Below are 461373 nucleotides of genomic sequence, written 5' to 3' on the forward strand. Positions count from 1 at the left end.
ATTTTGAAGTGGATGCTGACAAATAGTGGTGCTCCACAACACTTAGCCTATGCTTTCGAAGTAGTTTTGTACGAAGTAACTCAGGATGTAACGCTCACAAAACTTAGCTTATGCTTTCGAAGTAGTTTTGTACGAAGTAACTCAGGATGTAACGCTCACAAAACTTAGCTTATGCTTTCGAAGTAGTTTTGTACGAAGTAACTCAGGATGTAACGCTCACAAAACTTAGCTTATGCTTTCGAAGTAGTTTTGTACGAAGTAACTCAGGATGTAACGCTCACAAAACTTAGCTTATGCTTTCGAAGTAGTTTTGTACGAAGTAACTCAGGATGTAACGCTCACAAAACTTTTAGGAGGTCCGTTACTCATGAATATGAACACCGATAAACGTGATGAAGAACAACCTCTCGTTACCTTTCAGATTATTACGGATACGCATGTAACTGCCGATCCCGAGCATGAGTACAATCTTAACTTTGAGTTGGCGCTGCAGGACATTGCCGACCATGGTGAGGGAAGCAGTGGGATCATGCATATCGGAGATGTTACGGACCATGGTTTTCCTGAGGAATACGAAGAGATGGTGCGCATTGTAAATAAGTATAGGCCAAGCTGCCGGACATTACCTTCACCTTAGGCAACCATGATGTGGGGCTTGGACACTGGGAGTCGCGACTGGCGCTTTATGAAACAGAGACGGGGATGACCGGCCCCTATCATGACCATTGGATCGACGGATATCATTTTATTTTTCTGGGGACAGAGCAAGGTCTGCGGACCTTCTGTAATCTGTCGATCCAGCAGCTTCAATGGCTGGACCATCAGCTTGAAGAGCAGTCCGCTGCCGATAAGCCCGTCTTCCTCTTCTTGCATCAGCCGCTCAAAGACACCGTAGCTGGTTCACTAGAATCTCAAGGCTGGTATGGGGTCACACAGGATGAGGAATTAAAGTCCATTCTGGCCAAATATCCTCAGACTCTATTGTTCACGGACATACCCACTGGGAGCTTGAAGTAGATAATACGATGTTCCCGGCCACGGAGAGACCGCCACAATGTTCAATTCTGCCTCCGTTGCCTATCTATGGACCAATGAGGATGAAGCCAAAATAGGCAGCCAAGGCTATTATGTGGAAGTCTACAGCCATAAAGTTGTTGTGCGAGGCAGAGACTTTAAGACCGGTTCCTGGGTTGAAAGTGCTGAGTATGAAGTAAGCTTGTTATTACAAAATATCTAGCCACAAAAAAACGATTGTTGCCGGCATCTGCCGCTACAGCAATCGTTTTTTTCTCTATGAGTATAGTTGCAGATTACAGATGGCGGACTCTAGATCCGCTATTTCACTTTCGAGAGGGTATAGGCAACATGAAGCGGACACAGGAGACACTATTGAAGCGAAAACAGGAATTTTTGGGGTGAAATCGGGGTAATAGGGTCCCTGGAGTCCGCCAAATTTCCAAATCACCTGATTTTGAACAAATAGGGGCTTCTCAGTCCGCTTGACGGCTTGCACTCTCTATATCATCTTTGAATCGGCTCAATCCGATACACTTCGGTTGCTCCGGCTGCGGTCTGAGCATCGCTATGTATCTGCCAACCGAACGACAGTACAGCTTGCAGCCGCTTCTTCTCGTCTACCGTTAAAGCTGCCTCGGCAGCTTCTTTGCCTTCTTCAAGTTCTAGTACTGCCTCTTTGCCAAGGGCAATCAAGATCCAACTGCGGATGCCGCGAATCGTATTGTACTTGATCTGATAGCCTTCGTGTTACCGCCTGCAGGAATTCCCCGGCTTCTCTGCCTGTAAAGCTGTCAACTGCTTATAATCAAAATGGTATTCGCTCTCGTCAACAGGTAAATCTCCTTCTGTCACTCTAAGCAGCAGCTCCTCATCCGACCAACCCAAGCCCCGCAAGGATTCCAGCAACAATGCATCCCATTGGGACAGCTTCACCCGGTTCAATGTTTCTGACATCTTATTTCCTCCTCTGATTTCTAATCTATTGCCGCCTTTTATGGCAGTGTTGTCTCCATGAAATCCAGGCCACATAGTGACCCGGACTTACTTCCCGTAGTTCAGAAGAATCTGAAGGGCCTTGTTCAGCGTGATAGCCAGTTAAGACTTTTCTCTGATGGGCCTGCTTCGGGTCAGGCTCCAAAATGGAAGATAGCAGTGCTTCGTATACGGATGGATGGGGTTGTCATACAGTTCATCGCTCGCCGCAACCTCGACGAGACGACCGCCATACATGACGCCGATCCGGTCTGAGATATGCCGGACCATCGACAGATCATGGGCAATGAAGAGATAGGTCAGTCCGAATTCGGACTGCAAATCCTCAAGCATGTTCACGACCTGCGCCTGAACGGATACATCGAGGGCCGAAATCGGTTCGTCGCAGACCACAAACTCAGGTCTGACCGACAAGGCTCTGGCGATAGATATCCGCTGGCGCTGCCCACCGCTGAACTCATGGGGAAAGCGGTAGAGATGCTCTCTTTTGAGGCCTACCTTCTCCAGCAATGCAGCCACAGCCTCCTTGCGTTCCTCCCCCGGGTACACACCATGGATCTTCATGGGTTCACTAATCAGTTCAAGCACATTCAAGCTTGGATTCAGAGAAGAGTAAGGGTCCTGAAAGATCGTCTGAATGCGTCTGCGGAAAGGCTTAAGCTGCTTCTCCCAAGCTTGCTGATCGGCTGTCCGTCGAAAGATACTTCCCCGTCCGTATAGTCATATAAGCGGAGCAAACAACGACCCACGGTCGACTTGCCGCTCCCGGATTCTCCAACCAGACCGAAAGTTTCTCCCTGGCGAATCTGGAAGCTGACTCCATCTACTGCTTTCAGCACGGCTGTATCTCGCCCCCAAAGGTCCTTCCCTTTGGAAAAATGCTTCTTGAGATTGTTGACGTCTACTAGAATCTTACCTTCACTCACCAGAATCCTCCCTTTGGCGCTAGCTACAGCCTGAGTTTCCTGTGTGCCGTCAGCCAACCAGCATGCGGAGCGGTGACCGGGTGATAACTCAATGACCGGAGGACGCTCGCCGCAACGGGCGAATGCATGAGGGCAACGTTCCATAAACGGGCAGCCTGAAGGGGGACTCAGTAAATCAGGTGGTGTTCCTTCAATCGGAACAAGCCGTTCCCGTGATTTGCCGTCTCGCCGTGGAATAGAGCGGAGCAAACCGTTAGTGTATGGATGCTGTGGACGATAAAAAATATCCTCCACTGTACCCTCTTCCATAATTAGCCCACCATACATTACAATCACCCGGGTACATACTTGTGCCACCACGCCCAAATCATGTGTAATAAGTGCCACAGCCGTATGGGAATTGTTCTTCAACTCTTTAAAAAGCTCCAAGATCTGCGCCTGAATCGTTACGTCCAGCGCAGTTGTCGGCTCATCCGCAATCAGCAGCTCAGGCTGGCAGGAGAGGGCCATCGCGATCATCACCCGCTGCCGCATGCCACCGCTGAACTCATGTGGATATTGCTGCAGCCGCTGCTCCGGATTGCTAATCCCCACCTGCTGCAGCATGCGGACCGCCTCTGCAAATGCTTCTGCTTTATTTAAGCCGCGATGTCTGCGGATCACTTCTGTCAGTTGTTGACCGATCTTCTTCACCGGATTAAGCGAGGTCATCGGATCCTGAAATACCATGGCAATCCGGTTGCCACGCAGCTTCCTCCACTGCTTCTCCGAGAGGCTGGACAGATCCTCACCGCGAAAGTTGATGTTTCCACCAATCATTTTACCCGGAGACGTGATTAATGACATAATCGCCTTGGCCGTGACGCTTTTGCCACTGCCAGATTCACCGACGATCCCTAAGGTTTCACCAGCATCCATGTGAAAGCTAATGCCACGTACCGCCTGATTCTCTCCATCACGGGTATAGAATGAAACCTTCAAATCCTCGACAGACAAGAGCCGTTCCGTCATGATGTCTTCACACTCCTATCTTCGGATCAGCTTCGGTTCAAAGCCAACCCGCAAAATATCGCCCAGAACATTAAAGCTCAATACAGTTAAAAGAATTAGCAACCCTGGGAACAGCGCCAAATAGGGGGCCTGTGCAATATATCCCTGTGCGTTATTGAGCATACTGCCCCAGGTGGCATTCGGAGGTTGTACCCCAAAGCCAAGAAAGCTTAAGGAGGACTCCATCATAATGGCCGAAGCAATATTATTTGTTGCGCCTACAATGATGACGGGTACCAGACCGGGAAGAATATGCCGCCCTATAATACCGGATGAGCTTTGCCCTGAAGCCTTCGCATACAGCACATATTCCCGCTCTTTGATCGTCATCGTCTCCGCCCGGATCACCCGGGCAATATTCATCCACATTAATAGAGCAATAATAATGATAATGTTACTAACGCTTGGCTTCAGATACACGCTGAGTAGCAGCAGGATCAGAAAGGAAGGTATCGACATCACCACATCGAGCAGCCGCATGAGGAGATTATCCAGCCAACCGCCATAATAACCGCTAATTACACCCACTATCACTCCAATACCAGTTGCTATAATCATTGAAGCAAACCCTACCAACAAGGATACACGACCACCATATAAAGCTCTGGCAAAATAATCCCGCCCATAATCATCTGTTCCAAACCAATGCCCTGCTCCAGGCGATGTCAGACGAGCCATTACATTCATTTCATTCGGATCATATCCGGATAAGAAAGCAAAGATGGCACAGAGCGAAAATACAATTAATATAATGAGCGCTGCGACACCCAATCGATTCGTAAACAGCTCATTTCCGACACTTTTCCATTTACTGCGATTCATGAGGTCACCTCGTTAATTTAATTCGCGGGTCCACGGTACTATATAGAATATCTGCCGCCAGATTCCCTACAATTAGCATTAAGGAAGAGAACAGGGTGATACCCATAATTACAGGATAATCCATTCCTTTCACAGCAGTCATCCCTAGTGAGCCAATACCCGGCCAGGAAAATACCGTCTCTGTGACGATAGCTCCCGCCACCAAATCACCCATGGACATCCCGAGCAGCGTAATTACCGGAAGCAGAACATGCTTCAGCACATGTCGGAACAGAACCGTCATCTTCGACGAACCAAAGGCATATTGAATCTGCACATAATCCTCTTTGAGTTGTCCAATGGTGCTGGAACGGATGTAGCGTACGTAGCCCGCCAGGAAACCAAAAGCCAGCACCGTACAGGGCAGAATGCCATGCTTCAATACATCGACTGCAGATTCCACACCAATCGTGCGCATTCCCATACTCGGCAGCATGTGCAGCTTAATCGCGAATAAGTACATAAGTAAAATAGCCAGCCAGAACAAAGGTACAGAAATTCCAATATACGAAATAAAATTGATCAGCTTATCGACGCCTCGATTTCGGTTGGCACCTGCAAGAAGACCTAACGGGATCGCGAGCAGAACCGCAAGACCGATGGCACTTCCCATTAAGCCTGCAGTGGCAGGCAACCGCTCCAATATTTGACTCAGCACAGGCTGATGGTTCACAAGGGAATAACCAAAGTTTCCCTGTACCATTTCTTTAATCCATATTAGATATTGAATATAAGCCGGTTTGTCCAGTCCAAGGTTATGACGGATACGCTCGATATCATCTGCGTGCATATTCGGTGTAACGAAGGAAAGCACCGGATCTCCCGGAGCCAGCTTAATCATCGTAAAACACACCAGTGATACAAAAAACAGCATCGGCAGGGTTTGCAGCAATCTTCGAACGATGAGTTGTCTCATGCGTATTCTCCCAGTTGATCATTATCGGCAAAAAAATAAGCTGGTTTGCCCAGCTTATTTTCCCCCGTACTTATTTAGGTAGATTTTTGACAAATCTTCAAAAATAACGACAGGCTTCAATACCGCTTCTTCAATCCCGCCGTAGTTCTTGGAAACCGCTACAATGGTCTTGGTATAGGCTATTGGATAAATCGGTGCATCCTCTGCAACGAGCTCTTGTACCTTTTTATAAATCTCCCCACGTTTGGTCTCATCGGCTTCACCAGCGCCTTCATTCAGCAGCTTATCGACTTCCGCATTCGCATAATGCGAATAGTTGGACGAAGCACCCGAGGTGAACAGAATGCGGTAGGCATCAGGATCGTAGCCCATGATATATCCTGTCAGCGCCAGTTCATAGTCTGTAGCTTTCAGATCAATAAACTTCTGTACCCATGCTGTTGAATCCATGTTCTGTAGTTCAACATCTACGCCAATGGCCTTCAGCTTTTGCTGCACATACAGCGAGATCGCTTCCTGTGCTTTATTACCGCTTTGCACAATAAATCTCAGCTTCAGGTTGCTGACTCCAGCCGATTGCAGCAGCTCTTTGGCTTTGGCAACATCATTATCAAAGGATGATACGGCATCGGTATAATACAGCGCGTCAGGCGTCAGAAAAGATTTCGCCGGATCAGCATATTCGTTCGACGTATACGCAGTCTGAATGATTTCGTCTCGGCTCAGAGCCAGAGACAAGGCCTGCCGAACTTCTTTTTTCGCAAGTGCGCCTGTATCGCTGTTTGCATTGAACATCAGGTACGACAACCGACCTTCACTATAAGGCAATATTTCGAAATTGTTCGTTGCCTGAATCGTTCCAACATCCTGTGGGTCCAGATATTTAATGTTGATCTCACCATTCTGAAGCGCAAGATTAGCAGCATTCGTATCCTTGGCGATCCGGTACGTTACCGAATCCAGATGAGGTTTCCCGCCGAAGTAGTTATCGAATCTTTCCAGTGTCAGATACTCGCCTGCTTTATACTCTTTGAATTTGAATGGACCAGACCCGACTGGAGCAGCATTCTTTGTGCTCTTCTCAATGTCAGTTTCATTCTCAAAAATATGTTTAGGAATCGGGAATACCTGTAATAGCGTGGCCTCAAAAGCCGGGCTGACTTGCGGAAGTTTGAAATCTACAGTCAGATCATCGACCTTCACCGCTTTAATCGATTTATCACCGATGAAGAAGTTTGCTCTCAGGAAGCTGTTCTGCTTCTCATCCAGGATGCTGTCAATGGTGAACACAACATCGTCGGCGGTAAGCTTCTCACCATCATGCCAGGTAAGACCACTTTTTAATTTCAATGTATAAGTAAGGTTATCTGGCGAAAGTGTCAGGCTATCCGCAAGATAGAACGTCTTGACCCCGTTATTCACTTGAAACAGTGGAGCGTACAGTGCTTGGTCTATTGTAAGGCTGACCCGGTCACCTGCATAGTTCGGATTTAGTATTACCGGATCGGAAGCGACCCCAATAATCAAGCTGCCACCATCCTTTGGCTGAGCACTTGCCGCAGGCTCAGTACTAGCCGCTGGCGACTGGCTTGCCGTCGGTGATGCTGCGTTATTCCCCCCGGAGCACGCGCTAACCACTAATGTTAATAAAATCAAAATTGCAACTCCTGATAACCCTCTACGCATATCTCTCTCCTCCATGTCTGTAAACAATCTCTCTCGTGATTTACAGATTATACATCGGAATAGTCGGGATTACAATGGATGAAAATTCACATTAATGTAACATAGAGGGAATCGCTGATATTCACATGGTCAGAACCTACTTATCCCAAACTTTCACCTCTTTCATTAAATCCCCGCGCTGTAACGCATCCACATGCTCCATACCGGATATTACTTTGCCAAACACCGTATGCCAACCGTCCAGATAATCAAAGGCATCATAACAAATAAAAAACTGACAGCTGCCTGTATGGGTACCAAAATGAGCCATAGATAAGGAACCACGAACATGCTTGTGGGGATTATTCTCCGTTTCGCAAGGGATCTTGTCCGTCCCACCCCGGCCAGTACCCTCTGGACAACCGCCTTGGGCTACAAAACCTTGCACGACCCGCTGGAATGTCAATCCGTCATAAAAACCTTGATTAGCCAGCTTTTCAAAATTAGCCACTGTGCCCGGTGCATCCTGCGGATAGAGTTCGATCTCGATCATTTGTCCTTGCTCTAATCTGATTAATGCTTGCTTCATACCTTCGCAGCTCCCTTCTCCTCTTAGCTTTTGCGAGGACTACCAATATGCGCTACTGTCTTAGCGACCTCTTCCGGCGCGTAAATCTCCTGGACATCGTCTGCCTGCAGCGGACGGTATTCACCGTCCCCATCCATCCAGAACACTTCGGCACGCGGATTCATGGCCAGCAGCAGATTGATTAATTGCTGTACCTTTAACGGTGATTTCTCCAATACATTCCCTCCTCTTCTCTTTATGCGGTCCACTTTAACCTATTTAACCTCTGATTGTACAGCAGGCAAAAAATAAGGGTTAGTCCAGTCCTTACGTAAATATATTTAATACATATAAATCAATCAGTAATAGGACCGGAGGAATTTTATGATACCGATAGTTCATTGTGTAGGTGGACTGCGATGAGCGAGAACAAGCCACGTATACTGCTCGGCAGCCCTATTCACCAAAAACCGCTTATCCTGCGTCAATTTCTGGATTCCTTACTCCGCTTGAAGCGGGATGGCCTAGAGCTGGATTTCTACTTTATCGATGATAACGAGGATGAACGATCCAGCCTGCTGCTACAGGAATTTAAAGAAACCAATAACCATATTCTTCTCCATTCCTCCGGCTTCCGCGATACGTATATCCGAAATGACAGTACCCATTACTGGAACTCGGAGCTGGTCTGGAAAGTTGCGAACTTTAAGAACACGATTATCCGACATGCTGAAACCTTCGGTTATGATTATCTGTTCCTGCTCGATTCCGACCTGATCCTCTCCCCCGAAACGCTAGTGCATCTCGTATCCACGGAAAAAGATATTATTTCGGAGGTTTTCTGGACCCGCTGGCAGCCGGAAAGCATGCTCCAGCCGCAGGTATGGATGCATGACGAATACAATCAGTGGGAGCTATTGCCGGGAGAACAGCTTCCCCCCGAGGAGATCCAAAACAGATTCCACCAGTTTCTAACTAAGCTGCAGGTGCCGGGAATCTATGAAGTGGGCGGCTTGGGAGCATGTACACTGATCAGTCATCAGGCTATAATCTCCGGGATAAGCTATAACCCGATCAGTAATATCTCCTACTGGGGAGAAGATCGCCACTTCTGTATCCGTGCTGCCGCATTGGGCATCCCGCTATTTGTGGATACCCATTATCCTGCACTGCATCTATACAGAGATAGCGATTTGAGCAGGGTTGAGGACTTCATCAAGCAGACTACAGGTGGTATGACTCCTCTAGTGGAGTCCGCATCCGAGACAGAGTCAGAGTTAGCAAATTCAAATCCCATATCGGTAGATTTGGCAACAATAGCACAAGGAGAGGCCTCCACAAATCCCGATCTCAGAACCATCCAAACCGTACCTAGAACCATAAAACATCCCAAGCTCACTCTATCAATGGTCGTCAAGAATGAAAGTCCACGCTTCCTGCGTCAGGTTCTGGAGGAACACCGCAAATACATCGATGAGGCTGTCATTATAGATGATGGTAGCACAGATGACACGGCAGCAGTCTGTCTAGAAGCCCTTCAAGGCATCCCCGTGCATCTCGTGCACAATACACATTCCAAATTCAGCAATGAAATTGAGCTGCGCAAGCAGCAGTGGGAAGAAGTCCTGAAGACGAATCCGGAGTGGATTCTAAATCTGGACGGGGATGAGCTGTTTGAAGCAAGGTTTGCTCAGGAGATTCGGTCCATGTTGCAGGAATCGCAGGTGGATTTGTATTGCTTCCGGCTATACGACTTCTGGAACGAGCGATCATATCGGGAGGACACCTACTGGCGCTCTCATTTAAGCTACCGTCCGTTTCTGCTCCGTTACCGGAAAGATTGTAATTATGTGTGGAATGAATCTCCGCAGCATTGTGGACGATTGCCGCAAAATATTTTCGAGCTCCCCCATCAGCTAAGCGACTTGCGCCTCAAGCACCTTGGTTGGTCCAAGGCTGAATTTCGGCTGGAGAAATATTTGCGGTATATGCAGCTTGACCCCGATGGACAGTATGGCTGGAAGGAGCAATATCTCTCTATCCTTGAGGAGCAGCCCCATTTGGTGCCATGGGTAGAATAGCGATGGTATAATTTAGAGAGTGGTGTCATAAGACTCAAGAAGAAACGGCTTTGCCGTCCTTTTAGGGATGGCACCCGTTTCTTTGAGAAATATAAGGATAAGTTATCGTGTGAAGCATATAAATTCTTATATTTGAACACTAAAACTAGCAAGTCTCCAAGAATAGGAGACTTACTAGTTTTTTACCCCTATAACAACTCATTCACAATTCATCTTCCTAACAGCTTCCTTACACAGATCTAAGCGCTTCGGCAACCTCTGGCTTCGTAATGGAAACGGTCAACTCACCGCCGGATTCGTCCACTTCCATGACCGAGCCCTCTTCCGCTTCACCGGCGATGAGCGCACGTGCCACACGGGTTTCCAGGGTGCGCTGGATGAACCGCTTCAGCGGTCTGGCTCCGTAAACAGGATCAAAACCTTCGTTGGCAATAAAGTGTACCGCTGCTTCGCTAAGCACAAGTCCCACTCCGCGCTCTGCAAGGCGCAGACGTAATCCTTGCACCAGCTTCACGACGATCTGCTCAATTTCACTCAATGTAAGCGGCTTGAACATCACAATATCATCCACCCGGTTCAGAAACTCGGGACGGAAATGACCGCTAAGCTCCTGCATGACTCTGTCCTTGACCGCTTCTGTAAGCTCCCCATGATCATCGGTTCCTTGAATGAGATGTGGCGAGCCAATATTGGAGGTCATAATGATGATTGTATTCTTGAAATCGACCATCCGGCCCTGCGAATCGGTCAGCCGCCCATCATCGAGCAACTGCAGTAGAATATTAAACACATCAGGATGCGCCTTCTCTACTTCATCCAGCAGGACAACTGTGTAAGGCTGGCGCCGTACCGCTTCCGTGAGCTGGCCGCCTTCCTCATAGCCGACATATCCTGGAGGTGCACCGACCAGTCGGGACACACTATGCTTCTCCATATACTCCGACATATCGATACGGATCATGCCGTCCTCGCGGTCGAATAACGATACAGCAAGCGCCTTAGCTAGCTCCGTCTTGCCCACACCTGTCGGTCCCAGGAACAGGAACGAACCAATCGGGCGGTTGGGGTCCTTGATTCCGGCTCTGGCCCGAAGCACCGCATCGGCCACTAGGCCGACCGCTTCTTCCTGCCCCACGACACGCTCATGCAGCGTTTCTTCCAGCCGCAACAGCTTATTCCGCTCACCCTCAACTAATCTGCTGACAGGTACTCCAGTCCAACGCGAGACGATATCGGCAATCTCTTCCTCGGTTACAGCTTCGCGCAGCAGCCGCGTATCCTGATCCTGGAAGGCCGCCTCTTCCGCCGCCTTCACCTGCCGTTCCAGATCAGGAATAATGCCATAGCTAAGCTCGGCTGATTTATTGAGATCGTAGGCCTCCTGTGCATCCACCAGCTCTTTCTTGGCCTGCTCCAGCCGCTTCTTAAGCTCGCGAATCCCTTGGATGACCGACTTCTCCTTCTCCCAGCGCGCTGTCATTCCTAGATGCTTCTCCTTGAGATCGGCAAGCTCCCGCTGCAGTGTTTCCAGACGGCGCTTGCTGGCGTCGTCGGTTTCTTTTTTGAGCGCGGCTTCTTCAATCTCCATCTGCATCAGGCGGCGTGTCACTTCATCCATCTCGCCTGGCATGGAATCAATCTCCGTACGGATCATCGCGCAGGCTTCATCGATCAGATCAATCGCCTTATCCGGCAGAAAACGATCCGTGATGTAACGATTGGACAACACACCTGCTGCCACGAGTGCACTATCATGGATTTTGACTCCATGATATACCTCGAACCGCTCTTTGAGTCCACGCAAGATCGAAATCGTATCCTCCACATCCGGCTCGCTTACAAGCACTTGTTGGAAGCGGCGTTCCAGCGCCGGGTCCTTCTCAATATATTTCCGGTATTCATCAAGCGTAGTCGCTCCGATACAGTGCAGTTCACCGCGAGCCAGCATCGGCTTCAACATATTGCCGGCATCCATAGCACCCTCTGTCTTACCTGCACCGACAATCGTATGCACCTCATCAATGAACAGAATAATCCGCCCGTTACTCTCCTGTATTTCCTTCAGCACGGCTTGCAGCCGCTCCTCAAATTCCCCGCGATATTTGGCCCCAGCCACAAGTGAACTCATATCCAGTGAAAAAATCGTCTTATCCTTCAGTCCCTCTGGCACGTCTTTACGGACAATCCGGTGGGCCAATCCTTCTACAATCGCGGTCTTCCCAACGCCTGGCTCCCCGATCAGCACCGGGTTGTTCTTGGTCTTGCGGGACAGGATACGAATGACGCGGCGAATCTCCGCGTCACGTCCAATGACCGGATCAATCTTCCCAGCCCGCACTTCCGCTACAAGATCACGCCCGTATTTCTCCAGCACCTCATAGGTGGCTTCCGGCTCCCGGCTAGTCACACGCTGGTGACCACGGATTTCCGCAAGCACGGACAGCAGCTTCTCCCGCGTCACTCCACGGCTGGCAAACATCCCCCGCAGCTCGCGGTTCTCACTGCCTGAATCGGATACCATCGCCAGCACGGCATGCTCCACCGCGACGAACTCATCCTGCAGTTGCGCGGCTTCCTTCTCTGCCTGCTCCAGCACGCGAATCAGCGATGGGGAGGCATATCGCCGTACGGTTCCCGCCCCTGACCCACTAATACTGGCTTTGCGCTGCAGTAGTTCATCCGTACTCTGCAGCAGCTCTGCTACCGGTATATTCATCTTCTGCAACAGTCTTGGCAGCAAGCCCTCATGCTGCTGAAGTAAGGCCTTCAACAAATGGAGATTATCAATCTCCGGGTGGCCACCGCTGGAGGCCAGCGATTGTGCTGCAGCCACCGCCTCCTGTAGCTTCTGGGTTAATTTATTAAAATCCATTGCGCTCAACACCTTTCTATAAAGATTCGATCAAATATGAATTAACCCGCCGCACCTTTGCGCCGCTGTGTACCCGAATTTTGCCGTTTTGCACCAGCGTGGAAGCTGCCAGATTCGGCAAGCTGACGGTATAGTTGCATCTCCGCTTCACTAGCAGGTCCAGGAATGACAATTTCAATGGCGAACAGAATATCACCGTTCGTGCCATTGCTGCGTTTCAACCCCTTGCCGGGTATCCGCAGCGTCTTACCGCTCTGAATTCCTGCCGGAATCTTCAATTTCATGGTACTTCCATTAGGCAGCAGCACCTTGGCCTCTCCACCCAGCACCGCCTGCCAGGGAGCAATTTCCAGAATACCATGCAGATCACTCTCTTGAATCTCATAAATTCCATGCGGCAAAATATGCAGTATAATCAGCAGAGCTTCGCCCTGTGCCACTCCATTTTTACCGTCTCCAGTTATATTAATGACCGCACTGTCTGTAGATCCAGCCGGAATACTGATATTCACATCCTTACCGCCAATCTGAACTCTTACACTTGCACCTGTATAAGCCTGCTCCAGCGAAATATCAAGCTGTGCCTGCATCGTACTGCGGGCTTCGCCCCAGGGACTACCCCCTTGACGCGCGTTACCGGCGCCTCCGGAGAAATCGAAGCCAGCCCGATCCGCCGACCCCCGGCTTCCGAAGAACATCCCGAACAGATCCTCTTCCGGGATGCCGGACCCACCGGAAGAATAGCCTCCGCTCCGGCCTGCGCCGAAAGGGGAGCCATTGCCCCCACCTCCCGTTGCTTGTCCTCGTCCAGCACCATATTGCTGCTCTTCGTCATAAACCTTACGCTTCTCTTCATTGCTCAGCACCTCATAGGCTTCCGCAGCTTGTTTGAACTGCTGCTCTGCCCCAGGCGCTTTATTCACATCGGGATGCCACTTCTTGGCAAGCTTCTGATAGGCTTTTTTAATCTCCTGCTTGGAAGCTCCTTTACTTACACCCAAAGCCTCATAGAAGCTTTTTACCGCCATATGGTTTCCCTCCCTTCCTAAGATTTCATAGCCTAGCTAGTAATACTTATAATTAATTGTCGATTGTCTTCGAGAAAAGACGCATCATAGCCGGAATCCCCACTACAATGCGCCTTCTATAGTACTGCTATGTGAAAAGCCCGATGATTACGCCGTGACTGCTAGGATAAGTTGAACTTTCGAGAACATGCCCAAAAGCTCTAAGGCTCCTGTTCACCACAAGCTCACCGGACTTAATACGCCATTACTCCTGCTGTGATTCTGCGGACCCACCATCTTGGATTTCGATTCGTTTGCTTTGCAACTTTTTCCGTTTGGGAACCTCTAGCGTTAGCAAACCATCCTTCAAGGACGCACGAATGCCTTCCTCCGAAATATCCTGCACGTAGAATCTCCGCACATATTCCCCGTAGCGGCGTTCTCGGCGTACAATCTGATGCTCCTGATTCTCCTCAGTATCCTCTTCCTTGCGCAAAGCTTTAATCGTCAAATAAGAATTGGCATAGTCAATGTCGATTTCTTCTTTCTTAAAGCCGGGAAGCTCGGCTTCGATCAGATAAGCCTGCTCACTCTCACGGATATCGGTTCTGAAGACAACCGTGGAGCTTTTGATCGGTGCAAAGAAATCATCATTGAATACTTCATTCAAAGACTTGGCGAGCACACCAAAAGCATCTTCTCTACCTTTTCCAAAAGGAACCAAATTAAACATTGTCCATTCTCCTCTCATTGACTTTGACTTTGTTTGACCTTATGGCTTAATTATAGTCCTATTAATAGGGAATAACAAAGCCGATCCAAGTCCAAAAACGGCCGAATTCCGGCGTTTCTTTGCAGTTTACTTAACAAATAATAGAATTTTTATTGATTTGACCTTATTTGACCTTCATGGCAAATATCGCGCTCGATACTCATTCTCCAGCATGCTCATCATGATCACATCATGGTATTCATGATTGTAGTAGAGCGTCTGCCGTCGCACGCCTTCTCTAACAAAACCTACTTTTTCATAGACATGTACCGCACGGTTATTATATGCGTAGACCTCTAATTCAATACGGTGCAAGTTTAAGATGCCAAAACCATAATTCAGCAGCAATAACAGCGCTTCTTGTCCGTAACCCTTACTCTGGTGCTCAACCTTATCGATCGCTATCCGCAGATTCGCCGTCCGGTTATTCCGGTCCATATCCTGAATCGCTATATCGCCTATGACTGTATCGTTCTCCTCTAGCGCGATTAACAGCAGCACACTGGAATCATCCCCAGTCTTGCGCTCAATATAACGGGCAATTTGCTCCTTGGTATTATGCTTCTGCGTTCCGGTAAGCCAACGGGTCTCCTCGTCATAGAACATTTGGTAATACAACTCGCTATCTTCCCCGTTAAGTGGACGCAGGTAGACCCGTTCCCCCGTCAGCAGTCTGGCTTGTTTATCACTCATCTTCATTCTCCTCCATTTCCTATTAGCTCTATGGTATCGATTAACTGTATACTTTAAAATAGACAGAATCGTATAATTTCAAATGACAGATGGAGCGGATATTATGCTAATTGTCCCTAAGCTTGATCCAAATAGTGAAGTACCTTATTACATACAGCTTTATACTTTTTTCAAAAAAGAGATCATCAACGGCGGCCTGTTAAGCGGGACTCGACTGCCTTCGATCCGCGTAATGGCCACACAATTGCACATCAGCACTACTCCAGTGGAACTGGCATACCAACAGCTATTATCCGAAGGCTTCCTCACTAGCAAAGCCAAGAGTGGCTATTATGTTCAGCCTATCCAGACGTTTAACGGAATCACCGTACCCAGTGACCTTCGACCCTCCAAACCTTATCCAATCACAGCCCGTGATTCTTATTCCTATGCCTATGATTTCCATATCTCGAAGAACGACTTCTCCAATTTCCCCCACAAAATATGGCGAAGCCTTTATCAGGAGCAGCTCTCTAACAGCGATCTGTTGCAATATGGAGATCCGCAGGGAGAGCCTGCCTTAAGAGACAGCATCTCCACTTATTTAAGACAATTCCGTGGACTGCGCTGTTCAGCTGAGCAGGTAGTCATCGGCGGTGATCAATACACAATCAGCTCTCTGCTTAGCTTAATGCTTAAGGGGAGGACTACAAGCCTAGGTTTTGAAGATCCTGGGTATCATTTATTGCCATCTACCTTTAAGAGAAATGGATTCGAGGTGAAAGCTATCCCGCTGCAGGAAGATGGACTTGATGTAGAAAGCTTGTATCGCAGTAAAGCCAATACCGTTTATATCTCACCTTCCCACCAGTTCCCTAAGGGAATGACTATGCCGATAGCGAAACGTCTGGCACTGCTAGACTGGGTCCTAAACACAAACGGCTATATTATAGAAGATGATTATGATGGTGAATTCCGCTATCATGGTCGCCCGATCCCCTCTCTCCAAGGACTTATGGAGGACAGCCCAGTCATCTATATGGGCAGCTTCGCACAGTCGGTTTCACCGGCTTTATGCATTCATTATATGATTCTGCCTAAGGTGCTGCTTCTTATCTATCACGAGTTAAAAAGTGAGCTATATCTAGAGCATTCGGCCTCAAGGCTGAACCAAATTGCCTTGCATTATTTTATCGAAAGGGGTTACTTTGAAAAACATCTGCGGAGAATGCGCCTACTCTATCAACGGAAGCATGATATCGTCCTTCAAGCCATCAAGCAGCATTTTAAGAATAAGGTAACAGTTAGCGGAAAAGACGCCGGATTTCACATCTTGCTAACTCTAGAGCATAGCAGCACAGCGGAACAGCTTGTGTCAGCTGCTAAGGCAGCCAGCATCCGCATCACTCCCATGACCTATACCTGGTGGAGCGAGCCTGGCAATGACGCATTGGAGTTTATCCTAGGTTTCGGAGGTATAGACGAAGATCAGATTGAGGAGGGCATTCGAACGTTGGCGGAAATATGGTTCCCTTTGGCTTAAGTGAGGTGTAATTGCCTTCCTTCCATGTGCAAAAAACAATAATAAATACAGGTTAGCCTAGCCTCGAGCTAGGCTCCTGAACGTTCAGCTGTATTTACCCAGCAATCTGACAAGCAGCCGTTTCATTTCATCGACCAGCTCCGCTGGCTCTTGTACTGTAGCCGCATCGCCCAAGCCGATGATAAACTTCGCAAAGAATGGAAGGTCACTTCTCGGGATATCCCCTTCAAGCCTACCGGTTCCGTCCTCAAGGATGTGCAGTCTGGAGGGAGACCACAGCTCTGCCTCACAGCGCTGCACACCTTCCTTACTCAACTCCACATAGAGCTTAAGCTGCTCCTCTTCCGGCTCCATTTTGAACAAATCTTCTCTATTTCCAAGGTGAATCTGCCGCAGATCCAGTGGTTCTACGCGCGAGTCGTCATAGACCGCCGAATAGATTCTATCACAGCGGAACACCCTAATCTCACCGCGAAGAAAGCAATAGGCTGGACAATACCATAAGCCGCTGCTTGCGTAGATGCCAACAGGTTGAATAAGTCTGCTGGACCTTAGTTCTTTCGATTCATAATCGATCAGAAGTACTTTTTGCTCAATAGCCCCCTCTAGCAAGATAGACAAATAGGGAGACTCGGCTTGCCGTATCGGGGTAACAAAATCTACCCTGTTCTTCATCTCATCAATTCGATCCCGCACATCACCAGACAAGTTGTTATAAAATTTCCGGAGGGCTGAAGAAGATTCTGCCTTGAAGGGCAGGACTGCATAATGGCGCAGCGCATGACTCGCAAAAAAAATAGCGACAGCCTCCTCCTCTGTAAAAGCGATAGGCGGCAGAATTCTTTCCTTCAACACCTGATATCCGCCGTGCGGACCCACTTCAGAGTATAAAGGAACTCCCAACTCACTAAGTTCCTGCAGGTCTCTGAGGATTGTTCTTGAGGAGACATTAAATTCACCGGCAAGCTCCTTGACGGTGAATTTCCGCTTACGATTGACGGCCATCATCAATTCAAGCAGCCGTTGCGATTTATTCATAGGTTCTACTCCATTATTATTTTATTTATGACAATAGTTGTCACTATTATAAGCTATAGTAGGAAATAAGCCCAGCCTAAACAAATACAAACTTAAGGAGCGGTTAATATGACTTTACAATTGAATCCCTTTATCATGCTTGATGGAAATGCACAGGAAGCGATCTCCTTTTATGAAGTGGCGCTGAACGCCAAGGTTCTTTTTAAACAGACAGTTGGTGAAGGCCCACAGAACCCCGATGCTCCACTATCGTCTGAAGAGAAAGAGCGTATAGCACACTCCGTCCTAAAGGTTGGCGACTCTGATCTGTTTGTGTCTGATCTGTTTCCGGGCCAAGCCCTTCAAAAGGGGAACCAGATCACGATTTGCATCACAACCGATGAGCTCGCCAAATCACAGGCCTTCTATGACTCCTTGCAGCAGGGCGGTCAGGTACTCATACCACTAAGCGAGGCCTATTTCAGCCCAGCATATGGTATGGTCATAGACAAGTTCGGTGTTACCTTCCAGATCTTCACTAAGAAAAAATAACAAAAGGCCAAGTTTATCTACCCTTGTAGACAAGCTTGGCCTTTTTGATCAATACAACCCCCGCCACAGTAAGCTATTCTTTAATGTAAGTATCGCCATATGCAATAATCACTTTTGTTTTATTAGTAGTCATTGCACTATCGTAAACTATTTCATCTGGACGGAAGACTACTTCTGTCTGCTTCGTTTTCACAAAAGATCCGTCGTCTTTGGTGATTATCACATCAGGATGACCGAGTCGTTCAAATACAGCAGCTGGAATATTAGGTTCCTGTGCAGCATCTTCCAATTGGCTAGTATTAACCTCAGCGGCATGAACATTAGACTTTATAACTCCAATTAGTGCAGTAGCACTCACTACCAATATAGCCAATCGCAAAACCATTGGTTTAACTCGCAAAAATTCCATCTCCTTTACAATTATAGGGTTCCACTCACCCATACTTTTGAAATTAGGGGGATTTCCTCCCTTTAATTTCGTCAGAAGTTCTCTCAAACAGGAAATAAAGGGAATATATCCCTCTATTATTGCATAATCAACCCAAATAAGCCCATAAGTTCAATAATAGAGGGAGAATTTCCCTCTAATCTCTTAAATAGCTTGTTTGTTGCATATTTAGAGGGAGAAATTCCCTCTACTTTGTTGTGCGCTCTAACCAATCAAATTTCAATACAGCGCCCGCCACAAATAGAACGTGGCATAAGCCTCCCAACCCCGCCAACTCTCACCTAACTGCTGAAGCTCCGCTAAGGTCGGCTTTCTGTCCATTCCGGTGAGTGCCTTTACGGCATTCTGCAGGCCCACATCCCCTACCGGGAATGAGGTGGCATCCCGCAAACATCTCATCCGCACATATTGGGCCGTCCACGGCCCGATCCCACGGATCTGGACGAGTCTCGCTTCGGCTGCTTCGGGGGATGGCAGCTGCAGCAGCTCTTCCCGGCTCAATTCGCCGCGGGCCATCAGGCCAGCGACTGTAAGAATCGTCAGTGCTTTATTCCGTGTTAGCTGCAAAGCGCATAACTCTTCCATAGTTACGCTCAGAAAAGCCTCCGGGCGAGGGAAATGGTAATACGTATGTCCTGCCCATTCCAGGGATTCCCCATATTCAGCGGTCAGACGCTGCTTCAGTCTGTAGGCAAAAGTCAGGTTTACCTGCTGCCCGAGAATAGCCCAGCACAATGCTTCGAACAGATCTGGGATGCCTACGATCCGCAGTCCATAAAAGCGCTCCACCAGCGGACGTAATAATGGATCTCTACTAGTCAGGCTGTAGAAAGGTTCAAGATCACGGTCCAGATCAAACCAATCCCTAATATAGCGGGCCAGCTTCGCCTGCCCGTCTTGACTGAGAACAGCCCCTTGCAATAAACTCACCTGCATGAACCCCACCGATGGGACTGTTAACCGGATTAATACGGATGTACCTTCCAGTTCGAAGAGACGGTTCACCCCTCCATGATCGACGATATACAGACATTCCAGTGCAGAGCGTTCCATATAATCGAGGCACACAGCAAAGTTAAAGGTCTCGGGCAGCGCCAGCTCAAAAAGCAAATCGTTCATGTCCAGCAACTCCCACATGTGTGATGCCTTCCAGCTCCAGCAGTTCCTGCTTGAGCTTCAATCCACCCCGATAGCCGGTTAAAGTGCCATTCGCACCAATGACCCGGTGGCAGGGTAGGATGACTGGCAGTGGATTTTGCCCATTGGCAGCACCTACTGCCCGAACCGCCTGCGGTCTGCCGATCTGCTCAGCCAGTTGCTTATACGTACTAACCGCTCCATAAGGAATATTGGCCAGTCCCAACCATACTTCCTTCTGGAATGGAGTACCCCATAGATCCAAGGGAATACCCGCAAAGCTCACCGGCAATCCGGCAAAATAACTTTCCAGTAGCGGAGTTACTCCCAGCTTTAGAAATACACTCTCGTCTTCTATGATCTGATAGGCAACGGTATAACGCTTAAGCCACGGTTCCGGTAGTTGCTCATGATCCTGCTCAAAATCAAAAGAAAGACGAATCAATCCTTGGTCACTGGCCCATAACGTCCAGGGTCTACTCCCCATGTTCAGGGTATGTCGATAAATGAGGGTCTGGCTCATGATTAGCTTCCTCCTGTAATTGAGTTCGATATCCCGTTGGCGTAAGACCTGTCTTCCGCATAAACCAGGCTGCAAAATGAGAGGCTCCACGAATGCCGACCGCCTGCCCGACCGCAGCAATCGTTAGGTCAGGATTCTGCAAAAGCTGCCGGACCTTCTCCAGACGCACACGATCGAGCTTGACTGCCGGAGAGTAGCCCATCACCTGTTTGTACGTTTTTTGCAGATGAAACGGACTTACCTTCAGCGATTCAGACATAGTCGCAAGCGTTAGATGTTCACTGTAACGGGCTTCCATAATGGCATCCGCCTGCTCGGCTAATACTGCATCAGGGCGAAGACATCCGCCTTCCTCCGGCCTGCAGCGTTTGCAAGGACGGAAGCCTTCTCTGAGCGCGGCCTGCAAGGATGTATAAAAAGCAACATTACAAGCGTTTGGTGTTCTCGCCCGACAGGAAGGGCGGCATACGATATGTGTAGTAAGCACAGCTGTATAATAAACGCCATCATATGTGGATTCGCGCCGGACTACCGATTGATAGACTAGATCGAATAATGCTTGATTCATTTATTAATCACCTCATACCGCCAGTATAAACGAATGCCTTTGCCGTATGCAGCCTTTTGGAATAAGAAGGCAAGATTACGACAGTCTGACGACAAAGAGACTGCCCTGATGACCCGATCGGTCGTCAAGACAGTCCATTTTTATAACACAGAAGCTTATGAAATATATTATTTACGTTGTTATACGCTGTATATTATACTGCGGCCTTTTTAATTGATACTTCCACAGGTTCAATCGGTGGATTCTTCTTTTTCATATAATCGGAATAATATGCGGTGATAATTGGCACCAGAATGGCAGTTACAATTACGGATGCCGCAACCAAAGCAGTCGCTGCTTCTGCTGCTGGCAGAAATTCCGGCTTCATATTGGCTACAAGCATAGGGTTAGCAACAGCAGCACCAGCTGTACTGGAAGCAGCAATCCCAGCGGTACCATTTCCTTTGCCGATGAATTTATCAGCCAGAATCAGCGGAACACCAGTAACTATAATTACAAATACACCTAACAGAATACCCAGCAAGCCTGTATCGATGATAACACCCAGATCAATCGAACAACCTAGTGCAAAACCAAAGAACGGAATAAGAGCTTGTGTTGCTTTGCCGAAATACTCACGAAGATCAGAATCGAGATTACCGAGAATAAAGCCGACCAAGAATGGAAGTACAGCACCAATAAACAATTGCGGTTCAAATACGGCTACACCCGTGCTGCCTAGAATAAGCATGGTCACCAGTGGACCTGATTCAAGCGACATTAAGACAAACGCACCGGACTCTTCTTTGGTGCCGTATTGCTGCATGATGGACGCATATAGTCCGCCGTTAGTCATATCCATAGCAGAAATGATGGCTAGAACCGAGAACCCGGCAAAAAATCCGGTCTGCACGCCGCCCTCAGGCAGAAACTGTATAGCTATCATAGCAACGACCCAGGCCACCAAAATTTTGGTCAATACCAAGGTACCTGATTTTCGAAGTACGGTTCCGGTTGCTTTCACATTAATAGCAGCCCCCATACAGAAGAACCATACAGCTAAGATAGGTACAGTCCCTGTCATCAAGCCTTTAGTGAAACCTCCGAAATAATCACTAGCTCCAGGAACTGCAGTATGAATAATGGCTCCCAAGAACAGGGGTACTAGCATCATACCGCCGGGAATTTTATCGATCGCTTTTTTAATTTTCATAGTAGTTACCATACCTTTCATCATTAGATAATGTACTAATTTCGCATAAAAAATGGTTATTTCACTTTATGAAGGCGCAAGAAATCAGTCCCAGGAGGTTCGGCGCTCACTATTTAGCCCAATCAGTGAGAGAAGTTCCTGTGATAATTCTTCTATAACCACGCTTTCACACTAGTTACGACTTAGCCCCAGCTCCGGAATCATCTTGGCGAACAGATCATCACTTTCCTTTAATTGCTGAGCAAATTCTTTGCCATCCTTGACCAGTAAGCCTAGTCCGTTCATTTTCATATAATCTCTGAATTCTTTGTCCTCAGTTCCTTTGATAAAAGCTCCGGCCAAGAGCTCTGCAATTTCATCCGGAGTATCCTTGGGTACAGCAAGTCCTCTCCATGTACCGGTAAAATTCACGTGAATCCCGGTTTGCTCCTCCAATGTTGGAACACCAGGCAACGCCTCTGAGCGCTTGTCGGCATTAATCGCCAGTGTGCGAAGCTTTCCTTCATCCACATACTTCTTCACCTCGGCAGGACTTACAGGCACTGCATCCACAAAACCGTCCATCAGGGCAGATACTGCTGGTCCTGCTCCTTCAAAAGGAATATGTGCAAACTTCACACCTGTTTCCCGTTCCAATGTTACGGCAGCTAAATGCCAAATGCTCCCCGTCCCTGCGTTTCCCATTTTCAATTCACCTGGATGCGCTTTCGCAAAGTCAAGAAATTCATTTACGGTTTGCCATGGCGCTTCGGCTCTTACGGTAATGGCGGAAGGATCAAAATTGGTTTGGGCTATAGGTTTGAATTTCTCATAGGTAATAGGAAGTAATCCCAGATGCGGAAGGATCGTTAGCTCAGCCGGGAGAAAAGTAACTGTATATCCATCTCCTTTGGCATTTGCACCCTCCATCAATCCAACGGAACCACCGCCGCCAGTCCGGTTCACGACTATGATCGGCTGACTGATAACTTTCTCCGTTGCTTTGGCTAAAGCTCTCGCTGTTAAATCTGTTCCACCGCCAGCTGCATAAGGTACGATCAGCGTAATGGGCTTCTTAGGAAAATCAGCGCTTTCACCACTCCGGTTGTGATCACCCGACATTCGCGTTCCGATCAGAATCAATAATAGAACCACAAGCACGGATGCTACCCAAAAGCCTAATTTGGTTGTTCGTTTCAAAACTATCCCTCTTCTCTCATTAACAGTGATCGAGCGATTGAACGAAAGAGCATCCCGTCCGCACTCGCTGCTTCACCCCCAAGTCTTCAGCATCAGCTGTACATTTTTTCGCAGCTGTGAAATTTTTCTCAAACAAAGCATAGCGTACCCGGGGGTGGCGGGGCAATCGTATTATCTTATTCTGAATCGTCAGAAACGCTGGTTTGGCGCGGTTTTGGCTGATCTGCATACTCGTTGGAATATTTGCTGCTCTCACGGAACTTGCCTGGGGTGATCGATTTGTTTTTGCGGAAGGCGCGGATAAAGCTGTTCTCATTCTGGTACCCCACAAGCAGCGCGATATCCGCCAGCTTCATGCTACTGTCCTGAAGCAGCTCACAGGCTTTATCAATTCTCAGGTTGGTTAAGTAGTCATAGACGGTCGTTCCAGTCTCTTCCTTGAAGATATTGCTCACTGAGGAAATGCCCATACTGACATGTGACGCGATATCCTGCAGTCCAATATTATGCTGCAAGTTATTCTCCATATATTGAATCATGCTCTGGGCGAGCTGATACTCCTTCGATTGTCGATGCTGCCCGAGCTCTTTCGACAGATGTACAACAATGCTGCAGAGCATCTCTTCAATCTCTGACAGATCCATTGTAGTTACTTGATACCAAGTATAATCCGCAAGCTCGACGGGAAGTGAATGTCCACCCGCTACGGCAATATCCAACACTTCTTCAAGCAAATCGTCAACCATACGGAAGACCCGCTGCGGTTGTATGCCTTTCTTGCGGGTATCTGCTGCCCAACGGTGTATCCATAGTAGCCCTGCATCCGTATCGGACGATTTAAGCGCATGAATCACTTCCAGCTTCCATGAATCATCCATCGCCAGAGTATTCTCATCATGCAATTTAGCTGAATATTCTCGAACGCGTCCATATCCTTCATATAAACGATGGGACAACGCCAGCTGGGCTTCCGTGTAGGAACGTGTAACTTGCGCAATACTGGAAGCAGGCAGACCGATCCCGATAGATACGGAGATTTTTAATAATTCCTGCAGCATATCGACCAGTTTCGTTGCGTCTTCATGAAGAATAATGGTTGTCTGCCCCTTGGGCTGCAGCAGAACCACCAGACTGTCCTTCTGGGGGGCTGCCGTCACCGTGCGCCAGGAAGGTTCAAAATACTCGATCAGGATGTTATTCATCGCGTACTTAAGCAGCATCTGATCTTCTTCTATATAAGGTGCCGACCACTGCGCGTGACGGTCGATAGATATAATAACCGTCTCGAAAGGACCTGCCTCCCAGCCTAAGAAATAATGTTCCCATTTGGTCTCCGTCTCTTGTGTACCAATGCTCCTGGTGATCAGATCGTGGACAAATTTGGAGCGCAGCTCCGGCATACTCCATTCCGCCACACGTGATTTACTCTGAAAATCTCCGACCAGCTTACCGATAACTGGTTCTAGATCATACAGATTCCCATGTCCGACTGCCCTTTGATCCGGGGTCAACAGTTTATTTATTCTTTTTAAAGGCCGGAAGGCCGCGAAGTTGTAGTAGTAAATAGCAGAACAGCCGACAATGATCGAGATCAAAGACAGCATAAGCATCATATTCCGGGCAATTGTTACATTCTTAAGCAGCTGCTCCATCGGAACCAGGGAAATAAGCCTCCACCCTGTCACATTCGAGAAAGTCTGATTAACCATATAAGCCTGCCCTTCCACCTTCACATGGGCGAAAGGACTGACGTCGATTGAAGACAACACTTCGTTCATTTCTGTCAGTGGAAACGGCAGATTCAGCTTGGGATAGATCAGATCCCCATCCAGGTTATAAACAAATTGATAGCTGGATAAATGGGTATACATCTTGGAGAACAGCCAGTCGTAATCCAGGTCAATCAGGACGGCACCAGTGACTTGTCCATTCTGAACAATCGGTCTGGCCAGGGAGAGCAATTCTGTATTCCCAAGCTGTGAATCCGTGCCGATATACAGCCTTCTTTTGATTAAGAGCGGCTTCTCTTTGATTTCTTCAATCCAGGTACTCCAGGCATAATCCGGTGCCTGCTCCCATGTTGCCCTATAACCATAACTACTCGATAGAATCGAATGATCCTTAAATTTGATCACACTTATAGCATGAATATCCGGTTCCGTAGCCAAGGTTCGCAAATAGGTCTGCGGTTCAGCAGAAACCTCTGCATTATCCATGGTTTTGGCATTAATGTATTTAAGGACGGCTGGATGAAAAGACAAATCTACCGCCTTATTATCCGATTCACGGAACGCCCGGTTGGTCACGTCCAGATTAATTTGCAGCAGCTCTATATTAGGCGTGTTCAGTTCCGAATCCAGTGCATCCCTATACTCCCCATAGGAGAATAGACCAATCATAGTAATCAATAGAGACACGCTGAGCGTAAGCATCAGAATCAGTCTCGTCTGTTTATTTTTAAGCAGGAACTTTAATTTAAATCGCAGCATTATCGCAGCTTCATCCTTCCACATTTCTTTACTTCCAAAAGCCTAGCACAGCCTATTAACTCTTACTACATTATGGAGCATATCATATCCTCTGAGAATATGGAGATTTAGCGATAAAAGCACGATAAGATAAATGATATAATAAAGGAACTATATAATATGAACTAAAAAATATGAAAAAGGCAAAAGTAACGGAGGGAAATTTGGAACTGTAGGAGCGATAGCGACCGCCTGAAAGCTTTCCGTAGAAAAGCTACTTCGGAAGCATAGGCAGTCTCCGAATTTCATCCGCTACTAGCGGAATAAATCAAGAAATTTGGAGATGGGCAGCGGCCGGTAATCCAAACATTCACCGCATTTACAATTAATGCCGATTCAGAAAGATCTTAAGTTCAAATTATATAAATGAAGACTAATATATTCACAGGAGACCGATAACAATGCAACCAACCTATGCCATGGATGAAGCGCAGTGGAATAAGCTCATTCAAGATGTGGCGTATTATTTCGATGATCTGACCCTCAAGCGCGGGTTTCAATATTATAAACAGAAGCGTGTACAGCCGTTCAGAATGACCGAACCCCGGAAGATTAAAGCTTTGGTCGAAGGCAGCGACGATTACAGTGTATCCATTAATCTGGACGATTTCACCCTAAGCCGTTGCAACTGTCCCGTCTCAGGCCCTTGCAAGCATATGGCCGCTGTGCTGATGAATTATGCCGAACAACAGGAGCGGTCTGTGAACAAGCTGGCTAACGCCACAGCGGCAGCGGCCCTGCATATCCCTCCAGCCAGTCCGTCGTCTGCCCCAGCAGCAGCCTATAGTAATCGTCAAGAACAGCTGAAGGAGCAGGCCCGCCAACTTCCTGCTCAGGGGATCGCGGAATGGTGGGACTATTTTGCGACATGCCTGGCCCCGCTGGCTCTGAACACCCGAAATCCACAGTACGTGGAACGGTCCTTATCCTCAATAGCCAAGTTAAAGCCGCAGCTAACACCTATAAGCGAGAAGCTGTTCAATCTCCATACTCACCTCTTTATTTTGGAAGCCATAATCCAAGCATCAGGGAGCCCTGCCGGTGTCTATAGCCCTTCACTGGGGTATTTCACCCATCTTGCTGTATCTGAACTACAGGATGCCATAGCCCAGTTGTTAGTTGAGGAGCTGCCGCTGGCAGCAGAGCCTGACCAGTGGCAGCGCATCTCCGATACTATAGCTTACCTGCGGCGGGAGATGTTGACCGAAGCACGAGATCGCTTGCGGGATCAGCCCCGTTTCTCGGTATGTTATGACCTACTCTGGAGAAATTGGATCGCGCCTAATATCAGCAGCACAGCACTTTATACAGAGGAAATAGCCCAACTGCAGCAGGCGGAAAGCGAGCTTGGGGCTGCACTTTCTCGCAATGCACTCCTGCTTGCTAAGAGCCGGATGTATTTCTATCTGTCCGAAGATCAGACCGCTATGACCCTGCTGAGAAGTGCGGCAGAGCGTCCCGGCCTTCATCCGGACGAGTTCATGAGCTTTCTGACTTCTCTTTTGGTTATGGGCGATTGGCCACGAATGGCCGCATGGCTCGCCGAAATCGGCCCTTTACTAAACAGCCGCATCTATAATTTGCAGAGATATTCTGACTACTGGGAGGAAGCGGTTCAACATCTTCCTGCAGCGGAGCCCCAAATGTGGAGTACGCTGACCCTTATGCTTCCTACCTCTCGTGAGATTTACGATGAAAAGCTGTTGGCCTACGGCAAATGGCAGGAATGGATGGACTATCAGCTGTCCATTGGTAAAGAGCCCTCCGATTTCCGAGTCAAGGATCTGCAGCCTCTGGAGAAAAATGCACCGGAGATTCTCCTGCCCTTCTATCATCAGGCTGCAGAAAGATATGTGCTGGAGAAAAACAGGCACAGCTATAAATCAGCGGTTAAATTACTCAAACGATTAGCCAAACTATACAAAAAAATGAAGCGTGAGGAACGGTGGGAGCTATTTATGAGCTCCTTCACGATTCGTCACAGCAGGCTTCGCGCTCTGCAGGAGGAGCTTCGGAAAGGAAAGCTGATACCATGAATATGCAGTTGCGCACCATTACCGTTCAACTTGCCCTAACTCCATATGGAGATGCACTGATCTTTGGAACCAATAACGGGCACGAAGCCGTGCCTGGCCTTTATCTCAAGCAGCGGCTGTTCGCCTGGCATGCGGACTCTTTTTACGGTACTGAGCTAACCGTTCAGAATGCCGAAGGTGTAGAACTCGTCATTCTTCCCGCGGAGCAGGTAATTCCGTTCTTCGCGGCACGCAAGCTGCTGACCCATATCGATTGGAACTGGGAGGGCTCAGCCGCTCAATTGCTTGAGCTGGCACCACTGCTCGCTGCAGCCCTTGAGGAGAAGAAATATATTCCCAGCTTCACCGCACATCAGGCAGGCAAGCTGCAGTGGACTTGGGATGAAGAAGTCTTACGGCTGGCGGCGGAAGCCAATGCACAAGCGCAAGCTGCACACTTAGAGCTTAGCCTGAACAGCAGCTTTGCAGACGGCCTGCAGGCGGCATTCTCTGCGGCTGTGTTTCAGCGGCATTATGGAACAGAAGCTGAGACCGGCGATCTACGCAGCGAGTATCCGCTGCTATTCGAGCGCAGCGGCGCGGGGGCGGCAGGTATGGATGCCGCCTCATGGCTTATGGCGATCGGCTGGAAGGCCGACACGGCGCCCTTCCGGCCCGCGCTGCAGCTACTGGAGCCGGACGCGGATGCGGACGACTCGCACTGGCGGCTGCAGCTGCTGCTTCAAGACAAGCGCGATGATTCCGCGCTTGTTCCGGTAAGGCTCGCCGAGGATGGCGAGCCGCATGGCTTGTGGCCGACAGCATGGTCGGCCCACGTGCACGAGCGCGCCGCAGGCTGGCTTACGAGCCTGCGGGCAAGCATGCCGGCCGAGCGCTTCGCGCCGGGCGGCGATGTGCTGGCCGAACCGCTCAGCGATGAAATCGCCTGGCGGTTCTTGACCGTGGACAGCCAGCTGCTGCTGGAAGCTGGCTGGCAAGTGCTGCTTCCGGCGTGGTGGGAAGCAGCCAGCCGGAAGAAACCGCGCCTGCGCGCCAAGATCAGCTCCGGCGAGGGCAATCGCGGCGGCCAGTCGCTGTTCGGGCTGGATTCGCTGATCGACTTCGATTGGCGCATCTCCATCGGAGACGCTGACCTCTCCGAGGCAGAGTTCGCCGAACTCGTGGCCCGTGGACAACGACTCGTGCGGTTCAGAGGCCAATGGGTGCCGCTGGACCCCGCCCTGCTGGCTCAGATTCAAAGAGCCATGGCCGGCATGGACAAGTCGCAAGGCTTGTCCTTTCAGGATATTCTTCAGCTGCATCTGCTGGGCAGCGTCGATGAAGCCGAGAACGACAATGCCTCCGAGGAACAGCTTCTGGAGGATGCGACGCGCGTCCGGCTTGAGGTGGAGCTGAACGAGCATTTAATCGGGCTCATCGCCCAGCTCGGTCAACGCTCCCAGTGGCCGAAGCCGGCAGTACCCGCCAGTTTACAGGCAGAGCTGCGGCCTTATCAGCATGAAGGTTATGCCTGGCTTGCTTTTCTGCGCCGCTTTGGTCTGGGTGCTTGTCTCGCGGATGATATGGGACTCGGCAAAACCGTCCAGCTGATCGCCTACCTGCTCCACCTGAAAGACCAGTCAGACGTAGGCCCAGCGCAGCGTGAGGCGGCGATCCGTTCACACAGCGCTCCACCGGAATGGCCTTCGCTGATCATCTGCCCTACCTCGGTACTTGGCAACTGGGAGAAGGAATTGCAGCGCTTTGCCCCGTCCCTGAACGTTATGCTCCACTATGGAAGCAGACGCCTCGATGCGGGCTTCTTCTATGGAGCCGCTGCGCAGGCCGATGTCGTCCTGACATCTTATTCCACCGCAACGCTGGATCAGGAGCTGCTGAAAGAATTCACTTGGGCAACCGTATGCCTGGATGAAGCACAGAACATCAAGAATGCCCAGACCAAGCAGTCGGCGGCGGTGCGCAGCTTCCCGGCTCTGCACCGGATTGCGCTAACAGGCACACCTATCGAGAATCGTCTCTCAGAGCTGTGGTCGATCTACGATTTCATTACGCCGGGTTATCTAGGCAGCTCCAGAGCTTTTAATGAACGGTTCAGCAATGCCATTGAGAAGGAACATGATGTTAAACGTACAGCTGATCTGCAAAGGTTGGTCAAACCTTTTATGCTGCGCCGCAAGAAAAAAGATCCAGCGATTCAGCTGGACCTGCCGGAGAAGAACGAGATGAAGACCTATATTCATCTAACGGCTGAGCAAGCCGCTCTCTATGATCAGACCGTAAATGGACTCATGGAACGTATGCAGAAGCTCGAAGGCATTGAACGCAAAGGGGCGATTCTAGCTGCACTGACCGGACTTAAACAGCTATGCGATCATCCGATGCTGCTGACGAAGGAGGCGCTGCCAGATACAGATGCCGAGAACAAGCTCGACACCAGTGCGCTGATCGACCGTTCGGCCAAGCTGGAGCGACTACTGGCAATGGTGCGGGAGCTGCGCGAGGAGAACGAGCGCTGTCTTATTTTCACCCAATATGTCGGTATGGGCAAAATGCTGCAAGCCGTCCTGCAGGAAGAGCTTCAGGAGCCGGTGCTATATTTGAACGGCAGCTCGTCCAAGGCCGTACGGGACAAGATGATTGAACGGTTCCAGACCCCTATCCCGTCTGTTGCGGACTCATTGCTGCCGTCTGAAGAGTCAGCCTCCGACCAACCAAATGTGTTTATCCTTTCACTTAAGGCGGGCGGAGTCGGTCTGAATCTAACAGCAGCCAACCACGTCTTCCATTTCGACCGCTGGTGGAATCCGGCTGTCGAGAATCAGGCCACAGACCGCGCTTACCGCATGGGCCAAACCCGTGATGTACAAGTGCATAAGTTCATCTCGCTTGGTACGCTGGAGGAACGAATTGATGAGATGCTGGAGAGCAAGCAGCAGCTCAGCGACAATGTCATCGCCAGCTCCGAGGGCTGGATCACCGAGCTGTCCACTGATGCGCTGAAGGATCTCTTTACATTGCGGCGGGAGTGGATGGGATAAGCTCCGTCATCAGAATTTCGTTCGAATTCCTCAACCGTTAATTTTGGTATTACACCATAATAATAACTAGTAGAAGGAGCAACTCGATGAATATCTTAAAAGAAACACCCACAGGAGAAGGCCGGAACGTAATCAGCATCCTGGAAACTATAGATGTACATAGTGGTGAGCGTTCGGTATTGGCCACATTCGATTCCCTGATTGAGGCTCCGAACTGGACAAGTGATGGCGCAAGCCTTATTTATAATAGTCTCGGTCGTATCTATTCCTTTGACCTTGCCACTAAAGAGAGTGTAGTCATCGAGTCGGCCTATGTCGATCATTGCAACAACGACCATGTGCTGTCTCCCGACAATGCTCTCCTTGCGGTAAGCCATCACACGCAGGAGGATGGACAATCCCGGATTTATGTCTTCCCTCTGGAAGGTGGCAACCCGATCCTGATTACACCCATGGCTCCTAGCTATCTTCACGGCTGGTCGCCGGACGGCAGCAATTTGGCCTATTGTGCCGAGCGGAATGGCCAGTATGATATCTACACCATTCCGGTGGACGGCGGCGTTGAAGTTCAACTGACGAACACTCCGGGGCTAGATGATGGTCCAGAATACTCGCCGGACGGACAGCATATTTGGTTCAATTCCGTGCGTACTGGACTTATGCAAGTATGGCGGATGAATGCTGACGGCAGCGAACCGACGCAGATGACCTTTGATGACAGCAACAACTGGTTCCCACATGTATCCCCCGATAGTGAAAGCGTGGCCTATATCTCCTATCGGAAAGGGGACGTTGCTCCAGGTGACCATCCTGCGAATAAGAACGTTGAAGTGCGGATGATGTCTAGTCGTGGCGGCGAGTTTCGTACAATCGTGAAGCTGTTCGGAGGACAAGGGACGCTTAATGTGAATTCTTGGTCGCCTGACAGTAAACAATTGGCCTTTGTGAGCTATCAGCTAAAAGATTAATCAACCGCATAACCTATTCATCCAAGTGTTTTAATCGATATAAGTTCGTACCCCTATCCTGGAGAATATCGTGGTTTTCGCACTTCTGTTACTCTCAACAGGCAGGTCTAGTCTTGTAGATAAGCTACGAATATACTCAAAATCCGGGTGCAGTGCCTCATCTGTGAAATAGGCAGAGGTTCTGCTTCCGGGTATCCTTTCTTCATTAAGAGAATCAATGATTCCCTGCGCCGTTGTGATCCCTATCCCATGTCCGTAGAACTGATCATTGCCAAGTATAATCGCATTCTCGCCCTGCCACTCCGGCTTACTCGGCGCATGATCCGGGTTCCTGAAATAGACAACATCCCCTAAAGAAATCTCCGGTTTACTATATGTAACAATTAACCGCAGGTTGCTGTCATAGTTCCAATCCCACAAGAACAGATCTCTGAAATACGTATTAAAGGCTTTCTCACCAATGGATTCGATTGTAGCCCTATATAACACGACTACCATCGCCGTAGCGCATTCAAAAGCATATAGATGCCCATTCTGATAAATATCGAGCACACCCACCGAGGGCAAAACATTATTATTCAGCTGGAGTCCACCATTATTCGTACGCGTCCAGAACCGTGGATTACCACGAGAGCCTTTGAACGTTGCAAAGTCCGCTTCGCTGGAATTCAAAGCCTTCGCCGATTCCATAATGTTGTTTCTCATATTCCGTTCGAAATTCTGAGCTTCGGGTGAAGGATAATAATACGCCACCATACTTACCCCCTTTTTAAAGTTATCCGCTTTAAATATAGGTTATTGTACGTGTCAGACCCTCTGTTGGTGCAGAACAAAAAATAATATAAGAGTTCCCTCGTATACGTTTGTATTCATAATCTTCGATTAATGAGTCCGGAAATGAGTTCGAACTTTTAAGATAAGGGGAATTTCTCCCTCTAATTTCGTCAAAAATCTCATATTTAAGTAATTAGAGGGAAAAAGGACCTCTAATTCGTCTCGAATAACGTTGTTAAGCCTAAATGGATAAATTTAAGAGGAGAATTTCCCTCTAATCTCTAATTTAGCCTGATTAGGGCGGAAATAGAGGGACAAATTCCCCCTATTTATATGCGATGGGGAAATCCCGCTCCCGCGAGGCCAGGCCCTGCTCTATAGCATAACGTGTCAGTGCATCTGACTTCTGTTACCTCGGTTGGAAGCAACTCGATTCGAGTTTGACTGAGTCAGATGATAATCAAGTGCTTGCTCTCCACTTATTCCCGAACATCCTGAAACCACAGATTCAGCTGCCCGGTCTCTTCGGTCAGGATATCCAGATAGATTGATGTGCGGTAGGCGGTATCCTTCAGGCTTTTGCCTGTAATCTCGGCAATCCGGTTTAATCTGTACATTAGCGTGTTGGTGTGAATATGCAGAAAAGCGGCAGATTCCTTCAGATTGCTATTCAGCGATAAATAGACGGCAACCGTCTGGACAAAATCACTTTTATGCTCGCGGTCATGCTCTTTTAGTGGATAGAGTAACGGACTTTTGCGGGTCCGGCTGCGCTTCTGCTCTATAATCAGTGGAAGGTACGCCCAAAAACCGACATCCTCGTACAGCAGCAAATCACGGGCATGAAAGGGCAGCAGCTTCTTAAGCTCCAGAATAGAGACGGCTTCCCGGTAGGCAATGGCTACTGAGGTATATCCCTCATAATGAAGGCTGCAGCCAGCAACCAGCAGACAGCCCTCGCTTGCATGCATATCCTTCATCAGCTTATGCATAAACGAGGAAAGGACATCCGTTCCCTGGGCAGGAAAAATAGAGGAGAATAAAATAATTAGCCGATTATGCTCTGCCGTCTGAAACAGCAGCCGCAGCCCGGTCTGCGCCGCCATCGCTTGCTGAAATTTCAGTACAAAATGCTCATCGATACCTTTGTCACTCTCAAAGACGCTGATATAATAGCTTTCCGGCAAAAGAATCGACCAAGCCTCGGCATCCTGTTTGATGCTCAGCTCCGTATCATAATGCGAAGTCAGCAGTTTCCAGAAGAAATCTTCCTGCGTTTTCTCCTGCTTCATTCTCCAGCCCCGTTGCTTCAGCAAGTAACGGCTGGCAATGCCGGCAGCTTTCTCGACAATACTCTCCGCATGTCCTTCTGCGAGATTCCCAGTATCGACTACCCATATATAACCGAGAATCTCCTTCTGATGCTTAATGCAGATCGCCAGCCGGGGGCCGAGCCCTACCTCCAGCACGGCCGGAATCCTAATCGGATGCACGGAATTCTCCAGATCATGCATAACGCCTTTTTTACGCAAGCCTATGATAACGGCGTTCGGAACTTTTTTGCCGATAATGGTTGAGATTCTTGCCGGATCACTCTCAAACTGATGCGAGCTGTATCCGATGACATGGTGGTTGCTGTCCTCAATCGTTACCTGAGACTGAAGAGATTCACTTATGGTATCCGCCAAGGACTCCATGCTGTCAAAAAAACGATCAAAGGATGAATCTGTTCCTGTCAATGTCCCCACCCCAACCTGAGAAAAATAGCCGAATCTTGTATTTATAAAGTGATTTCATTATATTACGCATCGCTAGGGCTGACTATAGCACAGGAAAATTACGCAAAAAAAGAACAACCCATGATTGCTCATAAGGCTGTTCTCCAGTTAACCCCTCTAGTCTCTTCTATTCCTATTAGATCAGAGTGAACTCATGCTCTAATGCTTGCTCTACTGTGTAGCACTCTTCCCCAAGAGCTTCTGCTACAGCTTGGCAAGTGATTTTACCGTTGGCGATGTTAACGCCGCTTCTTAGACCTGCATCTTCTTGAATAGCCTTAAGTGCACCTTTATTGGCAATTTGCAGAGCGTAAGGAACCGTAACATTCGTTAAAGCCATCGTTGATGTTTTGGCAACAGCACCCGGCATATTCGCTACGGAATAATGCAGCACACCATGTTTCACGAATACTGGATTGTCATGGGTAGTTACACGATCAATAGTTTCTACAATCCCGCCTTGGTCAATGGCCACGTCGACAATAACTGAGCCCGGCTTCATCGTCTTAACCATGGCTTCAGTCACCAGTTTCGGCGCTTTTGCACCTGGAATCAGTACTGCACCGACCAATAGATCCGCCTCAGCAACCACTTTAGCAATATTGAACGGATTGGAGATCAGTGTATTGATCTGTGAGCCAAAAATATCGTCCAGTTGACGCAAGCGATCTGCACTCAGGTCAACGATAGTAACATCTGCACCAAGGCCAATCGCCATCTTGGCTGCATTAGTACCCACTACACCGCCACCAATGATACTAACTTTGCCTCTGCTGACTCCAGGAACCCCGGAGAGCAGAATACCTTGTCCGCCATAGTTCTTTTGCAAGAATTGAGCGCCCAGCTGTACAGACATCCGTCCGGCTACTTCGCTCATTGGCGTCAATAGCGGCAGTGTGCGTCCATGAACTACCGTTTCATAACCGATGGCAAAGACGCCATTGTCTTTAAGCGCTGCAGCCAGTGCAGGTTCAGGAGCAAGATGCAGATAAGTGAACAGGATCAGACCTGGACGGAAGTATTGATATTCACTTTCCAGAGGTTCTTTAACCTTCATTACCATTTCAGAAGAACTCCAGACCGTGGCTGCATCTTCAATCAACTTAGCTCCGGCTGCTGCATATTCTTCATTGATAAATCCGCTGCCTACACCCGCTCCGGCTTCAACTAGAACCTGATGTCCTTCAGAAATAAGACTTACTACCCCAGCAGGTGTAATCGCTACACGATTTTCATTATTTTTAATTTCTTTAGGCACTCCGATAATCATTGTTAATCTCTCCTGTCTGATATGTTTCTCTTATGTAAAGAATGATAACATATGAATTGCCTTTTCTATTTGGTGAAAAATAAAAACTTTAGCTGTCATGATTGTGTTTTAACACAATGGAGCAGTGTCGAAGCTGTACCAAAACGCCATATCCCTTGCCACACCTAACATTACCCAAAAAATAAACCAAAAAAAAGACACCCTCTAAGGTGTCTGGATGGTTGAATGTATCTCTGAGCTCATTGTTCGCACACGTTATGTTTAGTAACATCAATCGCGGTTTAACAAGGATAGTACAGTTTGCAAGACCACATTCACGCCTTTTTCACAATCCTCATACGAGGTAAGCTCTTCTTCACAATGGCTTTTGCCATTGACGCTAGGTACAAAGATCATCGCGGACGGCAGAAAGCTGGCCACAAACTGAGCATCATGCCCTGCACCACTGGCGATGGTTCGATTGGAATACCCTAATGATTCAGTGGCTTGCTTAACCAAACTACAAATCTCCGCATCAAACCACACGGTATCACGGCCCCAGAGCTTGGTCTTGGTCACTTCACACTCCAGTAGCACTTCCGGCAAGGCTTGGATAATAGCTTCCACTTCACGGACAATATCCATGTCCTTATGTCTTGCTTCAATAGTAAAGATAACTTTATTCGGAATAACGGTGTGAATATTGGGCAGCACATTCATTCTGCCCATCGTGTAGACCAGTTCGGAATCCAGCAGTCCAAGCTTGCTGCGCAGCTCAGTGATAATATCCGTTGCCGCGAACAAGGCATCTTTACGCATTCCCATAGGCGTTGTACCTGCGTGGTCCGATTCGCCCGTCACTTCAATCTCATAGCAGGCCATGCCAACAACGCAATCGACCAGACCGATCGCTAACGCTTCTTTTTCCAGCACAGGCCCTTGCTCGATATGCAGCTCCAGGTAAGCAGTAGCTTCTTTAATACGACTGTCAGATTCACCTGCATATCCACTTGCCAATAGCGCTTCTGCAAAGGTAGTTCCTTCCGGGTCTTTCTTGCTCAGCATTGCCGCCTTATCGAACTTGCCGGACAGGACGCCTGAGGCCATCATTGAAGGCTCGAAGCGGGCCCCCTCTTCATTGGTGAAATTCATAATCATCACGGGAAGCTGTGGCTTAATCCCATGGTCGACCAACGTGCGTACAACTTCCAATCCAGCGATTACACCGAGTACACCGTCAAATCGGCCGCCCTTTTTCACAGTATCCAGATGCGAGCCAATCACAACTGGCGGCTTATCTTCTGTACCCGCCAGTGTGGCATACATCGTTCCCATATCATCAACCTTCACAGTCATTCCCAGTTCTTCACAACAAGAACGAAAGTAATTCCGGACCTTAACATCTTCATCGCTCAGCGACAAGCGGGTCACACCATTCTTGTCTGTACGGCCAAAATCAGCAAATGCCTCAATCGTATTCTTCAGTCTCTCACCATTCACGAATATGTTGTGCAAGTTGTGTCCCTCCCGTTCGAACGATCATGTATTCATTGCTTTCTATATATGTTATACCAATAATTATTATTTTCACTTTACACAATGTAATAATTTTTATTATTATTATACACTTTGTGTTACAACAAGGCTTGGCTTGCGCTACCAGTGTTTATTCAAATGAACTTTGATAGAATATGAAAGGTAATAGATAAAAAGGTGGAAAGGGAGTAAAAAAATGAATAAAATTTTAACTAGTAGATTGGCTGAAGTTGAGATAAAGGCAGTTGGAGCTGAGGTCATAAGCTTCAAGAAGCTGGAGGACGGCTGTGAATATATCTGGAACGGAGATCCCGCTTACTGGACAGGTCATTCTCCAGTACTATTCCCTATCGTGTGCGCCGTCAATAACGGAGAGATCAAGGTAGACGGCAATAGCTATAATCTCGGCAATCACGGCTTCGTGAGACATGATGAATTCGAGTTAATTGAAGAAAGCGAGACGCTCGCCGTCTATCGGCATTCCTATAATGAGACTACATTAGCAGTCTACCCTTACAAGTTCAATCTGTATATCACTTACACGCTGAACGCCAATAAGCTTGAAATTAACTATAAAGTAGAAAATGTAGATGATAAAGATATCTTCTTCCAACTGGGTACGCACCCTGCCTTCAACTGCCCTATTGATGATCAAGGCCAAATTCAAGACTATTATCTGGAGTTCGAACAGGCTGAAACTCTGGAACGGCTATTCATGAATAAATCCAATCTGCTGATTAGCGGCAAGTCGGAGACGATACTGAAGGATCATAACATCTTGCCCTTATCGCATGAAATGTTTCACGAGGGTGCACTTGTCTTCAGAAATGTGAACTCCCAGCAGGTGGCTCTAAAGAGTAAACAATCCGCTAAAAGCGTTGTCCTTTCTTACGAGAACTTTCCTAATCTGGGCATCTGGCAGTTCAAAGATGCTCCGTTCATATGTATAGAACCTTGGCATGGTATCGCTGATGAAGACACTTTTAGCGGTGAGCTTCAGGACAAGGAAATGATTGTCCGTCTGAGCCCAGGAGACCGTTTTATAAGCTCGCTTTCTATTGAAATAAATTGAATGTTTCAGAAAGAAGTAAACTAAAGTAGTATATACAATCTTTTGGCTCCAATAGTACTCTAAAGATAGCTTAAACTCCCAACGTAGTCATTATATTATTATTACGCTGGGAGGAATTGAATAGAGGAGTGGAGTCTATGCAAGGATTGTCAGTAGTTATCTGCACGAGGAATCGGGTACAGGACCTGACACGGTGCGTTCATTCTATGACTAATCAAACCATGAGCAAAGATTACAACATTGAAGTCATTATTGTAGACGATGGCGAAATACCGGAAGCTGTGCTTGATGAATATGAAGCTCTTTTAAACAAGAAGGGTTATTCGTTTGTCTATTACAGCAAGACTGATCATGGATTATGGCTTTCCAGAATTAAGGCTGTAGAGTTGGCTTCCATGGATACCATATTATTCCTCGACGATGACGTAGAAATCCCCGCTCATTACTTCTCAACCTTACTCCAGACTTATCTTGATTATCCCGATTGCGTAGGTGTCGGCGGCGTGGCCATAGGCATGAGAAACAGTTTCTTCGGCACAATCCGCTGTCTTATGTCCTTCCAACAGTCCTTATCGAGCGGAAAGCTCTCCCTCAGCGGTCAAGCCGGGTCCATGTACAATTGGCATAAAGCCAGAAAAACCTTTCGCACAGAGTTTCAGCATGGCTGCAATATGTCCTTCAAGAAAGAAGCTATTAAAGATCTTGAACCCGTACCTTGGCTTAAGAGCTACAGTGTCGGTGAGGATATTTATATGTCCCGAATGGCACTTAAGACAGGCAAGCTTTATATCAATCCCGACTTAAAGCTGCTGCATCACGAATCTTCCGCCTCTAGGGATAATCTTGAGGATGTGGCCTATACCAGAGTCGTTAATCATGTGCATCTGCTGAAAGATAAGAAGTCTGGCCCGCTCGGATATCTCGCGTTATTATGGACAACCTTTTATCTCATTCTCAGAGAGAAGCCAAAAAAGAATTTACCGGCTATTAACGGCTACAAAAAAGGGCTCAAACAAATATTTTCAAAAGAGCTCGCTTAAACTAGAGCTTCATGCTGGGAGAGGAGTGCCCTAATGAGTCTAAGTATTGTGGTGCCTGTATACAACTTAGAAAATTATATTAGACCTATGTTGGATTCACTTCTGAATCAAAGGGAGCAGCTTTTTGAGATAGTGATCGTGGATGACGGTTCTACCGATCAAACATACAACCTAATAGCAGAGTTCATTTCGCAGCATGAGCACCTCCGTTGCAAGATCATCAGAACTGACAATTATGGCGTCAGCGCAGCTCGGAATAAAGGTTTAGCCGAATCAACGGGAACCTATGTGATGTTTCTGGATGGCGATGATTACATCGCTGATCATTTAGTGCGAACCATTTATCCATATCTAAAGAAGCAAGAGCCCGACATTATCTGCTGGGGCTACAGTCTCGTAAGAGAAGACAAATCAACCATAGTAAGCTTTACCTCGCCTCCTAATGAAACGTCAGGGATTACCGCCCTTGAGCATATATTCGTGAATAAGAGCTTGCGCATTTGGACGGGAAGCATCGCTTACAAGCGGACTTTCCTATTGGAGAATGAGATTAAGTACACGGAACGATGTGTGAACGGGGAAGATCAGGAATTCATCTACAAGACATTGTCCAGAGCAGAGAAGGTCATTACTCTTACTGAGGTATTATCTTTTTATTTACAAAGAAACGCGTCTATTACCAATAGCTATAATGTCCAAAAATTCGATGTTGTAGCCGCCTTTAAGCGAGTGGACCAGTATTTCAAAGCCCATTCCTACGGAGAATTAGAGACTGTCTCTGATTTATTGTTAAATCGTGAACTGACGGAGAACTACTTCTTTAATCTGAAGACCTGCCTCTACGGAACTGAAGGCATAAGCATTCGTACTTTACTGCACGATATTGAGCAGAAATATCCGGGTCTGAATGGGGAAATACAGCTCATTATGAAGCGTTACAGCGGAGAAGATAAGCAGCTATCTATTCAGATCAAAGCTTTCCTACTCTCACCACTTCTATATCACAGATTAATTAACATGGACCGAAGCCTGCTGCACTTGAAAAGAAGAATAAAAACGGCGATTACGGTTCAAAAAAAACATGCTTAAGGGAATTGAACCAGAAAGGAGCTTGAGCCATGAAAAAAATGATGATATACGCCTATACTGAATTTAATCTGGGTGATGATTTATTCATTAAGGTCCTTTGCGAAAGATACCCGGATACACAATTTATAATGATGGCTCCAGGCAGGTATAAGCTCTCATTCAAGACCTTAAGCAACCTCAAGGTATATGCCACTGAATCGCTTATTCTACGGGGTATTAACTTCTTGTTTCGAAAAATTAAGATCCAGCATTTCGTGCAGAAATTTCTGGTCAAGCAGTCTGATGGGATTGTACATATCGGCGGGTCCATTTTTATGCAAGGGGAGCACTGGGTAGAGTACCTGGAGAAAGCAGAAGGGCTCCGGAACAAATCCAAGCCCTATTATCTGTTAGGCGCTAATTTCGGTCCCTATACGGATATTAAATATTACGATGAGCATAAGAAGATTTTTCGGGAATATACTGATGTTTGCTTTAGAGAACAAGTTTCCTATGATCTGTTTCAGGACTTAAGTAATGTCAGATTAGCTCCTGATATCATCTTTCAGCTAGACCCACCCAAAGTTCAGCGTGAAGAGGAACAATACATCGTAATATCCGTGATTAAGCCATCGTCCAAGGGCTTGAGTGATTTCGACCAACTCTATTATGAAAAAATAAAAGATATTACAATTCATTTCATTCAACAAGGCTATGCGGTTCATTTCATGTCATTTTGTGAGCATGAAGGAGATCACGAGGCCATCGAACATATCGCCAATCTCATCCCTCAGGATGTTAGGAATAGAACCAAGGTACATTTGTATACAACGAATATCGAGGAAGTCCTGTCTGTGATCGCAGCGTCCTGCTTTGTGGTCGCCTCAAGGTTCCATGCTATGATTCTGGGCTGGGTATTTAATATCCCCGTCTTCCCCATTGCCTATAGCAAAAAAATGATCCATGTGATGCATGATGCCGAATTTAACGGTTTATATGCAGATTTCAATACTTTAGCGGCCTTGCAGCCGGAACAAGTTTACGAGTGTATGCACACCAATACCATTAATGTAACTCTGCAAGCCACCAATGCGGAGAGACATTTCGAGAAGCTGGACTTCTATTTATCACTTTCTAACAGGAGGAGTTATGAGAGCAAAACGGAGTATTCTTAACTTGTCCTTTGGGCTGGTGAGTCAGCTGATCACCATTCTTCTCGGTTTCTTCATTCCTAGACTGATTATGGTCAATTATGGCTCGGAAGCCAATGGATTAATCGCTTCCATCGGACAGATTATTAGCTATTTAGCACTGTTGGAAGCCGGTGTGGGGGCCGCTTCGCTGCAAGCCCTTTATAAACCGATTGCCGGAAATAACAAGGATAATATCAACTCTATTTTGGCGGCAACCTCAAGCTATTATAAGAGAACAGGCATTTATTATTTCTTCGCGGTAGTACTGCTCGCTGTCCTTTATCCGCTCATTGTCAACTCGGAGATCAGTGCAATAAGCATTATAGCTATTATTTTATTGACTGGTATGGGTGGAGCTATTAACTATTATTTTCAAGGGAAATTCAGGATTCTGCTCATCGCCGAAGGCAAAAGCTATGTGGAAACCGTGATCGTTACGGCCACCACTATTCTGAATAACGTTGTACGCATCATATTATTACTGCAAGGCTTCAATATCATTGCTGTCCAGGCTTCCTTTTTTGTGCTGACCTTGCTGCAAATTGTTGTGTTCTATTTCTATATGAAGAAGCATTACAAATGGATCGACCTGAAGATCAAACCGGACTTTGCAGCGATCGGGCAGAAAAATTCAGTGATGATCCATGAAATATCCTACCTAGTGTTTAGAAATACCGATATGATCATCCTGACCTTCTTTACTAATCTGAAGATCGTCAGTATCTACGTTATGTACAATATGATCTTCACCATCGTGGATAACATCGTTCAGACCGTAAACGGCAGCATCAAATCAGCGCTTGGACAAATCTATCATGAGAGCAAAACAGAGTTCCTTAAGTTCTATGATGCCTATGAGGTCTATTTTATGGGCCTGATCTTCTCTATCCTTACGGTCACTTATATACTGATCATTCCGTTTATGAGATTGTACACCGCTGGTGTAAATGATGTTAATTATATTGATTGGTGGCTCCCTGTCTTATTCGTTACGATTAAATTGCTCACCAATGCCCGCACCTCTTCCAATAATGTCATAACCATTGCGGGGCATTTCAAAAAAACACAAACCCGCTCGATTCTGGAATCGGCAATTAACTTGAGCGCCTCATTGGTCTTTGTTATCTTCATAGGTATTTATGGAGTATTAATGGGTACCATTGTGGCTCTGCTCTACCGTTCCATCGATATTGTCATCTACGCCAGCAGAGTGCTGTTGAACCGCAGCCCTTGGGTTACTTTTCGCCGCTGGTTAACGAATGCTGTCATCTTTATTGGCATCATTCTGGTAACGACTGCGATGAACATCCACATCCATTCTTATGTGGGCATCATCCTCTGGGGGATGCTGCTAGGCATAGTCATCTTACCGACCTATCTCATTATCGCTTCCTTGCTAGAGAGAGAGGTATTCCTGTACTCCCTAGACTATTTCAAAGAGTATAAAGATAAATTCAAAAGTAAATTCACTACTGCTCCTAAAGTTAAAGGTTTATCGAAATAAAGCAGAGCTATCCACTTAAGGGTACAGGAGGATTGTATATGGATCATAGTGAGCGTTTGCAGCAGACCTGTTACGAATTACTACAGCAACTCAATGATGATGTGAACAATTCGCGGCCACATGTGGTGGATTGCGCTGAGGTCCTAGATCGATGCCAGACCCTGATCCATAATGAGGCGAACCCACAGGTTAAACAAGTTCTAGAAACCTTATCTGAGGTGATTGGAGCTTATTTCCTGGGGAGAATTGCGGAGAGCGCCCTACTATACTATCTGTCAGAGCAGTTCAAGATCAGAGATGAGGACATCCATGGATTGGCAAAGGGTCTTCTTGAATTAAAATCTATACCCGAAAGTAAACTGCCCAGCAAGGCGGCCAGCTCTTTAACCGCCTATCCCAAAATCAGCGTGATCATTACCACCTACAACCGCAAGGCGTTTCTCCATAAGGCCATAAAGAGCATTCTGCTTCAGGATTATCCCCATAAAGAGATCACAGTTATCGATGATTGTTCTACCGATGGCACGGATGTATTAATGAAGATTAGCTATGGGGACGAGCCGCGCGTCATTTACATGCGCAACGAAAGCAATAGCGGTCCGGGCAATAATCGCCGAAAGGCCTTTGCTGCTCACGCTGATGGAGAATATATTCTTTTTCTGGATGATGACGACTATCTCATTGATATGAACTATTTAAGTAAAGCCGTGGAATTCCATCGACTCCATCCGGAAATATCCTTTGTGGCCGCTAATGTGTTCCTGGAATATTCACAAAGCAAGCAGCTGAAAGTATCCAGTCTGCAGCTTAGTGAGATTATTAGGAAACATGATTATTTCATGAATTTCGAGCAAAATGGCTATCCCAAACCCGCTTCTACGTTAACTACTATTTTTAAACGCAAAGCTTTAATACAAATGGACATTCTGAACATGAATATGGTGAATGATGCCTCCATTTATCTGCGCTCCCTCTTAATTGGAGATGCCGGCTTTATCGATGTCATTGCGGGAGTCTACCGAATCCATGGGAACAATATTACCTTTAATCTAAGTCAGGGCTTCTTGATCGAGAATCTCGAAGAGAAAATGCTCATCAGGAATATGGCCATTGAGCAATATGGCTACGGCGAGCAGGAAATGAACGAGTGGTTCAACCATAATGTATATGACACCATCTCCTATTATTTGATGAATTCAGCTAAGACTCATACGGATTTTCAATATATGTACACTTGGGCTCATCAGCATTGCCCCCATATCTATAATCAATTAAGAAATGAATTTCGGATCAAATTTATGAAAAAGCAATTATTAAGGGTCGCCTTCGTTCGATCGCTCCTAAACAGATCATAATATTTTTCTCTATTAGAACGGCACCTCTTCGGTGCTGTTTTTAATATAAACCCTTAGTATAGAAGAGTTTATAGCTTACATAACCATCTATTATATTTTTTTGTAAATATTTTGAATTAAAATCTACCAAAATATTTTTATTTTTATATAGATTTTACATTTAACCAATGGTAAAATCTTCTTAATCTTTTTCCTACTAGCTTAGGTGGAATAATGGTAGATTCTTTGGGAAGGAGGGCCTATATCTATTTCACCAACCAGCTGAGAAGGATTTTTTAAAAATTAAAATGACGGAGGGGATTTTTTTTGGAATGGGGCAATCTATTACGTAAACTATCAATTCTTGCACTAGCCGTTGGGGTAACGAGTAGCACGGTACCTGGAGGAGCTTCAGCAGCAAGCTCAGTACAACCGCAATTCACCAAGAGTGCATTATCGCTGATTCAACAACACAAGACCTATATTTCGCCTCAGATCAATACAAAATCCACAGCAGACATTCGTGTTATCGTTCAACTGAGCGGACAACCGGCAGCCATCGGCAAATATGCAACCAAGCAAGGAATCTCATCTTTGGCCTCCACAGCTACTGAAGCCGCTGTCAACAGCCAACAAACTGATGTGCTGCAGAAAGCGGCCACTGCTGGACTCGACCTCAAGGTCAACTATAAGTACAACACCGTCTTAAACGGTTTCGAAATCACAATTCCTGCGAATGAAATTCCCGAACTTGCCACTATAACCGGAGTCACCTCGATTTATGAGAATAGTACCTGGTATGCTTTGCCAGATGAAGATACAGACGTAGCCGTTCTAGGAACTACAGCTAATGGCGAAGCTCCATTGAAACAGATTGGTGCTGACTTGGCTTGGGAAGCAGGTTATACCGGAGCTGGCCTTAAAGTAGGCGTTATCGATACTGGGGTAGACTATAAGCATCCGGATATTGCTGCAGCATATAAAGGAGGTTGGGACTCCTTCTATAATGACGACGATCCCTATGAAGAAGCTCCGGACGCTACAAAGAGTTTCGAGGGTACCTCTCATGGCACACATGTTTCTGGAACCATCATTGGACGAGCTACCAATCCAACCAGTGAAATTGTCCAGAAGGGTGTAGCATACGGAGCAGATCTCTACGTTTATAAAGTGCTTGGCTATAATCCAGCCAACCCTGACTCTGCATCGGGATCATCTGCTCAGGTTATTGATGGCATCGAGCATGCCATCAAAGATCATATGGATGTGATTAACCTTTCACTCGGATCAGATGCAGAGAAAGATGTGAACTCTCCTGATGCCATCGCCATCAATAACGCTGTGCTATCCGGTGTTGTTGCGGTTATCGCTAACGGTAATGCCGGACCTGATTATTATACACTCGGGTCGCCAGCAACTTCCCAGTTAGGCATCTCTGTTGGTGCAGCAACCAGCAAGATCAATAAATACTGGACGACTTTAACGCCTACATTGGTCAATGCGGAAACAGTAACCAGCGTTACCTATGCCACCTACAAAGTCAATATTATGGCTTGGGAGGCTACAACGGAAGAAGTGAATTTCACTAATCTTATCGGTGTTGACTCTCAGGATATTGTATATGTTGGGCTAGGTGCTGACAGTGATTACGTCAATAAGGATGTTACGGGTAAGATCGTATTAGCTTCTCGTGGAACCTTGGCCTTTGATCTGAAGATCGCCAATGCCAAGAAATATAAGGCCAAAGCTCTTGTTATCTTTAACGGAAATGCGAAAAGCGATAATCCCAAAGAGGTTGATTTGAATAACAGCATACCTGGCCGCGACGATTATATTGACGTCGACTCGGGTGACAACTACGGTAATATCACCACCTTTGATATGAAGGGTACCGAAGGCCGCGCCTTGGCCAGAGCACTGGTACAGAATAGCGGTACTCAATTGGAAACTGCCTTCGGTGCGGATTATCATCAAAGCCTCTTCCTTGGTGATACCCTGGCAGGCTTCAGTTCTGCCGGACCTAACGTAGACAGCAAACTGAGTATTAAGCCAGACTTCGTTGCTCCAGGAGTAGGCATCCTGTCTACATGGCCTGCTTACGGTAAGTTTGACACACATGCTAGTTACGACGAGGCCTATAAGCGGATTAGCGGAACCAGTATGGCCGCTCCTCATGTTGCTGGACTAGCACTCCTAATTAAACAGGCGCATCCGAATTGGACTCCCTTTGATATTCGTGCCGCTCTGGCGAACACAGCAGATGTTCTCCCTGGCGACGACAAGGGAACTTATGATGTCTACCAGCAGGGAGCGGGTCGTGTAAATGTATCACATGCTATTGATACAGATGCTTTATTACAATCGATTGAACCGATTACTATTCTTGACAAGAATTACAGCCCCATAAATGTAATCAACTATAACGATTCGGCCAACTTTGGTGTCCTTGCACCTGGGGCTGCGGGAACTGAAAATCTGCAGTTGAAGAATACTGGCAGTGCAGATTTAACCTATACTGCTGAAATTGAATGGCACGGGGACACTCCTGCTGAAATTACAGCAAATCTTGATCACAGCGTTGTTGCTGCTGCTGCTGGTAAGACCACACCTTTTACATTGGACTTGAATGTAAGTAAAGCTGCTGTAACTGGTTCCTCCTATGAAGGGCAAATCAACCTGACGGCAGTTGGTCAACCGACACTACATTTGCCATTCTCTATATATGTAGGAACTGAGTTGCCAGATAGCACAGTAGGTATTCAAGAGATTGCCTTGACTAAGTCCATCATTCATCCGAAGCTGGACACTCCTATTACAACCGATCTTAGCTATAAACTAACGGCTGACGATGCGAATTATTACGAAATCGATCTCTATAACTTAAATGATGAGCTGATTGGCTTCATGGATATCGCAGAATCGGAAGGGGACAGTTTCGAAACAGGAGTCTATAACTTCACGGGAATTGATGGCTCCTATTTCCCTTATGATGCTAAGGGTAACCCTGTGCTAGATAAGGAGGGCAACCCCGTTATAGCCCATCTTATTGATGGAATTTATAAAATAAATGTTTTTTATGCCCATATCACCCCTGCCAATAAGGTAACCAGTTCGTACAATGGGTTTACTTCCTTAAGGGTCAGTAATGAAATCACACCTGTACCTACACCAACAGCTACACCTGCTCCTGTTGGTAGCGGAGGTTTGAGTCCCACACCTACAGCTTCCGCTACAGCCGCACCAACTGGTAGCGAATCTACCAATTCTGTCCTTGAACAAGGCTTCCAGCAAGCTCCCGTTAAGGCAGTTGCAGCCTCTAAAGACGGTGTCACTACAATCACCGTGACTGATAATGACCTGAAAGCTGCACTGGCTTCTGCTGCAAGCTCCAAGACAGCAGTTGTCATTTCAGTTCCAACGATTAGTGACACTGAAGCTAAGCTTAGCCTGACTACAGATCAGTTGAAACAGCTGGCAGGTATTCAACCGCAAAGCACCTTAATTATCAGTGTAGCCGGTTCCGCAGTGTCCCTGCCCGTCTCCTTGCTGGCGAACGTACCAGCTGGCACAGGCTTTGACCTGGTAATCACAAAAGCTGCAGATCAAGCCTCGAAATTCACTACTAGTGCTACAGGTGCAACAGTAGTTGGAACACCGGTATCCTTTGAGGCCAACTGGACTACAGCGTCCGGCAGCACCGCTCTGGAAATACCAAATGATGTCTTCATCAAACGTTCCTTCACGATTCCGGGAGCTATTCAACCTAATACTACCGGTGTACTCTATGAAGAGAACGGCAAAATTACACCTGTCTCTTCTGTATTCAAAGTACAAGCAGACGGAACAACTATCGTTACCGTCAACCGCCCCGGCTTCTCGGTGTATGCTGCGGTAAGCCGTCCAGTAACATTTACGGATATTGCATCTTCAACGGCCGCTGCTGATATTACCGCATTGGCCAATAAATTAATTATTGAAGGTACGTCAGCAACAACCTTCTCACCGAAGAGCAACCTGACCCGTGCTGAGTTCACCGCATTGCTCGCACGTTCACTTGGATTGCGTTCAGCTTCCACCGCAAGCTTCACGGACGTGAAAGCATCCGACTGGTATGCAGCCGATGTAGCTGCTGCCTATGAAGCCGGACTGATTCTTGGAACAGGCAAGGGCAAATTCGCCCCTACCGCTAAAGTAACCCGCCAGGAACTTGCCGTGATTCTGGATAGAGCACTGAAATTGACGGGTGTAGAGCTCAAAGTCTCCAACCCATCCTTCAGTACCTATGCCGATGATGCTAAGATTGCCAGCTATGCTAAGGATAGTGTACGCAACTTATCCGCTGCCGGCGTCATTAGCAGTAATGCAGGATTGAGCTTTAATCCTACAACAGCCGCTACACGCGAAACGGTTGCTTCCGCACTTCGTCAATTGCTGAGCAAGACAGGTCTGATCGACTAATTATCTCTTATTTCTGAACAAACAAACGCCCTTCCGCTTCCCAACTGGGAAATGGAAGGGCGTTTCTTATTTCAGCTTCTCATCCAGCAGTTGAAGTGCTAACCTCAACAGATCCTTGGGAATCGCAGCATAACTGTCCCCAATATTCAGCTCACAATAAGAGGAGGTCTCACCTGTTTCCCGTAATACGGGCACTAAGCCAATCCCCGTCTCCTCATAAATAGCAGCCAGAATAGGCTCCAGCTCGCGCTTGGACCGCTCAATATGCACATGAAACATATTGGAGACAGGTTCCACAGGCAGAGTAGCAACAGCATGGCACCGATTCATAAGTGCAGCAAGCTCCTTGGCAGCTTCGTAATACTGTCCCATCTTATTTTCTCTTAAAGTGAAATAATAATCTGCGGTGAGGATATACGGATACAAGCTGATTAAATCCCCGCCATGACGACGTTTCCATATTTTTGATTTCTCCGTGAATTCCTTACTACCGGCCAGAATGGCTCCGGCAATGCCACCAATTCCTTTATAGAAGGAAATATATACACTATCAAAAAGCGCACAGATCTCTGCAGCCGACTTCCCATAATAGGGTAAAGTCTCAAAAAGCCTCGCCCCATCCAGATGCAGCATAATCCCTTGCTGACGGCAATACGCAGATATAGCCTCGAGCTCTGCGAAATCAGGCAGTTGTCCACCAATCTCACGCTGTGGCAGCTCAAGCAACAAGCAAGCTATCTCATCTTTCATATTCATTACATCAGCTAATGTAATCAGCCGGTTCTTGTCCGCAAGTAAAATAGGTTCAATATGATGCAGCTCCTTCAACCCATCCTGTTCATGAATCTCTAGATGACATAAAGGATGATAAGCCACTTTCTTGGTTCCAATTTGATCACACCATATTCTAAGGGCAACTTGCTGTGCCATCGTGCCGCTCGGGAAGAATACTGCGGCTTCCTTTCCCAGAACCTGCGCCAACTTCGCTTGAAAATCTTCGATAAGCTTGCCCGTTCCATAGACATCACTTTCAGTGATATCTTCCACATTTTCGAAGGCTTCCTTTAATACTTGAATATTTCTCTTGCCATTACCTGATACTCTATACGTAGTTCCATTAAATGCCTCTTGCAGTGACTTATTGCCATTCATAAGACCCTTCGCTCCCTTTAGCTACATTTAATTTCGTTATGGATAGAAAAAGTATATCATTTCTGCAACAAAAAGCAGATATCCATAAATTATATGCATTGTTCCCTTGATCCAAGGTGAAATAATGTGACTGCTGTGCTACAATATTGGAATTGCAAAGGCAATCGCTTAGGGAGGTTTATTACAACACCATGCTTATTATTGGTATCGCCGGGGGGACCGGTTCCGGCAAGACGACGGTAGCTCGCTCTGTCATTGGCCGCCTTGGTTCAGACAAGGTAACGTTTATATCTCAGGATAACTACTATAAGGACCATTCACATCTCAGCATGGCCGAACGCGCATCCATCAATTACGATCACCCACTTGCTTTTGATACTGAACTGCTAATTGAGCACCTGAATTGCCTAACAAATGGTCAGTCGGCATACGCTCCGGTATATGACTTTACCGTCCATGCCCGTTCTACTGACCTTACGGTTGAGCTCAAGCCAAATAACATCGTTATTCTCGAAGGGCTGCATGTACTCTCTGATGAGAAGCTGCGGGAACACCTGAACATTAAAGTATTTGTCGATACCGACCCCGATGTGCGTATTCTCCGTCGGGTACTCCGGGACATCGAGGAACGTGGCCGCACAATCCGTTCGATCCATACGCAATATTTGACCACGGTAAAGCCGATGCACGAGGCATTTATCGAGCCGTCAAAGAAATACGCTGACCTGATCATTCCTGAAGGTGGACAGAATCAGGTCGGCATAGAACTATTGTCCGTATTGACCGAGAAATATTTGTCGGGCGATCAGCAGTGGACCAAGGCTTAAGCGGAATCTAGATGATGATTAAACAAATTTGGGGTGTTTCCGGCGATTAGCTGGAAACACCCCCTTTTTTTAATTCATTCAACGAACGGAAGCCTTTAGAGGCTTATTCACAGCAGGGCGAGCGGCCTTGGATGCCTGAGAAGCGGAACGTGCTTTTAGGAAGTGATACAGGTTCCCCAAGAGCAACCCGATAAACAAATAGATCAACCCTCCAAATAATCCATAAATGACAGTCCCTGCTACTGCGGTTAGCAGACCAAAGATGATTTGCCCTTTAGCTTTGGCCGGTGAGGTAGGCGGATCCGTGAGCATAAAGAAGGCGAAGAATAGGGAGGAATTGATATAAGGTGTCCGGAGTGCATCTGTAGCATCACCTATATTGAAATGAGCCATAAGGAACAGGAGGACAAATAATGTTCCGAGAAATGACAGCACCTGAGGGTACTTTTTCACCCGATTCGCTACTGCATAGCCACCAATTAACACCAAGATAAGCGTCCAAGCAGGAAGATCCCCGAAGGCCCCCCACCAGCTTTGGCCCGTTTGAAAGATCACAGAGGATAGCAGCAAGCCAAAGGCAGCCGGATTAAAGATCGGTTTCTTCTTATAAACAAGCAGATGCTTCGACAAAATAGAAAGGGCTGCCGTTGCCACAATGATGGGCCAAGCGGTCGTTACACCCAAGATCAAGGAGATGATTAATCCGGTAATCACCGCGCCCGTCGGCGTGATCTTTTTTCTTTTGGCCATCAGGCTGCATATCATATCCAGGGCTACAGAGAACCCCACAGCGATGATCGCATTCTTAATACCCATAGTATTCTTTGATCCGATGGAGGCAATGAGTAGAAAAGCAACCAAGGCAATAACGACATAGCCCTTTGGTGACTTCATCCATTTTTTGATTGGCATTTAAATCCCTCCAACTGTGATTATTTGTAAATCAGATGATATTAATATTCCTGTCAACTCTGCCTGCTCGATCAATGCTTTTCCACGCTCAGCCTCCAGTAGAAACAATGCCGTTGCAAAAGCATCTGCCAGCATGGCAAAGGGGGCGATTACGCTGCTGCTTACCCATTCCTTTGGCGACTGTTTCAGCTTGGGATGGAGGATATGATGGTTGCCATTCCCTTTTGTACTTGTACGTTCGTAACCTCCAGAGGTACAGATAGCTTCGTTTGAGATTTCCAGGGTGTGTATAATTAAATCCTTGTGCTTGGGATGCTGAATACCAACCTTCCAGAGGTTCCCGGTTTCATCCACACCACCCGCAAACAGATCACCACCTGCATTGACCATAAATCCGGGAAATTCTTTTAGCTCATTGGCAGCTAAGTCGATGGCAAATCCTTTCGCTACAGCTCCTAAATCAATGACCAGCGGTTTACGTAAATATAAGGTATGGTCTTCTTCATTTAAGATGAGATCGCGATACGTAACCACATCGGCAGAAGGGCTTTCGATAAATTCCCCTGTTAAATAGTGACGATTGAACCCCTGCTCCTCCATGGCTTTGCCTACTGTCGGATCGAACACGCCGTCCGTCCATTCCGCAATTTCCAAAGCGAATTTAAGAGGCTCGAATAAAAATGGACTAAGCGGAACCGCCGTTTCTATCCATTGGCAGGCTTTCGTCACTTCACTGTCTGGACTAAACCGACTGCAGGCCTGTTCTACTTGTTGAAAAGCTTCAAAGGCCCTGTTGATCTTCACTTCTGTCTCTTCCTTCGACCACTTGCCACTGACCACCTGAATATCCACGACCGTATCCATGTATAATTTGGTTTTTCTCATAGTGCACCGTTAGGCGTTCTGCGCTTGGGAGAGTGCGTCCAAGACCGAGGCTTTAAACGCTTGGGTACTGTACGTTGCGCCTGATACATTCACCACTTGTGCACTTTGGGTTTGCAATACTTCTCCAGGCAACCCTGATACGTAACGCTGCGAATAGCGCATGGCATAATCGCTTATTTCAACATCCGTTATTTTATCGTTCTTAATAGTGACTGCGACTTGAATCGTGCCTCGACGATTGTTTCCCGTACCTGTATAAGTACCATCTTTATAAAGACTATTGACTACAGCCTTGGTTGGAGTAGTTGTTGGGGTTGGGCTGCTATTTACTGTCGTAACCTTGGTTTGAGTACTAACTTGGGTGTAGGCAGTTGGGGTTGGTTGCACTATAGAGGCTTGGGTGTCCGTTGCAAAATATCCGGCAACGTATACTGCTGTTACCGCTGTTGAACATAGGAGCACCCATTTTTTATTTGTTTTTGCCATGTGAATCACTCCATTTCGATTGATCTTTATTTCTGTTCTTAAGATAAACCCAGTATAATTGGTGAACATTTAAATTTTATTAAAATAGGCTTTCTGATAAGATGGTCTTAGATTCCAGCCAAAGGGGACAAAGGCATGCGCGTACTTGTAGTGGAAGATGATACTTCTTTACTGAAGGTGATCTGTGATATTTTTGAAGGCGAAGCCTTCCTGACCGATGCCGCAGAGACTGGCGACGATGGTTATTATTTGGCCCAACAAGCCATCCATGATCTGATTATTCTCGACATTATGCTGCCTGGAATGAACGGGATTGAAATCGTCGCCAAATTAAGATCACAGGCGATGCTGGTTCCCATCATTTTGCTGACGGCTAAAGATGCTGTGGAAGATCGCGTGGCCGGGTTGGATGCTGGAGCCGATGATTACCTCACGAAACCCTTCGCCGTCTCGGAACTGCTGGCACGCTCAAGAGCGGTGCTAAGAAGACGCGGCACCATCGGCCAAGAGGGCGAATTGATCTGCGGTCCTCTTCGCTTAGCTCCGGCAACAAGAGAAGCCTTTAGCAGGGAGGCCCCTCTCCATTTAACAGCAACAGAATATCAATTATTAGAATTCTTTCTATGTAATAAAGACCAGATCCTAACCCGCGATCAAATATTTGATCGAATTTGGGGTTTCGATTCGGGGTCGGCCACGACGGCGGTTGATGTATATGTACATCATCTACGCAAGAAGCTCACTGCTAACGACGCTGGGAGTTATCTTCAGACTGTAAGAGGAATCGGCTATATTTTCAAAGGAGAGCCCCATGTTCAATAAAATTCGCAGAAGGCTGGTCATTCTGAATGCCGTTGTTTTCCTGCTGGTGCTTACTGTACTGAGTTCATTTCTGTATCTTCACATGCGATATCGCTTATTCCGTGATACAGACGAAGTTCTGAGCCAGGCCAAAGCGCAGATCAAAACATTTCACGACCTGGAGGAATTGCTGCGATCTGATGAGGCCAATCCCCAGCAGGATGAGCGAACGACTTATCTGTTCTGGAATCCTGAGGGTGAGCTGATCGGGCAGTCGCCTAGACAATCCTTCTCTCTGAATTTAGCGAATCAATTTAGCAATACAGAGACTGCTGGGACGCCTCATACGATAACTGCGGATAAGCATAGTTATCGGGTGCTGAAATTCTCGATGCAGAATCAAGGGACAAGGGATACGCCTGACAACAATATCTCCGTCGGGATTGTCAGAAGTCTGGAGGATATAAACCATACGCTCACTTCATTAATGTTGGATATCACTATAGGAATTATCGCTGGGCTACTCATTTCCATCTTGGCTGGGTTATTTCTGGCCCGGCGCGCGCTTATACCCATCCGGAATTCCTGGGAGAAGCAGCAGCAATTTGTTGCGGATGCCTCGCATGAATTACGAACACCAGTGGCGGTTATTCACGCACGAACAGAACTGCTCTTCCGGCACCCTGCGCATTCTATCGAACAAGAAAGCTCCAATATTGCGGTAATTCTTAATGAGAGCAAGCAGATGGGCAAGCTCTTGGATGACCTACTGACATTAGCCCGCTCTGATTCCAATCAACAGCAGATTCAATCGTCCACTATTGCAATAGATGTCCTATTGCGAAACTTGTCGGAGCAATTTCAGTTATTGGCAAGCATTAAGGACGTCGAGATCATCACCGAGCTGCAGGAGCCACTCTCCCTCTGGGGAGATGAAGCCAGAATAAGGCAGCTTCTGATTATCCTGCTGGATAATGCCCTGAAGTATACGTCATCAGCAGGACGGATTACGATAACCAGTCGAGTTCAGGCCCATTCTGTTTATATCAGCGTATCAGATGAGGGCTGCGGTATTCCTGAGGATGAGCTGCCGCATGTGTTTGAGCGGTTTTACCGTGGAGACAAAGTTAGAACCCGCACAGAAGGGGGAACTGGACTAGGGTTGTCCATAGCTCAATGGATTGTAGATGAGCATGGTGGAGTGATTCATATAGACTCGAAGGTAAATGTAGGAACCCGGGTTGAGGTACTCTTTCCTAGAAAGAACAGTAGTGCTAGGTTATCCTAGCACTACTAGAGGGGAATTATCCCTCTAATTGTACTGTAATCAGGGTATTTTAGAGATTAGAGGGAAATTACACCTTTAAATTTCTCCCTTTAGGCTTAATAGGGTAATTCGAGATGAATTAGAGGGAGTTTTTCCCTCTAACCCCTAAAAAACAGGGGTTTTGAAGAAATTAGAGGCATAAATTCCCTTTATTATGAATTATCACCTCAAATCTTATTGTTTCTCATTCCAAATAACTTTACGGTCAGAACAATAATGTCAGAAATCATATCATTACGTTTCTGTTTCCTCGCCATTTAGGATCAAAACAATAAAAAAATGAGTGTTCGACGTCATATTACATGACAGGAAACGCTTTATCGTATAAAATAACTGTTGATTTATTTAGTGCCATCCTCTATGATAATCACATGGGGTCGATACAAAAGTTAAAGCGTTTAAACTTTAATACTCACAATCCTACATAAAGGGCATGTCCACCGTGTTTTTTTAAACAAAAGTTAAAGCGCTTATACTTTATTCTGAAAGGTTGGTGTGTCCGTGAACCTTCGCGAAAGCCGGCGGCAGACTTTTTACATGTACATGTTCATTTCTCCTTGGATTATCGGCTTTCTAGTATTCGCCCTGTATCCGATCTTGTCATCGCTGTATTTCAGCTTTACCGATTATGACATTATCCACCCGCCTAGGTTCATCGGACTAGCCAATTATACCGAGATGTTTCACAATGATTTATTTTGGAAATCGGTAACGGTTACCCTGCGCTACACCTTTATCAGTGTACCGGTTCAATTGCTGTTGGCACTTGGATTTGCCCTACTGCTCCACCAGACTATCCCGCTCCGCGGGTTCTTCCGTACCGCTATGTATTTCCCAAGCATGGTGTCCGGCGTGGCTATGTCACTGCTATGGTATTGGATCTTCAACCCGCAGATTGGATTGTTTAATTACATTCTCTCCTGGTTCGGCATTCAAGGTCCGGCCTGGCTGATGAATCCAGATACTGCGCTGTATGCCCTGATTATCATGACCTTCTGGACAGCAGGCTCAGGCATGATTCTCTTTCTTGCAGGACTGCAAAGCGTCCCGGCCAGTCTGATCGAAGCGGCTAACCTCGATGGGGCAGGGCGCTTCCGGATTTTCCTGAACATTACGCTACCGATGATTTCGCCCGTGCTGCTCTTCCAGCTGATTATGGGCCTGATTGATTCCTTCCAGGTCTTTACCCAAGCCTTTGTCATGACTCAGGGCGGGCCGAATTACTCTACCTGGTTCTACGTTTACAACCTTTACACTAGCGCCTTCAAAGAATACCGCGCCGGTTATTCGTCAGCTTTGGCCTGGGTGCTGCTAGTCGTCGTCATGTTATTCACAGCCATCATTATGAAGCTATCGAAACGTTATGTTCACTACGAAGGAGGAGGCCACAAATGAGTATTCTCAAAGCCACTGGCTCTCGTCCTTCGCTTTCCAGACCTCGGCCTAAAGTCGAACCGGTTAAGGTATTCAGCTTCATTACTTTAGTTGTTACAACGTTCCTGATGCTGCTGCCTTTGTTCTTCATGGTCTCCACCTCTCTGAAATCGAAGCGCGAGATGCTGAAATTCCCGCCGACCTTTTTGCCGGAGAGCTGGCAGTGGAGCAATTACAAGGACATTTTTGACACGCTGCAGTTTGGCACCATGTACATGAATAGTCTGATTATCGCTGGTCTGAGCGTCTTCGGTACGTTGTTGTCCTCGGCGCTAGTCGCTTACGGATTCGCCAGATACAGGGGCAAAGGCAATCAATTCTGGTTCATCCTGCTGCTGAGCACCATGATGCTGCCCTATCCGGCGATTATGATTCCGCAGTTTGTACTCTTTTCCAAAATGAACTGGATTGACACCTTCCTGCCCCTGATCGTGCCCGCGTTCTTCGGATCAGCCTATAACATCTTTCTGCTGCGCCAATTCTTCACTACACTGCCTGATGAACTGTTTGATGCTGGTCGGATTGACGGCTGCGGAGAACTGCGAATGTGGCGTACAATTGCCCTCCCACTCTCCGGACCGGCACTCGCAACTGTCGCTATCTTTGCTTTTATATATAGCTGGAATGATCTGCTAACCCCCGTGCTCTACTTAAGCTCCTCTGAGAAGTTCACACTTCCGGTAGGCATGGCGTCCCTCACCTCCTCGCGGTTTCGCATTCCGCCTTGGCATCTGCTAATGGTTGCATCCGTCCTGGCTATGGTTCCGATCGTCACCCTGTTCGCTGTCGCCCAGAAGCAGTTCGTAGAAGGTATTGTGCTCACAGGCATCAAGTAATGACCCACCGCTTACATCAAGCGGCTGAATACACCTGAAATCATGGAGGAATTAGCGGATGAACAAGAATAGAAAGACTCTGGCAACTGTACTCGCAGCGACCACTCTTATTGTTACGACCTTGTCAGGCTGCAGCGGCGGGAAATCAGCGGGAAATGTTGCAGGTGAAGCGAACGGTGGAGCTGCTAATTCAGGCACCAACAGCGAGCAGGTAACGATCACTCATTACACCATTGACTCTGAAGACCGCACATTTATCGAGAAGCTGATCCCGGAATTTGAGAAGGAACATCCGAACATTAAGGTCAAAGTGGAAAAAGCCCCGTACGAGCAGTTTGACAGCAAGCTGCAGACTCTAATCGCCGGAGGCAAATCACCGGATGTGACCAGCCACTATGGCTACGGCGGGTTTGCTGAATACTACAACAAAGATATGCTGTTTGATATGACCGATCTGATCAAGGAGGACGGCTTCAAAGCAGCGGATTATAATATTCCTGATGATCTGATGAAGATCTATACCGTAAAAGACCATACCTACGGCATTCCAGTCAATATGTACGTTACTCTGATGCTGTATAACAAGGATATGTTCGATGCGGCACAATTGTCCTACCCGCCAAGCGATTACGAGGATAAGAGCTGGACATTTGCTGCAATGGTGGACAAAGCCAAGAAAATGACCGTGGTCTCCGATAATATCGCCAAAACACAATACGGTGTCGACTTCACATGGGCAGAACGCGATATGCGGCCGTTATATTTTGGAGCTGAGCCTTACTCCGAGGATACGTGGACTAACGGTGGTGTGCCCTCCGAGACCCATTTTGACTCTCCCAAAGTCATTGCCGCTTACCAAAAATTGTTTGATCTGATCTTCAAGGATAAGGTGTCGCCGAACTCTGAATGGAGCAAAAGCGTAGCGGGTCAGAACGGTGATCCCTTTGTTGCTGGCAAAATCGGCATGTCCATCGGCGGCTCCTGGAACCTGGCTGGCGCCAATGATTTTCCGTTCAAAATCGGCGTAGCCGCAGTGCCTTGGGGCGGCAACGATAAGGTACGGAGTACACTGTATGTCGATCCGCTGCTTATACTGAAGGATTCGAAGCATCCGAAGGAAGCTTTTGAATGGATCAAATATCTACTAACAACTGATGTGCAGGAGAAATCCATTGAACTGAGCGGCGGCAACCCTCCGGTCAATACCGAAGCGGCAGAAGTCTACTATAAACACTTTGAGGGCATTGATCCGGCAGATGTGAAAAAAGTGTACGAAGGTGCTATCAAATACGGCTATGAATCCTACAACCATTTGATCACCAACTACTCGCAAATCAATGACATGTTCATTAATGAAATACAACCCGTCGAAACCGGACATAAGACGTTGGAAGAGGTCATGCCAGTGATTCAGAAGAAAGTAACCGAGATCATCAAACGCTAATAAACACAGAGGTTGTTGGATATGCATACCGTCCCTTAGTGGACGGTATTACCTGCTTGAAATCATACGTTTAGCGGACCCCCGGCCAACCCTGTATACTAAAGGTAGAATAGAAGTTCGGAAAATCTGCCGCAAGGAGCACTAGCGATGAAAGTGAGTATTTTTGATGTAGCCAAAAGATCTGGAATGTCCGTCGTTACCGTATCACGAGTATTAAACGGAGCTCCATCGGTAAGGGAGAAGAACCGACAGAAGGTGCTCGATGCGATGAAAGAGCTGGATTATCGCCCGAATGCAGCTGCACGCAGCCTCGCAAGCGGCAAGACCGGCATCATCGGCCTGATTGTCACCACGCTGCAGGATTCCTTTTTTGATGCGGTGGTTAAAGAGCTGAATGAGGTGCTGGCCCTGCACGGCTATTTTCTAGCCATATCCATATCCACAGGCATCGGATCAGATGACAACCACTACCTGATTCAAGAGGATCGCGTAGATGGACTAATCCTGCTCTCCCCGATGGAAGAAGATAATTATATTGTGGAATTAAAGCGGCGGGGTATCCCTTACGTGCTGATTGATAACCAGAAGCCTGAGAATGACACCTTCTCAATCACGATAGACAACTTCAAGGGTGGATACGCGGCTGCCAGCCATCTACTGGAGCAGGGACATACCTCCATCGCCCATCTATGTGGACAGGAAATGTTCCGGAGTACGCGGGAGCGTCGCAGTGGATTCCTACAAGCGCTTCAGGAAAAGGAGCTTATCCCATTTGAAATTGTGCACGGCGAGTTTGACATCGGAATGGGCTACAGCACCTGCAAACGCTGGCTGAAGCAGGGGACACTGCCGACAGCAGTATTTGCCGGTGATGACAACATTGCCCTGGGCGTTATTAACGCTCTGATGGAGGAAGGCATTCGCGTGCCGGAACAGGTAGCCGTCGTTGGCTACGATGATCACTATATTGCTTCCCAGCTTCATCCGCATCTGACCACCCTGCGCCAACCTGCCGACAAGATTGCACTCGCAGCCACGACTATGCTGCTCAGCCGCATCTCGGGCAAGATGAAGCGCGGGTCCAGCATACGGATTGACCCAGAGCTTATCATACGTGAATCTACCTCTAGCAAGTAGATCCATTCCCTTTTTCATATTATATACATTAGGAGTGACGACCATTGACTTACTACTTGGGGATCGATGGGGGAGGAACCAAAACCTACGCTCTGCTGAGCGATGAATACGGCAATGTGCTCGGCACAGGCAGGAGCGGCAACGGCAACCACCAGACGGGGGGCGCTGAAGCCGCACACAGTATTCAGGAGGCTACGTTCGAGGCCTTAGCTGAAGCCGGACTCCAATTGGAGGACATCCAGCATGCCTACCTAGGGCTTGCGGGTGCCGACCGTGAAGCGGATTATAACATCCTCCATCCGATGATACGCAAGATCGGGTTTACCCAATACACCATTAACTGTGACACGATCATTGGTCTGCGCGCCGGTACGAACCGTTCTTATGGTATCGCTCTCATCTGTGGTACAGGCACGAATGCGGCCGGTCGAAATCCACAGGGACAGCATTATCAATGCGGAGGTTTTGATTACATGTACGGGGATTTCGGCGGGGGCGGCTCCCTTAACATTGAAGTCTTCCGCTCGGTCATCCGCGCTTGGGATGGACGGGAGCAACCCACCTTACTGACCGGACTGTTATTGAAGCTACTTGGCTATGAACGAGTTGACGTCTTGTTCAACGATTTTCTCGATCACGGCAAGCAAGTGCCCGTAGATGCGGCCCGCTTACTGTTCGAAGCGGCCGCCGAAGATGATGCCGTAGCTCTGGAGATTCTGCAGCGACAAGGTGTAGAGCTGGGTAAGTCGGCAGTGGCCGTCATACACAGACTAGGCATGCAGAAGGAAACCTTCGACGTAGTTCTGGCTGGAAGCCTGCTAACCCGAGGTGACCGCGGCTGGATTCGCCCACTGATCGAGCAGGCTGTACTTGCCGCTGCCCCTCAGGCTACAGTTGTTACCCTAACCACAGAGCCCGTAGTCGGTGCCGTATGGTCTGCCATGGAGTACGGCGGGATAAGTATTAGTGAAGAAGTATATGAGAACATGCGAGTTTATCAAGATTTCGCAGCTATTCAACCCATGATTAAGACAGGAGTGATTGATCTTGACAACTAAACAAGGACTTAAGATTGCCGTCATCGGCGGAGGCTCTTCCTATACACCGGAATTGGTAGAGGGCTTCATTCAGCACTATAAGGAACTGCCGGTTCGAGAGCTCTGGCTTGTCGATATTGAACCCGGACAACGCAAGCTGAACATTGTAGGTAATCTGGCGAAACGAATGGTAGAGAAATCGGGACTCCCGATTGAAATTCATCTGACGACTGACCGCCGCCAAGCCATTGCTGGCGCAGATTTTGTCAGTACACAGATCCGTGTAGGGATGCTGGATGCTCGTGCTCGTGATGAGTCTATACCGCTCAAATATGGTGTCATCGGCCAAGAAACAACTGGCCCTGGCGGGATGATGAAGGCGCTGCGCACAATACCCGTAATCTTAGGCATCTGCCGCGATATCGAGGAGCTGGCCCCCAATGCCTGGCTGCTCAATTTCACCAACCCGGCAGGTATGGTCACCGAGGCTGTTCTGAGATATTCCACCGTAAAGAGCATCGGTCTGTGCAATGCCCCTATCGGTCTAATCAAGCAAGTATCGGCCAAATACAGCGTCGCACCCGACCGCGTATATGCTGAATTCGTCGGCCTTAATCATCTGCACTGGATCACACGCATTGATGTTGAAGGAGAAGACAAGCTGGATGACATGCTCGCGGATACCACCAGCTATAGTGCCAAGAACGTTCCCGCTCGGGAGTGGAACCCCGAATTTCTGCAGTCCCTTCATGCCCTGCCTTCCTACTATTTGAAATATTTCTATATGACCGATGCCATGCTGGCAGAGCAGTTGGAAGCCTTCAAACAAGGCGAGAACCGGGCCAAGGTCGTCAAACGCGTGGAAGAAGAGCTATTCGAGCTCTACAGTGATCCCAATTTAAAAGATAAGCCACAGCAGCTGGAGCAGCGTGGTGGAGCCTTTTATTCCGAGGCCGCAGTTAATCTGATGAGATCACTATACAACGGCACGAACGATATCCAGACCCTCAATGTCGCCAACCGCGGCATCTTGGACTTTCTGCCTGACGATGCGAGCATTGAGGTCAACTGTGTGGTCACCAAGACTGGACCCCTGCCCTTGCCGCTAACCAAGATTCCACCTATGGCAAAGGGACTCATCCATGCCGTCAAAACCTACGAACAGCTGGCCATTGACGCCGCTGTAACCGGAGACCGCAGCCTGGCCATCCAAGCCTTGGCCCATCATCCACTCGTCCCGTCCGTCGAGATCGCGATTCTTATGCTGGATGAGATGCTGGAAGCCAATAAAGAGTATTTGCCGAATTTTTTTGGGCCAGTGGCTAGCGTTTAATTACTTACTTTCAACAGAAAAGGCAGCTCTATCTCAAAAATCAGGGGTGACCCAGTGAACCGGACTGAGGAGCCCCTATTTGTTCGAAATCAGCTGATTTGAGAATTTGACGGACACCAGGGACGTTATTGATCTAATTTCTTCTCATTAGAAAATGGTTTTACTTCAATAACGTCTTCTGAGTCCGCTTCTTGTTCACCTACCCCCCTCAAAAGTGAAATAGCGGTGCTACAGTCCGCCAAATATGAACTTCCACTATTCTGGCTTTGTATGTTTGCCCCGTTGTTCGTTCGCTCGAATTAGTCAGCCGCGAAATCAACCGCAGGCTTATTTCAGAAATGAAATCGCCTGATGAGTCCGTCCCAGCTTAGCAATGGTTTCCTCATATTGGGTAGAAGCATATGCAAAAAATAAGATATCAATCACCACCAGTTGAGCCAACCGCGAACTGGTTGCTCCACTTCGCAGCGTAGCTTCAGGCGCCAGCGGTGTATACAGCATCATATCCGCCAATTCGGATATCTTGTGACTGCCAAATCGGGACAAACCAATAGACCGGACACCATATTGCTTCGCCACTCGAAACAGCTGAACTACCTCTCTAGTGTTCCCGCTGTAAGAGACACCCATAAATAGAGCATGAGGCGGAGCACTTGCCAGCGCTGCGGCAATGACATGCTCGTCCTGCAGGGCGAATGCCTGTTTACCAAGACGCAGCCACTTCTGAGCGGCATCGGCGGCCACGATGGCCGAAGCTCCGACACCATACATATAAATTACCGAGGCTTCATCAAAGCTCCGCACCACTTGCTCGATCATTTCCGGCTGTACATGCAGCACGGTATCTTGAATCGCCTGCAGGCTGTTCGAGACCGTTTTGCGAATGACATTAGGCACTGTTTCTTCAGGCTCGATATCGTAATACCCTGGCATTTGTGGTTTGGCATTATCGACGGAGAGGCGGACCTTTAAATCCGGGAACCCCGTCAATCCAAGCGAACGGCACAGCCGGGTAATCGCAGCTGCACTCGTTCCCGCCTTCTCTGCAAGCGCATGAATACTCAGCTTGGAGACTTCCTCAGGCTCGTCCAACATATAGCTGGCTGCCTTACGTTCCGATTCCGGCAGCTGTGTCAGCATACTCTTCATTTGCACCACGATGCTTCCCGTCATTTCAATCCCCCTTCTCCATGCAAAAACGGGCGGTTAATCCCCGCCCGTTCTGACAGATAAGATTAGGCGGCGTCTTACAGGAACCCACCTAATCCTCAGCAGTTATTATTCTTCTTTATTATGCTCTACAAGCATCTGTTTTGTAAAACCGAAGAAGTAGGTTAACACAAATCCGGCGATATAAGAGATGACTAATCCTGACAAGTACACTAGCATCGTAGCCCCAAAGCCCATTGGACCCTTAAGAAGAGGAATCAGGACTAGACCCGATGGACCTATCGCCACAGTTCCGACAAACCGCTCCGTCATGGCGAACAGACCTAGTAAGGCTCCGCCGAAGCCACCGCCCAGACAGGCTGTGATAAAAGGTCGTCCGAGGGGCAAGCTTACTCCGTAGATCAGCGGCTCACCGATCCCAAGAAACCCAACCGGCAGCGCTCCCTTAATCATATTGCGCAATCTCGAATTATGATTCAGCTTAACATAGATGGCAATAGCCGATCCAACCTGGCCTGCTCCCGCCATCGCCAGAATGGGAAGCAGCGCCGTATACCCGACCTGAGTGATTAATTCCGCGTGAATAGGAATGAGTGCCTGATGCAGTCCGAACATGACCAGCGGCAGGAATAACGAGGCAAGCACGAACCCCGCCAAAGGGCCACCATGGGCCAACAGCCAGATGGTAACGTCACCGATCCCTTGAGAAATAATACCGCTTACCGGCATCAAGAAGAATACCGTCAATAGACCAACGACAAGGAGCGAGAGTGTCGGTGTCACAATAATATCAATAGCAGCCGGAACCCGTTTACGCAGATATTTCTCCAGAACCGATAGCAATCCTGCTGCAAGAATCGCACCAATAATCCCGCCCTGGCCTGCGTTCAATTTAATCTCACCGAAGAAAGGATAGATATAAGAAATATTAGCTACCGCAGGGGCAACAATGATCGCGGCGACCGCCCCACCAAGCGCTGGTGTTCCACCAAATTCCTTGGCCGCATTAATACCGGCAAAAATCGTTAGATAACCGAAAAAGGCAGAGCCAATAACCCCCAAGATAGGCTGCAGGGTAACCACCCAATCAGCGGCATTCCCCGACGTAATCAGATTGTTCAGCAGTCCGGCAATCCCGTTAATAATCCCCGCACCGACAAGGGCCGGAATCAGCGGGATAAAGATATTACCGATTTTCCGCAAAAAGTTTTTAAAGGGCGTATTATTTTTCTTTTTCAACTCAGACTTGATATCAGTACTTTCCTGAATCTTCGTCCCTGCGCCCGAATCATTCACAGCTCCGATTTGGATCAGCTTCCCGAATTCTTCTGCCACCTTGCTGACAACGCCCGGCCCGAGAATGATTTGATAGGTTTCATCATCTACTACGCCGAGTACTCCCTCCACCTTCTTCAAACCAACTTCGTTGATTTGGCCGTGATCTTTAATGGAGACACGCAGCCTGGTCATGCAATTCGTGAACTCTCCAACATTCCCAGTCCCACCAATAGAATTCAGGATCTCTTGGGCCATTACTTCATACTTGTTCATCCTCTTAGCCTCCTGTGCTCACGTTTATGAATCTTACGCTTGTTGTACTGCAGGCCCGATAAAGCCCTTAGTTAGCTCCAATTTCTCTTGGGCTTCCGTATACGTACAGCCTGTCAGAATCATCAGAATGGCCAGCTTTGGCTTGCGCCCCGCCAACTCCAAGGTTGTCTCTGCTGTCGGAAGGTCGCAAGAAGTCGCTTCCATAATAATTCGTTTGGCCCGTTCGACCAATTTCTCGTTCGAGAGCTGAACATCAACCATTAAATTTCCATAGACCTTGCCGAGTCCAATCATCGCGGCTGTGGACAGCATGTTACACACCAGTTTTTGTGAGGTACCCGCCTTCAATCGGGTGGATCCGGTCAGCACTTCAGGCCCATTTTCAATTTCAATGCTGATGTCTGCCTTGTGGCTGATTTCAGCATCTTTGTTACAGCTAATACTGATCGTCACTGCCCCCAAGCTTCTTGCATAGGCAAGACCCCCGATCACATACGGTGTTCTTCCACTGGCAGCAATCCCAACAACAGCATCTTTCGCCGTAAGATTAATGCTCTGTAAATCCGTAACTCCCAGTTCTTCCCGATCCTCTGCACCTTCCACCGCTTTGATAAAAGCATTGCTCCCGCCAGCAATCAGGCCCACAACCATCTCCGGAGATGTTCCAAAGGTAGGTGGACATTCAACAGCATCCAGCAGTCCAATCCGCCCACTCGTACCGGCCCCCATATAAATAAGACGTCCTCCCTGGCGCAGTGACTCCGTAATGGCCGTAACCGCTTGCGCTATATTAGGGATTTGTTCTTTAACCGCACCAGCTACTTTGGCATCCTCGTCGTTCATCACGGTAAGCAGCTCTGTAACACTCATCTGATCCAAATGCATCGTACGTTGATTTCTTCTTTCGGTCGTCAGGTTCTCTAACATATTGAAAAACTCCTTTGATGTAATAAATTCTCTATACTTCGTATTGTAGTAGTTTTGATATAATATTTCAACATATATTTTATTTATTAAAATAATATATCATTACATGACGTGTCATATCACACAGTGATCGCTGTGTTTAGTCCTATCCTGTTAGTTGCTATTTCATTTTTTCCAAGGTAGATGTTGGATATTCCTAACTCAAGACACACCAAGAAGAAACGGCTTTGCCGTCCTTTATATGGACGGCACCCGTTTCTTCGAGAAATAGAAGAATAGATGATTGCTTGTTGACATAGTACGCTTATATTTCAAAAAAACAGGCCCACCAGAAATTTCTGGCTGACCTGTTTATGCGAAAAGACGACTGCTTCCCTAGCTACAATGTGCACAGTGGAATGACCCGAGCTGCCAACTTAAAGGGAGTTGCGATAAATCGCCAGAACATCCTCTTTCTGCAGCTTCTTAATCTCGCCGAATGGACCTTTTGCCATTGCTTTGTCGGCCATAACATCCAACTGATCATCTCCGATCAGACAATCCTCAAGCCGGTTCGGAGCCCCAATGGAATCCCAGAAGGCACGTAATGCTTGTATGCCTTCTTGTGCCGTTTCCCGAGCTGTCTTATGGACAGGATCAACTCCGAACACTTGAACAGCCATTTGTTGAAATCGGCCAAGACCCTCGTCTATTACATGCTCCATCCAATTAGGGAACAGAATGGCAAGACCCGCCCCGTGCGCGATATCGTATACCGCGCTGACCGCATGCTCAATGTTATGTGTGGCCCAATCTCCATCTGTCCCCATCGCTAGCGTACCATTTAACGCCATTGTTCCAGCATAGAGAATGGTTTCCCGAGCTTCATAATCATCCAAATTGTCCAACAGCTTTGGTGCTGTTGTAATTACAGTTCGGAGCATTGCTTCGCATAAGCTGTCTTGGATCGGTGAGTTAGCCGTGTGATGGAAATATTGCTCGAATATGTGCGACATGATATCCACGATACCATTAATAGTCTGATCTTTAGGGACTGAGAACGTAAATTCTGGGTCCAGAATGGAGAATTGCGGGTAATTAAAATGGGCCCACCAACCATTCTTCTCCTTGGTCTCCCAGTTGGTGATGACAGAGGCAGCATTCATCTCTGATCCAGTAGCTGCCAACGTCAGGACCGTTCCATAAGATAATGCAGACTCCGGATAGATTTTCTTGCTGATGATATCCCATACCTCCCCGTCATACTTGACACCAACGGCAATGGCCTTAACGCAGTCTATGACACTTCCGCCCCCGACAGCGAGAATAAAATCGATATCATTGGCCTTGCAGAGTGCAATACCACTATGTACAGTTGTCAGCCGCGGATTCGGTTCAACTCCACCCAGTTCGAAGACAACCGCACCGATACCGTTCAATTGCTCCATCACACCATCATATACGCCGTTTCGCTTAATGCTTCCACCACCATAAACTACCAACACTCTTTTGCCAAAGGACTTCAAGTGACTACCAAGCTGACTGAGCGTTCCTCGTCCAAATATAAGCTGCGTCGGATTATAGTGCTCGAAAGTATTCATTGTTCTTTGCCTCCTCATGGGTTGTTTTATGTCATGTTACCTTACGTATATTAGGTATTTTCTAATTATCCACATCAAGAATATATACTCAGATCAAATAACTGTCAATAATAATCTATTTACAATCATTTATTATCATTTATCGTTCAATATTGATCATTCAAAAATATAAGGATACACTTCACTCCTCCTTGCTGCTTACTACGAAATGGGGCTGTCCCATAAGCCATGAAGTGGCTGCTTGGGACACCCCTTGTCTTTGGAGTCAGTTAAACGGTTGTGCTTGTGAGGACGCTTTCGCGACCGGACCGTTGCTCCAATCGCTGTTGTGTCCAGTTTTTTTGAATTCCCCTTAGCGGTGAAAATCCGGACACAGCATATGCTTTCGAAGCGAGCTTTCCTTCAGAAAGCTTTCGGGCGACCGCTACCGTTTTTCCGCAATCAGTCCGTCCTCTCCGCTGGTTTCAGCGGGAAGAGCAGATTCAAGAAGGCAGAGACCTGGCTGAACTCGGCGAAGGAACCCAATCCGGCGAGAAATTAGAAACCGCCATTCAATAGCTGGAAGCTCAGCTCCAGGAGAAACCGGAAGATAAACCACTGAAGAAAGCGGTACGTCAGTTCCGCAAGGATCTAATTCCGCGCCTGAAAAAATACGAACAATATCAGGAAACACTGGGGAGTCGAAACAGCTTTAGCAAGACGGATTCGGACGCCACCTAGGAAGATTGCCTAAAACGCTCATCGCCGATGCAGGGTATGGAAGCGAAGAAAATTATGCTTATTTGGAACAGGAACAAATCCAAGAAGTTGTTAAGTATAGCAGCTACCACAAAGAGAAAAGTAAAGCCTCGAGAAGCCAGATCGGAAAGATCGAAAACTGGAGTTACGACGAGGAGCAAGATACGTGGACCTGTAAGGCTGGACGAACTCTTCATTATCGCTACGAGAGCAAAGAAAAAACGGAAAGTGGATACGAAATTCACAAACGTCATTACCAAAGTGCAAGTTGTGAAGACTGCCCACTGAAATCCAGCTGTACGAAGGCGGCGGGAAACCGGGAAGTCACCGTCAGTATGGCAGCCCTGCGTTACCGAAATCAGGCCAGGAAGCTATTGCGAAGCGAGGAAGGATATGTGCTTGCGATTCGGAGAATGACGGAACCGGAAAGTGTGTTTGGGCAACTGAAGAACAACCGGGGATTCCGGCGTTTCCTGCTTCGAGAGTTGTCAAAAGTGACGCTCGAAGTCGGGTGGCTTACGCTTGCCCATAACCTGCTAAAGCAGGCCACTACGGATCAAAAACGAAAACCAGCCAGTCTCCAATAACCCGGAAACTGGCTCGTTTTTTAACTTTTACAGCTTTGAAGTGTCAAAAGACTGTCTCATACGTGAAAAATATCTTCTTTTGGGACAGCCCTATTTTCAACAAGTTTAAATCACTTGGTGCTGAACCCACTTCTCCCCCCAGAAACGCTTGAGGAAAATAGCACCCCTGATTCCCCATTCGCAATTCATCGCTAACCAGACACCCAGGATGCCCATATGAAGTACGATTCCTAGAATATACCCCAGCACTACGCGAAACAGCCACATAGACAGCATGGACACGATCGACGTAAACTTGGCATCTCCCGCTGCTCTAAGCGCCGATGGTGTAATGAAGCTTACGGCCCACAGTGGGATTTGAGCGAGTGTATTGATGAGCAGGATTAGGAAGATATCTCCCACTATGTCATCCGGTGGATGAAACAGCGACACGAGCGGATAGAAAAAAGGCAAGACGAGCAGGCCCATGAAGACAAAAGAAGCCGATGCCAACACGAGAAAGGATTTGGTAAATTTTCGGGCATCCTTAACATTTCGTTGTCCCATACATTGACCCACAACCGTAATCACTGTCAAAGACAGCGCATTAGCGGGAATTTGCATCACCCCAGCCAAGGAAGAGAGAATCGCATTAGTTGCAATAGCATAAGTACCCAAGCTAACAATGAAGATTTGGGTCAGGATTTTGCCACCATTAAAGAACATTTGCTCAGCCGCAAACGGTAAGCCGATAAACATTATTCTTTTGAGCATCGACCAGTTCAGCACCAGCATATCCCGAAGCTTTACTTGCAGATTGTTGTCCAGCCGCAGCAGATAAAAGATCGCGCAACCCGCGGCCAAATATCTGGATACATTTGCAGAAATCGCCATGCCCAGCACACTCATATGCAGAACATTAATAAATACGACGTTTAACAGAACATAAGTCAGATTCATAATCAGAGACAGCATCAGCGATGCTTTCATTCTCCCGATTCCGCGCAGGGCACCACATACTGCCTCTACGACAGCTATACCCAGATAGGATAAACAGCTCCCGATCAGATACGTTCGGGCATGGACCATGACATCCGGAGAAGCCGCTCCAAACAACAGATTTAATAGCGAATTATGAAACAATATCCCAAATACACCGATGCAAATGGCCAGCAGCGAAACTGAGGATACGGTACCTGCAGTGGCTTTTGATACCATCGGATTGTTGCCACTGCCTTTGTACTGAGCAACAACAACTGTTCCACCTGTCGACACGGCAATAAACACACTTATGAGAAAAATATTCAGGGAGTCTATCATATTCACCGCGCTGATAGCCGCTACTCCCGATGAGCTAATCATAGCCGTATTCACGAGATTTAAGCCCACCAGAAAGGCTTGATCAATTAGTAGGGGTATAAAAAGCGCGATAATCTGGTGATAATCAATCGATTCTCCAGAAAAATATTTTTCAAGAAACCGTTGGCTCTGTTTAATATTTAGGTTTGGCTCTAGCATACCTTCACTTCTTTTAGGTTTGACTTTGTCGTAATCTTTAAATCAGACGATGCTGATACCATTTCTCGCCCAGGAAACGCTTGATAAAGATCGCTCCCCTAATGCCCCATTCACAGTTCATCGCCAGCCATACCCCAAGGAGGCCCATATCCAGAACAATACCCAGTACATACCCAAGCACTACGCGGAAGAGCCACATGGACAGCATAGAGACCATCGAAGTGAACTTGGAATCTCCAGCCGCTCTGAGTCCAGAAGGCGTAATGAAGCTGAGAGACCATAGCGGAATTTGGGCAATGGCATTGATGAGTACAATGGTGAAGATTTCACCCACAATCTCCGCAGGCGGATGGAACAACGAAAGAATGGGATGGAACAGCGGCATGATCAGCAGCGTCATCAGTACGAACGAGGCCGAGGACAGCAGCAGAAACGACTTGACGAACTTCCGGGCATCCTTGATATTCCGCCTTCCCATACATTGACCAACAACCGTAATCAGCGTCAGAGAAAGCGCACCGGCAGGAACCTGCATGAGCCCGGCAAAAGTTGAAGCGATCGCATTGGCGGCAATTGCATACGTACCCAGACTGACAATGAAGATTTGGGTCAGAATTTTGCCCCCATTGAAGAAAACTTGTTCAGCCGCAAAGGGCACACCGATAAACATTATTTTTTTGAGCATCGTTATCTTAATTACAAATAGATCGCGAAGACGGATATGAAGGCTGGCGTCCAGCCGGAACAAGTAATAAAGAGCACATATCGCACCTAAATACCGGGCTACATTAATCGAAATAGTCATGCCCAGCACACCCATGTGCAGCAGCGTAATAAATACGATATTCAACACAACATAGGCCAAATTCATAATCAGTGACAGCATAAGCGACGCTCGCGTTCTGCCAATTCCACGCAGAGCACCGCATACCGCCTGAACCACGGCAATCCCCAGATAGGAAATGGAGCTCCCAATCAGATATGTCCGGGCATTGTCCATGACATCCGTTGAAGCGGCACCGAACAGCAGATTCAGTAGGGGATTATGAAATAATATGCCTACCAAACCGATGGCCAAAGCTATCAAAGATACGGAGGACACCGCCCCGGCGGTTGCATGGGATACCATAGAATCATTGCCGCTGCCCTTATACTGGGCTACAACCACTGTCCCCCCCGTTGCCACCGCTACAAATATACTAATCATAAAAATATTAAGCGAATCAATCATATTCACTGCACTGATTGCCGCCACGCCGGATGAGCTAATCATAGCCGTATTCACGAGATTCAACCCTACGATAAAGGCCTGATCAACCAAAATCGGTATAAAAAGCGCAACAATCTCGCGGTAATCCATAGATTCCCCAGAGAAATGTTTATTCAGAAAACGGCTGCTTGGCTTCATCCTTGCAATAACAGGCTCCATCTATATTCACTTCTTCCACATTGGATTTTGATGCATGAAAGAATAGGCATATAAACAGAAAAAGACCCTTCAGGCTGAAGAGCGACAGAAGAGCTTACCTTGCAAATATCAAATTGCGTATGCGGTCGAGAGGACTCGAACCTCCACGATATTGCTACCACACGGACCTGAACCGTGCGCGTCTGCCAATTCCGCCACGACCGCAAAGTAATAAGGTAAATATAATAACATACAAAAGTGAATATAGCACGATTCCTTCGAAAGGACAATATGAGCTTGGGCATTATTATCGTAAAAGATAGCTATGCTCATGCACAAGCAGGACCTGTTGATCTGAGTAATATAGAGTAAATAAACAACGAGGTGAGGTACGAATGGTAAATTCAACAAAGATCCGTAAGCGGGCAAAACAACTGCACGGCCGACCCGTCTGCATCACGCTGCACGATGGACGTTCATATGTAGGCTATATAAGCGGATTTGAAAAGAACGCTTTGATCCTTTCCAGACCCAGACCAAACACGGGCAAGAACACTAAAAAGAGTTCCTCCGTTCGTTCACAGAAAGCCGACGTCTCTGGATTTATGCCGCTAATCGGATCTCTTTTGGGAGGTTCCGGGGCTGGAGCTGCCGGTGGTGCGGGATTTGGCCCCTTTCGCTTCTTCGGAATGATACAGAAAGCTATACCGGTGATGAGGATGGGCTACGGTATGATCAAGTCCATTCGACCTTTTCTGGGTGGACTGAAGGGATTAATGGGATAGGAATAAAAAAAGGTGCTCCGCTCTCATCCGTTGATGATAAGCAAAGCACCCTTGAAATATCTAAAGAATTAAGACACTTGCTGCAGCGTACGGTAGATAATAACTGCCGCCTGAGCACGATTAGCAATGCCCTTCGGAGCAAATTTCGCGGCCTCTACTCCGCTGACAATCCCCATATTAGTCAACTGCGCAACAGCTTCCAGTGCGTAAGGAGCGATATTAGCTTTGTCTGCAAACTTGATCAGTGCAGCACTATTATCAATCGGCTGCAGTTGACCTTTCAGAGCGTTCGCAACCATAATCGCCATCTCTTCTCGGGTAATTTCACGACCCGGTTCAAACTTTCCGTTCCCGGAGCCTTTTACAAAGCCAGCCTTAACCGCAATAGCTATAGAGTCCGTATACCAGACGTTTGATTTAACGTCACTAAACGCGCTGGCTGCACCGGAATCTGTCAGATTCATGGCACGAACCAGCATGGTAACGAATTCTGCACGAGTTACGTTCTTAAGTGGTGCAAAGTCATTATCGTTAAACCCTTTAATGATACCTTTGGCTGTCAGAGAATCGATAGCCTCTTTAGCCCAAGCTACCTTACCCAAATCATTGAAACTTGGAACCGGATCTCCAGTAGGGGCCGGAGTTGCCGTTGGTGCAGGTGTAGCACTAGGTGCTGCAGTCGCACTAGCTGTCGGTGTTGGCGTTGGCGTCACAATGCCTCCTGGATTCCCTGAAGGTGTCGAAGTTGGTTGGAGAACCCGATTATTGTTGATACGCCCTTCGATACCCGCAGTAATCGCTCCGTAGTTAAACTTCTTCACAATATAAGCGTAGAATACATCCAGATCGATAGGCCCAGCCAAGGAAGCGCTGGCTTCGGTCAAGACTTTGTAGTTATCTCCGCCTGCAGCCATGAAGTTATTCACAACAGCCGTATAATTCTGGCTTGGGTTAATCGGTGTTCCGTCAGCCAATGTAAGGCTGGCGAGGCGTTCAGCAACTGGAAGATACATGTTGGCAGTATATTTCAGACCGGAAATTTGCAGGGTTTTGGTATCTGCAGTTCCGCTGGACGTAACATTCCATTGCTGCTGAAGCAGGGTTTTGATTTGCGCTCCGGTTAAGGTCAATTTTACCAGAGTGTTGCCGAACGGTTGAATTTTGGCTAGATCGCCAAATGTAACGTTACCCTTTGGAAGATCGGCACGGATACCACCCGGATTCATAAAGGCGAAGTCCGCAGCCCCTTTACCGTCGCCAAAATCTGCGGTAAGCATAGCATCGGCTATCAGATTGCCAAGAGCAGATTCATTGTTGTAAGCGTCTGTACGAGTAATGGTTCCGTCTGTCGTCCCTACAGGATTGGTCAGCTCTGGATGCATCTCAAGATATTTGTTAACCAGAGCGACAGTATCTGCATCAGGTGTTACACCTTCCTGGAAGGTAGTTGTAACAACAGCAGATTTACTAGTAACATCTCCCGTTAGTGGGTCAATCAGCAGCTTGATATCCTCAAATGCAGTACCATAGGAATAGGCCTGCACAATCAACTTGCCGTTCACAACGCCGTTGGCTAACGCGTGGTTATCACCGGCAACAATAACGTCAACCGGAGAGTCTGCTGGAAGTGCTTTCGCCAGATCAGCCGCCTCACCCGTTGTAACATCGGCTTTGGTTGAAGCTGGATCATGGGCTAGGACGATAATCGTCTCCACTCCCTGATCCTGAAGTTCCTTGGCATATTTCTCAACCGCTATGACTTCTTCATCAGGAGTCAGGAATCGCACGCCTGCCGTACCGGCAGGTGATACCTTGCTCGGAGTACTCTTCGTTACCAAACCTATAAATCCGATTTTCACACCGCCTACCTCTTTAATTACATAAGGGGCAATGATGGGTTCGCCTGTCGCAATGCTAATCGCATTAGCATTGACGTAAGCAAAGTTAGTACCTGCGTGAGTAACATTGCTGTCCTTCGGATCAACACCGCCATCAAGCTGTGTCATCAACGCTGCAACGCCTTGGTCGAACTCATGATTCCCTAGAGAACCCACATCAAATTTCATATTATTCATCCACTCAATAGTAGGCTCATCGCGCTCAAGCGAAGATACGGGAGCGGATGCGCCTACGGAATCCCCATTATGGAAGAGTAGGGAATTGTCGTGTTTGGCACGAGCTTCTTTCAAATAAGTAGCCAGAATCGCTGCTGTCCCTGCAGGCTTATTGCTAACTGTAGATACGGTGTCCAGCTGACCGTGGAAATCATTGATTCCGATCAGATGGACCTCCACTGGCAGTTTCAAATTATAAATACCGAAACCCTTAATATCTTTCTCACCAGTATCGGTCATATTTGCTGGCAGCACTTTGGCTGCATCGGGTGAAGAGGTAAAGGTAAGATTGACATTGCTCCAAATAGGAGCCAGGGACCAGTTGCCATCCGCTGATGGATCAATGGTACCCACTTCACTGATGTAATCCATCAGAACCTGGCGGTTCTCATCCTGTGAATCCAATATCATCTCAGACCCTTTCACGCCTGGGAAGTTCCCCCCGCCACTAGCGCGGTAGTTGTTAGTCACAACAATGAAGTCCTGATCCAGATCCAATGGCTTACCGTTATAGGTTATTTGCTTCACCCGACTCGATGAAGCATTGTTAACCGTACCGTTTGGATTATATTTCGCAGCCTTCGTCACATCAATGGTGTATCTAATACCGTCAATAACATCGAAGTTATATACGGCAAACGCTGAATTCAGCAGACTTTGCGGTGCGGTGCTATTTTCATCGATAGTATTAAATGCACCCGCACTCATCTCCACCCATTCCTTAACGACAGAGCCTTTAACCTTGATAGCCTTCAGCGTATTGTCGTAGAGATACAGATCGCTTGCGCTCCGAATGGTCAGAGGTCCTTTCTCAATACATTTATCTAACATTAATGCAGTTTAATCTAACAATATCAATCTATGAATTCAAAAAAAACGCAAAAAAAAAGACACCCCTAAAGGTGTCTTCGCAATTAATTATACTTGCTTAAATTCGATCCAATCAATCTGCAAGCCTGGTTTGATGAATTCCAATTTCAATTCATACAGACCTGCTTCCAATTCGATTTTGACAAGCTTCTGTCTGATCCATTTGCCTTCTGTCCCATTACTTTGAATAGTCGTCATCAATTGATCGTTCAGGATCACATTACACGCGCTTTGCGCCAGTTCGGGTTCCTGAGACATAATATTGACAATAATCCGGTAGGGACCAGCCTGCTCCACTTTCATAAAGATCGATCCGACTGTGACAGGTTTAACCTGTGCATTATGGAATAGATCTTGCACCTGCTCTGCCGAAAGCGTTGGATTCGCCTTGAAGGCAGCGACCGTTTCTTCAATCTGTTGTTCTCTGGAGAACACCGGTGCGTGCATGATGAACTCGCAGATGTTCATGGCGGAACGTTGAAGTTCTCCTCGGGTTAAAGAGCCATTTTCCAAGGATTCCAGCGTATTGTCATCATAAGCATTGATTTCTGCTCCGTAGTTACTGACCACCATGTACAGATCGTTTTGAGCACGGACCATCCAGTTCATATATTTCCGATCTGCTGCACCTCCATGGACAACATCGTTCATGATGGCCCACCAATCTGTCATCACGATGCCTTTGAAACCCCATTCCCCGCGAAGAATCGTGGTATTCATGTCATAGTTCGAAGCTGCCCAATGCCCGTTAATCGGATTATAGGAGGTCATAATCGAATTCGCGCCGCCCTGCTTCACTGCAATTTCAAAACCTTTTAGATAAATCTCCCGAAGAGCACGTTCAGATACGATAGCATCTACCTTACTGCGATGTTTCTCCTGGTTATTGCAGGCGAAATGCTTCAGTGTAGCATTAGAACCGCCCTTCATAATACCTCGTGTACAGGCTGCGGCAAATATCCCTGAGATCAGCGGATCTTCCGAAAAATACTCAAAGTTGCGTCCATTAAGCGGACTGCGGCGGATATTCAATCCCGGTCCAAGCAAAGCATCCACATTGTTGCTGACTAATTCCCGGCCTTCCATAACATATAGCTCTTCAACCAATTCTGCATTCCAGGTTGCTGCAAGCAAGGTGCCAATAGGTACCTGAGTCGCTTTCTGCCCACTATCCATCCGAATTCCGGACGGGCCATCTGCTGTAGCTGCGACCGGGATACCGTAATTGAACAATTGATCGCTGACCCCGCCGAAAGCTGAAGCCGTACCCGGTGTAACAAGCGGACTGCTCATGCCTTCTCCTCGGACGATCGTAGCCAGATCGTGATCGCTAAGCTGGGCGATAAAAGCTTCCATGCCGACTTTACCATCGTGAACATCTCTTAACAAATAGCCCTGATTACCCGTCTGCTCAAGCGTTTCGGGTAGATTGTTCTCGATCCGTTCGGTCATAGAAACCTTGCGCGTCGCCACTTCTTCAGCGATGAGCTCGTACGAACCGTCTTCCTTCTGGGCGCCTGGCTTCATTCTAGTAAAGCTTTCGGTCGGCGCCATTGCCTCTTGTAGCTGCTCCACGACTTGAAGAGCATCCACGACATAACCACTTTGTCCTTCGAAGCCTATTTCCGCCAGAGCTTTGACACTGGTTCCCACATAAAAGCGGTAAGTCCCCTCTTCCAGCACATATGCGGAAGGATACCCCGTCACACCCGCGTCATCGTAAGACGCCATAGAAAGGATAGGGAAACTTACGGTAAGACGCTGCGCTTCACCTGCCTGAAGGACTTTAGTCTTCCCGAATGCCGCCAGAGCTTTGGCTGGTTGTCCCAGCTTTCCTTGTGGTGCAGCATAATAGACCTGCACGACCTCTTTTCCTGCATAGGTGGTTCCCGTATTAGTTACGGTTACATCGATTTGGACGTAGGATGCTCCTGCTTGGGTGATCAGTTTGACTGCCTCAGGCTCGACTTTAAAGGAGGTATAAGATAACCCGTAACCAAATTCAAACTGAACCTTATCCGGGCAAAATGTTTCGAAATATCGATATCCCACATAGATATCTTCCTCATACACGTTTTTGAATTCATTGCCATAATTGCGGGTCGATGGATAGTCTTTGATGGAATAAGCGATGGTATCGGTTAATTTGCCACTCGGTGTCACCTCTCCAGCCAGCACGTCGGCAATCGCATTGCCCCCCTCCATGCCACCCTGCCAGGAGTAGATCACGCTAGAAATCGGGTACACATAACTTTCATCGTTCAGCCAGCTCATATCAATAATATTCGATACATTCAGCACAACGACGGTTTGTTCAAAATAGGTCGTCACCTGCTTCAGCATCGCTTTTTCTTCCGCCATTAATTGGTAGCTTCCCGGCTCATCAGCATTGTCCTGATCTTCTCCCGCCGTACGTCCGATCACAATGATCGCTTTAGCCGATTTGCTTCTGGCCTCCGACACCAGCTCGTCGCTTAAAGGCATTTCCTTCTGATGCCATGGCTCTGCAGCCCAGCCACCTCCGCCATTATCGAATGGATTTTGCTCAATCCATTGTTCATAAACGGCTGCCAGTTCTTCGTTGACTACAAGGTTCTTTTTACTGCGAAGACCGTCTAGCAGGTTGGTCGTATATGAAACATGGACACTCCCGCCCGAACCGGTACCGCTGCGATAGTAATTCACTTGTGTTCTGCCAAAAATTGCAACGCCCTCTTCGTTTCGAAGCGGCAGGACCTGTCCTTCATTCTTTAACAGCACCGCGCCTTCTGCGCCTACCGTTCGACTAAATTCAGCAAACCCTTCTAATGGAACTCCCAGACTCTGTGTACTCAATTTGTTTCCTCCTGATTGTCATTTCCAGACCTATTTGCTCTTGTAAGAATAATAACTATAAGCTTAATATACAGGCACTGCTTCCGAAAAAGCAAAATCCACAACGTTTACAGTTGTGGATTTTTGCCGAATTTTCGAGAAATCCGGCGGATTCTAGACCACGGATTCCCCTTTGGGGTGTACCCTCTTCATTCATTCCACCAATCCCCCGCTCTGAGAGCAGGAGGTTGAATATTTATTTACGACGACGCTTCATCATGCGGTTATACATTACAAACGCGACAATGATCATGGCAAGCATAGCAACACTGCTTGCCGAATCAGGCGCCATGCCAAACAAGACACAAAGGTTAGTAACCAAGCTTCTCGTTAACAATGCGACCAGAATCAGCATTATCGGACGCCAAATGTTGTATCCTCTCATCCCAGCAACACTCCTGACCCATTATTCACAACATCTAAAACCCTTAACTCAATAACTATTAGATGCTATTATAGCACAGGTAGGAATGCGCATACATTCAACTATCAATTAATACCCTCGAATATCAAATTCAACGTTTCAGTTAGTAGTGGAGGAAACAAAGAAAGAAAGACGACATTTCATTCGGAGAGAAAGAATGAACGTCGTCTTTTTGGGTCGAACACTTTTAACTACTGTTATTTCAAACCTTTCCATACCCAGTTTTCTACTTCTGGCAAATCCAAACCTTCTTCACGGATGTATTCATTATGTTTCTTAACCATAGCATCCATTTCATCCACGATAGCAGTGTACTTGTCAGCATCAGGTAAGCTTAATACAGCTTCCTTCACTAAGTCATAACGGTCCATCTGATTCAATACACGCATATCAAATGGCGTTGTAATGTCACCATTCTCACGGTAACCATGTACATGCAAGTTATGATTGTGACGGTCAAAGAACAAATCTTTGATTAGACCTTCATAACCATGAAAAGCGAAGATAACGGGTTTATCATTTGTGAAATATTTCTCAAACTCAGCGTCAGAAAAACCACGCGGATCTAATTTTTGACTTCTCAGTTTCAATAAATCAACTACGTTGATATAGCGAATCTTCAGGTCAGGCAATTTTTCATGAAGGATCGAGATCGCAGCTAAACTTTCCAGGGTTGGTTCTGTACCCGAAGAAGCAAATACGATATCCGGTTCACCCTCTTGATCAGTACTTGCCCAGTCAATGATCTTCAATCCGGTATCCACCAATTCTCTAGCTTCATCCGCACTAAACCATTGTGGACGTGGGTGTTTAGAGGAAACAATCAGGTTGATTTTTTGACGGTCGTTTAAGATGGTATCAAAGACAGCAAGTAAGGTGTTGGCATCGGACGGTAGATATTCACGGATAAATTCCGGCTTCTTATCAGCCAAGTGACCGAGCAACCCAGGATCTTGATGGGTGTAGCCATTATGATCTTGTTGGAACACCGTTGATGTTGCTACGACATTCAATGAAGGGATGTCTGTACGCCATACTTGATCAGTCGCTTTACGCAACCACTTGAAATGCTGAGTAATCATCGAGTCAACCACACGCAGGAAGGCTTCGTAACTTGCAAAGAAACCATGACGCCCCGTTAATACGTAACCTTCCAACAAACCTTCAGCTTGATGTTCGGATAATTGCGAATCAATAACCCGACCATAAGGCGCCATGAATTCATCGTTAGGTTCTTTAATTTGATCCAGCCACTGACGTTTAGTGACTTCAAAAACAGGACCTAAACGATTGGACAAGGTTTCATCCGGTCCGAAGATTCTGAAATTACGGTTATCTTCATTAAGAAGGATAACTTCTCTTAAGTATTTTCCTAAAACCGCCATATCTTGAGCAATAACTTTACCTGGAACAGAGTTATCAAGTGCATAGTTACGGAAATCCGGTAAGTGTAAGTCTTTAATGAGGTTGCCAGCATTCGTAACAGGGTTCATCCCCATGCGTTTATTACCTGTAGGGAGGATTTCAGCAATTTCAGCTTTTAGGCGGCCATTGTCATCGAATAATTCTTCAGGTCTATAACTATTCATCCACTCCAATAAAGCGGGTGCATGTTTCATATTCTTTTGGTCAACCGGAATCGGCACTTGATGGGCACGGAATGAATTTTCATTTGGCACATTGTCCCATTGTTTTGGACCAGTCCAGCCTTTAGGTGAACGGAAGATCAGCACTGGCCATGCCGGACGAGTGGTGTCATTGTTTTCACGCGCATTCTTTTGAATAGCTTCGATTTTTTCGATAATAGTATCCAATACTTTGGCCATTTCCGGGTGCATTGTATTAGGATCTTCACCTTCAACAAAATAGGGTTCCCAACCCATACCTGTGAAGTATGCAGTTAATTCTTCTTTCGATTGACGTGATAGAATCGTTGGGTTACTGATCTTGAACCCATTTAAATGCAGGATTGGCAAAACCGTACCATCTGTGATGGGATTGATGAATCTGTTGGAGAACCAAGACGCAGCTAAAGGTCCGGTTTCAGCCTCTCCATCGCCAATAACGACAGCCGAAATCAAATTCGGATGATCTAAAATCGCTCCAACGCTATGAGAAAGGGAGTAACCTAACTCGCCGCCTTCATGGATAGATCCTGGCGTTTCGGGAGCAGCATGTGATGCAATACCCCCTGGGAACGAGAATTGTTTGAACAATTTTTTCATGCCCGGGATATCCTGCGTGATTTTCGGATAAATTTCAGTATATGTTCCATCAAGATATGAATTTGAAACCATGACCTGACCACCATGACCAGGACCTTCCACGTAGAACATATCCAAATCATATTTGTTAATTACACGATTTAGATGTGCATAAATAAAGTTTTGGCCGGGAATGGTGCCCCAGTGTCCAATCGGTTTAACTTTTACGTCTGAATCTTTTAAAGGCTCTCTTAACAAAGGATTGTCTTTCAAATAAAGTTGGCCTACAGATAGGTAGTTGGTTGCCCGCCAATAGGCGTCAAGTTTTTCTAAGTAAGTTTTAGTTGAGTAATCCACATTCATCGTTGATAATCCCAATCTCATCCACTCCTAAATGATTTTTTCTATACTCTCTAATTAATACTCTCTAATTAATACTTTCAGTCTCATGAACATCATACCGCAGCTTTGATTTAATTCAATCTTTTTAACAATTGATACGGTCCAATTATGTGAAATTTTGAACAAAGTATGAAAACCGGAGTAAATATTTATAAAAAAACTTTGATATTGAGAAATATGTTAGCGAATCCCATGTTGCCGAAGAGTGAAAATTAGCCCGTATGATGAATTAGTATTCTTCAAAAGCATAAAAAAAAGACCGGACAATTTCTCCAGTCTTAACATTAATGAACCGATACAAAGGTGTTGAATTTCAAATATTTGTAGTGGAAGCGCATGTGGGAAAATTCAAATGGCGTGCCATTATCCAAAAAGAAAATACCTTCCATAATGCCTACGGGTTCATTTTCTTTTAAATGCAGCAGTTCTTGATCATTTGACTCCGATGGCTCTGCAAAAATAGATAAAAAGGATTTGGTCACGGCCAGATTGCGCGATTCTTCCAAATAATGAAAAATAGAACCTTCGATAATCGTCTCATTTAAATTTTGGACTATTTTAATCGGGATATAACCTGTTTCGATCATAAAGGGGTCATCATCAAACAGCCTCAAGCGAATGATTTTGTATACAAAATCATGGGGCTCCAAGAACAAATCTCGCTGTAATTCCTCTGTTGGTCGAATGACCTCGAAATGCAATACTTTGATTTTCGGTTTTTTACCATTCATTTGGAAATTGTCAGTGACCCCTAGATTAGAACCTTCATAGTTAAAGATGGATTCGTTCTTTATATATAATGGATTGATAAATGTCCCCGAGCCACGTTTCTTAAATATGATGCCCGAACTTTCCATTTTAGTCAGCGCACGTTTAATTGAACTACGGCTAACTTGGTAAGTTTCACTAAGACTCCGTTCATCCGGCAATCTCATGTCCGCAAACTTTCCCGCGAAGATTTTCATTTTAAGGTCATCAATAATTTGCTTGTAGACAAATGTTGTCATGTAATACTCCTTTTTCAGGTCTGCTATAAATTAAGTATTAAATATATCATAACTGAGATAAGAGATCATCTAAACAACCAAGAAGAAACGGCTTCGCCGTCCTCTGAAAGAGGCGGCACCCGTTTCTTCGAGAAATATAAGGATAAATTATCGTGTGAAGCATATAAATTCTTAAATTTCAAGAAGAAACGGCTGCACCGTATGGACAGCTTATATCCTCCTTTCTACAATCTCGGGTCGATCTCTTTCTCTTTAGCAACCTCGAACAGCAGGTTTGCCGCGATTTGCTTGTAAGTGTCGTTCTCAGGTGTAATCTCGTTCAGCCTCACTTCAAGCATTTGCCGACCCAACCGGTGCTCATTTGCGGAAGTACGTAACTTGGAAGAAACATTCTTCTGCTTCATTAGCTTTCCATACTTGTGTGGAAACTTATAGTCGTACCCATAGATTATCGACAGGTAGCCGGGATTACGAACCTTCAGATAAGGTACCACACCCCGCTGTTCATGCTCCGGCTTAATAACAATGCCCTCCATCTGATTCTCTACAGTTAACTTTGAAAAAAACTGCTCTGCCCTAATGTAGGCATCAGCCTCTTTCAAGTCGAGAACCAAACATTCGTCGTCATTCAAGAAACGGTATTGTTCAGAGGTTGTGCCGTCAGGTATGCGCTCTTCCCCATCCGCTAACACTTCCTTCAGAATTGTAAATGGCTTGTACGCCAATTCCGCATCACCCGCATACAACTCTAATTGCTGCTTGTATATACGGTAAGCTTCATCACGCTGGTTAAGGTTCACATAGGCTTCTCTGATCCCTCGGACATATTTAAAGTTCTGATATACGTGAGATCCATAATTGGTACTAAGCGCCTCTTTCGACAAATGATGCTGATCCTGTTCGAAGCCGCTTGCTTCAAATTCCTGCACTAGCTTACCCAGTGCCTCCTCGAAGCCATTTTGTCTTAGGAAATCGAGTTCCGTCTCCAGCGCCTTACCAATCGGCCGGAATTGACGCTCAATCAGCCCGTCTCCAAGCGCTTTCCAGGGTAGAAGCTCCCCATCCAGAATAAGCACAGTTAGCCCTTGCTCAGTCATGTAGGTCCCCAATCTGTGAAGCAACTGTTCGTAGATGGGTGTCAAATCGACAGCCTGAATCTTATACCCATTACGGCTAACCGCATAACACTGCTCCAGCTTCCGATATAGATACACATTACAGCGTGAACCCATGTATTTGGGCTGCAGCACAACTTCTGATACGCCGCGTTCAGCAAAGTAATCCAGACCTTTTCGCAAAGACTCGAGCTCTCCAGCAGCCTCATCCTTGTCCGCCGGTGACATCGTCCCGGAGATGAAATTAACTCGATTTTGCGAGCAATATTGCAGTCTGCGTACAGCCTCGTTATCAAGATCCTGTAAGGATACTACTTTCTCTTCTCGGAATAGGATCGGAAGTTCTTCCTGCACTGCTGTAATCTGTGACTTCTGATTTTTATAAAAAGGTCTAAACGAAATACGCACAGAAGTCAGCACATTACCCTGCGCACACCCCGTGTCGAGGTGGATTTTATTCTTTATCCGAAAAGTCTGCTTAGCTGCAATATGCCCGAATAGATGGAAAGGGTGATTCCCCTCCGCTTCTTGCTTGAGAAAATTAAGTTGTTCCTCAAAGGAAGCTTCACGATCGATCCGAAAGTTACGTTGGTGACGTAGGGAATTCGTATCCAGCTTGCCAATATATTTATTACGACAAGGGGCATGCGTTACATAAAATGAAGGTCCTTGCATGCCAATATAACGGTAAAATGGCTTAGACAGCTCCACTAAAACTGAAAATTTATTAAAAAGCGCGGCATCCTCCTTGAGCACTTGGGTCGAATCAAAGTACGTTCGCAGCAGTTCCGGATCAGTGCCCTGAATCTCACCCTTTACGTACTTGTAGACAAAGTTCTCGTGATTGCCCATAACAAACAGAAAATGCTCACGATTTTCATATAGAAACTCTACGGTCTCACGTGTTTGCTTACCTTTATCAATCCAGTCCCCTACAAGAATGATTTTCGTATCTCTGAGCTTATCCGTCAGCGTCAGCTTACCTTCATCTACCCGGTAGCCATAATTACGCAGCAGTCCCTGAAGCTCCTGAACACACTCGTGAACATCGCCAACCACAATAAATTCTTGGCCTTGCGGAAGTACTGTAGATCTATAATCCTCCCAATCCTGAACTCTCACCTGATAGTCCGGATTAGGTTGCCCTTCCTCTGTCAGGTAGAAATCCTTGGCGCGTACCTTATGAATTTTGTTGTATCCTTCCCGTGACAGAACTGGCAGAACGTCCTTTCTCAACCGATTCAGATGGCTCGAAATCAATTTTTTGGAGCGTTCCGAAGCGTAGTAATCCTCCCGTTTGCGGTAATCGAACAGAATAACCTCCAGGTTGTAATTATTCTCTTGGGCAATTTCACGAACCTTACTACGGTAATCCTCAGACAGTCCAATGGTATCCATTACTACAAATTCCGCATTAATGGGAAGTGAGGTGACCAGCTTCAGCCGCTCAAACAATAGTTGAAAGGCATGCGAACTCGCCTCCAGCATAACCTGATCATACTTATCGTAGTCATAGCCTAGTATCTCCTGCCGGATTCCATCAGAAGACAAATACTGAACATTCGTCCGTACGCCCCTGGAAATATCCTCTAATTTGAGCTGCGGAATCAGCACTTCTTTGGCAAAAGTCGATTTTCCGCATTCCGTCGCCCCTACGAGCAGAAATATTGTATGTACACGGGTTTGAATTTCCACGGCTTACTCCCCCTTTCTTCGCACTATAGCGCATTGTGTCGTACGCATCTTGTCAACCCGGTCACCAACCATCAAATACTCAACCTCAACCGCTAAACCTTGAACCGTATCCGTAAACCATTGCTGGAACGCTTCCTGTCCCATTTCCCACTTATGATCTTCATGCCGGAAACCTTCCAGCTCATAGTATCGGTTGAAATCAGCATTGGGCGTCGTTACTATGAATTGGTCGTAATCGACATCCCTGCATACTTGCTGGATAAGCGCTGCAGCTTCACCCTCGCTCATATGCTCGATGACTTCCGTTAATATCACATCGACCTGCTCCCCATTGTACGACTCCAGAAAATGATCCAGAGAGTGAAAAGTAGCCAAGTTATCAATTTCCTTAGCTCTCGCTTTCCGATTCACAACCTCCAACAGCTCCTCGACTACATCAATGGCATAATAGGCATTTTCCATTTTTCCGGCAAAAGGAATAGCATAGAACCCTTCGCCGCATCCAATGTCCACAATCGGCTTATTGAACGGAAGGACACTCGAAATATAACTACGCCGCTGCATTGCGGTACTTCCATACTCCAGCCCGATGGAATAGCGAGCTGTTTGCTCGATGTATTCCTTATATTTCTTAAACCGCTCTCTGGAGGTCAGGAAATTCCTCGCAAATAAACTGCGTATATAAAAGGGTGCATCGATGACATTCAGGCTGCGAATATACTTATCCAAAATAGATTCCGAAATATCTATATATTCATCTCCAAACATGGACAAGAACAAGGACAAGACACTCACAACATGTAAGAGGTGATACAAGCTTTTATGTGTAGTAATGGTCAGTGAATAGCTCTTATGGGCTTGAAGCTGCAAGGAAAAGGTATAGTCCTTCAAGTGCTTTTCAAAAAATTCAATATAATGTACCCGCTCCACATGCACCAAGTTGATGAAAAAAGAGTGCTCATATCCTTCCTCGTCCCGATCGTCCTGCGCCTTGAAGAGTGTAGAGAAGAACTCATTGATCGCATTAAGCGAAAATAGAGGTGTGTTAAACCGCGAGACATTTAGGTACTCAAAGCTCTCACTTTCGTTCTGCTTGTAGGAGAGTTCATTATCTGCATCCTTAAAATAAACGTTATACGTCGCGTCATTGGAATACCAGCCGTACGCCAATCCTTGGCGAACCGGACGAAGCTGCATCCCTGTCACTGGATTCTTCTTAATTAAAAAAGTGAATTTTGGATTCGTAGATTTCAATTGTACAATGGCCACTACCATCTTCCTCCCATCAATCTTACTATAGGGTCACAGTCCCCATACTTCCTGTAAAGCTTGCCGAAACAAGGCATCCAACTGCTGATCTCGGGAGTACTCCTTAGCATTTAAGGACGCCGCTACTTTATCAAACACTTGGAACTGCTCTTCTAAATAATCGTTAATCGCGCTTAATCGCGGCTCGTAGTCCAGTTCCTCACCCGCCTTTTTCCGTGACAGCAATTGCTGTATCTCCTGCCATAACTCTTCATCCTTGGGGATCAGCCGATCTACCAGCACATCAAACGCCATTGGCGGCATCTCCTCATAGCGGTTAATCCATTCGCAGGCTAGAACAGGGCGCAGTACATAGAAGTATTTCTTAATCTTGACCTGCTCGCCCTGCAAGTAATCACGGTAGTTCCCTTTAGCCATGTTCAAATAATGATACATACAAGACTTGGGTGAGAATGTGTACGGTGAAATCCCTCTAAGCTTCTCGGCCACAGTGTACTTCTCTTCATATTGAATGGGCGATTGCAGCCACTCCAGTAATGGAGGGTTGGACTTGCGGAATAAATTTAATGCTTTTCGCAAATCCCAACCATTGATATCCAGCCTGTCATTAATAGGTCGTTCAATAACATCCCGCTTATCGAAAATAGATAAGTACCATTCCGGTTTTTGAAGATAAATAAATCGCACATCGTAATCGCTATCCTGAGACGGGAACCCCCATGCTCGGCTGCCAGATTCACAGGCATACAATATGGTGACTTGCTCCTCTTGTTCTATGAGGGCTAGCTGCTCACGGATAACCTTATTTATCTGTTCCATCGTTATCCCTCCAGATCAACTGCCTCATCCATATTGAACTCGGCTTAATGAATCTATCTTCGCTCATCTTGACCTTAACGAACAGGGTGAAAGTATGGCGGCAGATAAAAATTCTTCCATTTTCTTCAACTCAGCCGCTTGATATAATGAATACTATAATTTGTAAAGGATTCGCTACCTGCTGGAGGAATGCAAATGGCTCGGGAAAGTTTCGACAAGGAGATTCAATTTCTTCGCATGCTGGCATTAGCTGGGGGCGCATACAGCAGACAACAATTCGCCGATCGTCTCGGCATTTCTGTACATACTTATGACAAAACACTACGTAATCTCAAGGGAATGGTGAGTGTCCTGCAACAAGGTCTTCCTGCAGAGCAAGGCACTGAAGTTACCGAGTGGCTCCACTACAATTACTATGAATCTGCGGACCCGCTTCTCCTTTTCTTGTTTCGGGCAAAGGCACTTAAGGAAACGGAAAGCATCCGACTTTCTTTACTATTAACCGCACTACAGACGAAGGAGCTCACCGCTAAAGATTTACAGGATGTCTGCAGTGAGCAAATGCCAGCCGATGGGCCACAGCCAGATGAAAAAACCATCCGGGGGGATCTGAAATACCTAGAGGAAGTTGGCGTTATTCTTCGCGTAAACGGAGGGCGGCCTTACCGATACAGGGCCGCTAACGACCTGATAGACCAATTATCCGACGATGAACTCATGGATCTTTACGACTACGTTGATGTCATTGCCAATACACAGATTCCGTCCGTGCAAGGCTATCTGCTGCGTGACACCTTAAAAAAGGTCTTACGAAAGCGAGGTTTTCATCCAGAAGCTGTCGAAACTCATCGTTATAAGTATAATTACCATTCACGTATTCTTGACGAGGCGCATCTCTATACGATATTTGGTGCGATTCAGCAGCGAAAAATGCTCCATTTTCTTTATCTATCTCCTAAAAAGGGTAAGAACTACGCTTCTCAGAACACCAACCCCCTCTTCGAGCGGGAAACAAAGGGTGTAACACAAAAGGTTCTCCCCCTTCGAGTCGTCTATGATCATCAATATGGGCGATGGTATTTAATTGGACATCATTCACGTATGGGAATAATGAAATTCCGTATGGAGGGACTTACTCAGATTGAGGAAGGCCACGCTGTGGAAGAGGAAGAGTTCGCCCAGAAACTCAGCAAAGTAGAAGCACAGTTGCAGAACAGTTGGGTTACGGATACTACGCGTACTCTTAAAGTGGTCGCTAGATTTTATAGCCCTAACCGATCGGGTGCTAATTTTATCCTGGAGCGCGTTGAGGCGCAGGGACAGTGGGGAGTAATTACCGAAAACTCCGATTCTACGTTCCTTTACGAGATCATGGTGAACGGAATTTATGAAATTAAGCCCTGGTTACGGAGCTTCGGTTCGAGTTGCGAGATCTTAGAACCCGCTTGGCTTCGTAAGCAATTTATTGCGGAATGGAAGGAGATACACAGTTACTATGAATCCATTTGAGAAAATATTTAACTTTCAAATCATTTCCCGCCTCGATGAAATGGGTTCATTGGCTCTAACCTCCCAGGAACGGTCATGGCTGAAAACGATGCTGGTGCACCCGGCTTCCACCGAAGCCTTTACACCAGATACCCTAAGCAAATTAAACATCATCTTGGATGCGGAATCCTCAACAGAAGTGCAAGAGATCATTCTGGAGAAAGCCAAAACTCAGGAACGGCGGGTCTACCATCCTATGCTTCGCACACTCCGCCGAATAATCATGCAAGACCATGGAATCCTTCTTTCTTACCATTTTAAGCATGGTGGAATTAAGACAAATCAGTCCGGTTTTCCTCATAAGCTGGAATACAACATGTTTAAGAGAGAATGGTATTTGCAATGGTACAATACTCGCCATCATTCCCTCATGTCTACTAAACTCCAAAACATCATATCGGTCGAAGAAACCTTGGTCCCCCTCGATCAGGTTTCAGCCTTGAAGGTAACATTGGAGCGCTTACTAGAGGAACGAAAAGATTACGCATGGATTCAAGTCGTTCCAACCTTTAATGTTGAATTGTCACGAATTCTATACGCCTTCTCCTGTTTTGAAAAGTCTGTGTCCTTTGATGAAGACTCTGGCATCTACCGCATCAAAGTCAACTATATGAGAGACGAGAGCGAATTCCTTTTGTCAAAAATCCGCTTCCTTGGGCTGCGCGTAAAAATTGTTGAGGGCGAGCACCTCAAGAAGCGCATGCGAGAATCGGCTTCCAAGGCGCTAGCTCGGTATGCTGACTTGTAATCTTTCCGCCTGATAACAGGCAATAGAAAAACAGACACCCTTCAAGGTGTCTGTTGCTTTATTCCACGTATGCTTCCTGATAAGCTTGTCGGCGCCCCAGCAGCTTCAAGCCATCGTTCAATTCCTACTCTATGATCTTTGAACGGAGTGCTCCCGAAGAATAACAGCTATCTGCTCAAAGGTGCAGTCACCCTTGGCAATATCTACGATAAATTCAACAGCATATAGACGCTCCAGCTTCAAATGATATCCTTTTAGCATTAAAAATGACTTAACCGCGAGATACGCTGTCCGTTTATTTCCATTATGAAAGCAATGATTCTTAACCAAGGATTCCAATAAGGCGGCCGCCTTATCAAACAATGACGGGTAGGCATCTTCACCAAACAAGCTCTGCTCTGGTCTATGTACAGCAGAATCAAGCAGGGCATGATCTTTGATACCCGCCTGATCTGCGTCTTCCATCTTCCTCATCATATAATAGTGGGCTGCAACAATTTCTTCTTTAGTCAAAAAAATAGTCATATTACCGATCCCTTAAATCTTCGAATATTTCTCTATCCTCTTCAAACACATCATAGAATGCTTCCAGCACCTCAGGACGGACATGCTCAGGCAGCTCTAAATGCCGAACTTTTCTCAATACAACTTCACCTTGAGCATTCTCAATGAATTCAACTTCGTCACCTTGTACAACATTCATCTTCTCGGCAAGACTTTTCGGCAGACTCACACCTAAGCTATTTCCCATTCGACCTATTTTACGGGAGTAACGCTTTGACACTGATTTCTCCTGGTTCATCTTGAACGCTCCTTTCATGGTAACTCCATCCAGAAAAATTGAGAGACAGCCAGAATTAGCCCAATCACATTCACGACAATAAAAAACCACTTTTTGGCCCTCCGGCTTGTAGACTCTCCCTCTACAAACAATGTCCAAACTAATATCCCGTTTAATACGACCATAATAATGAGAGCCAACCACCAATTAGCCGCCACATGATTTCTTCCTCTCCTGAACGTGAAGTAATATTAAAATCACCATTTCATAAGTTCCTTAATCTGAGCAACCAGTTTCTTCGCGGCTTTGTGATGAGTAACTTTTGACGGGTGCCAGTCGGCCGCGTATCCATCAGCTTCCAGTTGACCGTCAAACCTCATTGCAGCGATATTAGTATCGCCTGTTTCCTGTGTATAGTCGCTAACCGCCTGTTCGAGATAAGGATATAGCCTGTCTCCCATGATGCCCAACGTGCATAAGAGGACGGCATGGGAATTATTTTGTCTGACCAATTTAAGAAATTCCACATACCGTGATCCATATTCCGTCTGTCTGTCCGCATCATCCTTAGCATAAGAATCATCATTCGTCCCCAGATTAATGACAATCAGATCAGGCACAAACTCGTTGAAATCCCAGCTTATGGATTGAGGCTCCAGTATATCGTCAAATCTCCCCTCCGATTTGCCCACTTTTTCGTAGTAATCCGGAACCAGATGCGTGGTGAGTTTTTGATCATTTTCCGTATAACCTGTAATAATGCCATATCCGCTGTAAGAAACCATGCTGTAGTCAGCCTGAAGCGCTTGAGCCGTTTGATAAGCATAGGCTTTCGTGACATCTTCCGTAGCTGTGGAAAAAGAATGCAGTTCATTCTCATCGTCAACCCCATATCCACAAGTAATGGAGTCGCCGATGAATTCAATTTTATGTACGTTTACCGGGGTGGGCTTAATTCTCCTCGTGGCATCGACGGTGATCCTTTCAATACCGACCGTTGACATAGCCGCCTCCGATAATTTAATGAATCTCACCGTGACGTTCTCATCGGTATCGCTTTCAAACACAGTAAACGTTCTTAAAGAGTCCTTTACTTGATCATCAATGACTCGTTTTCCGTTTACGTAAATGCCGATTCTGGCCTGATTCGTATGACTTAAGGCTATATCATCTCCTTTTACTGTAATTTCCGCTTTTTTACCATAGAATGAGAACTCCACTCCGCTACCGGACAAAGCCAGCCACAGTACTTCATTGTAGTAGTAGGTTCGCCCGATGATTTTTACATATGGATCTATTGCTTGGAAATCTCGCACTGCTTCCGACATACTAAAACCCTCTTTCTTCGCTATATATCAGTAACAGTAACAAAGACCCTGTATGTTTTCAATCAAACTCTATCCATTTCTTTTAGCAGTCTCTAAAATGAAAAAAGACACCCATAAAGGTGTCTTTCACTGATACTCCACATGGAGCAGAGGGATTCAAACCCCTGACTGAAGATAACAGCACATAAGCTTCTACGAGTGTAAGACAGATTTGAAGTCACCTAAGATCGTGCCTGTGTCGTAATTGCTGTTATTCAATCATGCTCTTCGTTGCCTGATACATATTCTCTACGTATTGATCGACTTCATCTCTCGACATACGCAGGCGGTCTACAGAAGTGCCATACCCGATTTCCTGCTGCCCCTCTTCCAGACCTTTAAAAATCCCGTCCGTGAAGGCATCCAACGGTTCCCCATGTATATGCAGCCCTGCTCCGCCCAACTGCGTATTTACCGCTGGAGGGGCAACTTCAATAACTTCTACAGACGTCTCCGAGAGCTGATGTCTGAGGCTCATGGTAAAGGAATGAAGCGCCGCCTTACTTGCCGAATAAATAGGAGCAATCGCAAACGGTGTAAACGCCAGCCCGGACGTGACATTAATGATCGTCGCCGCATCTTTTGCTGCAAAATATGGAGCGAACAGCATAGAGAAGTGGATCGGCGCTTCGATATTGGTGGTGATCTCATTATTGAAATAACTCCAATTGTTCTTGGCATCGTCTTTAAGCACATTGAACCGCTGCTGAATTCCTGCATTATTAATCAAGACATTTACTTCCGGATAATTTGCTGTCACCCATTCAAACAAGGCCACACGCTCGGATTCATGATTCAAATCGCTTACACGAGTAATAAGGCCGGGGAATTTTTCTTTCGCCTGTTCAAGTACCTCTTCACGTCGTCCGCACACAATCACTTGATTCCCGGTATTTAAGAAACGCTCTGCAAAAGCCAGTCCTATTCCGGAAGCTCCACCTGTAATCAAAATCGTATTTCCTGTAAGTTTCATTGTTATTCCTCACCTTCATTATTTTGTTCTTGCATACGTTTGACATAACGATCAATCTTCCAGTCGATTCCTTCGATGGATTCGGTCATCAACGAAATTTCGGCCAGTACAGCCTGCTTGTGAGTCCTCATCATTTGCAGACGAAGCGCTGTAGTAGCATCACCTTCTACGACCCAATCGATATATTGCTTGATGCGGCTTATGGGCATATTCGTATTTTTCAAACACATCACCGTTCCAAGCAGCCCCATATGATCTTCTGAAAATAACCGCCTACCCGCCTCATCACGCTCGATTTGAGGCAACAGCCCCTTTTTCTCATAATAACGCAGGGTTGATTCTGGAATATTAAATTTGGCTGCAACTTCGCCAATGGAAAAACACTTCATCCGGAGGCCTCCCCGTTGTATCTGTTATTGTCGACAGAACTAGCATACGACTTAAACCATGGTTTAAGTCAACTAAAAGTTGCAGTAATGGCATGCCCGCTATCACAAGAATAATAAACCGTCAGAGTGGCTCATTTTTCATTTTTTTCTCAAATATGGGGTTATGAGTTGGTTGAAATTATCTTATAATTAGTTTGGGCTTGGATACTTTTCATCCATTTGTGAACGCGCGTTTATGGTCGGCCCATTACCCACTTTAGTAGGAGGAATGGATATGCAATACGGTTATTTTGACGAAAAGAATAAGGAGTATCTCATTACGAAGCCGAATACGCCTGCCCCTTGGGCGAACTACCTCGGCTCACCGGAATACGGTGCCATCATCTCTGGCAACGCAGGAGGCTATAGCTTTGTAAAGTCAGGGGCCAACGGACGGCATCTCCGCTACCACTTCAACTCCAAAGACGAGCCGGGACGCTATATTTACGTGAGAGATTTGGAGAACGGGGATTATTGGTCCGGCTCCTGGCAGCCAGTGGGTAAAGATCTGGACCAGTATAAATCGGTATGCCATCATGGAACCGGATACACAAACATCGTCTCAGACTACGACAATATCCATACAGAATCATTGTATTATGTGCCACTGAACAAAACCTACGAGGTGTGGCGCATGAAGGTCCGCAATGACAGCTCCAAGGTGCGGAAGCTGGCCCTCATCGGATTTGCCGAATTAACCAACAATAACAACTACGAACAGGATACTGTCAACCTTCAGTACACTCTGTTTATCTCACGTACCTACTACAAGAATAATAAGATCCTTCAAGTCATCAATGAAAACATCCCTGAAGAGCAAAGCTGGAGATTCTTCGGCGCTGCGGGTGCAGAGGTTACTGCATACGACGGCGACCGGGATACATTCTTGGGCGATTATCGCAGCTACGGGAATCCAGCCTCCGTTGCCAACGGACAATGCTCCAATTCACTGAACTACAATACCAATCCCTGCGGTGCCTTGCAGATCAATGTAGATTTGCAGCCGGGAGAAGAGAAAGAAATCGCCTTCCTACTGGGACAATATGATGAGACAGGTGCATCTGAGATTCTCAGCCACTATAAAGATCTGTCTATCGTAGACAAGGAGCTCGAAGAGTTGAAGGTATTCTGGCACAGCAAGCTTAACCGCTTCCAGGTTCAGACACCAAGTGATAATCTGAACAACATGATCAACACCTGGAACGCCTATCAATGCTTCATTACCTTTATCTGGTCACGCGCCGCCTCCTTCCAATACTCCGGTCTGCGTAACGGACTCGGCTACCGGGATACTGTGCAGGATATTCAAGGCATCATTCATCTGGATCATGAGATGGCTCTAGGGCGTCTGAGACTGATGATTTCTGCTCAGGTCTCTAACGGTGGCGGACTCCCATTGGTGAAATTTGACCATAATCCCGGGCATGAGGGCACACCGGATGATCCGGAATATGTACGGGAGACCGGTCATCCCCATTATCGGGCTGATGACGCCTTATGGCTGTTCCCAACCGTTATTAAATACTTGAATGAAAGTGGCAACTGGGACTTTACAGATGAAGTGATCCCTTATTCTGATAAAGGCGAAGGTACGGTGTACGAGCATCTGCGCCAGGCCATTCAATTCAGTCTGGATCGTATGGGTGTACACGGCATGCCTGTCGGGCTTCACGCCGACTGGAACGATTGTCTGCGTCTTGGAGCCAAGGGTGAGTCGCTATTCGTCGCCTTCCAGCTGTACATGGCCTTCAAAGTATTCATGGAAATCGCACAAAATAAGAACAAACCGGGCGATGTAGAGTGGGCACAGGGTCTGCTTGATGAGCTCGACGGGAACATTCAGAAACATGCCTGGGAGAACGATCAGTTCGTTCGCGGGTTCACCGAGGACAACTATACCATTGGTTCCTGGGAGAATGATGAGGGCAAAATCTGGCTGAATCCACAAAGCTGGGCTGTACTAAGCGGCGCTGCCCGCCCAGATCAGGCGAAGCTCTCCATGGATAAAGTGTACGAGAATCTGCGGACTGATTACGGTACCATGATATTCTACCCTCCGTTCCGAAAATACGGATTGCCCGTAGCGCTGATGGCTCTCTTCAACGCCTCAACGAAGGAAAACGGCGGTATCTTCAGCCAGCCACAGGGATGGCTCATTCTGGCCGAAACCATGATCGGCAACGGCGATCGCGCGTTCGAATATTTCCTGGATTGCAGTCCAGCCAGCATGAACGATAAGGCCGAAATCCGTAAGCTTGAGCCTTATGTACACGGCCAATTCGTCGAATCCCTAGACAGCCCGTATCAAGGCCGGGCACATGTCCACTGGCTCACCGGCACTGCCTCAACCGTGATGGTCTCCCTGGTGGAGGGTATCATGGGGATTCAGCCTCAGATGGATGGCCTTCGCATTAACCCATGCGTTCCTGGCGACTGGACAACCTTCTCCATGGTACGGGAATTCCGCGGGAAGAAGCTGAACATTCAGGTGGAGAATAAGAACGGTGTACAAAAAGGTGTATCCCGGATCGTCATTAACGGTGAAGAAATCCAAGGTGACCTAATCCCCGTTGCCAAAATGGCGGTAGAAAATGATGTGCTTGTCGTTATGGGGTAATTTTTCTATGAGGAATAGATAGGAGGGCGGACCGCATAGGTCCGCCCTTTTTCTTGTAGATTCCAATATACGTTTCAGGCGTACAACACACGATTAGAGGAATTAGGGATCAAAGACAGTCGCTCTCGCAAAGCAACTAAGAGAGAGAGAAGTTGTCCCTTTACCATTAAAATCAAGCTAAACTAAAACACGCGCGCCGATTGAGTATCTTCACGCGCTAGCTGCATAAAGTAGTTTTGATAATCGAAGTATGGATATGGGGTATATAAGGCAAAATCACACACTGAAGGAGATCGTATGTATGACTGGTTAAATGGCGGCCAATACAGCCTGTCTCCGTATAGTCTTAGTGAAGCTGCCACTGTAACCATTAACAGCAAGTCTCAGAAACCGCGTTACAACAGGCTTTTTAAGCGCCACGTATAGTCCAAAACATCCGTTACAATGAAAAAAGACACCGGTTAAGGTGTCTTCCACTGATACTCCATATAGAGAGGGGTGGACATGCAGAGCCACAATTCGGCGGCGGTTGCTGTTAGAATTGTACGAGATAGCCGTTTAGTAAACAATAGTTTTCAATTGCATTTCTCCAGTGTCAATCACAGCACCTGCTTGCTTCAAGAAGTTAAAACCAAGGATTCCGTCGATCTCCATGCCATAATCCATGTTCCCGATTTCAACTTGAAAATCCTTAAGTATTGCTTTATCGACTATAATCGAGTCCAGGCATTTGGTATACACATACTCCACACCACCTACGCCCCGTATCATATCAACGATATCATTTCCTTCAAGTACCATACCAATCTCCTGTACGATATCTGCATTCAAAAGTGTGCTGGCAGAACCTGTATCAAGCAGCACCTTCTCAAGTTTTAACTCTCTCCCCCTAAACACAACTGTCATGCTTACGAAGGGAAGTCCATAAATTTCTGATATATTTATCTGGGCCCTCTGATCCCCACATATCGTTCTCGCGCTACAACCTCAGGACGGGAGGTGTGAAAGAAACAATACTCTCTGTGAGGATCTTCCTGGTGCAACTCACTATACCGCTTCAATGCTTTGGTAGACTCCTCGTAGGAATCGATCACGGACATCTCTTCAATAAAACGCTGGCCTTCTTTAGAATAAGCCTTAGTCGCCTCAAGAACGACCCATTCATTTGGAAACCGCACCTGAACTTCATCCCATCGCATCTTGGACACCTCCGGTTAAATAATTACCATTATTATAGCATATCGGGGGGTATCTTCTAAACCAGAGTCAGACCTCCACCCGATCTCTGGAGCTCTTTTATAAAGCGGTATCCTTCCAGAAATCCGACCACAAAAGCTTCCTCTTCTACGAAACCCTTTTCTGTGTTTGTGGCCTCTTCCATGAGTCCATACAATTCACGTTGAGTCTCGTTCAAACTGCTGTGTAGGCGATCAATGGCATAAGATGACTCTTTGTTGGCCTTCCTGATATGAGGATTGTTAGAACGCATTCCCCATATTTCAAGATGTCTTCTAGCGGCTACCTCGCTCATCAGCCCCGCCAAAGAACTTAGATCAGTGACCTTGTTATTGGCAATATTTAAACTCGTCAAGCCCCCTAACAATCTTGTTGGAGTGATGTCCTCAATTTGATTGGAATTGACAGCTAAAGCTTTGATACTTGTTAGGCTGCTGATAGGGCTAAGATCAGATATCTTATTACTCTCAATGTTTAGTTGCTGCAAAGAGACAATATTCTTTATTGGATTAAGTTCAGTGATATTGTTCCGTCCAAGATCTAAATAAGTTACACCTGTTCCTTCAAATATCTCAATACCCGTAAGGTCGGAAATTCCTTTTGAGTTTGCAGAGAAAGTGTAACCCGCAGTCGGTAGTTTTGCGATGATATCCGCTTTATAGACCGTTTCCGTCACCGATTTCCCTAACCAGATAGCAACAGCCTGATTTAGTGCGGGATCTGGGAAATTGGCAATATCATTCGAGCTTTCTGCGCTGACTACTGAATTCCCCGAAAAGTACCCCTCATCATTAGTAGTTGGGAATATGGGGAGAATAGCTGTTACCAATAACAGGCTGACCAACATCTTTGCAATCAATGTTTTCATTACATTCCCTTCTTTCTGTTATCAAAATAGACGCTAACGAGTACTTCAAAAGTAATTCCTATCATCGTAATCAACATAACTAAACGGAAAGCCAACTCTTTCATCTCCTCTGGATTGTTCGCCAGAGTATCTATGAATCCCACAAGCCAACTAGACATGCTTAATCGTCTCCTTCCGTCCGCTCCATTGTTTGTTTATCCAGCCATTTCTCCAACTCCTGCTTTGAGATCTTGTAACTTGTTTTGCCTGATATTACTACCGCTTCTCTAAACGCCTCCTGCTTCAGCCAATAACGAATGGTCCAACGATGTACCTGTGCCATTTGTGCTGCCTGTTCTAGCGAAAGACAATCGGTAGAGTGTTCACGCTTATATTGCAACAACCATTTCTCTGCTTTCCCTACATCAATGAGAACTTTTCCTTGGCTAGTTATTTTGATGCGTGGCATACCTATCCGGACCCATCTTCTGACGGTATTGATGCTTACACCCCGTCCCTCCGCAAATTGCTTCAAATTCACAATATCCAATCCTCATCCCTCCGTTTTCTGTTTTCGGGGGATTTTATCCTATTGAGATTAATTTTCGCAATATATATAGTAATCATCTTGGAGGAAATCACTTGTGTTCAAGCAATTTAAAGGGAATAGGATTTATCCAAAAACCCTACGAACGTAGATAACGATGGGAATTGCGCGAATAAAGTTATGTGGGGTAAAATCAGATAAATTTAGAAGGACGTTAATTGAACAGATGTAACTAACAGATCAGACTACAGAGGGGGAATACAGATGGAAACTGTTAAAACACTGGTAAGAATTTCGAGGAAAAAGCTCATGAACTGTGAATACTCTTCAGACCAAATTAATACTTCCAAGCTGAACGAGCCAGGGGATTGTACGAGTTTGTGGCAACCCGCAGGAGAGTTGCTCATCAGATGCTTTAATCTAGGCAACAATTCATAGCAACATCGCATTCGGGGGTCGAAGGTTGCTATTTTACATATATAATTACTAGGAGGCCTACACAATGAGTCTAAAAGCTGCTATTTACGCCCGTTACAGTTCGGATATCCAGAGAGATGAATCTATTGATGCCCAAGTGAGAGCGATTAAGGAATATACAAAACGGAACGGGTTTACTGTAGTCGAAGTTTATGCTGACCGAGCGCGCACTGCTACGTCTGACCGACGACCGGAATTTCAACGTCTTTTTGTTGATTGTGACAAAGGGCTCTTTGATGTTGTTATTGTTCATAAACTGGATCGCTTTAGTAGAGACAAGTACGATTTTGCATCTTATAGAAGAAAGTTACGCGTTGCTGGAGTACGCCTCCTAAGCGTGTTAGAAAATTTGGATGATTCCCCAGAGTCGGGAATGCTTGAGTCAATGCTTGAGGGGATGGCGGAGTATTATAGCAAGAACCTATCGAGGGAGGTCATGAAAGGGTTAAAAGAGACAGCGTTACAAGGAAAGCACACTGGAGGTCGTCCACCCATTGGGTACGCTGTGGATAAAGAAACCCAAACCTTGATTACTAATGATCAAGAACGCCCAATTATAGAACTTATTTTCTCTCAGTACCTTCAGGGACATGGGTATAAGCAAATCACCCAACTCCTTGAGCAAAAAGGATTTCGCTCCCGTCTCGGGAGGCCTATCAGTAAGGCGACTATCCACGATATTTTACGTTGCGAGAAGTACACTGGTACTTATCTCTATAATGTCACAGACAGTAAGGACGCTTTGGGAAAAAGTAATGGAAATCGAAAGAAGGATGAATCCGAAATAATTCGAATTGAGAATGGTATTCCAGCGATCATCAGCAAGGCTGATTTCGAGGCTGTTCAGAAACTTATTTCTGATAATCATCGCACACGACGCTCGGGGTCCTATACAGCAAAAGAACAGTACTTGTTAAGTGGTTTGATCTTGTGTGGGGAGTGCCAAAGGCTACATAACACAAAATCTGGAATGACCGGAAACGTTAAATATTCAGGCAGAAGCAAACTAAAATACGTGACTTACAGATGCAATAGAAAAGACAACTCCCGAAGTTGCTCCAACAAAGAGATTCGCCGTGAACATATAGAAGGATATATTGTGGATTATTTGCAGAATCACATCTTCAGTGAGGGCAACATTCCAAAGTTATTGGAGCAAGTTAACCAACAGATTCAGAAAGCTGAGACCCAAGAGATTGGGGAGAAAGCAAACTTGCAGCAGCGTCTTCGTGCTGTTACTGACCAAATTACGAACATCGTCAATGCAGTCGCCCAAGGTTTCACGCAAGCTTCTTTTGTAGAGAAAGTGAATCTACTGGAGGTTGAGAAAGCAAATCTTGAAGTCGAATTGGCAAGATTGATGACAAAAGAAAAAAGAGCCGGAATCACAGAAGATGCTCTGCGTTCACTGCTCTTTTCCTTAAAAGATTCCATTGCCCATGAGGACTTCCCGGAGCTTAAAAGATTCGTCCAGACCTACGTTCAGCAAGTCCTTGTCTACACTGATCAAGTGGAGGTGGAATTCAAGCTGCCAGTTGTCACTCATGTTAGTGTGCAGAATGGAGCCGAGGGGATTCGAACCCCTGTCCGAAGATAACGGCACATAAGCTTCTACGAGTGTAGTCACGGATTTGATGTCACCCGAGTATCGCCCCGTAACCGGCTATACGTTGGGTCAGCCTGATTATCTTCTTCAGCTCACCCCAGGCGGAGATGAGACAGCGTATTCCACTACTTGTTAGCCCCTAGCCCTGTCACATGGACGATGCAGAGTAGAAGCACGCGCACAGTTTCTTAGGCTGCGAAAGCGTAGTTGTTTTGTGTTTTGCCGTTTAATAGGCTTTAGCGTTGATAAAGCGGACGCGTCCCCACTACTCGCTACTCATGCTCGAACTACCCCCGTCGAATCCAAGAACGGCCCCTCAATTAGAAAGGGCTTCTTCGGATCAAGCGGATCGATCAAGTAAGAAAGATCCAATCCACAGCTTTCCTCTTGCGAAGTAGCTGTTCAGAAGCAAAGCAATATGCTTTTACTAACTCAGTATAGCACATTTATCAATACTTTAACACGAGGCTTACAGGAAGTGCAGGGTGAATCTGGAACTTGGGCTTTGTGTGAAACAGAGCTTATCTGGCGATCTTTTGCTTTTCGCGCAGTACACGCTGAATATCACGCTGAGCGTCGCGCTTCGCTGCGGTATCACGTTTGTCATACTCTTTCTTACCTCTACCTAGACCGATCAACAGCTTGGCAAACCCATTGCGCACATAAATCTTGAGCGGCACGATAGTAAAACCATCTCGCTTGGACAACCCAAGCAGTTTGTGAATCTGCACCTTATGCATCAACAGTTTACGGGTACGCGTAGGATCATCCGGATTAGAACGATTGCCCTGTGCAAACGGACTGATGTGCATATTGTGAATCTGAATCTCCCCGTTGCGGATGGTGGCAAAAGCATCGCCAATGTTAGCGCGCCCTAGTCGCAACGACTTAATCTCTGTACCTGTTAGCACCAAACCGGCTTCATAGGTGTCCTCGATAAAATAATCATGGGAGGCCTTTTTATTCTGGGCTAATACTTTCCCGTCGACTTTTTTACCCATGAGAATCACTCCTCGAATCATATTTCAAAGGGTCTTAATGACAGAACGTCAGATCTTTATTGTATCAAAAGCTATCCATGGAACGCAAGGAAGTACAAGCTAAGCCTTTGATTCTTTCCTCAACTATAATTAAAAACAAGCGCTGTTATACCCACAACGGGTTAACAGCGCTTGTTAATGATCTTTAACGCTATTGTCTTAACTGAGTCACTAACCTCAGTTTATTGCTTATTTCTATGGCGAGAACCCGGTCCGGCTTCATTACCTTCGGTCCGCTTAGCGGATACCTGATCAGAGGTCTCGACATTGCCTGGAGTTACCGACTGGCCGATGAATACACCGCCCTTAGCCTTCTTCTTCCGGCGGCCTTTACCTTCCGGAGCCGAGATACTGCTCTCTATAGCTGTCGGTTTAGGGCCACGGTCTTCGCGGCTGCGGAACTTGGTGCTGCCGTCTACGCCTTTAGCTTCACTTTCTGAACTGTCTGTGGTGCTGCTAGCTGGACCGCCATAACCGCCTTTGCCTGAGCCAAAAGCGAAGCTGACGCCGCCGCGAGCAGCGGCTTGAGCGCCGTATTTGTCAAAGCCGCGGTCACGTCCGCCGCTGCGTTCGCGCGGTGCACCTTTGGCGCCGCCGCTTTCGCCTCTACGCGGTGCGCCTGATTTCGCAATCGGCGCCGCTGCTGCTGGCCGGCTCACGTCCACGCCGGCACCGCTCTTGCTCTTGCGCTTACGCTTGCTGCGTGCGCTCGGCCCAGCATCGCCTGCGGCTGCGCCTACACCGGCCGCTGCGCGCGGCCCTTCACCGACGCGAGTACCTGCGTCGGCAACTCTGCCCGCCGCGCCAACAGCGCCGGCGGGCTTGCCTTTACCGCCGCGGCCCTTGCCGCCGCCGCTGCCCGCTTTACCTGCGGCTGGCTTCGCGAAGCCGCCGCCTTGTGGACGGCCGCCTTTGCCTGGGCGGCCGCTTCCGAACCCGCCGCTGCGGCGTTCGCCCATTGCGCGCGGCAACATGCCGACCAACTCGAAATCGATCGTATGGTCGTCCATATTTACCTTGGCGACACGGATCTTCACCTCGTCACCAATGCGGAACACCTTCGAGGTGCGCTCGCCGATGAGCGCCATATGGGCTTCGTCGAAGTGGTAATAATCGTCGCTCAGCGCGCTGAGACGAATAAGTCCTTCGACGGTATTTTCCAGCTCGATGAACATTCCGAAGCTGGTCACACTGCTGATCATGGCGTCGAATTCCTCGCCGACCTTATCCTTCATGAATTCAGCCTTCTTCAGTTGCTCGGTATCCCGTTCTGCCTCTACGGCCACGCGCTCACGTTCCGAAGATTGCTGAGCAATGTCAGGCATCCGGCTCGCCAAATACTCCTGGCGCTTCGGAGTCAGCGTTCCCCCGCCCATAATCACCTCACGCATAACGCGGTGAATGACCAGATCGGGATAACGGCGAATCGGAGAAGTGAAGTGGGAATAGAATTCCGCAGCCAGTCCAAAATGGCCCGTGCTCTCTGCATCATATTTCGCCTGCTTCATCGAACGCAGCATCATCGTACTGATGACGGTTTGTTCTTTCGTACCCTTGATCTGCTCCAGCAGATCTTGCAGTGCACGCGGGTGAATCGAATTGCCCCGACCTTTGACATGATGGCCAAAATTGGCGGCAAACGCCATGAAGTTCTGCAGCTTCTCCGGGTCTGGATCTTCGTGAATCCGGTAGAGGAACGGAACCTTCAGCCAGTGGAAATGTTCAGCAACGGTCTCATTGGCAGCCAACATGAATTCCTCAATAATTTGTTCTGCAACCGAACGATCACGCTTGACAATATCAATAGCCTTGCCGTTCTCATCAACAATGATTTTACTTTCTTCAAAGTCAAAATCAACAGCTCCGCGTCGCATCCGCGCCTCACGCAGCTTCATTGCCAGCTCTTTCATCAAGCGGAAATCGGCAATTAGCGGGCTATAGCGTTCAAGCAGTTCTGGGTCTTCGTCCTCGACAATTTTGCGGACATTAGAATAGGTCATGCGCTCTTTGGTGCGAATCACACTCGAAAAGACATCGTGCTTCACTACCTTCATGTGCTCGTCGAATTCCATTTCACACGACATGGTCAGTCGATCGACCTGCGGATTCAAACTGCAGATCCCGTTCGATAGGCGGTGTGGCAGCATCGGAATAACGCGATCTACCAAATACACACTACAACCGCGAGCATAAGCTTCATTGTCCAGTGCAGAGCTCTCAGGCACATAATAGCCAACGTCAGCGATATGAACTCCCAGTTTGTAATGACCATTCTCCAACCGTTCCACATTAACCGCATCATCCAGATCCTTAGCATCCTCACCATCAATGGTGACAATATTCAGTCCGCGCAAATCGCGCCGTCCCTGCTGAATGATCTCTTCATCCGTAATGGAATCCGGAGCGTTCTCAGCTTCGGTCATTACTTCTTCCGGGAATGCCTCTGGCAGCTGATGCTTGCGGATAATAGACAAAATATCAATACCCGGGTCATCCTTATGCCCGAGAATCTCAATAATTTCCCCTTCAGCCGCTGCATGGCCCTCCGGATAATTCACAATACGAACAACAACCTTTTCCCCATCAACAGCACCTTTGAATGATTGCTTAGGAATAAAAATATCGCGGTTAATCCGCTTGTCATCCGGCAGCACGAAGCCATAGGTCTCCAGACTTTGGAATACACCAACTGTCTGCAGTACACCTCTTATAACAATCCGAACAACTTCGCCTTCCATACGCCCACCTGAGGGGCTCTTGGAGCTGACGCGTGCAAGCACGATATCGCCATTCATGGCACCCTTTAAATCGTTAGCATTAATATAGACATCAGGATGCTCCCGATCGTCCGGTATAAGAAAAGCAAAACCTTTCGCATGTGCCTGCAATCGTCCGCGCAATAAATCCATCCGCTCTGGCACACCGTAACGTCCACCTTGGTTCAGGATCAGTCTTCCGTCCTGTTCCACTGCAATTAGCAATTCTTCGAACGCTTTTAATTCCGTGCTATCCTCCAGAGCGAAATGGCTCACCAGTTCGTTATAAGTCATCGGTTTGTAAGCAATTTCGCGCATAAAATCAAGTAATATTTCCTGTGTTATCATGTTCGTCACCTCGGCCCTCCGCAGCTTTACGCCGCTGGCATATATGTATGTTTGTCCTTTTTCGCAAAAACCTTGCATGTAATATTTACCTCTATATACTTCATACCCTAGTATACACGAAATCAATCCGTGGCATCCCTATAACTGTCATCTAAAGGTTAACGCAATACTAAATTCCTCAGAGGAACTTTACCATCCAGCAGGAAACCTAAATATTAGTTAAATTTTTCCTTATCCTCAAACAAAAAAAGCCTTCGCTCCATTCCATTCAGAAGAGAGCAAAGGCTTACTGTAGAAATTTAGTCAATAAGAACGGCTACTAGGATAGACATAATAAAGAATCCAGCTGCCAGTCCAACAGTTACACGTTGCAGAACGAGATCCATACCGCGTGCTTTCGTTTTACCAAAGAGATGCTCAGCACCGCCGGAGATGGCACCGGAAAGACCTGCACTTTTCCCTTTTTGCAGAAGAACGACCACAATCAGACCCACGGAAAAAATCAGGAGCACAATTTTCAAAAACATATCCATTCACTTCCACCTCCTACATCTAAGCATCACTATCTATGGTAAATCAGGGTTCACGATTCATAAACAGTATTCTTATCTTATCATAGCACAGCAGCTAACACAACTATATAAGCAAAAGACCTGCCGATAACGGCAGGTCTTTTGTCTCCTCCTCAAGAAGAGAGATTATCTTTTGAGGTTGTAGAAGGATTTCATACCGTTGTATTGAGCCAATTCGCCCAGTTCATCTTCGATACGAAGCAATTGGTTGTATTTAGCGATACGGTCTGTACGGGAAGGAGCACCAGTCTTGATTTGGCCGGCATTGGTAGCCACGGCGATATCAGCGATTGTGCTATCTTCGGATTCACCGGAACGGTGGGAGATAACTGCAGTGTAACCTGCACGTTTTGCCATTTCAATAGCATCAAAAGTTTCAGTCAAAGTACCAATTTGGTTAACCTTAACCAAGATGGAGTTACCAATGCCTTCTTCGATACCTTTGTTCAGGCGTTCAGTGTTAGTTACGAACAAGTCATCACCAACGAGTTGGATTTTGTGGCCCAATTTCTCAGTAAGCAATTTCCAACCTTCCCAGTCATCTTCGGAACAACCATCTTCAATGGTGATGATTGGGTATTTATCAACCCATGAAGAAAGCAGGTCAACAAACTCAGCAGATGTGTAAGATTTGCCTTCGCCTTCCAAGTGGTATTTACCGTCTTTATAGAACTCAGTGGAAGCAACGTCCATACCCAGGAATACGTCAACGCCTGCTTTGTAGCCGGCTTTTTCGATAGCTTCCATGATTGTAGACAATGCTTCTTCGTTAGAAGTGAAGTTAGGTGCGAATCCGCCTTCGTCACCAACAGCAGTGTTCAAGCCCTTAGCTTGCAGAACAGCTTTCAGAGCGTGGAAGATTTCTGCGCCTGTACGCAATGCTTCTTTGAAGCTAGGTGCGCCAATTGGCAGAACCATGAACTCTTGTACGTCAACGTTATTGTCAGCATGTGCGCCGCCGTTAACGATGTTCATCATTGGAACTGGAAGCTGTTTAGCATTGAATCCGCCCAGGTATACATACAAAGGCACATCCAGAGCAGCTGCAGCAGCACGTGCTACGGCCATGGATACAGCCAAGATTGCATTAGCGCCCAGCTTAGCTTTATTAGGAGTACCATCAAGAGTGATCATCAATTTGTCGATGCCCAGTTGATCAAGAGCGTCCATACCGATAACTTCAGGAGCAATCAGTTCGTTTACGTTCTCAACAGCCTTCAGAACACCTTTACCAAGGTAACGGGATTTGTCGCCATCACGAAGCTCTACAGCTTCATGAGCGCCAGTGGAAGCGCCGGAAGGAACGATTGCGCGGCCTTTAGCGCCGGATTCAAGATAAACATCAACCTCAACTGTAGGGTTACCGCGGGAGTCAAGAACCTCGCGTGCGTACACATCAGAAATAATAGTCATGTAATTTTAATCTCCTTTTAACAATGGTTTTGTATTAATAATAGTTGAACTAATTTACTTGCGGCTGGCGATCATGGATTGTCCGGTCATTTCCGCAGGTTGCGGAAGTCCCATCAGATCCAGAATGGTTGGGGCTACATCCGCGAGGATACCCTTATCGCGCAGTACTACATTTTCATCGGTTAGGATGAATGGAACTGGATTCGTTGTATGAGCCGTGAATGGGCGACCGTTCTCGTCAAATACCATATCAGCATTGCCGTGATCAGCGATTATAATCACTACGCCACCTTTGGCAACAACAGCATCTACTACCATACCTACACACTCATCCGTTACTTCTACAGCCTTAATAGTAGGCTCCAGCATGCCGGAGTGTCCAACCATATCAGGATTAGCGAAGTTAAGGATAATAGCATCCTGTCTTTCAGCTTCGATCTCGGCTACGCAGGCCGCAGCCACCTCGTATGCACTCATCTCAGGCTGTAAGTCATAAGTTGCCACTTTAGGCGAGTTAATTAGGATACGTGTTTCGCCAGGAAGTTCCTGATCACGTCCACCGCTGAAGAAGAAGGTTACATGCGGATACTTCTCAGTTTCCGCTATACGCAATTGCTTCTTGTTCTGCTGTACAAGCACTTCACCTAAGGTATTGTCCAGGTTCTTCGGTGAATAGGCAACGAAGCCTTGCACCGTTTCGCTGAATGTGGTCAGGCATACGAAGTGTAGATTGTGTGGGAACAACGGCCCACGGTCGAATCCTTTGAAATCCTGGTTAGTGAACACTTGCGACAGCTGGATAGCACGGTCTGGACGGAAGTTGAGGAAGATGACGGAATCGCCACTTTCTACTTTCGTTACAGGCTGGCCTTCGCTGTCTACAATAACGCTTGGCTCTACGAATTCATCAAACACAGAATTCTGGTACGAGCCAGTGATTGCTTGCAGCGCATCTGTGTATTTCGGACCCTCGCCATAAACCATGGCACGATAGGCTTTCTCTACACGTTCCCAACGTTTGTCACGGTCCATCGCATAATAGCGTCCGGATACCGTAGCGATTGTGCCCACGCCGACTTCCTCAATCTTAGCCACAAGTTCCTGAACGAACTTCTGACCACTATCGGGAGGTACGTCGCGGCCATCCATGAAAGCATGGATATACACTTCATGCATATCTTCTTTCTTGGCCAGATCCAGCATGGCGAACAAGTGCTTAATATGACTGTGCACTCCGCCGTCTGATACAAGAGCGTATAAGTGGAGCTTTTTACCCGTTGATTTAGCGTGTCTTACCGCTGTAACCAATGTTTCGTTGTCAAAAAACTCCCCGTCGCGGATAGACTTATCGATGCGGGTCAAATCCTGATATACAATCCGGCCAGCGCCAATATTTAAGTGTCCCACTTCGGAGTTACCCATTTGCCCTTCAGGCAAACCTACTGCCTCGCCGCAAGCGGTAAGGGTAGTATTGGGATATTGTTGCAGGTAACGGTCATAATTAGGCTTGTTGGCTTGAGCAACAGCGTTGCCTTCAGTCGTTCCGCGCAAACCGAAACCATCCATGATAATTAAAGCTACGGGTCTTGGTGCTGACATAACTTACTTCGCCCCCTCAACCAATGAAACGAAGGAAGCAGGCTGCAAGCTGGCGCCGCCGACAAGTGCACCGTCGATGTCGCTTTGACCCATATACTCAGTAACGTTCTCAGGCTTCACGCTGCCGCCGTATTGGATACGAACTGCTTCAGCTGTTGCATCATCATACAGATCTTTTACAAGGCTGCGGATATAAGCAATAACTTCGTTAGCATCTTGTGAAGTTGAGGATTTACCTGTGCCAATGGCCCAGATAGGCTCGTAAGCAATGACTACTTTAGCCGCTTGCTCGGCAGTTACACCGGCAAATGCGCCTTCAGTTTGTACTTTACATACAGCTTTAGTCTGATCTGCTTCACGTTCTTCAAGCTTCTCGCCTACACATACGATAGGAGTGATACCGTGACGGAATGCTGCGTGCAGCTTCTTGTTCACAATTTCATCCGTTTCGCCAAAGTAAGCACGACGCTCGGAGTGACCGATAATTACATAATCCACGCCAAGATCGCTCAGCATTACGCCGCTAATCTCGCCAGTGTAAGCACCATTATCTTCAAAATGCAGGTTCTGTGCGCCAATCTTGATCTTTGTACCTTTTGCCGCTGCTACCAATGCTGGCAGGTTAGTAAATGGAGCGCAGATAACAGTCTCTACGCCTTCAACTTCTGCTTGGCCTTTGATTTCGGCGAAAAAGCTTTCCGCTTCCGGAATAGTCTTAAACATCTTCCAGTTGCCGGCGATTATTGGTGTTCTCATGACTTGGTTTGCCTCCTTATAACGTCTTACTTGTCGTTCAGTGCTTCTACACCTGGAAGCGCCTTGCCTTCCATGAACTCGAGTGATGCGCCACCGCCTGTGGAGATATGATCCATTTGGTCAGCCAGGTGGAATTTCTCTGCTGCAGCTGCGGAATCACCGCCACCGATAACAGTGTAACCTTCAGTTGTTGCACAAGCTTGAGCTACAGCAAGCGTACCTTCGGCGAAGATATCAATTTCGAACACGCCCATAGGTCCGTTCCAGACAACCAGCTTGGAATTTTTGATAATATCAGCATAGATTGCACGAGTCTTAGGACCGATATCAAGACCTTGCCAACCAGCTGGAATATCTGTTACATCAACAATTTTAGTGTTAGCATCTGCACCAAATTTGTCAGCAACTACTACGTCAACCGGAAGCACAAAGTTTTTGCCAAGTGCTTTTGCTTTCTCGATGAATCCAAGAGCAGCGTCAATTTTGCTGTTATCTACGAGTGATTCACCAATTTCGAAGCCTTGAGCCTTGGTGAAAGTGTAAGATAGACCGCCACCGATCAGCACGTTGTCAGCCAAAGTCAACAGGTGATCAATTACATCGATCTTGTCTTTAACCTTGGAACCGCCAATGATAGCTGTGAAGGGACGTTCTGGATTAGTAAGAGCTTTACCCAGAACAGATAATTCTTTCTCCATCAATAGACCGGATACAGCGGGCAGGAAATGAGCGATACCTTCTGTCGATGCATGTGCACGGTGAGCCGCGCCAAAAGCATCATTGACGAATAGGTCAGCCAGTTCAGATAACTGCTTAGCGAATTCAGGATCGTTCTTCTCTTCACCAGGGTAGAAACGAACATTCTCAAGAACGAGTACATCGCCTTCACCAAGCTCAGCAACTTGTGCCTTTACAGCATCGCCAATAGCTTCGTCAGCTTTTGCTACCGGTTGGCCAAGTAGCTCGGATAGACGCACTGCAGCAGGTGTAAGACGCATGGAATCAACAAATTGGCCATTTGGACGTCCCAGATGACTCGCCAAAATAACCTTTGCACCATGTTCGATCAAATATTTAATGGTCGGAAGCGTCTCACGGATACGAGTATCATCTGTAATTACTCCATCTTCCAATGGCACATTAAAATCGACACGCATAAATACGCGTTTACCCTTTACTTCTACATCACGGACACTCTTTTTGTTCATAATTATTTCCTCCACACCCAAAATTGTTTCAATCCCGAATCCAAGGAATATCTTTCCATTTAGAAAGAGCGGAAACAAGGAAAGTCTGTTTCCGCTCTATAGTTGAACTTATAGTAAATCAGTATTACTTAGCAAGTTTTGCGAAGTGTTCCAAAGTACGAATCAATTGTGCAGTGTAGGACATTTCGTTGTCATACCAAGCAACTGTCTTAACCAGCTGTTTGTCGCCAACAGTCATAACTTTAGTTTGTGTAGCATCAAACAGGGAACCGAAAGTCATACCTTTAACATCGGAAGATACGATTTCATCTTCAGTGTAGCCATAAGTATCAACATCAGAAGCTGCTTTCATAGCTGCATTGATTTCTTCTACAGTAACTGTTTTTTCAAGAACTGTAATAAGCTCAGTCAGGGAACCTGTAGCTACTGGAACACGTTGAGCTGCACCGTCCAATTTGCCTTTAAGTTCTGGAATTACCAAGCCGATTGCTTTAGCAGCACCGGTAGTGTTAGGGATAATGTTCTCAGCCGCTGCGCGAGCACGACGGAAGTCTCCTTTAGCGTGCGGAGCATCCAAAGTATTTTGGTCGCCAGTGTAAGCATGAATTGTAGTCATCAAACCTTGTACGATACCGTAGTTGTCTTGAAGAACTTTTGCCATAGGAGCCAGGCAGTTCGTTGTGCAAGATGCGCCGGAAATAACAGTCTCAGTACCATCAAGAATGTCATGGTTAACGTTGTAAACGACAGTTTTCATGTCGCCAGTAGCTGGAGCGGAGATAACTACTTTCTTAGCTCCACCCTTCAAGTGTTTCTCAGCTGCTTCTTTAGTAGTGAAGAAACCAGTACATTCAAGTACGATATCAACGCCGAGTTCGCCCCAAGGCAATTCTTCAGGGTTGCGGTTTGCAAGAACCTTAACTTCTTTACCGTTTACTTTGAAGAATCCGTCATGAACTTCAACATCACCCTTGAAAGTACCTTGAGTTGTATCATATTTAAGCAAATGAGCAAGCATCTTAGCGTCAGTCAAGTCATTGATTGCTACCACTTCGATACCTTCCACATTTTGAATACGGCGGAATGCAAGGCGTCCAATACGTCCAAAACCATTAATACCAACTTTTACAGTCATTAAATAGTTCCTCCTAGAATTCATTTTATTTATTCAAGACAAGCCGTGAAGCTTGTCAAGACAACAATGTTAAGTATAAAGCAAAACAACCTTCAGCGCTCCCCATATTATGGAATCTATAGGGTTAGTTGTAAATGTCGATCAATTTCTTTACCAATTTCTACAGCAGCGGCTTCGTCCGTAACCAGAATATCCTCCTGCCCAAAACGCAGCATGGCATGAATAGCTTTGGCCTTGCGTTTGCCTCCGGCAATACCGACTACAACTTCTGTCCGAATAATATCCTCCAGGCGTAATCCCATGGTAAGCATTGTATGTACAACCTCACCATCTTCATTAAAGTAATAGCCAAATGATTCAGCTACTGCTCCTTCTTCCTGGATCTCTGAAACTGTTGCTTCATCGAGCTTACGGCGTCGGGTCATTTCAATGGCATCCCCGATCCCGTGTACAATAATACGCGAACTGCGGATGATTTGTACAATCTCGCCAATATTGGAGTCTAAAGCCAGGGATTGAAAAGCATCCTCGGCAAGCAAATCGGGCACATGCAGCAGCCTATAATTCGCTCCGACTCGTTTGGCCATTGTTGAGGCGATGGTATTCGCTTGAATCTCCATGCTTTCTCCCAAACCGCCGCGCGCTGGTACAAACCAAGCGTTCTTATAGTAAAGGGAGAGCGGCGGTGTCAACTGATCGGCCATTTCGGCCAGCGTCGAACCACCTGTAACGGCGACTGTATCGTCTGAACGCAACTCGCCTAGCAATGCCTTGGCGCCTGCGCGCCCAAGCTCACGTTTGGTGAACGGTGATGTTTCACAATCACCCGGCACAACGACTACTTTGTTCAGACCATACGTTGTTCGAATCTTCTCTTCCAGATCATCCAGACCGAACAGGCTCTTGGCGATCGGCTCCAGTAAGTCAAGCAGTCCGCGCCCGGCATCGCTAACGCGCATACCCACGCTCTCGATCTCTATGAGCCCTTGCGATTTCAGAAGATCTGTCTCGGCACGCAGTACCCGCTCTGTCATATCCAGCGAAGCAGCCAGCGTTCTACGGCCAATAATATCGGACAACATGATCTGATGAAGAATCGTATACCGTCTCTTAAGGGTTTCCATGAGATCAGGCAAAAGCTGCTTTTGAATTTCTAATAAGTTACGCATGCTTTCACTCCTGCTATTACTCTATTCCCTTGTTCATGGTCTCAAAACGTCCCGGGCTAACTTTTTAAGTCCCACCCATATTCTAACTAAATTTCGTACGAAGTGCAAGTCTTCGAAGAGTAGAATTCACAACCTCTTTTCATCTTATACATACACAGCAATATGAAATGGCCTCTCAAGATGTGGATTACGACATAATAGCTTGTCCCAGTCGCTTGAAGCACTGAACATTATTATTACACCATTGCTTTTACACTATAATTATATTATAATAATTTCTATTGCGCCCGTGGTCCAATGGATATGACGGAGGCCTCCGAAGCCTTAGATCCAAGTTCGATTCTTGGCGGGCGCACCATATTTTACACTTCAATACATACGATTAACATTAGTTATACTACTATTTAACCAAAGTGCCACTTGCTGGCTCTTTTTTTTGTCTATAAGTTTGACTTTCTTTGACTTTTTGTTTGAATTTGTTTATCATGTGGTTAACACGGTAATAGTAAAAATAAATACATTCGAAGATCTAATTTCAAGGAGGTTTTCCACGTGAGTTATATTCCTATGGTAGTAGAACAGAGCAACCGCGGTGAGCGTGCTTATGACATCTATTCCCGCCTACTGAAGGACCGCATCATTTTCCTCGGAACGGAGGTTAATGACGTGGTGGCCAATTCCATCATCGCACAAATGCTGTTTCTGGCTGCCGAGGACCCTGAGAAGGACATTCACCTATATGTGAACAGCCCTGGCGGATCCATTACTGCGGGTATGGCTATTTTTGATACAATGCAGTACATTAAACCGGATGTTTCCACGATCTGTGTGGGTATGGCCGCTTCCATGGGAGCGTTCCTGTTAAATGCCGGTGCTATTGGCAAGCGTTTCGCGCTGCCGAACAGTGAAATTATGATTCATCAGCCTCTCGGTGGTGCTCAAGGCCAGGCTTCAGACATCGAAATTCGTGCCCGCCGTATCCTTAAGCTGCGCGACAAGCTGAATGGTATTCTAGCTGAACGTACAGGCCAACCGCTAGAGAAGATTGAGAAGGATACAGATCGCGATTACTTCATGAGTGCTGCTGATGCTGCCGCTTATGGTATCGTCGATAAAGTGATTGAGAAAACACTGCCTACCGGCGTGTAAGCTATATCTATATAAACGAAGAGGCTGTCCCCCAACCATTAAATGGATAGGGGACAGCCTCTTCGTTTTGCGCATAAGCCACTAATTAAACAACAACAGTTCAGCCCAACCTGCCATAACCAAGCGCGTTCAACCTATCAGCAATGACACGATAGCCTCGCCCGTTGGGATGCAAATGGTCAATAGACAGCAGTCCGCGCTCATTCCCGGAGAATTCACCATAAATAGAGGCAAAACCACAGATCCGGCTGCTATACTGCGAGGCATACCTATTGAATTGCTGCACCCATTCCGTCGCTTGATACATTTGGGGATACGGGTTGTATAAACCCACAATTCGTATGATGTAAGGCTCGCGACTTCCAGATTTCAGCTGTTGCAGCGTCACCATAATTTCAGCAAAGTTCTGTTTGCACTCCTCTAAGGCTCTGCGCAGCACTCTGGATGGATCTCCTTGCCCAGCCGTCGATTTAGCTGCACGGATTAGATCGTTGCCGCCAATGGACAGTGTTATCAATTCAGCTCCCTGGAGTGCTTGCTGATAAACGGGATTACCACGCAAACGCTGCTCCAGCCCAGCTGTGGTCAAGCCATTGACTCCCAGGTTCGTGGAGAACACATTGGAACGAAGCCTCCCCTCTGCCATACTGCGGTATACTGGGACGAAACCATTACCCGGCAAGGCTCCAAAGCCTGTCGTCAAGGAATCACCAAGCGCGGTATATTGATAACTCACAGCTCTCCCCCCTTGTTCATACACTAGCTTCTCTATTCAGCATATGAACTGAGGGTTAATCAGGGAACGGGGTGATGTAACCAGTCTGCTTTAACAGAAATATATCCTCTCACTCCCTTATTTCAGAGCAGTAAATGGACTGCTTCCATCTGGCAGCAATTCTTTGAAGCTAAACGTGTACTCAGGGAATCCAAATGCATATGCGGTGTACTCATACAATTGGAAGAAGAGCACCGCCTTGCCATCCTTTAGATAAAAATACTTCTCGGTATTCAGTCCGGTAAAACCTCCGAGATAACCATCTTCTGCCTTAATCAGCTTCGAGAGCTTGGCATTCAACTCTTTCTTATAGTTGGGGTTGGCTCCGAACAAATCGCCGAGAAGCAGACGTTTGCCGTCCTTCAGCGAGAAGGTAAAAGCTTGGCGGTAAGTCATTCCATGCGCCCCACCTGTGTATCCGTATTGAGTCGTAATTAAGCTGAGTACACCATTCTGATTGTAAGTCACAATATAATATGCATCATATTCATACGGCCGGTCTTCCTCATCACCTTTAAGGGCAATGTCCTTCTCTGCAGCTGCTGCAAAACTCATTGTAGTCTGCTTTAAGGTATTGTTGATTGCCTGCTCCGCATCTGTACTAGCAAGGCCACTGATTTGCGGATAATCCAGTTTAATGGTGGCTCCTGCTTGGTCATTAACATAACTTTCAGTCGCTATTGTCAATGGATTCTGCGGTCTGCTCATCACATTCAACCGGCCAGAGGCCGCATTCCAGTCCCCTTGATATCCTAAATAATCATTTAGCAGGCCAAAGGGTACATATAGGCGATTATTAATATTTTTTCCCTCATACTCCTTGATATAAAAGTTGTTCACTGAAATTGAAATGCCATAGTCACTTACCATCAGCTTGGTCTGCGCCGTTCCTTTGCCAACGGTATAGGTATTCTCCTTCTTATCGTAGGTAAGCGGCATCCGCAGTACATCGCGCATAAAGCTTAGTGGAACCCAAACCTGTCCATCTTTAAAAATACCCGTCTGCTGCGATATCGTTCCATTTGATTTCAGTACAACAAGATTCGCTTTACTCTGCGTCTTGCTGGTAGCAGCGTGACTCGTCTCTGCTGGCAAAAGCCCTCCACCCAGCAGTAAAGCTGCTGCCATTAACCCTGCGCCCCATTTACGGGCACTTTGTTTCGAAATCAAATTCATAATGTATTCATTTCCCCTTCCGCTAATCTTCACTCTTTCCATTATAGAGAAAATAGGAAGAGCGGTTGTTACAATTCACCTTACAGTTTCTTAACCAAAATGAGAGAATTCGCCCTTCACTATAGAAAAAACTCTGAGGCACTCCTCCGCCGTTAAGCAGAAGATTACCTCAGAGTTTTAGCAACACATAGAGCCATATTCAAAAAATGCTTATTTCAATTCATACGTTACGCTAAGCTGGGTTGTAACCTTAACCTCTCCCGGTTCAACGGAAGTGCTGCCAGCGGAATCCGCTGCGCCCATTAGTTTCTCAGCTTGTGCTGCATAGACAGGGTTGTTGCCGTCATCATTTTGAGTGACCGTAACCACCTGACCTAGACTGCGTTTAGCTGCTTTGGCAATAGCCCCTGCTTTTACATCGGCATTAGCCATCGCTTTGTCGATCACTTGCGTTTCAAGTGTAGAGGGATCTTCAACAGCGAAATTTGCGTTGCCAATATTATTGGCTCCTGCTGCAGAAGCAGCATCCAGCAATTGTCCAACCTTGCTCAGGTCGCGATAAGCAATTACTAGAGTATGGTGCGCGTTGTAACCTTTAACCTGCTGGCCTTCTTTTTCTGAATACGTGTAATTCGGCTGTACCGAGAACTGCGTGCTCTGAATGTCCTTATCGGAAATGCCCCAAGTCGTCTTCAGCAGCGCGGTCACCTTCTGGATTAGAGCACCATTAGTCTTCTGTGCTTCTTGTGCGGTTGCAGCCGTTGTATCCGCCCCGATGGACAAATACACGATATCTGGCTTAATGGACACCTCACCTTTACCGATTACACTCACAATGTTTTTTTGTACATCCTCAGCATACGCCTTTTCAGGCCCTTGAAATGCCCCGCTCAGACCCATTCCCCCTATCAATAAGCTTCCCGCAAGCAGCACCGATCCAACTGTTTTAACCAATCCCTTCACGTTTGCCAACCCCTTTCATCCTCTTAATCATTTGGTACCCTCTAGACGAGACAGCTTGGCAAAAGTTGCATAGTTTTCCCATTACCAAAAAATATTTTGTGTGATTAATAGTTAGGTCTCGATCCAGAACCGGTGAATGACATTGCCATCTTCCTCGACGTAAGAAATATCCTCTACACCGCCGTTTTTACGGATGGTCTTTTCCGAAGCGATATTTATGGCATCACAGACAACAAGGGCTCTTTCAATACCAAGTTCCTTAGTTTTATGTAGAGCTTGCCCCAGTAATGCACTGGCAAATCCTTTTTGTCTTGCGGAAGGACGGATACCATATCCGATATGCCCACCGCTATGCAGCAGCTTCTCATTCAGGCGATGTCTGATATTGACTGCACCAACTATACTGGTGACATCGGCCGTAACTAACCAATAGGTAGTGCTTGGCACCCAGCCCTCGGGAATGTTCACAGTATGCTCGTTATCCCGTAGATATTGGACCATCGCTGCGAAATTAGAGGGGTCTCGGCCAATCACCCATGGGATCATATCCTCTCCACTTTCCTTCCATTCTTTATAGAACGACAAATAAAGCTCTTCCAGGTCTACATTCGGCCGCATCAAGATCACTTGGGTCTGCATTTTATCCTCCTACAAGTTTTGTGAGCGTTGCCTCATTGATTTACTTCGTACAAAACTACTTCGGAAGCATACACTTAGTTTTGTGAGCGTTACTTCATTGATTTACTTCGTACAAAACTACTTCGGAAGCATACACTTAGTTTTGTGAGCGTTACCTCGTCGATTTACTTCGTACAAAACTACTTCGAAGCATACGGCTATATGAAAAAAAGCCCACAAGGGGCTTTTGGTCATAAGAAAAAGAAAGGCTTTACAAAAATCACTGGTTTTCAAGCTCTTCTTTGCTAACGAGACTTGTCAAAGCGGTTACAGCTTGGTCTGCATCGGCGCCATCCGCGCTAATATAAATCTCCGTGCCGGAACTGATCGCCAGGCTCATAATACCCATGATGCTTTTGGCGTTTACTTTTTTATCGTCTTTTTCCACGAAAATCTCCGACGAAAACTTGTTAGCTTCTTGCACAAACAATGCTGCCGGCCGTGCATGGAGCCCCGTCTTTAACCGTACAACTACCGGGTGCTTTGTCATGAAACGCTTACCCCCTATTTGAGATCTGCCCAAAAATTTTCACATTAAATTTTATAATATTATATCATTATAACTTAATCCACACTAGAACAAAAATAAATCAACTGCCCCGCACCTTGTCCGCCAGTTCATCAATTTTGCGCAGTCGGTGGTTTACCCCTGATTTGCTGACCGTACCCCTCAGCATTTCTCCGACTTCTTTAAGGTTGATATCTGGATTGGCCAACCTGACTTCTGCGACTTCCCGCAATTTATCCGGCAAGGAGTCCAGTCCCACCTCCCTCTGCAACAGCTTGATATTCTCAATCTGCCGCACTGCCGCACTGATCGTTTTGTTCAAATTCGCGGTTTCACAGTTAACGAGACGGTTAACCGAATTACGCATGTCACGCATGATGCGCACATCCTCAAATTTGAACAACGCCTGATGCGCACCAATAAGGCTTAAGAACTCAATGATCTTTTCGCCTTCTTTAATATAGAGAATAAAGCCCTTCTTACGCTCGATGCACCGGGCATTCAAGTGAAACTCACCGGCCAGATCTACAAGCGCCTTACAGTGCTCCTCATACATCGAGGATATCTCTAGATGGTAGGAGGAACCTTCGGGGTTGTTAACTGAGCCACCCGCCATGAAGGCGCCGCGCAAGTATGCACGTTTGCAGCAGTTTTTGCCAACAATCTCGTTATCGATACCATCCGTGAAATTAAAGCCCTCGGAAACGATTCGAAGATCATTTAGAATCTCCTGTACGCGAGTCGGAATCCGGACGATATAGACGTTATTCTTCTTCAACCGCATTTTTTTACGCACGAGTAGCTCGATATGAACCTGGTAATATTTCTTAAGTAAAGAATATACCCGCCTTGCAATCGCGGCGTTCTCTGTCGAAATGTCGAGAACAACCTTTTTGCTTGAAAGCTGCACAGATCCGTTCATCCGGATCAGCGCTGACATTTCGGCCTTCTCACAGCAAGGCTGGCTCTCCACCATCGTCAGTTCTTTTTTGGTAAGGGCCGCAAAAGACAAGGGTCTCACCTCTTTCTTGATATTACTGCCTGTGGAGTTATCTTGATATCCAGTCCTGTACAAGCTGATAAATGTGATGGCTGAGCTTATCAGTATCATGCCTTAAATAAGTGCGAAATAACACCAATTTATCAGCTATTACCTTATACCCATTGCCATCCAGCGCTTCCTGATCCAGCACCACCGGGCGAGCGCCCTTCTCCGCGTATTTACTCTGTACCTGTTCCGGGATTTCACCATCGTTAACGATTACATAATCGAACAGATGCAGCCCGATATGATCGTATACGGCCTGAAGGTGATCACTCACTGTATAGTTATCCGTTTCACCGGGTTGAGTCATTACGTTGCAGACAAAAATCTTGATTGCATTGGAGGACACTACAGCCTCGGCCAGCTTGGGCACTAGCAAGTTCGGAAGGATACTGGTGTATAGACTCCCTGGACCCAGCAGGATTGCATCTGCCTTCTGGATAGCCTCAAGTGCTTCAGGCAGCGGTTCCACATCTGCTGGCTCCAAAAACACACGCTTAATGATGCCGCCTGCCTCTGGAATCTTAGATTCGCCGGTAATAATGGTGCCGTCCGCCATTTCAGCGTGCAGGACTACGGCTTCTCCAGCCGCAGGCAACACCCGGCCGCGAACAGCAAATAAACGGCTAAGTTCCCGGACAGCAGTGACAAAATCACCGGATATATCTGTAAGTGCAGCTAGGATCAGGTTGCCAAGACTATGTCCTGCCAGTCCTTCACCGCCGTTGCTAAAGCGGTATCTCATGATTTCCGCCATTAATGGCTCTACATCCGCCATAGCTGTGAGTACGTTGCGGATATCGCCTGGTGGCGGCATTTGCAGTTCACTGCGCAGAATACCGGAGCTGCCCCCATCATCTGCTACAGTTACTATAGCTGTAATGTCCAGCGGCTTTTCTTTTAAGCCCCGAAGCATGACAGATAATCCTGTACCTCCGCCCATAACGACGATACGCGGACGAGGAATTTGTTCTTCAGCCACTATTGACCCCTTCTCTCGTTAGTGCCGATCACGCTCGGAATCCCGGTGACTAACTGTTATAGATTCCGTCTCGCTGACGCCTAGCATTTTACCCAAGTATTCGGAAATAGCTACCGACCGGTGTTTGCCGCCTGTGCAGCCAATACCGATTATAATCTGGGATTTGCCTTCTTTACGATATTGAGGAATTAGAAAATGAAGCATATCTAACAGTTTGGTCAGGAATACCTGCGTTTCGGGCCATTTCATTACATAATCATAGACATCGCTGTCCTGGCCGGTTTTGGGCCGCAGGTGATCTACATAGTGCGGATTAGGCAAAAAACGAACATCAAACACGAGGTCTGCATCAATGGGAATACCATACTTGAATCCGAACGAAGTAATGTTGACGGAGAGCGTGCTTTTTCCAAGATGGGAAAAACGGGATACAATCTTCTCCTTAAGTTGCGCCGGCTTCATACTGCTTGTGTCCAGACACAGCGTAGCCGAATCCTTCAAATCCTCAAGCATTTTGCGTTCCAGACGGATGCCGTCAAGCGGCATTCCTTTGGGCGCAAGCGGATGATGCCGCCGACTTTCCTTGTAGCGCTGGACAAGTACAGAATCCGTAGCATCCAGAAAAAGAATTTCGCAACCAATCGTAGACTCATCCTTGATGTAGGCAAGTGATTCCGCTAGGGCGGTGAAGAACTCCCGTCCCCGCAGGTCAATTACAAGAGCTACCTTAGCAATCTTGCCCTTTGATTGTTCAATCAACTCTGCGAACTTGGGAATAAGTACTGGCGGCAGATTATCTACACAGAAGAAGCCTAGATCCTCCAGACTCTGCACAGCAATAGTCTTCCCCGCGCCTGACATTCCCGTAATAATGATCAGGGTGGCCCCAGCCGAAGGAGCACCCTCCAATTCGGTCATCAAAGCATCCCCTCCCTAAGATTATAGTATATGAATAATATCCGCTTATTAAGAACGTATCAGCAGGCCAGCAGCACCAACAATACCAGCATCATTGCCAAGCTCAGCAGGAATAATTGTAACACCTGTCTGAAGCGGCGCCGGTGTCAGCTTGGCAAATACGCGACGAACTTCATTAAATAGAATATCGCCAGCTTTGGATACGCCTCCACCAACGATGAATACCTCAGGGTTAAGCACGGCAGCAACTGCAGCCATGGATTTACCCAGGTAGAAGGCTGCCCGGTTGATAATGCGAATGGCTACTTCATCGCCAGCCTTCGCGGCATCGAACACTTCTTTTGCAGCGATCTTTTCTACTAATGAGAGAGAGGTACGGTCGCCGCGCGCTACAGCATCATTAGCCATACGGATGATTCCGGTAGCGGAGGAAACGGTTTCCAAACAGCCTATGTTGCCACAGCCGCACTGGATAGCTTCCAGATCCGGCACTACAGTAATATGCCCCAATTCACCAGCTAGACCGGCAAAGCCCTGATAGATTTTACCGTTAATAATAATTCCACCACCAACGCCAGTTCCCAGGGTGTAGCAGACGCAATTCTCTACGCCACGCCCTGCACCACTCCATGCTTCACCTAATGCCGCCACATTGGCGTCATTGTCTATTTTGACAGGCTTGTTTAATCGACCCTCCAGAATGGAACGAATCGGTACGTCTCTAAATCCTATGTTAGGCGCAAGAATAATAATTCCTTCACGGATATTTGTGAACCCAGCCAAGCCCGCCCCTACACCAGCCAGCTGTTCCCAAGAGTATGGAGAATCCTCCACGATTTGACGCACATACTTCTCGATATTATCGATGACGGTATCGACGCCATCTTGGGTTCCTGTTGGTCCTTCGTAAGTATGCAGCAGTTGTCCCTCGGCATTGCAGATCCCAACCTTAATTGTGGTTCCACCCAAATCCACGCCAACGTAGATATTTTCAGACATGTAACAAGCCACCTTTTTCTATGCTAAAATAGTTAATCGTACGTATCCACTATAATAGAACCCCTCCCTGCGGTCAAGGAAAGACGATACACCCGGCCATATCTCTAGAGTATAGAATAAATCTTGGCCCGCTCGTATATCAAAAACTCCCTTACGCTGAGGTAAGAGAGTCCTTGTGAAAATATAAGAGATTTGCTAAGCAGACACAGCAGATATAAATAATGTTATTCCGACAAAATACGTTTTTGTCCCTCTAATGCACGGATCGGAGCAATATTCTGCGTAAATTCCAAAGTGCCCATATACCGACCTGTCTCATCCCGTACAGCAAAGTAACGAATATAGATGAACTTATCCTTCATCGCAATCCAAAAGTCCTCTGCATCCTTGCGTCCGGCCTTGAAATCCTCCAACAGCTTCTCAACGACATGTACACTTTGCGGCGGATGACAGTTCTGGACCGTGCGGCCGATGACGGCTTTAGTCCGAGCAAAAATACGCTCTTTGCCGTGGGAGAAATAACGGACTACATCATTCTCGTCAATAAAGGTTAGATCAACCGGCAGATGATTCATAACAGCCTCAAGCTGTTGCATGGACAGAAGACCTGTCTCAAAGCGAATAAAGCCCTGTGGTGCTGCTTCTGTTTCTTTTTCTTCAGCTTCTTCCTTCTGATCCCCAGAAGCCGCCCCTTCTGGTTCAGCGACACGAACCGGAATCCATTCTTGCTCCGGTGCTGTCAAGCAGAAGCCTATCTCATCACTTTCACGGGCGATTTTGACCCATTCGTCTTCAGTTAGCTTATCCAGCGCCATAGGCAGAAGAATATTCTCTTCTTTAAAGATCATCTCATTCACTTCTGTAATGATAAGCGCAAGCGCATCATTTATCTCTGCTTGTTCTCCTTGGTAATTGCTGAGAAGCGCCTTGGCCCCTTTTATCATGTTGCGAATATTATCATCTACACCCCACATTACTTTGGTCGGTCCATAAATACCGTACTTCTCGAGATAAGGGAATACCAGATTCTCTTTGCGACTATAGTGCTTATCTAGGTCCAGCAGCAGGCTCAAATCCTCCAGCAGTTTAAAAATGATCTCCTCGCTAGCGTTCTTCTGGAACTTATCCGCGTGCAGTTCGAGACGGAAGTTGACAAGCCGTTCGATTTCACGGTTCTCAAGCTTAAAGGTATGCACGGGGTGACCCGGCTGTTCTTCTGGTGCGCTGGAACGGTGAATGGCCTCAATTGAACCTTTGAAGATCGCTGTATGCACTGAGCAAAGGCGTTGCACCTCTGAAACGGGAATACCTTCTTCTGTCATTAGGGAATGTTCCATAGCAGAGATTTCCGCCACTGTTACATCTCCCACAGCTTCTGCAAACCGCGCCTTTACTTCCTCTACACTTTTACCTGCATGCAGTTCCTTAATAATCTCTCTAAGCATAGCTTGGCGGCGTGTTTGCTCCGGCACATCAACCTCACGGTTATTTATCAGTTCGCTCATTATAATTTCTCCTCTTATCGAAGTCTTGTGAACTACGTTGCTCTATTCAAGTACCTTGAAGCCGTGTTGTTGAAAAGTCAGCCTGGCGGTATCCTTGTCTATTTTCTTCAGCTTGAAGCCTTTGGAGAGGGTCATGAAGCGGCCGGCGGTCTGAAGCATCCCGGGCTTTACAATATCGTGAAAACCCAGCTCTACCATAATATCGATCACTTCAGGATGCCGATCCACCAATTCAAATATGGACTCATCCATCTTCAGCACTTTTTCCATGTGCGCCACTCCTTATTGAGAACTCTTCTCAACAACAGATTAGCATAGGCAAAATAGGGTCATTGTGATTCCAGTCACAAACTCAAAAAAGATGCACAGGATCTTATCAACTTGTGAGAAGATTGCGTGCATCTAATGAGTACCGTTTAAATTTCCCACGACAAAAAGACCGCCTCCTTCTGCCTTTAAAAGCATGGGAAACCGCCTTTTATCTTATAGATTAGAAATAATGTGGTATTTTACAGCGTTACACCTGTCTTGAAAATGGCAATCTCGCGGAAATTATTCTTCTCGTTGTTGACGAGTTCGCCGCTTGCTACATCAATAATGTAACGGATGAAACTGCGCAGGACATCGTCTGCTAAGCCGTCTTCCACCAATACACCCGCATTGAAATCAATCCAGTGCCGTTTGCCTTCAAAGAGGGGGGAATTGGTGGATACCTTCATCGTTGGCACAAATGTACCAAATGGAGTTCCCCGACCCGTAGTGAAGATCACCAGTTGGCAGCCTGCTGCTGCAAGTGCAGAAGAAGCTACCAGATCGTTGCCAGGCGCATTAAGCAGGTTTAGACCTTTGTTATGGATAGATTCTCCGTATTTCAGCACATCCATAACGGTCGAAGTACCCGATTTCTGTGTGCAGCCCAACGATTTGTCCTCCAGTGTAGTAATTCCGCCCGCTTTATTACCCGGAGAGGGATTCTCATACACTGGCTGTTTATAATCCATAAAATATTGTTTGAAGTCGTTAATAAGATCAACGATCTTGTGGAATACCACTTCGTCCGCTGCGCGTTCCATCAGAATCTTCTCTGCCCCGAACATTTCTGGAACTTCTGTAAGTACGGTTGTACCGCCCTGAGCAGCCATGAAATCTGATAGACGTCCCAAGAGCGGATTAGCAGTGATGCCTGAAAGACCATCGGAGCCCCCGCATTTCAGACCAATCTTCAACTCAGAAAGTGCAACCTCTTCGCGATGATCACCTTGTACATTATTGAAGATTTCCTTCAGCAGCTTTACGCCTTCTTCAACCTCATTGTTAACTTCCTGGGAGACCAGGAACTTTACTCGGTTCTCATCATAACTGCCAAGAGATTCTTTGAAAATCTGCAGATTGTTGTTCTCACAGCCAAGTCCAAGCACAAGTACACCGCCGGCATTCGGATGCTTCACCGCATCACCCAGAATCGTACGGGTATTGGCATGGTCGTCACCCAGTTGGGAGCAGCCGTAATTATGCTTCAGCACCAGCAGATTATCAAACGGAGCAATATCTCCAACCTCAGCTTTAAAGGTGTTGATGATCTGTTCAGCAACACCATTGACACAGCCTACTGTAGGTACAATCCACAGCTCGTTGCGGATACCTACAGAACCATCTAGACGTTTGTAGCCCTTGAACGTTAGATTCTCAGCCACGAAAGGATTAGGCGTCAGCTTCTGTACGAAGCTATACTCCTCTACCCCTGTCAGATTAGTCTTGGTATTATGGGTATGCACCCATGCACCTGGAGCGATGGGCGCTATAGCATGACCAATCGGATATCCGTATTTCATTACATTTTCGCCTTCATTTATGCTGCTGAGTGCGATTTTGTGACCTCTGGCAATATCCTCGATGATGGCAATTTCCTTCACACCAATAACAATGTTGTCGCCTGCTTTGTAGTCTTTGAGCGCAACAGCCACATTATCGATATCATTGATTTGCAGTACTTCTTTCATGGTCTTAATCATATAGGTTTACCTCCTGAATCATAATCTTAGTTATGCGCCGGTTTCTTAACGAGGTCTTGCAGGGCTTGCTTCATGCCAAGCTTCTCAATAGCAAACAAACCTTGAGCTACCTTATCCGTAAGTCCAGCTACTTCATTTAGATTACAGCCCCAACGGTTAGTAGCTCCCAGTACTTCAGCAGTCAGCACACGCAAGCTTGCCTCTGAACCATCACAGCTCTTCCAAAGGGCAGCGAACCATTCCAGAATATCGGCGTCATCAGCCAGTTGAATCACTTCGGAACCTCTTCGTCCGCTGTAGAAGGAAATCAAGGCACTCAGTGAGAATACAAGCTTCTCAGGCAGCTGTCCTTTGGATTCCACGTATTGAAGCAAAGAAGGAAGATCTCTTGTCTTGAACTTCGACACAGAGTTAAGCGAGATACTCATCAGATAATGCTGCACATAAGGATTCAGGAACCGTTCCAATACCGCATCGGCAAAAGAGTTCAATTCTTCAACTGGCAAATCCAATGTAGGAATAATCTCTTCATATATTAATGACTTCACGAATGGTCCAACTTCTTCGTGTTCTATGGCTTCGGCAACCGTATCGATACCATACAAATAAGCTACCGGAGTAAGCGCCGTATGCGCACCGTTAAGAATTCTCACTTTGCGCGTACGGTAAGGAGTCATATCGTCCACTACAAGCACGTTAAGTCCTGCCAGGTGGGCTGGAAATTCATTCTTGATCCACCCAGGTCCTTCAATAACCCACAGGTGGAACTGCTCGCCAACAACAACAAGTTTATCCTCGTAGCCCAGTTCTGCTGTAATCTCAGCAATCGAGTCTCTTGGGTAACCAGGAACAATCCGGTCCACCAAACTGCAGCAGAACGTATTGGCCTCATTCAACCAATTCACGAAACCTTCACCAAGGTTCCACAGCTCTGCGTATTTCAAGACAATCTTTTTCAATTCATCACCATTGCGGTCAATCAGCTCACACGGAATAAGGATAAAGCCTTTGGAAGAGTCACCCCCAAAGAACTCATAACGACGGTGCAAAAGGGCTGTCAGCTTCCCAGGGAAACTGCTCTGTGGTGCATCGTTTAGCTTGTCGCCAGCTTCAAAAGCGATACCCGCTTCAGTCGTATTGGAAACCACAAAACGTAGCTCAGGGTTCTCAGCAAGCTGCAGATATTCAGCATGTTGGGTATAAGGGTTGAGTGTTCGAGTGATACAGTTGATCACTTCATGTTCTTTCAGTGCTTCGCCATCCTTAATTCCCTGCAGGTAGAGTGTGTACAATCCATTCTGCTCGTTAAGCATTTCTGAAAGACCATTCGCCAGCGGCTGAACTACAACAACACCGCCATTAAAGTCGGTTTGCTGATTCATCTTGTGAATCTGCCAATCCACGAAGGCACGCATGAAGTTGCCTTCACCGAATTGCAGCACCTTTTCAGGATACTGCTTATAAGCTTTCCAATTGTCACTGTTCAATCTTTCCATGTTTATTCCTCCTAAAATGCACACGTTAAAATTATTTCAAGTTCTTTTTTTATATATACATATTATCATTATTTACAACTAAATGCACACGTGAACATAAAATTAAGATGAGACCGATCCTTTATGATTAAAAAGGTCCGTCTTCATCTTAATTTACAGGGAACTGGACCCCTATTGCAATAGATTTCTAACCGATTTTCTAATAATCAATTCTGTCTTGATCGAGATACGTCCATCTTCTTCTGACGGTCTCTTGATTATACTTAGAATTCGCTGTGCCCCTTGTTCACTAATCGTTTCAATCGGACGTTTTACTGTCGTAAGCGAAGGATTCGTAAACAGTGAGAATCCACTATCATCAAAACCCACAATGGAGATATCCTTAGGAACCTGAAGTCCTCGCTCAAACACACTGTTCATCGCTCCGATAGCCATATCGTCATTGGAGCAAAATACAGCAGTAGGAGGTCTATCCAAGTCCAATAGTTGGCCCATAGCTAGGTAGCCGCTTTGCATGTCATAATTCCCGCGCACCATATAATCATTCCGCACAGCAATCCCGTGACCGATCAGCGCTCCAATGAAGCCATCTCTGCGCTCCTGCGTAGATTTAAAGCCTTCTACACCTTCAATAATCGCAATGTCTTTATGCCCGCACTGTATCAGGTATTCCCCTGCATTAAAGGCTCCTTCGCGGTCATTGGATATAATATTGATAATAGAACGATCCTCAATCTGCCGGTTCAGCACAACGATCGGAATCCCTTGCTGGACTACGTGGTAAATGAACTTATTATCTACTTCGCTCTGACTCATCAGAATAATACCGTCGAACCGTTTACTATGAATGGAGGAAAAATCAGCATAATCGTCGATGCCACGAATGAATAAATTATATTCGACATCAATCACACTATTTACACCACGAATTGTGTCGGAAAAGAAACTGGAGGAAGTCCCTGTGGCAATGCTCGTAAAGAACAGACCAATGGTATAAGACCGCTGCAGCACAAGACTCTTGGCGTTGTAATTCGGAACATAGTTGAGCTGAGAGGCGATCTCCGCAATTTTTTTGCGAGTAACCTCTTTAATTAGCGGGCTGTTGTTGAGTGCTCTCGATACAGTTGTATGAGATACATTTGCCAATTTGGCAATATCCTTAATAGTGGGTGCCATGGAGTCTACCTTCCTTATCCAACGGGTTTAGCTCTTCCATGTAAGGATATCATACCCTCAGGCTTTTTTCACAGGACAGTTTCACACTACATCTCTTATTGAAGTGCTTTAGTCTGCAATTCCAAGACAATTTCTGCGTGCTTCTTGTCTGTAAGCTTGTACATAAAGCCGATGATAACCATGGCAATCGCCAAGGCAACAGCTGGGTAGAGCATGAGCAACCCTCTAATCCCGAGCAGTGCGGTGGAAGTTTGAGCCACGTTAGGCACATAACCAACCAGTGCGAGACCAATACCGGACAAGAAGCCGGACAAAGATTGCGCCAGTTTACGCGAGAAGTTGAATAATGAGTAGGTTGTAGCTTCTTTACGTTCGCCTGATTTCCACTCGCCGTAATCGATAATATCAGATACAAGTGCCCAAGTGATGCCGTTAGGGATACTGATACCGATAAAGGCGATACTGGCCAAGAAGGTAAAAATGTAAACGTTGGATGGCATCATAAAGTTAATGGAATCGGCAATGATACTGACCCCAAGGCCAAGCATTGCAGTTTTCTTTTTACCGAATATTTTAACCAGCTTAGGTAAGAACAGTACACCAATGAACGATGAGCCAATAATAATGAAGTTCATGTATGCCATCAGACTTACATTACCCAGATTATACTGCGCAAAGTAGACAAGCATAGCGGACTTAATGTTATACGCTGAAATGGTGAAAATGGTCATTAGTACAAGCACTAGCAGTGGTTTATTTGAAACAAAGGTTTTAATGATTACCTTGAAACTAAGCTTTTCTTTAGGCGCATGCTGCACTGCAATTCTTTCTTTCGTATTGCGGTAACAGAAGACAAACGCGAGAATACCCACTACAGACATAATCCCCATTACAAGAGGATAAGCAAATTTCTCATGCGCACCATACTTGGTGAAGAACAGAATTAGGGGCATAACGATAATACTGGTCAGGAACAAAGCACCGAGTGAACCCGCCTGCCGGAAGGAGGCTAGCTTTGCACGTTCTTCTGAATTCTGCGTAACGACAGAGCCGAGTGAACCATAAGGAATATTTAGGAACGAATAACCAACGCCCCAGATCATATAAGACACATAAGCATAAATTAACTTACCTGTGCCCGAGAGATTGGGAGAGATGAAGGTGAATACAGTCAGAATAGCCAGGGCAAGACTTCCGAAAATAAGGTAAGGTCTGAATTTACCTTTAGGGCCAATATTTTTACGATAGTCAATCGAAGAACCAACAATCGGATCACAGAAGGCTGCGAACAGCTTGCTGACAAGGAAGATCCCTGCGGCATATTTAGCCGAAATACCAGCCACATCCGTGAAAAATTTAAGCAGGTATAATTGTCCAAGATCGAACATAAAACCGTTTCCAAAGTCACCCATTCCATAGGCTACTTTTTCTTTTAACTTAAGAGGCTCCTGCCCGTCTGTTGCTGGCACTTCTGGTTCAACGCCTTTCTTGAGCGCTACTGTACTCATCATTAAACACTTCCTTTATCCCTAATTTTAATTAAAAAATTAAATATATATTGTGATATAATTCACATGTACCCAAATAAATGTGCTATTTACGTGCCAATGCAAGGGGGACCACTAAGTGTGCTTAGCGGCGCTTCCCTGCTTAGCCCTTGTTATATGAATGAATTAATTAGTCACTAATACTGGCTGCGAGAAATTAAAATATTGCTTAGCGTTGTTATAGCAAATGTTCTCGATCATGTTCCCGAGCAGTTCCATATCGTCCGGAGCCTCTCCAGCTTCTACCCATGAGCCTACAAGATCACATAGAATTCTTCTGAAGTACTCATGTCTCGTATACGATAAGAAGCTTCTTGAATCTGTCAGCATCCCGACAAATTGACTGAGTACACCAAGATTAGCCAGCGTATTCATTTGCTCCAGCATGCCGTCTTTATTATCGTTGTACCACCAAGCGGTTCCGAATTGGATCTTACCAGCAACGCCGCCACCTTGGAAGCTGCCCATTAAGCTGGCAATGACATGATTGTCATTCGGGTTAAGTGAGTACAGAATCGTCTTCGGCAGCGCATCCTCACGATCCAAGGCGTCCAATAGACCTGCTAGTGGCTTGGCGATAACACCATCATTAATAGAATCATAGCCGGTGTCCGGTCCAAGACGACCAAACATTACGCTGTTATTATTGCGCAGTGCATGAATATGGAACTGCATCACCCAATCCAGCTCACTGTACAGTTTGCCGAGGAATACAAGCGTGAAGCCTTTATATTTCTTCTCTTCACTCTCACTAACGCTGCCTTCGCTGAAGCCTTTTGCAAAAATAGCAGTAGCTTCTTCCAAGGTCGCAGCTTCGAACATTACTGCATCTAGAGCATGGTCAGAGACACGGCCACCTGCAGCATGGAAGAATCTCACTCTGCTCTCTAGTGCATCAAGGAATTGTCCGTAATTCTCAATAGCAGTTCCAGAAGCTGAACTGAGCTGAGCTACCCAAGGCTTAAAGGTAGGTCTGTTAATTTCCAAAGCTTTATCAGGACGGAATCCAGGAACTACACTTGCTGTGAAGCCAGTCAGTCCCGTGATCTTCGTATGATATTCTAAATTATCTATTGGATCATCGGTGGTACATACCGTGGTGACATTCGACTTCACAATCAAATCGCGTGCTCCGAAACCTTCGCCTTGCAGTTGTTTGTTCACTTCTTCCCAGATCTTTGGAGCATTAGCTTCATTGAGCAGATCATATACGCCGAAGAAGCGTTGCAGTTCAAGATGTGTCCAATGATACAGTGGATTGCCAATGATCATCGGCACCGTTCTGGCCCAAGCCAGGAACTTATCATAGTCGCTAGCGTCACCGGTGATGAATTTCTCTTCAACCCCGTTAGCACGCATAACTCTCCATTTGTAATGATCACCGTATAACCAAGCTTCAGTGATATTGTTGAAGGTTTTATTCTCGAATATTTCTTTAGGGCTGAGGTGGCAATGATAATCAATAATCGGCATATCTTTTGCATGTTTATGAAACAGCTGGGTTGCTGTCTCATTCGACAACAAGAAGTTCTCATCCATAAATCGTTTAGCCATGAGTTCTGTTGCTCTCCTTTAAAATCAGATGATGATCCAAAAAGTTTAACGTGAACATTTATACGTATGAACCGCTAAAATTAAACTTTATTCAATCCATTATCTACCGAATAATAATATAATTTCCCCATCGGATCAATATTGTTCACGTGAACATTTCATCTTTATTGTAAACGTTATTTTTAGATGTGCAAGCCTTTTTAGACAATCTATTGTTACAGTTATATGAACTTCAGAGGTTCTGTTATAGTACAACTTTCAGCTTTATTATTACAGTTGTGCATAATTTCACAATATCTAATTTGATCTATCTCATTGCTAGATTCAAGGCCAAACCCTTTACTGTAACGGGTAATTGCCTTTGACAAGAGGACAAAGAATAAGCCGTGATTCCTTAAGTTAAAGGATTCACGGCTTATTAACTTCGAAACTGAATTACTTATCGAGCGATTCGCTCCAATCGTGTACCATTGTACCTTCGAGATATTTTTCTGCATCCATAGCTGCCATGCAACCCGTCCCTGCTGCCGAAATAGCCTGACGATATCGGGTATCCTGCACATCACCGCAAGCGAATATGCCTGGAATATTCGTCTCTGTTGTTCCGGGAGTAACCACGATGTATCCATTAGCATCTGTGGTTATCTGCCCACCCAAGAAAGAGGTGTTCGGCGTATGACCAATAGCGATAAATACACCATCAGCTTCAACAAGCTCATCCTGGCCCGTTACATTGTTACGAACCGTCAGCCCTTTAACACCCTTTTCATCCGTTGTTACCTCAAGCGGTATGCGATCAAGTGCCCAAACTACCTTGCTGTTATCGCGCGCACGGTCCTGCATGATCTTCGAAGCACGCAGTTCCGGACGGCGATGAACCAAGGTTACGCTGGAAGCGAACCTTGTCAAGAAGCTAGCTTCCTCCATCGCGGAGTCGCCTCCTCCAACCACGACAATTTTTTTGCCGCGGAAGAAGAATCCGTCGCAAGTCGCACAAGTGCTGACCCCACGTCCTACGTTCTCCTGCTCACCCGGTATTCCTAAATAGCGGGCAGAAGCACCCGTTGAGATAATTACCGACTCCGCTTCCAGCACACCGAGGCCATCCACAGTTACTTTAAATGGACGCTGTGAGAAATCCACTGAATCCACCCAACCACTCTTAAATTCAGCACCAAAACGTTCAGCCTGTTTGCGCATACTGTCCATCAGATCTGGGCCAAGAATTCCATCCGGAAAGCCCGGGAAATTCTCCACTTCGGTCGTCGTTGTCAGTTGTCCACCCGGCTGCAAACCTTCAATCACCAATGGGCTTAGATTAGCACGTGCCAAATAGATAGCAGCTGTCAGCCCAGCCGGACCTGTTCCGATTACAATTGTTTTGTACATAACATTGGCCTCCTCATGATAAGGTATATTGTAGATAGCATCAGATAAGAGAGAACTCGATTCATCATTCGTTTGGATGGTCATCACTAGGTCTTTATATATTTTCGGTAAAGGGAGACAGGCTGTTGTTCATATTGTCCTGTATCTGACATTCATCATCAATCCGCCTAGCATAACGGCTTACCATCGAAGTGGAAACGCCATAACGCTGAGCCACCTCACGGTACGTGACTGGCTGACGGTGCAGCTTGGCCGTTAGGTACTCCAATGCAGCACACCAGCCTCCGGTATGGCGGATAAAGGGAACGTCCGGATAAAGGCTGCCCACAAACTGCTTCCACAGCAGTTCAGCGTCCTTCTTCTGGGCTGCATCATACCTCCGATCCATCATCCCAAGCGTCTGATCGATCACTCTTTGCCAGTCCTCTTTCCATTCCGGCTGCCCTTTATGTCGCAGAGCAGGAGCTTCCTTCTCTTCCAGAAGCGGAATTCCCTCTTCGGAGCCGCTGCCGATTAACCGCTGCAAACTGAGTAGCGCCGCCTCCTGCAGCTTATCCTCCTGTAGAGGCTGCTGGTCCAAAAGTCCCTGCAGAATTTCGGACATCTCTTCATCTTCGATCCACCGGAGAGCTTCTGTTACCTGCAGCTTCGTGTTAGCGTCCCCGTAACGCAGAGCCCAGAAGAACGAGGAGCGCAGCAACGGATTATTAGCTACTTCTTCCGTGAAGCTACCTTTATTATTCTTCCACAGCTTTAACTGCTCTTGAAAAGGCAACTGGTAATTGTAACTGATTGGTGGCAGTGTTTTGCCATCTCCCTGTGCTTGCTGCAGCTGTGCCAGGAAAAAGCGTGGCACAACCGATTCCGGGTCCAGCTTAATCGCCTGCTGCCAGCAGCGCCGGGCCTCGGTATACAGCCCACTGTTGCTAGCCGCAGCCGCACAGTAATGATACAGCGCCGCGTCTCCGCCAACCTCTTCATCCTTCAATAGACGGCGAAAATGACCATAGGCTATTCTATGGCGTCCCAGAATTCCCATCGTTGTAGCCAGCTTGAACACATGTTCCTGATGAAAAGGAACAATCGCTTCAAGCATAAGCAGCAATTTGTCCAATTGCTCTCGTCCCGCTTCATATTGCAGAAAAATCGCCATATTACACAGTGCATGCAGGTTTCCGGAATCCTGCTTTAGCACCTCCATAATACAATCCTTAGCTTTGGTAAACCGACCCATGTAGAAATATGCAAGAGCCAGATTATTATGCGCAGCCAAGAAGTCCGGTGTGCTCTTAACGATTTCCTCAAGCAGATTGATAGCTTGTGTAAACTTCCCTTCCTCTAGAAGAGTTCGGGCCCGTTCATGCTCTATTACACCTTCCCGGCTTTTAATCCGGATCAGTGGAGCAGGACGATCAAGCTCATACTGCAGCAATTCCATCAGTTCCTCTGACTCAGCCAGAAACTCACCATTAGCATCTTCTTCAAGATACGTAACCAGTGAACGTTCCGCCTCTTCAAAGCTTTCCATATTAGCGAAGTTGTTAGCCATATAGAAATGACATTCCGTCATTGCAGGGTCAATATTTTCCAGAACATGGGTCAAAATCTCATTAGAGGCTTCATAATCCCCCATCTCTGACAAGACACCTGCTATGTTACAATGATTGACTGGATTCTCCGGTTCATATTCTACAGCTTTGCGAAAGTTCTTTAATGCCTTATCATATTGAAAGCGGTCCAATGACCGGACGGCTCTTTCAAAGAAAAAATTGGCATCCAGAGTGACGGGAATTACTTTGCCGTTATTCACATCATTCTCTGAAGTTTTCTCAATCATGGAAGCAAGACACCTCCCTTGTAAACTTGCTTATCCTCACGAAAAACAGGAGGGCGGCGCCATATGGCATACCGGAGCTCCGAACTTAATTGTTCTCCGTTACCCTTTAGGGTCCGGCTGTTCTTCACACAGTATACCACATGTGATAGGGGGATTCTCAAGTTGAGAAAGGGGCGGTGCGCAGGAAAACTAGAAAGAGAACACCTTGCAAAGATAAACATTCTGCATAAAAAAAAGACGCGGAATCTAAATTCCTGCGTCTCTGAATAGTTGATCAATCGAACCGCCTTCAATAATGATACGTGTAGTCTCAGCCAGCATTGGTGCAACAGATAAAACGGTGAACCGGCTCGAATGATCATCCGGCAAGGCTATAGAATCAGTTACAATCACTTCCGAAATGTAGGGGTGATTCATCTTTTCCAGCGCGGGGCCGGAGAATAGTCCATGAGTAGCGCAAACGATACTGTTCTTCGCGCCTCTCTCCTTCAGACCTTCTACCACGTTTACGATCGTTGTGCCCGTATCGATCAAATCCTCGATAATAATAGGGGTACGTCCCTCCACATCACCAATCACATGTGTGATTACAGATTCATTGTGGGCTGGGCGCTTCTTGATCATAATTGCAAAAGGTGAATCAAGCTTGCTCGCAAGCTTCTCAGCCATGGATGCACGTCCGGCATCGGGTGAGACAATTACAGGATTAGTAATTCCCTGCACCTTCAAATATCCGCTGATCAGATCTAAGGCAGTCAAATGATCGACCGGAATATTAAAGAAACCCTGAATCGCTGCGGCATGCAGATCGATGGTAATGATACGGCTTGCGCCTGCTGTCGTAAGCACATCAGCGACCATCTTCGCCGAAATGGGTTCGCGCGGTGCAGATTTACGCTCCTGCCGAGCATAACCATAATAAGGAATAATAATATTGACTGTACGGGCTGATGCACGTTTTGCGGCATCGATCATAACGAGCAGTTCTACGAACAGCTCATTAATGGGGTGGGAGAGGGATTGCACCAAAAATACGTCGCAGTTCCGGATGCTCTCTTCGTAGTGCACGTAAATCTCGCCGCTCATGAACCGGGTCAGTTTAATCTGGCCCAATTCCACACCAAGCCGTTCCGCAATATCAGCAGCCAACTTTGGATTCGACGAACCGGAAAAAATACGTAATTGATGATGATGCATAGCGCCCTCCTGCAGGATATAATTTATAGTTCAAATGAAACGGATGACCGGCGACGGCCTTCAAATATCGCCAATCCACGAAAGCCTGTATGCCAGAGCATACTGCGTGCCTCCTGCAGACCATCACCCAGCTTTAACGGGTCATGGGCATCTGAACCCAATGTGAGTGGGATTCCAAGCGTTAGCGCACCTTGTAATACATGTTCCGCCGGGAACATCTCTGCACATGGCTTGGTCAGTCCTGAAGCATTTAACTCCATGGCGATGCCGCTCTCAGCTATAGCTTTCAGAGTTTCAAGCTCCAACTTGTTGACCTCAGCCTTATCCTCAGGTGTCTGCGGACCATAGCCAAAACGTTTGATAACATCCATATGTCCTATAATATCATATAATCCGGATAACGCCGACTTCTGAACGGCATCGTAGTAACGCCGATAGACTTCCACGACATCTTTGCCTTCCCAACCATGAACCTGCCGGTAATCCGTAATATCCCACTCCCCAAGAAAGTGAACGGAGCCAATCAGATAATCCCATGGATAGGGCGACAACAGCTCACGAATCTGCTCCTCATAGCCTTCAATATAATCAGCTTCCAGACCTACCCGCAGCTCTATGATACCGCGATAGCGTTCCTTAAGCGTCAGACATTCTTCTACATAACGGGGCAGTTCATAGAGCGGCATGGCCATCTCAGGGTAATACGTAGCAGGATCTACATGAATGAGCGGCAAATGATCGGACAACCCTAACTGCTGAAGTCCAAGTTCTACTCCGCGCTGCACATACTCCTCTAGCTTTCCTACGGCATGTCCACAACGCTCATGGTGAGTATGGTAATCGATATGCATGCGAGGTCCTCCTCCCTAGTCGCGGCGTGGCCGTTCGTGGCGGGCACTCAGCTCCTGCATAATCTCGTCCAGCGGAAGCTTACGCTCCTGCAGCAATACCAGCAAATGATAAATCAGATCGCTGACTTCCAGACGCAGCTCGGCATTGTCTTTATTTTTGGCGGCTATGATCGTTTCGGAGGCTTCTTCGCCCACCTTCTTCAGGATCTTATCCACGCCTTTATCAAAAAGATAGGTGGTATAAGCGCCTTCCGGACGGTCGGCCTCGCGCTCAGCAATGACTCGTTCCAACTCACCTAATACAGCGAAACGATCGCTATCTGTAAGTCCGGCAGCAACACGGTCAACTTCAGCTTTATTTGCAGATTTAGAAGCTGCCGCTACGGTATTCAGTAAGGGAATCTCACGGAAAAAACATGACGTAGCACCAGTATGGCAAGCTGGCCCTTCAGGTATAACCTTCACGAGCAGCGTATCCGTGTCACAATCATAATGTATGGAAGTAATGGCTTGCGTGTTGCCTGAGGTACCGCCTTTATGCCATAATTCACTTCGCGAACGGCTCCAGAACCAGGTCTGTCCGCTTTCCAGCGAAAGCCGTAACGATTCTTCGTTCATATAAGCGAACATTAATACTTCCAGACTGTTCTCATCCTGTACAATAGCAGGCAGCAGTCCCGCTTCATTCCACCGTATGCCCTTGACGATCTCTTGTTGACTCAGGGCTCTATTCTCTTGCTCTTGACTCATCGGATCTCCACCCCTTTTTGCTTCAGATCTGCTTTCAGATCGTTAATAGCTATCTCTTTATAATGAAAAATAGTCGCCGCTAATCCAGCATCCGCCTTACCTTTCGTAAATACATCATAAAAATGCTCTTTCTGGCCCGCCCCACCGGAGGCAATAACGGGAATGCTAAGCAAGTCGCAGACTGCCGATGTCAGTGCCAGATCAAAGCCGTCCTTCGTCCCATCGGCATCCATGCTGGTGAGCAGAATCTCGCCTGCACCCAGCCTTTCAGCTTCTTTGGCCCAAGTCAGTGCTCGGATACCAGTCGGCTTCCGACCGCCATGCGTATACACTTCCCATTCTCCGAATGCTTCATTATATTTAGCATCGATCGCCACCACAATACACTGGGCGCCGAAACGGCGGGCCCCCTCAAGAATTAGCTGCGGATTATTGATCGCTGCCGTATTAATTCCTATTTTATCTGCTCCCGCACGTAAAATCCGCTTCATATCCTCAGGCGTCGATATTCCTCCGCCAACCGTGAAGGGAATCGCAATTTCACCCGCTGTCTGCCGTACCACTTCAACCATTGTAGCGCGGCCTTCTACCGAAGCGGAGATATCCAGGAATACAAGCTCGTCTGCTCCTTCGCGGTCATACAGCGCCGCCAGTTCCACAGGGTCTCCGGCATCGCGTAAATTCACAAAATTAACACCCTTGACGACCCGTCCGTCCTTAACGTCCAGACAGGGTATGATACGTTTTGCTAGCATTAAAAATCCCTCCTTTATTGCAAAGGCTTGTTCGATCCCCCTAAATCCCCCTTAGCCAAGGGGGACCCCAAGTGCCCCGGCCCTCTGGACACCCGGATACTTGTCTTAGGTGGAACTTAGGCGCTCCTGGGTAACTATGTGCTAATGATCGCTAACCCCTGCGGGGCGCTTCAACGGTTGTGCTCCTGCAAGGGCAACATCTAAAAGCTAAACATAAGACCTAAACACAAAATCAAAACAGTCGTGTTCCACGGTTCTGACCCTGGTGGGACGGCGGCATTACACCGCCTGTGATAAGAATGAAGACTCAACTGCCATGTGCTAATTCTACAATACATTCTATTGCATAAAGTGCATTAGAATTTCCGTTTTCGAGCTTTATTTAGCATTCTAATGTATTTCGTGCAGTAGATTTCCGCTGAATTACTGATTAGGGGCATTTATCTAGCATTTAATTGTACAAAGTGCAATCAAATCATATATAGAGGTCTTGTGAGCAACCTTGTGCGCCATATTGATACTCCTGACGCTGGCTTCCTAACAGATCTTATAGATATTTAGAAAATCTCGTTTCTATCTCTGGCCCAGCGCCTGCAGCGCCTCGCCTAGTTTAATATTGCCGGTATATAAGGCTTTGCCGACAATAGCACCACCAATACCACTGCCGCCATGTATGTTCAGGCGCAGCAGGTCGTCCAGACTCGTAACGCCGCCGGAGGCGATTACGGTTTTGCCGCTGGTTTTGGCCATGGAGAGGATGCCTTCTACGTTTGGCCCTTGCATCATACCATCGCGGGAAATGTCGGTGTAGATGAACGTTTCCGCACCTTTTGCCGCCAGCTCCTTCGCAAGGTCTTCTGCCCGGATCTCAGAGGTGTTCAACCAGCCATGGGTAGCTACGTAACCGTTCCGCGCATCAATGCCGATGGCTACTTTGTCGCCGTATTTGGCCAGCACAGCTTCCGTGAAGACATGATCATTGATCGCTGCAGTCCCAATAATAACCCGGCTTACTCCCAGTCCCAGCAACTTCTCTACATCCGCAAGCGTGCGGAGGCCGCCGCCCACCTGAACTGGCACATTCGCGTTCGCAGCGATAGCGCCGATAATTGCGTCATTGACGGGATAACCAGCCTTGGCACCGTCCAGGTCAACCAGATGAATGAAAGCTCCACCCTGCTCTTCCCATGAACGTGCCACCATCAGCGGACTGTCGTTGTAAATGGTTTCCTGATCATAATCCCCCTGCATTAATCTGACGCATTTTCCATCCCGGATATCAATCGCCGGATATACAATAAAAGATGACATTTAGCGCTCCCCGCTTTCGTTACTACATATTTATAACGCGGCTTTCGCCGATTCTCTCTTAAGCTTCAAAAAATTACTTAGCAGCTGCATACCCAGCTCCCCACTTTTCTCCGGATGGAACTGCATACCGAATACGTTGTCTTGTCCGACAATAGCCGTTACCGGGTGCCCATATTCTGTGACAGCTAACAGATTGCTCTCCCGCTCTACGAGCACGTGATAGGAGTGAACAAAATATACATGACCCTCTACAAGCCCTTTCAGCAGAGGACTGTCCGGCTGCTGAAAGATCAGCTTGTTCCAGCCCATATGCGGCACCTTATAACCGTCCCTAGGTGCAAATCGTACCGCCGAACCTGGCAACATATCCAGCCCTGTATGTGTACCATACTCTTCACCACTGCTGAACAGCAGCTGCATCCCTAAGCAAATGCCGAGCACCGGCTGTCCAGCAGCAGCGGCTTGTTGAACCACTATGTCCAATCCGCTCGCCCGCAGCTGCTCCATCGCATCGCCGAATGCACCCACACCCGGCAGAATGACGCTGTCAGCAGCGAGAATATGCTCAGCATCACCCGTCACCAGACTTTCATAGCCGAGGCGCTCCACCGCTTTGCTGACACTATGCAGATTGCCCATGCCATAATCGACGATTGCAACACTCATGCTACAGCACTCCCTTCGTAGAAGGCACACCCTTTACCCGAGGATCAATCATCGTCGCTTCGTCTAGCGCACGTCCAAGTGCCTTAAATATCGCTTCGATCATATGATGTGTGTTGGAGCCGTAATGTACGATAACATGCAGTGTAATCCGTGCTTCCAGCGCGAATTTCCATAGAAATTCCTGCACAAGCTCAGTAGAGAAACTGCCCACCTGCTGTGATGGATACGTTGCCCGATATTCAAAATGAGGTCGGTTGCTAATATCAATGATCACCTGTGCCAACGCTTCGTCCATGGGAACAAAAACACTTGCATAGCGCTTAATGCCTTTTTTATCACCCAGTGATTCACGCAGCGCATGCCCCAGACAAATTCCGATATCCTCGACGGTGTGATGATCATCAATCTCGATGTCTCCACGTGCCTGTAGGTTCAAGTCAAACTGGCCGTGCTTCGTGAACAGGTCCAGCATATGATTTAGAAAAGGAACATCCGTCTCCAACTCTGAAACTCCAGTTCCATCTACAGAGAGAGTAAGCTTGATATCAGTCTCATTTGTTTTGCGGTTAACTCTGGCCTGACGTATAATTTCTTCATTATTGTTCTCCATTACCATCTCCACCTTTCTCTTCGTTCTCCAGCCTAATCTCTATGGCCCGTGCGTGGCCTTCCAGACCTTCACGGCGTGCCAGCTCAATAATGGTCTTCCCATCACGCAGAAGTGCTTCCTTGCTGTAATAGATCAGACTTGATTTCTTAATAAAATCATCCACGTCCACCGGTGAGGAGAAGCGCGCTGTGCCATTAGTCGGTATGATGTGATTCGGTCCGGCAAAATAATCGCCAACCGGCTCTGAGCTGTAGGCTCCAAGGAATATGGCTCCGGCATTCTCAATGCTGCCTACAAGGCTCATCGGGTCCAGGGTAACAATCTCCAGATGCTCTGGCGCCAACCTGTTTACTACGCCGATGCCTTCCTCCATAGATTCCACGACGATAATTGCGCCGTAATTCTCTACGGAAGCGCGGGCAATAGCCTGCCGCGGCAATAGCTGAAGCTGCCGCTCTACCTCAGCCGCTACAGCGTCCGCCAGACTCTGCGAAGGTGTAACAAGAATAGCAGAGGCCATCTCGTCATGCTCGGCCTGGGAGAGCAGATCAGCCGCTACATAGGACGGCTCTGCCGTGTCATCGGCCAGCACGACAATCTCGCTGGGTCCAGCAATACTGTCGATATCGACGACGCCATAGACCTCGCGTTTGGCTAGCGCGACGTATATGTTGCCGGGTCCGCATATTTTATCAACAGGTGCTATGCTTTCCGTGCCAAAAGCCAAAGCCGCGATCGCCTGCGCTCCGCCCACGCGGTACATTTCGTTTACGCCTGCTTCCGCTGCAGCAACGAGAATGTAAGGGTCGATCCCTTCTGTCCCGCCAGTTGACGGCGGTGTCACCATAACAATCTCCGGCACGCCGGCGATCTGGGCCGGAATCACATTCATTAACACTGAGGAGGGATACGCTGCCTTACCACCGGGAACGTATACGCCCACCCGCTTCAATGGTCGAATAATCTGTCCCAGAATTGTACCATCCGGCTGCATATCCATCCAGGAATTACGTTTCTGTCTGGCATGGAAGGCACGGATGTTGGCTGCCGCCGCACGGATAGCCAATACGAAAGATTCCTCTACGCGGCTATATGCGGCCTGAAGTTCTTCCGGAGTCACCCTCAGCTGTCCCGGCTCCAGCAGAGCACCATCGAAACGCTCTGTATAGCGGAGAAGCGCCGTGTCTCCTTCTTTTTTGATAGCGGCCACTATTTCCTTCACGGCCTTGTTCTGCTCCGGCGTTCCGTACTCCACTTCCCGCTGCAGCTTAAATTCCTTGCTTGATTGGACCTTCACCGCTGGTTCCTCCTTAACATGCTTAACGATTACTTCCACCTATCAACAAATCCGGTTCTACGATAACGGCTTGCAGGCGGTCACATAGCAATTGTATTTCTTTGTTCTTCATCCGGTAGCTCACACGATTCGCCACAAGCCGGCTCGTAATCTCGAATATACTCTTCATTTCCACCAATCCGTTATCCCGTAGCGTTTGTCCCGTTTCGACCATATCCACGATACGATCAGCCAGACCAATAAGCGGAGCAAGCTCAATCGAGCCATTCAATTTAATAACCTCAACCTGCTGCCCCTGCTCCCGAAAGTACCGGGAGGCCACGTTCGGATATTTTGTCGCTACGCGCTGTTGGATGCCTGGCTGCCAATTGGGCAGACCAATAATGGACATTCGGCAACGCGCAATGCCAAGGTCGAGCAGCTCATACACGTCACGATCCTCTTCCAGCAATACATCCTTACCAACAATCCCGATATCGGCCACACCATACTCTACATATGTAGGGACATCCACCGGCTTCGCCAGTATGAACTCCATTCCCGCCTCAGGCAGTGAAATCACCAGCTTGCGTGAGGCTTCACCATCTGGGGGAATCGGAAGACCTGCCAGCCGAAACAGCTCGGCAGCTTTATTGTAAATCCGGCCTTTAGGCATGGCCACCTTCAATATCTGTGCCATTTTAAGTACCCTCCATTTTCGGTGCGAAATTTCACTTTTACCTCTATTATTCTTCTATGGTTATCAGCCGTGCTCACTTACAAAAGACACGAACGTGTAAATTTCTCCATAACGCTCACCCTCTGCTTCAATCGTATCCGTAGTAAGACGCTTCACCATCTTAAGATCTTCTGGTCCTGTTGCCAGTCTGGTAATGACCGAATGCCCTTCCAGCCGCAAGCGCATGGCTTCCTGCAGCCCTTCTTTGCGCCGGGGAATATCATATTGGATCAGTATAGGAAGATCTTCCGCTTCGATCGCTCCAGTCACTCCGTCAAGAATACGGTTCGTCTTCAGAGAGAACCCGGTAGAAGGAATTGGTCGCCCGAACTGCTGCAGAAGATTATCGTATCGTCCGCCACTACATACCGGAAAACCAAGTTCTGAGGCATACCCCTCAAAGGTCATACCTGTATAATACGAAAAGTCCCCAATCATCGTCAGATCGATCAGGACATGCTGAGACACCCCGTAGGACACCAATACTTCCCATACCTTGCATAAATGCTCGATAGAGGTACGGGCTAATGGATGATTGCTTAGCTCCAGCGCCTGTCCACAAATTTCTTTCCCACCCCGCAACCGCAGTAAGCCATTCAGTTCATTCTTCTGGGCAGCCGATAGGTCCAACCGGCGGATGCTCTCCCGGAAGGAGACATAGTCACGACTCAAGAGATGGCTCTTTAGATCCTCTTGCGCCTCCGGCAAGCCGGGAAGTGCTTCTTGGAATAATCCATTTAGGAAGCCCACATGCCCCATCGCAATTTTAAAAGATTCTACACCCGCTGCCTGCAGCGAAGAAATAGCCAGCGCAACAACTTCAGCATCCGCCTCAGGCGAGTCATCACCTACCAGCTCTACACCGGTCTGAAAGAACTCCGCCTCCCGACCCGCTTCTGCCTCAATGGCACGGAAGACGTTAGCATGGTAGGACAACCGAAGTGGAAGCGGCTCATCCTTCAATAATGAAGAGACGACCCGTGCAACCGGTGCAGTCATTTCTGAGCGAAGCACCAACGCCTGCCCCCGATTGTTGAGTAATTTATACAGCTTCTGATCTGATGTAGAACTAGCCACACCGACCGTATCGTAGTATTCCAGTGTAGGTGTCATGATTTGCCGGTAGCCCCAGCGGCTCATACAGTGAAGAACATCGTTCTCAATCTTGCGCAACTTCGCTACCGCATGCGGCAGATAGTCACGCACGCCAGTCGGCTTCTCGAATCCCTTCGGTTTGGACATCTTTTCTAGTCACCTCATCGAATAATATCAGAATTATATATTCATACTATCATTTTACTTTACCATGGTAAAGTGGTAGCAAATTAAAGCGTTTGAAACATCGTACCATGGACCGTTCTTTTTCGTCAATTGATCTCACTATATCAGAATATCATTGATTCCCACATTTATTAAATATATCTGATCTTCTTAACGAACGTGCAGTCCGTTCAGGTGATTTGTGTACCATTTTCCCAATTAGTCTTTGCAAAATTAAAGGGTCAGGAGTATTATAAATATAAGGTTGTATACAAGTATACAACAACGGAATACGAGATTATTTGAGGAGTGAGAAGCGAAATGAAACTGGGTATGATTGGTCTTGGGAAAATGGGCTACAATCTGGTATTGAACTTGCTGGGGCACGGGCATGAAATTATGGTGAGCGATATTAATCCAGAAAGAGGCGCGGAGCTTGCTAAGCATGGAGCAACTTCAGCCGCTACTATAGAAGAGTTGGTTGCTGGGCTACAGCGCCCTAGAATCGTATGGATCATGGTTCCAGCCGGACCTGTAGTAGAAGGGGTCATCAATACTCTTGCCAGTCTGCTGGATGAAGGCGACATTATTATTGAAGGCGGAAATTCACATTATAAAGAGTCCATTGCCCGTGGAGAAAGGCTTGGCACACTGGGGATACACTTCTTTGATGCGGGTACGTCCGGTGGAACCGAAGGAGCAGAACATGGTGCCTGCTTCATGATCGGCGGGAATCGCGAGATTTTTACGGAGATTGAGCCCCTTTTTCGCGATCTGGCCGTGGATCAGGGTTATCTGTACGCTGGAAACAACGGCAGTGGCCATTTTCTGAAGATGATTCATAATGGTATTGAATACGGAATGATGCAATCGATAGCTGAGGGCTTTGAGCTCCTAGAGAAGAGCAGCTTTGATTTCAATTACGAGGACGTAGCCCGTGTATGGTCGAGCGGCTCTGTGATCCGCGGATGGCTAATGGAACTCACACAAAATGCTTTTTCCAAAGATCCGAAGCTATCCGGTATAAAGGGTGTAATGCAGAGCTCCGGCGAAGGCAAATGGACCGTAGAGACGGCCCTGGAGTTAGAAGCCAGCACACCGATTATCGCCCTCTCTCTGCTGATGCGGTATCGTTCAATGGAGGAAAATACTTTTCATGGAAAAGTTGTAGCAGCGCTCCGCAACGAATTTGGCGGTCATGCCACTGTACCAGAGAATTAATCTACTCCAAGGTTGATGCAGTTACAGCCAGGTGAAGACTCTTTATACCGATGGAACCGTAAAGACATTGTATGCTAAAATCGATGAAGAACAATATCTATAGGATACAAATCAATCGCGTTTCAGAGGAGTCGTGTTATGATGCAATACCCTACCGCCTGGCTGCAAGGAGCCTCTCTTGGGGAGTCAATCGCCTGCGAACTCAGGCTGCAAATTATAAATGAAAAGATTAAACCCGGAGAGATCCTCTCCGAGAATCGTATAGCCGCAGAATTCAGTACTAGCCGCTCCCCTGTTCGGGAAGCACTTAAGTCGTTATCCATAGAGGGATTGATCCGCCTCGAGCGCATGGGGGCCGTTGTCATCGGGTTGAACTTGAAGGATGTTGAGGAACTCTATGACGTACGGTATCTTATCGAAAGCTTCGCCCAGCAGAAACTTGTGGAAGGCAACCATGCATCACTAATTTCACAACTTGAGCAGAGTATCGACAAAATGAAGCTTGCCGTTAAGCATAATAACTTTGTTGATTTTGCTTATCAGGATTTTTCTTTTCATGAAGCCATTATCACCGAATCTAATCACACCCGGATCTTACATTTGTGGAACAGCATTCGGCATATTGTGATGACAGTGATTCTAATAACAACTGAAAAGGGATTCGAAAGTGGCGAGGAACGAATGAACTGGGTCGCGGAAAAACATCGAACAATTATCGAAGGACTCCATTCTGGGAATGTGGAAACCATCCGCAAGGTTGTTCAGGACTATTTCGCTGATTCCGGAGAAACACTCATTCGCAGCCTGCCTTAAGGGGCAGGAGGATCGCTTATAATCAAAATTAGATGTCGGAACGGGAAGACTGAATAATCAGTTCGACCCGTTTCCGCTACATTGCGAAGGAAGGCTGACGGCATGAGTATCCACTATATGATTGGTGTTGATATTGGAACGACAAGTACAAAGGCAGTCCTGTTTCAGGAGAATGGAAGCATTGTGGCTCAAACCGATGAGGGTTACCCACTTCATAAGCCTTCACCATCTATAGCCGAGCAGGACCCTGAGCAAATTCTGCATGCGGTCATTGGCACGATCTCAAGAGTAGTACAGCAAAGCGGAATTGCGCCAGCGAATATTATGTTTGTCTCTTTCAGCTCCGCCATGCATAGTGTTATCGCTATAGATCATACGGGTAAGCCTCTTACCCAGTGTATTACGTGGGCAGATAATCGTAGTGCAGAATGTGCGCGGCACTTGAAGAACGAGCTAAACGGACATGAACTTTACATGCGTACCGGAACACCGATCCATCCCATGTCTCCTATCACCAAGCTGATGTGGCTTCGGCAGGACCACCCAGAAGTTTTCCATAAAGCCTCTAAATTCATCTCCATAAAAGAATATGTTTTTGCCAAGCTCTTTGGCGAATACGTTGTGGACCACTCTATCGCATCTTCTACAGGAATGCTGAATCTGGAAAAATTAGATTGGGATCCCGAAGCCTTGGAGATTGCCGGTATTACCAGCGACCATCTCTCCAGACTCGTTCCGACCACTTATATCATGCAGGGTTTGTTACCTGGAATGGCAGAACAGCTTGCGCTCCTTCCGGTTACCCAATTTGTAATTGGGGCAAGCGATGGCGTACTCTCCAACCTCGGGGTAGGGGCGATTGAACCTGGCGTTATTGCCGCTACAATCGGCACCAGCGGAGCCATACGTACCGTTGTAGATCGTCCGATGGTAGATCCGAAGGGACGTATTTTTTGCTATGCACTGACAGAGAAGCATTGGGTTATCGGCGGCCCGGTCAATAACGGCGGTATGCTGTTCCGTTGGGTACGCGATGAATTCGCAGCGTCTGAGGTGGAGACAGCGAAGCGGCTAGGTATTGATCCATACGATGTACTGACCCGGATCGCTGAGCAGGTATCCCCAGGAAGTGACGGACTGCTATTCCATCCTTACCTGACGGGTGAACGTGCGCCACTCTGGAACCCTGACGCGCGGGGCTCCTTCTTCGGACTCACGATGAGTCACCGCAAGGAGCATATGATACGCTCAGTACTGGAGGGTGTTATTTTCAATATGTATACGGTTTTACTAGCGATGGAAGAAATTATCGGGCGTCCAACCAAAATACTGGCAACAGGCGGCTTTGCCCGCTCCTCCCTGTGGCGGCAAATGATGGCAGACATCTTTAATCAGGAGGTTGTTGTCCCGGAGAGCTTCGAAAGCTCCTGCCTCGGTGCAGTGGTACTCGGACTTTACGCTACAGGCCGTACAGAGTCCTTCGACATCGTGTTTGATATGATCGGCTCTACCCATCAACATCGCCCTATAAAGGCTCATGCCAACGTGTACCAACAGCTGCTGCCCATCTACATTTCTGTTTACCGTAGTCTGGAAAGTCAATATCAGGCCATCGCTGAATTTCAGCGGGAGCAAGCCGGAGAATAAATTCACTTCAGATTAATATAAAGAAGCCGATCAGCCCTCCACTTGGGGACAATCGGCTTTTTTTGAATTCACTTTCCAACTAAACTTAACTTACTATCCTGTATGCTTCGCCTCAGATTTAGGCTTCTGCGGTGCAGAGCCGAAGATAATCCAGGCAGGCTTAACATATCGGAAGGCTATGGAAACTACGAGCCAGGAGCCTAACAGTGCTACCAGCCAGCCACCAACAATCCCCGCAGTATAAGCAAGAGATCCACCGTGTAAGGGTAATCTTCTGTAGAAATACAATAGCGCGGGGTGAAGCAGATAAATTCCAAACGAACAGGCACCCACCGAGACTAATAATCTCGTCAATAGACTGCGGCCTGCACCATACAATAAAAAGGATATTTGCATCAGTACGATACAAGAGAGCAATGCATGAATGTTCGAGAAAGCCTCATACCAAAGACTATTAATGACCGTCTTCTTTGAATAATTATTAAACCACAGCTCCACATGAATAACCCCTGCAGCAATCCACAACAACCACAGTACAATCCATACAGGACCTTTACCGGTGCGCCAGCCTTCACGGGTTGGGATAAGCCATTTCTTTAGCGAGGAGTAATACACAGCAACCGCCGCTCCAAGCAGAAAATACGAGAAATAAGTAATCGCCAAGCTGCCCTTAGACAGGTGCCAGTAGTCATGGGTGACCATATATTTATTCAGCAGCACAAACCCCCACTGCAGCAGCAGTCCGATTATAGGCGCCCAGGCTGCAAGACGGCGGACCTTCTGCAGACACCACAGCATCAAGGGAAACAGAATATAGAATTGGATGATAATGATGACATAATACAGATGCGTGTAAGCGGTCCCCGTCCATAGATACTTGCCAAGCTTGGAAGCAAGCTCTGCTGGAGGTAAACCCCAGGTATGACCTGCCGTCATCTTCAGTGCGAAATAAAACAACGAGAACATCACATAAGGCACAATAATATAAATTAACCTTCGGCTATAGAACTTCCCGAGTGTCTTCCCGCCAAGGGGACGGTCAATGTAATTATAGAACAGGACGAACCCGCTTAAGAATACAAATGAAGGTACTGCAAACTGGCTGAACTTATTAATGAACAAGAACGGGTGAAACATTGAGGTATCCAGCGTCTCCGCTAATGTACGAGAGGTAGCATGAATAGCCAGCACTGCAAATATAGCGATAGCCCGATAAATATCTAGCTGTGGAATTCTTTCTTTTTGACCCATCTTTTCTCCTCCTGTCAACGCCAAAAACCCTGCAGAGGCTTGCGCTAACGCACGCAATATTTAACTGCAGAGCAGAGGTTTTATTCACTATTCTTCCGTACCGCCCTCCGCCGAAGAAGGCCGCAGCACACGCAGCGGATTCCCGCCCACAAAGGAGCCGGCCGCCACATCCTTATGCACCACAGAGCCTGCAGCAACAACCGCCCAATCTCCAATAGTAACACCAGGTAGAATGGTAGTATTAGCACCGATTAGTACATTTTCCCCGATTATCACTTCGCCGAGACGATATTCCTTAATCAGATACTCATGTGCCAGAATCGTCGTATTATAACCAATAATCGAGTTCTCCCCAACCGTTATCTTCTCTGGAAAAAAAACATCTACCATCGCCATTAACCCAAATGCCGTATGCTTTCCGACCTTCATGCCGAGGATTCGGCGGTAAATCCAGTTCTTGAGCGTTAGGATCGGACAATACCGGGCAATCTGGATAAAAATAAAATTGCGTATACCTCTCCACGGACTAACCGTACGATAAATGTACCACAGCGAGTTATGCCCTTCTACCGGATAGCGGGTTACGTTTCTCACGATTCATTCGTCCCTTGCTCTACGATACCGTATATATCCCTCATATCATGAATGATATAGTCCGGTTCATACTTGCGCAGCATCTCTTCCCCTTTGAGCGACCACGAAACCGCCGCCACGTGAACACCGGCCGCCTTGGCCGACTGAATATCCACTACACTATCGCCTACCATCAGTGTTTTACGGGGATCAACGCCAAGGTTGTGAACAGCAGTCAGTACAGGCTCTGGATGAGGTTTAGGCTCGGTAACATCCGTAACCGTCACAATTGTATCCATATATTTAAGCAGATCGAACATTTCCAGCGCCTTGATGGTTGTCGGACGGATTTTGGTAGTTACAATACCCATCTTAACTCCACGCCGTGACAGCTCCTCCAACGTCTCATTCACATGCGGGAAGGAGCGAATTAGCTCATCATGATGCTCATTATTATAAGAACGGTAAGATTTCTCCAGAATGCTTACATCCTCAAGACCAGAGAATACTCTCATCTGCTGCTGAAGCGTAGTCCCCATATGTGGAATCATCTGCTCCCGACTGAGGGGCGTTAGGGCATTCTGCTTCAGGGCATACATGAATGAACTGATGATCAGCTCGTTCGTATCGACAATCGTTCCATCCAGATCAAAAAGAACGCATTCTATCATCAGGGTTTATTGCTCCTTTTTATCCTCAGCCACAGGTTGTGCCTGCTCAGGTTGTACATCTTGGGTTGCCTTTTTCGGCGTATTCACTGCACTTTCCGGCACTACAGTATCTGCAGCAATCGGCTTACTGCACACGATAGGATCAGAATAATGTGCTTTAGTCGGACCTGTCGTCCGGCGGATAATGATGTATACAATTGCGGCAATGATAATCAATAAAGCCAGCAGCTGTGAAATACGTATATTTCCGTACGCTGGGTCCAGATAACCTTGCTTAAAGCCAAACCAGGTCATAGGCGTCCATAACTTATTTATGAGCGATGCCAGACCACTACTTCCACTAAAGCCCAAGCTGTCCGTACGCAAAGCTTCAATGAAGAACCGTCCGATAGAGTACCAGATGAAATAAGAAAGGAATATTTCGCCGGCACGCACAAATTTTTGACGACGCAGCACTAACAGTAGAGCAATACCCAATAAGCTCCACAGAGATTCATACAGGAAAGTCGGGTGATGAAAGGCATCCCCTATGTACATTTGATTAACAATAAAGTCAGGCAGATGCAGCTTATTGCGCAGGAAAGATTCCTCGACAACTCCGCCGTATGCTTCCTGGTTAACAAAATTGCCCCAGCGTCCAATCATTTGCCCCGCCAACAGTCCGGGTGCACAAATATCAATAATCCGCCAGAACGGATATCCTTTATAACGGTAATATATAATTGCGCAAATAATGGCCCCAATCAACGCACCATAAATGGCAATACCACCATTCCAGATCTTAAAGACATCCATTAAGTTATTCTTATATTGATCCCATGAAAAAGCAACATAATAAATGCGTGCGCCTATAATTGACGAAGGCACGCCTATCAACAGCATGTCCATGAAAAATTCCTGCGGAATGCCAAACCGTTTGCCTTCATAGATGGCCAGAAATAAACCCACCAGTGCGCCTAAACCTAATATCAAGCCATACCAGTGAACTGGCAGTGATCCAATAGAGAATACAATTGGATCTATTGCTAATGGAAACATATATCTCACACTCCTAATCCAGATCATCCATGTCTTCAGAAATGGTAGCTGTAAGTTTATTGGTGAATTGCAGAGCTGCATTAAAGCCCATTTGCTTTAAGCGATAATTCATGGCTGCCACTTCTATAATAACCGCAAGGTTACGTCCTGGACGAACCGGAATCGTTACAAGTGGGATATCCGTATCAATAATCTTGGTAGTTTCCTCATCCAGCCCGAGACGGTCGTACTGCTTGTCCTGCTGCCAGGCTTCCAATCTGACGACAAGCGTAATACGCTTATGATTACGGATTGCTCCCGCACCAAAGAGCGTCATTACATTAATAATACCTACTCCGCGGATTTCCAAGAGATGGCGGATAAGCTCTGGAGCAGTACCATGCAGCTGACTATCAGATGTTTGGCGAATTTCCACTGCATCATCGGCAATCAAACGGTGTCCTCGTTTAACAAGCTCTAATGCTGTCTCACTCTTACCAATTCCGCTGCTGCCGGTAATTAGCATGCCTACCCCATACACATCGCATAATACTCCATGGATGGTTGCTGAGGGGGCCAATTTGCCTTCCAGAAAGCTTGTTAACTTACTGGAAAAAATAGTTGTAGCCATCGAGCTGCGCAGCACAGGCAAGCTTTTTTCATTGCTTATATCTATTAGCTCCTGCGGCACTTCCAAACCACGTGTAATGACGATACAAGGCGTATTGTCATTACAGATCCCCAGAATACGGCTCTTCCGCTCTGCTTCAGGAAGCATTGAGAAGAACGCTAACTCTGTCTTACCTAACAGTTGCACACGCTCTTCTGGATAATATTCGAAATACCCGGCCATTTCCAGTCCGGGGCGGTTCAAGTCGTCAACCGTAATAGGTCTTTTCAGACCTTCTTGTCCGGAGATAACCTCTAATTGAAAATGTTGTACCAATTCTGATACTTTTACTTTCTTAGCCATGTATATTCGCCCTTTCGTCACCTGCGGTTTGTGCCGCTTCCCTACGTCCGGTTAGCAGTCTTTTCCATTCCAGCCGGAGGTAATTCTCCTGCTATCTTAATTGATAACGCTTATGAATGCAATCTTAATACCCATCCATTTCGAGCCGTAATAGACAAAAAAGCCACCCTTTCGGGCGGCTTTCTCAAAGGAGAGAAGACACGTATATCTTATCCCAGCAAAATGTTAAGTTCGGACTCTTTATCAAAGAGGTGAATTTTGTTCATGTCAATTGCCAGCTTTGGTTTGCTACCTTCACGAGTAGTGGAACGTCCATCTACACGAGCAATTACAGTAGTTTTACCAAGTCCGCTCAAGTAAAGAAGCATTTCATGACCCAGGTTTTCAGTAACATCAACCAGTGAAGTGAAGATTGTATTCGGTGAAGCTTCCAGGAATACAGGTTCTTCATGAATATCTTCAGGACGAACGCCCATGATCACTTCTTTGCCGATATAACCTTTAGAGCGCAACATTGTAGCTTTGCCGCCTGGTACTTCAACGTCAAGGTTATCAGCAACGAAACGAACAGCTCCACTCACTTCAGACAAAGTACCACTGATAAAGTTCATAGTCGGGGATCCGATGAATCCGGCCACAAACAGATTTGTAGGTTCGTTGTAAAGCTCTTCCGGAGAAGCTGCTTGTTGAATGATACCATCATACATAACTACGATGCGATCACCCATTGTCATTGCTTCTGTTTGGTCATGCGTTACATAGATACAAGTAGTTTCAAGGCGCTTAACCAGTTTAGTGATTTCGGCACGCATTTGACCACGAAGTTTAGCATCCAAGTTGGACAAAGGCTCATCCATCAAGAAGACTTGTGGATCACGAACGATTGCACGTCCCAAAGCGACACGTTGGCGTTGACCACCAGAAAGTGCTTTTGGTTTACGTTCAAGCAAATGCTCGATATCAAGAATCTTAGCAGCATCGCGCACTTTTTTGTCGATCTCATCTTTCTTGACTTTACGCAATTTCAAACCGAAGGCCATGTTCTGATACACGCTCATATGTGGGTACAAGGCATAGGATTGGAATACCATCGCGATATCGCGGTCTTTAGGAGCAACGTCATTAACGACACGGTCGCCAATGTACATCTTACCTTCAGTAATTTCTTCCAAACCAGCGATCATACGCAATGTTGTGGATTTACCACAACCGGAAGGTCCAACCAAAACTAGAAATTCCTTATCTTTAATATCAAGATTGATATCGATTACTGTTGCTTTATCAGAACCCGGGTATTTTTTGAAAATATGCTCTAAACGTACGCCTGCCATTGTATTTCCCCCTCGAGTCAATTAATTAATTTTTAAAAACATTTCATTTCTTATACGTTTATCTTACCCCACTAGTGCCCAGCTGGCTATTTGTAACGTTCACAAAAAACCTATTTCCTTTTCGTCACTTTATACAATAGCATGGTCAGCTTTACAATAGCAGCATCTCCAAAGCTACGTACATCCGCTCCTGTTTCCTGCTTTATCTTATCCAGACGGTACAACAGCGTATTGCGGTGTATATACAGTTTCTTGGCGGTCTCACTAACATTGCAGTCCATCTGAAAAAAAGTCTCCAAGGTCAGCAGCATCTCTCTATCCGCAAGCACAGAGGTGTAGTCTCCAATCTGACTGAGCAGCTGCTTACGGCGAGCATCAGGGATACTGTTGACCAGACGCTCCAAATGCAGCTCCCACGGCAAATGAATGTAATCACCGACTTGGAAAATGCGGCCCAATATTATGGTTTCTCTTAGCAGCGCCACCGAACCCGTCAATCCTTTAACCGGTACTATTGGTGGTGCAACTGCCAAATGAAATACGCCCACCCATTCACTGGCAATCAGCTCATGCAGACCCATACAAGTCTGTGACAGCAGATCGTCTTCGCTCTCTTCCTCATCTTCTTTATCGTCACCATCGGTGAGCAGTTCCTTACGGGCCAAAATAAGCCATTCCTTCTCCTGCAGAGGGATCAGCAGAATATCATTCTCAAAATAACTACGCAGCAATTTCATCAGCGACCGGTAGGTGATCTGGGGGCTATGTAAATTCTCACTAATAAGCAGAAACGGAACCATATCCCCAAACAACCGTCCCTTTAAAGCTACATCATCAGGAATTTCAGCATCGTCCTTCTCCTGTTCCAACTGTGAATTCAACCAGCTACTGAGCTGCCGAGCCTCCACTTCTCCTTCTTCCTTGAGTCCCGTCGCTTTGAGAGCAACTGAGAAATTTCGAGCTGCATAGTTCACTAGCTGCACTTCGAGAGGTGTAAGTTCCTCCATCTCCACCCATACTGCCGTCACACGCCCCTCATTCTCATACAGAGGAACCCAAAGTGAGCCCTCGTGAATGATGAGCTGATCCTGTCCATCTGATCCTATACCAAAAAGGGAAGCTGACTGCTGCCTCCCTAACTGCTTAATTCCGGTTTTTTTTCCGGTAAGTTGCTCCAATTTTTGACGCAATGTCTCACTATCCATCGTCACCCTACTCCACCACTTTTGCTCTTTTCGACTATTTTATCATATTTCCCAACATTTTGCGGACTTGCCGTAAAACCGCGAATGATTCTCCTATACTCTTACGCTTTGCTCATCATATAATATTCCAAAGGTTACCTTTGCAAAGCACAAAAAAGCCATCACCCTGAGGTGATGACTTTTTGCGTTAGTGATGAGCCATGAAGGATTCGAACCTTCGACACCCTGATTAAAAGTCAGGTGCTCTACCAACTGAGCTAATGGCTCATAAAACTGGTGGAGGATGATGGATTCGAACCACCGAACACTTACGTGAGCAGATTTACAGTCTGATGCGTTTGGCCGCTTCGCTAATCCTCCAAGAAAAGGTGGCTCGGAACGGAATCGAACCGCTGACACGAGGATTTTCAGTCCTCTGCTCTACCGACTGAGCTACCGAGCCATAAAATTACATGAAAATAAAGCGGAAATTTCATACTGTTCCCACTCCATTTGTGGAAAAAATGGCGGAACCGACGGGATTCGAACCCGCGATCTCCTGCGTGACAGGCAGGCATGTTAGGCCAACTACACCACGGTTCCGCATTGGTAATAAATGGTGCCGGCGAGAGGACTTGAACCCCCAACCTACTGATTACAAGTCAGTTGCTCTACCAGTTGAGCTACACCGGCACGGTGTCAAAAGTGTTCTAAATAATAAAGATGGTGGAGGCTGAGGGGTTCGAACCCCCGACCCTCTGCTTGTAAGGCAGATGCTCTCCCAGCTGAGCTAAGCCTCCGGGTATGTATGGTAGCGGCGAAGGGGATCGAACCCCCGACCTCACGGGTATGAACCGTACGCTCTAGCCAGCTGAGCTACACCGCCACACTTTATATATTTATGGAATTGAAATGGCGGAGAGAGAGGGATTCGAACCCTCGCACCGCTTTCGCAATCTAACCCCTTAGCAGAGGGTCCCCTTATAGCCACTTGGGTATCTCTCCAAACAAGTTCCATAAATAAACATACAGGAATTTGACTCCCTGAAAACTGAATCCGAATCGAATCTGCGTTTCTTGCTTGTTTGTGGATAAGCCCTCGACCGATTAGTATTGGTCAGCTCCATGCATTGCTGCACTTCCACCTCCAACCTATCTACCTCGTCGTCTTCAAGGGGTCTTACTAATTGGGAAATCTCATCTCGAGGGGGGCTTCACGCTTAGATGCTTTCAGCGCTTATCCCGTCCGTACGTAGCTACTCAGCCATGCTCCTGGCGGAACAACTGATGCACCAGCGGTACGTCCATCCCGGTCCTCTCGTACTAAGGACAGCTCCTCTCAAATTTCCTGCGCCCACGACAGATAGGGACCGAACTGTCTCACGACGTTCTGAACCCAGCTCGCGTACCGCTTTAATGGGCGAACAGCCCAACCCTTGGGACCTACTTCAGCCCCAGGATGCGATGAGCCGACATCGAGGTGCCAAACCTCCCCGTCGATGTGGACTCTTGGGGGAGATAAGCCTGTTATCCCCAGGGTAGCTTTTATCCGTTGAGCGATGGCCCTTCCATGCGGTACCACCGGATCACTAAGTCCGACTTTCGTCCCTGCTCGACTTGTAGGTCTCGCAGTCAAGCTCCCTTATGCCTTTGCACTCTGCGAATGATTTCCAACCATTCTGAGGGAACCTTGGAACGCCTCCGTTACTCTTTAGGAGGCGACCGCCCCAGTCAAACTGCCCGCCTGACACGGTCCCCGTACCCGATAAGGGCACTAGGTTAGAACCTAGATACGATCAGGGTGGTATCCCAACGTCGCCTCTGCAGAAGCTTGCGCTCCTGCTTCTTAGGCTCCCACCTATCCTGTACAGATCGTACCCAAATTCAATATCAAGCTGCAGTAAAGCTCCATGGGGTCTTTCCGTCTTGTCGCGGGTAACCTGCATCTTCACAGGTATTAAAATTTCACCGGATCTCTCGTTGAGACAGCGCCCAAGTCGTTACGCCATTCGTGCGGGTCAGAATTTACCTGACAAGGAATTTCGCTACCTTAGGACCGTTATAGTTACGGCCGCCGTTTACTGGGGCTTCGGTTCACAGCTTCGGGTTTAACCCCTAACCGCTCCCCTTAACCTTCCAGCACCGGGCAGGCGTCAGCCCGTATACTTCGCCTTACGGCTTCGCACAGACCTGTGTTTTTGCTAAACAGTCGCTTGGGCCTTTTCACTGCGGCCCCCTCGGGCTATTCACCCTACCGAGGCACCTCTTCTCCCGAAGTTACGAGGTCATTTTGCCGAGTTCCTTAACGAGAGTTCTTCCGCGCGCCTTAGAATTCTCTTCTCGCCTACCTGTGTCGGTTTGCGGTACGGGCACCTTCTCCTGGCTAGAGGCTTTTCTTGGCAGTGTGAGATCATGACGTTCGCTACTACAATTTTCGCTCCCCATCACAGCCCAGCCTTAACGATGTGCGGATTTGCCTACACATCAGCCTCACTGCTTAGACGGACACTTCCATCAGTCCGCGTCACTACCCTCCTGCGTCACCCCATCGCTCATAGCGGATTACGGTGGTACAGTAATTTCAAACTGTTGTCCTTCGACTACGCCTTTCGGCCTCGCCTTAGGTCCCGACTTACCCTGAGCGGACGAGCCTTCCTCAGGAAACCTTGGGCTTTCGGCGGATCAGATTCTCACTGATCTTTTCGTTACTCATACCGGCATTCTCACTTGTATACGCTCCAGCACTCCTCACGGTATACCTTCAACGTATATACAACGCTCCCCTACCCCAGATACAATGTATCTAGCCATAGCTTCGGTGGTGTGTTTAGCCCCGTTACATTTTCGGCGCAGAGTCACTCGACCAGTGAGCTATTACGCACTCTTTCAATGGTGGCTGCTTCTAAGCCAACATCCTGGTTGTCTGTGCAACTCCACATCCTTTCCCACTTAACACACACTTGGGGACCTTAGCTGATGGTCTGGGCTGTTTCCCTTTCGACAATGGATCTTAGCACTCACTGTCTGACTCCCGGTAATAAGTATATGGCATTCGGAGTTTGACTGAGCTTGGTAACCCTTGCGGGCCCCGCACCCAATCAGTGCTCTACCTCCACTACTCTCATACCGAGGCTAGCCCTAAAGCTATTTCGGGGAGAACCAGCTATCTCCGAGTTCGATTGGAATTTCTCCGCTACCCCCACCTCATCCCCGCATTTTTCAACATGCGTGGGTTCGGGCCTCCAGTGCGTGTTACCGCACCTTCACCCTGGACAGGGGTAGATCACACGGTTTCGGGTCTACGCCCCCATACTATGTCGCCCTATTCAGACTCGCTTTCGCTGCGGCTCCGGCTTCTCACCTTAACCTTGCATGGTAAACGTAACTCGCCGGTTCATTCTACAAAAGGCACGCCATCACCCATAGATCGGGCTCTGACTTTTTGTAAGCACACGGTTTCAGGTTCTATTTCACTCCCCTTCCGGGGTGCTTTTCACCTTTCCCTCACGGTACTGTTTCACTATCGGTCGCCAGGTAGTATTTAGCCTTAGCAGATGGTCCTGCTGGATTCATACGGGGTTTCACGTGCCCCGCACTACTCGGGATCCGTCTCGGAGAGAACACAGTTTAGGCTACAGGGCTTTTACCTCTATCGCGGGCCTTTCCAGACCTCTTCGCCTACCATATTCCTTTGTAACTCCATGTGAGACGTCCCACAACCCCTAAGAGCAAGCTCTTAGGTTTAGGCTGTTCCGCGTTCGCTCGCCGCTACTGACGGAATCACTATTGTTTTCTCTTCCTCAGGGTACTTAGATGTTTCAGTTCCCCTGGTCTGCCTCTACATACCCTATGTATTCAGGTATGAGTAACTGTGCATTACCACAGCTGGGTTTCCCCATTCGGACACCCCCGGATCAAAGCTTGCTTACAGCTCCCCGAGGCAGTTTCGTTGTTCGCCACGTCCTTCGTCGGCTCCTGGCGCCTAGGCATCCTCCGTGTGCTCTTATTAGCTTAACCAATGCTCCGGTGTTTCGCTTGTTCACTCATCTTGTTTTGAATGTTGCTACCGGATCACTCCGTTCGCAGGTCATTCAAAGCCAAAAGTCGTTTCACCATCGAAAACCTTCGCTAAGCCATAATACACTTTCGCTCGTTTACACAAGCGACAGATAAAATGTTCTAAAACGCAAATTCGTTTCGGTATCCAGTTTTCAAGGATCAAGTTTAAAACCATATTCATTTTAAAAAGTTTTGGTGGAGCCAAGCGGGATCGAACCGCTGACCTCCTGCTTGCAAGGCAGGCGCTCTCCCAGCTGAGCTATGGCCCCATAAGAGGTTTATGAAATTTGAATGGTGGGCCTTAGTGGACTCGAACCACCGACCTCACCCTTATCAGGGGTGCGCTCTAACCAGCTGAGCTAAAGGCCCTTATTCAATCAATGCATCTCATGAAGTTAATCATAAGGGTGCGCTTGGCAACGTCCTACTCTCCCAGGACCCTTCGGTCCAAGTACCATCGGCGCTGGAGGGCTTAACGGTCGTGTTCGGGATGGGTACGTGTGGAACCCCTCCGCTATCGCCACCAAACGCATACGAAAGAGACTTGCTCTCTCAAAACTGAGCAACGAGTGAGTGTGTGCAAACCCTAAGGGTTCACTAGAAGCCTTGCGGCTTCTGTTCGAATGTTTCCGTTACAGGAAACGATTCTCCATAGAAAGGAGGTGATCCAGCCGCACCTTCCGATACGGCTACCTTGTTACGACTTCACCCCAATTATCTACCCCACCTTCGGCGGCTGGCTCCCTTGCGGGTTACCCCACCGACTTCGGGTGTTGTAAACTCTCGTGGTGTGACGGGCGGTGTGTACAAGACCCGGGAACGTATTCACCGCGGCATGCTGATCCGCGATTACTAGCAATTCCGACTTCATGCAGGCGAGTTGCAGCCTGCAATCCGAACTGAGACCGGCTTTGTTGGGATTCGCTCCACCTCGCGGTTTCGCAGCCCTTTGTACCGGCCATTGTAGTACGTGTGTAGCCCAGGTCATAAGGGGCATGATGATTTGACGTCATCCCCACCTTCCTCCGGTTTGTCACCGGCAGTCTGTCTAGAGTGCCCACCATAATGTGCTGGCAACTAAACATAAGGGTTGCGCTCGTTGCGGGACTTAACCCAACATCTCACGACACGAGCTGACGACAACCATGCACCACCTGTCTCCTCTGTCCCGAAGGCCGCCGCTATCTCTAGCGGATTCAGAGGGATGTCAAGACCTGGTAAGGTTCTTCGCGTTGCTTCGAATTAAACCACATACTCCACTGCTTGTGCGGGTCCCCGTCAATTCCTTTGAGTTTCAGTCTTGCGACCGTACTCCCCAGGCGGAGTGCTTACTGTGTTAACTTCGGCACCAAGGGTATCGAAACCCCTAACACCTAGCACTCATCGTTTACGGCGTGGACTACCAGGGTATCTAATCCTGTTTGCTCCCCACGCTTTCGCGCCTCAGCGTCAGTTACAGCCCAGAAAGTCGCCTTCGCCACTGGTGTTCCTCCACATATCTACGCATTTCACCGCTACACGTGGAATTCCACTTTCCTCTTCTGTACTCAAGCCACCCAGTTTCCAGTGCGACCTCAGGTTGAGCCCAAGGTTTAAACACCAGACTTAAATAGCCGCCTGCGCGCGCTTTACGCCCAATAATTCCGGACAACGCTTGCCCCCTACGTATTACCGCGGCTGCTGGCACGTAGTTAGCCGGGGCTTTCTTCTCAGGTACCGTCACTCTTATAGCAGTTACTCTATAAGACGTTCTTCCCTGGCAACAGAGCTTTACGATCCGAAAACCTTCATCACTCACGCGGCATTGCTCCGTCAGGCTTGCGCCCATTGCGGAAGATTCCCTACTGCTGCCTCCCGTAGGAGTCTGGGCCGTGTCTCAGTCCCAGTGTGGCCGTTCACCCTCTCAGGTCGGCTACGCATCGTCGCCTTGGTGAGCCGTTACCCCACCAACTAGCTAATGCGCCGCAGGCCCATCCCTCAGCGACAGATTACTCCGTCTTTCATCCTCTTCCCAGGTGGGAAAAGGAATTATCCGGTATTAGCTACCGTTTCCGGTAGTTATCCCAGACTATGGGGCAGGTTGCCTACGTGTTACTCACCCGTCCGCCGCTAAATCCTGTTGAAAGCAAGCTTTCAACAAAACTCCGCTCGACTTGCATGTATTAGGCATGCCGCCAGCGTTCGTCCTGAGCCAGGATCAAACTCTCCAATTTGTATTGAAAAGAGCGATTGCTCATTTTGAAACCTCTGACGAGAATTTACATTCTCAACCGACAAGTTTACTCCAGCATAAATGCCGTGAAACTCATCTTCTTTTGGATTTTACTTTCGTAAAATCCCACTCACTCGTTGTTCAGTTTTCAAAGATCAAATTCTCATATTAGCTCGCCGTGCATCTCAGCAGCGACCTTTATAATATATCACAGCACCCTTGCTTTAGTCAAGCGTTTTTTTAATTTAACATTTCGCTTGCCGTCTTGGAAAGTTATTCGAGAACATCTTGTCCAAAGGGCCGAGACTTAATGTATCATATATTGCAAAGCTGCGTCAACCTTTAATATAATGTTATTTTTAATCCCAGCAGCATTATCACGCCCGGAAGCCCAAGAATCGTTACTGCGCCTATAGTCGCCGGATTCAAAGGAAGGTATATCTTTGTAATCAAGCCTGAGAAGTTCACCAAGTATATCCCAAGAGCAGCGAGGATCAGATGCGTACCAAACAAGCTCAACCAGCCCCAGCCTAATTTTTTTCTGAATACAATTAACATTAGAATTACTACCGATAAAAACAGCACCCCAATTGCAATCGTTCTGAGCATGATCATTTCTCCTTTACTTAATATTTCTTTACATTTGACTACGATCTAACCCTAAACTTTTTGCATGCTTAAGATGAATCTGATATTTTCGTTCCGCCGCTTCCAATATATATATAGCATAGTCGATCTGATCCTGACCTAGAGCTTCATCAAACATTAGATAAGCCCTCTCCCACTCCGAGTGTGCCTTGCGCACCTCCAAGAATGTTGTCCAACTTACATCCTCACCCCTCACCTGCTCTTCGCCTATGCCTTTTCTCCACAGATCCCACCAACCCATTTGTAATTCCCCCTCAATATTAAATGAAAAGCACGTCCAACTCATCTCGTTATTCTCATTCATATCAAATTGGGGACAAACTTAGAACCAAAAAAAAGAAGCCCGCTAAGGGCTTCCCTTCTATTACCTACTTATGTGAGCTGCTAGAATAGCTCTCGACGGCCTTCTAGCGCCTTGGACAAGGTGACTTCATCCGCATACTCAAGATCGCCACCCACAGGCAAGCCATGGGCTATCCTGGTGATCTTGATTTCGAATGGACGAATAAGACGTGATATATACATAGCCGTTGCTTCACCTTCAATATTAGGGTTAGTCGCCATGATCAACTCCTGTACCCTATCATCACTTAGACGGGTCAACAATTCCTTCAGGCGAATATCATCCGGCCCAATCCCCTCCATAGGTGAAATTGCACCTTGGAGAACATGATAATACCCGTGAAACTCCTTGGTCCGCTCTATAGCTACCAAATCCTTGGAGTCCTGAACCACACAAATCATGGAAGGGTCGCGGGTTTTGTCCTGGCAAATTCGACAGGGATCGGTATCGGTAATGTTACAGCAGACTGAGCAGTAATGGAGATTGCGCTTGACGCTTACTAACGCTTTAGCAAAATCAATGACTTCATCCTCTTTCATGTTAAGCACATGAAAGGCTAGCCGGGCGGCTGTCTTCGGCCCAATCCCTGGCAAACGTGTAAAAGCATCAATCAGCTTAGCTAACGGTTCGGGATAATACAAAGTGATGTTTCTCCTTTGGACTTGAGTGAAGTGTGGGTTAGAACAAGCCTGGAATCTTCATTCCGCCAGTGAATTTACCCATATCATTATTCGCCAGTTCTTCAACTTGGCCCAGCGCATCATTTACAGCTGTAATCACGAGATCCTGCAGCATTTCCACATCCTCCGGGTCAACAGCCTCCGGTTTGATCTGAATGGACAGCAGTTTCTTGTGGCCGTTTACTTGTACAGTAACTACGCCTCCACCGGAAGAACCTTCAATAGTTTTGCTTCCTAGTTCCTCTTGGGCTTTAAGCATTTGCTCTTGCATTTTTTTTACCTGTTTCATCATTTGATTCATATTGTTACTCATATTTGATCTCTCCTTTAGAATGCGCGTTTAGCGCTATTATACTGCAATATTAGTCTTTTATGATCACAAGGTCTTCTCCAAATAACTGGATTGCCTCGTCAATCCAAGGTTCCGTCTTCGCTTCTGGGGTTTCATGCTCATGCTCCAGCCGCAGTTCTTCTGTACCTTGCCGTTCTGCCGACTTCAGAGTAGCCTCATTCCAATCGCGAAGCAACATAGTCACCAGCCTGTAGGGCTTACCAAGACGGGCTGCTAGCACGTGCTCAATCACTTGTCTATTGGCCGGCTTCTCGGTAGTATCCCGATGGATGGTATTCTTAAACGCAACCAGCACTGCATCCTCCATAACCGAAACAGGCTCACCGTCCACAAACCAAGCATGGACCGTTACCTTCTCCTCTTTCACTCCTTGCAGAACAAGGCTCCACTGTTTATAAATATTCGCAAAATCACTATTATCTTTGCCTGCGATGAATTTATCCAGATGGGGTGGCATCTTGGAGGAGGGCATCCGTGGAGCAGAACTCTGAGCCACAGATGATTTCTGGACGACAGCGCTCTCACGCACTCCTCCAGAAATCCCACCGGACTGCAGCGCCTGCTCCAGCTTCTTCTCCAGTGCGGCAATCTGCCTCTTTAGCACGTCCAGTTCTCCCAGATCTACGGTGGAAACGTTGGCTCCCCCAACATCTAGCAATAAACCCGTTGGAGCAGCAGTCAGCGCAGGAGTGACCTCCTGTTGTAAGCTGCAGAGCTTCATTAAAGCCACTTCAAACAGCGTTTGCGGGTGAGTAGCATATTTCATCTCGCCCAGATAACGATTGAGTGTATCCACAATCTCAAACAGCCGTTCACGGGGAAAAGAGGAGGCCATATCACGAAATTCGGCAGGATTCAGCACTCGCTCTGTTAATTGATCCGCTTTCGGCACCATTTTGATCATTAGCAAATCGCGGAAATAATACAAAAGATTCTCAAGACACTTATCGGCACTCTTACCTTCCTGCATAAGCTGCTCAACGAGATCAAGAAGAAGTCCCATGTCGCCTTCAAGGATCGCGGTGGCTAGACGGGCAAACTGCTCCGAGGGGATCCCCCCTGTCATGCCAAGCACCTGCTGATAGGTAACATTTCCGTCAGTAAATGATGATATCTGGTCCAATATACTTACAGCATCACGCATACCGCCATCGGAGAGACGAGCAATGTATTGTAATGCATCAGCATCTGCTGCTATGCCTTCCTTCTCGCAGATTAAGCGTAAACGACCAACCTGCTCCTCCAACGATACTCTGCGAAAATCAAACCGCTGACAGCGGGAAATAATCGTTGCCGGCAATCTATGAGGTTCTGTAGTTGCCAGGATAAACATTACATGTGGCGGCGGTTCCTCAAGCGTCTTCAGCAGGGCATTAAAAGCCTCTGTTGTCAGCATATGCACTTCATCAATAATGTACACTTTACGGCGTACCTCGGTAGGAGCATATTTCACCTTATCCCGCAGGTCGCGAATTTCCTCAACACCCCGGTTCGACGCAGCATCAATCTCCTGTACATCCATTACGTTACCCGCAGTGATCCGCAGACAGGAAGGGCACTCGTTGCAAGGCTCCGGACCCGGGCCGCGTTCACAATTGACCGCTTTGGCCAGTACTTTGGCGGCACTCGTCTTACCAGTCCCACGCGGACCACTAAACAGGTAGGCATGCGAAACCCGCTGTTCACGAATTGCGTTCTGCAGCGTTTGGATAATGTGCTGTTGTCCTACCATGTCTTGAAACGACTGCGGCCGCCAGGCACGGTACAGCGCGATATGTTCCACTATGCATTACCCTCTCTTAGGTTGCCGCTTTCCCGGCGTTTGTCGCTAACTCATTATACTATATTCCCCAGACTTTGACCAAAAACAAAAAGCATCTTCGCTTGTGGCAAAGATGCTATTATAGGCAAACTTATAAACCGTGCACCTGTTATTGATGACTGCGATCCAAGCGGCAACCCTACATGACTGCTCGGGCTAGGCCACCCTCCGGCACAAGAGTAACTTGCTTATGGCTGCTTCCTTCCGGACCTGACCAGGTTCACAAGCACTCATTGCGGAGGACCCAACCGTCAACACAGCCCGTAGGGACCAAGACCTTACATCGACAGCACCGCTAACAGGAATTCAACCTCGCTACAGCGGATTGCGAGTTACAGGGCACCGCTACCTCCCCGTCTAGCACGGCGAAGATAAGTATAGCCTACGGCCGGATAAAAATCAACCGCAGGTCATAATCTCATAGATCCTAAGCGGTTTATGCATTCTGATTAGATGCCATATTTCCTCTTGAATTTATCGACACGGCCACCGGCATCCAGAAATTTATGTCTACCTGTGAAGAATGGATGACAGTTCGAGCAGATCTCCACACGAAGATCCTGTTTGACAGAGCCTGATTCGAAGGTGTTGCCACAAGCGCAGGTCACCATGGTTAGTGTGTACATAGGTTGAATTATTGTTTGCATATTGAATATCCCCTCGTTTGCCCTGAGCCTCATGCGGACTCAGAGTTAATAAATATTTCGATATATTCTAGCACGAAATAATGAAGTGGACAATATGTTGCATTTAAATGTTCACTCTATTTTAGCTATGAACCTGCCCCTGTTTAACGCGGGCTAAACCAACAGGCGGAACATGAGTATAAGAGCCGATTACTACTTCCGGCAGTTCCTCACGAAAAATATCAAGCATGGTCTTCATTCCAAGAATATCGCCTTGTGCTGGTGGAATTAATCCCAGATAACTCTCAGGGTCAATGTTCAAGTTACGCATCTGAATCAGCTTCAAATCGGTACGCCTGACGAATTCAACCATTGCTTCAATCTCTTCTTCGCGATCTGTAACTCCCGGGAATATGAGATAGTTAATCGAAGTGTACACACCCTGTGAGGCAGCATAGATAAGAGATTTCTCTACATTAGCAAGCGTATATCCACGGGGCTTGTAGTACGCATTATAGTGTTCATCAAGAGCGCTAATTGTGCTGACGCGCATCAAATCAAGTCCAGCATCCACAATTCCGCGAATATGATCGTTCAGACCCGCGTTCGTATTGATATTGATATAGCCCATATCTGTCTTGGAGCGCACTTCACGCATGGCTTCAATAATAATCTTGGCTTGCGTAGAGGGTTCACCCTCACAGCCTTGTCCAAAGCTGACTATGGATTCAGGTGTCTTCAAATGCTCCAGCATAATTTGTGAAAGCTCATTGACGGTAGGACGGAAATCCATGCGCGTCTGCGGAGATACGAATCCACTATCGTCAGGTTGTTCCGAAATACAACCGAAGCAGCCCGCATTACACGAAGAGGATACAGGTACTGCACCTTCCCAGCGGCCCAAAAATGTATTGGAGGACGTCAGACATTCATAACCTAACGCACAGTTAGAGAGATGCTCGATTAGGCGATTCTCAGGGTACTTGGCAGTCAACTCACTGACTCCAGCCTCAACATCCTCCCGTGCACAGTTCAGAGGATTCCATTTATCTGGATTATCGGTCAGATCAGCCGCCACATAGAAGCCGCCATCCTTCCACACTACAGCAGAGTACCCAAACAAGGGCAGTTTATACGATTTATCTGTCTTGACATAACCAGGAAGGCACAGGCGGGTAAAGCCCTGCGGTAACAGTGCCCCCACGGCCTGCGAGCCTACTGGCAGTGGCATCATCTCACCCGTTTCCGGATTCATGCCCACTGCCCGCGTACTAGGCAATCCCACTAAAGTGGCACCATCGGGCAACGGTATTAATTCTTCTTCCAGAATTTCAACAATCATGTCTCCGCTGCGGGCTAAGCCGTACAGTTCGGGATGATCATATACGTTTCCTTGCTCGTCAGCATATACCAAATACATGTTAGTCTCCTCTTATTATCGATCTAGGTGATCTAGGTTGTAGGCACCGAAGGCGTTTTGGCTCTTGGCGTCCGACGTGCAGCAGCTGCGCCACTGTTAGAGGTTCCTCCAGCGCTGGCAGTACCCTTCGCGGATTCCTTACCCCCGGCAACATCAAACGACGCCAAAAATTCGGCATTGGTTTGGGTGTCCCGCAATTTTTTGATGAAACCCTCTACAAAATCGTAGGATTCATTCATATTTTTACGAATCATCCAAATGGTTTCTAGTTCATCCTTGCTAAGCAATACTTCTTCACGACGAGTACCCGAACGACGAATATCTATTGCCGGGAAAATACGACGTTCCGCCAGCTTACGGTCTAAATGGAGCTCCATGTTTCCCGTTCCCTTAAATTCTTCATAAATGATATCATCCATACGCGAACCTGTATCGATCAATGCTGTGGCTAGAATCGTTAAACTTCCACCTTCTTCCACATTCCGCGCCGCTCCAAAAAATCGCTTCGGACGATGAAACGCTGCCGGATCAATCCCTCCGCTAAGTGTCCGTCCGGATGGTGGAACTACCAGATTATAGGCACGTGCCAGACGGGTAATGCTATCTAGCAGGATAACAACATCCTTTTTATGCTCGACTAACCGAAGTGCTCGCTGCAGCACAAGTTCCGCTACTTTAATATGATTCTCAGGAAGCTCATCAAACGTCGATGCAACTACTTCGCCTTTTACAGAACGCTGCATATCCGTCACTTCTTCGGGACGTTCATCTATCAGTAATACAAATAGGGCTATCTCAGGATTATTAGTGGCAATGCTGTGGGCAATTTCTTTCAGAAGGAGCGTCTTGCCTGCTTTAGGTGGTGCTACGATCAAACCCCGCTGCCCCAAACCTACAGGAGCGAGCAAATCCATGATTCGAGTTGATAAATTAGTAGGGGATGTTTCAAGTGGCAACTTATCTTGCGGATAAAGAGGTGTCAGCGCTGCAAAATGAAGACGTTCCGCTGCACTAGCTGGATTCTCGCCGTTAACGGCGTTGACCTGAAGCAATCCAAAATACCGTTCATTTTCTTTGGGCGTCCGGCATTTCCCGGATACCAAATCACCGCTTCTGAGATCAAACTTGCGAATTTGAGATGCAGAGATATAGATATCTTCAGTGCTTGGCAAATAATTAATCGGCCTTAGGAATCCGTATCCCTCTGGCAAAATTTCCAGCACGCCTTCCATAAACATAAGCCCACTTTGCTCCGCCTGTGCCCGAAGGATCGCAAAGATTAGCTCCCGTTTCTTCAACTGCCCGTAGTAAGGGATCTGGTATTTCTTGGCCAGCTTATACAAGTCGGTCAGCTTCATTTCTTCCAGATCGGAAATTTGAAGATCCATGTAATAACCACCTATTCAATTTTTATGAGTTCGTCTAGCAATGAATGTCTACCGGGCAAAATATGAGTCTATTAAAATCCTCATTAGAATAGCATTACCCAGATTGGAAGAAGATATGCAGTTCAGCTGCAAATAACATCCCCCAATCTCATAGGGTAACCTTAATTATTCGTTCTCACGCCAAACATCAGCTCCAAGATTACGAAGATTGCTGACCAAGTTGTCATAACCACGGTCAATATACTCTACGCCTGTTACCTCGGTGATTCCTTCTTCTACTGTCAATCCAGCAATTACAAGGGCTGCGCCGGCTCTTAGGTCAGCCGCTTTTACCTTTGCAGCGTTAAGCTTACTGCCTTCAATAATTGCCGATCGCCCTTCAACACGGATCTTGGCGCCCATACGCACCAATTCCGGCACATGCTTGAAACGATTACTGTACACAAAATCACTAAGGACACTAACTCCTTCGGCCTGAGTCAACATACTCGCCATTGGGGATTGCAAATCCGTGGGAAAGCCAGGATAGACCAGCGCCTTTACGTCAGCATGGGCATATTGAGATCTGCCAATCACACGAATGCTCTCATCAAGTTCTTCAATTTCTACGCCCATTTCCAAAAGTTTGGCAGTCAAAGCTTCCAAATGCTTAGGAATTACGTTATCTATCAACACATTACCGCGCGTAGCCGCTGCGGCAATCATATAAGTTCCAGCCTGAATCCGGTCAGGAATGATGGAATGACGGCAGCCGTGCATCTCCGTTACGCCTTCGATCCGGATAGTTTCCGTACCAGCGCCTTTAATAACAGCGCCCATAGAGTTTAATAGGGTAGCTACATCTATAATCTCAGGCTCTTTAGCCGCATTTTCAATAATTGTAGAGCCTTTGGCTCGTGAAGCCGCCAACATAATGTTAATAGTTGCTCCTACGCTGGATACGTCTAAATAGATCTTGGCACCCCGTAATTCTTTTGCGTATAAGTGGATAGAGCCGTGTTCATTGGTAACTGTTGCTCCCAGCGCTTCAAATCCCTTAATGTGCTGGTCGATCGGACGGGGTTCGAAATTACAACCACCAGGAAGTCCTATTGTCGCTTCCTTAAATCTTCCAAGAAGTGCTCCCATCATATAATATGAAGCTCGAAGCTTCTTGACAGGTCCGTTGGGCATTGGGATAGAAACGATACGGGAGGGGTCAATTCTCATCTGACTGCCTGACCAAGCAACACTTGCGCCAAGTTCTTCTAGAATTTCGGAGTATACGGCTACATCGCTAAGGGACGGTAAATTATCAAGAACAACTTCAGATTCGGCTAAAATCGCCGCAGGAATAAGTGCAATTGCACTATTCTTCGCTCCACTGATGGTTACAACGCCCTGCAGCGGACGTCCACCGCCAATCATTAATTTTTCCATAGATTTATCTGGTTCCCCCTACGTGTATTGCAGCTTCTCGACAATACTTGCTGTGGATTTCATTGTGATGAAAATGGAAAGACACCGGCTACGCGGTGCTCTCCACATTAAACTATTCAACTGGGCAGTGTTCCTTCATTTAACCGGACCGCTTGAAAGCGGATATTTATTCCTGAAAGATCAGGATAAATTGCTGCGAAATTAAGAATTGTTGATTCTTTAGTTGGGTATCTTACGCTTGGTTTGTAGAACCGAATTCGCGAATTTTGCCGATAACGGTTTGTTTGATAGCTTCGCGGCCTGGTGCAATAAATACACGTGGGTCATAAGCGTTAGGTTTTGCAGCAAGCACTTCACGAACAGTCTTAGCAAATACGATTTGGTTCTCTGTATTCACGTTGATTTTGGAAGTACCTAGCGAAATTGATTTCTTGATGTCACTGGTAGGGATACCTGTTCCACCGTGAAGTACAAGTGGAAGATTCGTCGCGTTGCAGATTTCTTCCATTTCTTTGAATCCGAGGTTAGGTTCGCCAAGGTATGGTCCGTGTACAGAACCTAGTGCTGGAGCCAAAGTATCAATGCCGGTTTCTTTAACGATTCTGACACAGTCATTCAGATCAGCATACATGATGCCGCCGATAACGTCATCTTCTTGTCCACCAACAGTTCCAACTTCCGCTTCAACAGAAACACCTTTAGCGTGAGCGTAATCAACGACTTTCTTCGTCATTGCGATGTTCTCATCAATTGGGTGATGGGAACCATCGATCATTACGGATGTAAAGCCAGCATCAATTGCGTCCTTACATTTATCAAAGCTTGAACCATGGTCAAGGTGAATGGCTACAGGAACGGTAATTTTCATGTCGTGAATAAGACCTTCTACCATCTTAACAACAGTGTAAAAGCCGCCCATATGACGAGCTGCTCCTTCGGATACGCCAAGGATAACTGGTGACTTCTCTTCTTCTGCGGCACCAAGAATCGCTTGTGTCCACTCCAGGTTGTTGATGTTAAATTGACCAACTGCATATTTTCCTTCAAGTGCTTTGTGTAACATGTCTTTCATAGATACTAATGGCATGGTTTCAATCCTCCTAAGAATGTGTTTACTTATGTTTTAAGCCGACATCACATACAGGCTTATTATAGCACATCCTGTGTCAAATGCTAAATAGGATAAACAAAAAAATGTCCCGGTGGGACGGTATACGACCAGCCCATGCTGCAGGCAGATTCCTCCTCATCACATTTCCTATAATAGGACCGCTCCAAAGAGGAAAATCACACTCTAGCTGCATTGATCGACAGAGTTATTATATAGATGCATATTGACTGCAACCCGCATTTCATCAATGTCGAATGGCTTCGTAAAATGCATTAACGCTCCTAGCTTCGTCGCTTCCTTAATCATGTCCAATTCCCCATAGGCAGTCATCATAATGACTTTAATAGCTGGATTAAGTTCCTTCAGGTGCTTAAGAATCTCCAGACCGTCCATTCCAGGGATTTTCATATCGAGCAGGACCAAGTCAGGGGATTCATTGCGGACAATATCTAATGCCAATTTACCGTTAGCCGCTTGAAATGTGGTATATCCCTCGCTGTTAAATACTTCCATGAGAAGAATCCGGATCCCGTTCTGATCGTCAACAATCAACACTTTCTTTTTCTCCATACAATACCCTCCCAGATTTTCAAGGCAGTTTGACTATACCGCGCTCCACAGCTAACGGCCCCTTTACAACTTTGTCCATACGAAACCTATAATTCGCGCTTTATAGTCAAAATCCTGCTAATCGGATAAATTGGATAAATATATGCCATGAAATGGATTGAGAGTGCGTCGCCGAACAAACGGAGAAACGAGAGCCTCGAAAACCAATAAATTCTAGATGCTGCGTTCACTGAAATTATTAAAAAGAGAGCCTCCAAATGGAGGCTCTTCAAGACCCTTATGGCCTAACTCGTTAGTAGATTACTGTTGCTGGGAATGAGTCAGAGAAGCTTTGACAAATTCACGGAATAATGGCTGCGGACGATTCGGACGGGATGTGAATTCTGGATGGAATTGCACCGAAAGGAACCAAGGATGGCCCGGAAGCTCAACAATTTCAACCAAACGACCATCAGGAGAAGTCCCGGAAAAAACAAGACCTGCTTTTTCCATTTCATCACGGAAGGCATTATTGAACTCATAACGGTGACGATGGCGTTCATAGACCAGTTCGTCATCATAACAAGACATTGCCAACGAATCAGGAAGCAACTTGCATGGATACAGTCCAAGACGCATTGTGCCGCCCATGTCTTCAATATCCTTCTGTTCAGGCAGCAGATCGATTAGTGGGAACGCAGTAGTCGGATCAATCTCCGAGCTGTTTGCCCCTGCCAGCTTTAGAACGGAACGACCGTATTCAATCACAGAAACCTGCATACCTAAGCAAATTCCGAAAAATGGAATGGCTTTCTCACGGGCATAACGAATGGCGGAAATTTTACCTTCAATTCCCCGATCTCCAAAACCACCAGGAACCAAAATTCCATGGGCACCGCTCAGGAGTTCGTCCACATTCTCATCGGTAACATCCTCAGCATGTACCCAGCGAAGCTTAACCTCTGCATTGGCTGCGAAGCCAGCATGTGAAAGTGATTCCACTACACTCAAATAGGCATCATGCAGAGCTACATATTTACCAACAATAGCGATTTCCACTGTGTGCTCCAGCTTTTGAATCCGCTCCAGCATACTTTCCCATTCCCGCATATCCGGTGGAGGTGTAGTAAGCTTCAGATGATTAACAACAATTTCGTCCAGTCCTTCATCACGTAGATTAAGCGGAACTTCGTACAATGTTGAGGCATCACGGCATTCCACAACTGCATTAGCATCAATATCGCAGAACAAAGCGATCTTCGCTTTCATATCTGCAGAGAGCGGGTGCTCTGTACGACATACAATAACATTCGGCTGAATACCAATACTGCGCAGTTCTTTGACACTATGCTGCGTTGGCTTCGTCTTAACCTCTCCCGCAGCCTTGATATAAGGAATCAAGGTTACATGGATGTACATTACATTTTCCCGTCCGATATCACTTTTGATTTGACGGATCGCTTCCAGAAACGGAAGGCTCTCAATATCGCCGACGGTTCCGCCAATTTCAGTGATAACCACATCCGAGCTGGTCTCGCGGCCTGCGCGAAATACACGCTCCTTGATCTCGTTCGTAATGTGTGGGATAACCTGAACGGTTCCGCCTAAATATTCTCCACGCCGTTCCTTACTAATTACTGATGAGTAAATCTTGCCTGTCGTCACGTTGTTATTCTTGGACAGGTTGATGTCAATAAACCGTTCATAATGTCCAAGATCAAGGTCAGTCTCCGCACCGTCATCGGTAACGAATACTTCGCCGTGCTGATAAGGACTCATCGTTCCAGGGTCTACATTAAGATACGGATCAAATTTCTGAATCGTCACCTTTAGACCTCGGTTCTTGAGCAGCCTGCCCAGCGAAGCGGCGGTAATGCCTTTGCCAAGGGAAGACACAACGCCACCCGTTACAAAAATATACTTTGTCACTGTAAAACCCTCCTAAATAAAGTCCAAAAATTCAAGCGACGCATGATGTTTATCGTAACCCGCTTTTCTAACATGAAAACGGGGGAACTCAGAAGTTACTTTAAATCACGGAAAACCGCAGCTTCTTGGCATTTAAAAAAACAAAAAAGTGACACCCGTAGAACCGGGGCACTTTTTATTTTAGAAAACACAATTATTAACTTTCATGATAAGCCCATGCAATAGTTTACTCTGAGGATTCTCCACTGTCAAGGAAGGAATTATACCAGAACAAAGACCGTTCTAATATTAAGCGTTCTCTTCTTCGTCAGCATCCTCATCGGTGCCGTCCTCTGAATCGTCTTCGTCAGTTTCCTCAATGTCCTCGTCATCAATAACGACATCTTCGTCAACTTCTTCTTCGCTATCGTCGTCAGAATAGAGGTCGTCGCGATCATCGTCGATGGCGTCAAAATCCTCTTCGTCAGCAGTATAGCTCTCTTCTTCTTCAGTGAAATCATCATCTTCCAAATCGTCATCTTCATCGTTGATAATGCGGACACGTTTGGTGTTACCAACCGGATCATCCGAACGTTCCAGAGGATACCAGCGTTTCAGTCCCCATAGGTTGGTTCCGACGCAGGCAAAACGCCCATCAATGTTAATCTCGGTATATAACTGGGCAATAGTATCGTTGCTTTGTTGGTCGGTCATACCGCGCAGCTTGGCCACCTCGACCATCAAATCACGGTAATAAAACGGTGTATTAGCCGACTTAAGCACTAAAAAGGCTAAGTCTACCATCGGCATTTCTTTAACTTTCTCAGGATCCAACTTTAAATTGAGTGGCGCACTCATTAAAGGACACTTCCTCTCACACATTGTTCACTTTATGCTTTATTTCAATAATATCCATTAACAAACCTAAGTAAAACCTATTTGCCAACAAATTGCAAGTCAAAAGCAGTAAGTGCAGATAGAAATCCCCCCACGCGACTTAGTCGATGGGGAAAGCCGCCCTGTCATAGGCAAATGCTTATGTAACCGATCAAGAAGAAACGGCTTTGCCGTCCTCTGAAAGAGGCGGCATCCGTTTTTTCGATAAATAAAAGGATAAGTTATCGTGTGAAACATATAAATTCTTATATTTTCAAGAAAGGCGGAGGAAGATCCTCCGCGCATGACTGTATCCACGCCAAGGATCGGCTCCTTACGGGATCTTGCAAAGAGAGTTTTGTTCTCTTCCGTTTATTTTATGTCTTGCACCGTCTTTTGACACGATGGGCAGCCCATTTCGTTAAAAAAGGGCAAGTTCCCATTCGTCCTCCCACCTTTGCTCATACAATATGGCAGCACGGCACCGAGGAGGGACGGCAAAAGACATGGACTATTACGGATTTTGGCAGATGCTGCTTGAAGAAATATCAGCTGCTCCCAAAAATGGTGAGCGACGTATCGTTACCTTCAATGATGCCCGCCAGTATGCCGGAGCGCTGTCACAATGGAAGGCTCTAAAGGCGAAGCGGCCCGGGCTACGGAGGGTGCTAATCTCCCCATTGATACGAGCCTTTTTCGTACCCGCAGCCGGAATGGGAAGGCTGATGAATAGATTCGCGGACGTGCTATGTATCGAAGAGGATATACGAATACAAATACATGCTGCACCTGGGGAAAAGAGCGGAACAGCTATCATGCCGTGGGGAGTGAAAGCGATTCATGCACCCCAGGCCTGGTCCCGATCAACAGGCGTTCATGTCAAAATAGGTGTAATCGACACGGGTGCGGATTACCGTCATCCAGACTTGCGACATTCGCTTGCCTCTGGAGTAAATCTTCTGCACCGCGGCATGCTGCCGCTTGATGATAACGGACACGGCACCCATATCGCTGGAACACTCGCAGCAGCAGGAGGGACGCGGGGGATGATGGGCGTAGCTCCACGGGCACTGCTCTATCCGGTTAAAGCTTTTGATCATAGCGGCTCTGCCTATGTATCAGACATCGTCCTCGGCATCGATTGGTGTGTACAAAACAGGATCGATATCATCAATATGAGCTTTGGAATGAAAACAAGAAGCAAGGCACTACACGATGTTGTCATCAAAGCCTATCGTGCCGGAATTGCCATCGTTGCCTCCTCCGGCAACGACGGTAAACGCGGCGGGGACTATCCTGCACGTTACCCAGAGACTATTGCTGTTGGAGCCGTAGATAAAAGACATCGTGTAGCCAGCTTCAGCAACCGCGGTCCATATATCGATGTATACGGACCAGGCGAAAGCATTCCCTCCTGCTGGCTAAGGGAGGGCTATAAGGAGATGAGCGGCACCTCCATGGCGACCTCTCACGTTACGGGAGCTGCTGCCCTGTTGCTCGGCCTGCGACCAGAGCTCACACCAAGGGAGCTGAAGCTGCTGCTACGCCGCAGCTCATCACCGGTGCTGCTGCGCAAGGGGCAGCGCCGCGCCTCCTTGGGCGGCGGCGCGGCGGATGCCTTGCGCCTGCTGAGAGCAGGAGCAAGGGCCAAGCGGCGTTCCTCCGCGAACGTGTAAACTCCGGCGTAAGCAGGGTCTTTCTGTCCCGGCGAACAACGCCGGGACAATTTAAAATCCGCCCTCCGGAAACCGGAAGGCGGATTTATTATTCTGGCAATATGGATTACATACGGTCAGGAGCAGATACACCGATAAGACGCAGAACATTGGCAATTGCAGTACGTGTGGCACCCAGCAAGGCAAGACGTGCTACGGTCTGAGCAGCATCCTCAGTAATTACGCGCTCTGCTTTGTAATAGCTATGGAAAAGCGCAGACAGATCGTAAACGTAACGAACCAGGCGATGCGGTGCATAACCTTCAGCTGCGATAGCGATTTCTGATGGCAGTTCGCCGATTTTGCGCAATAGGTCATATTCATGAACAGCGGTCAGCTTGGTGAAATCAAGCTCAGAGTAATCCGGCAACGTTATACCTTGCTCCTCTGCCTGACGGAAGATGCTGCAGATACGCGCGTGCGCATACTGAACATAGAATACAGGATTCTCATTGGAGGTGGAAATGGCCAGATCCATATCAAAGTCAAGATGGGAATCCATGCTGCGCATGGTGAAGAAGTAGCGCATCGCATCAAGGCCGACTTCCTCCATCAAATCCTCCATAGTCACTGCTTTACCCGTTCGCTTGGACATCTTGACCTTCTCACCATTCTGAAACAGACTGACCATCTGGGCGATTAATACAACCAGCTTGTCAGGATCGTTACCGAGCGCGGACATGGCTGCTTTCATTCGTGGGATATAGCCGTGGTGATCAGCACCCCATATATTAATCATTCTATCGTAGCCACGACCATATTTATCGCTGTGATACGCAATGTCTGGTGTGAGATAAGTGTAAGTTCCATCATTCTTGATCAGCACACGGTCTTTATCATCACCGTATTTGGTCGTCTGCAGCCAGGTTGCACCATCCTGCTCGTACACTTCTCCACGTTCACGCAGCTCATCGAGTGAACGAAGTACCTCTCCGTTCTCATAAAGTGAGGTTTCACTGAACCAAATATCGAAGGAGACGCGAAAAAGACCTAGATCTCGCTTGATTTTGTCGAGCTCTTTGTTCAGTCCATAGGTACGGAAGAATGCCGCACGATCGCCTGGAGTCATCGCAAGTAAGGTTTCGCCTTTCTCCGCTACAAGTTCTCTGGCAAAACCCTTGATATCTTCGCCATGGTAACCATCTTCAGGCATCTCTGCCGGCTGTCCTAATTCCTGTAAATAACGGGTCTCGATCGACTTGCACAGATTGGCGACCTGGTTCCCTGCGTCGTTAATATAATACTCACGCGTCACTTTATAACCTGCAAAGTCCAGAACATTGCAGAGTACATCCCCAACAGCGGCACCGCGGGCGTGGCCTAGATGCAGGCTGCCTGTTGGATTGGCACTGACAAATTCCACCTCAACCTTTTGTCCGTGGCCTATATCCACTCGGCCGTAATCTTCACCCTGCTCAGCAACCCGGTTGATCACAGGGTACAAGTAATGCTTGGACAGCGTAAAGTTGATGAAACCCGGTCCGGCGATTTCTGCTTTTTCAATAGTAGCACCGCTGGTATCCAAATGCTCTATAATAGCTTCGGCAATTTGGCGTGGATTACGCTTGGCAATTTTGGTAAGCTGCATGGCGGCATTAGTAGCCAAATCACCATGAGCCTTGTCCTTTGGCACTTCCAGCACGATTGCCGGAAGCTCTTCGCGTGTTACCAAACCGGCAGCAACTACTGCATCAGCGATAACTTCCCTCACCCGTTCATTAATAAGCTCTAACGGATCTTTACTATGTGTCATAATTTAATTTCCTCCTGTATATGCAAACTGATAGCGAACTGACCTGACAACTCCTCGTATACATACAAATCATAATCCCATGCAACTGTCAGGGAGCGTCCATCACGCACAATTTCCAGTTTTCGGGTTTCTGTAGAAAGGTTAAACTGTGTGTAAGCTGAACGATAATAACCCGGCAAGCGGTGACCCGATTGAAAAGTCTGCTCGGATTGTACAGCGCCATGACGGATCAGCTTTAGTTCACTACCTGCAATCTTTATAGTTGTTCGAACAGAACTGTCTTCTCCTTGAGGCCCCTGCTCTGTTTCCTCATACCGAATGTACAGCTGTGATCCTTTGGTTATTACCTCTCCGGCCACATTTAAGACTTGCTGTTGTCCATCCTGATGGCTCACGAGTGTAACGGAAACGCGATATTTATCAGGCTTTATTTCAGGTATCATACGTCCCTCCATTCTGCATACCTCTGCACAAGAAGAAACAGCGTTGCGGAAGTTTATACTTTCTTACTCTTTGACCAAAGGCATATTTGCTTTCCCATTGTACACTATATCCAGTTCAAGAGAGCAATTCAATCCCAATTAGCAGTTAAGGGACGGTTATAGTGGGAGTAGATTAATTCTGCCAGGTACCCGCAGTCGATCTACCATAGACCTCCAAGCTTTAATAAAAAGGATTATGCCACTCCATAAGCGCTACATAGTGGCAAGATTCCTCGTTCACAAGAAAATTCACGATAATGCCTAATGGAATTCGCCCGCAGCGCACTTCTTATTTTAGAATATAAAAATGCATATAGTATATGAAATTTTACCATATAGATGTTTAAATTCACACAGGGTAAACCGCAAAAAGAGCTGCTTGTGAATAAGGAACTTGTGTCCCTTTAGCAGCCCTTTTGTAATTCCTTTACCTTTTTTACTGATTCGTTGCCTTAAAGGTAAACCTAAGCTTCCAAGTTGCTCCGCCGTCCTCGGTAATATAAAGGGAAGAATTCTCGTACCCTTTGGCGGCGAGCCAGCCTTCCTTGTCGCTGGTGAAGGAGATTACACCCTCATAGCCGACAATGGCAGGCAGATTGGTCCACTGCTTGCCGCCGTTATATGAACGTCCAACTGCAACCTTCTCCCCTGCTGGTGAGAAACCAACCAGAAAAGCTGTGTTGCTTCCAACCAGCTCCAGATTCCCCGGTTTGCCAGATGCGGGTCCAGACTTGAACTGAGCCGATCCGCTGCCCGGTGCTGGACCGCCACCAGCCGTCTCCTCAGCGATCACACGATTCCAGCTACCACCCATGTTCGCGCTGGCATACAGTGAATACGATGTCTGTGACATACCCGAGCCTCCATACAGTACTGCATATACCTGATTACCCTTCGCATAGACTTGCCCAAACTCAGGGTCAGTAAAGTTTGCCTTCAGCGAAAGATGCCAAGTAGCCCCACCATCCGCTGTCTTCATCACCCGGTAGCCGGTTCCTGGCACTATCACAACTGCCCAGCCTGTGTTACGGCTACTGAAATATGCGCCCCGTGTATTGGCTGGAGTCGGAATTCGGCTCCAGCTTAGACCTGCATCCTTGGTGTAATATGTTGAAGCCCGATTATACCCGAAGCCGTTCTTGCTATCCATAAAGTCAATTTTTTCAAAGCTCACGGCCTTGTTGGTCAGCCGTTTCCAGGTAGAACCACCATCCAGAGTGCGAATTAAATATTGGGCCTGCCCATCTCCCGCGGAAGCAAGCGCCCAGCCGTGTACATTATCGGGGAAGTCCATCTGCGCAAAGCTCCATTGCCCTTGATAAATCTCCTGAAAATGGCAGCCTCCATCTGAGGTTCCGATCATAAAACCGTTGCCTGCGGCTCGGCCTATATCAGCGTTTAGAAACTGAATAGCGGAAAAGCTTAACGGCGAGTTCCCGTCTCCTGAATGCTTGTCCTGCAATCCCTGCAGCAATCCATGATCACCGCTGCCGCAAGCCGGAACAGCTGCATTGGCTGCCTGTGCGGTCGAAGCCACTGTTCCCCAGCCTGAAAATGCGAGAAGACCCGCCGAGAGGAGAACTAATATTGTTTTAAACATTTTTTGCGCCCAATTCATGATGGCACCTCCTAGTATATTTATACCCGTTCTAAGAATCACTACTCAGTTATACCTTTCGGAGTACTAGTATATCTACCGTCAACAGTCTCAGAACGGAAACAATTTTTTTACCAGTCCGCAAAATCGTCCGTATGAATATCCTTACTCTTCCTTCCCCATAATGAAGGTGAAGAGATTATTCCCAACTTTCGGCAAGAATTATATACATCAATAATCTGTTTCTAGAAAGCAAGAAAGGAGCTTGTGCCATGCCGCGTGATTCCGCTAATCCACCGGTACGCAAACGCCGCCTACGCCTTATGCTCCGGCTACTGGCCGCTATGACTGTCCTACTACTATTGGCTGCCGGAACTCTATTGGGTTACCTATATCAGAAAGAGCTTCCTCCAATTGGAGATGATATCCGCTCCAAAATGCTCGACTCCAGGGGCAACGTATTAGCCACTTTCTCTACTGATGGGCGCAGTCGTGATCCGGTGGAGTTGAGCCAAATTTCCCCGCTGCTCATTCAAGCTACACTGGCAGTGGAGGATCGTAAATTCTATGATCATGCCGGCTTTGACCTGCTTGGGATGGGGCGAGCCGTGCTCGTTAATCTGGAAGAAGGCAATCGCACACAGGGGGCCAGCACATTAACCCAGCAACTTGCACGGAATCTTTATCTCTCTCACGAGAAGACGTGGACACGCAAAGCCAAGGAAGCCGTATACACCCTGCAGCTTGAGATGAAATACACCAAGGATGAAATTCTAAACATGTATTTAAATGAAATTTATTACGGTCATGGGGCCTACGGTATTGAGGCCGCGTCTCGGATGTATTTCGGCAAAGCCGCAGCAGACTTAGACCTTGCCGAGAGCGCCATGCTGGCCGGCATTCCAAAAGGGCCTACCCTCTATTCGCCCTATAACCATATGGATAATGCCAAAAAGCGCCAAGGACTCATCCTGTCCGTCATGGCTGATCTGGGTGAGATTACACAATCGGCAGCGAAAAAGGCCGCACAGGAGAATTTGAAATTCAAGCCACAAGGAGAAAAAGATACTATCGTTACTGCACCCTATTTCCGTGATTATATACGCAATCTTGCAATAGATTCACTGCACATCAGCAGTGATGAGCTGGATCAGGGGGGACTGAAGGTTTACACCACCCTCGATCCCGATATGCAGCAGGCTGCGGAAACCGCTGTCGAACAAGGAATGGATTCGAGCAGTGAACTGGAGACGGCGCTCGTATCCATAGATCCCCGTACCGGCTATATCAAAGCAATGGTCGGTGGTACCAATTATCGGACTAACCAGTTCAATCATGCTCTCGCGACAACACGCCAGCCAGGTTCATCCTTCAAGCCAATCATGTATTTGACCGCTCTCTCTTCCAAAGCGATGACTGGCCTCTCCGTCTTCAATAGCGAGCCGACACTTTTCCACTACGATAACAACCGCAAAACCTATCAGCCCAAAAACTTTGGCGACAAATATCTCGGTGAGATCAATATGCGCCAAGCTATAGCGGCTTCTGACAATATCTATGCCGTCAATACAATTATGAAGGTTGGTGCAGAGAAAGTAGCTGCAATGGCTGCCAAAATGGGAATCGACAGCCCACTTCAGAGCGTGCCCTCACTAGCGCTTGGCACCTCTCCGGTTAGTCCGCTGGAAATGGCCGCAGCCTTTGCCGTGATCGGGGACGGAGGGGTGAAGATGCCCACTACCGCTATCCTGAAGATCACGGATGCCAAGGACAATATTCTATATGAAGCTCCGCAATTGCATGGAGAAACTGTCGTCGAGCCTGCAGCTGCCTACGTGTTAACTCGGCTAATGGAAGGTGTATTCGAATCGGGGGGGACAGGTAACCGTGTAGCCTCTATAATCAAGCGTCCGGTCGCTGGTAAGACTGGCACTACCGACACCGACGGCTGGATGGTCGGCTTTACACCTGAGCTCTCCACCGCAGTCTGGGTGGGTTATGACAAAGGGCGGGATATTGCCACAACTGATGGACGGCGGGCAGCCCCTATTTTTGCCCAGTTTACTGAAAAGGCGCTGGAGAGTATTCCGCCCAAAATTTTCCCAATACCTGACGGCGTCGTCAGTGTGTATATCAATCCGCAATCCGGAAAACTGGCTTCGGCAGCTTGCCCTACGAAAGAGCTGGAGACTTTTATCAGCGGCACAGAACCTACCGAATACTGCGATCAGCATGGCGAAGACGGGAGTTCTGATCCTGCTGCCGAGGGCTCCCAAGACATAACAGCTCCACTTAAGGAGGATCATTCCTTATGGAATGATATTAAACGGTGGTGGATGAATTAGCCTTAGTTACAACCAGTAAGCTGATAGAGCTAAGATAAGAGCGCTTAGACATTCCTCTGCTAATTAAATAGTTCTAACCGCGTTTCGGTAGTACAAAATTCGGTTAAAAAGAAAAGAACCCCATCAAACCTCTCCGTTCTTAGTTTTTCGAACGGAGAGGTTTTTATTGAATATAAAGCTCAAGCTACATCAGTTTGGCTATCAACGGTTAAACGCGTCTGGGCATATCACAACGCAATTTAGATACCATTCAATGAATACGCTTTCTTGTTCTCTAATATTACAATTACTGTTATAATAATAGATATTCACCAAAAATATATGATTAAATGAGGGACATGGGATGAAAGATACAGGCATGATCCGGAGTTTAGACAGTCTTGGCAGAATTGTAGTTCCCGTAGAAATTAGGATGACACGTAATATCGACATTGGGGATCCTATCGAATTTTTTATTTTAAACGAGAATGTTATTGTACTAAGGAAGTACACCTCCACCGAATGTACATTTTGCAGAAGCCTTGAGCAGGTAACCTATTATAAAGATCAATTTATTTGCAGCGATTGTCTGAAAGAACTTGGCAATCCGGAACGAAGCGTTCAAGAGTCAGAACCACTCCAAGATGGTTCACAGGAGTCCGCTGTACATAACAACAGCATCCGACGGACAAAGACTGAAGAAATGAACCAACGCCTGCAACAAGCCATTGTAGATCATCCCTTTGCCAATCAGAAAGGGCTTGCTGAAATACTGGGTATTAGCCAGGCAAGAGTGAGCCAGCTTAAACGCAAATTTAGTTCTGCCAGCAAATAATAAAGTTGTTTGTACTATAAGAAAAAGGCTTCGCCCTCCTGAGACAGGAAAGGCGAAGCCTTTTTTCTTATATGCTTATATTGTCCCTCCCAACTTGGGAGCAGCCTCGCCCTATTCTGACAGTGCTGTCTTCAGTTCTTGTGGTGACGCCTCCCACCAAACCTCATTATGGGAGATCAACAATGATTTCAGTGCAGCCTTTTCCGTTGCGCCAAGCCCGTCCACATTGATCTTACGCTTAAGCGCTGCATCAAGCTTATTTACATGCTCGGCAAGAATCTTCCAGCCGCGACGCGCTTCAGCATCTATCCACATCTCACAAGCCGTGATTCCACCATAAAATTGTCCCTCTGGTAAACGATCCACAGCGACCCACACTACCCAAACCTGTCTTCCATCTGGGACATCCTCACGATTCGTGGAGAATTTAATGCCCTTTTCCACCTTGCTCTTGGCATGCATGGCACCGATATCAATGACCGCCTCACCGCCGTCAATAATGACTGGTGACACATTGTTCAGATCAATAGAGCCTGCTCCAAAGCCTTTATGTTTGCTCTTCGCATTCACAATATTCAAGGCAATCTGTTTCTTGCCTTCCGGTTGTAGATTATCCACAGGTGCACATCCTTCCTCTTACGAATAATTTAATTTTAGCTAATAATACGGCGAATGCAAACATATACATTCCGTAGATGCTTGTCACGGGAGGAATTACTGTATGAAGCCACTGTCATTAAGGTCCAAAATTATCCTTGCGACCCTGGCCACCCTAGCTCTACTGGGAGGGGCCATAGAGGTCTTTTCAGGGCTTCGTCCTGCTGCTGTAAACGTCTCTGCCCCAAAAGAGGCCAAGTCCCTGGTAGTCACACCCAAGACAATCGCCCGGCAAGTGCCTCTTCCGGATTATTCCCCCGCCCCGGTCACTGAGGCACTAAGCCAAAGAGTTGCTGAGTATCACATTGACGTACAGCTTGTTCCGGATACAGAAACTTTAAAAGCTTCTGAGACCGTGACATGGACCCATCCTGGTATTAAACCGGTAAGTGATTTGTACTTTCATTTATATCCGAATGCATTTGCCTCTACGGATACAACTTTTATGAAAGAGTCGGGGGCGAGCTTAGAGGGGACAGCATGCCAGATAACGGATTCGGCAGCATGACTTTAACTGATCTGCGTACCACAGAGGGGGTATCACTGCTTCAGAGAGTACAGTATGTACAACCGGATGACGGCAATATAAATGATAAGACATTGGTCAAAGTACATCTCCCCAGCCCGTTAATGGTGGAGAGAGCGTCACCCTCAAACTTCAGTTTGAAGTTCAACTACCCAAGATATTTGCTCGTATGGGCACTTCAGGGAATTTCGTGATGGCTGGTCAGTGGTTCCCCAAGCTTAGCGTTTACGAGCCTGCCGGAACTCGAGGAGTTCGCGAAGAAGGTTGGAATCTGCATCAATACCACGGCACCTCTGAATTCTATAGCGATTTCGGCATATACAATGTAACCATTTCTGTTCCCTCAAATTATACGGTTGCGGCAACTGGGTTCCCTGTCAAAAATGCCAAACTGAAGCAGGAGCAGAAAATATATCAGTTCTACGCAGATGATGTCCATGATTTTGCCTGGGCGGCATCTCCTGACTTTGTGTACGCGGAGGAAGCCCTCTCTACACCGGAGGTTCCGGGTGTACGAATTAAGCTGTATCTGGACCCGCTGCATCAGGATCTGAAGGAGCGTTACTTTCAGGCTGCCAAAGCTGCTCTTACCTCCTTTAGCAAATGGTATGGACCTTATCCCTACTCCACTCTGTCTATCGTCGTTCCTCCCAAAGGGGGAAACGGCGCCGGGGGAATGGAATACCCTACGCTGATTACAGCCTTCGGTGCTGCTGAGACTTCTCCGAACACCTCACTCGAGCGCACCATCATCCATGAAATAGGCCATCAATATTTCTACGGCATGGTGGCGAGCAATGAATTTGAGGAGGCATGGCTGGACGAAAGCTTCACCTCCTATGCCGAAGACAAGCTAATGGAGCAGGAGTATGGTATTATGGCCAACCTCCCCCTGCAATCCAGTCTGGTAACTACCTCACAGCCGTTGGATCTAGAAACCTGGAAATACGGTGGAGCCGATTCATACACCCGAAATGTATATATTCGTGGCAAGCTGGTGCTTAAGGATATCGAACGGCTGACAAGCACTAAGGTTATGGATGCCATTATGTCTTCCTATGCCAATAAGTACCGCTTCCAGCATCCCTCTACCACCGATTTCCAAAAAATCGTAGAGAAGGTAACCGGAAAATCTTGGCAGACTTATTTTGATCAATATGTGTATAACGGTGGGGCTCCTGATTTTGCTATAGAGAATATTACGATTCCTACTATTAAGAGCACTAGCGGAGAGGCTCACAGTTACGAATCGCTGGTAAAGGTCGTGAATAAAGGAAGTGCCTATCCAGACGTGCCCCTTAAGTTCACCTTCTCCGACGGGTATACGATGCAGCGTATCTGGAGCGGGGAGCGCAAAGAAACTACATTCCAGTTATTCCATAATGCGCCGTTGTTATCCGCCGAGATTGATCCTGATCACTCCATTCTGCTGGAGAGTAAACATATCAACAACTTCAGACTGGCGGAACTGGATCAGGATGTACTCTCCCGCTGGACGTTAAGTATGACGAAACTGCTTGAATCAGTGCTCGGAACTCTTGTCTGGTGAGGTGAGAATGGTGAAAAGATCGATAACCCGTAGCTGGTACAGCATGAAAGAGCAATTATATATTCTGATCCTGTTATTTATATACCGTTTGCTTTGGGGCTACTTTATGTACAGGTTCGTACGCGTTGCTATTATTCCGGTTCTACTGCATTATCCTGATAAAAACGCTGGCGGTAGTGGAATCGGCAGATTGCTATACTATATCGAAGGCCAGTTCAGCTTGAGCACCGATCCTGCAGTGCAGCGTTGGCTGTGGACTTTGCTGGGGTTGGCTGCTTTACGCTTGCTGCTATCGCCCTTCATACGGGCGGGACTACTGCATGAATTGCATCAAGAACGCAAGGGAGAGCGTGGCTTGTTTTTTTTCCCAGGCATGAAAATCTATGGATTACCCATTCTGCTCTTCAGTTTGGTTGAATGGCTCCTGACTCTATTGCCGCTTTACTGGATTGCTCCAAAAATGTACGGGCTGCTGCTGCCCTCCTTTTTGGACTATACAATACTATTGAAGCTTATTCCTTATATTCTCACCTGGCTGGTGTATATCTTCCTCATTCGCTTAGTTTTACTATATATTCAGTTTGGCTACACCAGTGGCACAGGGATGTTCTCCTCGCTGCTGATCTGCTTAAGGGTTATTATCCCTGCTGTTGGGATATCCATTGTACTTGGGGCTGCAGGGTTGCTCTTGCTGCTAGTCTGCGGGCTTACTGGAATCTTCTACCCTGGACTGCCCGCACTCCTTATCCGCCAAATCTCACCGTTCCCCGCTACTCTGTTCAAAATGTGGGGAATAGCAGCTCAATACCATCTGTGGAAAAGTAAGGCCTTCCCGCAATAATTACATCGTCCAAGGACATATAGAAAGAGTCTCCCCTTCTGCAAACAGAAGAGGAAACTCTTTTTTGATTACAAATATAATAAGAGTTTGCAAAACCTTAACTCCTTTGATACAATGATGCCTGTACTAGTAGTAACAACTTTGTAATCTTTTTAATTTTTTCTTAACCATTGTATGTACGTTATTGTATTTCGATATTGCTGATACGTCACTATTCTGGTGCATAACACGCCAAATTCCCTGCACCGGGGAGTGGGGGAACCATATTTTGGGTGAATTGATCTCCTAACAGAGGGATCATAGGTGAACCTTCTACCGAACCCTTAAGCTAACCTCGCAGGCCTTGGAAGGAGTACATCTTTTGAACAGACAGAACTTAAAGAAAAAATGCGCCGCAGCGGCGCTAGGACTTCTCATGGCATTCACTTTGGGAACAAGTAGTGCTTTTGCGGACTCCAAAATGGACACAGTAATCTCCAAAACACTGGGGACCACTTATAAAACAGGTGGGATCAGTACCAATGGATTTGACTGTTCCGGCTTTACGAAATATGTTTTCAAAAATCTCGGCCTTGCACTTCCACGTACTTCAAAAGCGCAATATAGCGTGGGAACAGCTGTTTCCCGCAATAATATGCGTCCTGGAGACCTTGTATTCTTCAATACTACTGGCGCAGGGATATCCCATGTTGGAATTTTTGTAGGCAGCGGTAAATTCGCACAATCTTCCTCTTCACATGGTGTAATCATCAGTTCACTTAATGAGAACTATTGGGCCAACCGTTATGTGGGTGCTAAAAGAGTTATGAGCACCACTGCATACAAAACTGTAGCTTATGATTGAAATTCCCCGACAACTATAACCTCTTTAAACTATATGAGCCCGAAGTGATTATCACCATAATCATTCCGGGTTTTTTCTTTTCCTTATTCTACCTTTTACACACATTTAACATCGTCGAAACAGCTTTTTAACAGAAAACACAAGAAAATATTGTAAAAAGGACGATTCTGCCGTTATTTCAACGTTTAAATGCAGTATATGTTCAAAAAAAACACAATTATTAGGCATAAATATATTATAAAGGATTGCCAACGGCGGCTGTGTTTGTTACAATTATCGCATCGAGCTTTTAGTAACATTTTTGTAATCATTAAGTTGTCTTTTACGAAAGTTTTGTCATGTATTGAATACAGCTATTCCTAATCAAACAGTACGTGCCGAGTTCCCTAACAATTAGGGAAACGGGGGAACCACTTTGGGTGAATTGACCTCCTATTTAACAGAGGGGTCATAGGGGACCTTCAACCGAACCCTTAAGCTAACCTCGTAGGCATTTGGAAGGGGTTTACACTTTTGAAGAAGAAGTTGGCAGCAGCAGTACTAAGCTTTTCTATTTTTCTTACAATGGGAATGGGAAGCGCATTCGCGGATTCTAAAATGGATAAAGTGATTGACAAAGCAATCGGAACTAAATATGTTACCGGTGGCATTTCAACGAACGGCTTTGATTGCTCTGGATTTACAATGTATGTCTTTGATAAGATCGGCATCGATCTGCCGCACCAATCTGGTTCCCAATACCAAATGGGCTCTGCTATTTCCCGTGATGATCTTAGACCTGGCGATCTTGTGTTTTTTAATACAACAGGCAAAGGTGTTTCTCATGTCGGTATTTATGTTGGTGAAGGTAAATTCGCACATGCTTCTTCCTCACGTGGTGTAACCATCAGCTCGCTGAGCGACAGCTACTACGTCAACCGTTATGTTGGCGCTAAACGAATTATGAGCACAGATGCTTATCAAGCGCTTGCTACTGATTCTGAAGACAATGATAATGTGCAGTAAAAAGTATTAGTACATAGGCTCTTTTCCAGGATTTTTCCAAAATCTTGGGGGAGAGCTTTTTTTGTGTCTACTAGTTATTACCCCTTACAATACTTGTAAAACACAAAATAATAATAAACACTATATATAAATGGACGATTTGTCGAGCCACCCTTTTTTATAAAGTTTTTGAGCCAAAGGAAGGTTTTTTTGTTTATAATTAGATAAGAAATTATTGCCCTCGTGAAAGGAGGTCTCTGAGCTAATGATTAGTTCATCGGTTACTTTCCACGTTGTTCCTATGGAGATCAGACATGCAAAAGACATCTGCGAGTGGATTTACAAGCCCCCTTATAATATTTACGGCTGGATGCCATGGGAGCAAATGCAGGCACTTAATATTGAATTTGGAGATCCACAGCTTCGCCAAGAACAATATGTTTCCGTAATCAATGACCAAGAGATTTTATGCGGATTTGCCCAGCTATTTCCGATGGAAGGTGTAGTAAGACTGGGGATTGGAATGCGTCCGGATTTATGCGGACATGGACTGGGCCACCTATTTGTAGGATCTATCGTAGAAGCCGCTCTGAAGCGTTACCCGGAACGTGAGATTGATCTGGAGGTGTTGACGTGGAACCAACGGGCAGTGCTTACCTATCGAAAGTGTGGTTTTACGATTACGGATACTTATGAACGTCGAACTCCGACTGGAGATAAACCATTTTATTGCATGGTCTATGATAAATAATCCCTTTATAAATAGCTTCCTAAAAAATGAAGTGGAATTTGTTCGTTTTTTTGACACAAATGCTATGATAACGCTTCATATTCCGCTATAATGTAGGGAGCAGCTTACATTGAAGGGACGGATGGGGATGCAAAAATGGATCATGAGCGGTTTGTTTTTTGCCGCCTGTGCCTTTGCGGTAGTACTAATGTTTACCCTTCCTGGCAAAGCAGAGGTCGCTGAACAGGATAAACCTACAATACCGGTAGTGCAGCTTGATGAAGCCAAGGCAGAAGCGACTGTGAAGGCCAATTGCATCACCTGCCACGGTGATCAACTTCAGGGCGATGTTGGCCCCAGTCTTCAGAAGGAAGGCAGCCAGCATGATGCTGAAGGAATCTATAGCATTGTTACTAAAGGGCGCGGCCAAATGCCTTCATTTAAGGAGAAACTAGCTCCGGAGGAGATTGCGAACGTTGCTATGTGGCTATCAGAGAAAAAATAAAGCAATCTGCAACAACAAATACGCCTGTGCAGCAGATAGGTAACTATCTAAAGCACAGGCGTATTTTTCGATTAAAGCTTAGTATCCCGCTGAGCTGAAGATTTAAGATTAGCGGTTTTTCTCGAAAGCTTCGTTAAATTCATGCGCTTCGCGGACATCAAGTGGCGTAATGCCGCCTGCTTCAATTGAAGTGAGTCGCAGCGTAACGGTTTTATAATCAATCGTAATATGCGGGTGGTGTTCAAAAGCTTCGGAAATGGCTGCTACCGCATCCACGAAGGCGATGCCCTTCATATACTCATTAAACATGTATTTACGTACAAGGGTATCATTCTCCAGCTTCCAGCCTTCCAACTTGCTCACCTGCTGACGCAGTTCTTCCTCCGTAAGTAGCAATTCGATTCCTCCCTTACTAAAATAGCAGCAAAGTCTTCACGCCTGCCCTCGCCCTTTATGTGCTAAATAAAACATCCCTTAGCTTCTGAGGACCAAGGGATGTGCCAGGATAAAGTTGATTTTCGATTTAATGTATTCTAAAATCCTGGAAAATATAACTCGGCTCTACCAATTTTAACACGGGCTGTTGGTTACGGCAAATCACGTTCAGCCGCACCCTCAAATTAAACCAAAACCACCGAGGCCAAATCTACTTCTCCAACCAAGATATTAATGCGGTGCGTCTCCTTGTCATAAATCACGACCCCGCTACCTACTTGAATGACCGGTTCCTCACCCAGCGCGAAGAATAGATCCTCGGCCAGTGCTTCCCACACCTCCAGCTTCGACTCCTGTGGCAACTCCTGCCACTCATCTGGCTCCATCTCGAAAAACACATATCCGTCAGAAATACGTCCAACCGCTTCCGTTAATTCATTCAGAATTTCAGCGTAATCTCTACCATGCTTAACACCCACATATATCACTCCGTTTTCTCTATTGATGAATAATATCGTACCTTATCCATTATAGCCGAAAAAATGACTTCACAAAAAAGGGAATGCTGTCGATAAATAAGAATATACGTTAGTCGGTTTTTCGCAGGGTGTCCAGCCGCTATTCAGGGATGATGTACGCGGCTTAGTCGGATCACTTTTTAAATCTCATGGACGAGGTGCATAATGGAAATTTCAACAATAATTGGTCTTATTCTTGGTGTAGTTGCAGTTGGCGTGGGCATGGTGCTTAAAGGAGCCCCTTTACACAGCTTGGCTACACCCGCAGCTTACATTATTATCCTGGTGGGAACAGCTGCTTCGCTTTTCATGGCTTTTCCCTTCTCAGAAATGAAGAAGATCCCCAGTCTTTTTAAAATGATATTCATCAGCAAGAAAATGGTCAGCAAATCACAACTAATTACTATGTTTATGGAATGGGCTTCTATCACCCGTCGTGAAGGTTTATTGGCTCTGGAATCCAAAGTCGATGAGATCGAGGATAATTTCCTCAGAAACGGCATGCGGATGATTATTGATGGTAATGATCAGGAATTTGTCCGGGATGTATTAATGGAAGATATCCACGCGACAGAAGATCGCCATAAAGCAGGGGCACTGATCTTCTCACAAGCGGGCATGTATGCCCCAACGCTAGGGGTATTGGGAGCTGTTATCGGGCTTATCGCCGCTCTTGCGGATATGAGTGATATGGAGAAGCTGGCGCATGCAATCGGTGCTGCCTTTATCGCTACATTGGTTGGTATCTTTACCGGTTATGTATTATGGCATCCTATTGCTACCAAGCTCAAACGGCTCTCCAAACGGGAAATTGAGGTTCGACTGATGATGGTAGAGGGCCTATTGTCTATCCAATCAGGCGTGTCTACTATTGCTATTAATCAGAAGCTTGCTGTCTTCTTAACACCTGCAGAAAGGGCCAAACTGACTGAGAAGGAGGCCAGCCCGAGTGAGTAAAAAGGTTAGACACGAGGAGCATGAGGAACATGCGGATGAGTCCTGGCTATTACCCTATTCCGATCTTATGACCCTGCTAGTCGCTTTGTTTCTCGTAATGTATGCCATGAGTGCTACAGATGCCAAGAAATTCGAAGAAATGAGCCAAGCCTTTAGCTCTGCACTCAACGGTGGAACCGGTGTTTTGAATGAAAAATCAGCAACTCCTACAAAAAGCCAGCTAGATCAGGGGAAAAATGATAAATTGGATAGCGTTGTTTCTCAAAATACCGGCGAGGCGGAGATCGCCAAGCTGCGGAAGCAAGAACAAGCAGACCTTGAGAAGCTCAAGAAACAATTTGATCAATATATTAAGAATAACGGACTCACAGATTTGCTAAGTACTAAGTTGAACCAATCCCAACTTATGATTACGATCAGTGACAATGCCCTGTTCGCATCTGGTCAGGCCATAGTGAAGGATGAATCACGCCAGTTGGCCAAATCCATCTCGACTATGCTGCAGCAATTCCCTGATTATGACGTGCTCGTACAGGGTCATACGGATAACGTACCTATTGCGAACACCAGCTATTCCTCCAACTGGGATCTTAGCGTCGATCGGGCATTGCACTTCATGAAAATCCTGCTGCTGAATCCCAATCTTAATCCCCGTAAATTCAGTCCCATCGGATACGGAGAATATCATCCGATTGCGGATAATTCTACTGCTGCCGGACGCTCCAAAAACCGCCGCGTAGAGGTCTCTATTATCCGTAAGTATCAGGCAACCACTGAGTTTACAGGCATCGTTCCATCCACCAAGTAATTTCCGTAGCATAAATATAGTAAAGAGCTGTCCCAAAGGTCTAGTCTAAGACCTTTAAGACAGCTCTTTTTTTCTACCATTAGATCAATAGGTATAATCTCATTGCCCTACAGCAATTCGTAATTCAACATAGTCCCCAGCTCCAACTTCTCCTGAGGCGACAGCTCCCGCCATTCTCCCATTTGCAAAGCCCCTAGGCGTATATTCATAATCCGGATGCGCTGCAGCTTTCTAACCTCATAGCCAAAAGCGCTGCACATGCGGCGAACTTGCCGATTCTTGCCCTCTGTCAAGATAATACGGAATACTCTCTCTGTAATACGTGTCACTTCACAGGGTAACGTCTTGCCGCCTGCTATCTTGACCCCGGTGGACATACCCAGGATAAAAGAAGGTGTAATCGGTCTATCTACGGTGACCACATATTCTTTCTCGTGCTGTCCTTCTGCCCGCAGTATCTTGTTAACGATATCTCCATCATTCGTAAGCAGGATTAATCCTTCCGAATCCTTATCGAGTCGACCAATCGGAAAAATACGCTCATGATGTCCAATAAAATCGACAATATTCCCTTTGATATGCTCCTCAGTGGTCGAGGTAATACCTACTGGCTTGTTGAGAGCGATGTAAACGGTTGTACTACCCGTTTCAAGAACCCTCCCATCAATTAGCACCTCATCACCTGGAACAGCCTGACTGCCAAGCACAGCAAGTTCTCCGTTGATTGTAACCCTGCCGCCTTCCACCAGCTTGTCTGCCTCACGGCGTGAGCAGTATCCTGTCTCACTGATGAATTTATTAATTCTCACCTTGTTCTTCACTCCGTTCTTCATTAATGCTCTGACCGGCCGGTAACCGGATTGTAACCTCGGCCCCAAGTCCAAATTCACTTTGTATTTCCATACTGCCCTTATGGGCTTGGATAATTCGCTGGCTGACCATCAGCCCAAGACCTGTTCCTGATTCCTTATTTGTAAAAAACGGCTCGCCCAGCTTAGGCAGCATATCTTCAGGAACACCTTCTCCTTCGTCAGAAATTACAATGACTACAAAATTCTTGACTATATGCTGAGTCAGGGTAATAGTCCCACCTTCAGGCATGGCTTCAATAGCATTTTTGACGATATTAATAAAGACTTGCTTTAACTGATTCTCTTCACAATGTACAATCGCCGGATGCTCAGAGAATCTGGTATCGAACTCAATTCCGAACAAATGCGCTTGGCTATCCAGTAGAGAAATCACATCACTCAGAATGTGCCGTACATCTTTTTGTTGAAAATGAACCGCTTGAGGTTTGGCTAAAATCAAAAATTCACTGACAATAAGATTAATCCGCTCCAGCTCGGACAACATTAGCTCAATATGAAGCGGTACGAGAACCTTCTTCTCCTGCTGAAGCTGGAGGAATCCCCTTAGTGTAGTCAGTGGATTACGAATCTCATGAGCCACTCCTGCTGCAAGCTGGCCAACCGTGGTCAACTTCTCAGAACGTCTGAGCAACTCCTCCATCCGGTTCCGCTCCGTCATATCACGGGAAACGTGAATGAAGGATTGCGGATGACCTTCTTCATCACGAATGATCGAAGTACTGACACTTACCTCAACTACCGAACCGTCCCGCTTAAGTCTTACCGTCTCTATCGGAGGCAGCGCGGTACCTTCCCTCAGCAATTGCAACCGTGCCGTCTCTTGTCTGAGCGCCGTGGCTGGAACTAGATAGGGAGTTTTGCTCACCGCTGCCTGTGCCGCATTCCATCCATACAGCTCTTCAAAGGCTCTGTTCGTACTGAGGATCCGGCCATCCATGTCGACAGTATGAATAGCATCCGATGTGCCATTAATGACTGATTCCAAATGCTCCTTAACCGCTCGGTTCTCTTCAAGTGTCTGTCCTAGACGATTCGTATGCTGCATGAGATGAAAGGTCATCGCATTTATGCGCAACGCCAGTTGGCCCAATTCATCCCGGCTGCTTACATCCAGCGGAGGCTCGAATTTGCCTTTTGCTACATCATTTACTTTACCAAGGATAGATTGAATAGGCCGCGTAACAATTCCAGCCAATACATAACTACACAGAAAAAAGACTACAAGCAACAGCAGAGAGGTAGAGATATTATTAAATAGTTGAGTTCTGATTACCGAAGAAATCACCGCATAGTCCATAACAACGCTGATAACATAGGTCCCAGCCTCAGGCCGGAAGATAGGTATGAAGCTCTTGAGTACTCTTTTCCCAAGTACCTCAGTATCTAACGTAACAGGTTCCTTTCTGTTTAGAGCCTGCATGACCGCAGCTTTATCCTGCTCCACATTACCGTAGATATAGGTACCATACTGAATCGGACGATTATGCAGCTTCACATTTATACTGTCGCTTCCATCAGGTGCCATGCTTGCCGAACCAAAAGTATCCGGATTAATCCCCGTGATTTCCAGAATGCCCGGGTTGACTTCTTTGGACTGTCGAACAATCTCGCTTGGACTCATGATTTTCACATAATCACTAACCGCAGTGCTGCGGATATAAGGATCAATAATGTAGTTGCTTCTTGGGTCATGATAATATCCCCACTTGTCGATGTAATCAGGTGTAGCGGTTGAATACTCAAACGGTCCAGACCAAAAATTATCCAGAGTCTGTCCTTGCTCAATCGTTACAACCTGATCACGAAACAGCTCCAAAAGGGCTATATACCAAAAGCCCCGGTCTTTTGTAGATAATCCGATTTCTTTGGAATCCGAGGACTTGGCCACTACAATATCATTATCAGTCTTGACTAGAAGCGAAATATTAGACACACCCAGCTTAATGGAGAGAGCTTTGAGCTCGTCACTCCTAACATTCTTAATATCCGGATCAAGCTCGTAGGAAGCAAGTATTGCAACCATCCGCAAATTTTTGGCAATTTGGCCTTCGACATAATTAGAGCTGTAACTGCTTTGTTCAACAGCAACAGCAATCTGCATAGCGGTCATCTTCATGTTACTTACATTTTCACTTCGCAAATTACTGCGGGCAGTATACAGGTTCAATGTGAGGTTAAGCGCCAAAATAAGCAACACTGAACCAAAGATAATAGCCGATAACTTTGTTTTTATAGACAAGCTTCTTATTCCCTTCTTACCCACTGGTAAAACCTAGCGGAGATGTTCATAAATATCATACCTTCTGCCCCCCCATTTGAAAAGACATTTCAATGAAGTATTACTCTTCAAGAATCATTGAAATTTAATAGTTCTTTCTCTACAATATATTAGGAAACCATCCACAAGTTATGCACATATAAACATTTTATTAAAAGACGATGTGTACAAATTTGTGTATAAGTCGGGCGTTATCCACAGAGTTATACACAATTTGTTCAGAACGAATATTTGTTCGTTGTATAATAGAGCAGATGAGAAGGGAAGATGAGTTTGAGTAATTTGGAAAATGAGGCACTGGAGGATGTGCAAGCCGTCCATGAATTTTGGATGAGACAAGCGATTGCAGAGGCCCGCAAAGCGGAAGAGCTTGGAGAAGTCCCAATTGGGGCGGTTATTGTTCATCATAATGAAGTTATCGGACGCGGATACAACCTGCGGGAGACCACTATGGATTCGACAGCCCATGCCGAGATGGTTGCCATCCGTGAAGCCAGCAAAGTCCTGAGTTCCTGGCGGCTGCTGGATTGCCAACTATACGTCACGCTGGAGCCTTGTCCAATGTGTGCAGGGGCCATCGTACAGTCCAGAGTACCACTTACTGTTTATGGCACTCCTGATCCTAAGGCCGGCTGTGCAGGAACCCTAATGAACCTGTTGGAGGAGCCGCGATTTAACCACCGCACTGAAGTCATACAGGGTATTTTACAGGAGGAATGTGCGGAGTTGCTCACCACATTCTTTCGACGTTTACGTCAAAAACCATCTAACTAGCACCTAGGCTTCTGTAATATTCACAAGAGGGGAGTCTCCTACGTATGTCTTTAACTTTATACCAGACGTCTCAAGGTATCTATATTACCCCACTTCAGCCGGAGGATGCTGAGCGTCTACTCCAACTCCGCCTGCAGAACCGGATTGCACTCGCACCATATGAACCAAAGCGTGAAGAGGATTTCTATACGCTTAACCATCAACTCCAGCATATTAACCAACGTACCCAAGATGCTTTACAGGATCAGGCCTATATGTTTGGTATATTTTCACTGGACGGGCAGTTGATGGGGCAGATTACACTCTCCAATGTTGTACGGGGGGTGGGGCAATTTGCCGATATGGGATATTTCCTAGATCATCAAATGCAAGGTAACGGATACATGACGGCAGCCGTTGGACTAGTATTAGGATACGCCTTTCGAGCCCTTGCCCTCCATAGGGTACAGGCTGCAATTTTACTGCATAATGAGGCTTCACGGCGGGTACTGGAAAAGAGTGGATTTCAGGCTGAGGGAGTCGCTCGACGGTTCATCAAGATCAACGGAATGTGGCAGGATCACCAGACCTATGCCATTTTAGCAGAAGATATTCTGCAGGACAAATAAGGACAGTACTTCCCAACTGCATAATGGTGCAACTAGACAGCAAACATCCCGCATGAGCGTATGACTACGCTCATGCGGGATGTTGTCTTGTCTACAGATTAATACGTGCCCAAGCCACCAAATTGCTTCTGCAGCTCATCCATCGTTATTACAGCATCCCCGGCGGGGATACCAATCTTGAATTCAGCCTTTTCATTAATCTTGCTGTACTGACTACTGCCAGTTAGTGATAAGCCTACCTTTGTATTCGTATCCGGATCATTTACTTTAATGTCCATTAACAAATCTTGATACACAGGGAAACTGTCTTTATTAATCGCTGTATTAAAATGAAAATCATTAATCGTTAAGTAGTTGCCAAGATCCGCGAGACCTTTATCGAGTTCAGTTCTTGCACTGCCTGACTGAAGTTCCTCTTTAGCCTTAGCCAGATCGGCAGCATCAATTTTCAGCATATCCTTATATTCGTCTTTACCAAGAATATCGATAATTTTCGGCAAGGCGTTGTTCATCATAATAGTGATAGCTTCTTTGATATTGTCATTAGTCACTTTGAACTGAATAACCTGCTTAGCCTCAACATTCTCCGGCAAATTCGCATCTTTAAGCTTGATTTCACTAAAATATTTCGTTTCATCGTACTCTGCAAGCAGTGTGCTGATTACTTCGTTAGAAAGTTTTTGTGCTTTCTGAGTATCCAGGGAATTAGGGGTAAACTCAGTGCCCCCTTGCTCTGCTAGCTCTTTCAGGTCAATCTCTACATATTTACCAACTATAGTCTCCGGAATTGGGAAGAACGGTATAGAAGGCACTTTGATGTAGATCTTCTCCTTAGTGATAACCATAGGTACAGTAAAGCTCATCGCCATATCGCCCTTCAGGTTCAAAACCAGTGTTGCTTCAGTCTGCATCGGATCGGCCTGATATACGCTATCCACCGAAAGCTCTGCATTCTTGAGCATGCTTAGCACCTGCGTAGTCATAGCACTGGATTCATCGGTGGGAGCGTCAATAGTCAGATTATTAACCACTATTTTACTCTTCATCTCATACGATGTCATTGTAGACACTTTAGTCGCAGCTGACTTCAACGCTTCTTTTGGTGCTTGTTCTTTGTTCCCACAAGCCGGCAATATTAATGCTGCTGTGAGCAGCATTGCGGCAGCGGATAACCCCCATTTTTTATTCATTATTGATTTCCTCTCCCATGTAAATATATTTTCCCCTCCTTAATGATAAACCATTTGGCAAATTCAAGAAACAATTCTTAGTAAATCATTTCTTAACCTTGCGGATTATGATGGTCCACATGATTGGCTTGTTTAACTTTTTTGGAACCAGAAAGGGGTTCGGGTCCCTGCGGGCCATGGTCCTTTCGGCGTTCTCCGCCGGATGGCTGCGCTCCGGGAACAGGCATACTCTTGGGCTTAGTCATTCTCTCTCCTCCTAAAAATTTCTGTGAGCATCTGCTTCTGTGTATTCACTTCGCAATAACATTCGCTTCGTAAGCTTTCGCTTAGTTTAATGGAGTTTAGCTCCTTTGAGCACGAACTATGGGTTGGTTAGGCCCTGCAACGCTTGCGCACATTCATGAATCTGTCGTGTATATTGCTGTGCCAATTGCTGGACAACATCGCTGCATTCATCCGTATGCCGCCCACTCTGTTCAACATCAACTAAATCCACTGCAACCTCTCTACTGTCTACATACGTACAGCGAAAATCAAGCGAATAGGCCTGACGTCCAGCTGCATTAAAATGGATAAGTAGGCTGTTTCGGTCAGCCTCATCACCCTGTACGATAAAACTGTCTCCATCCTCCATCAGAGTAGGCAATCGTTCCTGCCAGGCAGAGATCAGACTATGTTGATCCAGTTCCAATTGTCGATTCATTTTTACTATCAGCCTCCTTCCCTAATACATTGCGGAGAAAAGAGTCTTTTTATTCTCAATTGGGAGTGGTTCCATAAAGAAACTACTAGGACTTCATGATGGCTAGAGTAAAGGGCTGAACAAATTCAGCCCCTCCTCATCAAACCGTACGTGAGGTTTTCCCTCATACGGCTTTCCGATGTTCGTCATTCATGGGCATGCAGTTTACAATAGCGTTTTTAGTCCATACTGGACGGCAATATATCTAACCTCTTTCAGTGAACCCATCCATCTTCTGCGTTGTCTTTTCTTGGCATACCACCGGGTTAATCGCTGCAAAATATACCAGTCCAACTTGGCTAATCTTTTTTTTTGGCTGTAGTTCGTGTAGTAATAATTTCTCCATCCTTGGATCTTTGGATTGAGCCATTTTACCTGTTCCGCAAACGATTTCGAGCGCATGCTCGGGGGTGCTAATCTTTCTTTGACCACCTCTCGAATGCGTTCCTCTGCCTTTTTCGTTAGCCACTGTTGGGTGGTGTAGTACACCTTACCTTGGGAGGTTTCTGCTTTGGTTTTTCGGTGATGCATCCCTAAGAAGTCGAATCCTTCGTCTCCCGTCCATAATCCAACAATGCGGGTTTTGGTCGGGTGTAGGGTTAACTCCAAACGCTCCATAATTTTGCGTATGAGCTCATACGCATGTTCCGCGTCCTTCTTGGTTTTGCATACCACTACAAAGTCGTCTGCATACCTTGTGAGCTCCCCTACTCCTTTCCCGTGTTTCTCCCACAGTTGGTCGAAGTAATTTAGATAGATATTCGCAAGGAGCGGTGAAATCACGCCTCCTTGCGGAGTCCCTAAATCCGAGCGTCTTACCGTTCCTTCTTCCATAACTCCCGCTTGTAGCCACTTCCTCATTAATTTCAGTATCCTCCTGTCATTGATACGCATCTGCACCAATTTCATAAGCTTCTCTTGATTAATGTTGTCGAAGTAACCTTGGATATCGACGTCGACTACCCAATTCCCTTTACGGTTGCAGGCTTTACGAATACGTTCCAACGCCCCTTTAGCACTTCGTTTCGGGCGAAACCCGAAGGATACTTCCTCAAAGTCAGCTTCAAAGATAGGCTCAATCACTAGTTTGGTTGCCATCTGTAGGACTCGATCCCGCACAGTGGGTATACCTAATGGCCTTTGCTTGCCATCCTTCTTCGGGATATAGTGTCTACGTACAGGTTGCGGATGGTAGTTGCCTTCTTTAAGCTCTCGCTCACATACCTTGAGAAACGGTATTTCTCCTTGTTCCTCAATATCTGCTAGCGTCACGGCATCTACTCCTGCGGCCCCCTTATTGGCTTTCACTCGTTTCCACGCTTCGCACAGTACATCCCACCGATAGATCTTGTCATACAATGCATGGAATTTACGCTTTTTGTTCGCCTTGGCCGCATGACCTAGCTTTTTTTGGAGTTGTTGAACTTTTTCCTTGGGTGTCGTTAGCCGGTTGGCATTCACTCACTCGTACCTCCTCCAAAAGCATAAACAAAGCAGGGCTCCTTCCCTCCCTAAGGTTATGTTGTCCTTAGGTTCTTCGGTACTATGAGCCCCTCGGACTCCCTTCCCACAGACGGTTCACTTCGTCTTTTGGGCTTATAGAGCGTCTCTTTACGGATTCCGAAAAAAAAAATTCCGTGTGGGGGAGGGTCTCCCCAGTTCACTGCATTATCTTTCAACCCATGCCGTTCCCTCTACGCCGGAGGGTTCTTCACTGTTGTCCCAAGTTCTGCACAGTTTCCTTGGCCTTCGTCTATGTTCGCGAGACTCGGCTCCCTCTTTTCCCCCTTGCAGGGCCTTTTTGACGACGCGGCAGGATTCACTTCATGTTGCGGCCTGGATTGTCGCTCGCCCTGTCTCAGACAGGTACTTTTGTCGATGCGCTTTTACACACAGATTTCGCCATGTGCAAGCATCCTAGCTACCAAGGTGGCTTGGCCCCTCCTTGGGTTGGACTTTCACCAACTAGATAATGCGTGCCTCTGGGCACGCCCAACACAACAAAAAAGCCGCCCCTGAGGGGACGGCTTCTATCTACAAAAGATTTAATTTCTTAGAAATGGCGGAGAGGGTGGGATTCGAACCCACGTGAACTTTCGCTCTAACGGTTTTCAAGACCGCCCCGTTATGACCGCTTCGGTACCTCTCCATTGCATAAAAATTTCACATGCAAGAGGATTATACCATGCTCTACAAACAATACGCAACTATAAATTATAAATTTTATTTAGAGTGGATCGATTTCACATTACGCATATAAGGCTGAAGGCATTCTGGAACCAATATACTACCGTCTTCCTGCTGATAATTCTCCAAAATAGCGGCTACTGTTCGTCCCACAGCCAGTGCAGAACCATTTAAGGTATGTACGAATTCAGGTTTGCCCTTCGGTTCCTTACGGAAACGGATGTTGGCTCTACGGGCCTGAAAATCCTCTGTGTTTGAGCAAGAAGAGATCTCACGGTACATTCCGCTCTCAGGCAACCACACCTCCAAATCGTACGTCTTAGCCGAGGTGAATCCCATATCAGCCGTACAAAGACCCAGCACTCGATAAGGCAATCCCAGCAGCTGTAGTACACTCTCAGCATCTGCAGTCATCTTTTCTAGTTCCTCATAAGAGGATTCAGGTGTGGTGAGCTTTACCAGTTCCACCTTGTTGAATTGATGCTGACGGATTAGTCCACGGGTATCACGACCCGCTGAGCCTGCCTCAGAACGGAAACAGGAGCTGTAGGCAACATGATATTTAGGCAAATCTGCTGCCGTCAGAATTTCCTCACGGTAATAATTCGTTACCGGCACTTCAGCCGTAGGAATTAGATAATACTCCGTATCACGAAGCTTGAAAAGATCCTCTTCGAATTTTGGGAGTTGCCCCGTACCATACAAGCTGTCCTTGTTGACAATGTAAGGCGGCAGCATTTCCTCGTAATTATGCTCTCCACTATGAAGATCCATCATAAAGTTAATAAGCGCACGCTCAAGCCGTGCTCCCAGTCCTTTATAGAAGGCAAACCGAGAACCTGTAACCTTGGCAGCGGCTTCAAAATCAATAATATCCAGCTGCTGCGCCAGCTCCCAGTGTGATTTTGGAGTGAAATTAAATACTCTCGGCTCTGACCAACGGCGTACTTCGACATTGTCTTCCTCCGACTTGCCTACTGGAACGGAATCATGCGGAATGTTAGGAATACTCATCGTCAGGTCGAAAATCTCAGCCTCCACCCCACGAACCTCATCATCCAGCTCTTTAATACGATCGGATACAGTGCGCATCTCCATAATCAAATCATCAGCTGGTTCACCATTCTTCTTCTTCTTCGCAACTTCACCAGATACGGTGTTACGTTGGTTCTTAAGTCCTTCGGTCTCCTGCAAAAGCTCTCGGCGGCGCAGATCTAACCGTGGAAAATCTGAAATCAAATCCAGTGATTTCCCTCGCTTCAACAATGCTTGTTCTACCCGGGCGTAATCGCTGCGCAATACTTTTACATCTAGCACAATGTTTCCCTCCTGAAAACAGCCTAAACTCTTTCAAATTGCTGATTACAGCTTTGAAAGAGTCAGGATGTTCTTATATGCGGTTCTATTATTTCGCTGCTACGTTAGCCTCTACCATATCGACAAAGTATTGATGCAGTCTGTAATCATCCGTTAGCTCCGGGTGAAAAGAAGAGACGAGCAGGTTGCCCTGACGCGCGGTTACAATCTCATCATTATAGATAGTGAGCACGTCGACTTCCGGTCCCACCTCGTTAATAAGTGGAGCTCGAATAAATACAGCTCGAACGGGTTCATCAATACCTAATACGTCCAAATCACATTCAAAGCTTTCCCGTTGGCGGCCAAATGCATTCCGAGCCACGGTAATGTCCATGAGCTCCAAATGTCCGGGCTCGCCGCCGGCAATCCGCTTAGCCAGCACAATCATACCGGCACATGTTCCAAAAATCGGTTTACCCTGACTTGAGAAATCACGGATCGCTTCAATGAAGCCATATTTACGCATGAGTTTACCGATAGTCGTACTTTCACCGCCAGGAATAATCAGACCTTCTACCTCTTCCAGCTGCTCTACGCGCTTGATAGGCAAGCCTTCCGCTCCAGCCTTCTCTATACTGACGATATGCTCTGTTACAGCGCCTTGAAGCGCCAGCACTCCTATTTTCATTCTGAAACCCTCTCTCTATTAACGGCCACGCTCCGACATACGTTCAGCCGGGGTCAGAGTTGCAATATCAATCCCCTTCATAGGTGCGCCCAGGTTCTTTGATACTTCAGCAATCAGTTTGTAATCCGTGAAGTGAGTAGTTGCCTCAACAATTGCACGTGCGAATTTCTCAGGGTTGTCCGATTTAAAAATACCGGAGCCAACGAATACGCCGTCAGCACCCAAATGCATCATCAGAGCAGCATCGGATGGAGTTGCTATGCCACCTGCAGCAAAATTAACTACTGGCAGCTTGCCAAGTACGTGAATTTCAAGCAACAATTCGTAAGAAACACCCAGGTTCTTGGCTTCATTATAAAGCTCATCCTTGGACATGTTTGTTACTCTGCGAATCTGACTGTTAATAACGCGCATGTGGCGCACAGCTTCAACAATGTTGCCAGTTCCCGGTTCACCCTTGGTACGGATCATGGATGCTCCTTCGCTAATGCGACGCAGGGCTTCTCCTAGATCTTTAGCTCCGCATACAAACGGAACGGTGAATTCATGTTTATTAATATGGAATACTTCATCTGCAGGAGTAAGAACTTCACTCTCATCCAAATAGTCAACACCAAGAGATTCCAAAACCTTTGCTTCTACATAATGACCGATACGCGACTTAGCCATCACGGGGATACTTACCACTTTAATGACCTCTTCTACAATTGTAGGATCAGCCATCCGTGCTACTCCACCAGCTGCGCGAATATCAGAAGGTACACGTTCCAGAGCCATAACGGCTACTGCACCCGCTGCCTCAGCAATTTTTGCTTGCTCTGCATTCATGACGTCCATAATGACGCCACCCTTTTGCATTTCTGCCATGCCTCTTTTAACTCGTGATGTTCCTGTTTCCATGTCAAAGCCTCCCGATTGATCTATCTTAATCTAACTTGTAATTTTACCGTAAGACGGCCAAATATACAACCCATTTACTCGGAATATCTATTTTTATCGACAATAGCTGTCATTAAAACAGGTTTTTGATGCCTGTGAACAGATCGCCGAAAAATTCCCCAATAGCTCTAAGAAGCAACTTAAACCAGCCAGCCTTTTCAGCTTCTTCAGCAGTAATTAGATTCACCGTCTTCTGCTGAGCTTGAGCCATGCCTTGAACTTGGTAAGAATACGTCACTTTACCTACTTTAGAGGATTGTGAAATAGGAGCTACCAGTGTTGCAGCATCATTTATTGCGACAGTTGTCTTAATTTGAGGAGAAACCGTTCCCTTTGGTACGATAAAAGTTACACCTTCATCTGTAACTACAGAAACCTCTTTATTCTTCCCCTTCAATACCGGAACCGTTTCATTTCCAGCGATTACTGCCTTGGGTGCTATAACCTGCTTAACTTCAAAGTTATTGAAGCCAAAATCAAGTACTTTTTTCGTTTCCGTAAAACGGTGGGCCTCTGAATTTGCCCCCATTACAACACTGATAAGACGCATTCCATCACGGACAGCCGTGCCGGTGAAGCAGTTGCCAGCACTCGTAGTATGCCCTGTCTTTAAACCATCAAGACCCGGATAAGCATAGGCCTTAAAGTTGGCAATGTCTTTGTTTGCTTCCAACATCCAGTTGTAGTTAATCATCGGCTGTGCATCTCGTTCACGAAATTTATAGGATTGAATCGTCGTAAAATCCGTGAAATCAGGATGGTCGGTGACGATAAATTTAGCAAGAATTGCCGCATCCATCGCCGACATTACCGTTTCACGATCTGCTTCAGGGCGAAACTTTGCCGGCATATCGTCTCGATCAAGCCCCGTGGAGTTAATGAAATACGCGTTCTTCATTCCCATCCTCTTGGCCGTTTGGTTCATCAAGTCTGCGAATTGCTGCTCCGATCCGGATACAAGCTCTGCCAGAGCTACTGTAGCATCATTGGCAGATCCAACCGCCATAGCTATGTATAGATCCTTGACACTATGTTCGTCTCCCTCGGCCAGAAAAATACGCGAACCGATCTGTTTAGAGGCATTCTCCTGCACAATTACTTTTTGATCCCAAGTAATCTGACCATTCTTCACAGCATCTGCTACTAGATATTCCGTCATCATCTTTGTCATACTCGCTGGAGGAAGGGGGACATCGGCATTCAATGATAACAGTACCTCACCTGTAGTCGGTTCAATCAATACCGCCGATTTTAAATTCAGGCCAAGCGATTCTACAGAAGGAATCTTTACCGCAGTTGCTGCCGCTGTAGTCGTCTTTGTGCTTGTCGTACCCGATTCCGTAGTTGCCGGAGTCTTACCTGACTCAGCCAGTGCCGGGGCTGTAGGAGAAATTAACATATTTAAAAGTAGACCTACTGTCGCTGTCTTAATCACAAATTGTTTACCGCTAAATTGTCGCTTGTACTTCAATGATTACTACTCTCCTTTGAACCTCATATCAATTGCTTGTTCTATTCTAACACAGGGGTATCTGCAAAAAAAGACAGGCAGGACGAATTTAGCCCTGTCTGTCCATAAAATAGTATTAATAGTCGATTATAAGGAATAGTTAGGCGCTTCTTTGGTAATTTGAACATCATGTGGATGACTCTCACGTAGTCCTGCTCCAGTGATCCGAATAAAGGAAGTGTCATTCCGCAATTCTGCCAGGTTCTTCGTTCCGCAATAGCCCATACCGGAACGCAGGCCACCAATTAGCTGGTGAACAGTGTCGGAAAGTGGCCCTTTGAAAGCTACACGACCTTCAATGCCTTCAGGAACAAGCTTCTTATCATCATCCTGGAAGTAACGATCTTTGCTACCCTGTTTCATCGCACTCATACTGCCCATACCACGATATACCTTGAACTTACGGCCTTGGTAAATCTCGGATTCCCCAGGGCTTTCCTCTGTACCTGCAAATAGACTACCCATCATGACCGCATGCGCACCAGCAGAAATAGCCTTTGTTATCTCTCCCGAGTACTTAATACCCCCATCAGCGATAACCGGAATTCCATACTCACGAGCTACGGAAGCACAGTCATAAATAGCGGTGACCTGCGGCACGCCAATTCCGGCGATAACACGCGTTGTACAGATAGAACCTGGCCCGATACCCACCTTAACAACGGACGCCCCTGCCTCAATCAGCTCTCGGGTCGCTTCACCCGTGGCTACATTGCCTGCAATAATTGTCAGATCAGGATACAAGCTGCGCAGCTTACGAACTGCATCAATAATATTGATATGATGTCCGTGCGCAGAGTCTACACTGACCAGATCCACGCCAGCATTGACCAAGGCTTCAGTACGCTCGTACGTATCCTTAGAAATCCCAATAGCCGCACCCACAAGCAGTCGCCCTTGAGCATCCTTGGCTCCGTTAGGAAACTGGATAGCCTTCTCAATATCTTTTATGGTAATAAGTCCTTTAAGGATATTATTCTCATCTACCAAAGGCAGCTTCTCAATCTTATGGCGCTGTAAAATTCCTTCTGCTTCCTGCAGTGTAGTACCCACAGAAGCGGTAACCAGATTCTCATGCGTCATAACTTCTTTAATCTGAATATTATAATCATGGATAAACCGTAGGTCCCGATTTGTTAGAATACCTACCAACTTATTGCCTTCATCTACTATAGGGACTCCAGAAATCCGATATTTGCCCATTAAATGTTCAGCATCGGATACCCAGTGCTCAGGTGTAAGGGAGAAAGGATTAGTAATAACTCCGCTCTCGGAACGCTTCACGCGGTCCACCTCTTCTGCTTGCTGCTCTATAGACATATTCTTATGAATAATGCCAATGCCACCCTCACGAGCGATAGCAATAGCCATAGCAGCTTCTGTTACGGTATCCATACTCGCACTCATAAGTGGAATATTGAGCTTCACGTTCTTACTCAGTACAGTGGACAAGTCCACTTCCTTCGGCAACACAACAGATTTACGCGGCACCAATAACACATCATCAAACGTCAATCCCTCTTTACCAAACTTATCTTCCCACACCTGGGTCATTCCTCCTCAATAGTATTAATTCTACCCGCTCACAAACTTTATGAAAGAAGAAAACTCGATTCAAGTCCATTCACGACAGACAAATATGCAAACTTGAAAGTTGTATATCTTCCTATCTTCGATTCAGGTTTGAGATGCTTGTCCAAAAATATATTATTGCCATCTTAGCAAAGGGTTTTTGGACTGTCAAGAACATTACATCATTAGAGTAGGTATTCAGATAACCAAGCTCTAGTAAGCGAATTCTTGGACGAAAGTCCTTCTCCAGTGGACACTTCCTGCATTATGTTTCATTATTCAATGTTACTCTATTAGTGGATTTACAACTCATTGGTACAACAAAAAGACCACTGTTGAAAGATCAACAATGGTCTTAAGTGCTTGGCAACGTCCTACTCTCCCAGGACCCTTCGGTCCAAGTACCATCGGCGCTGGAGGGCTTAACGGTCGTGTTCGGGATGGGTACGCGTGGAACCCCTCCGCTATCGCCACCAAACATGCGCTTGTGTAACAAGCGCTGGCGTTTTGAAATTTGGTTCATCACAACTGTGTGAATGAATTTCAAAACAATTGGTTTTTTTCCGGTCGCTTAGCTCCCCGAATTTCTTCAGGAAAATAACCAACACTAGAAAAAACATACAGGCTTGAATCGCCTGAAAACTGAATCCGAATCGAATCTGTGTTCTTGCTTGTTTGTGGATAAGCCCTCGACCGATTAGTATTGGTCAGCTCCATGCATTGCTGCACTTCCACCTCCAACCTATCTACCTCGTCGTCTTCAAGGGGTCTTACTAATTGGGAAATCTCATCTCGAGGGGGGCTTCACGCTTAGATGCTTTCAGCGCTTATCCCGTCCGTACGTAGCTACTCAGCCATGCTCCTGGCGGAACAACTGATGCACCAGCGGTACGTCCATCCCGGTCCTCTCGTACTAAGGACAGCTCCTCTCAAATTTCCTGCGCCCACGACAGATAGGGACCGAACTGTCTCACGACGTTCTGAACCCAGCTCGCGTACCGCTTTAATGGGCGAACAGCCCAACCCTTGGGACCTACTTCAGCCCCAGGATGCGATGAGCCGACATCGAGGTGCCAAACCTCCCCGTCGATGTGGACTCTTGGGGGAGATAAGCCTGTTATCCCCAGGGTAGCTTTTATCCGTTGAGCGATGGCCCTTCCATGCGGTACCACCGGATCACTAAGTCCGACTTTCGTCCCTGCTCGACTTGTAGGTCTCGCAGTCAAGCTCCCTTATGCCTTTGCACTCTGCGAATGATTTCCAACCATTCTGAGGGAACCTTGGAACGCCTCCGTTACTCTTTAGGAGGCGACCGCCCCAGTCAAACTGCCCGCCTGACACGGTCCCCGTACCCGATGAGGGCACTAGGTTAGAACCTAGATACGATCAGGGTGGTATCCCAACGTCGCCTCTGCAGAAGCTTGCGCTCCTGCTTCTCAGGCTCCCACCTATCCTGTACAGATCGTACCCAAATTCAATATCAAGCTGCAGTAAAGCTCCATGGGGTCTTTCCGTCTTGTCGCGGGTAACCTGCATCTTCACAGGTATTAAAATTTCACCGGATCTCTCGTTGAGACAGCGCCCAAGTCGTTACGCCATTCGTGCGGGTCAGAATTTACCTGACAAGGAATTTCGCTACCTTAGGACCGTTATAGTTACGGCCGCCGTTTACTGGGGCTTCGGTTCACAGCTTCGGGTTTAACCCCTAACCGCTCCCCTTAACCTTCCAGCACCGGGCAGGCGTCAGCCCGTATACTTCGCCTTACGGCTTCGCACAGACCTGTGTTTTTGCTAAACAGTCGCTTGGGCCTTTTCACTGCGGCCCCCTCGGGCTATTCACCCTACCGAGGCACCTCTTCTCCCGAAGTTACGAGGTCATTTTGCCGAGTTCCTTAACGAGAGTTCTTCCGCGCGCCTTAGAATTCTCTTCTCGCCTACCTGTGTCGGTTTGCGGTACGGGCACCTTCTCCTGGCTAGAGGCTTTTCTTGGCAGTGTGAGATCATGACCTTCGCTACTACAATTTTCGCTCCCCATCACAGCCCAGCCTTAACGATGTGCGGATTTGCCTACACATCAGCCTCACTGCTTAGACGGACACTTCCATCAGTCCGCGTCACTACCCTCCTGCGTCACCCCATCGCTCATAGCGGATTACGGTGGTACAGTAATTTCAAACTGTTGTCCTTCGACTACGCCTTTCGGCCTCGCCTTAGGTCCCGACTTACCCTGAGCGGACGAGCCTTCCTCAGGAAACCTTGGGCTTTCGGCGGATCAGATTCTCACTGATCTTTTCGTTACTCATACCGGCATTCTCACTTGTATACGCTCCAGCACTCCTCACGGTATACCTTCAACGTATATACAACGCTCCCCTACCCCAGATACAATGTATCTAGCCATAGCTTCGGTGGTGTGTTTAGCCCCGTTACATTTTCGGCGCAGAGTCACTCGACCAGTGAGCTATTACGCACTCTTTCAATGGTGGCTGCTTCTAAGCCAACATCCTGGTTGTCTGTGCAACTCCACATCCTTTCCCACTTAACACACACTTGGGGACCTTAGCTGATGGTCTGGGCTGTTTCCCTTTCGACAATGGATCTTAGCACTCACTGTCTGACTCCCGGTAATAAGTATATGGCATTCGGAGTTTGACTGAGCTTGGTAACCCTTGCGGGCCCCGCACCCAATCAGTGCTCTACCTCCACTACTCTCATACCGAGGCTAGCCCTAAAGCTATTTCGGGGAGAACCAGCTATCTCCGAGTTCGATTGGAATTTCTCCGCTACCCCCACCTCATCCCCGCATTTTTCAACATGCGTGGGTTCGGGCCTCCAGTGCGTGTTACCGCACCTTCACCCTGGACAGGGGTAGATCACACGGTTTCGGGTCTACGCCCCCATACTCAAGTCGCCCTATTCAGACTCGCTTTCGCTGCGGCTCCGGCTTCTCACCTTAACCTTGCATGGTAAACGTAACTCGCCGGTTCATTCTACAAAAGGCACGCCATCACCCAGTTATAGGGCTCTGACTTTTTGTAAGCACACGGTTTCAGGTTCTATTTCACTCCCCTTCCGGGGTGCTTTTCACCTTTCCCTCACGGTACTGTTTCACTATCGGTCGCCAGGTAGTATTTAGCCTTAGCAGATGGTCCTGCTGGATTCATACGGGGTTTCACGTGCCCCGCACTACTCGGGATCCGTCTCGGAGAGAACACAGTTTAGGCTACAGGGCTTTTACCTCTATCGCGGGCCTTTCCAGACCTCTTCACCTACCATATTCCTTTGTAACTCCATGTGAGACGTCCCACAACCCCTAAGAGCAAGCTCTTAGGTTTAGGCTGTTCCGCGTTCGCTCGCCGCTACTGACGGAATCACTATTGTTTTCTCTTCCTCAGGGTACTTAGATGTTTCAGTTCCCCTGGTCTGCCTCTACATACCCTATGTATTCAGGTATGAGTAACTGTGCATTACCACAGCTGGGTTTCCCCATTCGGACACCCCCGGATCAAAGCTTGCTTACAGCTCCCCGAGGCAGTTTCGTTGTTCGCCACGTCCTTCGTCGGCTCCTGGCGCCTAGGCATCCTCCGTGTGCTCTTATTAGCTTAACCAATGCTCCAGTGTTTCGCTTGTTTGCTCATCTTGTTTTGAATGTTGCTACCGGATCACTCCGTTCGCAGATCATTCAAAGCCAAAAGTCGCTTCACAATCAAAAACCTTCGCTAAGCCATAATACACTTTCGCTCGTTTACACAAGCGACAGATAAAATGTTCTAAAACGCAAATTCGTTTCGGTATCCAGTTTTCAAGGATCAAGTTTTTGTTCGTCCTTACAGACAAAACAAAATTGAGAGCTTCAACTCTCAAAACTGAGCAACGAGTGAGTGTGTGCAAACCCTAAGGGTTTACTAGAAGCCTTGCGGCTTCTGTTCGAATGTTTCCGTTACAGGAAACGATTCTCCATAGAAAGGAGGTGATCCAGCCGCACCTTCCGATACGGCTACCTTGTTACGACTTCACCCCAATTATCTACCCCACCTTCGGCGGCTGGCTCCCTTGCGGGTTACCCCACCGACTTCGGGTGTTGTAAACTCTCGTGGTGTGACGGGCGGTGTGTACAAGACCCGGGAACGTATTCACCGCGGCATGCTGATCCGCGATTACTAGCAATTCCGACTTCATGCAGGCGAGTTGCAGCCTGCAATCCGAACTGAGACCGGCTTTGTTGGGATTCGCTCCACCTCGCGGTTTCGCAGCCCTTTGTACCGGCCATTGTAGTACGTGTGTAGCCCAGGTCATAAGGGGCATGATGATTTGACGTCATCCCCACCTTCCTCCGGTTTGTCACCGGCAGTCTGCTTAGAGTGCCCACCATAACGTGCTGGCAACTAAGCATAAGGGTTGCGCTCGTTGCGGGACTTAACCCAACATCTCACGACACGAGCTGACGACAACCATGCACCACCTGTCTCCTCTGTCCCGAAGGCCGCCGCTATCTCTAGCGGATTCAGAGGGATGTCAAGACCTGGTAAGGTTCTTCGCGTTGCTTCGAATTAAACCACATACTCCACTGCTTGTGCGGGTCCCCGTCAATTCCTTTGAGTTTCAGTCTTGCGACCGTACTCCCCAGGCGGAGTGCTTACTGTGTTAACTTCGGCACCAAGGGTATCGAAACCCCTAACACCTAGCACTCATCGTTTACGGCGTGGACTACCAGGGTATCTAATCCTGTTTGCTCCCCACGCTTTCGCGCCTCAGCGTCAGTTACAGCCCAGAAAGTCGCCTTCGCCACTGGTGTTCCTCCACATATCTACGCATTTCACCGCTACACGTGGAATTCCACTTTCCTCTTCTGTACTCAAGCCACCCAGTTTCCAGTGCGACCTCAGGTTGAGCCCAAGGTTTAAACACCAGACTTAAATAGCCGCCTGCGCGCGCTTTACGCCCAATAATTCCGGACAACGCTTGCCCCCTACGTATTACCGCGGCTGCTGGCACGTAGTTAGCCGGGGCTTTCTTCTCAGGTACCGTCACTCTTATAGCAGTTACTCTATAAGACGTTCTTCCCTGGCAACAGAGCTTTACGATCCGAAAACCTTCATCACTCACGCGGCATTGCTCCGTCAGGCTTGCGCCCATTGCGGAAGATTCCCTACTGCTGCCTCCCGTAGGAGTCTGGGCCGTGTCTCAGTCCCAGTGTGGCCGTTCACCCTCTCAGGTCGGCTACGCATCGTCGCCTTGGTGAGCCGTTACCCCACCAACTAGCTAATGCGCCGCAGGCCCATCCCTCAGCGACAGATTACTCCGTCTTTCATCCTCTTCCCAGGTGGGAAAAGGAATTATCCGGTATTAGCTACCGTTTCCGGTAGTTATCCCAGGCTATGGGGCAGGTTGCCTACGTGTTACTCACCCGTCCGCCGCTAAATCCTGTTGAAAGCAAGCTTTCAACAAAACTCCGCTCGACTTGCATGTATTAGGCATGCCGCCAGCGTTCGTCCTGAGCCAGGATCAAACTCTCCAATTTGTATTGAAAAGAGCGATTGCTCATTTTGAAACCTCTGACGAGAATTTACATTCTCAACCGACAAGTTTACTCCAGCATAAATGCTGTGAAACTCATCTTCTTTTGGATTTTACTTTCGTAAAATCCCACTCACTCGTTGTTCAGTTTTCAAAGATCAAGTTCTCGTTGTCGGCGTTTAATGTCTCACCAGCAACTCTTATAATATATCATATTCATTCGTGTAATGCAAGCACTTTTTTATTTCATTTTCGTGCTCGGCGTTGATGTCTCTCGGCCGGACTTAGAATATATCATGATTGGAGATTCATTGCAAGCTTTATTTCGGAATGTTCTATCGGAACAATACTCCCCAGGGAAAGCCGTAGCTAAACAGCTTCCCTTGGATGTTGTAGTATTGACGAATCAAGTCATTATTCAGCTGTACGGTTACGCATATGTGGGAATAGCAATACGTCACGAATCGATGCGGAATTAGTAAGTAGCATAATCAGACGGTCAACTCCGATACCCAGCCCACCTGTAGGAGGCATACCATATTCCAGAGCGCGGATGAAATCCTCGTCCATCTCATGTGCTTCATCGTTGCCTTGCTCTTTCTCCTGAATTTGCGCTTCAAAACGCTGGCGCTGATCGATCGGGTCGTTGAGTTCACTAAATGCATTTGCGTGCTCACGCGCCACAATAAACAGCTCGAAACGGTCGGTAAAGCGCGCATCCAATTCGTTCTTTTTAGCAAGCGGCGAAATTTCAACTGGATGTCCTGTTACAAATGTAGGTTGAATCAGCGTTTCTTCTACAAATTGCTCAAAGAAGGCGTTAAGGATATGTCCGAAGGACATGTGCTTCTCGACGGGCACACGGTGTTCTTTGGCCAGAGCATGGGCTTCCTCATCGGTCATCTGCACACTGAAATCGACACCCGTTACTTCTTTGACAGCATCGACCATGGTTACGCGGCGCCAGCCTGGCGTCAGATCTACTTCCTGACCTTGGTAGTTCAATTTCTGAGTTCCCAGCACTTCTTGAGCAATATGAGCGATCATACTCTCTGTCAGATGCATGATGTCCTTGTAATCCGCATAAGCTTCATACAGCTCAATCATAGTGAACTCCGGATTATGTCGTGTTGACATTCCTTCGTTACGGTAAACCCGGCCGATTTCGTACACTTTCTCTAAGCCACCTACAATAAGGCGTTTCAAATGCAGCTCAATGGCAATTCGCATGTACAGCTGCATGTCTAGCGCATTGTGATGTGTAATGAATGGACGTGCAGCAGCACCGCCAGCAATGGAGTGTAACGTAGGTGTTTCGACTTCGAGATATCCCAGCGAATCCAGATAACGGCGCATTGCTTGAATGATCCGCGAGCGGGCAATAAAGGTCTGCTGTACTTCCGGATTAATAATCAGATCGACATAACGTTGGCGGTAGCGCAAATCCACGTCCTTAAGGCCGTGGTATTTCTCCGGGAGTGGCAACAAAGATTTAGACAAGACTTCAAGGTTGTGTACTTTAATTGAGGTCTCACCTGTTTTGGTCTTGAATACCACTCCGCGAACTCCGATGATGTCGCCGAGATCCAAAATACGGAAGGCAGCGTATTGCTCTTCAGGAATAGCATCTTGACGGACGTAAATTTGAATTTTGCCACTAAGATCCTGCAGTTGTGCGAAGCTCGCTTTCCCCATACCCCGTTTTGCCATGATACGGCCGGCGATGCTGACTTCAACAGCTAGCTCGTCCAATTCTTCTTTGGTCTGCCCATCATACTTGGACATAAGATCTCCAGCGTTAGCTGTACGCTCGTACTTTTTACCAAATGGATCAATACCCAATCCACGCAGCTCGTCCAATTTGGCACGGCGGATTTGCAGCAGCTCACTAAGTTCATTCTCTGAGATGTCCACATTGTTTATTTCTTCGGTCACACTCTTCATCCCCTTTAAATCTGTATGTCATATACACAAGAAGAAACGGCTAAGCCGCCTTTTTAGGGACGCATCCGTTCCTCTCTACACCCATATTCTCATAATGATGTCAGGAAGAAACGGCTAAGCCGTCCTTTTAGGGATGGCATCCGTTTCTTCGAGAAATATAAGGATAATTTATCGTGTGAAACCTATAAATTCTTATAGTTTGAAAAAAGCTTCCCTAAGGAAGCTTTCCCAAACCTATTTCCTCTACTGCCGATTATACCTCTAAACGGGTATACATAAAGCAGTAAGTCAATTTACAAACGCTCAGGTCTGTACAATCACTACATTCTGATATCAAGAATTTTATATTGAATAACGCCTGCAGGAACACTAACGTCTACGACGGTGCCCTTTTTCTTACCAATAATAGCTTTACCTACTGGACTTTCGTTAGAAATCTTATTCTTTAAAGGATCTGCTTCGGCCGAGCCGACAATCGTATATTCCATAACATCGCCATATTCCATATCCTCGACGCTTACGGTAACTCCAATACTGACCACATCGGTAACAATTTCGTCGCTATTGATGATGCGCGCGTTGCGAAGCATCTTCTCTAGAGTGATAACGCGTCCCTCAATAAAAGCCTGCTCGTTCTTCGCGTCTTCATACTCCGAGTTCTCACTGATATCTCCGTAGCCAATCGCCACCTTAATCCGTTCGGCCACCTCGCGGCGTTTCACAGATTTAAGCATCTCTAGTTCTTCTTCCAGACGTTTTAGCCCGCCCGGCGTAAGGATGACTTCTTTATCGCTCATCTCAACCGATTCTCCTGTCGTATACAATTATTGAAAACACCATACTATATGCGAATCTGGGGGATAAGAACCCTCCATGTTGCATTGCTCGTGCTGTAACGGCGATTTTATACTGAGAAATTATATTGGAACCGCTACAAAATGTCAATGATACCCCATATATTGTTCAGTGTAATCAACTGAAGTTCGGAAAATAACGATTATACCGCCGAAAGGGACGCCTCAGAACTCCCACTGCGTGCTTCGTCATACTTTATCTGTTCGACAAAATCCAGCAAAATCTTCACCATTTCGTCGCGCTTCGTGCCTTCCATGATGACGTCCTTCACACGGGCCCCAGATTTTAAGCCCTTCAAATACCAAGCCAGATGCTTCCGCATCTCACGAACGGCTACGTATTCACCTTTAAGTTCAATCAACCGGTCCATGTGAAGAATCGCAACCTTCATCTTCTCTTCAAGTCCAGGTTCAGGCATTAGCTCGCCGGTCTGCAGATACTGTATCGTCCGATATAACATCCACGGATTACCGAGGGCCGCACGCCCAATCATAACGCCATCACAGCCAGTCTGATCGAGCATAGCCCGGGCATCCTCAGGTGTATTCACATCGCCATTACCAATAACGGGAATCGAAACGGCTTGTTTAGCCAGTCTAATATAATCCCAGTCGGCATGCCCCGTATAAAGCTGCTCCCGAGTTCGGCCGTGTACGCTGACAGCTTTGCCCCCAGCACGTTCAACTGCACGTGCATTTTCCTCTACAAAAATATGCTCGCTATCCCAACCAATTCGCATCTTTACAGTGACGGGCTTATCAACAGCTTCTACGACTGCAGACACCATTTCATAAATTTTCTCAGGATTCAGCAGCCAACGGGCTCCTGCATCACATTTGGTTACTTTCGGCACAGGGCAACCCATATTGATGTCGATAATATCTGCATTCGTCTCTTTATCGACCACTTTCGCCGCTTCTACCAATGATTCACGATCTCCGCCAAAAATCTGCAAACTTAGCGGTTTCTCCCGATCGTCCACAAACAACATTTCCCGCGTGCGCGGATTTCCATGCAGAATAGCCTTATCACTTACCATTTCCGCACAAACCAACCCTGTACCAAATTCCTTGGCAATCAGGCGGAACGCTGGATTGCATACGCCAGCCATCGGAGCCAGAACAACCTGATTCTTCATTTCAATGTCGCCAATCTTCAGCATCTTATCACTTCCTTATTCTCTTTCGTATTCTTATGAGGAGGGATTCGCCAGCTCTTGGGTCGTTACCTCGAGAACATTTGCAATTTTATCTAAAATTTGATCTTCTAGTCGTCTATTACCCCGCTCAACTGCACCAAGCACAGCTAAGGAAACTCCAGTACGATCTGCGAGCTCCTGTTGGGTCAAGCCTTTCAGCTTACGGAATGCCCTGACCCGCCGTCCCATACGCTTGTTGTCCACAGCCGAATTCCTTCTTTCCCATCTATGTCTTGGAGCGCTGTTGTAACTAGCTTGCGGAGTCCGAAGTGTTCATCCTGTGGTACGATATCGCTGAGTGGAAAAAGTACAAAGGCCCGCTCAAACATCCGTGGATGCGGCAGTGTTAAATGCAGCGTATCAAGCGTTAATCCTTCTATCCACAACAAATCCAAATCTACAGTTCTTGGTCCATAACGAATATCCCGGGTACGACCAAGCTGTGTTTCGATCTCTAGCATGACTTCCAACAAGTCCTCTGGTGCGAGTGTCGTGCGCAATGCGGCCGCCATATTCAGAAACTGCGGCTGGTCCAGATAACCGACTGGTTCTGTCTCGTATACCCCGGAGCAGCGAATAACCTTAATTCCATCGTGATTGTCCAGCCTGTTCAAAGCCTCCTTCAGGGTTCCTTCACGGTCGCCCAAATTGGCCCCTAAAGCAATATAAGCCTCTGATTCCTCAGAGGTGGAATGTATGTTCATGGTTGAGTTCTCACTTTCTCGTTCTGCGTAGCTCTACAGTCACTCCCTGAAAATGAATGTCGAACGGCGGATGTGGCTTGGTCACTTTGACCGTTACTGCATTGATAATAGTATAAGTGTCCAATACAGAGGTTGCAATATATTCTCCCAAAGCCTCAATCAGTTTAAAGGATTTTTTTTCGACAATATCTTTAACAAGCCCATGCACTTCCGCATAATTTACAGTTTGCTCCAAATCATCGTTGAGGCCAGCCCCCTGCAGATCAAGCTCCAGCTCCAAATCAATGTAATAGCGCTGACCTAGTTTGCGTTCTTCTTCAAAAACACCATGAAACCCGTAGTATTCCATCCGGTGCAATGTCATTTTGTCCATAGGATAACCGCCTTTGTTGTGTGATGGTTTTCATTAATCTACTGAAGTTGGAGTGGCATATAACATGGCATCACACATTAGGACGGTACGCTTAATTAGCGATACATCGTGCACCCGCACTATCTGACAACCCTGGGCTATGCCAAATGCTACTGTAGCAGCCGTTCCTTCCACAACATCGTCCGACGGAAGATCTAGCGCGGCGCGGATGAATTTTTTGCGAGACGTCGCCAGTAGTAGCGGATAGCCCAATTCCGATAAGGTGTCCAGAGACATCATAGCCTGAAGATTCTCATTATAATCCTTGGCAAACCCTATGCCCGGGTCCAATATGATGTTGCAGGGTTTAACGCCTGCGGCTAACGCAAGATTTACACTCTCGAGCAAATCGGTAGACATATCCGAGATTAGGTCAGCATAGTTACGATCATGGCGATTGTGCATCAAAATAATCGGACAATCCGCCTGCGCGGCTACATTCGCCATTTCCGTATCAGCCTTGCAGCCCCACACATCATTGATAATATGAGCCCCTGCAGTTATGGCCTGTCGTGCTACTTCTGCTTTATAAGTATCCACAGACAGCGGTAGATGGGGAGCGGCACGATGAATGCTCTCTATGACAGGCAAAATACGTGACAACTCCTCTTGCACCCCTACCGGCTCATGTCCGGGGCGTGTAGATTCACCGCCGATATCGATAATATCAGCCCCCTCTGCAGCCATGCGCAGCGCATGCTCCACCGCTCTGTCAGGATCAGCCCACAAGCCTCCATCGGAAAAAGAATCCGGCGTTACATTGAGGATACCCATAACTAACGTACGTGCTCCGAGCTCCAGCTGTGTATTTCCGCAGCGGTACGTCCGCTTATATATGACCGGTCTCAAGGTTGTAGTTCCGTCCTTTCTCTATATAGAGTCATTAATTTCGTTGTAAAGCTTCCACAGCGGCCTTTGCCTACAAGGAATCGCTCAGCTTTTTGCCACAGCGTAGTAACAGGGACAATTTCCTGTATGGAATTCGTAAGAAATACTTCATCGGCAGCCTTCAGCTGCTCCCAGTCGTATAATCCTTCTTCTACTGGGAGTCCTGCTGCAAGGGCTAGCTCAATTACCATTTCCCGGGTAATTCCGGGCAGAATTCCAGTGGCTATATCTGGTGTGTAGAGTATATTGTCTTTTACAAAAAAGACATTGCTTACGATCCCCTCAGCTATCATCTCTTCTGAGGTAAGCATAAGCCCTTCCGCTCCATTAGCCGCGGATGCATAGCCGGAAAGCTCACGTTTGGCTAAAATATTGTTCATATAGTGCAATGACTTGAAACGCACCGGACCTTCCGGTGTATTACGCCGCAAAGATAACAGCTGTAATTCTTTGCCGTGACTATAAAGATTATTAGGAAAATGCGGCAGCTCCTTGATATAGAGCAAATGATTAGGCTGACAGTAGTCCCCCGCTGGCAAACCCAGAATATCCTCGCCAGCCGTCACCGTGTACCGGATATACGCTTCCTTCAATTCATTCTTGTCCATAACCCGCTTTATCCAATCCTGCAGACCTGCAGAATCCGGCTCAAAGGGTATGCCTAGCTGCTTGCAGCCCTCTGCCAGCCTATTCAAATGTCGTTCCAGCAGGAATGGGACTCCTCCATAGGTGCGGAAAGTCTCGAACAAGCCTATACCGTACAAAAAACCGTGATCCAGGGCAGAAACCTTGGCATCCTTGGCGTCGAGCACGCCATTATTGAAACCTATATAATTCATGCTGGTTCTCCAGCTCTCCGTTTCAGAAAATTGCTCAGTATCGTACGACCATGCTCTGTAATAATAGATTCTGGGTGGAACTGCACACCTTCGATCGGGTACTCTTTATGGCGAAGTGCCATAATTTCACCTTCTGCAGTCTCTGCAGTAATCTCAAGGCAATCTGGCAAGCTCTCCCGCTCAACGATCAAAGAGTGATATCTGGTTGCCGTAAAAGGAGACTCCAACCCTTCAAATACAGATGTACCGTTGTGATGGATAGGTGATGTCTTGCCATGCATTAAACGCTCGGCACGAATAACATTGCCCCCAAAAGCTTGTCCAATGGCCTGATGTCCCAGACATACTCCAAATATCGGAATGATGCCTTTGAAATGGTGCAGCAATTCCAGACTGATCCCAGCCTCATTAGGCGTACAGGGTCCCGGAGAAATCAGGATATGGTCTGGAGCCAGCTGTTCGATCTCCTCTATGCTGATCTCATCGTTGCGGTATACCTTAACCTCTTGACCAAGTTCACCCAAATATTGTACCAGGTTATACGTAAAGGAATCATAGTTATCAATGACCAAAATCATGGTATTACTCCCCCTTCGGCGCCGTCGGTATTCGGGATTCCTGCTGTCTTTCACTGCAGAGAACCGCCTTTACTACCGCTTTGGCTTTATTATGGCATTCACGGTACTCGCGGTATGGATCAGAATCGATCACTATACCTGCGCCTGTCTGAATATAACCAATCCCATCTTTCACTGCTAGTGTTCGTATAATAATATTTAATTCCATATTGCCGTTATAGTCAATCCAGCCCATAGATCCGGTATAGGGTCCACGTCGAACAGGCTCCAGCTCCTCGATGATCTCCATCGTCCTTACCTTGGGTGCGCCGGTAATCGTCCCCCCCGGAAATAAGGCTGCCATAACATCATAGGCATCTTTGCCAGGCGCTATCTTGCCATCTACCTGTGATACGAGATGCATCACATGAGAATAGCGTTCCACGGTCATCAGCTCGGGCACGCTGACAGATCCATATGCAGCGACACGTCCGATGTCGTTGCGCTCCAGATCGACAAGCATAATATGCTCGGCGATCTCTTTGTCGCTCCCGCGCAGCTCCGCCTCCATGGCGGCATCCTCCGCGGGAGTCATTCCCCGGCGCCGGGTCCCAGCGATGGGCCGGGCGCTCACGCTGTCCCCGTGCAGCTTGACAAGCAGTTCAGGCGAAGCGCTGGATAGCGCAAACCCGGGGGAGCGCAGCAGCCCCATGTACGGGGACGGGTTGAGCTTGCGCAGCCATTCGTAGACATCCTCCGGCGATGACTTTAGTTGCGCCTCCTGACGCAGCGACAGGTTCACTTGAAATACATCGCCTTGGCGAATGTACTCCTGAACGTCGAGTACCGCCTGCTGAAACTGTTCGCGGGAGAAAGCCGAAGTCATACCTGGCCATTCTCCTGATCCAGCAGCATGAGCTTCAGCAGTCTCTCCACTATCTTCCGGCAGGCCCTGGGCCGAAGATATGAGTTGCCAATGTTTCAGCATCTCCTTCGCCTGCTCTATAGCGCTTAAATAGATGCTTTTTAAATTCTCATTAGAGTTCTTAACTGGAACTGGCATATGAACTGCACAATAGAGCATGTCCTCTTCATGATCATAAATCCATACCTCCTCAAACCTCATGAACAGGTAATCAGGAAAGCCGGGATCATCCAGTGCAAGAGAGGGTAAATGCTCCAAAGAACGGGCCACGTCATATCCAAGGAAGCCGATACATCCGCCAAGGAAAGGTGGGATTCCGGGATTCAATAATCGCGGAGAGGTAAAGCCTGACATCCAACGCTGCAGCAGATCCAGCGGTTGTCCTTGTAGCACCGTTGCTTCGTACATAGTATTTATAGCTTCAAGAGAAGGATTAAAGCCCTCGGCGCTCCCTCCCTTGCCCTTCAACACAGATACGGGCCTTAGGCCTAGGTACGTGTAGCGCCCGCCTTTACCACTCTCTAATACCACAGAGTATGGTGAAGATATTTCCCAAGCCGCCTTCCAGGATAAGGGCAGCCCACCGGTGCTCTGCGGTGATTTTATAATTAGCGGGAGTGTGCTCCAGTCTTCCCTCGCCCACTGCTCCCAATCATCCCATGCCGTTATGATCTCCAAATCCATCCTCCTAAAAGTTTTATGAAGCATAGGCTACTTTGATTTCTACTTCGCATTAAAACTTGCTTCGTAAGCATTCGCTTAGTTTTATGAAGCATAGGCTACTTTGATTTCTACTTCGCAATAAAACTCGCTTCGTGGGTATCTGAGTCACCCAGAGTATATTGCCTGTCAGTATACTGCACTTAGGGCCCCTTTGAAAAGCCCGAACAGTAAGAAGAAACGTCTGCCGTCATTAAGGACGATAGACGTTTCTCGTAAAAATAGAAGGATAAGTTATAATGCGCAACATTTAAATTCTTATATTTTAAAAAAAAGAGCCTTCAGCACCACTATAATAGTGGAAATGAAAGCCCTGGTCTGCATTAAGTGATCTTAATGATTATACTTCAAAGTTGTACAGCGGTGTGCTCAGGTAACGTTCACCGTTACTTGGGATAATAACTACAACCTTTTTACCTGCACCGAGTTCCTTGGCAACCTTAAGCGCTGCGAATACAGCGGCACCTGAAGAAATACCTGTCAGGATACCGTCTTCTTTGGCTACACGACGTGCAGTTTCAAACGCTTCATCGTTCTCAACATGGATGATTTCATCATAAATATCCTGGTTAAGAATATCTGGGATAAAGTTAGCACCAATCCCCTGAATCTTGTGTGGGCCTGGCTTGCCGCCTGCCAAGATTGGTGAAGCAGCGGGTTCTACAGCATAGATCTTCACATCTGGATATTGAGCTTTCAGAACTTCACCAGCACCAGTAATCGTGCCGCCTGTACCGATACCAGCAATAAAAGCATCCAGTGGTCCGCCGATAGACTCAATGGCTTCTACGATCTCAGGTCCTGTTGTTTCGCGGTGGATCTTCACATTTGCTTTATTCTTAAATTGTTCAGCGAGGAAATATTCCGGGTTCTCGCTTAGAATTTGTTCTGCTTTCTTAACTGCACCATTCATGCCTTCTGATCCTGGTGTCAGCACCAGTTCCGCTCCGTAGGCACGCAGCAGGTTGCGACGTTCCAAGCTCATGGTTTCTGGCATTACAATAACAGCCTTATAACCCTTTGCTGCAGCTACGAGGGCCAGACCAATACCTGTGTTGCCGCTAGTTGCTTCTACAATTGTTCCACCTGGCTTCAACAGGCCATCTTTCTCAGCCTCTTCAACGATGCTTATAGCAATGCGGTCTTTCACGCTTGAGCCTGGGTTCTGGTATTCCAACTTCAAATAGATATCTGCGTAACCTTCCGGTACCACACGGTTCAAACGGACAAGCGGAGTACCACCAATTAGATCAGTAATATTGTTGACGACTTTAGCCATGAGCAAAAACCTCCTTGAAATAATAAACAGATAGGAATGCGTAACTTGTGACAAAAGTCTTCAGCATATGAGTCCAGGTGTGGAGGAGACAGCAGCTTATCATCTTATGGGGACGACAGATCTTCACCGGGATATTCAACGCCGCAGCGGCCAAGTTATAACGCTGTTCGGCGGTTAAATTATCGTCCGCCGTTAGTTATTTCCGACTAAAACAGTAGGTTTTACATTTAATCTCATATTATCAATCTTGAAGGCCGTTGTCAATATATATTGATGTATCATATTTAGCGCGCAAATCGCTTTCTACTTGTTGTAGAGGAGCCGCTTGACCCAGAGCCAGCTCTTGACGTACCAACGCCCGAATTTCCTTCTGATCCGGCACTTTAGGAGCATTTATATTCTCCAGACGGATGACAGCAAAGTTATCTCCAGTCTGCAGAGGACCTGCTATATCCCCCACATCTAAACCAGCAGCTGTCTTAAGCATCTCTTCCGGCCAAAATGGATCATCTTCCTCCACGGTTCCCAGGCTGCCCCCACGTGGGCGACTTTCTTCATCGATAGAGACTTCTTTAGCCAGAGCAGCAAAATCCTCACCCTGCTCCAGCCGGTCCATGACCTTCTGTGCCTCTTCATAAGTGGAAACCTTAATCATAGAGAGCTGCATTTCTTTTTTTGGACGGAAGCGATCTGCATTCTGCTTTAAATAATCGTCAATATCCGCCTCACTAATCGTGATCCCGACTGTAGCTATAGCCTGAAGCGTCAAACGATACACAGTCTCCTCAAGTACTTCCTGACGGGACAGTCCAAGCTCAGACTGCATTTGCTCATAATACTGCTCTTCTGAACCATACCCTTCCATGGTGCGCTTCAGCTCCTGCTGTACCTCGTTATCCGTAACGATAATTTTCAGCGCCTCGGCTTCCTTATTGACTACGATATGGTTAAGCATGCCCAGCAGTACTTCATCGCCATGCTTTTTTTTCAGCTCATCAACCCATTGCTGATCAGTAACCGGCTGTCCTCCCGCAGTGGCGATATCCGAGGATTCTGCATCTGTTGTATCTCCCTTAAGAATAGCCATGGCACGAAGGCTCCAGAATAAAAAACCCCCAAGTATTAGTGTTGCAACCGCAAGTGTAATAACGGCATTGCGCAGCGCGCGTTCCTGTCTTGTCATCATCACATGGCCCTACGATTTCGCTTGTTCCAGGATAACCTGTAATTCGTCCTTATTGAATACATAAGCCTCGTTGCAAAAATGGCATACAACCTCGACCTCTTCATCTTCTTCAATCAATCGCTCCAGCTCAACCTGGCCCAAACTGATCAGTGTTTGCTCTACTCGTTCGTGTGAACATTGACAAGCAAAATTAATATCCAGTTCTTCTAATACAACCGCATCCGGCAAAAGCAACCGCAACATTTCCTCCAGCTCTAGCCCCTGATCCAATAAGGCGGTGACCGAAGGCATGGCCGCTATAGCCTTTTCAATCTCCGTAATTTCAGCATCCGTAAGTTCCGGAAGAAGCTGAACGATAAATCCTCCGGCGACAATCACAGAATTATCCGTGTCCACTAACACTCCGAGCCCTACTGCGGCCGGTGTCTGCTCGGAAACAGCAAAATAATAAGTAAGATCATCCCCAATTTCACCGGATATAATCGGCACACTACCGCGGTATGGCTCCTTCATCCCTAAATCCTTAATGACATCAATGAAACCATCCGTGCCCACTGCGCCGGCGACATCCAGCTTGCCCAAACTGTTGCTCGGTAAATGAACATGGGGATGATGTACGTAACCCCTTACTTCTCCTAAAGCGTTGGACTCCGCAACAATTTGTCCGATTGGTCCATCGCCCTTGACTATAATGTTCAGCTTCTCCTGGCCCTTGAGCATTGCCCCCATCATGGCCGCAGCAGTAACTGTACGTCCCAGAGCGGCCGTCGCCGTGGGATACGTATCATGCCGGCGCCGTAATTCATCGACCAGTTCTGTTGTGCGAACAACAAAGGCTCTAACTTTACCCTTCAGCGCAGTTCCGCGAATTAGCCGATCCTTCTTTTTCTCCATTGGGTACATGCTCACTCCTATCTCTATGCTCATAATTCTCTTTATCTTTATTTGTTACGGTCATAAATAATGCGTAGGCCTTCCAGGGTAAGCAGCGGATTCACTTCGTCGATACAATCCGTCTCACCCGCAATTAGCGGAGCAAGGCCGCCCGTGGCGATTACTTTTAGCACAGGCGCGTTCATTTCGATCTTAATACGCCTTACAATACCCTCAACTTGACCGGCATAGCCAAAAATAATACCTGCTTGCATCGCATGTACCGTGTTGCGGCCAATAACTTTCTTGGGCTTCTCTAATTCAATCCGCGGCAGCTTCGAAGCCCGTTGATACAACGCTTCTGTAGAAATCCCCAATCCGGGAACAATAGCCCCGCCAAGGTAATTAGCACCTGCATCAATACAATCGAAGGTCGTTGCGGTACCAAAATCAACAACAACAAGCGGACATTTATATTGCTCAATAGCAGCAACAGCGTTAACAATGCGGTCTGCACCTACTTCACGCGGGTTCTCATAGCGCAGATTAAGCCCGGTTTTGATCCCAGGCCCCACCAGCAATGGCTCTCTGCCAATATATTTCACACACATATCAACGATGGTTTGGACTAGCGGCGGAACTACAGAGGAAATAATTACCCCTTCCACATCCTTAAAAGATAAATCCGCCATATGAAACAGATTATGAATCAATACACCGTACTCATCCACGGTAGATTGACGAGCCGTGCTAAGACGGAAGTGGTGCAGCAGCTCACGCTTTCTATATACACCAAGAACGATATTAGTATTGCCGATATCGATGGCAAGCATCATGAGAGAGGACCCTCCTTCTTGGCGTTCAGGTCCAGACTGATATCCAGACTGGAGAAGGAGTAAGTAAGACGGCCCACAGAAATAACATCGACACCCGATTCAGCTATTCCACGCACGCTCTCCAAAGTGACATTACCCGAAGCTTCTGTCTTGATATGCGGTGCCTTGGACTTGATGATACCGACTGCCTTTTTCATCATATCCGTGGACATATTATCAAGCATGATAATATCGGCTCCTGCTGCTAAGGCCTCTTCAACTTGTTCCAAGCTTTCCGTCTCCACTTCAATAGTCATCGTATGTGGAATATTGGCCCGGGCACGTCCTACTGCCTGACGAATACCACCGGCCCCTTTGATATGATTGTCTTTAATCATCACTGCATCATACAAACCGAAGCGGTGATTTGCACCGCCGCCGATCCGGACAGCATATTTCTCCAGCATCCGATGGCCTGGCGTAGTCTTACGAGTATCTACAAGACGTGTCGGCAGTCCATCCAGAGCCTGCACGAATGAAGCCGTCCGTGTCGCCACACCGGAAAGACGCTGCATCAGGTTAAGTGCAAGCCGTTCGCCAGTCAGGATCGCGTGAGTGCTGCCCTCTACCTCCGCGATTACAGTCCCTTTCGTTACAGTCTGACCTTCCTCTACAAGGACCGAAAAGTTCAATGAGGAATCAACAATCTCAAAAACCAACTCCGCTACAGGAATACCGCAGATTACACCGTCCTCTTTGGCATGTATAATACCTTTAGATTCATGACCTACTGCTATCGTTGTACGGGTCGTTACATCCCCGGAACCTACATCCTCACTCAACCAACCTTTGATGGATTGTACCAGCTCTTCGTTATATCCATTAAACATCATCACTTAATTCCTCCACTATTCCTAGTTCGCGAATCTGGAGCAGGTGTTTCTGCCACTGTGCATCATTTCGCGTTGGATAATCCTCACGATAATGCGCCCCACGGCTCTCCTCCCGTGCCAGTGCCGACTCCGTTACCAACAGACAGCAAGTCAGCATATTGGCGAACTCGTATTCCTCACGCTTCGACAAAACGGATCCGAAAATCGGCAGTTGCCGTTTCAATTCCTCTAATCCCTTGGACAGCATCTCTTCGTTGCGCCGCAGTCCAGCATAACGAACCATTACCTTCTGCAGCTTCAAACGTCGTTCCACAATTGCTTGTGTTGGCGTCTCAACACGGCCCTCATGGCTACCACCAGAGACCACGTCGCGCCCCAGCGGCGGAAGCTCATGAATCCGTTCAATAATCCGTCTCCCAAATACTAGCGCCTCAGACAGGGAATTACTCGCCAAACGATTTGCTCCATGCAGCCCAGTAGAGGATACTTCACCGCAAGCAAATAGACGGGAGATCGTGCTTTCCCCATTTAGATCGGTCTTAATGCCCCCCATCATATAATGCGCAGCAGGAGCCACCGGGATCCAATCACTCGTAATATCCAGTCCATAACTCATACAGGTCTCATAAATCGTTGGGAAACGGTGCTTCACCATCTCTGCTGATTCATGTGTAATATCCAGATATACAAAAGTTGACTTCGTAAGCTCCATCTCACTCACAATCGCCCGGGCCACGATATCACGCGGCGCAAGTTCAAGCAGCTCGTGGTAACGATCCATAAACTGCTCTCCTTTAATATTGCGCAGCACTGCACCTTCACCACGAACAGCTTCCGAAATCAAAAAACGAGGTGCCCCAGGATAGCTTAACGCTGTCGGATGAAACTGAATAAATTCCATATCCCGAATATGCGCTCCAGCCCGGTAAGCGATAGCCACACCATCTCCGGTCGCTACTTCGGGATTCGTGGTATAGCGATACAGCTGTCCTGCTCCTCCGGAGCATAATATGGTTGCATCCCCCTGAAGAAATAAGCGTCCGCCGCCTGGCCGTTGCAGCAAGGCACCTACACATTCGCCGTTCTCCGTAATAAGATCAATCACATAATGATCGTCCCACACTTCAATATTCTTATGCTCCGCCACCTGCTCTACCAACGCTCGCACAATCTCATATCCGGTAGCATCTCCGTTAGCATGCAAAATACGACGGTGACTGTGCGCTGCTTCCTGAGTTAACGCAAGCACACCGTCTTCCTTGTCGAACAACGTTCCCAACCGAATTAGCTCATGTACACCCTCCGGACCTTCGTTAACCAATGCATCAACAGCAGCCGACGAACATAGGCCTGCTCCTGCCATCAGTGTGTCCTGTCGATGGTACGCCGGGGAATCATCCTCAGCAATAACAGCGGCAATCCCACCTTGTGCGTAACGGGTATTGCTCTCCATCAGCGATTTTTTGGTTATCATAATAACACGCCGATCTTCACTGGCTTTGATAGCTGTAAACAATCCGGCGATACCTGAACCGATGACAATACAATCTGTCTTTACGGTTGGAATATCTCGGAGGTCGAAATCAATCAAATATTGTGGAATCATGACCGCTTTTCACCTGTTTCAACGAAAGAGTAGCGCATGCTACCGGACTTGTAGCATGCGCTCTAGGGAGGTTCTGGCTTTGTCGGCGACAGCGGGCGGAACGTAAATCTGCGGCTTCATTGTCTCCAGGCATTTCACCAGTTTTTTTAAATTATTAACTTTCATATTAGGGCACACGAGAAACTTCGTAGCAAAATGAAATTCCTTGTCTGGACTATCCAAACGTAGCTGATATCCGGTACCGTCCTCTGTTCCGACAATAAACTGGCGACGATCGGATTTCCGGCAATATTCAAGAATCGCTGTGGTGCTGCCTACAAAATCACCCATTGCAACCACCTCAGGACGACACTCCGGATGAACAACAAATTCAGCCTCTGGGTATTTAGCTCTCATTTCTACAACATCTTTAACCGTAAGCATGTCATGAGTATTGCAGTAGCCTTCCCAGATGATCATTTTCTTGCCGGTCTGATCCTGAACGTATTGGCCTAGGTTTTTATCGGGTACCCAGATGATTTCTTCAGCATCCAACGATTCTATCACTCTCACGGCATTGGCAGAGGTACAACATATGTCGGTCTCTGCTTTAATTTCCGCAGATGAGTTGATATAGGTAACAACTTTAGCATTGGGATGTTGGGCTTTGAGCTTGCGCAAACCATCTACATTAACCATATCGGCCATTGGGCAGCCGGCACGTTCATCAGGAATGAGTACGATTTTGTTGGGTGCTAATATTTTGGCGCTTTCTCCCATAAAATGAACACCACAGAATACTATAACATCAGCATCGGTCTCTGCTGCCTTCTGAGCCAGTAAAAAAGAGTCTCCCCGGAAGTCTGCGACCTCCTGAATTTCATCACGTTGATAATAATGAGCCAAGATGATTGCGTTCCGTTCTTTTTTAAGCTCTTCGAGACGTACACGAAGTTCACGATTCTGTTCCTGCTTGCGCTCCAGCGCCAGAGCTTCCACTGATAGTTCTCCCCCTTATGTCTTCGCGGCTTTACGCCGGCGCATTCAGATAAAGTTACAAGTCCCCACGTCGAACAACGAATATGCAGGTTCGCAAATCTTAGTAATATATTAATTAATATATTAATCATTAATGTACACAACGTTCCAGCCTCTGTCAATGTAACCAGGCAAGGACTTAACAGCCTTATAGGTGGTTGAAAGAAACAAAAATCCGGAGAACAGTTGCGTTCTCCGGATAAGCTAGCGCCATTTAATTGATAGGCATATTAGACAAGGCTTCCGCCTCCGTCTTTATTTCCATCATCTGGACCCTTTTCAGGCTCTGAATCCGGTTTGTTCGGAATTCCTTTGGACAAATCTCCCAATGAGGACTGGGTATCATCAGATTTGCCTTGAATACGAACACGTACATCACCGATAGAATCAATTATAGGTTCTCCGGCTTCATGAGTAACGTTCTCGCCTTCCTCTGGTTTACCATCCTCGTTCAGGTAGCCTTGTTCAATCAACTGTGAAATCTGATCAAGTTCCAGCGTTTCCTTCTCAAGCAGAGTATTCGCGATCAAATGCATTTCTTTGGAGTGTTTGGTCAGCAGCTCTTTACAACGTTCATAGCTTGCACTAATGAAGTTCTGCATTTCCTGATCAATCTCATACGCTATGGAGTCACTATAGTTCTGCTCATGCCCAATATCGCGGCCAAGGAATACCTGACCCTGGGATGTGCCGAACTGCATAGGTCCAAGCTTCTCACTCATTCCATATTCCATAATCATGGCACGCACGATACGCGTAGCCTGCTGGAAGTCACTATAAGCTCCTGTGCCGATTTCGCCAATGAATAATTCCTCAGCAACACGTCCACCAAGCAATCCGGTAACCTTATCAAGCAACTCTTGCTTGGTAACAATCATCCGGTCTTCCTTAGGAAGCATAATGACATATCCACCAGCGCGTCCACGTGGGATGATTGTTACTTTATGCACCATATCAGCATGTTCCAAGAAATAACCCGCGATAGTATGGCCTGCTTCATGGTAGGCCACGATGCGTTTCTCACGGTCACTGATAACACGGCTGCGTTTCTCAGTACCTACGATAACACGGTCAATCGCTTCGTCCACTTCTCTCATCGAAATGTCCTTGCGGTTACGGCGTGCAGCAAGCAAAGCCGCTTCGTTAAGTAAATTCTCCAAATCCGCACCCGTGAAGCCAGTCGTACGCTTGGCGACAACGTCAAGACGTACATCTTTAGTCAACGGTTTATTACGGGAATGGACTTGCAGTACGGCTTCACGGCCTTTAACATCAGGGCGGTCAACCGTAATCTGACGGTCAAAACGTCCCGGACGAAGCAAGGCGGGGTCAAGAATATCAGCACGGTTGGTAGCAGCCACAATAATAATACCCTCGTTGCCACCGAAGCCGTCCATCTCAACAAGCAATTGGTTCAGTGTCTGCTCGCGTTCATCATGTCCGCCACCAAGTCCGGCACCACGTTGACGACCGACTGCATCAATCTCATCAATAAAAATGATACAAGGGGCATTCTTCTTGGCATTCTCGAACAAGTCACGTACACGTGAAGCACCGACACCGACGAACATTTCTACAAAATCGGAACCAGATATACTGAAGAAAGGAACGCCAGCCTCACCTGCGACCGCACGAGCCAGCAAAGTTTTACCGGTACCTGGAGGGCCTACAAGCAATACGCCCTTAGGTATACGAGCACCTACAGCAGCGAATTTACGCGGATCTTTCAGGAATTCTACGACTTCGACAAGCTCTTGCTTCTCTTCGTCTGCTCCTGCAACATCCTCAAAGCTAATTTTCTTCTTCTCTTCATTGTATAACCGAGCCTTACTCTTGCCGAAATTCATAACTTTACCGCCGCCACCCTGCGCCTGATTGAACAGGAAGAAAAACAGGATGAACATAATAACCAGCGGAATGATGGATGAAAGGAACGTCAGCCAAATACTGTCCCCTTGCATCTTCTTCTGTGTAAACTCCACGCCGTTAGCATCACTGGCCGCAACCAGCTCATTAAGGGCAGCATCTGTAGGAGGAACATATGTGGAGAAGCTTTTCGATTTAGCATCAGTCGGCAATTCTTTATATTCGCCTGTAACCGCAAAAGCGTTACCTTCAAACTGAACTGTCAAAGTCTTCACATTGTCCTTCTTAAGCTCCTGCCGCAACTCGTCGTATCTAGGGAAATCGGCGGCTTCATTACCATTACTTACAAACTGGACAATGCCCACCACGACTAAAAATAAAATCAAATAAAAACCGGAATTCCGGATGAACCGATTCATCCCCTACCTCCTCTCACAACACTCAAGTTATTGTACCATAGCCTGTTAGGACACCTCAAATAATGAAGGTCCTTGAATTTGATCCGTAGATCCAAGGCTGTCAATATCAATTGGAATAAATCTCAGGCTTCAGCACTCCTACGTAAGGGAGGTTCCGATAAAGCTCGGCATAATCCAATCCATAGCCAACTACGAATTCGTCGGGCAATACAAAACCCGTGTAGCTGGCTTCGAGATTAACCGTACGGCCTGCCGGCTTATCAAACAGGGTAACCACACAAATAGAGGCGGCATTGCGACCCTGAAGCAGCTCAATTAAATAGCTGAGCGTAAGACCGCTGTCGATGATGTCTTCAACGATCAAGACATCACGTCCTTCTACTGGCACATCCAAATCTTTAATGATTTTGACAATACCGGAGGACTTAGTGGATGCTCCATAGCTGGATACCGCCATGAAATCCATCTCCACAGGTACTGTAATGACTTTAACCAAATCTGCCATAAATATAAACGCACCTTTTAGTACACAAATCACTAAAGGGGTACGGCCTGCATATTCAGCGCTAAGCTGTGCACCAAGCTCTCTAACTCTTTGCTGTATTTCTTCTTCGCTGATCAAAATTTCCTGAATATCGTTCTGCAACTTGCGAAACCTCCTAAGTTATTCTATGAATGATTTACTTCGACCATTACGGTTGGCTTACGCTCCCATCCAGTTCTTGGAGAGACAGCAGAAGCACCGAGGTCGTGTGCCGCCCTACTGCGGCATGCATCGAGCGTCTAACACCCGGAATCCAGACGATATTGCCTAAACCATCACAAACGAGGGGAATCACAGAGCGTTCGGAAGAAGGTATTTTGTCATCAATATAAATATCTTTTACCTTTTTGCTTCCGTTTAATCCCATAACCTTTATGGTATCTCCAGGCAATCGGGAACGAATTGTCAGTGGGAAGACCAGTTCATCACTGTCAAACCATGCCGACATCTTCCCGGAGTCCTCCCCCTTTACGAAAAAGCTTTCTCTCTCCAGCACCGCCATCGTCATTACTTTCCCTATTTCGTCCAGCCTCAGCTGGGGATGAGGTAAAGATAACCGATATGTATAGCTTGCCTGCCGCTGTGAGGGCTTGGACGAGAACAAGATTGTATCATATTGCCGCACACAAGTCAGACCTACACCTAAATCCAGACTCCACGTTGTGGGGTAGTCCTGCAGCGTTCCCCGACGCACGGCTTCTATTTTGGGGAAATCGGCAACGGATGAATCCGCTGACAGATAATTTAATATTAGTTTAATCAAACGCCGTTGTAAAGCGGAGGGTATGGCGGCAAATGAAGCCCTGTCAAAGGTATATTTACCATGCACCTTCGAAACTAGCTCTTCAAAGCATTTTGCCGTGGTAACTTCCATAAAATCATCTTCCGCACCGGCAATCTCTGCAAGCTGCAAGAGCGACTGTCTGACTCGGCCATTATACCCTTCCAGAAAAGGAAGAATCTCCAATCGAACCGCATTTCGCTTGTACTTAGTCAGCAGATTGCTGGCATCTACAACATAAGCATAACCCTGCTTCTCGCAAAAATCGACAAGAGCTGTTTTGTTAATACGCAGGAAGGGACGAATGAGTTCCACCTTTTTTTCAGTTCTTTTCCAGCGTATTCCGGCCAGTCCCGAAAGCCCGCTACCGCGCAGCATGCGCATGAGCACTGTCTCCACCTGATCATCGGCATGGTGTGCCAGAGCAACGGAGCGGGCTCCATAACGATGTGCTGTTTCAATCAGAAACTGATAACGCTTCTCCCGGGCCGCCCCCTCCGGTCCAAGGCCACTCTCCTTGATATACGCGGGGATATCGAATACTCCCAGCTCAAAGACCAGTCCCAGTTCCTCAGCTATACTGCGTACGAACTCCGCCTCGTCCGGCGACTCGGGTCTAAACCCGTGGTTCACATGGGCACATATCAGGGTTAACGGCATCCGATTCAAAGATATGTCATGCAAAACACGCAAAAGAGCCACAGAATCCGGACCTCCGGAAACTGCGACTACAATGGTGTCATGAGGTGACCACAGCTCATGCTCGGCTGCTGACTCCTGTACAGACTCCATCAGTCCATTCATTTGCTCCATATGCGGCTTCCTTTCTCGACCGGTCGTTTGCAGAGGGTTTGACCGGTTGGGTCAGCATCTCAGCTGTATGTATTGTTTCAGAAACGAATTACCCAATAAATGGTGAACGCAAGTAAAAATAGCGATAAGGCAAAGGCATTCTTCAGCCAACGAGGGGTGGCCATACTTTCCAGCTCCCGTTTGCGTGTGTTATAGATGTGATTTTTCCAGAGTTCTAAAGCCTCCGCTGAACCGGAGAACCCTCCCTTGAGCGCTAGGCTCAACCATGAGGATAGCTTCTTATCCGGCAAATTCTTAGCCAGTTTAAGCAATTCATCAGTACTTCTCATCTGTGGCAGTTGCAGCGCAGCTTTCTTCAGCCCTTCTTCATTAAGCAAGCGAAGACAGAGCACAGCAAAGGCAAAAAGATCATAATTCTCATCGCCCGTCCGGCTGCCGGCATTCCAAAATCCCCGGTCATGCCATTCTGTAAACTGTTTTACGCTCCGCCCGAGAGGACTGGCACCACCAAAATCGATTAGCTCCGCTTCCCCATAATCGGATACCATAACATTCTCCGGCTTCAAATCACCAAAAACAAATCCACACTCATGCAGTCCCCGCAGCTTATCCAGCAGTTTTAGCCCCACCAGGCCGAGCCACGAAGGACCATTCCTGGATAAAAAAAGGTGCAGAGGTCTGCCTTCCACATAACGCATTACATAAAAAGGAACATTGTTGCCATCCGCAAAATCATCAGCTTCCAGTAAATAAGAAGATAACGGAGATTCCTGGCGGGCGCGATGTTCGTTGCGTTTGCGGCGCGATTGCAGCGAAGTCAGCACATTGATCTCTGATTGCAGATCAAGTGTGTCGTATCCGATTTTTAGCGCGTAGCGCTCCCGTCTTCCCTCTCTTTGCACGAGATATACGGTTCCGTTCGCGCCTCTTCCCAGCAGCCGTTCCACAACATAGCGGTTCCCCCGCCATTTGCCGATGATAACGGTGCCAGCAGGATAGGGCGGATTAGACGACATACCCACCAATCATCCCTTCTCTTTCATCGTGATCTTGGGCCGGATGGCGGTCACGATGTTTATCCAGTGTATCATAACGATAATGTTCAAGCACCTTGAAAATAGCTGGTCCTGTCGGGGTTGCCCCCCTCATCCGCATCCGGGAGAACAGCGCACGAACTCCCGACAGATCACGAGTCCAATCCATATCAAGCATGGCTTCTTCCCCACTGGAGCGACCAGGAAAATGGAATACAGCAATTTCACTGCTGCCTTCTCTGGCTTCCAGACTAAGCGCTAAATCACGGATGGCGTCCTCGACTGCGCCCAGCTTTGGCTTCATGCTCGCACTCGCGTCGATCAGCAATGCGATGCGCAGCGGCGACGTCTCTGTCAATTCATCCACGACAGTTACTACTTGTGAACGCTGAAGCGGAGGCAATGCTTCTAGGGAGCCATCGCCTAATATTTTTTTTACCTCTTTATTAACTGCCTGCTGGATGGTCTGAACCACGGTCTTGCGTGTCATCATCTGCATGGTCTGCGCCAGTTGCGGCGTTCCGACGATCCGACTGATCCCGCCACCCGCTTTGGCAATGTCAGCAATCTCTCTGCTTCCCAGTTCACCGATCGTCCCATAATCAATAACACCAACCACGTTAACGGTGATCCCCTCCTGCAGAGCATGCGCTGCAGCCATCACCGGACTCTCCCCCACATTCGAACAACCGTCAGTAATGAGTAAAATTTGCTTCATGACCCATCCACTCCCCTTTGACTTGGAACCTCTGTTTCTAGCATATCCAGAAATGAGAGATTTCAAACTCTGCTTTTTTGGGGAAAACTTTAGATCAAAACAATTGTGAATTAAGGGGAACTACGAGAAATGTTTGGGCTTACGATCGCTGTTGTCCTCAGATTTCTTGATTGGAACCGCTGCTCGCGGTTGAAATCTGAGGACAAAGGCGAACGCTGACGCTTCTCCAGCACCAAAATTTCTCTACGTTCCGTATATTCACTTCCATATTTGAAATCTAAAGATTACGCCGCTGAGTCAGCAGCTTTTGAAACGGGAGCGGGCAGGCTGAAGGCGAGTTATGGAATTGGACTCGCCGGGTCATGCAGGTACAGCGCTGTGCGCATACAAACCGTCTGACAGGTAGACGATAAGAGATAAACACACTGGGATAAAAGCTAACTAACAATACGCGGGCGATCCATGCGGCCGACTCCCGGCATATGCAGGCTGGACCATTCTGGGTGGAAGTGGTCGAGGCGGCTGACAATAACGGTCATATCATCTTGAATTTCATTTCCCTGATAGCGGATTACTTTGTCCAACAAGCTGTCGGCCATATCCTGAGGATCATCACCTTCCAGCTCCTGGATTAATCGTTTCATCCATATCTCTTTATTAACGGCATATCCGGGCGCATCATAAATACCATCAGTCATCATTATCAAAATATCACCCGGACGCAGCTGCATACTGACCAGATCGACTTCAATCTCCTTAATAATCCCGATAGGCAGATTGCTGGCCGTGATCGGAATGACCTCGTTACCCCGCCGTATAAAACTCGGTGCCGAAGCGATCTTCATAAAGGTGGTCTGCGCCGAATACTGGTCGATCAGTGCCATATCTACGGTGGCATAGAATTCGTCAGGAGAGCGCAGCAGCAGAATGGAATTCACAGACTTTACAGCCAGCTTCTCATCCATACCAGACTGTAGCAGCTTCTCAAGCATACCAAGCGCCGCACTGCTCTCCATTCTCGCCCGTTCCCCATTCCCCATTCCATCGCTGATCGATACGGCAAAGGTGCCATTTCCGAGCTCTCTCGTGCTGTAGCTGTCACCTGACAACATATCCCCGCCTTTGGCGGCACCCGCCACACCCGTATTTACCTCGTATGCCTTTGCCGAGCCGAAGGTGACCATCGATAGACCTTCACGGGGGTGTACAGCTGTTTCAGAAACAACAGCTATATTCTCATCCAGGATATCTGAAAGGAGGGGAGCTATCATTTTGCGGCATTCATCAAAGCCCCTGGTGTAGGCATGTACCACTTCGATTTCTACGCGTCCAGGGTCGAGGCTCATAATCTCAATACTATGGATAGACAAACCAAGTTTCTCCAATGCCTCACGGATTTGGCCTTCCTGACGATACATCGCCTGTCCTTCGCGCTTGATTTCCTTGGCCAAATCCTCCATCACCTGTGACACTCCGGAAAGCTGTTCCGCAACAAATTGACGGCTATCGTATATTTGTCTCTTCCACCGCATATCATGCTGGTAAAGATCATATTGACCTTTCATCATTTCCAGCACTTCTCCTGTTTTACCGCAAATCCGGTTCCACTCTGGGGGAAGCTGAGCAGCTGTAATATCCGGGCACTCCTCTATAGTAGTCATCATATCCGTCATATACCTATAGGTTTGATAAAATTTGGCATCCCAGCAGTGTGATCGCCGGATGCAACTTGAGCAAGCTCCTTCTGTCACCGTGTTCATGAAGCCCTCCATTTCACGGTCCGTTTTACCAGCATCCCCGGCTCGGGAGATCTGGCCGAAGCTGCTGGACAGCTGCTGGAACACCTGCGAAAACTGTGTGACCCGATCTGCGGTTAGATCTCTTACCCTGCGGGCATACTCGTGCTGGGATCGGCTATGGTCCGTTGTGCCCGGTACATATTTGGCAATAGCTGTAATGAGTCCCTTTGGTGTTAGCAAAAATAACAGAACCGCTCCACAGGTCTCCCACGTGGAGGCCATCATCTCCCCTGGACCCGTAAAATAAACAGAAAGAATACTGGACCCTAGCAGCATTCCGATAGATACTGCACCTTTTCTCCCTCCCTGCATCATACCTGCGAGCATTCCAGAGAAGGCCAGTAAGCTCATCTGATAGATCGCGCCGATATCGGCCAAGCTGAGAATCAGCCCCGTAACTACCCCGACAGCAGCACCAAGAGGAGCACCACCAGCCATTGCAAACAGCAGTATCAGGTAGCGGGATAAGATATGCTCTAGAGATAAGCCATTGACACTCCAACCTACAAGACCGGTCATGACAGAAGCCAGTAAAATGATAAGGCAGAGAATTTCCTCGTTTCGTAGCGCACGACTCTTTTGACGATAGGTTAGCAAAGGAAGGGCTTGCAGGAACACCAATGTGAGTACGAATCCAAGCAGAGCATCGAGTGTCATCATCATCAGTGGATACCAAGTAATGGACGGGCCGATGACAACCTGGAACAGGCCAACCATAAAAGAAGACACGAATACCATTAGTGGCGCATAGGCCAAATCTATTCGCTGGAAGGTCTCCAGTCCTTTATAAACTAGAAAGAAAATAATCAACTCTGCAGTGATAACCCATGCGCCAGGGAACGGGGTGAAGAGGCTGCCTGCCACAATAGCTCCGGCGACAGGCAATATAGAATCTCTGCGCAAAAATACAACGACGGCAAAGAAAGCTGCGGCAAAGGGGGACAGCTCGTCCAATATCATGGCTCTTCCTAGCAGGAAACCCATAAAGCTCAGCAGCAGCATCCATTTCTTGGCTGACATAAGCTGAATCCACCGTCGGCTCTGACTCCAGGTCTTCACGCGCACTCCCCAAGCTGATTTCTCATCTTTGTCATTGCTACCTGCTCTTGTCCACTCCGGCAAATTCACCACATTGCTTTTACCCATTCCGCTACACCACCCGTTTGAGAATTTATGGTTCTCATTATAAGCGCACGGTTCTGAGAAAGTTTGTCAAAAACGGAGAGCCAATCCCAAGAAATTTCCGACAAAAAAGCCTGTCCCGACAATACTTGTAAATTCGGGTTTAACCCTTATAGAGCGGTCGGTTGTTCTCTTCTTGAAGCATCCGGCAACCCCACATCATGGAAAGAGATTACAGTCATTCGCCAGCGATTGCCCTAGAGTTATGTGAGAATGAGATGGATGCTGTCGGCAATTTGTCTCGTCCCGACAAAAAAACCGCAAAAGGCGAAATGCCCCAGCGGTTATTTATGGAATTTCAGTATTTAATTAATCACGCTTGGCTCCACGGCCTCCGCGCTTTCCTTCTGTGTTCTTCTTGATCGAAGATATCCGCTCTTCACTATCTTTCAGGAAACGTGACATTTTATCCTCGAATGAAGGTTTACCGGCTACAGGCTTGTTAAAAGCACCACGCCCTCCACGTTCACGATTGAAACCACCGCCACCACCGCCGCCGCCTCCGCCACTTCCGCCACCACCGCCAAAACGATCTCCACCGCTTGGACGTTCAGGTCTTGGAGCTCTGGGAGGACGTACTTCCGATGCCGGCTTATCTACAGCCTGCTTAATGGAAAGTCCGATCTTACCGTCCTTGTCAACGTTGATCACCTTGACTGTTACTACATCACTTATCTTCAGATGATCGTTAACATCCTTGACGTAATTATCGGCGATTTCCGAGATGTGAACGAGACCTGTGACGCCTCCTGACAGATCCACAAATGCTCCGAAATGCGTAATGCCTGTCACTTTGCCCTCTAACTTGGTGCCCACTTCAATTGCCATAGAATAAAATGATCCTCCCTTAAAAATATACAGACGAATATTAAGGTCATCCAGTCTGCGGTGATTTGATTATACAGTAAAGAGGAAAGCAAGGCAACAGAGTGAAAAGCCTGTTTTTGGTCTCTTGATCACTTCGATTGCTCTGTCCGGATAGGAGTTTCGCCCTGCGGGTAGATATTATACCATTTACGCGCCAGTTGACCGATATATTCATCATCATTAAGTCGCGATACTTCGTATTTCAGTTGATTCAAAGATGCCGTAACACTCTCACTGGTTTCCTGCTTCTTAGCCAGTTGGCTACTCTTGTCCGCAATAAGTGCGCTCTGGGCAAAAAAGACATACCCCGCCCAGCCGAAAAATACCGCGATAAAAAGTGTCCATAGGACTCTTCTTCTCTTCGCACCTGCGGCCGAAGATTTACTATTATTGGCCTTCTCTTCCGCAGAGAATCTGTTCATGCAGCGTACCCCCACTTCAAGGTCAGCGTTTCCATCGTTTGGTGATCCATTCTGTGTATCTCCTGATCCAGGCGCTGTGAGCCAGCCGCAATACATGCGGAGAGATCCACCTTACAGGTAGTACCCAAATCGGCTTCGTTAGACGCAACAGCAACTTTAGTATGAATAAAAGAATACGTCCAAGCAACTTCAGCAGTCCCTTAAGAAAACGCCAAAGCCAAAGCAGTGGCACACCTATCAGGATTTCTACAAGTCTCCATAACAATCTGCACGTATACTGAACTGACTGAATTAACATTACCACAAAACGCCGCACCGTAACACTGAAGATCAAAAAATAGATCCATACACCTAGAAAGAGTCCCAGAAAAGCATAAACCCGCAATTGTCCCTGATTCCCTGCGTACAACATGCGGAACACAAGCAAGGCTGCCCATATCCAATACAGCAGATCCAGCATAGCGTTCAACCATTTGGGAAACCGTAATTTCAGTGACAGCACCCGGTAGCTGTCATAGGCCAGTCCCATTGCTGACCCGGCCAGCATCATATAAAGCAGCGTTAGCCACTGGATCGCAGGATTCATTTAAATAGCTTGCCGAGTAAACCTTTATTTTTACCGTGCGATCCGGGATCAAGATAAATCAGAGATTGGATATTGCCCTCAAGTGACAAGATTCCGTTCTCCAGACTTAAGTTTTTGATATGTAAATGATTCCCGCGAATGGTGAGATGGCCAAGTTCTGTACGGAGTAGAAACTCCTCGCTATCAAAGCTCTCTACATTTTGCACACCCGTCAACTCCAACTGCTTACGACTGCGCATGTGCAGATCGTGCTGTTTATTAACCTTTACTGGCTCGGTCATAGCATGTACCCCTCCTTCTTACCTCTAATCTATGGTGGAGGGTAATGTTATAGAACTTTACGGATTTTTTTATAAAATGATAGTTAAACAGCAAAATAAAAAAGCGCGGCTCTACGTAATGTAGAGCTACGCCTTCTTGTACAACCTTAAAGTACTCAAGCTATTTACCAGTCCAGACCGGTGCTTTTGGCAACAGGCTCTTCCCTGAGTAAAGTATACATACCGGCAGCCTCGTCCTTGCGGGTGGTTTCAACTAGCTTTTCCACTTGGACCGTCACGAGCTTTTGACCAAATTGTACGGTAATCTCGTCTCCGATCTTGACTGTACTGCTCGGTTTGGCTTCCCGTCCGTTAATTAACACCCGGCCCTGTTCGGACACATCCTTCGCCACGGTACGGCGCTTGATCAAACGGGATACTTTCAGGAATTTGTCGAGACGCATTAGTTGACAGCTTCTTTAAGTTTGTTCCCCGCCTTGAAGGCCGGTACAGTAGATTCAGAAATTTCAATTGCTTCGCCCGTTTGTGGGTTGCGTCCTGTACGTCCGGAACGTTTACGAGTTTCGAAAGTTCCGAAACCGATCAGTTGAACTTTATCACCTTTTGACAAAGCTTCGGTAATTTCGCCCAAAAACCCGTTCAATACTGCTTCTACTTCTTTTTTTGCCAATCCGTTTTTCTCGGAAATGTTGTTTACCAAATCTGTCTTGTTCATAATTTGAAGTTCCTCCTAGGATACGAAAAAATAAATGAAACGAGATTCACAGCCAGACAATGGCGCAAATCGTCATTTCGTCTTTATGATATTCTTGATGCCATTCTAAAATCCTGCCACAACTCGCCGATTTTTTTAAAAAGAAACTCCTCTTTCTCAAAAATCGCCACTACAGCTCAGGCTCTAGCACTATTACATTATAAACCGCTATCTCCATTTCAAATCAGAGATTTGTGGTAGTGCCTTACCAGCATTGCCCCATCTGGGCAGACATATACGGCTCAAAGAGGATCAGAAGCAAGTTTAGAACAACGGTCTCTATGCCTTCTGCTCCTGGCTCTTGGCTTCCTGCCACAAAGCTTCCATTTCGTCCAGGCTACTATCCTGTACAGATGTTCCTTTTCGCAGCAGACTTTGTTCAATATATTGAAATCGATTGACAAACTTGCGGTTGGTGCGGGTTAAAGCCTCTTCCGGATCTGCTCCAATGAAACGGGCCACATTCGTGGCAGCGAATAGCAAATCTCCCAGCTCCAAAAGCTGCTCATCCTCTGGTGCACCCGTATCAATCGCCTCTTGCAGTTCATCCAGCTCCTCACGAATCTTGGCCAGAACATCACTCACATTGTCCCAATCGAAGCCTACCTTGGAGGCTTTCTTCTGCAGCTTGTAAGCCTTCATCAATGCTGGCAAATCGCGGGGAACACCACTAAGGGCAGATTGTTCCTCTGGCTTTAAGCCCTTGCGGCGTTTCTCCTCTGCCTTCATGCCCTCCCAATTCTGCAGCGCCTCTGTGGCGTCACTGGCACTTTGCTCGCCAAATACATGCGGATGCCGGAAGATCAGCTTATCATTCAGCCCTTCAATCACATCGAACACGTTAAAGGTCCCAAGCTCCTCTTCCATCTGTGAATGGAGCATAATCTGGAGCAAAAGGTCCCCGAGCTCTTCCTTCATATGTTCAGGGTCATCCTCATCTATCGTCTCAAGAACCTCGTAGGTCTCCTCGATCAGATTTTTGCGCAACGATTCATGGGTCTGCTCCCGATCCCAGGGACAACCTTCCGGACTGCGCAAAATATCGACAATTTCATGCAGGCGGGCAAAGGTGCGTTTGCGGATATCCGCAGTACGATTGGCCGGAACATAAACAAGCGACAGATTGCCATAGCCATCCAGACGGTCCAGCTCATACAGTGGTACGGTAATGATCGATTCTTCGTTCTCTACTCCCAAGGCATGCCCAACAATAACCTCATATTCAGGTGGATACAGCTCCATCAGACACAGCTTCGTCTCCGAAGCTGTGAAGCTGTCATACACTTGGCCAATCAGCGTGTGCAGCTCAGGCTGAAGCTGGGAGCTGCGAATGCCGGAAGCATCAAGCAGTTGGAACCCTTCGATGGGATCAAAGCCAAGCCGTACAAACGCCTCATCGAGAAAGCTTTCACCGCCCAGGATCTGCAGCTCTATGCCCTCTCCCGGGCAACGCTGGCGCAGCAGAGAAACTGCGGATTCGGCAACCATGGGATGCCCCGGTACCGCATAGACGATATTCGTGCCCGGCGCAGCGGAACGCGCCTCCTCGATCAATTGTGAGGTTATCGCTTCATATACCTCAGGAAATGAGGATAATGTTTCATACAGCCCATCAAAGGACTGTGATGGAATCTCAAGCTCTGCCAGGGCAGCCATGACCGGATGCTCCTTGGTACGTACATAGACGACGGATGCCGCCTTCAGCTTCTTGACGATGCCTAACGTCAGCCGGTCCGGATTGCCGGACCCGAGGCCAACCACTGTTAATGTTGCGCTCATGCCTGTTCCTCTCTTCCTTGGCGCCCTTAATCGCTCCAAGCGAAAGGCTGCCTTGTAATAATAGATTGTACTACTCGTAATGTAGCCGGTTAAGCCTTATGGAAACAAGCGCAGCTTCTTCAGCTTGTCCGCCAGGGACGGGCCGAAGCCCGGAAGCTGGCGCAGCTCGCTCTCGCTGAGCAGCCGCAGGGCGATCGCACCTACGGCGAAGACTGCGCAGCCCGCAGTAACGCCGAGCAGGCTCTGCGCGAGGCTTGCGGTCCGCCCGCCGCCTAAGCCGGCCGCTGTCGCCGCTAGCCCAGCGCCCCAGCTCGCGGCGGCTGCGGCCAGGCCTAAGCCCGCGAGCAGCAGCGCGGGCTTGGCCAGGGCATCTGCGAAGCGAAGCCGCAGATGGCCTTGGCGGTGCAGCAGCAGCACGTTCAGTGCTGCTGCGAAGAGATGCGCGGCCACGCCAGCCATGGCCGCGCCGGTGATGCCCTGCTGCGGGACGAGCAGCAGGTTCAGCGCCACCTTCAGCGCTGCTGCGGCCAGCAGGTGCAGCGCGGGTGCGCGCACATAGCCCAAGCCCTGCAGCAGGGCGGCGGAGATGATGCTGACCGTACCGCCAGCGGCGGTGAAGGCCAGCCAGGTCATTGTGGTGCTGCCGGCGGTATCGCCGTATAGCGCCACATTAATGGGCACAGCAAGCACGGCGAGACCGACTGCTGCTGCCAAGCCGAGCAGCCAGAACCAGCGCAGCGACAGGCTGCAGCGCGTCTCAATCAGTTGCATATCGCCCTTGAACTTCGCCTCGGCCAGCGCCGGAATGAACACTACGGACAACGAAGTAGCCAGCATGGTTACAATCTGTACGAGTGGCAACCCGCGGTTGTACACCCCAAACTGTGCCATTGCGTCCCCTTCACTTCCAGCGGATGCGGACAACAGACGGGGCACAGTAAATACATCTACCAAGCCAATAAGTGGCACAGCCAGCGCACCCAGCATCACGGGAACCCCATAGGCCAGCAGCTTACTGGCCTTCACGCTTCCGCTCCGTCCGGTTGAGCCCACTGAGTCAGCAGCAGTAGTAACATACACTCCCGGCCTTATAGCCTCTGTTGCGGCTGCGATCTCTGCTCCAGCTCCTTGCATGCTGCCGCTACGGCGGTAACGCCGCCAATACAGCAGCATAACCAGCAGCCCTGCTGCCCCGCCACCAGCCGATCCGAGCAGTGCACCAGCAGCGATACTCTCCGCTCCGGCACCCTGTGAAGTCAAATAAAGTAGCAGTCCAATCATCACAGCAACACGCACCGACTGCTCAACAATTTGCGACACTGCTGTAGGCACCATATTATGCAGTCCTTGAAAATAACCACGCAGTGCGGCCATCACCGGAACAAAGGCCAGCCCCCACGCACTGCTCCGCAGTGCAGGCAGCACATGCGAGTTCCCGACCCAAACGGCAATAATTGGTGCACCCGTATAAGTAAGGACTCCGATGACTAAACCGCTAATGCCCGTTATTCCCGCAGCTAGCAGCAATACCCGCCGCCCCTCCTCATCGCGTCTTCCAGCCGAAGCTTCAGCTACGAACTTGGATATGGCAGTAGGAAGCCCCAGCATGGCTACCGTTACAAGGATCGTATATAGAGGATAAACAGTGTTATAAATACCGAATACGGCATCGCCACCCAAATTCTGCAGCGGGATTTTTTGCAATGTACCAATCAGCTTGGAGATTATGGCTGCAGCACTAAGAATAAATGCCCCTTGCAGCAATCTGGAAGCCTGAGTTGTGGATTTCATAAATATACCTGCTCTACTGCTAGAATAAGATGAATTTCTATATTATAACGTATGTACGCCCCAGACAACAAAATCCCCGCCTCCCTTTGTCCATCATACCAAAGGAAGGCAGGGTCCGTAGTGCAAATAAGATATTACTGCTCCATCTGCTTGCCAAGGAATGCAGCAGCCGTTTCAGTCATTTTAACTTCCATTTGTGACATTTTCACCGAATCATCTTTATTCAGCATTACTACACAGCCAATAGGATCTCCGCCGGAAATGATGGGTGCGGCCACATAGGAGGATAGTAGTTCCTGATGATCTTTACCAAGTTCGTAGCTGCCACCGTTCGTTTCCAGTACCGTTTTCCGGCCATCCATCACTTTCTCCAGCAGCACGCCCACTTGTTTATCCAAATAATCCTTCTTGGAACCGCCAGCAAGTGTAATAAAGGTGTCACGGTCCGCAATCATTGTAATATGTCCTGTACTTTCGAAGAGTGACTCTGCATACTCTTTGGCAAAATCTCCCAATTCCCCGATCGGGGAATATTTCTTCAGTATGACTTCACCATCGCGATCGACGAATATCTCCAGTGGATCGCCTTCTCGGATGCGTAAGGTGCGTCTGATTTCTTTGGGGATCACCACTCGTCCGAGATCATCAATACGGCGTACAATTCCAGTAGCTTTCATTTCACATGTGCCCCGCTTTCTAAAGAAGTTTAGTCCAACTACTGTTCAATATGGGAAAGAATACTCCCAGTGATTTATCTTAATATCTGACCATAGTATTCATCTCTTCCCAGTTCCTTATACATAAACGCTAAAAAGGAAAAAGCCTCCCCTCACTCTGGAGTGAGGGGAGGCTTTGGAGCAGGACTTGTCCTATTTGCTACTGCTTATTTGGCAGCTTCAGTTGCTGCTGGTGCATCCGCACTTGGAGCTGCAGTAGGCTCAGAAGTTCCAGTGTTTGTTGTTCCGGATTCATTTGCTGCAGCGGAGCTTTTCGGCAGATTGATAACGACTTTCAGATCATCCATGCCCTTCTCCAGAAAGGTCTCTAGACCTTTGGAAGCCAGTGAACTCTTAATGCCATCTTTCTGTTCATCCGTTAGCTGGTCAAAGGTTTTATCCGTGCGGGATTCCACTTCAATAATGTGATAACCATAAGTTGTTTCTACGGGTTCACTGATTGTGTTCAGTGGTAAGGTCTGAGCAGCCTTTTTAAATTCCTCCACATAGGTGCCAAGAGCCTTGTCCTTATATTCGCCGCCAGCATCTTTAGATCCGGTATCATCCGAATATTTCTTGGCAATCGTTGCAAAGTCAGCACCAGCATCCAGTTGTGCCTTTACATCCTTAGCCAGCTTCAGCGCGTCCGCATTGGTGCGTGCCTTGCTGTTGGCGTCAGTTAATCCTATTAGTACATGGCGCAGCGTGGACACTGTAAAGTCGCCCTTCGTCGCTTCGAATTCTTTCGTCACCTGATCATCGGTTACTTTAAGCAGCATATCCTGGTAAACCGTCAATACACGCAACATGTACGTATGGATGTCAGCTTCTGTAAGATCCTGCTCCTTAAGTGTACTCTCATACGTGTCAGCCAACCCGGTTTTCAAGGAAGCTACTTGAGCGTCAGCCTCTTTCTCCGCTTGTTTCTTAGCTTCATCCGTTGCTTTGGTTGCTAGATATTCAAAAGCGACCTCCTGCTTCAGGATAGACTCTTTAAAGGCATCAATCTCTAAATACTGCGCCTGTTCTGGAGAAAGGAATTTCATAATCTTTTGATCCAGGGCAAATTCCTTTTCAGTAATTGTTCCGCCAGTATAGGTGGCTACGGCCTTACTATTGTCCTCGGCGTTATCTGACTTACTGCTGCATGCAGAAAGCATCGAGAAAGAGACGGCTGCTGCCAGTGAGACGAGCAGCACTTTCCAGGCTTTTTGTTTATTTAACGACATTGTGTAGTTCTCCCTTCGATTTAAAAGACTGTTTGACTGCTTCCAGAAATTGTTCGAGCAAGTCAAGCAGCTCTTTGTCCTCAAGCCCTTTAGACTTCACCCGGATAGCCGCTTTGGCTTCCCTATCAAATTGTACACGTCTTTCAAAGCGATTTCCAACCTTAGCAAGCTTCGCTGTATCAAAATCTCCGGTGCGACCTTCAAAGAAATTAAGCGCTACCTCTTCCCCGCGTCGAACCATGGAGTCGATACCGTACATTTTGCCATAAACCTTCAAACGGGCTACAGACAAGAGATTGATGACAGCTTCCGGCAGTTCACCGAACCGGTCAAGCAGCTCGTCCTCAAGCTCGGAGGCATCCTCAAAGGAGGTAACTGCCGCAACCTTTTTATAAATCTCAATCTTCTGGATACTGTCGTAAATATACTCAGAAGGCAGATAGGCGTCAATGGACAGATCAATGACCGTGTTGCCTTCTTTAAGCGATGTATCTTCCTCGCCAAGTACAGACACCTTGCGTTTGCGGATTTCCTCAGCCAGCATCTGCGAATACAGATCAAAGCCGACGGAAGCGATAAAGCCATGCTGCTCTGCACCCAGCAAATTACCCGCTCCACGAATGGAGAGATCACGCATCGCAATTTTGAAGCCAGAGCCAAGCTCCGTGAATTCTTTAATCGACTGCAAGCGTTTCTCCGCCACTTCGGTCAGCACCTTATCCCGCTGATAGGTGAAATAGGCGTAGGCGATCCGATTGGACCGACCCACCCGCCCCCGCAGCTGATACAGCTGTGACAGGCCCATTTTGTCAGCATCATGCACAAGCAGCGTATTAACATTGGGAATATCTACACCCGTCTCAATAATGCTCGTACTGACCAGCACATCGTACTCTCCGTCCAGAAAATCGAGAATGGTCTTCTCCAGCTCCGATTCCGACATTTGACCATGTCCGATACCCACCCGTGCCTCAGGAACAAGCATCGAGATTTGAGCAGCCATTTCCTGAATGCCCTGAACGCGATTATATAGATAATAGACTTGCCCACCGCGGGCTAACTCACGCTCAATCGCTTCCCGGGTAAGCGTCTGGCTATGCTCAACGACGTAGGTCTGTACAGGAAAGCGATTCTCCGGCGGTGTCTCAATAACAGACAGATCACGCACACCAAGCATAGACATATGCAGGGTACGGGGAATCGGAGTTGCAGTCAGAGTTAGAACATCTACGTTAGTCTTGAGCTTCTTCAGCTTCTCCTTATGAGTCACGCCAAAGCGCTGTTCTTCATCGACAATTAATAGACCCAGATCTTTAAAGATCAGATCCTGCGACAAAAGCCGATGTGTCCCAATGACCACATCCACCGTTCCCTGCCGAACCCCTTTAATCGTCTCATTCTGCTCCTTGCGACTGCGAAAACGGCTGAGCACTTGAATATTAAGCGGATAATTAGCGAAACGTTCTCGGAAGGTCTCGTAATGCTGCTGCGCCAAAATGGTCGTCGGAACAAGCACAGCTACCTGCTTCCCTTCGATCGCCGATTTGAAGGCGGCACGAATCGCCACTTCTGTCTTGCCATAACCTACGTCTCCGCACAGCAGCCGATCCATCGGACGGTTCTGTTCCATATCCTTCTTAATCTCATCAATCGCCCGCAGTTGATCCCGTGTCTCCTCGTAGGGAAACATCTCTTCGAATTCATGCTGTTCCTGTGTATCCTTCTCAAAACCATAGCCCAAAGCACTTTGGCGTTCGGCATAGAGCTTGATCAGATCGTCAGCAATATCCTCTACTGAAGAGCGAACCTTATTGGTAACCCGCGTCCACTCGTTGCCGCCAAGCTTGTATATCTTCGGTTCCTTCTCCTCGGAGCCTACATATTTTTGGATCAGATCGATCTGTTCAATGGGCACGGAGAGCTTATCACCACCGGCATAGAGAATATGCATATAATCCCGATGAATGCCGCTGACCTCCAACGTACCGATCCCCATATACTTGCCGATACCGTGGTTCTGATGGACGACATAATCGCCGATCTTCAGCTCCGTATAACTCTTGATCCGTTCAGCATTGTCTATACCTTTGGATACTTTACGAGCCTTCCTCTGCTTCTGAGAGAACAGCTCTCCTTCGGTAATCACAGCCAAATGGATCGACGGCAGCTCAAATCCAGAGCCTAGATTTCCCTGAACAATGGTTGGCTCAGCAATATCATAGTCATATAGGATTCTACGGACACGTTCGATCCGTTCCTCGCCATTAGCAAGCATCATTACCTGCACACCTGATTTATGCCAGCGTTCCATCTCTGACTTCAGCACATTCATCTGTCCATGGAAATCCTGCATCCCACGGCTGATAAAGCCTAATATGTTCTGTGGCTGAATATGCGGAACCTGACGTAAAAAGATAGACATAAACAGGCTTTGAAACGGACGTTGGTACATCACTACATCACTTTCGACAGAGAGCGGCATATCGGGCAGCATTTTACCGTTTTGCAGCAGATGCAGGTTCCATTCCGACTCGTCTCGTTCGAGCTGCTTAGCCGTTTCTAGCAATCTGGCCGGCTCATCAAGAATAAGCAGAGTGTCCTCCGCCATGTAATCATATAAATGAGAACGTTCCGGATATAGAAGACTAATATATTTATAGATTTCAGGAAAATAAGTACCTTCACGCAACATTTCCAGTTCACGGCCTATTTCTTCCCGTAAACGAATCTTTGCTTGCCGGTCTGTCATTTTCTCCAACTGCCGCTCCAGCAGTACGGAGGCTTCTTGTGATGCCACTTCCTGGCGAGACTTGTCTGCGATAACTTCCTTGGAGGGAGTAATAGTCACATTGCGCACTTTATCAATAGAACGCTGATCCACAGGGTCAAAGGTTCTAATGGAGTCCACTTCATCATCGAACAGCTCCACCCGGTAAGCCAGAGGACTAGTCATAGGATAAAAATCAACAATTCCGCCCCGCACGCTCAATTCACCACGGTTCTCTACCCGCTCCACCCGCTCATAACCCATCTCAATCATGGACAGCAAAAAGGCTTCCAGCTCAAGTGTCCCATCTTGCGTAACTGTAAGCTGGGCCTGGGCCATCACATGAGGGGAGGGGAGCAGTCGGCGTACGCCGGAATAAGGGACCACAACAATGCCCCGGAAGCCTTGGGCACATTTTGTCAGAACCTCAATTCGCTGGGCCAACGTTTCCGGACTGGAAACGGCAGCTTCCGCGGCAACAAGTTCATTGGCAGGATAGAGCAGTACGCGTTCCGGGGAAAGCGCTTCCTGTAAATCATCAGCCATTTTTTGGGCTGAAAACATATTATGCGTTACCACCAGCAGTGGACGCGTTGTCTGTTCGTGCAATGCCGCAAGCATAATCTGTCTCGCAGAGCCAGATAAACCTGATATGAGCTGTTCCTTCATACCTGCAGCGATACCTTGGGTGACTGACTGAAAATCGGGATCCTTGGAAAAAGCTTCTATAAGACCTTGTAACAACAGGCGCACCTCTCTTACTGAACAGGCTACCGGCTAATCACCGCCGGCACCTATTATAATTGGAATCGAAAACAAGCCTCAGCTGTAACGCCAAGGCTTGCGGATGACGATAGAGACAGGCGCTTCCACCTTACTGAAGCGGACTGGACAGCAGGCTGAGTTCCGGGTTGTTCTCCAAGGCTTCCTTGCAATAATTGCAAGTAACCTTTACCGTGACCTCGCCGTCTGAATCATACGCTATGATATCTCTGCGCTCCGCAGGGGTCAAGAAATGAAGGCCCAACTGCATTTCCGTAGCATCACTTCGGTTAATGCTTCCGAGAAATGTCCGGCAGTGCCTGCAAACATAGTTTATTGCCATCTATATGCCTCCTGAGGGTAGTATATACCTCCAGTATGCCCTGCTTCGCCATCTTTAGCCTGAAGTGGCGTGAGCCACTTCCCTATTTAATTAACCGTTGAATTTAGCCATCGTCTGCTCAAATGTATGCTGCAGGCTGAACTCCAGAGCGTCACATGTATCCATGATCATCTCTTTGAGTTTATCTCCATCCTTCTTGGGGAAGGTAGATAGCACATAATCCACTATGGCAAAACCAGGCTCAGGACGGGAAATACCAATCCTTACCCGGTTAAAGCTTTGTGTACCTGTATGCTGTATGATGGATTTAATACCGTTATGCCCTCCGGCACTACCCTGGTAGCGCAAGCGAATTTTCCCGATCTCTGTATCAAGATCATCATAAACGACTATCATATCCTCAACCTGTACTTTGTAATAATCCATGTATGCACGAACGGCTTCACCGGACAGGTTCATAAACGTCATCGGTTTAATCAATACAGTCTTGACCCCACCGATCACACCCTCACCGATCACCGATTTGCATTTGTTCTGGTTGAAGGATATTCCGTGTCTGACCGCAAGCTCATCCAAGGCCATGAAGCCGACGTTATGCTTTGTTTTGGCGTACTGCGGTCCGGGATTTCCTAAGCCGACAATCCATTTCATTGACGAACCTTCCCTTTCATCCGACTCTCCGGCAGGAGAAGTCCGTTTTTGGTACAATAAGTCTTATGGACTATGCTCTTGCAGTAATTAGGCCGAAATTATATTCGAAGACAGGTGATGAGCCATGTTACATCAGGGCGAGATGTTGACGCTTCAGCGCCACTTTCAGTACCATATTCAAAATGCTGTGCCTGTTGAAATTTACTTGGACAACGTACACGTTGATATCGGTGTTCTGACAGCGGTGGATGAAAGCTTTGTTGAATTGCAGGGAACCCTTTATAATCGCGGTCTGTTCATCTTTATCTCCCGGCCCGGGTATTAAAGCAAGACGATAGCCTCCGGCATCACGCCGATAAGGGTTACATCTCCGTGAACGGAGATGTAACCCTTTTTAAAAATATTAGAAAGGATGCTTTATCTTATCCCTTTTAATATTTCTACGAGAAATGGAACTGCCCATTTCTACTTGCTATTAGCGAATGTATATATTGCAGGTTGTTATACCAGCAGGTTATTCAATCTCGAACAATTTGCTGATCGACAACTCTTCATGAACACGAATAATGGCCTCGCCCATAAGCGGAGCCACGGACAGCACCTTGAGCTTGGACGTTGGATTTAAGCTGCGAATTGGAATCGTATCCGTCACGATAATTTCTTTAATCGGCGAATTCTCCAGACGTTCATGAGCAGGACCGGATAATACAGGGTGAGTACAGCAAGCGTATACTTCCTTTACGCCGCCTTCCATCAGTGCATTGGCTCCCAGTACAATCGTTCCGGCAGTATCGATGATATCATCGATTAGAATCGCTGTTTTGCCTTCAATGTTCCCGATAATATTCATGACTTCGCTGACATTGGGTTCCGGACGACGCTTGTCGATAATCGCCAGTGGAGCATTCAGAAAATCAGCAAGCTTTCTTGCACGCACTACACCGCCATGGTCAGGCGATACAACAACTGGATTCTGAATTTGCTTGGAACGGAAATACTGCGCCAAAATGGGCACGCCCAACAGATGGTCCACCGGAATATCGAAGAATCCTTGAATCTGCATCGCGTGAAGATCCATCGTAATCACACGGTGAGCGCCAGCCTTCTCGATCAGGTTTGCAACCAGTTTGGCTGTAATCGGATCACGGGAACGCGCTTTACGGTCCTGACGGGCATAACCATAATAAGGAATAACCACATTGATGCTCTTCGCGGAGGCGCGTTTGAGTGCATCTACCATAACCAGGAGCTCCATTAGATTATCATTAACCGGACCACAGGTTGACTGCACAATGTAAACATGGCAGCCCCGAACGCTTTCCGACAGCTTGACCTGAATTTCTCCATCACTGAAACTTGTCGTATGTGATTCACCCATCGGGATACCGATGTAGTCAGCAATTTGGCTTGCAAGCTTAGGATTAGAGTTACAGGTGAAAATTTTTAATTTGGAATCACAATAAGTCATAAAATATAAACCCTCCGTGACGGAATTTAGCTTTCCAAGGCGCCGGCGCGGATATACAAGTCCGTCCGGCGCTTTATAGCAGCGCTTTACGATGGACCCGGCTTGTCTTTCTTCGCTTTCGCACGGGAGCGGATCTTCTCCGCATATCCCGGTTTGTTCTCCTGCCGCACTCTAGCTATGGCAAGATCATTCTCTGAAACAGAACGTGTAATCGTCGACCCGGCTACAACAAAAGCACCTTTACCAACAGTGACCGGAGCAATAAGGTTAACGTTGCTGCCGATAAAAGCATCGTCAGCAATAGTTGTCTTAGCTTTGTTATAACCATCGTAATTTACGGTTATCGCGCCACAGCCAACATTAACATTCTTGCCTACAGATGCATCACCTATATAACTAAGATGAGACACCTTTGAGCCGTCGCCAATAGTAGCGTTCTTGATTTCCACGAAATCACCAATCTTTACTTCTTCCCCAATCACAGCACCGGGGCGTAAATAAGCAAAAGGCCCAACGGTAGTCCGTGCGCCGACTTGTGCCTGATTCAGTACGGATTGCTTAATTATTGCTCCGTCCATGATCTGGCAGTCTTCGATTTCACTGGAGGGGCCAATCAGGCAATTGTCTCCGATCACGGTTTTCCCTTTCAGGAATGTGCCGGGATAAAGAATTGTGTCAGTTCCAATGATTACATCCGTCCCAATATAAGTGGAGGCAGGATCGATAATCGTCACACCATTCAGCATATGTTGCCGGTTGATACGTTGACGCATAATACCTTCGGCTTCTGACAAAGCCAGACGGTCATTAACACCAATGGACTCTGAGGCATCCTTAGTCTGAAATGCCAGAACAAGATCCCCCTGTTCCCGCAGAATGCTGATAACGTCGGTTAAGTAATATTCTTGCTGGTTATTATTATTAGTAACCTTCTCCAAAGCCGCGAACAGTTTGGCGTTATCAAAACAGTATATACCCGTATTAATCTCGAGTATGGCTGCCTCTTCAGCATTGCAGTCCTTCTGCTCGACAATCTTCATCAAGCCGCCATCTTCGCTGCGTATAATTCGTCCCAATCCAACTGGATTGTCCATCACAGCAGTCAGTACAATTGCAGCTGCCTGACGCTCTTCATGCAGCGCCATTAATCCTTCCAGCGTCTCCGGGGTAATAAGCGGAGTATCACCGTAGGCAACAACCGTTGTTCCCTCTTCGCCACCGAGTAGATCCTTTGCCTGTTTGACAGCATGACCGGTGCCGAGCTGAGTCTCTTGCAGCACATATTCCGCTCCTTGCCCAACATAGGCTTTAACCTTCTCAGCACCATGTCCGACAACAACAATAATGCGCTGGCATCCGGTAGCCTTTACTGTATCAAGCACGTGCCCTACCATTGGCTTTTCGCAAACGGGGTGCAGCACCTTATATAATTTAGATTTCATACGCTTGCCCTGGCCTGCGGCAAGTACAACAGCCATTCTTTTCAAGAATGCCAACCTCCTACTCTTGAACTCACTACTGAATATATCTCATTCCGGGCAAAAAGAAAAGAGAACCATTAAGGCATGGTTCCCTTTTCTTCGAACCCCAATAAAAAACGGCATGACCATACGCCGCCCAAAGGGCAGCTGTCTCAGAAGAGTACGCTTAAACTAAGCTCCCTCTTCGATGACCTCTTCTTCTTCCGTTGCGGCGCGATCGTACTCGGCCAGAACCGCGGATTGAATCTTCTCGCGTGTTCCCGAAGAGATCGGGTGTGCGATATCGCGGAATTCGCCGTCCGGTGTACGCTTGCTGGGCATTGCAACAAACATCCCGTTATTACCATCAATCACGCGAATGTCATGAACAACAAACTCGTTATCGATTGTAATGGATGCAATTGCTTTCATTCTCCCCTCAGAGTTGACGCGGCGGAGTCTTACATCCGTAATTTGCATGTGTGTGTTCACCACCTTTTTCCATCAGAGACTTGGTGTATAATTCCACACAGCAAAGCGAATTCCTTCTTTTGAATTCCATAAAATGCCTATATAAGAAGATTATTTTTTAGTATCCATTGATTTCGACAGATATCGGGCGCTTTTCTAAGTATTCCTGTGGGATTCGACAATCTTCTCGTATTTTGAAAAGATAGAAAATTGACGTTTTTGAAAGTTAAGAGGAGAAATAATTCCCGGGATACGCTGAAATCCGCCGTACCTTAGAGTCCACCTCATTAAGCTTTACAAGAGAAACATAGTCATGCAATAGGCGTTCCTCTGATTCGACAGCGCCTGATTCCACCAATACCCCTACGCCAGCAACCTCCGCATTGAACTCACCAAGCAGATCAACCATACCGCGTACCGTCCCGCCTGCTTTCATGAAGTCATCCACAATCAGTACCCGTGATTTCTCCTTGAGTGCCCGTCTGGACAGTGACATCGTATGAATGCTCTTATGTGACCCAGATACATAATTTATGCTTACTGCGGAGCCCTCTGTGACCTGATGATCACGGCGCACCAGCACTACAGGAAGTCCAAGCTGGGCAGCTGTCGCATAGGCTAGCGGGATCCCTTTAGTCTCCACTGTCATGACTACGTCGATATCCACACCGTGGAAAGCGGTCGCGATAATCTTTCCCGCCTGCTCCATTAAAGACGGAAGCCCAAGCAGGTCTGACATATACAAATAGCCGCCAGGCAAAATCCGGTCACTTTGTTCCAATTGTCCGCACAAACGGTGTACGAAGGATAATGCCATCTCTTTGGGCATCCTCGGGATATAACGAACTCCACCCGCTGCTCCAGCCAAAGTCTGCAGCTCACCCATGCCTTCGCCCTCAAACACCTCTTTTATAATTGCCAAATCCTCACTGATGGATGACTTGGCCGCTCCGTATCGCTCAGCAAATGTAGACAGCGGCAGCAGGTCATGCGGCTTGTCGAGTAAAAATTGGGTCATGTCTACCAAACGCTGACTTCTTTTAAGTTTCTTCACGGAATGCTCCTCGCCAAAACCGAATATTATAGAAAAATATATCACTTTTGTACGGGTTTATACAAGAGATCATGCTAAGTAAGCGATCGCACCGCATAGACTTCCTTGCAAAATCCGCGCAGACCGTTATAGATTCTTGCTACCTTGGACTGCTTGGACACCAGACCGAATACAGTTGGCCCGCTGCCGGACATCAGCACACCGTCCGCGCCGAGCTTAACCATTGCTTCCTTGAGCTGCTGCACCTCTGGGTGCAGCTTTAAGGTTACATCCTCAAGCACGTTGCCCAGCTTGTTGCACACAGTGCCAAAATCCCCAGCTTCGATAGCATCCTGCATCTCGCGTGCTGACGGATGCACGACAATATTATTGCTGCGTACGCGTCCGTATACCTCTGCCGTCGATACATTAATCGGCGGCTTTGCCAACACAACCCAGCATTGCGGCGGGTTGGCTATCGGTGTTAGCTTCTCACCACGGCCCGTAGCCAGGGCTGTGCCGCCAGTGACACAGAACGGGACATCAGAGCCAAGCTCGGCGCCCAGTTCCTGCAGCTCCTGCATGGGAATCCCCAGGTGCCAGAGCCGATTGAGCCCGCGCAGCGTAGCCGCGGCATCACTGCTGCCGCCAGCCAGGCCAGCAGCTACCGGTATTCTTTTGTCGAGATGGATATGTACGCCACTCTGAACATTATAGCGGTCCTTAATAAGCCTTGCCGCCTGGAAAGCCAAATTCTTCTCATCCAGTGGAATATATCCAGCTTGACTTGATATTATAATCGAATCTCTCCGCAGCTCAGACAGCTCTAAACGATCTGCCAAATCCACCATGGTCATAATCATTTCTACCTCATGAAATCCGTCAGCCCGTTTGTGAAGCACATCCAACATCAAATTGATCTTTGCTGGCGCTTTCTCATACATTTTCAAGGCGTTCACCCACCTTCAACTTTTCCCGTAAAAACAACTTAACATATTATATGAGAAACTGGTAACTAAGTCCATTCGGAAGTTTAAGAAAAACTCATCACTGTATCCGTACACAGTAAAAAGACGCTATCTTTTTAGGACAGCATCCTTTGCATTTACATTTTCTATTCTGCAAATGATTACGATTTCCGTGCGGCCTGTTCAGCAAGCTGAATCGCTCTTTTCACCATATTCCCGGCATCCTGTGCTCTGATTCCGCCCCAGCCATCCCGTTCTACGGTTTCGTAAAAACCAAGTTCCTTAGCCAGCTCCGTCTTCAGTCCTTCTGACATCACGCCCCGTTTTCTACGGCTCATGATAGAATCCCTCCTCACGGTAAGTAGATGATGAACTCATTGCCCGCTTAGTATGCTTGTTGCGGTCAAGGTTCATACACTAATTATCTTCTCGCAAGTGGGACTACAACAAAAAACAGCCATCCGCAATGGAGGCTGTCGTAGACCATTAAGCTTTAATATACATAATCCGCATCTGCCCATCATCTTCACAAACTGTTACTTCCACAGATTCGGTAAGGATATCGGCATAGCTGTAGGAGACTCGCTTGAAGGTTTGCTGCTCCTGATCCAGTTTGACAATAAATACAGAAGGGTACGTTTCTTCCAGGACACCGGTACGTTCAACGGTTTTGCGACGACCACCGTTTGCACGCAACGTGATCTTATGACCGACATGAGCGTCGAGACTGCGTTTAATTTCCAACAGCGCGTTATTAGCCATTACCTGACGACCACCTCTTTCCTTGTCCATTATACAACCTTCTACCATCATTGTCAAATTAAATAAATAATTATAGATGATGCGAAAAAAGTTGTCAACGGAATTTTTTTTGAAGATAGCAAAGTCTTGTTAATGGCCTTGTTATACGTAATCTCGATGATCGCTAATCAAAAAAAAGAAAGGGTGAGCTCATGGCTCATCCTTTCTCAGGCCCCTGTCAGGGGCTTAGCGGCTCTTGCTGCCTCGCGCAGCCCCTCTTAACCTTTATACTGCAGAAGGCGTCACCTTTAGCGTAGATAGGTTCTGCAGACGTGGCATTCCGATCCGGAAGCTGCCGCGGGTCTCAATTCCCCCTACTCCCTGACTTCCGCTAATGGTATGGTTCAACACATCGTTCAGATTCACCGTATCCCGGATAGAGGTAAATGAGGCTTTTGCCGCCACATATACCGGGTCTAGAGCATGAATTAGAATCCGTCCGGGAGAGCTGGCGAAATTGGCCCCTGCTCCCAGCAGTGCTTCAAAATGAGATTGGCAAGCACCCGCAACTATGGTCAGGGCATCGAAATGCCTCTCATACTCTCGGGCTACACGGATCGCAGCAACGAAGTTCTGCGAATTTTTGTAACTGCTCAGACTGTAGAGGTCATAAGTATTATGTTGTTTCAACACCCCGTCATGGCCGGTAATTACCACAATATCCGGACGCACACGGGGCAGTAGCCGGTACAGGGTCTCTGCCATGGACGATTCATGGACATGATGCCCTTCAGCGGGAATTCGCAGCTGCTCGTATAAGCTAAGGCTTTTATTCAAATATGAAGGATCGCCGTCAAGATGCAGCACTTTACCTGGCACTTCGAAATAAGCCGCTTCCTTGGAAGACTGGCTCCAGACCCCGCCTAGGCTCTCCCCACTGCGCTGGCTTTGCTCCTGACGATCCTTACGCAGCTGTGTCAATGATTCCTTCGCTTTAATCTGTGCCTGCTGTCCAAGCTCTGTAATACGACTGGGAGGCACCTGTACCAAATCGATCAGTGGAGAATCCGCTAATAGACGAAATTCTGTCCCTTTGATGACGGCCCGATTCTGCACGATATGTTCTACACGGAAGGTCACATCACCGCCATAAGATTTACGAACAACCAAGTCTCCTAAATTCATTCAAACCACCACCTCTATCCCATCGTATGGGCAAAGGTCCCTATTGGTTCATAAGAAGTCATGTTTTTAACTTACGCTATACCTGCAGCCAGCAGCACAGTGCTTAATCTGGCGTACTCTTCAAGACTCAGAGTCTCTCCTCGACGGGAGGGTTCGATCCCTGCTTCAGCCAGCAAAGCCTCCAGACGTTCTCGTCCTTCCTCTGGGAAGTAACGGGCTTTTAGATTGTTGGCGATCGTCTTGCGGCGCTGAGTGAAGCAGGCATGTACCACTTCAAAAAAGTGCTTCTCATCCGCTACCTCCACCGGTGGAAGTTCCCGTACCTTCAGACGGATTACTGCGGAATCTACATTTGGCTCAGGAATGAATGCAGTACGTGGCACTATGCAGACAAGTTCAGGGTCGCTATAGTATTGCACGGCGATGCTCAGGCTACCGTACTCTTTGCCGCCTGGAGATGCTGCCATACGTTCAGCAACTTCCTTCTGAATCATGACAACGATGTTGTCGAGTGGCAGTTTCTCCTCCAGCAGCTTCATGAGGATAGGTGTTGTCACATAGTAAGGCAAATTGGCCACAACACTGACTTTATCCACGGTGGCAAAGTCCTCTGTAAATAGCTCTTGCAGATTCACTTTAAGTACATCGTCAATACGAACCTTTACATTTGGATAGGGTGATAATACATCACGTAAGATAGGGACTAAACGCCGATCTATCTCCACCGCGGTTACCACACCTGCAGCTCTAGCCAATTGCTCAGTCAAAGAGCCAATACCTGGACCGATCTCAAGTACCCCCGTACCCTCATTTAATTCTGCAGCATCTACAATTTTGTCCAAAACGTTTTGATCAATTAAAAAATTCTGTCCTAAACTTTTTTTGAACGAAAACTTGTAACGCTGAATAATTTCTTTTGTACGTCTTGGCGATGAAATATCCTCTTTGACACTCATGAAGTACTGCCTCCCAAATCAATTTGTGCGAGAGCGCAAGCAAATTCCTCCCGCGTGATTCCAAACATCGCCAGCCGTTTGTACAGCTGTTTGCCGTTGCAATATCCAATTCCTAGCAAATCCCCAAGTGCCATACGTCTCTCAGCCGCATTGGAGTTTACAAGCATCCCTGCCTCCATAAGATCTTCTATCCCAATAAGAATTGGAGCACCTTCAAACGAAGTATGAACATTCTCCAGCGCATGGCGTATAGCCTCAGGTGATGCGTTCTCTACCCCGATATCTCCTTTACGAGTTGCATCCTTCTCCGGAATGAAGGCGTGCTTACAGCCAGGTACCTTTGCAGAAACAATCTTGCGAATCCGCTCTCCGGCATGATCGGGGTCGGTTAATATAATAACGCCCCTGCGCTCCATTGCGAGCGTAATTTTAGCAATTACGGTACGATCTACAGCTGACCCGCCGGTCTCAATCGTATCTGCCTGTACTGCCCGTTTGATAGCTACAGTGTCGCTTTTTCCTTCCACGACAATTAATTCCTTAATCATTTACTTTCGTCCTTCCCAAAACGCAAAAAGAAGAGGATTCGCTCCTCTTCTTTTTGGCTAAAGAATGTATAAGTGATGAGCGGTAGCTCTGCGAACATTTAGTAATCATTTGCGGTTCCCTAATTATCTATCATCACTATAGCTTATTGACCGATATTTTGCAAAATTTCACGGGTTAGTTGAGCTCTGGTTTTACGGGTCCAATTACGTAAACGGTTCTTGATTTGCGACCGAAATTGCGGGCATGGCTTAGTGAATCATAATAGATATCAAGCTTATTGCCTTTAATTGCACCACCCGTATCTTCTGCACGGCGGAATCCTAAGCCTTCGATATAGACCCACCAGCCGATAGGGATTACATCCGGGTCAACAGCGATGGTCCGACCTTCCGTTACGCGTGTTCCGGAGGCTGTAAGGGTACCAATGCCGGGCTCTTCCCCTGAGTATGCCGTCATCGAGACATTCTTAATCACTTTTTTGTATTCAAAATCTACGCCTGCCTTACTTGTGACGTTGTTGCTGCTTACTTTGACTGATTTGGAGGAGGTTTTGGACTTCGCTTTGGGAGTAGTGGCAACGGCTACTACAGGTTTAGGAATGGCTTTGGTCCCTATGGCAATAATCTTGTCTTTGGTCACCGTCTGTACTTCCTTACCGATCATGCGCATAGAAGCGAGTTCTCCATCTTGGTAGGTCTTCTCGATATGCTGAATCATGACGCCTGGTTTGCCTGCCTGAGCCACTCTTACGGTACCCTTGTAAAGAGAGGGGTCTGCCGTCTTGATAACCCGGAAAGGTAAGCTTGTTGTCCGCTGGACAGTTTGTTTGTTAATGCGGACAATCTTAATTTCCATGTTAGCAGAAACTGTGGTGTCTAACGAAGGGAAAATCTTATCATTTGGGGCTAGGGAAATACCCGCTTTGCTGATCACCTGACCAATAGTATCTTCGGTCGAATACAGCGTTTTTGTTGCTCCGTCTGCAGTAAGGCTAAACTTCTGCGCACGGTTAATTACGATACGGTCGCCGTCTTTTATCTCATCACTTATGCCTGCGGATAATTCATCATGTGGCTGCAGCGAAATTTGTTCATTTGCCAGTACATCGCTAAGTAGCGATTCACGCGTTTCAAGCGTCTGTACTTGCCCGTCTATTACTAAAACTAATTGTTTGCTGCTCTGACCGTGTACGTACAGCAGAATTAATAGCGCGATAGCAATTGATATCACACCTGCAAGTAAAAGTACGCGTAGGTTTACCTGCTTCCACCGTAATGCGAAAGACCTGCTGGATGATTGCGAATCATGGGATACGTCTGGTTGGAATACGCCCATTCTCTCCATCCTCCTTACATAGCCCCGTCGTCCAAGCCTAACAAGATGACTGAATTTTTTCTGACGAAACTAGTTTGAGATTGCCACAGGATACGCCCGCATTGCACTAGCGTTTCCTGCTCATGGATCGCCTGCTCGGCACATTTACCACCATACCTGTTATATAACAGTATGCGAGGTACATTCACTTTATTCAAAAACAAAAAAAGCCTAAAAAAGGGTCACAGAGGACTCTTTCGTGGCTTCTCCGTTTATGAGAATACGGGAATGTTTATGCACGAGGTTGCCTCTCTTAATTTGCGCTTACGGGGTTAGCTGTCGGGTTCGGACGAAAGAGAGTCGCCCTATCTTAGGTCACCCGCTCACGGCGGTTGCCCTCAAATTCACCCCAAAGACCACGTGAAGAAATCAAATATTATCTGCGGCATTTCTATGCTGTACCCTATGTACGAACATGCGGCAAAGTAATATTGGTTCCCCCGTTCTCCATACGGAGACTCAGCGAGACGATCCATGAATCAATGGCTGTCACTATAACACAGACCACTGCACTGAAAAGATGATATCCTGTTTTGATGCATGTTGTAAAGGACGATTCAAGCACGTTTACGTAAATATATGGTTAAATTATTGTAATATTCGGCCGTTTTTATGTTAAAAAAGTTTAATATATCGATCATTCTTTATTTTTCACCGTTTTTGCTCCCGTTTTCAGACAATCCCAAATCGTTCCAGTGCGTTCGCATAGGTTATTTCTGCTATTTCTTCCCAACTAATCCCTTTTATCTCAGCCGCAGCCTCCGCTACCAGTCTCACATGAGCACTCTCATTACGCTTGCCCCGGAAGGGATGGGGAGTCAAATAAGGGGAGTCCGTTTCGATCAACAATCGGTCAAGTGGCGTCTGTGCAAGCACCTCTTTGGGGACTCTGGCGTTCTTAAACGTAATGGGTCCTCCGAAAGATAAATGGAACCCCAAATCCAGGCACATTTTGGCTGTTTCCCAACTTCCAGAGAACGAATGCATTACCCCTCCGACCTCATTTGCCCTTTCCTCACGTAAAATTCGCACCACATCCTCATGAGCATCACGATCATGGATACAAATGGGCATTTTCAGTTCTCGGGCCAGTCCAATCTGCTTGCGGAATACTTCATGCTGCACATCTTTTGGCGAAGTGTCCCAGTAATAATCCAAGCCAATTTCCCCGATAGCTACCACCTTTTTATGACTGCATAGAGAAGCGATCCAGTCGAGGTCCCCATCCTTCATGTCAATGGCATCCTGCGGATGCCAACCGACGGCGGCATAAATATTGTCATATGCTTCAGCTAGCTTCATCGTAGTTGGGATTGTCTCCCTATTGAATCCAATATTTATCATCTTGCTTACTCCAGCCTCGAACGCTCGTGTAATAACCAATTCACGGTCTTCGTCAAATTGCGGAGCATCCAAATGTGTATGTGTGTCGAATAGAAACATTGTTCTCTCTCCTGCCTTATATTTATGATGTATTACATAAATTTTTGTATTATCTTGCGAATATTTCTGCTATCGAAGAAGGCAAATTTGTAAGGACTTTCTTCAACTTCTCTTGTGGAAAATAGAGGTGATATCTACCACGGTGAATGCCACTAATCGAGCGAACAATATCCGATACTTCTGAAATTTCCCTTAGTTTATCATGCCGGTCAAGCAGCAGGATTTGCTTACTGTCAAAGCCTTCACCTGGATGAAAGATATCATACGGCAGATCTGTCGGATAATCAATTTCCAGGTCATAAATTGGATTAAGTCCGGCGGCGGCAAAACTACGACGAAGCTCGTCAATTATTTCTGAATCCAAGCTCTCCATTTCCACATATTTATACAGTTTCCGATGAATAAAACGACTGCACAGGTCGCTTAGGATTTCATCTTTTTCAAGTGTCCATTGCATAAAAGCCGTCTGCACAAGTGCCTCATCAAGCAGTAAATATTGATCTACGGAGACTTGACCTTGGAATAAGTCCTGCAAGGGCTCAATCATAAAACGAAAGGGATAATCTGCATGAAATAACTCCGTTGCTCTGCGGAATATTTGCCGCAAAATAATTTCCGAGCTACGTGTGACCGGGTGAAAATAAACCTGCCAATACATTTGATAGCGTGACATCAGATAATCCTCGATAGCATGCATTCCTGATTCTTTTACTACGACCCTTCCGTTGTAAGGACGAAGCATTCTCAGAATTCGGTCGATATCAATGGTTCCATAGTTTACACCAGTATAATAGGCATCACGCAGTAGATAGTCCATCCGATCAGCATCTAGTGGACCAGATACTAAATTGACAACAATCTCATGCTCATATGTTTTGGAAATCACGGATGCTACTTTCCGTGGAAAATCCTCCTCTACATCACGCAGAATATCAGTTATTTCTGTGTCCTCCAAGATGATTCTGCAGGTCCATTCCTCGTGATTCATTTCAAAAGCTTCTTCTATAGAATGAGAAAACGGCCCATGTCCCAAATCATGCAGCAGTGCAGCACATAACGTAAGTAACCTTTCCTCAGATATCCAGTCCTTATACCCGCTTCTTTCAAACTGAGATATGATCCGTCGCGTGATTTCATAGACACCAAGTGAATGAGAGAAACGGCTATGCTCTGCCCCATGAAAGGTGAGATAGGAAGTGCCTAACTGACGAATCCGACGCAAACGCTGAAACTCTTTGGTATTAATTAATCGCCATATGATTGTATCCTGCACGTGAATATAGTTATGAACCGGATCCTTAAAGACCTTCTCTTCAGTGAGCGGCTGCTGCATGAGCTCAACCCCTTCATATAATATTTATGCATTCCGAGAAGCAACAGGTTATAATAAAATATTATGTCGTAATTTGTCGAAAAATGACAATTCCTCTACTGACAAATCGACAAATTCACTTTGTAGTAGTTCATAGATGATTAACCTCTATAATAAGCGAAAAAAAGCTATTTTTGAAAAAAAACTTAAAATTCGCTTGAAAAAAGGTTGACTGATTTGGGAATGGTTGGTATTATGAATATCATAAAACAGTGAAGAATGTCGAATAATGACACTTTCGGATAATTGAGAGGAGAAACGATTAAAATGATGAAATCAACAGGAATTGTAAGAAAAGTAGACGAACTTGGACGGGTTGTTATTCCAATTGAATTACGCCGTACTCTCGGTATTGGTGAAAAAGATGCGCTCGAAATTTACGTGGACGGTGAGCGCATTATGTTGAAAAAATACGAGCCTGCTTGTATTTTCTGCGGTAATGCCGAGAACGTAACTTACTTCAAAGGGAAAATTGTTTGTCATGAATGTATATCTGCCATTCCAACCCCTGTGACAAACTAAAGCAAATAGTATATAATAGGACTAATTAAATTGTTAATTCTAACCTTATCTATATCTCCTTGGCCTCCCGTGAATGCGGGGGGTATTTTTTATGTTGAGCACCCTCCTTGGAGGAAGGCCCCCAAGGGTTCCACCCTCTGGACACCCGGAATTTTCGTCTAGATCTGCAAGTATGCGGATAGATGTGACGTTTGGTGGTGGACCGGCCCTTCTCGGACTTCCCTTGCGGGGCCTCAGTGCCTTGCCATGCGAGTAGTGCCCCACTCGCTTCGCTCCTATGGCGGCTGTGCCAGGTCTTGCATGGGAAGCTGGCCGGTTTACCCGCTCTCCCTGCGGGAATCGCTTGACGGTGGCGGCTTATTATCAGGTGCAAATGTGATAGAACATTTCTACTGTACTTTGTACAATAGAATTCACCCCACAGTAGTCTGATTTTGATTTCATTGTATTTTGTACACTCAAATCATTAGAAAACGGAGATTTACAAGCACTTGGTCAGATTTTACTGCGCGAAATGCAATAGAATACTTAATTTAGACGAAATTAGACTTTTCTATTGCACAATCTGCAATAGAAAAGTCTCTTCTCATTCCCTGATAAGCAACGTGTTATATACGTCACGCTTAGACAGTCCCCGATCGGATGCGGCTTTTTTCATAGCATCCTTTCGTGCAAGGCCCGATGTCTCATAGTGAGACACATGCTCCTCGATGCTTAGTTCACGCCACCAAGCGGATCCGGCTAAATCAGCCTCTTCCTTGCTCTCACCTTCAACAACGATGACATATTCCCCAAGCGGCGGATGTTCCGCTAACCAAGCACTGCATTCCTCGATTGTTCCGCGTACGAACTCCTCATAGCGCTTTGTGAGTTCACGGGCTAGCACAACCCTGCGGTTACCAAAAGCCTCCTGCAGATGGGTGAGTGTCTTGATGACCCGATGCGGCGATTCGTAGAAGAGCAGGGTTCCCTGAGCAAGCGCAAGTGTCGACAATACGGCACGGATATCTTTACGCTCCCGGGGCAGAAAACCGGAAAAGGTAAAGGTCGTAGTAGGCAGCCCGGAAGCGATTAAGGCTGATAGCGCTGCATTAGCACCAGGGATCGGAATCACCGGAATACTGTGACTTATAGCCAGTGCGACGAGATCAGCGCCGGGATCGGAAATCGCCGGCAATCCGGCATCGCTGACGAGTGCTAGATTTTTACCTTCTATTATATAACGGATCAGTTCCGGGCCACTGGCAGCCTTATTATGTTCGTGATAACTGAACAACATCGAAGGCGAAATCTCAAAATGACTCAGCAACTTCCTTGTTTGTCTTGTGTCCTCGGCAGCAATAATATCACATTCCTGCAATGTGCGGACAGCACGATAAGTCATATCTTCTAAGTTCCCAATTGGAGTCGCCACCAAATAAAGTGAACCACATCCCTCTGGCTTTGATCCATGAATATTATTTTGAAAACTGCTTTGGCATGATATTGGCATTATTTTCCCTCTTTTGCCCCATAGTAGATGTCCATAATTTCGGGACAGTATTGATTGTCTTCATTATATACGATCAATGGCGGTTGTAACCGTACCTCAGGCTTCCCATCACGGGTAGCTTCGATTAACACCATATTCGCTTCTAAATGCGCACGCGGGTGCACAAAGCGGATAATCTTCGGCTCTAGTCTATTCTGTCGCATAAGACTGATGATGTCGACCAGACGTTGCGGCTTATGAACCATACTAACCTTACCTCCGGTACGAACGAGTCGGACACAAGCCTGAATGACCTCCTCCAATGTACAACCAATCTCATGCCTAGCCATAGCCTGATGCGTGTTCAGCTTTAGGTCGCTACCGTTAAGTGGCATGTAGGGTGGATTGACAGTTATAGCATCGTACATTCCATATCCTGCCACTGTATGCAGTTCACGCAAATCTCCCTCGTGAATCACAACTCGCTGTTCCAGACCATTTAAGGCTACGCTTCGACGGGCCATATCAGCTAAACGGGGCTGTATTTCTATTCCTTCTATAGAAGCATTGGTGCGTGTGGTCAGTAGTATTGGAATAACACCGTTTCCGGTACAGAGATCAAGCACTCTTCCGCGAGGCGGAATATTGGCAAATCTAGCCAGTAGTACGGCATCCATAGAGAAGCTGAATACCTCATCACTCTGAATAATCCGCAGGTCATGCGTTAGTAGATCGTCCACTCGCTCTGTTGGGAGCAAAGGTACGGATATCTCTTTGTTTGTGTTTGTCATTTTATTCTCCTAAAAAGTTTTGTTGAGCATTATACATCATTGAAATTTCTTCGTAACAAAACTTACTTCGAAAGCATACGCTTAGTTTTGTTGAGCATTATACTTCATTGAAATTTCTTCGTACAAAACTTGCTTCGAAAGCATACGCTTAGTTTTGTTTAGCCTAATCTCAAAAATTCAAAAAAAACCGTAGGCGTAAATCTCCTACGGCTGGATATCCTTATTTATTAAGAAAAGAAAGGCAGAACAGACAATCACCCTCAGTACGCAAATGTCCAAAGTAGACATTGCAGATGTGAAAGCCTTCGTGGTAAAGTCGAGCCAGATTGTCATAACCTTCCCCGACAACCTCCTCCGTCCCCTCACTAGCAGCCAAAAGAGCCACTGCCTCCGCAGAATCCACGTTAGGATCTAAAGGTGCTTCCCTCTTTAATATTTTGCGCAGCTGTTCATTCTCCAGACTGAGCCTTTGATTAGCTTCCATCAATTCTTTTACCGTTTGTTTCCAATCTCCAACAGTGGCGCGCATATTTTCCATCTGCGCTTCCATATCCTGCATGTGTGCAAATATATTTTTCTTCTCCAAGTTTCCACCCCGAAAGTAACCTTATATGGTTTACTTGACGACAACATCATCCATTGGAAGTTCCTTAACTTTGCCCACTTCAAACAGCTGTACATGAACCGTGCGGCTTCCGACGTTAATACCGACTACCTTGCCATCCCCCAGCGAGGTTACAACGACCTTCCCTACTGCAGGCATTTCTTCCTTCACACTCTCATAATTATCATGCTCAAACTTCAGACAGCACATTAACCGTCCACATAAGCCGGAAATTTTTGTTGGATTAAGTGAAAGATTCTGATCTTTGGCCATTTTAATGGATACAGGCTCGAAATCACCTAACCAAGAAGAGCAGCAGAGCACTCGGCCGCAAGGACCCAATCCCCCGAGCATTTTAGCCTCATCGCGTACACCAATCTGCCGAAGCTCGATTCGGGTACGGAAGATACTCGCCAGGTCTTTGACTAATTCACGAAAATCGACGCGTCCCTCAGCCGTGAAATAAAAAATAATCTTATTGCGATCAAATGTAAATTCTACATCTACAAGCTTCATTTTGAGGCCATGATCGCGAATTTTATTTAAACAGGTGGTAAAAGCATCCTTTGCTGCTCCTTTGTTCTCCTCCACCACACGTGCGTCGGTATCTCCGGCAATACGCATGACTTTCTTGAGTGGCAATACAACATCGGACTCCTGCACCTCTTTTTTACCTACAACAACTCTTCCATATTCGACCCCTCGTGCTGTCTCCACAATCACACATTGATCACGTTGAATTGGAAAATCAAGCGGATCAAAGTAATATATTTTACCCGCCTTTTTAAAGCGGACACCTACTACGCTGTACAAAAATTAACCCCCTTGTTTGCCGGTAAAAGGAACCCATAAGCAAGTTCGCTCCCTGATGATCCATGCTTGTCCCTCCTCATCCGTTAAACCGATAGTTCCAGGCTGAAGCGACATCCGGAGGATATAACATAACTAACCCTTCTCAACTTTCCAATCGGATTAAGAACTGCTCCAGACAAAGTTGCGCATTGGCATTAAACCGCAGCTTCCTCTTACTGTCTGCAGCAAATTCCATATAAGATACCCATTGTTCGGTAGTCCGTTGACGGGCATGTCTGGAAATAAAGTCTAACTGATCTATGAAAACGATACTTTCGTGCTTTCGATACAGGAAGTAGAGCATATCCTTGAACCACAGGTGGAACATACTGAAAAGGATATCCAAATGTTCACCAAGCCCGGTCTTAAACAACTTCTGCCCAACGGTTGCTACCGCTGTGCTTCCTTTGCCCATAGACTCCTTTGCTAATTGTAACACTAGATTTCTTATTTCTGCAAACCAATTCTGTACCAGAAGCTCCCTGCAGCCGTCTAGACCTGATGTCAAGGATGCTGCACACCGAGCCAACGGCACCGGAACACCTTCACTTGTGAGAGCTTGCAGCATCATTTCCGCAGCCAAAGGGCTAAAGGAAATACGCTGAGTGCGCGATTGAATAGTCGGCAACAAAGCACGGCTGTTCTCTGAAATCAGAATTCCTACTGCCGGAGCAGGAGGCTCTTCGAGAAATTTTAGTAAGCTATTCGCAGCTTGTACTGTCATTTTGTCTGCTTCATCTATAACATAAACCTTAGGATTAACACCTTCAGAGCGGTAGGTGAACACTTTTTGCAGTTCCCGGATCTGATCTATCTTGATGCTTGCTCCATCTGGCTTCAGCAATGTCAAATCAGGATGATTTCCATGTTCCACCTTCCGGCATTCGAGACATTCCCCACAAGCATCATCTTTGCACTTGGTACAAAACAAAGCTTGGGCAAACATAAGCGCCGTTTTCATTTGTCCACTGCCGGAAGGTCCACTGAATAAATAAGCATGGCTTACGGTTTCCTTACGCAGGGCATTCTGAAGTAACCGTTTGGCATCCTCCTGGCCCAATATATCATGAAAAGGCATAAATTCCTCCCAAGTAGCTTTTAAAAAGAAAGGTTAATCAATAATCCACGAATTTCCCCAACCCGACCTAGCAAATCGATACGACCCTGCTCGCTATTGAGTAAATCATCCGCCATAGTAAGCAAAGCACTATCAATCTCCTCCAGCAATTTGTAGCGTTTGCCCCGACCCCGCCGATCCCAGCCCCGCGTTTCTTTTAGAATAACTCCACGCCGCGCTGTTTCTTCCAGAAATTTCTTAATCATTATCCGGTAGATTGTAAGCTCGCGTATCGTCATGGTCTTAGATAAACGGTCACCCTGTGATTGTATCTCCTTGATCTGGCGGTTCAGCTCATCTCTTGTTTTTTGTTCGCTTTGCTGCTGAAATACATCTGAGAAAGTCTTCTGCTGTATAGGTCTGCTGGTTCCTTCCGTAATCGGCAGTTCACTTTTTAGCGTCCTATATCCCGGATTGATTTTCAAAAGTTATCTACCGCCTCTTCTTACAGTATACAATTTATAACGGCTCCGGGTCTCCACAATGTAATAATAAGTCTAGCTGTTATTGCAGATTTCCATATTATGCTCAATAATGCTCAAAACGATCAACAGGAAGTACAAATACCGTCGCCCCGCCCACTTGTACCTCAACAGGAAGCGGTAAATACGAATCTGTTGTCCCGCTCATCGGAGTTACAGGAGTGACAAGCTGCTCGCGGACCTTACAACTGTTGCGAATTACGTTCAGTACAGCCTCAATTTGGCTATCTTCGACCCCAATCATAAACGTTGTGTTCCCTGCCCGCAGAAATCCACCTGTACTGGCCAGCTTGGTCGCACGGAAATTGGCCTTGACTAGCTCACTGGACAACCGATTACTGTCCTTATCCTGGATAATTGCAATGATTAACTTCATCTTCACATTCCCTCCTTAAAGTTATATAAAACAAGCCTTATTCATACTGTTTCAGTGCGATTACTATTTAGTATATTAGACAAAACTCATTAAAAACCCTTTAATACTCGCTCTTCGAGTATACGTACGATATCCTGTTCTACCCTATGAATCGGTCGATTGGCATCAAGAACAATAATTCGCTGTGGATAAGCTTTAACTACTAATTGATAGCCCTCTCGAACCATCTGATGAAATGCCAGGCTCTCCAGATCAAGACGGTTTACTTCTCTCTCCTGATTCGCAGCAATCCGTGCCAAGCCTACTTCTGGATCAACATCCAGATAAAAGGTTAGGTCCGGCATCCGGTTACCAATCGCAAAACGATTAATAGTCCATACTTCATCAATTCCCAAACCTCTTGCATAACCCTGATAAACAAGACTGCTGTCTACAAAGCGATCACAAAGTACCGTTAGCCCTTCTTTTAGAGCAGGCTCAACGACCTCCGCCAAATGTTGGCTTCTGGATGCTGCATACAGCAAAGCTTCAGTTCGTGCATCCATCGCTGTATGAGCAGGATCCAGAATAATAGAACGGATCTTCTCGGCAATTTCAATTCCGCCAGGTTCACGAGTAATCAAATAGGGCATCGAGCGATTTTGCAAATAGGCTGCTACCCTGCCAAGCACCGTTGTTTTTCCGGAGCCATCGCCCCCCTCTAAAGTTATAAAGAAGCCTTCTCGTCCCACTTATCCTTCTCCGCCTTTCTTAATGTTATAAACCACTATATGCTGTAAGGCCGGATCAGCACACGCCTGAAATTTAGCGCCACCCTCGGCTAAATCGCTTAGCCTTCTACTTATCTGTCCTGTTATGGTTTCACCAGGATACAATAGCGGAATACCTGGAGGATAAGGAATGACCATTTCCGCGGCCACTCTACCTACGCTGTCTTCAAGCTTAATACGTTCTGTATAACTTGCCGCCACAGGCTTTAAAGAAAAAGGAACCGGATCTGAGATTAGTGTTTTGCACAAATTGTTCCACGTGGAAATATTACTGGAAACAGCTGGGTTGCCACCATCCCCTACATTTACTGTTAACGATTCGGACACCAAGTCTGAGCAGGGCTCCAACTCAACATACATAGAAACGGCTTGTAACTCAACCTCAATCTCCCAAAGCGCTTCGAGCAATCGAACTGAATCCTCAGCCCTTGAGCCGAGACTGAACAGCAGGACTACATGCCGGTCATCGCTCATCTCCGGCACGCAGCCTCGACACTCAAGCCTGCGCTGCAGCTCGAAGCCACTGAGGACCCCGGTCACGTCATAAATGACGGCTTTAAAGGGGTCCTGTGTAAGGTGCGCCGCCTCGTGTTGTGGAGCTGACGGCTGCAAAAGCCTATAGCGCGGCAGCTCCGCTAGGCCACGGCGCAGTATGTCCACGGCGGCAAGCCCCGCCGTGAAGGCACTGGCCCCCTGGCTGTGCAACAGCCGCCTGGCCAGATCGAGCGACGCCATCACGGGGTAGGATGGGCTGGAGCTCTGCACCATGGCGAGCCGCAGCCGCAGCAGGGCGCGGTCCAGCCGCGGCCCTTGAATATGCAGCATAGCGCCCATGGTGAGCGCAGGCAGCATCTTGTGCGTGGACTGGACGACGCCGTCCGCGCCACAAGCAAGAGCCCCGGCAGGCAGCGCCGGGTGCTGCCCGTAATGCGCCCCGTGCGCCTCATCGACCAGCAGCGGTACGCCGCTGTCATGACAGGCCTGTGCTAGGGGCGCAAGATCACTGCCCATGCCGTAATAATTCGGCATGGTGATCAGCACTGCGGCAGCATCTGGGTAGGCTGCGAGAGCAGCCTGCACCGTCTCTGCCGCAGGAGCAACCGCAAGACCGCTGAGAGGATCAATCAGCGGGTCCAGAAAGACAGCCCTCACACCAGCCAGCATTAAACCATGAATGACTGATTTATGCACATTGCGCTGAAGAATCAGGATCATTCCAGGCTCAGGGCATACCGTTAGAATCAGTGCGAGATTGCCGGCAGTACTGCCCCCTACCAGAAAAAAACTCTCCTCAGCCCCAAAACAATGGGCCGCCAGCTCCTGAGCTTCCTTAATAACGCCTTCAGGATGATGCAGATCATCGGTACCCGTTATTTCTGTAACATCGTACCTCATAATCTCACTTAAATACCCAGCCCCTGTAGTACCTGCATATGCCTTACCATTCTTATGACCAGGCACATGATAAGAGATATTACCCTTAACTCTATATTGTTCCAGCATTTCATATAAAGGCGCCCTATTACACTGTTCGTTGTTCATATATATCCCTTCCTACTAGGGGTTACCTTCTATTTTAACGCATATAAGCACAAACTCCTATATTTTCAGTACAAAGCATCAGAAAACGACAAAACGGCTTCGCCGCCTAAAAGCCGGTGAAACCGTTACATAGAGCATTTCTTATCCAAACAACGTGACACAGTTCCACCGCCCAGTCTTTTCAACCTAGTCCTGATCAGCAAGGCATCTAATTATTCAAGCGTTCTTTTGTAAATCAATTTTTTTCATACGCCCAATAAAAAAACGGTATTTGGCATCCTCCGCCTCCGTACGCACCATCTCCGCCTCACAGTCCTCACAAATGAAATGAGAGACAATCACTATACCTTCCTCTTTGACCTGCCCGCAAATAATACATGCTTGCCCAGTTTGTTGTTCCATAACCATCCCACCTTGACTCTTTTAAGAACAGTATGATACACTTTCTATCATTTTAAACCCTTTCATAGCTTTTTCATATCATTCATTATCGTATATTATATATATTCCATCTTTGCCCTCTCGGTGATTATTACCGCAAGTTTAACAAAACGCTTAGGTTTGCCGATATTAGTGATATGAAATCATGCGAGGAGGTTAATCTTTTTTTATGGAATCCAACACCAAAGGCGCTGCCACATTCTATCAATATAAACTTATCAAGAAAATTAATATTACAAATACATTTATGCGTATCTATCTTTCGCTCCTGCCCATATCCATCGTGTTAGAGACCTTGTTTGTCTCTTGGTGGAGTATCTTCTTCTTGATTATCGCTGCTCCTATTGTCGTGTGGATCCAATACGTAATTTCACGTTCCGTCCTTCTTATTACAGGTCACCCAATCATAAAAAGATGGAGAACCTCTTATCAGTTGCCTTGGCTGGGATATATGCCTGATCAATATATCAACTACCGTCTTTTCCGTAAAGTGCAACTCCATAACTTTTGGATTGGTCTTTGCATTGCTACCTTTTTTATAGTTTGGTCTCCCCCAGCCTTTACGGTATCCCTAGTGATATGCCACATGTGGCTACTGCTGCCGCGAATCTTTATTCTGCTACGACTAAGACGGGAAGATAGCGAAGGCATGCTCAAGTTCAGCTCGACCGATGTATCCTATTATTCTCAGTAAAAAAAACAACTTATACATAGCTCTATCCCCACATCCCCACCCCGACAGGTAAACAAAAAAATCGCCATCCGCATTTGGATGGCGATTTTCTATTTACTCTCCAACCCCTTGATGGAGGCCTTTTTTTCCTTTGGCACCATTACTATAAAATAGTCGTCATGCATCGTTAAATGCACGATCAGCGCATCCTTCTGAAAAACACCAGAGGCCCCTGATTCTTCCTTTTGCTGCTCCTGCCATCCCCATGCTTTGATCTCATCCAGATAGGGTGTCGGTATACCGTTCTTTTCCTTCAGACCAGGCAAGGAATAACGTACATAGTCCATAGCAACATTTGTAGTAGTCCTATCCGGCGAATTCGCTTCCTTAGGCACAGGAAAGCCCTTTTCGTTAAGCGCTCCTTCAAAAGAATCCCAAGCAGGCTCCTTCGTTCCACAGCCTACCAGCATTATCCCAATAATACAAAAAATCATTAGCAGCCAAAAAGGTTGAGTTCGCTTTCGCTTCATACCTTAACTCCTCCTTACCTCTAACATGCATCTAAAGACACAAGAAAATTCAAGAATATAATTTATCAGTAGTTCATTCGTATCAAGATTATGCTTAATATTTGCACTTTTCTATTATACTTGTATCAATCGCAGCGTCGGTAACAAAAATGTCACCCTATTGGCGCCATTTATTACGATTTATAATTCTTCTTACCTATTCCTAAAACCTCTTTTTAAAATACAACAAAAAACCACTGTTGAAAGATCAACAGTGGTCTTAGGTGCTTGGCAACGTCCTACTCTCCCAGGACCCTTCGGTCCAAGTACCATCGGCGCTGGAGGGCTTAACGGTCGTGTTCGGGATGGGTACGTGTGGAACCCCTCCGCTATCGCCACCAAACGGGCATTTATAGCTAAATGCACAGGCTTGAATCGCCTGAAAACTGAATCCGAATCGAATCTGCGTTTCTTGCTTGTTTGTGGATAAGTCCTCGACCGATTAGTATTGGTCAGCTCCATGCATTGCTGCACTTCCACCTCCAACCTATCTACCTCGTCGTCTTCAAGGGGTCTTACTAATTGGGAAATCTCATCTCGAGGGGGGCTTCACGCTTAGATGCTTTCAGCGCTTATCCCGTCCGTACGTAGCTACTCAGCCATGCTCCTGGCGGAACAACTGATGCACCAGCGGTACGTCCATCCCGGTCCTCTCGTACTAAGGACAGCTCCTCTCAAATTTCCTGCGCCCACGACAGATAGGGACCGAACTGTCTCACGACGTTCTGAACCCAGCTCGCGTACCGCTTTAATGGGCGAACAGCCCAACCCTTGGGACCTACTTCAGCCCCAGGATGCGATGAGCCGACATCGAGGTGCCAAACCTCCCCGTCGATGTGGACTCTTGGGGGAGATAAGCCTGTTATCCCCAGGGTAGCTTTTATCCGTTGAGCGATGGCCCTTCCATGCGGTACCACCGGATCACTAAGTCCGACTTTCGTCCCTGCTCGACTTGTAGGTCTCGCAGTCAAGCTCCCTTATGCCTTTGCACTCTGCGAATGATTTCCAACCATTCTGAGGGAACCTTGGAACGCCTCCGTTACTCTTTAGGAGGCGACCGCCCCAGTCAAACTGCCCGCCTGACACGGTCCCCGTACCCGATAAGGGCACTAGGTTAGAACCTAGATACGATCAGGGTGGTATCCCAACGTCGCCTCTGCAGAAGCTTGCGCTCCTGCTTCTCTGGCTCCCACCTATCCTGTACAGATCGTACCCAAATTCAATATCAAGCTGCAGTAAAGCTCCATGGGGTCTTTCCGTCTTGTCGCGGGTAACCTGCATCTTCACAGGTATTAAAATTTCACCGGATCTCTCGTTGAGACAGCGCCCAAGTCGTTACGCCATTCGTGCGGGTCAGAATTTACCTGACAAGGAATTTCGCTACCTTAGGACCGTTATAGTTACGGCCGCCGTTTACTGGGGCTTCGGTTCACAGCTTCGGGTTTAACCCCTAACCGCTCCCCTTAACCTTCCAGCACCGGGCAGGCGTCAGCCCGTATACTTCGCCTTACGGCTTCGCACAGACCTGTGTTTTTGCTAAACAGTCGCTTGGGCCTTTTCACTGCGGCCCCCTCGGGCTATTCACCCTACCGAGGCACCTCTTCTCCCGAAGTTACGAGGTCATTTTGCCGAGTTCCTTAACGAGAGTTCTTCCGCGCGCCTTAGAATTCTCTTCTCGCCTACCTGTGTCGGTTTGCGGTACGGGCACCTTCTCCTGGCTAGAGGCTTTTCTTGGCAGTGTGAGATCATGACCTTCGCTACTACAATTTTCGCTCCCCATCACAGCCTAGCCTTAACGATGTGCGGATTTGCCTACACATCAGCCTCACTGCTTAGACGGACACTTCCATCAGTCCGCGTCACTACCCTCCTGCGTCACCCCATCGCTCATAGCGGATTACGGTGGTACAGTAATTTCAAACTGTTGTCCTTCGACTACGCCTTTCGGCCTCGCCTTAGGTCCCGACTTACCCTGAGCGGACGAGCCTTCCTCAGGAAACCTTGGGCTTTCGGCGGATCAGATTCTCACTGATCTTTTCGTTACTCATACCGGCATTCTCACTTGTATACGCTCCAGCACTCCTCACGGTATACCTTCAACGTATATACAACGCTCCCCTACCCCAGATACAATGTATCTAGCCATAGCTTCGGTGGTGTGTTTAGCCCCGTTACATTTTCGGCGCAGAGTCACTCGACCAGTGAGCTATTACGCACTCTTTCAATGGTGGCTGCTTCTAAGCCAACATCCTGGTTGTCTGTGCAACTCCACATCCTTTCCCACTTAACACACACTTGGGGACCTTAGCTGATGGTCTGGGCTGTTTCCCTTTCGACAATGGATCTTAGCACTCACTGTCTGACTCCCGGTAATAAGTATATGGCATTCGGAGTTTGACTGAGCTTGGTAACCCTTGCGGGCCCCGCACCCAATCAGTGCTCTACCTCCACTACTCTTATACCGAGGCTAGCCCTAAAGCTATTTCGGGGAGAACCAGCTATCTCCGAGTTCGATTGGAATTTCTCCGCTACCCCCACCTCATCCCCGCATTTTTCAACATGCGTGGGTTCGGGCCTCCAGTGCGTGTTACCGCACCTTCACCCTGGACAGGGGTAGATCACACGGTTTCGGGTCTACGCCCCCATACTCAAGTCGCCCTATTCAGACTCGCTTTCGCTGCGGCTCCGGCTTCTCACCTTAACCTTGCATGGTAAACGTAACTCGCCGGTTCATTCTACAAAAGGCACGCCATCACCCATAGATCGGGCTCTGACTTTTTGTAAGCACACGGTTTCAGGTTCTATTTCACTCCCCTTCCGGGGTGCTTTTCACCTTTCCCTCACGGTACTGTTTCACTATCGGTCGCCAGGTAGTATTTAGCCTTAGCAGATGGTCCTGCTGGATTCATACGGGGTTTCACGTGCCCCGCACTACTCGGGATCCGTCTCGGAGAGAACACAGTTTAGGCTACAGGGCTTTTACCTCTATCGCGGGCCTTTCCAGACCTCTTCACCTACCATATTCCTTTGTAACTCCATGTGAGACGTCCCACAACCCCTAAGAGCAAGCTCTTAGGTTTAGGCTGTTCCGCGTTCGCTCGCCGCTACTGACGGAATCACTATTGTTTTCTCTTCCTCAGGGTACTTAGATGTTTCAGTTCCCCTGGTCTGCCTCTACATACCCTATGTATTCAGGTATGAGTAACTGTGCATTACCACAGCTGGGTTTCCCCATTCGGACACCCCCGGATCAAAGCTTGCTTACAGCTCCCCGAGGCAGTTTCGTTGTTCGCCACGTCCTTCGTCGGCTCCTGGCGCCTAGGCATCCTCCGTGTGCTCTTATTAGCTTAACCAATGCTCCAGTGTTTCGCTTGTTCACTCATCTTGTTTTGAATGTTGCTACCGGATCACTCCGTTCGCAGGTCATTCAAAGCCAAAAGTCGCTTCACCATCGAAAACCTTCGCTAAGCCATAATACACTTTCGCTCGTTTACACAAGCGACAGATAAAATGTTCTAAAACGCAAATTCGTTTCGGTATTCAGTTTTCAAGGATCAAGGTTTTGTTCGTCCTTACAGACAAAACAAAATTGAGAGCTTCAACTCTCAAAACTGAGCAACGAGTGAGTGTGTGCAAACCCTAAGGGTTTACTAGAAGCCTTGCGGCTTCTGTTCGAATGTTTCCGTTACAGGAAACGATTCTCCATAGAAAGGAGGTGATCCAGCCGCACCTTCCGATACGGCTACCTTGTTACGACTTCACCCCAATTATCTACCCCACCTTCGGCGGCTGGCTCCCTTGCGGGTTACCCCACCGACTTCGGGTGTTGTAAACTCTCGTGGTGTGACGGGCGGTGTGTACAAGACCCGGGAACGTATTCACCGCGGCATGCTGATCCGCGATTACTAGCAATTCCGACTTCATGCAGGCGAGTTGCAGCCTGCAATCCGAACTGAGACCGGCTTTGTTGGGATTCGCTCCACCTCGCGGTTTCGCAGCCCTTTGTACCGGCCATTGTAGTACGTGTGTAGCCCAGGTCATAAGGGGCATGATGATTTGACGTCATCCCCACCTTCCTCCGGTTTGTCACCGGCAGTCTGTCTAGAGTGCCCACCATCATGTGCTGGCAACTAAACATAAGGGTTGCGCTCGTTGCGGGACTTAACCCAACATCTCACGACACGAGCTGACGACAACCATGCACCACCTGTCTCCTCTGTCCCGAAGGCCGCCGCTATCTCTAGCGGATTCAGAGGGATGTCAAGACCTGGTAAGGTTCTTCGCGTTGCTTCGAATTAAACCACATACTCCACTGCTTGTGCGGGTCCCCGTCAATTCCTTTGAGTTTCAGTCTTGCGACCGTACTCCCCAGGCGGAGTGCTTACTGTGTTAACTTCGGCACCAAGGGTATCGAAACCCCTAACACCTAGCACTCATCGTTTACGGCGTGGACTACCAGGGTATCTAATCCTGTTTGCTCCCCACGCTTTCGCGCCTCAGCGTCAGTTACAGCCCAGAAAGTCGCCTTCGCCACTGGTGTTCCTCCACATATCTACGCATTTCACCGCTACACGTGGAATTCCACTTTCCTCTTCTGTACTCAAGCCACCCAGTTTCCAGTGCGACCTCAGGTTGAGCCCAAGGTTTAAACACCAGACTTAAATAGCCGCCTGCGCGCGCTTTACGCCCAATAATTCCGGACAACGCTTGCCCCCTACGTATTACCGCGGCTGCTGGCACGTAGTTAGCCGGGGCTTTCTTCTCAGGTACCGTCACTCTTATAGCAGTTACTCTATAAGACGTTCTTCCCTGGCAACAGAGCTTTACGATCCGAAAACCTTCATCACTCACGCGGCATTGCTCCGTCAGGCTTGCGCCCATTGCGGAAGATTCCCTACTGCTGCCTCCCGTAGGAGTCTGGGCCGTGTCTCAGTCCCAGTGTGGCCGTTCACCCTCTCAGGTCGGCTACGCATCGTCGCCTTGGTGAGCCGTTACCCCACCAACTAGCTAATGCGCCGCAGGCCCATCCCTCAGCGACAGATTACTCCGTCTTTCATCCTCTTCCCAGGTGGGAAAAGGAATTATCCGGTATTAGCTACCGTTTCCGGTAGTTATCCCAGACTATGGGGCAGGTTGCCTACGTGTTACTCACCCGTCCGCCGCTAAATCCTGTTGAAAGCAAGCTTTCAACAAAACTCCGCTCGACTTGCATGTATTAGGCATGCCGCCAGCGTTCGTCCTGAGCCAGGATCAAACTCTCCAATTTGTATTGAAAAGAGCGATTGCTCATTTTGAAACCTCTGACGAGAATTTACATTCTCAACCGACAAGTTTACTCCAGCATAAATGCCGTGAAACTCATCTTCTTTTGGATTTCACTTTCGTAAAATCCCACTCACTCGTTGTTCAGTTTTCAAAGATCAAGTTCTCGTTGTCGGCGTTTAATGTCTCACCAGCAACTCTTATAATATATCATATTCATTCGTGTAATGCAAGCACTTTTTTTATTTCAATTTCGTGCTCGGCGTTGATGTCTCTCGGCCGGACTTAGAATATATCATGATTGGAGATTTATTGCAAGCTTTATTTAAAAATTGTTCTCAAAGATATAACTGTACTTATCCATTGCTGCTTGCTCACCAGCAATCATTGATAAAGTACAGCTATCTATGGGATACCTCTATAGATGCATCAAGCAATAATTTCCTGAATATGTAGCTCACGTTCCTGTGCTAAGTTAACTATCTTACCTTCCACTTGCACCATAGGCCGCGTGGGGTTGTTACGATCAGTGAATATGATTTCTGCATGGCGGCCGTCGTTTAGACGTATTCTGGTCCCATTATAGAACTCTGTCGTCTTTTGAATAAAGGTTTGAACAATAACGGGGTCTAATTTACCGAAGCTCTCTGTCAATAACTGCTCCAATACCAAGTAAGGGGACTTAGCCTTTCTGTACGCTCTTTCCAGTGTCATTGCATGGAATATATCCGCTACTGCAACTATCTTGGCATAGAAATGAATCTGATTGCCTTCAAGCCTAAGAGGATAACCGGAACCGTCCACTTTCTCATGATGCTGAAGAGCTGCCAGTCTCACTCCCTCATTGATTGCTGTAACATTACGCAACAATTGATATCCATAGGTAGTATGTCTGCGAACTTCTTCTATTTCAGTGCTGTTGAGACTGTCTGGCTTTTGCAGAAGCGAGGCGTCCACCTTTGCATTCCCAATATCATGTAGTAGACCGCCAAAAGCAGCCTGCATCCATTCTTTCTGCGGGTATCCACACCACTGGACAATTTTATATGAAGTTAACGCAGACAGCACTGCATTGTGATAGTTATAGTCCTGATCATTTAGCGTACGAGGCGCAAACTTCAGAATATTATAATCCTTTAAATGATTAATTAATATTTCCAATTGGCTCCGCAGTTCAAAAATGGGGAGAGGCGCAGCTGCAATGGAAAGATAACTTTTTTTAATGAGCGCTAACATTTTGTCGTATTCATCGTGAAGCGGGGAATTGCTTTTAGCCAATACTGATTCATTTATTATGGACCCTGCTTTGGGCGGTGCTGGTTTAGTAGCTGCTTTTAGAGGATCGGAAGTTTTCGCCTCACTTTCGCTACCCTCGATCTCCACCTGTTGAATCAAAAAGGCTTGTAAAATATCCAAATCTCGCGGTAGCAACACTTTTCCTTTAGTGAACAAAATTCCTCCCAAAGGTGTTATTACATCTTTTATAATCTTTGAACCTGGTTTAACTTCTCCAACCGTTATGTTTGGCATATGCTCAGCCCCCAGAATGCTCTATGTATTCAATTATAGTACGGATAAATGCAAGCGACTAGTATGGAGTAAAGCTATCCTTAAAATTATTAGTAATCGTTCTAGCGATATTCAAAAAAAACGGAAGTTTCTAATAAGAAACTTCCGTTTAGCATTATTTATTGTTATTCCAGGTTATCCTCTTCACTCACAATGCCTATCTCTGGCTGTTCAGTATCCCCTGCTTCTTCTGTTACACTTTGACCCTCTTCGCTTTCTACTAAGTCGGACAATTCGTCCTCCTCATTCTTATCGGCTCTGCAAAGGGTAGCCACTGCATCATCCTCACGGATGTTAATCAGCTTAACACCTTGAGCATAACGACCCATTGTAGAGATGCCGTCCATGCTTGTTCGGATCAAGGTACCACTAGTTGTAATAATCATCAGATCCTCGTCATTCTTAACAACCTTCAGACCGACTACTGGACCATTCTTTTCAGTAAGATTAATCGTCTTAATCCCCTTACCTCCACGAGTCTGGGAGCGATAATCACCGGCTGGTGTCCGTTTGCCATAGCCCTTGGAAGTAACGATCAGAACCTCAAGATCTTTATCCACAGAATCCATGCCTATAACGTGATCGCGGCTGTCGAGCGTGATGCCTTTGACACCAGTCGCACTGCGCCCCATAGACCGCACATCGTTCTCGGAGAACGTAATAGACATCCCGCGTGCGGTACCAATAATCAAGTTCTGCTGGCCATCGGTCAGCTTGACCTCAATTAGTGAATCCTCTTCACGAAGATTGATGGCAATCAGTCCACCCTTACGGATGTTGTTATAGTCTTCAAGAGGAGTCTTCTTGACAATACCTTCACGGGTAGAAAAGAATAGATACTTATCTTTATCTGCTTCCTGTACCTGGATCACGGCACTAATCTTCTCTCCCTGTTCAATCTGAATCAGGTTGATAATTGGCGTACCACGTGCAGTACGACCAAGTTCCGGAATCTCATATGCCTTAATCCGGTATACCTTCCCCTTATCCGTGAAGAACAGTAGATAATTATGAGAGTTGCTCACGAAGAGATGCTCCACAAAATCTGTATCCTTAGTATCCATACCAATAACGCCTCGGCCGCCACGCTTCTGGCTGCGGTAGGTGCTGACTGGCAACCGTTTGATATAGCCGGTATGCGTGATAGTAATAATAACCTCTTCACGTGGAATAAGGTCCTCATCGAGAATACTTTCTTCCCCAACGGTGATTTCCGTCCGACGGTCATCACTATATCTATCACGAATTTCTTGCAGCTCGCTACTGATAATATCCAACACAAGATGTTCATTAGCTAATATTTCACGATATTCCGCAATTTTGATCATCAGCTCGTTATATTCATTCTCAATCTTTTCGCGTTCCAGACCGGTCAGGCGCTGCATCCGCATATCAAGAATGGCTTGAGCCTGCTCCTGACTGAGACTGAATGTTTCCATTAACCCCTCACGTGCGATATCCGTTGTGCGGGAGGCACGGATCAAAGCGATTACTTGGTCCAAATGATCCAGTGCAATGCGCAGACCTTCCAAAATATGTGCCCTTGCTTCAGCCTTCTTCAAATCAAATATTGTACGACGTCGGATAACTTCAATTTGATGCTGCAAATAATGATAAAGCACATCACGCAAATTGAGTATCTTTGGCTCTTTGTTGACGATAGCCAGCATATTAATGCCGAACGTCGACTGCATAGAAGTATGTTTATACAGATTATTTAGTACAACACTAGGATTGACGTCGCGTCTCAATTCAACAACAACACGCATCCCGTTACGGTCTGATTCATCACGAAGGTCTGTAATGCCCTCTATCCGCTTCTCACGTACTAATTCTGCAATCTTCTCAACTAATCTTGCTTTATTTACCTGATAAGGCAGCTCATGCACAAGTATGCGTGCTTTACCGTTATTCTCTTCAATCGTCGCCTTTGCACGCATTGTAACTGATCCGCGCCCCGTATTATACGCCTGACGAATGCCCTCACGACCCAGAATAAATCCGGCAGTAGGAAAATCTGGACCTTGAATATATTCCATTAGCTCCATAGGTGTAATATCAGGATTCTTGATCATTGCCTGCACACCATCGATAACCTCACCCAAATTATGCGGCGGAATATTGGTAGCCATACCTACAGCGATACCAGATACCCCGTTCACGAGCAGATTGGGATAACGGGATGGCAATACTACAGGTTCATTTTCTTCACCATCGTAGTTGGGTTCAAAATCAACAGTTTCTTTATTTAAATCACGAAGCATTTCACCGGCAATTTTGGACAACCGAGCCTCTGTATACCGCATTGCTGCAGCCATGTCTCCATCAACAGAACCAAAGTTCCCATGTCCGTCTACAAGCATATAACGCATCGAGAAATCCTGAGCCATGCGTACCATTGTTTCATAAACCGCAGAGTCACCGTGAGGATGATACTTACCAATAACTTCCCCAACGATTCTTGCCGATTTTTTGTGAGGTTTGTCCGAAGACATTCCAAGTTCCGACATTGCAAACAATATGCGTCGGTGAACCGGCTTCAAGCCGTCCCGCACATCTGGCAAAGCCCGGCTGACAATGATGCTCATCGCGTAATCCATAAAGGATTCACGCATTTCCTCACCAATGTCCCGATCTTTGACTTGCGGATTATTTTGTTCAGCCATGAGTTGCTGGACCTCCTTCAGTTAAAAACCGCTACCCATAATTATATTACTTTCACAAAAGTAGCACAATTAAACCTGATAGCCTTCTATCTTCTAATATTAATTTCTTTTGCCGTGATAAGGGTATATGCCCTTTCCGCAAATATCAGCAGTACATAGACTATACAGATAAGAAGAAACGTCTGCTCCATACCTCTACGGATGGCATCCGTTTCCCGGCAAAAATATAAGGATAAAGAATATCTTGAAAATTAAATTTTCGTATATTTCAAGTATATCATCCTAAAATCGTCTCATAAGACATAGCCCCACATCCTCATATTATACCATTGTTTAAGTAGCTTGTCCTAAAATTTCAGCTGCAAAAAATTATGCTTACGAAGTAAGTTTTGTACAAAGAAACTAAGAAGGAGCAAATGCTGCGCAAAACTTTTAAGGAGGAAAAATAATGAGGATCCAGCGGGTCTCCAGTAAATGGGCTAAAACAAAGGCTATTCTACAAAACCAATCTTTATCCGCATATGTCCCAGATACCCGTCAATATAACTTGTCTTCCCTTAAGGAACTGCTTGGATTATATACAACGGTCTACATCAAACCAGACCGTGGAACCTACGGCAACGGTGTAATGAGAGCTGAACAAAGGTCTGTAGCCCTAAAACCGAACAATCAACAAGACATCAGTAATCCCGACCCCCATCAAGGCATAGAGGAACAGATTATGTATATTCTAAGATACGGTAAAGCAGCTGAGGTCTTCACCTCACTTGAAGATATGCACAAGGCTTTGCTTACTCGATTTCAAGAAAGACCCTACTTAATTCAGAAGGGAATTGATCTGCTCCATTACCGCAACCGGCCTTTTGATCTACGGGTGCTTACTCAGATGAATCCAACAGGGGCATGGGAAACAACGGGAATGCTAGGCCGAGTAGCAGCCCCACAGAAAATCGTCACAAATTATCATAACGGGGGCACTATCCTTTCCGTAAATAAGTTGTTCAAGGAACATATGAATTCTCTTGAAACCAGTACAATGATTAACCAATTAAAATTATTAGGTGTTCAAATTGCCGGACAATTACAAACGGATTACCCGGGAATCAGAGAAATCGGCCTGGATGTTGCTATAGATCAGCACCATGATATGTGGATCTTAGAGGTCAACACCCTACCCGCGATTTTTGTATTTAAAATGTTTACCAACAAATCTATTTATCGTAAAATCCATCGTTATGCTCTAGCCTACGGACGCCTGAAAGGAATTAAAGCCACTTATTCTTCGCATCGGAGAAAAACTACACGAATGTGCAAATAATATAAAAAAGAACCTCCTGCTATACTATTCCGTTAGGAACAGAAGCGGAGGCTCTTTTGGGATTTAATCTAAACTGCTATATAAATTACACATCAAGGTTCTTTACAGATTTAGCATGCTCATGAATGAATTCGCGGCGTGGCTCGACATTATCACCCATAAGGGTGTCAAAAATACCGTCAGCCAAAATCGCATCTTCAATCGTTACCTGCAGCATCATTCGAGTCTCAGGATCCATAGTCGTATCCCAAAGCTGGGTCGCATTCATCTCACCCAGACCTTTGTAGCGCTGAACATTTACTTTAACGTTCTCGCCGAATGAAGCAATGATCTCATCTCGTTCTCTCTCCGAGTTCGCATAGCGGATCACCTTGTTACGTTCTACCTTGAACAGTGGCGGTTGGGCAATATAGATATATCCCGCATCTACCAGCTTACGCATGTACCGGTAAAAGAATGTCAACAGCAGTGTTCTAATATGTGCGCCATCTACGTCAGCATCTGTCATGATAACGATCTTATGGTAACGAGCTTTAGCAAGATCGAAGTCTTCACTGATGCCTGTACCCAGTGCTGTAATGATATTCCGAATTTCAGCATTGGATAAAATACGATCAAGACGTGCTTTCTCTACGTTCAGAATCTTGCCACGCAGCGGTAGAATCGCCTGGAAATGGCGGTCGCGTCCTTGCTTGGCCGATCCCCCGGCAGAGTCGCCTTCGACGATATACAATTCACTGATCGAGGCATCCTTGGATGAACAGTCAGCCAGCTTTCCGGGCAATGCACTGACCTCAAGAGCACTCTTGCGGCGGGTTAGTTCACGTGCTTTGCGTGCAGCCTCACGAGCGCGAGAAGCGGATAGGGATTTCTCCAATACCTTACGCGATACGGCTGGATTCTCTTCCAAGAATTGCTGCAGCTTCTCTCCAAATAGTGATTCCACGATTCCACGAACTTCACTGTTACCCAGCTTAGTTTTGGTCTGTCCTTCGAATTGTGGTTCTGGAATTTTGACGGAAATAATAGCCGTCAGACCTTCACGAACATCATCACCGGTCAGGTTGGAGTTACTATCCTTGATTACACCTGTCTTACGAGCATAATCGTTGATGATACGCGTTAATGCACTTTTGAAGCCAGACTCATGGGTTCCGCCTTCATGTGTATTAATGTTATTCGCAAAAGAATATATATTCTCTGTATAGGAATCATTATACTGTAGCGCTACTTCAACCTGAATCGTATCTCGTGACCCTTCTACGTAGATCGGATCATCATGCAGGGCTTCTTTGTTTTCGTTCAAATACTTAACGTACTCAACAATACCGCCTTCGTATCTGAAAACATTTGAGACTCCTGTACGTTCATCCATCAACGAGATTTCGATTCCTTTGTTAAGAAATGCCAACTCGCGAATACGAGTAAGCAGCGTTGAATATTCTATTACTCTTGTCTCGGTGAATATTTCAGGATCGGAATGAAAAGTTATTGTAGTTCCCGTCTCATCCGTTTCACCGATAGTTTTGATTTCATATTCTGGTGCACCGCGTTTATACTCCTGCTGATAGATAAAACCCTCGCGTTTGACCGTAACCACGAGTTTCTCAGACAAGGCGTTAACTACAGATATACCTACACCATGCAAACCGCCTGATACTTTATATCCGCCACCGCCGAACTTTCCTCCAGCATGCAGGACAGTCATAACGACTTCCAGCGTCGACTTCTTCAACTTCTCATTCTCACCTACAGGGATACCGCGGCCATTATCAATAACCGTTACGCTGTTATCCTCATGTATGATCACATCAATCCGGTCGCAATAACCAGCTAGTGCTTCATCGATACTATTATCGACGACCTCCCATACCAAATGATGCAGACCTTTGGCGCTAGTGGAACCAATATACATGCCCGGACGTTTCCGGACCGCTTCCAGCCCTTCCAGTACCTGAATCTGGCTCTCATCATATTTGGGTTGATTCATTGACATGCCTTCACCTACTTCTTTCAGATTATCTTTTAGTTCTTAATGAATTCTATATTTCCAATAATATTTTGGCTCTCTTTTTGAGGGTGGAGGAAGAAATGGGGGAGTAGTACACGATATTTTTCGTTACGACTATAGATTTTGCTTCCTCTTCACCAATCCGCTCCAGCTTCTTATCCTGCTGAGACTGAATTACGAACTGTTTTGACACCTTAGAAGATTTCTCAATCGATATATCAAATATAGCGATCAACTCAGAGGATCGAATAATCTTTTCCCCGCCCAAATGAATATACATGGTCTTCCTCCGCTCTTTATAACTCGACTTTTCCATTATGAACATGGTAAAGGTTGGCGCCCTTTAATTTATCGGCATTTAGACCCTCAATACCGGTTGCGGTAATGAATGTCTGTACCTTGCTTTGAAAGGTTTCGATAAGCTGAGTCTGGCGGTAAGGATCAAGTTCGGACAAAACATCGTCAAGAAGCAGCACAGGATACTCCCCGATTTCCTCATGGATCAGCTCGATTTCCGCCAGCTTGAGTGATAACGCTGTCGTACGCTGCTGTCCTTGAGAACCGTAGACCTGAGCTTCTCTTCCGTTGATAAAAAAGGACAGGTCATCCCTATGGGGACCCGTCAGCGTCATGCCGCGCCTGATTTCTTGTTCTCTTGTTTGTGATAACTTTAACATAAAATTGTCTAATAAGACAGCTTCATCTTCCTCATCTCTCTCCCCGAAAGAGGGAACATAAAGCAATTTCAGCTCTTCTCCGCCGTTCGTAATCCCTCGGTGAATGCTTTCAGCCCATATTTGCAGCTTCTTTATGAATTGTTTCCTTTTTTTGACGATTTTAACACCATGCTCAACAAGTTGAACATCCCAAATCTCCAAAAGCTCTTTTTGTGCCGCATCTTTACCCCATAATTGCTTCAGCAAATTGCCTCTTTGGAGCAGTACCTTCTGGTATTGCTGCAGATGAAATAGATAGCTAGGCTGCACTTGCCCAATCTCCATATCGAGAAAGCGCCGTCTAATGCCAGGTGTTCCTTTAACAATCTCCAGATCTTCGGGAGCAAACATTACCACATTGAGTGAGCCGATAAATTCACTGAGTCGCCGCTGCTCTAATCCATTAATCTTAGCTTTTTTACCTTGAGCTGATAATAACAGTTCAAGTTTCAGATCGCCGTATTTTCGTTCTACCTCGGCATAAATTTGTGCAGAGCCTCCGGGAGCATCGAATGAGATGAGCTCGCGGTCTTTGGAGGTACGGTGGCTTTTGGTCATCGCCAGGACGAACAATGCCTCCATGAGGTTTGTTTTGCCTTGGGCATTCTGACCGAGAATCAGATTCACATCGCCCAAGCTCTCAAGACGCAGCAGCTCATAATTGCGATAATGCTGCATACCGATATTTTTAACAAACACGAAATAGTTCCTCCTCGGATGCCCTACTCTTTAACTCCGCCGCCTTCAACCTCAAAAGCTCCGTTATCCTGAACCTCTATTTTATCACCAGGGTAGAGTTTTCTGCCGCGGCGTTCTTCTACTTCTCCGTTAACAAGAACATGACCTTCTTGCAGCAGGGCTTTGGCCATACCGCCTGTGGATACACATTCAGACAGCTTTAAAAATTGGTCTAGCTTAATATATCCACTGTGGATAACTATTTTTTTCATGTTTTTTATCCTTTCCACCACTTATCCACAGGCCGTGAACGATGGCGTTAATTTGTCGTGCGGTAAGGCAAAATGACATATAAGCTGCGGCTTTCATCAAGTGGTCTTAGGATAATTGGGCTCATCATTCCTGTAAAGGCAATTACCAGCTGCTCACTTTCTACGACCTTTAATACATCGAGCATGTATTTGGAGTTGAAGGAGATCTTCAACGGTTCACCTTTAAAATCAAGAACCTCAAGCTCCTCGCGGACCTTACCAAGCTCTGACGAGCTTGAAGATATCTCAATACTGCCATTCTCAAGCGTTTGCATCCGTACAATATTCGTTTTTTCTTCACGAGACAGCAAATAAGCGCGGTCAATCGATTCGCTGAGCTTTTTTGTATCCAAAGTTAGTTCTGTTTTGTAGGCTGTGGGAATAATCCTAGAAGTATCCGGATAAATTCCATCCAAAATCCGTGAATAGAACAGAACCTTGTCAATTTTGAAGAGAACCTGATTATCGGCTACAACAATATCCACCAACATATTCTGGTCCGGAATAATCTTGCTAAGCTCATTGAGTGTTTTGCCGGCTATGACGACGTTAGCAAATTGAACACTTTCGGTACCTTCTAACCGGGCAGCTCGTGTAGCCAGACGGTGGCGATCAGTCGCTGTAAATTTAAATTCATTATCAGCCAGATTCCACAGTATACCTGTGAGGATTGGTGTTGTTTCTTGGGTGGAGATAGAGAAAGCCGTTTGTTTAATCATATTTTTAAGCAAATCACCTGGTATAGAGATCGTCTCATTCTCTTCAATACTCGGCAGTACAGGAAATTCTTCAGGGTCAAGTCCTACGATCTGAATTTCTGTTGATCCCGAGGAAATATAGGTCTGAAAACCTTCCTTTACCTCCATCTGAATCTCTTTGGATGGCAATTTCTTGATAATTTCGACAAAAAATTTGGCTGGTAGGACAACACTGCCGGGTTGCTCGACTTTCACGATAGTAAGACTGTCATTCTCCAGAGGAATAAATGATTGAATTGAAATATCAGTATCGCTGGCGGTTAATGTCACTCCTTGGTGGGTGACTTCTAGCTTAATACCTGTAAGGATAGGGATTGTTGTTCTGCTGGAGATAGCTTTTGATACATGTTGTATCGATTCGTTGAGTTCATTTTTTAGAATGCTTATTTTCATGATTTCACTCCTAGCTGAAAAATGGGAAATTGTGATGTTGTTAGTGTCTTGAAAACGCGCTTATAGATGATGAATTATTATAGTTATTTAGTAGTATTAGTAGTAGGGGCACTGAATATGTGGATAACCCTTTCAAACCGCATGAAACTAAGCCTATTCACATGTGTATAGATTGTGCATAGGCTCATTGTTCATTTAGGAAGGATTTTTGATTTTCTCCGCAAGATTATTTACCACTTTGTACAACTCCTGATCGACCTTTAATTGCTGTGTTATCTTGTCATGGGCATGTATGACTGTCGTATGGTCACGTCCCCCAAATGCTTCGCCTATCTTAGGGAGTGAGTAATCCGTTAATTCACGGGATAGATACATGGCGATTTGACGCGGGAAGGCTACGGCTTTAGTACGCTTGCGTGCTTTGAAATCTTCAAGGCGCAAATTGTAATATTCGCCGACTTTTTGCTGAATGTCTCCCATTGTAATCATTTTGGGGCGGCTGGACGGGATGATGTCCTTCAATGCTTCAGCTGCCAGATGAGTAGTTACATCCTGGTTCGTTAGAGATGAGTAGGCAACAACCCGAATCAAAGCACCCTCTAGCTCACGAATATTTGTATCGATCTGGTTGGCGATGTACATCATAGCCTCATTAGGGATATCAAGATTCTCCGCTTTAGCCTTCTTGCGCAAAATGGCAATCCGGGTCTCCAGATCCGGAGGTTGAATATCTGTAATCAGACCCCATTCGAACCGGGAGCGCAACCGTTCTTCCAGTGTGGGAATTTCCTTTGGAGGCCGGTCGCTGGAGATGATAATTTGCTTGCGTTCTTCATGGAGCGCATTGAACGTATGGAAGAATTCCTCCTGTGTTGACTCTTTGCCGGCGAGGAATTGGATATCATCAATAAGCAAAATGTCAACGCTGCGATACTTATTGCGGAAGCTTTCGCCGCGGTTATCACGGATAGAATTAATGAATTCATTCGTGAATTTCTCAGACGAAATGTAAATAACCTTGTTGTTTGGGTTATGTTCCAGCACATAATGCCCAATGGCATGCATTAAATGGGTCTTCCCCAGACCTACTCCGCCATATAAAAACAAAGGATTATATGCTTTGGCTGGTGCTTCGGCAACGGCCAGCGAAGCTGCGTGCGCGAAACGATTGCCTGAGCCAATTACAAAGGTGTCAAAAGTATACTTGGGATTGAGCAGATGCGTTTGGGCTTCTTCGCGTGATACTGCGGGAAATGGCGCAGATTGTTGAATTACAAGCTCTGAAGGCTTGTTCTCCTCAATAACAAATTTGACGTCTACCTGTTTGCCGGTGACCTCATAAACCGTAGCTCCTACCAGTTTGGTGTAACGACTTTCCAGCCATTCGACTGCAAATGTTGTAGGTGCCGAGATGATAAGAACCTGTGTGCTGAAAGTGATCGCTTTCGTAGCCTTAAACCAGGTATCAAAGCTCGGCTTGCTTAATTTGGTCTGAATAATCGATAAAATTTGCTGCCATAATTCGGAAGTATGGCTGTCCACAGACTGTCACTCCTTTAAATCTTCCAAATGTGGCATCAGCCATGAGTGGAAATGTCGAAGAAAATAGGTTAATGATGAGTTTTATCCCCAACATGCAATATGCAGAGACAAAAAAATATGGATAAATTTGAATTGTTCACAACGTTATCCACAACTTGTTGATAATATAGAGAACAAACAAATCTATTCACATTCAAAAGTAATACCATCATAGCAAAACTACCCTTGTTTTTCAATGATCAGGGCTATTTTATCCACAAATTCAAGCACTTGTGTATAATATTTAAGAACAACACTACATATTGTTGATAATTTGTTTACGGTTCGACAGTTTGCGTCAAGTCTCTATATTTTTTATACACAGGTTATTACCACCTGCAAATAGTCGACTTAGTTTTTTAGTAACAGGTGGATAACTTTTTATGCCTGTGGATTACTTTTTTTCTAATTAGGGCTGTGGATAAACATCTTAGCTTGAGGAGAGAAGAGGCGAGAGGTGTTAGGTTGACTTTTATCCGTAATATATGTTTTAATATATAAAGGTGTTTTCTGTGTGGATATGTCTCCAAATTATAATGATAATACTTGTAGATACTGTCCCTACTTAAAGGACGGCATAGTCCGTTTCTGCTTATAAGACAGTAATTTAGTACCTGTAAGGGAGGTGCAATACATGAGACCGACATTTAGACCTAATGTGAGCAAACGCAGCAAGGTGCATGGTTTTCGCAAAAGAATGAGCACGAAAAACGGCCGCAAAGTGCTGGCAGCCCGTCGCCTAAAAGGCAGAAAAGTTTTGAGTGCGTAAGTAAGGCCACCCGAGACCACTACGGTGGTCTTTTTTACTGTATTTTTAATTCCGGGGGCTCTGCAGAGGTTAGGATTACGCTTCAATGCGTTGGCTATACTTTGCGGGGCTATTTTACGTATATACTTATAAATATGAAACAGCAGAGTTCAACCCCTATAGATGAAGTGAAGTATATCGGGGTCAGCAGCTGTTTATGGTTGCTCAATAATGACTATACTAATTAGAAGGAAAAATTCCGGAGCGATCTTTGAGGCCGGTCTTTTTAATAAGGAGATTCTCGTGCACAAAAGATTACGATTACGAAACCGTGCTGACTTCAGCCGCGTATACCGCCATGGGAAGTCATTTGCGAATCATCAGTTTGTAGTGTATTGGTTCAGCAGAAAAGAGGTGGAGCGGTTCCGACTTGGTGTATCAGTCAGTAAAAAGGTGGGAAATGCCGTTGTCCGCAATCGAATGAGGAGACTGGTGAAAGAAATTGTCCGTCATCACGAGCCTGAAATTGCAGGTGGACTAGACATGGTGTTTATCGTAAGAAAAGGAGCCCTTACTATGGAATATGGAGAGCTCGAAAAAAGTGTGCTCCATGTGCTGCGCAAAGCCAAGCTGCTAAAGGCTTCCCGTAAATAATGGAGCCCGAAGTGGCTTGTTTATTTGTATTCATAATTATGGTATGATTTACGGTGCAATGGAATGTTCAAGAGAGGGGTTTTGAAGTGTCTGTAATGAAGACTAGACGAGGAAAATGGTTTCTCCTCATCGCTATGTTGGTGCTGTCATTAACTGTTCTATCGGGGTGTTCATCTTCGACCACAGTTACGCACACTATGGAGGATTTGAAAAACGGAGGCTTCTGGCAAAGTAACGTAGTTTATTATTTCGCCTTAGCTTTGGAAACGTTCGCCAAGTGGTTTAATGGAGAATATGGAATAGCCGTACTTGTGATGGTTATAATTGTCCGCACGTTGATTTTGCCGCTTACTATGAAACAGGTGAAGAGCTCGCGCGCAATGCAAGCCATACAGCCGGAACTCCAAAAGATCCAGAAAAAATATAAAGATACCCCTGAGAAAGTACAGCAGGAAACCATGCGTCTATTTCAGGAGAATAAGGTTAACCCAATGGCAGGTTGTTTGCCGTTGATTGTGCAGATGCCCGTTTTTATTGCCCTTTACAACTCGATATACTCTAATCCGCACTTGCGTGAGCATACCTTCTTGTGGCTGCAACTCGGTAAGCCGGACAAATTGTTTATTCTGCCAGCACTGGCTGCAATTACAACTTTCCTGCAAACGAGAATGATGACCAAGATGAATCCAACACAGATGCAAGGTCCGATGCAGTTTATGATGATGGTATATCCTGTACTGATCTTCATCATGTCCTACAACTTCCCGGCAGCACTTCCACTGTACTGGTTCTATAGTAATCTTTACACTATTATTCAGAACTATTTCTTATATCGCAACAATGGTAAAAATAAGTTAGCTGTTGCAGGTGCCGGAGTCATCGATGTTGGCCCTAATCTCGTGAAGAGTAAAGATGTCTCGAGCACTGGGAAAAACAAAAATGTTTCCAGCACTGTGAAAAATAATAGTGCCAAGACATCGAAGGGGGCCAAAAAGTCAAAATGAGCAAAGTCGTCGCGACAGGGAAAACCATTGAAGAAGCTGTAGAACGTGGGCTTACACAGCTTGGAGTTCACCGGGATCGAGTTACGGTCAATGTACTTGAACAGCCATCAAGAGGATTCCTGGGATTGATCGGTGCGAAAGGTGCCAAGGTTGAATTAACCTTGCTAACCGAAGCCGCACCGGCATCAGCGGCGAGTGCTCCGTCACTGCCTCAGCAGTCAACAAGAGAGAGCAAACAGGAGGCTATTGGCGGTGTGCCGCGCCAAGATTCCGGACAACCGGTGGAGGAAGCTTACCAAGAGGCCGTTCATTTCATTGTGGATGTCGCCAAGAGCATGGGGCTCGAGGTGGAAGTGGAGATCGTCCATACCAAGGAATCAAACATTCTGCAGATATCTGGTCCGGATCTCGGATTGTTGATTGGCAGAAGAGGACAAACTCTCGATGCTCTGCAGTATTTAGCTAATATCGTAGCTAACCGATATTCAGACAGCTTTATACGGCTAGTGCTTGATGCGGAGAATTTCCGTGAACGCCGCAAGAAGACACTAGAAGAACTGGCTGATCGATTAGCGGGCCGAGTTATTCGTACCCGTAAAGAGGTTGTGCTGGAGCCAATGTCCCCGCAAGAGCGTAAGATTATTCATTCCAGACTACAGGATCACCGGCAAGTGAATACCCTTAGTAAGGGTGAAGAGCCGAATCGCCGCGTCGTTATAACTTTGAAGTAAAGACCATATTGCCGCAATGACTCCTTGACCTATGAAAGGAGTCATTGTTTTTTAAAAGATATCACACAATAAATTATCCTTATATTTCTCGAAGAAACGGGTGCCATTCCATATAAAGGACGGCGAAGCCGTTTCTTCTTGATATATAAGAACATAGAGAGCAGATAAGACGAGGTGAATAATAGCATGCTTAGTGATACCATAGCTGCCGTATCGACGGCATTAGGTGAGGGCGGGATTGCTATAATCCGGGTCAGTGGCCCACAAGCTATAACCCAGGTGACACCATTATTTCGCAGTCGGATATCACTTGCGGAAGTGGAGTCACATACCGTTCATTACGGACATATTATTAGTCCGGTTGATGGGGAAAAGTTGGAGGAAGTACTTGTAACTGTAATGAAGGGACCGCGTTCTTTTACCACAGAGGATGTAGTGGAGATCAGTGCGCATGGTGGTATTATTTCGGTAAGAAGAGTAATGGATTTGCTGCTGCAGCAGGAGATTAGATTGGCTGAGCCAGGTGAGTTCACCAAACGCGCATTTTTGGGCGGACGTATAGATTTATCACAGGCAGAAGCCGTCATTGATCTTATCCGTTCTAAATCAGATCGAGCCTTCTCGGTAGCTTTGAAGCAGGTGAGTGGTTCACTATCCGAACAGATCCATCTCTTGCGTCATTCGCTTATTGAAATGCTGGCTCATATTGAAGTGAATATTGATTACCCTGAACATGATGTGGAATCAGTAACAGCTGAATTTATTAAAGATAAAAGCACTGAAGTTATGGAAGGTATCAATAAGCTACTAAAGACTTCTAATGAAGGTAAAATTCTACGTGAAGGTATTACTACAGCCATTATAGGCCGTCCAAATGTGGGAAAATCATCGCTGCTTAATGCGCTCGCGCGCGATAATAAAGCGATTGTAACAGATATTCCAGGCACAACACGTGATGTCATAGAAGAGTATGTAACGATTAATAATATTCCACTTAAGCTGCTCGATACTGCTGGTATTCGCGAAACAATGGATGTGGTGGAGAAAATCGGCGTTGAACGTTCCCGAGCTGCCGTCGTTGACGCGGATCTAATTCTGCTTGTACTAAATTCAAATGACGTGCTGCATGCAGATGAATTGGCATTAATGGAACAATTCAAGGGTAGACAATGTATATGTTTGATGAATAAAATGGACTTACCGTCTAAAGTTGATAAGGAAACGTTACTTTCTTTTTTTGAAGAGTCGAGCATTGTACCAATGTCCATTCTGGAAGAGAAAGGTTTGGATAAATTGGAAGAGGCCATTTCGACACTTTTTTTCGGCGGAAAGCTGGAATCTGGTGACTTGACATATGTGAGTAATGTAAGACATATTGCCTTGCTCAAAAAGGCGCACAGATCGCTTATGGATGCTTATGAGGCTGCAGAGCAGCATGTCCCGATAGATCTGATCCAAATTGATGTGCGGCTGGCTTGGGAGCAGCTAGGCGAGATCATAGGCGATACAGCAGCCGACTCGTTGTTAGACCAGATTTTTTCACAGTTTTGTTTAGGTAAATAGGTTCTATAGGGGGAAACAAGATATGAGTTATGATGGAGGCAGTTATGACGTGATCGTCATTGGTGCTGGTCATGCCGGCTGTGAAGCTGCGCTCGCCTCAGCCAGAATGGGTTGCAGCACGTTAATGATTACGATTAACCTGGATATGGTAGCGTTTATGCCTTGTAATCCTTCCATTGGCGGACCCGCCAAGGGACATGTGGTGCGTGAAATTGATGCGCTAGGTGGAGAAATGGGCCGTAATATAGATAAGACTTTCATTCAATTAAGAATGCTTAATACGGGTAAAGGACCTGCTGTTCATGCCTTACGCGCTCAAGCGGATAAGTTCCAGTATCAGCATGCCATGAAGGAAACAATGGAAAAAACGCCGAAGCTGACACTTCGTCAAGGAATGGTGGAGCGCTTAATCGTTGAGGATGGACATTGCGTGGGCGTGATCACGAAGACAGGAACATCATACCGCAGCAAGTCTGTTATTCTGACCACAGGTACTTATCTGCGTGGTAAGGTCATCATGGGTGAGTTGGCGTATGAGAGCGGGCCGAATAATCAGCAACCTTCAATTAAGCTCTCTGAGCATTTGCGTGAGCTGGGCTTTGAGCTGGTGCGCTTTAAGACAGGTACACCTCCACGTGTGCACAAGGATACAATTGATTTCACCAAGACTGAAATACAGCCTGGAGATAGTAAGCCTAAATTCTTTTCTTTTGAAACCAAATCTTCGCAAAATGAACAGCTTCCTTGCTGGTTGACCTATACCTCTGAAGTAACTCATCAGATCATTAATGATAACCTGCATCGGGCACCCATGTTCACTGGAATAATTGAAGGAACAGGTCCACGTTATTGTCCTTCTATAGAGGATAAAGTAGTAAGGTTCAGCGATAAATCGAAACATCAGATCTTTTTGGAGCCAGAAGGAAAAAACACATCGGAATACTATGTGCAGGGTTTGTCCACTAGTCTTCCTGAGGATGTACAGCTTGCGGTTCTCCGTTCTATACCAGGTATGGAAAAAGTAGAAATGATGCGCAATGGTTATGCCATAGAATACGATGCGATGGTCCCTACACAGTTGTGGCCTTCACTGGAAACGAAACGTCTTCCAGGCCTGTTCACCGCAGGACAGATCAATGGGACTTCTGGTTATGAGGAAGCAGCAGGACAAGGGGTTATGGCTGGTATTAATGCAGCGCGCAAAGTACAGGATAAAGAGCCGATAGTATTGGATCGCTCACAGGGATACATCGGAGTGTTAATTGATGATCTTGTGACAAAAGGGACTAATGAACCCTATCGCCTCTTGACCTCACGTGCGGAATATCGCCTGTTGCTTCGTCATGATAATGCTGATCTACGTCTGACTCCTATTGGACATGAAATCGGTTTGGTTCCTCAACAGCGGTATGAAACTTTTCTGGAAAAGAAAGAACTAGTGGAACGTGAAATCGCCCGTCTTCAGGAGACTAAGGTAAAGCCAGTAGAGGTTAATGATCTGCTTGCACAATATGAATCAGCACCTATTGTTGATGGCAGCAACCTGCTTACATTAATGCGCCGTCCAGAGCTTACTTATAGCTTCGTTGATCAATTTTCACCTTCTCCTGAGAATTTGGATGAAGACATGAAAGAACAAGTCGAAATTCAGATCAAATACGCAGGATATATTGAGAAGCAACTGCAACATGTAGAAAAACTGCAAAAGATGGAAAAAAAGAAAATTCCTGATGGGATTAATTACTACGAAATTCATGGATTGGCGATTGAAGCCCGACAAAAGCTTACCAAGATTGTTCCTATCTCTATCGGCCAGGCTTCCCGGATATCCGGAGTGACGCCAGCGGATATTTCCATTCTTCTCGTACATCTGGAACATTACAACCGGGTGACGGCGGCGAGAGGATAATTCATGGACAATATAACGACCCAATTCACTGAGCTTTTGCAGCAACAAGGAATTATCCTTACACTAGTACAATTGGAGCAGTTCGAACTTTATTATCAAGAACTGGTATCCTGGAATGAAAAAATGAACTTAACCGGTATAACAGAGCGTGAACAGGTATATATGAAGCATTTTTATGATTCACTCTCGCTGGCCTTTTATCTGGATATGAATGAAGTGAAAAGCATGGCGGATATTGGCTCGGGAGCAGGGTTTCCAGGGATACCTCTGAAGATATGTTTTCCACATCTGAAACTGACCATTGTCGATTCATTAAGCAAAAGGATTTCTTTTCTCCAGCATGTATGCACTGTGCTTAAGTTAAGTGAGGTAGAGTTGATCCATGGCCGTGCAGAGGATATTGCCAGACAATTCATTCATCGTGATGCATATGATTTGGTCACTGCACGTGCTGTTGCCCGGTTATCATTACTTAATGAGTTTTGTCTGCCTTTCACTCGCAAAGATGGGATTTTCGCTGCGATGAAGGGGAATGATCCTTCTGAGGAATTGAATGAAGCCAATCACAGTCTGAAAGAGCTTCGTGCTCAATTAGATAAAGTGGAGTCCTTCAGTCTTCCTGTAGAAGAGTCTGTTCGTCATATTATTATCATACGGAAGACAGGAGCTACTCCTGCCAAGTACCCACGCAAAGCAGGGATTCCTGCAAAAACACCACTGATCTAAATGTTTCACGTGAAACATTTAGGGGCATATATCAAAAACTTAAAAGGATTCCCCTCTGCTTTATGAAAGAGGGGAATCCTTTTTTAATATCCTCTCATTTTATATCTGTGTAATCATAGAAACCAGTATCACCTGAAAATAGGTGGTGTCTTCATTTCCACACACACCAGAGAGAATATGTGAATTTTCGATCATAATTGCAGGAAAAATAGGTCTTTAAGGAGAATAGGATTATAAGCAGAAAAGTGATAGAATAATATAGTGAGACTTCGAATCTAGTTGGTTCCTTCCGATGCTATTTTTTCTTCGAAGGAGAGATTGTAATGCCTGGTGATTTGCAGGCTGGTTCATTGCTGTACGATATGCTTTCCCCTAAAGAAGGTCAAGAAGATCGTACTATAACGAAATTAGGTGGTTATGAACGGAATGAAAGAACAATTCACCAAGCTTTTTGGATTTACTGAGCGGAGCAGCGGAGAAGAGATCAAACAAATCCCGGTTCATGAGGTCATCAGCAGTCCGTATCAGCCTAGGACTATATTCGATGATGATAAGATAGATGAGCTATGTCAGACTATCAAAACTCATGGAGTTATCCAACCCATAGTAGTGCGTTTGCGAGATTCACAGTACGAAATCATTGCAGGTGAACGGCGCTGGCGAGCAGTTAAAAAACTGGGCATGGAAACTATACCAGCCATTGTCCGCGAATTTAATGATTCGCAGGCTGCTTCAATTGCATTGATTGAAAATTTACAACGTGAAAATTTGACTTCAATTGAAGAAGCAATGGCTTATCAGAAATTGATTGATCTGCACCAATTGACTCAAGAAAGTCTGGCGCAGCGGCTTGGTAAAAGTCAGTCAACAATTGCTAATAAGATACGTTTACTGCATCTACCCCAAGAGGTCAAGACTGCATTGATGGAGCGCAAAATTACAGAAAGACATGCACGTTCGTTACTGTCACTGGACAGTGTGGAAATGCAACTAAAGGTTCTAACAGAAGTGATTACTAAGGGCTTAAATGTTAAGCAGACGGAAGCGCGTATAGCTTTCTATAAAGAAGTAACACATATAAAAAAGTCAAAACGGGTCTCCTATACTAAGGATGTTCGACTAGCACTTAATACAATTCGTCAATCTATTGATATGGTTTCAGGCTCAGGAATGGAAATCAAAACTTCTGAAAATGATCGTGGTGATCATTACGAAATTCTGATTCAAATTCCAAAAAGATAATGTATTCAACAGCTGAAGGCGGCCCTGATGTTGATTGGCCGTCTTTTTATGTGGCTTAAGTCCATATTATTAGCGAATTCCTTATACTTCTCGCAGAATGTGATGTCGCCCGAAATGGGTGGCAACGCCATTCTTACTATCGACCTACAAGAAGATTCTTCCTAACTATACGAGGTGAAATAAGTGTCCAAGATCATTGCCATAGCAAATCAAAAAGGCGGTGTCGGTAAAACAACAACCTCAGTGAACCTGGGTGCCGGCATGGCTGCTTTAGGAAAAAGAGTGCTTCTTGTCGATATTGATCCTCAAGGAAACACTACAAGCGGCGTTGGCATCAACAAAGCAGATGTAGCAGATTGTATTTATGATGTTCTTATTAATGAAGTGGATCCACAGGAAACAATACTTGAAACCCAAAACGAAGGCTTGCATATTATTCCGGCAACGATTCAACTGGCTGGCGCAGAGATTGAATTGGTTTCGATGATATCCAGAGAACTAAAGCTGAAAAAGGCATTGAATGCTGTTAAAGGAAATTATGATTATATTATTATTGATTGCCCCCCATCACTCGGGATATTAACGATCAATTCGCTTACAGCTGCTGATTCCGTAATTATCCCAATACAATGCGAATACTATGCCCTTGAGGGATTGAGCCAACTTCTGAACACGGTACGTCTAGTTCAAAAAAATCTCAATCCTCATCTTAAAATAGAAGGGGTATTGTTAACGATGCTTGATGCCCGCACGAATTTGGGAATTCAAGTTATTGAAGAGGTTAAAAAGTATTTTCAAGAAAAAGTGTATAAGACGATTATCCCGCGCAATGTTCGTCTCAGCGAGGCGCCGTCACACGGACAATCAATCATCACTTATGATCCTCGCTCTAAAGGAGCGGAAGTATATTTAGAGTTGGCAAAGGAAGTGATTTCTTATGAGTAAGCGTTTAGGAAAAGGGCTAGATGCATTAATTCCCTCCTTGTCTATTAATGAAGATGATAAGGTCGTAGAAATTCCTTTAGGACAATTACGAGCTAACCCTTATCAACCGCGCAAGGATTTTAATGAAGAAGCAATTCAAGAGTTGGCGGAATCTATTCGTCAACACGGAGTGATTCAACCTATTATTGTTCGTAGTGTATTAAAGGGATTTGAGATTATTGCTGGTGAACGCAGATTCCGTGCTTCACAATATTGTGGCAAAGCTACTATTCCAGCTGTCGTGCGAAATTTAAGCGATCAACAAGTAATGGAGATTGCATTAATTGAAAACCTGCAAAGGGAAAATTTGAATGCAATGGAAATCGCTGTGGCATATCAAGGTCTAATGGATCAATTCTCACTTACCCAAGAGGAACTTTCACTAAAGGTTGGTAAATCAAGATCGCATATCGCCAATTTTCTACGGTTGCTTTCTTTGCCGGAGGAAGTTAAAGAGTATGTTTCACGTGGAACAATCTCCATGGGGCATGCGCGGGCAATTGTTGCTTTGAAGGATACGGAGTTAGTATTGCAGCTTGCAGAACAGTGTGTGGAGCAGCAATGGAGCGTAAGAGAATTAGAAGAAACTGTGAAGAATCTAGATCGCAAGCCAGCCAATGGAGTTAAGGTTAAGGTGATCAAGCGCGATCCTTATATTGATAATATTGAGGAAACATTGCGCGAAAGATTCAAAACGACGGTTAAAATTAAGCAAGGTAAAGAAAAAGGGAAAATTGAACTAAACTATTACAGCAACCAAGACTTGGAAAGATTACTGGAGTTATTAGGGAACTGATGGATATTTGCACCTAAAAACATATCCTGAGTTATCCCTAACCGGATAAGGCAGGATATGTTTTTTAAAAGATAAGAACTAATATGGTTCGCACGATAAGTTATTCTTATATTTCTCGAAGAAACGGATGCCGGCCATATAAAGGACAGCGAAGCCGTTTCTTCTTGACGGAATAGATGTAAAGGATAAGGGGTGGGAGATTGGAAGAACTCGTATATCTGGATCATGCTGCAACTTCTTGGCCGAAACCTCCAGAGGTTGCAACAGCTATGATGAATGCCTTGCAACATTCTGGGGCAAATGCTGGCCGAGGCAATCATTCAATGGCCATGGGGGCAGGTCGTGTATTGGTGAGAACGCGCGGACTGTTGGCTGAATTATTTGCTGTTGCCAATGCGCAAGATATTGCCTTTACACATAATACTACCATGGCTCTGAATATGGGGATTAGAGGTACATTACAAGCAGGGGATCATGTGATAGCGACCATGACAGAGCACAACTCTGTGCGTAGGCCTCTGGAATATTTACGAAGAACTCAGGGAATAACAGTTGATTACCTACCAGTGAATAAAGCAGGACAGTTAGATTTGCTTGAATTGCAGAATGCTTTTCGACATAATACTAAAATGGTTATCTGTAGTCACAGCTCCAACTTACTTGGCAGCATTCTTCCAATCGGTGATATTGGTGATATAGCTAAATCAAAAGGTGCTGTGTTTATGGTAGATGCTGCTCAAAGTGCAGGATCATTGGGAATAGATGTGGTGTCCATGAATATCGATCTGCTTGCCTTCCCAGGGCACAAGGGGTTGTTGGGTCCGCAAGGTACAGGTGGGCTCTATATATCGCCTCAACTGGATCTAGAGCCTCTGATGCATGGAGGTACAGGCAGCCAGTCTGAGAATAGTGAACAGCCTTCTGTTCGTCCGGACAGGTATGAAGCGGGAACGCAAAACATGGTGGGCATTGCTGGTTTGATGGCTGGTGTTCAAAAGGTGAAGTCCATTGGGACGAACGTTATACATGAACGAGAATGCGCATTGACCCAATTGCTGATGGAGGGTTTGACAGAAATTCCGGGCATAAGACTGCTAGGGCCAGACAAGGGTGCACCACGAACTGGGATAGTAGCTTTTGTTATCGCTGGACAGGAGTCGGCAGAAATTGCCCACCGTCTAGACCGTGAATATAATATTGCCGTACGAGCAGGGATGCACTGCACGCCCTTAGCTCATAAAGCTGTTGATACACTGGAGAGCGGTGCTGTAAGGGCTAGTGTGGGATATGATTCAACAGAGCATGATATAAGCAGAATGCTGGCAGCTATGGAAGAGCTCTATGGCAATGCCGCAGCAGATAAATAAAAAGGATGGTCCATTTATGTCAGATATGAATCAATTCATTAGTGATCAATTGTTATGGTTTGTTGTTGCATTTGTTGTGATTCTATTAGTGCTGGCAATCATCGTTATTGTACAAGGAGCTAAGCTTCGTACAATGCGACGGAGATACGAAGCAATGATGTCTGGTAGTGGTGTGGAGGATCTGGAGAGCCTGCTAATTGATCTTAAAAATCAAGGTGAAATGCTGGAGGACGGGCAACGAGAGCACAAAGCAATACTTGAAGCTACAACACTTAAAATCAGCGGAATGAAATCCAATGTGGCGATGAAACGGTACAATGCTTTCGGCGAACGCGGAAATGATTTGAGCTTCTCGTTGGCAATTCTGGACGATGATAGTAATGGTGTAGTCCTTACCAGTCTGCATAACCGAGAAAATTCCTATATTTATTCTAAGCCTATGCAAAAAGGAGAGTCGCAATATCCTTTATCTCCAGAAGAGAAGGAAGTAGTTACTCTCGCGTTGCAGCAGACTTAGAGTGAAGATGCCACTGCTTTAATGCTGAGTAAAGGCTGGAAGCTATGATGTCCGATAATCTCATAACCAAACTCAACCTTGTATTTTGCAGGACAAAATATTCCATGAAGCCGCCTACATTAACGATACCCGTCAAATGGATATCGCCAACAGGCGGCAGTTGTTTATTTACACCTGCACCAGGCTTTAACGGACCCTCTACGACTTGAATACAGCCGACGCTGGTAGAATGACCTAGACAAGCATCTATGCCAATAATGAAAGGATTGCTGTATCTTTCATTTATAAGTGATAAGGTCTCTTCGAGATTAATGGCGTGTACAGGTTCTTCAAGTGTGCCATATATATGAAATAAAGGACTGTGGAAACGGGCTAATGAAGTGCCGACCAGTGGGCCAAGAGAGTCTCCAGTTGAACGATCTGTGCCAATACAGACCACAATAATTTGTGTGTCCGGGCGTGTGCATGAGAAGTGAAAAAGCAGTCTGTGAGTAATGGCAGAATAGATATTTGGATCAGTATGTGATATTTTTAAACAAGACATTTCAGGTATTGGAGAAGCATTTGATGAAGAGTTCATACCATCTTCCTTTCTGAAACTGATTCTATTTGTTGATATCTAGTATATGGATGAAAGAGGGATTTTATACTCAGTGCAGGAAGGTAAGGCGAGAAATCATTAGGAGGCGTGAGTATGGAAGAAGAACTGCTTATTGCATTTGATTCTACCCAGCAGGCGCTTCGCGCCGAGATGCTGCTTGAATATGCAGAAATAGAAATTGATATCTTTCCAACACCTAAGGAAATTACCGCCGGCTGTGCGATGTCGATCCAATTTTTTCGTGATGCACTGAGTGATGTGCGGAAAATTGTGGCTGAGCAAAATATTGAAATCAGAGGGATCTACGGCAAGGACGACAACAAGGGTTATGAATTGATCGAGTGACAAGGAGGATTCTATGAATAAATGGATATTATACGCTTCCCTCACTGATGATCCCGTTGGACAGGCGCTCAAATTCAAGGATCAATTATGGAACTGGGTGTCAGATGCGGACATGTGGATGGATGTATTGTTCACAGGGGTGCGAATAATTATAATTTTTATCTTGTCCAGGATTATAATTAAAGTTGTATATAATGTGATCGATCGATCCATGGCTCGCAAAACCGGAGGCAGATTGTTGGCGAATACGCGCCGGTTTACTACTGTTGGAGAACTTCTAAAAAATGTCGTAACTGTCATCAGTAATTTTGTGATGATTATGCTGATTCTCTCCGAATTTCATTTTGATCTAGCACCGCTATTGGCCGGGGCCGGGGTACTTGGCTTAGCTGTAGGTTTCGGGGCACAAAGTCTGGTGAAGGATATTATTACAGGTTTTTTCATCATATTGGAGGATCAATTCGCGGTTGGTGATGTGATTCAGACCGGCGTTTATAAAGGAACCGTTGAGGTAATCGGCCTGAGAACGACAAGATTACTTAGCAATACTGGTGAAGTGCATATTATCCCCAATGGTTCGATCATCAATGTAACGAACTATTCCCTTTCTAATGCTCTGGCCGTTGTAGATGTGCCTGTGAAGATTGAACGCGGCCTGGAGGAGACATTAGGTTTGATTGGTGAAGCTTTGCAAGGAATAGAGGATCGTAATCCAAGTGTTCTTGCTTACCCAGATATACTAGGTATCCAATCTATGAGCACTTCTGAATTTGTTATACGAGTGGCAGCAAGTTGCATGCCCAATGCCAGAGACGCGGCGGAGCGGCAAATCCAGAGTGATATTAAAGAGGCCCTGGAGAAGCAAAGCAGCATGGAGGCGGCAGAGGCCGAACAACAGGCTCGTGAACGTGAGGAAGAGGAGTCTAGGATAGCTCAAGAGGCAGATGCCATGAATGTAGCACAGGAGGTTCGCGGAGCTACAGGAGCAGCACCTAGACAGCAAGTGGCAGCCACACACGAGGGTGAAGAGGGGGAAGGATAGTGGAACGCAAAGTATTTCAGTTCGGAGATGTCGTACAGATGAAAAAGCCGCATCCCTGCGGCACCAATGAGATGGAGATCATTCGTATGGGCATGGATATCCGAATTAAATGTACAGGTTGTCAGCACAGTGTCTTGGTTCCTCGCGCGAAGTTTGAGAAGAATTTAAAGAAGGTGCTGCGATCGGCTGCGGGCAGTGCGGATAGTAATTAAGCTTGCAAAAGGCAGTGCTGCGTGATATGATAATTCTTGCTGCGGAGAGGTACCCAAGAGGCCCAAGGGGGCTGACTCGAAATCAGTTAGGCGTGTCACAGCGTGCGTGGGTTCGAATCCCACCCTCTCCGCCACTCATTTTACATATGCGATTATAAATCCTTCGTTGTATAACGGAGGTTTTTTTGTCTCTAAATTTGTATACAAAAGTAGGCATACAAAAAGAAGGACCTTTGCAGGTCCTTCCCTAGGAGGCAGTACATCAATGATGTTGGAATCTCTCTGTCTAAAGCCGCTAAAGTGACAAAAGGTTTTGCTGCGGTCACTGCCTTTTTAAGGGCGGCAACCAGCTACTCGTCCTTGCTTACCATAGTTGCTGAATCAGAATCCCTGTGATTGTGTTCGTCTACGACGTCCAACGGAACCACACCTCTCTTTTGTACTGCCTGAGAATAGTATGGGTAATGTCCTTTTTTTCTATACACATGATTGTTAAAAAATTAATGTACGCGCGCTTTCTCGACCTTTTTCCACTTGCGGTCCTTATTCGTGGTTTCAGGGAAGGTGTCTCCCTTCTCCATTTCAATTCGTTTGGGGTTCTGGATTTCCGTATGAAAGCTGCGTGCCTCGCCTACTTCTGTGTACATGCCCGGATTAGGGGCTTTGTCACCTTTTTCATATTCGGTTTTCTCGCCCATGCGCTACTCCTCCTTCCCTAAGGGAAATGAAATCAGTTGTATTGTGCGCAGATCAAGTATTTTATATAACTTGCTTTATGCATATCGTTTTGGTATATTTAAGTGGTGCGAGTTTATGTATGTGCTCGTTCCTTGCTCCTGACGTGATTAGGGGCCTCAGACCATAAGGAGGTGAAAATTATGCGCAAATATGAAGTGATGTATATTATTCGTCCTGATATTGAACCAGAAGCCGTTCAAGCAGCAGTCGAAAAATTCCAAGGCATCATCTCCAATGGCGGGGAAATTACAAAGCACGATGTGCAAGGTAAACGCCGTCTTGCGTATGAGATCAAGAAATTCCGTGATGGCGTCTATGTTTTGGTTAACTTTACTGCAGAACCTGCAGTAGTTACTGAATTAGAACGTCTCATGAAGATTTCCGACGAAGTTATTCGTTATCTCATTACGAACGACGTTGCTTAAGAACTTGTCCAAGCTTTGTAATGAATCGCTCTAAAGGAGGGGATTGAATTGTTGAACCGTATCATATTGATCGGTCGGTTGACCCGTGACCCGGAACTTCGTTATACTCCCGCTGGTGTTGCCGTAACACAGTTTACGCTTGCCGTAGACCGTAACTTTACGGGCCAGAACGGTGAACGCGAGGCGGACTTCATCCCGGTAGTTACCTGGAGACAGCTGGCGGAAACCTGTGCCAATTACTTGCGCAAAGGTCGTCTGACAGCAGTGGAAGGACGTATCCAAATACGGAATTACGAGAATAACGAAGGTAAACGTGTATACGTAACCGAAGTCATTGCCGATAATGTCCGTTTTCTGGAATCTTCGCAGAATCGTGAAGGTGGAAATACATCTGGTGGTGCAAGTGTTCCTGAAGAGCCAGCCTTTGGTGGCGGCGGTAACAGTGGACGCGGAAATAGTAATAATGTTTCGCGTAACAACAACAACAATAATCAAGATCCTTTTTCGGGCGATGGAAAACCGATCGATATATCGGATGATGATTTGCCATTTTAATAAGGAAGGACTGAACTGACATGGCTTTTAAACCAAGAGAAGGCGCCGATAACGACAAAAGACCGGCTCGTCGTGGCGGACGCAACAAGCGTAAAAAAGTATGCTTCTTCACTGTGAACAAGATTACTCACATTGATTATAAAGATACGGAGCTTCTTAAGAAATTTGTCAGCGAACGCGGAAAGATTTTGCCGCGTCGTGTAACAGGTACAAGTGCAAAATACCAACGTGCTCTTACCATTGCTATTAAGCGCTCACGTCAAATCGCGTTGCTGCCTTACACAACGGAATAGGACGTTTACTACAAAGGCAGTCGAGAAATCGGTTGCCTTTTTTGTACGTATTGTTATGTGTAGCATCTGGCGCAATTGACGTTCACTCTGGAATGTAGTAAGTTACAGATATCCTATAACTAAAGGGGAAATTTTGATGTTGGTGAGTGTCCTTAACTAGTAATTTCATATTGCCTAATCAAGAAACTGCAGCTGGCTCGATTCGCATAAGAATACGTGCTCTATTAGAGTTCGTTGAACTGCGAGAACTGTAGTACTTGAAGGGTGAATGATTTAGTTAAGAACACACGAAGCGTCAAATGGCCTCTTTACGGCTATTGTTCTCTTTGTAAACCGTGCTCTTGCAACACGGTTTTTTCTGTTTTCATATCCTCTCTAGGCTAGTGCTTAGTGAGAGTTGAGAGCAACTTGAGAACAATAGCAGACAAATGGAGGGCAAGGACTGCCGATAGTGGCAGTCCTTGCCCTCTTTGCGTTAGGGAGAATTAACCAAAGATCTGAGCAGAAACAACAAGGAGGAAACATTTTGAATTCACAAAATCTAAACACGCTGGATTACGGGACCATTAAGGAAGAATTAGGACATTTTGCAGTTTCTTATGCCGGTAGGAAGTATGTAAATGAGCTTATGCCTATGACTTATCTGCCAGCCATACGAAGTGCCATGGAGGAAGCGGCTGAAGCTAAAGAGCTGTTGGAAAGAGGGGCGAGTGTCCCCATTCCTTCATTAGAAGGAATGGAATGGATGATGTCGTTAATGGGGACCGGCTATTTATATAATGAGCAAGATTTTATGGCAGTATCAACGTTCCTGCACAGCTGCAGCCAACTGCGCAAATATATGGCCTCCAAGGAACATTCAGCCCCAAGAATCGGCTTATATGCCTCCTCACTGCTGGAATTAATGCCAGTTCAAGAAGCTATCAATCGTTGTATTCGCTATGGTTCTATTGATGATGGGGCCAGTAAGGGTCTGGAGAAGGCCCGAAAACGGATCACCGTAGCTAAGGAGAGACTCCATAAAAAATTAGATGGAATCATATCCCGTCATCATTCGATTCTGCAGGAGAATATTTATAGCCAACGTAATGGGCGATATGTCATTCCGGTGAAACGTGAATATTTCAAGCAAGTGAAGGGATCGGTGCTGGATCAGTCCACAAGCGGGCTCACTGTCTTTGTAGAGCCTAACGAGATCGCGGACCTGCAAGGAGAACTAGATTTACTATCTGCGGATGAAGCGCGGGAGGAGGCTGTTATTTTAAGTATGTTGACCGGCCTTGTGGAGCAGGAGCAGGCTGCATTGCGGCTTAACATTGAGGTCACAGGTACGTATGACTTTATTTTTGCCAAAGCCAAATATGCCCGCTCTATTGGTGGGAGGGCTATTTCTTGGAATGAGCGAGGTATTCTACGGATGAACGGGGGTTCACATCCGATGTTGAAGGACATGATCCCGATCAGTCTTGAATTCGGCAGAGGTTATCAGTCACTCGTCGTAACGGGACCCAATACAGGAGGCAAAACGGTAGTTCTTAAAACCCTTGGGTTGTTGACTATAATGGCACAATCAGGGTTGCTGATCCCAGTAGATGAAGGAAGTGACTTCACAGTATTCTCTGATGTAATGAGCGTTATCGGGGATGGCCAGAGTCTGGCGCAGTCACTAAGCACCTTTTCAGCTCAGATGAAGAGAATCGAGGAAATGCTGCAGGGCGCCTCCAAAGGAGTGCTGGTATTGATTGACGAACTGGCTGCAGGCACAGATCCAGGAGAAGGTATCGCCCTCTCCATCGCTATACTGGAGGAACTGAGCCGCAAGGGGGCGAATATGGTCGTCACTACCCATTTTAATGAGCTAAAAACCTTTGCTGCTGCTACTCCCGGCTTTCAAAATGCAAGGATGGAGTTCGATAAAGAGACACTGCAACCATTATACAGGCTGACGATAGGAGAAGCGGGTGAGAGCTATGCGTTGCAGATTGCCGAAAAGTTGGGTATTCAGAAGAAGGTAATTGAGCGTTCGCGGCAAATTATGAAGGAGCAGAAGCATAAGCAAGGACAACAAGAGAACCTAGAAATGTGGAAGAGTGCTAATAGGCTGAGTGTGCCCCAGTCTGAAGAAGGCGAGCAGAACAGAGAAAAGGCAAGCTTTAATGAGACGAAGGGCTGGAAGGAACTTCCGTTTTCTTTTGAAATAGGCGATGCTGTATATGTCAGTTCTCTAGGGAGAATGGGTATTGTCTACAGGCAGAAAGATAATTTGGGAATGGTTGGTGTAATGATACAGAAGCAGAAAATGAGCATCAATCATAAGCGTCTGAAGCCTTACCTGTCCAAGGATGAGTTATATCCCGACGATTATGATTTGGATATTATTTTTGAGAGCAAGGAGAACCGCAAGAAAAGCAAGCTGATGCAACGAAAACATATTGAGGGATTGACCATTGTTCATAAGGGGGAAGAAAACTGACCAATAGCTCTCGCATTGTGGGGTCTGTCCGTAAGGGCAGGCCTTTTTAAAGTCGATTTTGTTACGGATCTTAGGAAATGCTGCTAATATGACCCTTCACATTTAGATGGATATTGTATATATTTTCAAGAGGGAATGTAATTGAACAAATAATGTGAGATATCGTACCATTGTATGAAATTTAAAATTTTGTTAAAGTAAAAGCTTAATGCATCAAGAACGAGAAGGGAAAGAATTCATGAATAACAAGAAAAGAAGCCGGGTCTTGCTATTGTTGCTCGTGATGGCGACGATGCTGTCTGCCTGCAATGGGGTAAGGTCTGGTAATAATTCATATAATTTACGCTTATCGAAGACGGTCGCCGATGAACCACAGGTAGGTGGTATCGTTACTTATGGTTACTCCTCACCGTTTAAGGGCTTATTCGAACCTGCTTTTTATGAAGGTGACGAGGGTCTGTCAATAATTTTGTGTAAACTCTTTTAAGCACAGATTCCCCCGAGGGGGAGTGGCGATTCATCGCAAGTGTTGACCGACCCGATCTGGGAAAAATACCGAAAGCTGAAGGAGCATTTGTCCCCAATTTTGAACGCGCCCCGTCCATTTTCGAGTCACGTCGACGGTGGCGAGATAGAGCATTTTTAGCAGCGCCTCATCCGTGGGGAAGATGCTTTTTCCTTTCGTCACTTTACGTAGCTGGCGGTGGTAACTCTCAATCATGTTTGTCGTGTAGATAAGCTTGCGGATCTCAGGAGGGTACTTGAAGAAGGTAGCTAATTCCTCCCAATTATTCCGCCAGGAACGTAGGATGAGCGGATATTTGGTTCCCCACACCTCTTCAAAATGGTCGAGTTCAAGCAAGGCTCCTTCTTCGGTAGCTGCCTTGTAAATGGGCTTTAAATCGGCAGTAACCTTCTTCAGATCCTTGTACGAAACGTACCGTGTGGAACTGCGGATTTGGTGAATAATACACTTTTGGATTTCCGTTTGAGGGTAGCAGGCCGCAATCGCTTGAGAGAACCCAGACAGGTTGTCCACACAGATGATGAGGATGTCTTGAACCCCGCGGTTCTTCAGTTCATTCAGTACGCTAAGCCAGAACTTAGAGGACTCGTTCTCGCCAATCCACATACCCAGTACATCCTTGTTTCCATCCAGATCGATGCCAATGACCATGTAGGCTGCTTTGTTGATAATAGCCCCGTCCTGCTTGACTTTGAAGTGGATGGCATCCAGATAGACTACCGCGTAAACACCTTGTAAGGGGCGATTCTGCCACTCTTTAATGAGGGGAACAATCTTGTTGGTCACATTGGAAATGAGTGTGGGCGAGACCTCAATCCCGTACATATTCTGTAAATGATCTTGGATATCTCTCGTGCTGACGCCTTTGGCGTACAGCGCCACAATCTGCTCCTCGATGCCCGTTACATTCGATTGATGCTTCTTGACCACCAAAGGCTCAAATTCGCCTAAACGGTCTCGAGGGATAATGATTTCCTGTTCGCCGTACTCGCTAACTACCGTTTTGCGGCTTTTTCCATTACGACTGTTTGGAGTGAGTTTCGCCTTCACTTCATGCTTTCCATAACCCAAATGCGTATCCATTTCGGCTTCCAGCATCTCCTGAATCGTCTCGGCAAATAAATCCTTTAAGGCATTCTGTGCATCCTTTGCGCTGACCAAGTTGTTTTCCTTAATAAACTCCCGCAGCTGCTGTTTTGTCCAAAGTCCCATGTGTTCTCCCCAACCTTTCTCTTACTTCCATTTTAATGGGTTTGAGAGTTTACACAATATATTTTACAGACTCGGTGACGATGACTCGAATGTCCTTGAATTCACCACTGAAGCTATGTTTACAGTAGAAGATGACTTATCTACGGTCCCCAATATTGCGACTTGGCAAGAGTCCGAAGATCACCGCACCTTCACCTTTAAGATCAAACCAGGCATACGTTGGCACAATGGGGACGAGTTGACCGTGGAAGACTGGAAGTTCGCGCTTGAGACAATCGCTAGTCCTGACTACACAGGGCCCCGTTATTACAGCGTAGAGATGATTGAGGGCGTGGAAGCTTATCATACTGGAAAGACCAAAGGGATTACTGGAATCAAAGTCTTAGATCCATATACGCTGAAAATAACGGTGACGGCTGCACGTGTGAACACGATTGATAATTTATGGCCTTACCCGATGAATAAAAAATATTATACGGGCGTAGCTGTCAAAGACATGCCGGAAAGCGATCAGGTGAAAAAACACCCCATTGGGATTGGCCCTTTTGAGGTGACCAAAATTCAGCCTGGCGAATTCGTAGAGATGAAACGATTTGACGATTACTATCAGGGTAAGGCGCTGCTGGATGGTATCGTGTATAAGGTTTTTGATGATAAGCAGTTGACTACCCTGTTTGAACAGGGTGTGGTTGATATGGAGTCTGCACCGCGTGATGCTTATGAAAGTCTGAGCAAACTGAATAATGTGAATATTATGCAGACTACGGAGCTGTCTTATGAATATATTGGTTTCAAATTTGGACACTGGGATCGTGAAGCCGAGAAGATAGTTATGGACAATGCTAAATTTAAGGATAAAAGACTGCGGCAGGCTATGTATTATGCACTGGACCGTGAAGGGATTATAAACACTTTTTCCTACGGTTTGGGAAAGGTAGTGGAAAGTCCAATTCCAAGCGCAAGCTGGGCTAAAATACCGGATTCGGAGATTAATACTTATCCGTATAGTCCGGAGAAGGCCATAGCCTTATTAGATGAAGCTGGTTATGTGGATATTGATGGTGATGGTCTTCGAGAAGATCCCAAGGGTAAGAAATTTGTGATTCATTATGACGCTATGACAGGAAATACGAATACAGAACAGCGAACAGAGGCTACACTGTTAAACTGGCGTCAGGTGGGACTCGACGTCCAACTGAATGGTGGGGCTTTGAAGGAAATGAATGCATTCTATGATGCGGTGGAGAGCGATGAGCCTACTATTGATCTATTCAATGGAGTGTGGGGCCTAGCAAGTGATCCTGACCCATCCGGCCTGTGGCGAGCGAGTGACCTGTGGAATTATCCGCGCTGGTCTTCGGAGCGGAACGAACAACTCATTCGCGATGGAGTCAGTATGAAATCATATGACCGGAATTATCGCAAAGGAGTGTATTATGAATGGCAGAAGCTTATAAATGAGGAAGTACCCATGATTTTTTTTGCTGAACGAGAGAGTATTACTCCAGTAAACAAGCGTTTGCAGGGAGTGCACGTCAATTCCATGAGCAATATAATTGAGCCTCAGAAATGGTGGGTAAAGCAAGCTAAGTGATTATTCCTTGGCCTGCTTTTTTTTTATTTAATAGGGGTTGCACATCCAAATTATGCCTTCAATCGGCATCAGACTGGACTAAATGTCGTTATTTGTTGTTTCTTTTTATCCGTTTAGTGATTACAATAGTAATATTGTTTCTACGGACATAGGTATTAGGAACTGTATTACACTTTTTAAGCATAGCCTGTATCAAAGAAGATTTCCAAGTTTATTCTTTAATAAGAATGGTCCAAAATTCAGGAAAGGGGGAACCATAAATTTAAGCAGAGCTTTACAGCCAAGAGAAGCTAAAGTCATGACTGCCTGGTAATGCACAGGTAAGTATTATAAATATAACTTGAGTAATTATATGTATATTCCACAATAAAGAAGGAATCAATAATGAAAAAATTTATAAAAATGAAAAAAATTTATATTTCCCTTATTGCAATTGTGCTCATCATAGCTGGGGGTTTTCTGTTCCGCAAATCTTTAACTGTGTTGGCGTTCGATCTCTTCTTGTCAGATCAGGTTGAAGCCAAACTGCAACAGAAATCCTACCAACCGCTTGTAAGTGAGGATAACAATGTTAAACCAGAACCTGTGGTTTACAAAAGTGATCCATTCTCATTAATGTTGCTGGGTACGGACCAGCGAAAAAATGAAACAGCACGTTCGGATACGATGATCTATGCAGTTATTCGACCAGAGGACTCTAAAATTCTGCTTATTTCTATACCACGTGATACCTATACCGAAATTATTGGACATGATGATAACAAAAAGGATAAAATCACACATGCTTATGCTTTTGGTGGTCAACAGATGTCCAAGGATACTCTTGAAGCTCTGTTAGGCCACGACATTCAATATTATGCCACCATTAATTTTCAAGGATTAAAGGACGCTGTTGATGCCATCGGAGGCGTACCGTTACCGATTCAAAAAGATATTGTAAATAAAGGTAAGGATCATGAGAAGTTTACAATTATCGGCGGTAAATCCAATTATAATGGTGAAGAAGCACTGAATTATACACGTTATCGTGAAGATAGCGACTTTAACCGGACCAAACGTCAGCAGGTATTTATCGACGTGGTAGCGAATAAGATGTTATCGATCAGCCAGATTGGCAATATTCCGGAGTTGCTGGATATTATGGGTGATAATTTCAAGACCGATCTACAGCCTTCTATGATTATTAGCTTGGCCAAGAAATTCATGGGCGGCAAAGCAATGGATATTTCCAGTTTTACGGTTATGGGCGAAGGGAAACGCATCGATGGCATATCTTATGATATCGTTGATGAAGAGGACCTGAGTGAAGCCACGGCAATGATCGATAACTGGATGAACGCTAGTACGCCAGTGGATCAATTAATTGAGCCGGGTAAAGCTGAAAATGCGCTGAAGCCCAAAGCAACGTCTGCTGCACAATAATTTCGGATCAAATGTAATGCCATATACCTAAATGCAGCAGCCATAGAGAAGGTTAGTGGCTGCTGCTTGTTGTGTCATGGTATAATGGTCTGGAACTATTTATTAGTCGCCACGTATTACTTCAAAGCACTATGGGTAAGGGAAAGATAAGGAGCTGTAATTCCTTCGGAAATCTTTTAGGAGGATCAAGACATGAATATTGCATTTTTTTTACTTCCGAAACAGGAGGTAGCTTGTGTAACGTTGGATTCAACGCTGCGTCAGACATTGGAGCGTATGGAATATCATCGCTATAGCGCTGTGCCGATTCTCAATCGGAACGGAGAGTATGCAGGTACGATAACAGAAGGCGATCTATTGTGGTACATGAAGGATTCTAACGGGAAAATTACATTTGAGAATGCCTCTAAGTTTCTGCTAAAGGACGTCCCACTCAGAATGAACAATAAGCCGGTCTCAATTGATGCGAACATGGAAGATTTAATTAGTCTAGCTAAAGTACAAAATTTTGTACCGGTGATCGATGATATGAACCGATTTATTGGAATTGTCCGACGGAGTCAGGTTATCGAATATTGTGAAAGATTTGTTGCACGGCAATCACAGGAATCATTATAATTCATTTATTCACGGCTCGTGGAAGCAAACGAAATTAAGAGGCCTGTATTTCCGGCGATAACGGAATGCAGGCTTTTTTTGAAAACATGATTTCTGAGACGGGAAGCGTAAGTGGTGCATAGAAAATTTTATGCTATAATGGAGAATAAAGCTTTTTGCCGGAGGTAGTGAAACGTGACCAATGTGCCGAAGGATCTGGATGTGGCTAAACGTGCTAAGGTAATTGAATGGCTGAAAACGGAAGTAATTGATCAAGTCTCGCGGTTATTTAAAGCGTTATGGGAAGGTAGTACTGCCCGTGTTGGTGACAGTCTGGCAAGCCTAATTATGAGTTCTTATATTCTGGGGCGAAGATTGGGCATCCCCTATAGTGAGCTGGACGGTCTACTGCAAGAAAAGCTCAGGAAGCATAAGCAGGAAGGCCATCAATTGGAAGATTGGTATCAGGATATATCTGCGTTAGAAGAACATATGCGTAAGAGGTGAATACTGTTGAAATTTCGCTGGACATCTGTGGCTTGGAGCATCGCATATTTGTTATTGCTGCTCTCCTTATCAACCCCACTGCTTCTCATTACTACTCTATTTATGATTATTCCGGCCGTAGTGCTGTTCACTACTCTGAACACCAAACAGTTTATTATTCATGTATTGCCGATAATGTTAATTGTCGGTCTGATTACACCTATATATCTAGTGATAGCAGTGTATTTTATGATACCCGCGCTGGTAATGGGTCGCTTTTACAAAAAACGCGCTTCGGCGATGTCTACACTGCTCGCAGGTACCGTTACGATTCTTGGAGAATTTCTGCTGCTCTTGCTTCTTGGGACAGCGCTATTTAATTTTGATCTGTCGAGTTATGTGAATGATGTGCTGCAAATGGTCACATCACCACTGTCGCAGCTAGGAACTGCCAATCCGCTGATCAGTGATCTGAACTTTACGTCCGAGGATGTAAACAAGATCAGTATCATGACTATTCAAATGATCCCTATGACTTTAATCGTGAGCTCGTTCATGATTGCTGTGATCACACATTCTATTGTCCGTCCAATTCTAAACAGTATGGAATATGCAGTTCCGAAGATGAAGCCAGCGCGTGAATGGAGACTTCCCCGATCATTCATCTGGTATTATCTGATTGGCGTTATTATTCAAATGTTGTTCTCCGGTTCGGATAGCAGCTATATGACAATGATTTCAGCTAATCTGTTACCACTGTTGCGAATCGGTTTTATGATTCAGGCCATCGGATTTTTCTTCTTTGTAGCGCATGAGCGGAAATGGAATAAGATTATTCCGATCCTTCTGGCCATACCCATTATTCTGCTACCGCCGCTGCGGATTATCGGCATTATCGATTTGGTATTTCCGCTGCGAGCGTTTGTGACGAAATCGAAACGATAGGGTGAGAGTTCATGCCTAAATTTCTGCAAAGACGCTGGCACGGCTATCATACCGTATGGGCGTTCATGCTGTTGCTGGTTCTTATAATAATAGTCAGTACTTATAACTGGGCCCTTGGTGTCGCTAGTCTGTTTCTGGCGGGCACCTTGTGCTTCTCCATGCTGAAGGCGGAAATATCGTTTCGGCGCAATTTGGTGGAGTATATAAACGGGTTGTCTTTTCGTATCAAGCGGGTAGAGGGTGAAGCGGTCAGTATGCTTCCGCTCGGAATCATACTGTATAGTGAGGATCGTACAGTAGAATGGAACAACCGCAATGCAGGTGAGATCTTCGCCCGTAAGTCCTTGGTAGGTGAGGCAATTCAAGAGTTGCTGCCTGATATGATGTCTACTTTGGCGGGGAGTGCGCAGGGGAAGCGGGAGGTTTTTAAAGACGGTCTCTTGAAAGACTCTCGGTTAGAAATCACTGTGGATGAGCGGTATTATCAAGCGGTGATCATTCCAAGCGAACGTCTTCTTTACTTATATGACATAACGGAGCTTGTGGTGCTGCGTGAACGCTATGAGGAAGAAAAGCTGGCGATAGGTATCGTAATGATGGACAATCTGGATGAATCTGCTCAAGGGATGGATGACCAACAGCGAACTTCGCTAATCGCCAAAGTAGCCACCGAGATCACGGATTGGAGCAAGCAGTTTGATGTGTACTTGCGCCGTTTGTCTTCGGAACGTTATCTAATGCTACTGAATCATCGTAGTCTGCAGGCATTGGAGGAAAGCCGTTTCGTTGTTCTGGATGAGGTTCGCGAGATGACGGCTGATTTGAAAGTGCCTATGACACTGAGTATTGGTCTGGCCTTTGGAGCGGAGTCCGCAAGTGAGCTTGGTGCTCTAGCGCAATCCAGTCTTGATATGGCCCTTGGGCGGGGCGGTGATCAAGCGGCAGTTAAGGCAGGACAACGGCTGTCTTTCTATGGCGGCAAAAGTAATGCTGCTGAGAAGCGCACCAGGGTAAGAGCTCGAGTGATCGCCCATGCTCTGCGCGATTTGATGCAGGAGAGCGACCGCGTACTTATCATGGGACACCGGATGCCGGATATTGACGCAGTGGGAGCTGCTATCGGATTACTCAAGGCTGCACAAATGTATAATGTGGAAGCAAACATCGTAATGGAGGATGCACCCAATCCTTCAATCACCCGAATGTTGGAGCAGATTCGCAAGGATGAAGAACTGAACAAATTCTTCATCTCTACGGATCAAGCCATGCAAGTGATGACTGAGCATACGCTGCTGATCGTTGTGGATACGCATAAAGCGTCTATGACGATGGAACCACGGCTTGTCCAATATGCCAGCCGGATTGTAGTTGTGGATCATCACCGGAGAGGCGAGGAATTCATTAATGATGCCGTGCTCGTCTATCTGGAACCCTATGCTTCATCTACCTGTGAACTGGTGACGGAGCTGCTGCAGTATATCCATGATAAGGTCAAGCTTAGCCCGCTGGAAGCAACCATGCTGCTTGCCGGGATTACAGTGGATACGAAACATTTTGCGCTTCATACAGGCTCGCGTACTTTTGAAGCAGCAGGCTTTCTGCGCCGGATTGGCGCGGATACGATTCTCATTCAGCGCATGCTGAAAGAGGATCTGCAAGAGTACATTTCCAAAGCGGAGATTATCAAACATGCGCGAATGGTATATGATCATATTGCATTGGTTGTGACAGCACCGGGAATGAAGATCCCGCAGCTGCTTATTGCCCAGACTGCGGATACGCTACTCGGAATGACGAATGTAGTCGCTTCATTCGTCATTAGTGAGCGTCCTGACGGCCTTATCGGCGTTAGTGCCCGATCACTCGGGCGCATGAACGTTCAGGTCGTTATGGAGCAAATGGGTGGCGGTGGACATCTGTCCAATGCGGCTGTTCAGCTGGAGGGAACATGTAAGGAAGCAGAGGCCAGGCTGTTGGAAGTGCTGGCTGAAATTGAATCGAAAGAGGGGCTGTTCGAATGAAGGTCATTTTCTTAAAAGATGTTAAGGGACAAGGTAAAAAGGGTCAAGTCAAAGAGGTGTCAGAAGGTTATGCAGCCAACTTCCTGCTGCCGCGGGGACTGGTTCGTCCGGCAACAGATGGCAATGTGAAGACGTTGGAGAATCAGGCAGCTGCGGAACAACGACGTAAGGATAATGAAAAAGGGGATGCACAGCAGCTTGGCAAGAAGCTGGACGAGCTAACCCTGAGCATGAAAGCAAAAGCGGGTGAAGGCGGTCGTCTATTTGGCGCCATTACAAGCAAACAGATTGCTGAAACTCTGTCATCTACTGAGGGCATCGTTATCGATAAGCGTAAAATTGAGCTGAGTGATCCCATCCGTCATTTGGGTGTGACTCAGGTTATTATAAAGCTGCATACTGAAGTAAAGGCTACGCTTAAGGTTCAGGTAACGGAGGAGTAATATGGGTGGAGATCTCTTTTTCGATCGGATTCCCCCGCAGAATCTGGAGGCTGAGCAAGCGGTAATTGGCGCTATTTTGCTGCAGGATGAAGCACTGCTCACCACTATGGAACGGGTGAATACCGAAGACTTCTACGATAAACCGCATCAAATGATATTTGAGGCGATGGTGCAGCTCGGAGAAGAGAGCCAGCCGATTGATCTTGTTACGCTGACGTCCAGACTGCAGGACAAGGGACAGCTGGAGGATATCGGCGGTGTCAGCTATTTGGCTAAGCTGGCACATGCGGTGCCGACGGCGGCGAACGTAGAGTATTATGCGCAGATTATCGAAGAGAAGGCCATGCTGCGGCGTCTGATTCGTACAGCAACGCAGATCGTAAGTGAAGGTTATACGGGCGGCGAAGATGTAGCTGGCATGTTGAGTGATGCTGAGCGGCGTATTCTGGAAATTTCGAATCGACGCAGTGGCAGTGGGTTTGTGGCCATTCGGGATGTGCTGATGCAGGTATTTGACCGGGTGGAGTTGCTGCACCAGAATAAGGGCGGGACCTCCGGAATTCCCTCCGGATTCGTGGATCTAGACAAAATGACCAATGGCTTTCAGCGAAACGACCTGATAATTGTGGCAGCCCGTCCTTCCGTAGGGAAAACCGCATTCGCACTTAATATCGCCCAGAATGTATCTGTACGTGCCAAAGAGACTGTTGCCATATTCAGCCTGGAAATGTCAGCACCACAGCTGGTACAGCGTATGATTTGTGCTGAAGCTAATCTGGATGCCAATATTATGCGTACAGGGGACTTCAAGAGTGATGATGACTGGTCAAAGCTGACGATGGGGATTCAGTCGCTGTCGGAAGCGGAGATTTATATTGATGATTCACCGGGTATTACCGTAACGGAAATCCGTGCGAAATGTCGGAGACTTAAGAAGGAAAAGGGTCTTGGCATGATCGTCATTGACTATCTGCAACTGATACAAGGTCGCGGAAAAGGCGGGGAGAACCGCCAGCAGGAAGTATCGGAAATCTCGCGTACGCTGAAGCAGATTGCCCGTGAGCTGGACGTGCCTGTTATTGCGCTGTCCCAGCTTAGTCGGGGTGTGGAGCAACGTCAGGATAAACGCCCAATGATGAGTGACTTGCGTGAGTCCGGTTCGATCGAGCAGGATGCCGATATCGTAGCGTTTCTGTATCGTGATGATTATTACAATCAGGACACGGAGAAGAAAAATATTATCGAAATCATCATAGCCAAGCAGCGTAACGGACCCGTAGGTACGGTGGAGCTTGTATTCTTAAAAAACTTCAACAAGTTCGTCAACTACGAGCGGGCGCATGCAGAACCATTTGCAGGTTAAGCTTATTCGTGACAATATCCGAACGATTGCACATTTACCCGTGTAATCGTTCGTTTTTATTTGACTTTAAAAATTACGGCTGTTACACTGGGTATTGTGCTTTAGCGGGGTAAAACCGCTGGCGTCCGGAGGGCTGCGTACATAAGAATGCCGTACAGGGCCCATATTATTATGAAAAATAATGGTGCTGGCAAGCACCTACGGAGGAATGAATATGTCAACGGTAGTCGTCGTGGGAACACAATGGGGAGACGAAGGCAAAGGGAAAATCACAGACTTTCTAGCAGAGAGCGCAGATGTGGTCGCCCGGTATCAAGGTGGTAACAATGCCGGTCACACGATTCTGATTGACGGTAAGAAGTATAAGCTCAGCTTGATTCCATCTGGTGTATTTTATAAAGAGAAAACTTGTGTAATTGGTAACGGAATGGTTATTAATCCGGAAGCACTGATACAAGAAATTAATTATATTCACGAGAGCGGATTCGACACCACAAATTTGGTTATCAGCGACCGTGCTCACGTTATTATGCCTTATCATATGTTGTTGGATGCTTTGGAAGAGGATCGCAAAGGTCCGAACAAGATCGGGACGACCCGCAAAGGAATTGGCCCATGCTATATGGACAAAGCCGCACGCAACGGTATTCGTATTGCCGATCTCATGGACGCTGAGGAATTCGAGCTGAGACTTCGTCCATTAATGGAAGAGAAGAATCAGGTTATTACACAGGTCTATGGTGGTGAGGCTCTAGATGTTGAAGAGATTCTAACCCAATATCTGGCCTATGCCGAAGTGCTTCGCAACTATGTAACAGATACATCTGTTGTGCTCAACGATGCCATTGATGCAGGTTCAAGAGTATTGTTTGAAGGCGCACAAGGAGTTATGCTTGATATTGATCAAGGCACATACCCGTTCGTTACATCGTCTAATCCATCTGCGGGTGGTGTCTGCATCGGCTCTGGTGTTGGTCCCTCTAAGATCAAACAGGTTATCGGTGTTGCCAAGGCGTATACCACTCGTGTGGGTGATGGCCCTTTCCCTACTGAACTGAATAATGAAGTCGGTGAGTATATTCGTGAGACAGGTCATGAATATGGGACTGTAACGGGACGTGCGCGTCGCGTAGGTTGGTTCGACAGCGTTGTTGTACGCCATGCTCGTCGTGTCAGCGGTCTTACGGGCTTGTCACTTAACTCCTTGGATGTACTCAGCGGTCTTGAGACTGTGAAGATCTGTACGGGCTACAAATTCCGTGGGGAGATCATTAACCACTATCCGGCTAGTCTCAAAATGCTGGCGGAATGCGAAGCTGTATACGAAGAGCTTCCAGGCTGGAGCGAGGATATCACTTCTGCAAAAACGTTGAGCGATTTGCCTGAGAATACTCGCCGATACGTTGAACGTGTATCGGAGCTGACAGGCATTCCGATCGCTATCTTCTCTGTTGGCCGTAACCGGGAACAGACTAATCAAGTACTGCCAATCTATATCTAATAGAATGACCCTAAGAGGGAGTCCCGTAAGCCATTTAAATGGCTTACGGGACTCCCTTTTTTTTTGAAATATAAGAAAGTCTTCAGAGGTTTCCCAGAGCCTGTTCTAGTCAATACTTGAAAGATAGAAGCTACAGGGAGCGATGAAGATGAGGATAGTAAAGCGTATACTTGGGGTGTGCCTGATTGTAGTGCTAGCGAGTGCACTTTCCATCCTAACAACAGGAGTAGTTGTGAATGCTTATATACAGTCAGTGTTGGCAAGCTTCGATATCAAGCTGGGTAACTCTGCTCCGGGGCTAGGAGGGATGATGAAAAGCATTATCGGGATGGAGGATAAAGCGGCCTCGACCTCAACAGAGATAACGGAGAATACAAAAGGAACAACGTCTAGTTCGGAAGAACAGGATAAGAGTAGCACATCAGATACGTCGTCTCCCAAAAGTGAAGATGCTGTGGATGAAAAAGTCCCTGAGGATGCTGTACCTGCAATGGGACAAGCTTCAGCAGATTCTACGGCCTCCGATCAGAGTGAGAGTTCACTAGACCAGCAATTGGTAATGACTCCCGAAGCCTTGGGTGATTTAAAGAATAATCTTCCATCTGACAAGAAGGTTAATATATTCAATATTCTGATGTCCAAGCTGCCGCAGGACGAAATGCAGAAGATCTCCACAGCAATGGAAGATGGATTAACAGAGGATGAAGTGAAGGAGCTCCAACAGGTAATTGCTAAATACGTAGATCCCGAGGAATATGACACCATAATGAAAATGCTTACACCAACTTCAGAGGAGTCTCCATAGCGGCAGGAAAGTGTCACAATTTGTACACGCGCAAAAGGTTTAAAAGTAATATTTATACAAAAAACCCGCGAAATTCGCGGGTTTTGTCATGATAACAAAGTTGAAATTTTTCACCCAGCTATGTTACAGTAAACAAGGGTCATAATGTGTTAAAGTTTTGTAACCTTTTGGCGCTATATTTGCAGCAACTGAATTTACACGAATCTATCTAGAGAAATCATAAGCGAACTATATAAAAGGGGTCGTATAACAAGCTTGCCACTCTAAAACGAGTGAATGGGTGACTGAAAGGGAGAGTTTCATGAATGGATTTAAATTCATGCGTCGGGTGGGGAAACTACAGGACGGTCAAACCGCAACTGGAGGATCCGGCGTAGAGCAGAACAGTAATGCCGCTAGTGATACTAAAGTCTTTCATCAAGCAACGGGAGCTCGGAAGGTAAGGCGCTCCTGGATTTTGGCATCGGCCGGTCTCGTGCTTCTGGCTACCTTTTTGTTCGGTGCAGAGAAGAAATATGTAGGAGCAAACACGGTAACCTATTATCGAGTAATGGTGCAGGGGCAGGAGATTGGAAACCTCAACGAAGCGGCACAGCTGGACAAGCTATTCGAAGAGAAGCGGCAGGCTTATCAAGCCAAATATCCGGATGCGGTGATGGTACTGCAAACAGAAGGCATTTCTACGCAATCAGAGAAGGCTTACAAACCGGAGATTGACAGTGCGGCAACGCTGAAGAAGTTGGATGGTTTGCTCAAAGCTTATGCAGTAGGTGTGCAGTTGATGGTAGACGGCAAAGCAGTGGGTGTTGTGAAGGATCAGGAGACGGCAAATGCAGTTCTGCAAGGGGTGAAGAACTATTATACCCCAGAGACTAAGGCTTCAAAAGGCGCGAATGTGAATCTGAAGAAGACCGCAGCTTCAAGCTCAGCTATTGCGTCAGCGAAAGCTGCTGACAAGGTGGAGTCGACCAAGATTCGTGAGGCAGTGACCATTGTCCCGATTAAGGCAGATCCCAACAAAGTACTGAATGTGGCGGAGGCAGTCAAGGCGCTCACGGAAGGTGAAGAGGAGCCTCTGCTCTATACTGTCGAGGAGGGTGATACGATCTCGGGTATTGCCAAACGCTTCAATATCACTCAGGCAGAAGTATTCCGCAATAACCCAGCGGCCAAAGAACTGGCTTTGCAAATCGGGGACGAGCTGCAACTGAAGGTAGCACAACCGGATGTCACTGTAGTTACGGTGGAGCAAGTAACAGAGCAGGTCGTTACAGAACCGGAAGTTATTGTACGTAAAAGCGATTTATTACCGGCAGGTAAGCGTAAAGTCGTGCGTGCAGGACAGACCGGGCTTAAAGAAATGCAATATCGGCTGACGAAGGAGAATGGTCTTGTTGTCCAGGAAGAATGGCTGGGACAGACGGTGGTTAAGGCTTCTCTGCCTGAGGTTGTATATAGTGGAACAAAGGTTGTTGGTGAAGGAACGGGCATGTTCGCTTGGCCAGTCACTGGGGCTGTAACTTCGAGCAGCTTCGGAGAGCGCTGGGGACGTGTTCATAAGGGAGTAGATTTGGTATCTGGCAACCGTACTATTATGGCTGCTGATGCGGGTACTGTATCATTTGCTGGTGTGAAAAGCGGATACGGCAATGTGGTCATTATAAATCATCTTAACGGCTATGAAACGTATTATGGGCATATGAGCAGCATCTCCGTTTCCGTAGGGCAGCGGTTGGAGCAGGGAGCCAAGGTTGGTATTATGGGAAGTACCGGTCGTTCAACCGGCACACATCTACATTTTGAAATCCGTAAGAACGGAACAGCTATCAATCCAATGAAATATTTGAAATAGTTAAGTATAACCAACCGCCCGAATATATTCGGGTGGTTTCTTTTTTGAAATATAACAATTCATAGGTTTCACACAATAAATTATCTTCATATTTCCCGAAGGAACGGGTGCCGTCCATATATAGTGACGGCAAAGCCGTTTCTTCTTGGGAGTCATGCATATTTCGTAGGATGTGACGTCAGGACAGGTATGTTAAAATAAAGGAATAAACGTTAGTAGGGATAGAAAGGTGAAGCGACAGACATGCAGATGGGGACGATTCTGGTAGTAGACGATGAACAGCCTATTGCTGACATATTGAAATTCAATTTGGAAAAAGAAGGCTATGAGGTTATCTGCGCCTTTGATGGGATCAGCGCTGTGGAGCTGGCTTTATCCATACGCCCCGATCTCATGCTGCTTGATCTTATGCTGCCAGGTAAGGACGGAATGGATGTTTGCCGTGAGGTGCGTGCGGCGCACCTGGATATTCCTATCATTATGCTAACCGCCAAGGACGGAGAGATTGACAAGGTGCTTGGTCTGGAACTTGGTGCTGATGATTATGTGACCAAGCCGTTTAGTACGCGTGAACTGCTGGCCAGAGTAAAAGCCCAGATGCGGAGGCAGCATAAGCCAACCCCGTCGGAGGCACTCAGTGAGCCCGCAGAGAGCAAGCAGGGTATTCAACATTTTGATCTGTTTATAGATACAGACATGTATTTGGTATACAAAGACGGAGAACCACTAGACTTAACACATCGTGAGTATGAGCTGATCTATTATATGGTTCGGCATGCCGGCAAGGTAATGACCCGGGAGCATTTGTTGCAAGCCGTCTGGGGATTCGAATATTTCGGTGATGTGCGGACTGTAGATGTAACCATCCGGCGTCTACGGGAGAAAATTGAGGAGAATCCCAGCAAACCGGAATATATTTTTACTCGGCGTGGACTTGGTTATTTAATGCATAGCCCCAAAAGCGGAGGGCTGTGATGAAGGGACTGTCCTTTTTTCGGACGATTCAGGCCAAGCTTATTATTGTTTACGTCCTATTGATTCTGATCGCGATGCAGTTGATTGGTGTTTATTTTGTCAGCTCCATGAAGAATTCGCTAACAGACAACTTCACGAAGGATCTTAAAGCGCGGGCAGAAATGTTATCGATTCTGACTGCGGATAAATTCGGCAGCGAAGCTGGAACGTCGGATGAGGAGACCGCAGTGGAAAGTCTGCGTGGCATGGTGAACAATCTTTATATTAATGGTGCTGAGATTCAGGTTCTTGATGCCAACGGCAAAATTATCACTACATCCGTACCCTCACAAAGCGATTATGTCGGACAGCGCAATACACAGACGGTTGTCAGCCGAGCTTTGCAGGGCATCAGCGACAACGAAGAATATATTATAGCTGATGATAATGTACGTAAGAAGGTTGTGGCCAAGCCTGTGCTCTCGGGTGACAAGGTGGTGGGTGCCATTTATATCGCTGCGGACATGAAGGATCTATATGCGACGATGAGCCGCATCAACAGTGTCTTCATTTCGGGCATGCTGCTGGCTTTAGCACTTACAGCTGTGTTGGGTGTAATTCTGGCCCATACCATTACTCAGCCTATCAAGGAAATGACCAGGCACGCTACCGCTGTTGCGGAAGGTCGATTTAATCGGAAGATGCCGGTATTCGGCAATGATGAAATTGGACAACTGAGTCAGGCCTTTAATTATATGACCGGAAGATTGCGTGAAGCCTTATCGCAAAATGAGGAGGAAAAGGAAAAGCTGGCTTCCATCCTCACTAATATGAGCGATGGAGTGGTAGCTACAGATGAGAGCGGAGTAGTCATTCTGATGAACCGTCGTGCTGCACTGATGCTGGGAGCGGAGGGGCCGCTTCCGGAAGGTGCACCGCTTGCTGAGCTGCTGGGTCTTGATCAAGAGCAGTCCGTGTCTTTGGCCAAAGGCAATGCCCAATCGGCCATGCTTCATCTGTCCCATCTTGGCGGAGACGATCCTAACAGTGTTAGGGTAACCTTTACTCCGATCCACCGCCGGGAAGGGTTAGGAATTGCGGGTACGATTGCCGTGCTGCAGGATGTAACTGAACAAGAGAATCTGGAAGAGTCGCGCCGGGAGTTTGTGGCGAATGTCTCGCATGAGCTGCGAACACCTCTTACGACAATTAAGAGCTACGCCGAAGCATTGGATGATGGAGCGCTCGATGATCCGCAGCTGGCTGTGCGTTTTGTGGGCGTGATAAGGAATGAAACTGAGCGCATGATTCGTCTGGTGACAGACCTGCTGCATCTGTCACGGCTCGATTCCAGGGAAGCCCGTCTCCGAATCCAGCAGACAGACATCACCGAGATGCTGGAGGATGTGGCAGACCGCTTTTCCTTTCAGATTCGGCAAAAACGTATCGATATTAGCACAAGGGTCCGCAAGGAAGTCTCCACTGCCTGGCTAGATCGGGATCAAATTGATCAAGTGCTGGGCAATCTTGTCTCCAATGCGTTGAAATATACGCCGGAGGGCGGCACTATTGAATTGGAAGCACTAAAGAGTGAGGACGGTATGTTGTCTATCTCCGTGCGCGATTCCGGGATCGGTATACCGAAGAAAGATATCGAACGCATCTTTGAACGCTTTTACCGAGTAGATAAGGCGCGCTCACGTAACATGGGTGGGACTGGGCTTGGACTGTCCATTGCCCGGGAAATTGTGAAGGCACATGGAGGTTCTATTTCCCTACAATCCGAGCTTAATGAGGGCTCGCAGGTAACCTTTACGCTGCCTCTACAGAGCCAAAGGGGGAGTGAGGCGTGAAGGAAAGAGTGAAATCCTGGATACTGGCCTTGCTCGTGCTTGGGAGTCTCGTGGAGAGCTATTATTTGATTTATCGGCTGCCTGGTACGGATTCGGCTGTACTTTCGGAGAATTTATATGTAAAGACAGACAACATGGGGCCTGAAGAGAAGGTTGAGAATTTGCTCTATCCCGATAAAATGATTATTCATATGGGAGACGGTAAGCACACCCTGTTTTACCCCAGCTCGACCTTTTACAATCTGATCCTGAATCGGTTGAAGGGGCGGGGCTTTGAAAGCTTCCAACGGCGCTCGGTGCAGGACTTCAACTGGAATCAGATTCGCAAGGAGAATCCAGGGATTGAGCTGTCCTTCGGAGCAGGAATTCCCGTAACGCTGCTGCAGCGGATAATGCAGCTGTCACCGGATTCCTTGTTCGCGGGGGAAAGCATTGATAAGATCTGGATATACAATATCAAGAATGACTCCAAGGCCCATGCCATCTTTTTCAGCACCCGGGGTGATATTGTATATGAAGCGGCTAAAGTCGATCTTACCGTGCAGGACATCCAGCAGCATGTGGATTTTGGCAAGAATTTGACTTCTTATACAACATTGAATGGTGACTATTATGTACCTGACAGTAAGATATCGCTGGTCGAGGTAGAGATGCCATCCGGTATGTACACCATTGAACAGATGCAGAGCAATCTCTTCTTTGACGCTGGGAGCACCAGATATATTCGTGAGAAAAATGGATCGGAGATTTACACGGACAGCAAACGTAGTCTGCAGGTCGATCAGGAGCAGAATTGGATGAGCTACAGCGACCCTGCTGCACTTCCGGCTGGTGAAAGCACACCGGCCAAGGATGCGCTTGAGGCTGTGGATTTTGTGAATCAGCATGGCGGTTGGAATGGAACCTATCGGCTGGCAGCAACGGAGGAGAGCAGACTGGAGCGAAAGGTTTCCTTTCAACAGTATTATGGCTCCTACCCTTATGGTTCTTATCCAATTATGAGTAAGCCACAGCTACAGTATGGTGTGATTAATCTGGAACTGCAGCAGGGCACCGTATCTTCCTATGATCGATCTTTAATTTATATTGATGAGAACAAATCCGTGAAAAAAGTTGTGGAGTTGTCGGGAGGAGAGGAGCTGCAGAATCAGCTTACCCAGATTGGCAAGGCTTCTTCTGTAAAGGATTTAACACCTGCTTATGTACCTGTGGAAAAAGGTGGGAAGCTGGAGCTGCTCCCGGTATGGCGTGTTACGCTGAGCGACGGCAGCGTGCTAACGCTGAACTAGCTGCTCACAAAACAAAGCGTATGCTTCCGAAGCAGTTTTGTTGCAAGCCACATGCAATGAAGTAATGTTCCACAAAACAAAGCGTATGCTTCCGAAGCAGTTTTGTTGCAAAGCCGCATTCAATGAAGTAATGTTCCACAAAACAAAGCGTATGCTTCCGAAGTAGTTTTGTTGCAAGCCACATGCAATGAAGTAATGTTCCACAAAACTTTTAGGAGGTGAGAGTATGGATTGGGGAAGAGCCAAAAATGTGCTAATCTACGCTTTTCTGCTGCTGAATCTGCTGCTGTGTTATCAGCTGTGGAATGATCTGCATGATCAGGTCAGCGCCAATCTTGATTTCACCTCCCTTTCTGAAGAAACACAAGCAGTGATGGAACAGAAGGGAATTAGGGTGTTATGCCCAATCCCGGCTGCGACACCGCAGCTGCCTGATATTACCTATAATTATTCCGGGGAGGAGCAGAATGAAGCGCCGGTGCTGCTGAAGCTTCCGATAGACAGCAAACTGATCTACTCTTCATTCACCGAGCTTAGCGATCAACTGATGGGCCAGATCTCGGACATTGCCAACTACCGCTTCGATTCCCAGGAAAGTGAGATAGGTAAATTTGTACTCCACCCGCTAGTGGATAATCAGTGGTCGCTGTTCCGCGTGAGACTGGAGTTAATCAATAGCAATCAGAAGATTGTGGCCTACCGTTGGCCACAGATCAAGATTGGAACCAGTAACAAAGAGGATCTACAGAAGGTGCTCCCTGCATCCCAAGCGCTGAGCAGTTTAATTGAGAAATATTTTCCGGTCGATTCGGTAGTCAAGGAGATTGAGCTGGGGTATTACGGTGAATTGTTTAACTCCGAAAGTCAGGTCGCGTCTCCAATGTGGCGGTTCATGCTTGAGAATGGCAAAGCCTATTACGTAGATGCCATTAGTGCGGACATCATCAGTCCGAAGACAACAGAGTAGAGGGAGTAAGAAATATGGGGATTTCATTTACAGTACTGTCCAGTGGTTCTACTGGCAACGTAACGGTGGTGCGTAACGGGGAGACAACGCTGATGATTGATGCGGGCCTTAGTGCGAAGCGGATTGATGAGCTGCTGGGTATGCGTGAGCTGACGGGCAAGGATATCGACGGGATTCTGATTACACATGAGCATTCCGATCATATCAAAGGACTTGGGGCAATGGCGCGCAAATACGATCTTCCGATCTACGCGAATACCAATACTTGGGGAGCGATTGAGAAGGGGATTGGTAAAATAGCTGAACATAACCGGATTATTATGGAATCCGGAGAACATATAGACTTTGGCAGCCTTAGGGTGGAATCATTTGCGATTTCCCATGATGCTGCTGAGCCCGTAGCCTATAACTTTTACGACGGGAAAGAGAAGTTGTCTGTAGCTACCGATTTGGGTTATGTCAGCGATAAGGTGAGAGCGGCAATTGCAGATTCCGATGTAATGGTGCTGGAGGCAAATCATGATATTGAGATGCTCAGAATGGGACGTTATCCGTGGAACACGAAACGGCGTATTCTAGGCGATATGGGCCATCTATCAAACGAAGCAGCAGGCGCAGCGCTTAGTGAGATTCTTACTGGGCGGACCAAACGTACTTACCTGGCGCATTTAAGTCGGGATCATAATATGATGGATCTGGCAAAGATGTCAGTTCGTTATGCGATGGAGGACCGGGGCTGTTTTTTCAAAGATAGTGAGTTTAAACTATGTGATACGTATTATGATCGCCCTACGCCATGGGATACGGTGAGCCAGTCATAAGCTGATCCAATTCAGCGGTCTTGCGCTCAAGTTCCTGGCGGGAGATAAGCCCTTTATCAATCAGCAGCTCAATCATGGCACTAAGAGTAAGGGTCATATGATAGTGTTCATCCTTCAGATCACCTAGTTTACCAATGAACTGTACCAGATCAATACTTGTGGAGAAAGATTCCATATTCTGCTTCTCCTTTCGAATTGAAAAATGTAAAAAATTTGCAAGGAATTCGCTTCAGAAAAGCCACGACTGAACGTCTGCCTGTGATACAATCTATATAGAGAATAAGTTAAGCGTAATTCTGTAGTGCTTGCTATTATTGTAGTCTGTTAAGTTGAAAAATATTCCGAAATAAGAGAAACGGCTGTGTTCTTCTGATAAAGGACAAGATCCGTTTTATAAAATAGCCTTACTTTACGCTAAATACCACTTTCTTGTGGTAAAGGGATAAAGTGAAACCTTTTAACACTATTTGGAGTCTGGAAGATAGATTGATATAGCTCGGGCGTTGTTGCTTGGCGTTCAGGTCATGAATGCAGTAGCAATAGAGGGGAGAGGATTTGGGTGGGACTGTTTCAAGATGATTTCTATTCAACTAAAGTATCGCGGCGTAAAGATCGAAAAGGAACAAAGGGATCCACAACTCGCGGCTGGTCTGTTCGCAAATCACGCCGTAGTCTGCCAACTTGGCAGATATCTGCCATCTGCTCTTTACTCAGCGCGGTGGTTGCGGTGCTTCTCTTCAGTTTGCTTACAGGCCAACTAACACATGAGACGGCTCAGAATCCGGCAAAGATTGAGAATGTTACCCCGAGCAGTGGTGATCCATATGATCGGATTATTCAGGCTGCGGCTCTAGTTCGCCCTGCCGTAGTGAGTATCATTAACCATAAGGAAGATAATAAGGAACTTAATATTCTGGATGAGTCGGCATTAGGCTCCGGGGTTATATATAAGAAAGATGCTAAAAAGGCATACATTATTACGAATAATCATGTCATCGAAGGTTCTAGTAAACTAGAGGTGGTTACAATTGACGGGGAGACTCGCAAAGCATCGCTAGTTGGTGCCGATAAGGTTAGTGACATTGCCGTACTCTCCATTGATGCTAAAGGAATAAATACGATCGCACAGATCGGGGACTCCTCGAAGCTACGTCTCGGCGAAACGGTAATTGCCATTGGCAACCCACTGGGTCTTGGCGATTCACTAACTTCTGGTATTGTCAGCTATACGGAACGGATGATTCCAGTGTCGCTCAATCAGGATGGTGTATATGATTGGGAGCAGGAAGTGATTCAGACGGATGCAGCAATTAATGAAGGCAACAGTGGTGGTGCGCTTGTAGATCTGGAGGGTAAGGTCATTGGTATTAATACGATGAAGATTTCAGATACGGGTGTAGAAGGTCTCGGCTTTGCCATTCCGTCCAATCATGTGATGGAGAATGCGGCTGAACTAGCTGAAAAAGGGAAGATAGCCCGTTCCTATCTGGGTGTCTATTCTGTAGATTTGAATAATCCCTATGTTCCACTCGCAGAGGATCAACGCAAGGAATTGAACCTGCCAGCTAGCATTAAAGACGGTGTAGTCGTTCTGGATGCTGTTGGACCTGCAAAGGTCGCTGGGCTGAAATTTAATGATGTCATTACGAAATTTGATAATGAGCCGATTACTTCAACGCTCTCATTGCGCAAATATTTATATGATAGTACCAAGATTGGTGACGAGCTAAAGATTACCTTTTATCGCAATGGAGTTGTGAAGCAGGTTGTAGTAAAACTTCTTGAAAAACCAGAGGAATAAAAGCGCTAAAGAGTGTATATACTGCTATTGTAGGTGAGACAAATTATCCGGCTGGTAACCCTTACATTGGGAAGTCAGCCTTATACGGGAAAATAAGGGGAAATACGGATAGCTCTCTTGCCTTTGCTATTCAGGTGTGGTAATATGATAACAATCATACAGTTGATACCTAATTCTTGCATTGAAAAGGGCTGTCAAGTAGAGTTATACAACCTTTTTCAATGTGTGAATTTTTTCTTTGTCTGAAGATAAAAAGAACATATTAATTTAAATTTGTGGAGGTAACACACATGCAAACAGGTACAGTTAAATGGTTTAACGCAGAAAAAGGATTCGGATTCATCGAGGTTGAAGGCGGAAGTGACGTATTCGTTCACTTTAGCGCAATTACTGGCGACGGCTTCAAAACTTTGGACGAAGGCCAACGCGTTGAATTCAACGTTGTTCAAGGCAACCGCGGACCACAAGCCGAAAACGTTGTAAAACTGTAATAATAGAAGGTGCCGTCCCCGCTTGTGAAAGTTGGGACGGCCTTTTTTTTACATTTCCATCGGTTTTCTCAACTTTTGACATAAAGGAAGGGAGGAACGGTAATGAACTACCGGAAGAAGCCTTTAGAAGAAATACCGGAAGAGGATACCGCAATCTGGGCCTGTACCAATGATGGATGTAACGGATGGATGAGGGATAATTTTGCATTTGAACATGCGCCTTCTTGCCGTCTATGTCACTCCCCAATGGTTCGCAGTATGAAGATGCTGCCGATTTTGCTTAATTCCAATGGCGATCTCAAGTCGCTGAAGAAGGGTACTTCTATCACCTAACTTACGCTTTATGAGCTGAGCATTTTATAGAATGACGTACAGCAAAGAGACGGGTAAACCGTCTTATTTTTTTTGCTTATTTTCGAAATATTGTGATATTTGTCACAAATATATTGTTTTTTGCCTCTAAATGGGGTGTATAATGTGATTATTATCACACTTTGATCTTCGAATTTTTGACAAAATATAAGTACGAAAAGGGAAGAAGGAAGGGGAGAAATATGGATACAGTGATGCTGTCGCGGTTTCAGTTTGCATCGACAACGATTTTTCATTATTTCTTTGTGCCGGTGTCTATCGGACTAGCGCTCCTGATTGCGATCATGGAGACGATGTATGTCAGAAAAGGGAATGAAGAGTACAAGAAGATGGCTCAGTTCTGGGGAAAGCTGTTCCTCATTAACTTTGCAGTAGGCGTTGTAACGGGGATATTACAGGAATTCCAATTCGGGATGAACTGGTCCGATTATTCGCGTTTTGTCGGTGATGTGTTCGGAGCACCACTAGCTATTGAAGCGCTGTTGGCTTTTTTCTTGGAGTCTACATTCATAGGGCTGTGGATCTTTGGGTGGGATAAGGTTTCCAAGAGAGTGCATCTGTTATCCATTTGGCTGGTAGCGTTCGGAACGATGTTGTCTGCTTTCTGGATCTTAGCCGCCAACTCTTTCATGCAGCACCCTGTGGGGTTTGCCATAAATAACGGACGGGCAGAGATGAATGATTTCTTAGCCCTGATAACAAACGGCCAGTTGCTGGTGGAATTCCCACATACAGTGCTGGCTGCATATGCAACGGGAGCATTTCTGGTAACGGGGATTAGTGCGTATAAGCTGCTGAGAAAGCAGGAAGTATCTTTTTTCAAAAAGTCATTTGAGATTGCTGCTATTGTAGGTATTGTCTCTTCGATGGGTGTGGCTGTTGCAGGACATGCTCAAGCGCAGTATTTGGTCAAAACTCAGCCGATGAAGATGGCAGCGTCTGAAGGCTTGTGGGGTAAGAGTGGTGACCCAGCACCTTGGACTATATATGCTAATATTGATCCGGAGAACAAGGTGAGTAGCAATGAAATTCAAATACCTTATTTGCTCAGTTTTCTCTCCTACAGTAAATTCTCTGGTGAAGTTAAAGGGATGAACCAACTGCAAGCTGAATATGTGCAGAAATATGGTGAGGGGGATTATATCCCGCCCGTGCGCACAACCTTCTGGAGCTTCCGGATCATGGTTGCGGCTGGTACAGCGATGATCGTGTTGGGTCTGTATGCTATCTATCTGATCTGGCGCAAAAAAATGGACCGTCCAAACACTTGGTTTATGCGGTTCATGCTCTGGGGGCTGCTGCTTCCACCAATCGCCAATACGGCAGGCTGGATTATGACTGAAATTGGACGCCAGCCGTGGACGGTATTTGGTCTTATGCAGACTAAGGATAGTGTATCTCCTAATATTTCGAGTGGACAGGTGTTATTCTCGGTTATTTCTTTTACGACTATATACGCGATTCTAGGAATCGTAATGATTGGGTTGTTCATCAAGGTCATCAGAAAAGGCCCTTATGCCATGGATAATGATCACGATGTTTCGCATGATCCATATAACAAGGAGGTGTCCCCAAATGTCTCTTAATGAATTATGGTTCTTGCTGATTGCCGTGTTGTTCGTAGGATTCTTCTTCTTGGAGGGCTTCGATTTCGGGGTGGGAATGGAAACACAGTTTCTGGCCAAGAATGATACAGAGCGCCGGGTGCTGATTAACTCGATCGGGCCTTTCTGGGATGCTAATGAGGTCTGGCTGATTACAGCTGCTGGGGCGATGTTCGCTGCTTTTCCCGATTGGTATGCTACGCTGTTCAGTGGATTCTACATTCCCTTTGTCTTCGCCTTGCTGGCTCTAATTGCTCGCGGAGTGGCCTTTGAATTCAGAGGCAAACGCGATTCGCAGGCTTGGAAAAGAACATGGGATGCTTGCATCTTCTTCGGCAGCGCCCTCCCTCCTTTCCTGCTGGCAGTTGTCTTCGCCAGCTTCATCAAAGGCTTGCCGATTGATGGGGATATGCAGATGTATGCTGGATTTACGGATATCGTCAATGTCTATACAGTCGTAGCTGGTGTTACGGTAGTTCTGCTCTGCCTGGTGCATGGACTGATGTTCACCACGCTTCGTACGTCTGGCGATCTGCAGAACCGCGCACGGAAGCTGGGTCAGAAATTGCTGCTTCCACTGGGCGCATTACTGTTGGCTTTTGTAATTATGACTTACAATATGACAGACATATTTGAAAAGCATGGAGCCTGGCTGCTAATTATGGTTGTTCTGGGGATTGTGGCTTATGTACTGGCTGGATACTTCATGATGAAGAAGAAAGATAGTCTTGCCTTTGGAATGACCGGAGCTGTAATTGCGCTGTCGGTAGCTTCAATCTTTGTGGGCCTGTTCCCACGGGTCATGATTAGCTCCATTGATCAAGCCTTCAATCTGACCATCACGAATGCGGCTTCGGGCCATTATTCACTGAAGGTCATGACGATTGTGGCGCTGACGATGCTGCCGTTCGTGCTGGGATATCAGATTTGGAGTTACTTTATCTTTCACAAACGGATTCATGAGAAGGAGCATCTTGAATACTAATGGATAAGAATTTGCTAAGGTATAAAGGAGTTATGCCGGTCTTTCTGATCGTAGGCTTCCTTACCCTGGTGCAAAGCGTGTCCATTCTTCTGCTGGCCAAATGGCTGGCAGAAGTCATTTCTGCACTGTTTGCGGGAGAACCGCTGAAGGAACAATGGGGCACTGCGCTATTGTTCCTTCTTGCGTTTCTCATGCGCCATGCCTGTTCTATGCTGATGGGCCGTGTCTCCTACCGTTTTGCGGAAATGACCGGCAGCAGCATGCGAAGAGAAATGATGGACAAGCTGTTCCAGCTTGGGCCCAGAATGGTAGGCGACCGGGGAACCGGAAATCTGGTTACGCTTGTACTGGAAGGAGTAACAAAGTTCCGTACTTACCTGGAGCTGATTATTCCACGGATGGTAGGGATGTCCGTTACACCAGCCTTGCTGCTCATTTATGTCTACACACAGGACATGACGAGCGGTATTATTCTTACGGTGACGATGCCAATTATTATTGTCTTCATGATTCTGATCGGTATGACGGCCCGCAAGCAAATGGACCGCCAGTTGAAGTCTTACCGCACGTTGTCCAATCACTTCGTCGATTCGCTGCGCGGCTTAGAAACACTGAAATTTCTCGGACGCAGCCGCAGTCATAGTCAGAGTATTTCTGATGTGAGCGATCGCTACCGCTCGGCGACCATGCGTACACTGCGCGTGGCGTTTATGTCCTCGTTCGCCATGGACTTCTTCACAATGCTGTCTGTAGCTACGGTTGCCGTAAGTTTAGGCCTTAGACTCGTCAACGAACAGATGACGTTGCTTACTGGCTTGACCATTCTTATTTTGGCTCCGGAATATTTCCTGCCGGTTCGGCTCGTAGGTACAGATTTCCATGCCACGCTGGACGGGAAGGAAGCAGGAGAGGCAATGAAGAGTATTATTGACCGGGATACGGTGAAGGCTGTGGTGCTAGAGGGCAAGGGGAATGAACTTGCTATTGCAGCTGATTCTGCGGAATCCATTTTTAAGTGGCATCCCGAGAGTATACTTACGCTAAATGAAGTCAGCGTGCAATTTGAAGAGGGTGACCTTTCTTCGCTCAAAGGTATTAACCTGCAATGTAAAGGTGCCAGCAAAATTGGTATTATCGGGGAGAGCGGTGCGGGTAAATCTACGCTCGTGGATGTACTCGGCGGCTTCCTGCACCCTACCTCCGGGAGTATTACAATCGATGGCAATCATGTTAGTGCCCTCACCGATGAGGCTTGGCGCAAGCAGACCTCCTATATTCCGCAGCGGCCTTATATTTTCAGTGGTACGCTCTCGGATAATGTACGCTTCTATTATCCAGAGGCTACGCTGGAAGAAGTTGCCGCAGCGGTGGCTGCGACTGGATTATCAAGACTGGTGGCCTCTTTGCCGAATGGCCTGGATGAGATGATTGGGGGCGGCGGTCGTGTGTTGAGTGGCGGACAGGAGCAGCGGGTAGCGTTAGCCCGCGCTTTGCTGAGCAGCCGTCCGATCATGCTGCTGGATGAGCCGACAGCTCATCTTGATATTGAGACAGAGGTTGAACTGAAAGAAACCATGCTGCCGCTATTTGCTGGAAAGCTGGTGTTTCTAGCTACACATCGTCTGCACTGGATGGTCGATATGGATCTTATTATTGTGATGCAGCAGGGACAAGTGGCGGAGATCGGTACCCACGGGGAGCTAGTAGCCCGTAAGGGTGCATATTATGAGCTTATACAAGCGCAATTGGAGGGAATCCATTGAAACGTGAAGGATGGTTTGCTCCCTATGTATCGTCGTATTTTTGGCGCTTTCTACTTATTATCGCGCTTGGAGCACTGACGATTTTCTCAGCATCATCACTGATGTATACCTCGGGTTTTCTGATCTCCAAAGCCTCTATTCCACCAGAGAATATCTTAATGATCTATGTGCCGATTGTGGGTGTGCGCACGTTCGGAACAAGCCGCGCTGTCATTCACTATGTAGAGCGTCTTGTAGGACATGACACTATTCTGCGGATTCTCTCTAACATGCGTGTCCGTCTGTACAGTATCCTAGAACCACAGGCACTGTTTCTGTCCTCGCGTTTTCGTACGGGCGATATTCTTGGCATGCTTGCCGATGATATTGAATATTTGCAAAATGTCTATTTGCGGACGGTATTTCCAAGTGTAGTCGCCTTGCTGATCTATGCTGCTGCAGTTATTTCATTAGGGACCTTTGATATAGCCTTCGCGCTGCTAATGGCGCTGTACATGCTGGTGTTGGTGGTTGTGCTGCCCTTGATTTCACTGCTCTTCACCCAGAAGCGTCAACGTGAAGTGAAGCAGGCGCGCAATTCTCTCTATCAGAAGCTCACTGATGCCGTACTTGGTATGGGTGACTGGGTGATTAGCGGACGGCAAAGCCAGTTCGTGGAAACCTATGAAGCCGATGAGAAAAAGGTAGCGCGTACGGATGCCGCGCTGCGCAGCTGGGCCCGTCTACGTATGTTTATCGGACAGGCAATCGTTGGTATCGGCGTGCTTACTTTAATATCTTGGGCGTCAGGTCAATATGCAGACGGAGCTTTTGCTGGGACGCTGATTGCGGCGTTCGTATTGGTTGTCTTCCCAGTGGCAGATGCTTTTCTGCCGGTATCCGAAGCCGTTGAGAAAATCCCGCAGTACCGCAATTCTCTGGAACGCCTGTCTGGTGTGGAAGAGGATAACGGGGCAACCGCTCACGCGGAGCAAGAACAAGTGAACCTGGAGCCTGTCGAGCATCTTAAAAGTTCCAGCACGCACATTCAACTGCGAAATGCCGGTTACCGTTATGATTCAGGAGAGGACTGGTCCATTCGCGACCTCAACCTCGACCTTCCACAAGGTAAAAAAATCGCCATCATCGGTCGCAGTGGTGCTGGCAAATCGACGCTGTTAAAGGTCATTCAAGGCGCGATTAAGCCAACCATAGGTTCGGCTGTCATTAACGGAATCGACGCCGCAGCTTATGGCGAGAAGATTCCGGCGATCATTGCGGTGCTGAATCAAAGCCCGCATCTATTCGATACTACAGTGGCGAACAATATTCGTCTGGGTAATCCGCAGGCCTCTGACGAGGACTTGAAAGAGGCTGCCGCGCTGGCTAAGCTGGATTCACTGATCTCTACACTGCCTGAAGGCTATAACACACCCGTACGTGAAGCAGGTCAACGCTTCTCCGGCGGGGAGCGCCAGCGGATTGCGCTGGCCCGTATCCTGTTGCAGAATACGCCAGTCGTGATTCTTGACGAGCCGACTGTAGGGCTAGACCCACGCACGGAGCGCGAGCTGCTGGCAACGATCTTCACTGCGATGGCTGGAAAGTCGCTGGTCTGGGTAACGCACCATCTCGTGGGCGCGGAGCAAATGGACGAAGTGATCTTTATGGAAAATGGTTCTGTGGAGATGCGTGGCACACATGCCGAGCTGCTCAAGCGGGAGCCTCGCTACCGCAGATTGTATGAACTGGATCGTCCGGTGAGCCTCCAATAAGAGAACAGAGTTTCCTTTTTCAAGGAAGTGTGATAGAACAGTAAGAGGAGTATTAAGCCGCAGCGGCACAGAAAGGGATGCTTGGTCGAATGTATGTAGTGTGTAAGGAGCACGTAGAGCTGGCTATCGATAAGTTTGTGGACGAGTATGAGGATGCGCCTGACATTGTAGATTTGAAGGAAACCGAATTCTCTGACTGGGACCCGCCAGCGAAATGTGCGGAATGCGAGCAGAATGCGGAGTATTTGGTGGTCTGATTGTTAGCTGTCGCTTAAGTGCGTGATACGTCTAAAGTGAAAATGATGGTGCGAAAGGACGTGACTCACGTCCTTTTTTGTGTTTCAGGGAGTGGGGGGCGTGGCTCCAAGGGCGAGAGGAATCGTATTTTGATGTAAAGGGAACAATAGAAAAAGCTGCTTGGCGAGAAAAAGCGGCGTGTAGGGCATATCATTGCGAAGCCAATAGACAATTGTACCGATGAAGGCGGAGGAACCGTGCCAAATTGCAATATCGATCGGAACGCTTGCACCGGAAACAGATAGGGAAGAGCCTGCTTTTTCGGCTCTGCGGGTGATGAGATCAACCATCAACTTCGTAAGGCGATCGGTGAATACGGGTATACGTTTTGAAGCGAGCAGCATCTTGTAAAATTTAGAATTGTCTGCAATATGCTCGAGCAGTTTGACCAATATGGACAAATCAATATCTATGTCTAAACGAGTTTCATTCGCAACACCATTCAGGATTGCCTGAATTTCATCAATCATTTGATTTGCCATTCTCTCTAGCATATCCGGAATATCCCGGTAATGAAGATAGAAGGTGGCACGATTGATGGTAGCGCGTTCCGCAATACGATTCACGGTTATTTTCTCAAATTCAATTTCCTGAAGCAAATCGATAAAGGCATCTCGAATTAATTGATGCGTGCGAATTACACGCGGATCTGTACGTGATGATGTGGGTGACATGGTGGGCCTCAGTTCCTTTCCCCTAAAAGATTTATACGACAATTTCGTTCGATTTGTAAATTATGTTTTGATTAGACAACAGATTGAGTACAACCGTAAACTAATAAACATTTTTCAGAAAATTGTTGCTTGTGAATTATAAGAGATTTGATTATAATTCAACATTGAGTCTATTATACAACAACATGTTTATTGGCTCCATGATAAATTAAAGGGAGTTGAGCAACATGAGCAATCAGTCAGCTTTTGACAGCAGTTCCATTAAGAAAGGCCCTCTGTTGTTTGTTATGATTCTGGGGGCGTTCATCGCCGTTTTGAATCAGACGATTATGAGCGTTGCGACACCGGGGTTGATGGTCGATTTTAACATTTTGGCGTCTACTGCCCAATGGCTGACGACCGGTTATATGTTAGTAAACGGAATTCTTATTCCCATCACCGCATTTTTAATGCAGCGATTTACGACCCGTGAGCTTTTTCAGTCTTCCATGATTATTTTTCTAGCGGGAACCATTGTTTCGGCTACGGCGCATAGCTTCGATGCTCTGCTGGTTGGACGCCTGATTCAAGCAGCCGGAGCAGGTATTATTATGCCGCTCTTGATGACTGTAATCCTGACTGTATTCCCACCTGACAAGCGAGGAGCTGCGATGGGGTTGGTCGGTTTCGCCATTATTTTTGCTCCTGCTATCGGGCCTACGCTCGCCGGTTATGTTATGGAGCATTATTCCTGGAATACGATGTTTTATGGAATGATCCCATTCGTTGTTATTGTTATTGGTATTGCCTTTATTTATTTGAAAAACGTATCTGAACGCAGCTATCCTAAGATTGACGTTATGAGTGTCATTCTTTCAACAATTGGATTCGGTGCTGTTCTTTACGGCTTCAGCAGTGCTGGAAGCAAAGGTTGGTCAAGTGCGGAAGTGGTTCTATTACTTGTTGCTGGTGTGGTCTCCTTGATTTTGTTTACCTGGAGACAGTTGGTCATCAAGAGTCCCCTTCTTGATCTCAGAGTGTTCAAATATAGCATGTTCTCCCTGACGACCGTTATTAATATTGCGGTTACCATGGTCATGTATGCAGATATGATGCTGCTTCCCTTGTATTTGCAGAATGCACGTGGATATACAGCTCTGGAGTCTGGTTTGCTGATGCTCCCTGGCGCCCTGCTGATGGGAATTATGATGCCGGTGACAGGAAAGCTATTCGATCGGTTTGGAGCGAAATGGCTGTCCATTATCGGTATGGCTATTACCATCGTGACTACAATCGGGTTCGTCAACCTGACGGATTCCACTAGTTATACTTATTTAGTTCTGATGTCCACAGGACGACGTTTCGGGATGGCCATGTTCCTGATGCCAATCACAACGGCGGGCCTGAACCAACTGCCATCAAGACTGAATGCACATGGTACGGCCATCTCCAACACCATCAAGCAAGTGGCTGGAGCGATAGGGACATCGTTACTTATCACGGTGATGACGAGCAGAACCAAAACCCATCTTGTGGATATGATGACCGCAGGCGGATCTTCTACTAAAGAGCATATGATCATGGAGGCTTCTATCCAAGGGATTAATGATGCGTATCTTCTTATTGTTGGTATTGGTATTGCCGGTCTCCTGCTTTCTTTCTTCATTAAACGTACGGAACCGTCCGAAGAGGATGGCAAGACAGTAATCCTGCAATCCAAGGCAGTTAGATGATCAGATAATTATAGATTAGAAAATATGTGAAAAGCCCCTCCGCTTCGTCGAAGCTGGAGGGGCTCTTCTGTGTGCGGTTTATGCCATCGACCTGTCAAAATCAACATCCTCAATAAATTCGATAACTTCCCCATTAGGACTGTGAATTAATGCATTCTTTATTACAAGAGGCGGTTCACCAAGAGAAAGGTAGTCCGGTTCTATAAAAGCCTTTGCTCCATGAGCAAGGGCTTTTTGGAATATTTCCTCTACATTATTCACATAGAAGGCAAAATGTAATAACGCTCCGTGGGCTATGTCTTCTTCAGACAATGCTTTCTTGCCTTGGGCAGGAATGACTGCAGCGTCATCAAAGATCTCAATGCAGGTTCTTTGGTCAGGCGACACTAGCATGGAGGCTTCTTTGATCTGAAAGGATGGCAGACTCCAATGATGACCTACCTTGAATCCTAAAACCTCAATATAGAATGTTATCGTTTCTTTATAATTTTTGGCTTGGATCGCCACGTGTGCAAGTCCTTTACACTCATCTGTAATCGCTCCTTATGTAAGATGTATTTATTATAGAGATATTAAAACGTGAGATACATACAAAATATAAGGATTTTATAGTAATATGATTATTGAATATAAGGTAATTTCGTTGAATGAGGTTATTTTATTAAAATGGTCAGGGGGTCCTTGGAATGGAACAACTAATCGATGATATTGATAAAAAGATCATGCAATTACTTCAGCACAATGCGCGAATGTCTATTTCTCAAATCAGTAAAGAAGTTTCTATGTCCCAACCCTCCGTTAAAGAACGGATGATTAAGTTGGAAGAGAAAAATATCATCTCTGGGTATACAACGGTATTTAATTTACGGGATCTGAACCGCGGTACGACCACTTTCATTCTTATAAAAACAGAGCATTGCCAAGAGATCGTTGATTTTTGTAGAGATGCCATGGAAGTAACTGATTTATTTCGCATCAGTGGAGAATATAATTATCTCATCAAGGTACAAACGGCATCGATTGAGGAACTGGCCGAATTTCAGGATTCTCTTATTAAACTCGGACCTTCAAAGTCGCATATCAGTATGAAAAATATAATGGAAAACAGGGTTTTGCTCTAACCGTCATACTTAATCTTCCTCAAAACCGGCGTTCGTCAGCTTTTATGAAATCAGAAATTAATTCCTAATATTCATGACAAATAAAGTCCCTATGTCGTTTGAGGGGCTTTTTTGTCGTAGTTTGTCATTTTCTTATCATTGGGTAAAGATATAATTCTCCTTAACGAGTGTGAGATAAATCACATCTACAAGGAGGCGTATTATGAAGAACGGGTTAATTAAAAAGTTGGTATCATCACTGATCATAACATGTCTATTATTTTCATCGTTAGGTGTAGCATTTGGTGCCACGGCAACAACATCAGCGTCATCGGACATCAAAGGACATTGGGCGGAAGCTCAAATTTCTGCATGGATCGGCAAAGGTCTTATTACGGGTTATGAAGATGGTAGCTTTAAGCCGCAAAATAGAATTACAAGAGCAGAATTTATGGCATTGGTTAATCGTGCGTTTGGATTTACAGAACTAGCTGAAATTTCATTCCGGGATGTGGCTGCAAATAATTGGGCCTATACTGATATAGCAAAAGCTGTGAAAGCCGGATACATTACAGGCTACGCCGATGGAACTATTGGAGCAAGTAATCCAATCAGTCGACAAGAAGCGGCTGTAATCGTAAGTCGACTATTGAAACTAAATGCGACAGATCTTAAATCCACAGCAGAGTTCCGGGATGCCAGTGAATTTGCTAGCTGGAGCAAGGATGCAATTGGTGAAGTCGTATCCGAGCAGATCATGACCGGTTATGAAGCAGATCATACTTTTAAACCTGGGGCCTTCATAAATCGTGCAGAATCGGTAGTTACTTTGGATCGGGCAATGGCATCGCTAGCAGTAGTGTACAACAAGGCGGGTACCTATGGCCCTGCTACTGGAGTAGAAAATGTCACTAAAAACGTAGTCGTGAATGTACCTGGAGTAACGCTGCAAAATATGGTCATTAACGGAGACTTATTATTGGGTGAGGGTATTGGCACCGGTGATGCTTTCTTGGAAAATGTCAAAGTCACGGGGACCGTAACTGTCCAAGGCGGCGGTGAGCACAGTATCCATTTCAACAACTCTGTACTCATTGATATTGTGATTGATAAAAAATCAGGGACAGGAATTGTGCGGATTGTATCCGAAGGAACGACAACGATAGCGTTAGTAGCTGTTAACTCTCCGGCAACCCTTAAGGGTTCGGGTTATGACAATGTAAACATAAATTCTTCCCTTCCAACTGGTTCAAAAGTAACCTTACAAGGTTCATTTAATACGGTAAATGTAAGTTCTCAGCAAATTCAAATCGATGTTCCAGAAGGTACGATCAAGAAGTTGAATGTAGAATCAACAGCAACAGGAACTTTATTCAACCTTAGTGAAGGTACGACAGTTAATTCACTCGTCTTAGATGCAGTAGTGAAAATGCTCGGTCAAGGCACAATAGTAATCGCAACTATTAATACGGCTGGGTCCACATTTGAAAATCCGCCGACACCAACAACAGCGCCGACAACAGCACCAACAACAGCACCAACAACAGCACCAACAACAGCGCCAACAACAGCACCAACAACAGCACCAACAACAGCGCCAACACCAGAACCGACAACAGCCCCAACAACAGCGCCAACAACAGCCCCAACACCAGTACCATCTGTGCCGCCAACTGCCTTAGGTGTCTCGGTTAGTGGAATAACGACCGCAGGGCAAACTCTAACAGGAAGCTACACTTACGCAGACGCAGATGGGGATATTGAAACAGGAACAACCTATCAGTGGTATCGTTCCGATAATGCGGCTTTAACGACCAATCACACCATGATTGATGGAGCGACAACTCTATCTTATGTATTACAAATCGAAGATATTGGAAAATATATTTCATTTACAGTAACACCGATGAATGAAGCGACGCCTACTACAGGGTTAACAGTAGAAAGTGCAGCGACTACAGTAGTTGCAATCGCTCCAGCAGCACCAACTGCAACGAATGTTTCCATTAGTGGAATATCAATCGAAGGAGAAACCTTGACAGGTAGTTACACCTATGAGGATGTAAATGCAGACTTGGAATTAGGGACAACCTATCAGTGGTATCGTTCAGACGATATAGGCTTAACAAGCAATCATACTTTGATTGCAGGAGCGACAAGCTTAACGTATGTATTGCAAAGTGAAGACATTGGCAAATATGTTTCCTTTGAAGTAGTTGTAAAGAATGAAACAGAACCAACATCAGGGTCAGCAGTGGAAGTCGTAGCATCAGAAAGTATTATGGGTGTGCCGACGATTTCTATGGATGGAACTCTTTCTAACTACATGCCAATCCTCACCATAGAAAATATTTTAAACGAGAATAGCATTACTGTGTATGATACAGATGGTACGTCAATTCTGGCGTCAGGTACCTCAACGGGTTCAATGATGACCATAGCTCTAGATGCTCTAACACCTGGAACACATGTAATAACAGTGAAATCAACGAATCAAGCGGGAACGGTTAGCGTCTACTCGCAAGAGCTCAACTATGAAGTGAATGAGATGGTTATAAAGCCGCAAAATCAATTGTCCGAGGGGGCTGGACATATTGTAGTGCTGCAAAGAAGTGGTCAAGTGTGGACCTGGGGGGCAAATTGGAATGGGCAAATCGGTGATGGAACGACGACGGTCCATCCAACCAAATATGCTGTTCCTGGCTTACCAAGCAATATCATTGCCGTGCAAGGCGGTTTTGATCATACACTTGCCTTGACTGCAGAAGGTCAAATCTGGCAGTGGGGTAGAGGCGCTTCTTCCGTACCTTCTATCGTCAATGGAATGGATCATGTAATCGCCATTTCAGCAGAAGGGGGCACGCTTTCCTTGGCGCTGAAAAGTGATGGAACGGTTTGGACTTGGGACTCGGGCAGTACACCTGTCCGAGTAGCGGGTTTAAATCAAGTGATTGAGATTCAAGGCAGATATTCCTCCTCGTATGCTTTGAAGTCAGATGGTACCGTTTGGGCTTGGGGCCATAATGAAAATGGACAACTTGGTGACGGCACGATTATTTATAGAAGTGAGCCTGTTCAAGTGATCGGGCTGCCGAATGTCATTTCCATCAAGATGGGGAATCAACATGGATTGGCATTAACCGACACAGGAAATGTTTATGCTTGGGGATTTAATCAAATGGGTCAGGTGGGGAACGGAATCAACCAGAATCAATTGGTTCCTGTTGAAATCACAGGCCTAACCGATATTACCCTGATAAGTGCAGGGGATTATAACTCTTTTGCTCAAGATGTGGACGGAAATATTTACGCTTGGGGTTACAATGGAGATGGACAGCTTGGGTTTGGCAATTACGACAATACCAATATCCCGGCTATCATTAGTGGTTTGACGAATGTTCTAGCCATTACCGGCGGTGGCGGCAATACTTCGATTGCGCTAAAAGAGGATGGTAGTGTTTGGACTTGGGGTGATGGTTATAATGGTCTGCTTGGTGATGGAGCGGATAATGGCCGAACCACTCCAGGGATAGTTGCAGGTTTTAAATTATTCATACCTTTACCATAACAAAGGTCTTGATATAAGCATATTCAATAAATAAAAGCAGGATGCCACGGCAGCCTGCTTTTATTTGTGCGTTACATGAAATCGAAAAAATAACGGATCACGTGGAAGAATACTGGCGCTGTATAAGTCAGGCTGTCTACCCTGCTTAAGTAGCTTTTTTTCAAAGCAACGAATTTGTCGTCATCGCCAATTAACAAATCCCGCTTCAGCACGGAGACGGTTAAGCTGCCGAAGAAACCGCTCAAGCTGATCAGCATGCCGGAAAGGAGCCCGAAAGTAGGGTCAAGTGGTGTTAGGTAGGGATAGATCAGATAGGATACCCCTGTGGTGACGAGAAAAGCGCAAGCGAAGCCTTCCCAGGTTAATTGCGGGTTGGCCGTGGGAACTATTTTTCGCTTACCGAAATAGATCGATGCCAGATAATGGACAACATCATTCAACTGCGTCAATACGACTAGGAATAACACAAGCCCCGCCCCATACTGAGGAGTAGCAAATTGAAAATAGGCCAGGTGACTAAGCCCAAAAACCATCAGCATAAGTCCCCATTGGGCTTGGCTGACGCTGCGCAGAAATCCGACCGTTCCTTTGTTGATTAAGCGGGGGAGTGGTAGAAGCAAAAAGATATAGACAGGAATAAAGACAATAAACATCCCGTACCACTCGATATAGATCCAATAGAACTGCAAGGGGATCGACAAGTATGCCCACAGAAACAGTCTGCGGTCAGCTTTTCGCGATTTGATCATGGAGAAATATTCCTTCAGCGCGAAGAAGGTGAGTATCATTAGGGACAGCAGCGAAATGACTGGGTTGAATAGGGTCGCTAAGCAAAAGATGAAGAGCATGCCCCACCAGGTCTTAATACGAAATCCAATGCCGGTATAGTCTTTGTTAGGCTGTATTCTAGCCACCCCATAATAAATTAATTGGATGGCCGATAAGGCTGCGAAAATAAGAATTAACGTTAATAGCGAACGATCCATTTCCAAATCACCAACTTGTCGCAAGGGTAGGATTCCATTAAAGGCATCATATGTTAAAATATAAGGAACTATTGGTTTCACGCTATACTTTATCCTTATATTTTTTGAAGAGTCGAATACCGTCCTAAAGTGGACAGTATATTCGGTTCTTCTTATTATGAAGGAAACCTTCAGACTTGATAAGGGGAAATTTAGAAAATGGAAGCTGATGGAGCAGTCTTTATCTTGCTTACGAATACCGGAACGCTTTTTACGAAGATTATTCAAGGCTACACGAAAGCCCCTTACAATCATGCCTCGATCTCTTTTAATCAGGAACTGTCAGAGCTGTACAGCTTCGGGAGAAAACATCCCAACAACCCCCTGAATGGCGGATTTGTGCGGGAGGACCTCAAGACAGGGACGTTCAGTAAGTATCCGAATACGACTTGCGTCATCTATGAGCTTCAGGCATCAGACCGCGAGATCGAGAAAATGAAGCGGGTTCTGCACATCTTTATCCGCAGTCGCCAAAAGTATCTTTATAATATTCTGGGTGTGATTGGCATCGCACTCAAGGAACCGGTGGAATTCAGCAACTCCTACTTTTGCTCGCAATTCGTTGCGGAAATACTACTGCGGTCCGGCATCAAGTTATGGAACAAGCTGCCAGCGCTCGTAACACCGGAAGATTTTCGGCAAAGCGAGCGGCTGCATTTGATCTACGAAGGGAAATTAAGTGAGTACGAGCCTGAAACCTGAGGGTAAGTGCACGATAAATTATATTTTCACTCAAGAAAAAGGCTGTCCTAAGCAAAGGAAAGCCTTTCTTCAAGATAGACGGTACTTGCAGTGAAAGAGGTCTGCCGTACAGTCGGATGTATTAGACCCTATGTCTCTCCATCCAGGCAGCAGCCCAATCGACAAGCGGCCTCTGTTCCAAAAATCGGATATCCGCATTCCCGATTCGATGTATCTTAATATTTTTTTCCTTCTCGTATTCTTCCCCTAAGGAGACAAAATCGCTGTCGTCCACAGCTTGGGTTTGGTAAGTCACCCATTTGCGAGTACCATCAGCCATGATCGCACTGCTTTCGTTGACCATTTGCTTTGCCGGGAAGTCGGCTCTGGTTTCGGCTAAATGCAGAGATGTATTTTTATCATGGCCGACGCCTATTAACAGTACGTAACCGTTGAGCTGATATAATTTATCCAATGGGGAGCCATCACCAAAGATATTGCTTAAATCATGAGTATTTGTAATATATTCTGCATGCTTGCCTACCGCGGCTATGGATCGTGCAGGGTGATCCGACCTTTTGGCTCCAGGCCATTTGCGAAATATTTCGGCCGCGACGCCCATGCCGATTGCCGGGGTAATTTCTTTATCATAGGCAGGCCAGTGTTCCCGAATAAGGGGCCACCATTCTACAGGTTCTTTCCAGTGCACACCCGTTGAAGGATCGAGATTCTTCCAAGTTTGGGAAGGCATCATCAAGGTTCCTTCTGTTCCAACAATTTCTAGAAGAGACCGGATTAACGTCTCGGCTCCTCCAACGACAAACCCCAGCTTGCTTAGCGAAGCATGAACAAATATACTTTGTCCTTCCATCAGTCCACAGCTTTTAAAGTGACGGACTAGGTCTTCTTTCGTTAAGATGGCTCTTGATTCTTGTATGCCAGTCATATTAACCTCCACCTTTCGGGTCAAATTCCAATTCCAACTAAACCTGCTCAAGAAAGCTGAACATAGAACGTGGTCGATTCACCGATGGTACTTTTGGCGTAAAGCTTGCCCTTATGCTGATCAATAATGGATTTGGCGATGGCTAGACCCAGACCATAACCTCCCTGCTTGCGCGCCCGGGAAGCGTCGGTGCGGTAGAATCGATCAAAGATTCGGGTCAGATGTTCCGCAGCAATGCCCTCGCCGGTATTGGTAACCGCGAGCATAATATCGTTATGCTGCTTTTTGAGCGATAGGGTTACGGAGCCTTTGGAGTTTGTATATTTTACAGCATTATCTACGAGAATCATGACCACTTGCTTGATTTGTTCACTGTTGCCTTGCACCATTAAATCAGGTTCAATGTCATAGTCAAGTGAGACATGCTTCTCAAAGATCACGGCTTCCATCGTTAAAATAATATTCTCAACAGCCTCGCTCATATTGAATTTCGAGAAAACCATGGTTGCTCTGGAATCATCCATTTCAGTCAAGTATAGAAGGTCATTGGTCAGTCTTGCCATTCGTTCTGTCTCCGACTTGATATAGTGCAGCCACTTGGCCTGATTGTGAATCGTGTCTTCTGGATTGGATAAGAGAACATCCGCATTGGTGTTAATGATGGTGAGCGGAGTCTTTAGTTCATGGGAAGCATCAGCAATAAACTGCTTTTGTTTATCAAATGATTCCCTGACCGGCGTAATCGAACGGTTGGCGAAGAACCGGCTAGTGAAGTATAGGATAATCAGCATCACCAATCCAACAACAGCGAAAGTATAGATTAAATTCGTCAGAATATTCTGTTGAGCAGTGATGTCGAGGAAGACAATCATAGCCCCTTCGTTCGTATGCTGTATGTTGAAGATCCACTGGCTCCCGTCCAGTGAGAACTTCCCGTTGTCCTTGTTGATGGCTACCGCTTCCTGTAACGCAGAGGCATAGAACTCATCATCCATATCGAGTTGTGAGATAGTGGCTGTACGAGTCCATGCTTTATCCGTTTGCAGCGTGAATGAAACGGATCGTTCCGGAGGTGGATTCCCGTTATCGTTGTCCATAAACCCATTATCCTTGGTCGGTAACAGGGAAGAACCTTTGGTAGAGCCTTGTCGACCAGAATCACCAGGGGATTGCTGATGAGAATCCATGATTCTGTGAAGATACATATCAATATCACTTTGCACATTTCGGTAAGTAATGACGTAAATGGAGGCGAAGGCGATCAGCATCATCACAGAGATGGTGACCAGGTTAACAATCAGAAATCGATTTCTAAGCTTCGTAAACATCATGTGGTCACCTCTAATACGTATCCTACATTTCTGATCGTGTTAATGCGTACCGTCGAATTCAAGAAGGTCAGTTTTTTTCGCAAAAAAGATATATAAACCTCCACATTGTTATGTTCTGCCTCCGAATCAAAGCCCCATAACTTCTCAATAATCTGCTCTTTGGAAGTTACGGCCTGTTTCCTTAATATCAGAAGCTCCAGCAATTCACATTCCTTTAAGTTCATCTTGATCTCTTTGCCATTGACAGAGAGCTTCGGGTTCGCCGTATTGAGTTCGATATCTCCAAACTTTAAGGCATCATCCGGTATTACCTCTCCTTTACGTCGCAGCGCTGCGCGTATTCTAGCCAATAACAACTCTGATGAAAAGGGCTTGGCGATGTAGTCATCGGCCCCATAATCCAGCCCTGTCACCATATCTGTAATCTCCCCCTTTGCGGTAAGAAGGATTACAGGAGTGGATACTCCTTCTTTACGGAGCGCCTTCAACATGCTGATCCCATCCATTTCAGGCATCATGATGTCGAGGAGCAGTAAATCATATATCCCGCTTAACGCGTAATCCAGTCCCGATCTGCCATCATGAACAGCGTCTACAGAGTAATTATGCTTCTTTAATATTTGAGTTAAGGCTTCCGCAAGATGAAGCTCGTCTTCTACTATTAGTATCCTCATGGGTTTGCCCATCCTCTGCATAGGTTGTGTACTTATTTACTTACTTCATTATATCAAGATTACCTTTAATCAACCTTAATGAAGGTGAATGAAGGCATGTTCAGATCTATATAAATCAAACTTGAAAAATTGAGAATAGGTAAAGGAGGAACGAAGAGGAAGTTTGGAACTGTAGGAGCGGTAGCGTCCGCCTTTGTCTCCGGATTTCATCCGCTAAGAGCGGTATAAATCAAGAAATATGGAGACAACAGCGGCCGGAAGTCCAAACCTTCCTCGTAGTTACGATTGATCCTATTTATAAAAATCTTAAGTTCAGTTTGTATGTTATGCCAATGTAAAAGGATTAACGCAGTGTAAACTCATTTAAGATTCATTAAAGGTTCGGGGACTAAGATACATTCATAAGCAAGCGAGATAACACAAGACATACCTAAACTGAAAGGATCTGAACCCATATGGCTATTGAAGTGTTCAACCGTTATGAGAACAAATACTTGCTCGATAGTGAGTCCTACTACAAATTCTACAACCAACTGCTTGAATATATGGAACTGGACAATTACAACAAACAACATGAGTTTTATTCCATAACTAATATGTATTATGACACCGCACATGATGCTCTGATCCGGAACAGTCTGGCGAAGCCGAAATATAAGGAGAAACTTCGGATTAGAGCTTACGGTATCCCGAATCAAGATACGAGAGTGTATCTGGAAATTAAGAAAAAGGTATTCGGTCTGGTCAACAAAAGAAGAACCTCACTTCAATTAAATGAAGCTTATGACTTTGTCCGTACAGGAGTGGAGCCGGAATTCAAAGATTACATGAATAAGCAGGTCATTGAAGAAATCAAATACTTCCTAACACGGTATGATCTTCAACCCAAGTTGTATCTGTCCTACGATCGGAAAGCACTGTTTAGTAAAGAAAACCGCGATTTGAGAATTACGTTCGACACCAATATAAGATGCAGACGGTATGATCTTAAGCTGGAACAAGGTACTTATGGCGAACTCTTGCTGGAGCCGGGCCAATGGTTGATGGAAGTGAAGGCCGAGAAGACGATTCCGGTATGGTTGGCCAAAATGCTCTCCGAACATCAAATGTACCGTACCAGCTTCTCCAAATATGGCAACGAGTACAAAAAAATGCTGAAGAACAGCAGAATAGAAAGTGAGAGTGCCCTCTATGCTTGATTCCATCTTTTCCGCAGCTTTGACTAGTACGGAATTAACATTTACCAACGCGATTCTAACCATTGTTATATCCATAGCACTAGGCGGAATCATTAGCTATACCTACATGAAGACTAACCCGGCTAGTTATTCGCAAAGCTTCACACTTACGATGGTGCTGCTGCCGGTAATTGTCGCGATCATCATTCTACTGATTGGCAGCAACGTAGCCAGAGCCTTCAGCCTTGCGGGAGCGTTCTCCATCATTCGCTTCAGAAGCGCACCAGGCGACCCGAAGGATATCACATTTGTACTGTTCACCATGGCGTCAGGACTTGCCTGTGGGGTTGGATCATTCGGGTACGCCGTCTTATTCACACTTATCCTGTGCGTACTGATGTTTATCCTTAACCGCACGAAATTTGGCGTAAGAACATCCCTGCAGAAAACACTGAAAGTAACCATCCCGGAGGATCTGGGATATGAGGAAGCCTTTAATGAAGTTTTTGCCAAATACAATGTCGGATACGAGCTTAAAAAGATTAGAACCACCGAGCTTGGCAGTTTATATGAACTGGTCTACGCCGTAACGATTGATGAGCACACGAGCCAGAAGGAATTACTTGATGCCATCCGCTGCCGGAACGGCAATCTGGATCTCTCGCTAACCATGAATCCAACCATGACTGACTATTAAAAATTTGAAGGGATTGATGAGATATGAAAAACTTAATAAAGAGCGGTAAAATAGGGCTGGTGCTGTTGTGTATCGCCGTAATATCGGCCTGCAGCACCAATACAACAGCATCTAATACCACAAGCGCGGTGGCAACATCAGCCATAACAACTACACAAAGCGGGACAACTTCTAATGTACAACTAGCCAGTATCAAGCTGGCGGATCTGGTAACGTTCGACGAGGAGGATTCCACTACAGAGTGGAGCGCCGACAATTCAACAGCTATTGCTCTAAATGGAACAAGTGTTGTTGTTGATGGTTCCGGAGCTACAGCGAAGGATGGATCAGTGACGATTACGGCAGCAGGAACTTATGTCCTCAGCGGAACGCTGAGTGAGGGGCAAGTTGTCGTCGATGTTCAGGATGAGGGAACGGTTCGTTTGGTATTGAATGGAGTAGAGCTTCATGACAGTAACAGCGCCCCAATCTACATTAAAGAAGCGGATAAGACGATCATTACGCTGCAAGAGGGTACGGAGAACAGCGTTACGGATGGACAAACCTATGTGTTCGCCGATGATTCCACCGACGAGCCAAGTGCGGCAATCTTCAGCAAATCGGATCTAACGATCAATGGAACTGGCAAGCTGACGGTTACTGCAAACTATAACGATGGAATATCAAGTAAAGACGATCTGAAAATCATGTCGGGTACGATTGAGGTTCAAGCTGCAGACGATGGCATTGTAGGCAAAGATCTCGTCGCCGTTCAGGACGGGAAGCTTACTATCAACGCTGGAGGAGACGGCATCAAATCAACAAATGACGAGGATACTTCCAAAGGTTTTATTGCCATTGCGGCAGGGACATTTGATATTACAGCCGTAAACGACGGCATTCAAGCGGAGACCTCGGTTGTTATTGACGGCGGTACCTATACGATGGTTACAGGTGGAGGCAATGTGAACGCTGAAGTGAAAGTGGAAGAAGGTCCAGGAGGCATGGGCATGGGTGGAAATAAGACCTCCGAATCCAGCACGGCGACAACGACAACAGATACGACAGCCACAACAGAAACCGAATCAACTAGTACTAAAGGGCTGAAAGCTGGTGGAGATATTACGGTGAATGGGGGCAGCTTTACGATTGATTCCGCCGATGACGCGGTGCATAGTAACAGTAATGTTTCGATAACAGCCGGGGATTTCAAGGTTACTGCTGGCGACGATGGAATTCATGCAGATGCCCTGTTGGCAATCATAGGCGGAACCATTGATATCACCAAGAGCTATGAAGGGATTGAAGGAGGGAGTATCACGATTGCAGGCGGTGAAATCCATGTGGTCGCTTCCGATGACGGTGTTAATGTATCGGGAGGCAACGACCAAACATCCACAGCAGGAACTCAAACACAAGATCAATCTACCAGCTCCGGTAGCAGCATGCTCACCATCAGCGGCGGATATTTAACCGTAGATTCAACAGGCGATGGTTTGGACTCGAATGGATCAATCACAATGACCGGTGGTACCGTGATTGCCAATGGACCTACCAATGATGGCAACGGCACCTTGGATTACGACGGCACCTTCGTGATGAGCGGTGGATTTCTGGTAGCAGCGGGCAGTTCAGGAATGGCTCAAGCGCCTGGTGAAGAATCCAGCCAATTCTCAGTCAGTATGGCTTTTACAGAAACACAGCAGGCTGGAACGATGGTTCATTTGGAAGACAGCAAGGGCAATACTATCCTGACCTTTACACCATCCAAGAATTATCAATCGATAGTGATTAACTCACCGGATCTGAAAGAGGGAGGTTCTTATACTCTCTATACAGGAGGAACATCAACCGGCAGCGTAGCGAATGGATTGTATACGGATGGGGAATATACAGGAGGAACAAAGGTAGTAGCATTTGACATCTCCAGTAGCGTAACCTACTTGAACGAATCAGGAGTAACAACTGGCGGCAATACCATGGGTGGACCTGGTGGCGGTGGTGGTGGTGGTAGAGGAACTAGACCTGAAGGCGGTGCGGGTCAAGGAACTATGCCTGATGGTGAAGGTGGAAGCCCGATGTAATGATAGGGTAAAATAACACAGTAATCAAAGAAGCTGGCGCAGCAAGCGCCAGCTTCTTTGATGGTCATCTATGAGTCGCCGTCATCTTGTGGTTATGCAGGACCAGATCAAGAAACGGGAAGCCTAAAATAGCTCTTCAGCAGCTCATGAACCGCTTCATCCAAGCTGGTGTGAGACCTAGTGATCATCCATTCATCAGGAATAATGAGATAGCTGCCGGAATGGCTTGTTAAATAACTGTAGATGATCTGGGCTTCGTCTAGCTTATGTCGACTGAGTTCTTCCCTAACCTCGCTTACTTGATTCATGAAGTGGTCTGCAATGGCAGATTGTATGTCGACATGCAGCTGCTTCGGGTCAGTGATTCTGGTGTCCAGCTTAGCATGATAGAGGATGACACTGCCCTTGATCAGAATAAGCTTGAGGTTAAACTCATTCATAGGTTCCAGCACAACGATATTCTTGTTCTCCTCAGTGAAGCCGATGACCTTCTCTTTCTGCAGCAGGGAGCTGACTGCTCCGGTATAGTCGCGGTATTTGGCCGCAGTCTCAAAATCATATTTCTCCGCAGCCTGACTCATACGCCACTCTAGATTGCTTAATATGCTCGTATCCGTCCCATGCAGCAGAGCGATAATTCTATCCATAATCTCATTGTATTTCTCCAGAGCCTCCCCGCCTGCGCACATTCCCAGGCATAAGCCAAGAGAGTGGTTAAGGCAGAGCGTATGTGTATTACGGGGGCTGCTGCAAAGGATCTTCTGGTTCTCCTTGATGCCTAGTACAGCTCTTTCCACGGTGCTCCTGCTGGTGTAGGGTCCGAAGTACAGGCTGTGCTCATCATCCTTGGAGTCATAGGTGACTTCAAGCTGCCGGTAAAGTCCAGCCAAACGAACGGCGATGTAGGTGTAGGCCAGCGGATTCTTCATTTTTTTATTGTACATGGGCTTGATCTCTTTAATTAATTGGCATTCCAGCATAAAGGCCTCAAATTCCGTATCCGTGAGAATATAATCGAGATCCTTAATGTTTCTTACCAGCTGTTTCACCTTGGGGGAATGTCCTGTGGAGTTGTAAAAATAAGATTGTACTCTTTTCTTCAACTGCTTGGCCTTACCGACATAAATGATATGCCCCAGACTATCCTTCATCAGATATACGCCGGGCGATAAAGGCAGTTCTGCTACCTTTTCTGCTAGACTCATAGAAATAAGAAACACCTCCGCTGTTCACGTTCGGCTAGTGAATTTAGTATAAACGATGGGTACGCGGAGATAAAGAAGCTGATATAGCGGAGTAATTTAGAAGAGAGGAGTCTACTTCTCTCGCCCAAAAATAAAGCAACCTCAGTCCATCAGACTGAGGTTGCTTTAACTGTTCTACAATCAAATAGTCTCTTGCACTTATGGAAGTATATTGCCTGCTGCAAGGAAGATGGCATACCAATCTTCGCGTGTCAGTTGAACTTCACTTGCTTTGATGCAATCCTGTAAGCGGTCGATATTCATCGTACCGATGACGGGTTGCATATGTGCCGGATGGCGCAACAGCCAAGCGATGGCAATTGTAGTGTTACTCACTTCATATTTGGCGGCGATTTCATCAATCTTCTGGTTCAATTCCGGGAATTTGTCGCTGCCGAGGAATACGCCTTCAAAGAATCCGTATTGGAACGGTGACCAAGGTTGAATCGTGATATCGTTCAGTCTACAATAATCCAGAATGAGGCCATCACGGTTAACGGCGGAGTGATTATCCATATTCACATTAAAGCCTTGTGAGATCATATTGGCGTTGGTGATGCTTAATTGCAGTTGGTTGGCAACAATCGGTTGCTTCACCGATTTCTGCAGCAACTGAATCTGCATTGGAGTCTGATTGGATACGCCGAAGTGTCTTACTTTTCCTGAGCTTTCCAGGATATTAAAAGCTTCTGCTACTTCATCAGGTTCTACCAATGTATCCGGACGATGCAGAAGCAGCACGTCCAAATATTCGGTTTTCAGACGCGCCAGAATATTGTCTACGGACTCTAAGATATGTTCTTTGGAGAAGTCGAACATTCCTTTGCGAATGCCGCATTTGGATTGCAGAATGATCTTTTCACGAATATTGGCATTCATATGGATGGCATCTGCGAATATTTCCTCACAGGCTCCAGCGCCGTATATATCTGCATGGTCGAAGAAATTAGCACCTTCGTCCAACGCCGTTTGAATAAATTGTTCAGCCGCGGCTTTCTCTAGCGAATTAATACGCATACAGCCGACTGCAACGACTGGCACCTCTAATGTGCTGGTACCTAGTTTCATTGTCTTCATGAATAACGTCCTCCTTAGTGATTGGGTAATCCGATTTGAAGATGTAGAAGAGCTCAAGAAAAAGTATAACTGAATAAATACGCTTACGTAAGTGGTGAAATATTATATAGTAAGTGAAAGGAATGTTACTAAGGAATTATATTGCCTTTTTTCAAAACATAAGAATTTATAGGTTTCACGCGATAACTAATCCTTATATTTCTCGAAGAAACGGATTTATGTATAAAGAAAGGGTGAGTGTATGAGGAGAATTATCGTATTTAACAGTATGTCTTTGGATGGTTATTATACAGGTCCAAATGGAGAAATCGATTGGTTTATCCATGACCCTGAGGTCGACCATGCAGCGCATCAGCGGATGAATCCGGACACGATATTATTTGGCAGAGCAACCTATCAGATGTTTGAGAGCTATTGGCCTCAAGTAGCAAGGAATCCCAAGGCTCCCGAAGGAGCACGGCTCATGGCAGAAGAATTGAATCAGATGACTAAGGTGGTATTCTCCACAACGCTGACCGAAGTAACCTGGGAGAATTCCAAGCTGTTGCACGGCAATGTGGTCGAGGAAGTACGAAAGCTAAAGACAGACGAAGGTGCGGATATTACGATATTCGGCAGCGGTACCCTTGTGCAGCAGCTTGCACAGGAAGGTTTGATTGATGAATACTTGCTCCTTGTCATGCCAGTTATTGTGGGAGGGGGAAAGCTGCTTTTTAATGATGTCCCTAAAACAAAGCTTGAACGGTTAGAAACAAGAAGCTTCAAATCAGGAGTAGTCCTGCTTCATTATAGAATTGGACAAGATGCCGGATGAATGTCATTCAGGAGATCATTGGAAGGTTTAAGCTCAATGTCCTGCATATAGCCGAGGTTCCCGAGTCGTTTAGTTCTGAAGTATATAAGCTTACGCTTGTGACCCAAGAAGACGTCTATGTGAAGATCCCTTTTAATAAGGATAAATTATTTCGTGAATATGAGATGCTGGAAAAGTTAACAGGGATTATCCCCGTTCCACAGGTGTTGGATATTTGGGCTGGAGACGAACGAACAGCGGGTGCACTGCTTTTGTCAGCTATTGAGGGTGTGCCTTGCACAGGGGTGGTGGATCAGCAGCTCGCTTATCAAATCGGGGTGTACCATGCCAAGCTGCACAATGTGACTATGCCGGGTTATGGGGTTCACGAAACTGCGGGGTTCAGAATGCTTGAGCCAAATGATTGGAGATTATATATAAAAAGTAATTTTGCCAAGTGGCAGGAACCTTGTAAGGAGATCCTCAAGCCTGAGTTATTTGCGAAATGTGTGGCTCACTTTGCTGGGGTATTTGCGGCTTTACCTGAGCCTGAGCGCCCTTGTGTCGTGCATATGGATTTTCGGCCTGGCAATATATTAATCAACGATAACCAAGTCGTAGGGATTATTGATTACGAGAGTGCACGTGGGGGTTCCTCGGAAATTGATTTTACCAAAATTAATAAATATGTTTGGGAAGTAGACCCGCGCGTGAAGCTGCCCTATCTGCAAGGGTATGAAACCATTCGTCCTCTGCTGGATCTGGAGCGGGTATTACCGTTCTATAGTTTCTATGATGCTTTCTGTGCGGTGGCTTGGTGTAGAAAAAGAGGGCTCGAGCAACATAAAGCGTATCTCCAGGAAAGTATCTCTGTATTGGAGAGGTTGGTGGGTGTTTGAAGGACATTCGTTCAAAGTAGAAAAGGCGATCTTGCCCCGGTTGAACTTGGGGGTGGATCGCCTTTTTACCACTATTCCTCTGAATGCGCGGCTTCGTCCTTCACTTCCTCCCGAAAACCTTTGATGCTCTCCCTACGCCGTTCATTCTTCTCTTCGATTTGGTTACGCTCTTCACTGCTGATTTCAGAAGAGAATTCTTCTAAATAATCCTCAGCTTCATCTAGGTTCCGCAGTGTATGCTGAATACTTTGCTGCAAATGCTCGACATTATCTGCCCGATTATCTGGTTTTGCCATTCGAGTATCGCCTCCTGATAGTTGAAGCGCTGCTTAAGCGCGCTAACCATTAGGTTGGGCGTTAGCAGAGAATATTATGCATGAATGGGGACAGTTCCTTTTATATCGATTGTCAATATGAAAGGACTATGGCAGAATATATGAGAACTAACCATAACGAATGGAGAATTGCTGATGATTGATTTACCCCATTGCCCGAAATGTAACTCAGAATATACTTATGAGGATGGAAGCTTGTTGGTCTGCCCGGAATGTGCCCATGAGTGGACTGCAGGAGCAGATATGGCAACTAGTGAAGATACAAAGATAATCAAGGATGCGAATGGAAATGTCTTAAATGATGGTGACTCTATAACAGTAATCAAAGACCTTAAAGTCAAAGGCACTTCATTAGTTGTCAAAATAGGGACGAAAGTAAAAAACATCCGTTTGATTGATGGAGATCATGACATTGATTGTAAAATTGATGGCTTTGGAGCTATGAAACTGAAATCCGAATTTGTGAAAAAGATATAAGTGAGAGGTCCTCGTGACAGCCCTGGCTTCGAAGAGAAGCTGGGGCTTTTTGTTATCAGGATAGGAAAGAAGTGCTATATCGCAGCCCTAAAATGAGAATAAGTCCCAGAAACACCTATGATATAATTATTGTGGAAAATGGACTTTTTGGGAGGCAGCGGCATGTCGATTCGAAGCAAATTGTTAATCAGTTACATCGTGTTGATTCTATCCTTCGCCTCTGTAGAAGTGTATTTAATTGGACAAATGGAGAATCATAATGCTTCCATTCAGAATATTAAGAATAAGTCATTAAGGGTTGCTTTACTATCCGATCAACTGGTCTTAGATGTAATTCAAGTTCAACAATATCTTACCGACATTAGCGCGACTAGAGGGCTAGATGGCTTGGATGATGGCATTACACAAGCGCAAGGATTTGCAACTGATTTCAATGATAAACTGAAGGAATTAGGAACGCTGGGAGTCGAGCCTACTTTACTTGACTCTTTTAAGACAAGCTTTGACGATTACCATCAATATGGTTTGAAAATGGCACATGCCTATATGGAGGGAGGGCCCAGCTCCGGAAATCTCCTAATGGATGATTTCGATACTACTGCGGTGCAAATTAACGACAAAATCAACGCCTACCGCGACAATTCTCTAAATCAGATTCATGCGGATATGGATGGACTGGATTCTGCCGTACAACGAAGCTCGCACATTGCCTGGATATCGCTCGGGGTGTTAATTCTGATTACGCTTGTCTCAAGTTTCATGCTGTCCAGACCAATTTTTATCCTGATTTCCAGTATCAAAAGGGCATCCGAAAGTGTATTTGAGAATAGTAAACGACTATTCCACTCTTCAGAAAAGTCTGGGGCAGAAGCGGAGCAAATGGAGATCAAGATCACGCAAATTGCGCAAAGCCTCGGAGAACAGACCCTGCAAATCAATAGTATTCTGGATACAACCCAACGCACCACGTCTAATCTGGAAAAAGAAAATGAGTATTTAGATATAACAGCAACTATTGCCGCTGAATCTGCAACCATTGCCAGTATTGGGAAAGACAAGCTCCATGCTGGAGTTCTCTCCTTATTCGAGATGCTGACGCAGATGGAGCAAGCGACCGAAAAGGTACAGAGCTTAGGTCAGCGAACGGATGAAATTGAGCATATTGTGCAGCTGATTAATACCATTTCGGATCAGACTAACATGCTGGCACTGAATGCTGCTATTGAAGCAGCCAGAGCAGGTGAACATGGAAAAGGTTTTGCTGTCGTTGCAGAGAAAGTACGCGAATTATCAGTAGAGACTACTACAGCGACCAAAGATATTGCGAAAGAGGTCAGACAGATTCAAGATGACACTCATTCTGTAATTGCTGTGATGGAGAAGAATCTGCTGCAATTCAATGCAGAGGTTCATTATATCGATGAGAACAATCATACGCTTCAAATGATTCTGCAGAGCGCCAATAATACAGCGCAGCATATTCAAGAGGTGAAGGGAATATTCACTAGCAATAAAGAAAACATGCTTCATGTGGAGTCGATGATCGCCAACATCACCGCTTCCACCGAACAATCCTCAGCCTTTTCGCAGGAGGTTCTGGCGATGGTTATCGAACAAACCGAATCAGCCAAAGAAATATCCAAGCAATCCAAAATGCTGGATCTAGTGGCCCAGGAACTGAAGACCCAGACGCTCAAGGCTTGAGGGTCCAACAAGAAGAACAATGAAGTGAGGGTATAGAATGGAGCATAAGAAGACAAATATCAGGCTGACTATCTGCGGTTTATTACTGAGTCTTATTCTGGTTGCACTGGATCAAACCATTGTTTCGACAGCGATGCCAACTTTATTACAGGATTTTGGGAGGTCAGATTTAGTCGAAGGGGCAACGGTCTACATCATTTACTTTATTGTTGTGCTAGCTATGATGCCCCTGTTTGGAAAGCTGTCGGAGTGGTTTGGATATAAGCGTTTGTTCTTATGGGGTCTCGTTCTGTTCATCATTGGCTCTGCTTTATGCGGCACAGCGCAGAGTATGAACCAGCTTAATCTATATCGTGGCCTTCAGGCTATAGGTGGCGGGGCTGTGCTGCCGCTTGTATTCCTTATTATCTTTAACATTGTACCAACTGTGAAACGGAGAAAGCTACGTGGGTTATTGATTATTCTCTTTGGCTTGACAAGTGCCTTAGGGCCGCTTGTGGGGACATTTCTCACCGATCTTTTGACTTGGCGCTGGATTTTCTATATCAATCTTCCGCTCGGCGGATTGGCTTATCTATGGGTACTTAGGTCTTTCCACGATGAAGTGGCTGCTACCAATAAACTATGGAAAAATTGGGCAGGAACAGTAATCCTGATCATTACGAGCGTTACTGTGGTCTTTTGGCTAGAAATCATTATCGTATATGTGGGGTAGCATCTCCCTCAACTGTAGTGAAGCGTAAGCATCCGTGTAATCGCGGATGTTTTTTTCTGGTTAGGGGTAGGAAGCCCCAATGCTTCGAATTCGACCTGCTGGCGCATTATGTTACACTAAAGATAAGATAATCCCATGAATTGGGGATGCTAACTGCAATTAAGGATGGACTACTATAACAACTATGGGGGTATGGATATGACAGAAATCAGCTACACCGCCTCGCATCTTGAGACACCAGAACAGCTGCATGTTGCGCTTGCCGAAATTGCTAAGTGGGAGAAAGATCAGCATAAACTCATGATCTGGGATCGACTTTCCCGCCTTCCCTTCAAGCTGCTGGATAAGATTACACCACAAATTATTCATGAGAAAATTGGCTTGCTGCTAGACGAGTTGGGAAGTTATATCCAGAACGGCGGCAACTACCTGGTTTCTCAGGGCAGAGTAGGTAACCTTGTGGCTGCTCACAGTCGTGCCCAAGGAGGACTGAATACCGGTCCCTTTCCCCTAGCGGTGATGAATTCGGCCGCACTTCAGCTATCTCATAGCCGCCGCAATATCGCCACCGCGCAGGGAGCGACCACGGGTTTTGGGGGCCTGTTCACACTTGCAGCGGATATTCCGGCCATTCTGGGTCTGTCGCTGAAGGTTATTCAGGAGATTGGTCTCTGTTATGGTTACGATCCTAAGGAGAAGGCGGAACGGATATTCACGGTGAAGGTCATGCAGTTTGCCTCCTCGGATATCGTGGGAAAGCGGGCGATTCTGGAAGAATTGAACCTGCAAGCTGGCGGAGATGGGGATATCTCTAACGGGACAAGCAGCGCTGTGTCGAAGATACAGGGCTGGAGAGAGGTTGTTACGATGTACCGCGACAATTGGGGCTGGAAGAAGTTGCTGCAGACTATTCCAGTGGCGGGGATGTTCTTTGGTGCCTACACCAATCGAAAGGCATTGGAGGATGTCGCCGAGGCCGCGCGTATGTTATATCGGAAGCGAAGAATTCTGGAAAGGTTAACGCAGATCGAGAGCAAGCAGAGTGAATTGTAGGCGACAGAAGTTATCAGATGGAGGCATATATGTTTATTCAAATTATTGGCGTAGGCAAATTGAAAGAGAAGTATTTGGTGGACGGCATCGCGGAGTATGCCAAACGGCTAACGCCCTACCTCAAGTTCCAGATCATTGAGGTGGCGGATGAAAAAGCACCGGACTCGATGAGCGAAGCCGAGGTCGCTATTGTGAAGGCGCGCGAGGGCGAACGCATCCTCGCGCATATCAAGAGCGAGGCGCATGTCATTGCGCTCGCGATCGACGGCAAGCTCTGGAGCTCGGAAGAGCTTGCCGCAGAAATTGACCGGCTCGGCACCTACGGGACGAGCCATGTCGTCTTCATCATCGGAGGGAGCCACGGGCTCTCCGACGACGTCATGCGCCGTGCGCAGCAGCGCATGAGCTTCGGGCGCATGACGCTGCCCCACCAGCTCATGCGCCTGGTCCTCACCGAGCAGATTTATCGCGCGGTGAAGATCAATCGGGGTGAACCGTATCACAAGTAGGGCGAAATGGTTGACTAGCGAGTTGGAAGGTATTCCAAATTGTGCAAGTGGTTGTAATGTCAAACATCGTTCACTGCGGTTTTTTGTAATACTGCGCTTATCATTTTTTTGTATATTAAGTAGGGAGAAGGATAATAAAGGAAATATTAAAGGAATGATTGTCAGGTGGAAACATCCGATCCAGTAAGATACATTGATTTTACAGACCCTGCGGACTGGGAATCGTGGCTCGCCAATCATTACGATCGGCAAGAAGAGGCTTGGCTTAGAATCGCCAAAAAGGATTCGGGCATCAAGTTGATCACCATTCCAGAAGCGCTTGATGTTGCTCTCTGTTATGGTTGGATCGATAGTCACCGTAAAGGCGAATGGAAGATGGGACGCAGCCTATGAATCACAGAAGAGCGCAACGATTCCGCCTGATCTCGCAGCAGCGCTTGAACAGCATGAACAGGCCAAACAAGCTTTCAGCCAGCTCGACAAGACCGCTCAATACGCAGTCTTCCTGCCGCTTCTGAAGGCAACAACGGCGAAGAGTCGGACTACTCAACTGCAAAAGGCGATAGCTAAACTAGAAGCCGTTCGATAACTTTGTTTTGCCAATAGGTGGGATATGTTGTTTTATTCCGATGCTTGGAAGCTTAGTTCTTTCTTATATTGCAACGGTGTTTTGCCAAGCACACGATTAAAGTCCGTAATGAAATGTTGTTGACTGCTGTAACCAAGATCATAGGCCATATCCGCCCAATCGGGGTTGTCATATTCACGAATGAATCTCGCTGCCTCCAACAGTTTATTCCTCTGGAGCTGCCACTTAATCCCGATTCCGATATAATCATGGAAAAGCTGTTGGAGCCATCGCTCGCTTTTGCCAATCCTTTGAGAAACATCCCCGACAGTCTGCAAGCGATCAGTTTCAATCGCAGTAATGATTCGGTTAATAATTTCGATGTTAGGGTCATATTGCGGGTCTTGTGCTTGTAGGAGTTCAGCAAGGGCGCCGACGGCAGCTTCGTCATGTAATGACAGCGTATTTTCAATAAAAGTCTGACCCGCCTCGGCAAACACTTGCTGTAATGCAATCGTCTCGTTGTGTAAGCCTGCCAGCGATCTGCGCCAAAAAGCGTGGAACGCGCCTGGTTTGAATCGAGCGCCGATGATTCTTCCATTATCCGCCGCCTCGTAATCCCGTTTATCCCGGAATGAGCACTGGATACCTGATTCATTCTCAGACAAATATACATCGACATAGGGTCGGTGCATGACTTGCTCCGAAATGTAGGGCTGCCCCGTCGTGTTATTCCAATGTATGGTCCAAAAGTGGTTAACGAATGGCGTTAAACTGACCGGAGGCACATAGGTTTGAAAGATGATATGCCGCTCGAAACCGACAGGATCAAGTTTCCCGCCCGTTTGATAAATATCAACGGATTTCTGTAATACAGTTATGATCATCATCCCCTATCATTGAAATAAAAGTATATACCAATTGACCTAAAAAGGAGCTTGTTTAGAATGACAAACACATCTACTTTACGAGGTATGGCAAATGTAAGTTTCTGGGCGGAGGATCTCAAAGCTGCAAAAGAATGGTACACGAAGCTATTGGGTGTGGAGCCGTACTTCCAAAGTCCGAATCCTGAGAACCCTGTGTACCTCGAATATCGGATCGGCGACTTTCAAGACGAGCTAGGCATAATTGATAAGAAATATGCACCCAACGCAGCTAGCTTGACGGGGACGGGTGGAGTTACACTATACTGGCATGTGGATGATGTTGTCGGAATGCTGAAAAAGTTGAAGGAACTGGGAGCCACGGAATATGAACCTCTTACGGAGCGCGGTATTGACTGGATCACGGCATCGGTCGTGGACCCTTTTGGAAACATCATTGGCTTGATCCACAGTCCGCATTATAAAGAAATGTGGAATTCCACTTATAAAGCATAACCTTGACTCCAGCTGGCGTCGTTATCCAAACGATGTCAGTTTTTCTATGAAACGAATTCAATTTTCTCAATTCTACATTACTGCATGTATTTTCCACAAGCTGACGAAAGAGAAATAAATTTCGCCGTTAGAACGATACGGTGAACCATATCATAAGTAGGGGCAAGTTCATTGGGGGAGGGAAAAGAATGGTCAGAAGCATACTTGAAGACGGACTATTGATTATTTCTCAATGTAAAAGCATAACTGGAGATATTTGGGGAGCGCACTTTGGGGCTGCGGCGATTGCAGGTTATTTTTTTGTAAAAGAAAACTCGATGCCTGTTGATACCGTAAACAGAATTAAGGCTCAATCCGAGGCGATGCTCGATAAACATTCATATATAGGAACAGCTCAACCCGTGGTAGGAATGGATTCTGGGGATGCGGAAAAGATGATCCTGGAATCATTGGAGCTCGTGATCGATGAGCTGCATTGGGTCGGACACAATGTTATCTATGCAGCGTTAAGTTTGTTGGCCATTCAAGAGCTAGGGGGGTGGGGGACGAAGGATGAAATCCAGGGAATCTCCACATTGATTCGCTCTTTTGAAAAATCAATTCCCGGGAGATCTTGGCTCGGTTATTCTATATCTGACGTGAGGAAATTGGAGATTGATGAGAACGATCATTTTCCCGCTATTGTGAATGCTGGGCAGTTGTCAGAATTGATATTAAGTGAATTGTCTTCTTTTCGTACCATTTATAGAGCGGAAGCTCATCACGATTTAATAGGCCATATGCTGACCTTCTCGCATGCGCTGAATGTTCTGTTCGATCTCGGCCATGTAAGCTATTTTAAAAGAGGACTTCTCCCGCTTTTTAAATTAGTTAAAGTACTTCGAGCCAGTCACAATCTTGAACCGGAGAACCCGATCAAATTAAGCTCTCCTGTTGATCATCAACCGCTGATTAGGGCAAAACGGTCTGAATGGCTGCCGATTGAACATGTGTATTGGTGTATGGATTACGCCAATCATGACTGGGATTTTGGACATGTATTTAAATTCCCATTCAGTTTTTATAATCACCTTAATAGAGTTCCCTCCCGAATGACCCATGCCACTGAAAATTTTCGATACATTGTTTATAACCAATCAGGCTGAAAACTTGCCCTTTCAGCTATCGCGGTGAACCTTATCATAAATAGGGCGAAATTTTCAACATGAAGAAACGTCATAATATAGTTTGGAATTTAAAAACCTTCTTATGTTCTTTTCCCCAACTTAATTGAAATTCAACATTTTTTAAAATATTGATAATTTCATTTTTATTAGTGCTTTTGGTTTTAATGAGGATTGAAATAGCAGTAGTTGAATTAGAAAAAGGAGAAATCTCAACATATTGAACATCTCTTGAATAAAGGATGATCTGATCATTAATTTTGGGTAAAGGTAAAATATCAAGGGTTAAATTGGTTGCAGTTTTATAATTTATATTTTTAAAAGTTGTGGTAATGGTAGCGAAGATATACTCTGAACTATTTCCTAAAGTTGTAGGTTTTTGTAATGTTACAAAACCATCTGGAATTTGCGTTTCAACTTTTGTTTTCAAATCGATAAATGCTTGTTCATCAGTTGAAGCGGACTCAATGACCAGGCTAGTCTCTTTAACAACTGGTTTTAGAAATTTGAAAGTTATAAAACCATTGTTTAAAGAATCTATAACACCGAATATTACTATAATTGAAAGTAAAGCAAAAATTACTCGTTTGATAGGAATCCCTCCTTAATTATAAAAGAGGTGCAATTTATGCACCCCTCTATATTATATTATTCAAAAGAAGTAAGCCAAAAATCTCTTCCATTAAAATCAGAACTTGAAATAGGTTTGTCCACAATATCTAGATTATTTGGGCCTGAGTGAAGCGGCGGAATATGTTGAATCAGGCAAAAACTCCGACGGAAAAGGCAAAGACCGCAGTGGTCAATCCCCTATACTAAGAGTAAACATTCTACCGATAGGAAAGGGGCTTTTTGAAAATGCGAGTATTGGTTACAGGGGCGACAGGCTTCATCGGAGGGGCGGTCGTTCGCGAACTGCTGGATGCCGGTCACCAAGTGGTTGGTCTTGCCCGTTCTGAAAAAGCCGGTAAACGGCTTACGGCATTCGGTGCCCAGGTCCAAGTCGGTTCGATTGAGGATTTAGCAGGCTTGCGCAAAGTGGCTGCTGCAGTAGACGGGGTCATTCATTTGGCCTTCTTCCACAAGTTCTCGCATGCGGGCCTTCCAACTCGGCTTAGGGTTTTATTCGGCGGGAATCCTCGTCATGTGGTGATGCGGTTTATGAAGGCTGCAATTGAGACCGACACGCGAGCCATCGAGACACTTGGCACCGCCTTGCCCGCCGGTGACCGGGCGTTTGTCGTCGCGATGCCTACGATGACGCTTACTCCCGGCCGTCTCGGAACGGAGGACAGCGCTGGGGATCCACAATCCCCAGGTGGATTACGCATCATTTCTGAACATACCACCTTAGACTTGGCGAATCGGGGGGTACGTCCCTCGATTGTACGCCTACCACCGATTGTACACGGTGAAGGCGATAAGACGGGCTTGTTCCCAAATCTAGTGAACAATGCGGTGAGCGAAGAGGGCATTCCGTTTCAAGAGATCGCCACGGCTTTGGGCCTCCATCTGAACTTGCCGGCCCAAGGCATTGGAGTTGAAGAAGCAGGTAAACATTTCGGATGGCTTGCACCCTTCACGAAAACGGATAATCCGGCGTCCAGTGTGTTGACGCAGAAGCGTTTGGGATGGGGTCCAGTACATCCTACCCTTTTAGATGATATTCGGAAGGGTTATTATTTCTAACTGTAAAACGAAGATGGATGTTTCGTGGAAGGGGAGATTTCGTTGTTGATTTCAGTGACACGGGTGCGAGTGAAGAGCATGTGGGCGTTCCCGTATTTTATCTACCACATCGTCCGGTCAACGAAGCAACTGAATATGGCTGCGGGCTTGCTCTATTCCGACCTCACACGCGACAGTTGGAGAGTAGGCTGGACGATGTCGGTATGGGAGAACAAGGATCGCATGCTGGAATACCGCAATCACGGCAATCACGCCAAGGCCATGCGGATCTCACGCCGAATTGGCGATGAATTGGAGGCCGTCCACTGGGAGGCCGAAACTATTCCGAGCTGGGAGGAAGCGAAGATCCGTTTGCATCAAAAGTACGGCAGGAAACTTGACCAGAACAAGCGGTGAATTTGTGTGTCCCTTTCGACCCCTAGCTGGTGCTTCAATCGAGAAGATCGGTATTGACCCTATAGCCACTATAGAGTGTAAAGGGGCAACAGCTTAACGGTGCATCAACGGAGGAGGATAATTCATATGGGAAATAAGATGATCCGAGCACTCGTTCTCATTCTCGCATTTTCGATTGCCGGATACGCAATTGTTCAGTATGGCGTGCTTAAAGCTAGTGATGCAGGACTTGTCTCTTTCAAATTGCAAAAGCCGAATTTTGAACTCAAACCATGGATATATGTACTATACATCCATATTTTTACCGCGATAGTTGCCTTGATCATAGGACCCTTTCAACTATTTATGAAGCCAATGAATGCTAGGAAACGTTGGCATCGCCTATTGGGGTATGGATATGTTCTTTTGATTACAGTTAGTGGGATCGTGAGTGTGTATTTATCCCTTTTTGCCACAGGAGGTTGGATTGCCGGGCTTGGGTTCATGTCGCTCGATGTATTGTGGGTTGCGACGACGCTTACTGCAACGAGGAAAATTATGGCCAAAGACATCCAAGCTCATAAAGCATGGATGCTTCGCAGTTATGCGCTTACTTTTGCAGCTGTCACGCTTCGAATCTGGTTAGCGCCGCTGGCTCTTCTGTTTGGCGATTTCGAGGCGGGGTTTCGGGTTGTCGCTTGGGTTTGTTGGATTCCAAATCTGCTCGTTATAGAAGTCGTGATTTCCAGAATGAGGTTGCGGCAGCGGCAATGATTCACAACTGCCATGCCATGCCAAAACGATCCGTAAAACCGCGCATCCATGGCGCGGTTTTATTTTGCGTACGGTGGAATGTTGTTCGTGCCGCGCCCCCAATGACGCAGGTTTTACGATGAAAAGCTAGTATGGAAGGAAAATCGTCTCGACTGGACGAAAGGAAAGGGAGAGGAGTGCTCAAACGGAGGATACGGAAGGGGACTTTGAAGGAAGTATGATCCCTTCACCCGATAGGACATGGTGGCGGGACTTTACTTGGAAGTGAAGCCAAACGAGAAGGTCATGTTCACCTGGGGCTGGACCGGATCGGACTCGTTTCCGCAAGGCTCCAGCACCGTTGAGATTCAATTACGAGAGCAGAGCAACGGAACTCAACTGATCTTAACGCACGACGGTTTACCGGTTTCGCGCAGACGTACGCATCGGGCCGGATGGAATTACTAGCTAGGTCGATTAGAGCTAGTCCTGCTCGGGTTGGAGCCCGGCCCTGATACGTTCGCCATATCAACCACCCCTTTCTTAATGATAAAGAGGATATTCGCTCATCGTACTTCCTTGAAGATGTTGCAACTGAGTTTGATGTCCAGGGTTAGAATTAGATTGGACATGCTTTGCATGGGATGCTGATCTAAGATTAACTGAGTTTATAGGCTTCGAGGAAATTTAAATTTAGCCGTTATAGTGTGTAAGGTGAACCGTACCCTAAATAAGGGCAAGTTTTTTTGCGGAGTTCCTTGCGGGGCATAGATTTGTATATATGTGTGTAGGTTTCAGGGCTATGGTTACGCTGAAAAGGTGCATAGGACTATCGTATTTTGAGTGAAACATCCTCGTCACATCCCACGGAGGGAAGAGGACTATGTACTTAAAACTTCTTGAATCAGTTTTAAGTTTAACGGAGAGAGTTGCACATCTTTATAACGATTGTTCAGCATCATGATGTTACCATATGGTTGGTAATCAATTATAAGTGTTTTTACATATTTTTTACCTATAGATGCTGTTAAACTGTATGTATATTTGTACTAAAGGTGGGGGCATTATGGGGAATATCATGGAAAGTAAAGTATGCCAATTAATTTCTTTAATATCTACGGGTGCGAGGAATTATGTACATGATGCATTTATCAATCAAACGATAACTCTTGTTCACTATGAAGAATCACATGATAATCATGGTGTTTTTTGTGTGGTTGAGAATGTAGATTGTATTATCGCGTATGCAGCCTTTTCTCGATATAGTCATGATGAAACCTTGATAAATCTTATGGCGAAAAGCCTACAAAGACATTTAGACCCCAATGAAACAAGGGAAGTTTGTTTTAACATATACGGGTGTAATGAAGAAATAGTTGTGCTTGCAAAAAAACTTGGTTTTGCGACCGATATGGAAGGCTTTCAGCTACAATACGATTTTAGTAAGGAAAATAAGACGCTAGAGATGGCTCCACTTGTTGAAAAGGGATTTTCCTCAGCTATGCTTGATGATTTCATTCAACTGTTCGACAAAGCCTATTATAATTTGAAAGTTGAAAATGGTTGGAACACAGAAACACCATCAAAAGATGCTTTCTTACAATCCATGCTAAGTTACGAATCAGAAGATCGGGTAAGATCTTTTTGGATTGAGGATACTTTAATTGGGGCCTATATTATAGCAGGTGAGTTCATTCGAGATTTTGTTATACTCCCTGAATATCAGAATCGTGGGTATGGAAGTCTGATGTTGAAAAATTGTATTCATCGAATGGCGAATATAATGGGTATGAAAAAGATTTTTTTGCGTGTGGCAAAAACAAATAGCGGGGCCAAAAGATTTTACGAAAGAAATGATTTTATAGAGCAGTCTAATTTCGCTGAGCATACATTTGTTTCAAGATGACACCTTTCAATCTGTCGAACAAATCGATATCAAAGAAAGGGCCATTCCGCAAAGGATGGCCCTAAAAAACTTGCCGTTACAGACTGCGCGGGCTAACTTATCTTATTTTAAACATTTTATAGACCAAACGGTCAAACATTCTATCGGACAAGATTTTTCGCATGAACAAAGCTAATTTGGCATTGCCCGCCACATATCTTGTTTTCGGTTTTTTGGATTGAATTGCGGTTAAAACCAATCGTGCAATAACATCAGGGGAAAATTTACTACTTGGATTCTCAAATGTTTTTATAAAGGCGGCGGCCATTTTACTATAGGCTGTATTCCCTGAGGTTTTCTCCACATGCTCAAATGCAACCCCTAACCATTCACTTTCCGTTGCTCCCGGCTGGATAATGACCACATCGATACCGAAGGGTTTGACTTCCAGACGAAGGCAATCGGAGAATCCTTCCAGGGCGTGTTTTGCAGCGTGGTACCATGCGCCGAGCGGAGTGTAGATTTTCCCGCCGGCAGATGAAGTATTGATGATTTTCCCTGATTTTTGTTTTCTCATCTGAGGGAGCACCAATTGTGTCAAACGGCTTAATCCAAAAAGGTTAACTTCGAATTGGCGCCGTGCCTCTTCCATCGGCACATCTTCGACTGCTCCGTAGGAACCGTATCCCGCATTATTGAACAAAATGTCGATTCTACCCTGTTCCTGTATGATGCGATTAACGCCATTTTTCATGGATGTTTCATCCGTGACGTCCATTTCCATAATATGTGCGCCTTTGGATTCGATGTCCCGCATCTGCTCCACACGTCTGGAGGCCCCATAAACAATGAACCCTTCCTGTAAAAGCAACTTTACGGTAGCTTTACCTATCCCTGCCGATGCACCAGTGACTAAAACAACACCTTGCGTATTCAATGCGCATTCCTCCTCGTTTCTTCTCAAACAAATATCCCTTATTGACGTGACGTCACGTCACTTAAGGCCATTATAGTGTACTCTTTATGGTTACGCAAGATTTTTATGCTATAATTTTTTTCGAAGGGAGACTAAACTAATGGAATTTGATCGGGTACGAAATGATACACAGCGAAAGATCAGAGTGGAGCAAATTAAAAATGCAGCTATTAAGCTCTTTGATACAGAGCAATTTCATGAAATTGATTTAGCTAAAATCGCAAAAGAAACCACGTTTACGCGTGGCAATCTATATAAGTATATTTCTTCAAAAGAAGAAATTTTTCTTCTTGTCGTTCTGGATGAATTCAAGGATTGGATTAGTGACCTTAAAAAAAACTTCACTATTGAAATGACTCATGAAATCCAGGCTTTTTCACAAAGATGGGCAGAGGTAGTGTATCGGCACCAACGGTTCCTAAAGTTAATTTCAATGCTTTTTACAATCATCGAGAGGAATGTGACTCTGGAGAAGCTTGTTAGCTTTAAAAGCCAATTCTCCATTGAAACGGTTGATTTAAATCATGTAATTAAATACGTTTTCCCTGTATGGGATGATAAAACGATCGATAAATTTTTTCGGGTGCAAACGCACTATTTAATTGGATTATTTCCGTATACATCACCAACACCGATCCAAAAAGAGGCCATGGAGCAGTTGGACATAAATTATAAATCTCTTGATTTCATTAACGAGTTTTCTGAGTTCATTTCCTTTACGGTGAGTTATTTAAATCATAATCTGAAGGTAAACAAATAAGTGCAGTACCCGTATAGTAGCAAGCTGCCGATTCACAGCATCTCAGGAGGCGAAGAGTGCGGAAGCGAGTGGAATGGACCCGGAAATCGCTGGGCCTGTTCACCGGGCTTTCGCCTTACCGTCTATCTCTCGTACAGCAAGGTGAGATCTGGATACCAGTAAAGAAAAAGTAATGATTGTCTTAAGGATACGATAGTTGAACAAAGCGAAAGGGCCATCCCGCAAAGGATGGCCTTAAAACTTGCCGTTACAGACAGCGCGAGGAACCGTATCACAAGTAGGGCGAAGTTTTTGTGGGTTTTCTCTTGGTTGGTCCTTAAACAGCTTCGGAATCTATCGGGTATATCTTTCCTTACCTCGGGAATAAAAACTTGTTAGCGTCGTTATTTTGGGCTTGTTTGGGTTTGTTATAAGGGAGTGCTACCAAGTGAGTGAATCATTTTGAATTATTGGACCAGGGAGAAGGCATTAAACTATAATAAAAGCGACGACAGAGATATTGTTTCGCATGTCGAAATTCAGTAACGATGGCAACTGATATGTAAAGATTTCAGTTGGGAGTATAGCAAAAAAAGATTAAGCTGATAGATCGATTGCTGAGAAAGAGGTTATCGAATGTCTTTAGAAAATGAAAAAATCAAAATACTCGGAGACTTTTTAAGATCCCGCCGTGAGCGGATTAAACCGGATCATGTTGAGATGGTCGGCCGCTTTGGAAGAAGAAGAACGCCGGGATTACGCAGAGAAGAGGTTGCTCATCTCGCGGGAGTAAGCATCACATGGTATACCTGGCTGGAACAAGGCAGAGTCATCACCACCTCAAGAGAAGTAATTGAGAGTATAGGAAAAGCCTTGCAGTTGTCTTCAGAAGAACATCTTCATTTGCTTCGCTTGGCAAATTACGGCGGTGATGGGGACTCTTCCCCTCACAGTGAGGAAATAAATATAGGGCTTCAGAACATTATCGATCAATTGCACTATCCTGCGATCATCGCAAACCTTCGAACTGAAGTGTTGGCCTACAACCGGATGGCTTCAGAAATCATTGTGGATTTCCATGCGATTCCTGCTGAGAATCGTGTGATGGCACGCTTGATATTTACCCACCCAAACCTCCGCAACCAGTTGGCGAATTGGAAGGAATTTGCCGATTTCACCTTAGGGGTATTTCGTTCGTATTTTGACCAAAAAGTAAACGATCCTTGGAATGAGGAATTCGTGCGGCAAATGTGCAAGGAAAGCGAGGAATTCATGACGTTATGGCGTTTGCACGATGTGCAGCAGAAGAAAGCCATACTTTACACGTTTGACCATCCCACCGCAGGGCGATTATTCTTTCAATTGAACACCTTTTCTCATATTAACGGCAATCAAAATCTACACTGCTGTGTATTTACTCCCGTCGCGGGTACCGATACTGAGCAAAAACTGGCGGATATTCAGAAATAAGCCTGTTAGTCTGGATACCTGTATAACTGCAAACAGGTTACCTTCTTGGGCATCAATTATAATGGACCTATACCAAATATAGGAGGTTATCGAAATTGAAAGCTATAATAATTGATCAACCCGGAGGACCTGAAAGTTTGAAACTTCATGAAAAGCCTGATCTGCAACCAGTACCCGGTATGCTGACCATTGATGTCGCTTATGCCGGTGTAGGTTATTTCGAAGTGTTACTGAGCCGCGGTGATTTCATTTCCGCTTTTCCGATGCCGCTTACTCCTGGCTTGGAAGTGTCAGGGTATGTACGTGCCATGGGGGAAGGAGTAGAGGGCTTCTACGTTGGACAACCCGTTGCCTCGATGACACTGCATGATCTTAACGGCTTTGCATCAATGGCGAATGTGCGGCCGGATCTAACGGTTCCGTTGGATCAATTAGGAGCCGACCTCGACTTAGCGACAGCGGCAGCCTCCATTGTAAATCTGACGACCGCTTACCTCGCCATAAAAGATGTAAATAGAATGAGAACGGGAGATAATGTACTTGTTCATGCAGCGGTTGGTGGGCTAGGCAGCTATCTGGGGCAAATGGCGAAACGTCTGGGGGCAGGAAAGGTATTCGGAACAGTCGGAAGTGCCGAGAAAGTGAAGTTGGCAGCATCCCTAGGATACGACGAATTATTTCTCCGAACCGATTTTATAGAGCAAACCCTTCGGGCAACCGGAAAAAAAGGCGTTCATGCCGTCTTTGACCCTGTCGGGGGAAATATGCGCAAACAAAGTTTAGAGGTACTTCGTCCTTTGGGGCAATTGGTTGTAGTGGGAAATGCAAGCGGTGAAGAGGATGTCATGCATTCTTTTAATCAAATATGGTTTTCCAATAATCAGTACGCAGGCTTTACATTAGGTGGATATAGCGACAGTAATCCTGTGGAGACCGGAATAGCGGCGCGAGAAGCATTAAGTATGCTGGCAAGAAAAGAGATACATGCGGAGATTCAAGGGGTGTATCCTCTGGAAAATGCTGCAGAAGCACTTACTCTCTTGGAAAAGAGAAACACAGTCGGAAAGCTAGTTTTGAAAATGTAAGCCTGAAGCTTTTACTTGATTTCAGCATAAGGGCTTTGACATAGGGCTATGAGATTCAAAGTTCCCAGGGGATGGTGAAATATGGATTGCTACACTATGGGTCCCCACAGCAGAAAGTCCCATCGGCTCGAACGGATGGGGCTTTCTTTTCTCATCAAAAATATCTCGATCTTGTCGACCTGGTGCTTTTCGTCTGGATACTGAGATGCAGTGGCGTCAGCTTGCGTCTCCTTTTCGTTGTGGATGTCCCAAGCGCGGTGAACCATATTACAAGTAAAGCCAATTTTTTGGTGAGAAGCCTTATAGTACATGGGAAAAGGCTACTGTGAAAGTTCATATGCCATGAATAATATTTCTCGGTGAGAGGGCTCCAATATATATCGACCATCTTCTTCCCAACTAATGATCGTATTGTTGATTCAACATAGCTAGTAGTGTAGACTTTTTATTGCGGACAACTGAGCTTTCGTAAACACCAATTAAACCCTGTACCAAACAATGAAGGGCACCCAAAAGGGTGCCTTTAAATTTCGCTCTGTAGATGTTACGGTGAACCGTATCATAAGTAACGGCGAAAAAATTGTAAATTGGTTGGATATGGGGAAAATACAACCTTTGAAATCAAAGTCTAGCAACTGAAGTGCCTCAGCTTGACCTGGAGCCCCTGGCGAATCTAGAAAAACATGTGAGATGGGCGATGTATCGACACCTGACCCTATTCACACCCCACCTTACCCCACACTTTAACAAGCCACACAAAGGAGAATGTCCATCGTAGGTGTTCTCTTTTTCATTACGCATGATATTCTATTGCCTCTCTTAGTAAGCCCGCGTCACTTCCTCCATGCGCTGGGTCACAGCATCATGCTGCTCCATCGGGATAAACTCAAGGATAGCTATGGTGATGCAGCTCCATGTTACGGAGAACGTATCACAAGTACTACAAATTTTTTTTAATTTATGGATCATAAGGAGGAAAAAATGACTGAATTATTAGCTCCAGCAGGAAATATGGAGGCTTTGAAAGCTGCAATTACTAATGGTTGTGATGCAATATACTTGGGAATGCAAAAATTTGGTGCACGTGCATACTCATCTAATTTTGATTTAGAATCGTTAAAAGAGGCTGTTACGTATGCGCACCTGAGGGACGTTAAACTCTATGTTACAATGAATACCATCGTTTTTGAAAATGAAGTTGAAGAGATGAAAGAGCAGATACATGAATTAAATAAAATCGGTGTTGATGGCATTATCGTCCAGGACCTGACTGCTTTCGATTATATCGTTAAAAACTTTCTTGATATGGAAGCACATTGTTCAACTCAAATGGGAATAGACGATTTAGACGGAACTTTATTATTTAAAGAACTTGGTGCTAAAAGAGTTGTTCTGTCCCGTGAGGTTGAGATTGAAAAAGTAAAAGAGATCAAAAAAATTGCTGAGATACCTTTAGAAATTTTCGTTCACGGTGCTTTATGTGTATCTTATTCGGGAAACTGTCTAATGTCAGGATTACTCGGCTATAGATGCGCAAATCGCGGAAGATGTGTGGGTTCATGCCGTAAGGATTATGAGCTAATGGATAAAACAACAGATACATCTTTAGGGAACAGCTATATTCTATCTACTAAGGACTTAAACACAATCGATTACATCCATGATTTAAAAGAAATCGATTCTTTAAAAATCGAAGGCCGAATGAAAGTGCCTACGTATGTTGCTAATGTTGTATCCAAATATCGCATGGCCTTAGATCATAAAATAACCGAAGAAGATAAAGAAAATCTGAAGAAAACATTCAATCGAACATTTACTAAAGGATATTTGTTTCACGAAGATAAGAAAGATATTACAAACATCTTAAGACCTAATCACTTTGGTTATGAAATTGGAACAATCAGCAAGATTATTAAAGATACGTATGAAATAACACTTACACGTCCTTTAAATCAGAACGATACCATTCGAATAAGTCACAACAATGAAGATGTTAATTTAACTGTTGTAAAACTGTACGATAATGAGGGCGAATTAATCAACAAAGCAGAAGATGTCTGCTATTTCAAAATCAAAGAAAAGATGTCTGAGGGAGATTTAGTATATAAAACGAAGGATTATTTCTATAACAAAGAATTAGAATCATCACTGGAAAAAGAATTTAAGCGGTTTAACCTCGATATTAGAGTATATGCATGTCCTGATTCAAAGCTTTTCATAGATGCGGAGGGCTTAGGCTTTAATTATTCATATGAAAGCGAGGAAATACTAGGCGAAGCCATTAATAATCCAACAACGAAGGACCAGGTAATCAAGCAATTTTCAAGATTAAATGATACGATATTCGAACTTAATCACGTTGAGTTTGAGGAAAACAATGCATTTATTCCAGCTAAACTGTTAAATGCAGCAAGAAGAGAGATTGTCCTGGGCTTATATGACTTAAAGCTTAACAGCCAGAAGAAAAGAACCAAGGCTTTGGAAGCAAAAGAAAAAATAAGCTTTGCCCCTGTAAAACCATACCTTACGGCCTCTGTAACGACTAAGGAGCAGTATGATGCTTGCGTGAGCTGTGGAATTAAGGAAATCTATTTTAAAAACGTTGTTAGAAGAAATCAGATTGATTATAAGGAAAAAGAAGGGCAGTTACTAATCGGAGGATATGGTGGAATTTATCACTACAGAGAAACGAATCCGTTTGTTACGGACTATTCTCTAAATGTTGTTAATGCTACTAGTTGCTATGAATTATATAAATTAGGTGCACAACGAGTCACTTTATCTTATGAATTGAATAAGAGCCAAATTGAAGATTTAATGAATGCCTATTATGAAGAAAATGACGGCTATCCTGCACTGGAAATGATTGTATATGGTAAGGTTCCTTTGATGTTTACAAAATATTGTCCGATGAAAAAAATGAATCAATGCAGAATTTGCAAAACGAAGAGCTATGAGTTAAAAGATGAGCACGGAACGTTCCCTATCATTTCCCATAATGATTGTACAACGACTCTCCTTAATGGGAAGACACTTAATCTTTTAGATGAGCTACCAAACATCAAAGGAATCGAGGCGCTCCGATTAAACTTCACAGTTGAATCAAAAGAGCAGGTTGTGAAAGTCATTAATATGGCGTCAGGTAAATTAAATGGCTCAATGAATAATGCTGTCTTTAATCAGGAAACAGACACAAGAGGACATTTTAATAAAGAGATTGTGTAGGTAGCCAAAGGGATGGTTCTGGCGAAGAGTATTTCTTTGATGGATTTGAAAGATTAATCGTGGAAATGATTTTCGTATTGCTGACCAGTATATCGCTGTCTTTCTTGCTAATCGTTCAGCTTAACATAAAAGAACAAGAAAGAGCCGTCCAGTACTGGGCGGCTCTAAAACTTGCCCCCTCCCCGTTAACGATATAATTCAGCTCGCCGACAAATACCACAATCTCCAGTCCAGGATTAAAATCCTTATGTATCAGCAGCAAAAGATCAATTAACGATATCTACTATTCTTTTGCATTTAAACCACTTAATCCTGGTCCATTCTATAGAAGGATACCAACGAAATGTAACTCGTAATCGGTATTTTAGTGGGTTATGGTTAAGCGAACAGCAAATCGAAAGGAGAGTATTATGGAAAAACCACCGTTTATTTTTATTGGAAACCACTTTGCATTAGATTTTGTGAATACACGGAAAAATGTGAAGGGGATACGAACGGAACTGCTAAATAATTTTGAAAGTCTTGTGCTATGGCTTCAAGAAACGGATAGACTGGCCCTGCTTGAGGGAGACCCTTTATCTCTTTCACAGCATGATCAAGAAAAAATCCTTAATAAAATATTGGCGAATGCTCCCCCGGCCAATGAGCTACACCTAACCGGAGCACCTTTTCAGACATGAGGCACCCATTGATGGGTGCCTCTAAATTTAGCCGTTATATCATGCAAGGTGAACCGTATTATAAATAAGGTGTCGCCGAGGTGAAGCGGGAAATGTAGATGAAATGTGCATCTTGTAACAGTGATGAATACTTAATTTAAATTAAACTCAGGGGCCTCCATCATAAGGCATGAGTCAAAGTTACCCCTGCCACACAAGCTATACAATGGGCAGCTTCTACAGTCGATAATATCAAGAGAGGCTATTTTTACACTGCATGCAACTAAGGGAGCACAGCTTATGATAAAAAGACTGGGTTTGATCATGCTAATCAGCACGTTCCTCGCAACCGGCTGTAGTCTGCAGATTGGGGAGTCAGCAATTCCAGTTCAGAGCAGACCAGGGGTGCTCGATGTCCGTGGAGGGGAGAAGGAGAACCAGCTCCTCGAGTTAAGGGGATTCTATGAATTATATTGGAATCAGCTTCTTGCACCTGATGATTTTATAGCATCTATACCGCGGATGACAGGATTTATGGAGATGCCGAACAATTGGAATAATTTTGTCTTGCAAGGGGAGCACCTTCCCAGAAAGGGGTATGCTACCTTCAGGATCAATCTAAGGGTAGACCAGACTGGAGAGATAAGAGGACTACTTATTCCGGTCATGTATTCGAATTATAAGGTATGGGTGGATGACCGCCTGGTCGCGGTCAGCGGCACAGTTGGAACAGATCCCAAGAGCAGTGTCCCACAGAAGATAACCAAGGAGGTCTATTTTCAACCGAGGTCGGAGCGGGTGCAGATTCTTATTCAGATATCCAATTATGACAACTATTCCGGTGGTATGTGGGAGCCAATCCGCTATGGGTCGGCAGCTGAAATCGGGGCTAGCCATGACCGGAAGACCGCGTTTACTGCCATTCTGTTGGGTCTCGTCGTGATGGCGGGTGTTTATCATATTGGACTTGGTCTTCTCCGGCGAAAGGATACTTCCTTTCTGTATTTTGGCGCTTTTTGCCTGATTGTGGCTCTGCGCAGTCTTATGGTAGATGAGATATTCCTAACTAAAATGTTCCCGGAGTTCCCATGGCGGCTGGCCTTAAGGATGGAATATATCTGTTTATATATCGGGGTTCCTTTGATTGCGACGTTCTTCCGCAAGTTGTTTCCCGCTGAAGTTCCAGCGGTGTTCATCAAATTCATCATGGCTGTATCGGCATTTTACATAATTTTTACTGTATTAACTCCGGCAGACATCTATTTCCGGATATTGATGTATTATCAGATCCTTACGGTGTTAGCCACAATCTACGCTCTATACGCCATAATATGTGCAGCTGTTCACAATCGGGAAGGGGCATTATATGCTCTGGTGGGTTACATTATATTCACTGTGGCGATATTATTCGATATATTTGGTTCAATGTTTGGTGTAGCGGAGCTTAGCTCCAATGTCGTGGGAGTTGCAGCTTTCACATGTTCCTTCTCGCTAGTTCTATCCAAGAAGCTTTCCCTCGCGTTCAACAAGACAGAACTGCTCGCGGAGGAGTTGGTTGGGGTGAATGACAGCCTGGATATAAAGGTCCGGGAACGAACAATGGAACTAGCCGACAGCAACAGAAAATTGAAAGAGCTTAATCTTCAACTGAGAGAGTGGTCTGTTGTAGACGGCCTAACTGGCGTGTATAACCGGAGATTCTTCGAACAACACCTCACAGAGCAGTTCGATAGATGCATTGCTGAGGGCTTATCGCTGGCTATTCTACTTATCGATATAGACTTCTTCAAGAGATACAATGATACCTACGGACATCTGCAAGGTGACGAGTGCCTCCGAGCAGTAGCTCAAGTCTTGAGATCCTCGCTGGAACAAAGGGACAATGAGGCAATCTTGACCCGTTATGGGGGCGAAGAATTTGCGATTGTTCTGCCTGGATATGTATTCACCAGGGTAATGGAGACTGCCGAGGCCATGTGCGAGAAGATCAGGCAATTGCATCTTCCGCACTTTGGATCAGAGGTGTCAGAAGAGGTAACCATTAGTGCGGGCGCAGCCTGGATGGTTCCTTCCCCGGAAGACAATGCGCGTGCTCTGGTGGAAGCAGCGGATACACAGCTGTACAAGGCAAAGACGAGCGGCCGGAACCAGGCAGCAGGAGCGGTCTGCTCTTAGTGAATAAGAGCATGCTATGCCACATGAACGTTGTTCCTAGGCAGGGTTACAGGACGTGAAATTGTATCATACAACAATAATTGCGGTTTTGATTTTAAAAAGTCTGAGATAAATAAGCAGAATAGGCTTGCTATTATAGTTAACAATACTACTCCCCGTCTGAGCGTAATTTTTGTTACAATAAGACTACTGTACAATTAGGGATGGTGATTAACCTTGGGCAGAAAGCAGGCTTATACCGAATCGGAGTTGCTTGACCAAACCAAGAGAGTGCTTCTCGAACACGGTTATGAGGGGTTTCAGCTTAAATTATTATCGAAAAGTCTGGTGGGGCACGAAGCACGATTTACCAATATTATTCCAATAAAGAAGAGATTGTTGCTGCATGTATGAAGCGGACAATAGAAGATGTACTAGAAAACGCGTCAGCTACAGATGAGACGGATTGTATGAATGCCCTTCAGCATCTGCTAACTGTATATCTGGAAGAGGCAAATTTTCATCAATTGCTTGGAGATGCGTATAAAATTAATAAAGCTAATTCTGCTGCGGCGGCCAATGATCTTGAATTTATTGATCAAGCACATATCACTTTAAAAAATCAACTTGAGCGGTTGTTCGTCCGTGCGCAGGAAGAGGGACACTTAAATCCAAGTATTCCGCTTCCTGTCGTCATAGGTGTCTTTTTTAACCTTATTGAAACACCCAATATGATGAATATTCCTACATCTCAATGGAGTAAGTTATTGTACCAAATGTGGCTTGGCGGAGCGGGTAAACACTAAGGAACATATAATATATTTGACGCGGGTGTCAGAAATAGTGCATACTCAGTGTAAGTCGGATAGAAGCTGGTTAATTTGACACGAGTGTCAAATACATTTTTTTGTGGAGGAGAGGAATAAACGATGTTCTTGGCATTGAAGGAATTGAAACACAACAAGACAAGGTTTTTGATGATTGCGATCATTTTTGTGCTTATTTCTTGGTTGGTATTCATATTATCTGGTTTGGGGAATGGATTATCTACACTAGCGGCTTCGACGTTCAAGAATATGAAGGCTGATTATGTAGTTTTTGAACAAGGATCCAAAGCTTCGATGAGTAAATCTCTGTTGTCCAATGAATTGACAATACAATTAACAGAGATGCCGAATGTAAATGCCGTTTCACCCATGGGAACCATCCTGGCATCGGCAATCAAAGGAAATAGCACAGTGAATGAAGATAAAGTAGATATAGCTATTATAGGGATTGACCCGGGGAGTTTTTTAGAACCCAAGATTATTGAAGGTACAGGGCTGACAGCCGATAATATGACGCAGGTAATAGTAAATGAGACCATGAAAGACGAGGGTTATAAACTTGGGGACACCTTCCAATTGGATGGATCGACGGAATCATTGACTATCGCCGGTTTTGTCAAGGATCAGACGTATAACCACGTAGCAGCTGTTTTCACACCCATTGCAGAGTGGCGAAAGATTGCATTTGCGGCACCAGGATCGGATAAAGGGGTCACGGAACCCGTGAATGGGATAATGCTTCAAGGCCATGATATTGATTCCAATGCCATTAATGAACAGCTGTCGGGTACCGATACGGTTACTCGTGCGGCAGCAGTACAGGGAATGCCTGGATACAAGGAAGAGAATGGTACGATCACGATGATGCTTGCGTTTCTGCTTGCGATTTCAGCATTCGTACTTGGCGTGTTCTTCTATGTATTTACGATGCAGAAGACCAACCAGTTTGGGATCATGAAAGCGATCGGAGCTAAAAATGGGTTCTTGGGTAAAGCGGTCGTCTCACAGGTGTTCGTGTTATCACTCTCTAGCATTATAGTTGGCATAATCTTAACTTATGGGACAGCGGCAATCATGCCCAAAGGCATGCCATTTATGCTTGATACGAAGCTGGTATTCACGTATTCCATCGTTTTGCTGGTGATTTCATTGCTCAGTTCGTTGGTATCGGTTCGCACGATTTCGAAAATTGATCCGCTTCAAGCGCTTGGGAGGGTTGAATAATGACTAGGGGATTGCAAATTACGGCGGCTTCAAAGTTTTACAATGAAGGTTCGAACCGTGTTTCAGCATTGGATAATGTGTCGATTACAGTGGAGCCGGGTGAATTCATCGCGGTTGTAGGGCCGTCCGGTTCGGGCAAAAGCACCTTCTTATCCGTTGCAGGCGCATTGCTCAAACCCTCTGAGGGAGAAGTTAAGCTGAATGGGCAGGACATAGCGAAGCTGTCAGGCAATCAACTATCTGACATCCGTTTGCATGAGGTTGGATTCATCATGCAGGCATCAAATTTGGTTCCGTACCTGAACGTTCTTGATCAGTTGCTAGTCGTGAAGCGGATGTCTGGGAAGGTTACTGCAGCAGATAAAGCATTTGCCGTAAAATTGCTTGAAGAACTGGGTCTGGGCACAAAGTTGAAGAGTTATCCGGAGGAACTGTCGGGGGGCGAGAAACAACGTACTGCGATTGCCCGAGCATTAATTAACGATCCCAATGTTATTTTGGCGGACGAGCCTACAGCAAGCCTTGACACCAAGCCTTGACACCAAGCGCGCCCATGAGGTTGTCTCCTTGATTGCCCATGAGGTCAGAACACGTCATAAAGCGGCGATTATGGTGACCCATGACGAACGGCTGCTTGCTTACTGCGATAAGGAATACCGGATGGAAGACGGCAAATTATCTTGATCTAATATGGTGAACCATTACAATTTCAACAAAGGTAAGGAGATGGTAAAGATGATCGTCGTCACGAACAGAATTAAAGTGAAAAAAGGAATGGGTGCAGTAATGGCACCGGGTTTTACAGCGCCAGGCCCGCTAAACAGTTCCGAAGGCTTTGTGAAAGTAGAAGTATTGTTGACACAGAACTTAACCGAATACGATGAGTTAAATGTAAATATGTACTGGGCGACTATGGATTCTTTTACAGCTTGGAGAAATAGCGACGCCTTCAAATCGGCACACAAACGTCCAGAACCGGGTTCAGAGGAAGCAAAGAAAGAATCTCCAATTCTCGGAAGTGAGATCATTACTTATGAAGTGGCATCTGTAAAAGAAATATAAATAATGAGGACGCCAAAACAGCGATACGAGTCTAAGCTCTTGCACCGCTGTTTTGTCCTGTGTCCCGTAAGGCGCCCATAATTATATGTACAATATTTATAATGGAGACTACCCAACCTTCAATTGTTCAGCGGGATGTGCATGACCGAGGGCTGGGCTCATTTTCTGGCCTTAAATATGGGATTTAAGGGACACTGTTAATGACGGAACGGATATCCGGGGTTAACGTGGATATTTTTCCTACAAGCTTGTTTATGTTACCGGTCCTCAGTGGGTCTTTAGTATGGTTGAAACAAGCACTGACTGAGACTATGTGACGATTATTATCCTATATGCGGTTGGACTGTTGTCATGGCGGGGGCGGTCGGGTAATAGGAATGATTAGAACTTTTAAACTTGGTTGAATTTGGAGTAGTAGCCAAGGAAACGGAGGGACAAATCATGGCGGCACAGACAATATCAGGCATCAGCCCGGTACAGGCCATTGCAGCTTACGGTGGCACACAAAGCGAGGTCAGTTCCCTGGAGAAGCAGCGAAACTTATTGCAGATGGAACTGGACAAGGTGAATGCAGCCCAGGGTGGAGAGAGGCAGACTCCTTATCGCCGGGAGCAGCTGCAACTGAAAATTCGACTGTTGGAGGCCCAACAGATGCAGAAAAGTGGGAGTAGCACCTCAGTCAATTTTGTACTGGCTCCTCCGCTTCAAGACCATCCCCCACTCTGGCGGACTGAAGGAAAGGGCGGCCTCAAGGGCATCGGTCTGACTGATCCCCGGACGGCAACGGTAAACTCAGAGGGCCATTTCAACGCGTTAATTTAGACAAGAAAGCGTAGGTGCGAAAAGCGTCCGGTGATGAATTGGCTTCTCGCAACTGATTTTATGGATATTCGCCCAAGCGCCCTCTCCGCGAATGCATATGATGATTATGCATACTCATTGAAAGGAGCGATCACATATGGGTTTTTTTCCAACACCGGGAACCGGCGGAGGATTTCCGGGATTCCCGGGCGAACCTGGCGTGCCGGGAGGGCCGGGTGTTCCAGGAGGATTTCCGGGGACCCCCGGAGGTGCACCGGGAGGCGTTCAAGCGCCGACGGCTCCTCCACCGCAATTCGTACCGCAAATGTCGGCCACCACATTTGCCATCGACCCGGGTGGGATCAGACGCTGCATGTTCCGCAACACATACATCTGGCTGAACAACGGCGAGCAATTCTGGTTCTTCCCGGTATTTGTCGGCCGTAATTCTGTTGCAGGGTTCAGATGGTTCGGTTTCTTCTGGGGGTACTTCGGCATCGATCTGAATCAGATTCGCTCGTTCACGTGCTTCTAAGACAGACAGCGAAAGAGAACAGCCTGCGGGCTGTTCTCTTTGTGGTGCGACTTTTCATGTTTGCCGCTATCATCCAAGAGTCGACGGTTCGGGTTTGCAGTGGATAGTGAGGAATCTGTATCGCAATTTTTTTGAGGGGAAGTTCGCAGCAGGTTTGAAAAGGTGTTTTGCTAGGAGGGGGACTTTTGCTTGCGGACCCGCTGTCCACCAGTTGACGCTCAGCCTCTGACTTGCGCAGGCTATCAATATCGCCAGTTCCTTGTCGACCTCTACTACGCTACCCGGCAGGACATTGAATATGCTTCTAGAATTATAGTTTAGGAAGGTAATTATATTTAAACTGAAGGGATAGGGCAAATGGTTAAATACAGAATGGCAACTCCGAATGAGCGCGATGAATGCATAGATTTAGCCAACTACGCTTTTCGCTTAGATTTTGAAACCTTGATGCCCAAAGCGTATGGAAAGAACATAGATTCTTCAGCCATGCATAAGGTTGCTGTGGATGAGAAAGGCAGGCTGCGCGCACAGGTGGCTGTTTTTCCAGCACCTCTGACGGTAGGTGACCATACTCTGCAAGCGGGCTATTTGGGTACTGTATCGGTCCATCCTCGGGCGCGTGGCGAAGGGCATATGAAGGCGCTCATGGACATGTGGCTTGAGGAACTGAGCAATACTTGTGATATGGTTGTATTATATGGCCAGCGGCAGAGATATGAGTATTTCGGCTTCACACTTGGCGGTGTAAAGTTCAAGTATTTCGTAGGCGAGGCCAACGTGCGCCATGGCTTAAAGCATATAAACGACACGGGAATATCCTTCTGCCCGTTATTCGAGATTGAAGGAGCAGAATCCTTTGCGCATAACATGAACACCTCGCGGCTTGCTTATATTGAACGTAACGTACAGCAATTGCCAGTTATTTTCAAGACTCTCCATCAAAATGCGTTGGGCGTCCTAGATAAAGGTAAGTTGATCGGGTATCTGATCGTAAACGAAGCGGGCGATGAAATATCTGAATTCGCGATGGCCAATGCGGACGATATTTCGCGGACGATCAAGGCTTATAGGGCATATAGCGGAGCAGAGCGGATAACTATTTATACGCCGGAATATGACATTCCGCTGAACAGGACGCTTGGCAGCATTGCTGAAGACTATGTTATTGAGACCTCTGATATGTATCATATTCTGGATTTTGCCAATGTATTGGAGGCTTATCTGACACTTAAGTACAAGACTACAGGGCTTGTTCAGGGAGAATTCTCCGCAGTCATGGACGGTCAGCCGATTACTGTGCGAGTGGATGTCAGTGGTGTGACTGTCGAGCGGTCTGCTAAGCCCGATGCAGTTGTCCTTAATAAGCAGCAGGCTCAGGCGCTTCTGCTTACACAACACAGTCGTTATATGGCAGTAACTGTACCCGTAGGATGGTTTCCGCTACCCATATTCTGGTACAAGGTTGATAAATTCTGACTAATCCAACTGCCAACCAATCACGATAACCCCATATAAGACAATAAAATAAGCCAGAGGCGAACACTTAAGAGTGTGCCTCTGGCTTATTCCTCTATTTGATAACAAGAAGTCGAGAATACTTCGGAAGCTTTACGGGCAAATTCGGAGTGTTCACACCTTTATGAAAATTATGAATCTTAAGTACATCATGCCTAGGATACTACAGACACTGCTGGGAACCGTATCATAAGTGACGGATTAATTGTTCCAGTGCCGAAACCAAAAGTGGGATGGGTACGAGATTGTAGAACTTCTGGAGATTCACTTTCTTTGATAAGCTGAAATCAATTCAAAGAAGGAGTGATGATCATGAAAATCAGCGTACTGGGAACGGGCAATATGGGGAAGGCTTTAGTGAAACAAGTAGCAGCACATGTAAAGGGTCAAGTGTTGTGGGGTTCACGTAATCCGGCAGAAGCAGCAGAGCTGGAAAAAAGCTTTCAACTTGATCAGATCGTTATCAGCACTTATGAGGAAGCACTTCAGGCAGATATCATTATTCCCGCTTTTCCCGTATCGGCATTAATGGATTGGGCACTTGCTAATAAAGAACAAATTAAGCATAAGATAGTTGTCGATATTTCAAATCCCTTTAACGAGGACTTCAGCGGATTTACTACGGCCTGGGGTGAATCTTCTGCTGAAAGTCTGCAGTCTTTACTACCGGAATCCAAAGTGGTTGGCGCTTTTAAAAATACGTTTTTCAAAGTGTTTGAGAACCCGATATTTCAGGGTCAACAAAGCGATGTACTCGTTACCGGGGATGATGACGAGGCTGTAAACCTATTCATTGAGCGCTTCGACCCGCTTCCATTTCGTTTTATTCATGCAGGGAAGTTAGCCAATAATCGCACGATTGAACGTTTCACACTGCTGGAATTGGAGCTTGCTGTCCGATATGGTACCTATCCTTATATTTCACTCCAAGTTTTTGGTATCAAGGAAGCCGTACTTGCAAATTAACTCAGTAACCGGAAAAGCTTCTGGCCTTTGGCTCGATTCGTACTAAACACGGCAATTGTTCTTTGGGCATCAGGATGACTTAATGGCACGCTGACTAATCGATCCGTTGATAACTGCGTAATATTTGGTTCAGGCAGTACTGTGAGTCCCCCGCCATTGACCACATAACCGAGGATAACCTCTTTGAAGTTAACCTCTGTTTTTATATTCATGGGGTAATTCATTTGTGTGAATAGATCAGTCAATTTGGCACGAATGGTACATCCTTCAGTATAAAGAACGAGAGGCTGGCTGCTTAATTCGGATAGTGTGATAGCCTCTTTTGCTGCAAACGGATGTTCCTTGGGCATGACTACAAATAAAGGCTCCCGATACAGATCACCCATCCATATGGAAGGATGCATGGAGATTCGTTCCGCAACGAGCAGATCCACTTCCCCATTGAACAATAGCTTGTATACATCTGTTGTGGATTGCCGGAATACTAACTCCACTTCGTGGCCATGTTTTTCTAATTTGTGTAACGAAGCCAATAGATACTGTGAAGCGATATCGGGAACCGTACCAATTCGAATACGCTGCCATATCTTATAGGGCTCAAGCGACTTTGTAAGTGCAGATATATGATCAAGCAATGCCCTTGAGGATTCATACAAGATCTTTCCGGCATCGGTTAATTCAACTCCTTGAGAGGAACGGACAAAAAGCTGTACATCGAACTGCTGCTCCAAGCTTCTCAACTGTTTGCTGAGTGCAGTATGCGATATATGCAGAGCCTCGCTTGCTTTGGATATACTTTTCGTCTGAGCTGTTTCCATAAATCCTTTTAAAAATTCCGTATTCACGAGTCACTCTCATCCCTAGTATAGTGGCATGGCAATTATCATATATGGAGATAAACCGGCTTACCTTATCTTAAGTAGGGACGACAATTGTTCCAATCCTTCCTTAAGTGGGGGGTGTGCTTGTCGGACGGCCCTCGCAAGTTTGTCCGCGCTGCCGAAAATCCGGCATAGCACCAACTCACACTCATGATTTTTTTTATTCTTCAGCACCTGAATAAGCGCTTCAGCTAGCTCGGGACGGTCGATGGTTATGTTTTTGACGGGTCTCGCTTCCTCATTGCCACCTAGGAGAATGGAAGTAAGTATCGGCATATGCTCCGTCTTTACGCCATGAGCATCAATAAATGCTTGAGCATAGCTGTCTTGCACCATTTGATGCTCCGTATCCACTAACTCCATATAGCGGCAGACTAACGGAAAATAAGATTCGCTGTATAAACCAAGGCCAAATACGGCATAGGTACCCGGCATCACCGATTTCTCGCCCGGTACCACATCCCGGTACCACGCAAACTCCTCCATAACCAGATCCGCATATTCGGCAAGCTTAGGGAAGAGGGCCGGGTAGCTGAGCGCATTGGCAAAAAACTGATGCAGCTTTGACTTCGCCAGATTGTGTAGCGGCAGAAAATGCTTTTGGACAGTTTTTAGCTTCAACTGGTAGCCCTTAGGGAAGCTTTCCTGCAACAGGTTGATTATATAATCTAACGCTTCTCCGTAAGCCTTCTCCTCTTCAGCAAGGATCCGGATTTCGATCGTCTGCGTTACGTCATTGTTGCTGCCTTCTACCCGCTCTCCCCGATACGTACTCCTAAATTTACCGCTGCCGACTTTCAGATACTGCAAGGCCTGCATAGAACCTAGTTGTCCTGCAAGTTCCAGGTACTTCTGTCGGGTATCTGGCTTGGTGAACCCGATTTGCAAGGCGATATATAGGAAGAAGTCCATCTCCTCAGCATCTACAACATGACGAATAGACTCTTCCTTTAGCTTCCAATCGAATCCATAATCATCGGGACGAACAAAATACTGCGGCAGAAAATGCTCCTGAGCCCACTTATCGAAGGCCGAGGTATAGTGACCGATCCACTCCCGTTTGCGTTGTTGGTTCTGCTGAAGCTTATCGGACAGACGCCGTATCAAGGGTTCAATGACCTCTTCTTGCTGTTTCATGAGGTCGGGATTCATGAGGTGATAAGCAAAAAAGAACATGTCTTCTGCCTTAGGCAGCACGGGTGGATCTGAGAGAACTTTGGTTTGGATGAAATCTTCGAGCGACTTTTGAAGCCCGGCCAGCTTTTGTTCATGCAACAGACGGCGACAAAGCCTCAATTCGGAATGCTCCCCTTCAAATTCAAATACCACTTGAAACTGGTAATCAAAAAAATAGGGACCGAAATCATCAGAGCGGAACAGGTTATCAACAAGCTCGTATAAAGCGGGGAAAAACTCTTGGGACAGCAGTTCATCGGTCAACTCTGCGATGTAAGGGCCTGCTTCAATGGTGTAGGAACTGTCGCTCCAGGAGAAAGGCTCATCAATATCGATATGGATGTTGCCCTGTTCCCCGTAAGCATTGCTTCTTCTCCATGCCACGCGAAGAAAATCTCTGATTCCTGCCTGCAAGGGACTGTGCTTCTTTGTCCTATCTACCATTTGATGTTCTCTAGCGTAAATCGAAGTGACTTCCGTCCATACATCATTTAAAAAAGCTTCCACAGCCTGGTTCACCGAATTAACCTCCTGCTTATAATAGGGACTTATAAAGCCCGGAATTTTACCCATAAGATAAACTGTTATACCTTGTAAGTCAAGGTACGAAGGTATGATAAACAAATGACAGCCTTCTTCTATTAATCCACAGGAGTAACGTGTTCTCGACAACTTGCCTGTATCAGTGCGACAGAAGCGGAGGGGGAGGTGATCCTTTAGAGCAGTATTCAACGGGTCTCAAGTGTGGAGTCATTCAAAATTAAATATCTAAATAAAAATATCTCAATATTTGAAAGATATCGTGTATGATAAGAAGTGTTTCCAGAAAATTGATTTAAAGGAAAGGAGATGTTGGATGATACTTACTAATCGACCTGCAAGTTGGGTGGCTGGATCGCTAGCTTTGCTGCTATTGTTAACCTTCAGCTCTCCGGTTAGCATGGCATCTGAATCACAACAGCAAGAGACAACCCCAGCCGATTCAACTGTTTCTGCACAGTCCGTTGCTCTTGATTTGCCGCACTATTCGGACATTCCGGATCAAGCCTGGTACGCTGAGGCGGTTAACGCCTGGATTACGCTGGGCATTCTGAACCCAACAACAGGAGAGGAGTTAAATCCTTCCCTCGTTATGACACGCGGCGATTTTGCTATTTTGCTAGCGATATCGCTCGGACTGTCTCCGTCCACTAGCGTCTCGCCCTTTAAAGACGTGCCTGCTGGCGCATATTCAGGGTATGTTGCCGCCCTCTACGATGCAGGACTTGTGCATGGATTTCCGGAAGGCACGTTCCGTCCCAATTTACCGGTTACCAGAGCCGAAGGGGCGAGCTTGATCGCTGCAGCCAAGAAGCTGAAGCCGGAGTCGGCAGTCAGCAGCGTATTTCTTGATGTTCCGCAGAACAGTTGGTATGCAGGCAGTATTCTTGCATTGACGAGAGCGGGTATTACCTCCGGAACATCCAAGGATCATTTCACTCCAGATGCAAATATTGTGCTGGCTGAAGCAATTACCCTGCTGTACCGCTCCTTTTTCAGTCCTTCGATCATTCAAGACATTCGCGATGACGGCACAATTACGATCGACGGCCAGACCTATCACGCAGGCAAATCCGTACAAGGTATTTTTCAACCCATTAACCATTCAGCTTTACGGAACGCGGCGATTCAGTTTACAGCTGTGGGAGACACGATACAGTCTGTTGAAGGCCTAGTAATTGGTTACAAAGGTGCATTAGCCGGACGGGATACGCCTATTGGATTTGATGCTGGAGGCGATATCGTCAATGGTAGCGTGATGGTAAGCGTAAACCAGGTCTCGTTGGCTCATTTGGAAGTTAAAGGCGATTTGATTCTGACCCCGGAACTCAAATCGGACTTCTTTGCGTATGACACGCTTGTCACAGGCAAAACAATATACCTGAAAGACAATGATCGTCCGAAATCGCAGATCGCCAATATATGGCTTCTACATAGTGATCTTGGCCAATTGTACTTAGATAACAGCGCTTTGGTGAAAAAGGTCGATACCATCCCGGACATGATGACCCAATCGGGCATCAACTTGAAGAATGCAACCGGCATTCCTGCGGTTAGCGATATACCGGATCCATCGCCGGGCATCCATTCCAAGAGTGCAGTCCGCAACCTTGCTGTTGGTGAGAAGCCGACTCTATCGCGGGGCATCAACTCCAATAGCGTAGTTCGCATCCTCGCTGTTGGTGATATACCCGTTCCATTACCGGGTATCGATCGTGCTCCAGGCCTTTATGTCCAAGTTAATGATGGCCTTATTCATGTGAATTCCGGTGGCGGTACACAAATATTTTCTTCATTTGCTGCTGGCCAATTCGGTTATACGCCCACCAATATGTCTCCCCCCATAAGAATTCCCAGCACTCCGGGAATACAATTCTCGCTGCCGCCCACTGTTGTTCCAACAAAGACACAGGAAGATATAGGTGTGGATGAGTATGTGGAAGGGGGAAAATATCTATTACTTCTTGAAGCCGCGAGGTTGGATAAGACCAATGGCATATATAAAGACAATTCCCCAATAAAAGTTATCGTTCAAAACTCAAGATTCGATGTTACGGCGTCGGTGAATACCGATCTCTTTACAACTATGTCTGCCGCCGCTCAAGCAGCCGCAGATGCCGCCGCTCGCGCTACCGCATCTGCCGCCGCTCAAGCTGCCGCAGATGCCGCCGCTAGCGCAGCCGCAGATGACGCCGCTCAAGCTGCCCGATATGCCGTCGCCCAAGCCGCCGTAGCCGTCGCAGCTCGCGCAGCCGCAGATGACGCCGCTCAAGCCGCAGCCGCTGCCGCCGCTAGCGCTAGCGCAGATGCCGCCGCCCAAACCGCCGCTGCGGCTGCTAGCGCTACCACCGCTCAAGCCGCCGCCGCTAGCGCAGCCGCCGCTCAAGCCGCCGCCACTAGCGCAGCCGCCGCTCAAGCCGCCGCCACTAGCGCCGCCGGAGTTGCCGCCACTAGGGCCGCCGCCGCTCGCGCTACCGCAGATGCCATCGCTAGCGCTATCAACTACGCCAACGCTCACGCTGCCAGCGATTTCGCCAGTCTCGCAGCCGCATATGCTGCTAAGTCCACTACTCTTAACACGGTTACTGTTCAGCCTGGAGTAAGCTTGCAATATTCCGGTGCGGAACCGATTGACACGCTGATCTTCGGCAACTCGGATGCAGCCAACGATACGCCAGTTGGCAGTACAACGTTCTCCGGATCGGTGGACATCGACAAGGTGATCGTAAATGACAGTGCTGGCGAAGTTCATCTGAATGTAACGGGAACAATCGGAAATCTTGCGGTAACAAGCGATTCGCAGATTGTTCTAGAAGGTGATGTTTCCATTACTAATATGGTCGTTCCTACGGGTGTGGATCCCGCAACGATCTTCGTAAATGCCGAAGGCCTATCCAGAGTGGATGCGATCAACGGGCAATCGACGGCACCAACGTCAATGTCGTCAACGGTAACGCCGACGGCAACACCAACGGCATCGCCAACGCCGACGGAAACACCGACGTCGACGGCAACACCAACGCCAATACCGACGCCAACGCCAACACCACCTAATAGTGGCGACTCGGTCGTAACGAGCATCGCGATAACAGGAAGCAACTCGATCACGATCCCGGATAGTGGAATTACGACAGGGGATTATACAGCTACAGTAAAAGATCAAAATAGCAGCACAATGAGCAATGAAACGGTAACTTGGAGCTTGCTTACTCCGGTAACAGGGGTAAGTGTAACTACGAATGGCTTAATTACCGTAGAGAGCACTGCAAATGTAGGATCGTTTACGCTAGTGGCAACCTCTTACAGTACTCCGGCTTTAACGCAAACGCTGAATGTTGCATTGAATGCAGCATCACCGGTTGATATAGCATCGGTAACTGGAGAGAATGTCGGCTATGGTATTGATTTATCATATGGAGATACAATCACAATTGTATTTACAAAGGACTTACATCCAGATTCACAAGCCGCTATAAAGAACCAAATTGAAACGGATGATGCCTGGGGTTATTCGGCACATCGAGCTAAGTTAAGGTGGAGAGATGGTAAGACTGCTGTTGTTACGATGGGTGCTGAGTTTACTCTGCTTAGACCGGGATATAGCGACACATTTGATATTACTGCTGCAAATGTATATGCTACGCTTCATAATATACCTGCGGCAGATCTCACCATAACGTTGCCATCAACTTTAGCTCCTGATACAACAGCACCCGATTTCGCAGAGTCATTAGCTGAAGATGTTGATTCAAGTGGCGATTTGACAACAGGAGATACAATCACAATTTTATTTACTGAGAACTTAAATGAAAATTCAAAATCTGCAATAACTAGCCTGATTGAATCTTCAGCAGTCTGGGGAGAACCGGGAACGGCTATAGTAACATGGACAGATAATAAGTCAGCTGTCATTGAATTAGGTAATAATTTTATATTTAATTTCGTAGACACAGGCACATATCAAATTACAACTGAAGTATCTGATACAATGGGCAATACATCTGGAAGTGTTGCAGTGCGGTTACCCATCTCATTTCAGGAAAAAGGACCTGCATTATAGGATAGAGAATGATACTATATAACTGATTTGTTGGAACGCAATATTAATTGTTTGTTTACATGGAGAAAGTTGACTTTCCGAGGCAATATAAAACCCGACCTAGTTATGGTCGGGTTTTTGCTGTGCGCCCAGCATGAATAGTAAATTACTGACTGCCGTTCTGAGTACATTTGGCGACTCGTTCCGCAAGACCTGTGAGGGTACGCACAAATATCTCTTCGTCGTTGATCGCCCTAGCCAGGATCAATCCTCCCTGAATCCCGCTGACGACCTCCTCTGAAATCCTAGTTCCCAATTCAATGGGGGTACCCGCTCGAATAAGCGCACCACATAAGGCATCGATCCATCTTTTAAAGTATTGACTGATCCTCGCAGCGAACCGATTTCGAGTTTCGTCGATAGCAAAAGCGCCTATGAGACAAATCCGTTGGCCTGATCGAAAATACGCGTCGACCTCGCTCCACATTTGTTGAATAGCCGCATGCGGATCGTTCTGTTCCAGCGGTTCGAACACGTTGTGGGCGAACCAAGTATTTACATGTGTAAGAATCTCTGCGGCCATTTCCTCTTTTCCACCGGGAAAGAAATAGTACAGGCTTCCTTTGGAAAGCCCTGTGCGGGCCGTGATCTTACTCATGGAGGCCCCTTCATAACCAAGCTCTCGAAAAACCTCGGCAACCATCGGAATTACATCAGCCTTTTCGAATACAGTACGGGTCATAAGTCAAGATCGGTAAGTCCGGAATGGTCATCAGGACGCCGACCGAGCGGCCAATGAAATTTACGTTCAGATTCAAGTATGGGCATATCGTTAATCGACGCATATCGACGCTTCATCAAACCATCCGCAGCAAACTCCCAATTCTCGTTTCCGTAGGAGCGGAACCAACTTCCGCGATCATCATGCCACTCATAGGCAAAGCGTACTGCAATACGGTTGTCAGTGAACGACCAAAGCTCCTTAATCAGACGATATTCTAGTTCCGTAGCCCATTTACTTGAGAGAAGCTTCACGATTTCTGTACGACCGACGGGAAATTCAGCGCGGTTCCGCCAGCGAGTATCCTCCGTATAAACAAGTGATACACGATGCGGGTCACGGCTGTTCCAACTATCCTCAGCCATTCTGACTTTTTCAATCGCAGTTTCTCGGTTAAATGGGGGTACAAGTATCTTCATTTTATCTCCTCATTTCTAATCCGTTTGTTCTATTGTATACCGATTGGTTTACAAAAACAAATGAAGATGATAATAGTCAATAAGAGGTTCTGCTATTCCACTTCAATGACTTTCACGGTTTCACCTTCAACTAATACGGGCTGGTAGTAGGTATTGGTGGGCAAGTCTTTTTTGCCTTGCAAATTCTTAATAATCCAGTCCGCTGCATCGCGTCCCATTTGTTCTTGGGGGTGCGTCAGCGTCGTTAGTTGGATATTCGCATTTTTGGCGATATATGAATTGTCCTGACCGATAATGGATAACTCGTCCGGAATGGAAATCCCCAGTTTTCTGCAGACATTGACGACTTCCAAGCCTACCTCGTCGTTGTAACACACCAGCGCGGTCAATTCATCCCGATTGTCGTTCAGATATATTTCCAAGTTAGCGGACAGATCCGGCTTCGTCTCCGTGTCGAAAGAAAGCACATGCTCGTGCTGGAACCGTAACTTGGCTTCCCCAAGAGCCTTGATAAATCCCTTCATTCTAAACTTTCCTTGCAAATCATCCATTTTGGCGATAATGCCGATCTGGGTATGTCCCTTGGCAATCAGCTCCCGGGTGGCAAGATAGCTGGACTGCACGTCATCCAGACAGAAGAAAGGAACTTCCAATTCTTCATAATAGGCATTGATCATTGTGAACGGAACCTCTTGCTCCTTAAAAGATAGATAGTAAGCGATATTGGGGTTGAATACATTGCTTCTTGTAGGCTCTATAATCAGTCCATCCACGCCGTAGGACAGCATCATTTCCAACGCTTTTTTTTCCTGGGAGATATCATTGTTAGTACTGGCTAACAGCAAAGAATAGTTATCTTCATTTAATCGGCTTTCAATGCCGCGGATAATGGAGGGGAAGATATAATCTGAGATATAGGTCGTGATGACACCGATCGTTTTATTCATGGACTTGGCCCCCGTCTTGGACCGGTACTGGCTGCTGACGTAAGTGCCGGAACCCCGCTCGCTTCGCAGGAACCCCTCGTTGGATAACTCCAGAATGGCTTTTCGAACCGTCTGCCGGCTAACGCTATAGCTCTCTTGCAAAGCGATCTCCGAAGGGATTTTCTCGCCTGCTTTATAGGTTCCAGAGAGGATATGAGTTTTGATAACTTCAATAATGATCTGGTATTTTGGCTTCATGCAATCCACTTCTTTCATCGTTGTTCGAAAAAGTTGTACGTACACATTCTAGCATGAATTACGTGAAACGCAAGTTGTATTACATCATTTTGCAATCTATACGGTACAAATTTCATTATTATTCATGGAAAAGTACCATTCTCAGACTGATAAGGAGTTCGGATGGGATTATGTTAGTATAACTATTAGAACATATTGACAAATGTACGTACAAAAAATATACTAAAACTGTCGGTTAGTGAAACCGCCTTCTTTCGGTCCAAACCTTTCGGTTGTCTCATCGAGTGGCCGATTGGATCGGAAGCAGCTAGTATAGGAATCGAATTTCTGTGCAAACCGTGAACAGAGAGGGGATAGAAGTGATCATGAATCATGTGGACTTGAAAGAAGCGATAACCCAAGGAAATATTTCACTGGGTATCGAATTTGGATCTACGCGGATCAAAGTGGTCCTGATCGATCAGCGTTTCGAGACTATCGCATCGGGAAGCTATGAGTGGGAGAATCTGTTGAAAGACGGATATTGGACGTACAACCAGGAGGATATTATTACTGGCCTCCAAACCGCTTATCGTGAAATGAAGCAGGAAGTGGATCGGAATTACGGAGTTACCCTCCAGACTGTTGGTTCGATTGGGTTCTCCGCTATGATGCACGGCTATATGGCATTCGATAGCACGGGGGAGTTGCTAGTACCGTTTCGGACTTGGCGCAATGCAACTACCGGGGCAGCAGCTAGGGAACTAACGGACTTGTTCCAATTTAATATCCCTGAGCGCTGGACTATTGCCCATTTATACCAAGCGATATTAAACCAAGAGGAGCATGTGCCACACCTTGATTTTGTAACGACGTTAGCCGGGTATATCCACTGGCTGCTGACTGGCAATAAAGTGATCGGTATCGGCGATGCTTCCGGTATCTTCCCTATAGATGAGTCAACCCATAACTATCATCCAACGATGGTTAAGCAATTCGATGAAATAATCGCAGCCAAAGGCTATCCATTAAAGCTTGAGGGTCTCCTGCCCAAGGTGTTACTCTCTGGCGAGCAAGCTGGTGTACTAACTGCGGCTGGAGCCGCCATTCTGGACCCGTCTGGCGATCTGCAGCCCGGAATTCCGCTATGTCCTCCGGAAGGCGATGCCGGAACAGGCATGGTTGCGACGAATAGTGTGAGGAAGCGTACGGGCAACATCTCCGTGGGTACTTCCGTTTTTGCAATGATTGTATTGGAGAAAGCACTATCCAAGGTTTACCCGGAAATCGATATGGTTACGACACCAAACGGTAGTCCGGTCGGCATGGTGCATGCTAACAACTGTTCCAGTGATCTCAATGCCTGGATAGGATTATTCCGTGAATTCTCCGAAGCTATGGGATACGACGTGGATTCCAGCAAGTTGTTCAGCGTGCTTTTGAATAAGGCATTGGAGGCCGATTCGGATGCTGGCGGTTTGCTTAGCTACGGTTATCTCTCGGGCGAGAATATTACGGGAATGGATAAAGGCCGACCGTTATTCGTTCGTTCGCCTGAAAGCAACTTTAATCTGGCTAATTTCATGCGGACGCACTTATTTAGTGCTTTCGGAGCATTGAAGCTCGGTATGGACATTTTGACTGAGAATGAACAGGTAGCGATTGACAGTATCTTGGGTCATGGCGGCCTCTTCAAAACTCCTGTCGTTGGACAAAAGGCTTTAGCCGCCGCGCTAAACGTACCGATCTCAGTCATGTCGACGGCCGGCGAAGGCGGGGCATGGGGCATGGCGCTGCTAGCTTCCTACATGACCAATAAGGGTCAGGGAGAGAGCCTAGAGGACTTCCTTGAGCAGAAGGTCTTTAAAGATGTTGAAGGACTGGAGATTGCTCCAGATGCAGCGGATGTCACAGGATTCCAAGCATTTATCAAACGATACCAAGCAGGACTAGCCATTGAACAGGCGGCTGTAGACCATCTACTATAGGACAGGAGGGACTAACATTGTTAGAGCAACTTAAAGAAGAGGTATATCAAGCGAATCTGGATTTGCCAAAACACGGCCTCGTGAAATTCACTTGGGGCAATGCAAGCGCAGTCGATCGGGAAAGTAGTCTGTTCGTGATCAAACCGAGCGGAGTCAGCTATGAAAAGATGCAGCCGAGCGACATGGTAGTTGTGGATTTCGACGGTAATGTGGTCGAGGGAGACCTGAGACCCTCCTCCGATACCCCGACTCACGCCGTATTGTATAAGCATTACTCGCAAATCGGCGGCATCGTGCATACCCATTCGACCTGGGCAACTATCTGGGCGCAAGCGGGACTGGATGTACCTGTCATGGGAACAACGCATGCGGATACTTTCTATGGATCCGTGCCTTGTGCACGGTTTCTGAACCAAGCGGAGATTGACCGCGGGTACGAAGCGGAGACGGGTAACGTTATTATCGAAACGTTTGAGAAGCTCGGAGTGGATGTGATGTCTATCCCGGCCGTCCTGCTCCAGGGGCATGCGACTTTCACTTGGGGGAAAGACGTGAATGCAGCGGTCGTGAACAGCGTCGTGCTGGAGGAAGTATGCAAAATGAATTTGTACGCGCGGCAATTGAACCATTTTGCCAAAGAACTGCCTCAGGGCATTCTGGATAAGCACTATCTTCGGAAGCACGGAAAAAATGCCTACTACGGGCAGAAATAATAGCCTTACCCATTCTTAAATAATGAAAAGAGGATGATCCAATTGTCATTAACAGCAGCTAAACAGTTTTGGTTTATCGTAGGTTCGCAGCATTTGTACGGAGAAGAAGCGCTAGCTGAAGTAAAAGCTCATGCGCAGACGATGACGGATGCCTTAAATAATAGTGGTGTGCTCCCTTATCCACTTGTCTTGCAGGATCTGGCTGTCACTGCCGATAAGATTACAAACCTCATGAAAGAGGTCAACTATCGCGACGAGGTAGCGGGTATCATCACGTGGATGCATACGTTCTCGCCGGCGAAAATGTGGATTCGCGGTACAAAAATGCTTCAGAAGCCGCTGCTTCACTTGGCAACGCAGTTCAATGAAAGCATTCCTTGGGCAACGATCGACATGGACTTCATGAACCTGAACCAGGCTGCTCACGGTGACCGCGAATACGGCTTCATCAATGCCCGTCTGAAGAAACAAAATAAAGTCGTCGTAGGCTACTGGGAGCGACAAGAAGTGCAGCAGCAGATTGCGGACTGGATGGACGTAGCCGTTGCTTACAACGAAAGCTTCAATATCAAAGTCGCTCGTTTCGGCGACAACATGCGCAATGTTGGTGTAACAGAGGGCGATAAGGTCGAGGCTCAAATTCAATTCGGGTGGACAGTAGACTACTATGGCATCGGCGATCTGGTACAATACGTGAATGCCGTTACGGAGCAGGAAATCGATGATTTGATGGCCGAGTATGCGGAGCAGTACGAATTCGATTATGGCACGAACAGCAAGGAAGCTTGGGAAGCGAGCGTCAGAATCCAAGCAAGCTATGAAATTGCCCTCAAACGTTTCATGGACGATAAAGGTTATAACGCCTTCACGACGAACTTCGAAGATTTGCATGGCATGAAACAGCTTCCAGGTCTTGCGGTCCAACGTCTGATGGCGCAAGGTTACGGTTTTGCCGGCGAAGGCGACTGGAAGACTGCAGCGCTTGACCGCTTGTTGAAGGTAATGAGCCACAATCTAAACACGGGCTTTATGGAAGATTACACTTACGAGATGGCGGCTGGTCAAGAAGCTATCCTGCAATCTCATATGCTAGAGGTCGATCCGTCCTTGGCAAGCAATAAGCCAAAAATCATTGTTTCGCCGCTCGGCATCGGTGGTAAAGAAGATCCTGCGCGTCTTGTATTCGATGGCAAAGCTGGCGAAGGCGTCGTCGTTTCTATGATGGACTTAGGCACGCATTATAAACTGCTAATCAATGAAGTTACCGCATTTGAGCCAACGGCTCCGGCTCCGAACCTTCCTGTAGCTCGCGTCTTGTGGACTGTGAAACCGAACTTCCAAGACGGAGTGAAGGCTTGGATCGAGAATGGCGGCGGCCATCATACCGTTGTTTCATTGAACTTGACGACAGACCAAATCGTGACCTACGCTAAGCTGGTTAACTTGGAATACGTCGTCATTAAGTAATAGTATGACAAACCGTTTCTTTCGTAAATGACGAGTTCATTTACCAAGAAACGGTTTCTTTTTTTTGGGGAAGTTTTCGCTTTATGAGTGTTATCGCTGATCATACGCCAGCGCAACAATATAATCGGATTAAACTTAAGATTCATTTAAGGTTCACCCTACATACTGAGTTGAGTTAAATATGGAGGGTGAACGAGATGAAGAAAATCAATTATGTTAAGTTTGCGCTTGATCTGGTAATGGGCTTATTGTTCGTCTTGTTTTTCAACAAAAATGTGTTTGGTGGGTTGAAGTTTCATGAAATTGCGGGCCTCGTTTTTGCCGGGGCATATATCACTCATATTCTTCTGAATTGGGGTTGGGTGAAGAGGGTCACTTTAAAAATGTTCGATCGCAGATTGTCCTGGAGAGTGCGCGGCAGTTATGCATTAAATTTCTTGTTGATGGTTTCTATGACGTTCATCATCGTCAGCGGGATCTTGATTTCCCATGTGTTATTCCCAAACCTTAACGTGGGCAATGAGAATTGGTTTAAAATGACTCATATCTCGGTATCTTTTTTGGTGCTGGCGCTAATTGGGATCCATGTCGGGCTTCATTGGCAGTGGGTTGTAAACATGTGTGAAAAAATGACCAGCGTAAAGAAGAGCCGAGCTTGGATGCGGTATGTTGCGCAAGGCCTGACTCTGATCATTCTGTTATTCGGTCTATACCAAATCAATCAGACCTCTTACGTCACTCAGCTAAAAAGCTCGGTATCGGTATTCGGCATGAACACGCAGCAATCAGGCTTCGAAGGCAAGGGGGCTTTTAAAGGCGGAGAACAAGGCGGAACGAGGGAAGGCCGGCCTTCCGGCGGAGGAGGTCAATCGGGATTCGATCGAGGGGGAAAGGGAGGAAACGTGAGCTTCGTTTCCGTTATCTTGACTTATACCGGCATCATGGGAGTGTTCGTTATTGTAGCTTATTATCTGAAGAAATTGAGCGTATACCGTAAGAGAAAAACAGTTGCAAACCCGAATTGAGAGGGAGTATAAGTACTTCGACACCTCATTGCACCTGACCGTACAGGTAGTTGCGGACGAGCAGTTTGGATGCGGGAATGAGATCCGTCCAAGGAAAGAAACAAGACCCGGCTACTTATGGGTCTTGTTTCTTTTTGTAAGCCTGCTGACATTTACCGCAAGTTTTGGCTAAAACGATAGTAGATAAGTTGAATTTACAAAAGTACGATCAAGTAGCAGGGTTCTTTTTCAGTTTTATATGCTACATGGTCGCTTTAACTTTGATTAATAACTTCATGAAGGTTTCGCTTTCTTCTTCGGTAAGGCCCTGGGTAATGCTCTGTTCTACTTCCATGAATATGTCGTCGAATTCTTCGACAAGGTCGGCTCCTTTTTTTAATAAGTATATTTTTTTTTGCCGCTCGTTTTCTTTTGGAATCTCCCGTTTAATGTATCCTTTTTTCTCTAACCCTTGAAGCATACTGGTAATGGTAGCACTTGTTCGGTTAAAGTGATCGGCTAAATCCTTCTGGATCAAGCCTTTGTCCTGATTTTCAAAAATGTAGCCCATCATCTGCCCTTGTTGCGCGTTCAGCTCCAATTCAGATAATCGGGTATTCGCCATAACTCTGATCTTCATTCCGATGTCTCGGATCGAATCTGAGTAAGGGGTATGTAAGCCTTGCTTCGTCATCCTGCGCCGGACTCCTTTGCTATAGTTTGAAATCTAATTATAAGACCATCTTAATTTTTGGAGACCTAATTGTCAAAGATAAATTGTTAGAATTCAATTAATCATTAGATTGACAGTTTGAATTCAAACTGTTATATTTCAATCATAAATAAAAAATATTCTAATATAGGAGGACAATACAATGATTACTGCAATCACCAACGTGCGTATTTTTGACGGCGAGAAAGTGATCAGAGCCACAACGGTCCTGATCGAAGGCGAACAGATCCTATCGGTGGGCGGGGAAATACCGGAGCATGCAGCTGTCATCGATGCGGAAGGAGGGACTTTACTGCCGGGACTAATCGATGCTCATGTTCACACTTCCGTAGAGGGCTTGCGCGATGCACTGAAATTCGGAGTTACGACTGAACTGGAAATGATGGGCGGGTTCACGAAAAGTGGTCGTGAGGCACAATTGAAAGGGTTAGAGGATATTGCCGATGTACGATCTGCTGGGATGGCGGTCACATCTCCTGGCGGGCATCCCGATGAACTCATGCCGGGTGATGGGGAAATTCCAGATTTTGTACTGAAGGAATTGGAGAAGATGAGCGAGGAGGATCGTAACGCCATGCTGGCTGCTCATGCGCATGATCACGGGGAGGCGCCCACGGTAACGAACCGAGAGGAAGCCCTGGCATTCGTGGGCGAACAAGTTAAAGAGGGAGCCGACTATATCAAGATTATGATCGAGGAAGGGACGGTATTAGCTGCGCCCGGACTGCCTGTCCTAAGCCAAGATATTCTGAGAGCAGCTGTAGAGGAAGCGCATCGGTATCGCAAGATTGCGATTGCCCATGTATTAACTGCCGAATCTGCCCGGCAAGCCATAGAAGTCGGGGTTGAGGGACTCGCTCACTTATTCATTGACCGCCCTGAAGCCACTCCAGAACTGGTGAGAATAATTGCAGAGGCTGGCGCTTTCGTTACGCCATGTCTCGTCTTGAACTCTTCGATTATCGGTAAACCTGCATCGGAATTGGCGAGGGATCCGCGTGTGAGTTCCAAGCTCAGTCCGGAATGGCTCGATACTCTGAATGCGAGTTTCAATACTTATCCGCAAGGCAGCATGGAAGATAACTACCTGAATGTAATGGACCTTCATCGAGCAGGCGTAGATATCCTAGTGGGTACGGATGTCTCCGTACCGGTTCCATCGCTGGGCGGACTTGCCCATGGAGTTAGCGTACACCACGAGATGCAGCTATTGGTGGAAGCGGGATTCACACCTGTAGAAGCCCTTCAGTCAGCTACCTCAAAAACAGCCCGCCGTTTCGGCCTGAACGATCGCGGACATATCGTGGAGGGGAAAAGGGCGGACTTGGTCTTGGTTGACGGGGACCCAACAGCTAATATCTCGGATACGTTATCGATTCGCGAAGTATGGCTGCGCGGTGTTCGAAAAACAGCAGAGACTACGGTTAACAATTAGAGACGGTGATCAACAGGGGAAGAAAGCAGAGCTTTACAATCATTTAAACGCAGATTTCCTCTTTTCCTCCCACCAGCCGAAGGCAATCTTTGATTTAACGATTCCGGAGCGAGGCCCGGCGAGAAATATGACGAATGAGCCTCCAGGTGGGATAATAAACTTCCCATCTTCCTCACTGACCAAAGTTGCTTTCGGTGACGTCTCCCGGAGAAACACATTCGTACCCCCTCTCGGTATTCCCATTGTTGATCTGACAAACTGTATTTTTACTTTTGGAATTGAATTACGTGAGGTATTGGTAGGACTAACAAGCCGTGAGGTGAGGGGATGTCCGGGTGGGAGGGAATTCAGGAAAACTTTGGCGGGAAAGGATTTGCCAGAGAAATTTGTGACAGTATAGACATTAACAAATAGATTAACTCCTGAATTTTTTGGGTTGATTAAGCCGCCCCATGCGTTTGTCCCGCGTCCAAAAGTCAATATTTGTGTTTGCCCTACAAAGTATTTGCCTTCTAGTGATTTAAATAATGGATTAGGGATAGTGACAACTTCAGGGATTCGACCAAACGCTCTTCTTTTTGAAATAACTTTGCTTGATTTCATGTTATATCACCTCAATTAATATATTGTTCACTTGTTGCGTTACCCTAGCGCTTCTAACAATGACACATCTCTAGCTCTTATCGAAGGCAGCTAAGAATACCTAATTCGATACAGTATCCTATGTCATATAAGGTGCGTTAGAAATAGACATGAGTGGATTTTTTCCGCACAAAAGAAGGAAGCTGTTTCCCGCTTAAACCGGGAGACGGCTTTTTGCCGCTGTGTCTAGAATGTCGCCATCTCTTAGAAAGTAAGGGAGTCCAAGTGAGGTGGAAGAGTGCAACAGTTAAAGTGATTGCTTAAGCATACAAATTGTTCTCTTTTCATACGTTACCTAATATTTTAACTATTGGTATATTGATGAATGTAAGTGGTTACATAAATCGAAAGGCCTTATTTACAATAAAAGATTAGGGTGGAAAGGTGATCAGAACATGAGAATTAAACAAAAGGTTATCTCTATATTGTTAGCGGTGTTGTTGACGTTAAGTTCATTTTCATTCAACATGGGGACTGCTTTGGCTGCAGATTTGAACAGTTCGTATATTGTGAATGGTGGTTTCGAAACGGATTTTTGGACCGATCAATCATGGAGTGTGAACACGGCAAACTGGGATCAAGTAGATATTCAGCGATTTGCCTATGCCGATGATTCCTGGCTCACACCAGATGAAGGAGATCACTCCCTCAAATATTGGATCAAAGATACGGCCGCTGGAAACCAGACGTTCACAGTGCAGCAGACCCTCTTGTCCCTCCCTGCGGGAAGCTATGAGCTCTCGGTCAAGTCGATGGGCGGCGCTGGAAGTGCAGCGGGAAATGTTGAGTTGTTTGCGGGAACCGAGAAGGCAACTATCGCTACTACCAGCGGATATAATGCTTGGGGGACGGTCAGTTTGAAATTTGTTGTGGACCAGGATGCCTCCAATCTTGTGATCGGGGCTAACATAAGCGGGGCTCCCGGAGCATGGGGACATGTGGACAGCTTTGAGTTGAAACCAGTGAGTACGGAAGTGACCCCGCCGGTGGCTGCGGATATTTTTGTGAAGAAAGTGGAAGGACTCCGGCCTGATTTTATCAAGGGCATGGACATCTCTAGTATTATTTCATTAGAGCATAGCGGAGTCGAGTTTTATAATGAGAGCGGAGAAGTGCAGGATATTTTTACAACCGTACATGAAGCCGGGGTTAATTACATTCGGGTACGTATATGGCAGGATCCTTTTGATGCAGCAGGAAATGGTTATGGCGGCGGCAATAATGATCTGGCAACCGCGATTGAAATCGGCAAAAGGGCGACTGCTAACGGTATGAAACTGTTGGTGGACTTTCATTATTCCGACTTTTGGGCCGATCCGGCCAAGCAGCATACGCCCAAGGCATGGGCAAATTTGAGTTTCGAAGATAAGAAAACCGCACTGTACAACTATACTAAAGAAAGCCTGCAAGCCCTGCTTGATCAGGGGATTGATATTGGTATGGTTCAGGTAGGCAATGAAACTAATGGACAATTCGTCGGGGAATCCGATTGGACGAAGATCAGCGAATTGTTTAACGAGGGTAGCAGAGCGATTCGAGAGATCGACTCCAATATTCTGATCGCACTGCATTTTACGAATCCAGAGTCGGTGGGTAGATATGCTTCCTATGCGCAGACCTTGCTGAATAATAATGTAGACTATGATGTGTTTGCGAGTTCTTATTATCCGTTCTGGCACGGCACACTAAGCAATCTGACATCCGAGTTGAAGCAGGTTGCCGATACTTATGGCAAAAAAGTGATGGTAGCTGAAACCTCTTACGCTTATACGGCTGAAGACGGGGATGGACATGGAAATACAGCGCCTCAGAGCTCGGGTCAAGTCCTGGACTACCCCATCAGCATTCAAGGTCAGGCCAACTCGGTTAGGAACGTGATCGAGGCTGTTGCGAATGTGGGTGAGGCGGGAATTGGGGTGTTTTATTGGGAGCCTGCGTGGATTCCGGTAGGTCCGAAAGACAACCTGGAACAGAATAAAAAGATTTGGGAACAATACGGTTCGGGTTGGGCCTCTAGCTATGCGAAGGAATATGACCCTGTAGATGCGGGGGTATGGTATGGTGGCAGTGCCGTTGACAACCAGGCATTGTTTGATTTTGGTGGACATCCGCTTGCTTCGCTGAATGTGTTCAAATATGTGAATACAGGGGCCATCGCCCCCATTGCCATAGATGAAATCAAGGATGTCTCCGTGACAGCGATTGCTGGGGAGTCGATCCATCTTCCAACAGTTGTAAGTGTTACTTACAATGATGGAAGTACCGGGGCGATAGCAGTAACGTGGGATCAAGTCGCGCTTGAGCAAGCCATTAGCCAGGGTGCGGGCAGTTATGTGATTGGTGGAACGGTAGAAGGTGGTCAGGCGGTACAGGCATTTCTCGTCATTAAAAAAGAGAATTATATCGTCAATGCAGGCTTTGAGCATGCCGACAGAAGTATGTGGAAGATCACCTATGGTGAGGGAAGTGAACCGCATACTGACTATCAGAACAAGGTTACAGATGCCAAGACAGGGAATTATTCTCTGCACTTCTACTCTGCGAATGCCGTGTACTTTAGTGTTGTGCAGAGTGTTTACGGGCTGAAGCCGGGATATTATAATCTCTCCATGTTTATCCAAGGGGGAGATGCTGCAAATCCTGATATGAATCTCTTTGCCGTAACGGGTGGCAAGGAAGTGAAAGTGAACACTGGTGTAAACGGGTGGGCGCAGTGGAATAATCCCGAGATCCAGAATATTCTCGTTACCGATGGGACTCTTACGATCGGAGCCAATATCAAAGCGGATGGCGGCGCATGGGGAACGATTGATGATTTCTATTTAAGCTTTGTAAAAGATGTTGAGGAGCAGGAACCTGATCCAGGAGCGGAAACACCGGAGAGCCCTGGGGAGGTACAGCCTCAGCCTGCGATTGTAGGAAGTCAGCCCCAGGTCGAGGCAATCACGATCAATGTGGACGGCGGGCAAACGGGCAGTTCGCCTCTTTCGAACATTACAATTATTCGGACGACCCAGCCGGACGGATCGAAAAAAGACAAGGTGGACTATACTTCTGCAAAAGCTCTCGAGGCCGTGGGTAAGGTTGTTGCCGATGGACTTGATACAGTTCGGCTAGTCTTCCCGGATTCAGAAGACAAGGTCTCTGAGCTCGAGATTGGAATGTCCAAGGACACCATGAAGACATTGGCTTCGGGCAAAGTGAATCTGGAACTGTACACAGACAATGTAAGATTGATCCTTCCACAGCAAACTATAGCCCAACTAGACGGGGAATATCATTTCAAATTCACCCCTGTTAAGAACGCGAATGCGATCAAGTCTGTTGAGGAACGGGCGAAGCAAGAGAAAGTTGTTCAAGCGGCTGCGGGAACAGGGGATATTAAAGTCATAGGCCGTCCAATGACTATTGAGACAGGTGTTAAAGATCATTCGGTAGACCTGATTCTTCCGCTGCCAAGTCATGTGATTCCAACGGAAGCGGCTGAGCGGGAGACATTCCTATCTCATTTGGCGATCTATATTGAGCATAGTGACGGCGAGAAAGTGCTGGTCCAGCCTCAAGTCGTGCAGTATTCGACCGATAAGCTTGGACTGAAGTTCAGTGTTTCCAAATTCAGTACATTTACTGTACTAAATATAGACAACTGGGCAGCATCCCAGCAGAAAACATCCGCACATCAACCCTATATGCATGGGTATCCTGACGGCACATTCCGAGCGGATCAATCCATTACGAGAGCTGAAATGGCAGCGATCTTGTCCCGGGTTGGAGCAGGTCAGAACTTAAATATCCAGACCGTAGATTATAAGGATAAGAAAGATTTCCATTGGGCCACAAATGATATTCTTAAAGTGACCTCGGAGGGATGGATGACAGGATATAAGGATGGCACCTTTGGACCGAATGTATTTATGACTAGAGCCGAAATGGCGGCGGTTGTGGTACGCTGGATGAATCTGACCGGAGACTCGTCTTCGTCATTCCCGGATACCACAGATCATTGGTCGTCTCACAATATTGCCCTAGTTCAAGAAGCAGGTTATATGAAAGGGATGCCGGACGGAAGCTTCGGGCCGGATAAGCTATTAAGCCGCGCAGAAGCGGTAACCATTATCAATAGAGTATTGAAAAGAGGGCCTTTATTCGGTAGCCCGACTTCAGCTTGGTCTGATGTGACCCAGAACTATTGGGCATTTCATGACATTGAGGAAGCGACCATCAGCCATAGCTACACCACTCGGGTGGATGGCGGAGAAGAGATCGAATAAGGGACTTCGTAACCGGTGATTGCTCGTTAAACGAGCGTGCGAGCTCCGGCTTCATGGAGACAGCCCCGCCACAACGGTAGAGCACATGATCGTGAAGTGTAACGCGCAAACTTAGAGTATGCTAATCCAATAAGAGCCCTTTCCGCTGAACTTTCAGCAGAAGGGGCTTTGTTTTGAAAAAAGTTAGTTTATTTTACAGCATCCTTGAAAGTCACCAGAGTCATCGTTACGTGGAAGACTTGCAAGATATGCTAAGATAGGTAACAAGTTTAATGAGGGGGTTGACTAATGAAGATGGAACTTAACAGGCAAATCGCCAGGAAAATAGGTATTATGCTTGAATCTCATCTTATTTGGTATAAGCACTATTACTTCTTTTGTGATGAAGTCATTGAAAACATGGATAGACCTCCGTATTGGATCATCGAACTTGGAACCAAAAAGTATTTAGGGGATGCAGTGTACATTGTAAATTCGTACGCCTTTTCGGAACCATTCGAAGCTTTCCCGGATTCGTTATATGATTTTCATATAGGCTGTCTGTATTTAAGGTATGAACGGAAGGAACTATCATGGGCATCGTTTCTGAAAGAATCGGGTGATTTTGCAGACAGTTATCGAGCAGTGAAACAGGACTGCCAATTTTTCTACTATATGCTCAATGATTATCAGGACAGTGAATACTCACTGGATTTAGAACTTAAACAAGCAGAGCTAGTGAAAAAAGAGTTTATGAATGAAATTTATGAGGTGCAAGATATGTATACCCCATTTGTTGATTATTTTCGTAAGTATATGTTATCCCAAAGGTAAATGGCTCCGTCGTAATCAGATATCTTCCCCATATAATTCGTTCAAATGAGCGATATGATCCACTCCCCAATCATTCATGGCCTGCAATAATGGGGTTATTCGTTGGCCGTATGACGTAATGGAATATTCAACTTTGGGAGGGACTTGCGGATAGACTTCGCGATGGATGATATCTTGATACTCTAATTCCCTTAGTTGCTGAGTGAGCATTTTTTTGGTAATGTCCGGGATCGCCTTTTGAAGTTCGCTGAATCTCATGACACCATTGGCAAAAAGGCGAAGCAGGATCACAGGTTTCCATTTCCCGACAAGAAGTTCCAGCGCCGTTTCGAATTTACAATAAGTAGCCATTAAGTGTCCTCCGATCCTTTATCTTCCTAAGGTTTCTTTTTGTATACTATGTTTATTTCAAGTGCCTACTTCCCAATAGTCACCCCATAAAATAGTATAGTCCTAGGTGTTGAAGATGCACAAGGAGGAGCGGAAGAATCATGAATATGGCCTTATGGATTGTGCAGGGAATCTTGGGAGCAGGCTTTATTTTTTCTGGTTGGATGAAGGCGTTCCAGTATGAAAAAGCAAAGGCGTCCTGGCATTGGGTCAATGAGGTTTCGAGAGGATTGGTTTTCTTTATTGGAATCGTGGAATTGCTTGGAGTCCTCGGGATCATTGTGCCCCAAGCGACGAATATTGTCCCTGTATTGACGCCGATTGCCGCAATCGGGCTTGTTATCGTTGTTCTCTTTGGAGCGTTATTTCATATTAAGCGAAAAGAATACCAAGAAATTGGCGTGAACATCGTTTTCTTGGCTTTAGCCCTATTTGTCGCAATAGGCCGCATGTGAGTTCTTGGAAATAAAAAAAAATCCCCTCTACCATTTCGGCAGAAGGGCACTTCTATCACTTCTATTCTTAATGATTTGCGAATCCTTTTAAGATCTCATGCACTTGGCTGACCATAGCAGTCGCGTCTGTGCGGGTGATTCCGTCCTTTGGGTTAAAGTTGCCATCTGCGTCCAGTTTCACGATCTTCAAGGAAATCGCCGTCTGAATAGCTCCTGAGTTTAAGATATCGATCTTGTCGTTATCCTTGATCTCTACCGGAATCAATTTAAGCATTGGCAATTGGCTGCTCGTTTGGAGCGTATGAACCAGCAGATACGTGAACGATTCGCGGGTCATTTCGGCTTTTGGATCGATCTTGATCTGCAGGTCCGCATCCGGTCCGACGGCTTCTTTGATCAATTGAATGGCTTGCTCTGCCGTAAGGATCTCGCTCACAGCGACTGGCGCCGAATGTGCCTTCAGGTACGCCAGCGCATTGCTAATCTCTACGGCTGCCTCGGCCCGAGTAATTTCTTGCTTGGGATTAAACTTTCCGTTTGTATCCAGCTTCACAACGCCATAGTTCAAGGCGCGCTGGATCGAACCGGAATAATCAACCTTGACTTGACCTTGGTCTTTAAATTCAACAACAACAGGCTTCACCATCGGAAGTTGACCACTTATCTCTATCGCATGAATGAGCTGGTGTGTGAATTCTTCGCGTGTTAACTTCTGGTTGGGCTTCAAATCAGTGGGCAGATCCAGTCCGTTGACGGCAGCAATAATGAGGGCTTGCGAGTACCAAGCGGAATCGCTGGCATTTGCAAAATAGTCCGAAGCCTTGGGCTCTTTAATGAAGCGGACCAGATCCAGATTCAGTCCTACCGCATTGACGATCATTTGAACGCCTTCAGCCTCCGAGATGGCAATGTGCGGACCAAACAAGTAGGTGCTGATCCCTTTGATCAGGCCACTATTTTGCAGGGCTATGATTTTCTCTTTGTCTTGAACGTTATTTAAATCTTTGAAGGTTGCGGCGGAAGCAAATTGTTGTCCAGCAAAACTGAGAGTCAAGGCAGCGGCAGCGGTTATCGTCATAATCTTGAATGTTTTCTTCATTTCTTTCACCTCGTGTTGTAGTCTGTTGTTTATTTGTGATTTTAGACGTGCGATTGTACAAAAAGGTTACAACAAGATTTATTTCCTATAACTTGTTAAAAAACGAGGTTACTAAGAACTATCAGATCTCAATAAGAACATACAGATATTATGAGAAAATCGGATTGCTTCAGAGCTTGAAGAAGGAAGAATCCAAGATCTATTGAATGAATTTCGGAAATTTATGATTCAACAAATCCGAAAGAGTTGAAGCGTATCCTTAATGAGGAGAGTAATTGTCGCTAGCTGTCTGTTTTTTTCCAAGACATGGATTCGTCTCTGGAGTTACCATCTGGAATTCTCAAATGGAAGACTCGCGACCCCTTGTCCTGTATAGTTAAGCTACTCTCTGCAAAAACGAACATTCCTTTAAGAATCACAAAAGACAAAGAGGATATCACTCAAAAAAAAGGAAATAAATGAAATTATTAGGAAAGGGTGCAGCCTTATGAACAAAACGGATCGTTTGTTAGCTATAGTGCTTGAGCTCCAGCGTAACAAAGTGTTACGAGCTGAGGATTTAGCGGCTACATTTGAAACAAGCGTGAGAACCATCTATAGGGATATTCAGGCTTTGAGTGAAGCAGGCGTATCCGTGATAGGGGCGCCAGGGCAGGGCTACTCCTTAATGGAGGGGTATTTCCTGCCGCCGGTCAGCTTTACAGTGGAAGAAGCCGTGACGTTACTCATCGGGACAGATTTTATCGAGCAGTGGTTTGATGCCCATTATGGCAGTAAGTCTCGAACTTCTAGAAGGAAGATTGAAGCTATCCTGCCGGAATCGGTCCGCAGTGAGGCAACTCGGATTCGCAAGAGCTTTCGTCTGATTGCAACTGCTGAAGATGCAGCACGAATACAAGAGAAGGCCTACATAGAAGTGATTCGTCGAGCGATATCGGAGGGAAGGAAAATATACTTCCACTATTCCAAAAGAATCGCTGAAGCCGATGGTAACCGTCAAAGTTTTCGTACCGTTGCCCCTTATGGACTTGTTCTTCTGAATGGGGCATGGGTGGTTACCGGATGGTGTGAACTGCGTCAAGACATCCGTCATTTCCGGTTATCCCGGATGACGGAGCTTATCGATCTGGAAGCCAGATTTGAGCTGCCAGCAGATTTTCAGTTAGATGAATACCAGCCTCCAGATGATCGCAACGTTCTTGTGCGCATCCAGGTCCAACCTGATATTGCCGAAAAGGTAAGGGAGTCTAACAATTTCTATACAGAAACCATAGAGGAACATCCGGAAGGATTGCTGATGACCTTTCGTGTTCGGCAGCCTGAGGAATTGCTGCAATCCGTGCTCGGTTGGGGAAGCGGAGTGGTTGTGCTGGAGCCAGAGTCCTTTAGGCATCGGGTTAGAAATGAACTGGAGAACATGTTGAAACGCTACTGACATAAGGGTGTCAGTAGCGTTTTTGTATACTTGGATAAAAAGATGGCTGAAGGAGCTAATATATGATGAGTGCAACAAAGGAAGCATTACAACGGTTCGAGGAGACCGCGACATATTATATGCATGAACTGGATCAATACAATATGGAGCAACTGAAGCAAAAGCCAAGTGACGACGAGTGGTCCATCGGACAGATGGTTCAACATCTTATTAACTCGGCGCTTTATATGCATCTTCCTAATATGGATCGATGCCTGGTGCCAAACCAAGACTCTTTGGTATCTCTAGCAGGAAAAACCGAGGCTGGTGCAGCTATATTCGCTCAAGAAAGTTTCCCGCCCATTCGTATTCAGGTTCCGCCTTCCCCGCAATATACACCGGCACAGCCAGAAAGCAAAGAGCAGCTAATTCAAGGATTACACACGGTCATCCAGAGAATGAAGGAGATTGAACCTACCCTTGAACAAACGTCCAAACAAAATACAGTGTCCCATCCACGATTCGGCGGACTGTGTGCGAAGGAATGGTTTCTGCTTGTTGAAATGCACTACCGTCATCATCTTCTGCAGCTGAACCGCTTAAAACAAACCTTGGTGCTTGAAAGTGACACAACCATTTTTTGAAAAAGGGAGGGCGTTTGAGATATGCAACTGGATAAGATAAGCCAACAAAGCCGCTTCTGGATTGGTGTTGTGTCTGCATCCCATGTGAAGCGTGGAGAGTTGGGTGGGTTCGCCCAGCTCTGTCATGGTAAGTCAGCACCATTACGTAAGATGCGAGCAGGCGATTGGTTGATCTACTACTCCCCGCGTACAGAAATGGAAGGGGTGCCACTTCAAGCGTTCACTGCTGTCGGAGAAGTGGCTGATGATCAAGTCTACGAATACCAAATGTCCCCTTCGTTTGTATCATTCCGTAGAAATATCAGCTATATTTCATGCCGGAAAGTACAGATCAGAGATTTATTAGAACAGCTTAGCTTCACGCGTGTGAACCGAAATTGGGGGTATTCTTTCCGTCAGGGTCATTTCGAGATCGGTCGGGAGGACTTCCTGATGATTGCCAGTACGATGCTGAGCAGTGAGCAGATAGAATATTTTAAGGACTTGCCGTAATAGACAGCGTGCAGAACCGTACCATAAGTGAAACCAGTATTTTGCGATCAATATAAATAGCCCAAAGACTCCTGACCATTCGTGGTCAAGGGTCTTTGGGCTATGAGCAAGCAGTCGCTCAAGCCGTACAAGCAGACATTATTAACGCTTATGAGGATAGAAGCTTCCGTCCGAACGCAGAAATTACACGTGCCGAGATGGAAGTAATGATCGCGACGGCCTTAGGTCATTCTAGTGAAGCAAATACAGATTTAACAAGAGCTGAGGCGGTTACTGTTCTACTGAACGGTATTGGCATAGAAGAGTAAATAAAAAATGATGGGTTAGCGGATCATGGTATGTGTAAAGTAAATAGTAGAGTGTTAATGAATACATTAAAGGGTGCCTTCTAAGGCACCCTTTAATTTCGTTGTTATAGTGTTACGCTGGACCGTATCATAAGTAGAGCGAACATTGTATTAGGATACTTTTAAGCGGCTTTTGCTTTCAAGGGGTCCTTGCGTTTGATGAAAAAAGCTAAAACCAAGGCGATAACGGCAGCTCCGGTAGTGACCATCGAAGCAACATTCATCCCGTGTATTAAACTGTGCACATCACCTGTCTGTCCCAAGCTTCCTCCATTATAGCTCATCATGATGGTGATGAGCAGCGCGGTCCCGATGGAACCGGCTACGGTTCGCAAGGTCGTGTTAACGGGAATCCCGTGCCGAATCAACTCGGGAGCCAGTGAATTCATGCCGCTAGTTATGACAGGCATTATAGTCAGACTCACGCCAATCATCCGGATCGAATAACCAGTCATCAGAAAAGCATAGGAGGTTGTCTCCGTTAAATGGGTAAATAACAAGGTGGATATGACCGTTAAGCTTAGTCCAGTGATGACCAGGAATCGGGCACCGAATTTATCGAATAACTTGCCTGCTATGGGCGACATGGCCCCCATCAGGATCGCACCCGGCAGCAGCATCAGTCCCGATTTAAGTGCTGAGTAACCAAGCATGGTCTGCATATAGATGGGCAATAGCAGCTGCGCGCTCAGCATGATGATCATCAGGATCATACTGATTACCGTGGCTAAGGTGAACGAACTGCTCTTGAATACTCTTAATTCCAGCAGAGGGTTATCCAGAATGAATTGCCGCCATACGAACAGACCCAGCGCTAGGAAACCAACCGCTAAGGAGACAAGAACTTCCGCGCTTTCCCAGCCTTTGCTGCTGGAGATGCTGAACCCGTATAATATCCCGCTGAATCCAAGAGAGGATAGCATCACGGATAAAGAATCTATTTTACTCTTCACTTGCTTAGTTACGTTCTTAAGTAGAAAGATGCCGACGAGCGTAATGAACAGTGTGCACGGGAACAGAATATAAAATAACAATCGCCAGGAATGATCTGCTACCAGCCATCCGCTCAGGACAGGTCCAATCGCCGGAGCAAAATTAATGGCTAGCCCAATCATCCCCATGGAAAACCCTCGTTTGGCCACCGGGATTAGAATGAAGGCCAACGTTTGCACCAAAGGAAGCATAATCCCAACCCCAACGGCCTGCACAATTCTTCCGCTGAGCAATAGGCCAAAGTTCGGTGAGACCGCGCATAGGAGAGTTCCTGCAGTAAGCATCCCCATGGCAAATACAAATACTTGTTTGGTTGTGAATCTCTGAATTAGAAAGGCCGTGATTGGGACGACAATGCCAGTCACCAAGGCAAAAGCCGTCGTAAGCCACTGGGCTGAACTTGTTGAGATTTGAAAATCCCCCATAATATTCGGCAGTGCGGTATTGAGTGAAGACTGATTTAGCAGCCCCAGTATAGCGCCGGTAATTAGGATCGCCATGATAAACAGTGTTCCTTTGGGTGCCTGTTCCATTCTGTTACCCTCCAAGATCAATTTGTGAGATGAATTAGTCAGTTACGGAATTTCTCCTGAATCCTTAGGTTTGGTCAGCATAACGCCACCAGGCAAGTGTGCCTATAACACCGATGCAACCGGTCAAATAAGGAAGTGCAAGGCTAAACGCCTGCAAATGGCTGCTTGCGTCCCCGGAACCGACGGCGAGAAGCGCGGGAACTGCCCAGGGAATATATTCAGCGATACCCATACTCCCGCTGAGATTAGCAATCACCATGGTTAGCACGACAAATCCCAGAGGGGAGAGATAACCACGCCCAACACTGGCGATCCAGGCTACGGGTATGCATAAACAGATAACCATAAGAGCGAGCCATACATACCCTGTAAAGCTTTGGGCAATGACCTCAAGACTCCAGCCATCCAACTGGACGAACCAGGCAGTTAACCCTCCTACGGCGAACATAAGCACTGCCAGTACCGCGCACCAAACGGTGGCAACGATCAATTTAGCGGCGGCCACTCCGTAACGGGACAGCGGAAGTGCCAGCAAATCCTTGACCGTGCGGTCTGAATATTCTCGGCCAAAAATCCAGCTATACACAAAACCAAATCCGATCAACCCCCCGATCGAAACAGCAGTACTCAGGTGATTCATGAAACCTGGTAAATTCGTTTCCCCCTCAACAGCATTCTGGGAGCCAATTAAGCCGGAAAAGGTGAGTCCGAGTATGACCGGCAGCAGTGTGCTGGCGAGCAACGAAATCCAGAGTAGTTTGGAGCGGCGAATTTTCAGGCTTTCCGTCCATATTGCGGTTGAAAGTGGGTTCATCCTTTGTTTCCTCCCTCGATTTCAATCCTTCTAAGAAAATAGGTTTCCAGATCCTCTTCCTGGACGGTAAGCTGGATTGGCGGCATATGCGCATTCACCAGCAGCTTGGCGATTCGGTCCGGATTCGCTATCGCATGACCCTCAGGGAGCAACAGCCCGTCCTCGGACATCATCACCTTATAGCCTTCCTGAGTCAGCTTTAACCGAGCTGCTTCGGGATTTCGGGTCTGTACAAGCAGGCGTTTTTGGAGGAACTGCTGCAGATCTTTTACATCTGTTTCCTGCAGCAGCTTGCCACGGTGAACAATTCCGATCCGCGTTGTCAGCCTCGCGACCTCGCCCAGAATATGGCTGGAGATAAAAATCGTTACCCCGTGATTGGCAGCAAGCTCGCGGAGCAGTTGCCGGACTTCGACAATTCCTGCCGGATCTAGTCCATTGGTAGGCTCATCCAGAATCAGTACTTTCGGATTGTGCAGCAGCGCCTTGGCCAAACCCAGCCGCTGCCCATTGCCAAGTGACAAATTTCCGGCTTTACGGTCCCGGTAGGAGGTAAGCTGAAGCTTATCCATTACAGAATCGATGGCAGCGCGATCAGGTATGCCTCGCAAACGGCGAATGATCTCCAGGTTCTCCAGAACGGTCAGTTCAGGATAGGAGTAGGGTGTTTCCACCATATATCCTACGTCTGCCCACAGCTTATGACTGCCAGCATCCACACGTTGTCCGAACAAATAAGAAGAACCAGAATCGGGCCGAATCATACCTAGCAGCATTCGTATGGTTGTCGTTTTGCCTGCCCCGTTCAGTCCCAGGAATCCGTAGATTTCCCCTTTGTCAACATGCAGTGAGATTCCCTCAACCGCTGGATTGTTTCGAAAATGTTTAGTTAGACCTTCTGTCTGAATAATCGCATTCATCAACCCGCCTCCTTTTAAATCTAACTAGTTGTTTATATTTTGTGAAAATAAAAACCATCTTTTAAAGTAAAGACGGCTCTATGACACCATGAATTATAAATTTCGCAATCTGCTCAATCGTCTGTTCTCTTATCTGTGGCGAGTCCAGCTTCCCTAGCATATTCCCATACCGGGAAAAAGCCTGAATAGTCGCTGTGGTCATATTCATGATCAGAATCGGAAACATAGCCGGATCAAAATCCTGCCGGATGATTCCAGACTTCTTAGCGGTTTTGGCGAGCTCATACAGTTGGGTAATATCATCAGGACGGTATGTGATTTGATTCCATGTCTTCCAGTCTTCCGCGGCCTCCCAAGAAAGAATCTTCAGATAGCGCGGGTGCTCCAGAAGAAACTCATAGATTTCTCTTGTAATTGTTCCCAGGAACCGCCGAAATACCACAGGGTCCTTTATAAGATTATCGTTCTTCAGGAAGTCAGTAATTGTCGATCCTGTAGCCTGATCACCTATCTGGTCGGCACGTTTGACGACTTCTGTATAAAGTCCCAATTTGTCGCCAAAATACTGATAGATCATACTTTTATTGTACCCGGATGCCTTGGCAATACCATCAATTCGTGCCGCCGAATAACCAAGCTCAGCAAATATCTCCTCTGCAGCGTCAAGGATGATTACTTTGGTTCGGGCAGCATCGTAAGTTCGCGAACTTTTTTTACGCTCCGTGGGCTCTATGTTTTACACCTCTTTTTTAAAACTAACTGGTTGGTTGAATTATATTGCGATATTGAAGAGAAGTCAAGTGGAAATGACGAAGCATTGGCATTCATTATACCCCAAGCGAATACTCACGCTGCTTATGCAGGAAGAATGTATACTAGGCAGTCTTGTGAAGGAGTGAGAACTTGATGAAGGTTGCAATCATAGCAGCCGGCATTTCAAAGTTGACGTTTTATTCTTGGTGTTCATTTGGGGAGGGTCTATATCTTCTTGACAGCATTCCAAATCGTAGTAAGATGAGGAATGATGGAAATAAAATGAAATAATGGGGGAATCCTTCGTCCCTTTCCGGGAAACAGATGAATATAAGAAAGCACAACAAGGCGATTTTACTTTAAGCGATATACGTATCAAAAAGTATAAAGATGAGATGTATCTGAACATCGAAGATTTAAAGACAGCTGGCCTGATTGAGTCTAATTAAGGTTTGTGAAAATAGCGACCCTACTTGGGTCGCTATTTTAATGATTCTCAAGAGTGAACCTTTTTAGCAAAACGAGCCAATACCTGTTGTAAGACCTGAATGGAGGCCGGCCCTATGAAGGACCTAGACTTGACCCTTTGGCTTATCCGGATGAGCCAGGGTGATGAACAAGCATTCCAAGTCGTTTATGAATCAACGCACGATCATGCTTACAGATTAATCAGCTATCTCGCTCCGAGGAAAGAAGATATTGGAGAGATCATGAGCGAATTATATTTTGAACTGTTCAGAAGTCTGAATAAGTATGATCCGGAACAGAGTTTCGCTTCATGGTTTAGTGGTTTGATTGTCAGACAAGTGCGGAACTGGAAGCGGAAGGAGTGGCGTCTTTTTCGTATCACGGAAAAGCTGATGCAGAGTACTACCAAATCGTCCGACCCAGCGGCAGAGCTACGGTTGACGGCTCTGAGCGACCGACTGGACTTGCTTCCAATCTTGCAGACGCTACCGCTCAAATTCAAGGAGGTTATCGTCCTTCGCTACTACCAGGATTGCTCTCTGGAGGACATTGCCAAATTGTTGAAGATTCCGTTAGGCACCGTAAAATCTAGGCATCATCATGCACTTAAGCATTTACGCCACCGATTTGATCAACAGGGTTTGCGAGAGGAGGGGGATGGCTTTGTCTATTGAGCAGCAACTAGTAGAGGCGTTCGAACAAGATTCCCGGAAGTGTCCTTCCGACCTGGATACTCGAATTGCGGTGGAATACAGGCAGCAGGTGATGCGACAAAGGGGAAAATCATTCATGCCTAGAACAAGAAAAATGCCAAAATTCGTTTTGATCGCCATCATATTTATCTTGATTTGCGGATTCAGCTATGCAGGGAGCAAGCTCCTATTTGAAGATAAAACGGATACGTTCTCTATCAACTATCAAACTGCGCAGGAGTTGCATTTTGAGCAAGGCGATATAGAGAAGATTCGCGGTTCGCTAGAGGAAGTTAAAGCACAATTGAACCCCGGAGAAACAGCAGTCGTATACCTTCAAGATTATGACATACAGGTTGCGGGAACACCGCTTGTCTTTGGCATCAATAAGCCGATTCCTATCCCGTTAGAGGATTGGAAAGCGACATTGCAGCAACACAGCATTGAGGAAAAGCTTCCCGAATCCATTCTTGGAACATTCAACTTCGTGGAGGGCATGGAAAACTCGCCCTACCAATTTAGTTTTGGCCCGGATGGTTACCAGCTTCTGAATGAGATGAAAGCTGAAAACAAGAAGACAGGAAGTGAGTTATTGTGGCGAAAGGCAGATCTATCCAAAGCTGAACCTGTTGTCCCCTATACTTCCGTATATCGTAATTCGAGTAATGAGACGATCTATTTAACCTGGCAAATTGCCAACGGTAACCCTGATCTTAAGATGTTCCAAGTAGTTCCGCCCAACACAACCTATGAGGAGATCAATATAGGCGGCTTAACGGCACATTATATGTTGGACGATCAATCGCTGTTCGGGCAGAGCAATATTCATCAAGACGTAATGTGGCTCAAAGAAAGCGGAGGCAAGTCGGTTATCTATCATGTACAGACCGATTCTACGAAATTGACCAAAGAACAATTGATTGAGGCAGCAAAAAGCTTGTTATAAGCATTTAGAAAAAGAACGGTTGAGCCATGAACAATGGCATCAGCCGTTCTTTTTTGTTTAAATAAAACGATTTATTTCTAGCTAGTCGTATATTTCCGTATCAAAGTGGCCAGCTCGTCCCAAGTCTCACATTGATCCCAGTGGAACGATTCTGGCAGCTGATACGTGTCCTCCCATGGCAGTTCCTGCAGGAATTGCTTTAAGTTCTGTTCCACACAGATGACCTGCATAAGGGTTCTCATCCGAAATTGCAGCGGATAGCGCATCTCTTGGGAGATTGGCTGGAAATAGGTCTCTGCCATGTAATCGACCAACGCTTCCCCTTTTTCCTGCTCCTTGTGCTGGTTCCATACCTGTTTAATTCGTTCCGTTAATTGTCGCCAAGGAGTGTCTTCGCGCGGATATACAATTCCCATGGTTGCAGCATCCTTATAGGTCCATAGTGCCCATGAGACATCATTTTCCTCGCATAAATCCAGCATATCCTCAATAATAGTTACTTGGAAATCAATATCCTCTTTCTCAAATACTAATCCAAGCTCACCGCACCAGATAGGACGCTTATACTTCTCACCGGAGGTCGTTCAGGAAATCCAAGTCATCGAACAACGCTGCCTCAAAGTGTATGATAGACTGGACGTAGTGCATCAGAAAACCCTGAAATCCCAAATTAGAACTAGAGCCAGTCGCTCTGCACGAGCTTATGGAGAGTGTGCTGGGCGAGATGCGCTTGGAGCTCAAGCCTATTAAAGTAAATTACACTCGACATCTGCGTCATCTAGTAATTATGGCTGACCCCTACTATTTCTCACAGGCTGTTGAGAATATTCTGTCCAATGCGGTGGACGCCCTGCAGCATGTTCCAGAGAAATCGCGACTGAACGAGATTGAGACCAATATGAAGAACAAGTGGGTGGAGTTGATTATTCGCGACAACGGCATCGGCATAGCGGATGAGGATATAGGGAACATTTTTCAGCCGTTCTTCTCTTCCAAGCCTACGGCCACGAATTGGGGAATGGGGTTGTCCTTATGCCATACCATCATAACAACACACGGGGGTAAGATCAGTGCTGCCAGCAGACGAGGCGAAGGTAGCTCGTTTCATATTGTCATGCCTCTGCTTTCGACTTCAAATAACTAGGGGGCGAACATCAGCATGAGCATTCCAGCCATTAAGGTGCTTATCGTAGAAGACGATAACTTGATCGCCAAGCGCTATCAGATGATTCTAACCAAAGACCCGCAGATAGAGTTTGTCGGGAGGGCCGCGAGCGGCTATGAGGGGACAATGTTGGCAGCGCTTTATAAACCAGACATTATCCTAATGGACATTGAACTGGAGGACAAGCAAGCTGGACTACGGGCTTCATCGGAAATATTGAACTATATGCCGAACGTCAAGATTGTCATGCTCACCGTCTGTGAAACCGACGATACGGTTTTCCAAGCATTTGAATTGGGTGTAACCAACTACTTGCTCAAGAACATGCCAGCCGAGGCCATATTGAAAGCTGTAAAAGATGCCTATTATGACATGTCTTCGCTGCATTCCAACATCGCCGGGAAGATCACCCGGGAGTTTAAGCGGATCAAGACGGCGGAGGACAGCCTCATTTATAATTTTCATATCCTGACGAAGCTTACACCTACAGAACTCGAGGTTCTAGATTTACTGATGAAGGACTACAGCCGTCAAGAAATTTGCAAAGAGCGCCATGTGGAGCCTTCTACGCTAAAATCCCAGATCAACAGTATCCTGAAGAAATTCAATAAAAACAGTGTGCAAGAGGTGATTCCTATTCTGCGTGAATTGCATATTCCACAAATTCTTTCACAGCGTAAGGGGAGCCTGCCATTGGGAGCGAATGGAGAGCAACTATGAAGATGAAATCATGGATTGTTATATTTATTTCAATACTAATCATTAGTGGGTGTGCCAATCCCGAAGCCAAAAGATTTAAGAACAATAAAGTTGTGCAAGCCGAAATTAAAGAATTGATTGTCTCCAAGGGAGCGGAAATGTACGGTCTAGAACTCAAGCCTATCATGGAAGGTATGGAGTTCGGTCGCGGACCTGCGCTCCCCTCCGTGGATAGTACGAAACTGGTCGTACCAGTAAAAACAACAGGAATTCCTGAATTCACATTTAACGCTATCGTAGATATTGGGGATACAGAAGCTGGGGAAATCGGAATAAAGGGTGTGGATATTTATGGAAACCCCAATGGATTAGGTTATCTAGGTAACTTTCTAATGTCTTATGTCTTTAAGACAAAGTTCCACAAGGAAATAGATGGAATATTGAATTATGATAAAGGTATCTATTTAGATAGAGTGATGGTTCAGTCCAAGGCATCTATCTATATTGAGGACGAAGAGGAATTAGAGCAAATGATGCGAGCAATAACTGCAGACTATACTGCTGGAAAGTTCAATAATCCAGACGAATATACTTATCTAATAGATACGTATGGACTCGGGGGGCTGCCACAAGTATTTATCAAAATGGATCAAGCCTCTGATTCGGCAGCAACCGAGGAAAAATTCAATAATCTTGTTGCTTACATGACGAACAATAAGGATCTTCCCGCTGCTGAATATCATATTAAGACCTATTCTACCCCAAAAGATGTGTCCACCTTCTCCAAAGTTCTGGTCATTGGTGATCAACAGTAAACCGCTTGCTGCATACGTCTGAACTCAATGAGCTCAAAGTCCTTAAAGATGGTTTTAATTTTGTCCTCAGTGTAACCTAATCCACCCTTAAGGCTACGTTGCCGATATACCTCCCAATCGGTCATATCTGCACCCATGCTGCCTAATGCAAAGCATACTAGCCCGAAGGATCCTCCCGGTTTCAAACTTTTGTTCACCATATCAAGAAAGCTAACTCTACGATGGGGGAGGATATGATGGAAACATCCGCTGTCATAAATAAAATCATAGGTTTCGGACTCCAGGTTAAGATCGAAAATATTATGGCGAAGAAAATTGACATGCACATGGTTAGTCTTAGCTCGTTCTATTCCCCAATTTATTGTTTCCTGAGAAATATCAACTGCAGTAACCTTGCAATTCTGTTGAGCCATATAGACAGCATTTCTACCCGCTCCACAACCTAATTCGAGAACCTTTCCTGCTTGTATGTGTCCGTCATGAAAGTATTGGACTAAGTTTTCATCTGGCGCATTCACAAAAAAAGGCACGCCTTTATTTCTGTCAGCATAGAAGTTATCCCACCATCCTATAATCGATATTGTTTAGTCATGAATATGGATGGAGAGACTTGGATAAGCCGTTAACAGTTCATTTTTACGTAGATCCAGTTTAGTACGGTCAAAACCTACTCCAAACAAATCTGCATCCGGCTTGAAAGTAACACTTGTTCCAGTCTCAATCGATATGCCAACGGTCATTAATCCAGATTGCGGGATACCCTGTCTGTACTCTTGACGATAAACTTTCCCATCACGACGAATCTCAACAGTCAGCTTTTGGGAAAGGGCATTAACTACTGCAATGCTAATCCCTTTCTCGGCCCCTGGAACTTGGAATTGAGCACTGCTGCTAAACCGATTGATATCGGTCAAAATGGATTGAACAAGTGCCTCAACAGGAATGCCTCTGCCATTATCAGTTACGGTCACACTCCCATCATCGTGCAGGAACAGGTCAATCTCACTACAAAACCCCGCTTGGTGCTCAAGTATTGAATTCTCAACAACCGCCCAAAGCAAGTGGTGGACATCGAAATCTTGTGATGTTCCGAAATAAACCCCCGCGTTATTCCTTGTTTCCATCATGTCCATATAATCACTTGTATCTAGTAAGTCACTGACCGCAGCTAATAGCAGAAGAAAAGGGAGGCATCGATGCATGGGGAATCCATATCGTCCTCCAGGTTCTTGCACTAATAAATTGGCTCCGATCAATGCCTTGAGATGGTGATAAAGCTGACCCGTTGTACCCATGTTTAAGCGGTCAACAAGCTCGGCCCCTGTAAGAGGTTCATTAAGAACAGTCCTTAAAATGTCTAAACGTTGCTTATTTCCTAGTGCAGCTAGAACTTTTGCCACTTTCTCACTATTCAATCCAAGCAATTCTTGCATGCGACGTTCTTGGGGTGCCCATCTTAGCCCTTGTCCGTTTAGCTGAACGTTACCGGAATAGAAAACAGAACTTGAGTCAGGGTCCTTCATAACGGAGTCTTCGTAAATAGGATCTGCAAGGTTCAGATTTGCTGCGGGTTTTCGTTCCAAAACAATATGCTGGACTAGTTGATGAAGCTCGGCCATTTGTTTCTTTAGTTCGTCAATCTCATTACTTAAATCACGGCTCATAAAATGAAACCACCAACCTTTCCCATTACGCATTATTTCATTACGTAATTATTATATTTCGTAATTATTTAAAGTCAACAGGTTTAACTTTACATATAATATCAGATTAGCGTAATGTCTATACTAAAGCCCAAAACCTGACATGAATCTTCATTTGTTATAGAGGCGAAAGGAAAATGTCCCTTGATTGAAACGTTACTCTTGAACTTTTTGTTTTTACTGTTTCCAGTTCTAATCGTGCTAATTTTCTTTGAAAATAGACCCTTTTCTTATAATAGAAAGATTCTTGTTTTGCTCTCTGTAGTGACAATGATTCTATGTATAGCCAAGCCCATTACATTGGAAATTGGATTTATTTTTGATTTGAGATATGTCCCGTTTATTATCGTGGCTCTATTTGGCGGCTATAAGAATGTAGTTCCGTTATATTTAATATTAAATATCTACCGTTTCTATTTGGGTGGAGATGGAACCATCCACTCCTTTCTTTTTTCAACAGCTGTATTCATTCTGGTACCCCTATATAGTAAAAGGTTCTTAAAGCTAAATTCTAAAAACCGAATTATAGGGGCAACTGTTATTTCTTTTCTTACGATGGGAGTCTACCTAATTATTCTAAGTAGGATTATGGGTTCCTTAGATAGACAATTCTGGCTGCTCACGTTTGATGCCTTAACGACTTATGTTGGGGTGACAAGTATCATTATGATTTTATTAGAGCAGATCATTACCAACGTCAAGAATCGTGACCGAATTTTACAATCGGAAAGATTAAATGTCGTCAGTGAGCTAGCAGCTAGTGTGTCACACGAAATAAGAAATCCACTAACCGTCACCAGCGGTTTTCTGCAGCTTTTATCTAAATCAAAGAATATAACGTCCGAAGAAAAAGGATATGTAGAATTATCTTTGCAGGAACTTAATCGAGCAGAAAAAATAGTCAGCGATTATCTTTTGTTTGCTAAGCCGCAAGCCGAGAATAGGGTGTATTCCGATATGAGAGTAGAGTCAGAGTATACCAAAAATATCATCATGCCCTATGCCGCCATACATAAAGTAGAAGTTATATTTAGTTTCAATAACTCGTTAAATAAGAACTATGATCGAAACCAACTCCAGCAATGTTTAATTAATTTATATAAAAATGGGATTGAAGCGATGAAAGAAAAGGATGGCGGTACTCTATTCATTGATATATCAGAAAGTAAGCAGAATATTATTATTAGCATTCGAGACACTGGAATTGGGATGACAAAGGAAGAAATATCACGTCTAGGCAAGCCATACTATTCTACCAAAGAAGATGGAACCGGTCTTGGCATGCTCATGGCCTACAGTACAATTCATAAAGTAAAAGGGAACATTGAAGTCACTAGTGAAAAAGGCAAAGGTACCACCGTCCTTATCACAATCCCTACTTAAATATAAATTGAGCCTATACTTCCCGGATCATAGTTTAATAGGTCATTGCTGCTTAATATATACCCAAACTCTCTGATAGCTTGTGCATAAAATATATAGAGCTCATTTGCACTGAGTTCCGAAGATTGCTGATTTTATGAGTAGGGGGGTGTGTTTATGAAAGGATTAATCTTATGTGCCGGCCGAGGAACAAGACTGCAGCCTTCGACGTATACCAAACCAAAGTGTATGCTGCCCGTTAACGGGGAGTATATTATTGTCTCCATCATTAATAAACTTGTGGCGGCCGGAATTACCGATATTGGTATTGTAGTCAACGCTTCGCAAGGAGAGATCCAGGAAACGATTGGAGCTGGGGAGCGGTGGAACGCTTCTTTAACCTTTCTGCTGCAACAAGAAGCTAAAGGACTGGCGGATGCAGTCAAAAGTGCAAAGACTTTTATGGCGGATTCCCCCTTTGTATTGATGCTTGGCGATAATTTGTATGAGGGTGAACTCGAACCGTTGATTGAATCATTGGAGGCAGAACAATCTGCGGCTTCGATACTGCTGCAGCGAGTCAAGGACCCCCGTCAATTTGGTGTTGCTGTTATCGAAGGTGGGCAAATGGTCAGTCTGGAAGAGAAACCACGCAATCCCAAATCGGATTTGGCTATTGTTGGCGTGTATGCTCTGACTGCAGCAATCTGGTCGATCATTGAGAGACTCACGCCTTCCCCGCGCGGAGAATACGAGTTAACAGATGCTATTCAAATGTTAATTTCAGAGGGCGGGCATGTTGCGTACAGCGTAACGACAGCGCCATTTTTTGATATCGGGACCCATGAACGCTGGCTAGAAGCGAATCGCTACAAGATGGATCATGATCCCAAGAATTTTGCGATGCCTTCCGGCCTTAACTCTGTGCAGTGCATCCCTCCGGTTAGGGTTGATCTCACCGCTCGCGTAACGAACAGTGTAATTGGACCTCATGTGTATATTGGTCCAAATAGTATTGTCGAAGATTGCATTCTAACCAATAGTATTTTGACGGATCAGGTACGGTTGTCCCATATTCATGCAGAGGGAAGTGTATTTGGCTCACATGTTTATCTAGCTGAGCAAGAAATTCAGGAGCTACCTGCCCGTCATATCCTGGGTGATCGTGCGACAGTTACCAGAATCAATCCTGATTTGCCGAACGATTCAAAATAAAATGGAGGCCTACTGGGGAATAGTCCAATCCAGTCACTGGGTTAAACATACACTTAAAGTGTCTAATGCATCAGACGGCTATGCAAAAGAATACTTTAAGGGTAGGTGAATTTCGAGAATGATTGAGCTGGTCTTGACGATCAATGATAAAGACGGGAGCTATACGGAGCACGCTGGTGTTGTCCTTGCATCAATCTTTTCCAATACCCAGCAAATGATCAATGTGCACATTGTGCATGACGATTCCTTAAGTGAGGAGAACAAGTCAAAGCTCACTCAGCTGGTGGATGTATTTCATCACAATATCTTTTTTTATCATGTTACAGTTCCTGGGGATATGCAAGAAGTTGCAGCTGGCGTGTATAAAATTGACTATTGGACAATGGCTAGCATGTACCGGCTGTTGCTCCCAATATTTATTCAAGCGGAGAGAGTTATTTATCTGGACTGCGACATCTTGGTCAATATGGATATTAACGAATTGTGGAACATCGACCTGGGAGATCGTTATTTGGGTGCAGTATTGGATCAAGGCCAAAATTTGCTGGAGTACTTTATCTCACTTGGGCTAAGTGCGGAGTTGTATTTTAACTCAGGGGTTATTCTGTTTCAACTGGACAATATCCGTAAGAAAGAGAACTGGTACGGAGAAATGCTCAATTTCTTGCGTAATTATCCAATAATGACTATGCCGGATCAGGATGTTCTGAATGCTGTTTTTAGCTCCAACTATTTGCAAATGGATCAGCGATTTAATACGTTCGCTCATCACGAACTCGATTTAGAGAATAAAATTATTCATTTCGCCGGAGATAGCAAATGGTGGGATGTAGATTCACCCCATGTACCGCTGTACAATAATTATCTGGCCATGACCCCATGGACTAAAGGACTTGCAGCACCAGAGCCAGTGTCTGAACCGGAGCAAACCCTCAGTCTGCCTGAGCCGCCTGCTCCAGAAATTCAGCCTCCAGAAATACAGCTTCCGGAAACTCCGGTTCTTGAAATCCCAGCCCCTGAAGTGGCAGCCCCAGTCCCAGTACCAGCCCCAGAGAACGTTCCCGTAAAGCCGCACAGACGGAGACGTCGTAGATCATTGCGACTACGGTTGCGGTTAATAAGACTTAGATTGAGAAGAAAAAGAATGATCCGCGCCAAATACCGTTCTATCAAGCGCGTGAAACTGATCAAGCGTCGACAGATGAAGAAGAAAAGAGTACTGCGTTCCACAAAGAAGAAACTGCATCCAGTCCGAAGAAAGCACAAACATATGATGAAAAAGGGACTCTCTAAAAGAGGCACATCCCATTTGAAGCGTACCTCATAAAGGTTAATAAGAGCAGAAAAATAGGCGTTTCCATTCGATTTATGAAATGGAAACGCCTATTTTTAAAAAAAAGATATTATAAAAACGATAAGTTTATCAGTGGTCTCTAGGGGTTATTTAGTCAACTCTTGTAGTAGCACCGATAGAATTTTAGCTGCTTCAGCCCTTGTTGCCCCCCTTGTGGGTCAAACTGGCTAGCGCCCTTACCGGAAATGATTCCTGCTTGTTGAAGTGTTATTACCGCATCCGCTGCCCATGTGCTGATGTGGTTACTATCATTAAAGCCTACAGCACTAACATCCTCAGGCAGTGTATAACCCGCAAGATCAGCAACCCTTACAATCATCACGCATATTTCCTCGCGGCTGATCGAAGCGTTCGGATTGAAATGATTGTTTCCTGCTCCATAGACGATATTATTAGCTGCAGCCCATGAAACGTATGGCATGTACCAGTCAGTAGTTTTTATGTCTGCAAATGCTGAGGTCGTATACTCTGAGACATCTGCATTTGCAATTCCTGCCAGCATTTTTGCGAATTCTGCTCTTGTCACACCCGTATCAGGCGAGAACTTGTTGTCGCCTTTTCCGGATATAAGGCTGTGCGCTGCCAGGTAAGTGATATAACTGCTGCCCCAGTGACTGGCAGTGTCACTAAAGCTGACCCTTTTATAGCCTACGGCGTATTGACTAAGGTGATTGGTAACCAGGGAAACCATTCCTGTATCCTGGTTATAACCCGACTTAGTGATTGCATTTGGCTTTCCACTCTTGTCAATGTAGTAGGCGGCAATGGCGTTTTTGTCTTCACCTTGAGCCAGTGTGTATGGAATGCCGATCTTGAGGCTGCCGCCTCCAAAGCTTGTTAGGTTTGAATTTCCTGACTCGATAGTATACTCCAGCACAGGCCTTGTGCCTACCAGAGTGTTTGCTTCAGAAGATAAAGTAGCTGCATCGGCTAGTGCCATCCCAATACGAAGATTGTCACCCACAGCCTGCTTCAGCGAACCAAATACGGTTTGGGTAAAGTTCATGCTTCCGAATTGCGTAACAAGCTCTACTGTAGCCGCTTTGCTCTCAAACAGCTTGCTAAGGGCAGCTTTGGAGAGGGTTATTCCCACTGCCTTTGCCTTTTCTACGGATTCGACTTTAAGTTCCACGACCGTGTTCTTTGCTGCCGACGAATGAACCTTATCCAGCAAGTCGTTGATCTGTGAATCCTGGATGACTGCTTCTGCTGTACCGCTAGAGTCAACAGTTGCCGTTACCGATAGGCTTTGTTTCTGCCCGTTAGCAGGCAATGGTTCGGTTGTTGGTTTCGCACTGGCAGCAGGTGTTGCGGATGCGGAAGGACCTGGATTACTACTGCCCGTAGTGGGTTGAGTTATTGTATTGGAGGCAGTGGTCAAGGACATTAGTAACGGACTGCTAGAGTTCCCTGCAACATCATACGCTACCACTGAGAAAGGGTAGGATGTGTCTTTGGTGAGTCCGGTCACGTTGTAAGAATAAGTCGTGCCTGTTACCGTATTTAGTAACGTGCTGCCTTGATATACCTTATAGCTGACCACCCCTATGTTGTCTGTAGCCACCGGCCAGTTCAAGGTAAGACTATTTTGGACAATATTCGAACCTGTCAGGCTGGCCTTTGTTGGCCAGATTGGCGTAGTCATATCTACTACTAACTGGATACTATCGGACGTATAGATAACCTTTACTTTGTATGAGTCAGGCAAACCCACAGTCTCAACGGATGAAAATTGTCCATTCCGTTGATCCTTGCCGTTGGTGATGAGTGTGGTGATGCCTTCAGGTACATAATGATCCGAGAAATTCAGAAGTAATGTCCCGTTGGCGTTTACTGCACCCTTAATATCGAGCAGATCCTTGTTACTGCTAAGGTTGAGCTCAAGTGTACCGTTGGCAGATTGTGTGTAATCTCCGCCAAGGGTCATCTTTCCAGAAACATTTTCAATTAGAGTACCTCCATTGTTCGCCACATTGCCACTTCCGAAAGCTGTTTCCGAATTACCCTCAAGTATGCCTTTGTTTAGCTGTGTACCTCCGGAATACGAATTGTTGCCCTGGAGCTGTAGAGTGCCTGTCCCCTCTTTGGTCAGCTTTCCAGTGCCGGAGATGTCATTCCGCCAGCGATCCAAGGCATTGAAACCACCTAGGTAAGCATCCATGGTCACCGTAACGTCATTGGTGAAAGCACCATAACCATCCGCGGCGGCATAGAGATTAAGCCGTCCCCATCCCTCAGGATCATCAAGCACAGGATAACCTGATTCAAGGCCCGTAGTGGCTAGAACCCCGCGACGTTGCGTACTATCCAGGTAAGGCAGGCGTGTTTCCAGCAGGACTTCCGCGCCTTTAGGAACCACCACGGGTGCAGTCGTTGGATTAATCGGACTGAATCCATAGGTCAACCGCTCTGTGTAGTCTGTTTTGTTCTTTGAATAATTGCTGAATCGATCTACCGCTGTACCGGTTTGCGTTAACAGTTCACTGTGAGCAGTATCATAAGCAGCTTGCTTCACAAGGCTGTTGTCTGGATCAGACAAGATTGCCGCCGACAACGCAGTTGCCATGACACGTCCGCCCATGACATCCAGCGGTGAATGCATACCGGCAACAATACGGTTGTTGCCGATTTCCGAAGCTCGCGTAAGCAGCTCCTGGTAACGCTCGGGTATGGCATAGGCCATCGCAATAGCGCTGAGATAGGCAGCATTGGTATGACCGCTGGGAAATCCTCCATCTGAGGTCGGGTTAGTGCTGATTGCAGGAACAAGAGTAGGAACAATGATTGAAGGATCTGTCCAACGATACGGGCGTTTATAGCTGTAATAATTTTTGGCTGGGGTCGTTGAAGAATAATTGCCGCGTAAAACCTTTACTAAGCTCACAATTTTACCAAGAGTGGAATTCGTGTCGCCTGCATCGGTTCCTCCGTCATCATATTTTTTAGTGGTGGCATCAGCTGGGATTTCGTTGATCGTTGTTGTCGCTCCTGCGTTCGTTCGATAGACATCAGTAAGTGAACCTAGGCCATCGATGACGCTGTAACTTTGTTTTCTCCGATCATCGAAATAGGCCGCATCTGCCTCACTGGATGTTCGACTGGCCGCGATATCAACCACTTTTTGAATGTTGGCATTCAGCACGCCGCTGTTTAATTTGGTGCCTGTATCCCAGGTAGCGCCGGGAGTCCAAAGCTGATTAAATCCGGAAAGGATCCCAATGGTCGGATTGGAGTAGACTGCCATATTAACGGTGGAGTTATTCTTGTAATTATCTACAAAGTACCCCCAAGAGGGCGGTGCGGTGGGAGTCACGGTTGAGGGCACGGATGTCGCACTTGCATAACTCCCACTTACGGAACTTAGAAGTAATGACAGACCTAAAGTAAGTGATAAATGCTTTTTTCTTAATTTCATATTCAAATCGTATCCACTCCTGTAGTTTTTGTATTTGGTGCGGCTTTAACTTAGCATTTGGGTGTAAGGAGCTTCAATATAACAATTTCCCTATTCTATAGAATTAGTATCTTCTTCAGTGCTGTGGCCTTCCGATTGAATTGATTTGTAAATTAGGATTACGCTCCGTGTTAAATTTCAGTTAAGCCTCAAAGCAGGCTATATATGTGTAGTATAATTCGAGCGGGGAGGCGATTATGAAACATTCAAAGTCTGTTTTGGCCAATCTGGCTATCTCTTATTTGACCATCGTTATTGTGATTGTTCTGTTTCTCTGCTCCGTCTTCTACCTGTATTTCCCTAGAAATTACAAAGAAGAAATAAGAAATAAGAATCAAATTATACTAGAGAATGCCGCCAACTATATCGAATCGGCTGTTTTTCAGAGAGTGCAACAAATCTATCTCGATCTTTCTCTGGAGAACTCCGTCAACATCGATTTATATACGAAAGAGACCCTTCAGGGAAATCATAGCAGGATCATAGATATTCAGGATTTGCTGAAGAAGGAAGTCACCAATAACTCGGATATTGTCTATGCTGTCCATTTATTTTATCCATTGCAGAAAGTTCTGATTTCGTCTGTCTATGGGTTGAAATACTATGATGAGGCAAGCAAGGACACCTTCGCGACCATGGACTGGATCGATAAGATGCAGGGGAATGATACAGGTTTTGTGTGGAACGAAGTACGTATGGTGCCTCAGGATATAAATACCAATGTGTCCAGCAATAATAGCATGAACCCGCTGATCTCCTATGCCCATAGCTTTCCGTTTAACTCCACCGGTGAACAAAGCAAGCTTATTATTGCCATTGATATAAAGGAAGCCGCCGTCAGTGAAATTATCCGGAACGTGATGCCTTCCGACTATGCCAACACTTTTATTATAGGGGAAAGCGGGCAGATTATTTCAGCAGCGGATGATAGGATACTTGGCAGCAGAACGGATAACAACGCCTATATAACTAAAATTCTCTCATCCAATACGGCAGCCGATAGCTTCACGGACACGATTAACCAAATCCCTTCTGTAGTTTCCTATCATAATTTCACAACCAATAAATGGAAAATATATAATGTAACCTCTACAGATGACTACTATAGCAAATCTATACTCTTGCAGAAGGTAGTGCTGCTAATCTGTCTGCTGACGATCATTATGGGCATTATCCTGTCGGGTATGTTCACGATCGCCATTTATAATCCATTACAACGTTTGATGAGCAGAATCAAAGGTTTATTCGACACCGTACCCGATGCCGAGCGGAATGAATATACCTTAATTGGTACAGCCTTCAATACACTGACCCATAAGGTGAGTAGTCTGGAGGAAACCCTGCAGGCCAACAATCCGGTAATCAAGCACAATGTTGTGCTTAACATGCTCAGGAACAGCTACAGTTCTGAAGAATTGGCAGAACAACTGTACTCCCTTCATATATCGATGGAGTATGCAAATTTCTGCTGTATGGTGATCGATCCGGTTAGTAAAGGCATTGAACCACTCAGTCCCAAATCCAGCCAGTATGTCATCTATCGTCTGATCAATCAATTGGAGGCCATCGATTTTCATGAAAGTCAACTCATTGCTGAAGAGCTGCCGGATAGAAAAATAGCTGTAATCGTATGTACGAATCATCTAGAGGAAGGGCTGCTTGAGCAGCTTTCCAGGTTTATCTATTCAGAAGTGAACCCGGGTGTTGACCAATATTGCCAATTAGCCGTGGGTCAGTGGGTGCAACAATTTGTGGATGTGCACAGAAGCTTTGCTGAAGCTCAGCAGCTTATTAAATATGCTTACTTCCTGCCGGAGATCGCAATGATACAAGATCTAACCCTGTTGAACCGGGAACACAGTAATAATGAAATTCCACAAGCTTTTCTCCTGAAATTTAAAGAAAAGCTGCAGGCCAGAAATATAGATGAAGTTACTGCTGCAATAGACCATCTAATTGTTCATCTGCGGGAAGGCATGTATTCGGCAGATTACTGCCATATTATCTTATTGAATATGGTATCTATGTACTCGGAGGGTTTAAAAAGTGTGCAGTATAAGCCATCTGGTTCCCTCAAACTGGATGTATACAAGCAGCATGCCTTCATCCAGAACATCGTTGGTTTTCGGGAGTGGCTGGTGAATTCCATTGCAGCATTTTACATCTATATGGAGCAGCGGAGTGAAGAGAGAAATGTTGAAAGTATTGAGACGGTTAAGGAATATATCAGCAAACATCTCTCCGAGGAGCTTTCTCTGGACATTGTTGCCGGTAATGTCTTCATAAGCCCCAAATATCTCAGCAAGATATTCAAGGAAGAAACAGGAATAAACTATATCGATTATGTAACGGACAAAAGGATGGAAAAAGCGCTGGAACTTATGGCAAGCACCGATATGACGGTAGAACAAATTGCCAATACTGTTGGATACGGCTCATCTGCCTATTTCATCAAAAAGTTTAAGGGAATCAATGGATGTACACCAAAAGATTATACGCGGAACTTAATTAAGCAGGCCTAGTTGTTCTGATCAATCTTTATGAAAATATCGAGGGGGAGGTTGATATTATGAAAATGAGAATTGTACTTTCACTCTTCCTAGCGTTAGTATTCCTCCTCATCATAGGTATTAGCCCCTGGGCATGGGGGACTCGACAAGAGAATCCTGCTCCTGCTGCAGATATACAGTATCACATCTCTTGGACCATGCATCAGAACGAGCCTGTTCCCGAGAATGCAGAAATGCTTCAATACATAGAGAATAAATTTAAAGTGGATATGGATATATGGAATCTCCAAAATAATCAATATGAGGCGCTCTTGAATCTCCGGCTTGCTCAAGGCGAGATTCCGGACCTCTTTAGGATAAGGCAGCCACAAGATCTCTTGAAGTACCAGGCACAGGGTGTCCTTGCCGAGATTCCAAAGGCTATTTTAACAAAATATGCACCGAACATTATCGACACTATAAATACAAACGCTCCCGGGTATTTGGAATATGGGAAAATCGACGGAAAATATTACGGAATCCCTGTGGTTAGCCCGACTAATATCTATAGAACACCTGTAGTATACAGGAAGGACTGGCTTGATAAACTGGGTCTAGAAGCCCCGAAGACTTTAGCTGAGTTTGAGCGTGTAATGTATGATTTCACCAATAAAGATCCGGATGGAAACGGACAGAAGGATACCTACGGCCTTTCAAGTGAAGGTCTGAATGTGGTTTTCGGAGCCTTTGGACAGATTGTCTTTGCCGAACAGCTGTACTTTGGAGTGAAGGATCACAATCTGGTCATCGGTGCGCTGGAGCCTGAGATGAAGGAAGCGCTCAAGGTTCTGCAACGGTGGTATAAGGATGGCGTTATCGACCCGGAGTTCATAACTGGAGAAAATAAAGGAGGCTACAAGCATCTGTCCCATGCTTTTATCAACGGGAGAATAGGAATGACCTCTATGGGCAACTACTACCACTGGATTCAGGCTGGCGATTACCAGGTTATCAATGAAAAAGGTGAAGAGGTCCCCGTAGAAGCCGCGTTTAATGCGTACGAGCTTTCGACCAAAAATAAAAATGCGAAAATTATATTTGGACAACCTGTTACCGGACCCCAAGGAAAAAGCGGATCTAAAGCGTATAATATGCTGACGAACTTTATAGCAATCGGTGCCGATGCGGCAAAAGAGCCGGGAAAGATAGCAAAAATTCTGCAAATTCTTGACTACGTCAGCGCAAATCCGGATCCCGATGAATACACATCAATGATCTACGGGGTCGAAGGGAAGCATTGGAAATGGGCGGGGAAGTCTACCGACGAAGCAGTTATACTTACCCCATATAATACAATGTTTAACTACACTAATCTTATCGGCTCCAATATTGGGATGACCGTTCCCCGCAAGTCTTTAGCCCGCCGGGAACAATGGGCTTCAACGCTGAATCTGGATACTAATGGCATCTACAATAGCATGGAGGTTTCGACACCTTCTTTAATGAAGAACAGCTCAGCACTTATAACAATGAAGAACAAGGCTTATATTTCTATAATAACAGGGGACTTGCCTGTAGATTACTTTGATACTTTCGTAAAGGAGTTTATGGCAGCAGGTGGAGAGCAGGTATTAAAAGAGGCAAATGACTGGTACCAGCATATCTCCTTGGAGAATCGGTAGGAAATTGGCCAAAGCGTTGTTCGCTTGGCTTAGGTTGGAAATGGTATAATTTCTATTAGGTATTAGAGTTAGCGTATTAAGGAGGCAGAAATGATGAGTGATGATCTTATGGAACAACTGGATTTGTGGCATGAAGAAGATGAATTTCAAGAAATCGTAGATGCAATAATGGAGATTCCTCCGGAGGACAGAGATTATGTACTGATTAGTCATTTGGGTAGAGCGCTCAATAATCTCGGGAATTACGAAGAGGCACTTCAACAGTTTATGACAATTGCAGAAGAAGGCAAGGAGGATCCGCTTTGGCATTACCGAGTTGGGGTTTCCTATTATTATCTGGAGCAATATGATGAAGCCTTAAGAGAATTTAAAATCGCAGATGAAATGGACCCCGAAGATGAGGATACCTTGGAGTTTCTGGAATGGATTCGGCGTAAAACCGCTAAGAGAACTACAAAGAAACCTGCTAAAGAATCTTTGGGAGCGTTCGATTTCTCCAACTTTTGGGATGACAGCGAGAATGCGTTACAGGAATATGTTTCTGAGCCGCCTACAGCTGCGCTGATCGAGTCCGTGGAAGAAGAACTGGTCTTCAAATTGCCGGCTTTCTATGTGGCTATGATGAAGTTACATAATGGGGGTATTCCTCAAAACACAGCTTACCCTACAGGTGGAGAAGATTATATTACGATTTCAGGTATCCGGGGAATAGGTCGAGACAAGAAAAATTCGCTGTGCGGAGCTTCGGGCAGCCGGGTTGTGATTGAAACGGGGGGTTATCCTGAAATTGGTGTGGTTATTTGTGATTGTTCTTCTGCAGGTCATGGTGTAGTGATGCTGGATTACCGATCATCTGGAAATGACGGCGAACCTGAGGTTGTTTATGTAGATCAAGGGAAGAATCACAAGATTACAAAGTTGGCAAAAAACTATGAGACCTTTATTCGCGGACTGGTGAATAAGGCTTAATAAACGAGCTCGAATCCTTAAGTACTAAGGGTCCGAGCTTTTTCATTCCTTCACCTTCGGCTGACATATTTTTTGAAGTTTTTCACCTTGAGAACGCTGACATTCTTGGTTAGGAGTTTCTTGTCGCTAACGATCCACGTATGATCTTTAGAGTTCTTTCTACGGATCGCCGCAAAATTGTATTGATTACCAGAATGAATTCTGAAACCATGCGCTAAGCAATCAGAGCAAAATTTGACGTACTCCCCCCTATTTTGATCTGGAAAAGAGATGTGACGGAACACATGACTTTTGACAAGAAGGGTTGCTCCCTGAACCAGGGAAACCGGCTTATTTTCCATACTCTTGTAACGGAGTAACAGTAATTCCTTGTCTTCTAGATACATATAATGGGCCCGTTTTCCAACAATATCAGCGTTAGTAGTAAGCAGGCATTGCATACTGTCAGTTAAATAGGTAGTAGAATAGTCGGAAAAGGATGAAATTGTAGCCATCTTTGAGACCTTCTCAGCGTCTACGGAGGAGAATTCCGCTGCAACCCAGCAGGTTTCCGCCGCTACAGAGGAGCAATTAGCCAGTATTAATCAGATCGTGTCCAATACGCATGAACTAAAGAATCTGGCCGAGAAGTTCCGAGAAGCCGTTAACGCTTTTCAAATCTAAGAAGATTCTAACCCAATAATTATGTCTTATATTTCTCGAAGAAGCGGGTGCCGTCCATAGAAAGGACAGCACCCGCTTCTTTTTGCATGCCGCAATAGGACAGAGCATGCAGAACAACACTCCACTCAACGCGGATTCACTTTCACCTGTGAGCCTTTGCCGCCCGACTGAATGCCAGTATCCTTTATTCCGGCTTCCTTCAGATCAGCGAGCAGCCGCTCCAACACCCCTTTGGCAGCTAGCGCTTCTTTGGTGTTGGATGCTTTCACGACTAGCTGTACCGGTTTGCCAGAGCGAAGATGCTTGTCCGCCTGGCGGAGCTTCGTATCGTAATCATGCTCCTCGATATGAGCGGTGAAGCGCAGCTCCTTGAGCTTCTCCTTGCCGCCTCCTTTAGCTTGTCCAGCACCTGTCTTGTGCATCGCCGCTTCCTTCTGTGCTGTCGCTTTTCCTTTGCCCTTGGCAACCAGGCTGCAAGGTGGAGGACTGCTCATCAGCGAGGTGCAGACCAAGTCCACGCCGACAGCTCGGGCCATAGCCAGAGCTTCTGCTCTGGAAACGATGCCGAGCTTCTCACCTTTAAGTCCGGTTAACACCACCTCGGACGCTTTAATTTGCTCATTGATTAATACTGCCACGTATACGTTGCCTCCCCTTAAAGAACATGCTGAATTTATCATATACGTAACCTGAGTGCGGTTCAATGATCACTTCAAATGTCCGGACAGCACTTTGAAGTGCACAACCTGGAATCATTTGAATCCTATCCATTCTGTATTATTACGTGTAATATTTAATATATTATTGACCATCTTTGATACAGGAGTGGAATAAGAATGAGGCGTATCACGATTCTGGTAGCAGATGATGAGGCAGAGATCGCGGATCTGGTAGCCTTGCATTTACAAAAAGAGGGGTATCACATTGTCAAAGCAGCCGATGGGAAAGCCGCTATTCAGGCTATTCAATCGCAATCGATTGATTTAGCCATTTTGGATATTATGATGCCTGAGCTGGATGGCTATGAGGTCACCCGTAAAATCCGGGAGCAGTATCATTTGCCCATCATTTTCTTGAGTGCCAAGACCTCAGATCTGGATAAAATCACAGGACTGGTGATGGGGGCAGACGATTATATGACCAAACCGTTCAATCCGATGGAATTGGTGGCTCGGGTAAATTCTCAATTGCGCCGCTCCATGTTGTTCAACCAACCTGCAGCCCTGAATAGATCTGTATTAGAAACGGGTGGATTGATTATTTCACCAGACCAGCATACGGTTACCCTATATGGTGAAGCTGTAGAGTTAACACCGAAGGAGTTTGATATCCTTTATCTGTTGGCCAGTCATTCCAAGCAAGTCTTTAGCGCCGAGAATATTTTCCAGCAGGTGTGGGGCGAAGCTTACTATGAGAGCGGCAATACGGTTATGGTGCATATCCGTACCCTGCGCAAGAAGCTTGGAGAAGACATCAATAAGAATAAATTCATCAAGACCATTTGGGGCGTGGGGTACACGTTCAATGAATAATATACGTTCAATGAATAAGAGCAATCGCAGCTTTCGGACCACAATGATTCTGCTGCTGGGCTTAAGTATGCTTTTGTCCGGTGGGATCACGTATGGGGTCTATCGAATTCTTCAACTCTATTATGTCGGTGTTCGCCGTGAAGATCAGCTGGCCGAATACCGTCATATCATGGGCAATATCGGGGATATTTATTTTTTTCTGATCCTATTCATTCCCCTGGCTATTCTTTTTTTCTTTTTGTTCACTAAGCCGTATCTTACCTATTTTAATGAAATCTCCAAGGGGATCCATCATCTGGCCAATGGTGAATTTAAGAATAGGGTGCATATTTCCTCAAGAGATGAGTTCAGAATCATTGCTGAGGATCTTAATCTGGCGAGCGAAAAGCTGCAAGAGGCCGTGGAAAAAGGGGATTTTGCCGAGAACAGCAAGGATCAGTTGGTCGTGAATTTGGCTCATGATTTACGCACCCCCCTTACTTCAGTATTGGGTTATTTAGATTTAATTCTTAAGGATGAAGGGCTGACAGAGGAGCAGATCAAACATTTTATCTCGATTGCCTTCAACAAATCTCAACGTCTGGAGAAGCTGATTGATGGCTTGTTCGATATTACTAGAATGAACTATGGCATGCTGCCTGTCGAAAAGAAGCGAATAGACGTTAGTGAGCTGCTGAGGCAATTAAATGAGGAACTGTATCCTGTGTTTGAGAAGAATCACCTGATATCCAGGCTCAATATTACGCCTAACCTATACATTTCTGGCGATGGAGAACTGCTGGCACGTGTATTCGAGAATCTACTGACCAATGCCAACCGTTATGGGAAGGATGGACTGTATGTAGATATCAATTGTCACCTGGATTCAGGGCATGTAGTGATTCAGGTCGTTAACTATGGGGGACATATTGCTCCAGAAGATTTGCCGCATATTTTCGATATGTACTATACGAGTGACCGGTCACGAACACATCAAGAGGGCAGCACGGGTCTAGGTCTATTCATTGCCCGGAATATTGTGGTGCAGCATGAGGGGACCCTTTCGGTCGAGAGTAATGTTGTGCGGACCTTGTTTGAAGTTCAACTGCCGCTGGCGTCTATCATTTAAGAAAAACTTTATCTTTGCCCTGCTTTTTTTTTAACTAGTTTTCTCTATCCTGATTGTATGAGGAGTTAAGGGGGAAATAGTTGATGAAGAAGTGGGGCTTTTTTCTATTTATTGTAGTGCTCTTGGGATATGCCATTTTTGGTGCCAAAGAATATCTTCAACAGAAACTGGAGGATTTCGATGGAAAATATGAGAATCAGGGAATGAGTATAAACAATTCCAAGACGATCGAAATTGTTCCACAGGATCAGCTGTACCAAGGGGATTTGATACTGGTCAACAAGGAGTATCCTATTCATCAGGAAGGTGTGAAATCCGACATTGTGAATGTATCAGATCATGCGGATTTGATGCAGGGATATGTACTGCTGGACCCGCATATCCGTCTGTCTACCTATGTAGTACAGAAGTTTCAGAAGATGATTGAGGCAGCAGGTAAAGAGGGTGTGAATCATTTTTTGATCAGCAGCGGGTATCGAGATTTAGAAGAACAAGATAAGCTTTATCAGGAAAAAGGTTCAGACTATGCGTTGCCAGCGGGTTATAGCGAACACAACCTTGGCTTATCGCTGGATATAGGATCTACCCAGAGTGAGATGAGTAAAGCACCTGAAGGAAGCTGGCTGCAAAAAAACGCTTGGAAATACGGATTTGTATTACGTTATCCCAAGGACAAAACCGACATCACCGGTATTCAATTTGAACCGTGGCATTTTCGTTATGTCGGGTTACCTCATAGTGCCATCATGGAGGAAAACAAGCTTGTGCTGGAGCAATATTTGGATTACATACGTGAGAACAAGAGCATTTCGACAGTTGTAGAGGGTGAAGCGTATAACATCAGTTATTATCCGCTTTCCCAAAATATCATCAAGGTACCGGAGAACGGCCAATATGAGATCTCAGGGAACAACATCGATGGTGTGATTGTGACTGTGCAGAAATAAATACATATAACAACGAGGGAGGTCAGTAATGAAGCATATGACATCATTCATGAGATTGGTTACGGCAGCAGGATTTGTGGTGTATCTGTATGTAATTATCAAGTTGATCTTATTTAAATGGGGTTCTGTTGACGTCCACGTTCTGCAGTATCAGCTTCAGATTACTCTAGAACAGCCTGATAGAATCTTTGATCGACCCGGCAACTATATTCCCTTCAAGGAAATTCTTAGAGAGATTCACCGTTTGTCTATGTCGAGTCCATTCTCGTCTACGAACCTGATAGGCAATATTCTGGCCTTTATTCCATTGGGGCTCTTCATCCCTAAACTCTTCACATCAAGAGGGGCGTCGTTCATAGGCGTATTTATTTTCTCTCTGCTTCTAAGCTTATGTTTCGAAGTGACGCAGCTTCTATTGCGGATGGGCACATTTGATGTAGATGATCTTATATTGAACACATTCGGCGGCATCATTGGTTATTGTGTCTTCAAATTGCTTATGTGGTTTATTAAACCCCAACCCCATGAAGATAAGGAAGTTGGGGTCGTGTCTTATAATTGAATTGTCATGGGTATTTAGTGCAGTGTCTGTTCTAGAATACTCTGCGGGCGGTAACGAAGCGTTTCTTCCACTGGCTGTCGAAGGTCTCCACATGCACGCCGAGTTCTTTCGAATACGTATGCAGAATCTGGTTATCTCCCGCATAGATGCCCACATGTCCAATATCCAGACCGCGTGCACTGAAGAATAATAAGTCACCTTTACGCAGCTCATCGATCCCGACTTTCTTGCCTATGTTAGCCTGATCATAGGATACACGAGGAAGTTCGATCGACAGTGTATCCTGGAACACACGCTTAACGAAAGAGGAGCAGTCAAAGGTATCTGTCTGATCTGGTGAAGCACCGAAGACATACGGTGTGCCCAGATATTTTTTGCCGTACGCAATTAGCTCGTCCGCTTGCTTCTCAATCAGAGTAGGGCTTGTGTAATCGGTATATTTCGGTTTCGCAGATATGTATCCGGTTCTATTATCCTGAGTCCGAATTTCCAGCCAGGAAGCGTCAACTTCGCGGATCACATGAACTTTGGCACCAGCAGATAACATTTCCAAGCTAACGGAGCTGCTTCCAGAGTCTGGGGAGCTTCGTAAATTAACGCCCCACAGGATGGACGTATTATAATCTACAGATGGTGAGATTTGAACCGAACGGGTACTTTGAACCCACTTCACAGTACTTCCCAGAGCCTCGCTAACGAAGCGCAGAGGGATCATAGTATAACCTTTAGTAATCTGGCCCGGCCTGGTTAGAGGTAGCTTTTGACCATTTAGATTAGCTGTGAGCTCGCCTATGTGATAAGTAAGCGTTGTATCTCCTTTAGTTGCTGTGACCGTTTTGCTTGCGTTATTCCAGGATAACTTGGCACCCTGTACTTCAAACAGTCCGCGCATAGGAACGAGTACCGTGCCATTGATATTGAGCGGCTCAACCTCTGGTTGAAGTTGTTGGCCATCCCAATAAATGGATATCTTCTAGGGAGTCAACGGAGCTTGGCGGGCCGTGTCTGCATGAGCAGAGGTAGAATATAACAGGGATACAGCCAGTAGAGAGAGAAGCAGATTTTTACTTTTCGTCATGCGTTCATCACCTTGTGGATAGATTTGGTTCATATAGTTGGACGAAGGAAAGACGAAATGGTTCTGTTCCAATTATTTACACCCATTTATTTCCCTATTATTTAGAGGTTATAAGTTCAATGCTTGTGGGTATAAGCTTATATACAAAATGGGGGAGGACAGCTTATGAAATGGAGAGGTAGAAGCGGTAGTTCGAATGTTGAGGATCGCAGAGGCATGGGTGGAGGGGGAAAACTGGTTGGCGGTGGAATTGGCGGCATAATCGTTGTCATTATTGTGACTTTGTTAAGTGGTGGCAGTCCAGGAGATATTCTGAATAACTTGACGAATACAGGGTCAGAAACGAGTGCGCCCTATGAGCAAACGGCTCAAGAAGAGGAGCTTACACAGTTCGTATCGGTTGTACTTAAGGATACTGAGGATATATGGAGTGATCTATTCAAGCAAAAAGGTTTAACTTACGAAGATCCAACGCTCGTGTTGTATACAGGCAGCGTCCAATCTGCTTGTGGAGAAGCAGGTGCATCGGTAGGGCCGTTCTATTGTCCAGGCGACCACAAGCTATACATTGACTTAAGCTTCTATGATGAGCTTCGTCAGGAGTTTCAGGCTCCAGGTGATTTTGCCATGGCATATGTGATTGCTCATGAAGTGGGCCACCATGTTCAAACACTGTTGGGCACCACTGAGAAGATTATGCCGCTTCGTGAACAGCTTAGTGAAACGGAGTTTAATAAATATCTGGTTGACTTTGAATTGCAGGCTGATTATCTGGCAGGCGTATGGGCCCATCATGCTCAGGGAATGGGCTTGCTTGAAGCGGGTGATATTGAGGAAGCTTTAACGGCAGCAAGCGCAGTCGGTGATGACAGCATCCAAAAAAAGGCTCAGGGGTATGTTGTACCCGAGAGCTTTACCCATGGAACTTCCGCGCAGAGGAAGCAATGGTTTAATAAAGGCTTCCAAACCGGAAATATAGAAGGTGGAGATACGTTTCAACAGGCAAGCTAGTGTGAGATGAGGGGAATTGGAGGAATTCAGTCCCCTTCAGGCACAATCACTTGGATATGACGAGGGATAGTACTGAGTTCAATGGGTAAAGGGGGCCCTTCTTCGCCATCTACATTTGTCTTAACAGGTTCTACTGAGTGTACACTTACATTTTGGGCAGTAAAGTAAACTACATCTTTATGATCCTTCAGATTGCCAAGCAATAAAGAGATGCCGATCGTAACGGTATTGAGTATGGTAAGATCTTTTATAATAAAACAATGAAGCAAACCATCGTCGACAGCAGCATCGGGTGCCAGTTTCTCAAATCCGCCCACCGAGTTCGTTAATGCGGCCAGAAAAAGTGGGGATTGTCCTTCCCATGTTTCCCCATCATGATGAATGACAAGGGGCTGGGCAGGATTACGGAGATCTTTAATTCCTTCTTTGAAGTAGGCTAGAGCACCAAATTTGGATTTGTCGTCTGAGGATACAGAAGACAGTGTTTCAGCGAGTGAACCTGTGGCAACGACATTGGCGAATAACCTGCCGTTTAGTCGGCCCATATCAACGTTCTTAACCCTGGTTGAAGTAAGTGTCTGAATCGCTTCTTCAGGATTCAGCGGAATTTGCAAGGCACGGGCAAAGTCATTGACTGTCCCCAAAGGAACTACACCAAGTTTTGGGCGATGGTCTTGATCGATGAGTCCGTTAATGGTCTCGTGGAGTGTGCCGTCCCCGCCAATGGATACGACCAGGTCATAACTATCCTCGCATGCAGTTATACAAAAATGAGTGGCATCCCCTTCTTTAGTTGTCTCATTGACCGTAACACTATATCCTGCATCATCTAAAAGTTCTTCTACATTTCTGACATGCTCTAGCGCATCTTCTTTGCCGGAGACGGGGTTAATGATGATCATGGCTTGCTTCATACACATATTCCTCTCTATTGGGATTGCTGGTCACTTCTAACCTTTTACCCCAAAAGAATAGTTTTGAAATTTTCTATGCATGATTTATGTTACTTCCGTTATATAGCGTTACGATTCGTGAAAAAGGGTTGTGCTGCAGATATACCGGTGCTAATCGAGGCATATATATCCTCCACCAGTTGGTCGAGCTGTGGCATTTGCTCCTGCTTCATCGCGGATTTAATCTCTAGCGGTTCTCCAATAAATTCGATTTTTCTCATATCGCTTATGATTTCGGTCATCTCTTTAACGGAAGCGTTCGCCCAAGTATAGTTTCCGACCAATGATACTTTGCGGTTCTGGAGGTTCAAGGCGGCCATCTCCTGGAGCAGAGCTTGCATTCCGTGGTAGAGACTCATGTTGTAGGTGGGTGAACCAAAGATTAAATGACTGAATTTCCAGGCATCCGAAATAATGTACGAAGAATGCGTCTTGGACACATCATACATACGAATATCTTGCACCCCTTTGGCAGATAGCTTGGAGGCGATCATGTTCATCACGTTCTCTGTGTTGCCGTACATAGAAGCATAGGCCAGCACAACGCCTTGTTTCTCCGGCTGATAGCTGCTCCACAGATTATACTTTCCGAGAATATAGGATAGATTCTCCCGCCAGACTGGTCCATGCAGCGGGCAGATCATATTAATCTCAAGCTGCGCCAGCTTGCTCAGAACCTTCTGTACCTGTGAGCCATATTTACCGACGATATTGGCATAATAACGCCGACTCTCCTCAAGAAAGACCCCTTCGAAATCAGTCTGATCGCAAAAGATATTGCCCGAGAGGGAACCAAAACAGCCAAAAGCATCTGCGGAGAACAGTATCTTGTTTGTCGTTTCATAAGTGAACATTACCTCCGGCCAATGGACGAAAGGCGTCAAATAGAAACGTAAGGTCCGGGTGCCAAGGGAAAGCTCATCTCCTTCTTGTACAATATAATAGTTTTCCGGTTTGCTGAAGGTATAGAACTGTTCCATGAACTGAAACGTTTTTTTGTTGCCGACAATCTTTAGATCCGGATAGCGCTTCAGCAGTTCTTCAATATTGGCGCAATGATCCGGCTCCATATGATTGACCACCAAATAATCCAAGGCTCTTCCCTGCAGGACATGTTCAACGTTCTCTAGGAATTGGGCGGTGATGGCGGAATCAACGGTATCCATCAGTGCGGTTTGCTCGTCTAAGATTAAATACGAATTATACGCGATGCCCTTTGGTAGTGGAAACATATTTTCGAACCGTTCCAGCCGCTTGTCGCTACCCCCAACCCAAACAATTGCGGGTGCTATCTCTTGTACACAGTACATCGGTATTCCCTCCATGGTAATAATTTTTTCAACAATATATCAGCATATGATGGCAAATAAATTGACATAAATCATAAGCCCTTATGCTCTAAGAGCGTAGAAACGATATCTGCGTTAGGTAATATTACATACACTTAGCCATTAAAAGGTGGATATAAGATGATTAAGTATCATTCTGCTGTTTTATGGTCTTTTTGAACCTGGAATTGCAGGTTTTCTAAACATATTTGACAATCTGATGAAGTGGCGAAATACGTTAATTTCTTTGGCGTTGACTCTATACTTAAGCTGTTTATTGCCGTTTGCATCCTGATATGTAACCGGATCAAGCACGGTAATTTTATGCAGCAGATCACCTGCGGAAATATATTAACGGTACCTGCAAAAAAACTTTGACAAGTCTAACAGGTACCGTTATAATATGAATCAACAGGTACAGTAAGGAAATTTAATTAAACAAATTTAAGGAGGATTCACGATGAACATGAATACTGAATTGTACGAAAAACTCGCGAAACTACAATGGTTGTTGCAGAGACAACACTTGAAAAACCACGCCGCTGTTGGCCCTATGGCCGACACGTCACGCGGGCAAGGTAGGATACTGGCGTTTCTCCGGATGAAAGATGGTATCAGCACAAAAGATTTATCCTATATGCTGGACATCCGTGTATCATCCCTTAATGAATTGCTGGCAAAAATGGAGAAAGCCGAATATATCACCCGTAAACCCTCAGAAACAGACAAACGCATCATGTTGATCTACCTGACGCAAAAAGGACAAGAGGAAGAGGGACAAGAGATAGACAGTGGTAACATATTTTCTCGCCTATCGCCAGAAGAGCAGGCAACTTTCGGGGAATACCTGGTCCGCGTCATTACGACTTTAGAGGAAGAACTCGGAACGGACGCAGAACGTGACGTAATGGCTCTCTGGATGGAGGCCGCAAAGGAGCGTATAGGTACAGAGGAATTTGAAAAACTAATGTCCATGCGTGGAAAAATGAACAGAATGTGGGGAAATTTGGGGGACGAACGCTTTAGCGGAAGGTTCCCTGGGTTTGGCGGGGAAGGCCGCGGGATGCACGAATTCGGCGGACCTTCCAGAGAGGGAAGAAATTCTTCCTCGGATAACTCATATGACCCAGACGATAAGTAAGTTGAACATTTAGCTAAGCATATCCTAGCCTCCAGAAACTGAAGATCATTCGAATCTTGCACACTAAACCCGCAATGTCATCGTTACGGGTTAGTTTGTGCTGCGGCGCGAAATCCCTATTATGTTTATAGTTAGAATTCTAAGTAATTTGAAGACAAAATAAATGAAGAAAGTGGTGACCCATATGGATGCAGAAAACCTCCATTACTTTGAAAAAGCACCGATCGCAAAAGCCGTAGCTCACTTCGCTGTACCGATGATGCTTGGCATGTCAATGAGTGTCATATATTCCATCTTGAATGCCTTTTTTCTTGGCACACTGGGCAATACTGCTATGTTAACCGCACTCGCGCTAACCTTGCCGTTATTCGCGGTCATTATGGCGCTAGGCAACTTGATTGGCATCGGTAGTGGTACATTCATTTCCCGTTTGCTGGGAGAGAAAAAGTATGATGACGTAAAACATGTGTCTTCATTCGCCGTTTACAGCAGTTTAGTTCTCGGTCTTATCGTGATGGCTGTCGGCCTCCCGTTGATTGATCCAATTGTTCATGGCCTGGGAGCGACACCTGACTCCTTCGGCTTCACAAAGGACTATGTCACGATTATGATTATGGGTTCACCATTCATCGTATTATTCTTCACGCTGGAGAATATCGTGCGCTCGGAGGGTGCGGCCATGACGTCGATGATCGGTATGATTCTCAGTGTTGTCGTGAATATTATCCTCGATGCGCTAGTCATCTTCGTCTTCCATTGGGGCGTGATTGGCGTTGCGTCTGCTACGGTCATTTCTAACTTGGTTGCAAGTGCATTCTACGCCTTTCATATAGGATATAAGAGCCAATTCTTAACCGTTTCCATTAAATGGTTCAAGGCTAACAAGGACATTCTCAGCAATGTATTCAAAATCGGACTTCCTGTTTTTGTTATGAGCCTCTTCATGGGTGCAATGTCGCTCATCTTCAACCGTTTTCTGGTCGAATATGGGGAGCAGGCCGTAGCGGCCTTCGGAATTTCATCCCGTTTATTGCAATTTCCCGAGGTTATTCTGATGGGCTTAAGCGAGGGAGTTGTGCCGTTGATTGCTTTCTCTTTTACAGCGAATAAATTACGCACGAAGCATACCATTGCATTCACGATCAAAGCGATTGTGGCTTTAGCAGTCGTGTTCGGCGTCATTGTCTTTCTGATTTCCGATCACTTAATTGGTTTATTTACGAATGATCCGCAATTAATTGAAATGGGTAGCTACATTCTACATGTGACGTTCTTATCCTTGTTCATTACAGGAATGACCGCGTTGTTTACGGGGATCTTCCAAGCAACAGCACAAGGAACCGCCGCGTTTATTATGTCAGTTATTCAAGGAATTACGCTGATTCCAGTGTTGTATATTGCCAATCGAATGAACGGCTTTCACGGGGTGGTCTGGTCGCTGGTCATTTCGGATGCTGTCACGTTCCTTGTTGGTGCCATCATGCTGTATGCTCTGCGGACTAAATTGCAGCCGGATTTGGAAAATTTAGTACAGTAGAAATCATATAACATGCAAGAAAGCAGGATAAGGGCGTTCCCCGATCCTGTATTTTTTTGGAAAAAAAGCCCTAACCAATGTCGGTCAGGGCTTTATCCTTTTGATTTTACTTATTCGAATGATCTCCGTACCTCTTTGTTAATCCGTTTCAATGAATCAATCTGCTCCACAGTCAACTCGCTAATAGTGGCCGCATATTCATCAATTGCTTTACGTTGGGCAGCCTCAATTTCATCCAGATTATTCTGATTATAGAATAGTTCTGAAGGCTGGATTTTGAGTGCGGTAATAATCTTCTGCAGTGTATCTATAGAAAAGTTCCGTTCCCCTCGTTCCAATGATCCAACATAGGCATCATCCAAGTTCGAGAGCTCCGCTAGTTGTTGTTGAGTTAATCCCTTTGCCTTACGTATGGCTCGAATTCTGTCTCCAACTGAATTTCTTAAATCCATCATGCTAGTCACCTCTCCTAAAGGTTAGGAGAGTATGGGTAGAAATGGCAGGGTCATAGAGACGGTAAAATATATTAATAGTACTGCATATAAGTAGTGTGTTAAGCTCATTGTACTACTTCTCTAGTGGAAGTAAAGTAAAAGGGACATATTGGAAGGTTATAGAGTCGGGCTTGACGATAAAGGAGGAAACAGCACTTGCGTAGTTCCATTCTAAAGTCACTGAAGCCGGATATTATGGTTGAAATGTTAGAAAACGCTTTTTTATTAGAAAATTGGGATAAAATACTGAATACTTCGGACATTCTTTTCAGTTACGCACAATGCATCTATGAAGAGCGTCAGGATCTCAAGTCAAAGGGTTTGCCTTTGCCTCTTGCAGTAGAGACGCTGCATCCGTTGGTGTATTATTACGGGTTCAGTCATCTCATGTGTGGGTTCGCTCATCAGAAGCAGGGCCACTATGATCAAGCAAGAGAATACATAATAAAATATGCGGATTTGGGCTGGTTCGACGATTTAGGTGAGGAAGGACTCCAACTGGTTGAGGAATTCCGGTTCCTAGCGAAGACTAATTTATATACATTGGATATTCTAGCGGGCAAGACAGATCAGTTAGAGGAATATGTGCTCTTTCTGCAAGATTATCCAGAGGAATTATTGCCGGGTCAGGATACGGTATTACAAGCGGTGCTTCGATATGATATGAATTTGTATGAGCTTCTGCATGCGTTCGCACAACAGTTTACAGAGTTTGGGGAGTCCAATGACGGGGCTAATATCTCGTATTACTACAACTATTGTTATTACTTAGCTGTATATCATAAGCGGGCCGGGCGACACGCAGAGGCACTGGAATGCATTTTGCAGTGTATTATATTAGCCCATAAGTCTCACAATAACGGCGATTTCAGAAACTGTATGGCATTGTTCCAATCCTTACGAGATAGGGCTACAGAGGTACAGATTAGGCAATATCAGGAGGTGCTGACCGCTTCTTTGGAATAGGTAGATAAGTGCTGCAATTTGTCGCAAGCTCGTTCCCCCTTGTTAAGAGGCTGGAGCGGGCTTTTTTTGAAAATATGGCCAAGTAGAAGCACCCTAATATTTAATTCGAATTATCCCTATCTGGAACGTATGTTTTTCAATGGGTTTCTGATAACATAGGAGGCACAGAATGATCGTATATTTCCTAACTAGGAGTCAACCATCTATGAACTATAATCTGTATTTATCGGCACTACTGATGGCTGCTACCTGTTGTTCTCTGATGTTGGTTTATCTATGTTGGAAAAGAAGAAATTTACCGATAGCCATAAGCTATGGCTTAGGCTTATTAACGGGCTCTTTTTACACTTTTGGTTATGCCTTTGAAATTACTAGTACTACCCTAGAGCAAATACGGTTCTGGCTGCGCATTGAATATATCGGTATTCCCTTCGGTACTGTGCTGTGGTTTATTATGGTTCTGCAGTATACGGGGCGGCAATCATGGGTGCGTCCAAGGTACGTTGCCCTTCTGATGGTTGTTCCCATCCTAACCTTTATTTCTCATAACACAAATGAATGGCATCACTTATTCTACAAGAGTATGACGATCAATACTTCAGAAGGATTCCCATTGGTCACCTTGATTAAGGGGCCTTTATATGAACTTCACGTTATATATTCCTATAGCTTTTTTATAGTGGGAATGGTTTTTTTGATTCAGATGTTCCGCAGAGCAGCCCCCCGTATGAAGAAACAAGTAGCCCTTATGATCATAGGCTCTTGGGGACCCTTTGGCTTTACGCTTGTTTATTTAAGTAGATTGATCTATATGCCCCTTGATTTATCTCCATTCGGGTTCTTGTTCTCTGGTATTTTTTTCATGTGGGGAATCTATCAATTTAATATGCTGAGGTTGGCACCTTTAGCTTTGCAAAATGTGTTTGAATCGATGAAAGATGCGGTCATTGTGTTTGATCTGGATAATAGACTAATCAGTTTCAATAAGGCAGCCAATTGGGTGATTGGAGGTTTACATAAAAAAATACTTGGACAGCCGGCTGCTCAAGTCTTGCTCCATTATCCATTATTACTGGAAATCATTATGAAAGATCCATCCTCGGAGAGCAGGGTCCAAATCACAGGTCAGAGTGATGGACAATTTTATAATATCCATATGTCCTATGTGAGTGGTAACAACCCCAATCCGGTCGGCAAATTACTTCTGTTAAGCAATGTAACGGAAACAGTGCGTGTAGAGGAAAGACTCCACGATAATGCCAGACAGCTGGGTGAATTGAATACGTTCAAGGACAGGATGTTTAGTGTAGTCGCCCATGATATTCGCGATCCCATAGCGGTTCTGGTCAATCTGATGGAATTACTTGAGGAGGAAATTCAGGCCTCAGGTGAGGACCATGAGGAGATCGTTCGCGAGATGAGGCAGCAGATTCAGAATACATTTTCTTTGGTAGAAGGCTTGCTGGATTGGTTTCGGAGTCAAACAGGGGGTATGATTTTTAATCCAGTGGAAAGGGATTTGGCCCATACAGTTCAAACCAATTTGAGTTTAGTGCGCCTCCGTGGTGAGAACAAGAATATCAACATCCTATCCGAAATACCTAAGGGTACCTATGTTTATGCCGATAAAGAAATGCTTGAGTTGATTATCCGCAATCTACTATCCAATGCCATTAAATTTACGGACTACGGTGGAACCATCCGCTTAAAGGCAGAGCAGAAAGATCGTCAAATGGTTATCTCGGTAAGTGATACAGGAGAAGGAATACCATTAGAACAAGCCCATTCTTTGCTGCAGGATGATTATCCAGTTTCTTCAGTAGGAACAGCGGGAGAGCGGGGCATCGGGCTGGGACTTATCTTATGCAGAGAATTTGTTCACATAAATGGGGGAGAGATTTGGTTTGACAGTATACCAGCACAAGGCAGCACCTTTTACTTCTCTATCCCTACTGCAGCTAAAGCTTCAACTAGACGAGCAGCCAGCATGGAAGGTGAAGTGAGATGAAGGTTATCCTTATTGATGATGAGAAGGCGATGCATTTAATTATGAAGCGGATGCTTGCCAAGATTACCGAGGTTGAAATTGTGGGTAGTTTTCAAGAAGTGGCAACCGCCTTTTCCTACTTGGAGAATCATGAGGTCGATTTGATATTTGCTGATATCAGTATGCCAAGGGAAAATGGTCTGGAGTTTGCTGAACGGTTACGGGCAAGCGGCAGACACACCAAGCTGGTTTTTATAACCTCCCATAAGGAACATGCGCTATATGCCTTTGATGTGCAAGCTTTCGACTATATTTTGAAGCCTGTTGTGCAAGAGAGATTACACCACACGGTCCAAAGAGCACTTGCTGCGAAGCAGCCCCCCGACTTAAATGAAGTTAAGTTTAACTGCTTGGGCGGGATTGATATTCAAAGCACGCAGGGTGTGCGGGTCAAGTGGAAATCAAGTAAAAGTGCTGAGCTTTTTGCATATTTATTAATAAATAAAGGTAGACTTGTATCCAGAGCAAGGCTGATTGAGGATATATTTGGCAACATGTTGCCAAAGAATGCCGAAATGTATTTAAATACGACGGTCTATCAGCTGCGTAAGGTTTTGGAGACTTTTGGACTGAAGGAGAATTTGCACTCCGACAGCAATCATTATGCGCTCAGTCTTAAAGATGTACATGTGGACCTCCTCAGCTTTGAAGAGGGCTGTAGACAGATGGCGGTAATAGATGAGAGTAATATCGAACAGGCGATAGGGATCGAACAGCTCTACACGGGCGAATTATTTGGTGAGCGCGCCTTCGCCTGGGCGTGGAATGAGGCTGAACGTATTGCCTCGCTGTATAATTCTTTTACCCGGCGATTATGCGTCGCCTTGTTATCAAGAGGGGAGACGCAAGTAGTTATCCGGCTGTTGCGTAAACTCATGGCACACAATGAGCTGGATGAAGAACCCTTCATGCTGCTTATGGAAGCGTTGGCGCTACAGGACAACAAAGAAGATTTAACCCAGCAATACGAGAAGTTTGTGGAAACTCTGCATAAAGAAATTGGAATAGCCCCCTCACCTATAGCGGTCTCCTTATATGAACAGCTGTTGTCAGGACTGGATAAATAATGGGGACTGGCCTTTATGTCGATATATGACAATAAAGGCCAGTCTTTTATTTGTTTTCTGGTATCTATCACAATAGTCTGAAAGCGAATCTCAATTTATAATGGAGGGGAGTTGTCACTTTTTATCGAATAAATCCAACTAATTCTTGAGGAGCTTGCCAATGCCCAGATTTCCTCTAACACTTATCGTTTGTTTATTGATAGGGAGTATGCCGTTATTAATAGCAGGATGTGAGCACAGCAGTACTGAGGTCAATAATCTACAAGTGGGCTCAATACAGGAAGCTCCCAAGAAAGATTCCTTAGTCTTTCGTATTACTTGGAAGACGTACTCTGGACGAGGAGAGGCTATTCGTAAAATTGTGCAAGCCTATAATGACCAAAACACAAGTCAATATGAGGTCATTATGGTCGATGGTGATGAGGACAGAGATGTTATTGAAGACTTATTAGATCGTAAGAATCAGGATCAGGTTGATGTGTATGTTTTGCCTTATCGCTATATTAAATATTTTGGACAGCAAGGTAAGCTATTGAATTTAACGCAAGAATTTGCGCAAGAAAAGGACTTATTCTACGAAGAATTATGGAATCTAAGCATGGTGGATAAGCAAGTGTATGGCATTCCATGGTTAGGTCATAGTATGGGGTTAATCTATAATCAGGATCTATTAGAGCGAAGTGGTGTTGATCCGAAGCAAATTAATAGTCTTGAGAATCTAGTGAGTGCTTTGGAACGCGTGGAGAGTAATACAACAGCCAAGGGGATTGGACTTGTTGGTGCCAATCATCATGATATTACTTGGATGGTCAATCAGTTTATATATGGATTTGGTTCGAGTCTTGTGAATTCGGAAGGCTCTCAGGTCACGATCAATAATCAACAATCAAAGGCTGCCTTGGAATTCTATAAGAATGTGTTGGGGAAGCATGCTCAGGCAAATTGGACGAATGATAGCGGAATCGAGGTTATGGATCAGTTTCGGGAAGGGAAAGTAGCTTTTGAGATTCAGGGTATCTGGGGAGTAACGGATATTTGGAAGAATGGGAACCCCTTTGAGGTTGGGGTTATTCCGCTGAAGAACGTATCTTTAAAAGCTGAAGTTGGACCCATGATGGTAGCCGTGTCTCCTCAGGTGGACGAGAAGAAGAATGCGGCTATTCAATTTATGAAGTACTTAATTTCAGTAGAAGGGCAGGAAAAAGTGCTGGACGGGGAATATAGCATTGAGCATGATACCTATTATCCCTTCAGAACTCCGGTTAGAAAGGATCTAGTACATAGTCGACTGTTTGAGAACAATCCGGTATTTTCAACTTTTCTAGAGGGCTTTAATGATCCTAGTATTGATGTGCCTGTACCCAAGTGGGAGGCGATCAAAAAGGATTTGTATGAAGAAGGCTTGCACCAAGTGATGACGGGTGAACTAAAGATTGATGAATTCCTTCAACAGATGGAGACCAAAGGGAACCAGATATTACTAGAACCTTAGGGGGACTGTGTCAGTGGATACAACAATATTAATTGTGGACGATTCCAAGTCAGATGTAGCTTTAATCAAAATTATGCTGCATGATTATCAGCTGTTATATGCTGCCAATGGGTATGAAGCCATGCAGATGATTGATCATGATCCTTCTATTGAACTAATCGTACTGGATTTGAACATGCCTGTGATGAATGGTTTTGAAGTATTGAATGCTCTGAAACAACCACAATATTCGAAGATTGTCCCCATTATCCTGACTAATCACGATGAGATCGAGAATGAAGTGAAGGGCTTAGCATTAGGTGCAATGGATTTCATACGAAAGCCCTTGAACATGGAAGCCTTGAGAAAACGGATTGAAATCCAGCTTGCCTTAAGAAATTCAAGAGTTATGATGGAGGATTACAATCTGCGCTTGCAGAATGAGGTTGAGATTCGAACCAAAGAGCTTGTCCTAAGCCGAGATATCTCGATTAATGTATTGGTTGGATTATTGGAAGTGAGAAACTTAGAAAGCAGTAATCATACAATAAGAACTCAATACATGGTGAGAAAACTGTGCGAACACTTAAAGCTAAAGGCAGATTATTATGATATTTTCACAGACGAATATATTCAAGAGCTGTTCAGAACAACACCTCTGCATGATATTGGGAAAGTGGGCATACCTGATCATATTCTTTTGAAACCTGGAAAGTTAACTCCTGAGGAATTTGAAATTATGAAAAAACATGTAGACTATGGCGTGGACGCCCTGATGTATAATCTCAAGGGGAATAACGCTCCCAGCTTTATCCGCACAGCTCTTGAAATTATTGGGACACATCATGAAAGATATGATGGTACGGGTTATCCGCATGGACTAAAAGGAGAAGAGATTCCGCTATGTGGCCGCCTGGTCGCTATTGTTGATGTCTACGATGCCTTGGTGCACCCGAGAGTGTATAAGGCAGCATTTTCGCATGAAAAAGCTTTAGAGATTATTAATCAGGAACGTGGTCGTCACTTCGATCCCAACATTGTTGATGCCTTTATGGAAATTCATAACGAAATGCTGAAAATCACTCAAGAATTCGAGCAAACCCCAGAAATTGAGGTTGAATAGGGTGAAAATAACTAAAATCATACTAATTACTTGTTGTTTTCTATTCTTGTTTCCGGCACTGACCCTTCACGGTAGTGCAGCAAAGGTGAATTTATCAGCGGAAGAGAAACAATTTATTGCAGAACATCCAATTATTCATTTAGGTGTGGACCCGCAGTTTGTTCCTTTTGAGTTTATCGATTCAGACGGGACTTATAAGGGAATTGTCCATGATTATATTGAATTAATTAGAGCGAGAACAGGCCTGAACCTGGCCGTTGTGCCTAATTTGACGTGGTCGCAGGCTTATGAAAAGGCTGTTGAGCGAGAAATTGATGTGCTGCCGAGTGTTTCCAAAACAGTGGATCGAGAAAACTACTTTTCATTCTCCATACCTTACTATACCTTCCAAAGGGTAATTATTACTAAAGACGACAACGATGCCATCCAGTCTTTCAACGATTTAAGTAAACAGAGGATAGCCGTACAAGAAAGCAGCTCCCATGATACCTATTTAAAAAGTATTGGTCATACAGAGTTGAGTTTGTACTCTACGGTGGGAGAAGCTTTAGAGGCGGTATCCAATGGTACTGAACAAGCATTCATCGGAAACTTGGCTACAACAGCCTATTTGATCAGGGAGAATGGAATCACCGATCTGAAGGTAGTTAAAATGAATGATCCAGGAGATCAATCGCTTTATTTTGCCGTAAGAAAGGATTGGCCAGAGCTAGTGAGCATTATCAATAAGGGGCTTGCTAGTATTACGTCTGAAGAAAAAATTCAAATCAATAATCAGTGGATCGGAATTGAGAATAAGGTCGATTATAGCAAGTTGATCCAGGTAGTGGTTGTTGCTATTGCCTTTGTGCTGATCGTATTTTGTGTTTCTTGGTATTGGATTAGGAGGTTAAGAAAAGAAATTCGGGAGCGAAAACGGATTCAAGAGGATCTGGTTCTGGCAAAAGAAGAAGCCGAGATTGCCAACAATATTAAATCGAGTTTCTTGGCTCGCATGTCTCATGAAATCAGAACCCCTTTAAACGGGATTACGGGCATGACTTATCTAATGAAAAAAACGGATATTTCTGTCACCCAAAAGTTGTATATGGACAAAATAAGTCATGCCTCCAAAAGTATGGAGGGTATAATTAATGATATTTTGGATTTTGCGAAGATTGAAGCGGATAAAATTGAAATTGAAAGAATTTCCTTTAATTTGGATACCGTTCTTCAGAAGGTGATAAATATCGTTTCCTTCAAGATTGAAGAGCAAGGGATCGACTTTTTTATCGATAAGGATACTGAACTACCGTCTATTTTTTTCGGTGACCCTAAGCGAATTGAACAAATTCTAATCAATATAATTAACAATGCGGTAAAGTTCACTCCAACGGGTCAGGTTTCATTGACGATAAGACTGGTAGCTAAACACTCTGATTTATTTCATATCGAGTTTACCGTTAAAGATACGGGTATTGGAATAGCAGAGGAGCAGATCAAGTATCTATTTGAGCCCTTTAATCAAGCTGATATCTCTATTAATAGACGGTTTGGGGGTACAGGACTAGGTTTGTCTATTGTAAAGAGCCTGCTGGATCGGATGAAGGGCGAAATTAAAGTCTATAGCGCACTTGATGAGGGTTCAACCTTTGTCATTCAGTTAGCATTTGAGGTGGATCGAGAACAAGAATATATAGAGAAGCAGAAAAATAGCTCGCTCTTTATTCAGAAAATAAGAGTGGTCGTGTTAGAGAAAAATCAAACCTATACTCATCTTATGCGACAATATTTAAACTCATTTGGAATCATTTCAGAGTTTACCTTGTCCGAGAAAAAGGTGTTTGAGCTGCTTCAGAGCACAACGGATCATGAAGCCAAACCCTATGATTTAATCATAGTAGATTATGATACCCCTATGTTCAAAGGGATTGAATTTATACAGAAGATTAACCAAGATCCAACCATTCTCATAAAGCCAAAGTTTATATTAATGTTTCCACTGGCTAGGGAGGATCTATTCGATAAATTAGCGGAATTTTCGATTGACCTCGGCATAACCAAGCCGATTATTCCTTCTGTTCTTTATAATGGTATTTTAGAAATATTTAAGGATAAAATCATGGATGAGCATGAATTTACAATTATAGAAGAACAAGCGCAAGTCCTGAAAGCGAAGCCCAATCATCATATTTTGGTTGTGGAAGACAACAAAACAAATCAATTTATTGCCCAATCGATCTTGGAGCAAGCGGGGTTTAATGTATATTTAGCCGATGATGGCAAAGAGGGATTCGAATTTTTTGTAGAGCATGCCGATAAGATCGATTTAATCTTAATGGATTTACATATGCCGGTCCTGGACGGGTATGAGGCGACACGATTAATTCGAAGAGAGAATCAGACTCTTCCTATCATTGCCATGACAGCGGATGCGATAACAGGGGTGGAAGAGAAGTGCAGAATAGCGGGCATAACCGGCTTTGTGAGTAAACCCTTTGAACCGGATCTTTTAGTAGCAAGATTGAAGGAGATTCTAGGCACTTTACCCAACAATGCAGAAAAAGG

Annotated in this window: 404 protein-coding genes, 14 tRNA genes, 9 rRNA genes, 2 other RNA genes, 5 pseudogenes and 3 riboswitches (1 of these 437 only partly in view); of the genes and pseudogenes, 176 read left to right on the forward strand and 258 right to left on the reverse strand. The window is 46.2% G+C overall.

All coding sequences use genetic code 11. The annotated features are described in order from the left end of the window. Window positions 1-367 precede the first annotated feature (367 nt). Genes H1230_RS31490 through H1230_RS31500 form a run of 3 tightly spaced genes read left to right on the forward strand, consistent with a single transcriptional unit; the run spans window position 368 to window position 1237 of the window. Complete coding sequence (locus tag H1230_RS31490) at window positions 368-637, forward strand: metallophosphoesterase family protein (protein WP_345773388.1); 270 nt, start codon at window positions 368-370, stop codon at window positions 635-637. A gap of 11 nt (window positions 638-648) precedes the next feature. Beyond that, entirely contained in the window at window positions 649-1017 is a 369-nt protein-coding gene (locus H1230_RS31495; RefSeq protein WP_345773389.1) for a metallophosphoesterase family protein, read from the forward strand. Between the two features lie 37 nt (window positions 1018-1054). Continuing rightward, window positions 1055-1237 carry a hypothetical protein gene (locus tag H1230_RS31500; RefSeq protein WP_345773390.1) on the forward strand — a complete coding sequence of 61 codons (183 nt, stop codon included), beginning with the start codon at window positions 1055-1057 and terminating at the stop codon, window positions 1235-1237. A gap of 284 nt (window positions 1238-1521) precedes the next feature. On the opposite strand, the gene H1230_RS00010 is transcribed toward H1230_RS31500, so the two are convergent. The 9 genes and pseudogenes from H1230_RS00010 to H1230_RS00050 all read right to left on the reverse strand — a co-directional run bounded on the left by H1230_RS00010 (window position 1522) and on the right by H1230_RS00050 (window position 8232). After that, window positions 1522-1710 (reverse strand): hypothetical protein, encoded by a 189-nt coding sequence (locus tag H1230_RS00010; RefSeq protein WP_239713680.1) that lies wholly within the window; start codon window positions 1708-1710, stop codon window positions 1522-1524. A gap of 54 nt (window positions 1711-1764) precedes the next feature. After that, complete coding sequence (locus H1230_RS00015) at window positions 1765-1971, reverse strand: hypothetical protein (protein ID WP_239713681.1); 207 nt, start codon at window positions 1969-1971, stop codon at window positions 1765-1767. Window positions 1972-1996: 25 nt separating this feature from the next. Continuing rightward, a pseudogene (locus H1230_RS00020) lies at window positions 1997-2936 on the reverse strand (ABC transporter ATP-binding protein). 48 nt (window positions 2937-2984) lie between these two features. Next, window positions 2985-3947: pseudogene (locus tag H1230_RS00025) on the reverse strand (ABC transporter ATP-binding protein); the annotation flags it as partial. A 15-nt stretch (window positions 3948-3962) separates the two neighbouring features. Next, window positions 3963-4808, reverse strand: coding sequence for an ABC transporter permease (locus H1230_RS00030; protein ID WP_239713682.1), 846 nt, complete (start codon window positions 4806-4808; stop codon window positions 3963-3965). 4 nt (window positions 4809-4812) lie between these two features. Next, window positions 4813-5763, reverse strand: a complete 951-nt coding sequence (locus H1230_RS00035; RefSeq protein WP_239713683.1) for an ABC transporter permease — start codon at window positions 5761-5763, stop codon at window positions 4813-4815. Between the two features lie 54 nt (window positions 5764-5817). Further along, window positions 5818-7449 carry an ABC transporter substrate-binding protein gene (locus H1230_RS00040; protein ID WP_239713684.1) on the reverse strand — a complete coding sequence of 544 codons (1632 nt, stop codon included), beginning with the start codon at window positions 7447-7449 and terminating at the stop codon, window positions 5818-5820. A 136-nt stretch (window positions 7450-7585) separates the two neighbouring features. Next, window positions 7586-8017, reverse strand: a complete 432-nt coding sequence (locus H1230_RS00045) for a peptidylprolyl isomerase (protein WP_239713685.1) — start codon at window positions 8015-8017, stop codon at window positions 7586-7588. A 23-nt stretch (window positions 8018-8040) separates the two neighbouring features. Beyond that, a complete protein-coding gene (locus H1230_RS00050; RefSeq protein ID WP_239713686.1) occupies window positions 8041-8232 on the reverse strand; it encodes a hypothetical protein in 192 nt (63 codons plus the stop codon). Window positions 8233-8415: 183 nt separating this feature from the next. On the opposite strand from H1230_RS00050, the gene H1230_RS00055 reads away from it, so the two are divergent. After that, the gene (locus tag H1230_RS00055) at window positions 8416-10077 is read left to right on the forward strand and encodes a glycosyltransferase (RefSeq protein WP_239713687.1); all 1662 of its coding nucleotides are present in this window, start codon (window positions 8416-8418) and stop codon (window positions 10075-10077) included. Between the two features lie 229 nt (window positions 10078-10306). On the opposite strand, the gene clpB is transcribed toward H1230_RS00055, so the two are convergent. From clpB to H1230_RS00075, 4 genes are all read right to left on the reverse strand, one after another. Then, complete coding sequence (gene clpB, locus H1230_RS00060) at window positions 10307-12949, reverse strand: ATP-dependent chaperone ClpB (protein ID WP_239713688.1); 2643 nt, start codon at window positions 12947-12949, stop codon at window positions 10307-10309. 41 nt (window positions 12950-12990) lie between these two features. Then, complete coding sequence (locus tag H1230_RS00065; RefSeq protein WP_239713689.1) at window positions 12991-13977, reverse strand: DnaJ C-terminal domain-containing protein; 987 nt, start codon at window positions 13975-13977, stop codon at window positions 12991-12993. 244 nt (window positions 13978-14221) lie between these two features. After that, entirely contained in the window at window positions 14222-14689 is a 468-nt protein-coding gene (locus H1230_RS00070; RefSeq protein ID WP_239713690.1) for an Hsp20/alpha crystallin family protein, read from the reverse strand. A 174-nt stretch (window positions 14690-14863) separates the two neighbouring features. After that, window positions 14864-15421: a GNAT family N-acetyltransferase gene (locus H1230_RS00075; RefSeq protein ID WP_239713691.1), complete on the reverse strand. Its 558-nt coding sequence runs from the start codon at window positions 15419-15421 to the stop codon at window positions 14864-14866. 103 nt (window positions 15422-15524) lie between these two features. Here H1230_RS00075 and pdxR point away from each other — a divergent pair, with 103 nt between their 5' ends. After that, window positions 15525-16943: a MocR-like pyridoxine biosynthesis transcription factor PdxR gene (gene pdxR / locus H1230_RS00080; RefSeq protein WP_239713692.1), complete on the forward strand. Its 1419-nt coding sequence runs from the start codon at window positions 15525-15527 to the stop codon at window positions 16941-16943. Window positions 16944-17027: 84 nt separating this feature from the next. Here pdxR and H1230_RS00085 read toward each other — a convergent pair whose 3' ends face one another. Continuing rightward, a complete protein-coding gene (locus H1230_RS00085; RefSeq protein WP_239713693.1) occupies window positions 17028-17981 on the reverse strand; it encodes a helix-turn-helix transcriptional regulator in 954 nt (317 codons plus the stop codon). Window positions 17982-18089: 108 nt separating this feature from the next. On the opposite strand from H1230_RS00085, the gene H1230_RS00090 reads away from it, so the two are divergent. After that, window positions 18090-18512, forward strand: coding sequence for a VOC family protein (locus H1230_RS00090; protein WP_239713694.1), 423 nt, complete (start codon window positions 18090-18092; stop codon window positions 18510-18512). Window positions 18513-18585: 73 nt separating this feature from the next. On the opposite strand, the gene H1230_RS00095 is transcribed toward H1230_RS00090, so the two are convergent. The 7 genes from H1230_RS00095 to H1230_RS00125 all read right to left on the reverse strand — a co-directional run bounded on the left by H1230_RS00095 (window position 18586) and on the right by H1230_RS00125 (window position 26048). Continuing rightward, the gene (locus H1230_RS00095) at window positions 18586-18912 is read right to left on the reverse strand and encodes a hypothetical protein (protein ID WP_239713695.1); all 327 of its coding nucleotides are present in this window, start codon (window positions 18910-18912) and stop codon (window positions 18586-18588) included. Between the two features lie 267 nt (window positions 18913-19179). Continuing rightward, the gene (locus tag H1230_RS00100) at window positions 19180-20079 is read right to left on the reverse strand and encodes a DNA-3-methyladenine glycosylase 2 (RefSeq protein ID WP_239713696.1); all 900 of its coding nucleotides are present in this window, start codon (window positions 20077-20079) and stop codon (window positions 19180-19182) included. Next, on the reverse strand, window positions 20060-20620 hold the full coding sequence (locus H1230_RS00105; protein ID WP_239713697.1) for a methylated-DNA--[protein]-cysteine S-methyltransferase: 561 nt from the start codon (window positions 20618-20620) through the stop codon (window positions 20060-20062). The genes H1230_RS00100 and H1230_RS00105 overlap by 20 nt, the downstream gene beginning before the upstream one ends. Further along, window positions 20574-21188, reverse strand: a complete 615-nt coding sequence (locus H1230_RS00110) for an Ada metal-binding domain-containing protein (protein ID WP_239713698.1) — start codon at window positions 21186-21188, stop codon at window positions 20574-20576. The genes H1230_RS00105 and H1230_RS00110 overlap by 47 nt, the downstream gene beginning before the upstream one ends. 193 nt (window positions 21189-21381) lie before the next feature. Continuing rightward, window positions 21382-22380, reverse strand: a complete 999-nt coding sequence (gene kdgT / locus H1230_RS00115; RefSeq protein ID WP_239713699.1) for a 2-keto-3-deoxygluconate transporter — start codon at window positions 22378-22380, stop codon at window positions 21382-21384. A gap of 171 nt (window positions 22381-22551) precedes the next feature. Further along, window positions 22552-23481, reverse strand: coding sequence for a tripartite tricarboxylate transporter substrate binding protein (locus H1230_RS00120; RefSeq protein ID WP_239717676.1), 930 nt, complete (start codon window positions 23479-23481; stop codon window positions 22552-22554). A gap of 254 nt (window positions 23482-23735) precedes the next feature. Beyond that, window positions 23736-26048 (reverse strand): helix-turn-helix domain-containing protein, encoded by a 2313-nt coding sequence (locus H1230_RS00125; RefSeq protein WP_239717678.1) that lies wholly within the window; start codon window positions 26046-26048, stop codon window positions 23736-23738. 440 nt (window positions 26049-26488) lie between these two features. Between H1230_RS00125 and H1230_RS00130 the strand changes: the two genes are divergently transcribed. From H1230_RS00130 to H1230_RS00140, 4 genes are all read left to right on the forward strand, one after another. Then, complete coding sequence (locus H1230_RS00130; protein WP_239713700.1) at window positions 26489-28123, forward strand: SWIM zinc finger family protein; 1635 nt, start codon at window positions 26489-26491, stop codon at window positions 28121-28123. Between the two features lie 607 nt (window positions 28124-28730). Then, complete coding sequence (locus H1230_RS31345; RefSeq protein ID WP_275591053.1) at window positions 28731-28862, forward strand: hypothetical protein; 132 nt, start codon at window positions 28731-28733, stop codon at window positions 28860-28862. Window positions 28863-29016: 154 nt separating this feature from the next. Then, window positions 29017-31161 (forward strand): DEAD/DEAH box helicase, encoded by a 2145-nt coding sequence (locus tag H1230_RS00135; RefSeq protein ID WP_239713701.1) that lies wholly within the window; start codon window positions 29017-29019, stop codon window positions 31159-31161. Between the two features lie 86 nt (window positions 31162-31247). Then, on the forward strand, window positions 31248-32129 hold the full coding sequence (locus H1230_RS00140; protein ID WP_239713702.1) for a TolB family protein: 882 nt from the start codon (window positions 31248-31250) through the stop codon (window positions 32127-32129). Between the two features lie 30 nt (window positions 32130-32159). On the opposite strand, the gene H1230_RS00145 is transcribed toward H1230_RS00140, so the two are convergent. The 4 genes from H1230_RS00145 to H1230_RS00160 all read right to left on the reverse strand — a co-directional run bounded on the left by H1230_RS00145 (window position 32160) and on the right by H1230_RS00160 (window position 37445). Then, a complete protein-coding gene (locus H1230_RS00145; protein ID WP_239713703.1) occupies window positions 32160-32885 on the reverse strand; it encodes a protein-glutamine gamma-glutamyltransferase in 726 nt (241 codons plus the stop codon). 497 nt (window positions 32886-33382) lie between these two features. Continuing rightward, window positions 33383-34642: a PucR family transcriptional regulator gene (locus H1230_RS00150; protein WP_239713704.1), complete on the reverse strand. Its 1260-nt coding sequence runs from the start codon at window positions 34640-34642 to the stop codon at window positions 33383-33385. 175 nt (window positions 34643-34817) lie between these two features. Then, window positions 34818-35951, reverse strand: a complete 1134-nt coding sequence (gene ald / locus H1230_RS00155; protein WP_239713705.1) for an alanine dehydrogenase — start codon at window positions 35949-35951, stop codon at window positions 34818-34820. 270 nt (window positions 35952-36221) lie between these two features. Beyond that, window positions 36222-37445, reverse strand: coding sequence for a Zn-dependent hydrolase (locus H1230_RS00160; RefSeq protein ID WP_239713706.1), 1224 nt, complete (start codon window positions 37443-37445; stop codon window positions 36222-36224). Between the two features lie 217 nt (window positions 37446-37662). On the opposite strand from H1230_RS00160, the gene H1230_RS00165 reads away from it, so the two are divergent. The 7 genes from H1230_RS00165 (at window position 37663) to H1230_RS31350 (ending at window position 49135) form a co-directional block, all read left to right on the forward strand. Continuing rightward, window positions 37663-38538 carry an aldose 1-epimerase family protein gene (locus tag H1230_RS00165; RefSeq protein WP_239713707.1) on the forward strand — a complete coding sequence of 292 codons (876 nt, stop codon included), beginning with the start codon at window positions 37663-37665 and terminating at the stop codon, window positions 38536-38538. 137 nt (window positions 38539-38675) lie between these two features. Then, window positions 38676-39578 (forward strand): glycosyltransferase family A protein, encoded by a 903-nt coding sequence (locus H1230_RS00170; RefSeq protein WP_239713708.1) that lies wholly within the window; start codon window positions 38676-38678, stop codon window positions 39576-39578. 33 nt (window positions 39579-39611) lie between these two features. Beyond that, the gene (locus tag H1230_RS00175; protein WP_239713709.1) at window positions 39612-40667 is read left to right on the forward strand and encodes a glycosyltransferase family 2 protein; all 1056 of its coding nucleotides are present in this window, start codon (window positions 39612-39614) and stop codon (window positions 40665-40667) included. 29 nt (window positions 40668-40696) lie between these two features. After that, entirely contained in the window at window positions 40697-41821 is a 1125-nt protein-coding gene (locus tag H1230_RS00180) for a polysaccharide pyruvyl transferase family protein (protein WP_239713710.1), read from the forward strand. Then, window positions 41796-43343: an MATE family efflux transporter gene (locus tag H1230_RS00185; RefSeq protein ID WP_239713711.1), complete on the forward strand. Its 1548-nt coding sequence runs from the start codon at window positions 41796-41798 to the stop codon at window positions 43341-43343. Before H1230_RS00180 ends, H1230_RS00185 begins: the two co-directional genes overlap by 26 nt. A 38-nt stretch (window positions 43344-43381) precedes the next feature. Then, window positions 43382-44698, forward strand: coding sequence for a glycosyltransferase family 2 protein (locus tag H1230_RS00190; protein WP_239713712.1), 1317 nt, complete (start codon window positions 43382-43384; stop codon window positions 44696-44698). A gap of 306 nt (window positions 44699-45004) precedes the next feature. Further along, window positions 45005-49135 carry a S8 family serine peptidase gene (locus tag H1230_RS31350; protein WP_275591055.1) on the forward strand — a complete coding sequence of 1377 codons (4131 nt, stop codon included), beginning with the start codon at window positions 45005-45007 and terminating at the stop codon, window positions 49133-49135. A gap of 66 nt (window positions 49136-49201) precedes the next feature. On the opposite strand, the gene H1230_RS00210 is transcribed toward H1230_RS31350, so the two are convergent. Continuing rightward, entirely contained in the window at window positions 49202-50287 is a 1086-nt protein-coding gene (locus H1230_RS00210) for a threonine aldolase family protein (RefSeq protein WP_239713713.1), read from the reverse strand. Window positions 50288-50478: 191 nt separating this feature from the next. Between H1230_RS00210 and udk the strand changes: the two genes are divergently transcribed. After that, complete coding sequence (udk, locus tag H1230_RS00215; RefSeq protein ID WP_239713714.1) at window positions 50479-51114, forward strand: uridine kinase; 636 nt, start codon at window positions 50479-50481, stop codon at window positions 51112-51114. Window positions 51115-51192: 78 nt separating this feature from the next. On the opposite strand, the gene H1230_RS00220 is transcribed toward udk, so the two are convergent. The 3 genes from H1230_RS00220 to H1230_RS00230 are packed head-to-tail and all read right to left on the reverse strand — an operon-like array spanning window position 51193 to window position 53397. After that, window positions 51193-52026, reverse strand: a complete 834-nt coding sequence (locus tag H1230_RS00220) for an RnfABCDGE type electron transport complex subunit D (RefSeq protein WP_239713715.1) — start codon at window positions 52024-52026, stop codon at window positions 51193-51195. Then, window positions 52027-52911 (reverse strand): FAD:protein FMN transferase, encoded by an 885-nt coding sequence (locus H1230_RS00225; protein WP_239713716.1) that lies wholly within the window; start codon window positions 52909-52911, stop codon window positions 52027-52029. Between the two features lie 9 nt (window positions 52912-52920). Continuing rightward, window positions 52921-53397 (reverse strand): FMN-binding protein, encoded by a 477-nt coding sequence (locus tag H1230_RS00230; protein ID WP_239713717.1) that lies wholly within the window; start codon window positions 53395-53397, stop codon window positions 52921-52923. 135 nt (window positions 53398-53532) lie between these two features. On the opposite strand from H1230_RS00230, the gene H1230_RS00235 reads away from it, so the two are divergent. The 8 genes from H1230_RS00235 (at window position 53533) to H1230_RS00270 (ending at window position 62746) form a co-directional block, all read left to right on the forward strand. Next, window positions 53533-54219 carry a response regulator transcription factor gene (locus tag H1230_RS00235; RefSeq protein WP_239713718.1) on the forward strand — a complete coding sequence of 229 codons (687 nt, stop codon included), beginning with the start codon at window positions 53533-53535 and terminating at the stop codon, window positions 54217-54219. Further along, window positions 54209-55486 (forward strand): sensor histidine kinase, encoded by a 1278-nt coding sequence (locus tag H1230_RS00240; protein WP_239713719.1) that lies wholly within the window; start codon window positions 54209-54211, stop codon window positions 55484-55486. Before H1230_RS00235 ends, H1230_RS00240 begins: the two co-directional genes overlap by 11 nt. Before the next feature lie 540 nt (window positions 55487-56026). Beyond that, the gene (locus H1230_RS00245; RefSeq protein WP_239713720.1) at window positions 56027-56920 is read left to right on the forward strand and encodes a carbohydrate ABC transporter permease; all 894 of its coding nucleotides are present in this window, start codon (window positions 56027-56029) and stop codon (window positions 56918-56920) included. Further along, window positions 56917-57795, forward strand: coding sequence for a carbohydrate ABC transporter permease (locus H1230_RS00250; protein WP_239713721.1), 879 nt, complete (start codon window positions 56917-56919; stop codon window positions 57793-57795). The genes H1230_RS00245 and H1230_RS00250 overlap by 4 nt, the downstream gene beginning before the upstream one ends. Before the next feature lie 58 nt (window positions 57796-57853). Continuing rightward, window positions 57854-59239 (forward strand): ABC transporter substrate-binding protein, encoded by a 1386-nt coding sequence (locus H1230_RS00255; RefSeq protein WP_239713722.1) that lies wholly within the window; start codon window positions 57854-57856, stop codon window positions 59237-59239. Between the two features lie 147 nt (window positions 59240-59386). After that, entirely contained in the window at window positions 59387-60376 is a 990-nt protein-coding gene (locus tag H1230_RS00260; RefSeq protein WP_239713723.1) for a LacI family DNA-binding transcriptional regulator, read from the forward strand. 44 nt (window positions 60377-60420) lie between these two features. Continuing rightward, window positions 60421-61434 carry an N-acetylglucosamine kinase gene (locus H1230_RS00265; RefSeq protein WP_239713724.1) on the forward strand — a complete coding sequence of 338 codons (1014 nt, stop codon included), beginning with the start codon at window positions 60421-60423 and terminating at the stop codon, window positions 61432-61434. Further along, a complete protein-coding gene (locus H1230_RS00270; RefSeq protein ID WP_239713725.1) occupies window positions 61424-62746 on the forward strand; it encodes a 6-phospho-beta-glucosidase in 1323 nt (440 codons plus the stop codon). The genes H1230_RS00265 and H1230_RS00270 overlap by 11 nt, the downstream gene beginning before the upstream one ends. A 327-nt stretch (window positions 62747-63073) precedes the next feature. Here the strand turns inward: H1230_RS00270 and H1230_RS00275 are convergent, their stop codons facing one another. The 4 genes from H1230_RS00275 to H1230_RS00290 all read right to left on the reverse strand — a co-directional run bounded on the left by H1230_RS00275 (window position 63074) and on the right by H1230_RS00290 (window position 67974). Further along, complete coding sequence (locus H1230_RS00275; RefSeq protein WP_239713726.1) at window positions 63074-63919, reverse strand: MurR/RpiR family transcriptional regulator; 846 nt, start codon at window positions 63917-63919, stop codon at window positions 63074-63076. Window positions 63920-64024: 105 nt separating this feature from the next. Continuing rightward, window positions 64025-65467 carry a PTS transporter subunit EIIC gene (locus H1230_RS00280; RefSeq protein ID WP_239713727.1) on the reverse strand — a complete coding sequence of 481 codons (1443 nt, stop codon included), beginning with the start codon at window positions 65465-65467 and terminating at the stop codon, window positions 64025-64027. Window positions 65468-65500: 33 nt separating this feature from the next. Further along, window positions 65501-66394 carry an N-acetylmuramic acid 6-phosphate etherase gene (gene murQ, locus H1230_RS00285; RefSeq protein WP_239713728.1) on the reverse strand — a complete coding sequence of 298 codons (894 nt, stop codon included), beginning with the start codon at window positions 66392-66394 and terminating at the stop codon, window positions 65501-65503. 416 nt (window positions 66395-66810) lie between these two features. Further along, window positions 66811-67974: an iron-containing alcohol dehydrogenase gene (locus H1230_RS00290; protein ID WP_239713729.1), complete on the reverse strand. Its 1164-nt coding sequence runs from the start codon at window positions 67972-67974 to the stop codon at window positions 66811-66813. A 465-nt stretch (window positions 67975-68439) separates the two neighbouring features. Here H1230_RS00290 and H1230_RS00295 point away from each other — a divergent pair. Next, window positions 68440-69299, forward strand: a pseudogene (locus H1230_RS00295) (transposase); the annotation flags it as partial. 105 nt (window positions 69300-69404) lie between these two features. Here the strand turns inward: H1230_RS00295 and H1230_RS00300 are convergent. From H1230_RS00300 to H1230_RS00310, 3 genes are all read right to left on the reverse strand, one after another. Next, window positions 69405-70796 carry an MATE family efflux transporter gene (locus H1230_RS00300; protein ID WP_239713731.1) on the reverse strand — a complete coding sequence of 464 codons (1392 nt, stop codon included), beginning with the start codon at window positions 70794-70796 and terminating at the stop codon, window positions 69405-69407. 37 nt (window positions 70797-70833) lie between these two features. Then, window positions 70834-72225: an MATE family efflux transporter gene (locus tag H1230_RS00305; protein ID WP_239713732.1), complete on the reverse strand. Its 1392-nt coding sequence runs from the start codon at window positions 72223-72225 to the stop codon at window positions 70834-70836. Between the two features lie 120 nt (window positions 72226-72345). Beyond that, window positions 72346-72429 (reverse strand) — tRNA-Leu (locus tag H1230_RS00310). A 170-nt stretch (window positions 72430-72599) separates the two neighbouring features. Between H1230_RS00310 and H1230_RS00315 the strand changes: the two genes are divergently transcribed. Beyond that, window positions 72600-72989 (forward strand): hypothetical protein, encoded by a 390-nt coding sequence (locus H1230_RS00315; RefSeq protein ID WP_239713733.1) that lies wholly within the window; start codon window positions 72600-72602, stop codon window positions 72987-72989. A gap of 68 nt (window positions 72990-73057) precedes the next feature. Here the strand turns inward: H1230_RS00315 and H1230_RS00320 are convergent, their stop codons facing one another. From H1230_RS00320 to H1230_RS00355, 8 genes are all read right to left on the reverse strand, one after another. Continuing rightward, window positions 73058-75934 carry a 5'-nucleotidase C-terminal domain-containing protein gene (locus H1230_RS00320; RefSeq protein ID WP_239713734.1) on the reverse strand — a complete coding sequence of 959 codons (2877 nt, stop codon included), beginning with the start codon at window positions 75932-75934 and terminating at the stop codon, window positions 73058-73060. An 87-nt stretch (window positions 75935-76021) separates the two neighbouring features. After that, a complete protein-coding gene (locus H1230_RS00325; protein ID WP_239713735.1) occupies window positions 76022-78808 on the reverse strand; it encodes a glycoside hydrolase family 3 C-terminal domain-containing protein in 2787 nt (928 codons plus the stop codon). A gap of 235 nt (window positions 78809-79043) precedes the next feature. Further along, a complete protein-coding gene (locus H1230_RS00330) occupies window positions 79044-79232 on the reverse strand; it encodes a hypothetical protein (RefSeq protein ID WP_239713736.1) in 189 nt (62 codons plus the stop codon). Between the two features lie 236 nt (window positions 79233-79468). After that, window positions 79469-81838, reverse strand: a complete 2370-nt coding sequence (locus tag H1230_RS00335) for a phosphoketolase family protein (protein WP_481857198.1) — start codon at window positions 81836-81838, stop codon at window positions 79469-79471. 323 nt (window positions 81839-82161) lie between these two features. Further along, a complete protein-coding gene (locus tag H1230_RS00340) occupies window positions 82162-82884 on the reverse strand; it encodes a GntR family transcriptional regulator (protein WP_239713738.1) in 723 nt (240 codons plus the stop codon). A 224-nt stretch (window positions 82885-83108) separates the two neighbouring features. Then, entirely contained in the window at window positions 83109-85694 is a 2586-nt protein-coding gene (locus H1230_RS00345; protein WP_239713739.1) for a metallophosphoesterase, read from the reverse strand. Window positions 85695-85697: 3 nt separating this feature from the next. Beyond that, window positions 85698-86963: a methyltransferase domain-containing protein gene (locus H1230_RS00350; RefSeq protein ID WP_239713740.1), complete on the reverse strand. Its 1266-nt coding sequence runs from the start codon at window positions 86961-86963 to the stop codon at window positions 85698-85700. Between the two features lie 33 nt (window positions 86964-86996). Then, window positions 86997-87782: a nucleotidyltransferase domain-containing protein gene (locus tag H1230_RS00355; protein WP_239713741.1), complete on the reverse strand. Its 786-nt coding sequence runs from the start codon at window positions 87780-87782 to the stop codon at window positions 86997-86999. Window positions 87783-87977: 195 nt separating this feature from the next. Here H1230_RS00355 and H1230_RS00360 point away from each other — a divergent pair, with 195 nt between their 5' ends. After that, entirely contained in the window at window positions 87978-89291 is a 1314-nt protein-coding gene (locus H1230_RS00360) for a helix-turn-helix transcriptional regulator (RefSeq protein WP_239713742.1), read from the forward strand. Next, window positions 89278-90078: a WYL domain-containing protein gene (locus tag H1230_RS00365; RefSeq protein WP_239713743.1), complete on the forward strand. Its 801-nt coding sequence runs from the start codon at window positions 89278-89280 to the stop codon at window positions 90076-90078. Before H1230_RS00360 ends, H1230_RS00365 begins: the two co-directional genes overlap by 14 nt. 129 nt (window positions 90079-90207) lie before the next feature. Here the strand turns inward: H1230_RS00365 and H1230_RS00370 are convergent, their stop codons facing one another. The 6 genes from H1230_RS00370 to H1230_RS00395 form a co-directional block, all read right to left on the reverse strand. Beyond that, a complete protein-coding gene (locus H1230_RS00370) occupies window positions 90208-90603 on the reverse strand; it encodes a type II toxin-antitoxin system death-on-curing family toxin (RefSeq protein ID WP_239713744.1) in 396 nt (131 codons plus the stop codon). A 1-nt stretch (window position 90604) separates the two neighbouring features. Next, window positions 90605-90880, reverse strand: a complete 276-nt coding sequence (locus H1230_RS00375) for an AbrB/MazE/SpoVT family DNA-binding domain-containing protein (RefSeq protein WP_239713745.1) — start codon at window positions 90878-90880, stop codon at window positions 90605-90607. A gap of 14 nt (window positions 90881-90894) precedes the next feature. Continuing rightward, window positions 90895-91077: a hypothetical protein gene (locus H1230_RS00380; RefSeq protein ID WP_239713746.1), complete on the reverse strand. Its 183-nt coding sequence runs from the start codon at window positions 91075-91077 to the stop codon at window positions 90895-90897. A 39-nt stretch (window positions 91078-91116) separates the two neighbouring features. Continuing rightward, window positions 91117-92187, reverse strand: coding sequence for an SGNH/GDSL hydrolase family protein (locus tag H1230_RS00385; protein WP_239713747.1), 1071 nt, complete (start codon window positions 92185-92187; stop codon window positions 91117-91119). A 250-nt stretch (window positions 92188-92437) separates the two neighbouring features. Next, the gene (locus tag H1230_RS00390; protein ID WP_239713748.1) at window positions 92438-93199 is read right to left on the reverse strand and encodes an SDR family oxidoreductase; all 762 of its coding nucleotides are present in this window, start codon (window positions 93197-93199) and stop codon (window positions 92438-92440) included. Between the two features lie 2 nt (window positions 93200-93201). Further along, complete coding sequence (locus H1230_RS00395; protein ID WP_239713749.1) at window positions 93202-93588, reverse strand: MerR family transcriptional regulator; 387 nt, start codon at window positions 93586-93588, stop codon at window positions 93202-93204. Between the two features lie 274 nt (window positions 93589-93862). Between H1230_RS00395 and H1230_RS00400 the strand changes: the two genes are divergently transcribed. Continuing rightward, window positions 93863-96244 carry a glycoside hydrolase family 94 protein gene (locus H1230_RS00400; RefSeq protein WP_239713750.1) on the forward strand — a complete coding sequence of 794 codons (2382 nt, stop codon included), beginning with the start codon at window positions 93863-93865 and terminating at the stop codon, window positions 96242-96244. A gap of 558 nt (window positions 96245-96802) precedes the next feature. On the opposite strand, the gene H1230_RS00405 is transcribed toward H1230_RS00400, so the two are convergent. The 5 genes from H1230_RS00405 to H1230_RS00425 are packed head-to-tail and all read right to left on the reverse strand — an operon-like array spanning window position 96803 to window position 98868. Further along, window positions 96803-97150, reverse strand: coding sequence for a retropepsin-like aspartic protease (locus H1230_RS00405; RefSeq protein ID WP_239713751.1), 348 nt, complete (start codon window positions 97148-97150; stop codon window positions 96803-96805). Between the two features lie 35 nt (window positions 97151-97185). Beyond that, window positions 97186-97443: a hypothetical protein gene (locus H1230_RS00410; protein ID WP_239713752.1), complete on the reverse strand. Its 258-nt coding sequence runs from the start codon at window positions 97441-97443 to the stop codon at window positions 97186-97188. Window positions 97444-97499: 56 nt separating this feature from the next. Next, window positions 97500-98348, reverse strand: a complete 849-nt coding sequence (locus tag H1230_RS00415) for a leucine-rich repeat domain-containing protein (protein WP_239713753.1) — start codon at window positions 98346-98348, stop codon at window positions 97500-97502. Next, a complete protein-coding gene (locus tag H1230_RS00420) occupies window positions 98348-98506 on the reverse strand; it encodes a hypothetical protein (RefSeq protein ID WP_239713754.1) in 159 nt (52 codons plus the stop codon). Before H1230_RS00420 ends, H1230_RS00415 begins: the two co-directional genes overlap by 1 nt. 2 nt (window positions 98507-98508) lie before the next feature. Beyond that, the gene (locus H1230_RS00425) at window positions 98509-98868 is read right to left on the reverse strand and encodes a helix-turn-helix domain-containing protein (RefSeq protein ID WP_239717683.1); all 360 of its coding nucleotides are present in this window, start codon (window positions 98866-98868) and stop codon (window positions 98509-98511) included. Window positions 98869-99376: 508 nt separating this feature from the next. Between H1230_RS00425 and H1230_RS00430 the strand changes: the two genes are divergently transcribed. Next, a complete protein-coding gene (locus H1230_RS00430) occupies window positions 99377-100948 on the forward strand; it encodes a recombinase family protein (RefSeq protein ID WP_239713755.1) in 1572 nt (523 codons plus the stop codon). Here the strand turns inward: H1230_RS00430 and ssrA are convergent. The 10 genes from ssrA to H1230_RS00480 form a co-directional block, all read right to left on the reverse strand. Continuing rightward, window positions 100909-101273: a transfer-messenger RNA gene (gene ssrA, locus H1230_RS00435) on the reverse strand. The genes H1230_RS00430 and ssrA overlap by 40 nt on opposite strands. Window positions 101274-101478: 205 nt before the next feature. Further along, the gene (gene smpB, locus H1230_RS00440) at window positions 101479-101958 is read right to left on the reverse strand and encodes an SsrA-binding protein SmpB (protein WP_239713756.1); all 480 of its coding nucleotides are present in this window, start codon (window positions 101956-101958) and stop codon (window positions 101479-101481) included. Window positions 101959-102179: 221 nt separating this feature from the next. Then, window positions 102180-105101 carry a ribonuclease R gene (gene rnr / locus H1230_RS00445; RefSeq protein ID WP_239716984.1) on the reverse strand — a complete coding sequence of 974 codons (2922 nt, stop codon included), beginning with the start codon at window positions 105099-105101 and terminating at the stop codon, window positions 102180-102182. Between the two features lie 299 nt (window positions 105102-105400). After that, the gene (gene secG, locus H1230_RS00450) at window positions 105401-105634 is read right to left on the reverse strand and encodes a preprotein translocase subunit SecG (RefSeq protein ID WP_239713757.1); all 234 of its coding nucleotides are present in this window, start codon (window positions 105632-105634) and stop codon (window positions 105401-105403) included. 165 nt (window positions 105635-105799) lie between these two features. After that, window positions 105800-107086 (reverse strand): phosphopyruvate hydratase, encoded by a 1287-nt coding sequence (eno, locus tag H1230_RS00455; RefSeq protein WP_154122177.1) that lies wholly within the window; start codon window positions 107084-107086, stop codon window positions 105800-105802. Window positions 107087-107140: 54 nt separating this feature from the next. Continuing rightward, complete coding sequence (gpmI, locus tag H1230_RS00460; RefSeq protein ID WP_239713758.1) at window positions 107141-108685, reverse strand: 2,3-bisphosphoglycerate-independent phosphoglycerate mutase; 1545 nt, start codon at window positions 108683-108685, stop codon at window positions 107141-107143. 3 nt (window positions 108686-108688) lie between these two features. Next, the gene (gene tpiA / locus H1230_RS00465) at window positions 108689-109441 is read right to left on the reverse strand and encodes a triose-phosphate isomerase (protein WP_239713759.1); all 753 of its coding nucleotides are present in this window, start codon (window positions 109439-109441) and stop codon (window positions 108689-108691) included. Window positions 109442-109467: 26 nt separating this feature from the next. Then, the gene (locus tag H1230_RS00470; RefSeq protein WP_239713760.1) at window positions 109468-110649 is read right to left on the reverse strand and encodes a phosphoglycerate kinase; all 1182 of its coding nucleotides are present in this window, start codon (window positions 110647-110649) and stop codon (window positions 109468-109470) included. 124 nt (window positions 110650-110773) lie between these two features. After that, on the reverse strand, window positions 110774-111784 hold the full coding sequence (gap, locus tag H1230_RS00475) for a type I glyceraldehyde-3-phosphate dehydrogenase (RefSeq protein WP_239713761.1): 1011 nt from the start codon (window positions 111782-111784) through the stop codon (window positions 110774-110776). A gap of 116 nt (window positions 111785-111900) precedes the next feature. Next, a complete protein-coding gene (locus tag H1230_RS00480; RefSeq protein WP_239713762.1) occupies window positions 111901-112953 on the reverse strand; it encodes a sugar-binding transcriptional regulator in 1053 nt (350 codons plus the stop codon). A gap of 283 nt (window positions 112954-113236) precedes the next feature. On the opposite strand from H1230_RS00480, the gene H1230_RS00485 reads away from it, so the two are divergent. Further along, a tRNA-Arg gene (locus H1230_RS00485) sits at window positions 113237-113311 on the forward strand. A gap of 194 nt (window positions 113312-113505) precedes the next feature. Further along, a complete protein-coding gene (gene clpP, locus H1230_RS00490; protein ID WP_275591064.1) occupies window positions 113506-114102 on the forward strand; it encodes an ATP-dependent Clp endopeptidase proteolytic subunit ClpP in 597 nt (198 codons plus the stop codon). Between the two features lie 100 nt (window positions 114103-114202). Here clpP and H1230_RS00495 read toward each other — a convergent pair whose 3' ends face one another. The 28 genes from H1230_RS00495 to H1230_RS00630 all read right to left on the reverse strand — a co-directional run bounded on the left by H1230_RS00495 (window position 114203) and on the right by H1230_RS00630 (window position 144059). Continuing rightward, window positions 114203-114838: a GDSL-type esterase/lipase family protein gene (locus tag H1230_RS00495; RefSeq protein WP_239713763.1), complete on the reverse strand. Its 636-nt coding sequence runs from the start codon at window positions 114836-114838 to the stop codon at window positions 114203-114205. A gap of 117 nt (window positions 114839-114955) precedes the next feature. Next, window positions 114956-116053: a PdaC/SigV domain-containing protein gene (locus H1230_RS00500; protein WP_239713764.1), complete on the reverse strand. Its 1098-nt coding sequence runs from the start codon at window positions 116051-116053 to the stop codon at window positions 114956-114958. Window positions 116054-116263: 210 nt separating this feature from the next. Next, window positions 116264-117016: an SIMPL domain-containing protein gene (locus tag H1230_RS00505; protein ID WP_239713765.1), complete on the reverse strand. Its 753-nt coding sequence runs from the start codon at window positions 117014-117016 to the stop codon at window positions 116264-116266. A gap of 111 nt (window positions 117017-117127) precedes the next feature. Further along, window positions 117128-117655, reverse strand: a complete 528-nt coding sequence (locus H1230_RS00510) for a GNAT family N-acetyltransferase (RefSeq protein WP_239713766.1) — start codon at window positions 117653-117655, stop codon at window positions 117128-117130. A gap of 259 nt (window positions 117656-117914) precedes the next feature. Beyond that, the gene (locus H1230_RS00515) at window positions 117915-118184 is read right to left on the reverse strand and encodes an HPr family phosphocarrier protein (protein WP_019914358.1); all 270 of its coding nucleotides are present in this window, start codon (window positions 118182-118184) and stop codon (window positions 117915-117917) included. 100 nt (window positions 118185-118284) lie between these two features. Further along, window positions 118285-119214 (reverse strand): DNA-binding protein WhiA, encoded by a 930-nt coding sequence (whiA, locus tag H1230_RS00520; protein WP_239713767.1) that lies wholly within the window; start codon window positions 119212-119214, stop codon window positions 118285-118287. A gap of 37 nt (window positions 119215-119251) precedes the next feature. Beyond that, window positions 119252-120190: a gluconeogenesis factor YvcK family protein gene (locus H1230_RS00525; RefSeq protein WP_239716988.1), complete on the reverse strand. Its 939-nt coding sequence runs from the start codon at window positions 120188-120190 to the stop codon at window positions 119252-119254. Window positions 120191-120247: 57 nt separating this feature from the next. Next, window positions 120248-121147 (reverse strand): RNase adapter RapZ, encoded by a 900-nt coding sequence (gene rapZ / locus H1230_RS00530; RefSeq protein ID WP_239716990.1) that lies wholly within the window; start codon window positions 121145-121147, stop codon window positions 120248-120250. Window positions 121148-121195: 48 nt separating this feature from the next. Beyond that, complete coding sequence (locus H1230_RS00535; RefSeq protein ID WP_239713768.1) at window positions 121196-122146, reverse strand: ROK family glucokinase; 951 nt, start codon at window positions 122144-122146, stop codon at window positions 121196-121198. Between the two features lie 224 nt (window positions 122147-122370). Continuing rightward, window positions 122371-123651, reverse strand: coding sequence for a DUF438 domain-containing protein (locus H1230_RS00540; protein WP_239713769.1), 1281 nt, complete (start codon window positions 123649-123651; stop codon window positions 122371-122373). A 42-nt stretch (window positions 123652-123693) separates the two neighbouring features. Further along, window positions 123694-123921, reverse strand: coding sequence for a DUF1858 domain-containing protein (locus tag H1230_RS00545; RefSeq protein ID WP_239713770.1), 228 nt, complete (start codon window positions 123919-123921; stop codon window positions 123694-123696). A gap of 239 nt (window positions 123922-124160) precedes the next feature. Beyond that, window positions 124161-125651 carry a UxaA family hydrolase gene (locus tag H1230_RS00550; protein ID WP_239716992.1) on the reverse strand — a complete coding sequence of 497 codons (1491 nt, stop codon included), beginning with the start codon at window positions 125649-125651 and terminating at the stop codon, window positions 124161-124163. Between the two features lie 38 nt (window positions 125652-125689). Then, window positions 125690-127159 carry a tagaturonate reductase gene (locus H1230_RS00555; RefSeq protein WP_239713771.1) on the reverse strand — a complete coding sequence of 490 codons (1470 nt, stop codon included), beginning with the start codon at window positions 127157-127159 and terminating at the stop codon, window positions 125690-125692. 171 nt (window positions 127160-127330) lie between these two features. Further along, window positions 127331-128335 (reverse strand): LacI family DNA-binding transcriptional regulator, encoded by a 1005-nt coding sequence (locus H1230_RS00560; protein WP_239713772.1) that lies wholly within the window; start codon window positions 128333-128335, stop codon window positions 127331-127333. A 95-nt stretch (window positions 128336-128430) separates the two neighbouring features. Further along, window positions 128431-129843: an MFS transporter gene (locus H1230_RS00565; RefSeq protein ID WP_239716995.1), complete on the reverse strand. Its 1413-nt coding sequence runs from the start codon at window positions 129841-129843 to the stop codon at window positions 128431-128433. Window positions 129844-130008: 165 nt separating this feature from the next. Continuing rightward, a complete protein-coding gene (gene uxaC / locus H1230_RS00570) occupies window positions 130009-131436 on the reverse strand; it encodes a glucuronate isomerase (RefSeq protein ID WP_239713773.1) in 1428 nt (475 codons plus the stop codon). A gap of 435 nt (window positions 131437-131871) precedes the next feature. Next, window positions 131872-132825: a thioredoxin-disulfide reductase gene (gene trxB, locus H1230_RS00575; RefSeq protein ID WP_239713774.1), complete on the reverse strand. Its 954-nt coding sequence runs from the start codon at window positions 132823-132825 to the stop codon at window positions 131872-131874. Between the two features lie 94 nt (window positions 132826-132919). Then, window positions 132920-134662 (reverse strand): tetratricopeptide repeat protein, encoded by a 1743-nt coding sequence (locus tag H1230_RS00580; RefSeq protein ID WP_239713775.1) that lies wholly within the window; start codon window positions 134660-134662, stop codon window positions 132920-132922. Window positions 134663-134908: 246 nt separating this feature from the next. Beyond that, a complete protein-coding gene (locus H1230_RS00585) occupies window positions 134909-135859 on the reverse strand; it encodes a ribose-phosphate diphosphokinase (protein ID WP_239713776.1) in 951 nt (316 codons plus the stop codon). A 23-nt stretch (window positions 135860-135882) separates the two neighbouring features. Then, entirely contained in the window at window positions 135883-136710 is an 828-nt protein-coding gene (gene hisJ / locus H1230_RS00590; protein ID WP_239713777.1) for a histidinol-phosphatase HisJ, read from the reverse strand. 15 nt (window positions 136711-136725) lie between these two features. Continuing rightward, window positions 136726-137460, reverse strand: a complete 735-nt coding sequence (gene hisIE / locus H1230_RS00595) for a bifunctional phosphoribosyl-AMP cyclohydrolase/phosphoribosyl-ATP diphosphatase HisIE (protein WP_239713778.1) — start codon at window positions 137458-137460, stop codon at window positions 136726-136728. Next, window positions 137457-138215, reverse strand: a complete 759-nt coding sequence (gene hisF, locus H1230_RS00600) for an imidazole glycerol phosphate synthase subunit HisF (protein WP_239713779.1) — start codon at window positions 138213-138215, stop codon at window positions 137457-137459. The genes hisIE and hisF overlap by 4 nt, the downstream gene beginning before the upstream one ends. A gap of 573 nt (window positions 138216-138788) precedes the next feature. Next, window positions 138789-139526 (reverse strand): 1-(5-phosphoribosyl)-5-[(5-phosphoribosylamino)methylideneamino]imidazole-4-carboxamide isomerase, encoded by a 738-nt coding sequence (hisA, locus tag H1230_RS00605; protein WP_239713780.1) that lies wholly within the window; start codon window positions 139524-139526, stop codon window positions 138789-138791. A 30-nt stretch (window positions 139527-139556) separates the two neighbouring features. Further along, window positions 139557-140192, reverse strand: a complete 636-nt coding sequence (hisH, locus tag H1230_RS00610) for an imidazole glycerol phosphate synthase subunit HisH (RefSeq protein WP_239713781.1) — start codon at window positions 140190-140192, stop codon at window positions 139557-139559. A 1-nt stretch (window position 140193) separates the two neighbouring features. After that, on the reverse strand, window positions 140194-140808 hold the full coding sequence (gene hisB / locus H1230_RS00615) for an imidazoleglycerol-phosphate dehydratase HisB (protein WP_481857155.1): 615 nt from the start codon (window positions 140806-140808) through the stop codon (window positions 140194-140196). After that, complete coding sequence (gene hisD, locus H1230_RS00620; protein WP_239713783.1) at window positions 140789-142099, reverse strand: histidinol dehydrogenase; 1311 nt, start codon at window positions 142097-142099, stop codon at window positions 140789-140791. Before hisD ends, hisB begins: the two co-directional genes overlap by 20 nt. Before the next feature lie 22 nt (window positions 142100-142121). After that, complete coding sequence (gene hisG, locus H1230_RS00625; RefSeq protein ID WP_239713784.1) at window positions 142122-142778, reverse strand: ATP phosphoribosyltransferase; 657 nt, start codon at window positions 142776-142778, stop codon at window positions 142122-142124. Between the two features lie 63 nt (window positions 142779-142841). Further along, complete coding sequence (locus H1230_RS00630) at window positions 142842-144059, reverse strand: ATP phosphoribosyltransferase regulatory subunit (RefSeq protein ID WP_239713785.1); 1218 nt, start codon at window positions 144057-144059, stop codon at window positions 142842-142844. Window positions 144060-144398: 339 nt separating this feature from the next. Between H1230_RS00630 and gnd the strand changes: the two genes are divergently transcribed. The 3 genes from gnd to gntK all read left to right on the forward strand — a co-directional run bounded on the left by gnd (window position 144399) and on the right by gntK (window position 147758). Next, complete coding sequence (gnd, locus tag H1230_RS00635; protein ID WP_239713786.1) at window positions 144399-145298, forward strand: phosphogluconate dehydrogenase (NAD(+)-dependent, decarboxylating); 900 nt, start codon at window positions 144399-144401, stop codon at window positions 145296-145298. Window positions 145299-145439: 141 nt separating this feature from the next. Beyond that, a complete protein-coding gene (locus tag H1230_RS00640; protein ID WP_239716997.1) occupies window positions 145440-146111 on the forward strand; it encodes a GntR family transcriptional regulator in 672 nt (223 codons plus the stop codon). 102 nt (window positions 146112-146213) lie between these two features. Further along, window positions 146214-147758 (forward strand): gluconokinase, encoded by a 1545-nt coding sequence (gene gntK / locus H1230_RS00645; RefSeq protein WP_239713787.1) that lies wholly within the window; start codon window positions 146214-146216, stop codon window positions 147756-147758. Between the two features lie 93 nt (window positions 147759-147851). Here the strand turns inward: gntK and H1230_RS00650 are convergent, their stop codons facing one another. The 34 genes from H1230_RS00650 to rpoE form a co-directional block, all read right to left on the reverse strand. Further along, complete coding sequence (locus tag H1230_RS00650; protein WP_239713788.1) at window positions 147852-149009, reverse strand: acyltransferase; 1158 nt, start codon at window positions 149007-149009, stop codon at window positions 147852-147854. An 87-nt stretch (window positions 149010-149096) separates the two neighbouring features. Next, on the reverse strand, window positions 149097-149603 hold the full coding sequence (locus tag H1230_RS00655; RefSeq protein WP_239713789.1) for an acyltransferase: 507 nt from the start codon (window positions 149601-149603) through the stop codon (window positions 149097-149099). After that, complete coding sequence (ppaX, locus tag H1230_RS00660; RefSeq protein ID WP_239713790.1) at window positions 149600-150253, reverse strand: pyrophosphatase PpaX; 654 nt, start codon at window positions 150251-150253, stop codon at window positions 149600-149602. Before ppaX ends, H1230_RS00655 begins: the two co-directional genes overlap by 4 nt. 6 nt (window positions 150254-150259) lie before the next feature. Beyond that, window positions 150260-151291, reverse strand: coding sequence for a prolipoprotein diacylglyceryl transferase (lgt, locus tag H1230_RS00665; RefSeq protein WP_239713791.1), 1032 nt, complete (start codon window positions 151289-151291; stop codon window positions 150260-150262). Window positions 151292-151304: 13 nt separating this feature from the next. After that, window positions 151305-152243: an HPr(Ser) kinase/phosphatase gene (gene hprK, locus H1230_RS00670; protein ID WP_239713792.1), complete on the reverse strand. Its 939-nt coding sequence runs from the start codon at window positions 152241-152243 to the stop codon at window positions 151305-151307. Window positions 152244-152452: 209 nt separating this feature from the next. Continuing rightward, complete coding sequence (locus H1230_RS00675; RefSeq protein WP_239713793.1) at window positions 152453-153574, reverse strand: ABC transporter ATP-binding protein; 1122 nt, start codon at window positions 153572-153574, stop codon at window positions 152453-152455. A gap of 110 nt (window positions 153575-153684) precedes the next feature. Next, window positions 153685-154779: a PucR family transcriptional regulator gene (locus H1230_RS00680; RefSeq protein WP_239713794.1), complete on the reverse strand. Its 1095-nt coding sequence runs from the start codon at window positions 154777-154779 to the stop codon at window positions 153685-153687. A gap of 194 nt (window positions 154780-154973) precedes the next feature. Further along, window positions 154974-155046: transfer RNA gene (locus tag H1230_RS00685), tRNA-Lys, on the reverse strand. 7 nt (window positions 155047-155053) lie between these two features. Further along, window positions 155054-155139, reverse strand: a tRNA-Tyr gene (locus tag H1230_RS00690). A 9-nt stretch (window positions 155140-155148) separates the two neighbouring features. Continuing rightward, window positions 155149-155221: transfer RNA gene (locus H1230_RS00695), tRNA-Phe, on the reverse strand. Window positions 155222-155283: 62 nt separating this feature from the next. Continuing rightward, a tRNA-Asp gene (locus tag H1230_RS00700) sits at window positions 155284-155361 on the reverse strand. Between the two features lie 14 nt (window positions 155362-155375). Continuing rightward, window positions 155376-155451 (reverse strand) — tRNA-Thr (locus tag H1230_RS00705). Window positions 155452-155482: 31 nt separating this feature from the next. Beyond that, a tRNA-Val gene (locus tag H1230_RS00710) sits at window positions 155483-155558 on the reverse strand. Window positions 155559-155567: 9 nt separating this feature from the next. Beyond that, window positions 155568-155644 (reverse strand) — tRNA-Met (locus H1230_RS00715). Between the two features lie 27 nt (window positions 155645-155671). Beyond that, a tRNA-Ser gene (locus H1230_RS00720) sits at window positions 155672-155763 on the reverse strand. Window positions 155764-155845: 82 nt separating this feature from the next. Beyond that, window positions 155846-158775: ribosomal RNA gene (locus H1230_RS00725) — 23S ribosomal RNA — on the reverse strand. Window positions 158776-159010: 235 nt separating this feature from the next. Then, window positions 159011-159086: transfer RNA gene (locus H1230_RS00730), tRNA-Ala, on the reverse strand. Between the two features lie 23 nt (window positions 159087-159109). Next, window positions 159110-159186, reverse strand: a tRNA-Ile gene (locus H1230_RS00735). Between the two features lie 42 nt (window positions 159187-159228). Further along, window positions 159229-159345, reverse strand: a 5S ribosomal RNA gene (gene rrf / locus H1230_RS00740). 127 nt (window positions 159346-159472) lie between these two features. After that, window positions 159473-161030 (reverse strand): 16S ribosomal RNA (locus tag H1230_RS00745). The 16S, 23S and 5S rRNA genes sit together here with 10 tRNA genes alongside, the layout of an rRNA operon. A gap of 341 nt (window positions 161031-161371) precedes the next feature. Next, entirely contained in the window at window positions 161372-161638 is a 267-nt protein-coding gene (locus H1230_RS00750) for a pro-sigmaK processing inhibitor BofA family protein (protein ID WP_239713795.1), read from the reverse strand. A 28-nt stretch (window positions 161639-161666) separates the two neighbouring features. Next, window positions 161667-161918, reverse strand: a complete 252-nt coding sequence (locus tag H1230_RS00755; RefSeq protein ID WP_239713796.1) for a hypothetical protein — start codon at window positions 161916-161918, stop codon at window positions 161667-161669. A gap of 143 nt (window positions 161919-162061) precedes the next feature. After that, window positions 162062-162661, reverse strand: coding sequence for a recombination mediator RecR (gene recR, locus H1230_RS00760; RefSeq protein ID WP_239713797.1), 600 nt, complete (start codon window positions 162659-162661; stop codon window positions 162062-162064). Between the two features lie 37 nt (window positions 162662-162698). After that, the gene (locus H1230_RS00765) at window positions 162699-163013 is read right to left on the reverse strand and encodes a YbaB/EbfC family nucleoid-associated protein (protein ID WP_239713798.1); all 315 of its coding nucleotides are present in this window, start codon (window positions 163011-163013) and stop codon (window positions 162699-162701) included. A gap of 49 nt (window positions 163014-163062) precedes the next feature. Further along, window positions 163063-164835, reverse strand: a complete 1773-nt coding sequence (dnaX, locus tag H1230_RS00770; protein ID WP_239713799.1) for a DNA polymerase III subunit gamma/tau — start codon at window positions 164833-164835, stop codon at window positions 163063-163065. Between the two features lie 137 nt (window positions 164836-164972). Next, window positions 164973-165240: signal recognition particle sRNA large type (gene ffs / locus H1230_RS00775), an RNA gene on the reverse strand. An 83-nt stretch (window positions 165241-165323) separates the two neighbouring features. Beyond that, window positions 165324-165521 (reverse strand): 50S ribosomal protein L31, encoded by a 198-nt coding sequence (rpmE, locus tag H1230_RS00780; RefSeq protein ID WP_239713800.1) that lies wholly within the window; start codon window positions 165519-165521, stop codon window positions 165324-165326. A 121-nt stretch (window positions 165522-165642) separates the two neighbouring features. Continuing rightward, window positions 165643-166920, reverse strand: coding sequence for a radical SAM family protein (locus tag H1230_RS00785; protein WP_239713801.1), 1278 nt, complete (start codon window positions 166918-166920; stop codon window positions 165643-165645). Window positions 166921-166952: 32 nt separating this feature from the next. After that, window positions 166953-168308 (reverse strand): transcription termination factor Rho, encoded by a 1356-nt coding sequence (gene rho / locus H1230_RS00790; RefSeq protein ID WP_239713802.1) that lies wholly within the window; start codon window positions 168306-168308, stop codon window positions 166953-166955. Window positions 168309-168473: 165 nt separating this feature from the next. Beyond that, a complete protein-coding gene (locus H1230_RS00795; RefSeq protein ID WP_239713803.1) occupies window positions 168474-169727 on the reverse strand; it encodes a UDP-N-acetylglucosamine 1-carboxyvinyltransferase in 1254 nt (417 codons plus the stop codon). Between the two features lie 232 nt (window positions 169728-169959). Further along, window positions 169960-170814 carry a class II fructose-1,6-bisphosphate aldolase gene (gene fba / locus H1230_RS00800; RefSeq protein ID WP_239713804.1) on the reverse strand — a complete coding sequence of 285 codons (855 nt, stop codon included), beginning with the start codon at window positions 170812-170814 and terminating at the stop codon, window positions 169960-169962. Window positions 170815-171021: 207 nt separating this feature from the next. Next, the gene (locus H1230_RS00805; RefSeq protein ID WP_154122815.1) at window positions 171022-171408 is read right to left on the reverse strand and encodes a response regulator; all 387 of its coding nucleotides are present in this window, start codon (window positions 171406-171408) and stop codon (window positions 171022-171024) included. A gap of 300 nt (window positions 171409-171708) precedes the next feature. Then, window positions 171709-173316 (reverse strand): CTP synthase, encoded by a 1608-nt coding sequence (locus H1230_RS00810; protein WP_239713805.1) that lies wholly within the window; start codon window positions 173314-173316, stop codon window positions 171709-171711. Between the two features lie 288 nt (window positions 173317-173604). Continuing rightward, complete coding sequence (rpoE, locus tag H1230_RS00815; protein WP_239713806.1) at window positions 173605-174153, reverse strand: DNA-directed RNA polymerase subunit delta; 549 nt, start codon at window positions 174151-174153, stop codon at window positions 173605-173607. A gap of 524 nt (window positions 174154-174677) precedes the next feature. Between rpoE and H1230_RS00820 the strand changes: the two genes are divergently transcribed. Next, window positions 174678-175847, forward strand: coding sequence for a S8 family peptidase (locus H1230_RS00820; RefSeq protein ID WP_239713807.1), 1170 nt, complete (start codon window positions 174678-174680; stop codon window positions 175845-175847). A 106-nt stretch (window positions 175848-175953) separates the two neighbouring features. On the opposite strand, the gene argS is transcribed toward H1230_RS00820, so the two are convergent. From argS to H1230_RS00840, 3 genes are all read right to left on the reverse strand, one after another. Then, on the reverse strand, window positions 175954-177639 hold the full coding sequence (gene argS / locus H1230_RS00825) for an arginine--tRNA ligase (protein ID WP_239713808.1): 1686 nt from the start codon (window positions 177637-177639) through the stop codon (window positions 175954-175956). Continuing rightward, a complete protein-coding gene (locus H1230_RS00830; RefSeq protein ID WP_239713809.1) occupies window positions 177636-178082 on the reverse strand; it encodes a YwiB family protein in 447 nt (148 codons plus the stop codon). Before H1230_RS00830 ends, argS begins: the two co-directional genes overlap by 4 nt. Before the next feature lie 475 nt (window positions 178083-178557). Then, window positions 178558-179739, reverse strand: coding sequence for a WD40/YVTN/BNR-like repeat-containing protein (locus H1230_RS00840; RefSeq protein WP_239713810.1), 1182 nt, complete (start codon window positions 179737-179739; stop codon window positions 178558-178560). 251 nt (window positions 179740-179990) lie between these two features. Here H1230_RS00840 and H1230_RS00845 point away from each other — a divergent pair, with 251 nt between their 5' ends. Together H1230_RS00845 and H1230_RS00850 are read left to right on the forward strand one after the other, a co-directional pair. Next, window positions 179991-182063, forward strand: a complete 2073-nt coding sequence (locus H1230_RS00845; protein WP_239713811.1) for a transglycosylase domain-containing protein — start codon at window positions 179991-179993, stop codon at window positions 182061-182063. A gap of 343 nt (window positions 182064-182406) precedes the next feature. Then, window positions 182407-182877, forward strand: a complete 471-nt coding sequence (locus H1230_RS00850) for an AbrB/MazE/SpoVT family DNA-binding domain-containing protein (RefSeq protein WP_239713812.1) — start codon at window positions 182407-182409, stop codon at window positions 182875-182877. 111 nt (window positions 182878-182988) lie between these two features. Here H1230_RS00850 and H1230_RS00855 read toward each other — a convergent pair whose 3' ends face one another. Further along, on the reverse strand, window positions 182989-183495 hold the full coding sequence (locus tag H1230_RS00855; RefSeq protein WP_239713813.1) for a YwhD family protein: 507 nt from the start codon (window positions 183493-183495) through the stop codon (window positions 182989-182991). A gap of 103 nt (window positions 183496-183598) precedes the next feature. On the opposite strand from H1230_RS00855, the pseudogene H1230_RS00860 reads away from it, so the two are divergent. From H1230_RS00860 to H1230_RS00885, 6 genes and pseudogenes are all read left to right on the forward strand, one after another. Then, a pseudogene (locus tag H1230_RS00860) lies at window positions 183599-185609 on the forward strand (M1 family metallopeptidase). Between the two features lie 43 nt (window positions 185610-185652). Next, window positions 185653-186450, forward strand: a complete 798-nt coding sequence (locus tag H1230_RS00865) for a hypothetical protein (protein ID WP_239713814.1) — start codon at window positions 185653-185655, stop codon at window positions 186448-186450. A gap of 219 nt (window positions 186451-186669) precedes the next feature. Then, a riboswitch (cyclic di-AMP (ydaO/yuaA leader) is annotated at window positions 186670-186808 on the forward strand. A gap of 57 nt (window positions 186809-186865) precedes the next feature. Beyond that, complete coding sequence (locus H1230_RS00870; protein WP_239717000.1) at window positions 186866-187294, forward strand: C40 family peptidase; 429 nt, start codon at window positions 186866-186868, stop codon at window positions 187292-187294. Between the two features lie 365 nt (window positions 187295-187659). Then, window positions 187660-187802, forward strand: a riboswitch (cyclic di-AMP (ydaO/yuaA leader). A gap of 5 nt (window positions 187803-187807) precedes the next feature. Further along, the gene (locus H1230_RS00875) at window positions 187808-188299 is read left to right on the forward strand and encodes a C40 family peptidase (RefSeq protein ID WP_481857106.1); all 492 of its coding nucleotides are present in this window, start codon (window positions 187808-187810) and stop codon (window positions 188297-188299) included. Window positions 188300-188543: 244 nt separating this feature from the next. Next, window positions 188544-189029: a GNAT family N-acetyltransferase gene (locus tag H1230_RS00880; protein ID WP_239713815.1), complete on the forward strand. Its 486-nt coding sequence runs from the start codon at window positions 188544-188546 to the stop codon at window positions 189027-189029. Window positions 189030-189156: 127 nt separating this feature from the next. Beyond that, window positions 189157-189513, forward strand: coding sequence for a c-type cytochrome (locus H1230_RS00885; protein WP_239717005.1), 357 nt, complete (start codon window positions 189157-189159; stop codon window positions 189511-189513). Window positions 189514-189621: 108 nt separating this feature from the next. On the opposite strand, the gene H1230_RS00890 is transcribed toward H1230_RS00885, so the two are convergent. Together H1230_RS00890 and H1230_RS00895 are read right to left on the reverse strand one after the other, a co-directional pair. After that, on the reverse strand, window positions 189622-189909 hold the full coding sequence (locus H1230_RS00890) for a 4a-hydroxytetrahydrobiopterin dehydratase (RefSeq protein WP_239713816.1): 288 nt from the start codon (window positions 189907-189909) through the stop codon (window positions 189622-189624). Between the two features lie 224 nt (window positions 189910-190133). Continuing rightward, window positions 190134-190427, reverse strand: a complete 294-nt coding sequence (locus tag H1230_RS00895) for a hypothetical protein (protein ID WP_239713817.1) — start codon at window positions 190425-190427, stop codon at window positions 190134-190136. A gap of 204 nt (window positions 190428-190631) precedes the next feature. Between H1230_RS00895 and motA the strand changes: the two genes are divergently transcribed. Both motA and H1230_RS00905 read left to right on the forward strand, forming a co-directional pair. Further along, the gene (gene motA, locus H1230_RS00900; RefSeq protein ID WP_239713818.1) at window positions 190632-191423 is read left to right on the forward strand and encodes a flagellar motor stator protein MotA; all 792 of its coding nucleotides are present in this window, start codon (window positions 190632-190634) and stop codon (window positions 191421-191423) included. Then, complete coding sequence (locus tag H1230_RS00905) at window positions 191416-192231, forward strand: flagellar motor protein MotB (RefSeq protein WP_239713819.1); 816 nt, start codon at window positions 191416-191418, stop codon at window positions 192229-192231. The genes motA and H1230_RS00905 overlap by 8 nt, the downstream gene beginning before the upstream one ends. Before the next feature lie 107 nt (window positions 192232-192338). On the opposite strand, the gene rluF is transcribed toward H1230_RS00905, so the two are convergent. Continuing rightward, complete coding sequence (gene rluF, locus H1230_RS00910; RefSeq protein ID WP_239713820.1) at window positions 192339-193040, reverse strand: 23S rRNA pseudouridine(2604) synthase RluF; 702 nt, start codon at window positions 193038-193040, stop codon at window positions 192339-192341. Then, window positions 193030-195342, reverse strand: a complete 2313-nt coding sequence (locus H1230_RS00915) for a sensor histidine kinase (RefSeq protein WP_239713821.1) — start codon at window positions 195340-195342, stop codon at window positions 193030-193032. Before H1230_RS00915 ends, rluF begins: the two co-directional genes overlap by 11 nt. Before the next feature lie 312 nt (window positions 195343-195654). Here H1230_RS00915 and tadA point away from each other — a divergent pair, with 312 nt between their 5' ends. Further along, the gene (tadA, locus tag H1230_RS00920; RefSeq protein WP_481857107.1) at window positions 195655-196155 is read left to right on the forward strand and encodes a tRNA adenosine(34) deaminase TadA; all 501 of its coding nucleotides are present in this window, start codon (window positions 195655-195657) and stop codon (window positions 196153-196155) included. A 44-nt stretch (window positions 196156-196199) separates the two neighbouring features. Beyond that, the gene (locus H1230_RS00925; RefSeq protein WP_239713823.1) at window positions 196200-196763 is read left to right on the forward strand and encodes a GNAT family N-acetyltransferase; all 564 of its coding nucleotides are present in this window, start codon (window positions 196200-196202) and stop codon (window positions 196761-196763) included. 98 nt (window positions 196764-196861) lie between these two features. On the opposite strand, the gene H1230_RS00930 is transcribed toward H1230_RS00925, so the two are convergent. The 4 genes from H1230_RS00930 to ltrA all read right to left on the reverse strand — a co-directional run bounded on the left by H1230_RS00930 (window position 196862) and on the right by ltrA (window position 200156). Further along, window positions 196862-197953 carry a hypothetical protein gene (locus H1230_RS00930; RefSeq protein WP_239713824.1) on the reverse strand — a complete coding sequence of 364 codons (1092 nt, stop codon included), beginning with the start codon at window positions 197951-197953 and terminating at the stop codon, window positions 196862-196864. A gap of 92 nt (window positions 197954-198045) precedes the next feature. Beyond that, window positions 198046-198198, reverse strand: a complete 153-nt coding sequence (locus H1230_RS00935) for a small acid-soluble spore protein P (RefSeq protein WP_239713825.1) — start codon at window positions 198196-198198, stop codon at window positions 198046-198048. 116 nt (window positions 198199-198314) lie between these two features. Then, window positions 198315-198656 (reverse strand): hypothetical protein, encoded by a 342-nt coding sequence (locus H1230_RS00940; RefSeq protein ID WP_239713826.1) that lies wholly within the window; start codon window positions 198654-198656, stop codon window positions 198315-198317. 204 nt (window positions 198657-198860) lie between these two features. Further along, the gene (ltrA, locus tag H1230_RS00945; protein ID WP_239713827.1) at window positions 198861-200156 is read right to left on the reverse strand and encodes a group II intron reverse transcriptase/maturase; all 1296 of its coding nucleotides are present in this window, start codon (window positions 200154-200156) and stop codon (window positions 198861-198863) included. 365 nt (window positions 200157-200521) lie between these two features. Here ltrA and H1230_RS00950 point away from each other — a divergent pair, with 365 nt between their 5' ends. Continuing rightward, a complete protein-coding gene (locus H1230_RS00950) occupies window positions 200522-200668 on the forward strand; it encodes a hypothetical protein (protein WP_239711337.1) in 147 nt (48 codons plus the stop codon). 87 nt (window positions 200669-200755) lie between these two features. Here H1230_RS00950 and H1230_RS00955 read toward each other — a convergent pair. The 45 genes from H1230_RS00955 to pth form a co-directional block, all read right to left on the reverse strand. Beyond that, window positions 200756-200844: transfer RNA gene (locus tag H1230_RS00955), tRNA-Ser, on the reverse strand. 74 nt (window positions 200845-200918) lie between these two features. Then, a complete protein-coding gene (gene serS / locus H1230_RS00960; RefSeq protein WP_239713828.1) occupies window positions 200919-202199 on the reverse strand; it encodes a serine--tRNA ligase in 1281 nt (426 codons plus the stop codon). An 88-nt stretch (window positions 202200-202287) separates the two neighbouring features. Then, window positions 202288-202869 (reverse strand): pyridoxal 5'-phosphate synthase glutaminase subunit PdxT, encoded by a 582-nt coding sequence (pdxT, locus tag H1230_RS00965; RefSeq protein WP_239713829.1) that lies wholly within the window; start codon window positions 202867-202869, stop codon window positions 202288-202290. 18 nt (window positions 202870-202887) lie between these two features. Continuing rightward, a complete protein-coding gene (gene pdxS, locus H1230_RS00970) occupies window positions 202888-203769 on the reverse strand; it encodes a pyridoxal 5'-phosphate synthase lyase subunit PdxS (protein ID WP_154122791.1) in 882 nt (293 codons plus the stop codon). 112 nt (window positions 203770-203881) lie between these two features. Continuing rightward, window positions 203882-205279 (reverse strand): D-alanyl-D-alanine carboxypeptidase family protein, encoded by a 1398-nt coding sequence (locus H1230_RS00975; RefSeq protein WP_239713830.1) that lies wholly within the window; start codon window positions 205277-205279, stop codon window positions 203882-203884. Window positions 205280-205405: 126 nt separating this feature from the next. Next, window positions 205406-206863 (reverse strand): IMP dehydrogenase, encoded by a 1458-nt coding sequence (gene guaB / locus H1230_RS00980; protein ID WP_239717007.1) that lies wholly within the window; start codon window positions 206861-206863, stop codon window positions 205406-205408. A 388-nt stretch (window positions 206864-207251) separates the two neighbouring features. Further along, window positions 207252-207368 (reverse strand): 5S ribosomal RNA (gene rrf / locus H1230_RS00985). A 199-nt stretch (window positions 207369-207567) separates the two neighbouring features. Further along, window positions 207568-210498: ribosomal RNA gene (locus tag H1230_RS00990) — 23S ribosomal RNA — on the reverse strand. Window positions 210499-210853: 355 nt separating this feature from the next. Further along, a 16S ribosomal RNA gene (locus tag H1230_RS00995) occupies window positions 210854-212411 on the reverse strand. 410 nt (window positions 212412-212821) lie between these two features. Then, a complete protein-coding gene (gene lysS, locus H1230_RS01000) occupies window positions 212822-214342 on the reverse strand; it encodes a lysine--tRNA ligase (RefSeq protein ID WP_239713831.1) in 1521 nt (506 codons plus the stop codon). A gap of 329 nt (window positions 214343-214671) precedes the next feature. Continuing rightward, on the reverse strand, window positions 214672-215148 hold the full coding sequence (greA, locus tag H1230_RS01005) for a transcription elongation factor GreA (protein WP_154122735.1): 477 nt from the start codon (window positions 215146-215148) through the stop codon (window positions 214672-214674). A gap of 200 nt (window positions 215149-215348) precedes the next feature. Next, entirely contained in the window at window positions 215349-216368 is a 1020-nt protein-coding gene (gene dusB, locus H1230_RS01010) for a tRNA dihydrouridine synthase DusB (RefSeq protein WP_239713832.1), read from the reverse strand. Window positions 216369-216398: 30 nt separating this feature from the next. Further along, window positions 216399-216593, reverse strand: a complete 195-nt coding sequence (locus tag H1230_RS01015) for a helix-turn-helix domain-containing protein (protein WP_345773425.1) — start codon at window positions 216591-216593, stop codon at window positions 216399-216401. Then, window positions 216560-217108 carry a 2-amino-4-hydroxy-6-hydroxymethyldihydropteridine diphosphokinase gene (gene folK / locus H1230_RS01020; RefSeq protein WP_239713834.1) on the reverse strand — a complete coding sequence of 183 codons (549 nt, stop codon included), beginning with the start codon at window positions 217106-217108 and terminating at the stop codon, window positions 216560-216562. The genes H1230_RS01015 and folK overlap by 34 nt, the downstream gene beginning before the upstream one ends. A gap of 10 nt (window positions 217109-217118) precedes the next feature. Further along, window positions 217119-217481: a dihydroneopterin aldolase gene (gene folB / locus H1230_RS01025; RefSeq protein ID WP_154122731.1), complete on the reverse strand. Its 363-nt coding sequence runs from the start codon at window positions 217479-217481 to the stop codon at window positions 217119-217121. 33 nt (window positions 217482-217514) lie between these two features. Then, on the reverse strand, window positions 217515-218369 hold the full coding sequence (folP, locus tag H1230_RS01030) for a dihydropteroate synthase (protein ID WP_239713835.1): 855 nt from the start codon (window positions 218367-218369) through the stop codon (window positions 217515-217517). Then, window positions 218366-219247 (reverse strand): aminodeoxychorismate lyase, encoded by an 882-nt coding sequence (gene pabC, locus H1230_RS01035; protein WP_239713836.1) that lies wholly within the window; start codon window positions 219245-219247, stop codon window positions 218366-218368. Before pabC ends, folP begins: the two co-directional genes overlap by 4 nt. Continuing rightward, window positions 219244-219825, reverse strand: a complete 582-nt coding sequence (gene pabA, locus H1230_RS01040; protein WP_239713837.1) for an aminodeoxychorismate/anthranilate synthase component II — start codon at window positions 219823-219825, stop codon at window positions 219244-219246. Before pabA ends, pabC begins: the two co-directional genes overlap by 4 nt. 4 nt (window positions 219826-219829) lie before the next feature. Further along, window positions 219830-221407, reverse strand: a complete 1578-nt coding sequence (locus tag H1230_RS01045) for an anthranilate synthase component I family protein (RefSeq protein WP_239713838.1) — start codon at window positions 221405-221407, stop codon at window positions 219830-219832. A gap of 382 nt (window positions 221408-221789) precedes the next feature. Beyond that, window positions 221790-222728: a cysteine synthase A gene (cysK, locus tag H1230_RS01050; RefSeq protein ID WP_154122726.1), complete on the reverse strand. Its 939-nt coding sequence runs from the start codon at window positions 222726-222728 to the stop codon at window positions 221790-221792. Between the two features lie 241 nt (window positions 222729-222969). Continuing rightward, on the reverse strand, window positions 222970-223914 hold the full coding sequence (locus tag H1230_RS01055) for a peptidyl-prolyl cis-trans isomerase (RefSeq protein ID WP_239713839.1): 945 nt from the start codon (window positions 223912-223914) through the stop codon (window positions 222970-222972). 9 nt (window positions 223915-223923) lie between these two features. Then, window positions 223924-224808 (reverse strand): Hsp33 family molecular chaperone HslO, encoded by an 885-nt coding sequence (gene hslO, locus H1230_RS01060; RefSeq protein WP_239713840.1) that lies wholly within the window; start codon window positions 224806-224808, stop codon window positions 223924-223926. Window positions 224809-224855: 47 nt separating this feature from the next. Further along, on the reverse strand, window positions 224856-225623 hold the full coding sequence (locus H1230_RS01065; protein WP_154122723.1) for a type III pantothenate kinase: 768 nt from the start codon (window positions 225621-225623) through the stop codon (window positions 224856-224858). Next, complete coding sequence (gene nadC, locus H1230_RS01070) at window positions 225620-226495, reverse strand: carboxylating nicotinate-nucleotide diphosphorylase (RefSeq protein WP_239713841.1); 876 nt, start codon at window positions 226493-226495, stop codon at window positions 225620-225622. The genes H1230_RS01065 and nadC overlap by 4 nt, the downstream gene beginning before the upstream one ends. Next, window positions 226485-228101 (reverse strand): L-aspartate oxidase, encoded by a 1617-nt coding sequence (gene nadB, locus H1230_RS01075; protein WP_239713842.1) that lies wholly within the window; start codon window positions 228099-228101, stop codon window positions 226485-226487. Before nadB ends, nadC begins: the two co-directional genes overlap by 11 nt. 39 nt (window positions 228102-228140) lie before the next feature. Further along, window positions 228141-229079 (reverse strand): quinolinate synthase NadA, encoded by a 939-nt coding sequence (nadA, locus tag H1230_RS01080; RefSeq protein ID WP_239713843.1) that lies wholly within the window; start codon window positions 229077-229079, stop codon window positions 228141-228143. Window positions 229080-229348: 269 nt separating this feature from the next. Beyond that, entirely contained in the window at window positions 229349-231403 is a 2055-nt protein-coding gene (gene ftsH / locus H1230_RS01085; protein ID WP_239713844.1) for an ATP-dependent zinc metalloprotease FtsH, read from the reverse strand. 106 nt (window positions 231404-231509) lie between these two features. Next, window positions 231510-232049, reverse strand: coding sequence for a hypoxanthine phosphoribosyltransferase (hpt, locus tag H1230_RS01090; RefSeq protein ID WP_154122719.1), 540 nt, complete (start codon window positions 232047-232049; stop codon window positions 231510-231512). Window positions 232050-232095: 46 nt separating this feature from the next. Next, window positions 232096-233541: a tRNA lysidine(34) synthetase TilS gene (tilS, locus tag H1230_RS01095; protein WP_239713845.1), complete on the reverse strand. Its 1446-nt coding sequence runs from the start codon at window positions 233539-233541 to the stop codon at window positions 232096-232098. Between the two features lie 77 nt (window positions 233542-233618). Next, window positions 233619-234557 carry a serine/threonine protein kinase gene (locus tag H1230_RS01100; RefSeq protein WP_481857108.1) on the reverse strand — a complete coding sequence of 313 codons (939 nt, stop codon included), beginning with the start codon at window positions 234555-234557 and terminating at the stop codon, window positions 233619-233621. After that, window positions 234547-235293 (reverse strand): vWA domain-containing protein, encoded by a 747-nt coding sequence (locus tag H1230_RS01105; RefSeq protein ID WP_239713847.1) that lies wholly within the window; start codon window positions 235291-235293, stop codon window positions 234547-234549. Before H1230_RS01105 ends, H1230_RS01100 begins: the two co-directional genes overlap by 11 nt. A gap of 437 nt (window positions 235294-235730) precedes the next feature. After that, window positions 235731-238238 (reverse strand): stage II sporulation protein E, encoded by a 2508-nt coding sequence (spoIIE, locus tag H1230_RS01110; RefSeq protein ID WP_239713848.1) that lies wholly within the window; start codon window positions 238236-238238, stop codon window positions 235731-235733. A 345-nt stretch (window positions 238239-238583) separates the two neighbouring features. Next, window positions 238584-239102 carry a S1 domain-containing RNA-binding protein gene (locus tag H1230_RS01115; protein ID WP_239713849.1) on the reverse strand — a complete coding sequence of 173 codons (519 nt, stop codon included), beginning with the start codon at window positions 239100-239102 and terminating at the stop codon, window positions 238584-238586. Window positions 239103-239230: 128 nt separating this feature from the next. Beyond that, window positions 239231-239563, reverse strand: a complete 333-nt coding sequence (locus H1230_RS01120; protein ID WP_239713850.1) for an FtsB family cell division protein — start codon at window positions 239561-239563, stop codon at window positions 239231-239233. 22 nt (window positions 239564-239585) lie between these two features. After that, window positions 239586-240149, reverse strand: coding sequence for a spore cortex biosynthesis protein YabQ (gene yabQ, locus H1230_RS01125; RefSeq protein WP_239713851.1), 564 nt, complete (start codon window positions 240147-240149; stop codon window positions 239586-239588). Further along, window positions 240146-240430 (reverse strand): sporulation protein YabP, encoded by a 285-nt coding sequence (yabP, locus tag H1230_RS01130; RefSeq protein ID WP_239713852.1) that lies wholly within the window; start codon window positions 240428-240430, stop codon window positions 240146-240148. The genes yabQ and yabP overlap by 4 nt, the downstream gene beginning before the upstream one ends. 164 nt (window positions 240431-240594) lie before the next feature. Next, the gene (locus tag H1230_RS01135; protein WP_239713853.1) at window positions 240595-240873 is read right to left on the reverse strand and encodes an RNA-binding S4 domain-containing protein; all 279 of its coding nucleotides are present in this window, start codon (window positions 240871-240873) and stop codon (window positions 240595-240597) included. After that, window positions 240873-241145 carry an HU family DNA-binding protein gene (locus tag H1230_RS01140; protein ID WP_239713854.1) on the reverse strand — a complete coding sequence of 91 codons (273 nt, stop codon included), beginning with the start codon at window positions 241143-241145 and terminating at the stop codon, window positions 240873-240875. Before H1230_RS01140 ends, H1230_RS01135 begins: the two co-directional genes overlap by 1 nt. Window positions 241146-241463: 318 nt before the next feature. Then, on the reverse strand, window positions 241464-242963 hold the full coding sequence (gene yabN, locus H1230_RS01145) for a bifunctional methyltransferase/pyrophosphohydrolase YabN (protein ID WP_239713855.1): 1500 nt from the start codon (window positions 242961-242963) through the stop codon (window positions 241464-241466). Between the two features lie 96 nt (window positions 242964-243059). Next, window positions 243060-244754: a putative polysaccharide biosynthesis protein gene (locus H1230_RS01150; protein ID WP_239713856.1), complete on the reverse strand. Its 1695-nt coding sequence runs from the start codon at window positions 244752-244754 to the stop codon at window positions 243060-243062. Between the two features lie 134 nt (window positions 244755-244888). Further along, entirely contained in the window at window positions 244889-245431 is a 543-nt protein-coding gene (spoVT, locus tag H1230_RS01155) for a stage V sporulation protein T (protein WP_154122706.1), read from the reverse strand. A 206-nt stretch (window positions 245432-245637) separates the two neighbouring features. Further along, window positions 245638-246699 (reverse strand): peptidylprolyl isomerase, encoded by a 1062-nt coding sequence (locus tag H1230_RS01160; RefSeq protein ID WP_239713857.1) that lies wholly within the window; start codon window positions 246697-246699, stop codon window positions 245638-245640. Continuing rightward, a complete protein-coding gene (gene mfd, locus H1230_RS01165; protein WP_239713858.1) occupies window positions 246686-250210 on the reverse strand; it encodes a transcription-repair coupling factor in 3525 nt (1174 codons plus the stop codon). The genes H1230_RS01160 and mfd overlap by 14 nt, the downstream gene beginning before the upstream one ends. A 130-nt stretch (window positions 250211-250340) precedes the next feature. Further along, the gene (locus H1230_RS01170; protein ID WP_154122703.1) at window positions 250341-250571 is read right to left on the reverse strand and encodes an anti-sigma-F factor Fin family protein; all 231 of its coding nucleotides are present in this window, start codon (window positions 250569-250571) and stop codon (window positions 250341-250343) included. Window positions 250572-250661: 90 nt separating this feature from the next. Continuing rightward, a complete protein-coding gene (gene pth, locus H1230_RS01175; protein WP_239713859.1) occupies window positions 250662-251222 on the reverse strand; it encodes an aminoacyl-tRNA hydrolase in 561 nt (186 codons plus the stop codon). A gap of 124 nt (window positions 251223-251346) precedes the next feature. Between pth and H1230_RS01180 the strand changes: the two genes are divergently transcribed. Next, on the forward strand, window positions 251347-251547 hold the full coding sequence (locus tag H1230_RS01180; RefSeq protein ID WP_239713860.1) for a hypothetical protein: 201 nt from the start codon (window positions 251347-251349) through the stop codon (window positions 251545-251547). A gap of 189 nt (window positions 251548-251736) precedes the next feature. On the opposite strand, the gene H1230_RS01185 is transcribed toward H1230_RS01180, so the two are convergent. The 13 genes from H1230_RS01185 to H1230_RS01245 form a co-directional block, all read right to left on the reverse strand. Beyond that, the gene (locus tag H1230_RS01185) at window positions 251737-252690 is read right to left on the reverse strand and encodes a ribose-phosphate diphosphokinase (RefSeq protein ID WP_154122700.1); all 954 of its coding nucleotides are present in this window, start codon (window positions 252688-252690) and stop codon (window positions 251737-251739) included. A gap of 86 nt (window positions 252691-252776) precedes the next feature. After that, window positions 252777-254177: a bifunctional UDP-N-acetylglucosamine diphosphorylase/glucosamine-1-phosphate N-acetyltransferase GlmU gene (gene glmU, locus H1230_RS01190; protein ID WP_275591067.1), complete on the reverse strand. Its 1401-nt coding sequence runs from the start codon at window positions 254175-254177 to the stop codon at window positions 252777-252779. A 165-nt stretch (window positions 254178-254342) separates the two neighbouring features. Further along, the gene (gene spoVG / locus H1230_RS01195) at window positions 254343-254630 is read right to left on the reverse strand and encodes a septation regulator SpoVG (protein ID WP_020425826.1); all 288 of its coding nucleotides are present in this window, start codon (window positions 254628-254630) and stop codon (window positions 254343-254345) included. Window positions 254631-254847: 217 nt separating this feature from the next. Further along, window positions 254848-255675, reverse strand: a complete 828-nt coding sequence (purR, locus tag H1230_RS01200; RefSeq protein WP_239713861.1) for a pur operon repressor — start codon at window positions 255673-255675, stop codon at window positions 254848-254850. Window positions 255676-255749: 74 nt separating this feature from the next. Next, window positions 255750-256604, reverse strand: a complete 855-nt coding sequence (ispE, locus tag H1230_RS01205; protein WP_239713862.1) for a 4-(cytidine 5'-diphospho)-2-C-methyl-D-erythritol kinase — start codon at window positions 256602-256604, stop codon at window positions 255750-255752. A 179-nt stretch (window positions 256605-256783) separates the two neighbouring features. Next, window positions 256784-256960 (reverse strand): alpha/beta-type small acid-soluble spore protein, encoded by a 177-nt coding sequence (locus H1230_RS01210; RefSeq protein WP_239713863.1) that lies wholly within the window; start codon window positions 256958-256960, stop codon window positions 256784-256786. A 148-nt stretch (window positions 256961-257108) separates the two neighbouring features. After that, window positions 257109-257384: a biofilm formation stimulator Veg gene (gene veg, locus H1230_RS01215; protein ID WP_154122696.1), complete on the reverse strand. Its 276-nt coding sequence runs from the start codon at window positions 257382-257384 to the stop codon at window positions 257109-257111. 264 nt (window positions 257385-257648) lie between these two features. Further along, entirely contained in the window at window positions 257649-258548 is a 900-nt protein-coding gene (yabG, locus tag H1230_RS01220) for a sporulation peptidase YabG (protein ID WP_239713864.1), read from the reverse strand. A 71-nt stretch (window positions 258549-258619) separates the two neighbouring features. Then, entirely contained in the window at window positions 258620-259504 is an 885-nt protein-coding gene (gene rsmA / locus H1230_RS01225; protein WP_239713865.1) for a 16S rRNA (adenine(1518)-N(6)/adenine(1519)-N(6))-dimethyltransferase RsmA, read from the reverse strand. Next, window positions 259501-260052, reverse strand: coding sequence for a ribonuclease M5 (rnmV, locus tag H1230_RS01230; RefSeq protein WP_239713866.1), 552 nt, complete (start codon window positions 260050-260052; stop codon window positions 259501-259503). The genes rsmA and rnmV overlap by 4 nt, the downstream gene beginning before the upstream one ends. A gap of 175 nt (window positions 260053-260227) precedes the next feature. Further along, window positions 260228-261388: a resuscitation-promoting factor gene (locus tag H1230_RS01235; RefSeq protein WP_239713867.1), complete on the reverse strand. Its 1161-nt coding sequence runs from the start codon at window positions 261386-261388 to the stop codon at window positions 260228-260230. A 284-nt stretch (window positions 261389-261672) separates the two neighbouring features. After that, window positions 261673-261902: riboswitch (cyclic di-AMP (ydaO/yuaA leader) on the reverse strand. Window positions 261903-262099: 197 nt separating this feature from the next. Next, window positions 262100-262870: a TatD family hydrolase gene (locus H1230_RS01240; protein WP_239713868.1), complete on the reverse strand. Its 771-nt coding sequence runs from the start codon at window positions 262868-262870 to the stop codon at window positions 262100-262102. Window positions 262871-262919: 49 nt separating this feature from the next. Next, a complete protein-coding gene (locus tag H1230_RS01245; RefSeq protein ID WP_239713869.1) occupies window positions 262920-264203 on the reverse strand; it encodes an HD domain-containing protein in 1284 nt (427 codons plus the stop codon). A gap of 306 nt (window positions 264204-264509) precedes the next feature. Between H1230_RS01245 and H1230_RS01250 the strand changes: the two genes are divergently transcribed. Beyond that, the gene (locus H1230_RS01250) at window positions 264510-264764 is read left to right on the forward strand and encodes an AbrB/MazE/SpoVT family DNA-binding domain-containing protein (protein ID WP_019914502.1); all 255 of its coding nucleotides are present in this window, start codon (window positions 264510-264512) and stop codon (window positions 264762-264764) included. A 586-nt stretch (window positions 264765-265350) separates the two neighbouring features. Here the strand turns inward: H1230_RS01250 and rsmI are convergent. The 10 genes from rsmI to H1230_RS01300 all read right to left on the reverse strand — a co-directional run bounded on the left by rsmI (window position 265351) and on the right by H1230_RS01300 (window position 273171). Then, entirely contained in the window at window positions 265351-266256 is a 906-nt protein-coding gene (rsmI, locus tag H1230_RS01255) for a 16S rRNA (cytidine(1402)-2'-O)-methyltransferase (RefSeq protein WP_275591068.1), read from the reverse strand. Further along, complete coding sequence (locus H1230_RS01260; protein ID WP_239713871.1) at window positions 266256-267026, reverse strand: tRNA1(Val) (adenine(37)-N6)-methyltransferase; 771 nt, start codon at window positions 267024-267026, stop codon at window positions 266256-266258. Before H1230_RS01260 ends, rsmI begins: the two co-directional genes overlap by 1 nt. Window positions 267027-267246: 220 nt before the next feature. Next, the gene (locus H1230_RS01265) at window positions 267247-267612 is read right to left on the reverse strand and encodes an initiation-control protein YabA (protein WP_154122687.1); all 366 of its coding nucleotides are present in this window, start codon (window positions 267610-267612) and stop codon (window positions 267247-267249) included. Between the two features lie 30 nt (window positions 267613-267642). After that, window positions 267643-268443, reverse strand: a complete 801-nt coding sequence (locus tag H1230_RS01270; protein ID WP_239713872.1) for a PSP1 domain-containing protein — start codon at window positions 268441-268443, stop codon at window positions 267643-267645. 142 nt (window positions 268444-268585) lie between these two features. After that, window positions 268586-269560, reverse strand: a complete 975-nt coding sequence (holB, locus tag H1230_RS01275) for a DNA polymerase III subunit delta' (RefSeq protein WP_239713873.1) — start codon at window positions 269558-269560, stop codon at window positions 268586-268588. Window positions 269561-269580: 20 nt separating this feature from the next. Further along, a complete protein-coding gene (locus H1230_RS01280; protein ID WP_239713874.1) occupies window positions 269581-270024 on the reverse strand; it encodes a YaaR family protein in 444 nt (147 codons plus the stop codon). A 103-nt stretch (window positions 270025-270127) separates the two neighbouring features. Beyond that, complete coding sequence (locus H1230_RS01285; RefSeq protein WP_036678844.1) at window positions 270128-270457, reverse strand: cyclic-di-AMP receptor; 330 nt, start codon at window positions 270455-270457, stop codon at window positions 270128-270130. A gap of 89 nt (window positions 270458-270546) precedes the next feature. Further along, window positions 270547-271188, reverse strand: a complete 642-nt coding sequence (tmk, locus tag H1230_RS01290; protein ID WP_239713875.1) for a dTMP kinase — start codon at window positions 271186-271188, stop codon at window positions 270547-270549. Then, entirely contained in the window at window positions 271189-272769 is a 1581-nt protein-coding gene (locus tag H1230_RS01295) for an aminotransferase class I/II-fold pyridoxal phosphate-dependent enzyme (protein ID WP_239713876.1), read from the reverse strand. 216 nt (window positions 272770-272985) lie between these two features. Further along, window positions 272986-273171 (reverse strand): sigma factor G inhibitor Gin, encoded by a 186-nt coding sequence (locus tag H1230_RS01300; RefSeq protein ID WP_154122682.1) that lies wholly within the window; start codon window positions 273169-273171, stop codon window positions 272986-272988. A 208-nt stretch (window positions 273172-273379) separates the two neighbouring features. On the opposite strand from H1230_RS01300, the gene H1230_RS01305 reads away from it, so the two are divergent. Next, the gene (locus H1230_RS01305; RefSeq protein ID WP_239713877.1) at window positions 273380-273904 is read left to right on the forward strand and encodes a hypothetical protein; all 525 of its coding nucleotides are present in this window, start codon (window positions 273380-273382) and stop codon (window positions 273902-273904) included. Between the two features lie 89 nt (window positions 273905-273993). Here the strand turns inward: H1230_RS01305 and H1230_RS01310 are convergent, their stop codons facing one another. The 6 genes from H1230_RS01310 to gyrA form a co-directional block, all read right to left on the reverse strand. Beyond that, window positions 273994-274413 (reverse strand): hypothetical protein, encoded by a 420-nt coding sequence (locus H1230_RS01310; RefSeq protein ID WP_239713878.1) that lies wholly within the window; start codon window positions 274411-274413, stop codon window positions 273994-273996. Window positions 274414-274678: 265 nt separating this feature from the next. Further along, window positions 274679-274795 (reverse strand): 5S ribosomal RNA (rrf, locus tag H1230_RS01315). Between the two features lie 79 nt (window positions 274796-274874). Beyond that, window positions 274875-277805, reverse strand: a 23S ribosomal RNA gene (locus H1230_RS01320). A 355-nt stretch (window positions 277806-278160) separates the two neighbouring features. Next, window positions 278161-279718: ribosomal RNA gene (locus tag H1230_RS01325) — 16S ribosomal RNA — on the reverse strand. A gap of 425 nt (window positions 279719-280143) precedes the next feature. Then, entirely contained in the window at window positions 280144-281244 is a 1101-nt protein-coding gene (locus H1230_RS01330) for an HD-GYP domain-containing protein (RefSeq protein WP_239713879.1), read from the reverse strand. 164 nt (window positions 281245-281408) lie between these two features. Next, window positions 281409-283949 (reverse strand): DNA gyrase subunit A, encoded by a 2541-nt coding sequence (gene gyrA / locus H1230_RS01335; RefSeq protein ID WP_239713880.1) that lies wholly within the window; start codon window positions 283947-283949, stop codon window positions 281409-281411. A 448-nt stretch (window positions 283950-284397) separates the two neighbouring features. Between gyrA and H1230_RS01340 the strand changes: the two genes are divergently transcribed. Beyond that, window positions 284398-285267 (forward strand): YheC/YheD family protein, encoded by an 870-nt coding sequence (locus tag H1230_RS01340; protein ID WP_239713881.1) that lies wholly within the window; start codon window positions 284398-284400, stop codon window positions 285265-285267. Between the two features lie 85 nt (window positions 285268-285352). Here H1230_RS01340 and gyrB read toward each other — a convergent pair whose 3' ends face one another. From gyrB to dnaA, 6 genes are all read right to left on the reverse strand, one after another. Beyond that, window positions 285353-287263, reverse strand: a complete 1911-nt coding sequence (gyrB, locus tag H1230_RS01345; protein ID WP_239713882.1) for a DNA topoisomerase (ATP-hydrolyzing) subunit B — start codon at window positions 287261-287263, stop codon at window positions 285353-285355. A 46-nt stretch (window positions 287264-287309) separates the two neighbouring features. After that, the gene (gene remB / locus H1230_RS01350) at window positions 287310-287558 is read right to left on the reverse strand and encodes an extracellular matrix regulator RemB (RefSeq protein ID WP_154118891.1); all 249 of its coding nucleotides are present in this window, start codon (window positions 287556-287558) and stop codon (window positions 287310-287312) included. Between the two features lie 16 nt (window positions 287559-287574). Beyond that, the gene (gene recF, locus H1230_RS01355) at window positions 287575-288693 is read right to left on the reverse strand and encodes a DNA replication/repair protein RecF (RefSeq protein WP_239713883.1); all 1119 of its coding nucleotides are present in this window, start codon (window positions 288691-288693) and stop codon (window positions 287575-287577) included. Between the two features lie 23 nt (window positions 288694-288716). Then, window positions 288717-288944 carry a S4 domain-containing protein YaaA gene (gene yaaA / locus H1230_RS01360; RefSeq protein ID WP_154118892.1) on the reverse strand — a complete coding sequence of 76 codons (228 nt, stop codon included), beginning with the start codon at window positions 288942-288944 and terminating at the stop codon, window positions 288717-288719. A gap of 47 nt (window positions 288945-288991) precedes the next feature. Further along, window positions 288992-290134, reverse strand: coding sequence for a DNA polymerase III subunit beta (dnaN, locus tag H1230_RS01365; protein WP_239713884.1), 1143 nt, complete (start codon window positions 290132-290134; stop codon window positions 288992-288994). 195 nt (window positions 290135-290329) lie between these two features. Beyond that, window positions 290330-291676, reverse strand: a complete 1347-nt coding sequence (gene dnaA / locus H1230_RS01370) for a chromosomal replication initiator protein DnaA (RefSeq protein WP_239713885.1) — start codon at window positions 291674-291676, stop codon at window positions 290330-290332. Between the two features lie 673 nt (window positions 291677-292349). Here dnaA and rpmH point away from each other — a divergent pair. The 13 genes from rpmH to H1230_RS01435 all read left to right on the forward strand — a co-directional run bounded on the left by rpmH (window position 292350) and on the right by H1230_RS01435 (window position 303956). Beyond that, window positions 292350-292484, forward strand: a complete 135-nt coding sequence (gene rpmH, locus H1230_RS01375; protein WP_036677745.1) for a 50S ribosomal protein L34 — start codon at window positions 292350-292352, stop codon at window positions 292482-292484. A gap of 282 nt (window positions 292485-292766) precedes the next feature. Continuing rightward, entirely contained in the window at window positions 292767-293117 is a 351-nt protein-coding gene (rnpA, locus tag H1230_RS01380) for a ribonuclease P protein component (protein WP_239713886.1), read from the forward strand. A gap of 86 nt (window positions 293118-293203) precedes the next feature. After that, on the forward strand, window positions 293204-294121 hold the full coding sequence (yidC, locus tag H1230_RS01385) for a membrane protein insertase YidC (protein ID WP_239713887.1): 918 nt from the start codon (window positions 293204-293206) through the stop codon (window positions 294119-294121). Beyond that, the gene (gene jag / locus H1230_RS01390) at window positions 294118-294852 is read left to right on the forward strand and encodes an RNA-binding cell elongation regulator Jag/EloR (protein ID WP_239713888.1); all 735 of its coding nucleotides are present in this window, start codon (window positions 294118-294120) and stop codon (window positions 294850-294852) included. Before yidC ends, jag begins: the two co-directional genes overlap by 4 nt. Before the next feature lie 186 nt (window positions 294853-295038). Beyond that, on the forward strand, window positions 295039-296415 hold the full coding sequence (mnmE, locus tag H1230_RS01395) for a tRNA uridine-5-carboxymethylaminomethyl(34) synthesis GTPase MnmE (RefSeq protein ID WP_239713889.1): 1377 nt from the start codon (window positions 295039-295041) through the stop codon (window positions 296413-296415). Between the two features lie 22 nt (window positions 296416-296437). Continuing rightward, window positions 296438-298324 carry a tRNA uridine-5-carboxymethylaminomethyl(34) synthesis enzyme MnmG gene (mnmG, locus tag H1230_RS01400; protein WP_239713890.1) on the forward strand — a complete coding sequence of 629 codons (1887 nt, stop codon included), beginning with the start codon at window positions 296438-296440 and terminating at the stop codon, window positions 298322-298324. Window positions 298325-298327: 3 nt separating this feature from the next. After that, complete coding sequence (rsmG, locus tag H1230_RS01405; protein ID WP_239713891.1) at window positions 298328-299050, forward strand: 16S rRNA (guanine(527)-N(7))-methyltransferase RsmG; 723 nt, start codon at window positions 298328-298330, stop codon at window positions 299048-299050. A gap of 323 nt (window positions 299051-299373) precedes the next feature. Further along, window positions 299374-299514, forward strand: a complete 141-nt coding sequence (locus H1230_RS01410) for a hypothetical protein (RefSeq protein WP_239713892.1) — start codon at window positions 299374-299376, stop codon at window positions 299512-299514. Beyond that, window positions 299477-300292: a nucleoid occlusion protein gene (noc, locus tag H1230_RS01415; protein ID WP_239713893.1), complete on the forward strand. Its 816-nt coding sequence runs from the start codon at window positions 299477-299479 to the stop codon at window positions 300290-300292. Before H1230_RS01410 ends, noc begins: the two co-directional genes overlap by 38 nt. A gap of 183 nt (window positions 300293-300475) precedes the next feature. After that, a complete protein-coding gene (locus H1230_RS01420) occupies window positions 300476-301237 on the forward strand; it encodes a ParA family protein (protein ID WP_239713894.1) in 762 nt (253 codons plus the stop codon). Further along, complete coding sequence (locus tag H1230_RS01425) at window positions 301230-302072, forward strand: ParB/RepB/Spo0J family partition protein (RefSeq protein ID WP_239713895.1); 843 nt, start codon at window positions 301230-301232, stop codon at window positions 302070-302072. The genes H1230_RS01420 and H1230_RS01425 overlap by 8 nt, the downstream gene beginning before the upstream one ends. Before the next feature lie 200 nt (window positions 302073-302272). After that, the gene (locus H1230_RS01430; RefSeq protein ID WP_239713896.1) at window positions 302273-303439 is read left to right on the forward strand and encodes an aminotransferase class V-fold PLP-dependent enzyme; all 1167 of its coding nucleotides are present in this window, start codon (window positions 302273-302275) and stop codon (window positions 303437-303439) included. A gap of 16 nt (window positions 303440-303455) precedes the next feature. Continuing rightward, window positions 303456-303956: a DUF4446 family protein gene (locus H1230_RS01435; protein WP_239713897.1), complete on the forward strand. Its 501-nt coding sequence runs from the start codon at window positions 303456-303458 to the stop codon at window positions 303954-303956. Here the strand turns inward: H1230_RS01435 and yyaC are convergent. Further along, window positions 303931-304536 (reverse strand): spore protease YyaC, encoded by a 606-nt coding sequence (yyaC, locus tag H1230_RS01440; protein ID WP_239713898.1) that lies wholly within the window; start codon window positions 304534-304536, stop codon window positions 303931-303933. The two genes, H1230_RS01435 and yyaC, sit on opposite strands and share 26 nt — an antisense overlap. 114 nt (window positions 304537-304650) lie before the next feature. On the opposite strand from yyaC, the gene H1230_RS01445 reads away from it, so the two are divergent. From H1230_RS01445 to H1230_RS01460, 4 genes are all read left to right on the forward strand, one after another. Then, window positions 304651-304902: a putative Se/S carrier protein gene (locus H1230_RS01445; protein WP_239713899.1), complete on the forward strand. Its 252-nt coding sequence runs from the start codon at window positions 304651-304653 to the stop codon at window positions 304900-304902. 13 nt (window positions 304903-304915) lie between these two features. Next, window positions 304916-305944: a mechanosensitive ion channel family protein gene (locus H1230_RS01450; protein WP_239713900.1), complete on the forward strand. Its 1029-nt coding sequence runs from the start codon at window positions 304916-304918 to the stop codon at window positions 305942-305944. Beyond that, complete coding sequence (locus tag H1230_RS01455) at window positions 305944-306156, forward strand: DUF951 domain-containing protein (RefSeq protein WP_239713901.1); 213 nt, start codon at window positions 305944-305946, stop codon at window positions 306154-306156. The genes H1230_RS01450 and H1230_RS01455 overlap by 1 nt, the downstream gene beginning before the upstream one ends. A gap of 43 nt (window positions 306157-306199) precedes the next feature. Continuing rightward, window positions 306200-306290: transfer RNA gene (locus tag H1230_RS01460), tRNA-Ser, on the forward strand. Between the two features lie 366 nt (window positions 306291-306656). On the opposite strand, the gene H1230_RS01465 is transcribed toward H1230_RS01460, so the two are convergent. After that, window positions 306657-306854, reverse strand: coding sequence for a YjzC family protein (locus H1230_RS01465; protein WP_239713902.1), 198 nt, complete (start codon window positions 306852-306854; stop codon window positions 306657-306659). Between the two features lie 180 nt (window positions 306855-307034). Between H1230_RS01465 and rpsF the strand changes: the two genes are divergently transcribed. From rpsF to H1230_RS01490, 5 genes are all read left to right on the forward strand, one after another. Then, window positions 307035-307319, forward strand: coding sequence for a 30S ribosomal protein S6 (gene rpsF, locus H1230_RS01470; RefSeq protein ID WP_154118906.1), 285 nt, complete (start codon window positions 307035-307037; stop codon window positions 307317-307319). Window positions 307320-307367: 48 nt separating this feature from the next. Then, entirely contained in the window at window positions 307368-307874 is a 507-nt protein-coding gene (gene ssb / locus H1230_RS01475) for a single-stranded DNA-binding protein (protein ID WP_239713903.1), read from the forward strand. Window positions 307875-307894: 20 nt separating this feature from the next. Then, window positions 307895-308167, forward strand: a complete 273-nt coding sequence (gene rpsR / locus H1230_RS01480) for a 30S ribosomal protein S18 (protein WP_087918946.1) — start codon at window positions 307895-307897, stop codon at window positions 308165-308167. 526 nt (window positions 308168-308693) lie between these two features. Continuing rightward, entirely contained in the window at window positions 308694-310640 is a 1947-nt protein-coding gene (locus tag H1230_RS01485; protein WP_239713904.1) for an endonuclease MutS2, read from the forward strand. A 238-nt stretch (window positions 310641-310878) separates the two neighbouring features. Next, window positions 310879-311127 (forward strand): hypothetical protein, encoded by a 249-nt coding sequence (locus H1230_RS01490; RefSeq protein ID WP_239713905.1) that lies wholly within the window; start codon window positions 310879-310881, stop codon window positions 311125-311127. A 30-nt stretch (window positions 311128-311157) separates the two neighbouring features. Here the strand turns inward: H1230_RS01490 and H1230_RS01495 are convergent, their stop codons facing one another. Continuing rightward, a complete protein-coding gene (locus H1230_RS01495) occupies window positions 311158-312378 on the reverse strand; it encodes an IS256 family transposase (RefSeq protein ID WP_239713906.1) in 1221 nt (406 codons plus the stop codon). Between H1230_RS01495 and opp4A the strand changes: the two genes are divergently transcribed. The 16 genes from opp4A to H1230_RS01575 all read left to right on the forward strand — a co-directional run bounded on the left by opp4A (window position 312377) and on the right by H1230_RS01575 (window position 331291). After that, window positions 312377-313972 carry an oligopeptide ABC transporter substrate-binding protein gene (opp4A, locus tag H1230_RS01500; protein WP_345773391.1) on the forward strand — a complete coding sequence of 532 codons (1596 nt, stop codon included), beginning with the start codon at window positions 312377-312379 and terminating at the stop codon, window positions 313970-313972. The two genes, H1230_RS01495 and opp4A, sit on opposite strands and share 2 nt — an antisense overlap. A gap of 384 nt (window positions 313973-314356) precedes the next feature. Beyond that, window positions 314357-315394 (forward strand): LCP family protein, encoded by a 1038-nt coding sequence (locus H1230_RS01505; protein WP_239713908.1) that lies wholly within the window; start codon window positions 314357-314359, stop codon window positions 315392-315394. Window positions 315395-315586: 192 nt separating this feature from the next. Continuing rightward, window positions 315587-316012 (forward strand): CBS domain-containing protein, encoded by a 426-nt coding sequence (locus tag H1230_RS01510; protein WP_239713909.1) that lies wholly within the window; start codon window positions 315587-315589, stop codon window positions 316010-316012. A 183-nt stretch (window positions 316013-316195) separates the two neighbouring features. Then, the gene (locus H1230_RS01515) at window positions 316196-316498 is read left to right on the forward strand and encodes a MazG-like family protein (protein WP_239717011.1); all 303 of its coding nucleotides are present in this window, start codon (window positions 316196-316198) and stop codon (window positions 316496-316498) included. A 6-nt stretch (window positions 316499-316504) separates the two neighbouring features. Then, on the forward strand, window positions 316505-317422 hold the full coding sequence (locus tag H1230_RS01520) for a DUF2232 domain-containing protein (protein WP_239713910.1): 918 nt from the start codon (window positions 316505-316507) through the stop codon (window positions 317420-317422). An 11-nt stretch (window positions 317423-317433) separates the two neighbouring features. Then, window positions 317434-319443, forward strand: coding sequence for a DHH family phosphoesterase (locus tag H1230_RS01525; protein WP_239713911.1), 2010 nt, complete (start codon window positions 317434-317436; stop codon window positions 319441-319443). Next, complete coding sequence (rplI, locus tag H1230_RS01530; protein WP_239713912.1) at window positions 319440-319886, forward strand: 50S ribosomal protein L9; 447 nt, start codon at window positions 319440-319442, stop codon at window positions 319884-319886. Before H1230_RS01525 ends, rplI begins: the two co-directional genes overlap by 4 nt. Before the next feature lies 1 nt (window position 319887). After that, entirely contained in the window at window positions 319888-321249 is a 1362-nt protein-coding gene (gene dnaB / locus H1230_RS01535; protein ID WP_154118915.1) for a replicative DNA helicase, read from the forward strand. A 214-nt stretch (window positions 321250-321463) separates the two neighbouring features. Next, window positions 321464-322750 carry an adenylosuccinate synthase gene (locus tag H1230_RS01540; protein ID WP_239713913.1) on the forward strand — a complete coding sequence of 429 codons (1287 nt, stop codon included), beginning with the start codon at window positions 321464-321466 and terminating at the stop codon, window positions 322748-322750. A 148-nt stretch (window positions 322751-322898) separates the two neighbouring features. Beyond that, window positions 322899-323555 carry a hypothetical protein gene (locus H1230_RS01545; protein ID WP_239713914.1) on the forward strand — a complete coding sequence of 219 codons (657 nt, stop codon included), beginning with the start codon at window positions 322899-322901 and terminating at the stop codon, window positions 323553-323555. 301 nt (window positions 323556-323856) lie between these two features. Continuing rightward, on the forward strand, window positions 323857-325407 hold the full coding sequence (locus H1230_RS01550; RefSeq protein ID WP_239713915.1) for a M23 family metallopeptidase: 1551 nt from the start codon (window positions 323857-323859) through the stop codon (window positions 325405-325407). Window positions 325408-325650: 243 nt separating this feature from the next. Continuing rightward, a complete protein-coding gene (yycF, locus tag H1230_RS01555) occupies window positions 325651-326382 on the forward strand; it encodes a response regulator YycF (protein ID WP_239713916.1) in 732 nt (243 codons plus the stop codon). Beyond that, window positions 326382-328214, forward strand: coding sequence for a cell wall metabolism sensor histidine kinase WalK (gene walK / locus H1230_RS01560; RefSeq protein ID WP_239713917.1), 1833 nt, complete (start codon window positions 326382-326384; stop codon window positions 328212-328214). The genes yycF and walK overlap by 1 nt, the downstream gene beginning before the upstream one ends. Then, on the forward strand, window positions 328211-329503 hold the full coding sequence (locus tag H1230_RS01565) for a YycH family regulatory protein (RefSeq protein WP_239713918.1): 1293 nt from the start codon (window positions 328211-328213) through the stop codon (window positions 329501-329503). Before walK ends, H1230_RS01565 begins: the two co-directional genes overlap by 4 nt. A gap of 226 nt (window positions 329504-329729) precedes the next feature. Next, window positions 329730-330470 carry a two-component system regulatory protein YycI gene (gene yycI / locus H1230_RS01570; protein ID WP_239713919.1) on the forward strand — a complete coding sequence of 247 codons (741 nt, stop codon included), beginning with the start codon at window positions 329730-329732 and terminating at the stop codon, window positions 330468-330470. A gap of 14 nt (window positions 330471-330484) precedes the next feature. Next, entirely contained in the window at window positions 330485-331291 is an 807-nt protein-coding gene (locus H1230_RS01575) for an MBL fold metallo-hydrolase (protein ID WP_154118922.1), read from the forward strand. Here the strand turns inward: H1230_RS01575 and H1230_RS01580 are convergent. Beyond that, window positions 331260-331466 (reverse strand): hypothetical protein, encoded by a 207-nt coding sequence (locus tag H1230_RS01580; protein ID WP_239713920.1) that lies wholly within the window; start codon window positions 331464-331466, stop codon window positions 331260-331262. The two genes, H1230_RS01575 and H1230_RS01580, sit on opposite strands and share 32 nt — an antisense overlap. 384 nt (window positions 331467-331850) lie before the next feature. On the opposite strand from H1230_RS01580, the gene H1230_RS01585 reads away from it, so the two are divergent. The 8 genes from H1230_RS01585 to H1230_RS01620 all read left to right on the forward strand — a co-directional run bounded on the left by H1230_RS01585 (window position 331851) and on the right by H1230_RS01620 (window position 340318). After that, on the forward strand, window positions 331851-333092 hold the full coding sequence (locus H1230_RS01585; RefSeq protein WP_239713921.1) for a S1C family serine protease: 1242 nt from the start codon (window positions 331851-331853) through the stop codon (window positions 333090-333092). Window positions 333093-333382: 290 nt separating this feature from the next. Further along, a complete protein-coding gene (locus tag H1230_RS01590; RefSeq protein WP_019914582.1) occupies window positions 333383-333583 on the forward strand; it encodes a cold-shock protein in 201 nt (66 codons plus the stop codon). 102 nt (window positions 333584-333685) lie between these two features. Next, a complete protein-coding gene (locus H1230_RS01595; RefSeq protein WP_154118924.1) occupies window positions 333686-333916 on the forward strand; it encodes a cold-shock protein in 231 nt (76 codons plus the stop codon). 221 nt (window positions 333917-334137) lie between these two features. Further along, window positions 334138-335541, forward strand: a complete 1404-nt coding sequence (locus H1230_RS01600) for a cytochrome ubiquinol oxidase subunit I (protein WP_239713922.1) — start codon at window positions 334138-334140, stop codon at window positions 335539-335541. Continuing rightward, window positions 335531-336544 (forward strand): cytochrome d ubiquinol oxidase subunit II, encoded by a 1014-nt coding sequence (gene cydB / locus H1230_RS01605; protein ID WP_239713923.1) that lies wholly within the window; start codon window positions 335531-335533, stop codon window positions 336542-336544. The genes H1230_RS01600 and cydB overlap by 11 nt, the downstream gene beginning before the upstream one ends. Then, window positions 336544-338307, forward strand: a complete 1764-nt coding sequence (cydD, locus tag H1230_RS01610) for a thiol reductant ABC exporter subunit CydD (protein WP_239713924.1) — start codon at window positions 336544-336546, stop codon at window positions 338305-338307. The genes cydB and cydD overlap by 1 nt, the downstream gene beginning before the upstream one ends. Next, entirely contained in the window at window positions 338304-340061 is a 1758-nt protein-coding gene (cydC, locus tag H1230_RS01615; RefSeq protein ID WP_239713925.1) for a thiol reductant ABC exporter subunit CydC, read from the forward strand. Before cydD ends, cydC begins: the two co-directional genes overlap by 4 nt. Before the next feature lie 89 nt (window positions 340062-340150). Then, window positions 340151-340318: a CxxH/CxxC protein gene (locus tag H1230_RS01620; protein WP_154118929.1), complete on the forward strand. Its 168-nt coding sequence runs from the start codon at window positions 340151-340153 to the stop codon at window positions 340316-340318. Between the two features lie 84 nt (window positions 340319-340402). Here the strand turns inward: H1230_RS01620 and H1230_RS01625 are convergent, their stop codons facing one another. Then, window positions 340403-341032: a TetR/AcrR family transcriptional regulator gene (locus H1230_RS01625; protein WP_239713926.1), complete on the reverse strand. Its 630-nt coding sequence runs from the start codon at window positions 341030-341032 to the stop codon at window positions 340403-340405. A 227-nt stretch (window positions 341033-341259) separates the two neighbouring features. On the opposite strand from H1230_RS01625, the gene H1230_RS01630 reads away from it, so the two are divergent. Beyond that, window positions 341260-342744 (forward strand): DHA2 family efflux MFS transporter permease subunit, encoded by a 1485-nt coding sequence (locus H1230_RS01630; protein WP_239713927.1) that lies wholly within the window; start codon window positions 341260-341262, stop codon window positions 342742-342744. A 78-nt stretch (window positions 342745-342822) separates the two neighbouring features. Here H1230_RS01630 and H1230_RS01635 read toward each other — a convergent pair whose 3' ends face one another. Then, complete coding sequence (locus H1230_RS01635) at window positions 342823-343251, reverse strand: VOC family protein (RefSeq protein WP_239713928.1); 429 nt, start codon at window positions 343249-343251, stop codon at window positions 342823-342825. Between the two features lie 179 nt (window positions 343252-343430). Between H1230_RS01635 and H1230_RS01640 the strand changes: the two genes are divergently transcribed. Then, window positions 343431-343865 carry an Lrp/AsnC family transcriptional regulator gene (locus tag H1230_RS01640; RefSeq protein ID WP_239713929.1) on the forward strand — a complete coding sequence of 145 codons (435 nt, stop codon included), beginning with the start codon at window positions 343431-343433 and terminating at the stop codon, window positions 343863-343865. A 202-nt stretch (window positions 343866-344067) separates the two neighbouring features. Continuing rightward, entirely contained in the window at window positions 344068-347412 is a 3345-nt protein-coding gene (locus tag H1230_RS01645; protein WP_239713930.1) for an RCC1 domain-containing protein, read from the forward strand. Window positions 347413-347483: 71 nt separating this feature from the next. Here the strand turns inward: H1230_RS01645 and H1230_RS01650 are convergent, their stop codons facing one another. Next, window positions 347484-348398: a phosphatidate cytidylyltransferase gene (locus H1230_RS01650; RefSeq protein ID WP_239717013.1), complete on the reverse strand. Its 915-nt coding sequence runs from the start codon at window positions 348396-348398 to the stop codon at window positions 347484-347486. 198 nt (window positions 348399-348596) lie between these two features. On the opposite strand from H1230_RS01650, the gene H1230_RS01655 reads away from it, so the two are divergent. Next, complete coding sequence (locus tag H1230_RS01655) at window positions 348597-349139, forward strand: hypothetical protein (RefSeq protein WP_239713931.1); 543 nt, start codon at window positions 348597-348599, stop codon at window positions 349137-349139. A gap of 121 nt (window positions 349140-349260) precedes the next feature. Here H1230_RS01655 and H1230_RS01660 read toward each other — a convergent pair whose 3' ends face one another. Genes H1230_RS01660 through H1230_RS01670 form a run of 3 tightly spaced genes read right to left on the reverse strand, consistent with a single transcriptional unit; the run spans window position 349261 to window position 352069 of the window. Beyond that, complete coding sequence (locus H1230_RS01660; RefSeq protein WP_239713932.1) at window positions 349261-350064, reverse strand: AAC(3) family N-acetyltransferase; 804 nt, start codon at window positions 350062-350064, stop codon at window positions 349261-349263. Window positions 350065-350111: 47 nt separating this feature from the next. Next, on the reverse strand, window positions 350112-351392 hold the full coding sequence (locus H1230_RS01665; RefSeq protein WP_239717015.1) for a sensor histidine kinase: 1281 nt from the start codon (window positions 351390-351392) through the stop codon (window positions 350112-350114). Further along, window positions 351392-352069 (reverse strand): response regulator transcription factor, encoded by a 678-nt coding sequence (locus H1230_RS01670; protein ID WP_239713933.1) that lies wholly within the window; start codon window positions 352067-352069, stop codon window positions 351392-351394. Before H1230_RS01670 ends, H1230_RS01665 begins: the two co-directional genes overlap by 1 nt. Before the next feature lie 455 nt (window positions 352070-352524). Between H1230_RS01670 and H1230_RS01675 the strand changes: the two genes are divergently transcribed. The 3 genes from H1230_RS01675 to H1230_RS01685 are packed head-to-tail and all read left to right on the forward strand — an operon-like array spanning window position 352525 to window position 356007. Further along, window positions 352525-353268: a polyphosphate polymerase domain-containing protein gene (locus tag H1230_RS01675; RefSeq protein WP_239713934.1), complete on the forward strand. Its 744-nt coding sequence runs from the start codon at window positions 352525-352527 to the stop codon at window positions 353266-353268. Further along, window positions 353261-353944 (forward strand): DUF4956 domain-containing protein, encoded by a 684-nt coding sequence (locus H1230_RS01680; RefSeq protein WP_239713935.1) that lies wholly within the window; start codon window positions 353261-353263, stop codon window positions 353942-353944. The genes H1230_RS01675 and H1230_RS01680 overlap by 8 nt, the downstream gene beginning before the upstream one ends. Window positions 353945-353967: 23 nt before the next feature. Next, complete coding sequence (locus H1230_RS01685) at window positions 353968-356007, forward strand: carbohydrate-binding domain-containing protein (protein WP_239713936.1); 2040 nt, start codon at window positions 353968-353970, stop codon at window positions 356005-356007. Window positions 356008-356114: 107 nt separating this feature from the next. Here H1230_RS01685 and H1230_RS01690 read toward each other — a convergent pair whose 3' ends face one another. Further along, window positions 356115-357212 carry a GIY-YIG nuclease family protein gene (locus H1230_RS01690; protein ID WP_239713937.1) on the reverse strand — a complete coding sequence of 366 codons (1098 nt, stop codon included), beginning with the start codon at window positions 357210-357212 and terminating at the stop codon, window positions 356115-356117. 198 nt (window positions 357213-357410) lie between these two features. Further along, the gene (locus H1230_RS01695; protein ID WP_239713938.1) at window positions 357411-358328 is read right to left on the reverse strand and encodes an aldo/keto reductase; all 918 of its coding nucleotides are present in this window, start codon (window positions 358326-358328) and stop codon (window positions 357411-357413) included. Window positions 358329-358569: 241 nt separating this feature from the next. Here H1230_RS01695 and H1230_RS01700 point away from each other — a divergent pair, with 241 nt between their 5' ends. Both H1230_RS01700 and H1230_RS01705 read left to right on the forward strand, forming a co-directional pair. Further along, window positions 358570-359142, forward strand: coding sequence for a dihydrofolate reductase family protein (locus H1230_RS01700; RefSeq protein WP_239713939.1), 573 nt, complete (start codon window positions 358570-358572; stop codon window positions 359140-359142). Further along, complete coding sequence (locus H1230_RS01705; protein WP_239713940.1) at window positions 359139-360020, forward strand: phosphotransferase family protein; 882 nt, start codon at window positions 359139-359141, stop codon at window positions 360018-360020. Before H1230_RS01700 ends, H1230_RS01705 begins: the two co-directional genes overlap by 4 nt. Window positions 360021-360091: 71 nt before the next feature. Here H1230_RS01705 and tlp read toward each other — a convergent pair whose 3' ends face one another. Further along, window positions 360092-360316, reverse strand: a complete 225-nt coding sequence (gene tlp, locus H1230_RS01710) for a small acid-soluble spore protein Tlp (protein ID WP_239713941.1) — start codon at window positions 360314-360316, stop codon at window positions 360092-360094. Window positions 360317-360490: 174 nt separating this feature from the next. On the opposite strand from tlp, the gene H1230_RS01715 reads away from it, so the two are divergent. The 7 genes from H1230_RS01715 to H1230_RS01745 all read left to right on the forward strand — a co-directional run bounded on the left by H1230_RS01715 (window position 360491) and on the right by H1230_RS01745 (window position 365402). Then, on the forward strand, window positions 360491-360832 hold the full coding sequence (locus H1230_RS01715) for a zinc ribbon domain-containing protein YjdM (RefSeq protein ID WP_239713942.1): 342 nt from the start codon (window positions 360491-360493) through the stop codon (window positions 360830-360832). Window positions 360833-360994: 162 nt separating this feature from the next. Then, complete coding sequence (locus H1230_RS01720) at window positions 360995-362536, forward strand: methyl-accepting chemotaxis protein (protein ID WP_239713943.1); 1542 nt, start codon at window positions 360995-360997, stop codon at window positions 362534-362536. Window positions 362537-362573: 37 nt separating this feature from the next. Continuing rightward, entirely contained in the window at window positions 362574-363251 is a 678-nt protein-coding gene (locus tag H1230_RS01725) for an MFS transporter (RefSeq protein WP_239713944.1), read from the forward strand. A 198-nt stretch (window positions 363252-363449) separates the two neighbouring features. After that, window positions 363450-364304 carry an EcsC family protein gene (locus H1230_RS01730; RefSeq protein ID WP_239713945.1) on the forward strand — a complete coding sequence of 285 codons (855 nt, stop codon included), beginning with the start codon at window positions 363450-363452 and terminating at the stop codon, window positions 364302-364304. A gap of 29 nt (window positions 364305-364333) precedes the next feature. After that, window positions 364334-364813, forward strand: coding sequence for a 23S rRNA (pseudouridine(1915)-N(3))-methyltransferase RlmH (gene rlmH, locus H1230_RS01735; RefSeq protein WP_239713946.1), 480 nt, complete (start codon window positions 364334-364336; stop codon window positions 364811-364813). Window positions 364814-364978: 165 nt separating this feature from the next. Next, entirely contained in the window at window positions 364979-365206 is a 228-nt protein-coding gene (locus H1230_RS01740) for a YdeI/OmpD-associated family protein (RefSeq protein WP_239713947.1), read from the forward strand. Beyond that, window positions 365151-365402 carry a YdeI/OmpD-associated family protein gene (locus H1230_RS01745; protein WP_239713948.1) on the forward strand — a complete coding sequence of 84 codons (252 nt, stop codon included), beginning with the start codon at window positions 365151-365153 and terminating at the stop codon, window positions 365400-365402. Before H1230_RS01740 ends, H1230_RS01745 begins: the two co-directional genes overlap by 56 nt. Before the next feature lie 32 nt (window positions 365403-365434). On the opposite strand, the gene H1230_RS01750 is transcribed toward H1230_RS01745, so the two are convergent. After that, complete coding sequence (locus H1230_RS01750; protein WP_239713949.1) at window positions 365435-366271, reverse strand: helix-turn-helix domain-containing protein; 837 nt, start codon at window positions 366269-366271, stop codon at window positions 365435-365437. A 57-nt stretch (window positions 366272-366328) separates the two neighbouring features. On the opposite strand from H1230_RS01750, the gene H1230_RS01755 reads away from it, so the two are divergent. Both H1230_RS01755 and H1230_RS01760 read left to right on the forward strand, forming a co-directional pair. Beyond that, complete coding sequence (locus tag H1230_RS01755) at window positions 366329-366763, forward strand: VOC family protein (RefSeq protein WP_239713950.1); 435 nt, start codon at window positions 366329-366331, stop codon at window positions 366761-366763. 188 nt (window positions 366764-366951) lie between these two features. Beyond that, window positions 366952-367908, forward strand: a complete 957-nt coding sequence (locus H1230_RS01760; RefSeq protein WP_239713951.1) for a hypothetical protein — start codon at window positions 366952-366954, stop codon at window positions 367906-367908. Window positions 367909-367978: 70 nt separating this feature from the next. Here the strand turns inward: H1230_RS01760 and H1230_RS01765 are convergent, their stop codons facing one another. Next, on the reverse strand, window positions 367979-368356 hold the full coding sequence (locus tag H1230_RS01765; RefSeq protein WP_239713952.1) for a hypothetical protein: 378 nt from the start codon (window positions 368354-368356) through the stop codon (window positions 367979-367981). A 428-nt stretch (window positions 368357-368784) separates the two neighbouring features. Here H1230_RS01765 and H1230_RS01770 point away from each other — a divergent pair, with 428 nt between their 5' ends. The 5 genes from H1230_RS01770 (at window position 368785) to H1230_RS01785 (ending at window position 372649) form a co-directional block, all read left to right on the forward strand. Beyond that, entirely contained in the window at window positions 368785-369615 is an 831-nt protein-coding gene (locus H1230_RS01770) for an NAD-dependent epimerase/dehydratase family protein (RefSeq protein WP_239713953.1), read from the forward strand. 54 nt (window positions 369616-369669) lie between these two features. Continuing rightward, on the forward strand, window positions 369670-370011 hold the full coding sequence (locus H1230_RS01775) for a DUF3291 domain-containing protein (protein ID WP_239717017.1): 342 nt from the start codon (window positions 369670-369672) through the stop codon (window positions 370009-370011). A gap of 126 nt (window positions 370012-370137) precedes the next feature. Continuing rightward, the gene (locus tag H1230_RS01780) at window positions 370138-370764 is read left to right on the forward strand and encodes a DUF2306 domain-containing protein (protein ID WP_239713954.1); all 627 of its coding nucleotides are present in this window, start codon (window positions 370138-370140) and stop codon (window positions 370762-370764) included. A 240-nt stretch (window positions 370765-371004) separates the two neighbouring features. Further along, window positions 371005-371211 carry an SRPBCC domain-containing protein gene (locus H1230_RS31570; protein ID WP_481857109.1) on the forward strand — a complete coding sequence of 69 codons (207 nt, stop codon included), beginning with the start codon at window positions 371005-371007 and terminating at the stop codon, window positions 371209-371211. Between the two features lie 598 nt (window positions 371212-371809). Then, a complete protein-coding gene (locus tag H1230_RS01785; protein WP_239713955.1) occupies window positions 371810-372649 on the forward strand; it encodes a GNAT family N-acetyltransferase in 840 nt (279 codons plus the stop codon). A 97-nt stretch (window positions 372650-372746) separates the two neighbouring features. Here H1230_RS01785 and H1230_RS01790 read toward each other — a convergent pair whose 3' ends face one another. Further along, window positions 372747-373565 carry an oxidoreductase gene (locus H1230_RS01790; RefSeq protein ID WP_239713956.1) on the reverse strand — a complete coding sequence of 273 codons (819 nt, stop codon included), beginning with the start codon at window positions 373563-373565 and terminating at the stop codon, window positions 372747-372749. Between the two features lie 139 nt (window positions 373566-373704). Between H1230_RS01790 and H1230_RS01795 the strand changes: the two genes are divergently transcribed. The 15 genes and pseudogenes from H1230_RS01795 (at window position 373705) to H1230_RS01865 (ending at window position 389866) form a co-directional block, all read left to right on the forward strand. Beyond that, entirely contained in the window at window positions 373705-374364 is a 660-nt protein-coding gene (locus tag H1230_RS01795; protein ID WP_239713957.1) for a TetR/AcrR family transcriptional regulator, read from the forward strand. Between the two features lie 615 nt (window positions 374365-374979). Then, complete coding sequence (locus H1230_RS01800) at window positions 374980-375813, forward strand: helix-turn-helix transcriptional regulator (protein WP_239713958.1); 834 nt, start codon at window positions 374980-374982, stop codon at window positions 375811-375813. Window positions 375814-375908: 95 nt separating this feature from the next. Beyond that, window positions 375909-376898 (forward strand): quinone oxidoreductase family protein, encoded by a 990-nt coding sequence (locus H1230_RS01805; protein WP_239713959.1) that lies wholly within the window; start codon window positions 375909-375911, stop codon window positions 376896-376898. 765 nt (window positions 376899-377663) lie between these two features. Then, window positions 377664-377855, forward strand: a complete 192-nt coding sequence (locus H1230_RS01810; RefSeq protein ID WP_239713960.1) for a hypothetical protein — start codon at window positions 377664-377666, stop codon at window positions 377853-377855. A gap of 24 nt (window positions 377856-377879) precedes the next feature. Then, on the forward strand, window positions 377880-380123 hold the full coding sequence (locus tag H1230_RS01815) for a U32 family peptidase (RefSeq protein ID WP_239713961.1): 2244 nt from the start codon (window positions 377880-377882) through the stop codon (window positions 380121-380123). Between the two features lie 410 nt (window positions 380124-380533). Then, window positions 380534-380803: a CGNR zinc finger domain-containing protein gene (locus H1230_RS01820; RefSeq protein WP_239713962.1), complete on the forward strand. Its 270-nt coding sequence runs from the start codon at window positions 380534-380536 to the stop codon at window positions 380801-380803. A gap of 279 nt (window positions 380804-381082) precedes the next feature. Beyond that, window positions 381083-382957 (forward strand): GGDEF domain-containing protein, encoded by a 1875-nt coding sequence (locus H1230_RS01825; RefSeq protein WP_239713963.1) that lies wholly within the window; start codon window positions 381083-381085, stop codon window positions 382955-382957. Between the two features lie 389 nt (window positions 382958-383346). Next, on the forward strand, window positions 383347-383742 hold the full coding sequence (locus H1230_RS01830; protein WP_239713964.1) for a hypothetical protein: 396 nt from the start codon (window positions 383347-383349) through the stop codon (window positions 383740-383742). Window positions 383743-383865: 123 nt separating this feature from the next. Continuing rightward, window positions 383866-384987: an ABC transporter permease gene (locus H1230_RS01835; RefSeq protein ID WP_239713965.1), complete on the forward strand. Its 1122-nt coding sequence runs from the start codon at window positions 383866-383868 to the stop codon at window positions 384985-384987. After that, window positions 384987-385671: pseudogene (locus tag H1230_RS01840) on the forward strand (ABC transporter ATP-binding protein). Before H1230_RS01835 ends, H1230_RS01840 begins: the two are co-directional and overlap by 1 nt. A gap of 51 nt (window positions 385672-385722) precedes the next feature. Then, window positions 385723-386049 (forward strand): heme oxygenase, encoded by a 327-nt coding sequence (locus H1230_RS01845; RefSeq protein ID WP_239713966.1) that lies wholly within the window; start codon window positions 385723-385725, stop codon window positions 386047-386049. Between the two features lie 441 nt (window positions 386050-386490). Continuing rightward, window positions 386491-386871, forward strand: a complete 381-nt coding sequence (locus H1230_RS01850; RefSeq protein WP_239713967.1) for a hypothetical protein — start codon at window positions 386491-386493, stop codon at window positions 386869-386871. A gap of 136 nt (window positions 386872-387007) precedes the next feature. Beyond that, entirely contained in the window at window positions 387008-387385 is a 378-nt protein-coding gene (locus H1230_RS01855; RefSeq protein WP_239713968.1) for a collagen-like protein, read from the forward strand. 357 nt (window positions 387386-387742) lie between these two features. Continuing rightward, the gene (locus H1230_RS01860; RefSeq protein ID WP_239713969.1) at window positions 387743-388861 is read left to right on the forward strand and encodes a GNAT family N-acetyltransferase; all 1119 of its coding nucleotides are present in this window, start codon (window positions 387743-387745) and stop codon (window positions 388859-388861) included. 351 nt (window positions 388862-389212) lie between these two features. Continuing rightward, window positions 389213-389866 (forward strand): NADPH-dependent F420 reductase, encoded by a 654-nt coding sequence (locus H1230_RS01865; RefSeq protein WP_239713970.1) that lies wholly within the window; start codon window positions 389213-389215, stop codon window positions 389864-389866. On the opposite strand, the gene H1230_RS01870 is transcribed toward H1230_RS01865, so the two are convergent. Then, window positions 389863-390711, reverse strand: coding sequence for a LysR family transcriptional regulator (locus H1230_RS01870; RefSeq protein ID WP_239713971.1), 849 nt, complete (start codon window positions 390709-390711; stop codon window positions 389863-389865). The genes H1230_RS01865 and H1230_RS01870 overlap by 4 nt on opposite strands. 60 nt (window positions 390712-390771) lie before the next feature. Continuing rightward, window positions 390772-392442, reverse strand: a complete 1671-nt coding sequence (locus tag H1230_RS01875) for a DUF6138 family protein (RefSeq protein WP_239713972.1) — start codon at window positions 392440-392442, stop codon at window positions 390772-390774. A 337-nt stretch (window positions 392443-392779) separates the two neighbouring features. Between H1230_RS01875 and H1230_RS01880 the strand changes: the two genes are divergently transcribed. After that, window positions 392780-396523, forward strand: a complete 3744-nt coding sequence (locus tag H1230_RS01880; protein WP_239713973.1) for an S-layer homology domain-containing protein — start codon at window positions 392780-392782, stop codon at window positions 396521-396523. 145 nt (window positions 396524-396668) lie between these two features. Here the strand turns inward: H1230_RS01880 and H1230_RS01885 are convergent, their stop codons facing one another. The 3 genes from H1230_RS01885 to H1230_RS01895 all read right to left on the reverse strand — a co-directional run bounded on the left by H1230_RS01885 (window position 396669) and on the right by H1230_RS01895 (window position 398886). Then, window positions 396669-397244 carry a TetR/AcrR family transcriptional regulator gene (locus tag H1230_RS01885; RefSeq protein WP_275591078.1) on the reverse strand — a complete coding sequence of 192 codons (576 nt, stop codon included), beginning with the start codon at window positions 397242-397244 and terminating at the stop codon, window positions 396669-396671. Next, entirely contained in the window at window positions 397241-397702 is a 462-nt protein-coding gene (locus H1230_RS01890; protein WP_239713975.1) for a nuclear transport factor 2 family protein, read from the reverse strand. Before H1230_RS01890 ends, H1230_RS01885 begins: the two co-directional genes overlap by 4 nt. 92 nt (window positions 397703-397794) lie before the next feature. Further along, window positions 397795-398886, reverse strand: a complete 1092-nt coding sequence (locus H1230_RS01895) for a GntR family transcriptional regulator (protein ID WP_239713976.1) — start codon at window positions 398884-398886, stop codon at window positions 397795-397797. Between the two features lie 365 nt (window positions 398887-399251). Between H1230_RS01895 and H1230_RS01900 the strand changes: the two genes are divergently transcribed. The 4 genes from H1230_RS01900 (at window position 399252) to H1230_RS01915 (ending at window position 404058) form a co-directional block, all read left to right on the forward strand. After that, complete coding sequence (locus tag H1230_RS01900) at window positions 399252-400853, forward strand: xylulokinase (protein ID WP_239713977.1); 1602 nt, start codon at window positions 399252-399254, stop codon at window positions 400851-400853. A gap of 17 nt (window positions 400854-400870) precedes the next feature. Continuing rightward, window positions 400871-401566, forward strand: coding sequence for an L-ribulose-5-phosphate 4-epimerase (locus H1230_RS01905; protein ID WP_239713978.1), 696 nt, complete (start codon window positions 400871-400873; stop codon window positions 401564-401566). Between the two features lie 33 nt (window positions 401567-401599). Further along, window positions 401600-403033, forward strand: a complete 1434-nt coding sequence (gene araA / locus H1230_RS01910) for an L-arabinose isomerase (protein ID WP_239713979.1) — start codon at window positions 401600-401602, stop codon at window positions 403031-403033. Between the two features lie 197 nt (window positions 403034-403230). Beyond that, window positions 403231-404058, forward strand: coding sequence for a DUF4405 domain-containing protein (locus tag H1230_RS01915; protein WP_239713980.1), 828 nt, complete (start codon window positions 403231-403233; stop codon window positions 404056-404058). A gap of 241 nt (window positions 404059-404299) precedes the next feature. Here the strand turns inward: H1230_RS01915 and H1230_RS01920 are convergent, their stop codons facing one another. Beyond that, window positions 404300-404731: a MarR family winged helix-turn-helix transcriptional regulator gene (locus tag H1230_RS01920; protein ID WP_345773392.1), complete on the reverse strand. Its 432-nt coding sequence runs from the start codon at window positions 404729-404731 to the stop codon at window positions 404300-404302. A gap of 181 nt (window positions 404732-404912) precedes the next feature. On the opposite strand from H1230_RS01920, the gene H1230_RS01925 reads away from it, so the two are divergent. Continuing rightward, entirely contained in the window at window positions 404913-406205 is a 1293-nt protein-coding gene (locus tag H1230_RS01925) for an amidohydrolase family protein (protein ID WP_239713981.1), read from the forward strand. A gap of 39 nt (window positions 406206-406244) precedes the next feature. Here H1230_RS01925 and H1230_RS01930 read toward each other — a convergent pair whose 3' ends face one another. Continuing rightward, window positions 406245-406808, reverse strand: a complete 564-nt coding sequence (locus H1230_RS01930; RefSeq protein WP_239713982.1) for a DUF6143 family protein — start codon at window positions 406806-406808, stop codon at window positions 406245-406247. Between the two features lie 434 nt (window positions 406809-407242). Here H1230_RS01930 and H1230_RS01935 point away from each other — a divergent pair, with 434 nt between their 5' ends. Both H1230_RS01935 and H1230_RS01940 read left to right on the forward strand, forming a co-directional pair. After that, complete coding sequence (locus H1230_RS01935; protein ID WP_239713983.1) at window positions 407243-411118, forward strand: glycosyl hydrolase 53 family protein; 3876 nt, start codon at window positions 407243-407245, stop codon at window positions 411116-411118. A 288-nt stretch (window positions 411119-411406) separates the two neighbouring features. Next, window positions 411407-411931, forward strand: coding sequence for a hypothetical protein (locus H1230_RS01940; protein WP_239713984.1), 525 nt, complete (start codon window positions 411407-411409; stop codon window positions 411929-411931). Window positions 411932-411946: 15 nt separating this feature from the next. On the opposite strand, the gene H1230_RS01945 is transcribed toward H1230_RS01940, so the two are convergent. Continuing rightward, window positions 411947-412282, reverse strand: a complete 336-nt coding sequence (locus H1230_RS01945) for a winged helix-turn-helix transcriptional regulator (RefSeq protein ID WP_239713985.1) — start codon at window positions 412280-412282, stop codon at window positions 411947-411949. A gap of 140 nt (window positions 412283-412422) precedes the next feature. Between H1230_RS01945 and H1230_RS01950 the strand changes: the two genes are divergently transcribed. Beyond that, the gene (locus tag H1230_RS01950; protein WP_239713986.1) at window positions 412423-412776 is read left to right on the forward strand and encodes a DoxX family protein; all 354 of its coding nucleotides are present in this window, start codon (window positions 412423-412425) and stop codon (window positions 412774-412776) included. Between the two features lie 67 nt (window positions 412777-412843). On the opposite strand, the gene H1230_RS01955 is transcribed toward H1230_RS01950, so the two are convergent. After that, a complete protein-coding gene (locus H1230_RS01955; RefSeq protein ID WP_239713987.1) occupies window positions 412844-413875 on the reverse strand; it encodes an S-layer homology domain-containing protein in 1032 nt (343 codons plus the stop codon). A 487-nt stretch (window positions 413876-414362) separates the two neighbouring features. Between H1230_RS01955 and H1230_RS01960 the strand changes: the two genes are divergently transcribed. From H1230_RS01960 to H1230_RS01975, 4 genes are all read left to right on the forward strand, one after another. After that, on the forward strand, window positions 414363-415310 hold the full coding sequence (locus H1230_RS01960; RefSeq protein WP_239713988.1) for a helix-turn-helix transcriptional regulator: 948 nt from the start codon (window positions 414363-414365) through the stop codon (window positions 415308-415310). 65 nt (window positions 415311-415375) lie between these two features. Then, the gene (locus H1230_RS01965) at window positions 415376-415933 is read left to right on the forward strand and encodes a DinB family protein (protein ID WP_239717022.1); all 558 of its coding nucleotides are present in this window, start codon (window positions 415376-415378) and stop codon (window positions 415931-415933) included. Between the two features lie 21 nt (window positions 415934-415954). Further along, the gene (locus H1230_RS01970) at window positions 415955-416425 is read left to right on the forward strand and encodes an EVE domain-containing protein (protein ID WP_239713989.1); all 471 of its coding nucleotides are present in this window, start codon (window positions 415955-415957) and stop codon (window positions 416423-416425) included. 95 nt (window positions 416426-416520) lie between these two features. Further along, a complete protein-coding gene (locus H1230_RS01975; RefSeq protein ID WP_239713990.1) occupies window positions 416521-416733 on the forward strand; it encodes an S-layer homology domain-containing protein in 213 nt (70 codons plus the stop codon). Between the two features lie 161 nt (window positions 416734-416894). Here the strand turns inward: H1230_RS01975 and H1230_RS01980 are convergent, their stop codons facing one another. The 4 genes from H1230_RS01980 to H1230_RS01995 all read right to left on the reverse strand — a co-directional run bounded on the left by H1230_RS01980 (window position 416895) and on the right by H1230_RS01995 (window position 420765). Then, entirely contained in the window at window positions 416895-418298 is a 1404-nt protein-coding gene (locus tag H1230_RS01980; RefSeq protein WP_239713991.1) for a DHA2 family efflux MFS transporter permease subunit, read from the reverse strand. Between the two features lie 64 nt (window positions 418299-418362). After that, window positions 418363-419112 (reverse strand): ABC transporter permease, encoded by a 750-nt coding sequence (locus H1230_RS01985; RefSeq protein WP_239713992.1) that lies wholly within the window; start codon window positions 419110-419112, stop codon window positions 418363-418365. Then, window positions 419109-420032 (reverse strand): ABC transporter ATP-binding protein, encoded by a 924-nt coding sequence (locus tag H1230_RS01990; RefSeq protein WP_239713993.1) that lies wholly within the window; start codon window positions 420030-420032, stop codon window positions 419109-419111. The genes H1230_RS01985 and H1230_RS01990 overlap by 4 nt, the downstream gene beginning before the upstream one ends. 61 nt (window positions 420033-420093) lie before the next feature. Further along, the gene (locus H1230_RS01995; RefSeq protein ID WP_345773426.1) at window positions 420094-420765 is read right to left on the reverse strand and encodes a TetR/AcrR family transcriptional regulator; all 672 of its coding nucleotides are present in this window, start codon (window positions 420763-420765) and stop codon (window positions 420094-420096) included. A 583-nt stretch (window positions 420766-421348) separates the two neighbouring features. On the opposite strand from H1230_RS01995, the gene H1230_RS02000 reads away from it, so the two are divergent. Together H1230_RS02000 and H1230_RS02005 are read left to right on the forward strand one after the other, a co-directional pair. Further along, a complete protein-coding gene (locus tag H1230_RS02000; protein WP_239713995.1) occupies window positions 421349-421927 on the forward strand; it encodes a sigma-70 family RNA polymerase sigma factor in 579 nt (192 codons plus the stop codon). Beyond that, the gene (locus tag H1230_RS02005; protein WP_239713996.1) at window positions 421917-422891 is read left to right on the forward strand and encodes a hypothetical protein; all 975 of its coding nucleotides are present in this window, start codon (window positions 421917-421919) and stop codon (window positions 422889-422891) included. The genes H1230_RS02000 and H1230_RS02005 overlap by 11 nt, the downstream gene beginning before the upstream one ends. A gap of 77 nt (window positions 422892-422968) precedes the next feature. Here H1230_RS02005 and H1230_RS02010 read toward each other — a convergent pair whose 3' ends face one another. Further along, complete coding sequence (locus H1230_RS02010) at window positions 422969-423307, reverse strand: hypothetical protein (protein ID WP_239713997.1); 339 nt, start codon at window positions 423305-423307, stop codon at window positions 422969-422971. 287 nt (window positions 423308-423594) lie between these two features. On the opposite strand from H1230_RS02010, the gene H1230_RS02015 reads away from it, so the two are divergent. From H1230_RS02015 to H1230_RS02025, 3 genes are read left to right on the forward strand one after another with little or no spacing between them, the layout of a single operon-like run. Next, window positions 423595-424035: a sensor histidine kinase gene (locus tag H1230_RS02015; protein WP_239713998.1), complete on the forward strand. Its 441-nt coding sequence runs from the start codon at window positions 423595-423597 to the stop codon at window positions 424033-424035. Window positions 424036-424050: 15 nt separating this feature from the next. Next, window positions 424051-424776, forward strand: coding sequence for a response regulator transcription factor (locus tag H1230_RS02020; RefSeq protein ID WP_239713999.1), 726 nt, complete (start codon window positions 424051-424053; stop codon window positions 424774-424776). Beyond that, window positions 424773-425570 (forward strand): hypothetical protein, encoded by a 798-nt coding sequence (locus tag H1230_RS02025; protein ID WP_239714000.1) that lies wholly within the window; start codon window positions 424773-424775, stop codon window positions 425568-425570. Before H1230_RS02020 ends, H1230_RS02025 begins: the two co-directional genes overlap by 4 nt. On the opposite strand, the gene H1230_RS02030 is transcribed toward H1230_RS02025, so the two are convergent. Together H1230_RS02030 and H1230_RS02035 are read right to left on the reverse strand one after the other, a co-directional pair. Continuing rightward, complete coding sequence (locus tag H1230_RS02030; protein ID WP_345773427.1) at window positions 425561-426151, reverse strand: class I SAM-dependent methyltransferase; 591 nt, start codon at window positions 426149-426151, stop codon at window positions 425561-425563. The genes H1230_RS02025 and H1230_RS02030 overlap by 10 nt on opposite strands. 3 nt (window positions 426152-426154) lie before the next feature. After that, on the reverse strand, window positions 426155-427234 hold the full coding sequence (locus H1230_RS02035) for an ATP-binding protein (RefSeq protein WP_239714002.1): 1080 nt from the start codon (window positions 427232-427234) through the stop codon (window positions 426155-426157). A 183-nt stretch (window positions 427235-427417) separates the two neighbouring features. Here H1230_RS02035 and H1230_RS02040 point away from each other — a divergent pair, with 183 nt between their 5' ends. From H1230_RS02040 to H1230_RS02050, 3 genes are all read left to right on the forward strand, one after another. After that, a complete protein-coding gene (locus H1230_RS02040; protein WP_239714003.1) occupies window positions 427418-428656 on the forward strand; it encodes an ATP-binding protein in 1239 nt (412 codons plus the stop codon). 156 nt (window positions 428657-428812) lie between these two features. After that, a complete protein-coding gene (locus H1230_RS02045) occupies window positions 428813-429850 on the forward strand; it encodes a sugar phosphate nucleotidyltransferase (protein ID WP_239714004.1) in 1038 nt (345 codons plus the stop codon). Between the two features lie 118 nt (window positions 429851-429968). After that, entirely contained in the window at window positions 429969-431177 is a 1209-nt protein-coding gene (locus H1230_RS02050) for a glycosyltransferase family 8 protein (protein ID WP_239714005.1), read from the forward strand. A 121-nt stretch (window positions 431178-431298) separates the two neighbouring features. On the opposite strand, the gene H1230_RS31505 is transcribed toward H1230_RS02050, so the two are convergent. Continuing rightward, a complete protein-coding gene (locus tag H1230_RS31505) occupies window positions 431299-434619 on the reverse strand; it encodes an S-layer homology domain-containing protein (RefSeq protein ID WP_345773428.1) in 3321 nt (1106 codons plus the stop codon). A gap of 236 nt (window positions 434620-434855) precedes the next feature. On the opposite strand from H1230_RS31505, the gene H1230_RS02065 reads away from it, so the two are divergent. The 3 genes from H1230_RS02065 (at window position 434856) to H1230_RS02075 (ending at window position 439798) form a co-directional block, all read left to right on the forward strand. Further along, on the forward strand, window positions 434856-437180 hold the full coding sequence (locus tag H1230_RS02065; protein ID WP_239714006.1) for a helix-turn-helix domain-containing protein: 2325 nt from the start codon (window positions 434856-434858) through the stop codon (window positions 437178-437180). 47 nt (window positions 437181-437227) lie between these two features. Next, window positions 437228-438829 (forward strand): extracellular solute-binding protein, encoded by a 1602-nt coding sequence (locus H1230_RS02070; protein WP_239714007.1) that lies wholly within the window; start codon window positions 437228-437230, stop codon window positions 438827-438829. A 93-nt stretch (window positions 438830-438922) separates the two neighbouring features. Then, complete coding sequence (locus H1230_RS02075; RefSeq protein ID WP_239717026.1) at window positions 438923-439798, forward strand: SMI1/KNR4 family protein; 876 nt, start codon at window positions 438923-438925, stop codon at window positions 439796-439798. Between the two features lie 50 nt (window positions 439799-439848). On the opposite strand, the gene H1230_RS02080 is transcribed toward H1230_RS02075, so the two are convergent. Both H1230_RS02080 and infC read right to left on the reverse strand, forming a co-directional pair. Further along, window positions 439849-440292: a hypothetical protein gene (locus tag H1230_RS02080; protein WP_239714008.1), complete on the reverse strand. Its 444-nt coding sequence runs from the start codon at window positions 440290-440292 to the stop codon at window positions 439849-439851. Between the two features lie 294 nt (window positions 440293-440586). Then, on the reverse strand, window positions 440587-441099 hold the full coding sequence (infC, locus tag H1230_RS02085; protein ID WP_239714009.1) for a translation initiation factor IF-3: 513 nt from the start codon (window positions 441097-441099) through the stop codon (window positions 440587-440589). 198 nt (window positions 441100-441297) lie between these two features. On the opposite strand from infC, the gene H1230_RS02090 reads away from it, so the two are divergent. The 4 genes from H1230_RS02090 (at window position 441298) to H1230_RS02105 (ending at window position 444610) form a co-directional block, all read left to right on the forward strand. Next, entirely contained in the window at window positions 441298-441993 is a 696-nt protein-coding gene (locus H1230_RS02090) for a response regulator transcription factor (protein WP_239714010.1), read from the forward strand. A gap of 10 nt (window positions 441994-442003) precedes the next feature. Next, window positions 442004-443101 (forward strand): HAMP domain-containing sensor histidine kinase, encoded by a 1098-nt coding sequence (locus H1230_RS02095; RefSeq protein ID WP_239717028.1) that lies wholly within the window; start codon window positions 442004-442006, stop codon window positions 443099-443101. A gap of 83 nt (window positions 443102-443184) precedes the next feature. Next, complete coding sequence (locus H1230_RS02100) at window positions 443185-444048, forward strand: M15 family metallopeptidase (RefSeq protein WP_239714011.1); 864 nt, start codon at window positions 443185-443187, stop codon at window positions 444046-444048. Between the two features lie 28 nt (window positions 444049-444076). After that, complete coding sequence (locus tag H1230_RS02105) at window positions 444077-444610, forward strand: VanZ family protein (protein ID WP_239714012.1); 534 nt, start codon at window positions 444077-444079, stop codon at window positions 444608-444610. A 31-nt stretch (window positions 444611-444641) separates the two neighbouring features. On the opposite strand, the gene H1230_RS02110 is transcribed toward H1230_RS02105, so the two are convergent. Beyond that, window positions 444642-445580: a stalk domain-containing protein gene (locus tag H1230_RS02110; protein WP_345773429.1), complete on the reverse strand. Its 939-nt coding sequence runs from the start codon at window positions 445578-445580 to the stop codon at window positions 444642-444644. Window positions 445581-445853: 273 nt separating this feature from the next. Here H1230_RS02110 and ypfJ point away from each other — a divergent pair, with 273 nt between their 5' ends. Then, on the forward strand, window positions 445854-446699 hold the full coding sequence (ypfJ, locus tag H1230_RS02115) for a KPN_02809 family neutral zinc metallopeptidase (RefSeq protein ID WP_239714014.1): 846 nt from the start codon (window positions 445854-445856) through the stop codon (window positions 446697-446699). A gap of 26 nt (window positions 446700-446725) precedes the next feature. Here the strand turns inward: ypfJ and H1230_RS02120 are convergent, their stop codons facing one another. Beyond that, window positions 446726-447613 (reverse strand): diacylglycerol/lipid kinase family protein, encoded by an 888-nt coding sequence (locus H1230_RS02120; RefSeq protein WP_239714015.1) that lies wholly within the window; start codon window positions 447611-447613, stop codon window positions 446726-446728. A gap of 98 nt (window positions 447614-447711) precedes the next feature. After that, a complete protein-coding gene (locus H1230_RS02125) occupies window positions 447712-448962 on the reverse strand; it encodes an FprA family A-type flavoprotein (protein ID WP_239714016.1) in 1251 nt (416 codons plus the stop codon). A 478-nt stretch (window positions 448963-449440) separates the two neighbouring features. Between H1230_RS02125 and H1230_RS02130 the strand changes: the two genes are divergently transcribed. Both H1230_RS02130 and H1230_RS02135 read left to right on the forward strand, forming a co-directional pair. Further along, window positions 449441-450121, forward strand: coding sequence for a MarR family winged helix-turn-helix transcriptional regulator (locus H1230_RS02130; RefSeq protein ID WP_239714017.1), 681 nt, complete (start codon window positions 449441-449443; stop codon window positions 450119-450121). A gap of 184 nt (window positions 450122-450305) precedes the next feature. Next, window positions 450306-451658 carry an MATE family efflux transporter gene (locus tag H1230_RS02135; protein WP_239717030.1) on the forward strand — a complete coding sequence of 451 codons (1353 nt, stop codon included), beginning with the start codon at window positions 450306-450308 and terminating at the stop codon, window positions 451656-451658. A gap of 110 nt (window positions 451659-451768) precedes the next feature. Here the strand turns inward: H1230_RS02135 and H1230_RS02140 are convergent, their stop codons facing one another. Beyond that, window positions 451769-452113 carry a helix-turn-helix domain-containing protein gene (locus H1230_RS02140; protein WP_239714018.1) on the reverse strand — a complete coding sequence of 115 codons (345 nt, stop codon included), beginning with the start codon at window positions 452111-452113 and terminating at the stop codon, window positions 451769-451771. Window positions 452114-452308: 195 nt separating this feature from the next. On the opposite strand from H1230_RS02140, the gene H1230_RS02145 reads away from it, so the two are divergent. From H1230_RS02145 to H1230_RS02170, 6 genes are all read left to right on the forward strand, one after another. Then, window positions 452309-453118, forward strand: coding sequence for a DNA-binding protein (locus H1230_RS02145; RefSeq protein ID WP_239714019.1), 810 nt, complete (start codon window positions 452309-452311; stop codon window positions 453116-453118). Between the two features lie 205 nt (window positions 453119-453323). Beyond that, on the forward strand, window positions 453324-455126 hold the full coding sequence (locus tag H1230_RS02150) for a sensor histidine kinase (RefSeq protein WP_239714020.1): 1803 nt from the start codon (window positions 453324-453326) through the stop codon (window positions 455124-455126). Next, a complete protein-coding gene (locus H1230_RS02155; RefSeq protein ID WP_239714021.1) occupies window positions 455123-456232 on the forward strand; it encodes a response regulator in 1110 nt (369 codons plus the stop codon). Before H1230_RS02150 ends, H1230_RS02155 begins: the two co-directional genes overlap by 4 nt. 160 nt (window positions 456233-456392) lie before the next feature. After that, entirely contained in the window at window positions 456393-457724 is a 1332-nt protein-coding gene (locus H1230_RS02160; protein ID WP_239714022.1) for an extracellular solute-binding protein, read from the forward strand. A 13-nt stretch (window positions 457725-457737) separates the two neighbouring features. After that, window positions 457738-458826, forward strand: a complete 1089-nt coding sequence (locus H1230_RS02165; protein ID WP_239714023.1) for an HD domain-containing phosphohydrolase — start codon at window positions 457738-457740, stop codon at window positions 458824-458826. A 1-nt stretch (window position 458827) separates the two neighbouring features. Then, window positions 458828-461373 carry the 5' portion of a response regulator gene (locus tag H1230_RS02170; RefSeq protein ID WP_239714024.1) on the forward strand. The gene runs 373 nt beyond the window's last position, so 2546 of the gene's 2919 nt are visible here — the first part of the coding sequence; its start codon is at window positions 458828-458830; its stop codon lies off the right edge, out of view.

Source organism: Paenibacillus sp. 19GGS1-52 (assembly GCF_022369515.1).
In the GTDB taxonomy this organism is placed as follows: domain Bacteria; phylum Bacillota; class Bacilli; order Paenibacillales; family Paenibacillaceae; genus Paenibacillus_AQ.

Coding starts and splice junctions, on each gene's coding strand:
- H1230_RS01920 (WP_345773392.1), bottom strand. CDS start 404,731: ATGACGAAGCAAGGCTTACATACCCCTTACTCAGATTCGATCCGAGAC.
- hisJ (WP_239713777.1), bottom strand. CDS start 136,710: ATGCATATCGATTACCATACTCACCATGAGCGTTGTGGACATGCCGTA.
- H1230_RS01755 (WP_239713950.1), top strand. CDS start 366,329: ATGACAAACACATCTACTTTACGAGGTATGGCAAATGTAAGTTTCTGG.
- trxB (WP_239713774.1), bottom strand. CDS start 132,825: ATGTACAAAACAATTGTAATCGGAACAGGTCCGGCTGGGCTGACAGCT.
- H1230_RS00375 (WP_239713745.1), bottom strand. CDS start 90,880: ATGAACCAGGAGAAATCAGTGTCAAAGCGTTACTCCCGTAAAATAGGT.
- mnmE (WP_239713889.1), top strand. CDS start 295,039: ATGCTTAGTGATACCATAGCTGCCGTATCGACGGCATTAGGTGAGGGC.
- H1230_RS01985 (WP_239713992.1), bottom strand. CDS start 419,112: ATGAACCCACTTTCAACCGCAATATGGACGGAAAGCCTGAAAATTCGC.
- motA (WP_239713818.1), top strand. CDS start 190,632: ATGGAAATTTCAACAATAATTGGTCTTATTCTTGGTGTAGTTGCAGTT.
- H1230_RS01180 (WP_239713860.1), top strand. CDS start 251,347: ATGTTACATCAGGGCGAGATGTTGACGCTTCAGCGCCACTTTCAGTAC.
- H1230_RS01600 (WP_239713922.1), top strand. CDS start 334,138: ATGGATACAGTGATGCTGTCGCGGTTTCAGTTTGCATCGACAACGATT.
- H1230_RS00585 (WP_239713776.1), bottom strand. CDS start 135,859: ATGCATCATCATCAATTACGTATTTTTTCCGGTTCGTCGAATCCAAAG.
- H1230_RS01940 (WP_239713984.1), top strand. CDS start 411,407: ATGAAGATGGAACTTAACAGGCAAATCGCCAGGAAAATAGGTATTATG.
- H1230_RS01685 (WP_239713936.1), top strand. CDS start 353,968: ATGAAAAACTTAATAAAGAGCGGTAAAATAGGGCTGGTGCTGTTGTGT.
- H1230_RS00120 (WP_239717676.1), bottom strand. CDS start 23,481: ATGTCGGGTGATCACAACCGGAGTGGTGAAAGCGCTGATTTTCCTAAG.
- cydB (WP_239713923.1), top strand. CDS start 335,531: ATGTCTCTTAATGAATTATGGTTCTTGCTGATTGCCGTGTTGTTCGTA.
- H1230_RS01425 (WP_239713895.1), top strand. CDS start 301,230: ATGAGTAAGCGTTTAGGAAAAGGGCTAGATGCATTAATTCCCTCCTTG.
- dnaB (WP_154118915.1), top strand. CDS start 319,888: ATGGGTGGAGATCTCTTTTTCGATCGGATTCCCCCGCAGAATCTGGAG.
- H1230_RS01965 (WP_239717022.1), top strand. CDS start 415,376: ATGAGTGCAACAAAGGAAGCATTACAACGGTTCGAGGAGACCGCGACA.
- H1230_RS01895 (WP_239713976.1), bottom strand. CDS start 398,886: ATGAAGCCAAAATACCAGATCATTATTGAAGTTATCAAAACTCATATC.
- H1230_RS01305 (WP_239713877.1), top strand. CDS start 273,380: ATGGAATCCAACACCAAAGGCGCTGCCACATTCTATCAATATAAACTT.
- rho (WP_239713802.1), bottom strand. CDS start 168,308: ATGGATCTTCAAATTTCCGATCTGGAAGAAATGAAGCTGACCGACTTG.
- H1230_RS01510 (WP_239713909.1), top strand. CDS start 315,587: ATGAATATTGCATTTTTTTTACTTCCGAAACAGGAGGTAGCTTGTGTA.
- H1230_RS00130 (WP_239713700.1), top strand. CDS start 26,489: ATGCAACCAACCTATGCCATGGATGAAGCGCAGTGGAATAAGCTCATT.
- gntK (WP_239713787.1), top strand. CDS start 146,214: ATGAGTATCCACTATATGATTGGTGTTGATATTGGAACGACAAGTACA.
- H1230_RS01540 (WP_239713913.1), top strand. CDS start 321,464: ATGTCAACGGTAGTCGTCGTGGGAACACAATGGGGAGACGAAGGCAAA.
- mnmG (WP_239713890.1), top strand. CDS start 296,438: ATGAGTTATGATGGAGGCAGTTATGACGTGATCGTCATTGGTGCTGGT.
- H1230_RS01915 (WP_239713980.1), top strand. CDS start 403,231: ATGAAGAAAATCAATTATGTTAAGTTTGCGCTTGATCTGGTAATGGGC.
- H1230_RS02135 (WP_239717030.1), top strand. CDS start 450,306: ATGGATGCAGAAAACCTCCATTACTTTGAAAAAGCACCGATCGCAAAA.
- H1230_RS01715 (WP_239713942.1), top strand. CDS start 360,491: ATGATTGATTTACCCCATTGCCCGAAATGTAACTCAGAATATACTTAT.
- H1230_RS01720 (WP_239713943.1), top strand. CDS start 360,995: ATGTCGATTCGAAGCAAATTGTTAATCAGTTACATCGTGTTGATTCTA.
- rnr (WP_239716984.1), bottom strand. CDS start 105,101: ATGATAACACAGGAAATATTACTTGATTTTATGCGCGAAATTGCTTAC.
- H1230_RS00870 (WP_239717000.1), top strand. CDS start 186,866: ATGGCATTCACTTTGGGAACAAGTAGTGCTTTTGCGGACTCCAAAATG.
- H1230_RS00070 (WP_239713690.1), bottom strand. CDS start 14,689: ATGTTTAATTTGGTTCCTTTTGGAAAAGGTAGAGAAGATGCTTTTGGT.
- H1230_RS01845 (WP_239713966.1), top strand. CDS start 385,723: ATGATCGTCGTCACGAACAGAATTAAAGTGAAAAAAGGAATGGGTGCA.
- H1230_RS00030 (WP_239713682.1), bottom strand. CDS start 4,808: ATGAATCGCAGTAAATGGAAAAGTGTCGGAAATGAGCTGTTTACGAAT.
- H1230_RS31505 (WP_345773428.1), bottom strand. CDS start 434,619: ATGAAATTAAGAAAAAAGCATTTATCACTTACTTTAGGTCTGTCATTA.
- H1230_RS00510 (WP_239713766.1), bottom strand. CDS start 117,655: ATGCAGACCCAAGTGATCTTGATGCGGCCGAATGTAGACCTGGAAGAG.
- H1230_RS01245 (WP_239713869.1), bottom strand. CDS start 264,203: ATGCAGCAGCCGCTCACTGAAGAGAAGGTCTTTAAGGATCCGGTTCAT.
- udk (WP_239713714.1), top strand. CDS start 50,479: ATGCTTATTATTGGTATCGCCGGGGGGACCGGTTCCGGCAAGACGACG.
- H1230_RS00335 (WP_481857198.1), bottom strand. CDS start 81,838: ATGAATGTGGATTACTCAACTAAAACTTACTTAGAAAAACTTGACGCC.
- yabP (WP_239713852.1), bottom strand. CDS start 240,430: ATGACCGAGCCAGTAAAGGTTAATAAACAGCACGATCTGCACATGCGC.
- H1230_RS01970 (WP_239713989.1), top strand. CDS start 415,955: ATGCAACTGGATAAGATAAGCCAACAAAGCCGCTTCTGGATTGGTGTT.
- H1230_RS00880 (WP_239713815.1), top strand. CDS start 188,544: ATGATTAGTTCATCGGTTACTTTCCACGTTGTTCCTATGGAGATCAGA.
- H1230_RS01545 (WP_239713914.1), top strand. CDS start 322,899: ATGAGGATAGTAAAGCGTATACTTGGGGTGTGCCTGATTGTAGTGCTA.
- opp4A (WP_345773391.1), top strand. CDS start 312,377: ATGTGTTCTCCCCAACCTTTCTCTTACTTCCATTTTAATGGGTTTGAG.
- H1230_RS02050 (WP_239714005.1), top strand. CDS start 429,969: ATGATTGAGCTGGTCTTGACGATCAATGATAAAGACGGGAGCTATACG.
- H1230_RS01300 (WP_154122682.1), bottom strand. CDS start 273,171: ATGGAACAACAAACTGGGCAAGCATGTATTATTTGCGGGCAGGTCAAA.
- eno (WP_154122177.1), bottom strand. CDS start 107,086: ATGACTATTATTTCTGATGTGTACGCACGCGAGGTTCTTGACTCCCGC.
- H1230_RS01680 (WP_239713935.1), top strand. CDS start 353,261: ATGCTTGATTCCATCTTTTCCGCAGCTTTGACTAGTACGGAATTAACA.
- H1230_RS01810 (WP_239713960.1), top strand. CDS start 377,664: ATGTCCATCGTAGGTGTTCTCTTTTTCATTACGCATGATATTCTATTG.
- yyaC (WP_239713898.1), bottom strand. CDS start 304,536: ATGAACTCTTCATCAAATGCTTCTCCAATACCTGAAATGTCTTGTTTA.
- H1230_RS01595 (WP_154118924.1), top strand. CDS start 333,686: ATGAACTACCGGAAGAAGCCTTTAGAAGAAATACCGGAAGAGGATACC.
- H1230_RS02150 (WP_239714020.1), top strand. CDS start 453,324: ATGAACTATAATCTGTATTTATCGGCACTACTGATGGCTGCTACCTGT.
- H1230_RS00840 (WP_239713810.1), bottom strand. CDS start 179,739: ATGAATTGGGCGCAAAAAATGTTTAAAACAATATTAGTTCTCCTCTCG.
- H1230_RS01860 (WP_239713969.1), top strand. CDS start 387,743: ATGGTTAAATACAGAATGGCAACTCCGAATGAGCGCGATGAATGCATA.
- H1230_RS01780 (WP_239713954.1), top strand. CDS start 370,138: ATGGGAAATAAGATGATCCGAGCACTCGTTCTCATTCTCGCATTTTCG.
- H1230_RS01980 (WP_239713991.1), bottom strand. CDS start 418,298: ATGGAACAGGCACCCAAAGGAACACTGTTTATCATGGCGATCCTAATT.
- H1230_RS00675 (WP_239713793.1), bottom strand. CDS start 153,574: ATGGCAGGCGTACGTTTAGAGCATATTTTCAAAAAATACCCGGGTTCT.
- H1230_RS02015 (WP_239713998.1), top strand. CDS start 423,595: ATGGAGAGTGTGCTGGGCGAGATGCGCTTGGAGCTCAAGCCTATTAAA.
- H1230_RS01120 (WP_239713850.1), bottom strand. CDS start 239,563: ATGAACAGATTCTCTGCGGAAGAGAAGGCCAATAATAGTAAATCTTCG.
- H1230_RS00355 (WP_239713741.1), bottom strand. CDS start 87,782: ATGGAACAGATAAATAAGGTTATCCGTGAGCAGCTAGCCCTCATAGAA.
- H1230_RS01880 (WP_239713973.1), top strand. CDS start 392,780: ATGATACTTACTAATCGACCTGCAAGTTGGGTGGCTGGATCGCTAGCT.
- rpmH (WP_036677745.1), top strand. CDS start 292,350: ATGAGACCGACATTTAGACCTAATGTGAGCAAACGCAGCAAGGTGCAT.
- folB (WP_154122731.1), bottom strand. CDS start 217,481: ATGGACAAAATGACATTGCACCGGATGGAATACTACGGGTTTCATGGT.
- H1230_RS01450 (WP_239713900.1), top strand. CDS start 304,916: ATGAATAAATGGATATTATACGCTTCCCTCACTGATGATCCCGTTGGA.
- H1230_RS00850 (WP_239713812.1), top strand. CDS start 182,407: ATGAAAGATACAGGCATGATCCGGAGTTTAGACAGTCTTGGCAGAATT.
- H1230_RS00500 (WP_239713764.1), bottom strand. CDS start 116,053: ATGAATTTGATTTCGAAACAAAGTGCCCGTAAATGGGGCGCAGGGTTA.
- nadB (WP_239713842.1), bottom strand. CDS start 228,101: ATGATTCCACAATATTTGATTGATTTCGACCTCCGAGATATTCCAACC.
- H1230_RS01890 (WP_239713975.1), bottom strand. CDS start 397,702: ATGAAGATACTTGTACCCCCATTTAACCGAGAAACTGCGATTGAAAAA.
- H1230_RS00560 (WP_239713772.1), bottom strand. CDS start 128,335: ATGGCACCCACTATTAAGGATATTGCCAAATTGGCAAATGTATCTCAT.
- hisH (WP_239713781.1), bottom strand. CDS start 140,192: ATGAGTGTTGCAATCGTCGATTATGGCATGGGCAATCTGCATAGTGTC.
- H1230_RS01645 (WP_239713930.1), top strand. CDS start 344,068: ATGAAGAACGGGTTAATTAAAAAGTTGGTATCATCACTGATCATAACA.
- H1230_RS00415 (WP_239713753.1), bottom strand. CDS start 98,348: ATGAAAACATTGATTGCAAAGATGTTGGTCAGCCTGTTATTGGTAACA.
- H1230_RS01885 (WP_275591078.1), bottom strand. CDS start 397,244: ATGACCCGTACTGTATTCGAAAAGGCTGATGTAATTCCGATGGTTGCC.
- H1230_RS01695 (WP_239713938.1), bottom strand. CDS start 358,328: ATGAAGACAATGAAACTAGGTACCAGCACATTAGAGGTGCCAGTCGTT.
- spoVT (WP_154122706.1), bottom strand. CDS start 245,431: ATGAAAGCTACTGGAATTGTACGCCGTATTGATGATCTCGGACGAGTG.
- noc (WP_239713893.1), top strand. CDS start 299,477: ATGAAAGAACAATTCACCAAGCTTTTTGGATTTACTGAGCGGAGCAGC.
- H1230_RS01260 (WP_239713871.1), bottom strand. CDS start 267,026: ATGACAAACACAAACAAAGAGATATCCGTACCTTTGCTCCCAACAGAG.
- dnaN (WP_239713884.1), bottom strand. CDS start 290,134: ATGAAAATAAGCATTCTAAAAAATGAACTCAACGAATCGATACAACAT.
- H1230_RS00035 (WP_239713683.1), bottom strand. CDS start 5,763: ATGAGACAACTCATCGTTCGAAGATTGCTGCAAACCCTGCCGATGCTG.
- H1230_RS00950 (WP_239711337.1), top strand. CDS start 200,522: ATGTTGCGGCCTGGATTGTCGCTCGCCCTGTCTCAGACAGGTACTTTT.
- H1230_RS00535 (WP_239713768.1), bottom strand. CDS start 122,146: ATGTCTGAAAATATCTACGTTGGCGTGGATTTGGGTGGAACCACAATT.
- H1230_RS00165 (WP_239713707.1), top strand. CDS start 37,663: ATGAATAAAATTTTAACTAGTAGATTGGCTGAAGTTGAGATAAAGGCA.
- H1230_RS01820 (WP_239713962.1), top strand. CDS start 380,534: ATGGAAAAACCACCGTTTATTTTTATTGGAAACCACTTTGCATTAGAT.
- H1230_RS01100 (WP_481857108.1), bottom strand. CDS start 234,557: ATGTCGTCTAATCCGCCCTATCCTGCTGGCACCGTTATCATCGGCAAA.
- araA (WP_239713979.1), top strand. CDS start 401,600: ATGATCCAATTGTCATTAACAGCAGCTAAACAGTTTTGGTTTATCGTA.
- rlmH (WP_239713946.1), top strand. CDS start 364,334: ATGTTTATTCAAATTATTGGCGTAGGCAAATTGAAAGAGAAGTATTTG.
- H1230_RS00225 (WP_239713716.1), bottom strand. CDS start 52,911: ATGAGAAAAACCAAATTATACATGGATACGGTCGTGGATATTCAGGTG.
- H1230_RS00220 (WP_239713715.1), bottom strand. CDS start 52,026: ATGCCAATCAAAAAATGGATGAAGTCACCAAAGGGCTATGTCGTTATT.
- H1230_RS00420 (WP_239713754.1), bottom strand. CDS start 98,506: ATGTCTAGTTGGCTTGTGGGATTCATAGATACTCTGGCGAACAATCCA.
- H1230_RS00935 (WP_239713825.1), bottom strand. CDS start 198,198: ATGACTAAGCCCAAGAGTATGCCTGTTCCCGGAGCGCAGCCATCCGGC.
- H1230_RS01730 (WP_239713945.1), top strand. CDS start 363,450: ATGACAGAAATCAGCTACACCGCCTCGCATCTTGAGACACCAGAACAG.
- H1230_RS02125 (WP_239714016.1), bottom strand. CDS start 448,962: ATGTACTGTGTACAAGAGATAGCACCCGCAATTGTTTGGGTTGGGGGT.
- H1230_RS00290 (WP_239713729.1), bottom strand. CDS start 67,974: ATGAATACTTTCGAGCACTATAATCCGACGCAGCTTATATTTGGACGA.
- H1230_RS01590 (WP_019914582.1), top strand. CDS start 333,383: ATGCAAACAGGTACAGTTAAATGGTTTAACGCAGAAAAAGGATTCGGA.
- H1230_RS01655 (WP_239713931.1), top strand. CDS start 348,597: ATGGAAGCTGATGGAGCAGTCTTTATCTTGCTTACGAATACCGGAACG.
- H1230_RS00110 (WP_239713698.1), bottom strand. CDS start 21,188: ATGAATCAAGCATTATTCGATCTAGTCTATCAATCGGTAGTCCGGCGC.
- kdgT (WP_239713699.1), bottom strand. CDS start 22,380: ATGAAAATTAAAAAAGCGATCGATAAAATTCCCGGCGGTATGATGCTA.
- H1230_RS00930 (WP_239713824.1), bottom strand. CDS start 197,953: ATGAATAAAAAATGGGGGTTATCCGCTGCCGCAATGCTGCTCACAGCA.
- H1230_RS02080 (WP_239714008.1), bottom strand. CDS start 440,292: ATGGCTACAATTTCATCCTTTTCCGACTATTCTACTACCTATTTAACT.
- H1230_RS00275 (WP_239713726.1), bottom strand. CDS start 63,919: ATGACGGGAAGCATCGTGGTGCAAATGAAGAGTATGCTGACACAGCTG.
- H1230_RS02155 (WP_239714021.1), top strand. CDS start 455,123: ATGAAGGTTATCCTTATTGATGATGAGAAGGCGATGCATTTAATTATG.
- H1230_RS01065 (WP_154122723.1), bottom strand. CDS start 225,623: ATGATGCTTGCCATCGATATCGGCAATACTAATATCGTTCTTGGTGTA.
- H1230_RS00865 (WP_239713814.1), top strand. CDS start 185,653: ATGAAAGAGCAATTATATATTCTGATCCTGTTATTTATATACCGTTTG.
- H1230_RS01250 (WP_019914502.1), top strand. CDS start 264,510: ATGATGAAATCAACAGGAATTGTAAGAAAAGTAGACGAACTTGGACGG.
- H1230_RS31345 (WP_275591053.1), top strand. CDS start 28,731: ATGGCTTATGGCGATCGGCTGGAAGGCCGACACGGCGCCCTTCCGGCC.
- H1230_RS00100 (WP_239713696.1), bottom strand. CDS start 20,079: ATGAACGATTTGCTTTTTGAGCTGGCGCTGCCCGAGACCTTTAACTTT.
- H1230_RS02000 (WP_239713995.1), top strand. CDS start 421,349: ATGAAGGACCTAGACTTGACCCTTTGGCTTATCCGGATGAGCCAGGGT.
- H1230_RS02020 (WP_239713999.1), top strand. CDS start 424,051: ATGAGCATTCCAGCCATTAAGGTGCTTATCGTAGAAGACGATAACTTG.
- H1230_RS01015 (WP_345773425.1), bottom strand. CDS start 216,593: ATGGGACGGCGGGTCAGGGCATTCCGTAAGCTGAAAGGCTTGACCCAA.
- dusB (WP_239713832.1), bottom strand. CDS start 216,368: ATGCTGAAGATTGGCGACATTGAAATGAAGAATCAGGTTGTTCTGGCT.
- H1230_RS01825 (WP_239713963.1), top strand. CDS start 381,083: ATGATAAAAAGACTGGGTTTGATCATGCTAATCAGCACGTTCCTCGCA.
- H1230_RS01745 (WP_239713948.1), top strand. CDS start 365,151: ATGGTTGGATCGATAGTCACCGTAAAGGCGAATGGAAGATGGGACGCA.
- H1230_RS00430 (WP_239713755.1), top strand. CDS start 99,377: ATGAGTCTAAAAGCTGCTATTTACGCCCGTTACAGTTCGGATATCCAG.
- H1230_RS00640 (WP_239716997.1), top strand. CDS start 145,440: ATGCAATACCCTACCGCCTGGCTGCAAGGAGCCTCTCTTGGGGAGTCA.
- H1230_RS00250 (WP_239713721.1), top strand. CDS start 56,917: ATGAGTATTCTCAAAGCCACTGGCTCTCGTCCTTCGCTTTCCAGACCT.
- remB (WP_154118891.1), bottom strand. CDS start 287,558: ATGTATATTCATTTGGGCGGGGAAAAGATTATTCGATCCTCTGAGTTG.
- H1230_RS01675 (WP_239713934.1), top strand. CDS start 352,525: ATGGCTATTGAAGTGTTCAACCGTTATGAGAACAAATACTTGCTCGAT.
- gpmI (WP_239713758.1), bottom strand. CDS start 108,685: ATGTCAGCACCAAGACCCGTAGCTTTAATTATCATGGATGGTTTCGGT.
- gap (WP_239713761.1), bottom strand. CDS start 111,784: ATGACTGTAAAAGTTGGTATTAATGGTTTTGGACGTATTGGACGCCTT.
- H1230_RS00405 (WP_239713751.1), bottom strand. CDS start 97,150: ATGACAGTTGTGTTTAGGGGGAGAGAGTTAAAACTTGAGAAGGTGCTG.
- H1230_RS00260 (WP_239713723.1), top strand. CDS start 59,387: ATGAAAGTGAGTATTTTTGATGTAGCCAAAAGATCTGGAATGTCCGTC.
- H1230_RS02070 (WP_239714007.1), top strand. CDS start 437,228: ATGAAAATGAGAATTGTACTTTCACTCTTCCTAGCGTTAGTATTCCTC.
- H1230_RS00785 (WP_239713801.1), bottom strand. CDS start 166,920: ATGTATTTGGTATATGCTGACGAGCAAGGAAACGTATATGATCATCCC.
- folK (WP_239713834.1), bottom strand. CDS start 217,108: ATGAACATACATTCCACCTCTGAGGAATCAGAGGCTTATATTGCTTTA.
- H1230_RS00385 (WP_239713747.1), bottom strand. CDS start 92,187: ATGTCGGAAGCAGTGCGAGATTTCCAAGCAATAGATCCATATGTAAAA.
- rpsF (WP_154118906.1), top strand. CDS start 307,035: ATGCGCAAATATGAAGTGATGTATATTATTCGTCCTGATATTGAACCA.
- H1230_RS00145 (WP_239713703.1), bottom strand. CDS start 32,885: ATGGTGGCGTATTATTATCCTTCACCCGAAGCTCAGAATTTCGAACGG.
- H1230_RS01935 (WP_239713983.1), top strand. CDS start 407,243: ATGAGAATTAAACAAAAGGTTATCTCTATATTGTTAGCGGTGTTGTTG.
- spoVG (WP_020425826.1), bottom strand. CDS start 254,630: ATGCAAATTACGGATGTAAGACTCCGCCGCGTCAACTCTGAGGGGAGA.
- H1230_RS01670 (WP_239713933.1), bottom strand. CDS start 352,069: ATGAGGATACTAATAGTAGAAGACGAGCTTCATCTTGCGGAAGCCTTA.
- H1230_RS02160 (WP_239714022.1), top strand. CDS start 456,393: ATGCCCAGATTTCCTCTAACACTTATCGTTTGTTTATTGATAGGGAGT.
- H1230_RS01490 (WP_239713905.1), top strand. CDS start 310,879: ATGAATAACAAGAAAAGAAGCCGGGTCTTGCTATTGTTGCTCGTGATG.
- murQ (WP_239713728.1), bottom strand. CDS start 66,394: ATGTTAGAGAACCTGACGACCGAAAGAAGAAATCAACGTACGATGCAT.
- H1230_RS01330 (WP_239713879.1), bottom strand. CDS start 281,244: ATGCCAAACATAACGGTTGGAGAAGTTAAACCAGGTTCAAAGATTATA.
- H1230_RS01665 (WP_239717015.1), bottom strand. CDS start 351,392: ATGTTTACGAAGCTTAGAAATCGATTTCTGATTGTTAACCTGGTCACC.
- clpB (WP_239713688.1), bottom strand. CDS start 12,949: ATGGATTTTAATAAATTAACCCAGAAGCTACAGGAGGCGGTGGCTGCA.
- smpB (WP_239713756.1), bottom strand. CDS start 101,958: ATGGGTAAAAAAGTCGACGGGAAAGTATTAGCCCAGAATAAAAAGGCC.
- gyrA (WP_239713880.1), bottom strand. CDS start 283,949: ATGGCTGAACAAAATAATCCGCAAGTCAAAGATCGGGACATTGGTGAG.
- hisG (WP_239713784.1), bottom strand. CDS start 142,778: ATGGCACAGATATTGAAGGTGGCCATGCCTAAAGGCCGGATTTACAAT.
- H1230_RS00300 (WP_239713731.1), bottom strand. CDS start 70,796: ATGCTAGAGCCAAACCTAAATATTAAACAGAGCCAACGGTTTCTTGAA.
- H1230_RS00090 (WP_239713694.1), top strand. CDS start 18,090: ATGACTTTACAATTGAATCCCTTTATCATGCTTGATGGAAATGCACAG.
- H1230_RS02120 (WP_239714015.1), bottom strand. CDS start 447,613: ATGAAGCAAGCCATGATCATCATTAACCCCGTCTCCGGCAAAGAAGAT.
- ppaX (WP_239713790.1), bottom strand. CDS start 150,253: ATGATAGAATGCGTTCTTTTTGATCTGGATGGAACGATTGTCGATACG.
- H1230_RS02035 (WP_239714002.1), bottom strand. CDS start 427,234: ATGAGCCGTGATTTAAGTAATGAGATTGACGAACTAAAGAAACAAATG.
- H1230_RS01465 (WP_239713902.1), bottom strand. CDS start 306,854: ATGGGCGAGAAAACCGAATATGAAAAAGGTGACAAAGCCCCTAATCCG.
- H1230_RS02105 (WP_239714012.1), top strand. CDS start 444,077: ATGAAGCATATGACATCATTCATGAGATTGGTTACGGCAGCAGGATTT.
- H1230_RS00470 (WP_239713760.1), bottom strand. CDS start 110,649: ATGAACAAAAAGAGTGTCCGTGATGTAGAAGTAAAGGGTAAACGCGTA.
- pth (WP_239713859.1), bottom strand. CDS start 251,222: ATGAAATGGATTGTCGGCTTAGGAAATCCCGGACCGCAGTACGCCAAA.
- veg (WP_154122696.1), bottom strand. CDS start 257,384: ATGGCTAATAACGCGCTGTTGGAAATTAAACGCAGTCTCGACGCTCAT.
- rsmI (WP_275591068.1), bottom strand. CDS start 266,256: ATGCCAATATCATGCCAAAGCAGTTTTCAAAATAATATTCATGGATCA.
- H1230_RS01640 (WP_239713929.1), top strand. CDS start 343,431: ATGGAACAACTAATCGATGATATTGATAAAAAGATCATGCAATTACTT.
- H1230_RS00680 (WP_239713794.1), bottom strand. CDS start 154,779: ATGGATAGTGAGACATTGCGTCAAAAATTGGAGCAACTTACCGGAAAA.
- H1230_RS01150 (WP_239713856.1), bottom strand. CDS start 244,754: ATGAAATCCACAACTCAGGCTTCCAGATTGCTGCAAGGGGCATTTATT.
- secG (WP_239713757.1), bottom strand. CDS start 105,634: ATGGATATGTTTTTGAAAATTGTGCTCCTGATTTTTTCCGTGGGTCTG.
- pabC (WP_239713836.1), bottom strand. CDS start 219,247: ATGAATTATATAGGTTTCAATAATGGCGTGCTCGACGCCAAGGATGCC.
- H1230_RS01240 (WP_239713868.1), bottom strand. CDS start 262,870: ATGTTTCTATTCGACACACATACACATTTGGATGCTCCGCAATTTGAC.
- H1230_RS01835 (WP_239713965.1), top strand. CDS start 383,866: ATGTTCTTGGCATTGAAGGAATTGAAACACAACAAGACAAGGTTTTTG.
- H1230_RS00320 (WP_239713734.1), bottom strand. CDS start 75,934: ATGTTAGATAAATGTATTGAGAAAGGACCTCTGACCATTCGGAGCGCA.
- H1230_RS01650 (WP_239717013.1), bottom strand. CDS start 348,398: ATGGATCGTTCGCTATTAACGTTAATTCTTATTTTCGCAGCCTTATCG.
- H1230_RS00340 (WP_239713738.1), bottom strand. CDS start 82,884: ATGACAACATTTGTCTACAAGCAAATTATTGATGACCTTAAAATGAAA.
- lgt (WP_239713791.1), bottom strand. CDS start 151,291: ATGTTTCCATTAGCAATAGATCCAATTGTATTCTCTATTGGATCACTG.
- argS (WP_239713808.1), bottom strand. CDS start 177,639: ATGACACATAGTAAAGATCCGTTAGAGCTTATTAATGAACGGGTGAGG.
- H1230_RS00630 (WP_239713785.1), bottom strand. CDS start 144,059: ATGTCCAAACCGAAGGGATTCGAGAAGCCGACTGGCGTGCGTGACTAT.
- H1230_RS01575 (WP_154118922.1), top strand. CDS start 330,485: ATGGGGATTTCATTTACAGTACTGTCCAGTGGTTCTACTGGCAACGTA.
- H1230_RS00885 (WP_239717005.1), top strand. CDS start 189,157: ATGCAAAAATGGATCATGAGCGGTTTGTTTTTTGCCGCCTGTGCCTTT.
- yycF (WP_239713916.1), top strand. CDS start 325,651: ATGCAGATGGGGACGATTCTGGTAGTAGACGATGAACAGCCTATTGCT.
- H1230_RS01135 (WP_239713853.1), bottom strand. CDS start 240,873: ATGCGTCTCGACAAATTCCTGAAAGTATCCCGTTTGATCAAGCGCCGT.
- hisA (WP_239713780.1), bottom strand. CDS start 139,526: ATGTCATCTTTTATTGTATATCCGGCGATTGATATCCGGGATGGAAAA.
- H1230_RS01705 (WP_239713940.1), top strand. CDS start 359,139: ATGAATGTCATTCAGGAGATCATTGGAAGGTTTAAGCTCAATGTCCTG.
- cysK (WP_154122726.1), bottom strand. CDS start 222,728: ATGGCTAAAGTCGTCAACAATATTACTGATCTAATTGGTGGTACTCCG.
- H1230_RS01140 (WP_239713854.1), bottom strand. CDS start 241,145: ATGAACAAGACAGATTTGGTAAACAACATTTCCGAGAAAAACGGATTG.
- pabA (WP_239713837.1), bottom strand. CDS start 219,825: ATGATTTTGGTCATTGATAACTATGATTCCTTTACGTATAACCTGGTA.
- H1230_RS02045 (WP_239714004.1), top strand. CDS start 428,813: ATGAAAGGATTAATCTTATGTGCCGGCCGAGGAACAAGACTGCAGCCT.
- H1230_RS00140 (WP_239713702.1), top strand. CDS start 31,248: ATGAATATCTTAAAAGAAACACCCACAGGAGAAGGCCGGAACGTAATC.
- tpiA (WP_239713759.1), bottom strand. CDS start 109,441: ATGAGAACACCAATAATCGCCGGCAACTGGAAGATGTTTAAGACTATT.
- H1230_RS00255 (WP_239713722.1), top strand. CDS start 57,854: ATGAACAAGAATAGAAAGACTCTGGCAACTGTACTCGCAGCGACCACT.
- pdxR (WP_239713692.1), top strand. CDS start 15,525: ATGCTAATTGTCCCTAAGCTTGATCCAAATAGTGAAGTACCTTATTAC.
- cydD (WP_239713924.1), top strand. CDS start 336,544: ATGGATAAGAATTTGCTAAGGTATAAAGGAGTTATGCCGGTCTTTCTG.
- H1230_RS00395 (WP_239713749.1), bottom strand. CDS start 93,588: ATGAAGTGTTTTTCCATTGGCGAAGTTGCAGCCAAATTTAATATTCCA.
- H1230_RS00525 (WP_239716988.1), bottom strand. CDS start 120,190: ATGGGCGGAGGTACAGGATTATCTGTCATGCTTCGGGGCTTAAAAGAA.
- H1230_RS02010 (WP_239713997.1), bottom strand. CDS start 423,307: ATGGGAATTGTATATCCGCGCGAAGACACTCCTTGGCGACAATTAACG.
- H1230_RS01725 (WP_239713944.1), top strand. CDS start 362,574: ATGGAGCATAAGAAGACAAATATCAGGCTGACTATCTGCGGTTTATTA.
- H1230_RS02095 (WP_239717028.1), top strand. CDS start 442,004: ATGAATAAGAGCAATCGCAGCTTTCGGACCACAATGATTCTGCTGCTG.
- H1230_RS02140 (WP_239714018.1), bottom strand. CDS start 452,113: ATGATGGATTTAAGAAATTCAGTTGGAGACAGAATTCGAGCCATACGT.
- H1230_RS01170 (WP_154122703.1), bottom strand. CDS start 250,571: ATGGCAATAAACTATGTTTGCAGGCACTGCCGGACATTTCTCGGAAGC.
- H1230_RS01630 (WP_239713927.1), top strand. CDS start 341,260: ATGAGCAATCAGTCAGCTTTTGACAGCAGTTCCATTAAGAAAGGCCCT.
- H1230_RS00105 (WP_239713697.1), bottom strand. CDS start 20,620: ATGAGCCAGACCCTCATTTATCGACATACCCTGAACATGGGGAGTAGA.
- H1230_RS01930 (WP_239713982.1), bottom strand. CDS start 406,808: ATGAAATCAAGCAAAGTTATTTCAAAAAGAAGAGCGTTTGGTCGAATC.
- H1230_RS01850 (WP_239713967.1), top strand. CDS start 386,491: ATGGCGGCACAGACAATATCAGGCATCAGCCCGGTACAGGCCATTGCA.
- H1230_RS01950 (WP_239713986.1), top strand. CDS start 412,423: ATGAATATGGCCTTATGGATTGTGCAGGGAATCTTGGGAGCAGGCTTT.
- H1230_RS01795 (WP_239713957.1), top strand. CDS start 373,705: ATGGAATTTGATCGGGTACGAAATGATACACAGCGAAAGATCAGAGTG.
- hprK (WP_239713792.1), bottom strand. CDS start 152,243: ATGGCTAAGAAAGTAAAAGTATCAGAATTGGTACAACATTTTCAATTA.
- H1230_RS00750 (WP_239713795.1), bottom strand. CDS start 161,638: ATGCTCAGAACGATTGCAATTGGGGTGCTGTTTTTATCGGTAGTAATT.
- walK (WP_239713917.1), top strand. CDS start 326,382: ATGAAGGGACTGTCCTTTTTTCGGACGATTCAGGCCAAGCTTATTATT.
- H1230_RS00565 (WP_239716995.1), bottom strand. CDS start 129,843: ATGAGTACAGTAGCGCTCAAGAAAGGCGTTGAACCAGAAGTGCCAGCA.
- H1230_RS00360 (WP_239713742.1), top strand. CDS start 87,978: ATGGCTCGGGAAAGTTTCGACAAGGAGATTCAATTTCTTCGCATGCTG.
- H1230_RS02065 (WP_239714006.1), top strand. CDS start 434,856: ATGAAACATTCAAAGTCTGTTTTGGCCAATCTGGCTATCTCTTATTTG.
- H1230_RS02130 (WP_239714017.1), top strand. CDS start 449,441: ATGAACATGAATACTGAATTGTACGAAAAACTCGCGAAACTACAATGG.
- H1230_RS00085 (WP_239713693.1), bottom strand. CDS start 17,981: ATGAATAAATCGCAACGGCTGCTTGAATTGATGATGGCCGTCAATCGT.
- H1230_RS01625 (WP_239713926.1), bottom strand. CDS start 341,032: ATGTCACCCACATCATCACGTACAGATCCGCGTGTAATTCGCACGCAT.
- spoIIE (WP_239713848.1), bottom strand. CDS start 238,238: ATGGGTAAAAGCAATGTGGTGAATTTGCCGGAGTGGACAAGAGCAGGT.
- H1230_RS01445 (WP_239713899.1), top strand. CDS start 304,651: ATGGAAGAAGAACTGCTTATTGCATTTGATTCTACCCAGCAGGCGCTT.
- rsmG (WP_239713891.1), top strand. CDS start 298,328: ATGGACAATATAACGACCCAATTCACTGAGCTTTTGCAGCAACAAGGA.
- H1230_RS00045 (WP_239713685.1), bottom strand. CDS start 8,017: ATGAAGCAAGCATTAATCAGATTAGAGCAAGGACAAATGATCGAGATC.
- fba (WP_239713804.1), bottom strand. CDS start 170,814: ATGCCATTAGTATCTATGAAAGACATGTTACACAAAGCACTTGAAGGA.
- H1230_RS00305 (WP_239713732.1), bottom strand. CDS start 72,225: ATGGAGCCTGTTATTGCAAGGATGAAGCCAAGCAGCCGTTTTCTGAAT.
- H1230_RS01960 (WP_239713988.1), top strand. CDS start 414,363: ATGAACAAAACGGATCGTTTGTTAGCTATAGTGCTTGAGCTCCAGCGT.
- H1230_RS00240 (WP_239713719.1), top strand. CDS start 54,209: ATGTTCAATAAAATTCGCAGAAGGCTGGTCATTCTGAATGCCGTTGTT.
- H1230_RS00390 (WP_239713748.1), bottom strand. CDS start 93,199: ATGAAACTTACAGGAAATACGATTTTGATTACAGGTGGAGCTTCCGGA.
- H1230_RS01525 (WP_239713911.1), top strand. CDS start 317,434: ATGCCTAAATTTCTGCAAAGACGCTGGCACGGCTATCATACCGTATGG.
- H1230_RS00280 (WP_239713727.1), bottom strand. CDS start 65,467: ATGAACAAGTATGAAGTAATGGCCCAAGAGATCCTGAATTCTATTGGT.
- H1230_RS00650 (WP_239713788.1), bottom strand. CDS start 149,009: ATGGGTCAAAAAGAAAGAATTCCACAGCTAGATATTTATCGGGCTATC.
- H1230_RS00550 (WP_239716992.1), bottom strand. CDS start 125,651: ATGAAAGAAGTACTGCAAATCAATGATATCGATAATGTGGCTGTTGCG.
- rapZ (WP_239716990.1), bottom strand. CDS start 121,147: ATGACCGAATTGGAGGGTGCTCCTTCGGCTGGGGCCACCCTGATCATT.
- H1230_RS00540 (WP_239713769.1), bottom strand. CDS start 123,651: ATGAGCGAACTGATAAATAACCGTGAGGTTGATGTGCCGGAGCAAACA.
- rsmA (WP_239713865.1), bottom strand. CDS start 259,504: ATGAGTGTCAAAGAGGATATTTCATCGCCAAGACGTACAAAAGAAATT.
- H1230_RS01340 (WP_239713881.1), top strand. CDS start 284,398: ATGAGGATCCAGCGGGTCTCCAGTAAATGGGCTAAAACAAAGGCTATT.
- jag (WP_239713888.1), top strand. CDS start 294,118: ATGAGCAAAGTCGTCGCGACAGGGAAAACCATTGAAGAAGCTGTAGAA.
- uxaC (WP_239713773.1), bottom strand. CDS start 131,436: ATGGCTAAACGATTTATGGATGAGAACTTCTTGTTGTCGAATGAGACA.
- H1230_RS02025 (WP_239714000.1), top strand. CDS start 424,773: ATGAAGATGAAATCATGGATTGTTATATTTATTTCAATACTAATCATT.
- greA (WP_154122735.1), bottom strand. CDS start 215,148: ATGAGCGATAAAGAAGTCATCCTTACGCCGGGCGGGCTAAAACGTCTG.
- H1230_RS01620 (WP_154118929.1), top strand. CDS start 340,151: ATGTATGTAGTGTGTAAGGAGCACGTAGAGCTGGCTATCGATAAGTTT.
- H1230_RS01855 (WP_239713968.1), top strand. CDS start 387,008: ATGGGTTTTTTTCCAACACCGGGAACCGGCGGAGGATTTCCGGGATTC.
- H1230_RS00755 (WP_239713796.1), bottom strand. CDS start 161,918: ATGGGTTGGTGGGATCTGTGGAGAAAAGGCATAGGCGAAGAGCAGGTG.
- H1230_RS00235 (WP_239713718.1), top strand. CDS start 53,533: ATGCGCGTACTTGTAGTGGAAGATGATACTTCTTTACTGAAGGTGATC.
- H1230_RS01815 (WP_239713961.1), top strand. CDS start 377,880: ATGACTGAATTATTAGCTCCAGCAGGAAATATGGAGGCTTTGAAAGCT.
- H1230_RS01955 (WP_239713987.1), bottom strand. CDS start 413,875: ATGAAGAAAACATTCAAGATTATGACGATAACCGCTGCCGCTGCCTTG.
- ypfJ (WP_239714014.1), top strand. CDS start 445,854: ATGAAATGGAGAGGTAGAAGCGGTAGTTCGAATGTTGAGGATCGCAGA.
- H1230_RS01185 (WP_154122700.1), bottom strand. CDS start 252,690: ATGACTTATTGTGATTCCAAATTAAAAATTTTCACCTGTAACTCTAAT.
- H1230_RS00040 (WP_239713684.1), bottom strand. CDS start 7,449: ATGCGTAGAGGGTTATCAGGAGTTGCAATTTTGATTTTATTAACATTA.
- ald (WP_239713705.1), bottom strand. CDS start 35,951: ATGATTATCGGAGTGCCTAAAGAAATTAAAAATAATGAAAATCGTGTA.
- H1230_RS01550 (WP_239713915.1), top strand. CDS start 323,857: ATGAATGGATTTAAATTCATGCGTCGGGTGGGGAAACTACAGGACGGT.
- H1230_RS01310 (WP_239713878.1), bottom strand. CDS start 274,413: ATGAAGCGAAAGCGAACTCAACCTTTTTGGCTGCTAATGATTTTTTGT.
- H1230_RS01210 (WP_239713863.1), bottom strand. CDS start 256,960: ATGAGCCGTAGAAAACGGGGCGTGATGTCAGAAGGACTGAAGACGGAG.
- H1230_RS00210 (WP_239713713.1), bottom strand. CDS start 50,287: ATGAATGGCAATAAGTCACTGCAAGAGGCATTTAATGGAACTACGTAT.
- H1230_RS00830 (WP_239713809.1), bottom strand. CDS start 178,082: ATGATACCTGAAATAAAGCCTGATAAATATCGCGTTTCCGTTACACTC.
- H1230_RS01285 (WP_036678844.1), bottom strand. CDS start 270,457: ATGAAGTTAATCATTGCAATTATCCAGGATAAGGACAGTAATCGGTTG.
- rnmV (WP_239713866.1), bottom strand. CDS start 260,052: ATGATTAAGGAATTAATTGTCGTGGAAGGAAAAAGCGACACTGTAGCT.
- H1230_RS00820 (WP_239713807.1), top strand. CDS start 174,678: ATGGACTATTACGGATTTTGGCAGATGCTGCTTGAAGAAATATCAGCT.
- H1230_RS01495 (WP_239713906.1), bottom strand. CDS start 312,378: ATGGGACTTTGGACAAAACAGCAGCTGCGGGAGTTTATTAAGGAAAAC.
- yabN (WP_239713855.1), bottom strand. CDS start 242,963: ATGAGCGCAACATTAACAGTGGTTGGCCTCGGGTCCGGCAATCCGGAC.
- H1230_RS01410 (WP_239713892.1), top strand. CDS start 299,374: ATGCCTGGTGATTTGCAGGCTGGTTCATTGCTGTACGATATGCTTTCC.
- H1230_RS00845 (WP_239713811.1), top strand. CDS start 179,991: ATGCCGCGTGATTCCGCTAATCCACCGGTACGCAAACGCCGCCTACGC.
- yaaA (WP_154118892.1), bottom strand. CDS start 288,944: ATGAAAAAAATAGTTATCCACAGTGGATATATTAAGCTAGACCAATTT.
- H1230_RS02075 (WP_239717026.1), top strand. CDS start 438,923: ATGAGTGATGATCTTATGGAACAACTGGATTTGTGGCATGAAGAAGAT.
- hisF (WP_239713779.1), bottom strand. CDS start 138,215: ATGCTAGCAAAACGTATCATACCCTGTCTGGACGTTAAGGACGGACGG.
- H1230_RS01295 (WP_239713876.1), bottom strand. CDS start 272,769: ATGAACAACGAACAGTGTAATAGGGCGCCTTTATATGAAATGCTGGAA.
- H1230_RS31570 (WP_481857109.1), top strand. CDS start 371,005: ATGGTGGCGGGACTTTACTTGGAAGTGAAGCCAAACGAGAAGGTCATG.
- H1230_RS00400 (WP_239713750.1), top strand. CDS start 93,863: ATGCAATACGGTTATTTTGACGAAAAGAATAAGGAGTATCTCATTACG.
- H1230_RS01760 (WP_239713951.1), top strand. CDS start 366,952: ATGGTCAGAAGCATACTTGAAGACGGACTATTGATTATTTCTCAATGT.
- yycI (WP_239713919.1), top strand. CDS start 329,730: ATGGATTGGGGAAGAGCCAAAAATGTGCTAATCTACGCTTTTCTGCTG.
- H1230_RS01925 (WP_239713981.1), top strand. CDS start 404,913: ATGATTACTGCAATCACCAACGTGCGTATTTTTGACGGCGAGAAAGTG.
- H1230_RS01750 (WP_239713949.1), bottom strand. CDS start 366,271: ATGATGATCATAACTGTATTACAGAAATCCGTTGATATTTATCAAACG.
- H1230_RS02100 (WP_239714011.1), top strand. CDS start 443,185: ATGAAGAAGTGGGGCTTTTTTCTATTTATTGTAGTGCTCTTGGGATAT.
- yabQ (WP_239713851.1), bottom strand. CDS start 240,149: ATGAATCCTGCGATCCAGTGGCTAACGCTGCTTTATATGATGCTGGCC.
- H1230_RS00125 (WP_239717678.1), bottom strand. CDS start 26,048: ATGCTGCGATTTAAATTAAAGTTCCTGCTTAAAAATAAACAGACGAGA.
- H1230_RS00075 (WP_239713691.1), bottom strand. CDS start 15,421: ATGAGTGATAAACAAGCCAGACTGCTGACGGGGGAACGGGTCTACCTG.
- H1230_RS00555 (WP_239713771.1), bottom strand. CDS start 127,159: ATGGAAAGATTGAACAGTGACAATTGGAAAGCTTATAAGCAGTATCCT.
- pdxT (WP_239713829.1), bottom strand. CDS start 202,869: ATGAAAATAGGAGTGCTGGCGCTTCAAGGCGCTGTAACAGAGCATATC.
- H1230_RS01235 (WP_239713867.1), bottom strand. CDS start 261,388: ATGGGCGTATTCCAACCAGACGTATCCCATGATTCGCAATCATCCAGC.
- H1230_RS00330 (WP_239713736.1), bottom strand. CDS start 79,232: ATGAGAGGATACAACATTTGGCGTCCGATAATGCTGATTCTGGTCGCA.
- H1230_RS01115 (WP_239713849.1), bottom strand. CDS start 239,102: ATGGCAATTGAAGTGGGCACCAAGTTAGAGGGCAAAGTGACAGGCATT.
- rpoE (WP_239713806.1), bottom strand. CDS start 174,153: ATGAGTGCGCCACTCAATTTAAAGTTGGATCCTGAGAAAGTTAAAGAA.
- rplI (WP_239713912.1), top strand. CDS start 319,440: ATGAAGGTCATTTTCTTAAAAGATGTTAAGGGACAAGGTAAAAAGGGT.
- ftsH (WP_239713844.1), bottom strand. CDS start 231,403: ATGAATCGGTTCATCCGGAATTCCGGTTTTTATTTGATTTTATTTTTA.
- H1230_RS01865 (WP_239713970.1), top strand. CDS start 389,213: ATGAAAATCAGCGTACTGGGAACGGGCAATATGGGGAAGGCTTTAGTG.
- H1230_RS00175 (WP_239713709.1), top strand. CDS start 39,612: ATGAGTCTAAGTATTGTGGTGCCTGTATACAACTTAGAAAATTATATT.
- H1230_RS00190 (WP_239713712.1), top strand. CDS start 43,382: ATGGATCATAGTGAGCGTTTGCAGCAGACCTGTTACGAATTACTACAG.
- H1230_RS01505 (WP_239713908.1), top strand. CDS start 314,357: ATGAAAAAATTTATAAAAATGAAAAAAATTTATATTTCCCTTATTGCA.
- H1230_RS00765 (WP_239713798.1), bottom strand. CDS start 163,013: ATGAGTAACAATATGAATCAAATGATGAAACAGGTAAAAAAAATGCAA.
- rpmE (WP_239713800.1), bottom strand. CDS start 165,521: ATGCAAACAATAATTCAACCTATGTACACACTAACCATGGTGACCTGC.
- H1230_RS00925 (WP_239713823.1), top strand. CDS start 196,200: ATGTCTTTAACTTTATACCAGACGTCTCAAGGTATCTATATTACCCCA.
- H1230_RS00230 (WP_239713717.1), bottom strand. CDS start 53,397: ATGGCAAAAACAAATAAAAAATGGGTGCTCCTATGTTCAACAGCGGTA.
- H1230_RS00805 (WP_154122815.1), bottom strand. CDS start 171,408: ATGGAGAAAAAGAAAGTGTTGATTGTTGACGATCAGAACGGGATCCGG.
- tilS (WP_239713845.1), bottom strand. CDS start 233,541: ATGGAGCAAATGAATGGACTGATGGAGTCTGTACAGGAGTCAGCAGCC.
- H1230_RS00515 (WP_019914358.1), bottom strand. CDS start 118,184: ATGACAAAGCACCCGGTAGTTGTACGGTTAAAGACGGGGCTCCATGCA.
- H1230_RS01690 (WP_239713937.1), bottom strand. CDS start 357,212: ATGAGTCTAGCAGAAAAGGTAGCAGAACTGCCTTTATCGCCCGGCGTA.
- H1230_RS00065 (WP_239713689.1), bottom strand. CDS start 13,977: ATGGCGGTAAAAAGCTTCTATGAGGCTTTGGGTGTAAGTAAAGGAGCT.
- H1230_RS01700 (WP_239713939.1), top strand. CDS start 358,570: ATGAGGAGAATTATCGTATTTAACAGTATGTCTTTGGATGGTTATTAT.
- H1230_RS01830 (WP_239713964.1), top strand. CDS start 383,347: ATGAAGCGGACAATAGAAGATGTACTAGAAAACGCGTCAGCTACAGAT.
- yabG (WP_239713864.1), bottom strand. CDS start 258,548: ATGAATTTAGGAGACTTGGTTGTTCGTAAATCTTATGGCGGTGATGTG.
- hisIE (WP_239713778.1), bottom strand. CDS start 137,460: ATGAGTCAAGAGCAAGAGAATAGAGCCCTGAGTCAACAAGAGATCGTC.
- H1230_RS01900 (WP_239713977.1), top strand. CDS start 399,252: ATGAATCATGTGGACTTGAAAGAAGCGATAACCCAAGGAAATATTTCA.
- H1230_RS00545 (WP_239713770.1), bottom strand. CDS start 123,921: ATGGAAAAAGTGCTGAAGATGGATGAGTCCATATTTGAATTGGTGGAT.
- H1230_RS00580 (WP_239713775.1), bottom strand. CDS start 134,662: ATGATTGAGAAAACTTCAGAGAATGATGTGAATAACGGCAAAGTAATT.
- hslO (WP_239713840.1), bottom strand. CDS start 224,808: ATGGAGAAAAAGAAGGATCGGCTAATTCGCGGAACTGCGCTGAAGGGT.
- H1230_RS00055 (WP_239713687.1), top strand. CDS start 8,416: ATGAGCGAGAACAAGCCACGTATACTGCTCGGCAGCCCTATTCACCAA.
- H1230_RS00795 (WP_239713803.1), bottom strand. CDS start 169,727: ATGGAAAAATTAATGATTGGCGGTGGACGTCCGCTGCAGGGCGTTGTA.
- H1230_RS01160 (WP_239713857.1), bottom strand. CDS start 246,699: ATGTCGTTAAATAAACAAAAAGCCTGGAAAGTGCTGCTCGTCTCACTG.
- H1230_RS01660 (WP_239713932.1), bottom strand. CDS start 350,064: ATGACTGGCATACAAGAATCAAGAGCCATCTTAACGAAAGAAGACCTA.
- gnd (WP_239713786.1), top strand. CDS start 144,399: ATGAAACTGGGTATGATTGGTCTTGGGAAAATGGGCTACAATCTGGTA.
- holB (WP_239713873.1), bottom strand. CDS start 269,560: ATGCCTTTTCATGATATATTGGGCCAGGAGGATGCCAAACGGTTACTT.
- hisB (WP_481857155.1), bottom strand. CDS start 140,808: ATGGTAATGGAGAACAATAATGAAGAAATTATACGTCAGGCCAGAGTT.
- H1230_RS31490 (WP_345773388.1), top strand. CDS start 368: ATGAATATGAACACCGATAAACGTGATGAAGAACAACCTCTCGTTACC.
- pdxS (WP_154122791.1), bottom strand. CDS start 203,769: ATGGAAACAGGAACATCACGAGTTAAAAGAGGCATGGCAGAAATGCAA.
- rpsR (WP_087918946.1), top strand. CDS start 307,895: ATGGCTTTTAAACCAAGAGAAGGCGCCGATAACGACAAAAGACCGGCT.
- H1230_RS01770 (WP_239713953.1), top strand. CDS start 368,785: ATGCGAGTATTGGTTACAGGGGCGACAGGCTTCATCGGAGGGGCGGTC.
- H1230_RS00410 (WP_239713752.1), bottom strand. CDS start 97,443: ATGCGATGGGATGAAGTTCAGGTGCGGTTTCCAAATGAATGGGTCGTT.
- tlp (WP_239713941.1), bottom strand. CDS start 360,316: ATGGCAAAACCAGATAATCGGGCAGATAATGTCGAGCATTTGCAGCAA.
- H1230_RS00480 (WP_239713762.1), bottom strand. CDS start 112,953: ATGCGTAACTTATTAGAAATTCAAAAGCAGCTTTTGCCTGATCTCATG.
- H1230_RS31500 (WP_345773390.1), top strand. CDS start 1,055: ATGTTCAATTCTGCCTCCGTTGCCTATCTATGGACCAATGAGGATGAA.
- H1230_RS01945 (WP_239713985.1), bottom strand. CDS start 412,282: ATGGCTACTTATTGTAAATTCGAAACGGCGCTGGAACTTCTTGTCGGG.
- H1230_RS01990 (WP_239713993.1), bottom strand. CDS start 420,032: ATGAATGCGATTATTCAGACAGAAGGTCTAACTAAACATTTTCGAAAC.
- H1230_RS01105 (WP_239713847.1), bottom strand. CDS start 235,293: ATGAAGCAAATTTTACTCATTACTGACGGTTGTTCGAATGTGGGGGAG.
- H1230_RS00170 (WP_239713708.1), top strand. CDS start 38,676: ATGCAAGGATTGTCAGTAGTTATCTGCACGAGGAATCGGGTACAGGAC.
- H1230_RS00940 (WP_239713826.1), bottom strand. CDS start 198,656: ATGAATCGACAATTGGAACTGGATCAACATAGTCTGATCTCTGCCTGG.
- H1230_RS01055 (WP_239713839.1), bottom strand. CDS start 223,914: ATGATGACAAGACAGGAACGCGCGCTGCGCAATGCCGTTATTACACTT.
- H1230_RS00365 (WP_239713743.1), top strand. CDS start 89,278: ATGAATCCATTTGAGAAAATATTTAACTTTCAAATCATTTCCCGCCTC.
- H1230_RS01800 (WP_239713958.1), top strand. CDS start 374,980: ATGTCTTTAGAAAATGAAAAAATCAAAATACTCGGAGACTTTTTAAGA.
- gyrB (WP_239713882.1), bottom strand. CDS start 287,263: ATGTCAATGAATCAACCCAAATATGATGAGAGCCAGATTCAGGTACTG.
- H1230_RS00015 (WP_239713681.1), bottom strand. CDS start 1,971: ATGTCAGAAACATTGAACCGGGTGAAGCTGTCCCAATGGGATGCATTG.
- H1230_RS01580 (WP_239713920.1), bottom strand. CDS start 331,466: ATGGAATCTTTCTCCACAAGTATTGATCTGGTACAGTTCATTGGTAAA.
- H1230_RS00180 (WP_239713710.1), top strand. CDS start 40,697: ATGAAAAAAATGATGATATACGCCTATACTGAATTTAATCTGGGTGAT.
- H1230_RS00370 (WP_239713744.1), bottom strand. CDS start 90,603: ATGACTATTTTTTTGACTAAAGAAGAAATTGTTGCAGCCCACTATTAT.
- nadC (WP_239713841.1), bottom strand. CDS start 226,495: ATGATGTTTAATGGATATAACGAAGAGCTGGTACAATCCATCAAAGGT.
- H1230_RS01435 (WP_239713897.1), top strand. CDS start 303,456: ATGTCAGATATGAATCAATTCATTAGTGATCAATTGTTATGGTTTGTT.
- H1230_RS00185 (WP_239713711.1), top strand. CDS start 41,796: ATGAGAGCAAAACGGAGTATTCTTAACTTGTCCTTTGGGCTGGTGAGT.
- H1230_RS02090 (WP_239714010.1), top strand. CDS start 441,298: ATGAGGCGTATCACGATTCTGGTAGCAGATGATGAGGCAGAGATCGCG.
- H1230_RS01785 (WP_239713955.1), top strand. CDS start 371,810: ATGGGGAATATCATGGAAAGTAAAGTATGCCAATTAATTTCTTTAATA.
- H1230_RS00315 (WP_239713733.1), top strand. CDS start 72,600: ATGGTAAATTCAACAAAGATCCGTAAGCGGGCAAAACAACTGCACGGC.